At 45.9% G+C, this 461,373-nt stretch carries 398 protein-coding genes, 4 tRNA genes, 5 pseudogenes and 1 riboswitch (2 of these 408 only partly in view); of the genes and pseudogenes, 229 read left to right on the top strand and 178 right to left on the bottom strand.

Going from position 1 to position 461,373, the window contains the following annotated elements; translation table 11 throughout:
• Positions 1-1,577, top strand: the 3' portion of a protein-coding gene (pgm, locus tag VOA_RS03010; RefSeq protein WP_001240744.1) for a phosphoglucomutase (alpha-D-glucose-1,6-bisphosphate-dependent). 70 nt of this gene lie to the left of the window's left edge; the window shows 1,577 of its 1,647 coding nt (coding positions 71-1,647); its start codon lies off the left edge, out of view; it ends in the stop codon at positions 1,575-1,577.
• Positions 1,578-1,625: 48 nt separating this feature from the next.
• On the opposite strand, the gene VOA_RS03015 is transcribed toward pgm, so the two are convergent.
• Entirely contained in the window at positions 1,626-2,384 is a 759-nt protein-coding gene (locus tag VOA_RS03015; RefSeq protein WP_000420688.1) for a DUF1853 family protein, read from the bottom strand.
• Between the two features lie 88 nt (positions 2,385-2,472).
• Between VOA_RS03015 and VOA_RS03020 the strand changes: the two genes are divergently transcribed.
• Positions 2,473-3,231, top strand: coding sequence for a Nif3-like dinuclear metal center hexameric protein (locus VOA_RS03020; RefSeq protein WP_001061708.1), 759 nt, complete (start codon positions 2,473-2,475; stop codon positions 3,229-3,231).
• Positions 3,232-3,285: 54 nt separating this feature from the next.
• On the opposite strand, the gene VOA_RS03025 is transcribed toward VOA_RS03020, so the two are convergent.
• Positions 3,286-4,575, bottom strand: a complete 1,290-nt coding sequence (locus tag VOA_RS03025; RefSeq protein WP_000763929.1) for a citrate synthase — start codon at positions 4,573-4,575, stop codon at positions 3,286-3,288.
• A gap of 395 nt (positions 4,576-4,970) precedes the next feature.
• Here VOA_RS03025 and sdhC point away from each other — a divergent pair, with 395 nt between their 5' ends.
• From sdhC to sucD, 8 genes are all read left to right on the top strand, one after another.
• Positions 4,971-5,363 (top strand): succinate dehydrogenase cytochrome b556 subunit, encoded by a 393-nt coding sequence (gene sdhC, locus VOA_RS0118655; protein WP_005510227.1) that lies wholly within the window; start codon positions 4,971-4,973, stop codon positions 5,361-5,363.
• Entirely contained in the window at positions 5,357-5,701 is a 345-nt protein-coding gene (gene sdhD, locus VOA_RS03030; RefSeq protein ID WP_000238619.1) for a succinate dehydrogenase, hydrophobic membrane anchor protein, read from the top strand. The genes sdhC and sdhD overlap by 7 nt, the downstream gene beginning before the upstream one ends.
• Positions 5,702-7,468 carry a succinate dehydrogenase flavoprotein subunit gene (gene sdhA / locus VOA_RS03035; RefSeq protein ID WP_000155077.1) on the top strand — a complete coding sequence of 589 codons (1,767 nt, stop codon included), beginning with the start codon at positions 5,702-5,704 and terminating at the stop codon, positions 7,466-7,468.
• Positions 7,469-7,482: 14 nt separating this feature from the next.
• Positions 7,483-8,193 (top strand): succinate dehydrogenase iron-sulfur subunit, encoded by a 711-nt coding sequence (locus tag VOA_RS03040; RefSeq protein WP_000772965.1) that lies wholly within the window; start codon positions 7,483-7,485, stop codon positions 8,191-8,193.
• 88 nt (positions 8,194-8,281) lie between these two features.
• Positions 8,282-11,092, top strand: coding sequence for a 2-oxoglutarate dehydrogenase E1 component (sucA, locus tag VOA_RS03045; RefSeq protein ID WP_000551466.1), 2,811 nt, complete (start codon positions 8,282-8,284; stop codon positions 11,090-11,092).
• A 28-nt stretch (positions 11,093-11,120) separates the two neighbouring features.
• A complete protein-coding gene (odhB, locus tag VOA_RS03050; protein ID WP_000151232.1) occupies positions 11,121-12,335 on the top strand; it encodes a 2-oxoglutarate dehydrogenase complex dihydrolipoyllysine-residue succinyltransferase in 1,215 nt (404 codons plus the stop codon).
• Between the two features lie 170 nt (positions 12,336-12,505).
• Positions 12,506-13,672: an ADP-forming succinate--CoA ligase subunit beta gene (sucC, locus tag VOA_RS03055; protein WP_001048577.1), complete on the top strand. Its 1,167-nt coding sequence runs from the start codon at positions 12,506-12,508 to the stop codon at positions 13,670-13,672.
• A complete protein-coding gene (gene sucD, locus VOA_RS03060; RefSeq protein WP_000025475.1) occupies positions 13,672-14,544 on the top strand; it encodes a succinate--CoA ligase subunit alpha in 873 nt (290 codons plus the stop codon). Before sucC ends, sucD begins: the two co-directional genes overlap by 1 nt.
• Positions 14,545-14,630: 86 nt before the next feature.
• Here the strand turns inward: sucD and znuB are convergent, their stop codons facing one another.
• Positions 14,631-15,413, bottom strand: a complete 783-nt coding sequence (znuB, locus tag VOA_RS03065; protein ID WP_032468414.1) for a zinc ABC transporter permease subunit ZnuB — start codon at positions 15,411-15,413, stop codon at positions 14,631-14,633.
• Positions 15,406-16,194, bottom strand: a complete 789-nt coding sequence (gene znuC, locus VOA_RS03070) for a zinc ABC transporter ATP-binding protein ZnuC (RefSeq protein ID WP_000996137.1) — start codon at positions 16,192-16,194, stop codon at positions 15,406-15,408. The genes znuB and znuC overlap by 8 nt, the downstream gene beginning before the upstream one ends.
• An 82-nt stretch (positions 16,195-16,276) precedes the next feature.
• Here znuC and znuA point away from each other — a divergent pair, with 82 nt between their 5' ends.
• The 5 genes from znuA (at position 16,277) to VOA_RS03095 (ending at position 23,991) form a co-directional block, all read left to right on the top strand.
• Positions 16,277-17,161, top strand: coding sequence for a zinc ABC transporter substrate-binding protein ZnuA (gene znuA / locus VOA_RS03075; RefSeq protein ID WP_000937632.1), 885 nt, complete (start codon positions 16,277-16,279; stop codon positions 17,159-17,161).
• 201 nt (positions 17,162-17,362) lie between these two features.
• A complete protein-coding gene (locus VOA_RS03080; protein WP_009356142.1) occupies positions 17,363-20,707 on the top strand; it encodes a helix-turn-helix domain-containing protein in 3,345 nt (1,114 codons plus the stop codon).
• Between the two features lie 553 nt (positions 20,708-21,260).
• A complete protein-coding gene (locus VOA_RS03085; protein WP_000777868.1) occupies positions 21,261-21,488 on the top strand; it encodes a FeoA family protein in 228 nt (75 codons plus the stop codon).
• Positions 21,488-23,764, top strand: coding sequence for a Fe(2+) transporter permease subunit FeoB (gene feoB, locus VOA_RS03090; protein ID WP_001109299.1), 2,277 nt, complete (start codon positions 21,488-21,490; stop codon positions 23,762-23,764). The genes VOA_RS03085 and feoB overlap by 1 nt, the downstream gene beginning before the upstream one ends.
• Positions 23,761-23,991 carry a FeoC-like transcriptional regulator gene (locus tag VOA_RS03095; protein ID WP_000600762.1) on the top strand — a complete coding sequence of 77 codons (231 nt, stop codon included), beginning with the start codon at positions 23,761-23,763 and terminating at the stop codon, positions 23,989-23,991. The genes feoB and VOA_RS03095 overlap by 4 nt, the downstream gene beginning before the upstream one ends.
• An 81-nt stretch (positions 23,992-24,072) precedes the next feature.
• Here VOA_RS03095 and VOA_RS03100 read toward each other — a convergent pair whose 3' ends face one another.
• Together VOA_RS03100 and argS are read right to left on the bottom strand one after the other, a co-directional pair.
• Positions 24,073-24,510: an HIT family protein gene (locus VOA_RS03100; RefSeq protein WP_000931474.1), complete on the bottom strand. Its 438-nt coding sequence runs from the start codon at positions 24,508-24,510 to the stop codon at positions 24,073-24,075.
• A 101-nt stretch (positions 24,511-24,611) separates the two neighbouring features.
• Entirely contained in the window at positions 24,612-26,345 is a 1,734-nt protein-coding gene (gene argS, locus VOA_RS03105; protein WP_032468413.1) for an arginine--tRNA ligase, read from the bottom strand.
• A 198-nt stretch (positions 26,346-26,543) separates the two neighbouring features.
• On the opposite strand from argS, the gene VOA_RS03110 reads away from it, so the two are divergent.
• A complete protein-coding gene (locus VOA_RS03110; RefSeq protein WP_001187314.1) occupies positions 26,544-27,140 on the top strand; it encodes a VOC family protein in 597 nt (198 codons plus the stop codon).
• 4 nt (positions 27,141-27,144) lie between these two features.
• On the opposite strand, the gene VOA_RS03115 is transcribed toward VOA_RS03110, so the two are convergent.
• On the bottom strand, positions 27,145-29,916 hold the full coding sequence (locus tag VOA_RS03115) for an insulinase family protein (RefSeq protein WP_000548250.1): 2,772 nt from the start codon (positions 29,914-29,916) through the stop codon (positions 27,145-27,147).
• Positions 29,917-30,114: 198 nt separating this feature from the next.
• On the opposite strand from VOA_RS03115, the gene sixA reads away from it, so the two are divergent.
• From sixA to VOA_RS03225, 23 genes are all read left to right on the top strand, one after another.
• Positions 30,115-30,582, top strand: coding sequence for a phosphohistidine phosphatase SixA (sixA, locus tag VOA_RS03120; protein WP_000708352.1), 468 nt, complete (start codon positions 30,115-30,117; stop codon positions 30,580-30,582).
• A 207-nt stretch (positions 30,583-30,789) separates the two neighbouring features.
• The gene (flhA, locus tag VOA_RS03125) at positions 30,790-32,883 is read left to right on the top strand and encodes a flagellar biosynthesis protein FlhA (protein ID WP_000673268.1); all 2,094 of its coding nucleotides are present in this window, start codon (positions 30,790-30,792) and stop codon (positions 32,881-32,883) included.
• A 34-nt stretch (positions 32,884-32,917) separates the two neighbouring features.
• Complete coding sequence (gene flhF / locus VOA_RS03130) at positions 32,918-34,408, top strand: flagellar biosynthesis protein FlhF (RefSeq protein WP_000695098.1); 1,491 nt, start codon at positions 32,918-32,920, stop codon at positions 34,406-34,408.
• Between the two features lie 13 nt (positions 34,409-34,421).
• Positions 34,422-35,309, top strand: coding sequence for a MinD/ParA family protein (locus VOA_RS03135; RefSeq protein ID WP_000182546.1), 888 nt, complete (start codon positions 34,422-34,424; stop codon positions 35,307-35,309).
• Positions 35,302-36,036, top strand: a complete 735-nt coding sequence (locus VOA_RS0118650; RefSeq protein WP_001030415.1) for an RNA polymerase sigma factor FliA — start codon at positions 35,302-35,304, stop codon at positions 36,034-36,036. Before VOA_RS03135 ends, VOA_RS0118650 begins: the two co-directional genes overlap by 8 nt.
• Positions 36,037-36,081: 45 nt before the next feature.
• Entirely contained in the window at positions 36,082-36,450 is a 369-nt protein-coding gene (gene cheY, locus VOA_RS03140; protein WP_000697871.1) for a chemotaxis response regulator CheY, read from the top strand.
• 55 nt (positions 36,451-36,505) lie between these two features.
• The gene (locus VOA_RS03145) at positions 36,506-37,225 is read left to right on the top strand and encodes a protein phosphatase CheZ (RefSeq protein WP_000624253.1); all 720 of its coding nucleotides are present in this window, start codon (positions 36,506-36,508) and stop codon (positions 37,223-37,225) included.
• Between the two features lie 9 nt (positions 37,226-37,234).
• The gene (locus VOA_RS03150; RefSeq protein ID WP_000119668.1) at positions 37,235-39,580 is read left to right on the top strand and encodes a chemotaxis protein CheA; all 2,346 of its coding nucleotides are present in this window, start codon (positions 37,235-37,237) and stop codon (positions 39,578-39,580) included.
• 26 nt (positions 39,581-39,606) lie between these two features.
• A complete protein-coding gene (locus VOA_RS19945) occupies positions 39,607-40,746 on the top strand; it encodes a protein-glutamate methylesterase/protein-glutamine glutaminase (protein ID WP_000985862.1) in 1,140 nt (379 codons plus the stop codon).
• Between the two features lie 9 nt (positions 40,747-40,755).
• The gene (locus VOA_RS19940) at positions 40,756-41,532 is read left to right on the top strand and encodes a ParA family protein (protein ID WP_000637674.1); all 777 of its coding nucleotides are present in this window, start codon (positions 40,756-40,758) and stop codon (positions 41,530-41,532) included.
• Positions 41,525-42,526 (top strand): chemotaxis protein CheW, encoded by a 1,002-nt coding sequence (locus VOA_RS03165; protein ID WP_000092950.1) that lies wholly within the window; start codon positions 41,525-41,527, stop codon positions 42,524-42,526. Before VOA_RS19940 ends, VOA_RS03165 begins: the two co-directional genes overlap by 8 nt.
• A gap of 42 nt (positions 42,527-42,568) precedes the next feature.
• Positions 42,569-43,063 (top strand): chemotaxis protein CheW, encoded by a 495-nt coding sequence (locus tag VOA_RS03170; RefSeq protein WP_000075893.1) that lies wholly within the window; start codon positions 42,569-42,571, stop codon positions 43,061-43,063.
• Complete coding sequence (locus tag VOA_RS03175; RefSeq protein WP_000227447.1) at positions 43,063-43,542, top strand: DUF2802 domain-containing protein; 480 nt, start codon at positions 43,063-43,065, stop codon at positions 43,540-43,542. The genes VOA_RS03170 and VOA_RS03175 overlap by 1 nt, the downstream gene beginning before the upstream one ends.
• A gap of 299 nt (positions 43,543-43,841) precedes the next feature.
• Positions 43,842-44,468 carry a cytochrome c biogenesis heme-transporting ATPase CcmA gene (gene ccmA / locus VOA_RS03180; protein WP_000895177.1) on the top strand — a complete coding sequence of 209 codons (627 nt, stop codon included), beginning with the start codon at positions 43,842-43,844 and terminating at the stop codon, positions 44,466-44,468.
• Positions 44,465-45,133, top strand: a complete 669-nt coding sequence (ccmB, locus tag VOA_RS03185; RefSeq protein WP_000559574.1) for a heme exporter protein CcmB — start codon at positions 44,465-44,467, stop codon at positions 45,131-45,133. The genes ccmA and ccmB overlap by 4 nt, the downstream gene beginning before the upstream one ends.
• Positions 45,134-45,223: 90 nt before the next feature.
• A complete protein-coding gene (locus VOA_RS03190) occupies positions 45,224-45,976 on the top strand; it encodes a heme ABC transporter permease (protein WP_000266105.1) in 753 nt (250 codons plus the stop codon).
• On the top strand, positions 45,976-46,182 hold the full coding sequence (ccmD, locus tag VOA_RS03195; RefSeq protein ID WP_000545364.1) for a heme exporter protein CcmD: 207 nt from the start codon (positions 45,976-45,978) through the stop codon (positions 46,180-46,182). The genes VOA_RS03190 and ccmD overlap by 1 nt, the downstream gene beginning before the upstream one ends.
• Entirely contained in the window at positions 46,179-46,658 is a 480-nt protein-coding gene (ccmE, locus tag VOA_RS03200; RefSeq protein ID WP_001069626.1) for a cytochrome c maturation protein CcmE, read from the top strand. The genes ccmD and ccmE overlap by 4 nt, the downstream gene beginning before the upstream one ends.
• Positions 46,655-48,610, top strand: coding sequence for a heme lyase CcmF/NrfE family subunit (locus VOA_RS03205; protein ID WP_000559811.1), 1,956 nt, complete (start codon positions 46,655-46,657; stop codon positions 48,608-48,610). Before ccmE ends, VOA_RS03205 begins: the two co-directional genes overlap by 4 nt.
• Complete coding sequence (locus VOA_RS03210; protein ID WP_001035060.1) at positions 48,611-49,165, top strand: DsbE family thiol:disulfide interchange protein; 555 nt, start codon at positions 48,611-48,613, stop codon at positions 49,163-49,165. It abuts the gene before it with no gap.
• Positions 49,166-49,194: 29 nt separating this feature from the next.
• Complete coding sequence (locus tag VOA_RS03215; RefSeq protein WP_198006606.1) at positions 49,195-49,638, top strand: cytochrome c-type biogenesis protein; 444 nt, start codon at positions 49,195-49,197, stop codon at positions 49,636-49,638.
• A gap of 2 nt (positions 49,639-49,640) precedes the next feature.
• Positions 49,641-50,855 carry a c-type cytochrome biogenesis protein CcmI gene (ccmI, locus tag VOA_RS03220; protein WP_000266874.1) on the top strand — a complete coding sequence of 405 codons (1,215 nt, stop codon included), beginning with the start codon at positions 49,641-49,643 and terminating at the stop codon, positions 50,853-50,855.
• A gap of 70 nt (positions 50,856-50,925) precedes the next feature.
• Positions 50,926-51,672 (top strand): MlaA family lipoprotein, encoded by a 747-nt coding sequence (locus VOA_RS03225; protein ID WP_000233063.1) that lies wholly within the window; start codon positions 50,926-50,928, stop codon positions 51,670-51,672.
• A 21-nt stretch (positions 51,673-51,693) separates the two neighbouring features.
• Here the strand turns inward: VOA_RS03225 and VOA_RS03230 are convergent, their stop codons facing one another.
• The 3 genes from VOA_RS03230 to sodB form a co-directional block, all read right to left on the bottom strand.
• Entirely contained in the window at positions 51,694-52,365 is a 672-nt protein-coding gene (locus tag VOA_RS03230) for an SDR family oxidoreductase (RefSeq protein ID WP_009356139.1), read from the bottom strand.
• A 211-nt stretch (positions 52,366-52,576) separates the two neighbouring features.
• Complete coding sequence (locus VOA_RS03235; protein ID WP_001195999.1) at positions 52,577-53,080, bottom strand: VC2046/SO_2500 family protein; 504 nt, start codon at positions 53,078-53,080, stop codon at positions 52,577-52,579.
• Positions 53,081-53,194: 114 nt separating this feature from the next.
• Complete coding sequence (gene sodB / locus VOA_RS03240; protein WP_000863551.1) at positions 53,195-53,779, bottom strand: superoxide dismutase [Fe]; 585 nt, start codon at positions 53,777-53,779, stop codon at positions 53,195-53,197.
• A 283-nt stretch (positions 53,780-54,062) separates the two neighbouring features.
• Here sodB and VOA_RS03245 point away from each other — a divergent pair, with 283 nt between their 5' ends.
• Complete coding sequence (locus VOA_RS03245; protein WP_000447540.1) at positions 54,063-54,395, top strand: Grx4 family monothiol glutaredoxin; 333 nt, start codon at positions 54,063-54,065, stop codon at positions 54,393-54,395.
• Between the two features lie 83 nt (positions 54,396-54,478).
• Positions 54,479-56,434, top strand: a complete 1,956-nt coding sequence (locus VOA_RS03250; protein WP_000088631.1) for a DNA topoisomerase III — start codon at positions 54,479-54,481, stop codon at positions 56,432-56,434.
• Positions 56,435-56,543: 109 nt separating this feature from the next.
• Here the strand turns inward: VOA_RS03250 and VOA_RS03255 are convergent, their stop codons facing one another.
• Positions 56,544-57,464, bottom strand: a complete 921-nt coding sequence (locus VOA_RS03255; RefSeq protein ID WP_001125874.1) for an IS5 family transposase — start codon at positions 57,462-57,464, stop codon at positions 56,544-56,546.
• A gap of 80 nt (positions 57,465-57,544) precedes the next feature.
• On the opposite strand from VOA_RS03255, the pseudogene VOA_RS19935 reads away from it, so the two are divergent.
• Positions 57,545-58,361 (top strand): annotated as a pseudogene (locus VOA_RS19935) (histone deacetylase family protein); the annotation flags it as partial.
• A gap of 62 nt (positions 58,362-58,423) precedes the next feature.
• On the opposite strand, the gene VOA_RS03260 reads toward VOA_RS19935, so the two are convergent.
• The 4 genes from VOA_RS03260 to VOA_RS03275 all read right to left on the bottom strand — a co-directional run bounded on the left by VOA_RS03260 (position 58,424) and on the right by VOA_RS03275 (position 60,879).
• Positions 58,424-58,514 (bottom strand) — tRNA-Ser (locus VOA_RS03260).
• A 163-nt stretch (positions 58,515-58,677) separates the two neighbouring features.
• Positions 58,678-58,754 (bottom strand) — tRNA-Pro (locus VOA_RS03265).
• A 63-nt stretch (positions 58,755-58,817) separates the two neighbouring features.
• Positions 58,818-60,629: a DUF3413 domain-containing protein gene (locus tag VOA_RS03270; protein ID WP_000228458.1), complete on the bottom strand. Its 1,812-nt coding sequence runs from the start codon at positions 60,627-60,629 to the stop codon at positions 58,818-58,820.
• Positions 60,630-60,663: 34 nt separating this feature from the next.
• The gene (locus VOA_RS03275) at positions 60,664-60,879 is read right to left on the bottom strand and encodes a YejL family protein (protein WP_001123171.1); all 216 of its coding nucleotides are present in this window, start codon (positions 60,877-60,879) and stop codon (positions 60,664-60,666) included.
• An 84-nt stretch (positions 60,880-60,963) separates the two neighbouring features.
• Here VOA_RS03275 and yejK point away from each other — a divergent pair, with 84 nt between their 5' ends.
• A complete protein-coding gene (gene yejK, locus VOA_RS03280; RefSeq protein ID WP_000051793.1) occupies positions 60,964-61,965 on the top strand; it encodes a nucleoid-associated protein YejK in 1,002 nt (333 codons plus the stop codon).
• Between the two features lie 153 nt (positions 61,966-62,118).
• Entirely contained in the window at positions 62,119-63,309 is a 1,191-nt protein-coding gene (locus VOA_RS03285) for an Hpt domain-containing protein (protein ID WP_000442536.1), read from the top strand.
• Positions 63,310-63,357: 48 nt separating this feature from the next.
• On the opposite strand, the gene nhaC is transcribed toward VOA_RS03285, so the two are convergent.
• Complete coding sequence (gene nhaC, locus VOA_RS03290; RefSeq protein WP_000938458.1) at positions 63,358-64,797, bottom strand: Na+/H+ antiporter NhaC; 1,440 nt, start codon at positions 64,795-64,797, stop codon at positions 63,358-63,360.
• 425 nt (positions 64,798-65,222) lie between these two features.
• On the opposite strand from nhaC, the gene asd reads away from it, so the two are divergent.
• Positions 65,223-66,335, top strand: a complete 1,113-nt coding sequence (gene asd / locus VOA_RS03295) for an aspartate-semialdehyde dehydrogenase (protein WP_001263687.1) — start codon at positions 65,223-65,225, stop codon at positions 66,333-66,335.
• Positions 66,336-66,425: 90 nt separating this feature from the next.
• Here asd and VOA_RS03300 read toward each other — a convergent pair whose 3' ends face one another.
• Together VOA_RS03300 and VOA_RS03305 are read right to left on the bottom strand one after the other, a co-directional pair.
• Positions 66,426-67,292: an ion transporter gene (locus VOA_RS03300; protein ID WP_000070399.1), complete on the bottom strand. Its 867-nt coding sequence runs from the start codon at positions 67,290-67,292 to the stop codon at positions 66,426-66,428.
• A gap of 51 nt (positions 67,293-67,343) precedes the next feature.
• Complete coding sequence (locus VOA_RS03305; protein ID WP_001190426.1) at positions 67,344-67,982, bottom strand: YchE family NAAT transporter; 639 nt, start codon at positions 67,980-67,982, stop codon at positions 67,344-67,346.
• A 624-nt stretch (positions 67,983-68,606) separates the two neighbouring features.
• Between VOA_RS03305 and adhE the strand changes: the two genes are divergently transcribed.
• A complete protein-coding gene (gene adhE, locus VOA_RS03310) occupies positions 68,607-71,294 on the top strand; it encodes a bifunctional acetaldehyde-CoA/alcohol dehydrogenase (RefSeq protein ID WP_001145585.1) in 2,688 nt (895 codons plus the stop codon).
• 149 nt (positions 71,295-71,443) lie between these two features.
• Here the strand turns inward: adhE and VOA_RS03315 are convergent, their stop codons facing one another.
• A complete protein-coding gene (locus VOA_RS03315; RefSeq protein ID WP_000219902.1) occupies positions 71,444-72,319 on the bottom strand; it encodes a DMT family transporter in 876 nt (291 codons plus the stop codon).
• 289 nt (positions 72,320-72,608) lie between these two features.
• Entirely contained in the window at positions 72,609-75,692 is a 3,084-nt protein-coding gene (rne, locus tag VOA_RS03320) for a ribonuclease E (RefSeq protein WP_000827328.1), read from the bottom strand.
• A 610-nt stretch (positions 75,693-76,302) separates the two neighbouring features.
• Between rne and rluC the strand changes: the two genes are divergently transcribed.
• The gene (gene rluC / locus VOA_RS03325) at positions 76,303-77,250 is read left to right on the top strand and encodes a 23S rRNA pseudouridine(955/2504/2580) synthase RluC (RefSeq protein ID WP_001002876.1); all 948 of its coding nucleotides are present in this window, start codon (positions 76,303-76,305) and stop codon (positions 77,248-77,250) included.
• A gap of 15 nt (positions 77,251-77,265) precedes the next feature.
• On the opposite strand, the gene VOA_RS03330 is transcribed toward rluC, so the two are convergent.
• The gene (locus tag VOA_RS03330; RefSeq protein WP_001181920.1) at positions 77,266-77,847 is read right to left on the bottom strand and encodes a Maf family protein; all 582 of its coding nucleotides are present in this window, start codon (positions 77,845-77,847) and stop codon (positions 77,266-77,268) included.
• A gap of 147 nt (positions 77,848-77,994) precedes the next feature.
• On the opposite strand from VOA_RS03330, the gene yceD reads away from it, so the two are divergent.
• From yceD to VOA_RS03405, 15 genes are all read left to right on the top strand, one after another.
• On the top strand, positions 77,995-78,519 hold the full coding sequence (gene yceD / locus VOA_RS03335; protein ID WP_001174444.1) for a 23S rRNA accumulation protein YceD: 525 nt from the start codon (positions 77,995-77,997) through the stop codon (positions 78,517-78,519).
• Between the two features lie 34 nt (positions 78,520-78,553).
• Positions 78,554-78,724 (top strand): 50S ribosomal protein L32, encoded by a 171-nt coding sequence (gene rpmF, locus VOA_RS03340; protein ID WP_000290732.1) that lies wholly within the window; start codon positions 78,554-78,556, stop codon positions 78,722-78,724.
• A 9-nt stretch (positions 78,725-78,733) separates the two neighbouring features.
• Entirely contained in the window at positions 78,734-79,759 is a 1,026-nt protein-coding gene (plsX, locus tag VOA_RS03345; RefSeq protein WP_001180561.1) for a phosphate acyltransferase PlsX, read from the top strand.
• Positions 79,760-79,764: 5 nt separating this feature from the next.
• Complete coding sequence (locus tag VOA_RS03350) at positions 79,765-80,715, top strand: beta-ketoacyl-ACP synthase III (RefSeq protein WP_000287011.1); 951 nt, start codon at positions 79,765-79,767, stop codon at positions 80,713-80,715.
• A gap of 69 nt (positions 80,716-80,784) precedes the next feature.
• A complete protein-coding gene (fabD, locus tag VOA_RS03355; RefSeq protein ID WP_000032626.1) occupies positions 80,785-81,708 on the top strand; it encodes an ACP S-malonyltransferase in 924 nt (307 codons plus the stop codon).
• A 27-nt stretch (positions 81,709-81,735) separates the two neighbouring features.
• On the top strand, positions 81,736-82,470 hold the full coding sequence (gene fabG, locus VOA_RS03360; RefSeq protein ID WP_032468412.1) for a 3-oxoacyl-ACP reductase FabG: 735 nt from the start codon (positions 81,736-81,738) through the stop codon (positions 82,468-82,470).
• A gap of 234 nt (positions 82,471-82,704) precedes the next feature.
• Positions 82,705-82,941, top strand: a complete 237-nt coding sequence (gene acpP / locus VOA_RS03365; protein WP_000065129.1) for an acyl carrier protein — start codon at positions 82,705-82,707, stop codon at positions 82,939-82,941.
• A gap of 89 nt (positions 82,942-83,030) precedes the next feature.
• A complete protein-coding gene (gene fabF, locus VOA_RS03370) occupies positions 83,031-84,275 on the top strand; it encodes a beta-ketoacyl-ACP synthase II (RefSeq protein ID WP_000044696.1) in 1,245 nt (414 codons plus the stop codon).
• Positions 84,276-84,352: 77 nt separating this feature from the next.
• Positions 84,353-85,156: an aminodeoxychorismate lyase gene (gene pabC, locus VOA_RS03375; protein WP_000289953.1), complete on the top strand. Its 804-nt coding sequence runs from the start codon at positions 84,353-84,355 to the stop codon at positions 85,154-85,156.
• Positions 85,153-86,169, top strand: a complete 1,017-nt coding sequence (mltG, locus tag VOA_RS03380; protein ID WP_000592346.1) for an endolytic transglycosylase MltG — start codon at positions 85,153-85,155, stop codon at positions 86,167-86,169. Before pabC ends, mltG begins: the two co-directional genes overlap by 4 nt.
• Entirely contained in the window at positions 86,166-86,804 is a 639-nt protein-coding gene (gene tmk / locus VOA_RS03385; RefSeq protein WP_000991922.1) for a dTMP kinase, read from the top strand. Before mltG ends, tmk begins: the two co-directional genes overlap by 4 nt.
• The gene (locus tag VOA_RS03390; protein ID WP_000065506.1) at positions 86,797-87,771 is read left to right on the top strand and encodes a DNA polymerase III subunit delta'; all 975 of its coding nucleotides are present in this window, start codon (positions 86,797-86,799) and stop codon (positions 87,769-87,771) included. Before tmk ends, VOA_RS03390 begins: the two co-directional genes overlap by 8 nt.
• Positions 87,762-88,529, top strand: coding sequence for a TatD family hydrolase (locus VOA_RS03395; protein ID WP_000497165.1), 768 nt, complete (start codon positions 87,762-87,764; stop codon positions 88,527-88,529). Before VOA_RS03390 ends, VOA_RS03395 begins: the two co-directional genes overlap by 10 nt.
• Positions 88,530-88,973: 444 nt before the next feature.
• Complete coding sequence (gene ptsG, locus VOA_RS03400) at positions 88,974-90,404, top strand: PTS glucose transporter subunit IIBC (RefSeq protein ID WP_000475733.1); 1,431 nt, start codon at positions 88,974-88,976, stop codon at positions 90,402-90,404.
• A gap of 282 nt (positions 90,405-90,686) precedes the next feature.
• Positions 90,687-91,088, top strand: a complete 402-nt coding sequence (locus VOA_RS03405; RefSeq protein WP_000671752.1) for a hypothetical protein — start codon at positions 90,687-90,689, stop codon at positions 91,086-91,088.
• 48 nt (positions 91,089-91,136) lie between these two features.
• Here the strand turns inward: VOA_RS03405 and VOA_RS19930 are convergent, their stop codons facing one another.
• The 3 genes from VOA_RS19930 to VOA_RS03415 all read right to left on the bottom strand — a co-directional run bounded on the left by VOA_RS19930 (position 91,137) and on the right by VOA_RS03415 (position 93,768).
• The gene (locus VOA_RS19930; protein ID WP_000175493.1) at positions 91,137-91,229 is read right to left on the bottom strand and encodes a MetS family NSS transporter small subunit; all 93 of its coding nucleotides are present in this window, start codon (positions 91,227-91,229) and stop codon (positions 91,137-91,139) included.
• Positions 91,229-92,689 (bottom strand): sodium-dependent transporter, encoded by a 1,461-nt coding sequence (locus VOA_RS03410; RefSeq protein ID WP_000818007.1) that lies wholly within the window; start codon positions 92,687-92,689, stop codon positions 91,229-91,231. Before VOA_RS03410 ends, VOA_RS19930 begins: the two co-directional genes overlap by 1 nt.
• A 488-nt stretch (positions 92,690-93,177) precedes the next feature.
• A complete protein-coding gene (locus VOA_RS03415; RefSeq protein WP_001216080.1) occupies positions 93,178-93,768 on the bottom strand; it encodes an outer membrane beta-barrel protein in 591 nt (196 codons plus the stop codon).
• 100 nt (positions 93,769-93,868) lie between these two features.
• On the opposite strand from VOA_RS03415, the gene cydH reads away from it, so the two are divergent.
• Together cydH and VOA_RS03420 are read left to right on the top strand one after the other, a co-directional pair.
• Positions 93,869-93,994, top strand: a complete 126-nt coding sequence (gene cydH, locus VOA_RS20530) for a cytochrome bd-I oxidase subunit CydH (protein ID WP_032468378.1) — start codon at positions 93,869-93,871, stop codon at positions 93,992-93,994.
• 17 nt (positions 93,995-94,011) lie between these two features.
• The gene (locus tag VOA_RS03420; protein WP_000834954.1) at positions 94,012-95,220 is read left to right on the top strand and encodes a patatin-like phospholipase family protein; all 1,209 of its coding nucleotides are present in this window, start codon (positions 94,012-94,014) and stop codon (positions 95,218-95,220) included.
• Positions 95,221-95,238: 18 nt separating this feature from the next.
• Here VOA_RS03420 and pyk read toward each other — a convergent pair whose 3' ends face one another.
• Positions 95,239-96,684, bottom strand: coding sequence for a pyruvate kinase (pyk, locus tag VOA_RS03425; protein WP_000099580.1), 1,446 nt, complete (start codon positions 96,682-96,684; stop codon positions 95,239-95,241).
• Between the two features lie 303 nt (positions 96,685-96,987).
• Here pyk and mlc point away from each other — a divergent pair, with 303 nt between their 5' ends.
• Both mlc and VOA_RS03435 read left to right on the top strand, forming a co-directional pair.
• The gene (gene mlc, locus VOA_RS03430) at positions 96,988-98,205 is read left to right on the top strand and encodes a sugar metabolism global transcriptional regulator Mlc (RefSeq protein WP_000281800.1); all 1,218 of its coding nucleotides are present in this window, start codon (positions 96,988-96,990) and stop codon (positions 98,203-98,205) included.
• Between the two features lie 98 nt (positions 98,206-98,303).
• A complete protein-coding gene (locus VOA_RS03435; protein ID WP_000017257.1) occupies positions 98,304-99,248 on the top strand; it encodes a chemotaxis protein CheV in 945 nt (314 codons plus the stop codon).
• A 61-nt stretch (positions 99,249-99,309) separates the two neighbouring features.
• On the opposite strand, the gene VOA_RS03440 is transcribed toward VOA_RS03435, so the two are convergent.
• The 8 genes from VOA_RS03440 to gap form a co-directional block, all read right to left on the bottom strand.
• Entirely contained in the window at positions 99,310-99,597 is a 288-nt protein-coding gene (locus VOA_RS03440; protein ID WP_000581593.1) for a putative quinol monooxygenase, read from the bottom strand.
• 17 nt (positions 99,598-99,614) lie between these two features.
• Complete coding sequence (locus VOA_RS03445; protein ID WP_000163721.1) at positions 99,615-100,010, bottom strand: VOC family protein; 396 nt, start codon at positions 100,008-100,010, stop codon at positions 99,615-99,617.
• 95 nt (positions 100,011-100,105) lie between these two features.
• Positions 100,106-100,423 carry a ribbon-helix-helix domain-containing protein gene (locus VOA_RS0118630; protein ID WP_000333223.1) on the bottom strand — a complete coding sequence of 106 codons (318 nt, stop codon included), beginning with the start codon at positions 100,421-100,423 and terminating at the stop codon, positions 100,106-100,108.
• 126 nt (positions 100,424-100,549) lie between these two features.
• Positions 100,550-100,906, bottom strand: a complete 357-nt coding sequence (locus tag VOA_RS03450; protein ID WP_001068122.1) for a hypothetical protein — start codon at positions 100,904-100,906, stop codon at positions 100,550-100,552.
• 260 nt (positions 100,907-101,166) lie between these two features.
• Positions 101,167-101,985 (bottom strand): 23S rRNA (guanine(745)-N(1))-methyltransferase, encoded by an 819-nt coding sequence (gene rlmA, locus VOA_RS03455; RefSeq protein ID WP_000143345.1) that lies wholly within the window; start codon positions 101,983-101,985, stop codon positions 101,167-101,169.
• A 150-nt stretch (positions 101,986-102,135) separates the two neighbouring features.
• The gene (locus VOA_RS03460; protein WP_000788350.1) at positions 102,136-103,140 is read right to left on the bottom strand and encodes a DUF2860 domain-containing protein; all 1,005 of its coding nucleotides are present in this window, start codon (positions 103,138-103,140) and stop codon (positions 102,136-102,138) included.
• A 239-nt stretch (positions 103,141-103,379) separates the two neighbouring features.
• Positions 103,380-104,270, bottom strand: coding sequence for a D-hexose-6-phosphate mutarotase (locus VOA_RS03465; RefSeq protein ID WP_000363093.1), 891 nt, complete (start codon positions 104,268-104,270; stop codon positions 103,380-103,382).
• Between the two features lie 147 nt (positions 104,271-104,417).
• Complete coding sequence (gene gap / locus VOA_RS03470; RefSeq protein WP_000153497.1) at positions 104,418-105,413, bottom strand: type I glyceraldehyde-3-phosphate dehydrogenase; 996 nt, start codon at positions 105,411-105,413, stop codon at positions 104,418-104,420.
• Between the two features lie 338 nt (positions 105,414-105,751).
• Here gap and msrB point away from each other — a divergent pair, with 338 nt between their 5' ends.
• Positions 105,752-106,156 carry a peptide-methionine (R)-S-oxide reductase MsrB gene (gene msrB / locus VOA_RS03475; RefSeq protein WP_000393999.1) on the top strand — a complete coding sequence of 135 codons (405 nt, stop codon included), beginning with the start codon at positions 105,752-105,754 and terminating at the stop codon, positions 106,154-106,156.
• A 23-nt stretch (positions 106,157-106,179) separates the two neighbouring features.
• Here the strand turns inward: msrB and VOA_RS03480 are convergent, their stop codons facing one another.
• Entirely contained in the window at positions 106,180-107,019 is an 840-nt protein-coding gene (locus tag VOA_RS03480; protein ID WP_001054635.1) for a DUF2989 domain-containing protein, read from the bottom strand.
• Between the two features lie 102 nt (positions 107,020-107,121).
• Here VOA_RS03480 and VOA_RS03485 point away from each other — a divergent pair, with 102 nt between their 5' ends.
• Complete coding sequence (locus VOA_RS03485) at positions 107,122-107,409, top strand: YeaC family protein (protein WP_000381011.1); 288 nt, start codon at positions 107,122-107,124, stop codon at positions 107,407-107,409.
• Positions 107,410-107,503: 94 nt separating this feature from the next.
• Here the strand turns inward: VOA_RS03485 and ansA are convergent, their stop codons facing one another.
• Together ansA and sppA are read right to left on the bottom strand one after the other, a co-directional pair.
• On the bottom strand, positions 107,504-108,517 hold the full coding sequence (gene ansA, locus VOA_RS03490; protein ID WP_000101381.1) for an asparaginase: 1,014 nt from the start codon (positions 108,515-108,517) through the stop codon (positions 107,504-107,506).
• Positions 108,518-108,633: 116 nt separating this feature from the next.
• On the bottom strand, positions 108,634-110,484 hold the full coding sequence (gene sppA, locus VOA_RS03495) for a signal peptide peptidase SppA (RefSeq protein WP_000838314.1): 1,851 nt from the start codon (positions 110,482-110,484) through the stop codon (positions 108,634-108,636).
• A gap of 229 nt (positions 110,485-110,713) precedes the next feature.
• Here sppA and VOA_RS03500 point away from each other — a divergent pair, with 229 nt between their 5' ends.
• Positions 110,714-112,714: an NADPH-dependent 2,4-dienoyl-CoA reductase gene (locus VOA_RS03500; protein ID WP_000283426.1), complete on the top strand. Its 2,001-nt coding sequence runs from the start codon at positions 110,714-110,716 to the stop codon at positions 112,712-112,714.
• 72 nt (positions 112,715-112,786) lie between these two features.
• On the opposite strand, the gene purU is transcribed toward VOA_RS03500, so the two are convergent.
• Positions 112,787-113,620: a formyltetrahydrofolate deformylase gene (gene purU / locus VOA_RS03505; RefSeq protein ID WP_000412708.1), complete on the bottom strand. Its 834-nt coding sequence runs from the start codon at positions 113,618-113,620 to the stop codon at positions 112,787-112,789.
• Positions 113,621-113,888: 268 nt separating this feature from the next.
• Between purU and VOA_RS19920 the strand changes: the two genes are divergently transcribed.
• From VOA_RS19920 to VOA_RS03550, 9 genes are all read left to right on the top strand, one after another.
• Positions 113,889-114,095 carry a hypothetical protein gene (locus VOA_RS19920; RefSeq protein WP_000356697.1) on the top strand — a complete coding sequence of 69 codons (207 nt, stop codon included), beginning with the start codon at positions 113,889-113,891 and terminating at the stop codon, positions 114,093-114,095.
• Positions 114,096-114,186: 91 nt separating this feature from the next.
• On the top strand, positions 114,187-116,127 hold the full coding sequence (locus tag VOA_RS03515) for an ATP-dependent DNA helicase (protein WP_000570819.1): 1,941 nt from the start codon (positions 114,187-114,189) through the stop codon (positions 116,125-116,127).
• Entirely contained in the window at positions 116,124-116,822 is a 699-nt protein-coding gene (gene tsaB / locus VOA_RS03520) for a tRNA (adenosine(37)-N6)-threonylcarbamoyltransferase complex dimerization subunit type 1 TsaB (protein ID WP_000111666.1), read from the top strand. The genes VOA_RS03515 and tsaB overlap by 4 nt, the downstream gene beginning before the upstream one ends.
• Positions 116,823-116,867: 45 nt before the next feature.
• The gene (locus VOA_RS03525) at positions 116,868-117,173 is read left to right on the top strand and encodes a hypothetical protein (protein ID WP_000253642.1); all 306 of its coding nucleotides are present in this window, start codon (positions 116,868-116,870) and stop codon (positions 117,171-117,173) included.
• Between the two features lie 16 nt (positions 117,174-117,189).
• Positions 117,190-117,747, top strand: coding sequence for a Slp family lipoprotein (locus tag VOA_RS03530; RefSeq protein ID WP_032468377.1), 558 nt, complete (start codon positions 117,190-117,192; stop codon positions 117,745-117,747).
• The gene (locus VOA_RS03535; protein ID WP_000767209.1) at positions 117,744-118,598 is read left to right on the top strand and encodes an alpha/beta hydrolase; all 855 of its coding nucleotides are present in this window, start codon (positions 117,744-117,746) and stop codon (positions 118,596-118,598) included. The genes VOA_RS03530 and VOA_RS03535 overlap by 4 nt, the downstream gene beginning before the upstream one ends.
• Before the next feature lie 121 nt (positions 118,599-118,719).
• Entirely contained in the window at positions 118,720-120,420 is a 1,701-nt protein-coding gene (gene fadD, locus VOA_RS03540) for a long-chain-fatty-acid--CoA ligase FadD (protein WP_000360593.1), read from the top strand.
• A gap of 109 nt (positions 120,421-120,529) precedes the next feature.
• A complete protein-coding gene (gene rnd / locus VOA_RS03545; protein WP_032468411.1) occupies positions 120,530-121,651 on the top strand; it encodes a ribonuclease D in 1,122 nt (373 codons plus the stop codon).
• 150 nt (positions 121,652-121,801) lie between these two features.
• Entirely contained in the window at positions 121,802-123,649 is a 1,848-nt protein-coding gene (locus VOA_RS03550) for a M3 family metallopeptidase (protein WP_001276861.1), read from the top strand.
• Positions 123,650-123,739: 90 nt separating this feature from the next.
• On the opposite strand, the gene rrtA is transcribed toward VOA_RS03550, so the two are convergent.
• Positions 123,740-124,294, bottom strand: coding sequence for a rhombosortase (gene rrtA, locus VOA_RS03555; protein WP_001055421.1), 555 nt, complete (start codon positions 124,292-124,294; stop codon positions 123,740-123,742).
• A 3-nt stretch (positions 124,295-124,297) separates the two neighbouring features.
• Between rrtA and VOA_RS03560 the strand changes: the two genes are divergently transcribed.
• Positions 124,298-124,900 (top strand): tRNA-uridine aminocarboxypropyltransferase, encoded by a 603-nt coding sequence (locus VOA_RS03560; protein WP_000092438.1) that lies wholly within the window; start codon positions 124,298-124,300, stop codon positions 124,898-124,900.
• Here VOA_RS03560 and VOA_RS03565 read toward each other — a convergent pair.
• From VOA_RS03565 to VOA_RS03575, 3 genes are all read right to left on the bottom strand, one after another.
• Positions 124,894-126,219 (bottom strand): anti-phage deoxyguanosine triphosphatase, encoded by a 1,326-nt coding sequence (locus VOA_RS03565; RefSeq protein WP_001198181.1) that lies wholly within the window; start codon positions 126,217-126,219, stop codon positions 124,894-124,896. The genes VOA_RS03560 and VOA_RS03565 overlap by 7 nt on opposite strands.
• A gap of 56 nt (positions 126,220-126,275) precedes the next feature.
• The gene (gene yfbR / locus VOA_RS03570) at positions 126,276-126,860 is read right to left on the bottom strand and encodes a 5'-deoxynucleotidase (protein WP_001158192.1); all 585 of its coding nucleotides are present in this window, start codon (positions 126,858-126,860) and stop codon (positions 126,276-126,278) included.
• A 151-nt stretch (positions 126,861-127,011) separates the two neighbouring features.
• Positions 127,012-128,226: a pyridoxal phosphate-dependent aminotransferase gene (locus tag VOA_RS03575; RefSeq protein ID WP_001179459.1), complete on the bottom strand. Its 1,215-nt coding sequence runs from the start codon at positions 128,224-128,226 to the stop codon at positions 127,012-127,014.
• A gap of 213 nt (positions 128,227-128,439) precedes the next feature.
• Between VOA_RS03575 and VOA_RS03580 the strand changes: the two genes are divergently transcribed.
• The 6 genes from VOA_RS03580 (at position 128,440) to menE (ending at position 135,636) form a co-directional block, all read left to right on the top strand.
• Positions 128,440-129,747, top strand: coding sequence for an isochorismate synthase (locus VOA_RS03580; RefSeq protein ID WP_000902228.1), 1,308 nt, complete (start codon positions 128,440-128,442; stop codon positions 129,745-129,747).
• Positions 129,744-131,471 carry a 2-succinyl-5-enolpyruvyl-6-hydroxy-3-cyclohexene-1-carboxylic-acid synthase gene (gene menD, locus VOA_RS03585; protein ID WP_001015135.1) on the top strand — a complete coding sequence of 576 codons (1,728 nt, stop codon included), beginning with the start codon at positions 129,744-129,746 and terminating at the stop codon, positions 131,469-131,471. The genes VOA_RS03580 and menD overlap by 4 nt, the downstream gene beginning before the upstream one ends.
• The gene (menH, locus tag VOA_RS03590) at positions 131,461-132,252 is read left to right on the top strand and encodes a 2-succinyl-6-hydroxy-2,4-cyclohexadiene-1-carboxylate synthase (RefSeq protein WP_000953143.1); all 792 of its coding nucleotides are present in this window, start codon (positions 131,461-131,463) and stop codon (positions 132,250-132,252) included. The genes menD and menH overlap by 11 nt, the downstream gene beginning before the upstream one ends.
• Before the next feature lie 24 nt (positions 132,253-132,276).
• Positions 132,277-133,143 (top strand): 1,4-dihydroxy-2-naphthoyl-CoA synthase, encoded by an 867-nt coding sequence (menB, locus tag VOA_RS03595; protein WP_001140803.1) that lies wholly within the window; start codon positions 132,277-132,279, stop codon positions 133,141-133,143.
• An 88-nt stretch (positions 133,144-133,231) separates the two neighbouring features.
• Positions 133,232-134,230: an o-succinylbenzoate synthase gene (gene menC, locus VOA_RS03600; RefSeq protein WP_001215204.1), complete on the top strand. Its 999-nt coding sequence runs from the start codon at positions 133,232-133,234 to the stop codon at positions 134,228-134,230.
• Complete coding sequence (gene menE, locus VOA_RS03605) at positions 134,206-135,636, top strand: o-succinylbenzoate--CoA ligase (protein ID WP_032468376.1); 1,431 nt, start codon at positions 134,206-134,208, stop codon at positions 135,634-135,636. The genes menC and menE overlap by 25 nt, the downstream gene beginning before the upstream one ends.
• A gap of 74 nt (positions 135,637-135,710) precedes the next feature.
• Here menE and VOA_RS03610 read toward each other — a convergent pair whose 3' ends face one another.
• Complete coding sequence (locus tag VOA_RS03610) at positions 135,711-136,871, bottom strand: benzoate/H(+) symporter BenE family transporter (protein WP_000677199.1); 1,161 nt, start codon at positions 136,869-136,871, stop codon at positions 135,711-135,713.
• A 94-nt stretch (positions 136,872-136,965) separates the two neighbouring features.
• On the opposite strand from VOA_RS03610, the gene VOA_RS03615 reads away from it, so the two are divergent.
• Positions 136,966-137,511: a helix-turn-helix domain-containing protein gene (locus tag VOA_RS03615; protein WP_000128681.1), complete on the top strand. Its 546-nt coding sequence runs from the start codon at positions 136,966-136,968 to the stop codon at positions 137,509-137,511.
• Between the two features lie 47 nt (positions 137,512-137,558).
• On the opposite strand, the gene VOA_RS0118625 is transcribed toward VOA_RS03615, so the two are convergent.
• The 3 genes from VOA_RS0118625 to VOA_RS03625 form a co-directional block, all read right to left on the bottom strand.
• Positions 137,559-139,574 carry a methyl-accepting chemotaxis protein gene (locus VOA_RS0118625; protein ID WP_083806633.1) on the bottom strand — a complete coding sequence of 672 codons (2,016 nt, stop codon included), beginning with the start codon at positions 139,572-139,574 and terminating at the stop codon, positions 137,559-137,561.
• Positions 139,575-139,792: 218 nt separating this feature from the next.
• Entirely contained in the window at positions 139,793-141,664 is a 1,872-nt protein-coding gene (locus VOA_RS03620) for an MFS transporter (RefSeq protein ID WP_001140145.1), read from the bottom strand.
• Positions 141,665-141,674: 10 nt separating this feature from the next.
• Positions 141,675-142,265 (bottom strand): TetR/AcrR family transcriptional regulator, encoded by a 591-nt coding sequence (locus tag VOA_RS03625; protein WP_000113985.1) that lies wholly within the window; start codon positions 142,263-142,265, stop codon positions 141,675-141,677.
• Positions 142,266-142,454: 189 nt separating this feature from the next.
• Here VOA_RS03625 and VOA_RS03630 point away from each other — a divergent pair, with 189 nt between their 5' ends.
• On the top strand, positions 142,455-143,327 hold the full coding sequence (locus VOA_RS03630; protein WP_000825378.1) for a Tim44 domain-containing protein: 873 nt from the start codon (positions 142,455-142,457) through the stop codon (positions 143,325-143,327).
• 161 nt (positions 143,328-143,488) lie between these two features.
• Entirely contained in the window at positions 143,489-143,806 is a 318-nt protein-coding gene (locus tag VOA_RS03635; protein WP_000046697.1) for a DUF1244 domain-containing protein, read from the top strand.
• Positions 143,807-143,880: 74 nt separating this feature from the next.
• On the opposite strand, the gene VOA_RS03640 is transcribed toward VOA_RS03635, so the two are convergent.
• The 4 genes from VOA_RS03640 to minC all read right to left on the bottom strand — a co-directional run bounded on the left by VOA_RS03640 (position 143,881) and on the right by minC (position 146,373).
• Complete coding sequence (locus VOA_RS03640) at positions 143,881-144,375, bottom strand: copper resistance protein NlpE (protein WP_083806632.1); 495 nt, start codon at positions 144,373-144,375, stop codon at positions 143,881-143,883.
• A gap of 234 nt (positions 144,376-144,609) precedes the next feature.
• The gene (gene minE / locus VOA_RS03645; RefSeq protein ID WP_000054414.1) at positions 144,610-144,873 is read right to left on the bottom strand and encodes a cell division topological specificity factor MinE; all 264 of its coding nucleotides are present in this window, start codon (positions 144,871-144,873) and stop codon (positions 144,610-144,612) included.
• Positions 144,874-144,877: 4 nt separating this feature from the next.
• A complete protein-coding gene (gene minD, locus VOA_RS03650; RefSeq protein WP_000086773.1) occupies positions 144,878-145,690 on the bottom strand; it encodes a septum site-determining protein MinD in 813 nt (270 codons plus the stop codon).
• Between the two features lie 20 nt (positions 145,691-145,710).
• Positions 145,711-146,373 carry a septum site-determining protein MinC gene (gene minC / locus VOA_RS03655; protein ID WP_032468409.1) on the bottom strand — a complete coding sequence of 221 codons (663 nt, stop codon included), beginning with the start codon at positions 146,371-146,373 and terminating at the stop codon, positions 145,711-145,713.
• A gap of 199 nt (positions 146,374-146,572) precedes the next feature.
• Between minC and VOA_RS03660 the strand changes: the two genes are divergently transcribed.
• The 5 genes from VOA_RS03660 to VOA_RS03680 all read left to right on the top strand — a co-directional run bounded on the left by VOA_RS03660 (position 146,573) and on the right by VOA_RS03680 (position 153,095).
• Positions 146,573-146,851 carry a YcgL domain-containing protein gene (locus VOA_RS03660; RefSeq protein ID WP_000882649.1) on the top strand — a complete coding sequence of 93 codons (279 nt, stop codon included), beginning with the start codon at positions 146,573-146,575 and terminating at the stop codon, positions 146,849-146,851.
• A 24-nt stretch (positions 146,852-146,875) separates the two neighbouring features.
• Entirely contained in the window at positions 146,876-147,853 is a 978-nt protein-coding gene (locus VOA_RS03665) for a lytic murein transglycosylase (protein ID WP_000735490.1), read from the top strand.
• Between the two features lie 77 nt (positions 147,854-147,930).
• A complete protein-coding gene (locus tag VOA_RS03670) occupies positions 147,931-148,878 on the top strand; it encodes a LysR family transcriptional regulator (protein WP_000879074.1) in 948 nt (315 codons plus the stop codon).
• 217 nt (positions 148,879-149,095) lie between these two features.
• Positions 149,096-150,301, top strand: coding sequence for a NupC/NupG family nucleoside CNT transporter (locus tag VOA_RS03675; RefSeq protein WP_000096601.1), 1,206 nt, complete (start codon positions 149,096-149,098; stop codon positions 150,299-150,301).
• 253 nt (positions 150,302-150,554) lie between these two features.
• Positions 150,555-153,095: an Ig-like domain-containing protein gene (locus tag VOA_RS03680; protein WP_000833010.1), complete on the top strand. Its 2,541-nt coding sequence runs from the start codon at positions 150,555-150,557 to the stop codon at positions 153,093-153,095.
• Positions 153,096-153,345: 250 nt separating this feature from the next.
• Here VOA_RS03680 and VOA_RS03685 read toward each other — a convergent pair whose 3' ends face one another.
• Entirely contained in the window at positions 153,346-155,166 is a 1,821-nt protein-coding gene (locus VOA_RS03685; protein ID WP_000882887.1) for an L-tyrosine/L-tryptophan isonitrile synthase family protein, read from the bottom strand.
• Positions 155,167-155,520: 354 nt separating this feature from the next.
• Between VOA_RS03685 and VOA_RS03690 the strand changes: the two genes are divergently transcribed.
• A complete protein-coding gene (locus tag VOA_RS03690) occupies positions 155,521-156,414 on the top strand; it encodes a LysR family transcriptional regulator (protein ID WP_000931260.1) in 894 nt (297 codons plus the stop codon).
• 49 nt (positions 156,415-156,463) lie between these two features.
• Here VOA_RS03690 and VOA_RS03695 read toward each other — a convergent pair whose 3' ends face one another.
• Together VOA_RS03695 and VOA_RS03700 are read right to left on the bottom strand one after the other, a co-directional pair.
• Complete coding sequence (locus VOA_RS03695; protein ID WP_000105208.1) at positions 156,464-157,915, bottom strand: FAD-binding protein; 1,452 nt, start codon at positions 157,913-157,915, stop codon at positions 156,464-156,466.
• Entirely contained in the window at positions 157,900-158,748 is an 849-nt protein-coding gene (locus VOA_RS03700) for a TauD/TfdA dioxygenase family protein (protein ID WP_000966032.1), read from the bottom strand. Before VOA_RS03700 ends, VOA_RS03695 begins: the two co-directional genes overlap by 16 nt.
• Before the next feature lie 288 nt (positions 158,749-159,036).
• Between VOA_RS03700 and VOA_RS03705 the strand changes: the two genes are divergently transcribed.
• Complete coding sequence (locus VOA_RS03705; RefSeq protein ID WP_000628342.1) at positions 159,037-159,327, top strand: hypothetical protein; 291 nt, start codon at positions 159,037-159,039, stop codon at positions 159,325-159,327.
• Positions 159,328-159,451: 124 nt separating this feature from the next.
• Here the strand turns inward: VOA_RS03705 and folD are convergent, their stop codons facing one another.
• Complete coding sequence (gene folD, locus VOA_RS0118620; RefSeq protein WP_000126776.1) at positions 159,452-160,312, bottom strand: bifunctional methylenetetrahydrofolate dehydrogenase/methenyltetrahydrofolate cyclohydrolase FolD; 861 nt, start codon at positions 160,310-160,312, stop codon at positions 159,452-159,454.
• A gap of 201 nt (positions 160,313-160,513) precedes the next feature.
• Here folD and VOA_RS03710 point away from each other — a divergent pair.
• Positions 160,514-160,590, top strand: a tRNA-Arg gene (locus VOA_RS03710).
• A gap of 212 nt (positions 160,591-160,802) precedes the next feature.
• On the opposite strand, the gene iutA is transcribed toward VOA_RS03710, so the two are convergent.
• The 8 genes from iutA to VOA_RS03750 form a co-directional block, all read right to left on the bottom strand.
• Entirely contained in the window at positions 160,803-162,977 is a 2,175-nt protein-coding gene (gene iutA, locus VOA_RS03715) for an IutA-like xeno-aerobactin receptor (RefSeq protein ID WP_000644798.1), read from the bottom strand.
• A 107-nt stretch (positions 162,978-163,084) separates the two neighbouring features.
• Positions 163,085-164,395: a lysine N(6)-hydroxylase/L-ornithine N(5)-oxygenase family protein gene (locus VOA_RS03720; protein WP_000401383.1), complete on the bottom strand. Its 1,311-nt coding sequence runs from the start codon at positions 164,393-164,395 to the stop codon at positions 163,085-163,087.
• A gap of 65 nt (positions 164,396-164,460) precedes the next feature.
• The gene (locus VOA_RS03725) at positions 164,461-166,230 is read right to left on the bottom strand and encodes an IucA/IucC family protein (RefSeq protein WP_000436133.1); all 1,770 of its coding nucleotides are present in this window, start codon (positions 166,228-166,230) and stop codon (positions 164,461-164,463) included.
• A complete protein-coding gene (locus VOA_RS03730; protein WP_000033136.1) occupies positions 166,230-167,147 on the bottom strand; it encodes a GNAT family N-acetyltransferase in 918 nt (305 codons plus the stop codon). The genes VOA_RS03725 and VOA_RS03730 overlap by 1 nt, the downstream gene beginning before the upstream one ends.
• Positions 167,140-168,936, bottom strand: coding sequence for an IucA/IucC family protein (locus VOA_RS03735; protein WP_000554940.1), 1,797 nt, complete (start codon positions 168,934-168,936; stop codon positions 167,140-167,142). The genes VOA_RS03730 and VOA_RS03735 overlap by 8 nt, the downstream gene beginning before the upstream one ends.
• 211 nt (positions 168,937-169,147) lie before the next feature.
• Positions 169,148-171,106 (bottom strand): Fe(3+)-hydroxamate ABC transporter permease FhuB, encoded by a 1,959-nt coding sequence (gene fhuB / locus VOA_RS03740; protein WP_000775490.1) that lies wholly within the window; start codon positions 171,104-171,106, stop codon positions 169,148-169,150.
• Positions 171,107-171,138: 32 nt separating this feature from the next.
• The gene (locus VOA_RS03745) at positions 171,139-172,032 is read right to left on the bottom strand and encodes an iron-siderophore ABC transporter substrate-binding protein (RefSeq protein ID WP_000846729.1); all 894 of its coding nucleotides are present in this window, start codon (positions 172,030-172,032) and stop codon (positions 171,139-171,141) included.
• A gap of 23 nt (positions 172,033-172,055) precedes the next feature.
• A complete protein-coding gene (locus VOA_RS03750; protein WP_000489423.1) occupies positions 172,056-172,823 on the bottom strand; it encodes an ABC transporter ATP-binding protein in 768 nt (255 codons plus the stop codon).
• Positions 172,824-172,970: 147 nt separating this feature from the next.
• Here VOA_RS03750 and VOA_RS03755 point away from each other — a divergent pair, with 147 nt between their 5' ends.
• Positions 172,971-174,179 (top strand): MFS transporter, encoded by a 1,209-nt coding sequence (locus VOA_RS03755; RefSeq protein WP_000479296.1) that lies wholly within the window; start codon positions 172,971-172,973, stop codon positions 174,177-174,179.
• A 9-nt stretch (positions 174,180-174,188) separates the two neighbouring features.
• On the opposite strand, the gene VOA_RS03760 is transcribed toward VOA_RS03755, so the two are convergent.
• Positions 174,189-174,914, bottom strand: a complete 726-nt coding sequence (locus tag VOA_RS03760) for a siderophore ferric iron reductase (RefSeq protein ID WP_001003910.1) — start codon at positions 174,912-174,914, stop codon at positions 174,189-174,191.
• A 329-nt stretch (positions 174,915-175,243) separates the two neighbouring features.
• Here VOA_RS03760 and VOA_RS03765 point away from each other — a divergent pair, with 329 nt between their 5' ends.
• A complete protein-coding gene (locus VOA_RS03765) occupies positions 175,244-176,539 on the top strand; it encodes an OpgC domain-containing protein (protein ID WP_000822419.1) in 1,296 nt (431 codons plus the stop codon).
• 178 nt (positions 176,540-176,717) lie between these two features.
• On the opposite strand, the gene VOA_RS03770 is transcribed toward VOA_RS03765, so the two are convergent.
• Complete coding sequence (locus VOA_RS03770) at positions 176,718-177,338, bottom strand: LysE family translocator (protein ID WP_001090418.1); 621 nt, start codon at positions 177,336-177,338, stop codon at positions 176,718-176,720.
• A 206-nt stretch (positions 177,339-177,544) separates the two neighbouring features.
• On the opposite strand from VOA_RS03770, the gene VOA_RS03775 reads away from it, so the two are divergent.
• A complete protein-coding gene (locus VOA_RS03775) occupies positions 177,545-178,087 on the top strand; it encodes a phosphatase PAP2 family protein (protein WP_000823566.1) in 543 nt (180 codons plus the stop codon).
• A gap of 155 nt (positions 178,088-178,242) precedes the next feature.
• Here VOA_RS03775 and VOA_RS03780 read toward each other — a convergent pair whose 3' ends face one another.
• The 4 genes from VOA_RS03780 to VOA_RS03790 all read right to left on the bottom strand — a co-directional run bounded on the left by VOA_RS03780 (position 178,243) and on the right by VOA_RS03790 (position 184,204).
• Positions 178,243-180,648: a hypothetical protein gene (locus tag VOA_RS03780; protein ID WP_009356127.1), complete on the bottom strand. Its 2,406-nt coding sequence runs from the start codon at positions 180,646-180,648 to the stop codon at positions 178,243-178,245.
• Between the two features lie 590 nt (positions 180,649-181,238).
• Positions 181,239-181,688 (bottom strand): acyl-CoA thioesterase, encoded by a 450-nt coding sequence (locus tag VOA_RS03785; RefSeq protein WP_000444697.1) that lies wholly within the window; start codon positions 181,686-181,688, stop codon positions 181,239-181,241.
• Between the two features lie 115 nt (positions 181,689-181,803).
• Complete coding sequence (locus tag VOA_RS0118615) at positions 181,804-183,636, bottom strand: putative bifunctional diguanylate cyclase/phosphodiesterase (protein ID WP_032468406.1); 1,833 nt, start codon at positions 183,634-183,636, stop codon at positions 181,804-181,806.
• 97 nt (positions 183,637-183,733) lie between these two features.
• Positions 183,734-184,204: a hypothetical protein gene (locus VOA_RS03790; protein ID WP_001221408.1), complete on the bottom strand. Its 471-nt coding sequence runs from the start codon at positions 184,202-184,204 to the stop codon at positions 183,734-183,736.
• 537 nt (positions 184,205-184,741) lie between these two features.
• Here VOA_RS03790 and VOA_RS03800 point away from each other — a divergent pair.
• The 4 genes from VOA_RS03800 to VOA_RS03815 all read left to right on the top strand — a co-directional run bounded on the left by VOA_RS03800 (position 184,742) and on the right by VOA_RS03815 (position 189,533).
• Entirely contained in the window at positions 184,742-186,211 is a 1,470-nt protein-coding gene (locus VOA_RS03800) for a protein adenylyltransferase SelO (RefSeq protein ID WP_009356124.1), read from the top strand.
• 228 nt (positions 186,212-186,439) lie between these two features.
• Positions 186,440-187,438: a TRAP transporter solute-binding subunit DctP gene (gene dctP / locus VOA_RS03805; protein ID WP_000476118.1), complete on the top strand. Its 999-nt coding sequence runs from the start codon at positions 186,440-186,442 to the stop codon at positions 187,436-187,438.
• 67 nt (positions 187,439-187,505) lie between these two features.
• Positions 187,506-188,168, top strand: coding sequence for a TRAP transporter small permease (locus tag VOA_RS03810; RefSeq protein WP_009356122.1), 663 nt, complete (start codon positions 187,506-187,508; stop codon positions 188,166-188,168).
• A 3-nt stretch (positions 188,169-188,171) separates the two neighbouring features.
• The gene (locus tag VOA_RS03815) at positions 188,172-189,533 is read left to right on the top strand and encodes a TRAP transporter large permease (protein WP_000214974.1); all 1,362 of its coding nucleotides are present in this window, start codon (positions 188,172-188,174) and stop codon (positions 189,531-189,533) included.
• 47 nt (positions 189,534-189,580) lie between these two features.
• Here VOA_RS03815 and VOA_RS03820 read toward each other — a convergent pair whose 3' ends face one another.
• Together VOA_RS03820 and VOA_RS03825 are read right to left on the bottom strand one after the other, a co-directional pair.
• On the bottom strand, positions 189,581-190,921 hold the full coding sequence (locus tag VOA_RS03820; protein ID WP_000332939.1) for a sigma-54-dependent transcriptional regulator: 1,341 nt from the start codon (positions 190,919-190,921) through the stop codon (positions 189,581-189,583).
• Between the two features lie 2 nt (positions 190,922-190,923).
• Positions 190,924-192,717: a sensor histidine kinase gene (locus tag VOA_RS03825; protein WP_000949128.1), complete on the bottom strand. Its 1,794-nt coding sequence runs from the start codon at positions 192,715-192,717 to the stop codon at positions 190,924-190,926.
• Between VOA_RS03825 and VOA_RS20320 the strand changes: the two are divergent.
• The 21 genes and pseudogenes from VOA_RS20320 (at position 192,707) to VOA_RS03915 (ending at position 218,366) form a co-directional block, all read left to right on the top strand.
• Positions 192,707-192,895 (top strand): annotated as a pseudogene (locus VOA_RS20320) (TolB protein). The gene VOA_RS03825 and the pseudogene VOA_RS20320 sit on opposite strands and share 11 nt — an antisense overlap.
• A 320-nt stretch (positions 192,896-193,215) precedes the next feature.
• Positions 193,216-194,517 (top strand): trigger factor, encoded by a 1,302-nt coding sequence (gene tig, locus VOA_RS03830; RefSeq protein ID WP_001198453.1) that lies wholly within the window; start codon positions 193,216-193,218, stop codon positions 194,515-194,517.
• 105 nt (positions 194,518-194,622) lie between these two features.
• Complete coding sequence (gene clpP / locus VOA_RS03835) at positions 194,623-195,249, top strand: ATP-dependent Clp endopeptidase proteolytic subunit ClpP (protein WP_000121679.1); 627 nt, start codon at positions 194,623-194,625, stop codon at positions 195,247-195,249.
• 81 nt (positions 195,250-195,330) lie between these two features.
• A complete protein-coding gene (gene clpX, locus VOA_RS03840; protein WP_000130328.1) occupies positions 195,331-196,611 on the top strand; it encodes an ATP-dependent protease ATP-binding subunit ClpX in 1,281 nt (426 codons plus the stop codon).
• Between the two features lie 119 nt (positions 196,612-196,730).
• Positions 196,731-199,091, top strand: a complete 2,361-nt coding sequence (gene lon / locus VOA_RS03845) for an endopeptidase La (protein ID WP_001047606.1) — start codon at positions 196,731-196,733, stop codon at positions 199,089-199,091.
• Between the two features lie 183 nt (positions 199,092-199,274).
• Positions 199,275-199,547 (top strand): HU family DNA-binding protein, encoded by a 273-nt coding sequence (locus tag VOA_RS03850; protein WP_001044516.1) that lies wholly within the window; start codon positions 199,275-199,277, stop codon positions 199,545-199,547.
• A 152-nt stretch (positions 199,548-199,699) separates the two neighbouring features.
• Positions 199,700-201,559: a peptidylprolyl isomerase gene (gene ppiD / locus VOA_RS03855; protein WP_000969333.1), complete on the top strand. Its 1,860-nt coding sequence runs from the start codon at positions 199,700-199,702 to the stop codon at positions 201,557-201,559.
• A 133-nt stretch (positions 201,560-201,692) separates the two neighbouring features.
• Complete coding sequence (locus VOA_RS0118605; protein ID WP_001159855.1) at positions 201,693-202,004, top strand: ComEA family DNA-binding protein; 312 nt, start codon at positions 201,693-201,695, stop codon at positions 202,002-202,004.
• A gap of 176 nt (positions 202,005-202,180) precedes the next feature.
• The gene (cmk, locus tag VOA_RS03860; protein WP_000094749.1) at positions 202,181-202,858 is read left to right on the top strand and encodes a (d)CMP kinase; all 678 of its coding nucleotides are present in this window, start codon (positions 202,181-202,183) and stop codon (positions 202,856-202,858) included.
• Positions 202,859-202,966: 108 nt separating this feature from the next.
• Positions 202,967-204,637, top strand: a complete 1,671-nt coding sequence (gene rpsA / locus VOA_RS03865) for a 30S ribosomal protein S1 (RefSeq protein WP_000140317.1) — start codon at positions 202,967-202,969, stop codon at positions 204,635-204,637.
• Positions 204,638-204,889: 252 nt separating this feature from the next.
• Positions 204,890-205,168 (top strand): integration host factor subunit beta, encoded by a 279-nt coding sequence (gene ihfB, locus VOA_RS03870; RefSeq protein ID WP_000167341.1) that lies wholly within the window; start codon positions 204,890-204,892, stop codon positions 205,166-205,168.
• A 144-nt stretch (positions 205,169-205,312) separates the two neighbouring features.
• Positions 205,313-205,594 (top strand): LapA family protein, encoded by a 282-nt coding sequence (locus VOA_RS0118600; RefSeq protein WP_000691488.1) that lies wholly within the window; start codon positions 205,313-205,315, stop codon positions 205,592-205,594.
• A gap of 12 nt (positions 205,595-205,606) precedes the next feature.
• Entirely contained in the window at positions 205,607-206,776 is a 1,170-nt protein-coding gene (gene lapB / locus VOA_RS03875) for a lipopolysaccharide assembly protein LapB (protein WP_000889973.1), read from the top strand.
• 74 nt (positions 206,777-206,850) lie between these two features.
• Positions 206,851-207,546, top strand: coding sequence for an orotidine-5'-phosphate decarboxylase (gene pyrF, locus VOA_RS03880; RefSeq protein ID WP_000999564.1), 696 nt, complete (start codon positions 206,851-206,853; stop codon positions 207,544-207,546).
• Between the two features lie 427 nt (positions 207,547-207,973).
• Complete coding sequence (locus tag VOA_RS03885) at positions 207,974-208,996, top strand: ABC transporter permease subunit (RefSeq protein WP_009356119.1); 1,023 nt, start codon at positions 207,974-207,976, stop codon at positions 208,994-208,996.
• The gene (locus tag VOA_RS03890; RefSeq protein ID WP_000584146.1) at positions 208,996-210,039 is read left to right on the top strand and encodes an ABC transporter permease; all 1,044 of its coding nucleotides are present in this window, start codon (positions 208,996-208,998) and stop codon (positions 210,037-210,039) included. The genes VOA_RS03885 and VOA_RS03890 overlap by 1 nt, the downstream gene beginning before the upstream one ends.
• A 26-nt stretch (positions 210,040-210,065) precedes the next feature.
• Positions 210,066-211,895, top strand: a complete 1,830-nt coding sequence (locus VOA_RS03895) for an extracellular solute-binding protein (RefSeq protein WP_000732347.1) — start codon at positions 210,066-210,068, stop codon at positions 211,893-211,895.
• 16 nt (positions 211,896-211,911) lie between these two features.
• A complete protein-coding gene (locus VOA_RS03900; RefSeq protein ID WP_001001569.1) occupies positions 211,912-212,778 on the top strand; it encodes an ABC transporter ATP-binding protein in 867 nt (288 codons plus the stop codon).
• A gap of 2 nt (positions 212,779-212,780) precedes the next feature.
• A complete protein-coding gene (locus tag VOA_RS03905; RefSeq protein ID WP_001182760.1) occupies positions 212,781-213,590 on the top strand; it encodes an ABC transporter ATP-binding protein in 810 nt (269 codons plus the stop codon).
• 201 nt (positions 213,591-213,791) lie between these two features.
• Positions 213,792-214,652 (top strand): membrane protein, encoded by an 861-nt coding sequence (locus VOA_RS03910; protein ID WP_009356118.1) that lies wholly within the window; start codon positions 213,792-213,794, stop codon positions 214,650-214,652.
• A gap of 24 nt (positions 214,653-214,676) precedes the next feature.
• Positions 214,677-218,366, top strand: a complete 3,690-nt coding sequence (locus VOA_RS03915) for a zinc-dependent metalloprotease (RefSeq protein ID WP_001159830.1) — start codon at positions 214,677-214,679, stop codon at positions 218,364-218,366.
• A 52-nt stretch (positions 218,367-218,418) separates the two neighbouring features.
• On the opposite strand, the gene miaE is transcribed toward VOA_RS03915, so the two are convergent.
• Together miaE and VOA_RS03925 are read right to left on the bottom strand one after the other, a co-directional pair.
• Entirely contained in the window at positions 218,419-219,195 is a 777-nt protein-coding gene (miaE, locus tag VOA_RS03920; protein WP_032468375.1) for a tRNA isopentenyl-2-thiomethyl-A-37 hydroxylase MiaE, read from the bottom strand.
• Between the two features lie 67 nt (positions 219,196-219,262).
• A complete protein-coding gene (locus tag VOA_RS03925; protein WP_001020610.1) occupies positions 219,263-220,027 on the bottom strand; it encodes a hypothetical protein in 765 nt (254 codons plus the stop codon).
• A gap of 288 nt (positions 220,028-220,315) precedes the next feature.
• Here VOA_RS03925 and cysB point away from each other — a divergent pair, with 288 nt between their 5' ends.
• Positions 220,316-221,290 (top strand): HTH-type transcriptional regulator CysB, encoded by a 975-nt coding sequence (gene cysB, locus VOA_RS03930; protein WP_000776221.1) that lies wholly within the window; start codon positions 220,316-220,318, stop codon positions 221,288-221,290.
• A gap of 62 nt (positions 221,291-221,352) precedes the next feature.
• Positions 221,353-222,552 (top strand): methyltransferase, encoded by a 1,200-nt coding sequence (locus tag VOA_RS03935; protein ID WP_000555728.1) that lies wholly within the window; start codon positions 221,353-221,355, stop codon positions 222,550-222,552.
• A gap of 41 nt (positions 222,553-222,593) precedes the next feature.
• Here the strand turns inward: VOA_RS03935 and ald are convergent, their stop codons facing one another.
• Positions 222,594-223,718 carry an alanine dehydrogenase gene (ald, locus tag VOA_RS03940; protein WP_000583507.1) on the bottom strand — a complete coding sequence of 375 codons (1,125 nt, stop codon included), beginning with the start codon at positions 223,716-223,718 and terminating at the stop codon, positions 222,594-222,596.
• A 156-nt stretch (positions 223,719-223,874) separates the two neighbouring features.
• Here ald and lrp point away from each other — a divergent pair, with 156 nt between their 5' ends.
• Both lrp and VOA_RS03950 read left to right on the top strand, forming a co-directional pair.
• Complete coding sequence (gene lrp, locus VOA_RS03945) at positions 223,875-224,369, top strand: leucine-responsive transcriptional regulator Lrp (protein ID WP_000228498.1); 495 nt, start codon at positions 223,875-223,877, stop codon at positions 224,367-224,369.
• A gap of 177 nt (positions 224,370-224,546) precedes the next feature.
• On the top strand, positions 224,547-227,381 hold the full coding sequence (locus VOA_RS03950) for a DNA translocase FtsK (RefSeq protein WP_000471966.1): 2,835 nt from the start codon (positions 224,547-224,549) through the stop codon (positions 227,379-227,381).
• Between the two features lie 51 nt (positions 227,382-227,432).
• Here the strand turns inward: VOA_RS03950 and dsbB are convergent, their stop codons facing one another.
• The gene (gene dsbB, locus VOA_RS0118595; protein WP_032468374.1) at positions 227,433-227,954 is read right to left on the bottom strand and encodes a disulfide bond formation protein DsbB; all 522 of its coding nucleotides are present in this window, start codon (positions 227,952-227,954) and stop codon (positions 227,433-227,435) included.
• Between the two features lie 79 nt (positions 227,955-228,033).
• Entirely contained in the window at positions 228,034-229,626 is a 1,593-nt protein-coding gene (gene nhaB / locus VOA_RS03955) for a Na(+)/H(+) antiporter NhaB (RefSeq protein ID WP_001132259.1), read from the bottom strand.
• 647 nt (positions 229,627-230,273) lie between these two features.
• On the opposite strand from nhaB, the gene fadR reads away from it, so the two are divergent.
• Positions 230,274-231,113: a fatty acid metabolism transcriptional regulator FadR gene (fadR, locus tag VOA_RS03960; protein ID WP_000234816.1), complete on the top strand. Its 840-nt coding sequence runs from the start codon at positions 230,274-230,276 to the stop codon at positions 231,111-231,113.
• An 82-nt stretch (positions 231,114-231,195) separates the two neighbouring features.
• Here the strand turns inward: fadR and VOA_RS03965 are convergent, their stop codons facing one another.
• Positions 231,196-232,347 (bottom strand): DUF1887 family protein, encoded by a 1,152-nt coding sequence (locus VOA_RS03965; protein WP_000974443.1) that lies wholly within the window; start codon positions 232,345-232,347, stop codon positions 231,196-231,198.
• 158 nt (positions 232,348-232,505) lie between these two features.
• Positions 232,506-234,497: a methyl-accepting chemotaxis protein gene (locus tag VOA_RS03970; RefSeq protein WP_032468373.1), complete on the bottom strand. Its 1,992-nt coding sequence runs from the start codon at positions 234,495-234,497 to the stop codon at positions 232,506-232,508.
• Between the two features lie 259 nt (positions 234,498-234,756).
• Here VOA_RS03970 and hinT point away from each other — a divergent pair, with 259 nt between their 5' ends.
• The 7 genes from hinT (at position 234,757) to VOA_RS04005 (ending at position 240,764) form a co-directional block, all read left to right on the top strand.
• Positions 234,757-235,107 (top strand): purine nucleoside phosphoramidase, encoded by a 351-nt coding sequence (hinT, locus tag VOA_RS03975; protein ID WP_000807124.1) that lies wholly within the window; start codon positions 234,757-234,759, stop codon positions 235,105-235,107.
• Positions 235,108-235,127: 20 nt separating this feature from the next.
• Complete coding sequence (locus tag VOA_RS03980; RefSeq protein WP_000248743.1) at positions 235,128-236,546, top strand: COG3014 family protein; 1,419 nt, start codon at positions 235,128-235,130, stop codon at positions 236,544-236,546.
• Complete coding sequence (locus VOA_RS03985) at positions 236,546-236,935, top strand: YcfL family protein (protein WP_001261385.1); 390 nt, start codon at positions 236,546-236,548, stop codon at positions 236,933-236,935. The genes VOA_RS03980 and VOA_RS03985 overlap by 1 nt, the downstream gene beginning before the upstream one ends.
• Positions 236,936-236,962: 27 nt before the next feature.
• Entirely contained in the window at positions 236,963-237,553 is a 591-nt protein-coding gene (gene lpoB, locus VOA_RS03990; protein ID WP_000750165.1) for a penicillin-binding protein activator LpoB, read from the top strand.
• Between the two features lie 27 nt (positions 237,554-237,580).
• The gene (locus VOA_RS03995; RefSeq protein ID WP_001062363.1) at positions 237,581-238,429 is read left to right on the top strand and encodes a phosphotransferase; all 849 of its coding nucleotides are present in this window, start codon (positions 237,581-237,583) and stop codon (positions 238,427-238,429) included.
• 155 nt (positions 238,430-238,584) lie between these two features.
• A complete protein-coding gene (gene ycfP, locus VOA_RS04000; protein ID WP_000587951.1) occupies positions 238,585-239,124 on the top strand; it encodes an alpha/beta hydrolase YcfP in 540 nt (179 codons plus the stop codon).
• A 350-nt stretch (positions 239,125-239,474) separates the two neighbouring features.
• Entirely contained in the window at positions 239,475-240,764 is a 1,290-nt protein-coding gene (locus VOA_RS04005; RefSeq protein ID WP_000196850.1) for an NAD(P)/FAD-dependent oxidoreductase, read from the top strand.
• A 103-nt stretch (positions 240,765-240,867) separates the two neighbouring features.
• Here VOA_RS04005 and VOA_RS04010 read toward each other — a convergent pair whose 3' ends face one another.
• The 5 genes from VOA_RS04010 to VOA_RS04030 form a co-directional block, all read right to left on the bottom strand.
• Entirely contained in the window at positions 240,868-241,404 is a 537-nt protein-coding gene (locus VOA_RS04010) for a GNAT family N-acetyltransferase (RefSeq protein ID WP_000186698.1), read from the bottom strand.
• 172 nt (positions 241,405-241,576) lie between these two features.
• A complete protein-coding gene (locus tag VOA_RS04015) occupies positions 241,577-243,655 on the bottom strand; it encodes a beta-prism lectin domain-containing protein (RefSeq protein ID WP_032468402.1) in 2,079 nt (692 codons plus the stop codon).
• Between the two features lie 378 nt (positions 243,656-244,033).
• Positions 244,034-244,804 (bottom strand): peptidoglycan binding protein CsiV, encoded by a 771-nt coding sequence (locus tag VOA_RS04020; protein ID WP_000825623.1) that lies wholly within the window; start codon positions 244,802-244,804, stop codon positions 244,034-244,036.
• Positions 244,805-244,873: 69 nt separating this feature from the next.
• On the bottom strand, positions 244,874-248,341 hold the full coding sequence (gene mfd, locus VOA_RS04025; RefSeq protein WP_000207279.1) for a transcription-repair coupling factor: 3,468 nt from the start codon (positions 248,339-248,341) through the stop codon (positions 244,874-244,876).
• 2 nt (positions 248,342-248,343) lie between these two features.
• Positions 248,344-248,919: a hypothetical protein gene (locus VOA_RS04030; RefSeq protein WP_000999597.1), complete on the bottom strand. Its 576-nt coding sequence runs from the start codon at positions 248,917-248,919 to the stop codon at positions 248,344-248,346.
• A 175-nt stretch (positions 248,920-249,094) separates the two neighbouring features.
• On the opposite strand from VOA_RS04030, the gene lolC reads away from it, so the two are divergent.
• Genes lolC through lolE form a run of 3 tightly spaced genes read left to right on the top strand, consistent with a single transcriptional unit; the run spans position 249,095 to position 252,227 of the window.
• Positions 249,095-250,303 (top strand): lipoprotein-releasing ABC transporter permease subunit LolC, encoded by a 1,209-nt coding sequence (gene lolC, locus VOA_RS04035; protein WP_000468889.1) that lies wholly within the window; start codon positions 249,095-249,097, stop codon positions 250,301-250,303.
• The gene (gene lolD / locus VOA_RS04040) at positions 250,296-250,982 is read left to right on the top strand and encodes a lipoprotein-releasing ABC transporter ATP-binding protein LolD (RefSeq protein WP_001061283.1); all 687 of its coding nucleotides are present in this window, start codon (positions 250,296-250,298) and stop codon (positions 250,980-250,982) included. Before lolC ends, lolD begins: the two co-directional genes overlap by 8 nt.
• Positions 250,983-252,227, top strand: a complete 1,245-nt coding sequence (gene lolE, locus VOA_RS04045; protein WP_000493001.1) for a lipoprotein-releasing ABC transporter permease subunit LolE — start codon at positions 250,983-250,985, stop codon at positions 252,225-252,227.
• Between the two features lie 153 nt (positions 252,228-252,380).
• Here the strand turns inward: lolE and VOA_RS04050 are convergent, their stop codons facing one another.
• On the bottom strand, positions 252,381-252,911 hold the full coding sequence (locus VOA_RS04050) for a DUF2062 domain-containing protein (protein WP_009356112.1): 531 nt from the start codon (positions 252,909-252,911) through the stop codon (positions 252,381-252,383).
• An 8-nt stretch (positions 252,912-252,919) separates the two neighbouring features.
• On the opposite strand from VOA_RS04050, the gene VOA_RS04055 reads away from it, so the two are divergent.
• From VOA_RS04055 to kdsB, 5 genes are read left to right on the top strand one after another with little or no spacing between them, the layout of a single operon-like run.
• Positions 252,920-255,163 carry a DNA internalization-related competence protein ComEC/Rec2 gene (locus tag VOA_RS04055; protein ID WP_000173789.1) on the top strand — a complete coding sequence of 748 codons (2,244 nt, stop codon included), beginning with the start codon at positions 252,920-252,922 and terminating at the stop codon, positions 255,161-255,163.
• Positions 255,164-255,193: 30 nt separating this feature from the next.
• Positions 255,194-256,942, top strand: a complete 1,749-nt coding sequence (gene msbA / locus VOA_RS04060; protein ID WP_000052160.1) for a lipid A ABC transporter ATP-binding protein/permease MsbA — start codon at positions 255,194-255,196, stop codon at positions 256,940-256,942.
• 2 nt (positions 256,943-256,944) lie between these two features.
• The gene (lpxK, locus tag VOA_RS04065; RefSeq protein WP_000570503.1) at positions 256,945-257,952 is read left to right on the top strand and encodes a tetraacyldisaccharide 4'-kinase; all 1,008 of its coding nucleotides are present in this window, start codon (positions 256,945-256,947) and stop codon (positions 257,950-257,952) included.
• Positions 257,933-258,112 carry a Trm112 family protein gene (locus VOA_RS04070; RefSeq protein WP_000350068.1) on the top strand — a complete coding sequence of 60 codons (180 nt, stop codon included), beginning with the start codon at positions 257,933-257,935 and terminating at the stop codon, positions 258,110-258,112. The genes lpxK and VOA_RS04070 overlap by 20 nt, the downstream gene beginning before the upstream one ends.
• Positions 258,112-258,867, top strand: coding sequence for a 3-deoxy-manno-octulosonate cytidylyltransferase (kdsB, locus tag VOA_RS04075; protein WP_000011342.1), 756 nt, complete (start codon positions 258,112-258,114; stop codon positions 258,865-258,867). The genes VOA_RS04070 and kdsB overlap by 1 nt, the downstream gene beginning before the upstream one ends.
• Before the next feature lie 57 nt (positions 258,868-258,924).
• Here kdsB and VOA_RS04080 read toward each other — a convergent pair whose 3' ends face one another.
• The 4 genes from VOA_RS04080 to VOA_RS04095 form a co-directional block, all read right to left on the bottom strand.
• Positions 258,925-259,749: a delta-class carbonic anhydrase gene (locus VOA_RS04080; RefSeq protein WP_000837440.1), complete on the bottom strand. Its 825-nt coding sequence runs from the start codon at positions 259,747-259,749 to the stop codon at positions 258,925-258,927.
• 166 nt (positions 259,750-259,915) lie between these two features.
• Complete coding sequence (locus VOA_RS04085) at positions 259,916-261,148, bottom strand: ABC transporter substrate-binding protein (protein ID WP_000926825.1); 1,233 nt, start codon at positions 261,146-261,148, stop codon at positions 259,916-259,918.
• Entirely contained in the window at positions 261,148-262,581 is a 1,434-nt protein-coding gene (locus tag VOA_RS04090; RefSeq protein ID WP_001022511.1) for a sensor histidine kinase, read from the bottom strand. The genes VOA_RS04085 and VOA_RS04090 overlap by 1 nt, the downstream gene beginning before the upstream one ends.
• Positions 262,571-263,278 (bottom strand): response regulator transcription factor, encoded by a 708-nt coding sequence (locus VOA_RS04095; RefSeq protein ID WP_148543601.1) that lies wholly within the window; start codon positions 263,276-263,278, stop codon positions 262,571-262,573. Before VOA_RS04095 ends, VOA_RS04090 begins: the two co-directional genes overlap by 11 nt.
• Before the next feature lie 234 nt (positions 263,279-263,512).
• Here VOA_RS04095 and ptsG (VOA_RS04100) point away from each other — a divergent pair, with 234 nt between their 5' ends.
• Positions 263,513-264,955 (top strand): glucose-specific PTS transporter subunit IIBC, encoded by a 1,443-nt coding sequence (gene ptsG / locus VOA_RS04100; protein WP_000916776.1) that lies wholly within the window; start codon positions 263,513-263,515, stop codon positions 264,953-264,955.
• A 108-nt stretch (positions 264,956-265,063) separates the two neighbouring features.
• Here the strand turns inward: ptsG (VOA_RS04100) and VOA_RS04105 are convergent, their stop codons facing one another.
• The 6 genes from VOA_RS04105 to pflA all read right to left on the bottom strand — a co-directional run bounded on the left by VOA_RS04105 (position 265,064) and on the right by pflA (position 272,299).
• Positions 265,064-266,599 carry a SpoVR family protein gene (locus VOA_RS04105; protein ID WP_000208349.1) on the bottom strand — a complete coding sequence of 512 codons (1,536 nt, stop codon included), beginning with the start codon at positions 266,597-266,599 and terminating at the stop codon, positions 265,064-265,066.
• Between the two features lie 12 nt (positions 266,600-266,611).
• Positions 266,612-267,883: a YeaH/YhbH family protein gene (locus VOA_RS04110; protein WP_000046687.1), complete on the bottom strand. Its 1,272-nt coding sequence runs from the start codon at positions 267,881-267,883 to the stop codon at positions 266,612-266,614.
• Positions 267,884-268,027: 144 nt separating this feature from the next.
• Positions 268,028-269,962 carry a PrkA family serine protein kinase gene (locus VOA_RS04115; RefSeq protein ID WP_000021520.1) on the bottom strand — a complete coding sequence of 645 codons (1,935 nt, stop codon included), beginning with the start codon at positions 269,960-269,962 and terminating at the stop codon, positions 268,028-268,030.
• A gap of 242 nt (positions 269,963-270,204) precedes the next feature.
• Positions 270,205-270,705, bottom strand: coding sequence for a YfbU family protein (locus VOA_RS04120; protein WP_000426106.1), 501 nt, complete (start codon positions 270,703-270,705; stop codon positions 270,205-270,207).
• Positions 270,706-270,825: 120 nt separating this feature from the next.
• Positions 270,826-271,491: an energy-coupling factor ABC transporter permease gene (locus VOA_RS04125; protein WP_000417718.1), complete on the bottom strand. Its 666-nt coding sequence runs from the start codon at positions 271,489-271,491 to the stop codon at positions 270,826-270,828.
• A gap of 67 nt (positions 271,492-271,558) precedes the next feature.
• A complete protein-coding gene (pflA, locus tag VOA_RS04130; RefSeq protein ID WP_000103944.1) occupies positions 271,559-272,299 on the bottom strand; it encodes a pyruvate formate lyase 1-activating protein in 741 nt (246 codons plus the stop codon).
• A gap of 200 nt (positions 272,300-272,499) precedes the next feature.
• On the opposite strand from pflA, the pseudogene VOA_RS04135 reads away from it, so the two are divergent.
• Positions 272,500-272,753: pseudogene (locus VOA_RS04135) on the top strand (methyl-accepting chemotaxis protein); the annotation flags it as partial.
• A 15-nt stretch (positions 272,754-272,768) separates the two neighbouring features.
• On the opposite strand, the gene VOA_RS04140 reads toward VOA_RS04135, so the two are convergent.
• From VOA_RS04140 to VOA_RS04150, 3 genes are all read right to left on the bottom strand, one after another.
• Positions 272,769-273,755: a lipid A deacylase LpxR family protein gene (locus VOA_RS04140; RefSeq protein ID WP_000668799.1), complete on the bottom strand. Its 987-nt coding sequence runs from the start codon at positions 273,753-273,755 to the stop codon at positions 272,769-272,771.
• A 192-nt stretch (positions 273,756-273,947) separates the two neighbouring features.
• Positions 273,948-276,224, bottom strand: coding sequence for a formate C-acetyltransferase (pflB, locus tag VOA_RS04145; RefSeq protein ID WP_000840430.1), 2,277 nt, complete (start codon positions 276,222-276,224; stop codon positions 273,948-273,950).
• 264 nt (positions 276,225-276,488) lie between these two features.
• Complete coding sequence (locus VOA_RS04150) at positions 276,489-278,030, bottom strand: DUF3360 family protein (RefSeq protein WP_001286260.1); 1,542 nt, start codon at positions 278,028-278,030, stop codon at positions 276,489-276,491.
• Between the two features lie 587 nt (positions 278,031-278,617).
• Here VOA_RS04150 and VOA_RS04155 point away from each other — a divergent pair.
• From VOA_RS04155 to VOA_RS04170, 4 genes are all read left to right on the top strand, one after another.
• Positions 278,618-279,388, top strand: coding sequence for an ABC transporter ATP-binding protein (locus tag VOA_RS04155; protein WP_000133017.1), 771 nt, complete (start codon positions 278,618-278,620; stop codon positions 279,386-279,388).
• 159 nt (positions 279,389-279,547) lie between these two features.
• Positions 279,548-280,324, top strand: coding sequence for an ABC transporter substrate-binding protein (locus VOA_RS04160; protein ID WP_000759073.1), 777 nt, complete (start codon positions 279,548-279,550; stop codon positions 280,322-280,324).
• A gap of 109 nt (positions 280,325-280,433) precedes the next feature.
• A complete protein-coding gene (locus VOA_RS04165) occupies positions 280,434-281,174 on the top strand; it encodes an ABC transporter permease (protein WP_000886236.1) in 741 nt (246 codons plus the stop codon).
• A gap of 2 nt (positions 281,175-281,176) precedes the next feature.
• Positions 281,177-281,854 carry an ABC transporter permease gene (locus VOA_RS04170; RefSeq protein WP_000347795.1) on the top strand — a complete coding sequence of 226 codons (678 nt, stop codon included), beginning with the start codon at positions 281,177-281,179 and terminating at the stop codon, positions 281,852-281,854.
• A 61-nt stretch (positions 281,855-281,915) separates the two neighbouring features.
• On the opposite strand, the gene xthA is transcribed toward VOA_RS04170, so the two are convergent.
• From xthA to dinG, 5 genes are all read right to left on the bottom strand, one after another.
• Positions 281,916-282,722 carry an exodeoxyribonuclease III gene (gene xthA / locus VOA_RS04175; protein WP_000864792.1) on the bottom strand — a complete coding sequence of 269 codons (807 nt, stop codon included), beginning with the start codon at positions 282,720-282,722 and terminating at the stop codon, positions 281,916-281,918.
• Positions 282,723-282,962: 240 nt separating this feature from the next.
• Entirely contained in the window at positions 282,963-283,178 is a 216-nt protein-coding gene (rsmS, locus tag VOA_RS04180) for a pleiotropic regulatory protein RsmS (protein WP_000070379.1), read from the bottom strand.
• Positions 283,179-283,727 (bottom strand): primosomal replication protein, encoded by a 549-nt coding sequence (locus VOA_RS04185; protein ID WP_000844322.1) that lies wholly within the window; start codon positions 283,725-283,727, stop codon positions 283,179-283,181. It abuts the gene before it with no gap.
• Positions 283,724-284,503 (bottom strand): sulfite exporter TauE/SafE family protein, encoded by a 780-nt coding sequence (locus VOA_RS04190; RefSeq protein WP_009356108.1) that lies wholly within the window; start codon positions 284,501-284,503, stop codon positions 283,724-283,726. The genes VOA_RS04185 and VOA_RS04190 overlap by 4 nt, the downstream gene beginning before the upstream one ends.
• 40 nt (positions 284,504-284,543) lie before the next feature.
• Positions 284,544-286,619, bottom strand: a complete 2,076-nt coding sequence (gene dinG, locus VOA_RS04195; protein ID WP_000956413.1) for an ATP-dependent DNA helicase DinG — start codon at positions 286,617-286,619, stop codon at positions 284,544-284,546.
• A 509-nt stretch (positions 286,620-287,128) separates the two neighbouring features.
• Between dinG and ompT the strand changes: the two genes are divergently transcribed.
• Both ompT and VOA_RS04205 read left to right on the top strand, forming a co-directional pair.
• Entirely contained in the window at positions 287,129-288,136 is a 1,008-nt protein-coding gene (ompT, locus tag VOA_RS04200; RefSeq protein ID WP_000751968.1) for a porin OmpT, read from the top strand.
• A gap of 118 nt (positions 288,137-288,254) precedes the next feature.
• A complete protein-coding gene (locus tag VOA_RS04205; RefSeq protein ID WP_000773950.1) occupies positions 288,255-288,929 on the top strand; it encodes a DUF2057 family protein in 675 nt (224 codons plus the stop codon).
• 31 nt (positions 288,930-288,960) lie between these two features.
• On the opposite strand, the gene VOA_RS0118590 is transcribed toward VOA_RS04205, so the two are convergent.
• From VOA_RS0118590 to VOA_RS04220, 4 genes are all read right to left on the bottom strand, one after another.
• Positions 288,961-289,416: a YchJ family metal-binding protein gene (locus tag VOA_RS0118590; RefSeq protein ID WP_032468372.1), complete on the bottom strand. Its 456-nt coding sequence runs from the start codon at positions 289,414-289,416 to the stop codon at positions 288,961-288,963.
• 62 nt (positions 289,417-289,478) lie between these two features.
• Complete coding sequence (locus tag VOA_RS04210; RefSeq protein ID WP_000877811.1) at positions 289,479-290,693, bottom strand: EAL and HDOD domain-containing protein; 1,215 nt, start codon at positions 290,691-290,693, stop codon at positions 289,479-289,481.
• An 89-nt stretch (positions 290,694-290,782) separates the two neighbouring features.
• Positions 290,783-291,526: a UDP-2,3-diacylglucosamine diphosphatase gene (lpxH, locus tag VOA_RS04215; RefSeq protein WP_000557009.1), complete on the bottom strand. Its 744-nt coding sequence runs from the start codon at positions 291,524-291,526 to the stop codon at positions 290,783-290,785.
• A gap of 40 nt (positions 291,527-291,566) precedes the next feature.
• Positions 291,567-292,061 (bottom strand): peptidylprolyl isomerase, encoded by a 495-nt coding sequence (locus tag VOA_RS04220; RefSeq protein ID WP_000631297.1) that lies wholly within the window; start codon positions 292,059-292,061, stop codon positions 291,567-291,569.
• Between the two features lie 145 nt (positions 292,062-292,206).
• Between VOA_RS04220 and cysS the strand changes: the two genes are divergently transcribed.
• The 16 genes from cysS to nadA all read left to right on the top strand — a co-directional run bounded on the left by cysS (position 292,207) and on the right by nadA (position 306,297).
• Positions 292,207-293,586, top strand: a complete 1,380-nt coding sequence (cysS, locus tag VOA_RS04225; protein ID WP_000913187.1) for a cysteine--tRNA ligase — start codon at positions 292,207-292,209, stop codon at positions 293,584-293,586.
• Between the two features lie 91 nt (positions 293,587-293,677).
• Positions 293,678-294,199, top strand: a complete 522-nt coding sequence (ruvC, locus tag VOA_RS04230; RefSeq protein WP_000111362.1) for a crossover junction endodeoxyribonuclease RuvC — start codon at positions 293,678-293,680, stop codon at positions 294,197-294,199.
• A gap of 96 nt (positions 294,200-294,295) precedes the next feature.
• On the top strand, positions 294,296-294,910 hold the full coding sequence (gene ruvA / locus VOA_RS04235) for a Holliday junction branch migration protein RuvA (RefSeq protein ID WP_000580355.1): 615 nt from the start codon (positions 294,296-294,298) through the stop codon (positions 294,908-294,910).
• Between the two features lie 55 nt (positions 294,911-294,965).
• On the top strand, positions 294,966-295,970 hold the full coding sequence (gene ruvB / locus VOA_RS04240) for a Holliday junction branch migration DNA helicase RuvB (protein WP_000568495.1): 1,005 nt from the start codon (positions 294,966-294,968) through the stop codon (positions 295,968-295,970).
• A gap of 458 nt (positions 295,971-296,428) precedes the next feature.
• The gene (cydA, locus tag VOA_RS04245; protein ID WP_000568065.1) at positions 296,429-298,015 is read left to right on the top strand and encodes a cytochrome ubiquinol oxidase subunit I; all 1,587 of its coding nucleotides are present in this window, start codon (positions 296,429-296,431) and stop codon (positions 298,013-298,015) included.
• Between the two features lie 17 nt (positions 298,016-298,032).
• Positions 298,033-299,169: a cytochrome d ubiquinol oxidase subunit II gene (gene cydB / locus VOA_RS04250; RefSeq protein ID WP_000460769.1), complete on the top strand. Its 1,137-nt coding sequence runs from the start codon at positions 298,033-298,035 to the stop codon at positions 299,167-299,169.
• Positions 299,170-299,181: 12 nt separating this feature from the next.
• Entirely contained in the window at positions 299,182-299,289 is a 108-nt protein-coding gene (cydX, locus tag VOA_RS0118585) for a cytochrome bd-I oxidase subunit CydX (RefSeq protein ID WP_000270285.1), read from the top strand.
• Entirely contained in the window at positions 299,282-299,587 is a 306-nt protein-coding gene (ybgE, locus tag VOA_RS0118580) for a cyd operon protein YbgE (protein ID WP_000071256.1), read from the top strand. The genes cydX and ybgE overlap by 8 nt, the downstream gene beginning before the upstream one ends.
• 155 nt (positions 299,588-299,742) lie before the next feature.
• On the top strand, positions 299,743-300,150 hold the full coding sequence (gene ybgC, locus VOA_RS04255) for a tol-pal system-associated acyl-CoA thioesterase (RefSeq protein ID WP_001091425.1): 408 nt from the start codon (positions 299,743-299,745) through the stop codon (positions 300,148-300,150).
• Positions 300,140-300,823 (top strand): protein TolQ, encoded by a 684-nt coding sequence (gene tolQ / locus VOA_RS04260; protein WP_000123078.1) that lies wholly within the window; start codon positions 300,140-300,142, stop codon positions 300,821-300,823. The genes ybgC and tolQ overlap by 11 nt, the downstream gene beginning before the upstream one ends.
• Before the next feature lie 3 nt (positions 300,824-300,826).
• On the top strand, positions 300,827-301,267 hold the full coding sequence (gene tolR / locus VOA_RS04265) for a protein TolR (protein WP_000929542.1): 441 nt from the start codon (positions 300,827-300,829) through the stop codon (positions 301,265-301,267).
• 17 nt (positions 301,268-301,284) lie between these two features.
• On the top strand, positions 301,285-302,355 hold the full coding sequence (tolA, locus tag VOA_RS04270; protein ID WP_032468371.1) for a cell envelope integrity protein TolA: 1,071 nt from the start codon (positions 301,285-301,287) through the stop codon (positions 302,353-302,355).
• Between the two features lie 14 nt (positions 302,356-302,369).
• On the top strand, positions 302,370-303,722 hold the full coding sequence (gene tolB, locus VOA_RS04275) for a Tol-Pal system beta propeller repeat protein TolB (protein WP_000476463.1): 1,353 nt from the start codon (positions 302,370-302,372) through the stop codon (positions 303,720-303,722).
• Positions 303,723-303,753: 31 nt separating this feature from the next.
• A complete protein-coding gene (gene pal / locus VOA_RS04280) occupies positions 303,754-304,272 on the top strand; it encodes a peptidoglycan-associated lipoprotein Pal (protein WP_001176617.1) in 519 nt (172 codons plus the stop codon).
• A gap of 15 nt (positions 304,273-304,287) precedes the next feature.
• Positions 304,288-305,061, top strand: a complete 774-nt coding sequence (ybgF, locus tag VOA_RS04285; protein WP_000492453.1) for a tol-pal system protein YbgF — start codon at positions 304,288-304,290, stop codon at positions 305,059-305,061.
• A gap of 174 nt (positions 305,062-305,235) precedes the next feature.
• On the top strand, positions 305,236-306,297 hold the full coding sequence (gene nadA / locus VOA_RS04290; RefSeq protein ID WP_000018279.1) for a quinolinate synthase NadA: 1,062 nt from the start codon (positions 305,236-305,238) through the stop codon (positions 306,295-306,297).
• A 64-nt stretch (positions 306,298-306,361) separates the two neighbouring features.
• Here the strand turns inward: nadA and VOA_RS04295 are convergent, their stop codons facing one another.
• Positions 306,362-306,934, bottom strand: a complete 573-nt coding sequence (locus VOA_RS04295; protein ID WP_032468400.1) for a UPF0149 family protein — start codon at positions 306,932-306,934, stop codon at positions 306,362-306,364.
• Positions 306,935-307,147: 213 nt separating this feature from the next.
• Here VOA_RS04295 and cqsR point away from each other — a divergent pair, with 213 nt between their 5' ends.
• A complete protein-coding gene (gene cqsR, locus VOA_RS04300; RefSeq protein WP_032468399.1) occupies positions 307,148-309,349 on the top strand; it encodes a hybrid sensor histidine kinase/response regulator CqsR in 2,202 nt (733 codons plus the stop codon).
• 444 nt (positions 309,350-309,793) lie between these two features.
• Entirely contained in the window at positions 309,794-310,246 is a 453-nt protein-coding gene (locus tag VOA_RS04305; RefSeq protein ID WP_000647490.1) for an L-alanine exporter AlaE, read from the top strand.
• 119 nt (positions 310,247-310,365) lie between these two features.
• On the opposite strand, the gene manA is transcribed toward VOA_RS04305, so the two are convergent.
• Together manA and VOA_RS04315 are read right to left on the bottom strand one after the other, a co-directional pair.
• Positions 310,366-311,586, bottom strand: coding sequence for a mannose-6-phosphate isomerase, class I (gene manA, locus VOA_RS04310; RefSeq protein WP_000192147.1), 1,221 nt, complete (start codon positions 311,584-311,586; stop codon positions 310,366-310,368).
• 61 nt (positions 311,587-311,647) lie between these two features.
• Positions 311,648-313,549 (bottom strand): fructose-specific PTS transporter subunit EIIC, encoded by a 1,902-nt coding sequence (locus VOA_RS04315; protein ID WP_000609960.1) that lies wholly within the window; start codon positions 313,547-313,549, stop codon positions 311,648-311,650.
• 371 nt (positions 313,550-313,920) lie between these two features.
• Between VOA_RS04315 and VOA_RS04320 the strand changes: the two genes are divergently transcribed.
• Complete coding sequence (locus VOA_RS04320) at positions 313,921-314,760, top strand: helix-turn-helix domain-containing protein (protein WP_000575419.1); 840 nt, start codon at positions 313,921-313,923, stop codon at positions 314,758-314,760.
• On the opposite strand, the gene VOA_RS04325 is transcribed toward VOA_RS04320, so the two are convergent.
• On the bottom strand, positions 314,752-315,531 hold the full coding sequence (locus VOA_RS04325; RefSeq protein WP_000972029.1) for a PTS sugar transporter subunit IIA: 780 nt from the start codon (positions 315,529-315,531) through the stop codon (positions 314,752-314,754). The two genes, VOA_RS04320 and VOA_RS04325, sit on opposite strands and share 9 nt — an antisense overlap.
• Positions 315,532-315,539: 8 nt before the next feature.
• Positions 315,540-315,839 (bottom strand): PTS fructose transporter subunit IIB, encoded by a 300-nt coding sequence (locus VOA_RS04330; RefSeq protein ID WP_000706151.1) that lies wholly within the window; start codon positions 315,837-315,839, stop codon positions 315,540-315,542.
• 229 nt (positions 315,840-316,068) lie between these two features.
• On the opposite strand from VOA_RS04330, the gene VOA_RS04335 reads away from it, so the two are divergent.
• Positions 316,069-317,934 (top strand): fructose-specific PTS transporter subunit EIIC, encoded by a 1,866-nt coding sequence (locus tag VOA_RS04335; protein ID WP_000355520.1) that lies wholly within the window; start codon positions 316,069-316,071, stop codon positions 317,932-317,934.
• Between the two features lie 77 nt (positions 317,935-318,011).
• Here the strand turns inward: VOA_RS04335 and VOA_RS04340 are convergent, their stop codons facing one another.
• The gene (locus tag VOA_RS04340) at positions 318,012-319,415 is read right to left on the bottom strand and encodes a fructose-specific PTS transporter subunit EIIC (RefSeq protein WP_000105922.1); all 1,404 of its coding nucleotides are present in this window, start codon (positions 319,413-319,415) and stop codon (positions 318,012-318,014) included.
• 11 nt (positions 319,416-319,426) lie between these two features.
• Complete coding sequence (locus tag VOA_RS04345) at positions 319,427-319,867, bottom strand: PTS sugar transporter subunit IIA (RefSeq protein WP_000627279.1); 441 nt, start codon at positions 319,865-319,867, stop codon at positions 319,427-319,429.
• Positions 319,868-320,287: 420 nt separating this feature from the next.
• Here VOA_RS04345 and VOA_RS04350 point away from each other — a divergent pair, with 420 nt between their 5' ends.
• Together VOA_RS04350 and VOA_RS04355 are read left to right on the top strand one after the other, a co-directional pair.
• Positions 320,288-320,503, top strand: coding sequence for a VF530 family DNA-binding protein (locus VOA_RS04350; protein WP_001076089.1), 216 nt, complete (start codon positions 320,288-320,290; stop codon positions 320,501-320,503).
• 98 nt (positions 320,504-320,601) lie between these two features.
• Positions 320,602-321,075 (top strand): LabA-like NYN domain-containing protein, encoded by a 474-nt coding sequence (locus VOA_RS04355; RefSeq protein ID WP_000410963.1) that lies wholly within the window; start codon positions 320,602-320,604, stop codon positions 321,073-321,075.
• Here VOA_RS04355 and VOA_RS04360 read toward each other — a convergent pair.
• Both VOA_RS04360 and VOA_RS04365 read right to left on the bottom strand, forming a co-directional pair.
• A complete protein-coding gene (locus VOA_RS04360) occupies positions 321,067-321,270 on the bottom strand; it encodes a DUF2986 domain-containing protein (protein ID WP_009356104.1) in 204 nt (67 codons plus the stop codon). The two genes, VOA_RS04355 and VOA_RS04360, sit on opposite strands and share 9 nt — an antisense overlap.
• A gap of 137 nt (positions 321,271-321,407) precedes the next feature.
• A tRNA-Ser gene (locus VOA_RS04365) sits at positions 321,408-321,495 on the bottom strand.
• 470 nt (positions 321,496-321,965) lie between these two features.
• On the opposite strand from VOA_RS04365, the gene VOA_RS04370 reads away from it, so the two are divergent.
• The 4 genes from VOA_RS04370 to pepE are packed head-to-tail and all read left to right on the top strand — an operon-like array spanning position 321,966 to position 326,235.
• Positions 321,966-322,820 (top strand): MurR/RpiR family transcriptional regulator, encoded by an 855-nt coding sequence (locus VOA_RS04370; protein ID WP_009356103.1) that lies wholly within the window; start codon positions 321,966-321,968, stop codon positions 322,818-322,820.
• Between the two features lie 59 nt (positions 322,821-322,879).
• Positions 322,880-324,241 carry a C4-dicarboxylate transporter DcuC gene (gene dcuC, locus VOA_RS04375; RefSeq protein WP_000634178.1) on the top strand — a complete coding sequence of 454 codons (1,362 nt, stop codon included), beginning with the start codon at positions 322,880-322,882 and terminating at the stop codon, positions 324,239-324,241.
• 9 nt (positions 324,242-324,250) lie between these two features.
• Positions 324,251-325,483: a peptidase T gene (gene pepT / locus VOA_RS04380; protein WP_001028154.1), complete on the top strand. Its 1,233-nt coding sequence runs from the start codon at positions 324,251-324,253 to the stop codon at positions 325,481-325,483.
• A 20-nt stretch (positions 325,484-325,503) separates the two neighbouring features.
• A complete protein-coding gene (pepE, locus tag VOA_RS04385) occupies positions 325,504-326,235 on the top strand; it encodes a dipeptidase PepE (protein WP_001023668.1) in 732 nt (243 codons plus the stop codon).
• 54 nt (positions 326,236-326,289) lie between these two features.
• Here pepE and VOA_RS04390 read toward each other — a convergent pair whose 3' ends face one another.
• The 4 genes from VOA_RS04390 to VOA_RS04405 form a co-directional block, all read right to left on the bottom strand.
• Positions 326,290-327,078, bottom strand: coding sequence for an EAL domain-containing protein (locus VOA_RS04390; RefSeq protein ID WP_000237098.1), 789 nt, complete (start codon positions 327,076-327,078; stop codon positions 326,290-326,292).
• A 260-nt stretch (positions 327,079-327,338) separates the two neighbouring features.
• A complete protein-coding gene (vexD, locus tag VOA_RS04395; protein ID WP_000350233.1) occupies positions 327,339-330,386 on the bottom strand; it encodes an efflux RND transporter permease subunit VexD in 3,048 nt (1,015 codons plus the stop codon).
• Complete coding sequence (locus VOA_RS04400; RefSeq protein ID WP_000197923.1) at positions 330,386-331,480, bottom strand: efflux RND transporter periplasmic adaptor subunit; 1,095 nt, start codon at positions 331,478-331,480, stop codon at positions 330,386-330,388. The genes vexD and VOA_RS04400 overlap by 1 nt, the downstream gene beginning before the upstream one ends.
• 55 nt (positions 331,481-331,535) lie before the next feature.
• Entirely contained in the window at positions 331,536-332,360 is an 825-nt protein-coding gene (locus VOA_RS04405; RefSeq protein WP_032468370.1) for a hypothetical protein, read from the bottom strand.
• A gap of 195 nt (positions 332,361-332,555) precedes the next feature.
• Here VOA_RS04405 and VOA_RS04410 point away from each other — a divergent pair, with 195 nt between their 5' ends.
• Together VOA_RS04410 and VOA_RS04415 are read left to right on the top strand one after the other, a co-directional pair.
• Complete coding sequence (locus VOA_RS04410; protein ID WP_000777154.1) at positions 332,556-333,158, top strand: TetR/AcrR family transcriptional regulator; 603 nt, start codon at positions 332,556-332,558, stop codon at positions 333,156-333,158.
• 137 nt (positions 333,159-333,295) lie between these two features.
• Positions 333,296-334,747, top strand: a complete 1,452-nt coding sequence (locus tag VOA_RS04415; protein WP_000938040.1) for an NAD-dependent succinate-semialdehyde dehydrogenase — start codon at positions 333,296-333,298, stop codon at positions 334,745-334,747.
• On the opposite strand, the gene VOA_RS04420 is transcribed toward VOA_RS04415, so the two are convergent.
• Together VOA_RS04420 and VOA_RS04425 are read right to left on the bottom strand one after the other, a co-directional pair.
• Complete coding sequence (locus VOA_RS04420) at positions 334,728-335,009, bottom strand: DUF1496 domain-containing protein (RefSeq protein ID WP_001246549.1); 282 nt, start codon at positions 335,007-335,009, stop codon at positions 334,728-334,730. The genes VOA_RS04415 and VOA_RS04420 overlap by 20 nt on opposite strands.
• A gap of 18 nt (positions 335,010-335,027) precedes the next feature.
• Positions 335,028-335,921 carry a 1-aminocyclopropane-1-carboxylate deaminase/D-cysteine desulfhydrase gene (locus tag VOA_RS04425; protein WP_000903706.1) on the bottom strand — a complete coding sequence of 298 codons (894 nt, stop codon included), beginning with the start codon at positions 335,919-335,921 and terminating at the stop codon, positions 335,028-335,030.
• A 445-nt stretch (positions 335,922-336,366) separates the two neighbouring features.
• Between VOA_RS04425 and VOA_RS04430 the strand changes: the two genes are divergently transcribed.
• From VOA_RS04430 to fabV, 3 genes are all read left to right on the top strand, one after another.
• Entirely contained in the window at positions 336,367-336,993 is a 627-nt protein-coding gene (locus VOA_RS04430; RefSeq protein WP_001208098.1) for a TetR/AcrR family transcriptional regulator, read from the top strand.
• A gap of 55 nt (positions 336,994-337,048) precedes the next feature.
• Positions 337,049-339,331, top strand: a complete 2,283-nt coding sequence (locus VOA_RS04435; protein ID WP_000097000.1) for an acyl-CoA dehydrogenase — start codon at positions 337,049-337,051, stop codon at positions 339,329-339,331.
• Positions 339,332-339,529: 198 nt separating this feature from the next.
• The gene (gene fabV / locus VOA_RS04440) at positions 339,530-340,735 is read left to right on the top strand and encodes an enoyl-ACP reductase FabV (RefSeq protein ID WP_000584506.1); all 1,206 of its coding nucleotides are present in this window, start codon (positions 339,530-339,532) and stop codon (positions 340,733-340,735) included.
• Between the two features lie 180 nt (positions 340,736-340,915).
• Here the strand turns inward: fabV and infA are convergent, their stop codons facing one another.
• The 3 genes from infA to aat form a co-directional block, all read right to left on the bottom strand.
• The gene (gene infA, locus VOA_RS04445) at positions 340,916-341,134 is read right to left on the bottom strand and encodes a translation initiation factor IF-1 (RefSeq protein ID WP_001040192.1); all 219 of its coding nucleotides are present in this window, start codon (positions 341,132-341,134) and stop codon (positions 340,916-340,918) included.
• An 83-nt stretch (positions 341,135-341,217) separates the two neighbouring features.
• A complete protein-coding gene (locus VOA_RS04450; protein ID WP_000093312.1) occupies positions 341,218-341,919 on the bottom strand; it encodes an arginyltransferase in 702 nt (233 codons plus the stop codon).
• 3 nt (positions 341,920-341,922) lie between these two features.
• On the bottom strand, positions 341,923-342,654 hold the full coding sequence (gene aat, locus VOA_RS04455; protein WP_001029444.1) for a leucyl/phenylalanyl-tRNA--protein transferase: 732 nt from the start codon (positions 342,652-342,654) through the stop codon (positions 341,923-341,925).
• 308 nt (positions 342,655-342,962) lie between these two features.
• Between aat and aroA the strand changes: the two genes are divergently transcribed.
• Positions 342,963-344,243, top strand: a complete 1,281-nt coding sequence (gene aroA, locus VOA_RS04460; protein WP_000445270.1) for a 3-phosphoshikimate 1-carboxyvinyltransferase — start codon at positions 342,963-342,965, stop codon at positions 344,241-344,243.
• 89 nt (positions 344,244-344,332) lie between these two features.
• Here aroA and VOA_RS04465 read toward each other — a convergent pair whose 3' ends face one another.
• Entirely contained in the window at positions 344,333-344,581 is a 249-nt protein-coding gene (locus VOA_RS04465; RefSeq protein ID WP_000066333.1) for a YciN family protein, read from the bottom strand.
• 336 nt (positions 344,582-344,917) lie between these two features.
• Between VOA_RS04465 and topA the strand changes: the two genes are divergently transcribed.
• From topA to VOA_RS04485, 4 genes are all read left to right on the top strand, one after another.
• Positions 344,918-347,548: a type I DNA topoisomerase gene (gene topA / locus VOA_RS04470; RefSeq protein ID WP_000520441.1), complete on the top strand. Its 2,631-nt coding sequence runs from the start codon at positions 344,918-344,920 to the stop codon at positions 347,546-347,548.
• A gap of 664 nt (positions 347,549-348,212) precedes the next feature.
• The gene (gene glgC / locus VOA_RS04475) at positions 348,213-349,430 is read left to right on the top strand and encodes a glucose-1-phosphate adenylyltransferase (RefSeq protein ID WP_000929354.1); all 1,218 of its coding nucleotides are present in this window, start codon (positions 348,213-348,215) and stop codon (positions 349,428-349,430) included.
• Position 349,431: 1 nt separating this feature from the next.
• Positions 349,432-350,886 (top strand): glycogen synthase GlgA, encoded by a 1,455-nt coding sequence (glgA, locus tag VOA_RS04480; protein WP_000436812.1) that lies wholly within the window; start codon positions 349,432-349,434, stop codon positions 350,884-350,886.
• Positions 350,887-351,016: 130 nt separating this feature from the next.
• A complete protein-coding gene (locus VOA_RS04485; RefSeq protein ID WP_000129534.1) occupies positions 351,017-351,823 on the top strand; it encodes an alpha/beta fold hydrolase in 807 nt (268 codons plus the stop codon).
• A gap of 4 nt (positions 351,824-351,827) precedes the next feature.
• Here VOA_RS04485 and VOA_RS04490 read toward each other — a convergent pair whose 3' ends face one another.
• From VOA_RS04490 to torD, 5 genes are all read right to left on the bottom strand, one after another.
• Positions 351,828-352,139, bottom strand: a complete 312-nt coding sequence (locus VOA_RS04490; RefSeq protein ID WP_032468369.1) for a putative signal transducing protein — start codon at positions 352,137-352,139, stop codon at positions 351,828-351,830.
• A gap of 16 nt (positions 352,140-352,155) precedes the next feature.
• Complete coding sequence (locus tag VOA_RS04495; RefSeq protein ID WP_001035527.1) at positions 352,156-352,845, bottom strand: TVP38/TMEM64 family protein; 690 nt, start codon at positions 352,843-352,845, stop codon at positions 352,156-352,158.
• A gap of 321 nt (positions 352,846-353,166) precedes the next feature.
• Entirely contained in the window at positions 353,167-353,754 is a 588-nt protein-coding gene (locus tag VOA_RS04500; protein WP_001040051.1) for a TfoX/Sxy family DNA transformation protein, read from the bottom strand.
• 115 nt (positions 353,755-353,869) lie between these two features.
• Positions 353,870-353,957: riboswitch (cyclic di-GMP riboswitch) on the bottom strand.
• A gap of 158 nt (positions 353,958-354,115) precedes the next feature.
• Positions 354,116-355,126, bottom strand: a complete 1,011-nt coding sequence (purR, locus tag VOA_RS04505; protein ID WP_000201021.1) for an HTH-type transcriptional repressor PurR — start codon at positions 355,124-355,126, stop codon at positions 354,116-354,118.
• A gap of 377 nt (positions 355,127-355,503) precedes the next feature.
• Complete coding sequence (torD, locus tag VOA_RS04510) at positions 355,504-356,166, bottom strand: molecular chaperone TorD (RefSeq protein ID WP_000613924.1); 663 nt, start codon at positions 356,164-356,166, stop codon at positions 355,504-355,506.
• A gap of 224 nt (positions 356,167-356,390) precedes the next feature.
• On the opposite strand from torD, the gene torR reads away from it, so the two are divergent.
• A complete protein-coding gene (torR, locus tag VOA_RS04515) occupies positions 356,391-357,095 on the top strand; it encodes a two-component system response regulator TorR (RefSeq protein WP_000120289.1) in 705 nt (234 codons plus the stop codon).
• Positions 357,096-357,199: 104 nt separating this feature from the next.
• On the opposite strand, the gene elyC is transcribed toward torR, so the two are convergent.
• Positions 357,200-358,051 carry an envelope biogenesis factor ElyC gene (elyC, locus tag VOA_RS04520; RefSeq protein ID WP_000462418.1) on the bottom strand — a complete coding sequence of 284 codons (852 nt, stop codon included), beginning with the start codon at positions 358,049-358,051 and terminating at the stop codon, positions 357,200-357,202.
• 115 nt (positions 358,052-358,166) lie between these two features.
• Between elyC and cmoM the strand changes: the two genes are divergently transcribed.
• Genes cmoM through mukB form a run of 4 tightly spaced genes read left to right on the top strand, consistent with a single transcriptional unit; the run spans position 358,167 to position 365,473 of the window.
• Positions 358,167-358,949, top strand: coding sequence for a tRNA uridine 5-oxyacetic acid(34) methyltransferase CmoM (cmoM, locus tag VOA_RS04525; RefSeq protein WP_000133898.1), 783 nt, complete (start codon positions 358,167-358,169; stop codon positions 358,947-358,949).
• An 11-nt stretch (positions 358,950-358,960) separates the two neighbouring features.
• Positions 358,961-360,298 (top strand): chromosome partition protein MukF, encoded by a 1,338-nt coding sequence (gene mukF, locus VOA_RS04530; RefSeq protein ID WP_001288873.1) that lies wholly within the window; start codon positions 358,961-358,963, stop codon positions 360,296-360,298.
• The gene (gene mukE, locus VOA_RS04535; RefSeq protein WP_000059638.1) at positions 360,279-361,001 is read left to right on the top strand and encodes a chromosome partition protein MukE; all 723 of its coding nucleotides are present in this window, start codon (positions 360,279-360,281) and stop codon (positions 360,999-361,001) included. The genes mukF and mukE overlap by 20 nt, the downstream gene beginning before the upstream one ends.
• On the top strand, positions 360,998-365,473 hold the full coding sequence (mukB, locus tag VOA_RS04540) for a chromosome partition protein MukB (RefSeq protein ID WP_000572789.1): 4,476 nt from the start codon (positions 360,998-361,000) through the stop codon (positions 365,471-365,473). The genes mukE and mukB overlap by 4 nt, the downstream gene beginning before the upstream one ends.
• 81 nt (positions 365,474-365,554) lie before the next feature.
• On the opposite strand, the gene VOA_RS04545 is transcribed toward mukB, so the two are convergent.
• Positions 365,555-365,998, bottom strand: coding sequence for an Lrp/AsnC family transcriptional regulator (locus VOA_RS04545; RefSeq protein WP_000373557.1), 444 nt, complete (start codon positions 365,996-365,998; stop codon positions 365,555-365,557).
• Positions 365,999-366,105: 107 nt separating this feature from the next.
• On the opposite strand from VOA_RS04545, the gene VOA_RS04550 reads away from it, so the two are divergent.
• Positions 366,106-366,690: a LysE family translocator gene (locus VOA_RS04550; protein ID WP_000386718.1), complete on the top strand. Its 585-nt coding sequence runs from the start codon at positions 366,106-366,108 to the stop codon at positions 366,688-366,690.
• Between the two features lie 47 nt (positions 366,691-366,737).
• Here the strand turns inward: VOA_RS04550 and VOA_RS04555 are convergent, their stop codons facing one another.
• On the bottom strand, positions 366,738-369,092 hold the full coding sequence (locus tag VOA_RS04555; protein ID WP_000555506.1) for a YgiQ family radical SAM protein: 2,355 nt from the start codon (positions 369,090-369,092) through the stop codon (positions 366,738-366,740).
• Between the two features lie 276 nt (positions 369,093-369,368).
• Between VOA_RS04555 and VOA_RS04560 the strand changes: the two genes are divergently transcribed.
• Positions 369,369-371,822 (top strand): sensor domain-containing phosphodiesterase, encoded by a 2,454-nt coding sequence (locus tag VOA_RS04560; RefSeq protein WP_001037084.1) that lies wholly within the window; start codon positions 369,369-369,371, stop codon positions 371,820-371,822.
• A gap of 95 nt (positions 371,823-371,917) precedes the next feature.
• Here VOA_RS04560 and VOA_RS04565 read toward each other — a convergent pair whose 3' ends face one another.
• Positions 371,918-373,999 carry a glycoside hydrolase family 19 protein gene (locus VOA_RS04565; RefSeq protein ID WP_032468368.1) on the bottom strand — a complete coding sequence of 694 codons (2,082 nt, stop codon included), beginning with the start codon at positions 373,997-373,999 and terminating at the stop codon, positions 371,918-371,920.
• 718 nt (positions 374,000-374,717) lie between these two features.
• Between VOA_RS04565 and VOA_RS04570 the strand changes: the two genes are divergently transcribed.
• Together VOA_RS04570 and VOA_RS04575 are read left to right on the top strand one after the other, a co-directional pair.
• Positions 374,718-375,404 (top strand): hypothetical protein, encoded by a 687-nt coding sequence (locus VOA_RS04570; protein ID WP_000966998.1) that lies wholly within the window; start codon positions 374,718-374,720, stop codon positions 375,402-375,404.
• 115 nt (positions 375,405-375,519) lie between these two features.
• The gene (locus VOA_RS04575; RefSeq protein ID WP_000366102.1) at positions 375,520-375,720 is read left to right on the top strand and encodes a DUF4250 domain-containing protein; all 201 of its coding nucleotides are present in this window, start codon (positions 375,520-375,522) and stop codon (positions 375,718-375,720) included.
• A 6-nt stretch (positions 375,721-375,726) separates the two neighbouring features.
• On the opposite strand, the gene metR is transcribed toward VOA_RS04575, so the two are convergent.
• Positions 375,727-376,644 (bottom strand): HTH-type transcriptional regulator MetR, encoded by a 918-nt coding sequence (gene metR, locus VOA_RS04580; RefSeq protein WP_000571242.1) that lies wholly within the window; start codon positions 376,642-376,644, stop codon positions 375,727-375,729.
• 396 nt (positions 376,645-377,040) lie between these two features.
• On the opposite strand from metR, the gene metE reads away from it, so the two are divergent.
• Positions 377,041-379,326 carry a 5-methyltetrahydropteroyltriglutamate--homocysteine S-methyltransferase gene (gene metE, locus VOA_RS04585; protein ID WP_000213926.1) on the top strand — a complete coding sequence of 762 codons (2,286 nt, stop codon included), beginning with the start codon at positions 377,041-377,043 and terminating at the stop codon, positions 379,324-379,326.
• Positions 379,327-379,434: 108 nt separating this feature from the next.
• Here metE and VOA_RS04590 read toward each other — a convergent pair whose 3' ends face one another.
• The 9 genes from VOA_RS04590 to VOA_RS04630 form a co-directional block, all read right to left on the bottom strand.
• A complete protein-coding gene (locus tag VOA_RS04590; RefSeq protein ID WP_000738920.1) occupies positions 379,435-379,833 on the bottom strand; it encodes a GspS/AspS pilotin family protein in 399 nt (132 codons plus the stop codon).
• A 1-nt stretch (position 379,834) separates the two neighbouring features.
• Complete coding sequence (locus VOA_RS04595; RefSeq protein WP_000270294.1) at positions 379,835-380,131, bottom strand: YciI family protein; 297 nt, start codon at positions 380,129-380,131, stop codon at positions 379,835-379,837.
• Between the two features lie 90 nt (positions 380,132-380,221).
• The gene (gene yciA, locus VOA_RS04600; protein ID WP_001077271.1) at positions 380,222-380,623 is read right to left on the bottom strand and encodes an acyl-CoA thioester hydrolase YciA; all 402 of its coding nucleotides are present in this window, start codon (positions 380,621-380,623) and stop codon (positions 380,222-380,224) included.
• A 110-nt stretch (positions 380,624-380,733) separates the two neighbouring features.
• The gene (locus tag VOA_RS04605) at positions 380,734-381,279 is read right to left on the bottom strand and encodes a septation protein A (protein WP_000811601.1); all 546 of its coding nucleotides are present in this window, start codon (positions 381,277-381,279) and stop codon (positions 380,734-380,736) included.
• 133 nt (positions 381,280-381,412) lie between these two features.
• Positions 381,413-383,290 (bottom strand): sensor domain-containing phosphodiesterase, encoded by a 1,878-nt coding sequence (locus tag VOA_RS04610; RefSeq protein WP_000936763.1) that lies wholly within the window; start codon positions 383,288-383,290, stop codon positions 381,413-381,415.
• A gap of 185 nt (positions 383,291-383,475) precedes the next feature.
• Complete coding sequence (locus VOA_RS04615) at positions 383,476-383,703, bottom strand: hypothetical protein (protein ID WP_000422992.1); 228 nt, start codon at positions 383,701-383,703, stop codon at positions 383,476-383,478.
• Between the two features lie 75 nt (positions 383,704-383,778).
• On the bottom strand, positions 383,779-384,426 hold the full coding sequence (locus tag VOA_RS04620) for a YdcF family protein (RefSeq protein ID WP_000033760.1): 648 nt from the start codon (positions 384,424-384,426) through the stop codon (positions 383,779-383,781).
• Complete coding sequence (locus VOA_RS04625; protein ID WP_000831914.1) at positions 384,419-385,249, bottom strand: NAD(P)H-binding protein; 831 nt, start codon at positions 385,247-385,249, stop codon at positions 384,419-384,421. Before VOA_RS04625 ends, VOA_RS04620 begins: the two co-directional genes overlap by 8 nt.
• Before the next feature lie 107 nt (positions 385,250-385,356).
• Positions 385,357-385,590 carry a TIGR02647 family protein gene (locus tag VOA_RS04630; protein WP_000673325.1) on the bottom strand — a complete coding sequence of 78 codons (234 nt, stop codon included), beginning with the start codon at positions 385,588-385,590 and terminating at the stop codon, positions 385,357-385,359.
• A 284-nt stretch (positions 385,591-385,874) separates the two neighbouring features.
• On the opposite strand from VOA_RS04630, the gene focA reads away from it, so the two are divergent.
• From focA to VOA_RS19660, 5 genes and pseudogenes are all read left to right on the top strand, one after another.
• Positions 385,875-386,717, top strand: a complete 843-nt coding sequence (focA, locus tag VOA_RS04635) for a formate transporter FocA (protein WP_000349975.1) — start codon at positions 385,875-385,877, stop codon at positions 386,715-386,717.
• A 734-nt stretch (positions 386,718-387,451) separates the two neighbouring features.
• Positions 387,452-387,634, top strand: a complete 183-nt coding sequence (gene torE, locus VOA_RS04640; protein ID WP_001286266.1) for a trimethylamine N-oxide reductase system protein TorE — start codon at positions 387,452-387,454, stop codon at positions 387,632-387,634.
• A 45-nt stretch (positions 387,635-387,679) separates the two neighbouring features.
• Positions 387,680-388,864: a pentaheme c-type cytochrome TorC gene (torC, locus tag VOA_RS04645; protein ID WP_000838510.1), complete on the top strand. Its 1,185-nt coding sequence runs from the start codon at positions 387,680-387,682 to the stop codon at positions 388,862-388,864.
• Between the two features lie 23 nt (positions 388,865-388,887).
• A complete protein-coding gene (gene torA, locus VOA_RS04650) occupies positions 388,888-391,350 on the top strand; it encodes a trimethylamine-N-oxide reductase TorA (protein WP_001018817.1) in 2,463 nt (820 codons plus the stop codon).
• Positions 391,351-391,555: 205 nt separating this feature from the next.
• Positions 391,556-393,293 (top strand): annotated as a pseudogene (locus VOA_RS19660) (glycoside hydrolase family 36 protein).
• Between the two features lie 146 nt (positions 393,294-393,439).
• Here the strand turns inward: VOA_RS19660 and rsgA are convergent.
• On the bottom strand, positions 393,440-394,135 hold the full coding sequence (gene rsgA / locus VOA_RS04655; RefSeq protein WP_009356097.1) for a GTPase RsgA: 696 nt from the start codon (positions 394,133-394,135) through the stop codon (positions 393,440-393,442).
• Between the two features lie 477 nt (positions 394,136-394,612).
• On the opposite strand from rsgA, the gene VOA_RS04660 reads away from it, so the two are divergent.
• Positions 394,613-395,518, top strand: coding sequence for a manganese-dependent inorganic pyrophosphatase (locus tag VOA_RS04660; protein ID WP_000604842.1), 906 nt, complete (start codon positions 394,613-394,615; stop codon positions 395,516-395,518).
• Positions 395,519-395,654: 136 nt separating this feature from the next.
• Positions 395,655-396,044, top strand: coding sequence for a DUF2750 domain-containing protein (locus VOA_RS04665; RefSeq protein ID WP_000070235.1), 390 nt, complete (start codon positions 395,655-395,657; stop codon positions 396,042-396,044).
• 47 nt (positions 396,045-396,091) lie between these two features.
• On the opposite strand, the gene VOA_RS04670 is transcribed toward VOA_RS04665, so the two are convergent.
• From VOA_RS04670 to pspF, 7 genes are all read right to left on the bottom strand, one after another.
• Positions 396,092-396,862: a DUF2927 domain-containing protein gene (locus tag VOA_RS04670; RefSeq protein WP_000758733.1), complete on the bottom strand. Its 771-nt coding sequence runs from the start codon at positions 396,860-396,862 to the stop codon at positions 396,092-396,094.
• A 7-nt stretch (positions 396,863-396,869) separates the two neighbouring features.
• Positions 396,870-397,655, bottom strand: coding sequence for a peptide ABC transporter ATP-binding protein (locus VOA_RS04675; protein ID WP_001275025.1), 786 nt, complete (start codon positions 397,653-397,655; stop codon positions 396,870-396,872).
• Positions 397,652-398,647, bottom strand: coding sequence for a peptide ABC transporter ATP-binding protein (locus VOA_RS04680; protein ID WP_001128847.1), 996 nt, complete (start codon positions 398,645-398,647; stop codon positions 397,652-397,654). Before VOA_RS04680 ends, VOA_RS04675 begins: the two co-directional genes overlap by 4 nt.
• Complete coding sequence (sapC, locus tag VOA_RS04685; RefSeq protein WP_000947596.1) at positions 398,647-399,534, bottom strand: putrescine export ABC transporter permease SapC; 888 nt, start codon at positions 399,532-399,534, stop codon at positions 398,647-398,649. Before sapC ends, VOA_RS04680 begins: the two co-directional genes overlap by 1 nt.
• Complete coding sequence (locus VOA_RS04690) at positions 399,521-400,483, bottom strand: ABC transporter permease (protein ID WP_000498487.1); 963 nt, start codon at positions 400,481-400,483, stop codon at positions 399,521-399,523. The genes sapC and VOA_RS04690 overlap by 14 nt, the downstream gene beginning before the upstream one ends.
• Positions 400,483-402,066 (bottom strand): ABC transporter substrate-binding protein, encoded by a 1,584-nt coding sequence (locus VOA_RS04695; protein ID WP_000523633.1) that lies wholly within the window; start codon positions 402,064-402,066, stop codon positions 400,483-400,485. Before VOA_RS04695 ends, VOA_RS04690 begins: the two co-directional genes overlap by 1 nt.
• A 153-nt stretch (positions 402,067-402,219) precedes the next feature.
• Positions 402,220-403,323: a phage shock protein operon transcriptional activator gene (pspF, locus tag VOA_RS04700; RefSeq protein ID WP_001187709.1), complete on the bottom strand. Its 1,104-nt coding sequence runs from the start codon at positions 403,321-403,323 to the stop codon at positions 402,220-402,222.
• Positions 403,324-403,531: 208 nt separating this feature from the next.
• On the opposite strand from pspF, the gene pspA reads away from it, so the two are divergent.
• The 7 genes from pspA (at position 403,532) to VOA_RS04735 (ending at position 410,848) form a co-directional block, all read left to right on the top strand.
• Positions 403,532-404,200: a phage shock protein PspA gene (gene pspA, locus VOA_RS04705; RefSeq protein WP_000511044.1), complete on the top strand. Its 669-nt coding sequence runs from the start codon at positions 403,532-403,534 to the stop codon at positions 404,198-404,200.
• 13 nt (positions 404,201-404,213) lie between these two features.
• Positions 404,214-404,444, top strand: coding sequence for an envelope stress response membrane protein PspB (gene pspB, locus VOA_RS04710; protein WP_000093879.1), 231 nt, complete (start codon positions 404,214-404,216; stop codon positions 404,442-404,444).
• Positions 404,441-404,830 (top strand): envelope stress response membrane protein PspC, encoded by a 390-nt coding sequence (gene pspC / locus VOA_RS04715; RefSeq protein WP_000043979.1) that lies wholly within the window; start codon positions 404,441-404,443, stop codon positions 404,828-404,830. Before pspB ends, pspC begins: the two co-directional genes overlap by 4 nt.
• 146 nt (positions 404,831-404,976) lie before the next feature.
• Positions 404,977-406,008 carry an efflux RND transporter periplasmic adaptor subunit gene (locus VOA_RS04720; RefSeq protein WP_001044335.1) on the top strand — a complete coding sequence of 344 codons (1,032 nt, stop codon included), beginning with the start codon at positions 404,977-404,979 and terminating at the stop codon, positions 406,006-406,008.
• Position 406,009: 1 nt separating this feature from the next.
• A complete protein-coding gene (locus VOA_RS04725) occupies positions 406,010-407,089 on the top strand; it encodes an efflux RND transporter periplasmic adaptor subunit (protein ID WP_032468366.1) in 1,080 nt (359 codons plus the stop codon).
• Positions 407,082-410,180 (top strand): efflux RND transporter permease subunit VexK, encoded by a 3,099-nt coding sequence (gene vexK, locus VOA_RS04730; RefSeq protein WP_000003256.1) that lies wholly within the window; start codon positions 407,082-407,084, stop codon positions 410,178-410,180. Before VOA_RS04725 ends, vexK begins: the two co-directional genes overlap by 8 nt.
• An 86-nt stretch (positions 410,181-410,266) precedes the next feature.
• Positions 410,267-410,848 (top strand): DNA-3-methyladenine glycosylase I, encoded by a 582-nt coding sequence (locus VOA_RS04735; RefSeq protein WP_032468365.1) that lies wholly within the window; start codon positions 410,267-410,269, stop codon positions 410,846-410,848.
• Between the two features lie 86 nt (positions 410,849-410,934).
• Here VOA_RS04735 and VOA_RS04740 read toward each other — a convergent pair whose 3' ends face one another.
• Together VOA_RS04740 and cls are read right to left on the bottom strand one after the other, a co-directional pair.
• Positions 410,935-412,125: a cystathionine beta-lyase gene (locus VOA_RS04740; RefSeq protein WP_001288993.1), complete on the bottom strand. Its 1,191-nt coding sequence runs from the start codon at positions 412,123-412,125 to the stop codon at positions 410,935-410,937.
• 79 nt (positions 412,126-412,204) lie between these two features.
• Entirely contained in the window at positions 412,205-413,659 is a 1,455-nt protein-coding gene (cls, locus tag VOA_RS04745) for a cardiolipin synthase (protein ID WP_000362101.1), read from the bottom strand.
• 336 nt (positions 413,660-413,995) lie between these two features.
• On the opposite strand from cls, the gene VOA_RS04750 reads away from it, so the two are divergent.
• Positions 413,996-415,330: a sodium-dependent transporter gene (locus VOA_RS04750; RefSeq protein ID WP_000168697.1), complete on the top strand. Its 1,335-nt coding sequence runs from the start codon at positions 413,996-413,998 to the stop codon at positions 415,328-415,330.
• A 136-nt stretch (positions 415,331-415,466) separates the two neighbouring features.
• Here VOA_RS04750 and VOA_RS04755 read toward each other — a convergent pair whose 3' ends face one another.
• Positions 415,467-416,507: a type III polyketide synthase gene (locus VOA_RS04755; protein ID WP_001142467.1), complete on the bottom strand. Its 1,041-nt coding sequence runs from the start codon at positions 416,505-416,507 to the stop codon at positions 415,467-415,469.
• 188 nt (positions 416,508-416,695) lie between these two features.
• Between VOA_RS04755 and VOA_RS04760 the strand changes: the two genes are divergently transcribed.
• The 4 genes from VOA_RS04760 (at position 416,696) to VOA_RS04775 (ending at position 420,876) form a co-directional block, all read left to right on the top strand.
• Entirely contained in the window at positions 416,696-418,456 is a 1,761-nt protein-coding gene (locus VOA_RS04760; protein WP_000791977.1) for a dermonecrotic toxin domain-containing protein, read from the top strand.
• 12 nt (positions 418,457-418,468) lie between these two features.
• Entirely contained in the window at positions 418,469-419,266 is a 798-nt protein-coding gene (locus VOA_RS04765; RefSeq protein ID WP_000835761.1) for an ADP-ribosyltransferase, read from the top strand.
• Positions 419,247-420,080 carry an ADP-ribosyltransferase domain-containing protein gene (locus tag VOA_RS04770; RefSeq protein ID WP_000497699.1) on the top strand — a complete coding sequence of 278 codons (834 nt, stop codon included), beginning with the start codon at positions 419,247-419,249 and terminating at the stop codon, positions 420,078-420,080. Before VOA_RS04765 ends, VOA_RS04770 begins: the two co-directional genes overlap by 20 nt.
• An 88-nt stretch (positions 420,081-420,168) precedes the next feature.
• On the top strand, positions 420,169-420,876 hold the full coding sequence (locus tag VOA_RS04775) for a TIGR01621 family pseudouridine synthase (RefSeq protein ID WP_000459691.1): 708 nt from the start codon (positions 420,169-420,171) through the stop codon (positions 420,874-420,876).
• 52 nt (positions 420,877-420,928) lie between these two features.
• Here VOA_RS04775 and VOA_RS04780 read toward each other — a convergent pair whose 3' ends face one another.
• From VOA_RS04780 to VOA_RS04795, 5 genes are all read right to left on the bottom strand, one after another.
• The gene (locus VOA_RS04780; RefSeq protein ID WP_000887108.1) at positions 420,929-421,564 is read right to left on the bottom strand and encodes a CDP-alcohol phosphatidyltransferase family protein; all 636 of its coding nucleotides are present in this window, start codon (positions 421,562-421,564) and stop codon (positions 420,929-420,931) included.
• Entirely contained in the window at positions 421,557-422,204 is a 648-nt protein-coding gene (locus VOA_RS0118550; protein WP_000577792.1) for an ATP-binding cassette domain-containing protein, read from the bottom strand. Before VOA_RS0118550 ends, VOA_RS04780 begins: the two co-directional genes overlap by 8 nt.
• Positions 422,170-423,870: an ABC transporter permease gene (locus VOA_RS04785; RefSeq protein WP_000946986.1), complete on the bottom strand. Its 1,701-nt coding sequence runs from the start codon at positions 423,868-423,870 to the stop codon at positions 422,170-422,172. The genes VOA_RS0118550 and VOA_RS04785 overlap by 35 nt, the downstream gene beginning before the upstream one ends.
• Before the next feature lie 12 nt (positions 423,871-423,882).
• Positions 423,883-425,031 (bottom strand): ABC transporter substrate-binding protein, encoded by a 1,149-nt coding sequence (locus VOA_RS04790; protein ID WP_000735571.1) that lies wholly within the window; start codon positions 425,029-425,031, stop codon positions 423,883-423,885.
• 179 nt (positions 425,032-425,210) lie between these two features.
• Positions 425,211-425,654, bottom strand: a complete 444-nt coding sequence (locus VOA_RS04795; protein ID WP_000778136.1) for an META domain-containing protein — start codon at positions 425,652-425,654, stop codon at positions 425,211-425,213.
• 146 nt (positions 425,655-425,800) lie between these two features.
• On the opposite strand from VOA_RS04795, the gene VOA_RS04800 reads away from it, so the two are divergent.
• Positions 425,801-426,067: a DUF1289 domain-containing protein gene (locus tag VOA_RS04800; RefSeq protein ID WP_000436144.1), complete on the top strand. Its 267-nt coding sequence runs from the start codon at positions 425,801-425,803 to the stop codon at positions 426,065-426,067.
• Positions 426,068-426,072: 5 nt separating this feature from the next.
• Here the strand turns inward: VOA_RS04800 and VOA_RS04805 are convergent, their stop codons facing one another.
• The 5 genes from VOA_RS04805 to VOA_RS04825 form a co-directional block, all read right to left on the bottom strand.
• Positions 426,073-426,288 carry a hypothetical protein gene (locus tag VOA_RS04805; protein WP_000828214.1) on the bottom strand — a complete coding sequence of 72 codons (216 nt, stop codon included), beginning with the start codon at positions 426,286-426,288 and terminating at the stop codon, positions 426,073-426,075.
• Positions 426,289-426,452: 164 nt separating this feature from the next.
• On the bottom strand, positions 426,453-427,550 hold the full coding sequence (locus tag VOA_RS04810) for an ABC transporter permease (RefSeq protein ID WP_001086618.1): 1,098 nt from the start codon (positions 427,548-427,550) through the stop codon (positions 426,453-426,455).
• Positions 427,547-428,473 carry an ABC transporter ATP-binding protein gene (locus VOA_RS04815; RefSeq protein ID WP_000073737.1) on the bottom strand — a complete coding sequence of 309 codons (927 nt, stop codon included), beginning with the start codon at positions 428,471-428,473 and terminating at the stop codon, positions 427,547-427,549. The genes VOA_RS04810 and VOA_RS04815 overlap by 4 nt, the downstream gene beginning before the upstream one ends.
• A 9-nt stretch (positions 428,474-428,482) precedes the next feature.
• The gene (locus VOA_RS04820) at positions 428,483-429,445 is read right to left on the bottom strand and encodes an HlyD family secretion protein (protein ID WP_000257684.1); all 963 of its coding nucleotides are present in this window, start codon (positions 429,443-429,445) and stop codon (positions 428,483-428,485) included.
• A gap of 163 nt (positions 429,446-429,608) precedes the next feature.
• A complete protein-coding gene (locus VOA_RS04825) occupies positions 429,609-430,862 on the bottom strand; it encodes an aromatic amino acid transport family protein (protein ID WP_000655335.1) in 1,254 nt (417 codons plus the stop codon).
• A 337-nt stretch (positions 430,863-431,199) separates the two neighbouring features.
• Here VOA_RS04825 and VOA_RS04830 point away from each other — a divergent pair, with 337 nt between their 5' ends.
• The 4 genes from VOA_RS04830 (at position 431,200) to VOA_RS04840 (ending at position 439,466) form a co-directional block, all read left to right on the top strand.
• Positions 431,200-432,066, top strand: a complete 867-nt coding sequence (locus VOA_RS04830; RefSeq protein ID WP_001259715.1) for a DMT family transporter — start codon at positions 431,200-431,202, stop codon at positions 432,064-432,066.
• 356 nt (positions 432,067-432,422) lie between these two features.
• Positions 432,423-436,025: an ATP-binding protein gene (locus VOA_RS0118545; RefSeq protein WP_000091956.1), complete on the top strand. Its 3,603-nt coding sequence runs from the start codon at positions 432,423-432,425 to the stop codon at positions 436,023-436,025.
• Positions 436,026-436,038: 13 nt separating this feature from the next.
• Positions 436,039-437,793 (top strand): EAL domain-containing protein, encoded by a 1,755-nt coding sequence (locus tag VOA_RS04835; protein ID WP_032468395.1) that lies wholly within the window; start codon positions 436,039-436,041, stop codon positions 437,791-437,793.
• Between the two features lie 11 nt (positions 437,794-437,804).
• The gene (locus tag VOA_RS04840; protein WP_000235133.1) at positions 437,805-439,466 is read left to right on the top strand and encodes a response regulator; all 1,662 of its coding nucleotides are present in this window, start codon (positions 437,805-437,807) and stop codon (positions 439,464-439,466) included.
• A gap of 28 nt (positions 439,467-439,494) precedes the next feature.
• On the opposite strand, the gene VOA_RS04845 is transcribed toward VOA_RS04840, so the two are convergent.
• From VOA_RS04845 to VOA_RS04855, 3 genes are all read right to left on the bottom strand, one after another.
• Positions 439,495-441,915, bottom strand: coding sequence for a M9 family metallopeptidase (locus VOA_RS04845; RefSeq protein WP_000287256.1), 2,421 nt, complete (start codon positions 441,913-441,915; stop codon positions 439,495-439,497).
• Positions 441,916-442,078: 163 nt separating this feature from the next.
• A complete protein-coding gene (locus tag VOA_RS04850) occupies positions 442,079-442,822 on the bottom strand; it encodes a MipA/OmpV family protein (protein ID WP_000773188.1) in 744 nt (247 codons plus the stop codon).
• A 122-nt stretch (positions 442,823-442,944) separates the two neighbouring features.
• A complete protein-coding gene (locus VOA_RS04855; protein ID WP_001281660.1) occupies positions 442,945-444,711 on the bottom strand; it encodes an SgrR family transcriptional regulator in 1,767 nt (588 codons plus the stop codon).
• Positions 444,712-444,941: 230 nt separating this feature from the next.
• Here VOA_RS04855 and VOA_RS0118540 point away from each other — a divergent pair, with 230 nt between their 5' ends.
• Positions 444,942-445,124, top strand: a complete 183-nt coding sequence (locus VOA_RS0118540; protein ID WP_000481434.1) for a hypothetical protein — start codon at positions 444,942-444,944, stop codon at positions 445,122-445,124.
• Between the two features lie 183 nt (positions 445,125-445,307).
• A complete protein-coding gene (locus VOA_RS04860; RefSeq protein WP_001007819.1) occupies positions 445,308-445,916 on the top strand; it encodes an HAD family hydrolase in 609 nt (202 codons plus the stop codon).
• Between the two features lie 91 nt (positions 445,917-446,007).
• Here VOA_RS04860 and VOA_RS04865 read toward each other — a convergent pair whose 3' ends face one another.
• From VOA_RS04865 to VOA_RS04875, 3 genes are all read right to left on the bottom strand, one after another.
• On the bottom strand, positions 446,008-447,195 hold the full coding sequence (locus VOA_RS04865) for a DUF3103 domain-containing protein (protein WP_000549495.1): 1,188 nt from the start codon (positions 447,193-447,195) through the stop codon (positions 446,008-446,010).
• 254 nt (positions 447,196-447,449) lie between these two features.
• Entirely contained in the window at positions 447,450-449,153 is a 1,704-nt protein-coding gene (locus VOA_RS04870; RefSeq protein ID WP_000205071.1) for a methyl-accepting chemotaxis protein, read from the bottom strand.
• A gap of 107 nt (positions 449,154-449,260) precedes the next feature.
• Positions 449,261-449,776, bottom strand: a complete 516-nt coding sequence (locus VOA_RS04875; protein WP_000011352.1) for a GNAT family N-acetyltransferase — start codon at positions 449,774-449,776, stop codon at positions 449,261-449,263.
• Between the two features lie 66 nt (positions 449,777-449,842).
• Between VOA_RS04875 and VOA_RS04880 the strand changes: the two genes are divergently transcribed.
• Together VOA_RS04880 and VOA_RS04885 are read left to right on the top strand one after the other, a co-directional pair.
• Positions 449,843-450,196, top strand: a complete 354-nt coding sequence (locus VOA_RS04880; protein WP_000821607.1) for a hypothetical protein — start codon at positions 449,843-449,845, stop codon at positions 450,194-450,196.
• 85 nt (positions 450,197-450,281) lie between these two features.
• Complete coding sequence (locus VOA_RS04885; RefSeq protein ID WP_000454038.1) at positions 450,282-450,680, top strand: ribosome recycling factor family protein; 399 nt, start codon at positions 450,282-450,284, stop codon at positions 450,678-450,680.
• Between the two features lie 190 nt (positions 450,681-450,870).
• On the opposite strand, the gene rplY is transcribed toward VOA_RS04885, so the two are convergent.
• The 5 genes from rplY to VOA_RS04910 form a co-directional block, all read right to left on the bottom strand.
• The gene (gene rplY, locus VOA_RS04890; RefSeq protein ID WP_000667185.1) at positions 450,871-451,149 is read right to left on the bottom strand and encodes a 50S ribosomal protein L25; all 279 of its coding nucleotides are present in this window, start codon (positions 451,147-451,149) and stop codon (positions 450,871-450,873) included.
• A gap of 158 nt (positions 451,150-451,307) precedes the next feature.
• Complete coding sequence (locus VOA_RS04895; protein ID WP_001111005.1) at positions 451,308-452,681, bottom strand: ATP-binding protein; 1,374 nt, start codon at positions 452,679-452,681, stop codon at positions 451,308-451,310.
• The gene (locus VOA_RS04900; RefSeq protein ID WP_000699606.1) at positions 452,671-453,330 is read right to left on the bottom strand and encodes a response regulator transcription factor; all 660 of its coding nucleotides are present in this window, start codon (positions 453,328-453,330) and stop codon (positions 452,671-452,673) included. The genes VOA_RS04895 and VOA_RS04900 overlap by 11 nt, the downstream gene beginning before the upstream one ends.
• Positions 453,331-453,341: 11 nt before the next feature.
• On the bottom strand, positions 453,342-453,743 hold the full coding sequence (locus VOA_RS04905) for a PepSY domain-containing protein (protein WP_000547809.1): 402 nt from the start codon (positions 453,741-453,743) through the stop codon (positions 453,342-453,344).
• Between the two features lie 108 nt (positions 453,744-453,851).
• On the bottom strand, positions 453,852-455,618 hold the full coding sequence (locus tag VOA_RS04910) for a DEAD/DEAH box helicase (protein WP_000288425.1): 1,767 nt from the start codon (positions 455,616-455,618) through the stop codon (positions 453,852-453,854).
• Positions 455,619-455,749: 131 nt separating this feature from the next.
• On the opposite strand from VOA_RS04910, the gene rsuA reads away from it, so the two are divergent.
• The 3 genes from rsuA (at position 455,750) to VOA_RS04925 (ending at position 458,515) form a co-directional block, all read left to right on the top strand.
• A complete protein-coding gene (rsuA, locus tag VOA_RS04915) occupies positions 455,750-456,445 on the top strand; it encodes a 16S rRNA pseudouridine(516) synthase RsuA (protein ID WP_009356088.1) in 696 nt (231 codons plus the stop codon).
• 205 nt (positions 456,446-456,650) lie between these two features.
• Positions 456,651-457,856, top strand: coding sequence for a Bcr/CflA family multidrug efflux MFS transporter (locus VOA_RS04920; protein ID WP_009356087.1), 1,206 nt, complete (start codon positions 456,651-456,653; stop codon positions 457,854-457,856).
• A complete protein-coding gene (locus tag VOA_RS04925; RefSeq protein WP_000024975.1) occupies positions 457,856-458,515 on the top strand; it encodes a DUF2913 family protein in 660 nt (219 codons plus the stop codon). The genes VOA_RS04920 and VOA_RS04925 overlap by 1 nt, the downstream gene beginning before the upstream one ends.
• Before the next feature lie 141 nt (positions 458,516-458,656).
• Here the strand turns inward: VOA_RS04925 and VOA_RS19655 are convergent.
• The 4 genes and pseudogenes from VOA_RS19655 to VOA_RS04940 form a co-directional block, all read right to left on the bottom strand.
• A pseudogene (locus VOA_RS19655) lies at positions 458,657-458,860 on the bottom strand (IS5/IS1182 family transposase); the annotation flags it as partial.
• A gap of 35 nt (positions 458,861-458,895) precedes the next feature.
• Positions 458,896-459,726, bottom strand: a complete 831-nt coding sequence (locus VOA_RS04930; RefSeq protein ID WP_000760367.1) for an Lcl domain-containing protein — start codon at positions 459,724-459,726, stop codon at positions 458,896-458,898.
• Positions 459,727-459,738: 12 nt separating this feature from the next.
• The gene (locus VOA_RS04935) at positions 459,739-460,746 is read right to left on the bottom strand and encodes an OmpA family protein (RefSeq protein ID WP_009356086.1); all 1,008 of its coding nucleotides are present in this window, start codon (positions 460,744-460,746) and stop codon (positions 459,739-459,741) included.
• A 193-nt stretch (positions 460,747-460,939) separates the two neighbouring features.
• Positions 460,940-461,373, bottom strand: partial view of a hypothetical protein gene (locus VOA_RS04940; RefSeq protein ID WP_009356085.1) — the final stretch only. Its footprint extends 688 nt past the window's final position; 434 of the gene's 1,122 nt are visible here — the last part of the coding sequence; its start codon lies off the right edge, out of view; its stop codon occupies positions 460,940-460,942.

The raw sequence follows: 461,373 nt of genomic DNA, 5'->3' as shown, positions 1-461,373 counted from the left end.
CAAATTATTACCTACTCCAGCCAGAAGCTGGAAATACGGCGCATAAAGTTGAATTTGGTACATCGGGACACCGAGGTACTGCGGATAAAACTACCTTTAATGAACATCATATTCTTGCGATTGCACAAGCGGTAGCGGATGTACGCCGTGAGCATGGCGTGACCGGTCCGATCTTCATTGGTAAAGATACTCATGCGCTGTCTGAACCTGCATTTAGCAGCGTTCTAGAAGTGTTGATTGCCAATGGCATCGAAGTGATTGTTCAAGAAAATAACGGTTACACTCCAACCCCAGGCATTTCACACGCCATTTTAACGTACAACCTGAAGCATTCAGATAAAGCAGACGGTATTGTAATTACGCCTTCGCACAACCCACCACAAGACGGTGGTATCAAATACAATCCACCACACGGTGGTCCTGCAGAAGGTGAGCTAACCCAAGCGATTGAAGATCGTGCTAATGCTTACATCAGTCAGCAGCTTGTTGGTGTAAAACGCATGCCGATTGCTTTGGCAAAACAATCTTCTTTACTCAAGCAAGTCGATTTGGTTAAGCCTTACGTTGATGATCTGGTCAATGTGATCGACATGGCTGCAATTCAAAAAGCCAAGCTCAAAATGGGTGTTGATCCACTGGGTGGCAGTGGTATCGATTACTGGCGTCAAATTGGCAAAGCTTACAAACTCGATTTAACGCTGGTCAGTGAAGCCATTGATCCAAGCTTCCAATTCATGTCATTAGATAAAGATGGCGTGATCCGCATGGATTGTTCTTCACCTTATGCAATGGCTGGTTTGCTGTCGCTAAAAGATGAGTACGATTTAGCTTTTGGCAACGATCCTGATTACGATCGTCACGGCATTGTTACGCCAAAAGGTTTGATGAATCCTAACCACTTCCTCGCGGTATGCATTGATTATCTGTACCGCCACCGTAAGGGGTGGGCAGAGAATGTTGCGGTGGGTAAAACGCTCGTTTCCAGCGCCATGATTGATAAAGTTGTTGCCGATCTAGATCGTGAACTGTGTGAAGTGCCAGTGGGCTTCAAATGGTTTGTCGATGGTTTGTACTCTGGTCGTTTTGGTTTTGGCGGAGAAGAGAGCGCAGGTGCCTCTTTCTTGCGTCAAGATGGGACACCTTGGTCCACCGACAAAGACGGTATCATTCTATGTTTGCTAGCAGCTGAAATTACTGCAGTAACGGGTAAGAACCCGCAGCAGTATTATGATGAGCTGGCGGCAAAACATGGTGACTCTCACTATAGCCGCATTCAAGCTGTGGCGAATGGCCCACAGAAAAATATACTGAAAAAACTGTCTCCTGAAATGGTTGCTGCACAAACACTAGCAGGAGATCCGATCACGGCTCGTCTGACTCATGCACCGGGTAATGGCGCGGCGATTGGCGGCCTAAAAGTGACTACGGACTACGGTTGGTTTGCGGCACGCCCTTCTGGTACTGAAGATATCTACAAGATTTATTGTGAGAGCTTCAAAGGCACCGAACACTTGAAACAGATTGAGTCAGAAGCGCGGCAGATTGTAAACCAAGTGTTTAAAGATGCGGGTTTATAATCAATTGTGATGAGATGAATAAGGGGCGATGATATCGCCCCTTTACTTTTATAACGCTAAAATATTCGGCCACTGATCAGGCACGATAAACCAGAACCTCCCTGATTCAGATTGGCAATGCATAAACTCTTCTACGTGTTCATTATAACGTTCAGAATTAGTTTGACGTCCCGTCAACCAATCTGCTTTCTCAAGCAGATACAAAGGTTCATCAATTAAATGTCGCTCACGCTGAAAACACCAATAACCTTGAATTTGGCTTGCATTGAGCGTGTAACCAAGGCAATCCGTCGGAATTGGCTCATCAGAGAAAGGATTAGTATAAAGACGGCCTTGCATTAGTAAGTGTTGTGATGCCCCGGCCCATAATGGATGTTTTTCTAGAAATAGAGGGTTTTGAGACAGAGAAAGCTGTTGGTTAAGCATATAATCGAGCTTGATATCCAAACGGTCTTCAGGATTAGGTCCGTACCATAGCCCTTGGTGAAGCAGATAGAATTTGATGGCCACTTCCCAATGCTCGTAGTGTTCTGTTTTACGGTTTTTAGCTAAAAAATCCAATGAACCAACCGTTTTACCCTCATCAATTAACTGAATTTCTTCTGAAACGGCATTGTAAAATGGGGTTGCGGTGAATAATTGAGCACAGAGATGCTGATAAAGAAAACCTAAGCGTGGGTTTCCTTGGTAGTCAGGCCAAGTTTCTCGCGTTGTTTTGCTAAATGGTGCTTTGCCAACTAAAGGCGCTTTGGCTTGAAACAGGGCAGGGGTGCGATTCACCCAATCCATTAAGTGTTTTAACTCCATTTTATCTTCCCACTCTTTTCACATATTTCGACATTCTAGCCTGAAATTGTTATAACCACGCCACCTCTGTTGCTCAATGGATTACAAGATGAACAATTTACAGCTAGAAGCTTTGCTAAATGAGACATTGTCCCCACAGTTAATTAAAGATTATTGTCCTAACGGTTTACAAGTCGAAGGTAAAACGAAAGTAAAACGAATTGTCACTGGGGTGACGGCTAGCTTGGCTTTAATTGAAGCTGCGATTGAGCTGAAAGCCGATGCGCTATTGGTTCATCACGGCTATTTTTGGAAAAGTGAGTCTGAGGCGATTCGCGGCATGAAAGGCCGCCGCATTCGAGCCCTGATCCAAAATGATATTAATCTGTATGCGTACCACCTGCCTTTAGATATCCATCCACAATTGGGCAACAATGCGCAGCTCGCGCAGCGACTCGGGATTATCGTTGAAGGCGGTTTGGAAGGACATTCACAATCGGTGGCAATGTTTGGGCGTTTTTCTCAGCCATTAACGGGGCAAGAATTGGCAAATCGGATTGGACAAGCGCTGAATCGCCCGCCTCTGCATATCGCTCCTGATCAAGCAGAGAAACCGATCGAAACCGTTGGCTGGTGTACCGGTGGTGGACAAGATTACATTGAGTTGGCCGCGAGTCGAGGTTTAGATGCGTTTATTTCTGGAGAAATCTCGGAGCGTACGACGTATTCGGCACGAGAACAGCAAATACATTATTTTGCCGCAGGTCACCATGCTACAGAGCGCTATGGGATTAAAGCGTTAGGGGAATGGCTCGCGGAAAATCACGGTTTTGATGTGACCTTTATTGATATTGATAATCCAGTTTAGAGCAATAAAAAAGAGCGAGATTTCCTCGCTCTTTTGTTTTTTCTAAATCATGCACTAGCTGCGTTCATGCAGTGGAGTGAAATCACGTAGTTTTTGACCTGTGTACAGCTGACGTGGGCGACCGATACGGTTGTCTGGATCGCTGTGCATTTCATTCCAGTGTGCAATCCAACCGATGGTACGAGACATCGCAAAGATCACGGTAAACATTGAGATTGGAATACCGATCGCTTTCAAAATGATGCCTGAGTAGAAATCGACGTTTGGATAGAGTTTCTTCTCGATGAAGTACTCATCAGACAAAGCAATACGCTCAAGCTCCATGGCGACATCGAGCAGCGGATCTTGAATGCTCAATTCTTTAAGCACTTCATGGCACGCTTCACGCATTACCGTTGCGCGTGGATCGTAGTTTTTGTAAACGCGGTGACCAAAGCCCATCAGACGGAATGGATCATCTTTGTCTTTCGCTCGTCTTACGTACTCGGGGATCTTGTCAACAGAGCCGATCTCTTCCAGCATACGCAAACAAGCCTCGTTTGCTCCACCATGCGCAGGCCCCCAGAGAGAAGCGATACCAGCAGCAATACAAGCAAATGGGTTTGCACCGGATGAACCAGCCAAACGCACCGTCGAGGTGGAAGCATTTTGCTCATGGTCAGCATGTAGCGTGAAAATCTTATCCATAGCACGAGCTACGATAGGATTCACTTCATATTCTTCACAAGGTGTGGCAAACATCATGTGCAGGAAGTTTTCCGCATAGCTTAAATCGTTACGTGGGTAGATAAACGGTTGACCAACCGAATATTTGTAACACATTGCAGCCAGAGTCGGCATTTTTGAAAGCAGACGATAAGCCGCAATTTCTCGGTGTGTGTCGTTATTGATATCGAGTGAATCGTGATAGAAAGCGGCTAACGCACCAACCACACCACACATGACAGCCATAGGGTGAGCATCACGGCGGAAACCGTGGAAAAAGCTCGCTATTTGCTCATGCACCATGGTGTGGCGAGTAACGATTTTCTTGAATTCTTCATATTGCTTACGATTAGGGGCTTCACCGTAAAGAAGGATGTAACAAACTTCCAAGTAATCAGCGTTATTGGCTAACTGATCGATAGGGTAACCGCGGTGCAACAAAATGCCCTTAGCGCCATCGATATAAGTAATTTGAGATTCACAGGATGCAGTGGCAAGAAAACCCGGGTCAAAAGTAAAGTAACCGTTTGAGCCTAAAGTACGAACGTCAATTACTTGTGGACCAAGAGATCCATCCATAATTGGCAATTCGATCGGCGCTTTACCTTCGATGTGAAGGGTCGCTTTCTTATCCGCCATAACCATCTCCTTTGTTTATTATTTAATCCGTCCAGGATGTTTTGTGTGTGATTCTTGTACGTCCGATCTTAATTAAAGTCAATGATTCTACTCTGATGTGTGCACTCACTTTGATTTTTTATACGTATAAAGTTAAAAATCTGTTCTGTGTAGCAAAAATTGTTACAGCAATTGTATTAGAATGTTGCGGTCCGTATAGTGACACAGAAAATTCTGTGAGAGACCTTATAAATTCAAGCCTAGAAAGAAATTCAGCTTATGAATTTAAGACTTGAGTGTAACATTTAAACTACAATTAACTCGCCAATTTGGTGGTCGAAATGTTGATTAAATGTTAAATTATGCGCATTATCGACCAGAATTCATCCATAACTATAAATGCTCAATGGAGCTGAGTGAGCAAGCCCGTGAAAGAAAGAAAGTCAAGACCTGTTAATTTAGATTTGCAGACCATCCACTTTCCGATCTCAGCAATCGCATCCATCCTCCACCGTGTGTCGGGGGTGATTACGTTTGTTGCGGTTGGGATTTTGCTTTGGTTGCTATCCCTCTCTCTATCCTCACCTGTCGGATTCATGGAAGCGAGCAACATTGTTGACAGCTTTCTAGTGAAGTTCGTGCTGTGGGGAATCCTAACTGCTCTGGCCTATCACATTGCTGGTGGCATTCGTCATTTGTTGATGGATCTTGGCCATTTTGAAGAGCTGGAATCCGGTGCCACAAGCGCCAAGGTAGCTTTTGCTGCTACCGCTGTATTGTCTCTGCTGGCGGGGGTTCTGGTATGGTAAAACATGTTTCTTCGTTTGGTCGTAACGGTGTGCACGATTTTCTATTGATTCGTGCTTCGGCGATCATCATGGTGTTGTACACCATTTATATCGTAAGTTTTTGCGCGTTCACGGACATCTCGTATGTAGCGTGGACTCAGTTCTTTGGTAGCACTTTCACCAAAGTCTTCACAATGTTGGCATTAGTTTCAGTATTAATCCATGGCTGGATTGGCTTATGGCAAGTACTGACGGATTACATTAAGTGTTCCAAATTGCGTGCGGGACTACAGTTAGTTGTCATCGCGGTATTGCTTGGATACTTCTTCTCTGGCCTATTTGTATTGTGGGGTGCCTAAGTGACTATTCCAGTTCGTTCCTTTGATGCCGTTGTAATCGGCGCGGGTGGTGCAGGCATGCGCGCTGCACTACAAATTTCTGAGCAAGGTTTAACTTGTGCTCTGCTTTCAAAAGTGTTCCCAACTCGTTCACACACCGTATCAGCTCAAGGTGGTATTACTGTGGCGTTGGGTAACTCACATAAAGATGATTGGCAATGGCATATGTACGATACGGTAAAAGGCTCCGACTATATCGGTGACCAAAACGCTATCGAATACATGTGTAAAAATGGCCCTGAATCTGTGATTGAACTTGAGAAAATGGGTCTACCATTTTCTCGTTTCGAGAACGGCACTATTTATCAGCGTCCTTTTGGCGGTCAGTCAAAAGAGTTTGGTGGTGAGCAAGCGGCGCGTACGGCAGCAGCAGCAGACCGTACGGGCCATGCTTTATTGCACACGCTTTATCAACAAAACGTTAAACATAAAACCACCATTTTCTCTGAATGGTATGCACTGGATTTGGTGAAAAACCAAGATGGTGCGGTGCTCGGTTGTACCGCTATCTGTATGGAAACTGGCGAAATTTGCTATTTCAAAGCCAAAGCGACTGTACTTGCTACGGGTGGTGCTGGTCGTATTTACGCTTCAACGACTAACGCACACATCAATACCGGTGATGGTGTTGGTATGGCATTGCGTGCTGGCGTACCAATGCAAGATATGGAAATGTGGCAATTCCACCCAACGGGTATCGCTGGTGCAGGTGTACTGGTTACTGAAGGTTGCCGTGGTGAAGGTGGCTATCTACTGAATAAAGACGGCGAACGTTTCATGGAACGCTACGCGCCGAATGCCAAAGACTTGGCAGGTCGTGACGTGGTTGCTCGTTCAATGATGATCGAAATCCGTGAAGGTCGTGGTTGTGACGGCCCTTGGGGGCCACACATCAAACTGAAACTGGATCACTTAGGTCGTGATGTATTGGAATCACGTCTACCGGGTATCTGTGAACTATCACGTACCTTTGCTCACGTTGATCCAGTGAAAGAGCCAATTCCAGTTATTCCAACCTGTCACTACATGATGGGTGGTGTACCAACACAAGTTTCTGGCCAAGCTATTAAGCAAGACAGAAGTGGTAAAGATGTTGAGGTTCAAGGTCTGTTCGCTTGCGGCGAGATCGCCTCTGTATCGGTACACGGTGCGAACCGTTTAGGCGGTAACTCACTGCTTGACCTCGTGGTATTTGGTCGTGCTACAGGTCTGCATCTTGGTGAAACTCTGCGTGCTCAAGCAGAAGCTCGCCCAGCAACCGCATCGGATATCGAAGCTTCTCTGACTCGTACCATGCGCTGGGAAAACAGCAAAGGTGGCGAAGACCCAGTTGTTATCCGTAAAGATCTGCAACGCTGCATGCAAAATAACTTCTCGGTATTCCGTGAAGGTAAAGCGATGGCCGAAGGTCTTGAAGAGTTGAAAGTGATTCGCGAACGCCTGAAAGATGCACATCTTGCTGATAAATCGTCAGAATTCAACACTCAGCGTATCGAATGTTTAGAGCTGGATAACCTGATGGAAACAGCGTTTTCTACTGCTGTGGCGGCAAACTATCGCACGGAAAGCCGTGGTGCTCATGCTCGCTTCGACTATCCAGATCGTGACGATGAAAACTGGCTGTGTCACTCAATCTACAATCCGGAAACGGAACAGATGAGTAAACGTGATGTGAATATGACACCTGTTCACCGTGACCCGTTCCCGCCTAAAGTGCGTTCATATTAAGGGAGGTACTCAAAATGAAACTCAACTTCTCTTTATATCGCTACAATCCGGATGTGGATGCTAAGCCATACATGAAAGACTACATTCTTGAAGTAGAAGAAGGGTCTGACATGATGCTGTTGGATGCTCTGATTCTGCTCAAAGAACAAGATCCAAGTATTGCTTTCCGTCGCTCATGCCGTGAAGGTGTTTGTGGTTCGGACGGTCTGAATATGAATGGTAAAAATGGTCTGGCTTGTATCACGCCTCTGTCTGCACTAAAAGGCGACAAAATCGTGATTCGTCCACTACCGGGTCTACCTGTTATTCGCGACTTGATTGTCGACATGACTCAGTTTTACGATAACTATGCGAAAGTTAAGCCTTTCTTGATTGCAGATGATGCACTTCCTCCATCAAGAGAGAACTTGCAATCACCGGAAGAACGGGCACATTTAGATGGTCTGTACGAGTGTATTATGTGCGCTTGTTGTACGACTTCTTGTCCTTCATTCTGGTGGAATCCGGATAAATTTATCGGACCAGCAGGCTTGTTGGCGGCTTATCGTTGGTTGATTGACAGCCGTGATACGGCAACAGATGAACGCTTATCGAATCTTGATGATGCATTTAGCGTTTTTCGTTGCCACAGCATCATGAACTGTGTCAGTGTTTGTCCGAAAGGATTGAATCCGACGAAAGCGATTGGGCATATTAAGTCCATGCTGATCAATCGTTCAGTTTAGATTGAAAATTGCAGGCCTTCGGGCCTGCCTTTTATAGCTCGGCGATAAGACCGAAGCAAACGTGAAAACTACTGGTTAAGGGAAAAAAATGCACAACGGCGTGATGAAGGCATGGCTCGAGTCTTCACACTTGGCTGGCGCCAATGCAACTTACGTAGAAGACCTCTACGAACTGTATCTAAGTGATCCCGATCTGGTAAGTGAGGAGTGGAAACGTGTTTTTGATGGGCTGCCTGCGCACCCAACGAATGTGGTTGAACAACCACACTCACGCGTCCGTGACTACTTCCGACGACTCGCCCAAGAGACAAAGCATTACAATGTCCAAGTTAGTGATCCTGAAGTCGATGCAAAACAAGTCAAAGTACTGCAGCTAATTAACGCATACCGCTTCCGCGGTCATGAAGCTGCCAAGCTTGATCCCCTCGGTTTATGGAACCGTCCCGAAGTGGCGGAACTTAATCCCTCATTCCATAACTTGACCCAAGAAGATATGGAAGAAACTTTCAACGTGGGCTCTTTTGCAATCGGCAAAGACACGATGAAGTTGAAAGACATCTACCAATCTCTGCAAAAAATCTACTGTGGTTCTGTCGGTGCTGAATACATGCACATTACCGATACCGAACAAAAACGTTGGATTCAGCAGCGTCTTGAGCCAGTGATTGGTAATCCTGTATTCACGAAAGCAGAAAAACGTACATTCCTTGAAGAGCTCACTGCAGCCGAAGGTCTTGAGCGTTATCTTGGTGCAAAATTCCCAGGTGCTAAGCGCTTCTCTCTTGAAGGTGGTGATGCCTTAGTCCCAATGACCAAAGAATTGATCCGTCACGCAGGTGCCAGTGGCATGCGTGAAGTGGTTATTGGTATGGCACACCGCGGCCGCTTGAACATGCTGGTTAACGTTCTGGGTAAGAAACCTCAAGATCTGTTTGACGAGTTTGCAGGTAAGCACGGTGAAGGTTGGGGTACAGGTGACGTTAAATATCACCAAGGTTTCTCTGCTGACTTTGCGACACCGGGTGGTGACGTACACTTAGCGCTGGCCTTTAACCCATCGCACCTTGAGATTGTTAACCCAGTAGTAATGGGTTCAGTGCGTGCGCGCCAAGATCGTCTAGGCGATGAAGATGGCGGCAAAGTTCTTCCTATCACAGTTCACGGTGACTCAGCGATTGCGGGACAAGGTGTTGTAGCAGAAACCTTCAACATGTCACAAGCCCGTGGTTTCTACGTGGGTGGAACTGTGCGTATCGTGGTGAATAACCAAGTGGGCTTTACCACTTCAAACCCACGCGATACTCGTTCAACCATGTACTGTACCGATATTGCCAAGATGGTGCAGGCACCAATTTTCCACGTGAATTCAGATGATCCAGAAGCGGTGGCGTTTGTTACACGTTTAGCGTTGGATTACCGTAATGAATTCAAACGTGATGTGGTTATCGATCTGGTATGTTACCGCCGTCATGGTCACAACGAAGCGGATGAACCAAACGCAACTCAGCCGTTGATGTACCAAAAAATCAAAAAACACCCAACACCTCGTAAGCTGTATGCGGATGTGTTGACCGAACGTGGTGAATGTGATCTCGAAACCGCCACCCAATTGGTTAATGAATATCGCGATGCTTTGGACCATGGTGAAGTGGTAGTTAAAGAGTGGCGCCCTATGGCGATGCACTCGGTTGATTGGTCTCCATATCTTGGTCATGACTGGAATATTGCGTGGAATAACGAGTATGCGATGGATCGATTGCAAGATCTTGCTCGCCGAGTCTGCCAATATCCAGAAAGTCATGTTTTGCACAGCCGCGTTGAAAAGATCTATCAAGATCGTCTATCGATGATTTCAGGCGAGAAAATGCTGGACTGGGGGATGGCGGAAACGCTGGCTTACGCCACACTGCTTGATGATGGTAAACGCATTCGTATTTCTGGTCAGGATTCAGGCCGTGGTACCTTCTTCCACCGTCATGCTGTTTTGCACAACCAAAATGATGCCAGCACTTACATTCCTCTATCTCAAATTCATGCAGGCCAAGGCCCGTTTGAAGTATTTGACTCTGTGCTGTCAGAAGAAGCGGTATTGGCATTCGAATACGGTTACGCAACAGCAGAACCAGGCGGCTTAACCCTGTGGGAAGCGCAGTTCGGTGACTTTGCCAACGGTGCACAAGTGGTGATAGACCAGTTTATCTCCTCTGGTGAACAGAAGTGGGGCCGCTTATGTGGTCTGACTATGCTGCTGCCACACGGTTATGAAGGCCAAGGCCCTGAGCACTCATCAGCACGCTTAGAGCGTTATTTGCAACTGTGCGCTGAGCAGAACATGCAGGTGGTAATTCCATCTACGCCAGCTCAGGTTTACCACATGATTCGTCGCCAAGTGGTTCGCCCAATGCGTCGTCCACTAGTGGTAATGTCGCCTAAGTCTCTACTGCGTCATCCATTGTGTATATCAAGCATGGAAGATCTTGCTCACGGCACTTTCCAAGCTGCAATCGGTGAGATTGATGCATTGGATGCGGCACAAGTTAAGCGTGTTGTGTTCTGCTCCGGTAAGGTTTACTACGACTTGCTTGAACAACGCCGTGCGAATGAGCAGCAAGATGTGGCAATTGTTCGTATTGAACAGCTGTACCCATTCCCTCTGGAAGAAGTACAAGCGGCCATTGCGAATTACACCAATGTGGTGGATTACGTTTGGTGTCAGGAAGAGCCACAAAACCAAGGCGCTTGGTACAGTAGTCAGCACAATTTCCGTGCTGCGATTCCAGCGGGTGCAGATCTGAAATACGCAGGTCGTCCAGCTTCGGCATCGCCAGCGGTCGGCTATATGTCGGTGCACATGAAACAACAAAAAGCGTTGATTGAAGACGCTCTGACCCTAGCTTAAGAACTAGAAGTATAAGGAAGATACCATTATGACCATTGAAATTCTGGTTCCAGATTTGCCTGAATCAGTTGCGGATGCCACTGTTGCGACGTGGCACAAGAGACCGGGTGACTCGGTTGCTCGTGATGAAGTGATTGTTGAAATTGAAACCGACAAAGTGGTGCTGGAGGTTCCAGCACCAGAAGCGGGTGTTTTGGAAGCGATTCTGGAAGAAGAAGGCGCGACCGTTCTTTCTAAACAGCTGCTGGCTCGTTTGAAACTGGGTGCTGTTGCGGGTGAACCGACTCAAGATACGCCAGATGCTACTGAACCATCACCAGACAAACGTCATAAAGCGTCACTGACTGAAGAAAGCAATGATGCGCTGAGCCCTGCGGTTCGTCGTCTGCTAGCAGAACACAACTTGGAAGCTCACCAAGTGAAAGGTTCTGGTGTCGGTGGCCGTATCACTCGTGAAGACATCGAAGCACATTTGGCATCGAACAAAGCTAAGCCTGCTGCGAAAGCTGAAGCACCAGTTGCAGCTATCGCTCCAGTGGCTGGCCGTACAGAAAAACGCGTACCTATGACTCGTCTACGTAAGCGTATTGCTGAGCGTCTGTTGGAAGCGAAAAACAGCACTGCAATGCTTACTACGTTTAACGAAGTGAACATGAAACCGATCATGGATATGCGTAAGCAGTACCAAGACGTTTTCGAAAAGCGTCATGGTATCCGCCTTGGTTTTATGTCTTTCTATGTGAAAGCGGTGACTGAAGCGCTGAAACGTTACCCAGAAGTGAACGCATCTATCGATGGCGAAGATCTGGTTTACCACAACTACTTTGATGTGAGTATTGCCGTATCGACACCACGCGGTCTGGTAACGCCAGTACTGAAAAACTGCGATACCTTGAGCTTGGCGCAAATTGAAAAAGGTATCAAAGAGCTGGCAGAAAAAGGCCGTGACGGTAAATTGACCGTAGACGAGCTGACTGGCGGTAACTTCACTATCACCAACGGTGGTGTGTTTGGTTCACTGATGTCTACGCCAATCATCAACCCACCACAAGCGGCTATTCTGGGTATGCATAAGATCCAAGACCGCGCGATGGTGGTGGACGGTAAGATTGAAATCCTGCCGATGATGTATCTGGCGCTGTCTTATGACCACCGTTCAATCGATGGTCGTGAGTCTGTTGGTTTCCTAGTGACTGTAAAAGAATTGCTAGAAGATCCAGCACGTCTACTGCTCGATGTTTAAACAATTGATGACTCAGATTTCTGAGTGATTGATTGACAAGGGTCGGACACGCTCAACGTCCGACCTGGCTTTGGCCAAAGATTGGCTACTCGCTCAAGAGTGACCCTACAAACGTAAAGTTCAGATGAGCTGAGCTCTATGGAAGAACAATAAACAAATGGAACAACACAATGAATTTGCATGAATATCAAGCTAAACAGCTGTTTGCAGAATTCGGTTTGCCTGTACCGGAAGGTTATGCTTGTGATACGCCACAAGAAGCGTTTGAAGCTGCAGGACGCATCAGCACAGCGAAGAAAGTCGTAAAATGTCAAGTTCACGCAGGTGGACGTGGCAAAGCAGGTGGCGTTGAACTGCACGATACTAAAGATGGAGTAAAAGCTTTTGCACAAAAGTGGCTAGGTAAAAACCTAGTAACTTATCAAACAGATGCGAATGGCCAACCTGTTTCAAAAATCCTGGTTGAAGAAGCATCTAACATCGCGAATGAACTCTATCTGGGTGCGGTTGTTGACCGTTCTACTCGCCGTATCGTTTTCATGGCATCGACTGAAGGTGGTGTGGAAATTGAGAAAGTCGCAGAAGAAACTCCAGAACTGATCCACAAAGCAGCGATCGATCCACTGGTTGGCCCTCAAGCCTACCAAGGCCGTGAGTTGGCGTTTAAGCTGGGCCTGCAAGGTGACCAAATCAAACAGTTCGTGAAAATTTTCATGGGCTTGGGTGAAATGTTTGCTCAATACGACCTCGCGCTGCTGGAAATCAACCCGCTGGTGATTACGGCTGAAGGCAATCTGCTGTGTCTAGACGGTAAGATCAACATCGACTCAAATGCGATGTACCGCCAACCAAAACTGCGTGAAATGCACGATGCTTCTCAAGAAGATGCTCGTGAAGCGCATGCGGCTAAATGGGAACTTAACTACGTTGCGTTGGATGGTAACGTAGGTTGTATGGTTAACGGTGCTGGCCTAGCAATGGGTACCATGGACATTGTTAACTTGCACGGCGGAAAACCAGCAAACTTCCTCGATGTAGGCGGTGGCGCGACAAAAGAGCGCGTTGCAGAAGCATTCAAGATCATTTTGTCTGATACCAATGTAAAAGCAGTACTGGTTAACATCTTTGGTGGCATTGTGCGCTGTGACATGATTGCAGAAGGCATTATCGGTGCGGTTAAGGAAGTTGGCGTAAGCGTTCCTGTGGTTGTGCGTCTTGAAGGCACAAACGCAGAACTTGGACGTAAAGTACTGGCAGAATCTGGTCTAGATATTATTGCAGCTGTATCTCTGACAGACGCAGCTCAAAAAGTAGTTGCCGCGGCGGAGGGCAAATAATGTCGATTCTTATCAATAAAGACACTAAAGTCATTTGTCAGGGTTTCACTGGTGGGCAAGGTACTTTCCACTCTGAACAGGCGATTGCTTATGGTACACAAATGGTTGGCGGTGTATCGCCAGGTAAAGGTGGTACAACTCATCTAGGTTTGCCTGTATTTAATACGGTTCGTGAAGCCGTTGAAGTGACTGGCGCAACTGCCACAGTTATCTACGTACCAGCACCATTCTGTAAAGATGCGATTCTGGAAGCGATCGACGCGGGCATCAAGCTGATCGTGACGATCACCGAAGGTATTCCAACCACTGACATGATTGATGTCAAAGTGAAGCTGGAACAGACTGGTGTTCGTATGATCGGCCCGAACTGCCCAGGTGTGATCACGCCTGACGAATGTAAGATTGGCATCATGCCAGGACACATTCACAAGAAAGGTAAAGTGGGTATCGTTTCTCGCTCTGGTACTTTGACTTATGAAGCGGTTAAGCAAACCACAGACGAAGGTTTCGGCCAGTCTACTTGTGTAGGTATCGGTGGCGACCCAATTCCTGGTTCAAACTTCATCGATATCCTGAAGATGTTCCAAGAAGATCCAGCGACAGAAGCGATTGTGATGATCGGTGAAATCGGCGGTACTGCAGAAGAAGAAGCGGCTGCCTTTATCAAAGCTAACGTCACAAAACCTGTGGTTTCTTATATCGCAGGTGTAACGGCTCCTCCGGGCAAACGTATGGGTCATGCTGGTGCGATCATCTCTGGTGGTAAAGGTACTGCTGAAGAGAAATTCGCAGCGCTTGAATCTGCGGGCGTGAAGACAGTAAAAAGTCTTGCAGATATCGGCAAAGCACTGCGTGAAGTAACTGGCTGGTAGTCTACCGCTATTACTTATTCAGATGATAAAAAACCCCGAACAAAGTTCGGGGTTTCTTTTTTACCAAAGTTAAATTGGATAAGGCGTTATGCAACTCGTTTAAATTGAGTGAGTACAAATAAAGCTGCGGCAGAGACGACCACCGAAGGACCCGCTGGAGTATCAAAATGCCAAGATAGAGCAAGGCCGCCCAGTACACTCACCATGCCGATCAATATTGCCCAAAATGCCATGGCTTCAGGGGTGCGTGAAAGGCAACGAGCCGTTGCGGCAGGGATAATCAATAGCGATCCCATAATCAAAGCACCGACAAATTTCATACCTACAGCAATTACTAAACCAATCAGTAGCATCAAGATCAAACGCATTAGGTCAGTGTTGGTTCCTTCAACAAAAGCCAGCTCTTCATTCACACTAGTGGCTAAAAGGGGTTGCCAAAGCAGATAAACAATCAGGCTCACCGTCGCTACACCTAACCAGATAAAGGTAAGATCTGACGGGCTAATCGCAAGTAAGTCACCAAATAGATAGCTCATCAAATCGATGCGGACATTATCGAGAAAACTCACCGCAATCATACCGAGCGATAACGCACTGTGCGCCATAATGCCCAAAAGTGTATCGGTCGCGATGAGTTTTTGCTTTTGCATTGCGACTAAAATTGCTGCCATACCTAAACAGCAAACTAACAAGGCGAGATACAAATTGATATTGAGTAAAAAACCCAGCGCTAGGCCAAGTAAGGATGCGTGCGCAAGGGTATCTCCGAAATAGGCCATTCTGCGCCACACAACAAATGAGCCTAATGGACCAGCAATAATGGCAATACCAAGACCGGCGAGCAGAGACGGCAAAAGAAATTCAATCATGTTTGTGGTGACCATGTGAGTGGTGTGAGCAAGCACTTGCTTTGCCTTTAACCGGTAAGCCGGATAAGTCGTGGTGGTGATGTTCGTGGTGATGTTGATAAAAAGCGAGAGTTTCTCGGCTACGATGGCCAAACATCGCCAAATAACTTGGGTGTTTAGCAATGCTCTCTGGTGAGCCGGAGCAGCAAACATGGTGTTGCAAACAGATCACTTCATCCGTTTTTGCCATAACCAAATGTAAATCGTGCGAAACCATTAACACCGCACAGCCAAAGCAGTTACGTAAAGTATGAATAAGATCGTACAAGTCGATTTGTCCTTGTACATCCACACCTTGTGCGGGTTCATCCAACACGAGCAAATCGGGCCTTTGCAACAATGCTCTTGCCAGTAACACACGTTGTGTTTCACCGCCTGATAATTTGTGCATGTCATTGTGCTGCAGATGCTCACCGCCGACCAATCTCAAAGCTTCAGTTAATTCTTGTGCACTAAAACGTCCCGCAAGTTTCAGGAAACGATTGACGGTGAGAGGCAATGTGTCGTTGAGTTTGAGTTTTTGCGGTACATAGCCGATGCGAATACCTGCTTGGCGGATAATTTTTCCTGAGTTAACCGTTTGTAATCCCAAGATCACTCTCACTAAAGTGGATTTACCTGCACCATTGGGACCGATAAGCGTAGTAATGTTGCCTTTGCTGAGATTTAAACGAATATTGTCAAGAACGCGTCGTTGATCAAAGTCGACGCAGATGTCCTGCAACTCAATCAGAATAGCCATGAATAGAACTCATTTGCAAAATGGTCATGTTATAAAGTAACATTTCGGCTCAATAAAAGCCACTAACTGGAGTGCGGCAACCATGTTACCGAGATTTCTTTTACTGAGTGTCGTTGCACTGTTTGCGAAAACAGCCAGTGCAATTGAGGTGCTCACGAGCATCAAACCGATACAGATGATCACTTATGAATTGATGCTGGGCACTGGAACACCTGATGTTCTTTTGCCATCAGGTGCTTCGCCGCATGATTATGCGCTCCGTCCTTCAGATGTAAAGCGGATTCAACAGGCTGATTTGGTTATTTGGTTTGGTCAGGATCTCGAACCCTTTATGAGTAAGTTATTAGCTGATCGTCAGTCTACTTTGACATTAAGCCAAATCCCCAATTTAGCCCTCCACGAATACAGTGAAGAAGGGGAGCACGATCATAATGGACATCATCATGGAAGCCATGATCCGCATTTCTGGCTGGGGGTAGAGCAAGCTGGGCAAGTCGCTAGTGCCATAACTGAACGACTAATTGCACTGGATGAAGCTAATCAACAACAATATCAAGATAATCTTGTTCGTTTTTTAGCGACTCTGGCAGAGCAAGACAATGTCATTGGTGAGAAGTTAAAACCAGTGACCACAGTCCCTTATTATGTTTTTCATGATGCTTATGGTTATTTTGAACGGAATTTCTCTCTTAATAATCTTGGACACTTCACCGTGAGTCCGGAGAGAAAACCTGGTGCGAAAACGTTGATTACTATTAAGCAGACCTTGAATAGTCAAGCTGTGAAGTGTGTTTTTGCAGAACCACAATTTGAACCTGCGATTATAGAATCAGTGGTTAGGGGGACGTCTGCAAAAATTGGTACGCTTGATCCACTAGGAAGCGCTATTGAAGTTAAGTCAGGAAGCTATTTTTTATTTCTTAACCAGTTAGCGGATAGTTACAATGCTTGTCTCTCACAAATGTGAGCGGTTGAGAAGGTAGATAAAAGATTTAAATGCGGCTTTAGCCGCATTTTTTCTTCAATAAACACAAAAAACACCCGCTTTCTCTACCTTTCAAACTGCATCAAATCATGGTATTCGCTAGAATGCATGTGAATTTGTGCTCTCATCCACTCTAAATCCTATAAAGCATGAATCATTGAATTATTGCTGACAGGGGAACTTGTGTTTCGCTCATTACTCTATGGCTGCTTGCTGAATCTTATTATTTCTTCCATGGTATTGGCTTTTGATAAGTCCATGTCTGTTTTTTACCCTTTGCCTCTCCAGGAGCAGGGGAAGGTTATCGTTGCTCAAAATCTTTACTTAGGTAGCGATGGCGGAATTTGGATTCATGATGTCGATGGGAAGGTTGTATTTTTTGATGGGCAAAATATCCTACCTCAACGCGGCTCGGTATTACCTTTGACATCCAGTCAGATCGTTTACGCAAATAGTGCATTCTGGACTTTTGAACAGCACGAATTGTTTCGAACTTATCCGAATGGACAAAAGGAGTTGATGTTAAGTTTAACTCCTGGAATTCAAATCAATCAGATCGGCGCATCAAACGGCATGATCTGGATGACGGACAGTGAGAATTTTTATAGCTATGAGATCCGCAGCGGTCGGATTTATTCCCTGTCGCTGCACGAATTATATCAACTCAATAGCGCTAATAAATTAGTGATCAATGATGCTCAATACATGGTCTCAAAATGGGCTCTGGCAACGAATGTTGGGGTATATGTATCTGAAGAACAAGGTTTTGAGCATGTAAAAAAATCTGGAAAGCACTATATCCAGAAACTCTATTTTTCTCATAAGAGGCGAGAGCTATTGGTCGGCACTCGAAATGGTGCATTACTGATTGATATTGAGAATAAACGTTCTTTACCAGAACGAATCGGTTCTTCACATGTTCTTTCTATTGCGGAAACAGAGAAAGAATATTGGGTTGGGACGGAGGATGGCCTTTTTGTTTACTCTTTCATTACTGAAAAAGTGGTGCAATTAGAAAGTAATCGTAGCGGTGACTATGCACTATTAGGCCGGAAAATTTATGCTATGGTAAATGATTTCCAAGGTGGGATGTGGATTGCAACCGATCAAGGGATCTTTTACTACTCCTTGTTTGGTCAACAGTTTACGCGTTATGCCGCACAATCACTGTCTAGTGATGGGAGTAAGGCTCAGCTCAGAAAAATCAAAGCATGGAGTTCTGAAGGTGACTACTTAGCTATTACCCAACAAGGGCTCTATAACTTTAAATTTTCCGATGAACTGCGAAAGCATCTTATCTATCCTGGTGAAATTAACGATTTTACTGTTTCGGGAGAGCATGTTTGGATCGCAACAGGGAAGGGAGTCGTTCGATATAACCTAAACCAACGGATTATCGATACTCCACAACTGCCTATGCCATTACTACAAACAGCCGTTGAACATTTAACGGTGGATAGCCAAGGTAATTTGTGGGGGTCAAGTAGCAACCAAATTTGGTCATATTCTCCGACTGATCATACGTACACTGATTATGGTGCAGAGTGGATGGTGAAAAAATACTCACCATCAAGAATTACTCTACTTGCTTCCGCGGATCGCGGTATTGTGATTGGTACTGAACATGGGGCTTATTCCTTGTTTGGCAAGCAGATCCGCTTTGATTTCTCGAGTCATCGTTATGGAGAGATTATTCAGGTATTGCCTCATACCGATGGGGATATTTGGGTTGTTGGGGCATATGGAGTCTTCCTGTGGAGAAAAGATCAACCCGAGGCCGAACCAATAGATCTAATTGAGGAGAATATCCGGCCACTTTGTATTGCTGAGTCAGAGCAAGGGATATGGCTTATTTCTTCTAAAGGCATTAGTCATTACCAGTCACAAGGTCAGCTACAGAAACATTTTGGTGCGCCTTATGGTTTGATTAGTAATGAGTTCTTATCTTCATCTTGTTCTGTGGGTAATAATCAAGATTCTTCTCTTATCATTGGCTCACAGCTTGGTGTAGTCAGGGCAAACACCGAAGAATTAGCGGTTTCCAATATACCGAATATTCAAGTGATGTTTAGCCAAGTGAGCGTTAACCATATTACGAAGCTGCTTGGCTATCGAGCCTCTAGCCCATTGAAAATCGCCTATGGGGATGCCATCAGTTTTCAATTTGGTGCTTTGCCTTCTTCACGCAATCAGTCATTAGAGTACAAGCTTAATGATGAAGGTCAGTGGCAGCGATTTGATTGGGCTTTGTTGAGTTTTGACCAACTTTTACCAGATAAGTACCGCTTGAGAGTGCGCAGTGCAAACCCAACACAGCGATATCGGACCGAGGCTTTGTTTGATTTTGAAGTGATGCAGCCTTGGTATATGACTTCATTTGCTATCTTAGGGTATGCGGTTACGCTTTTGGGCGCATTAGCATTGGCTTTTTGGTGGCGCACTCGAATGATACTCAGAGCAAACCGAAAACTGAAAGCTCAAGTCGAGTTAAAAACGAGTCAGTTGCGACACCAAAGTAAAATAGTGTTGAGTAATAACCATCAATTACGCAAGCAGCTTCAAGTACATCATAATATCTTAGGTAAAGTATTAGATAGTATAGATCCTTCACTACGTCACATTGCTTCTCATGCCAAAGTCAGAGGGTGGACGGAGTTTGACACGCCATTTTCTAAGATGAAGCAGGAGCTAGCTCAGTTGCAGTTTATGCATCGTGGAGATGTGGAAGAGAGTAAAAAACACGATTTACATCTCTTGATTGAGTCTGCGCTAAAAAGTTGGCAGGAAGAATACAGCAAAGCCCTAATTAAACTTACCTACGTTGGTGAAACTCGCTTTATCGAAGTTCGCCAATTTAATCTTGATGTTTTATTCAATGCACTATTAACCGATGCCATCAAGCGTTTGTATAAGCATCAAGAATTGAGTATTCGACTCGAAGCCAGAGAGACTCAAGCTGTGGTGGTTTTCTCTGATTATGGTGCTCCCGCTGAGAATCTTGAAACGATACAAGTTAATTTGACGAGGTTCGGTTCTTACCCGTTCCATGAGTTAGTGAACCGAAGTGGAGGTGAATTAAGGGTATTGGCATTGCGAGAGCGTAATGTGATTGAGCTCGCTTGGCCATTAACAACGATCACTGATATCGAGTCGTTTAAAATGGATGAGAGCGAACTTGAAGATAAGCCAAGCCTCGATAGTGTGGATCAAGAGTGGCTGAGTAAAATCGAGAAACTGATTGAACAGAATTACAGTGACCCTAACTTCACCACATCCAGCGCCGCGAAATCTCTGTATGTGTCGGAGCGTAGCTTACAACGCCGTTTTAAAGCAGTGACGGGTAGAACTTTTAAAGAGTTTCTTAATGAAGTTAGGCTAGAAAAAGCGTGCCAGAGTTTACTCGGTGGCACCAAAATCGCTCAGGCTGCCTTTGATAGCGGATTTAATGATCCCTCTTATTTCAGCCAACGTTTCAAACATCATTTTGGTTTATCACCAAGTCAATTCATTGAAGATCGAGAAGTCTAGATTATCGACAATAATAGCTATACGTTGGTGTGGTTGTGGTTGTGGTTGTGGTTGTGGTTTTGTGGATTGGCTTGATGTGGGAAGAGATGAAAAAAAATATCGTGGTATAGCCGGGGGGACTATACCACGGGTGTCAACGACACCTTCGCTTGCTGCCGGAGTGATATGACATAGTCATATCACCTCTGGAATTCTTGTCTCTAGGAGGGATGTCCTTTCAACGAGTTCACTATATCGCTATCCACTTATTTCACTTATAAAATTAACGACAACCTCATGTAGAAAAACGACAATCCTTTTTTCATCATATAATTTGTTGTTTTTAAAGAATTATTTTTGTTGTGTCGTTTTTGTCACCCTGATTTAATCTTGGCTAAGTTTTTTCTTCCGATGGCTTTGACGTTTTTGACGAGAATTGTTTTGACGAAAATAACGTAGTGGTTACTCAAGCAAACTTTGTTTTCACTCAAAAAAACCATATGCCCTTTATGATAATGTGGCTTATTATTAATAGTAATATTTCTTATTAACACTTCCTTTTAAAGTTGCAGCTATGAAATTGTCACAGATGAAAGTGGGCGAGCGCGGTGTGATCCTCGCATTAGAGGGGCTTTCCGATACGATCAGAAAGAAACTAATGGTTATGGGGGTACTTCCGAATACAGAAGTTCTCTTGATTCGGCGTGCTCCAATGGGGGACCCACTACAAGTTGAAGTTCGCGGAGTATCAATTGCTCTTCGTGAAAATATCGCTGCAAATATTGAAGTGGAGATAGCGTAATGAACTATCAAGTGCTGACTGTCGGTAACCCTAACAGTGGTAAAACAACATTATTTAACGGGCTTACTGGAGCAAAACAGCAAGTAGGTAACTGGGCAGGGGTTACCGTTGAGAAAAAAATAGGTCGCTTTACTCATGCAGGTGATGAATTTCAGTTAACTGATTTACCTGGTATCTATGCCTTAGACAGTGGTAATGATAGCAACAGTATTGATGAATCGATCGCTTCGCGAGCGGTACTCACCCATCCGGCGGATGTGATCATTAATGTTGTAGATGCAACATGCCTTGAGCGTAGTTTATATATGACGCTGCAATTGCGTGAATTGCGCCGCCCAATGATTGTTGTGCTCAATAAGATGGATGCTTTGAAACGCGAGCGAGTTCACCTCGATCTTAAACAGTTAGAGCATTTCCTCGGTTGTCCAGTGATTGCTCTTTCCGCCAACAGCAAAGAGCAAGTACGCCGTTTTCAGGAGAAATTGCATAAATTAGTAGTGCAAGGAATCGCGCTGAAACAACTAGAGCTGAATTATGGCAACGAGTTTGAGCAGTTAATTGCTCAGTTGGAACCCATGTTTGCCGAGCAGACTGTCGCAGCACGGGCACTCGCGATTCGAGTGTTAGAAAATGATTTGCTAGTCATGAACGGTTTAAAAGAAAGCGAGCGCGATAATGTGCAGCAGATCCAGAACTCTGCTTCGATGGACATCGACTTATTGGTGGCGAATGTGCGTTACACTTATCTGCATGAACTTTGTACTCATTTACGACGTTCTGATGGGAAATTGAGCCATAAATTTACCCAAAAAGCGGATCGAATCATCCTCAATAAGTGGGTTGGCATTCCATTCTTCTTCGCTGTGATGTATCTGATGTTTATGTTCTCAATAAATATCGGCAGTGCATTTATCGATTTCTTTGACATAGGTGTCGGCGCTTTACTGGTGGATGGTGGTCATTACTTACTGGATGATCATCTGCCTGTTTGGTTGGTGACATTAATTGCTGATGGCGTTGGTGGCGGTATTCAAACCGTTGCTACCTTTATCCCTGTCATTGCATGCTTGTATTTATTCTTAGCAGTTTTAGAAAGCTCCGGTTACATGTCGCGTGCGGCTTTTGTATTAGATAAAGTCATGCAAAAGATTGGTCTGCCGGGTAAAGCTTTTGTGCCTTTAGTGCTCGGCTTTGGTTGTAATGTACCTTCTATTATGGCTACACGCACTCTAGATCAAGAACGTGAGCGTAAACTCGCGGCATCAATGGCACCCTTTATGTCTTGTGGTGCACGTTTGCCCGTTTATGCGCTCTTTGCTGCGGCCTTTTTCCCGCAAAGTGGCCAAAACGTTGTATTTGCCCTCTATTTATTAGGCATTGTGGCTGCTGTCTTTACTGGACTAGTTCTGAAAAAAACGTTGTATCCCGGTGTGAGCGAAAGCTTAATCATGGAAATGCCGGACTATGAAATCCCAACTCTGCAAAATGTGGTGCTCAAAATGTGGCAGAAGTTGAAGCGCTTTGTATTGGGGGCTGGGAAAACGATAGTGATTGTCGTGACCATTTTGAGCTTTTTAAATTCAGTTGGAACCGATGGCTCTTTTGGTAATGAAAACAGTGATAAGTCGGTGCTTTCAAAAGCAGCTCAAGTGGTAACCCCAATCTTTACACCGATGGGAATTACTCAGGAAAACTGGCCTGCAACAGTGGGGATTATTACAGGGATTTTTGCTAAAGAAGCGGTTGTCGGAACGTTAAATAGTCTTTACACCACCTCATCAGCCGAAGATGTGTCTGCGGAGTATGATTTGCTGGCGGATCTACAAGAAGCGTTAATGACCATTCCGGAAAATCTATCGGGACTTAGCTTTAGTGACCCATTGGGTATTGAGGTGGGGGACCTGACAGATGCAACTGCTGTTGCAGAGGCACAAGAAGTGGATGCTTCAATCTTTGACAACCTACATACCTATTTTGCGAGTGGTCATGTTGCATTTGCTTATCTGATCTTTATTTTGCTTTATACACCTTGTGTTGCTGCAATGGGGGCTTATGTACGTGAATTTGGTGCAGCTTATGCTCGCTTTATTGCGGTATGGACAATGGGGCTTGCCTACGGTTCTGCCGTTTTATATTACCAGCTCACCCATATCACGGAACATCTAGTCTCTAGCTTAGCTTGGAGCGGTGTGATTATTGCTATTGCGATAACAACTTACTGGCTGTTGAAACACGCGGGGCGTAAACAAAGAATGATTGAGGTGCCTGTCGCGTGATTTTGATTAAGCTCCGAGCGGCTATTGAGGAAAAAGGCAGCATAACTCGTCAAGAATTAGCGCGCCGTTTTTCTTTGAGCGAGGATGGCGTTGATGCGATGCTTTCGGTATGGATTAAGAAAGGCGTGGTATCACGCCAGCAATACACGAATGCTGAAGATGCGATCGTTCGAGTGCGTTATGTGATCAATCGTGAAGGAGGCTTAGCTGTGAGTGTTACCATGTAAGTATGGGGTCACAGCTTAAAAATGTTGTTAAGAAAAAAGCCGCGTAATGCGGCTTTTTGACGATCAGGCTTAGCTAAACGCTTAAGCAACTTGAAGTGCAAAGAGTGGATTTTGCGCAAGATGTTCTTGAATGGAACTGAGAAGCTGCTTTTGTTCTTGCTCCGAGCGGAAAACACCTTGAGTCCGACCCCATACCGGACTAGGCCATGCCATGTCATGAGTAAAGCGAGCGATATGATGGATATGCAGTTGTGGTACCATGTTCCCAAGGGCGCCCAGATTGAGTTTATCTGGCGAAAATAAGCTTTCTAATGTTTGGCAAACGATTTGAGATTCAACCAAAAACTGTTGTTGTTCATTCATTGGCAAATGATGCAATTCACGTAGGTTTGGCTTCTGAGGTACCAAAATAATCCAAGGTACGGCGGAGTCTTTATGTAAAAGAGCAACACAGAGCGGGAAATGTCCGATGACATCGGTATCTTTTTTCAGTTGTGGGTGCAGTTCAAAATTCAGCATGACATTGGCCTTTTAAAGAGAAATGCGTTTCCATCAATGGTTGAGTTAGGAAGATAAAAAAAGAAAAGGTTGGCAATGCACCAACCTTTTTTGCAACTCAATTACATTCTTTCGAGTGTTTCAATGCCCAGTAGAGCAAGACCTTGCTTGATCGTTTTGGCTGTCAATGCCGCGAGCTTCAAGCGGCTCTGTTTAACACTTTCTTGTTCAGCCACCAAAATTGGGCAGGCTTCGTAGAAGCTAGAGAAAATACCAGCCAGCTCAAATAGGTAGCTACACATGATATGTGGCTGACCTTCGCGAGCCACTGACTGAACCGCTTCTTCGAACTGAAGCAGTTTGGCGATCAGAGCTTTCTCTTTTTCTTCAGTAATTTGGATATGGCCAGTTAGCTGGGTCATATCCACGCCTGCTTTAGCAAATACAGAAGCGACACGAGTATAAGCGTACTGCATGTAAGGGGCCGTATTGCCTTCAAACGCCAGCATGTTGTCCCAATCGAACACATAATCTGTGGTGCGGTGCTTAGAAAGATCCGCATATTTCACTGCTGCCATCGCAACAGTGTTCGCGATGTTGGCTTTTTCTTCCGTAGACAATTCAGGGTTTTTAGATTCAATCAGTGCTTTTGCACGTTCTTCTGCTTCATCTAGCAAATCAGCTAAGCGAACAGTACCGCCTGCGCGAGTTTTAAATGGACGGCCATCTTTGCCCAGCATCATGCCAAACGCATGGTGTTCCAAGCTGACTTGCTCTGGGATATAGCCTGCTTTACGCACGATAGTCCACGCTTGCATCAAGTGTTGATGTTGACGTGAGTCGATGAAGTAAAGCACACGATCGGCACCAAGCGTTTCATAACGGTATTTTGCACACGCGATGTCAGTCGTAGTGTATAGGAAGCCGCCATCACGTTTCTGAACGATAACGCCCATCGGTTCGCCATCTTTATTTTGGAATTCATCAAGGAATACCACTTGCGCGCCGTCGTCTTCTACTGCCAAGCCTTTAGCTTTAAGGTCGCTAACAATCAGCGGCAGCATGTCGTTATACATGCTTTCACCCATCACGTTTTCACGAGTGAGAGATACATTTAGGCGGTCGTAGTTACGTTGGTTTTGAATCATGGTGACGTCAACCAACTTCTTCCACATTTCTAGGCAGAATGGGTCGCCACCTTGCAATTTCACCACGTAGTTACGCGCAGTTTCAGCAAACTGTTCATCTTCGTCATACAGCTTTTTCGATTCACGATAGAAAGCTTCGAGGTCAGACAGCTCCATCGAGATTTCGCCAGATTCTTTTTGCACGCGCTCAAGGTTCGCGATCAACATGCCGAACTGAGTACCCCAGTCACCGATGTGGTTCGCACGAATCACGTTATGGCCTAGGAATTCCAGAGTGCGCACGACAGCGTCACCGATGATGGTTGAACGCAAGTGACCAACGTGCATTTCTTTTGCTACGTTAGGAGCAGAGTAGTCAGCCACGATGGTTTTTGGAGCTTCTTGAGCAACGCCAAGGCGTTCATCCGCCAGTGCTGCTTCTGCTTGTGCAGCCAAGAATTCTTCGCTTAAGAAGATATTGATAAAGCCTGGGCCAGCGATTTCAGTTTTACTCGCAATGCCTTCTAGGTTGAGAACATCCAAGACTTTTTGTGCAAATTCTCGAGGATTGGTACCCAACTGTTTGGCTGCACCCATAATGCCATTCGCTTGGTAGTCACCAAATTGTGCTTTTGCTGATTGACGAACCAGAGCAGGGGTGCCTGCTGGTGCGCCTGCGGCTTCGATAGCCTGAGAAACTCGATCATTGATCAGTGCTTGGATATTCACACGCTTACCCTTCAATTCAAGGAAATAGGTAGGAATGCCATCATTTAGGGAGTGAGGCATGTCACAATAACATTAGTTAATTGGCGGCCATGATAACAATATTCAGCTTATCCACCTAGGGAGAAACGCAGGAAATTTTCACCTTTTTCCGTCAATCTTGGTAGTATCGCGCTCAAACAGGCATTTTAAGGCAATCAGATGCAACAACAACTTTGTGAGACAGGGCTTGCCCCGGAACAACTGCTCGGAAAACTCGACACATTCATCGCAAAAATAGAGCAGTTGCTTGATCTTTTAGGCTTGGATCTGCGAGCTAATCAGCTAGACCATATTGCACTGCGAATTAACGAACAAGAATTGGCGCAAGAAGCACATCAGGCTTGGCTGGCTTATGGTGAAGAAATCTCTTGCGCGCAGATTAATGGCCGTCCAATTATCGTGATTCGTTTTAATGAGCCGCTGCGTTCTAGCCATTGGCAGATTGAGTGCCTTGAATTGCCTTACCCAGCGTTGGGCAAAACCTATCCAGAGCAGAGTTGGGAACATGTTGAGTTTGTGATTTCGTCACAGGTGCAGAGTGCGCAAGCCTTCTGTGATGAACTGAAAGCACATTACCCGTTGCTTGCAGCAAAATGGGATGAACTTGCTGAACAAGGCATCAAAGTAAAGCTTTCGAGCCCACAAGGTGAAGGAGAACGCTTAGCTAATCCAACGGTTGCGTTTCAGTGGCAAGGGGTGTGCATTAAACTGCATCCACACCCGTTACAAACTATTGTTGAGTCGGAAAGAGCTTAGTCTTTTAACCGATATCGTAAGCTTTCGGACGTAGTTGAAATTCCTTGACTGAGCCGATTTCCTGACCAAGTTGCAGGGCGGGTGAATCGTGGTGTGCTCGCCCTTGTGTATGCATGATCAAACGGTGAGCCGTTCTTGGTTTGAGTTCGTTGACCACAAAGCGAATCATGTCTGTACGGCTCAGGTTTTTGAGCTCTTCAAGGACCTTCTCTCGTTGATCAAAATCGGTATCTTTATTGCCAATCGCAACCCATAAGCGTTGTGCACGCACGCGCAAAGTTGGGTCTGGTGCCGATATTTGATTCCACAAACCGCGCTTACTGCTGTGCCATTGATATTCGTTCAATTCAAGTAGCACCATGTATAAGGCATTCAAGAATTCATCAATCGCGCGAATCAATTCACTTGGCGGAGCTGAAGGTGATTGAACATACAAAATCAATCCCGGGTGTCGATTGAGCGGCATATTGCCGGTGCCCACCATATAGCCAAGCTGTTGTTTTGTTCGGATTTCGTGGAAGAAAGTTGCTGACATCAAATGATTGGCAAGGGAATACAGTGCAATGCTGCGTGGGCTGATCTCTTCGCATTGGTAATACACCACTATCGCGGAGTCATCCTGCTGACACTGAACTTCGCGTTGAAAAGTCCCACTTTTGCCTAGCATGACGAGTGGGCGAAGTGACTCTTCGTAAGTTTGATTTTTCACTCGCAGGGCATCTTTTAACACTTCCGCCATCTTTTGTGCTTCAGCTGCGGGCCAGTCACCATAAACAAACATTTCAACGTGCAGTTGCGACAAGATGGCATCAACAAAATCCGCCAATTCTTCCACTTGCACATCTTCAATGGCTGCCAGCAAATCGGCATAAGGTGGGTTATTGGGTTGCAGTAACCCAGTCATCGCATTAAATAGTTGGGAAATGGGCTTGTCGTGCGCGGCATTACGCCAGTTGCGGATCATCTGCTGCTTGATGGTCGCAAAACGTTTATGCTGAAAATCACGTTGGGCAAATTTATGTAAAATCACTTCCATCAATTGTGGAAGTTTCTGGCTAAAGCCAGAAAGCGTCAGAGTCACGCCACCTTGATGCGCATACAAGTTATAGCCCATCCCTGCGATTTCCGCTTGATAGGTCTCTTTGGTGAGGGCATCCAAAAACATCTCGACACACAGGCGAGTCATGACGATATTACGACAGTTGGCTACCGCATGTGGACTGTCGATGGCGACGTAAATCACCCCTTTGGGGACATTAAATGCCGTATCCTGTTGATGCCAAAGCTTAAAACCGGGTAGGTCTTGTAGTACTTGCGGCAGTTTACTGGCTTCTTTGATTTCGGAAGGATCAAGATCGTAACAGATAAACGGATTTGGCTTAGGTAAGGAGAGTGGTAAATCTAAGGGCTGGTGGAACATATGCAGTTGCTCTGTGCTGAAAGGCTGCACCGAGTAAGGCGTAAAGTACCATTGCGCCGTTTTATCAAAGTTATCGCCTTTGGTAATCAAGGTTGCACGCAGATTGTCTGGTGTTAGATAGCTCAGAATATGTTTGAGTAGCGGCTCATCATAGCCCGCCATCATGTAGTCCCCATAGGCGATATCTCCAGGGGCATAATGCTGCATATTCACCACCAGATGGCAGACCATATCCAGTGGGCGTTGTGTTTCTTGAAAACGAAAAGCGGATTCAAGCACGGCGCGTTTTTCTTGATAACGCCATTCCTGTAATCCTTGAGTCGCGATCAGATCCAGTGTTTGGAATAAGCTTTGAATGATCTCATCAACATGTTCTAACCCCTCAGGGGTGAGCACACAACTGACCGCAAACTCACGGTAGTTACTGCCACTGACACCGCCACCGGCAGAGAGAGTTGTGATCCAACCTTTCTCTTTCAACGCTTCTAGCAAGCTGCCTTCGCCCTCGTAGCCGATAAGATGTGCGAAGTAGGAGAGCGGTTTCTTCTGGTAATAACTTTCTGTACTTGGCATCGGGAAAGCCAGTATTAGCTTGCGGATCTCTTTGAGTGGCTCAACACGGATAAGAATTCCGGTGTGTTCTTTGCACACAAAGGGTGGCAAAGGTGTGATGTCTCGATGCGAATTAGGAATTGCGGCGAAATACGTTTCAGCCCATTCTTCAAGTTCATCAATATCTTGTGCGCCGATTAATGCCAAAGTCATTAACTTGGCTGAATAGTGAGTCTGGTAGAAATCAATAATTTCATCACGGATCGAGCTATCTTGACGATCGCTCAGAGTTTCCTGATTACCGACCGAAAATTTGCTAAACGGATGCGCGGAATTAATGGTTTCTTTTTGTACTTGATAGAGGCGTCGTGACTCGTCTTTAACTTTGAGTTTGTATTCGGAATCAACGGCTTGGCGTTCTTTATCTAGTGCTTCGGCATTAAAGAGCGGTGCGATGAAAAATTGGCTGAATCGGTCAAGAGCTTTGGCAAAAGCGTTAGGAACCACATCAAAGAAGAAGCAAGTGTGCTCCGTACCCGTCCAAGCGTTGTTAGATCCGCCATGCTGACTGATAAAAGCTTGAAAATCGCCAACTTTCGGGTATTTTTCTGTGCCCAAAAACAGCATGTGTTCAAGGTAGTGTGCTAAACCCTGACGTTCAATGGGATCGTCAAAATGCCCAACATTGACTGCTAAAGCGGCTGCACATTTAGTCACCTCTGGGCTTTGGATGAGTAATGTCCGCAAACCATTGCTCAAAGTAACATAACGGTACTGGTGAGTATCATTGGGGCTGATATGCACAGCATTTCTCCGAATTGATAGGGTCTAAAGACGAGTCTCAGAACACCAAACAGACACATCGTACTATTATTATTCCTGTCAGTTTAGTCTGTCGCTTGGCTTTTTAATAGACTGTTAACGAAGTCGAAGTCTTTACCCAGACTGCTGTTATAATCAAAAAAACAAGCAGCTTGAGACTGCATAGCGTAGGTAGTGTACATGAAGATTTATATTATGCGTCATGGTGAAGCGCAGCAGTTTGCCCCTAGTGATGCGGAAAGAGCCTTGACAGAGCGAGGTCGCCACGAATCTGAAGCTGTGGCTCGAGCCTGTGTGAGCCAGAGGGGAGTCAATAAATTTGACCTTGTGTTGGTAAGTCCCTACTTACGAGCTCAGCAAACGTGGCAATTGTTAGCGGAGCATTTCTCAGCTCGCAATGTGGAAACCTGTGATGGTATTACCCCCTATGGCCAATCCGATCGTGTTTTTGATTATCTTTCAGCCTTAATTGAAATTGAACAGCTTGAATCATTGTTATTAGTTTCTCATTTACCACTAGTGGGTTATTTAGTGTCCGAGTTTGTTGATGGGATGATTCCACCGATGTTTCCAACCTCAGGTATGATCTGTATCGACTACGATCTTAAGACGCAAACTGGGAAGCCTTTATGGAACGTACATCCCTAAGCTGTATTCAGAATCCATCTTGAGTGCATGATGAGAGCCTTAATGGCTCTCATTGTTTTTAAGGCGTTGTTTTAACATTGATTATCGTGTGGCTGACATTGCCATAAAATTGACGTATGTATTGGACTAAAAATTGCATTGTCTGGCTTTGCATTTTTGCCGTTTCTATTGATGTTCCGATTAACCTAAAGTGACAACCAGAAATCTATGAAGTTTACTCTTCCATTTGCTGACAAATTGCCTTCTATTCCACAGCGCAGCATGCCTGCTATCGGTGCTCCAGTCATGGTGTTGGCAGCATTGGCGATGGTTGTCCTCCCAATGCCAGCCTTTCTACTCGACTTATTCTTCACCTTTAACATTGCGTTATCGCTCGTGGTGTTATTGGTTACCGTGTATACCCGCCGACCATTAGATTTTGCGGCGTTTCCAACTGTACTATTGATCGCGACCTTGCTGCGTTTGGCACTGAACGTTGCGTCAACGCGAGTAGTTTTGTTGTATGGTCATGAAGGCCCAGGCGCTGCGGGTCACGTGATTGAAGCCTTTGGGAACGTAGTGATCGGTGGAAACTATGCCGTTGGTTTAGTGGTGTTCCTCATTTTGATGATCATTAACTTCATGGTCGTCACCAAAGGTGCAGGACGTATTTCAGAAGTAAGTGCTCGCTTTACCTTGGATGCCTTGCCTGGTAAGCAAATGGCCATTGATGCTGACTTGAACGCTGGTTTGATTGATCAAGAACAAGCCCGCGTGCGCCGTTTTGAAGTGACCAAAGAAGCGGACTTCTATGGTTCGATGGATGGTGCGTCAAAATTCGTTAAAGGTGATGCGATCGCCGGTATTTTAATTCTATTTATCAACATTATCGGTGGTCTGACGATTGGGATGATTCAATACGGTTTGGGTTTCAAAGAAGCGATTGAAATCTATACCTTGTTGACTATCGGTGATGGCTTAGTGGCTCAGATCCCGTCACTGCTCTTGTCGATTGGTGCGGCAATCATGGTTACGCGTCAAAATACCGATGAGGATATGGGGCAGCAGGTTATCTTCCAGTTGTTTGATAACCCGAAAGCCTTAACCATTACAGCCGGTATCCTTGGTGTGATGGGGATCGTGCCTGGAATGCCACATTTTTCATTCCTATTTTTGGCTCTGTTAGCTGGAGGGGCTGCTTACTGGATGCACCGTAAGCAAAAAGCCAAAGTACAAAATAAAAATTTGCCAGCGAAGAGTGATGTGGAAGCACCCACGCAACGCGAACTGTCATGGGATGATGTACAACCTGTGGATGTGATTGGCTTAGAAGTGGGCTATCGATTGATCCCGTTGGTGGATAAAGACCAAGGTGGCGAATTGCTTGAACGTGTTAAAGGGGTGCGCAAAAAACTGTCGCAAGATTTTGGCTTCTTAATCCCGCCAGTACACATACGTGATAACTTAGAACTCACCCCCAACAGTTACCGCATCACCTTGATGGGGGTTGCGGTCGGAGAAGCGGAGATCCGCCCAGACCAAGAATTAGCGATTAACCCTGGGCAAGTGTATGGGATGATTGATGGTGAACGTACCCGCGACCCTGCCTTTGGTTTGGATGCAGTGTGGATTCGAGAAGAGCAGCGTGAGCATGCGCAAGCATTAGGCTATACGGTAGTGGATTCCTCCACCGTGTTGGCTACCCATCTTAGCCAGTTACTCACCAATAATGCGGCGCAACTGATTGGTCATGAAGAAGTTCAAAACCTACTAGAAATGCTCTCGCGTTCAGCGCCTAAATTGGTGGAAAATTTCGTTCCTGATCAGTTACCGCTCGGTGCGGTAGTGAAAGTACTACAAAATCTACTCAATGAAGCGATTCCAATCCGAGATATTCGAACTATTGTACAAACCCTCTCTGAATACGCGAGTAAGAGTCAAGAACCCGACATTTTGACTGCAGCTGTGCGTATCTCGTTAAAACGACTTATTGTCCAAGAAATCAATGGGGTAGAGCCAGAATTGCCCGTAATTACATTGATTCCCGAGCTGGAACAAATCTTGCATCAGACAATGCAAGCTTCGGGTGGTGAGTCTGCGGGCATAGAACCGGGACTGGCAGAAAGACTGCAAATGGCGTTAAGCCATGCTACCCAAGAGCAGGAGTTGAAAGGGGAACCCGCAGTATTGCTGACATCTGGCGTATTGCGTTCAACACTGGCGAAGTTTGTGAAAAATACCATTCCCAACCTTCGCGTGCTCTCCTATCAGGAGATCCCCGATGAGAAACAAATTCGAATTGTGCAGGCCGTGGGTAATTAATCGTCCGCACGTTTTTTAAAGACGGAAATCTGCTTTGAAAATAAAACGATTTTTTGCCAAAGACATGAAAACTGCGCTGCTTCAGGTTAAAGAAGAGCTGGGCGTGGATGCGGTGATCATGTCGAATAAAAAAGTCGCGGGCGGGGTCGAAATTGTAGCAGCAGTGGATGGGGATACCGCACCTGCTGCGCCAACACCTGCTAAGCGTTACAATTCGCAACCTAGACACGGTTATAACCAAGTCTCACCTTCAGTCAAGCCGACTAAGAGCCGAGAGTTGGTCGATGATCGCGTTAGTCTGCAGTCGAGTGCTGACAGTGGACGATCTATGACCCAACGCTTTGCCAATATGCTCAAGCAATACAGCCATGGTACAGCGGATGAACAAGATCATCGTGCGGAAAATGAAGATTCACTCACTGCGTTACTGAGACGTCAGTCAGAAAACCGTGTCCCGCAAAGAAACATGAACAGTGGTTCAGAACGTCAACGTCCTGACTCTGCGCTGAGTAAATTACTGCAAGACGATGCCAATGCACGCCACAAACCTAGACTGGATCCTTCGCGTTATGATCGCAAGGTTCCAGATGAGCCTGTGGTTGCGGTCAGCGAATTGGAATCAATGCGCGAAGAGATGACGTCGATTCGTCGTCTGCTGGAGCACCAAGTCTCTGGGCTAATGTGGCAAGAAGTGGAGCGACGCGAACCTCTGCGCGCTATGTTAATCAAACGCTTAGAGCGTATGGGCGTTTCTTTGGAAATGGCAGACCAACTGGCTTGCTATATCCCAGAAGAAACCCCGCCACCGAAAGCGTGGAAAGCACTACTAGGCTTAGTGTCAGACCAAATTCCTGTGGTCAAACACGATATTCTTAAGCGCGGTGGCGTTGTGGCACTGCTTGGGCCAACAGGTGTTGGAAAGACGACCACAGTAGCTAAACTGGCTGCTCGCGCAGCAATGGAGTACGGATCAGACAACGTTGCCTTGGTGACCACAGACACTTACCGTATCGGTGCTCACGAGCAACTGTCAATTTACGGCAGAATAATGGGGTGTCCTGTAAGAGTTGCTAAAGATTCCAACGAGTTAGCCGATGTAATCTATCAGCTACGTAATCGCCGTCTGATTTTGGTTGATACCGCAGGGATGGGTCAGCGTGATGTCCGGCTGTCAGAGCAGCTAGATACCTTGATGCAAGAGAGTGGGGAAACCATCCACAGCTACCTCGTGTTGCCTGCCACTGCGCAGCGCAAAGTGTTGCAAGAAACGATAGAGCATTTCAGAAGAATACCGCTTTCTGGATGTATTATGACCAAACTAGACGAATGCCTGAGTTTAGGTGAGTTCGTTAGTGTGGTTGTACAAAATGCGTTGCCAGTCGCTTACATCGCGAATGGGCAACGAGTGCCCGAAGATATTGTAATCGCACAACCCAAATACATGGTCGCAAAGGCAAACGAATTGCTAGAGAAGTCGACTGAAGATGAACCTCATTACTGGACCAGTGATTCAGAGAGATTCTAGGCGGCGGACAGGTATGACAAACAAAATGATATATGACCAAGCAAGCGGCCTACGTCGCTTAACGCAACCCTCAGTGACCAAAGTGATTTCGGTAACCGGGGGCAAAGGTGGTGTCGGTAAATCGAATGTTACCTTAGGCATGGCTATCTGCATGGCAAAACAAGGCAAAAAAGTCATGGTGCTTGATGCCGACTTAGGTCTCGCCAATGTTGACGTGATGCTCGGTATTCGCCCTAAACGCAACCTAGGCCATGTTTTAGCGGGAGAGTGTGAGCTCAAAGATGCCATTGTTGAAGGTCCACATGGCATTCGCATCATCCCAGCAACTTCTGGTACTCAGTCGATGACTGAGCTATCACATGCTCAGCATGTAGGCTTAATCCGAGCGTTTGGAACCCTAGAAGATGAAATGGATATCCTGCTGATAGACACAGCAGCAGGCATCTCTGACATGGTTGTAAGTTTCTCACGCGCAGCACAAGATGTCGTAGTTGTAGTATGTGATGAACCCACTTCAATCACCGATGCATATGCCTTGATAAAGCTTCTTAGCAAAGAGCACCAAGTACAACGATTTAAAATTGTTGCTAATATGGTAAGAAGTTATCGTGAAGGTCGTGAATTATTTGCTAAATTAACTTTAGTAACAGAACGATTTTTAAATGTGAGCTTGGAGCTTGTTGCTTGTATCCCACTCGATGACAATGTGCGCCAAGCCGTGAAACGACAAAAAATCGTGGTGGATGCCTATCCACGATCGCCAGCAGCACTGGCGATCAGCTCATTGGCAAACAAAGCGTTGACTTGGCCGATACCTAGAACACCAAGCGGACATTTAGAGTTTTTCGTTGAACGCTTACTTAATCGGTCAGAAACAGTAGGGGAACCTTTCGGTGAATAAAGCGCTGACATACGATCAATATGGAAATCTTAATAGCCAGCAGCTATTTCTTGAGAAGTACTCTGTATTGGTTAAGCGTATTGCTCATCATTTGATTGGTCGCCTTCCTCCAAGCGTGTTGATCGAAGACCTCATTCAAGCTGGCATGGTTGGCTTACTTGAGGCACAAAAAAATTATGATGGAAGTAAAGGCGCAAGCTTTGAAACCTATGCAGGAATTCGGATACGTGGGGCAATGCTCGATGATATCCGACGAGGAGACTGGGTTCCGAGATCTGTTCACAAACACAATCGGGAAATCAGTCAAGCGATTGCGGTTCTTGAGGGAGAACTCAATCGTGATCCAACGGATGCGGAAGTGGCGAAGTTTTTAGATATGTCATTAGACCAATATCACAGTGTGCTGATGGACATCAATTGTTCTCGCATTGTTGGGATAGAGGATCTTGGTGTTTCTGATGATGCGATTTCACCGTTTGAAGAGGGGGAAGATAATTCGCCTTTTCATGGTGTCGCTGAAGAATCTTTCCGCAAAGCACTCGTTGAATCAATAAAATCGCTCCCAGAGCGTGAAGCTTTGGTACTTTCGCTCTATTATGATGAAGAGCTAAACTTAAAAGAAATTGGTGAGGTACTTGGGGTTAGTGAATCTCGCGTCAGCCAAATACTCAGCCAATCAATGCAGCGACTAAGAACAAAGTTAAGTTCTTGGACTCGGAATGATTAAATATCACTGATCTCAAACTCAGTGGAGGCAATTTTGAATAAAAACATGAAGATCCTTATTGTTGATGACTTTTCAACAATGCGCCGAATCGTTAAAAACCTACTTCGAGATCTGGGGTTCAATAATACGCAGGAAGCGGACGATGGCCTAACGGCATTGCCTATGCTCAAGAAAGGTGAATTTGACTTTGTGGTCACAGACTGGAACATGCCTGGCATGCAAGGGATTGACCTGCTCAAAAACATCCGTGCTGATGACGAGTTAAAGCATCTGCCAGTATTGATGATTACAGCAGAAGCTAAACGTGAGCAGATCATAGAAGCCGCTCAAGCAGGCGTAAACGGTTACATCGTAAAACCGTTCACCGCTGCTACGCTTAAAGAAAAATTAGACAAAATTTTTGAGCGTTTATAAGGCTTTTGCTGCGGCAAAAGGTGCTCTATTCACACGCACTAAAGGCTGATTCAGGATGATTTCATTAGAACAGGCTAAAGAACTCGTGCAACTTTTAGAACATGGGCAGCAGGGCGAAGCGAATCGTTTGCTGACTGATGTCTATGAGTCCGCCAATAATCCCATGCTCAAAGAGATAGGAATGTTGACACGGGATTTACATGAATCGCTGAAAAACTTTCATATCGATAATCGTTTCAGTGAGATTGCGACGGATGAAATTCCGGATGCGCGGGAAAGACTGCAATACGTCATACAGAAAACAGAAGTCGCGGCAAATAAAACCATGGATGCGGTAGATCGTTGTATGCCGATTGCCGACCAATTGCATGACAGCTTGTTACAGATTCGCCCTGAATGGAACAGTTTGATGAATGGTCGAATCGAGCTTATGCATTTCAAGTCGCTTTGCCACCGAATTGATGGTTTGTTATCGCAAGTTGAAGGTGATAGCACTCAGTTACGTGGTGAATTAACCGAAATATTGATGGCCCAAGATTTCCAAGATTTAACAGGGCAGATCATTAAACGTGTCATCAAATTGGTTAATGAAGTAGAAAACCGTTTAGTAGAAATATTGATGGTTTTTGGCGCTGCACAAAAAGAACAACAAGCAGATAAGACAACCGTAGCATCCACAGAAGCTGAAGGGCCAATTATAAACCCTGAAGAAAGAGTTGATGCTGTCTCATCTCAAGACGAAGTTGACGATTTGTTATCGAGTCTTGGATTTTAGGGGTAACCTATGAGCTACGAATTAGACGAAGACATCCTGCAGGACTTTCTGGTAGAAGCCGGCGAAATTTTAGAGCTGCTCTCTGAGCAACTCGTTGAACTGGAAAACAATCCTGAAGATCGAGATCTACTGAACGCCATATTTCGTGGCTTTCACACCGTTAAAGGTGGTGCTGGTTTCTTGGCGTTATCTGAGTTAGTGGAAACCTGTCACGGTGCAGAAAACGTTTTCGACATTCTCCGGAATGGTCAGCGACAAGTTTCCCCTAGTTTAATGGATACCATGCTCAAAGCGCTGGATACGGTTAATGAACAGTTCCGTGCAGTGCAAGATCGTGAACCACTACAACCCGCTGAACCTGAGTTGCTCGAAGAACTGCATCGTTTAAGCAAACCGAGTGCCGATGATGAGGTTGAAGAAGAGCACTACGAAGAGCAAGCTGAACTCGTTGAAGATGTTGTAGAAGACGTTGTTGATGTTGCTGAGCCTGAAGTGGCGATTGAAGCTGCCGCACCTATCAATGATACTGTAATTGATAAAGGTTCGATTGATGACATTAATGAAGATGAGTTTGAAAAGCTTCTTGATCAGCTACATGGGAAAGGAAAAGCGCCAGGTGCAACGGTTGAACAAGCCCCAGTTGCAGTAAAAGCCGCGCCAATTCCAAGCTCAGAAATGAGTGGTGATATTACTGATGACGAGTTCGAAAAACTCCTCGACCAATTGCACGGTGTAGGTAAAGGCCCTTCAATTGAATCAGCTGAGCTTGCCGCTCCCGCTAAATCTACTGCCCCAAAAACTGCGGATGCGCCTAAAGTCACGGCAGCTAAATCGGTACCAGGTGGTGACGATTTAATGACGGATGACGAGTTTGAAAAGCTCCTTGATGAGCTACATGGTTCAGGCAAAGGACCCTCAGTCGAAGAGCTAGAAATGGCAACTCGTCCAGTAGTGACTACTTCTGCACCTGCAGAATCTAGCAATAAAGCTGCAGTAGAGACTAAAGCTCCGGTTGTGAAACCTGCGGCTGATCCTGCAAAACCCGTTGCAAAGCCTGCAGCGGCAAAACCTGCTGTAGCTAAAGAAGCACCAGCAAAAGCTCCGGCTCCTGCTGTGGTAAAAGACTCTGATGAATCTCGCGAAGTGGCCGCTGGTGGTGGCGCTAAGAAAGCACAAGCAGAATCAACCGTTCGTGTTGATACCTCAACGCTCGATATCATTATGAATATGGTGGGTGAGCTGGTACTCGTGCGTAACCGACTGTTAAGCCTTGGTTTGAACAGTGACGATGAAGAAATGTCCAAAGCAGTCGCCAACTTAGATGTGGTTACTGCGGATTTGCAAGGTGCGGTAATGAAAACGCGCATGCAGCCAATCAAAAAAGTATTTGGTCGTTTCCCTCGTGTTGTTCGTGACTTGGCTCGTAGCCTAAATAAAGAGATTGATCTCGAGCTGCGTGGTGAAGAAACCGATTTAGATAAAAACCTAGTAGAAGCGTTAGCGGACCCATTGATTCACTTGGTGCGTAACTCCGTTGACCATGGTATTGAAATGCCTGACGAGCGAGCAAAAAGTGGCAAATCTCGCACGGGTAAAGTTATCCTTTCAGCCTCTCAGGAAGGGGATCATATCGAACTGGCTATCGTTGACGATGGTGCAGGTATGAACCCTGAAAAGTTACGTTCTATCGCTGTCAAGCGTGGCATGATGGATGAAGATGCGGCTTCTCGACTATCAGATAAAGAGTGTTTCAATCTGATCTTCATGCCGGGTTTCTCAAGTAAGGAACAGATTTCTGATATTTCAGGTCGTGGAGTAGGGATGGACGTAGTGAAAACCGCCATCAATACACTCAATGGCTCGATTGATATCGATTCCACCATGGGGAAAGGCACCAAGATTACGATTAAAGTGCCGCTTACATTAGCAATTCTCCCAACCTTGATGGTAGGGGTTGCAGGTCATCCATTTGCATTGCCTCTGGCGAGTGTGAATGAGATTTTCCACTTGGATTTACGTCGTACCAACGTGGTTGACGGTCAGCTGACCATTATCGTTCGTGAAAAATCGATCCCGCTGTTCTACTTACAAAACTGGCTAGCACCGAAGAAAGGTAAGGTACAACTTCGCCAAGGCCATGGCCATGTGGTTATTGTACAAATCGGTAGTCAGCGTGTTGGCCTAGTCGTTGATGCTCTCATTGGGCAAGAAGAAGTCGTGATTAAGCCGCTTGATAAGTTACTACAAGGTACGCCTGGTATGTCTGGTGCAACCATCACTAGTGATGGTCACATCGCCTTGATTCTTGATGTGCCGGACTTACTGAAACAGTATGCCGCAGCATCTCGAATCTGAATAACGGCACAACGATAAGGATAAACATGGCGATTAAAGTATTAGTTGTTGATGATTCAAGTTTTTTCCGTCGTCGCGTGAGTGAAATCATCAACTCCGAATCGCGCTTAGAAGTCATCGATGTCGCTGTCAATGGTAAAGAGGCAGTTGAAAAGGCTGCTCGGCTCAAACCCGATGTGATCACAATGGATATTGAAATGCCCGTCATGGACGGCATTTCAGCCGTACGTGAAATCATGGCAAACAATCCAGTACCCATTTTGATGTTTTCTTCGCTGACTCATGATGGAGCAAAAGCGACATTAGATGCTTTAGATGCTGGGGCATTAGATTTCTTGCCCAAAAAATTCGAAGATATTGCTCGTAATCGTGATGAGGCAGTCACTTTATTACAACAGCGAGTGCTGTCTATTGCTTCTAAGAAGATGTTTTTACGTCGGCCCGCAATGGCTCGTCCATCGTCGACGTTGTCATCTTCAACTGCAAGCTCTTCTTTGGCTCAAGAACGTTCGGCCCCTACGACTTCGTTGACGAGCAATCGTCCTAGTGTGTCAATTACAGCAGCAACTCGCTTTAAAGCATCGGGCAAAAAGTATCAGTTAACAGCAATTGGCACCTCGACAGGGGGACCAGTGGCATTACAGAAAATTTTGACTAAGCTCCCAGCGAATTACCCACATCCAATCGTCTTGATCCAGCATATGCCAGCAACGTTTACGGCTGCTTTTGCGAGCCGTTTAAACACACTATGCAAGATTGAAGTTAAAGAAGCGGAAGATGGTGATGCTTTACGCCCTGGCGTGGCTTATCTAGCACCTGGCGGCAAGCAAATGATGGTTGATGGTCGCCCTGGCGCTGCGAGGCTTCGCATCCTTGATGGTGGCGATCGAATGAATTACAAGCCCTGCGTGGATGTAACGTTCGGTTCGGCTGCTAAAATCTATGGTGACAAAGTTCTGTCGATGGTTTTAACCGGTATGGGAGCCGATGGTCGAGAAGGGGCTCGAATGCTTAAAGAAGCTGGCGCCACTATCTGGGCACAAGATGAAGAGAGTTGTGTGGTGTACGGTATGCCACAGGCGGTTGCCAAAGCCGGGATCTCCTCAGAAGATCTGCCTCTCGACAGAATCGCAGAGCGCATGCTGGTAGAAGTAGGTCTCGCATAAGGAACCACAATGATCGTTTGGAGTGTCGCAAACCAAAAAGGTGGGGTAGGAAAAACCACCACAACGATTACATTGGCTGGCTTGTTAAGCCAGCAGGGCAAGCGTGTCTTGCTAGTGGATACGGATCCACATGCTTCGCTGACGACTTATCTCGGTTATGATTCTGATGGTGTGCCCGCGAGTTTATTCGATCTTTTTCAATTGCGAGAATACACAGAAACTTCGGTTAAGCCGTTGATCTTCAGTACAGATATAGAAGGCATTGACCTTATTCCTGCACATATGTCGCTTGCTACGCTCGATCGCGTAATGGGAAATCGCAGTGGAATGGGGCTAATCTTAAAGCGTGCATTGCTCGCACTGCGGCATGTTTATGATTACGTATTGATCGATTGTCCACCCATTTTGGGGGTAATGATGGTAAATGCGCTGGCAGCCAGTGATCGTATTCTGATCCCAGTGCAGACTGAGTTTTTAGCGATGAAAGGTTTGGAACGCATGGTTCGCACATTGGCGATTATGCAGAAATCACGTAGTCGTGAGTTCAAAGTCACCATTGTACCGACAATGTATGATAAGCGGACCCGAGCTTCGCTGCAGACGCTGAATCAGTTGAAAAAAGACTACCCAGATAAAGTATGGACATCTGCAGTACCGATTGACACTAAGTTTCGTGATGCCAGTTTACAGCGCTTACCAGCCTCGCATTTTGCGGAGGGTAGCCGTGGAGTGTTCGCTTACAAGCAGCTTCTGCTATTCTTAGAGAGGCTTGCTATTGATGAGTAGTGCGTTGATTTCAAGCGAACAAGCGCTTAATGATTACTTTACCGCCTTATTGGATGAAGAATCAGCGGATTTTGAGCTTACTCAAGCTAAGCAAGAGCCAACTTGGGAGTTAGCTTCTGCGGTTCAATCAGCACCTAACAAAAGTTACTTTGAGGCTGAAGTTGAAGAGCTTGAGCTTCCCAATTTAGAAGATGTACAGCGTTTACTCAGCCAATTGGAATCCAGCAATCCTGTAGCTGATCTGGATCTCGAACAGATCCTTGAGGAAAACACGGCTAAAATTGCTAGAACTGAGACCGTTATTCAACCGACGACTGCCGTAGAAGAAATTCAAGAGTGGGAGATTGAAAGCAACTATATTGAACCGGAAATAACAATTGAAACGGTTGAAGAAGTTGTTGAACCCATTTATACCGAGGTTGCAGCGGAACCAGAGATAGAAATTGCGGCTTTTGATGGTGTTGAGCCTGCGGTTGAAACCGTGCTTGCGTTAGAAACTCAATCAGGACGTGACAAGCTTGGTAGTTGGACAAACACCATCCGGGAAAAAGATTTCCAAGTGCTCTATTTTGAAGTCAACGGTGTCACCTTTGCGGTGCCACTGGATGAGTTAGGTGGGATTCATCGTATGGCCACACTTAACCACTTAATAGGGCGTCCAGCATGGTATTTGGGGTTGCAAACCAATCGGGACTCGCAACTTGATGTGGTTGATACTGCGAAATGGGTAATGGCTGAGAAGCTGCATGATGAGAGTTATAAGCAAGCCTATCAGTACATTGTGATGTTGGGTGAGAGTGCATGGGGATTAGCCAGCACTCAGCTCATGGGCACGGAATTGCTCAGTACAGATAAAGTGCGATGGCGTGAACAAGTCGGTAAACGGCCTTGGCTCGCAGGCATGGTGAAAGAAAAAATGTGCGCTTTGATCCATGTTCAGGCATTGATAGCTATGCTTAATGCAGGGCTTGATGTAAAAGCACTGGAAAATTAAAACATTGGGTGTCGGAAAGAAACGACTCAGAGAGGGAAAGTTATGTCTCAGGCGAACGAAGTGAAAGTCAGAAAAGAAAAGTCGAACGATGAAGTACTTCAATGGGTGACGTTCCAATTGGAAGAAGAAACGTACGGCATCAATGTAATGCAAGTACGTGAAGTACTACGTTACACCGAAATTGCTCCCGTTCCTGGAGCGCCTGACTATGTGTTAGGTATTATTAATTTGCGTGGTAACGTCGTGACGGTTATCGACACGCGTTCACGTTTTGGCTTGATGCAAGGTGAAATTACCGATAACACCCGTATCATTGTGATTGAGTCAGAGCGACAAGTGATTGGTATTCTGGTCGATAGCGTAGCGGAAGTAGTTTACCTACGTTCATCTGAAATTGATTCGACCCCAAGCGTGGGAACCGATGAAAGCTCGAAGTTCATCCAAGGGGTAAGCAACCGCGATGGCAAACTGCTGATTCTAGTTGACCTGAATAAGTTCTTAAGCGATGAAGAATGGGATGAAATGGCTCACATGTAATGGTTGATTTCACTTGGTTAACTCCTCCTGTTATTGCAGGAGGAGTGGTTTTTGTTGTTTTGTGCATCGTGTTGGCGCTGTGGCGTCTTAAGCTTGGTCAGCACCGTCAAAGTGAAACCTTACGCCAGCAGGTACGCCATCTCGATAGAGAGCTACAGAAATCAAACAAACAGCTGCTTGAAGTTCGTTCAGTAATGGTAGGCCTTGGACAAAAAGTAAGTGAGCAACAAGATATCATTCGCCACCTAAATGAACGTTTGCTTGAGTTAGAAAATACGGATGCCGATGCGCGTCTGTATACTCGCGCGAGCAAAATGGTTCAGTTGGGCGCAGATCTCAATGAACTTATTCAAGAGTGTGAGTTACCTAAAGCAGAAGCTGAGTTAATGATGTCTTTACAAAACAAACTGGCTGGAAAGGAAAGTATTCCACCGCTTGAAAGTCATCCTGAAGGTCGAGTAGCCAAAGCTAAGCCATGATTGCGATAGATTATTGAATGTTGAAGGAAGCTCTGGCTTCCTTTTTTATTTCCTCCAGTGCGCCTTGAAGATAAGTTTGATAAGGCTCAACTCTGGATGCAGATGTGATCTGGATAACTGTTTTAGAGCATCGGTATTAACCATTGATAATACTTGTAACTACAAAGGATTATATGCAAACAAAACTCGCGAAATTTTAATAGTTTCTTACGTAGTTTCGTGATTAGTAATGGAGTTATCAGCTTTAGTCTCCCTCTTGCTGTGTTAATATAGCCATCCCAACGCTCACAGAGATAAGCATGTTAGAAGTAAAAAATCTCACCGCCATTCGAGATGAACGGGTCTTATTTGAATCACTCTCTTTCGAGATTCATGCAGGCGAATTAGTCCAGATTGAAGGCCGCAATGGCACGGGGAAAACCACCTTGTTGCGGATCATTGCTGGTCTTGGAGAGAGCGAATGTGGTGAAATCCTTTGGCAGCAGAAAAAGATTCAAAGTGATCGTGAAAGCTATCATCAAGATTTGCTGTTTTTGGGGCACCAAACGGGAATTAAGCGGGAACTCACCGCATTAGAGAACTTACGTTTTTATCAAGCAGTTCACCAACAAGTTATTGATGAGCCAGCTATATTTCAAGCCTTAGTAAAGGTTGGTCTTGTTGGCCGAGAAGATGTGCCTGTGGCTCAACTTTCTGCTGGGCAACAGCGCCGTGTAGCACTGGCAAGATTATGGTTAAGCCAAAAGCGGTTATGGATTTTAGATGAGCCGTTGACGGCGATAGATAAACAAGGCGTTAAAGTGCTTGAAGCACTGTTTTTAAGCCATGCCGAGCAAGGGGGAATTGTGATCCTAACCACGCACCAAGATATGTTTGCAGACAATCCCAAGCTACGCAAAATTCGCCTCGGTGGTGAGATGTCATGATCGCTGCCTTTACTCAGTTTATCCGCCGTGAACTCTTGATTGCTTTTCGTCGTCAAGCGGATGTGTTTAACCCACTGTGGTTTTTTATCATAGTGATTACCTTGTTCCCGCTCAGTGTGGGGCCTGAGCCCGCTTTGCTCGCGCGAATTGCACCAGGTATTGTCTGGGTGGCGGCACTGTTGGCGGCATTGCTCTCTTTAGAGCGACTATTTCGTGATGACTTTCAAGATGGTGCGCTAGAGCAATCAATGCTGACACCACTGCCACTATCCGTTGTGGTTATGGCGAAAGTGATTGCTCACTGGCTATTGACTGGTTTACCGCTGATTTTGTTAAGCCCACTACTGGCGATTTTGCTCTCTTTTGATAGCTCAACTTGGTTAGCGGTTGTATTAACTCTTTTGTTGGGCACACCAACCTTAAGTTTTATTGGTGCGATTGGAGTGGCTTTGACGGTAGGGCTACAGAAGGGGGGAGTACTGCTGAGTTTATTAGTATTACCGCTCTTTATCCCAGTATTGATATTTGCTACATCAGCGATTGATGCAGCAGCATTGGGTATGCCGTATAACGGACAATTGGCCATTTTGGCCGCAATGCTGATGGGTTCAATGACCTTGACCCCATTTGCGATCAGTGCAGCGTTACGAGTAAGTGTTCATTGATTGTTCTCGATCAAGCACGAAAATGCTGCGTTAGATAAATTATAATAACTTAGTTAAAACTCAATAAATTGAAAGCAAAGTGAGATAAACATGTGGAAATGGCTTCATCCCTACGCCAAACCAGACGCGGCTTACCATCTTTGCGGTAAGTTGCTACCCTGGTTTGCCAGTTTAGGATTCCTGTTTCTCGCGGTAGGGACTGTGCTTGGCTTAGTCTATGCACCGGCAGATTACCAGCAGGGTGACAGTTTCCGAATCATCTATATCCATGTACCGGCGGCGATATGGTCAATGGGTGTTTATATGTCGATGGCGATTGCAGCCTTCATTGGTATTGTCTGGCAAATTCGTATTTCGGATATGGCAGCGTTGGCCATGGCCCCGATTGGCGCGGTGTACACCTTTATTGCTCTTATCACCGGTGCAGTTTGGGGCAAACCCATGTGGGGTGCTTGGTGGGTATGGGATGCCCGTTTAACCTCTGAGCTTGTACTCCTGTTCCTCTATTTGGGCGTGATCGCGCTTTATCATGCATTTGATGATCAAAAAACCGCAGCGAAAGCCGCAGGGATCTTAGCTATTGTGGGCGTCATCAATCTGCCCATCATCCATTTCTCTGTTGAGTGGTGGAACACTTTGCATCAAGGCGCGACGATCACTAAGTTTGCCAAACCGTCGATCGCTCCTGATATGTTATGGCCACTGCTGTCTTGTATTTTTGGCTTTGCTTTCTTCTTCGCTGCCGTGACCATGATCCGCTTACGTAATGAAATCCTTAGCCGAGAAAGTCATCGCCCTTGGGTTTGTGACTTAGCTAACCAATCTGTGCGAGGAACTCAGTGATGCATTTTGAATCTTTCAGTGATTTTTTAGCCATGGGCGGTTATGCCAGTTATGTCTGGAGTGCTTTTGGTATCACCTATTTTTCGATGGCGGTGCTCTGGGTAGCCAGCGTGCGACGTAAGAACAAGTTACTCAATCAAGTGCGCAATAAACTGGAGCGTCAGGCTCGTGTCGATGCCGCAAAACATATGGAGAACACACTATGAACCCAAGACGTAAAAAGCGGCTCGGTGTTGTTTTGGCAATCTTGCTTGGCCTGAGTGCAACGGTCGGCTTAATCATTTATGCCCTGAATCAGAACATGGATCTTTTCTACACCCCGACAGAATTGGTGTATGGCAAAGAAGGTAAAATGCCAGAAATTGGCCAACGTCTGCGTATTGGCGGAATGGTGGTTGAAGGCTCTGTGAAACGTGACCCTAACTCTTTAAAAGTGAGTTTTGATCTGCATGATGTTGGCCCAAGTGTTACCGTGACTTATGACGGTATTCTTCCGGATTTGTTCCGTGAAGGGCAGGGTATTGTAGCGCAAGGGGTTCTGACTGATCCAACCAACATTGAAGCGTTTGAAGTGTTGGCGAAGCATGATGAAAACTACATGCCGCCTGAAATTGCAGAAGCAATGAAAAAAACACATGAGCCTTTGCAGTATTCGGAAGAACAGAAAGGAAGTGCACAATGATTGCTGAAATCGGCCATTTTGCACTGATCATTTCGTTAGGTTTAGCGATATTACTCAGTGCGCTACCTCTTATTGGTGCATCACGCAATAACACCTTATTGATGAATACGGCTCGCCCCTTATCATGGGGCATGTTCTTCATGCTACTGCTCTCCTTTGTTATTTTGTTGTGGGCGTTTTATACCAATGACTTTACTGTTCAGTATGTGGCAAGCAACTCAAACAGTGAATTACCTTGGTACTACCGTTTAACGGCAGTTTGGGGAGCTCACGAAGGTTCATTATTACTTTGGGTATTGATCCAAGCGGCTTGGACCGTGGCGGTTGCAACGTTTAGCCGTGGTATGCCGCAAGAGTCTGTAGCACGAGTATTGGCGGTAATGGGGATGATTGGTGTCGGCTTCTTGCTGTTCATCATTGTTACCTCTAACCCATTTTTGCGTACTCTGCCTTACTTCCCAATCGATGGCCGTGATTTAAACCCTCTGCTGCAAGACCCTGGTTTGATCATTCACCCGCCTATGCTGTACATGGGCTATGTAGGCTTCTCTGTTGCGTTTTCCTTTGCAATTGCTTCTTTGATGACTGGCCGATTGGATACCGCATGGGCTCGTTGGTCGCGTCCTTGGACAATCGCTGCGTGGTTATTTTTAACATTGGGCATCGTGTTGGGTTCTTGGTGGGCATACTACGAACTTGGCTGGGGCGGTTGGTGGTTCTGGGATCCTGTAGAAAACGCCTCTTTCATGCCTTGGCTTGCAGGCACCGCGCTGATGCACTCATTAGCAGTGACTGAGAAACGAGGCACCTTCAAAGCTTGGACCGTGTTACTCGCGATTTCTGCTTTCTCGCTGAGCTTATTAGGCACTTTCTTAGTGCGTTCAGGCATCCTAGTTTCTGTACATGCTTTTGCATCCGATCCTGCTCGCGGCATGTTTATTCTCGGTTTCCTGATCGCTGTAATTGGCGGTTCATTGTTGCTGTTTGCGATTAAAGGCGCTTCAGTACGAGTACGTGGCAATTTTGATCTGGTATCGCGTGAAAATAGTTTACTGGCTAACAACGTGCTGTTGATGACAGCGCTAGCCGTGGTGTTAATCGGTACCTTACTACCTTTGGTGCATAAGCAGCTTGGCTTGGGATCTGTCTCCATCGGTGCGCCATTCTTCGATATGTTGTTTGCATGGCTGATGATCCCATTTGCATTTTTAATGGGAATTGGCCCGCTGATTCGTTGGAAACGTGACCAAATTTCAACCCTGTTTAAGCCGATGCTGATCACAGCGGTTGCCTCTTTGCTATTGTCTGCGTTGATGATGTGGTTGAATGCTCCAACTTTCAGCTTGATGGCTTATATCGGTTGGGTTATGGCGTGGTGGATTCTGTTATTGCATGGCTATGAACTGCATACACGTGCCACCCATCGCCACACGTTTATGGTGGGGGTGAAGAAACTGCAACGCAGTCATTGGGCAATGATGATGGGCCACATTGGTTTAGCGGTCAGCATCATCGGTATCGCTATGGTGCAAAACTACAGCATTGAGCGTGATGTTCGTTTGGCTCCGGGTGAAAACTTCCAGCTCAATGAATACCACTTCTATTTCCAAGGCGTACGCGACAAAGATGGCCCGAACTATGACGGCTACATCGCTGACTTTGAAGTGACCAGCCAAGGTCAATATGTGAATACGCTGCATGCGGAGAAGCGTTTCTACCGCACGGCAAAATCCATGATGACTGAAGCGGCGATTGATCGCGGTATCACGCGTGACCTGTACATTGCTATGGGTGAACGTTTGGAAGATAACCGCTCGTGGGCTGTCCGTATTTATTACAAACCTTATGTGCGCTGGATCTGGGCTGGTGGCTTACTCATGGCGCTGGGTGGTGCTTTGGCAATTAGCGATAAGCGCTACCGTTTTAGAAAAAACGCACATCAGGAGGCTTAAGTGAATAAGAAGATTCTATTTATCCCACTCATTGCCTTTTTGTTGCTGGCTGGGGTGTTTGCAACGCAATTGATGAGAAACTCGGCGGGTGATGATCCAACTAAGCTGGAATCTGTTTTGGTTGGTAAGTCAGTACCTCAGTTCCGCCTCGAAGATTTGGCGGAACCCGGCAAGCTATATGATCAGTCAATTTTTAAAGGTGAGCCTTTACTACTGAATGTGTGGGCAACATGGTGCCCAACGTGTTATGCCGAGCACCAATACTTGAATGAACTGGCTAAGCAAGGCGTAAAAATCATTGGCCTTAACTACAAGGATCAACGAGATAAAGCGACTCAGTGGCTTAATGACTTGGGCAATCCTTATTTGATCAGCTTATTTGATGGCAATGGCATGTTGGGATTGGATCTGGGTGTTTACGGTGCACCAGAGACCTTTTTAATCGATGCCAATGGTGTGATCCGCTATCGTCATGTCGGGGATGTGAATTCACGCAACTGGCAAGAAACGCTTGCTCCTATCTATGAAAAAATGCTGGCGGAGGCGAAACAATGAAGAAGTGGCTGTTCGCGGCTTTTGCCGCAATGCTGGTTTCACTCTCTGCATTAGCGACCATCGAAGTGTATGACTTCGATACACCTGAGCAGGAAAAGCAGTTTCAAGAGCTAGGCGCTACGCTGCGTTGTCCGAAATGTCAAAACAACACGATTGCAGATTCCAATGCTGAATTGGCGCAAGACTTGCGCCAAAAAGTGTATGAGATGACTAAAGAAGGGAAATCCAAATCGGAAATCGTGGATTACATGATTGCCCGTTACGGAAACTTTGTAACTTACAATCCACCGTTTACTTTAGGTACAGCCATTCTTTGGCTAGGCCCCATTTCGGTGTTACTGATTGGTTTTACAGTGATTGTACTGCGTAGCCGACGTAAAGCGCGTGGTGCAGTGAATGCTGCGGATTGGAATGAAGAACAAGAAGCGCGTTTGAAAGCATTGCTAAAAGAAGAGCAAAAGGGAGAGAAGTAATCATGTGGATGTTTTGGATCTCGACCTTATTGCTTGTTGCGATTGCGGTGGTATTCGTCATTATTCCGTTTATTCAAAAGCGCGCGAATAACGACCAAGAACTGCGCGATGAGCTGAATAAAGCGTTTTATAAAGACCGACTCAAAGAGCTTGAAGAGGAAACGGAAGAAGGGATTGTGGTTGATCAGCAAGATTTGATTGCAGATTTAAAGCAGACCCTATTGGATGATATTCCTACTCAGCAAAAGCACCAGCAAGAAAACAAGGTTTCGCTTTGGATGGTTGTCGTCCCATCCGTTCTGTTGGTGGTCGGTTTGAGCTATGCCTTATACGCTAAGTTTGGTAACTATCAGCATGTACAGGCTTGGCAGCAAGTCTCAGCACAACTGCCTGAACTATCGAAAAAACTCATGTCGCCTCAAGCTGAGCTCAGTGATGAGGAGATGAATGATTTAACACTCGCGTTGCGTACACGGTTGCACTATCAAGCGGATGATGTGACGGGGTGGTTGTTGTTAGGCCGCATTGGTTTAGCTAATCGTGACCTTGAAACTGCAGTCGGAGCAATGAAGAAAGCATTCGCATTGGATAGTGAAGACCCAGATGTGAAGTTTGGTTACGCACAAGCGCTGATGCTGTCTAATGATCCCGTTGATCAACAAGAAGCCAAAGCAGTGTTGCTCAAATTGGCTCAGCGTGGTTATGCAGACTTACGGGTTTATTCTCTACTCGCGTTTGATGCCTTTGAAAGTGGTGATTTTCCAGCGGCAATTAAATACTGGAGCTTAATGCAACAGGCGATTGGTCCGCAGGATTCCCGTTATGAAATGCTGAGTCGCAGTATTGAGAGTGCCCGTAAAAAAATGGGTGAAGGCATCGCGGATGGAAAATCGGTTAAGGTGACTATCAATGTTGCGGAGCAGGTAAAAATTGATCCGAATGCAGTATTGATCGTATCTGTTCATGCTCCGGGCTCTCCAATGCCAGTTGCGGCAGCGCGTTATCCGATAGGTGAGTTCCCAAGAACCGTTGTGTTGGATGACAATAACAGCATGATGCAAGGTTCCAAGCTTTCTAGTCTTGAGTCGTATGTTGTACGTGTGCGCATAGATACTGATGGAAATGTAGCGACTAAAACGGGTGACTGGTACGCAGAAAGTCCCACAATGAAAGCAGGTGAACCAGTTGACGTTGTATTAGATAAGCAGTATGAATAAAATCACAAACTGAAAAATAGTATAACCACAAGGCCGATGTGATCATCGGCCTTTGCACATGGAATAACGTATGGTTGGCCGCTTATCTTGGATTGCTCTATTCACAACATTTTTGCTCGGGTGTAGCAGTGCACCTGATGGAAGCTCGACCCACTCGCAAGTTAATGATCCACTAGAAAGCTTTAACCGGCAGATGTGGACGATTAACTACGATTACTTAGATCCTTATTTAGTGCGCCCTGTTTCTTTGTTTTATGTTGGTTATGTACCTAAGCCAGTGCGCAGTGGCGTCTCCAATTTTCTGTCCAACTTAGATGAACCTGCCAGCATGGTAAACAACTTATTGATGGGTAATGGTTCAAAAGCGGTCGATCACTTTAATCGGTTTTGGATTAACACCAGTTTTGGCCTGCTTGGTATCATCGATATTGCTTCTGAAGCCGGTATTAAAAAATACGATGAAAAGGCATTTAGTGATGCAGTCGGTCATTATGGTGTCGGCAATGGCCCTTATTTAATGGTGCCAGGATACGGACCTTACACGGTGCGTGAAGTGACAGATGTGGTGGATGGGTTATATTTCCCACTCGCTTATCTCAATATTTGGGCTGGGATTGGTAAATGGGCATTAGAAGGAATGGAAACGCGCGCCGCTTTAGTTTCACAAGAGGCTCTGCTCCATAACTCGCCAGATCCTTACAGTTTGACTCGCGATGCTTACATCCAACGACGTAATTTTGAAGCGGAAATCCAAGTCGATGATTACGATCCTGCCGAAGAAGAATATCTCGATAACTATCTAAGTGAAGGGTTATGATCCTATGTGGCTTAGCGAAGGCTAAGCCGACATCACCCGCCCGCTAAAATATTCATTTGAAACAATGTATTCCGTATTGCGGATCAACTCTTCGCGAACCTCAGACCAATGAACGGTTTCATCATTGGCACTAAGGATTTGTGGAACTACACCACCTACCCGAATATTAAATGGGTTGAGCTCTTTAGCCCAGCTTTGGGTAAACCCTGATACCATTGAATTGGCACTCTCCATCCCCGACATACCTTGTTGAGCGTTATTGCATACCACATTAACGATGACCCCTTTTGTTCTTCTCTGGCGCATTCTCACTGAACACGCGTGACTGAAGTTAAATAGCGAAGAGGCGATGGCCGCCAACTGTTCAATGAATTGCTCGCTAGGCTTTTCGTCAATCAAAGAAGGCAGTGGAGCTGAAGGCAAGTTGTTAATCAATACATCAGGCACACGTGAGAATTGTTGCTCTGTCAAATCGAGCAGGTGTTCAATGCTTTCTGGCGAAAAATCACTGAGGTGAAAATAAGCCACTTGGTTTGAAATGGCATGGCAACGCCAATAGGTATCGACTAAACCCTGTAGATCACGATCACATAGGATCACTTTGGCTCCCTGCTTTACAAAGTGAGTAGCCAGTGTGCTACCAAGAGCTGAACTTGCATAAGTTATTAATATTGTTGAATCTTTTATGTCCATGAGTGCTGCCTCATTGTATTTCTAACTGCTTATGTAACCTTCAGGTTACGCAGGGGGTTCGGACAGCATGGTTGATTAGTTGTGTATACAGTGTGAATAACTTCAAATAACTTTGGATTCACTAAACTGAAACCAAATACTTTGCATTCATTCACAGAAATGATTAGTGAAATATTTTGTTTGCAGTATGCCAAATTGAATAGATCGATGATCAAACTGCCAGACGCAATTGATCTTGGCGATAAGCCGTAGCGAGGCGATGATAGAAATCTTTTGCCAGCAGGGTGATAGGAGTTTTTTCTGCCAGATGGCGTCTTTCATGTCCCGAAAGGTTTAAATACACCTCTTCAGGTAAGCCTTGGGTATCCTGAGGGCGGTAAGTTAACGCTTCTGGGCTAAGGTAATGGCTGAGTTTGGCACTTGCCATTCCACCTTCATGGAACATGGCTGCTTGTTTCGCTGAAATTTGATAGGAACTCTCATCATTTTCCAGTGGCTGTGGCTGCGCCAATTCGAAACGCTGACGTAGTAACTGCTCAGTGATAGGCGTTTCGTTAATTTTGTCGATTGGGGTGTTATCTCGCACATCGTTAGAAAAAAGCGCGAGCAGTAGGGCAAAGTCAGCACGACGCCCCTGCGTAACTGCTTGGCTTATACCTTGGCCAAAATGCAGCTCGCTAATGATTCCCGCTTTGTCTAACGTGTGGACTTGCATGACTCTCTCCCCTTGATGTTTATTTAACGGCGCGAGAGCAGAAAACTTGAGTGATAGAAATGAAAAAAGCCTGCAAAATTGCAGGCTTATGTCGATTTATTAGGCAAATAGCACTTATTTGGCTAGGTTTTGCGCTACGAAATCCCAGTTAACCAGTGCCCAGAAACCGTTCATGTAGTCTGGACGCACGTTACGGTAGTCGATGTAGTATGCGTGTTCCCACAGGTCAACAGTCAGTAGCGGTGTCACGCCTTCTTCAGTCAGCGGAGTTGCTGCGTTTGAAGTGTTAGTGATTGCGAGAGAACCGTCAGCTTTTTTCACCAACCAAGTCCAAGATGAACCGAAGTTGTTGATTGCAGAATCAGTGAATTTTGCTTTGAAATCAGCGAAAGAACCGAATGCCGCATTGATTGCTTCAGCCACTGTGCCTGTTGGCTCACCACCACCGTTTGGTGACAGACAGTGCCAGTAGAAAGTGTGGTTCCAAATTTGCGCTGCGTTATTGAAAACACCGCCAGTTGAGGTCTTGATGATCTCTTCCAGTGATTTGTTTTCAAACTCAGTACCTGGGATCAGACCATTCAGTTTTACCACGTAAGTGTTGTGGTGTTTACCGTGGTGAAAATCCAGAGTTTCTGCTGAGATGTGTGGTTCCAGCGCGTCTTTCGCGTAAGGAAGAGCGGGTAGTTCAAATGCCATTGCTCGATTCTCCGTTGAGTGTAAAGAGAGGGTTCTCTTTAGTCATTGCTTCCAGTGTATTGTTTTCTTCGTCGTTACGACTGACTTGCCAAGTATTTTAGCAACTTTTTACTTTATTAAAACCCCGAAGGCAGAAAAAGATCCTCAAGGATTGAAGGCAAGAGGCATAACCTCGATATGCAAGAATAGTCTAGTCTTTATCCACACAGAGAATATGCTTTTTATTCTCCGTTATTGCTTTAGAATGTGCCCATATTTGATGACATCCATTAATGAGGAAGCGATGGAAACTATTGACAAAATCAAACAGCAAATCGCCGAAAATCCGATTCTGCTTTACATGAAAGGCTCACCAAAGTTGCCAAGCTGTGGGTTTTCTTCGCAAGCTGCACAAGCTCTAATGGCGTGTGGTGAGAAGTTTGCCTATGTAGACATCCTACAAAATCCAGACATTCGAGCAGAACTACCTGTTTATGCTCAATGGCCAACTTTCCCACAGCTGTGGATTGAAGGTGAGTTGATTGGTGGTTGCGACATCATGCTAGAGATGTTCCAAAAAGGTGAACTGCAAACTCTGGTTAAAGAAGCCGCAGCACGTTCAGCAAGTGAAGAATAATACTGTATAAAGTTACAGTTTTTCTTGATTTTATAAGGCCACATTGAGTAATGTGGCCTTAATTTTATCTGCTAACGTATGCTATGAGTCGACTCTTTATTGCTGAAAAGCCAAGCCTTGCTCGAGCGATTGCCGATGCCTTGCCAAAACCCCATAAGAAAGAACAAGGCTGTATTCGCTGTGCCAATGGCGATGTAGTAACTTGGTGTATTGGGCACCTTCTCGAGCAAGTCGAACCCGATGCTTATGACGAACGCTACAAAAAATGGAATATGGCAGATCTGCCGATTATTCCGCAGCAGTGGCAATTGCGCCCGAGAAAATCTTCCTCTCAACAGTTAGCCGTTGTACGTAAGCTGCTTAAAGACGCCAATCAAATTATTCATGCTGGAGATCCCGATCGTGAAGGGCAGCTGTTGGTGGATGAAGTGCTGGATTATTGCAAAGTCCCGAATCATAAAAAGGAAACGGTACAGCGGCTTCTGATTAGAGATTTGAACCTTTCTGCGGTAAAACGTGCCTTGCAAGGTCTGCGCAGTAACCGTGAATTTATTCCACTCTCAGTCTCTGCGTTGGCGCGTTCACGTGCTGATTGGCTATATGGCATGAATATGTCGCGAGCTTATACTTTGCTTGGAAAAAAAGCCGGTTATCAAGGCGTGCTCTCTGTGGGGCGAGTGCAAACACCTGTGCTTGGCTTAGTGGTGAGACGGGATGAAGAGATCGAGAATTTTGTCCCACATGATTATTTTACTCTTGATGCTTTAATTCCATACCAAAATGGAGCCGATCAATTCGATATACGTGCTCGCTGGAAACCGAGCGAGGCTTGTTTACCTTGGCAAGATGAAGACGGGCGGGTCACTAACCGTAAATTGGTGGACAATGTCGCCAGCCGCATTGCTCATCAGCCCGCGACTGTGACTGAATCAGAGCAAGATCAAACCAGACAAGCAGCACCTTTGCCTTATTCACTGTCTGCGCTGCAGATAGATGCCGCTAAGCGTTATAACTTGAGTGCGCAGCAAGTGTTGGATCTCTGCCAATCGCTGTATGAGAAGCACAAACTGATCACCTATCCGCGTTCAGATTGCCGATATCTCCCGAAAGAGCATCTGGCTCAGGCTGCTGATGTTGTGGCGGCGATTGCCAACAACACACAAGAAATGGTCACTGCCGTTAATAATGCCGATTTGTCACTGCGTTCTAAAACCTGGAACGACAGTAAAGTGGATGCTCACCACGCCATTATCCCCACGCCCAAAAAGGCTAGCGTGAATGCGTTGTCTGGCCATGAGATGAAGGTGTATCAACTCATTGCTCGCCAATACTTAATTCAGTTCTATCCAGCGGCAGTGTATGCAGAGGCTAAATTGGTCTTCAATATCGCTGGCGGTGTTTTTATTGCGAAAGGTCGTCAATTGCTTAGTGCTGGATGGAAAGCGTTGACCGGTCATCAAGATGAGCAAGAAGAGGGCGTGGATAAAGTGCCCCCTCTGCCTGTTGGCACTGTGCTTCAGTGCCGAGAAGGGGAGATCAAACAGAGACAAACCGAGCCTCCTCGCCAGTTTACCGAAGCAACTCTCTTACAAGCGATGACAGGGATTGCCCGTTTCGTTGCAGATAAAGAACTCAAGAAAATTCTGCGGGATACGGATGGTTTGGGTACAGAAGCAACTCGAGCTGGGATTCTGGATACACTGTTTAAACGCGGACTTTTGTTGCGCGATAACAAGCTGATTAAAAGCACTCCTGCTGGGCGAGGTTTGATCCATGCTCTTCCGGCTGAAGCGACTTATCCAGATATGACGGCGCATTGGGAACATCAACTGCAAGCGATTTCAGAGAAAGGACAAGCTTACCAACCGTTTATGCAAACGTTGCATAAACAGTTGGATCTGCTCATTGCGCAAGTCAAAATAGCCCCAGTGCCAATTTCATTACAATCCTTATCTGTGGTGGGAAAGCCTCAATTTAAGCACTTAGTTAAAAAACGGAGAGCAGGATCAACGAATAAAGCTAAACGTTATCTAAGTTAACTCTATTTGGTTCGAACTCTTCGCAGTGTTAGGTTTATGTTTACTGATTAATATAGGCTTTGTTGCGTAATTCGGTCAGAGAACCAAACTGCCTGTAATTGGTTAATTATTATGCAACACACTGAGTTTCAGGCATACCTAGCCCTGTAAGTTTGTTCAGCGCTTTAATCATGGCGTAAGTTTCACCAACCTGAGCATTGTAGTTTCTCAGACTTAATCGTCCACCTAACAACTGCTTCACTCGATACATTGTTGTTTCTGATAGTGAGCGTTTATGATAACCGTACCGCTTTTTCCACTTATTGTTGGAGCCGTAGAGCTTCTGGCAACCTACCGCTAAATTCCTTGGATGACCATTCTCCCAGAAGGCTGCCCCTTCTCTAGGAGGGATGAGTGGTATAGCTCGCTTGAACCGTATGGCATCGTGGCAATCCCTTGTGTCATAAGCGCCATCACCAGATATCTCGATTACTCTTCGGCGTGTTTGCTTGAGCAAGTTAGGAAGGACTTCTGCATCGGTAACATTAGATACACTCAGTTCTGCCGCGACGATTTCGTGAGTGCTGGTGTCTACCGCTAAATGCAACTTTCTCCAGACTCTTCGCTTCCCGTCAGTACCATGCTTCTTGACCTTCCACTCACCTTCGCCATAAACCTTGAGACCTGTTGCATCAATAGCTAGATGCTGTATTGCACCTCTACTATTTGGTTTAAATGAAACCTCGACTTGCTTAGCTCTTCGACTGATACAACTGTAATGTGGGCAGACTATAGGGACGTTAGCCAATGAAAAAACAGAATCGATAAACCCTTGCAATGCTCTCAACGGCATTGAGAAAACTCGTTTCACCATAAGCGCAGTAGTAATGGCTAAGTCGCTGAACTGAGGAGGTCTACCTCGTTTATCTTGTTTGCTCTGCTTCCACTGGCGAATGGCTTCTTCATCAATCCAGAAAGTGAGTGAACCACGGTTGATTAAGGCTTTGTTGTACTGTTTCCAGTTCGTTGTTTTGTAGCGAGGTTTAGGCATGAGACTAGGATAATTAACTTACTTAGCCGATCAGATCGCAACCTTCTGATTTAGTTCCCTCGAATTACGCAACAAAGCCCCAACAAACACAAAACGAAGAGTGGCGAGAAGCATTTGGATTTTTTACACCACAAATAGCTGAACTCTCCTTGGTGAAGTCATTGCATGATTCAGAATATGTACAGGCCTTGTTGGATGGAACACTGCCAGCAGCCAAGATGCGCCGAATTGGTTTTCCTTGGAGTGAAAAACTGATTGAGCGTATGTTGCTTTCTGTGGGAGGAACCTGCTTAATGGTCGAGCGAGCTTTGCTGTCAGGCGTCGCAATCCACCTTAGTGGTGGGTATCACCATGCTCACGAGGATTTTGGCAGCGGTTTCTGTCTGTTTAATGATTTGGCGATTGCAGCACACTTCGCACTCTCTTTGTCTGGTGTTGATAAAGTTCTGATCATTGATAGTGATGTGCATCATGGTGATGGAACGGCAACCTTGTGTGCGGAACGTGACGAGATCATTACCCTTTCTTTTCACTGTGATAAGAATTTCCCTGCACGTAAACTCGCTTCTGATATGGATATAGAGTTTACTAAGCAGACAGGGGGATGAGGAGTTTTTATCCACATTTACTCAGGTGGTTGAGATGGCGGTGAATCTTCATCAGCCTGACCTCATTATTTACGATGCGGGGGGGGATATTCATAGTGATGATGAGCTGGGCTATTTGTCGATTTCACAAGTGGCTATCGCGCAACGAGATCGTTTTATATTGGATTTGGCAAAGCAGGAGAGCATTCCAATCGCTTGTGTCATAGGTGGTGGGTATCGCGAAGACCATGCGGCACTCGTGCCATTGCATCTTGAGTTACTGAAAGCGGCGTTAAGCGCAGGGGATTGAAGTGAAATTGTGGACATACGTAAAAGCAAAAAGCCGCTGAATAATCAGCGGCTTTTCTAATGTGGCGGAGAGATAGGGATTTGAACCCTAGGATAGCTATTAACCATCGCCGGTTTTCAAGACCGGTGCTTTCAACCACTCAGCCATCTCTCCTTTGTGGGCGCATAATATCGACCCGATGCTTGCTTGTAAAGCCCCTAAAACACTGTTTGCTCTAATAATGTACACTTGGTCAATGTTTTTATTGCTAAGCGCTATTTTTTACAAGTTTTAAAACGGAAAAGGGGAGTTTCTAAGAAACTCCCCTTTAGGTGTATGGTCGGACTGAGAGGATTTGAACCTCCGACCCCCGACACCCCATGACGGTGCGCTACCAAGCTGCGCTACAGTCCGATGGGCGTAATCTAATAACTTTTACCAAGTGCGTCAACCCTGAACTGACTTAAAATAATGAATTTAATTATCTTTTGCGTAAAAACGCTGCAATTCGGTTAAACCTTGCATTAATACTGGTAAAGTAGGGTTTGTTTGCTTAAGACGCTGGTATTCTGCGTCATAAACTTTGAAGTTGCCAAACTTATCAATAACAGTCGTTTGCTCATCGGTGATTAAAGCTAATTCGCGCGAATCACCTGCTAAAATCCATTTACGCTTACTTTCATTAAATAGGTTTTTGCCACTGCTGTAATCAATAGGATTCGAGGAAACGCCAAGCAAGTCCTGCATCAGGGTTACCGAAAAATCGAGATGGCTAGAGCGATGAGTATAAATACCAGCTACTTTACCGGGCCAGTGAATGACCATAGGCACTTGTAATTGATAGCGGCTGTAGTTGCTATTCGATCCCCATGTATTGGTTCTTGTCTCATTAAACTCAGTGCCGTGATTAGAGGTTATTACAATTACGGTATTATCTAATAGAGCAAGTGATTCAAGTTGGTCAAGTAATCCCTTAATCACTTGGTCAGCTTGAGTTACAGAGGCATTATAGGCGCTGCGTAAGCGATCTTCCGCTGATGTTTTTTGAGCTGTGCTGTTTGTCAGTTCAGAAAAAGCTTCAACAGTGCTTAGCTCTAAGTAACTGAACCACGGCTTTTTGTGTGCGGTTTGCACCCACTCGGACCACGCTTTTACGGCTTGCTCATCCAAACTGCTACCATTATTACCCGCTGCAATTGTGGCGAGCTCTAAAGAGCGGAACATCGTTTCTTTGTATAGTGGGTCTGAGAAATCATTACCGCTAAATAGTCCAAACTGATAGTCATTTTTCTTCATGACATCAATCAGCACTGGCGCATTTCCTTGTACGCGAACACTGCTCGCATAGGTGCTCGGTAAGCCATAAAACAAACCAAACAGGCCAAACATATCGTTGCTTGAGCTGTAGTGATTAACAAAGTTAAGGTTCTCGCTGGCAAACTGATAGGTGCTTGGCATGAGTTCTGCGGTTAATGCATCAGCACGTAAATTGTTAATGCTAACCACGAGTACGTTAAGGTTATTAGCTCGGCGGTTAAACTCTAACGGTTCGAGCGGATAAGTCAGTCCATCGATATTGTTATTTTGTTCCGCAAGACGTTTAGTGTATTCCTCCCGATCCAGCAGACCATGCTTCTCCATAAAGGACTTGGCAGTCATAGGATAGGAGAGAGGGAAGTTCGCACGCTGACTGGTCACCGCAGAATACAAGTAAGCATCTGACCATACATAAATCAGATGGCTAGTAATAAAGCTGACAAAAAACACAGCAGCTAATGGGCGACCAACACGCTTATGCGACAACTTACGCTGTTTACGCCATACCCATTCGGACAATCCGAGTTCAAGCAGGAAAATCAGCGGTAGCACAACAAATAGGTGCTGAAGATCCGCACTAACACTGCTGGTCTCGTCATTAAAAAGAAGCTCCCACACAACGGGATTCAGGTGCAGGTTAATGATCTGATAAGCTTGGGTATCAATAAGTAAAACAGTGAGCCCCAAAGTCGAAAAACAGACAGCAATAAATCTGAACAAGCTGCGTGATGGAATAACAAAGGTAAGAGGAAAAAGCACTAATAGGTAGAGTGCGAAAACAAGAAAACCAAAATGCCCAACCCAAGACAGCACCAAATAGAGCTGTCCAAGCAAAGTTTCTGGCCAAGGTGATTGAGATATATATCGCGTACCAATCAACATGGCTGCGATGATATTGAAGAAAGCAAACCAGTGCCCCCAACCGACTAGACGAGAGACTCGATCACCGTATGTATTTCCGCTATCTACCATGTGCTTTTTCTATTTATTGGTTAAATGGGTCAATTTAGCTTTGCAAAGATGACACTAACGCTTGCGCGAATTTTTCTGCAATTACTTTACGTTGCGAAGCAGCAACGTTTTGATTGAGTACATTGGTAGCGATATTACCAACCACCATTAAGGTGAGCTCTGGTGAAGCATTGTGTTTGTTTAGTACCGCAGCAATTTCAGTCAGAATGGATTCAACGTGTTCGTCACTGTATTTAGATGTAATAGGCATATTGACTCTGATGATGATAGTAAAAGCGGCTTATGATAACCTACTATGCCTGACAACTGAAACCAGAACGATGATTATTTCACTATGAGCCTATTCCTTTCTAACGTGATTTTGCACCAACTCCGTAAAAACGATAACGATGAGTTGGTGGTGAACTATCGCGCTGAATCTCTTCGCAATGATACGTCAACTGAAAACTTAGTCGCTGAGTTACATCGTGTTTTTAATGCAAAAGCAGGTAAAGGTTTCGGTTGCTTTAAGTCAGACAGTGAATTTCAGCTTTGGTTGCAAGAGATGCGCCGTGGCGAATTACCTTTCTACGATTTTTCACAACAAAGTGCGCAGCGCCTGAAAAATGAGTTAGCCAAGTATCCTTTTGCCGATGAAGGCATTTTGGTTATGGCGGAATATCAATCGCTGGCTACCGATTACCTGTTTATTGGTTTACTGCCACTCAACCAAAGCCTGAAAGTTACAGAAGGGTTAGACATCAGTGCCACTGATTATTTGGATATCAACAAAATGGATATCGTGGCGCGTATTGATCTCTCCAGTTTTGAAACCGACAAAGAATCAAAACGTTACCTGAGCTACATTAAAGGTAGAGTTGGTCGTAAGGTAGCCGATTTCTTCCTTGATTTTCTGCAAGCTGATATTGGCCTGGATACTAAGCAGCAAAACCAGGTGCTGATGCAGGCGGTAGAAGATTTCTGCGCTGATGCAAAATTCGAGAAAGATGAAGTGATCAGCTACAAGAAGCAGGTTTATGAATATTGTAACGATCAAATCAAATCGGGTGATGAAGTTAAGGTGCAGGAGCTTTCTGGAGAATTGCCGCCAAGCAACGAAGGTGTGAGCTTCTTTGATTTCACTCGTGAGCAAGGTTATGAGTTGGAAGAGAGTTTCCCAGCGGATCGTTCAACTGTACGCAAACTCACCAAATATGTGGGCGCGGGTGGCGGCTTGAATCTGAGCTTTGATAGCTTGCTGCTTGGAGAGCGCGTTTTCTATGATCCAGAAACTGACACGCTAACCATTAAGGGAACACCGCCTAATTTGCGTGATCAATTAACCCGCTTACGCTAAACCCCAAGAGGCAGCAGCCTTTATTCAGTAATTTAATATTCTTATCAAGAGAGCGATCGCGCTCTCTTTTTTTTACGCAAATTGTCGCATGAATCATCAAGGATAAAATTTACGTATATGCTTGATCTTAGGTTTTAACTAGGATGACTAGGCATGGAACGGACTTTATCGAGCAAGCCTTTTAAAAACAAAGTTGTGATGACGATTTTCGTTGTTTGGAGTGTCATAGCAGCATCCATGATGTGGCAGTTTCATCAAATTTCGTCTTCTTCGAGTACTCTAGATGAGTTAAACAATCGGTTAATGCATTTTCGCGATACGCTCTATTTTTCACAGCCTTATCGTTCAAACCAAGCCTCAGATTTAGAATTGGAGCTCTCATTACTTTTTGCTTTGCGGATGCAAATTGAAGCAGAGCGAACCACACTCTGGTACGTTGCCGATGTACAGCAACTTTTATATCAAATTGATCGATTTATAGAACAAGCGAGAGCATTTTTAGATATTGAGCTGCAACCAACTGCTTTGGCTGAAGCATTGCGCCAAGATAGGCGAAATTTTCAGTCTAATGAAGCACTGTTGAATGACTATTACCAATTAGGCGCTCTGAGTTTCGAGGCTCTTTTTGCTGATCGTAAAAATCATCCGGAGATTTATCGTCATTTAGATCACATACTCAGGAACTCTCTTCGTTTACCCAGTCGCGAGCAGGCCGAGTTACAGGGGGCTTTAGCTCAGATCTCTCGCTTGCTGACGCAATATGCTGAAGGGGAAAACATAGCGAGTAAGATGCTCCGTCATGCAGTATACGAAGAAGCTAGCCAGTTAGAAGAAGCATATCATCATCAGTTGTGGCTAATCCTAATAGTGTTGGTATTCAGTAGTCTCGTTTGCATGCTCGCTCTTTGGATTGTGCCCCCATACTGCGCTGAGCGGGTTCTAAAACCGGAAAAGAATCGATTGCTAGATCATCAAAGTGATGAAAAAAATAGCTATGTGGATATTGTGCATATAAATCAAGTGTTGAATGGCAATCTCGATTCTGTCCGTCAGTTACTGAATGTTTTTCTGGAAGATCACAAAAACGATGATGAGAAAATTCGGGAACGGTTACTGAGTGAGCCAGAGGTTGCGCAGCGAATCAGTCACAGCTTAAAAAGTGTTGCCACAAGCCTTGGGGCTGAGCGATTAAAAAATACGGCGGCTAAAGTAGAAAGTGAGCTTCACTCTGGGAAGGTTCCGAATGAAAAGGTGCTGGATAGCCTTTCTACTTACCTTGCGCATACGGTGCAGGAGGTTGAATGGCATTTGGCTCGTTTGCAAACTCATTCGACAGCCTCGTAAATGATAAAGAGCACCGAAGCGCTCTTTAATGCTAGATATCAGATGTACTTATGCCGAGACTGGAATCTTTTGTGATTCAGTGTTTTCTTCAGCATTCAGCGTAGCTGTTGGCTCACATTTATCGACAAACCAGCCGCAGTAAGATGTGACGATGGTTACGATAATACACACGAAGCTCAACCACATAAATGGAGCGTAAGAGAGGGTAGCAACACCCAAAATACTCGCCATATAGATGCCGTTGTCACTCCATGGCACCATGCCAGAGGTGAGCGTGCCGCCGAATTCTGCGTTACGAGACAAGTTCTTACGTTGATAGCCTAAACGGTCGTAGTTCTTAGCACAGATTTTTGGCGTCAGGATAAGTGAAACATACATTGCGGAACCAAACACGTTACCCATAAAGGCTGTGCCGATGGTGCTCGTTGCCAATGAACCAGGGCTAGTTACACGGCGTTCAAATAATTTAGCGATGGTTTCCAGCACGCCGACCTTATCCAACAGGCCACCAAAACCAAGACCGAACACGATAACTGCTACTGAACCTAGCATGGATGACATGCCACCACGATTAAGAATCGCATCAATGAAGCTCACGCCTGATTCAATATTGTAAGGAGCCCATGCCGTGTTGAAGGCTTGTAGGAAATCTACATCTTGAATCATCACGGCCCAAATAATGCCCAGCAGTGAGCCAAAACTGATCACAGGGAAGGAAGGCATACGCATTGCCAATAGGCCAAGTACGATCAACACAGGGACAAAAGAATAAGGCGTGATGTAGAACTGCTGTTCCATCGCTGCAATGACAGTCTCTACTTGAGACATATCAACATTACCCGCGTAGTGGAAACCAAACAAAGTAAACAGAATGCCGGTGATGACATAGCTGATCAGGGCAATCGGCAGCATGCCTTTAATATGCTCCATCACTTCTACGTTCGACATGGATGAAGCCAAGATTACCGAGTCAGACAATGGAGACATTTTATCTCCGAAGTAACAGCCTGATAGTACCGCACCTGCCGTGATTGGTGCCGGAATACCAAGGCCTTGGCCGATCCCCATCATGGCAATGCCGGCTGTACCTGCAGCGCCCCAAGAGGTACCTGTTGCTAAGGCGGTTAATGAACAAATCACCATAGTGGCTAATAAAAAGATAGAAGGGTGAATTGCTTTCAAACCGTAGTAAATAATGGTTGGAACAATACCGCCGGAAATCCAGGTACCAACCAGTGCTCCAACAGCAAGTAGAATTAGGACTGCGCCTAAACCATTTGAAATGCCATTTAAAGCCGCGGTTTCGAGATCTTTATATTTGTGTCCTAGGCGAATACCCAAGGTAATAATAACGAACCAGCCGATGTACAGGGCAAGCTGGATAGGTAAATCCAATTGTGCGGTAAATGAAAACGCTAACAGTAAAAATAGACCAAGAGCGATGATTACTTGGGTCAAGCTTGGTAGGCGTTGTTGGGCTTGTAACATAATTAAGAGCCTCTTATCCAATCGTTAGTAAGGAGTCAGGATATCCTTATTGAGTCGGAGTGCACTTTACCGTAGTTAAAATAATATATCGACATTAAAGCTATTTGTTGTGATTTATATCGTTCACTTGGTTAATGCGTGGTGTTTAATGTTTGTTAATTGGGTTGGCAATGAAATCAAATCTTTTGTAATGTGGCTTTATTGTGTAACAAAAAATAAGTTTTTTGGTAAAAATCTGACGCCAATACTCTAAGTTGATTAAAAAGTGAGAGTTTTAAGGGGCTTGCCGCAAAAAGCACGAGAACTTAGCTAGAAGGATAAGAAAAAGTTGTGAGATTTGGTAAGAAACGCTTGAGATTTAAGGCTGAACCACTTATAGATGGAGCCAGTGATTTGACATTGGATCTACACGGAGAGTATGGAAAATGAGAGTAGGTTTAGTAGGTTGGCGTGGCATGGTTGGCTCTGTCCTGATGCAACGCATGGTAGAAGAGCGCGATTTTGATCTAATTGATCCCGTTTTCTTCAGTACATCGCAAATTGGTGTTCCTGCCCCTAATTTGGGTAAAGATGCAGGCATGCTGCAAGATGCGTTTGATATCGAAAGCCTTAAGCAGCTCGATGCAGTGATCACCTGTCAAGGTGGTAGCTATACAGAAAAGGTTTACCCTGCATTGCGTCAAGCAGGTTGGAAAGGGTATTGGATTGATGCCGCTTCCACTTTACGTATGGATAAAGATGCCATCATCACCCTTGATCCTGTTAACTTAAAACAAATTTTGCACGGTATTCACCATGGCACCAAAACCTTTGTGGGTGGTAACTGTACCGTGAGCCTGATGCTGATGGCATTAGGTGGTCTCTATGAGCGCGGTTTGGTGGAGTGGATGAGTGCAATGACTTATCAAGCTGCATCAGGTGCTGGTGCACAAAATATGCGCGAGTTGATTTCGCAAATGGGCGTAATCAATGATGCAGTGAGTTCTGAGTTGGCAAACCCAGCAAGCTCAATTTTAGACATTGATAAAAAAGTGGCAGAAACCATGCGTTCTGGCACTTTTCCAACCGACAACTTCGGCGTTCCTCTTGCGGGTTCATTGATCCCTTGGATCGATGTGAAGCGTGATAACGGACAGAGCAAAGAAGAGTGGAAAGCTGGCGTAGAAGCCAACAAAATTCTTGGTTTGCAAGATTCTCCAGTTCCGATTGATGGTACTTGCGTGCGTATCGGTGCAATGCGTTGCCACTCTCAAGCTCTGACCATCAAGCTGAAACAGAATATTCCACTGGATGAAATCGAAGAGATGATTGCCACTCACAATGATTGGGTGAAAGTAATCCCGAATGAGCGTGACATTACCGCGCGTGAGCTGACGCCTGCGAAAGTGACAGGTACACTGTCTGTTCCTGTTGGCCGCTTACGTAAGATGGCGATGGGGGATGATTTCCTCAATGCTTTCACAGTGGGTGATCAATTACTGTGGGGGGCGGCTGAGCCACTACGCCGTACCCTGCGTATCATCTTGGCTGAGAAGTAATTCGCATTAGTTCCCAATTGTTACCAGCACTAAAATGATGAAAGCGCCAATCGGCGCTTTCTTTTTACTAACGCTTACCTAGGCATCGTCTTATCGTTCCTCACGATTGAGGTGATGGTTTTCAACAGGAACCACCCGTTTATCTGGGTCGGCTAATTCACTGCCACAATGCTTACAAAATAAAGCATCTGACTCATGGCCGGATAGGGCGCAATTCGGACATTTCACTAAGGTTCGGTGAGCGTGCATCTCATTATTCAGTTCGGCGGTGATGATCCCCGTTGGAACGGCAAGAATAGAGTAACCCAATAGCATGGTCATGGACGCAATAGTTTGCCCTAGAGGGGTTTTCGGAACTAAATCCCCATAGCCAACCGTGGTGATGGTCACAATTGCCCAATAAATACTGGTTGGGATACTGGTAAAACCATTCTCAGGACCTTCAATCACGTAAATCAACGCGCCAAAAATCGTTACTAAAATAGCGACTGTACTGAAAAAAATGAAAATTTTACGTCTGGCAGCCAGTAAGGAACGCATAAGAAGATGCGAGTCTTGCAGGTAGCGTACGAGCTTGAGAATTCGGAATATCCGCATGATGCGAAGTAATCGAATGACGCCGACAATACTGGCCGATGGGAAAATAAAGCTTAGATATGTCGGCAAAATCGCCAGCAGATCCACGATACCGTAAAAACTGCGTGCGTAAGCACTGGGCTTGGGCGAGCAATAGAGTCGTAAAGCGTATTCCAGAGTAAATAAGACTGTGAAGAGGTATTCCGCAATACGCAGTGAAGATTGCCATTCACTCATCGAGGGAAGTGACTCTAACACCAGTAATACAAGTGAAGAGAGAATGGCGCTGATTAGGCAGAGATCAAACAGCTTACCCGCAGGGGTGTGAGTGCCGAAGATGATCACATAAAGACGATGTTTTAAATGAACTGGATTGGACATGATATTGCGACGTCAAAGGTACATCGCAATATCATAGCGGCGTTGTCTGCGTTAGGCTAATCCGGGGAAGAGGCTTCTTAGGCCATTCGCAATAAACTCAATCCCCAAGGCTCCCAAAATAAGCCCCATGATACGGGTGATCACGTTAATGCCCGTTTGTCCTAGTAAACGCACAATATAAGGCGCAGAACGGAACAGCAGCCAAGAACAGAAGCTGAAAGCAACAACGGTCAGAATGATCCCCAAGGTATCAAACATATTCGGATAACGCGCACCATAAACGATGGTGGAACTGATAGCACCAGGGCCCGCCATCAGTGGCATTGCTAATGGAACAACAGCAATTTGCTCGCGGCTAATGTATTCCGATTTCTCTTGTTTGTTCTGTTTATCCTCACCGAGCTTACCGCTCATCATCGAAAACGCGATACTCAACAGCAGTAAACCACCCGCAACACGGAAAGAGTCTAGGGAAATGCTGAACAGATCCAGAAGCATCTGTCCTGCTAGTAGTGCAATGATCAAGATGATTGCAACGGCAATATTGGCGGTTGCTGCAGTTTTGTTTTTCTCTTCCAAAGTCATGTGGCCAGTAAGAGAAACGAACACAGGCATAATGCCCACAGGGTTTACTGCAGCCACTAGGCCGAGAAAGAATTGGAGGAATATAGCAATTTCAAAGCTTTGCATGATGAAGTCTCGTAACCATCGCAGAGAGGTAAAGAAGCGTGCGTAATGTAAGTCAAAGATAGCAAAAGCACGAATGAAAAAAATTGGGTCACCGCAGATTATTATGTGAGAAAAACTAATTAATGGCTAAGGATGAAAAGGGTTAGTGGTTTTTTTGTAGCGCTTTCATCTGCTGTTGTGTTAATTCGTTAACATTCACACATTTGTTGTAAAAAACAAGCTCACATCTGGTGGTCTTTGCCATTATCGATATACTCCTAGTGGCACGTAAAGAACCGCAAAGAAGTGGCTTTAATGTGCAAAAATGAAATTTTTTTACAGAGTGTTGTAGTTTTTTTAGTTGTAAAAGTTCAAGTGTGGTTTTTTTAATCAGTGGTGGTTTTTGGTTTAATTTCTTTTAATTCATATTGTTAGATTGTATCAATGCTAGCGGTTACCACTTCTTGGGTAATTAATTTTTCATAACTGATCTGAGTCAATTTTTTTCATAGTCTGAAATATTATACTCAGCCATGAAAGCAATTTACTAAGTTGGTTGTAAGTAAGTCATTGAGTGAAAGTAAAAACTGACTGCGGCACACTTACTAAAGAGTTTTAACATTTTTTAATTTTAGGAGATTCATTATGCCTGTTACTAATCTGGCTGAACTTGATGCTCTGGTTGCTCGCGTTAAAGCAGCACAAGCTGAATTTGCTACTTTCTCTCAAGAACAAGTAGACAAAATCTTCCGCGCAGCATCTCTCGCAGCAAACCAAGCGCGTATCCCGCTAGCTCAAATGGCGGTAGAAGAATCAGGTATGGGTATTGTTGAAGATAAAGTAATCAAAAACCATTTTGCTTCTGAGTTTATCTACAACAAATACAAAGACGAAAAAACCTGTGGCATCTTAGAAGAAGATGAAAACCTAGGTACTATGACCATCGCAGAGCCTGTTGGCATCATCTGTGGTATCGTCCCAACGACTAACCCAACCTCAACCGCGATCTTCAAATCACTGATTTCTCTGAAGACTCGTAACGGTATCATCTTCTCTCCACACCCACGTGCGAAAAACTCAACCAACGCAGCAGCGAAACTGGTTCTGGATGCCGCAATCGCAGCGGGTGCACCAAAAGACATCATCGGTTGGATTGACCAACCTTCAGTTGAGCTGTCAAACGCTCTGATGAAACACGATGGCATTGCACTGATCCTTGCGACAGGTGGTCCTGGTATGGTGAAAGCGGCTTACTCTTCTGGTAAACCAGCCATCGGTGTAGGTGCAGGTAACGTTCCAGTTGTTATCGATGAAACTGCAGATATCAAACGTGCGGTTGCTTCTATCCTGATGTCTAAAACGTTCGACAACGGTGTAGTGTGTGCTTCTGAGCAAGCGGCTATCGTAGTGAGCGAAGTTTACGACGAAGTGAAAGAGCGTTTCGCAACGCACAAAGCGCACGTCCTGAGCAAAGCGGATGCAGACAAAGTGCGTAAAGTGCTGCTGATTGATGGCGCTCTGAACGCGAAGATCGTAGGTCAACCAGCTGCTGCTATCGCTGAAATGGCAGGCGTAAAAGTACCTGCAGATACTAAAGTGCTGGTGGGTGAAGGTCTGGGCAAAGTCTCTTATGACGATGAATTCGCTCACGAGAAACTGTCTCCAACACTTGGCCTGTTCCGTGCTGACAACTTCGAAGACGCGGTTGCACAAGCAGTAACCATGGTAGAGATCGGCGGTATCGGTCACACCTCAGGTCTGTACACCAACCAAGACGTTAACGCAGACCGTATCCGTTACTTCGGTGACAAACTGAAAACTGCCCGTATTCTTGTCAACATCCCAACCACTCACGGTGGTATTGGTGACCTGTACAACTTCAACGTTGCACCGTCTCTGACTCTGGGTTGTGGTTCTTGGGGTGGTAACTCAATCTCTGAGAACGTAGGTCCTAAGCACCTAATCAACAAGAAAACTGTTGCGAAGCGAGCTGAAAACATGTTGTGGCACAAACTACCTAAGTCTATCTACTTCCGCCGTGGTAGCCTTCCAATCGCGCTGAGCGACCTAGAAGGTAAAAAACGCGCATTCCTAGTTACTGACCGTTTCCTATTTAACAACGGTTATGCAGACGATGTGGTTGCCCTGCTGAAAGCGCAAGGCATGGAAGTTCAGACATTCTTCGAAGTAGAAGCGGATCCAACGCTGTCTGTAGTAGAGAAAGGTGCGGCAGCAATGCAAAGCTTCCAACCAGATGTGATTCTCGCTCTAGGTGGTGGTTCACCAATGGATGCGGCGAAGATCATGTGGGTAATGTACGAGCACCCAGAAACTCACTTCGCGGAACTGGCAATGCGCTTTATGGATATCCGTAAACGTATCTACAAGTTCCCTAAAATGGGTAAAAAAGCTGAGCTTGTTTGTATCACTACCACTTCAGGTACGGGTTCAGAAGTGACTCCATTTGCGGTTGTTACTGACGATAAGACTGGCGCTAAGTACCCACTGGCAGACTACGAACTGACTCCTCAAATGGCGATCGTAGATGCGAACCTAGTGATGAACATGCCTAAATCTCTGACTGCTTTCGGTGGTTACGATGCGGTAACTCACGCACTAGAAGCTTATGTATCAGTTCTAGCGAATGAATACTCAGACGGTCAGGCTCTGCAAGCACTTAAGATGCTGAAAGAGTACCTACCTTCAAGCTACGCGAACGGTGCGAAAGACCCAATCGCTCGTGAGAAAGTACATAACGCAGCAACCATCGCAGGTATCGCATTTGCGAACGCTTTCCTAGGTGTATGTCACTCAATGGCGCACAAGATCGGTGCTGAGTTCCACTTACCACACGGTCTAGCTAACGCGTTATTGATTGCTAACGTGGTACGTTACAACGCGAACGACAACCCAACTAAACAAACTGCGTTCTCTCAATACGACCGCCCACAAGCACGTCGTCGTTATGCAGAAGTGGCTGACCACTTAGGCCTGAGCCAAGCGGGCGACCGTACTGCGCAGAAGATTGAACGTCTGCTTGCATGGTTGGATGAACTGAAAGCGAACCTAGACATCCCAATGTCTATCCAAGCGGCTGGTGTAAACGAAGCTGACTTCTTGGCAAAAGTGGATGAGCTAGCGGTTGAAGCGTTTGATGACCAATGTACTGGTGCAAACCCACGTTACCCACTGATTGCTGAGTTGAAAGAAGTTCTGCTGGCTTCTTACTACGGTAAGCCATTCGTAGAAGGTCAAACTTTCGAAGGCACAACTGTTATCGTAAAGAAAGCAGATCAAGAAGCAGCGAAAGCAGCGCCAAAAGCAAAAAAGTAATGTGATTGGTTTTCGCTAGCACGAAACAAATCGGGAAATACAAAACCCTCCGCAAGGAGGGTTTTTTTATGTTTTCGTTAAAGTGTAAAACAGAACAGGAGTGGTATAAGTTCTGTTTATCAACCTGTATTAGTTAGTCGCTTCGAACACTAAGTCCACATCACCAAAATAGCGGCAAGTGCGACGAGAATGAGTCCTAAGCCATCTTTAATCCGTACTTTCTGGCGCAGCCAAAATACAGAAATCAGCATAGTAAAAAATATTTCTACTTGGCCGAGCGTTTTTACATAAGGAACAGCTTGCAAAGACATAGCGCCAAACCAACCAATTGACCCCAAACAGCTGCTTGCACTCGTCAACATAACCAGTTTTGGGCGATGCCAGAGTTGCCATAAAGTCGGACGCTCTTGAATGAGTATGTAACCGATTAAGCAAAGCGTTTGCAGAGAGATAACAAAAAACAGCACCCACGCCGCACTATAGGGAAAGGGGAGTTTAGAGGCTATGCTGGCTTCTCTCACCCACAGTGACGTAAGAGCAAAAGCACTGCCACTGCCTAAACCTAGCATCACTGTAGGCAGTGAAAGTTGCCGAAAACCGCCGTGGCTACTGAGTATAAATACCCCTACGCCACCAATAACCACGCCAACCCAGCCTAACAGGGTCAGTTGAGTACCAAAAAAGAGCACACCTAGTATTGCAGCGACCAAGGCTTCACTTTTAGCAAGCCCTGCCCCGACAGCATAATTATTGAATTTGAAAAGCTTTACCATGAGTGCAGTTGCGAGAATCTGCATAAATGAGGCTCCGATGACGTAACCCCAGAAGGTAATGGAAAAGCTAGGCAGTGTGGCTGGTTGCCACTGATAGAGAGTTACAAGATAAACAGCAGCAAGCGGGCTTGCCCATAGAAAGCGTGCGAGGGTAACGCCAGCGGTGGAGACATAACCGGACAAACGACTTTGAAAAGCGTTGCGCCAAGACTGCATAAATGCTGCGAACAGCGTAAGAACAATCCATGTCATAACAAGCTCCTGAAAACAGCAGAAGCCTTATGCTAGAGAAAGGCTAAATTATCAGCAAGGTAAATTATTGGTGATTTGAAAGGGGGCTTTGTGAAGCTATCTAGCTAAAACATCGCTAGCCACTTTGTATGTAGGATCTTCTTTAAGGTTGATTTCAAGCAAGCTGCCTGCTTTGTGCAGTAGAGCTCGGAAATCTTGTTTCGGGGCTCTGCGAGCTAGTCTGAAAGTAGCCCATTCAAAAGTTCCAAAAGAAAGGGCTGCGTTAGCAGCCCTTATCGTATCGTTTTACCTATGAGAAGCTTTGTGGTTTGGCCATAGCTGCGTTGGCTTGATTGCGTGCAACTTGACTACCTGCACCACGTGCCTGATAACGCTCTGCACGTAGTGGTGCTGCGTTCACCAACACTTCACTGATCTCTTGTGAACCCGGCGCTTTAGTCATCGGTGATGATGCACTAGGTTGCTCGATTACAGCTTTAGCCGTGAGCTTTGTGTTGCTCGCTTTCGCAGGATTCACAACTTTAATTTGCTCAGCTGGTTTTTCGGTAACTACTTTATCTGCAACAACAGGTTGAACTGCAGGAGTAGCTTCTTCTTCATTCACCACTGGAGCTTCAATTATGATTTGCTCACCTAGCTCTACAACAGTTTCAGACACGGGCTCTGCAATAACCGCAGGCTCTTGCATGACTGGAGCTGGTTCAGCTACAGCAGGTTCGCGGCGTAGGATCACTTTACCCATTGCCATTTCTGGGAAAGCAAAGCCACCTAAAGTCCGTAGAGTTTCTTCGACTACACTTTCTACCACAACCGATGGAGTGACATGTGTCACATGTTGAGCTACTTCAGTTGTTTCATGGCGTGATTGTGGGCGCGGAGCTAAATCGTAGCGAGGCATCACTTTACCCATCGCCATCTCAGGAGAGGCAACCCCCCCTTTACGTAGACGGAACGGGTTAGGACGACGATCACGACCACGACGACGACGTTGACCACTCGCGCGTAGATGGCGTGGAGAACGGCGGTTACGGCGCTGTTTCTGATCATCTTCGCTATCGTCTTGAGCTGAGTCTGCGTAATCTTCTGTTGCTGTCAAATTAACAGATGCAGGCGCTTCAAACTCATTGCTGATAGGTGCAGTTTGCAGAAGGTCTAGCTCTTCAGTTGCCACTTGATCTTTCACGCGAATTTGCTTAGTCAGCTTACGGCGTTGACGACGCTCTTTCACAACAGCCGCCTTTTCTTCTTTTGGCTCTGTCGCTTTTACGTTTACGTCTTGTTGCTGAGCCTCTGCCGCTAATTGACGGCCTTGCTCTAGCAGCTTAGCGGTTTTGCTCTCATCACGCTTGTTGCGGCGATCTTGGCGTTCTGGACGATCCGTTTCTGGGCGTTCAGTACGCTCACCACGTTCTTGCTTCGGTTTACGATCTTGCGGCTTACGTTGATTGCTTGAGCCTTCTTTATCGTTACGATCACTACGTTCATTACGTTCGCCATTTTCCTCATTACCACGACGGCGGTTTCTATCACGAGGGTTACGACGACGATCATTGTTACGTTCGTTGCGTTCACGACGAGGTTTCTCAGGTTCACCCGTTTGTACAACCGGAGTCTCGGTTTGTGCTGTAACTGGTGCTGAAGAGAACAGGTTCGCAATCGCTTTAAACAGACGACTAAACAGACCAGGTTGTGCAGGCTTCACCACTTCAGTAACGATTTGTGGCTCAGCTTTTGGCTTAGGTGCTGGAGCTGGTACGGCTTCTGCTGGTGCAGCAAAACCTTTCAGTACAGGTTCTTCAATGCGTTTTGGTTTCAGATCAACATCTAAAACTTCTTTGCCTTCCGCTTCTTTCATCGCTTCCAGCTTTTTCGGGATCAGGTAAGACAGGATGTCCTGTTCTTCACCGTCACGCACTCGGATCACTTCAAAGTGTGGCGTTTCCATATCGGAATTTGGCACGATAGTGATACGAACTTGTTGCGCTTTTTCAATGTGGTTGATTGAGCGACGCTTTTCGTTTAACAGATAAGAAGCAATAGACACGGGTACCACCGCAAGTACTTGCGAGGTGTTGTCTTTCAGTGCTTCTTCTTCAATTAAGCGCAGAACCGACAGTGCCAAAGATTCGTTATCACGAATCACCCCAGTTCCTGTACAACGAGGACAGATGTGGTGGCTAGCTTCTGCCAGAGACGGGCTCAAGCGTTGGCGTGACATCTCAAGCAGACCGAAGCGTGAAATGCGGCCGATCTGAACACGAGCGCGGTCAACACGTACGGCTTCACGTAGACGGTTTTCTACTTCACGTTGGTGGCGCACAGGTGTCATATCGATAAAATCGATAACGACTAGGCCACCTAAGTCACGTAGACGCAGTTGGCGTGCGATCTCATCAGCAGCCTCAAGGTTGGTATTGAGAGCGGTCTCTTCAATATCGCCACCTTTGGTTGCGCGTGCTGAGTTGATGTCGATAGACGTCAAGGCTTCCGTTGGGTCAATAACGATTGAACCACCAGAAGGCAGGCGAACTTCGCGTTGGAAAGCCGATTCAATCTGGCTTTCGATTTGGAAATGACTGAACAGCGGCACTTCGCCATCGTACTTCTTAACACGGTTAACGAAGTCAGGGCGCACCAAACGAATATGCTCAAGAGCACGTTCGTAAATGCTGGTGCTGTCGATAAGAATTTCACCGATATCACGACGCAAGTAATCACGGATTGCACGAACAATCACGTTACTTTCTTGGTGGATAAGGAACGGTGCAGGGTTTGAATCAGACGCTTGCTTGATGGCACCCCAGTGCTTAAGTAGTACGTTTAAGTCCCACTCTAACTCTTCGGCACTTTTTCCAACGCCTGCAGTACGGACGATAAGCCCCATACCTTGTGGTAGTTCAAGTGAGCTGAGTGCCGATTTTAGTTCAGTGCGTTCATCACCTTCAATACGGCGAGAAATACCGCCAGCACGAGGGTTGTTGGGCATAAGAACAAGATAGCTACCCGCTAGAGAGATAAAGGTGGTGAGTGCCGCACCTTTACTACCGCGCTCCTCTTTTTCGATTTGCACGATCACTTCCTGACCTTCGTTCAAAACATCTTTGATGTTTGGACGACCTTGGTAGCTGTAACCATCAGGGAAGTATTCGCGAGCAATTTCTTTGAGAGGGAGGAAACCGTGTCTTTCAGCACCGTAATCAACGAATGCGGCTTCTAGACTAGGTTCAATACGGGTAATGCGGCCTTTATAGATATTTGCTTTTTTCGATTCGTGCCCCGGACTTTCAATATCCAGATCGAACAGACGTTGGCCATCGACCAACGCGACACGCAACTCTTCTTTTTGAGTTGCGTTAATTAACATTCTTTTCATTTAGAAATCTCATTTTCTTAATATAGTTTTGATTCTTTTTTGTTGCCGTGTTTCGTTTTCACGGTGCCTGATCCCATGGCTTATTCGGTACAGCCTCCCGGCTGGAGGGGATGCTCTGGGGCACAACAGTATTCACAAGCATACGATTGCCTGTGATCCGCTATAAAGGCGGTGGGTACTCAACATGAAAAGGCGATGAGTAGAGCAACAAAAAGCCTCAAACTGTGTGTCTTACGCCGTGTGCTGCACTCAATTTTTCGACTGACTACTCATTAACTTGCTAGAAATTGAACGGTAAAGAACAAAATGCCACCAGTTCAGCTCTTGCAGCTGTGAACTATAGCAGTGACAGTGAACGTCAGCAATCAGCTTTGCTATGTAGCGCGAATTATTTGCGGGAGATTACAAAAAGTGCTGGTGGTAACTTATTGTTAAGTAAAGATAATGATGACTAAGAGTACTTTGCATAGCAAGGATGCATTCAGATTGTACAGCAGCCCTGATGTAAGCAGGGTTAATTTGCCAACAAATCGCGGTTAGGGCGCATGAAAAATGTCTTTTTGTTTCTAAGAAAATGTGACTTTAACAAGATTCCAGATAGAATAGCGGCATGAACGAAATCAGAACTCAAGTCCAGTTCATCGACATTGATGAAGACATGGCTGGTCAGCGCATTGATAACTTTTTGCGCAACCAATTAAAAACAATTCCGAAAAGCGTGGTTTATCGAATTCTGCGTAAGGGTGAAGTGCGCGTGAACAAAAAACGCGTGAAAGCCGAATATAAACTAGAAGCGGGGGATGTGGTGCGCGTTCCACCGGTGACGGTTGAAGTAAAAGAAAATGAAGCAACACCGCCCAGTACCAAGCTCAACAAAGTGGCGGAGTTGGAACACTGTATTGTTTATGAAGATGATCATCTGCTGATCCTAAATAAGCCATCGGGTACAGCAGTTCATGGTGGTAGTGGTTTACACTTTGGTGCGATTGAGGCGTTGCGCGCTTTGCGACCCCAAGCTCGTTTTCTGGAGTTAGTACATCGTATTGACCGTGATACCTCTGGCATTTTACTGGTCGCTAAAAAGCGTTCAGCGCTGCGCCATTTACAGGCTCAGTTTCGTGAGAAAACAGTACAGAAATACTACTACGCCTTAGTGATGGGGCATTGGGATGCAGAGTGCAAAGTAGTCAATGCGCCGCTGCTCAAAAACGAAGTCAATAGCATTGTAAGAGTCAACCCTAACGGTAAACCGTCTGAAACCCGATTCCGTATTCTGGAGAAGTTTACTGAAGCGACCTTGGTACAAGCGAGTCCTGTGACTGGGCGCACTCACCAAATTCGTGTACATACTCAATACATGGGGCATCCGATCGCGTGGGATGACCGTTACGGCGATCGTCGGTTTGATGCTTACACGGCAAAGTTTGGTATTGAGCGCTTATTCTTGCATGCGGCCAACATTCAATTTGTTCATCCGGCCAGTGAGGAGAAAATGGAGATTCACGCTCCGCTTGAGGAGCATCTTGAGCAAGCTCTTGCTAAAATGCGTCAGGCTTAAAGCATAAGCAAAAAATCAGATGACGTTTAGGCCTTCTTGTTCAAGTAGTTGAATCAGCTTAATCAGCGGCAAACCGATGAGAGAATTGGGGTCGTCGCCTTCCAATCGCTTAAACAGCGCAATTCCTAAGCCTTCACTTTTAAAACTACCAGCACAATGCAGTGGTTGTTCAGCTTCAACATAACGTCTAGCCATACTTTCAGATAAGGTTCGAAAATGAACAGTGAAGGTATCGCAAAGGACATGAGTTTGCTGAGTTTGGTTGTTAAAAAGCGCTAAACCCGTATAAAAAGTAATGGCCTTGCCACTTTGACGTAAAAGTTGCTCGACAGCTTTTTCAGTGGTTAAAGGTTTGCCGATGATTTCATTATCGATCACACAAACCTGATCGGAACCAATCACTAAGCTTGGTTCCTCTAAAAAACAACTGCGCGCTTTGTTTTCCGCTAAACGCATGACTAAATGCTCTGGTGTTTCACCAATTAACGGGGTTTCATCGCAATCTGGCTTGGCGGTGATAAAAGGCAACTTCAGTTTCGCCAGAATTTGTTGGCGAAATGGAGAAGTGGAAGCTAAAACTAGTTGGTAATTTTGCATTTTACTTTACAATCATCGCGTGTTTGGCAGCAGCATAACTTATCCTAATGCGCTGTTCATAATGCTCTCTGTGGAAAGGGAAAAAAAACCAAGTTTTTTGCCTTTTTCTTTGACTAAATCTGTTTTGGAAGATAATATTCGCGCCCTATGCAAAAGGTAAAAATACCGCGAACGGTTGATCCGGCTAAAGCCGCTCAGAAAAGATTAGACTTTGATGGCATCATCCAAGTTAATCTGTTCAAGCGCTTAGAGGAGTCAGTCGCAGGCGTTAAACGCGACGCTGAAGTTTCATTGTCATTTGAGATTGATGAACAGCAACTGGTTGTTATCTCTGGTAAAGCTAACATCGAAGTTGATTTAGAGTGTCAGCGCTGTAACGAGGTTTTCGCACACGAGTGTGAAGTTGAATTTACTTATACCCCTTATTTAGGTCGTAAAAGTGAAGAAGACGCCCCAGACGAGTATGATTTGGTAGATCTAAACGAGTTTGGCGAGGTTGACCTAGTTCAGTTAGTTGAAGACGAGTTCATCTTAAATTTGCCTCAAGTAGCAATGCACGACGAAGCGGATTGTAGCGTTGATTCAGACAATTTGGTATTTGGTGAACTTCCGGAAGAAGTTTTGGAAGAGAAGCCGAATCCATTCGATGTTTTAAAAAGCTTGAAGAAGTAATTCGCTAAGCATTCTTAACATAGGAGTAGGGTCCATGGCCGTACAACAAAACCGTAAAACACGTTCAAGACGTGGCATGCGTCGTTCACACGATGCGCTAACTGCTGCAGCGCTATCTGTAGACGCAACTTCAGGTGAAACTCACCTGCGCCACAACGTAACCGCTGAAGGTTACTACCGTGGTAAAAAGGTTATCAACAAGTAAGGTTGACCTTTGCAAAATTTAACCGTTGCACTTGATGCAATGGGCGGGGATTTCGGTCCACGCGTGACAGTGCCTGCCGCCGTGCAGGCACTGTCACATTTCCCAGAGCTAAAAGTGATCTTAGTGGGTGATCAACATCAGATCGCTCAGCAGCTCTCTCTTCTTGGTTATTCGGCCAATACGCGTTTAAGTATTGAGCACAGTGACCGTGTCATCTCCAACTCTGAAAAACCCTCGCTCGCGCTGCGTCACAGTGCTGGTAGCTCTATGGGTATTGCGATAGATCTCGTTGCTGATAATCAAGCGGATGCGTGTGTCAGTGGTGGGAATACCGGTGCACTGATGGCGCTATCGCGTTTTCGTCTCAAACTTCTGCCAGGTATTGATCGTCCCGCGCTAGTTTCTGCATTGCCCACTGTATCCGGTCGCAAAACCTGGATGCTTGATTTAGGGGCCAATGTATCAAGTGATGCAGACTCTCTGTTTCAATTTGCCGTGATGGGTGCCGCGCTCGCTGAACAGCATTTACAGCAAGCTCCACGTGTTGCGATTTTAAACATTGGCGCGGAGGAGATTAAAGGTAACGATCTGGTTAAGCGTTGTGCAGAAATGCTGACTCAAACTCAAGCGATCAATTTCATTGGTTACATTGAGGGTAATCAGCTGTTAACCGATGCGGCAGATGTGATAGTGTGCGATGGCTTTGTCGGGAATGTTTGCCTTAAAGCGTGTGAAGGAACGGCGCAACTCTTTATCGATAAGTTAAAAAAGTCACTTTTAGGCTCATCCATAAAGGGTTGGATAGCAAGAAAACTGTTTTCTGAGCTTTTTACTGAATTAAAAACCCTGAACCCCGACCAGTATAACGGCGCAAGTTTGCTAGGATTGCGCGGCATTGTCATTAAGAGTCATGGAAGTGCTGATGTATCCGCTGTCGTGAATGCGATTTCTGAAGCGGTACATGAGGTGAAACGACAAGTACCCAGCCGTATAAGCGATCGTTTGGAAGCGGTTTTACTCGAGAGGCATTATTAGTCTTCATGTATAGCAAAATTTTAGGTACTGGCAGCTACCTGCCATCTCAGGTGCGTACTAACGCAGACTTAGAGAAAATGGTAGAGACCAGTGATGAGTGGATTGTCGCTCGTACTGGTATTCGCGAGCGTCGCATTGCTGCTGAGAATGAAACTGTTGCCGATATGGCCTTCTATGCCGCACAAAATGCCATAGAAATGGCGGGAATCGATAAAAACGACATCGACATGATTATTGTGGCCACGACCAGTGCAAGCCACACTTTCCCGTCAGCGGCCTGCCAAGTGCAAGGTAAGCTGGGGATTAAAGGTTGTCCTGCGTTTGATTTAGCTGCCGCTTGTTCTGGTTTTATGTATGCCTTATCGATTGCGGATCAGCATGTAAAATCAGGTGTTTGCAAAAATATTCTCGTGATTGGCTCCGATGCACTATCGAAGTCTTGTGATCCTACGGATCGTTCAACCATTATCTTGTTTGGTGATGGTGCTGGCGCGGTGGTGATTGGTGCAAGCAATGAGCCGGGCATTCTTTCTACTCACATTCATGCGGATGGTGAGTATGGCGATTTACTAAGCCTTGAAGTGCCTGTTCGTGGCGGCGACAGTGATAAATGGCTGCACATGGCAGGTAACGAAGTGTTCAAAGTTGCGGTGACTCAGCTGTCTAAGCTAGTAGTAGATACTTTAAAAGCCAATGATATGCATAAATCCGAGCTTGATTGGTTGGTACCACATCAAGCGAACTACCGAATTATTTCTGCAACAGCGAAAAAGCTCTCGATGTCCTTGGAGCAGGTCGTGGTGACGTTAGATCGCCACGGCAATACCTCAGCGGCTACCGTGCCAACGGCGTTAGATGAAGCAGTCCGTGATGGTCGTATCAAGCGTGGGCAGATGCTACTGCTCGAAGCCTTTGGTGGCGGTTTCACTTGGGGCTCTGCTCTGGTGAAGTTCTAAACGCACAATGAATTTTGACTTTAAGGAGTCGTAAGACTCCTTATCCATTCTTAGATGAAGGAAAGATTTATGAGTAAGTTTGCTATCGTATTCCCAGGTCAGGGCTCGCAAGCGGTGGGTATGCTTGCTGATCTTGCACAGCAGTATGATGTTGTAAAACAAACGTTCGCAGAAGCCTCAGAAGTTCTTGGCTACGATCTGTGGGCTCTGGTTCAAGATGGCCCAGTGGAAGACCTAAACCAAACTTTCCGTACACAACCAGCTTTGTTAGCAGCATCTGTTGCGATTTGGCGCGTATGGCAGCAACTGGGTCTGGAGCAACCTGCGGTATTGGCGGGTCACAGCTTAGGTGAGTATTCAGCATTAGTCTGTGCTGGCGTGATCGATTTTAAACAAGCGATCAAACTAGTTGAACTGCGTGGTCAATTAATGCAACAAGCTGTGCCTGCAGGAACGGGTGCGATGTACGCGATCATCGGTCTAGAAGATGACGCGATTGCTAAAGCTTGTGCAGAAGCGGCACAAGGCGAAGTGGTCTCTCCAGTTAACTTCAACTCTCCAGGCCAAGTGGTTATCGCGGGTCAAAAAGACGCCGTTGAGCGTGCTGGCGTTTTGTGTAAAGAAGCGGGTGCAAAACGGGCTCTGCCTCTGCCTGTTTCTGTGCCATCACACTGCGCGTTGATGAAGCCTGCTGCCGATGAATTGGCAAAAACTTTAGCAGAGCTTGAATTCAATGCACCACAAATTCCGGTCATCAATAACGTTGATGTTGCGGCTGAAACGGATCCGGCAAAAATTAAAGATGCGTTGATTCGTCAACTCTACAGCCCAGTTCGTTGGACTGAGTGTGTTGAACAAATGAGCGCGCAAGGTGTCGAAAAGCTGATTGAAATGGGGCCGGGTAAAGTATTGACTGGTCTAACAAAACGTATTGTAAAAACCCTTGAAGGTGCCGCGGTAAATGATGTGGCTTCTTTGGATGCGGTGAAATAACAACAGGAAAAAAACATGAGTCAATTCATGAATCTAGAGGGCAAAGTTGCTCTTGTGACTGGCGCAAGCCGCGGCATTGGTAAAGCGATTGCTGAACTGTTAGCTGAACGTGGTGCCAAAGTGATTGGTACGGCAACCAGCGAAAGCGGTGCGCAAGCGATCAGTGACTACTTGGGTGACAATGGCAAAGGCATGGCCTTGAATGTGACCAATCCTGAATCGATTGAAGCGGTTCTGAAAACCATCACTGATGAGTTTGGTGGTGTAGATATTCTAGTGAATAACGCTGGTATCACTCGCGATAACCTGCTGATGCGTATGAAAGAAGAAGAGTGGTCAGACATTATGGAGACCAACCTGACTTCTATTTTCCGCCTGTCCAAAGCTGTGCTGCGCGGCATGATGAAAAAACGCCAAGGCCGTATCATCAATGTTGGCTCTGTTGTTGGCACCATGGGTAACGCAGGTCAAGCCAACTACGCGGCAGCAAAAGCGGGCGTAATTGGCTTTACAAAGTCAATGGCGCGTGAAGTTGCATCGCGTGGTGTGACCGTCAACACAGTTGCACCAGGTTTTATCGAAACAGATATGACAAAAGCGCTGAATGACGAGCAACGTACTGCTACACTAGCGCAGGTTCCAGCAGGTCGACTGGGGGATCCTCGTGAGATTGCTTCTGCGGTCGTTTTCTTGGCATCGCCAGAAGCGGCATACATCACCGGCGAAACATTGCATGTTAATGGTGGTATGTACATGATCTAACCTTTTTGTCTCATTAGATGTCATATAAATATGAGTGGTATGAGGCAAAACTGTGTGAAAAATGTAGGTAACATGCACAATATTTATGCATGATTTATATCAAAAATGGTGTGAATTTCGGTTAAAATCGCCTAATTTGTGGTTAGACCAGAAACCTCACGCTTGCAACTTTCCCTAGTTCGAATAAACTACGGAATCATCGCATTAGGCGAAATCTGTAAAGGAAAAGAAAAAATGAGCAACATCGAAGAACGCGTAAAGAAAATCATTATTGAACAGCTAGGTGTAGACGAAGCAGAAGTAAAGAATGAATCTTCTTTCGTTGAAGACCTGGGTGCTGATTCTCTTGATACTGTTGAGCTGGTAATGGCTCTGGAAGAGGAATTCGATACTGAGATTCCTGATGAAGAAGCAGAGAAAATCACTACTGTTCAAGCTGCGATCGATTACGTAACCAGCAACGCTCAGTAATCTCTCCTCAGGCGGCTCACTGGCCGCCTGAATTTTTCTTAGTTCTCAAAAACTCTCTCATTTCAATTTCAATTCCGGAGAATATTATCGTGTCCAAGCGTCGCGTTGTTGTCACTGGCATGGGTATGTTGTCACCGGTAGGCAACACTGTAGAGTCATCTTGGAAAGCCTTGTTGGCCGGCCAAAGCGGCATCGTCAACATTGAGCACTTCGACACTACCAATTTTTCTACTCGTTTCGCAGGCCTAGTAAAAGGTTTTGACTGCGAGCAGTACATGTCAAAAAAAGATGCCCGCAAAATGGATTTGTTTATCCAGTATGGTATTGCTGCGGGTATTCAGGCTTTGGAAGATTCAGGCCTAGAAGTTAATGAAGAAAATGCTGCACGCATTGGTGTAGCCATTGGTTCTGGTATCGGTGGCCTTGAGTTGATTGAAACCGGACATCAAGCACTAATGGAGAAAGGCCCACGTAAGGTTAGCCCTTTCTTCGTACCATCGACTATTGTGAATATGATTGCGGGTAATCTGTCTATCATGCGTGGTCTACGTGGTCCAAACATTGCGATCTCAACGGCTTGTACGACAGGTTTGCATAACATTGGCCATGCGGCTCGCATGATTGCTTACGGTGATGCAGATGCCATGGTGGCGGGGGGCGCAGAAAAAGCATCCACACCACTGGGTATGGCGGGCTTTGGTGCGGCAAAAGCACTGTCAACTCGTAACGATGAGCCGCAAAAAGCGTCTCGTCCTTGGGATAAAGATCGTGATGGTTTTGTTCTTGGTGACGGTGCCGGCGTTATGGTGCTAGAAGAGTACGAGCACGCAAAAGCGCGTGGCGCGAAAATTTATGCTGAAGTGGTTGGCTTTGGTATGTCGGGTGATGCTTATCACATGACTTCACCAAGTGAAGACGGCTCTGGCGGCGCGCTGGCGATGGAAGCTGCAATGCGTGATGCAGGTGTGACTGGTGAGCAAATCGGCTACGTCAATGCTCATGGTACTTCTACACCAGCGGGTGACGTTGCGGAAGTCAAAGGTATTAAACGTGCTTTGGGTGAAGCTGGAACTAAACAAGTGCTGATTTCATCGACCAAGTCAATGACGGGTCATTTGTTAGGTGCTGCAGGTTCAGCGGAAGCGATCATTACTGTGATGTCTTTAGTTGACCAAATCGTACCGCCAACCATCAATCTGGATAATCCAGAAGAAGATTTAGGCGTGGATTTGGTGCCACATGTAGCACGTAAAGTTGAGAACATGGAATACGCCATGTGTAACTCGTTCGGCTTTGGCGGTACTAACGGTAGCTTGATTTTCAAACGCATGTAAAAACTTCATCAGTCTTTACTTGAGTTAAGACGGCTTGATGCATAGCATTGAGCCGTTTCTTTTTATGGAGTGAGATCATGTACTGGGTTAATGGTAACAGGCTTAATAATGTACCGATTCATGATCGATCCTTTCAATATGGTGATGGTTGTTTCACGACAATTCTGACCAAGTATGGTCAAATTCAACTCTGGCCGCAGCATAAAGCACGATTGCAAGCCTGCCTTGATGCGCTACATATCACTCAACCTGATTGGAGTCGGGTGATAGAGGGGTTAGAGTCAATGATTTGCCCCGATGCCAAAGCCGGGCTCAAAATACACATTAGCCGAGGTGTAGGTGGGCGCGGTTACAGCCCTACTCAAGTGAGTGAAAGCAGTGTTACTATTAGCGCCTTTCCTTTTCCTTCTCATTATGAGCAATGGCGTCAAACTGGGGTGGCATTAGGTATTTGTGAACAGCGAATGGGGTTAAATCCCCTGCTAGCGGGGTATAAGCACAATAATCGACTTGAGCAAATTTTACTTAAGCGAGAGATGGATCTGGCAGGATTTGATGATGGTATCTGCTTGGATATACACGGTAGAGTGATTGAAACGACAGTTGCCAACCTATTTTGGTGTAAAGATGGGCACATTTTTACACCTTGTTTAAACAATGCGGGAGTCGCAGGTATCGCGCGACGATGCGTGATGGATATTGCAAAACTTTTAGGATGGCCTGTGGTCATTGATGAGTTTGCGCTTGAGTCTATGTTGGCTGCGGATGAAGTTTTCATCACCAATGCGTTGCTTGAAGTTGCTCCAGTAAAGCAAATTGGTGCACAGCAATATACGATAGGTAGTATGACGCGCCGAATTCAGGAGAGTAGTAATTCGTGATTAAAAAGCTGGTATTGGTTTTTGTTGCCCTGATCTGTGTTGTGGCAGGTGGCTACTTTTATTTTGTCAATCAGATGGATAAGTACCTTGCTCAGCCACTAGGGATTGAGCAGGCGCAGCTTGTCACGATTGCCCCAGGCACAAGCTTGAGTCGTGAACTTATAGTATTGACGGAACAAGAATGGATTAAAGACAGTTTTGTTGCTGACTGGGTACGCCGTTTTCATCCAGAATTATCCAAAATCAAGGCGGGGACCTACAAACTGCAACCTGAGATGACATTAGAGCAAGCTCTGGCGCTATTGGTGTCTGGTAAGGAGTATCAATTTTCGATTACTTTTGTGGAAGGAAGCCGTTTTCAAGAGTGGAGGGCGATCCTTGAAAATAATGAAAATGTTGAGAATCAACTGACGGGGTTGTCTGAAACAGAAATAGCCAAAATCTTGGGGATTGAGCAGGAGAAGCTGGAGGGGCTGTTCCTCGCTGAAACGTACCACTTCACTAAGGGTACGAGCGATATTGAGATCCTGAAGCGAGCCAATCAAAAATTAGAAAAGTTTCTACAAGTGACGTGGGAACACCGCCAAGAGGGTTTACCAATCCAAACTCCTTATGAAGCGTTGATTCTGGCCTCGATCATCGAAAAAGAGACTTCGATAGCGGAAGAAAGAGAGCGTATTGCAGCGGTATTCATTAATCGATTGAATAAGCGTATGCGTTTACAAACGGATCCAACGGTGATTTACGGTATGGGTGAAACGTACGATGGTAATATCCGTAAGAAAGATCTGCGTGCCCGCACTCCTTATAACACTTATGTGATCAACGGTTTGCCGCCGACGCCTATTGCGATGCCCGGCGAAGCATCTATCTATGCTGCATTAAACCCAGAGCAAAGTGACTATCTTTACTTTGTGGCGAGTGGTGAAGGCGGACACAATTTCTCTAAAACACTCGCAGATCACAATCGTGCTGTGCGTGCTTATCTCAAAAAACTTAGAACGAAACAATGAACGCAAAATTTATCGTAATAGAAGGGCTTGAAGGGGCAGGCAAAAGTACGGCCATTCAAGTTATCGTGGAGACCTTGCACCAGCACGGTATCGAGCAAATCACACGCACCCGTGAGCCGGGGGGCACAGTGCTAGCGGAAAAACTGCGAGCTTTAGTGAAAGAAGATCACCCTGGTGAAGAGCTACAAGACATTACTGAGTTATTATTGGTGTACGCAGCACGGGTTCAATTGGTTGAAAATGTGATTAAACCAGCGTTAGCGCAAGGCTTTTGGGTGGTTGGGGACCGCCATGATATGTCTTCCCAAGCGTATCAAGGTGGTGGAAGACAGATTGCACTAAGCACGATGCAAAACCTTAAACAAACCGCGTTGGGTGATTTTAAACCTGACCTCACCTTGTATTTGGATATTGATCCTAAAGTGGGGTTAGAGCGTGCCCGTGGACGTGGGGAGCTAGATCGCATAGAGAAAATGGATATAAGCTTTTTTGAGCGTGCACGTCAGCGTTATCTCGAATTGGCAGAGTGTGACGATACAGTGATTTGGGTCGATGCGGAGCAGTCCATTGAGCAAGTCTCGAAAGATATTCGTACGGCACTTGAAGATTGGCTAAACCGTGTTGACTATGTCTAACATAAATTCGCTGTACCCTTGGTTAGCTCCAGTTTGGTTGCCGTGGCAAGCCGCGTTAGCTGCTGGGAACATGTTATCTGCAACCTTGATTCAAGCCCCTGATGGTGTAGGAATTGAAAGCTTGCTTGAGCAGATGGCCCGTACCTTAATGTGTACGAGCAGCGACAGTGAACCCTGTGGTTTCTGCCATAGCTGTGGTTTGATGCAGGCGGGAACTCATCCTGATTATCATGTCATTAAACCTGAAAAGGTGGGTAAATCGATTACGGTTGAGCAAATTCGGCATATTAACCGCATTGCTCAGGAGTCATCACAACTCTCAGGCTATCGCTTGATGGTCATTGATCCTGCCGATGCGATGAATGAATCGGCAGCAAATGCGCTTCTGAAAACCCTTGAAGAGCCCGCGCCTCATTGTCTCTTTATCCTAGTCACTTCGCGAATCAATTATCTGTTACCAACGATTGTAAGTCGTTGTCAAAGAATGGTAGTGCCAGCACCTTCAACAGCGTTGGTCTTGCAATGGTTAAAAGAGCAGGGGATTGAAGCCCCAGCTTACGCTTTGCACCTTTGTGCTGACTCACCAATTAAGACTCGTGCATTTATGCTTGAGAGCGGTGTGGATAAGTATCGCGAGATAGAAACACATTTAAATGCCGCGATGAGCGGCGATGCCAATGCGCAATTAAAGTGTATTTCTCTGATTAACGTAGACTTAATGACTCATCTTTATTGGATATGGTGTGCCCTTGCTGATGCACAAAAAATCCAGTTTGGGGTACAACAAGACTATTTCATGCCTGTGAGTTCATCACTAGCGAAGAGATTTACCTACTCTAAACTCTATGCACAGACTTCCGCTTTAGAGGCGTTGATTGAGCAGTTCAACCAGTTTACTGGCTTGAATACTGAACTACTGTTGTTGCAATGGTTTTATCAATTTATTACTGAGGAAACATGTTTGTAGATTCACATTGTCATCTCGACAAATTGGATTACCAAGAGCTGCATGTCGATGTAAATGACGTGATTGAGAAAGCGCGTCAGTCGAAAGTCGAGCTGCTATTGTCAGTCGGCGTCACACTCGACTCATTCCCTAACATGTTGCAACTGATTGAACCTTATCCTGAAGTGTATGCTTCTTGTGGTGTTCATCCGCTGGATGTGGAGAGTGACTTTTCTCTCGATCTTTTTCACCAATATGTGCAGCATCCTAAAGTGGTTGCGATAGGTGAAACGGGGTTAGATTATCATTACCAACCGGAGACGGCAGACTTACAGAAATTGCGTTTTCAGCAGCAGATTGAAACGGCAGTTACGTGCAATAAACCGCTCATTATTCACACTCGCAATGCCCAGCAAGATACTTTGCAACTGCTCAGAGAAGGGCATGCTGAACGATGTGGCGGTGTGATTCACTGCTTTACCGAAGACTTGCGTTTTGCACAGGCGGCGATGGAGCTTGGTTTTTATATCTCGATTTCAGGCATTGTGACTTTTCGGCAAGCCACAGAACTAAAAGAGGTTGTAAAAGCTTTACCTTTAGATCGTTTATTGATCGAGACCGATTCTCCATATTTGGCTCCTGTTCCACATAGAGGTAAAGAAAATCAGCCTGCTTATGTCGTAGAAGTTGCGGCTTATATTGCCCAGTTAAAAGGTGTTTCACTGACTGAAGTTGCATTTCAAACCACAGAAAACTTTAGAAATCTTTTTTTGCGATAAAAATCCTAAATAGATAAAAAAGCGAGCAGATGCTCGCTTTTTTATTCGTCAATTAAATATTAAGTCGCAGATTAGCTAAGTGTTTACACTATTTGTTGAAAAATAGAGCTGAATTGGCTGGATTGTAATTTTGTTACTAAAAATAACATCTAGATCGATTTTATTTACCTAGTAAAATTAATGCCATCAATAATTTATTTTATAAAAAACATATAATTAGATTCATTTTTTAGTTGAAAATGAATTCTCTCCGATTGTGATCTAATTAGTAATTTGAAACTTAATTTCATCTCAAACTGGAAAATTTGAGGGGTATCAAGATATATTTAGAGCCGGAAAATATAATGCAAAAAGTGGTTACATTTTCACTGGGTACTAACATTTAGGCTACGGGGGTATGTCGTTAGTCCCAGCTATTCTAATAATTTAATCAGGAGCATAAACATGTTTAAGAACGCTTTTGCGACTCTGCAAAAGGTCGGTAAGGCTCTGATGCTTCCAGTATCAGTATTGCCTGTCGCCGGTATTTTGCTGGGTGTCGGCGCTGCTAATTTTAGCTGGTTGCCAGAAGTTGTATCGAATCTTATGGAGCAAGCAGGTGGTTCAGTCTTCGGTCAAATGCCATTGCTGTTTGCGGTCGGTGTTGCCCTAGGCTTTACTAACAACGATGGTGTATCTGGTCTGTCTGCTATCGTTGGTTACGGCATCATGGTTGCTACTTTGAAAGTAATGGCAACCGTAATGGGTGTAGCAAGCATCGAGACAGGTGTACTGGGTGGTATTTTAGCGGGTGGCGTTGCAGCTTGGTCATTCAACCGTTTCTACAAAATTCAACTGCCAGAATACCTGGGCTTCTTTGCCGGTAAACGTGCTGTTCCAATCATCACTGGTTTTATTTCGATTGCACTGGGTGTGGTTCTGTCATTCATTTGGCCGCCAATCGGTTCTGCGATCGCCACTTTCTCTGACTGGGCGGCAAACCAAGATCCTGTAACAGCATTTGGTATCTACGGTATCGTTGAGCGTTCACTGATCCCATTTGGCCTGCATCACATTTGGAACGTACCTTTCTTCTACCAAGCTGGTACTTGTGTAAACGGTGCGGGTGAAACAGTACACGGCATCATGACTTGTTTCCTAACTGCGGATGACGCATCTCGTGCGGCAGGCAACGGTTTTGGCCAATTGGCTGGTGGCTATCTATTCAAAATGTTCGGTCTGCCAGCAGCAGCATTTGCTATTGCTCACTGTGCAAAACCTGAGAATCGCGCCAAAGTAATGGGTATCATGGCTTCTGCAGCTCTGACCTCATTCCTAACGGGTATTACTGAGCCAATCGAATTCGCATTCTTGTTCGTTGCTCCAGTGTTGTACGCAGTGCACGCAGTATTGGCAGGTCTGGCTTACGTTCTGACTAACGCATTGGGTGTGGTTCACGGTCATACCTTCTCTAACGGCTTCATCGATTTCGTTGTTCAATCTCCACGTGCAGAAAATATGCTGCTGTTGGTTGGTTTGGGCATCGGCTATGCTGTTCTTTACTATGTAGTATTCACCTTCGTAATTCGTACTTTGAACCTGAAAACACCAGGTCGTGAAGATGAAAGTACAAGTAATACAGCAACAAGTGGTAATGAACTCGCGGGTGATTTGGTTGCGGCCTTTGGTGGCAAAGCGAACATCACTAACCTAGATGCGTGTATTACTCGTCTACGTGTTTCCGTTGCAGATACTGCTCTGGTTGATCAGGACAAACTGAAAAAGCTAGGTGCTGCAGGTGTTGTGATGGTGTCTGGCGGTGTTCAAGCCATCTTTGGTACCAAGTCAGATAACCTCAAAACTGAAATGGATGAGTGGATCCGTAACCACGGTTAATCTTATTCCTCCCCCTAGAGAAAAGGAGACCGTTGGTCTCCTTTTTTATTGCCATTCATTAACCATCACCACTGGTAGTAATGACTCTTTGTTATTGAAAAACTTGATGGTGCGATAGTGCCGGTGAATGACGTTTCGGAGTAAGTTCTTCATTGTAAGTATGAGGTACTGTTTTCATTTTCTTTGCAGAGGTCATACTGCGGTTGACATCAGGCTGACATCCTTTTTTGATAGTGCAATAGATTAGCAGTTCATCTTATCTATCACTTTTGGGAATGTATTGTGAAGTTTCAATTTATCGCTTTAGGTGCGTTATGCATTTCAAATATTACCGTTGCCAAGGCTAATGATGTTGCGATTGGGATGGCTTTTGATCAAGGGCTTAGCGCAGTTGTTGAATTGGGGCAACAATATCGGCTAACTGTTGGTAATGACGGTATTGCGGCAGATTATCTGTTCAAACGAGGAGACTTATCCTCACCACAGATGTCCATCGACTGGTATGTCGGTGCGGGTGCATGGGCTGAGTGGGAAGATGAATTTGGAGTTAGAGTCCCGATTGGTCTCGATTGGGCGGTTGCGCCTAATGTGGGTATCTATGGCCAGTTGAATCCACAAGTGAACTTTTACCGTGGGGCCGAATTGCAATTAGGTGCTGCGCTTGGAGTCATCTACCGTTTCTAAAATGAAAAGGCCAGTCTGTAGCTGGCCTTTTCGCATTATGGATGTGGATTATTTATCCATTGCTTTTTTGATACAGATGGCGGCGCCACCCCATGTGATACCAAGACCAATGATCATCATAATAATTGCACTGAGTGTCATTAGTGTGCCTCCTTGCGAGAACCTGCGTTGATGAAAACTCCAATTACCAGCAGTGCGATAATGATCGCCCAACCCAATGTTAAATCGTAACCGCCATAGCCTTCAGTGAAGAGTGTCTGCAGTTTAGTTGCCACGATAATTGCCAAGATAACTGGCGAGACGAAGCGTAGGCAAATATCAAACCAAACTCCCACACTGAAATCAGAAATGCTGTTTACATATTTACGTGCATCAGAGATTTTTAGTAGCCAAGTCATTAGGATTAACTCCACCAAACAGCTTGCCATAATGCCAACGTTGTTGGCGAAATGATCCACTAGATCCAACAATAACAAGCCACCATTGGTCGCAAATGCCATTGAGACTAAAACACCTGTACCTATAACAATATTTGCGGCTTTTTTACGGCTCCAACCCAGTTTGTCAATAATGGCTGAGGTGACGGCTTCCATGATCGAAATGTGTGAGCTTAAGCCTGCAACCACAAGAGCCAAGAAGAACAATGGACCAAGGATGTAAGGGATTGGAAGTAGATTAATCGCGGCGGGTAACGTAACAAACGCAAGACCAACACCTGCTGAAACCACTTCAGTCAATGGTTTTCCTTGCTCTTGAGCCATATAACCCAAAACAGAGAAGATCATAATACCGGCTAAGATAGAGAAGCCACAGTTGATCAATACGGTCATAAACGCGTTATTGGTGATGTCTGACTTCTCTGGTAGATAGCTTGAATAAGCCAGCATAATTGCGAAGCCAATGCTCAGCGTGAAGAAAATTTGCCCGTAGGCTGCCGCCCAAACTTTCACGTCCCAAATCTTACTGAAGTCAGGTTGGAACATATAGTTCACCCCATCCAGAGCTCCGGGTAGGAAAATCATACGAGCGATGAGGATGAGCACCATAACAAACAGGATTGGCATCATGATTTTAGATGCACGTTCAATCCCTTTTTTTACCCCACCGACAATTGCGGCATAAGTAATTATCCATGCGATCAGCATTGCAAACGCGATGTGCCACTGAATGCTACCTAAGTTGGTTGGGGAATTATCACCTAGCTTCAGATATTCACTAAAGAAGAAAGCATTAGTGTCGCTGCCCCAGCTTTGAGTGAATGACATTCCAAAATAAGAGATCGCCCAACCAATCACCGCGACATAATACACGGCAATCACGGCCGCGATACCGACTTGAAACCAACCTAGCCACTCGAATTTAGAATGGATTTTGGCAAGAGTGGTGGGAGCTGAACCACGATTTTTTTGACCCATACTGAACTCTAGGATCATGAATGGGATACCCGCTGTGACCATGGCAAAAAGGTAAGGAATAAAAAAGGCCCCCCCACCATTTTCATATGCCATATAAGGGAAACGCCAGATGTTGCCCAGCCCAATAGCTGAGCCTACTGCGGCTAATACGAATCCAACACGGGATCCCCACTGTTCTCGCTTCATATACAACTCCTTGTGATGTCCTAGGGTATGAAGCTTTCGTCAGCGATCGCTGAATTCAAAGATGAGAAAAGTGAAAGTCACCAGTACTTTTTCTGGCCAACCTTTGCTCTATCATCCATGATTCTGCAAAAAGTTAGTTATATATATTGGGTGCTGAGCGAAAACCCAGGATTTAATTCTTAGTTATGCGATGTGTGTTTGCGAAAACTGAAATAATCAGCTACGCAATGATTCGAGACTACCGTTTTCTGTTGTGGGTGGCAATAGATTATATCTGTTAGTTTGTTGTTAATCCCGAGTTGTATTCTTTGTTGTCGATAGCTTTTGTCGAAGAATATGACTTAATTGTGAGTAAATGCAGCGTAAGTGACTGAATGCCTACTCCATCGCTGATAGAACTATCTAATATCACCTAAAGAGTGTCTGTCTAAAAAGTAGCCACTCCTTAGAAGATATGTCCTGTTTTGCGGCATTGTTAAAACTTAGGCTTAGAAACGTATAGTGACCCCAATATGAGCAGAGCCTTGATTAAGCCAATCTGATTTAAACTTTATGATGCAGCTTTCTGAAGACGGTAGAGTACAAATGGCGCTTGAGTCGTTATCTACCATAGTGCCTAACCAACGTAGCTGGGCATTAAAAGCAATATTTGATGCGATTTTGTACTCAACCCCACCAAAAGCCGTGGCTGAAAAGCCATATTTCTTATCAGCCCATTCAACGTCAGTATATGCCCCACCAATCCCTAGGCCGATGAAAGAAGAGAATTTATCCGAAGTCGGATAGTAGATGCTGCTTTGAAAATGCAGGTAGTGGATATTCGCATCTTGGCTGATCAGTGTTTCCACTTGGGTTGGCTGCGCTGAATAAAATAGTCCAATCCGACCTTTGTCATACGGCACCTCGATAGCGACAGCATAATTGCCAGAGCTTTCTAAATTGTATTTATTGCCAGTTTGAGCAATGACATCTCCACCTAGTGTGTAGCCAATGAAGGGGGTTACCATCCATTCTGCAGCGGAAATAGGGGCGAAAAATAGAAGTAATGCATTGATAGTGAAGATGTATATATGACGCATCTTAAGATCCTAGCCAAGTTATTGATGATAGGAGGCATTGTGATAGTAACTGCATATCCGTGCACAATAAATCAGCAAATCTTGAAGATACTTCACACAGATGTTATTACTTTGTTATGTGGCCAAGGAGGTTAACATGGAACAAGATCTTAAGTTTGCACTATCTATTGTTGTGATCACACTCTCCGCTCTAGTTTGCTTTGGAATAATCGCGATTACACATTAGCTTTAGGTGTCCTGCATATGAAGAGTGGTGGCGTTGTTTCTGATGCAAGGACTGAGCTGGATACTCAGCGTTTAGCCAAATACATTGGTGGTAAACATGCTCTGGTTGCTCAAGGTGGTGGCCAACGTGGCATCTTTACTGCGGGTGTATTGGATGCTTTCCTTATGTCGAATTTTGATCCCTACCATGAATTTTACGGGACTTCTGCTGGAGCTTTAAATTTATGTGCTTACCTTTCTCGACAAGCGGGGTTGGGTAAAGCTTTCATTTTAGAATTGACTACTCGCCCTGAATTTTTTCATCTGTTTAGCTACATTCGTCGTAAGCAGTACATGAATATGCAGTGGGCACTGGATTGTATCAGTGAATACCCTTATCGCTTAGATTTAGGAATGGCGCGTCAAGTACTAGGTCAGCGTAAAGCGTATGCGGCAGTGACTTCCGCCGATGATCTGAAAGATGTGTATTTCCCTATGCTGGGAGTTGACTGGCAGCAAGTATTGTTGGCAACGTGCGCAATCCCTGAGCTTTGTCCTGAGCCTATTCAGTTAAGAGGTAAAAATTACATTGATGGAGGAGTTTCGGCATCGATTCCAGTGCAGGAAGCTTGGCGTAAAGAAGCGCGTTTTATTACTGTGATTCGAACGGAATTTGTAGAGCCACATGCCAACACGGAATTAGCCACAAATGCAGAGTCTTCACATTGGCTAAAAGAGCCATTAAATCATCTTCAGCAGCAACTACAGCATAAGTGGATGGGCTGGCGACATGAGTGGAGTGAGTTTTTCCAGCAGCAAAAATTACGTGCGAGAGAGCAAAAAAAAGAGCAAAAACATTTAGATGCACTGAATGGTGGCCGTTGGTTATTCGGTGCTGATGATATTTACCGTCTCAGTCATTTGTTAGGGAGTAAATTTGATGCTGGTTTGGCCGATTTATTGATGGTGCATTACCAGACCTATGCTTTGACATGCGATTTTCTTGATGCCCATCACGATGATACTTTCATCGCACAGATCATGCCGAGTGAACCACTACGCTCGAATTCGTTGCTCAGCTCTTCTGACGATCTGCTGCATGATTATGAAATTGGCTTAAAAGCGGGATACCATTTTTTAAAGGTGTACAGTGAGGCGGATGAATTACGCAAGCGATTATGTCCAAACAGTATTCCTCCCCTAGGTTTAGAGAAGAAGGCGCAGGGACCTTCTTCTCTAATGGATTAATGACTAATCCATTCCCGATTAGTAAACAGGTAAGATACGCATACAGTTGGTTGAACCCTCAACCCCCATCATGTCACCTTGGGTAATGATCACAAGATCGCCTTCTTCTAGCATTTTTCGCTCTTTTAAAGCATCAAGTGCAGCAATTGCGACTTCTAAGCCGCTGGCTTGCTTAGTGTCAAAATAGAACGGAATCACCCCTCGTAACAAGGCACAGCGATTGAGCGTCGCTTGATTGGCTGACATCGCAAAAATGGGGAATACAGAGTTGAGTCTAGATGTCATTAATGCGGTACGGCCTGATTCGGTGAGTGTGACCATGGCTTTAACCCCTTTAAGGTGGTTAGCCGCATAAATGGTCGACATAGCAATCGCTTCTTCTGCTGTGAGAAAGACACTTTTGATGCGATAGGTTTGCTCATTTGACTCAATCATTTTTTCTGCCCCAACGCAGACTTCTGCCATGGCTTTGACCGTTTCTACGGGGTATTTCCCTGCCGCGGTTTCTCCTGAAAGCATGACTGCATCAGTGCCATCAAGGACGGCATTGGCCACATCCATAACTTCGGCTCGGGTTGGCATAGGGTTATTGATCATCGATTCCATCATTTGAGTAGCCGTAATCACCACGCGATTGAGGCGTTTGGCGCGAGAAATCAGTTTTTTTTGTACAGCAATCAACTCAGGGTCGCCAATTTCTACCCCAAGATCACCCCTTGCGACCATGATTACATCGGAAGCTTGTACAATATCATCAATATTTTCATCACAAGATACCGTTTCCGCACGCTCGACTTTGGCGACCATGCGTGCATGAAGCCCAGCTTCTTGTGCAAGGCGTCTCGCATATTTCATATCCTCTCCATTACGAGGAAAAGAAACCGCTAAATATTCCACTTGAATTTCGGCAGCTAATCGAATGTCATTTTTATCTTTTTCGGTTAACGCATCTGCCGATAATCCGCCGCCTTTTTTGTTGATCCCTTTATTATTGGAGAGCGGGCCACCAACCAACACTTTAGTGTGGATTTTATTCGCTTCTACCTGCATGACTTGTAGCTGTACTCGGCCATCATCCAGTAACAGGATATCGTCCCGATGAACATCTTGCGGTAATTTTTTATAATCGATGCCAACACTTTCAACAGTGCCTTCTCCTTTTGCCAAATCGGCATCAAGGATGAATTTTTCTCCTTCATTGAGGGTGATTTTTCCATCTTTAAAGGTCGACACCCGAATTTTTGGACCTTGTAAATCTCCGAGTAACGCCACGTGACGCCCTAATTTTGCGGCGATCTCTCGTACTCTTTTGGCACGATTTTTATGATCCTCTGGTGTACCGTGAGAGAAGTTCATTCTTACCACATTGGCACCTGCGCGGATAATGGCTTCAAGCATTTCAGGGCTTTCGGTGGATGGACCTAAGGTAGTGACGATTTTGGTTCTGCGTAGAGTTGAGCTCATATCAAGGTTCCTTAGACGTGACCATGGGGCGAGTTATGCGTTAAGTATAGTGACTCAGAGAGATTAGATCGTTTTTGGTGTGCCTAATGTTTTTAGGGGAGGTATTGCTCCTTTGATGTGGGAACTCCTTGTTTTGGTATACCGTGCGAATCAAGGTCATAGGGAAATAAAGACAAATTATTGGATAGAAAACACAAACTTCTAGGGATATGCGTGATATTTGTCACGCCTATCTGACAAAGCGCTTCACAATTACTTCGCAAAGTAAAAAAATTGGTTTGTTGTTGAATTTCGGAGCGCCGCATGTACATGGCTCAACCCGGCCATATTGATCACATCAAACAGATCAATGCGGGCCGCGTATACAAACTGATCGATCAAAAAGGGCCAATCTCTCGCATCGATTTGTCGAAGGAGAGTGAACTTGCGCCTGCGAGTATCACCAAAATTACTCGTGAATTGATTGATGCCCATTTGATTCATGAAACCACAGTTCAAGAGGCCACCAGTCGCGGCCGCCCAGCTGTTGGGCTACAAACCAACAATATGGGATGGCAATTTCTATCGATGCGCCTAGGTCGTGGCTATCTCACGATTGCTTTGCACGAATTGGGCGGTGAAGTACTGATCGATACCAAAATAGATATTCATGAAATCGATCAAGAAGATGTCCTTGCTCGATTACTGTTCGAAATTGAAGAATTTTTTCAGACCTATGCGGCGCAGCTAGATCGTGTAACCAGTATTGCAATTACTTTGCCTGGATTGGTCAATTCAGAACAGGGCATTGTGTTACAAATGCCTCACTACAATGTGAAAAACTTAGCTCTAGGACCTGAAATCTATAAAGCTACCGGTTTGCCGGTGTTTGTCGCCAATGATACTCGAGCTTGGGCTTTGGCTGAAAAGCTATTTGGTCATTCACAAGATGTTGATAACTCAGTGCTAATCTCTATTCATCATGGATTGGGGGCGGGCATTGTGCTTGATGGCCGTGTGTTACAAGGTCGGAATGGCAACATAGGTGAGCTTGGGCATATCCAGATCGATCCTAAAGGTAAGCGCTGCCACTGCGGTAACTCTGGTTGTTTAGAAACCGTGGCCTCATCACAAGCTATTCGCGATCAAGTTAAAGCGAGAATTATGGCAGGAGAACCGAGCTGCCTTGCTGCCATTGAAGATATTTCGATTGAGGATATTTGTGCAGCCGCGGCTGATGGCGATCCATTAGCGGTTGATGTTATTCAGCAACTCGGTCGTTATTTAGGGGTGGCTATCGCGATTGTGATTAACCTGTTTAACCCTGATAAAGTGTTGATTGGAGGAGTAATTAACCAAGCTAAGGCTGTTTTATACCCTTCAATTGAACAGTGTATTCGCGAACAAAGTTTACCTGTCTACCATCAAGACTTACAGCTAGTGGAATCTCGTTTTTACAAGCAAGCTACAATGCCAGGTGCCGCTTTGATTAAGCAGGCGCTCTATGATGGTCTACTCTTAATGAAAGTGGTCGAAGGTTAATTGATCACTGGAATCGTAAGAAATTCAACCTTACTTACATTTACATTCATACTTTGGGACTATACTGTCACCAAGGTATTTATTTAACGGGATTTCGTATGTCAGGTGTTTTGAACACGGTAGACCAGCGGACGAATCTGGTCGGCGAAAACCGATTGGAGCTTTTACTTTTTAGCCTCAATAGTCGCCAAGTTTTTGCGATAAACGTTTTTAAAGTCAAAGAGGTCATCAAAGTACCTCTTTTAACGAAAATGCCAGGCGCACATCCTCATATTACTGGTGTGGCATCGTTACGTGGTGAGCCAGTGCCTGTGATTGATTTACGCTCTGCAATAGGTTTTCCTCCCCGCCGTGCTCAAGATACGGAAGAAAATCTGATCATTACTGAATATAACCGTACTGTTCAGGGATTTTTGGTTGGGCAGGTGCGTAATATTATCAATACCGCCTGGACAGAGATTCAACCCCCACCTAAAACGGCTGGGAGGTCAAATTACTTAACGGCAATCACGCATGTCAAAGAACAAGACAATACCCATATTGTTGAAATTATTGATGTTGAGAAAGTATTGGCCGAGATAGTCCACTACGATGTTTCTATCTCTGAAGAAGTGCTGGATCATGAATTACTTAATGATATGACGGGGCGTACCGTATTGATTGTGGATGATTCGTCAACGGCGAGAAATCAAGTCAAAGACACGCTGTCACAGCTTGGTTTGAACATCATTGAGTGTCGTGATGGATTAGAAGCCTTGTTGCTGCTCAAGTCATGGTGTGATCAAGGTAAAAATATCTATAAAGAACTGCTGATGATGATTACGGATGCAGAAATGCCAGAGATGGATGGTTACAAGTTAACTCATGAAATCCGCAATGATCCGCGAATGAAAGATTTATACATCGCCCTCAATACCTCACTCAGTGGTAATTTTAATGAAGCTATGGTGCAAAAAGTGGGGTGTAACCGATTTATCTCCAAGTTTCAGCCGGATCTGTTAGTGCAAGTGGCTCAAGAGCGGTTGAGGGAAGTGCTTTCCTGAACGGCCAAATAATTGCAATATGAAATGGACAAAAGGCACTCTTGAAGTGCCTTTTCTATTTTTAGTTTAGTGCTGAATAAAACTGCAGGACGGGTTCCTCTGCCAGTAAGCCATCTAGAGCGGCAATGAATTTTTGAAAGTGTTCGCTTTGGCAATGGTTGTCAAAAGCGGCTTGATCAACAAATTGTTCTTGGAATAAAAACATGCCTTCTGTTGCTTGTTGTTCAAAAAGTTCGTAACGCATGCAGCCCTGCTCTTGGCGGGTTGGTGCTAGCATTTCTTGCGCCAATTGGCGAACGGTTTGTTTGTGGTCAGCTTTAGCGTGCAATGTTGCGGTTAAATGGATCAAGGTTATGTCCTCTGTTGTTATAAATAGCGGCCCTGACGTTGCAAAAACTCAATTTTGTAACCATCTGGATCAGTAAGAAAAAAGAAAGTTGCGAGATGTTGTTCATGGTGATCCAACACCTTTATATCGCTGGGTTGTAAGCCTTTCTCGGAGAGCTGCCGGTGTGTTGTATCAATATCTGATACGCTGACGGCAATGTGCCCATAAGCATTACCTAGAAGATAAGGTTCCGGCTGATTGTGGTTGAACGTGAGCTCTAGTTCTACTTCAGTCTGCTTGTTACCTAGGTAGGTAAGAGTAAATGTGTCGAAAACGTATTGTGCGCAAACTTCAAGTTGTAGTGCTTGTTGGTAAAAATCAATTGAGCGTTCTAAGTTGTGAACACGCAGCATGGTGTGGATCAGTTTAGTCATGTTTCCTCCAACAAATAGGTGGACAGACTAATCATCTTCACTCTGTGGGTGGTAGTACGTGAGTACGACAATCCCAAGTCTTAATTGCGCGGCAATTAAGCTATGGCGGTTGGGTTGGCTAAGAGTTGATGCCGAACATGTGTCATCACATCAGTAGGATCTCGTAAATAAATCAGGCAAGCGCAACGTAGCAATGAGGCAAAATTGGTGATATCCCCCGTGTATTCGAGTGCTTCACGATAAATGAGACTAATGAAACGCGGGAGAGACATGGCTTGATTATGGGCAATTTCTTCTAGTATTTTCCAGAAACTGGCTTCTAACTTGACACTTGTAGCATGGCCATCGATGCGGACAGAGCGAGTGATAAATTGGTAGTTTTCTTTAGGTTGGTTGGCAAAAATTTCACACATAAAGTCGATCTACTCAGGAGTTAAAAACCAAGCATCTTGGTGATTTTTTCCTCTAGAGTCAATCGACTTTCATTCTCTATGGCAGAAGTATCAGGTAGAAGTATCACTGTCGCGCAAGGTCGCATCTTATAACAGGGCTAAAAGTATGCCACCAACGGTTGCCGCTGCGGAAAGATATTGCCCCGCAGAGTATGAGGCGTCATCCTCCTCTTTAATTTTGTCGGGATGATCCATTCCTAAAGCGCCATAAGTGAAAGATTCCATTTTATCACTTACGGTTTTGTCTTTATTTTCCAACGCTTTACCTTCTTTCTCAATCTCTTGCAAAGCGGCAAGTAAGGCTTTGCCTTCAGCCGATAAAGTGACCTTGTTTTGCTCCACTTTCAGTGGGGCAGGCGCTGTCTCAGGCTTAGCAGATGCTTGAGGTTTCACCGTTTGGGTGGATGGCAATGTATGCACAGATCCTGCGCCTATTGGGTTCATACATCTCTCCTAAGTTATTCTCTGAATCTATATCGACCACAAACAAAAAAACTTGCGTGTTTTTTACACATTACGTGTGAAAAACAGGCAAGCAAATGCTATGCCGATTTTGAGTTGTTGATGGCTTAGGAGTGTGATTTTTTCTTAAACGAGATCTGTATCGTGCATTTTCAATGGCTTGGTTGCTTCAACTTGATGAGCTTTTTGAGTAGCACTTATTGAGGCAGTGAGTACGGGAAAGTCATCGTTACTTTGCACGGCTACTTTCTTCGGTAAACGCGCAGCATGAAGTCAGCTTCACACTCGAAACTGTCACTTTGGCTAACTCGATTTTTAAAATCATCGCTGGCACGCCATGCGAACGGAGTCATTTGCAGCAAGTCGGCAGCTTCTGAGCCATTGAGTGCCATGGTGTAGTGGAGTTTGCATTCTTCAACCAATTCAAAGCCCGATAGGTTTTCTGGTAGTTCTTCATGCAAGCGCACCTGATCGTAGATACCTTGTTTAAATTGAAACAGATGGCGCGCTGCAGGAGTGACGGTTATCACCACGCCTCCCACTTTTACACAACGTTCCAATTCGGTGTCTTTGCATGGTGCGTAAATGCGGATCACGCCGTCCAGACTCTGCTCAGCAAAAGGGAGGCGATGGCTAGATGCTACTGTAAATTGGCATTCTGGATAACGTTTTGCAGCGTAACGAATAGCAATTTTGGAAATATCGAGCCCAAAAGTCATTGCTTCACTGTCTTGCTGGCGTAGTGCTTTGGCAAAAAAATCGGTGTAGTAGCCTTCACCACAGCCGATATCAAGTAGCGTTTGCTGGTGGTCAGCTAAATGTTTTTGGCATAATTCCGTGACTTTTTCACGCATTGGTGCGTAATGGCCCGTTTGCAAAAAACGACGACGTGCTTGAGTCATTTCTTTATTGTCGCCGGGATCTTTTGAGCGCTTGTGCTGAACAGGCATCAGATTGACGTATCCCTCTTTCGCTACATCAAATTGATGACGATTGACGCAGGTGTAAGTGTTTTGGTTAAGCGTTAGGGGATGCTCACAAAGCGGGCACAAGAAGGTCATGGTGGCCTCAATCAACAAAATAGAGGCGTAAGTTTAGCGGCTAGAGCATGAAATAAAAAGGCAAGGATCGGTTATTGATTAGCTAATGGCGATTTGCTAAGCAGCGAGAGGCCGCCTGACAAGTAGGCGGCCGAAATTCACTTTCAAAGTTTAGAAATTAAATGCAATACCAGCGGAAAGTAGAGCTGATTGTTGATCGAAAAAGCTAACCGCATCGTCTGTTTCACTGATGCTTGCTATTGCATTGATTGCCATGTTGTTCCAGCCAAAGGGGGCATGGTAGACATAAAGTGCAAACGCACTCCAGCGGTCAGCATCTCTTGCTGTTGTAAAAATTGGGTGTGCAGTATTGTAATCCTCTTGACCATAGCTAAGGGTTAAAAACAACGCCTGAGGACCAGCAAAAGCGTTGAATCCAAGTTGATAATCGAAGGCGGTAAAATCAAACGCATCTCCTTGGGCATTACGTTGGGTATAACTTATCTTCGGTACTAAAGACCAAGATCGACCAAAGGGTAAAGTTACTTCCGCAGAAACTCTTTGGTAGTCACTATTGCGATTTAGCAGGGTGGTTGCTTCGTTATTTAATCCTGATGTTATGCCGCTTTGTTCTTCATCGATTTGATAGTCTAAATAGGCATAGCGCAGAGTAAATGGAATGGCTAAAGGGGCGGTATAAGCTAAGCGTCCACCTTGTGCGCTAATGTCAGTAGCGGATCTTGCCGTTTGCGTAAGATAGGGGTCACGCCACGTTTCATTTACACCGGGTAGGGAAGGAAAATAAGCCAGCGTAATCTCACCTAATCTATCCAATCTATGGGTCACGCCGAGTTCTGCTTGTAGTTGCCCTTCAATAATTTGATCCGAACTCTGCCCTGCAAAAAGTCGAGTTTGTCCTGAAGCTAAGGTGTATTGGATATTCCCTAATGGGGCAAAAAAAAGGTCAGACGTGCTTTGTCCGGGCTGCTGCAAATTGTTGGTGATCGCATTGTCATCATTGGTGTTCATTTGTGACTGAGTGCGCACGTAAAAACTGTTAAGGCTTAGCGTGATATCCCATCCTGGTTGATTTTTATCCGGAAAACCTTGTGCGTGAGTGACTTGTAATAGTGAAGATAAGAGTAGGGTTGCGAGACAAATATGGCCGTTTTTCATTAGGTATCCTTACCAGACTGACGTTGTGCATTATGTAGCACAATTGTGCTGAGCAGAGTAAGACATGGTACGGCTAAAATATGAACCAAATGATGGTTATGTGAATGATATCGCTGAGTCGTGTATCTCACGCTGTTGCACAGTATATGTAGGGGTAGAAAAAGCAGCGCTTTTCGAGTGGATGTCGCGCTATATTGGCGGTTCAAACTTGCCCGAGATGCACGCTGCTTGATAAGGAATTAATGCGTATGGCTAGAGATCTGTGTGCTCAACTGATGGGTTTGCCCTGGTTGAAGTGTTTTGCCTTGGGCCAGTGACGGAGCATGAAGCGTCGACTCCACACACAAGAAGTGTAAGTAACCATCATCATTCATATCTGCCATTGATTGGGTGCCTTGTTGCCAAGGGTTCCATAATACCGCTGAGTTATGACCTTGATTTTCAACCGTCAATGTTCTGGCTAGCGTTGGATCTTGCACTTGGATCAATGCTTCTGGCTGGGTATAAACACGATCTATGGTGTCGATGAGCGTTAGTTGACCATCACTTGAGCAAGATTTATCCCCTTGCAGGCTATCAAGATACTCTACACCTACACCTGTAGTTTGAGTTTCACGTATATCGCCCACGTGCAGATAAGTGTGTAGCGCACCAGAGAATGTCCATGCTTTTTCGTCAGTGTTAGTTACATCAAGCGTTACTTTCAAGCTCTCACTGATTTCTACATGTAAGCGCACATCAAATTGATATGGCCAAATGGCCAAACTCTCAGGTGTAGCTTGCAAACCGAGAGTCACGATCACACCTTGATCATTTTCTCTGTGTTCAACCAGTTTCCATTCTTGATTCCGTGCAAAACCATGCGCTGGTGCAGCTATACGGCCAAACCATGGCCAACAGACAGGAATCCCTCCACGCAGTGCTGCTTTACCATCAAAAATGGCTTTTGAGCTCATCCACAAGAGATCGGATTGGCCATTGGGTTGAAAGGAGATGACATGACCGCCGTGCAGTGAGATAGCAGCACTGGCTTTATCGTGTATCACACGCACGATTTTGATCTGATCTTGCTGAGCAATAGTGACGCAATCAGACAATACGGCGACGGTGTTCAGAGAGTGTAAATCCATCTTAGTTTCCTTGAATCTGCGTTTCAGCCTGATCTGAGATGGGGTCAATGACGAGTGTAAAAACACTGAGTTACCCAAAGCCCAGATACCAAAAAGGCGACCTAGAGTCGCCTTTTTGTCTAACGAATTTCTTCGCTAATCACCACATTACTTAGAGATGTGAGCGATCAGATCAAGAACTTTGTTTGAGTAACCGATTTCGTTGTCGTACCAAGATACAACTTTAACGAACTTGTCAGTTAGTGCGATACCTGCGTCAGCATCGAAGATAGAAGTGCGAGTGTCACCGTTGAAGTCAGTAGAAACTACTGCATCTTCAGTGTAGCCTAGGATACCAGCTAGTTCGCCTTCAGAAGCTGCTTTCATTGCTGCTTTGATGTCGTCGTAAGACGCTGCTTTTTGCAGGTTAACAGTCAGGTCAACTACAGAAACGTTAGCAGTTGGTACGCGGAAAGCCATACCAGTCAGTTTGCCGTTCAGTTCTGGAAGAACAACGCCAACTGCTTTAGCTGCACCAGTTGAAGATGGGATGATGTTTTGAGAAGCACCACGGCCACCGCGCCAGTCTTTCGCTGAAGGACCGTCAACTGTTTTTTGAGTTGCAGTTGTTGCGTGAACTGTAGTCATCAGGCCAGACTCGATACCGAAGTTGTCGTTCAGTACTTTAGCGATAGGCGCCAGACAGTTAGTAGTACAAGAAGCGTTAGAAACGATGTCTTGACCAGCGTAAGTCTTGTGGTTAACGCCCATTACGAACATTGGCGTCTTGTCTTTTGAAGGACCAGTCAGAACAACTTTCTTCGCACCAGCTTCGATGTGTTTACGAGCAGTTTCGTCAGTCAGGAACAGACCTGTTGCTTCAGCAACAACGTCAACACCGATTTCGCCCCATTTCAGGTCAGCTGGGTTACGTTCTGCAGTTACACGTACAGTTTTGCCGTTTACGATCAGGTTTCCACCTTCAACTGCAACAGTACCGTTGAAACGGCCGTGAGTTGAATCGTACTTCAGCATGTAAGCCATGTAATCTACGTCGATCAGGTCGTTGATACCTACAACTTCGATGTCATTGCGCTCTTGCGCTGCACGGAAAACGAAACGACCGATACGGCCAAAACCGTTAATACCTACTTTGATAGTCATTATAGTTGCTCCACAACTTAATTTCTGATTAAAGATAACTGGTAGTAAAATTACAGAATCCAGTTAAAAGCTGCAACAGATAATCGGACTTAACTTGTTTAAAGTCAAAAAAAAGCGTCGCTTTTTTTCACAATCGTTTGCAATTGATTAACTTTTAAACTTGAACCTGCTTTTTATACTGACCAATTGACGTAGTATGTGAATGAGCCGAAGCCCAATTCACATCAAAAATTCTTGCTCAAAATAGAGTCAAAAAGTATGTGCCACAAACTCTATATTAGGCAAGTGTTTCGCAAAAAATGATTGCTCTAAGGTTAATCAACAAGGAAATAAAAACAGTGGAATTTGAATCCAAAAATTCGCTCAAGCCTGATGGATATTGGCGTGAGCACTTGTCAGATGAACAATATTATGTTTGTCGCCAGCAAGGAACAGAAGCCCCTTATTCAGGCAAATTGTTGCACAATAAGGAAACGGGCTTCTATCTCTGTACTTGTTGCCAATCGCCATTATTCAGCTCAGCAAATAAATACGATTCAGGCTGTGGTTGGCCAAGTTTTGATGCGCCAGTTGATGAGAGAGCAGTACGTTATTTAAATGATATGAGTCACGGAATGGTACGCACTGAGATCCGTTGTGCGGCTTGTGATAGTCACCTTGGGCATGTCTTTGAAGATGGCCCGAAGACGACTGGGTTACGATTTTGTGTTAACTCTGTGTCGTTAATTTTCAACAAAAAGTGAAAAAGCGGTGAAAGACTCCCCGCTTATTGTTGAGATTTTTCATCCTTCATTCGGTTAGGGATGAGGGTTTTGGTGTACTTGCCAGCACGAATCGCTTTCACTATGGTATCGGCGGTTTTATCTAGTTCTGCAAACTGCGCTTGGCTAAAACCGTAAAGTCGTTTTAGTTCTTCGGCGGAAGCCACTGGCACACCAAAATCTTTGCCAACCATAGCCCAAAGATAAGCGTTTTCTTTGTCATGTAGGACATGGTAGTTGCTGGCTAAGGCTTTCAATATTTCGGTGTTCGTTGGTCTACCATTACCGAGTTCCAGAGACTTATGCAGCAGTTCTATGGTTTTGGGCTTATCGCGATCTGTGTAAAAGGTCGCCAAGGCGTACTGCATCTCAGCGGTTTCGAGCTCGGGTTTTCCTTCTAACTGTAAGAAAGCACGTCGTGCATTACGGTCGCCTATTTGACTCCACAAGAAATAGAGTGCTTGCGGAGACGTTGACTGTTTTAATTCTGCCACGATTCGTTCTTGTTCTTTGCCTGAATTGACCAAAGCCTTGAAGCGGTTTTCTTTCAACTTGGTTTGATCAATGGCTTGGATTTGCGAAGCAAGTTCAAGGCATTTTCGATAAGCACTGACGAGATGGTATTCTTTGATGCTTTTTTCATCGCTCGGTGATTTCAATATTTCAAAGCGGTGCCAAATCAGATCGGTTCTTGGAACGCGGCATTGCCCATCGTCCATATTGAGCTGTTCACAGCGCAGATTGGGGTTATCGGCACAGAGCTTTTCTGTGTTTTTGCGATTCTCGAAACAGCCATTCAATAGTGCTAGGCTTGCGAGAATAAGTAACGTTTTAGTCAAATTCATGATATCGGCTTGTGATCAAATACACTTATTTATTTAGCTGTTCTTGACGCATTACGCTAGCTCGTTATGTTGACGCCACATCACTTTGAGTAGGACGAGATTATGGACACTCAACAATTAATTAATGCGATTACGCCTGAAGCTTATCAGCGCTTACTATACGCCGTGGAAACGGGAAAGTGGCCTGAGGGTACACCACTTTCACAACAGCAGCGAGACTCCTGTATGCAAGCTGTGATGTTGTATCAATCTAAGCATAATATTGAAGCTGATCATATGTCGGTTGGCGTTGGTGGTGAGGTAGTTTTTAAGTCCAAAGCGGAGCTGAAAAAGCGTTTTACGGCAGGGGAAGACGATATCCTGCGTGTCAATCCGAACCAAAACGAGTAAATAAACCGAGTGCATAAAAAAGCCTCGCTTTGTGCGAGGCAGATTTGTCAATGACCTTAACTGACTAGGTCTAATTTCGTTTTGCCACCGATCATTACAGTGTCATTTCACCGCGTAGAACTTGCTGCATTTTTGCTTTCACTTCTTCATAAGAAAGATCTTGGCTGAGCAGATAATGCAGTTTGGCGAGAGCGGCTTCCGGTGTCATGTCATAGCCACTGATCACCCCCGAGTCTGCTAGCGCACAACCTGTCGCGTATCCCCCCATGTTCACTTTGCCCGCAAGGCATTGGGTTAGGTTCACCACAATCACTCCACGCTCTGAGGCTGCTTTTAGCTGAGCCAGTAACTCTGGATTTTGTGGTGCATTTCCGACACCGAAAGTGAGCAGGATCATCGCATTGACCGGTTGCAATAGCGTATTGCGGATCACCTCATGAGAAATCCCCGGGTACATGGTGATCACCCCAATCGGTTGTGGTGTGATAGGGTTGACTTTGAATTCACCATTCGGCTTTTCATCCACTTTCACATTGGTACTCAGTTCAATATTGATACCTGCTTCTAGCAGCGGTGGCAGGTTGGGTGAGCTGAAAGCGCTAAAGCCATCGGCGTGTGATTTGCGGCTACGGTTGCCACGCATCAAACGATTATTGAAGAATAGGGTGACTTCATTGATGGGGTAATTGGCGGCAATGTGTAGGGCATTGAGCAGGTTGGCTTGACCATCTGAACGCAGATCTGCGAGCGGAATTTGTGAACCAGTCACAATTACAGGTTTGCCTAAGTTTTCGAACATGAACGACAGGGCTGAGGCAGTGTAAGCCATGGTATCCGTACCGTGGAGGATCACAAAACCATCGTAGTTGTCGTAGTTGGCGGCGATATCATCAGCGATGATTTGCCAATCCGCAGGAGTCATATCCGAAGAGTCCATCAATGGATCATATTCGTGGATAGTAAACAGAGGCATTTCAGGGCGGTGAAACTCAGGCATGCTGGCTAATTGTTTTTCCATAAACCCTGCAACAGGGACGTAGCCGTGATCCGATTTTTTCATGCCAATGGTGCCGCCAGTATAGGCGATATAAATATGTTTTCTTGCCATAGCGAGAAATCACTCAGTGTAGGGAACAGAGCGGCGATTATAGCGAAAACTCTTGCAATAAAAAGAGGCGCTTCTTGCAAAGCGCCTCGGTATATCAAGGGTTGTGACCTCGTAGACTATTCTACTTGGCAGGGCAAACAGAATGCGTACTGCCCTTTGGGATCATTCAATTGATTGAGTAGTGACGTTTGTTGTTGCCACTCTGTTGCCAAAGGTTGCAGTGATTTTGGCAACAGTGCCGAAACATCTAAACCTAAGCTAATACGCACTTCGCCAAGCAGGTCTTGTAAAAACTGCTGTGCTGGTGTGAGTGGTTCTTCAACCCAGTAAAGGTTGTATTGATCCAACTGTGCCAGGTCCGCTGCCAAATGTACCGCATCATCAAAATCACCAAGCTGATCGACTAAGCCTAAGGTTTGCGCATCTTGCGCTGTCCAAACACGGCCTTGGGCAATTTCATCTACCGCTTTTACCGTCATACTACGTTTCTCTGCCACCAAAGAAATAAAGCGCTGATAGCCATGCTCAATACCCAGTTGAATGGCATCTTTGGCTCCTTGAGTCAGGCCAGTGGTAACGCCTTGTCCTGAGAATGGTGTAGTGCCCACACCATCGGTGTAAATGCCAAGGTTATTCAGGCCTTTTTCGAAGGTGGTGATCACACTGAAAATACCAATTGAGCCTGTTAGTGTGGTCGGCTGCGCGACAATTTTGTCTGCACTCATCGAAATCCAGTAACCACCAGAAGCGGCAAGGCTAGACATAGAAACTACAACAGGTTTACCTGCGGCTTTCAGTGCTTCGATTTCATTGCGGATCACTTCGGAAGCAAACGCGCTGCCTCCTGGGCTATCCACACGAAGTACGACCGCTTTCACATTGCTGTCGTTACGTGCTTCGCGCAGTAATCCTGCTAATGTATCACCACCCACGGTACCGCGTGGCTGAGAGCCATCCATAATCGCACCACTGGCGACGACTACGGCAATATCGCTGGCATCAGTAAGAGGGTTTGGCTGAATGCTGGCTTTATATTCGTAGTAGCTGACCGCGTTATAGCTGTCTTTGCCATCGCTACCAAACGTTTCAGCTAAGGCTTGGCGTACTTGCTGGCGAGTAGCTAGCTCATCGACTAAGCCAACTTGTTTTGATAGTGCCGCTAAATCACCACCGGCTTCTTTCAATTGAGCAACAAACTCATCCATGCTTGGCGTGAGTGTTTTGATCGCAATTTGACGATTGGCTGCGACATCATCGACATACGCACTCCACAGTTGAGTTAACCAACGAGACGCAGATTCACGCGCTGCATCTGACATGTCATCACGCACAAAAGGTTCAATCGCAGATTTGTAAGTGCCGACCCGAAAGACGTGAGTCGTTACATCGAGTTTCTCAAGCAGAGTTTTGTAATACATGGAATAGGCGCTATAGCCTTTCAGCAACACCGCGCCGTCTGGAGCAAGGTAAATTTTGTCGGCATAGCTTGCCAAGTAATATTGGCTCTGGTTGTAAAAATCACCCACGGCATAGACCGGCTTACCGGATGATTTGAATTCGTTGATGGCTTTAGCGATGTAGCGAAGCTTGGTCAAATTGGTTTCAGGCATGTCACCTAACGCCAAAACGAGCCCGGTGACATTGTTATCATTTTTTGCATAACGCAAGGTCTCGACAATATCAAACAGCACGTTCTCGCGTGGCAGCTCTTCACCAAACACGGAACCAGTAAAAGAGTCCATCGGGTTGATATGTGTACTTTGCTCCACAATAGGACCCGATAGATTGAGTACCAGTGCAGAGGATTTATCCATGGTCGGTAGCGGGGCATCGGCATGGATATAAATAAAATAAATGATGCCAATACTGAGTAAGAAAATTAGGTTAGTCAGTGCCAGCCGAATGAAGGTGATAGCTTTCCAAATCCCTTTCAAAATCAGGCCAACAAAACGAAACAGTGATTTCATGGTATCTCCAGACCAACGGAGTGATAAATCACTCCAAAGCTTCAGATTTTCCGTGCAAATTAGCGCACGACACATCACATCCTACGTTATCTGATCGGGGCAAACAACAGCCTTGCAAACAACAGCAATTTTGATTGTTGTTGCACAAATGTAAACGCTTGTTTGATTTTTGTAATGCGCGGGCGTATTCTGCTCAGACCATCTAAATAAGAAGCAAAGTGAAGTCACCATGTACCCAAATCTGTTTCAGCCTCTCGATCTTGGTTTTACTCAGCTCAAAAATCGTGTGTTGATGGGCTCCATGCATACTGGCTTAGAAGAAAATAAGGAAGGGCTGCAAAAGTTGGCGGTCTTTTATGAAGAACGTGCCAAAGGGGGCGTTGGCCTTATCGTTACGGGCGGTTTTTCCCCAAATTTACGTGGTCGTTTGCATCCATTTAGTGCTGAATTTAGCAAGACCAAACATGCCAAAGCACATAAAGTGGTGACGGAAGCGGTACATCGCCATGGCGGCAAAATTGCATTACAGCTGCTGCATGCGGGGCGTTACGCCATGCATCCTTTTTCGCAAAGCGCTTCAGCCATTCGTGCTCCAATCGCCAAGTTTGCTCCCAGTGAAATGAGCTCTCGCCAGATTCGCAATACCATTAATGATTTCGCCAATAGTGCGGAGTTGGCGCAACTGGCGGGCTATGATGGTGTAGAAGTGATGGGCTCGGAAGGATACCTGCTCAACCAATTCATCTGTAAACGCACCAATATGCGTTATGACGAGTGGGGCGGCAGTTATCAAAATCGCATCCGTTTTCCGGTCGAAATTGTTAAAGCCATTCGTGAAGCAGTAGGTGAAGAGTTCATCATTATTTTTCGCCTGTCGATGCTCGATTTAGTTGAGCAGGGTAGCACCTTTGAAGAAGTAGTAGTGCTTGCCAAAGCCTTAGAAGAGGCAGGGGTCACCATTATTAATACAGGGATTGGGTGGCATGAAGCACGCATTCCGACCATTGCTACCCAAGTGCCACGCGCTGCCTTTAGTTGGGTGACAGAGAAAATCAGACCTTACTTAACCGTACCAGTAGTGACATGCAACCGAATCAATACCCCCGAGCAAGCGGAGAAAATTCTAGCCAGCGGTCAGGCAGATATGGTGTCGATGGCACGCCCGTTTTTAGCTGATGCGGATTTTGTACGCAAAGCACAGGAAGGGCAGAGTGCGCTGATCAACACCTGTATCGGTTGTAACCAAGCCTGTTTGGATAATGTTTTTCGCGGCAAACGTGCGAGCTGCTTAGTGAACCCACGCGCCTGTTATGAAACCGAGATTGTGGTGAAACCCGCGCAGAGCAAAAAGATTGCGGTTGTCGGTGCCGGCCCTGCGGGTTTGGCGTTTGCGACGACTGCATCAGAGCGCGGTCATCAAGTGGATCTGTTTGAACGCAACGATCGGATTGGTGGTCAATTCCGCCTTGCTATGCAGATCCCAGGCAAGGAAGAATTTCGTGAAACCATTCGCTACTTTGCCAACCGAATCGACCAAACTTGCGTGAAACTTCATCTGGGTTGTGAAGTGCAGTTTAGTGATTTGCGTAGTTATGATGAAGTGGTGATTGCCACGGGCGTCACGCCGCGCAAAATCGCCCTTACTGGGATAGAAGAATCCTCAAAAGTTGTTGATTACCAAACCTTAATCCGTGAAAAGACACCGGTAGGCCAAAAGGTCGCGATTGTTGGTGCAGGCGGAATTGGTGTGGATGTTGCGAGCATGCTGACCGAGCCGAAAGATCAAACATTAGATGACTGGTTGTACGAGTGGGGAATCGATAAAACTATCGAGCATCCCGGTGGTTTGTACCCTTATCCGGATACCACCAGTGAGAGAGATGTCTGGCTGCTGCAACGGCGTAAAGGTGCGGTTGGCAAAGGGCCGGGTAAAACTACGGGCTGGATCCATAAACGCACGTTAGAAAAACGCGGAGTGCATTTGATAGGTGGCGTTCAGTATCAGAAAATTGATGAGCAGGGTCTACATATTGAACGTGATGGCAAGCCTGAGCTTATTGAAGCAGACAGTGTGGTGATCTGTGCGGGTCAAGAGTCGGTGCGTCCATTTGAAACGCAGTGGGTTGAACTGGGCGATAAACTGCATGTAATTGGCGGCGCGGATGTGGCAGGAGAGTTGGATGCCGCGCGCGCGATTCGTCAAGGTGTTGAACTGGCGGTGCGTTTGTAATTCCGTATAACGAAACAGCAAATTTAAAGGGCACTTCGATGCCCTTTGTTGTTTCTGGTTGGAAAGTAGGAATTACAAAATGACAGTTTTGTTGCCGTAGACAAACACATGGTCATTCAGCACTTTGTTGAGTGCTTTACTGAGCACATTTTTCTCCACATCACGTCCTGCTTGCGCCATGTCTTGCGCGCTAAAGGTGTGGTCGACCGGAATCACGTCTTGTTTGATGATTGGGCCTTCATCGAGGTCATTCGTCACAAAGTGCGCCGTCGCACCAATGATTTTTACCCCACGGTCATAAGCCTGTTGGTAGGGTTTCGCACCAATAAAGGCAGGCAAGAAGCTGTGATGGATATTGATGATCTTATGGTGGAAACGTTCAACAAAACCGGGTGTTAATACACGCATGTATTTGGCGAGTACCAGATAATCCGGCTGATATTGGTCAATCACCTCTAATAGCGCTTGTTCGTGTTCTTCACGAGATAAACCCTCATGGGAAACACAGTGGTAAGGAATATCAAAACGTTCGGTTAAACGTTGCAAAGAGTCATAGTTGCCGACTACAGCGGCGATGTCGACATCCAAGCTGCCATCGTAATTCTTCATCAGAATATCACCCAGACAGTGGGCTTCTTTCGTTACGAGTACGACGATGCGTTTGCGGGTAGAACTGATCAGTTTACGGCGTGTACCTTGTGGCAGAGCATGGTCAAGGTCAGCCAATAAAGTCGCGTCATTGAAATAGCCTTCCAACTCGGTACGCATGAAGAAATGGCCGCTGGTGTTATCCACAAATTCGTTGTTGTGAATAATGTTGAGTTGATGTTTATAACAAATATTGGTGATTTTTGAGATCAGTCCCGGCGCATCAGGACAATGCGTCAGCAGGGTTTTTTTTTCCATTGATAACTACTTCCATGCAAAAAGAAATATGCCCTAGCTTTTTGAAATCACAGGTATTGGCAGCAATTTCAACCAGTTTGAGGCTAGCGATTTTTTTCATTCTAAAAAACAAATTAGCGGCGTCCGAACGGTGAGGCAGCACGCAAATACGCACCTATAATTAATCTATTATCAATACAGATTCAATCGCTTTAGCCAAGGAATACTCAGGTTTCTTGCGCATTGGGTTAGCCGTTTCTTATTAATGAGAGTTGTAAGGTGGTTGTATATGGATAAAGAACTTCTCGCACGTAAATTGTATGTTGAGCGGATTGGAACACTGCTTAGGGATCAACCTATAGATGAGCATATTTTGGAAGAGATGTGGGAACATCGAGCCTCTCCCTCTGAAGCAGTGAAAGCCATGACGCCTGTGGCTTCATCTTCGGGTTACGATGCACCATCTTGGCTCTCTCGTTATCTCAATCGCAAGTAATTTGTTCTTTGCGGTGTGGAGGTGATTGCGATTCGCGCCGCTGTGCAAAACCTGCCATAATCGCGCCATTTCCTTTGCACATAGAATTGGCATGATTGAAAAAACCTTTTCCCAGCAAGGCGCATTAGGCCAAGCGATTCCGGGCTTTCAACCCAGACAAGCACAAGTGGATATGGCGAAAGCCGTTGCCAGTGCTATTGCCAACCAATCTCAGTTGGTGGTTGAAGCCGGAACGGGAACCGGAAAAACCTTTGCGTATTTAGTACCAGCCTTGCTCAGTGGCAAAAAGGTCATCATCAGTACCGGTTCTAAAAACTTGCAAGAGCAGCTGTTTCATCGTGATTTGCCTTTGATGGTCAGTGCGTTGGGCTTTTTCGGCCAAGTGGCACTGCTTAAAGGCCGTGCTAACTATCTCTGCCTTGATCGCTTAAGTCGGCAAATGGTGGAAAGCCACACTCCTGAATCCGATCCCTCGCTGCTCACTCAGTTGGTGAAAGTGCGCAGTTGGGCAGCCAGCACGCAAAGTGGTGATTTAGGGGAATGTGACGATCTGGCGGAAGATAGCCTGATTATTCCCACCATAACGTCGACCAATGACAACTGCTTAGGTAAAGAATGCGCCAGCTACCAAGACTGCTTTGTTTCCAAAGCTCGCCGTCGCGCGATGGATGCCGATGTGGTCGTGGTGAACCATCACCTGTTTCTGGCCGATTTGGCGATCAAAGAAACCGGCTTCGGTGAGTTAATTCCTGAAGCAGAAGTGTTCATTTTCGATGAAGCACACCAACTGCCGGACATCGCGAGCCAATATTTTGGGCAGTCGGTATCGAGCCGCCAAGTGCAAGAGCTGGCGAAAGACATTGAACTCGGTTATCGCACCGAAGCGAAAGACATGCGCCAGCTACAAAAGGTGTCGGATAAGCTAGTGCAGGCTGCGATGGATTTGCGCATTGTGCTTGGCGAGCCAGGCTATCGCGGCAACTGGCGTGAAGTGCTGAAAGTACCCACGGTGGCAAGGGAAGTCGAACGGCTCAATGAAGCGCTGCAATTTGCGTTGGATGTACTCAAGTTAGCTTTAGGTCGCAGCCAGCTTCTGGATACTGCGTTTGAACGTGCCACACTGATTTTAGGCCGAATTCGCCGTGTGTGTGATGTCTCTATCACCGGTTATTCCTATTGGTATGACACCACTCCGCGTCATTTCAGTTTGCACATCACGCCACTGTCTGTAGCGGATAAATTTCGTGAGCAGATTGAACAAAAAGAGGGCGCGTGGATATTCACTTCCGCGACCTTGGCGGTCAACGATAATTTCAGCCATTTTACTGAGCGGCTTGGGTTAATCCCGAGCGCGCAATTCTCACTGGTCAGCCCGTTTGATTATCAACAACAGGCCGTATTGTGTGTGCCTCGTTATCTGCCAGAACCGAATAGTCCCGGACTGGCAGATAAACTGGTGCGTATGCTCGCGCCCGTGATTGAGCACAACCAAGGGCGCTGCTTCTTTTTGTGTACCTCGCACAGCATGATGCGTGATTTAGGCGAACGTTTTCGTGAACGTTTAACCTTACCGGTTTTGATGCAAGGTGAAACCAGCAAACAGAAAACGCTGGCCGAATTTATGGAGCTGGGCAATGCGCTCTTGGTCGCCACTGGCGCGTTTTGGGAAGGGATTGACGTTAGAGGCGATACCTTAAGCTGTGTTATCATCGACAAACTTCCGTTTACCGCACCCGATGATCCGTTGCTCAAAGCTCGCATTGAAGACTGCCGCCTGCGTGGTGGTGACCCATTTGCCCAAGTGCAACTGCCGGAAGCGGTGATCACCTTAAAGCAAGGTGTGGGTCGTCTGATCCGCGATAAAAACGATAAAGGCGCGTTGATCATCTGTGACAATCGACTGGTCACGCGCGATTATGGTGGGGTGTTCCTCGCCAGTTTACCGCCGATTCCGCGCACACGGGATCTGGACGTAGTCACCACTTTTCTACAACAATTAGCTGTAACTGAAATCAATCAGAGAGACTCATGAGCGTAAAAATTCTCGCCTTAGATACCGCCACCGAGCGCTGTTCCGTCGCGCTACTCGTCGGCAATACCGTTTATTCACGCAGTGAAATCGCCCCGCGTGATCACACCAAAAAAGTATTGCCTATGGTGGACGAAGTATTAAAAGAAGCAGGCGTAACGCTACAAGAATTGGATGCTTTGGCTTTTGGTCGTGGCCCAGGGAGTTTTACTGGGGTACGGATTGGCATTGGAATTGCACAAGGTTTAGCATTTGGTGCGAATCTGCCGATGATTGGCATTTCCACCTTAGCGGCAATGGCGCAAGCCGCGTATCGCCTACAAGGCATGACCCATGTTGCCAGTGCCATTGATGCGCGCATGGAAGAAGTGTATTGGGGGCGCTATGTGCGTCAAGAAGATGGCAGTTGGCAAGCCGCGGAAGCGGAGTGTGTGATTGCGCCTGCGCTGTTGGCGCAGACCTTGACGCAAGACGAGCAGGTTTGGGGCAAAGCCGGAACAGGGTGGGACGCTTACCCAGCACTGGCGGATCTGCCACTGCAAGTGCAAACCAGTGAAGTGCTTTACCCAGATTCGCAAGATATTGCTTATTTGGCTCAGTTTGAATTGGCGCAAGGCAATACCATGAGTGTTGAGCAGGCAAGCCCAGTGTATCTGCGTGATACTGTGGCTTGGAAAAAGCTGCCTGGCCGAGAGTAAGGCAGAAGATGAGCGCTCACTCACTCGCTAATCGATAGGAACAGTATGGTTTCAATTAATGGATTACCTCCAGCGCGGCTGCCCGGCACCAATAAAACCTCTAAAACGGGGAAAAAGGGTGAAGTTAGCCAGAGCGAGAGTGGCAAGAGCGTTTCATCGACCAGCAAAGTTGCAACGGCGGTGGCGGAATCGATTCGTCAAGTCAGTGAGTCTGATATTCATCGCGCGCAAGTGCAGTACGATTTACCCGAAGGGCGTGCTCGAAAGGCGATGGAAGAATATCTGGATGTGATGAACCAAGCGCGCAAAGAGGAACTTGCGCAGTTGCTTGGGGTCGATATCTACATCTAAAAATGAGGTCAATTCAGTGAAGATACATTTGATGAAACTTTTTATACCAGCCATCGCTTTGCTGCTGTCTGCCTGTGCGAGTTTGCCACCTGAGTTGGGCAAACCGGATGATAAAACAGTGGTGACTGAGTATGCGGCTTGGCTCGATCTGGATCCTGCTGCGAAATCACCGGTCCGAATGGGTGGAGTTGTTGCCAATATCAGCAACCAAAAAGATCGTACCCGCGTTGAATTGGTCAACCTGCCGATTGATAGCGCAGGGCGTCCCAATATTCATCAAGAGCCTCAAGGTCGATTTGTCGCTTACGTTAAGGGATTTTTAGATCCAATTACTTATGGTGAAGGTCGTTTGCTGACGCTTTACGGCGCAACCGCAGAGCCTGAAGTTGGGAAAGTCGGGGATTATGAGCACACCTACCCAGTGATGAATGCCCAAGGCTTCCATTTGTGGCGCGTTGAAGAGAGGGTAGAAGTGGATGATATTGGTCCCTACATGTTCCCTTGTCGCGGTTTCTACTGCTGGCCTCGTAGCATGCCTGATCGTGATGGGCGGATAATCCAAGAGGTCAAATGAAGCTGATCAACACCACATACTTGCTTGAACAGGGCCCGTTAGCCGCTGTGGAAGTAGGTGATGCAAAAATGGCCGAGGTATCGGTCATTTTTATTCATGGCTGGCTTGATAACGCCGCGAGTTTTTTCTCACTCATGCAGGCACTACATCATTTGTGCCCTGATTTGCATTTGTGCGCGATTGATCTGCCTGGGCATGGTTTATCCAGCCATAGAGCGGGTTATTACCCATTTCATGATTATATCGACGATATTGATCAGCTTTTGCTCAACTTATCGCCAAACAAACGGCTGCTAGTAGGCCATTCGCTTGGTGCTTTAATCGCAAGTTGTTATAGTGCCGCCTTTCCTGAGCAAGTGAACGGCTTAGTGCAGATTGAAGGCTTTGGCCCACTCTCTGAACCTGCCACGCACAGTGTCACGCGTTTGCGGCAAGGTGTTCGCTCTCGTCATACGTTACGTAACACTAAGCCTCGCGGTTATTCCAGCTTTGAACATGCACTTCGCCATCGTGCTTTGGCCAATCAGTTGCCCGGTGAGTTGTTACGTCCACTGGTAGAACGAGGCACTCAAATGCGTGATGGGCAATGCTTCTGGCGACATGATCCTAAGCTCAAAGCAGATTCTTTGTCTCGTATGTCGCCTGAGCAAGCGGCGCAGATCCGCGAGCAAGTGTGTTGCCCGCAACAGGTGATTTTAGGAACTCAGGGGTTTGCTTCGCTTAAGCAGAGAGTGCAAAAAGAGAATCTTGCGGCAATCCCGATTGATACTGTAACGGGTAGTCATCACTGCCATCTTGAACTGCCACAATCAGTCGCTGAATTGATTTTTGGCTTAGTTAACAAAATTTAAACAAGTGTTTGAGAGTTGCGTGCTCAACCACTTCGGCTGTGCTGTAATAGCGGTCAGCATTTGCATAATAACTGCATGACAACAACAAGAATAGCGCCAGCCAATAACGAGGAGTATTACCGTGGATAAACCTTGGCTTTCACGTTATCCGAAAGACGTACCGGAAACCATTAATCCTGATCAGTACCCATCACTGGTCGAAATGTTTGAACAATCGGTACATAAGTACGCGGATCAGCCAGCCTTCATGAACATGGGCGCGGTGATGACATTCCGTAAGCTAGAAGAGCGCAGCCGTGCATTTGCGGCCTACCTGCAAAATGATCTGAAATTGAAGAAGGGTGACCGTGTCGCCCTGATGATGCCGAACTTGCTGCAATACCCTGTGGCGTTGTTTGGTGTTCTGCGTGCAGGTATGATCGCGGTGAACGTCAACCCACTTTACACCCCACGTGAGCTAGAGCATCAACTGAATGATGCGGATGCGCGCGCGATTGTGATCGTTTCAAACTTTGCCAACACCTTAGAGCAAATCGTTGCCAATACTCAGGTCAAGCATGTGGTGCTGACCAGCTTGGGGCAGATGCTGCCACGCGCGAAAGGCACGATTGTCGACTTCGTGGTGAAATACGTTAAAGGCATGGTGCCTAAGTACGATCTGCCGGGAGCGATTTCGATGCGTAAAGCGCTGCACAAAGGTCGCCGTCTGCAATATGTGAAGCCGTTTATGTCAGGTGAAGACATTGCCTTCCTACAATACACCGGCGGTACAACGGGTGTGGCTAAAGGCGCGATTCTGACTCACCGCAACATGGTGGCAAACGTGCTGCAAGCCAAAGGCGCTTACGGCCCTGTGCTGCAAGAAGGTCGTGAGCTGGTGGTTACCGCGTTGCCGCTGTATCACGTGTTTGCCTTGACTGTAAACTGTTTGCTGTTTATTGAAATGGGCGGTCGTAACTTACTGATCACTAACCCGCGTGATATCCCGGGCTTTGTGAAAGAGCTGCAAAAGTACCCATTCACGGCGATTACCGGTGTAAACACCCTATTTAATGCGCTGGTTAATAACGAAGATTTCCACGAGCTAGACTTCAAAAATATGAAGTTAGCGGTAGGTGGCGGTATGGCGGTACAACGCGCTGTCGCCGAGCGTTGGAAAAAGACTACCGGTGTCCATTTGCTAGAAGGCTATGGCTTGACCGAGTGTTCGCCACTGGTTACCGGCAACCCTTACGACTTGACCGATTACACCGGAGCCATTGGTTTGCCTGTACCTTCAACCGAAGTGCGCATTATCGATGATGAAGGCAATGTACTGTCTAACGATCAAGTTGGTGAGCTGCAAGTGCGTGGCCCACAGGTGATGCAAGGTTACTGGCAACGTCCAGAAGCAACCAAAGAAGTGCTGAATGTCGATGGTTGGTTATCAACTGGCGATATCGTGAAATTTGATGATCAAGGTCTGCTGCATATTGTTGATCGTAAGAAAGACATGATTCTGGTATCGGGTTTTAACGTTTATCCGAATGAGATTGAAGATGTGGTGGCGCTGCACGGCAAAGTGCTTGAAGTGGCGGCGATTGGTCAGCCTAACGATGCTTCTGGTGAGTTGGTGAAGATTTATGTGGTGAAGCGTGATCCGAGCCTAACTAAAGACGAAGTGATTGCCCACTGTCGTAAACATCTTACCGGTTACAAAGTGCCAAAATTGGTTGAATTCCGTGACGATCTGCCAAAAACCAACGTGGGCAAAATCCTGCGTCGTGTGCTGCGTGAAGAAAATGACGCACAATTAGCGGCAAAGGCTAAAGAAAGCGCATAAGCTGTATCCATCTGCGAGTGTTTTTTAATGTTAGAGTGCCGGCCTTAACTGCCGGCATTTTCTTTCAAAAGAAGTGTCTCTTCTTTTGAGCAACAACAGCGAGTTATCTGTGAATTATCAAATTATTACCCAACTTGGCGATCTACAACGAGTCTGTCTTGCCGCCCGTGATGCGGATGTGGTGATGCTGGATACTGAATTTGTCCGCACCCGTACTTTCTTCCCACAACTGGGATTGATCCAGATGTTTGACGGGGAAAACCTGTCGCTGATCGATCCGACTGTGATGGATGAAATGACACCGTTTGTCGAGTTATTGCAGGACACTTCGGTATTGAAAGTGCTGCATGCCTGTGGCGAAGATTTGGAAGTATTCCAGAACGCGTTTGGCTGTACTCCTTTCCCTATGGTGGATACTCAGATCATGGCCGCGTTTTTGGGCTATGGTTTATCCACTGGATTTGCGGCGTTAGTGCAAGATCAACTGCAAGTTGAGTTAGATAAAAGCGAATCACGTACCGATTGGTTAGCGCGCCCACTGAGCGACAAACAATTGGAATACGCAGCGGCCGATGTGTTCTATCTGCTGCCGATGTACGAAAAATTGCTGGAGCGAGTGACTCACGCCGGTTGGTGGGAAGCGGCGCTGCAAGAAAGTGAACTGCAAGTGGCGAAGCGCATCAAAGTCAGCAACCCAGAGCACGCTTACTTAGATATTAAAGGTGCTTGGCAGCTTAAGCCTAAAGAACTGGCGATCCTCAAACCATTAGCAACATGGCGTTATCATGAAGCAGTGAACCGAGATTTGGCGCTCAACTTCGTGATTAAAGAAACGGACTTACTGACCATTTCGCGTTTGGCACTACGTAGCCCGAAACGCATGGAAGAAGAGGGTGTAGACCCGCATGCGATCCGTCGTCACAGCAGCAAAATTATTGCTATGGTCAAGGCGGCGCTGGAAACGCCAGCCGATGCTTACCCGCCAGAAATCGTGCCAATTATGGAATACCCAGGTTACAAGCAGTTGTTCAAACGTTTGAAAGATGAAGTAAAGAGCGTTTCGAACACCAGTGGCCTTGCGACCGAATTTTTGGCGTCGAAAAAACAGCTTAACCAACTGCTGAGTTGGGTGTGGAAACGCGATCGCGACCCAGCCCGCTTGCCTGATTTAATGCAAGGGTGGCGTTTGCCGCTACTGGGTGAAAAGCTTAATACGCTCGTCTCGAAATAATCCCCCATCAGTAAAATTCAATGGACAGCAGGCACTATCGCATTTCTCGGAGTGCCTGCTCGCATCACGCAGCATCGTGCGATAATGCGCCTTCATCGACTCTTCTAATCTCGACAAGAAGAGCAAGGAAAATCATCAATAAGGATTGTTATGTCTGCGACACACTACCTCAACCAACTTAACCACCGTTATCTGAACATCCATCGTGTGAAAGAAGATTTCTTCTGGGATACCTACATGGGGCTGAGTGATGATCATGCGGGTTCTGCAAAGGCACAAACCGAGTGGACTCAGTTTTTGAGCAATGGTGCGCGGATTGAAGAAATTCGTCAGCAAATCGAATTGGCTGAACAGATCTCCGACAGCGAAGAAAAAGCACAAACCTTAACGGGCTTACAAGGCTGGCTCGCGATGTTTGAAAGCCATGCGTTGGAGTCAGAGCAAGCGCAGTCACTCAAAGCCGGATTAATCCAATTTGAGGCCGATCTGTTCGAGAAAAAACAGAAGCATGTGCTGACTTACACCAACGAACAGGGCGAAGCGGTAGAAGCCTCGATTGTCACCTTAGGCTCCACGGTGCGTACTCATGATCAAGAAGCGGTACGTCGCAGCGCCCATCAGGCTTTCTTGAGCTTAGAACAGTGGCTATTACAAAACGGATTTTTAGAGCTGGTGAAGCGTCGTAATCATTTTGCGCGCAGCTTAGGTTATAAAACCTTTTTTGATTACTCTGTGGCCAAAAAAGAGAAGATGACCACTGAGCAACTGTTCACCATTTTGGATGATTTTGAACAGCGCACGCGTGATCGCCACTTCACCAGCTTAGCGGAACTCTCACAAAGCAAGGGGGAGCAAGCGCTGCAAGGACATAACTTCATCTATTCGTTTGCGGGCGATGTGATGCGTGAGCTGGATCCATACGTGCCATTTTCGCAATCGCTGCGTCGTTGGGTGGAGTCTTTTGGTCGCCTCAACATCGAATTTAGTGGCGCTGCACTGACGCTCGATTTGCTGGATCGTAAAGGCAAATACCCCAACGGTTTCTGCCATGGGCCAATTCCGGCGTTTTACGACCAAGGTCAGTGGGTGGCGGCGAAAGTCAATTTCACCAGTAATGCTAAGCCAGATCAGGTAGGCAGTGGTTACGATGGCATCAACACCTTGTTCCATGAAGGTGGGCACGCGGCGCACTTTGCTAATGTGAAGATGAACGCGCCGTGTTTTTCACAAGAATTTGCACCAACTTCTATGGCGTACGCCGAAACGCAATCCATGTTCTGCGATAGTCTATTGATGGATGCCGACTGGTTGAAAACCTATGCCAAAGATGCGCAGGGTAATACCGTACCTGACGAAACCATTAAAGCCATGGTGTTTAGCCGCCAACCGTTTAAAGCTTACGAAGAGCGCAGTATTTTGCTCGTGCCGTATTTTGAGCGAGCATTGTATGAACTGAGCGAGGAAGAGCTAACCGCAGAGCGAGTCACTGAATTGGCTCGAGCTACCGAAAAGCGCATTATCGGCCTAGAATGCAGTCCGCGTCCGCTGATGGCGATCCCGCATCTGTTATCCGATGAATCGGCGTGTGCTTATCACGGTTACTTGTTGGCGCACATGGCGGTGTACCAAACTCGCGCTTATTTCCTTGGGCAGTTTGGTTATCTGACCGATAACCCAGCGATTGGGCCACTACTGGCGAAGCATTATTGGCAGCAAGGCAATGCACTTTCTCACAATGACACCATTGTGAACCTCACAGGTGAAGGCTTTAATGCTCGCTATCTTGCGGATGCCTGTAACTTAACTCCGGAAGACGCATGGAAAAAGCAGCAGCACAAAATGGCGCAATTGGCGACGCGTGAGCAAGCCAACCCCGCTTCATTAAATGCGCAGATCCGTGTGATTGATGGTGCCACTGAGCTGGCTTCCAACCGTGATTCGGATGAGGAGATGTGCCGCCAATTTGAGGCGTACATTGCCAAACAATACGGCTGCTAATTGGTTTTTTGAGTGATACTCAACTGCTAAAAATAAAAAAGTAAGAGAAAAAAAGGCTGAACGCATAATGTTCGGCTTTTTTTATCGTGTTTATCGCGCTGCTTTACGCCGCAAGGTAAAGAAACACCCCACAGCAAGCACCAAACCGCTGATTAAACCTGCCAAGTGGGCTTCGGTGGCTACTCGCGCGCCAATCAGTTCTGCGGTACTGGCTGATGCGCCAAACCACTGCTCCCATGCCACTTTACCGATAACGCCAAGCACTAACAGCCAACTGCTGCGCCGCCCATTAAGGGCTTCACTCAGCGCGTAGTAAGCAAATAAACCATGCAAGGTGCCAGAGAGCCCAACATAAAACTGCATGTCGGAGGCTAAAATCATCCCCCCCACCGCAAGGCTGATCAGTAGCAGTGGGATCAGCAGCTGACGAGCCGTGGGTTTAAACACAAAACTGATGATCCACAAAGCGGTAAGGTTCATCGCCCAGTGGGCAAAGTTGGTGTGCGCGAAGTTTCCTGTTAGGATGCGCCACCATTGACCTTGTTCTATGGCGCTGAAGTGCCACAGAGTCAGCTCATGCAGTGGTGGCCACTGCAGACTTAAACTCAACAGGCTTATAGCCAATAACAGCAGGTAAAGATTCACGTCATGTCCCGTTATTGTTCAGAGTGTGGTAAAGCGCGTAAAGCGTGCTTGTGTCCGTCCATTGTCGCGCTGGAAAGTGCGGTTGAGCTTATCATTCTTCAACATCCAACGGAACAAAAGCGCCCACTCGGTACCGCGCGCATTCTCAGCTTGTCATTGGCCAATTGTCGGCTGTGGGTGGGGGAGGATTTTCGTGAGCATGACGAGCTAAACCAACTGCTGGCAGAGCCGGATGTGGACCACTATGTGCTTTATCCGAATGAACACGCGCAAGAATGCGCCGAGATAAGCCTTGCGACAGCGCGCAAAACGCGGGTGATTTTGCTCGATGGGACGTGGAAAAAAGCCTACAAGATGTGGCAAATCAACACTCAACTGCATGAGTTACCGAGTCTGCGTTTGCCGGACGAGTGTGTTGGACATTACCGAATTCGTAAAGCGCCGGATGATACTGCGCTTTCGACTGTGGAGGCGGGTTATCATCTGCTCCAGCAGTGGCAACCTGAGTGTGACTTTTCACCACTGCTCAAGGTGTTTGATGCCATGATTCAATATCAGATTGATCAGATGCCGGAAGGCGTTTTCGAGCGAAATTACCGTCAGTAATGACTCTGTGCCGAGAAGAGCTGCTGATGCAGTCGCTGCGCATATGCATCGGTCATTGCGGCAATGTAATCACAGATCACGCGCATCCCTTCTTCTTGCAGCTGTGCTTTTTGCCACTTTTCACCGGTGGCTTGTGGCAGTAGACGTTCTGGGTCAGCACTTAACGCTTCAAACAAATCCATGATCAGTTGCTGGCCTTTGTATTCAAAGCGCTGTACCTGCGGAATTTGAATCACGTATTGACTCACAAAGTGTTTGAGTACTTCAAGCGCATTGCCCATGTGCGGCTCGATATAAGCATTGAACGCCAACAGTTCATTATGGAAGGGCGCTTCAACTGGCTTCACGCTGATACTGGTTAAAAGGGCATTCACAATGCCGCCAATCGCATCTTTGCGCACATAGTGTTTACCAGAAAACAGCATCTCACTGAGCTCGGCAATATGTTCTTCAAACCAAGGATCGCCGCACTCGGCAAGCTGCGCTGCTGCGGCTTCTTGCCACTGCGCACGGGTTACCATACCCAGCACAATCGCATCTTCCAGATCATGCACGCCGTAAGCGATGTCATCCGCCAGTTCCATGATCGAGCAATCGAGCGATTTAAAGCGAGTTTTACGGTGTTCTTTGGGGGAGCTTGGTTCTGCGCGCATTTGCCCCAGCAATTCACGGTCTCTTTCACACAGCGGCTCCAGTACCCAGTCCAAGCTCGCGAGATCACAATTATAGATGCCTTTAGCGGGTGACCAATCTTTAGCTTTCAGTTGGCGTTGGTGGGCAACCGAAGGAGGTGGTGTAGCGGCACGCGTGGCACTCAGCAGCGCAGGGTATTTCAAAAGCCCGAGTAGCGTGCGGCGCGACAGGTTCATGCCGTGATGCTCTGTGTAAGGTTCTAAACTGGTGACGATCCGGAAAGTCTGCGCATTGCCTTCAAAGCCACCGTGATCGCGCATCATATAATTGAGCGCAATTTCACCGCCATGCCCGTAAGGAGGATGGCCGATATCGTGCGCAAGGCAGAGTGAATCAATCAAGCTGTCTGAAGGCAATAGCTCACGAAATTCCGGTTGTTTGAGTTTAATTTGTGCGACGATGCCGGTACCGATTTGCGCCGCTTCCAGTGAATGGGTGAGGCGAGTGCGATGAAAGTCATTCAAGCTCGTTCCGTGGACTTGGGTTTTGGCTTGCAAGCGCCGAAACGCCGCCGAATGGAGGATACGCGCTCGATCGCGCTGAAATGGACTGCGATGATCGTTGCGGCGAATTTTGTGCTCATCGTTGTTACGAGCTAACCACTCAGGGTTTAGGGATACTTGCATCGCGTTACTCCTTGCACAGTTTTGTTTTAACTTACAATGTCTTAAGTTATAGCGACTTAGCTGATTTCGTCCAGTGTTAATTCAAAACTCGGGGCAAAGGTTTGCAGAAAATAGTCCATCTCCTCACTGTGCCGTTCGCGCAACGTCACATCTAGGCGTTTTTTCGCTTGAGCGTATTCGTGGTTACCTGCGCTGAGTTCTTCCAAACATTTCAAATACGCGCAAATCGCATCGGCTTGCTTAACGATGGCGCTTTCTTGTGGATCGGCCGCGTTAGAAACCAGAAACGGGCGAAAATCCTCGCGCAGTTCTTCTGGGAGCATGTTCAACAAACGCAGCTCTGCTGCCGCTTCGATTTTTTTGTATTCCTTGGCGATCTCGGGATTGAAATATTTGATTGGCGTTGGCAAATCACCCGTCAGCACTTCGCTGGTATCGTGATACATGGCGAGAATTGCAATGCGCTCAGGGTTGAGCGTTCCGCCAAACTTTTTGTTTTTGATCACCGCCAGCGCGTGTGCGACAAAGGCAACTTGCAGGCTGTGCTCAGAAATGTTCTCACTGGAGATGGAACGCATTAATGGCCAGCGCTGAATCAGTTTCATGCGCGCGAGGTGGGCGAAAAAATGGCTCTCTTGCATAGCACACTCACTTCCTTGCCGATGGATTGGCTTTTCAGCGGCCAATGGCGCTGAAAAGAAGATAAAAAACAGGCTCTCTTCAGTGTACCGAAAGAGAGCCTGTTTCGCCTACCCACGACAGCAAGTCATTTTGCGACTTGCTGCCTATCTATTATTGGCTGTAAGTCGTGATAAAGCGTTCAAAGCGACTGATGGCGATTTCCAGATCTTCCACATGTGGCAGAGTCACAATGCGGAAGTGATCCGGTTTTGGCCAGTTAAAGCCACTGCCTTGTACCAGCAGAACTTTTTCTTGCACTAGGAAATCGAGCACCATTTTCTGGTCATCTTTGATCGGGTACATCTTGGTATCAATTTTCGGGAACAAGTACATCGCGCCTTTCGGCTTCACGCAAGAAATGCCTGGAATTTGGTTAATCATTTCCCATGCGCGATCACGTTGCTCCAGCAAACGGCCACCTGGCAAAATCAGTTCATTGATACTTTGATAGCCGCCAAGTGCGGTTTGAATGGCGTGCTGCATCGGCACGTTAGCACACAAACGCATCGAGGCAAGCATATCCAGACCTGCGATATAACCTTGTGCGAGTTGTTTAGGGCCAGTCAGGAACATCCAGCCACCACGGAAACCACACACACGATAAGCTTTGGACAAACCGTTAAAGGTTGCCACTAACACATCATCCGCCAAAGTGGCGATTGAGGTATGCACTGCGCCGTCATACAGCACTTTGTCGTAAATCTCATCGGCGAAAATGATCAACTTATGCTTGCGGGCAATCTCAACGATTTCCAATAAGAAATCACGGCTGTACACTGCACCGGTTGGGTTATTGGGGTTGATCAGCACAATACCACGGGTTTTTGGGGTGATTTTGCTGCGAATATCATCGAGATCGGGATACCAATCGGCTTCTTCGTCACAGATGTAGTGCACGGCTTTGCCGCCAGAAAGCGCAACCGCAGCTGTCCACAGTGGATAGTCTGGGGCAGGTACCAGCATTTCATCACCGTTGTTCAGCAGGGCTTGCATTGCCATCACGATAAGCTCTGAAGCACCGTTGCCGATGTACACATCTTCGACGTCCAGACTGCGGATACCTTTTTTCTGGTAGTACTGCACTACCGCTTTGCGAGCGGAATAGATGCCTTTGGAGTCACAGTAACCTTGTGAAGTCGGTAGGTTACGGATCACATCAACTAGGATCTCGTCTGGGGCGTCGAAACCAAATGGGGCAGGGTTACCGATGTTAAGCTTCAGTATTTTGTGCCCTTCTTCTTCCATGCGCTTAGCATGTTTAAGTACTGGTCCTCGAATGTCATAGCAGACATTATCGAGTTTTGACGACATCCCGATATTTTGCATTGTGATTTTCCTGAAAATGAACTGTTTGCTTGTTCAAACTACACTAAGTTGTCGATTTTTAGAATAAAAATCTATTATGAAAGCAGGTTAAAAACCGAGTACATGTTGCATCGATCACTTGGCGGAGCAAAAGATACCCCATAACCTTGATTTCATAGGGCTCTCTCAATAGAGTAGCCGCAGTTTACCGAATCTCACCTGTACGAGGTCGCTTTGTTGCATTTTTCTCAGGCCGTTGCTCAATTGATGGAGCAAATCCGTGGCGCGAAGGATCATGATGTTCGTTTTACTCAGTTGTTGGCCGATAAGCCACCGTTTGCGCTGATCGATTGGCTTGACGCTCAACCGATTTTCCCCAAATTTTATTGGCAGTCGCGTGACACTCGTGAAGAAGTCGTGGCGCTAGGCCAAGTTTATACTTTTACTGATCCTGCACCAGCTTACGCAATATTAGGCGATAACCAACGTGTTTGGGGGGGGCGATCTTTTGATGGCAATACGGCAAAAAATCCGCGCTGTATGTCCTCTTTTTTCTTTTTGCCGCAGATTGAACTGACTCGTTTTGATGACAGATGGTCATTGTCAGTCAACCTGAATAATGAGCCACAACGTACTCTCAGTGTGCTGCAAAAATTACTGCCCGAAGTGTCCACCTTGCGCTCAATGACGGCAGAAGTAAATGCCGTTGAACATACACCAACACTTCCGCAGTGGCATGATTTAGTTGAGAAAGTGTTGAGTGGTATTGCTCAGCAGCAGTTTAAAAAAGTGGTACTGGCACGCAACACCAAGCTTTCGTTGGATGCGCCGATCAGTGCGGCGCAACTGCTTAAAGCCAGTCATGCACAAAACCATCACAGTTTTCATTTTTTACTGGCACTCGATTCTCGCCACAGCTTTATGGGGTCGACTCCGGAGCGGCTCTATTTGCGTCACGGCCAAACGCTTGAAACTGAAGCGCTTGCTGGCACGATCGGTCGTGGTATGAATGCCGCGCAAGATATGGAGTTAGCAAACTGGTTGGCCCACGACAGCAAGAACCTCAATGAAAATCAGTTGGTGGTAGAAGACATCATCGAAAGCCTCGCGTCACACGCCGAGCAGATCCATGCCCAGAGAGAAGCGCAACTGGTGCGACTGCGTAAAGTGCAGCATCTGAAAAAACGCATTGATGCGCAGCTTAAATCGGGGGTCAATGGCGTGCAGTTACTGGGCGCATTACAACCTACCGCTGCGGTTGCGGGTTTACCTCGTCAAGCGGCACTGGCTTTCATCGCGGAAAATGAGCCTTTTGCACGCGGCTGGTACGCGGGCTCCATGGGTTATTTTAGCCATGCGCAAGCCGAGTTTTGTGTGGCGATTCGCAGTGCTCTAGTGGTGGATAAACAAGTTCAGCTGTTTGCGGGGGCGGGTATTGTACCGGGCTCCGTGGCTGAGCATGAATGGCAGGAGCTGGATAAAAAGCTCTCTACCTTACTGAGCTTGATTACCGACCGTTTACCGCTGGGAGTGGCCTCATGAACCACGACCAAGCCTTACTGAACCGTCTTTGGTCACGAGTTTTACTCGAAGAGTTAAGCCGTTTAGGCGTAACACAAGTGTGTGTGGCTCCGGGCTCTCGCTCTACACCTTTGACGCTTGAAGCACATGCCAATGCGGCGTTCACTCTACATACTCACTATGATGAGCGCGGCTTAGGTTTTGTGGCGCTTGGTCTAGCGAAAGCTAGCCAACAGCCAGTCGCGGTGATCGTGACTTCGGGCACCGCGGTGGCGAACTTGTTGCCTGCCATTGCCGAATCCAAACTCACTGGTGAACGTTTAGTCGTATTAACCGCCGATCGTCCGCCAGAGCTGGTGGGTTGCGGTGCCAATCAAGCCATTGTTCAATCTGGCATCTTTTCTCATCACGTCAATGCAACCCTTGAGCTGCCAAGTCCTGCGATACACCATTCACTCCCTTGGTTACTCACTTCGATTGATGATGTGATGGCTCGCCAAGCCTTGCTCGGTGGTTGTGTACATATCAATTGCCCGTTTCCTGAACCTTTGTATTCGGCTGGTGATGAAGCGATTTATCAGCCTTATCTGGCCAGTGTGCAAAGATGGCGCGAACATCAACGCCCCTACACTGAGCGTCACCAAAGTTTGGCGCAAAGCGCACCTTCGTCATTGGACGGCTTTTTAACCAAAGGTGTGGTGATTGTTGGTTCGTTGACATCGGATGAAGCACAAGCCGCGCAGCGTTTTGCACAAACAATGGGGTGGCCGTTACTGTGTGATCCACAATCGGGCATCAGCAGTGAGTGGGCGCATTTCGATTTGTGGTTACAGCACCAAAGCGCGAGTGATGTGCTCAATCAGTGTGAAGTCGTGGTGCAGTTTGGTTCACGAATTGTCTCGAAACGCTTGGCGCAATGGTTAGCCAATTGGTGTGGGCAAGCTCGCGGTCAATATCACTATGTTTCGCCACAGACTGAGCGTAACAACCCTTGGCATGCGATGCAGCAGCAGTGGGTGTGTGATATTCCAAATTGGGTAGAAGCGTTGCTCAGTAAACGCTTAGTGGGTCAAAATACGCAGCAAGGTTGGGCGGATGAGTTAACGCGTTATGCGCAATCGGTTCGCCAATTGGCGCAGTTGCATTTCTCTTCTTCTGCTCTGAGTGAAGTAGCATTGAGCGAAGTGGCTCTGGCGTTGGATTTAACCGAGCGAGCCACGCAAGCGGATCTGTTTTTGGGCAACAGCCTGATTGTGCGTTTGGTGGATATGTTCAGCGCGCTTGATGGGCGTGAAGTGTTCTCCAATCGCGGTGCATCCGGCATTGATGGTTTAGTGGCAACGGCGTCAGGCGTTCAGCGTGCACGACAGAAACCTCTGTTCATGCTGATGGGTGATACCTCGCTGCTGTACGATCTCAATTCGCTTGCGCTGATGCGCAATCCTCCGCAGCCGACAGTGATTGTGGTGACCAATAACGATGGTGGGGCGATTTTCGATCTCCTGCCTGTGCCGAGTGAGCAGCGTGAAGCGCTCTATCAAATGCCGCATGGAATGGACTTTGCCCACGCAGCCCAGCAATTTGGCTTGGCGTACAGTGCTGCGCAAACGCTAGAGCATTACCAAACCTTGGTGGAAGAGCATTTTGCGCAAGGTGTTGGCACTTTACTGATCGAAGTGAAAACTCCCCCCCAGCAAGCCTCTATGCACATCAAACAACTGACGTCGCAACTTCATGCTCTCTAGTCAACTGCACTTTGCCAAACCCGCAGCGCGAACACCCTTGGTGGTGTTAGTGCATGGTTTGCTTGGCAGTGGTGCGGATTGGCAACCGGTTCTCTCTCATATGGCTAGCATGAAGTGCGCGGTATTGACCTTGGATTTACCCAGTCATGGGGCGAATCTACAGCTGAATTGTGAGGATTTTGCTCAAGCGGTCGAAATGATCGAGCAAACGGTGCAAGCGCATATCACTCCTGAGGTGCCTGTGATTTTGGTTGGGTACTCGCTCGGTGGGCGATTAATCATGAATGGGTTAGCACAGGGGGCTTTTTCGAGCCTTAATCTACGAGGGGCTGTCATCGAAGGCGGCCACTTCGGACTGCAAGATGACGAGGAAAAAGCAGCGCGTTGGAAAAATGATGAGCAGTGGGCACAGCGCTTTGCTAAGCAACCGATTGAGCATGTGTTGAGCGATTGGTATCAGCAAGCGGTATTTAGTTCACTAAACCATGAGCAAAGACAAACTTTAATTGCGCAACGTAGTGCTAATCTTGGCTCATCAGTAGCACATATGTTACTGGCAACAAGTTTGGCTAAGCAGCCGTATTTATTGCCAGCACTACAAGCACTTACTCTGCCGATACACTATGTGTGTGGCGAGAAAGACAATAAATTTCAGCAACTCGCACAGCATTGCGGGTTGAGTTACAGTCAGGTTGCGAATGCGGGCCACAATGTACACCACGAACAGCCGCAAGCGTTTGCCAAGATTGTACAAGCGATGATCCACTCAATCACCAATTGAGTGATAACGACAATGGGAACCACCATGGCTAAAACAACAGGCATTTCTGAACAAGAACTTTACGCACCAGTGATTTGGCAAGATTGCACCGGTGACTATCAAGATATTTACTACCACAAGTCCGAAGATGGGATTGCCAAAATCACCATCGCCAGACCACAAGTGCGCAATGCGTTTCGTCCATTGACTGTAAAAGAGATGATCCACGCGCTGTCAGATGCTCGATACGATGACAAGGTGGGCGTGATTATTCTGACCGGTTTAGGTGAAGATGCGTTCTGTTCCGGTGGCGATCAGAAAATCCGTGGCGATTACGGCGGTTACCGTGATGATTCCGGCACGCACCACCTGAACGTGCTCGATTTCCAACGTCAGATCCGTACTTGTCCAAAACCTGTGATTGCGGCAGTAGCAGGTTGGGCAGTGGGTGGAGGTCATGTTCTGCACATGATGTGTGACCTGACCATTGCGGCAGAAAATGCACAATTTGGTCAAACTGGCCCGAAAGTCGGCTCATTCGATGGCGGCTGGGGTGCTTCTTACATGGCGCGTATTGTCGGCCAGAAGAAAGCGCGCGAAATCTGGTTCCTGTGCCGTTTCTACAATGCTCAAGAAGCGTTGGATATGGGGCTGGTGAACACGGTTGTGCCAGTTGAAGAACTGGAAAGAGAAACCGTGCGCTGGTGTCGCGAAGTGCTGCAACACAGCCCAATGGCAATTCGCTGTTTGAAAGCGGCACTCAATGCGGACTGTGATGGCCAAGCTGGCCTGCAAGAGCTGGCTGGCAACGCGACCATGCTGTTCTACATGACAGAAGAAGGTCAGGAAGGCCGTAACGCGTTTAATGAAAAACGCCGTCCGGACTTCAACAAGTTCCCGCGTAACCCATAATTCTTCTCAGAGCGGCATCCAGCCGCTCTTTCTCTTTGAGCATAAACGTCGGTTTATGTACACGTATTGGATATAGGAAGAGATCAGCATGCGTCATGCAACCCTCTATCGCTACCAACTGCCGATGGATAGCGGTGTCATCCTTCGCAATGAGAAACTGACTCAGCGTGAAGGCTTTATTGTCGAACTGACCGAAAACGACCGTACTGCACGCGGCGAGATTGCACCGCTGCCCGGCTTTAGCCGAGAAACGTTGGAAGAAGCGGGCATACAAGCGCAAGCGCTGCTTGAGCAGTGGGTCAAAGGTCACACGATTGATTGGGATGCACAGCATCCTTCGGTCGCCTTTGGTATGTCGATGGCGCACTACGAGCTAGAACAAGCGCTACCCACACAAGGCAACTACTATGTTGCGCCGCTGTGTACGGGTGATCCGGATGATTTACTGCCGGTGTTGAACAATTTGCCGGGGCAGAAAGTCGCTAAAGTTAAAGTTGGACTGTATGAGCCGATCCGTGATGGCATGCTGGTCAACCTGTTCTTGGAATCCATGCCAGAATTAACGCTGCGTTTGGATGCCAACCGCGCGTGGACTCCTGCCAAAGCGCTCAAATTTGCTCAATACGTCGCGCCGTCTTTACGCAGCCGTATCGCCTTTCTAGAAGAGCCGTGCCAATCGCCAAGTGAAAGTATCGCGTTTTCGATTGATACCGGTATTGCGATTGCTTGGGACGAAACCTTACAAGAAGCGGTTCGCGATGCAGATTTTGCTTTAGAAAATCTGCTCGGCGTGAAGACCATAGTGATCAAGCCGACCTTGGTTGGTTCGGTGTATCGTGTGGAGGCTTTGGTCGAGAAAGCGAAAGCACTTGGGTTGCAAGCGGTGATCAGTTCTAGCTTAGAGTCTAGCTTAGGATTGAACCAGTTAGCGCGTTTGGCGCATAAATTACTGCCTAATGAAGTGCCGGGGCTCGATACCATAGGTTTATTCCGTGCTCAGTTAGAAACGCCTTGGCCAAATAGCTCGCTGCCTGTGGTTTCCCTGCAAGAGCAGCCAATCGTATGGCGCTCGGAATCTGCTCTGTGAGCCTCTGGCAGCCTTGGCTTGAGCGCGACCCCAATCAGGTCGCGCTGAACCATGCCGGGCAAACACTGACTTGGCAAGCCCTAGACTGCCAAGTGGCACACTATGCTAAAGCGCTGCGTGAGCAAGGGGTTCGGTCGGGGGAAGTGGTGACGCTGGTGGGGAAAAATCATCTGCACACTGTGCTGTGGTTTTTAGCCTGCACTCAAGTGGGCGCGCTGTGCGCCTTTGTCGCACCACAACCTTTGGCTCTTTTGCAGGAAAAGCTCGCCACGCTTTATGCGGAGCAAAGTCCAAAGCACCTTTGGCTAGCACCTTCTTGCGCATTGAGTGAAGAAGAGATTGCGGCGCTTAATGCCGATCTTCTGAGCTTGCCCGATGAACGGGATGGCACTGTTGATGGTGAGAAAATTTCTAGACCGTTCTTTGCTGAACAACTGGCGACGTTAATATTCACTTCGGGTTCGACGGGGACACCTAAAGCGGTGGCACACACTCATCAGCAACATTTGGTTTCGGCGCGCGGTTTACTGAACAAATTTGCTTTTACCGAATCAGACAGTTGGTTACTGAGTTTGCCGCTGTATCATATCTCTGGTGTGGCCATTCTCTATCGCTGGCTTGCTGTCGGAGCCACACTCAAGATCGGCACTGGCGATCTGCAAAGCGATATTGCTGGCGTCACTCACGCTTCATTGGTGCCTACTCAGCTTAAACGTCTGTTGGACGGTCGCTCTCGATTGACGCTCAAACGTGTTCTGCTCGGCGGCAGCCATATCCCTGTTGAACTCGCTCAAATGGCGGCAACGCGCGGTATTGATACTTGGCTGGGCTATGGCATGACCGAAGCGGCTTCGACGGTTACCGCGAAGCGGGTCGATGGACTTGCAGGTAATGGTGAGCTTTTGGATCATCGTGAGCTGCGCCTTGTTGATGGGCGGATTTTCATTGCTGGGAAGACGCTGGCACAAGGCTATTATCGGCAAGGGCAGCTAGTGCCGCTCACTAATGAGCAGGGTTGGTTTGACAGCAAAGATCTCGGTCGCTGGCAGGGCAATAACCTGTTGATTGATGGCCGAGCAGATAATCTTTTTATCTCTGGCGGTGAAAATGTTCACTGTGAAGAAATAGAAGCGGTGTTAAACCAGCACCCTCATGTGCAAGTGGCGATCGTAATACCCGTTCAAGATAGTGAGTTTGGTGCGCGACCCGTCGCCGTGATTCGTAGTGAGGCCGAGTGGTGTCAAGCCATCGGTGATACTTGGTGCCAAGGTAAACTCGAAAAATTCAAATGGCCTATCATGTACTTTTTACTCCCCGATACTTTGCTGGATGGGGAAATTAAAGTCTCTCGCGCAGCGATTAAAGCGTGGTTGTCCGCTCAACAAACGACCTTCAAGTTACTGTAATTATTAAATAAATGACTTTGGTTGGCAGCAGTGGATATGGTATCCACCGCTGCCAACCAAAGTTTCTCTTGCCGTTATTTTTTCGATGTCGCGCTCAAACGTAAGTAGACCAAACCCACGACAAGGCCAATCAAAGTGGCACTCATTCCAAACAGTGTTGCGCCAGAAAGCGTGATGATAAAAGTAAACAGCGCTGGCTCACGGTATTCATCCGTTTTAAAGGCGGTGTGCAGGCACATCATCAAAGTGCCGAGCAGGGCTAAACCGGCAAGCATGGCAGAAATGGGTTGGGGGAGCGCGAGAAAAAGGTTCACCACCGCAGCAGCAAAAATCCCTGCCAATAAATAAAACACACCAGCCCACATCACTGCGCGATAACGCTGAGTTTTATCGCTGTCGACTTCCTCTGCCATGCAGATCGCAGCTGAAATCGCGGCTAAGTTCACGCTAAAACCACCAAAGGGAGCGGCGAGCATGTTGGTCAATCCGGTTCCGAGCAAAATCGGTTTGATCGGCGCTTCATATTGATAGCTTTTCATCATCGCAATCCCCGGTAAGTTTTGCGAAAGCATGGTGATGAGGTAAAGCGGCAGAGCCAGATTGAGCAAGGCAAGCCAGTCAAACTCAGGTTCAACCCAGAGAGGAGTTGCAATGCTTAATGAGAGGTCTGTGTCAGCAAAGCTACCCAGAGCGATGGCACAGCCGATACTCGTAATCAGCAGGATCAACATGGTGTATCTAGGCACAAAATGTTTGGCTAACAAATAACTGGCAAACAGTAGGAAAAAAAGCACGGGCGTATGGGTGAGTGGAGTAAAGGCTTTGGCACAAAAGGGCAGCAAAATAGCGCCGAGCATGGCCGTGCCAAGAGGAACCGGAATTTTGCTCAGTGCGCGAGTCAAAGGCGTGATCATGCCAGTGAGAGCGATCAACACACCGGAGAACATAAACGCCCCAATCACGACCGGTAACGAGTATTGACCCGCCGTTGCAGCCAGCATCACTGCGCCCGGCGTTGACCATGCGGTTAAGATGGGCGTTTTGTAAACCCAAGAATAAATAAGTGACGTCAACCCCATCACCACACCCAAAGTCAGTAACCAACTTTCGATTTGAGCAGGGTTGGCACCTGAGGCTGTAGCGGCTTGAATCACGATCACAACCGAACTCGTGTAGCCAACCAAAACCGTGGTAAAGCCCGCAGAGAGGTGACTGAGATTGAATAATCCTTTCATCATGGGTTCCTTTTTGGGTAAAGTGTTTGTGCGTAATAACGCACGTTTCGAGTATAGCTCTGTGCGTTATAGCGCACAATAAGAGGTTTTCCGCATGACTGACGCTATGTTTAAGTCACAAATCGCTAATCAATTAAAAGTACTGCGCAAAAGCAAAGGCTTGAGTCTGGATGCGACAGCTCAACTTACGGGCGTTTCCAAAGCCATGCTGGGTCAGATTGAACGGGGTGAATCGAGTCCCACCATTGCGACACTTTGGAAAATTGCCAGTGGTTTAGAGGCTTCATTTTCTGCTTTTTTTGCGAATGATCCGCAGCTGTTATCGAGTGAGCGTTCCTTTCCTGACGATCCCAACATGAAAGTTCATACCTTGTTTCCTTATGCTGCGGACTCTGGCTTGGAGATGTTTGAAATTACACTGCTTAATCATCACGAGCAGATGTCATCACCTCATGCATTAGGGGTGATTGAATACATTCACGTTTTGGAGGGGGTTATGAAGGTGTTTTTTGATGATCAATGGCATGAGCTGAAACAAGGAGAGCACATTCGCTTTTTTAGCGACCAGCCCCATGGCTACGCGGCAATCACTGACAAGGCTGTGTTTCAAAATATTGTCTCTTATCCAAGAGCCGGATAAGAAACTGGCAGCTTTAGTGTCGGGAAGCTGCCAGAATTCTCCTGTCATTAGATCTTAAATTTGCTCACTTTCAGCGCCAAATCATCTTGCTTCGTTTTGAGCGATGAAATTGTATGCTCGCTTTGCTGGATTTTTTCTTGGGCACTTTGGCAAAGAACTTGAAGGTGAGAAACGCTAGAGGCAATGCTAGTCACGGATTGTTCTTGATGAGTGATTGCATCCGCGGTTTGCTTGTTCATCTCTGTGAGCCGAGAAATTTCAATGGCGACTTGATGCAAAGACTCTTCGGCCTGTGACGTGATCTCAGTCGTTTGGGTACCCTTTAACATACTGTTATTAATCACTCTTACCGATTCATCGGCACTGCCGCGTAATTGAGTAATACTCTGCTGGATGGTGTTGGTACTGCCTTGAGTCCGCGTAGCAAGTGAGCGAACTTCATCGGCAACCACTGCAAAGCCTCGCCCTTGCTCTCCCGCGCGAGCGGCTTCAATCGCCGCGTTAAGCGCCAACAAATTGGTTTGTTCTGCAATCCCATTAATGTCGGCTAAAACAGGCTCAATGCTTGTGACATGATTTTTTAAGGAATTGATGGTTTCTGTCCCTTGAGTCACCTCCGCAACCAGTTCGTTAACGGATTTTGCAGCTTGTCGAACATTACTGAGTGTGCTTTGTGCATTTTTATCGATGGTTAAAACCGACTGGCTTATCTCCCGTGCGCCACTGGTTACCTGCAAAGAATTGGCCGTCATTTCTGTAGTGGCATGCGAAATCGCATTGACTTCAATGGTCTGCTTATCCACCGCTTCTGCGGTGATTTTAAACGTGGCGGACAGATCTCCGGCTGCCGTTTTGGCGAGATTAATGGATTGAGTGATATCGGTTACAAGGCTCTGAATTTTATCAATAAATTCATCGAATGCTCTTCCTAGTTCGCCAAATTCATCTTGAGTGGTGATGTTAACTCGTAGCGTTAAGTCCCCGTTGCCTTCGGAGATATCGGTCACTCTATCTAATAAGCGTCCTACAGGTGACAAAACTTGTTTGCCTAGAATCCAACCTAACAGTAACAGCACAACAATACTTGCGGCAGTTAACACTTTAAAGGTGGTGATCGCGACGGCCTGTTCATGCAAAGTCACACCGGCTTGTTGTTCTACTTTACTATCAGCAATCTCTTCTAGTTCACCAATAAAATTCAGAAAATCCCGAGAAGTGGTTGTGTATTGCGCATAGGTTTCGCGATAGTGTCGATAGTTGTCTATGACCGTCAACATGGCTTTTTCGTGCTGCTCGTTGAGTTGAGTGAACACCTCTGCGTAGCTTGCTTCTTTCCATTCTGGGCCTGCTGATACATCAAAGCGTCCCGTAGAGAACATTTCTTGATTAGCTTGCTTTTGGAAAGCGATGGCTTGTTCAATCGCCTTCATCTGGGTTTGGTCATCTTGCCCATCCAGTAAACGTTGGGTGTGATACATTTTCCACAGCAATCCAATGTTTGACTCCATACCGCCATCCGCGGCTTGCCAACGCTGTATGACATCAGTTTCCCACGTCAGCATTCGAGAGGGATCTCGCTCCAACTCTTCAACCGCTGCATCACCTAGTGCTTCTAATTTCTCACCAAAATTCACGAGTGCGGTGGTCGATTTATCGTAAGTGATTTTACTTTGAGTATACGTTTCGTAACTTGATATCAATTCATCACGCGCTTTTTGATATTGCGTGTTGAATTGAGTGAATTGACGGGCTTGTTCGGTGCTGAGTAGCCCTGCCTGAATCATCCGTGAAGAAGCATTATCAACATCTTCAATCGCCGCTTTGAGGGTGCTTTCGACCTCTTGTTTATCGCCACCTAGGATCAGCCGACTAACGGCAAGCATCTGAGCTTCGATTTTAATTGAAGTTTCCATGGCACCATCGGCAGTATCCCAAGCGGGGCCAACAATGTAATTCAGGGAGGAAGAGCTGGAGTACATGGTTTTTACTGCCCACAGTCCTAGTGCTGCAACAATCATCCCTACGAGTCCAAATGTAAGCAATATCCGTGTTCTTACTCTCATAAAAGAGTCTCCTAACCGATCTTATCTTTACGTGATAAAGCTTCTGAGGTTGCCCCAAAAGCTCAAGAGCATGTGCTTTGATTTTGAGTTTAGAACAGTTTTGACGTTGTCACGTGGTTAGCGGCAGGAAAAGGCGATATGCGTTTTATGGCTTATTGAAATTGCAGTGTCATTCACTGCAACTCCAAGTCGTTGGGATAGGTGGGATTGATGGCTTATTAACGCCAATCACCTCGCAAATGGGCAACTTTTTCGTGCATCAGTGCGGCGTTAGCGAGATCAGCCGCCACTGGCTCTCCTGCTTCAATTTCTAATTGTGAGCGAAAACGGGTTGGCAATCCTTGGCAAGCTCGACCTTTATGGCGGCTGAAATAGCTGCCCCACAAACCTTTCAGCGCCAAAGGCACAACAGGAACAGGGCTACGATGAAGGATCACATCCAATCCGCGCATGAACGGATTCATTTCACCATCTGCCGTTAAACGGCCTTCAGGGAAAATGCATACCAAATTGCCTTCTTTGAGTGAGTGTTCAATTTCTGCAAAAGCACGTCGTAATGAAGTGCGGTTGTTGGCGGAAATTGGGATGACTCCTGCGCGTTTCAAAAAACGTTTGAGTAGCGGCAAGTTGGCGTATTCCTCTTCCATGACAAAGTGGATCAAGCGTGGGCAAACGGCACTAAGCAGTAGGGCATCCATATAACTTACGTGGTTACACACCAACAAAGCACCACCTTGTTCTGGTATATGGTGCAGATTCTTATGACGTACTCGGTATAAAGTATGGGTCAGGATCCAGACCAAGAAGCGTACGGCAAAAATGGGAACTTGTAGGAAAATATACAAAGCCACCAGCACGTTGAGCACCGCTAACAAGGCAAACAATTGCGGAATACTCATGTCTAAAACACTGAGACAGACAATACCGAGTATGGCACTGCCCACCATAAACAGCGAGTTATAAATATTAAGTGCAGCAATCACTTGGGCACGTTCGGTGACGTTGGCGCGCTGCTGCAACATGGCATACAGCGGAACGATGAACACACCACCAAACACGCCGATCAGTAATAAGTAAGTAAAGAGCGGCCATAGTGCGGAATGAGTAACGAAGCCAGTAAAAGTCGTAAAAACAGGAAGCTCAGCCGGAATACTGGTGGCCATCAGATAACCAAATAAGCTGATCCCGATACTGCCTAGCGGGACAATGCCCACTTCAATTCGATGGCCTGAGAGTTTGTCGCAAGTTAGTGAACCAACTGCGATGCCAATCGAAAATAGGGCGAGCAGGAAAGAGACCGCCGCTTCATTGCCATTGAGATAGAGTTGGGTGAAATTGGGGAACTGGGTGAGGTAGACTGCGCCGAGGAACCAGAACCAACTGATCGCCATAATGGATTGAAAGATAGTGCGATCGCGCTTAGCAATGCGGAGCGTCTGTTTAGTTTGAGCGATCGGTTGCCAGCGAAATTCAATATCGGGTGCACTGGCTGGTGCGAGTGGGATCGCGCGGCTAGAGAGATAACCGAGCAGAGCAAAAATGAGTACCGCGGCAGCTGAAAAATAGTGTGCATAGTCTGCTGAGGCAATCACGCCTGCCCCCACAGTGCCGAGTAAAATAGCGAGGAAAGTTCCGGTTTCGACTAAGGCGTTACCGGGAACAAGCTCTTCTGATTTCAGTTGTTGCGGTAGCAGTGCATATTTCACCGGACCAAAGAAAGCGGATTGCGTGCCCATCAAAAACAGTAAAAACAACAAAATGCCGTAGCTTTGGGTGAGAAAACCAATGGCTCCGCCGAGCATGATGAAAATTTCTAGCAGTTTGACTTTGCGAATATAGCGCGACTTTTCCAGTTTATCGGCCAGTACACCGGCCGAAGCCGAAAACAGAAAGAAAGGCAGAATAAATAATCCCGCCGCAAGATTGATAAACAGATTACTGGAGATGGGGAGGGCTTGAGGGCCGGCAAAGGCCACAAACAGTAACAAAACATTTTTAAAAATGTTGTCGTTAAAGGCGCCAAGAAATTGAGTTATGAAATAGGGTAAAAAACGGCGCTCGGTTAACAGTGCCGATGTGGACTTGGCCATGTTTCCCCCATTACCAATTGGCTAGGTAGTGATTGAGTAAATTCTCAATCAAAGCATTGCCATCAATTGGCGCAGTGGCAAAAAATTTATCATCCACACTTAAAATGGTGATGCCATGTACACCAGACCACAGCACGCGACTGGCTTGCAACACTTCTTGTTCAGAACGCAACGGCGCAATCACTTTCAATAGGTCTTCTAGCATGCTAGTCATGTTATCAATTCGCTGACTTTGCCATTCCGGTAGGGCTTCGCCATTCATATTGTGCTCAAAAATTAGCTGCCAACGGTATGGATTACGCTTTGCGAAATTGTGATAGCAGTAAGCAAGTTGATATAAGGCATCTTTTGGATCCGGTGTGGATTTTAAGGCTCTCTTGGCCTCTAGTGCCAATTCATCGAGAGTTTGTGCCACCACATGAAGCAGCAATAGGTTGTAATTGCCAAACACGTTGACTAAGGTGCTCGGCACATAGCCGATCATAGTAGCCACTTTACGCAAGCTCAGCTCATGATAGGAATGCGTATCGAGAAACTGCTTCACTTTATCTAAAGTGATTGCGACTAGCTCTTCTCGGGTATGATCGTTTCGTCTTGCCATGATCTGAATTCAATAATGAACAACGTTCGATAGTCTAAACATCCCCTACAGGAGCGTCAACGAATCGATTTGCAATATTCTGATACATGTCGATAAATGCAAAACGTTTCCATAAAGGGATGAACTGGCTATAGTGACTCAGTAAAGATAGGCTCTAAAGCCCCATAACATCTAACCCTAAGGAAGTGTATGAAACGTCTGTTTTCGCTTATCGCGTTAATCATGGTTTCGGTGGCGGTCACTCCGATTGCCGAAGCCAAAAAAATGGGTGGCGGTAAATCGTTTGGTAGCAGCTACAAAACGGCACCTGCACCGAAACAACAGCAACAAAAGAATGATACGTTAAAAAATGATACGGCTAATCCTGCCAGCTCAACCAAGAAAGGTTTGATGGGCGGCTTGTTGGGTGGCCTTCTAGCGGGTGGTCTGCTTGCGGCCTTCTTTGGCGGTGCGTTTGAAGGTATCCAATTCATGGATATTCTGATCATGGGCTTGATTGCGTTTGTGATTTTCAAACTGATGCGTGGTTTGTTGGCATCGAAGCAAGGCAGTATGAACCACTCTCAGCAGCAACCGGCATACAGTGGTATGAATCGCACATCATTTGAGCAACCTAATGTGCACAACTTCGAACAACCCCAATCTATGGGCGGCGGTTTTGGTAGCACAGCACAAAGCGATGTACCGCATAACTACCCTGCGGGTTTTGACCGTGTCGCGTTTGTCAATGGTGCGCGTGAGCACTACCGTATTTTGCAAGGTGCATGGAACCACAATCAGCTAGAAACCATTCGTGAGTATGTATCACCTAGCTTGTTTGAAGATCTCAAAGCAGAGCGTGCTAACTACGCCGGTGATCAACATACCGATGTGATGTATGTGGATGCCGAAATTGTTCGCGCTGATTACGATGCAAACCGTGCGCAGTTGAGCTTACAGTTCAGTGGTCGTTACCGTGATGCGGTAGAAGGTATTGAAGAAAACATTGAGGATGTATGGCACTTAGAGCGTGACCTGACTGTTCCGAATGCTCCTTGGTTGATTGTTGGTATCCAAGGTTAAAAAACAGCCCAACGCCCAATTTAGTCATTGTATTGAGCACCCAGCATTTGCTAGGTGCTTTTTTATGCTCAGAAGCCCTGATACTAGGATTACTCACCTGAAACACAGAGCGATTTGGGTATATACTCGCTGCACGATAAATCGCACAAAAGGAAAGTGACGTGGCTCAATTTAAACACCAACAACTTAGTCAAGCCGAGCAAGATAAACTCGATGCAGCGGTGTTTCGCCAACTGCTGCAACATCTGGATCAAAATAAAGATGTGCAGAACATCGACCTGATGATTTTGGCCGGTTTCTGCCGTAACTGCTTCTGTAAATGGTATGCCGCTGAAGCGCAGAAGGAAGGGCTAGATCTGGATATTGATGATGCCCGCGAGCGTGTATATGGAATGACTTACGATGAGTGGAAGAAGAACCATCAACCGCCGGCGACACCAGAGCAGCTAGCCGCTTTTGAAGCGAAAAGTAAGAAATAAATTACGGATAAAAACAAAACGCGCCCACATTGTGGCGCGTTTGTAAGAAGGTTTTTCGGTCAGGCGAATCGAGATTATTGCTTGCTGAGTACGTAAAAATCAGCCAGTTCACCATCGATTTGTTGGCCATGCATATCCAGATGGGTCAGTGTATTTTCACCCACAAGATATTGTTGTGAGCCAGTTTGTTCACCCGTTTGCAATGTTACGATGCTGCCTGTTTCATCCCAAACGAATGTACCTGCAGAGGTGAAAGGTTCACCCTCTTTATCGAGGTATGTTTCGGCGAGTTTGTAAGAACCATCGATATTAAGAGTCAGTTCAGTTTCAATTCCACCACAATCAGCACAAGGCAGAGTGCCTTGATAGATGCCTGCCCAATCTAGGCTGTTCTGAGAGTTATGTGCAGCATCCACGCTTTCAGTTGATGGTTGAGCCGCTGGTTGTTCAGTAGATTGTTCAGCCACGTCAACGATTTTTTCAACTTCCACTTTTGCGTCTTGCTTGTTATCACAACCGACAAGAATGAGAGTCAGCGCGCTCAGGGCAAAAATACTTTTTTTCATCATAAATCCTTGGTTAAGAGATGTTGGCCATCGGAGACACGGCTCACTATGAACCTACGCCGTTAAGTCTGGGTCAAACGCGCGTCATTTTAGCGACAACTTGTGTGTGATCTAGCTCAACAAAATCGACATTTCCCAGCAGGTAATAAATCACATGCCTTTGTCTTTTGAAACAGCAGTGTCAAGTCGAAAAGCGAGAGATAAAAAAGACCCTCGAAGTCGAGGGTCTGTAAGGGCTTACTTTTCATCGTCCGGCAGTTTGACGTTCAGTTCAAGTACCGAGATATCATCATCTTTATGCTCGAAAGAGAGTTCAACCATCGAAGGGTCGATGGCGACATATTTGGCAATCACTTTCAAAATGTCTTCTTTGAGCTGTGGTAAATAACTGGGTGCAGGATCGTCTTGACTGCGACGCTCGGCAACAATGATCTGCAAACGCTCTTTGGCAACGCTCGCGGAAGTCTTCTTCTGTGGGCGGAAAAATTCCAGCAATGACATAGCCTTAACCTCCGAATAAGCGTTTGAAAATGCCTTTCTTCGCTTCAGTCAGGAAACGAAACTCAACTTGTTCACCCAGTAGGCGTGCAACGGTGTCTTGATAGGCTTGGCCAGCATCTGACTGGTCATCAAAAATTACGGGTACGCCTTTGTTGGAAGCATTCAGTACCGCTTGGCTTTCTGGGATCACGCCAAGCAGCGGCACATGCAAGATTTCTTCAACGTCTTGTACGCTGAGCATCTCACCTAGAGTTACTCGCGTTGGGTTGTAGCGGGTCAGCAGTAAGTGTTGTTTGATCGGGGCTTGTCCTTGTTCTGCACGCAGTGACTTCGAATCAAGAATGCCGAGAATACGATCAGAGTCGCGCACTGATGACACTTCTGGGTTGGTGGTAACAATCGCTTCATCAGCGTAATAAAGCGCCATTAATGCGCCTTGTTCGATCCCCGCGGGGGAATCACAAATAATGAACTCAAAACCCATCTCTTTTAGGTCACCGAGCACACGCTGTACACCATCTTTGGTCAGCGCATCTTTATCACGGGTTTGAGAAGCTGGCAGAATGAATAAGTTTTCGTTACGTTTGTCTTTAATCAAGGCTTGGTTCAGTGTGGCCTCGCCATTGATGACGTTGACAAAGTCGTACACCACGCGGCGCTCACAGCCCATGATTAAATCGAGATTACGCAGACCAATATCAAAATCGATCACTGCGGTTTTTTTGCCTCGCAGGGCGAGACCTGAAGCAATAGCAGCACTGGAGGTGGTTTTGCCAACCCCGCCTTTTCCTGACGTGACGACAATAATGCGCGACATGTTATATTTTCCTTTCAATCTTAAATCGTGAGCGTTTCGAGGTAGAGTGATTCGTCAGTCATACTGAGCATCACTCTTTGTTGCCAAAACTGACTTTCAATTTGGTCACTCAACCAATAATGGCCAGCGATAGAAATCAGTTCCGCTTGCAAATCATGACAAATAATTCGTGCTTCTCTTTGGCCACTTGCTCCAGCAATCGCTCGGCCACGTAACGTGCCATAGATATGGATTGAACCATCAGCGATCACTTCAGCCCCCGCGCTGACGTGGCTTAAAATGACTAAGTCGCCGTCTTTGGCGTAAATCTGCTGGCCCGAACGCACCGGAGTTCGCACCACTTTAGTGGGTGCCATTTTCGCCGGCGCTTGAGTTGGAGAATTGGTGGCCGACATCACCGCAAAACCGGCATCGGAGGCGAGATTTTGGCTACGTTTGTCTTTACATCCTGTGACACCTACGGGGATCAAGCCCGCATCGCGAATTCCTTGCTTTAAAGCCGGATAATCAAGATCACCTTCCACTTTTGCCACATTAATCACTACTGGAGCATGAGCAAAAAAAGCGGGAGCCTGCGCGACCTTTTCTTGAAGAAATTGAACAGTATGCGCAATTTGGTTGTCAGAAAGGTGTAATACCGACAAAGTAAAACTACTACCTTTCAGGTCAGGGGTTTTGGACATGGTAACTTTGACCTCAATAAACTCTATGCCTTGCGGAGAGAGCATTGGCTGAGAACAGGGCTGTCATGTTATATTCAGCGCCAAAGCACAGCAAGTTCTCTTGCGGTGAAATAAGTGATTTGGCATCAATTTTGGCCAAAGTTAACTGAATTAAGACAAAACGCCCCAAGTGGTCAATTATTAAATTAGAAGGCTTGTCATGCTTTGCTCTATTTATAAAAGTCCTAAAAAAGAAGGGACTTACCTCTATATTCCGAAACGGGACGATTTTTCACAGGTTCCTGACACCTTGAAACAGATGTTTGGTAAACCTATTTTCGTCATGTTGGTTAATCTTGAGCAGCGTCAACTTGCGCAGGTTAATGTGGAAAAAGTGAAAGAATCACTGCAAGAGCAGGGTTTTTTCCTACAATTACCACCACCGCCGGAGAATTTGCTTGAGCAACATAAGGAGCGCAAAGCGCGCCAAACTCCCTGATGAAGATCGCTCAAGGAGGGCATCTTGAAAAAATTATTATCGATAGTATTGGGCTTGACCCTGTCAGCACCAGTGCTCGCCAATGAAGTCAGTTTTGAAGAATATGTCGAAAGACTAAAGCAGCAAGCGCGTGAAGAAGGCATTTCTGAACGCATACTCAATGAAGCATTTCGCGATGTTGAGTACAAACCTCGTGCCGTTGTGGCGGATAAAAACCAGCCGGAGAAAAAGCTGACGTTGGATGAGTATATTCCACGTGCTGTGCCGGAATGGAAAGTGAAGCAAGCTCAATCACTGTATGAAAAGCATTATGATGAATTACAACGCATTGGTAAGCAGTATGGTGTGCAACCCAGATTTATTGTGGCTTTATGGGGTGTAGAGAGTAATTTCGGTGCGCTAACGGGTAACTTCAGTGTGATTGATGCGTTATCAACGCTAGCGTACGAAGGTCGTCGTGAAGAGTTTTTCCGTAAAGAAACCATGGCAGCTTTGCAGATTTTAGAACAAGGCCATATTGCACCTGAAACAATGAAAGGCTCTTGGGCGGGCGCAATGGGTCAATGCCAATTTATGCCAAGTTCATTTTTGAATTTTGCAGCAGACGGTAATGGCGATGGCAAAAAAGACATTTGGGGAACCCGCTCAGATGTATTTGCTTCCACGGCGAACTATCTTAGCCAATCAGGCTGGGATGATAAGTACACTTGGGGACGCCAAGTAAAAATCCCGAAAGGTTTTAATCATGATCTTGAAGGTCGCCAGCCTGAAAAAGGCAAAACTTTACAAGAGTGGAGTAAATTGGGCGTGACTCGTTATGACGGTAAGCCACTGCCTGTTCTTTCTAGCTCTGGTGATGTGAAAGCTTGGCTGATCATGCCGGATGATGAAGCGGGGCGTATTTATCTTGTTTACAACAACTACAATGTACTGATGAAGTGGAACCGCTCTTACTACTTTGCGCTCGCGGTTAGCCATCTTGCGGATCGGATCAAATTTTGATCGAAACTGACGATACGAGAGGGCTCCTGGGAGCCCTCTATTTTTTTCTTGCGAGAAGATTTTAATGAGGATTGAGTTTGCTTGCTGAACGTGCCAGTCAGATGGCTTTATTTGCGGTGTTAATCCAACATCAAAGTTTTACTGCTGCTGCGCATGCGTTAGGTGTGTCGGTTTCCCATGTCAGTAAACAGCTCGCCGCATTAGAAGCGTCACTTGGGGTAAAACTGGTGCAGCGCACCACGCGCAGTTTTACTCTGACTGATGCCGGCAATTTGTTCTATTCCCATTGTAGTGAGCTGCTCACGATAGTGACTAACGCGCAAAGTGAAATGGAAGATCAGCGTGATGAGGTGGCAGGCCTGCTCCGGCTTGGTTTATCGCAATCGTTCGGTACTTTGCATGTGTTACCTGCCTTAGAACAACTTCGCCAGCAGTACCCCGATCTTAGAGTCGAAGTACATCTGTTTGATCATAAAGTTGATATGCTTAAAGAAGGGCTCGATTTGTGGATCACCAGTAACGAGCAACTGCCGGAAGGCTATGTGGCACAACGCATTGCAGATTGTCGTTTTGTGGTGGCTGCATCAACAGAATATTTACTGCGTCATGGCACACCGACTCAACCAGTGGAGCTGATGGATCATAACTGTTTGATTTATCGAAGTTGGGAGCGCGATTATACGCGTTGGTCATTCAGTCGGGATGGGCAAAGTCAAACCGTTAAAGTCTCCGGTAACTATTCAGTCGATTTGGCTGAAGCGGTGCGCGATGCCGCCGTAGCTGGGTGGGGAATAGCCTATTTGGCCACCTATTTACTGCGAGATGAGTTTCGAACTGGACAACTGATTCAATTGTTGCCGGAATGGTGTGCAGATCAACAGATGCCGTTTTATGCGGTTTATCCAAGTCGGCAGCATATGCCTAAAAAGACATCGGCTGTTATTGATTTTATCAAGCAGGTACTTGGTACCCCTTGTTACTGGGATGCCAGATTACAGCCTTATGTCCGTTTTACCTCTGCGTAAAGTCGGAGAAATTATTGCTGGTTTTAAAAAGATATTTTCCAAATGGAAAAGATAACTCATAAGCAAACGTTTAGTCTTAATAAAATCAGCAGGTTATAGAAAAGCGCATTTTGTTCACTGGTTTGGTAATGAGTGATTAACAAATGCGCCTTGCGCATACGATTTCCTTCACTAAAATCGCCGTCTTTCCTGTTCTACTCACATTTTGGGCGGCGTTATGTCATCACTTCTCGGTATGGGCGCAATTTTGTTGATTGCGTGGTTATTTTCTACCAATAGAAAAAATATCAATTTGCGTACAGTCTCGTTAGCGTTATTGCTGCAAATTTTCTTCGCATTACTGGTGCTGTACGTGCCAGCCGGTAAAGATGCACTGAATAGTGTGACAGGCGCAGTGTCACAACTGATCAACTATGGACAAGACGGAATTGGTTTTGTGTTTGGTGGCCTTGCCAATGGCAGTGTGGGTTTTGTGTTTGCGATCAATGTCCTCGGCATCATCATTTTCTTTTCCGCACTGATTTCTGGCCTTTACCATTTAGGCATCATGCCGAAAGTGATTAACCTCATCGGTGGTGGTTTGCAGAAATTGCTTGGCACAGGTCGTGCGGAATCCCTTTCCGCTACCGCAAACATTTTCGTGGGCATGATTGAAGCGCCGCTGGTGGTTAAACCTTATCTGAACAAGATGACCGATTCGCAATTTTTTGCGGTGATGACAGGTGGCTTGGCTTCGGTTGCAGGTGGTACTTTGGTCGGTTATGCCTCGCTGGGGGTTGAGCTTAACTACTTAATTGCGGCGGCGTTTATGTCGGCGCCTGCCGGTCTGCTCATGGCCAAAATCATGTTGCCAGAAATCGAAAAAATCGATGTGGTGACGGCGGATGACGAATTGGATCTGCCTAAAGCGACTAATGTGGTTGAAGCGATTGCTGATGGTGCCATGTCCGGCGTTAAAATCGCTGTTGCGGTGGGTGCGACTCTGCTCGCCTTCGTGAGTGTGATTGCTCTGCTAAATGGCTTGTTAGGCTGGGTTGGTGGCTGGTTTGGCATCGAGCTGAGCTTTGAACTGATTATGGGGTATGTTTTTGCTCCGGTGGCTTGGCTGATTGGTATTCCATGGCATGAAGCGATCACCGCAGGTTCGCTGATTGGTAATAAAGTGGTGGTGAACGAGTTTGTGGCTTTCATTCAACTCATCGAAGTAAAGCAGCAGTTGAGTGCGCACTCACAAGCGATCATTACTTTTGCTCTGTGTGGCTTTGCGAATATTTCCACCATGGCGATTTTGATTGGCGGGTTAGGCAGTTTGGTGCCTGAGCGTCGTGCGTTCATCTCTAAGTATGGTTTCCGTGCGATTGGTGCTGGCGTGTTGGCCAACCTAATGAGCGCATCGATTGCTGGGGTCATCTTGTCCTTATGATTTTGATTTAATAAAGAACAAGCCAGCGTCATCGCTGGCTTTTTTTATGCCCGCTTTGTCAGCATAAATACGATATAGGTTGTATGGAGAGGGATTCGTGAATCGTGCCGAAAAAGCGTTGAAAGTTATGTTGAGTTCCGTGCTAGTCAGTGACACTGTGCCGAGAAATATAAACTAATCAGAGGATTAGCATGCAAAACTTCCACTCTGGAGTATTAGTTATAAGCGACATCATCTAATACAGGAGAGAAACATGAAGCGCTATTGTTTAGCAGCCGTGATTACCGCCAGCTTGGGGGTAAGCTACTCTGCACAAGCCTATAACTGTGCCGGAGTGCCAGTGTGGGACAGCAACACCGTGTATGTCGGCAGCGACAAAGTTCAAAAAACCAACACCGCTTACCAAGCGCGTTACTGGACTCAGGGTAACGATCCCGCAACCCATTCTGGGCAATGGGACGCATGGCAAATTCTTGGACAGTGTGACGGAGGGGCGAATATCCCACCTCAAGTGTCCATCCAATCACCGCTCAATAACGCCAAGATCCCACAAGGTTCGGTGGTGGGATTACAAGCCAGTGCCTCAGATAGCGATGGCAGCATCACTCAAGTGGAGTTTTTAGTCGGTACACAGAGTATTGCGATTGATCAACAAGCCCCATATCAAGTGGACTGGACGGCAGCATTGGGTGCAACGTCAGTGACCGCGATTGCGACCGATAACCAAGGTGCAACCACCAGCAGCACCGTAAGTATCAGCGTAACACCGACCGGTAACCCTGTTCCGCCAACTGTGACGTTGACTAGCCCAACGGGCAGTGAGCAGTTAACCGTGGGGAATGTTTTAGCGGTGGCTGCTAATGCTGCTGATAGTGATGGCAGTGTTACTGCTGTGGAATTTTATGTTGATGGCCAACTTGTCGTAACCGATAGCTCTGAGCCTTACCAGTTTAATTGGAATGCCGCTGTCGGCAGTCATACCTTTAAAGCCAAAGCCATTGATAATGACAACCAGTCTACCGTGAGCCAAGCAGTGACTTTAACGGTCAGCAGTGGCTCGAATGCAGGTTGCGCAGGTTTACCTGTGTATTCGGCGGGAACCGCGTATTCGGCAGGGCAGTTGGTACAAAATAAAAACCAAAAATATCGCTGCGATATCGCCGGTTGGTGTTCTTCCAGCTCTGGTTGGGCGTATGAGCCAGGTGTTGGAAGTTATTGGAAAGAGGCATGGAGTGGTTTAGGCGCTTGTTCAACGCCACCTGTAGTGACATTAACCAACCCAACGGCGAACCAAGTGATTCTTGCTGGCTCAACTGTCAGTGTGGCGGCGCAAGCCAGTGATGCCGATGGCTCGGTCACGCAAGTGGAGTTTTTTGCGGGCAACAACAGCTTAGGCGTGGTGACTCAAGCACCTTACGTGGTTAACTGGCTAGCCACCACTACGGGGAATCAAACCCTGAAAGCAGTGGCTACGGACAACGATAGCAACACCAGTGAAAGCGCAGTCAGCGTGACGGTGAGCGATCAAGATCTGGTGGTTTCACTGACTTCGCCGACATCCGGCCAAACCGTTGGTCTAGGTAAACCGGTCAACATTGCCGCTGATGCAACGTCACTAACCAATAATGTGGCGAAAGTGGAGTTTGTGGTCAACGGCGCGGTAGTTGCAACGGATACAACGGAGCCTTTTGCTTACAGCTGGACGCCGAGTGCGATTGGTAACTATACCGTTGCTGCGAAAGCGACTGATGCAGCAGGAACGAACGTGACCTCTTCCGCTGCCGTAATCAGCGTGGTAGAGCAAACTCAGAAGAAACATCGCTTGATTGGTTACTGGCATAACTTCGTCAATGGTGCGGGTTGCCCAATTCGTTTGGCGGATATGTCACAAGCGTGGGATGTGATTGATATTGCCTTTGCAGAAAACGATCGCAACAGTACCGGAACGGTACATTTCAACCTGTATGCCGGTGATATTTACAGCAGTTGCCCTGCGCTCGATCCTGCGCAGTTCAAGCAAGATATGAAAGCGCTACAAGCGAAAGGTAAAGTATTTGTCCTTTCCTTAGGTGGCGCTGAAGGCACTATTACCCTTAACACTGATCAAGATGAAGCCAACTTTGTGAGCAGCCTGACTGCGTTGATCAAAGAATGGGGCTTTGATGGGTTGGATGTGGATCTCGAAAGTGGTTCAAACCTTGTTCATGGCTCGCAAATTCAAGCGCGCTTAGGTCGAGCGTTGAAGCAAATCGAGAAAAACATCGGTGGTGATATGTTCCTCACTATGGCGCCTGAACACCCTTATGTGCAAGGTGGTATGGTCGCTTACAGTGGAATTTGGGGCGCTTACATTCCGGTGATTAACGAAGTGCGCGATACGCTTGATATTCTTCATGTTCAGCTCTACAACAACGGTGGTTTACCTAACCCATATACACCGAGCGCGGCACCAGAAGGCTCAGTGGATATGATGGTCGCTCAATCAAAAATGTTGATTGAAGGCTTCACCTTAGCTAACGGCACACGCTTTGAACCATTGCGTGATGACCAAGTAGCCATTGGTTTGCCGTCAGGTCCAAGTTCGGCAAATTCAGGTCAAGCTCCAACCCAAAATATCCTTGATGCGCTGGATTGTTTAACCAAAGGAACCCGTTGCAGCACCATTAAACCGGCCTTTGCCTACCCTAATTATGCTGGGGTAATGACCTGGTCAATCAACTGGGATAAGCATGACGGCTTTAATTTCTCCAAACCAATTGGCGATAAGCTCACTCAAATGAATAACGCACAATAAACCGTTGCGTTTCTAATCACACCCTAGCTTAGCTGGGGTGTTTTCTTTTCTAGATACGAAGCATTTTGGTGAGAAGTGGGAGGGGTGAAGTATAGAAATACAGAGAGAAAAAAGGGGAGAAAACTGTGCGATCCATTGCCTCAGTACCTCCCAAATACATCAATCAAATGAATTCGTAGTGAATCGAACTCAAATTGGCAAAGGGGATGCCAGTAGGGGATTTTTGAAAAAACAAACTGTGCGGTCTCAACTATGCGGTCTCAGAGACTGGTGAGGCGACCCGGTTATGTGGTTGCCACGGTGAGTTGATCGACTCCGGTTGTAGGTGGATTCGCCAATACTCATCTTTATGGGCAGTCTGGCAGGACTGTAAAGTAGTTAAGTTATTGATGAGTAGTAAGTCTCCCTGTTGCAGAGAATGCTCTACGCAGACCTTAGGGTTGTGGCAAAGCGTGCTAAGACGCTGATGGATGGCGGATTGTTCCGCTGGAACATTCACATCATCGAGCTGAATTTGATAACCATGTTCATGATGTAAGTCTTGCCAACGGAGCACATCTTGGCGCGATGTTGAACAGTAGCGAACTAAGGGGTGGCGTGCAGTGCCTGAATGCTCGGGGGTAAAATTGGCATAATGCATCACAGTATGGCGTAACTGTTCACGCTCTTGTCCCTCTAACGTTAAAACAGCCAATGCTGAATCTACGGTTTCCCAGACATTATTCGCATCACTGGTTGCGCAGTAAACCGCATATTCATGAGGTGTGAAATCTTCATATTGGTAGCGTTGTGAGTCGATATCCATTGATACCGGTGGGCATGAAAGCGCCCAATGAACAGGAAGATCAACTGCACGGCTTTTCAAGCCTTCAACAGTCACACCAAAATCCCAAATGATGGCCGAACGTTGGTTTAAGTACCAATTTTGTAACTCGGTAGGATGACTGAGCGTGGAAAACCCGCGTAAGCGCACTGAACCAAATTCTCTCACCAAATGGCTGAGCTCTTTGGGGTTTAGCATGGAGAGTGAAATGTTAGGGGATGAACACTCCAACCTCAGTGCAAATTTTTCCAACATCAACTCGGCTTTGATTTGGCTCAGTGCTGCAATACTTTGTTCACTGGCAAGGTTAAGCTGTAGGTAACACCAAGGTTTGCCATCGTGGGTCACTGGTACAATAAGTCCGGAGCGTTTTAAATGGTTTTCTTTGCTATCAACGATGAATTCTCCACGGCTTGCATCAAACAGTAACGTGCTATGCCAAGGAGTTTTGAATTGGCGCTCATTAAAGAGAAAAAGGGAATATTTCTTACCAATCATTGGATGTTCATGAATGCTAAGGCGGATGCAGTCGGCAAACTTTTGCTGTAAGAAATTATCTAGAGCTTTACCCTGTACCATCATTCCTTTAGCAATTTGGGCTAATCGTTGGCGGCGTTCTTTATACGAGAGCGGAGCTAAAATATGTTTCTGATCCTGATTCATGAATTTCTTCAAACCAAGATAAGTTTGGTTCATTTTATTGTTCTTTAATTTTAGCTTAGAGAAATTATCGGCATAGTTAGGTTCACCAAACATCTCACGCAATCCATTAAAATATTCAGTGTCTTTGAGGTCTTTAAATTCATCAAAATGCTCAAAGTTCATAATTTTCAATGAGTCACTGCAGTTCATGTTTGCGACCATTTTACGCAGATTGTCGGAATAATCGTAATGGTGTTCTAAGTCGACAGAAATATAATCAGAGAAAGTGTGATAGTCTGAAAATATATAAAAAGTTATGCCCGGTTCATAAACGGACTGTATATCTCTAATACATTGCACAAATTTTCTTAGAACGAGATATTCTCCAATATCTGGCGTATGACCAAGAACTTTATCTAGATTATTTGTTTTACAAGGAAAGGCGGGTAGAAGTAATTTAATTTTTTGCTGTTTCTGAATGAAGCTACGAAGCTGACTTTTTAAATGAGCCAAGCCTTCATAGGAAGCATTGCACTGTGCGATGAGTTGATTCAGCAGAATAAATGACGTTTTTTCTACATAAGTTTCTTGTTCAGCATCGAGCATAAAATTTCCTCATTTATACATGGTTGAATAACATGGGAACTCGCCAGTAAAGCAAGTTGGTTTCAATTAGTTTCTTAGTAAGTTTGATAAGCGATAAATTTAATATTTAGCTGATTGCATTACCTATAATGGCTCTCGCTATGAGTTTGGTTTTCTTTGATGCAGGAATCATTAGTTACAGCCTCTGAAATTGGAATTAATGCCACAAATAACAATAATTTCTTTATTGTTATTATTTTTGGTGAAACCTATGGGGTTTGTTTTTATCCAAATGACAAGAACATTATTTCTATGATTCTGATTATTGACTAGACAATAAAAATAGAACCCAAAGTTACCAATAAAGGAACAGTAATGCTGAATGAACTTAAGCGTATTGCTATCTTCAATAAGGTTGTTGAGTGTGGATCTTTTACCTCGGCTGGGGAATCGCTTGGTATGACTAAGTCCAAGGTCAGTGAGCAAATAACCACGTTAGAAAAAAATCTGAATGTACGCTTATTGAACCGTACCACTCGTAAAGTCAGCCTAACCACGGAAGGCGGCACCTTTTACCAATACAGCCATGGTTTACTTGGAATGGCAGAGGAAGCGCTGTATTCGGTCAACCATCTGGCGTCTGAAGTTTCCGGCATAATCCGGATTGGGACGACGATCGATGTCGGTACATTCTTGTTAGCTCCACTGTTGGAAGAGTTTTATCAATTGTATCCGCAGGTAAAGTTTGATCTTCAATTGGAGGATGGGTTGCAAGACTTTGTTGAATCGAACCTTGATATTGTGATCCGAATGGGGGAGCTCACTTCTTCGTCTTTGGTGGGAAGAGTGATCGCCCCTTTTGAAATTGGCCTTTATGCGAGCCAAAGCTATTTAGATAAAAGTCCACCGCTTGAAAAAATTGAAGATTTGCAGCACCACGATTGGATCTATCTGACGCGACTATGCTTGCCCAATCACACCATGACACTCGTCAACCCTGAAGGTGAGCGACATGACGTGAAACTGGAGCCGCAGCATATAAGTAACGCTCCTCTTGCCGTGATGGCCATGGTTCAACAAGGATTGGGGATCGGCGCGATTGCCCATTTCCTGATCAATAAAGTGCCGGGGCCTGCGTTGGTAAGGCTTTTCCCTGATTTTTACCAACTCAGCACGACCATGAACATTCTTTATCCAAGCCGTAAAAATTTGCCGCCACGAGTGCGATTGTTTATCGATTATTTAGTGGAATCGTTGCGGGCACAGTGAGTGGTCAGGATAAAAGCCAGCCTTGCGGCTGGCCTTGGTGATGGCTGAGTTATCGAAGTGATTCAATAAAGCGTACTAATTGTGTTTCGAGTTCATCCAGTGGAGTGATGAGTGCAATATACGCATCAGGGCGTACCAATACCGCTTGATACGCATAAGGTGTTTGCTCCGTCCAATATTGAGCAACGTGTGGCTGTGAGCCTACTCGAATGACTTTTATAAAATCGGGAACTGCGATATGGCGTTCAGTATCGCTAAACAGCAGCAGGCTCCAATTTGAGTAGTTGAGCAAGGTATATAGGCGTGTTGGCTGTTCATTACTCTTGATTGGAAAATCCCAAACACGGGTGCCAATTGGCCCTTCTTCACCATAGCGTATGCCCATTCCTGTTATGTTGCCGGAGCGTTTCTCTACGATTTTGACGTAATCTTGAGCATGAGTATTGGTAGCAGAAAACTTGGTGGAGCGTACAAGCTCGCCTGAACTTTCAATTACACTCTGTGCTACTGGTTGGCGCTCGGCTTGATAGCTCTGTAGTAGTGAGCCTGCAGCGTAGCCTTGCACATACATGCTGAGTTTCCAAATCAGGTTAAAAGCATCAGCTACGCCTGTATTGAGCCCTTGTCCACCGTTAACGGAGTGAACGTGGCATGCATCGCCCGCTAAGAACACCTTGTTCTCCAAGCTATATTGTTCGGCTACGGATTCTTTCACGGCAAATTGTGAAAACCATACAATGTCGGAGAAGTGTAAACGGTGAGGGGCCATCGCCCGATTGATTTTGGCAATCGCCTCTTCTTGTGTGAAATCATGGGTATCCATTCGCACATAGAATCGATCAATATTGCCTTCGCGTGGAATCCACGCCACATCGGAGGTTTCAGCTTGGAATACGATAATTTCAGGCACTTTAGGGAAGTCGCTCTCAATTACGCCATCGATCACCGCCCAGATGATCTCTGGCCGCACAATATGGAAAGGAACCTCAAAGTGACTGCGTACAAAGGATTGCGAGCCATCAGCACCAATCACAAAACGAGATGGGATGACTTCACCGTTAGTGAGAGTGGTAACACAACCCGTTGGTGTTAATTCAATATTCTCAACAGCGGTGTTACGCCATACCGGTGTGGCCATTGCTGTCAATTTATCATCTAGTGATTGCTCAACAAAGGATTGGCCTAACATCAAAAAGTGTTTATGTAGGCACCCTTCTAACGCTTCCCACCACGATGATTGGCGAGAAACAAAGTGTCCATCTGCCCAAACTGAGCTGGTATTACAAGGTTTACCAAGTGGGTAAAGCTCATCAAAAAGCTTGGCGACCTCCAACAATTGTAAGGTTCGTGCATTCAAGGCATCGGCTCGGCCAACTTGTAAAGGGTGTGCAGATTTATCGATGGTTATGGTGCTTAGTCCACACTGCTGAGCTAAGTAGGCACACATTAACCCTACCGGGCCGGCACCAATAATGACGATGTCGGTTACTTTTGTGGACATTGGTAAGACTCCAAACTTGGGTTGTTATAAGCCGGTGTACTTAAAACTTGTACACGGCGGATATGGCGTGGGGTATGAGAGGTAAACGCTTCACGTCCATGTAACAGTGAAAAATTGTCAGTAATCACAATGTCACCGTTTTGCCACTCGTGAGCATAAAAGTTACGAGGGTCATACAATGCGCGGCGCAAACTCTTATGAAATTCAGTGGCTTGTTGAGGTGCGATGCCAGACAGCGAAACATCCGGTGGGTTGAGCAGATCCCCATTCTCTTCAAAGTGTGGCTCGTTGTAACGGATCACAAGGTAGTCTTTATATGGGTGAGGCATCACAATCGGTGATACGGTTTTGCTGTGATAAAACTCCATTTGGCGTTGGTAGTGTCCGGTCACTTGCATCCAACGTTCCACCTCTTGGATGGGGGTATGTTTTAAGGCCAGCATGGTATGGCTAAAGGTGGTTCGGCCACCATGCCCAGATAAAGGGGCTTGTACACATTGGAAAATTTGGTATTCAGGCACTTGTGGGCGATACATCCCATCCCAGTGCATCGGCATATAACTGCTATCAAAAATGTGATCACCCGGATTTTCTTTCTGCACTAGGTCCAATACTCGGCCAAATGGCCAAACACTCACTTCTCCCCAGAGTTCACAGTAATCAGCAAAATCATCGGCTTGTCCGAAACTTTCAAAGCCACGCAGTAAAACCAACTGCTCGCGATTAAACATCTCGCGTAATGCATCAATATCCAATTGATTAACATGAGTCGGTTTTTTTACTGGCTCAACGAGAACCCCAAAGGGTTCTAACATGGTGATTTTATATAGCATTTTAGCGTTCTCCCTATTGAGCATCTCTTGTTTGGTCTCTATGCGATTATTGGTAGAACGGGTAGGTGTTGACTAGATAACAAAATCAGAACCCAAAGTTACCGATAGCGGAACAGTCTGCTGTTGGTACAGGTGGTGGCATTAGCTGGTCAGTCCTCAAACGAATCCTGAACATTTCAAACAATTAAAAAGAGAGTGTGGAACTTGGTGAGCAATTCACACTTCAAGTTCAATCGAGTGTTCTAAACTGAAAGTGAAGGCAATCTATCTCAGGCTAGGAGGGATATTATGATTACTATTCACAGACATTACCGAGTGGCGGGTAAGCCACAACTGCATGCTCATATAGAAGTTAATCCACTAGGTAAACTATGTGTCGATGTGATGGAGACCCACCAACACCATGTCGCAGAGTTTGAGCAAGTGAAATTTGAAAAGCAGAAAGGGCATACCCGAATTGTCAGCACCAACAAAAAGCGACCTTGGCAGCTAACATTGGCTGAGCCGGATGCGAGTGAGCTGAGCCACCTTATTGAAGACGCAACGGATGAATTAGAACAGCTGATGAATGATCTTTAACTTTTGTGCTGTTCGATGATGATTCTGTGGGGAAACATGAGTGCCGAAAAGAACAACAGAGGTCAATCCATATTTGGGTTGACCTCTGCTTTTTGAACATTTCTATCGCTGAAGCGGAGACGGCTTAAACTTGAGTATGGAACTGCTCACACGCCATCATGGTGTTTTCAATCAAGCTTGCGACGGTCATAGGTCCGACACCACCGGGTACTGGTGTGATAAAGCTTGCTCGCGTGCGGGCAACATCGTATTCCACATCGCCAACCAGTTTGCCTGTATCTAAGCGGTTAATGCCGACATCGACTACAATCGCGCCTTCTTTAATCCATGCTCCCGGAATAAAGTTAGGTTTACCGACCGCAACCACCAAGACATCCGCTTGGCGAATATGGCCTTCGAGATCTTGAGTAAAGCGGTGGCAAGTGGTGGTAGTGCAACCTGCCAGTAACAGCTCTAACGTCATAGGGCGACCGACAATGTTGGAGGCACCCACAATCACCGCATGTTTACCGCGCAAGGGAATGTTATAACGCTCAAGCAGAGTAATGATGCCTTTGGGCGTGCAAGAGCGCAGTTTCGGAATGCGCTGCGCCAAACGGCCAACGTTGTAAGGGTGGAAACCATCCACATCTTTCTCAGGGTGAATACTCTCCAACACTTTGGTGGTATCAATACCTGCAGGCAAAGGCAGTTGCACCAAAATGCCATCGATTTGTGGATCGTTATTGAGTTCTTCAACCAGTGACAGCAAGGTTTCTTCACTCGCGGTGGCGGGTAAATCGAAAGATTTGGAGACAAACCCGACTTCTTCGCAAGCACGGCGTTTACTGCCGACATACACTTGTGAAGCAGGATCTTCGCCCACCAACACAACCGCTAGTCCTGGGGCTCGTAACCCAGCTTGAACCCGAGCTTTAACACGGGCTGCCACTTCTGAGCGCACCGTTTGCGAAATCAGCGTTCCATCAATATTTTGAGCAGTCATGACTTTCCTTACAGGTTTGGAGCGAAAATTTTTGCGCGCATTGTCGCAGATATTTTTGATAACATCCACAGGCAAACGTTTGCTTTGTTCTGTTTTTCGGCAGTTGAGATGAGATCGGTAAAATATTGCTCATTCGAAACAGAAAGTTAGACAAAGACGTTGATCTAGCCCGTTTAACTCGTATAATCCTCACCCTGTAGCGCGCCCTTAGCTCAGTTGGATAGAGCACGTGCCTTCTAAGCATGTGGTCACAGGTTCGAATCCTGTAGGGCGTGCCATTATTCTAAGCGCCAGCAAGTGAATTCTTGCTGGCGCTTTTTCATTTCTGCGGTTTTATTTTGCTGCTGTGAGCCACACTCTTGCGAGTACGCGAAGAGTGGAATAGCAGGATGGTGACTATCCAATGTATTGAGAATAGGCCGGATACAGCACAGAAGAATTGAGGAAATAAAGTAGCAGCCACTCCTCAATGGAGTGACTGCCGCTTGAATTAGAATTTTACTTGGTAGTTCAGGGTATAAGTACGGCCACGGCCTTTGTAGTCATACGCAGCAGCATCGTAGTGAGCGGAATAAACGATCTGCGCACGTTGACCCCAAATGGTGGTGTAGTCGTGGTCAAACAGGTTGAGCACACCAAAACCGAGACTGCCCACTGGCAATTGGTAGCTACCGACTAAGTCAAAGATGGTATAACCGTCCAACTTGTTTTGTTCGCCATCTTTGTAGTCAAACATGGTTTGGCTCTGTAACTTAACCGCCAGATCCGCATCATACCAACCCGCCCAAGCACTGGCTTTTGATGTGCTGGCTTCGCCTGCTGTCATATCTTCCCAGCCGTTATCACCTTTGACTTTCGAGACCACGTAGTGACCTGACGCACCCAATTGAACATTGGTGTGTACCCAGTAAGACGCCATAGCCTCAAGGCCGTAAACGCGTTTCTTATCTTCCACTTCTTCAATCAATAAAGTTTGCTTGTTGTAAGAAACGGATTTATCCGAGGTGGAATAGTAGGCCGCGGTTTGCAGGTTGAAACTGTCTTTTTCTAAACGGTAGCCCAACTCAAAGCTGTTGGTTTTAATGCCTGACATTTTAGAACTATCAACATTGATACTGTCTTGCAACGTCCAGTGGCTGCCGACCAGTTTATAGTTGCCTTGACCATAGTATTTCGCAGGGTCAGCCAGATCGAAACCTTGTGAGAAGTTAGCCCACACTTGCGAGTGATTATTGAGATGATAAAGCGTGCCTAAGTTGAACAGACCCACGTTGTAGTCAGTTTCGCCTCCCGGTACGGCATCGGCAGAAGTGCCTTTACCTTCTGCAATGTTTTTCTGCTGCTGGTAGCCTACGAAGTCATCGATTTTATTGACCATATGCTGGTAACGGAAGCCACCTTCGACTGACCAGTCGTCAGTGATGTCGTAACCTGCTTGAACAAAACCGGCGACAGAACCTACTTTAATCCCTGGGTAACGGCCCACTTGCGCGTAAGTACGGTTGATGAGGTTTCCTGAGTTGTTGGCGATGGTTTTGTCATACAGCGCTTGGTTGCTGTCTAACTGATCTTGATAAACATCAATCCCATACACCAGATTCAGTTTGTCAAAATTCTTCGCCAAAGCGGCCTTGAGTGAGATGACATCCGTGATCTGTTGGCCAGAAGACTGGTAGTAAGGGGTATAAGTTTGATCTTCTTTACGGTAGGAGGCTTCCGCAATCAGTTGGTGATTCAAGAACTCATCATTGACGTAAGACGCACTCAGCATCATGCGTTCTGTGCCGTGTTCGCGGTCTGAGTCAAAGCCGTTTCTTACGTCCACAAACTTGTTATTAACAATGTACAGGCCGTAAGGGGAGTCTTGCTGGCTATCATAGTATTGCGCCAATAGGTTGAGTTTTTGGGTTTCAGAAATATTCACACCCACCGTCGTCATCAAATCAACGGTTTGGTTGAATTGCAGAGAGCCTTGTGAAATGTCGGGTGTGACGATATCGCCGTTGGCATCAAAGAAACCTTGGGTTTCGGTGTACACCACAGAAGCGCGGGCTTGAACTTTATCGTTGCCACCTGAGATGGATTGGCCGACCTTGTAGTCAAAATCTTCGCTAGAATTAAAACCAGACTTTGCGCCGACGTAAGATTCAAATTCGAGCTCTTGGCTTGTCGCTTTCTTGGTGATGATGTTGATGACACCGCCTGATGCGCCCGCACCGTAGATAGATGTTGCACCAGAAAGCACTTCGATACGTTCAATGTTAAACGGGTCGATCGAATCCATGTGGCGGCTGATTTGACGCGAAGATTCGAGGGATACACCGTCGATCATCACCAGCATTTTGCGTCCACGCAGATTTTGGCCGTAGTTGGTTCGTGCGCCTGAGCTGACATCCAGTGATGGAATGGCGGAAGCGAGGATCTCACCTAAGGTTTTACCACCACGATATTCTTGTTCGATCTGTTCTGAATCGATGTACCAAACGGTTCCAGGGATATCACTGATCGCTTTCGGGGTGCGGCTTGAAACCACCACCATTTCGTCAAACATGGTCTGCTCTTCTGCAACCACAGGAGTGGTAAGGAGGGCACTGGTGACGGCAATTGCAGCTGCTGACAGTGACAGAGGGGTGGACTTGAGCAAATTTCCTTTTTTAGCTTTCATTTTTTTCTCTATACGTAGGTAAAAATAAGCCCGCAGTTCGCCGTTGCGGCGCTTTGGGCTGATTGAAATGCCACTCGCTGTGGGGGCGAGACTAGCAAAAAATGTGTTTAAGCAACCAACTTCTTCGCTATGGCGCTAGGGGATAACCAATCAATCATTCCTTTTCCGGAGTCGATATCGAAAATAGTTTGTCCCGCAAGGCGATTGATGATGCGTGCACTGCGCCACGCCATAAGGCTAAGCTGCGGCTCGGCAATACCATGGCTATGCATCCCCGCATTCACAGCAAAAATCTTGTTACGTTGTTGTCCTTCCCACTTCAGCTCAAAATCTGGGGTCATTTGGTAGCGGTTGTGCTCATCAAGATCGAGCAGAGGCAGAATCGTGTTCAAACAGGCGGGATAGGGCGCTTCAAAGCCCGTCGCCAGAATAACGATGTCTGCTTCGTACGTTTCTAAACATTGCCCCAGTGCATTGCTGGCGGTCAGTTTGAACGCACTGCCTTGTGCACTCATTTGAGTTAAGGATCGGTGTGGTAGCAGCCTTACCCATTTGTCTTCCTTGAGTACATCGAATCGGTGGTAAAGCTCTTGATAAATGGTTAACAAGGCTTTTTGTGTTACGCCATCCGAGGTCAGTTTCTGGTTTGCCACCTCTTTACGTTTGACGCTAGGTGACAAATGAACGAAAGCATCCACGTAATCGGGCGCGAAAAATTCATTAGTAAACGCGGCTTCATCGAGCGGCTGATAGTTGGCGCGGCGAGATAGCCAGTCGAGTGACTTGGGTTTGCCCCATTTATGTTGCAAAGCGTTAATGAAAATATCTGCACCGCTTTGCCCGCCACCGATGATCAGCACTCGTTTACCCGTGAGGTTTCGCTCTTGCAGCCCCACGTCCGCGGCGAGGAACACGCGATCACTAAGGTGTGCTTTGGCGCATTCAGGTACGGAAGGAACCTTGCCTGTGCCAATGCAAAGATTTTTCGCTTGGTAGGAGCCTTGATTGGTGTGCAGCGTGAATGCCTCACCGGTGTATTCCACCTGTTCAACTCGGGTTGAAAACTGAACGTTATCCAACTGATGAGCTACCCAAGCGAGGTAGTCCGAAAACTCGTGACGGCTGATGCATTTGAGCTCAGCAGACAAGAAACGGTAAAACTTTTTGTTCTTCACTAGATAAGAGATGAAGGAGTAGCGACTTTCTGGATGCACCGCGCTCACCAAGTCCTTCAAAAACATGGTTTGCATGTGGGTGTTATCAAGCAGTAACCCTGGGTGCCAAGCAAAATGGTCACGGCTTTCAAAGAAGCGTGCGGAAATTTGCGCTTTATCGGCCAGCAAAGCAGCAATGCTAAGGTTGAAAGGGCCGACGCCGATGCCAGCAAAATCAAGTTTGGCGTTGTTAGTGTGTTCCATATGAGCAATCCTTTTTTTTAGTCATCTAGGCTTCGTTAACATTAAAATGAGAGTTATGCGGTTAATTAGCCTTGGTGTTCCAGTGCTTTGGTCAATGGGTTGTCGAGCATGTCATCCATGTCCGGCAGCATTCTTGATGCGCTGGCATCGGTGCTGTGGCGAAATTTGGCTAAGTTCAGCCCGATCCGTAAAATTTTCGGCTTAAACAGATCAAATTGTTCAAACCTTGGTTGGTACTCACGATGGGCTGCCATGTAAGCTTGCAGCCGCTCCCCGAGCAGGCGGTAAAACTGTGGTTCGGAGAGGCCCAATTTGGCCACCAAGGGTGAAATAAAACGTAACGTGGTAACAAAATGTCCGGTTTGTAAATCATGAATAATCAGGTGCTCGGGCAAGCGAACGGTGACTTTTTTCACGCTGTCAGCCAGTGATGCTTGTTCTGGATAGTCGCTGCTGACTAAGCGCATATCGCCTTGGAAATCCTTGAGCAGAATGCGCTTCGGGGCGTGGTCTTCCAGCACTAAAGTGACATTCTGCCCATGCGCAATCAGCGAGACACCGTATTTACACAGCAGGTGGTAATAGGGGATGACCACCGCATCAAACAGTTTGCTGAGCCAAGCTTCGAGGGTTAACCCAGAGGCTTGGACGTATTCCGCAATCAGTGGTTGACCTTGATTGTCACTTTCCATCAGTGCCGCCATTAAGATGGCGCGTTCACCGGCTTTTAATTTGGAAGCCGCCGATTCACGCCAAATCACACCGAGCAGTTCGTGGTAGCGGTATGGAGCATTAGGCAGCAGAGCGTAGTCCGCTTGGGCGGCGAAGGCGGCTGCGGGTTCTTGCAACACTTCGGCCTGTTTCGCGATCAGTAGGGGATCAGATTTAAAGACCTGATCTATCCAGTCAGAAGCCGTAGGGCCGGCCAAAATGTAGCGCCCCGGAATCCCTCGGTAGCAGGAGGTGTTCATTACCGTGAGCGGCAATTTGATGTCGTAACTCGCAGGACGAGTTACATTGCTTAAGGTACGCAGTGACAGTTGAGGCAAGAAGTGATCGCCAAACTCACCTAAATACACCAACTGCTTAGTCGCGATTTCACGCACAAACAGCAGAGCCAGTTTATTGCTCCACTGCCAAGGGTGAACCGGAATATAACGATAATCGTGGAGTTCAAGCTGATAGGAAGCCAACAAACTGTCCATCTGCTTGATTTCATCGGGCGTGATGGCGCTTTGCAGCAAGGCTTGCCATGTGACTTCATCGTTGGTGGCGAGCTGCAAAATCGAGTGATGAACCGCGACCCAACCCAGTTGGAAAGCGCGTTCCGCTTCTGGTGCATACCGCTTTAAATCATCACTGCCCCAACCGCGGCGGCCTTTGTTGAACACAAATTTCGGATGCCCATCAAAGTAGGTTTGCTGTTGCTCACACGGCAGCATGGCCAGATCTCGCGCCGTCATGGCTTGCTTGCGCAGCATCAGCTTGCAATCACCGAGTAAGGTGGCATTGAGATCTTCGAGATGTTCGGCGAAGGCGTCATCCGGCATTGTGAGCAGAGGTTGTAGATCGCGCATCAATAGCGCCGCAGAAATCGGCTGCTCCGCCTCGATTTCTGCATGGCGGGTAATGGAAGTCGGGTCAATCATGACCTGCCCCCAAATATTTTCTTCGCCAGCAAAGCAATAACGTGTGCCATTTTCTAAGTTGAGCTGGTAACCCTGTGCGGTTGGCTCAAATTGAAACGCTTGCTCATAAGCGAATTCACTGAGGATTTTGCCCACCATCTTCTGATTGGCGACTGCCCAGTAACGATGTAGCGCTAACTGTTCCATTACCACCGCTCCGCAAAAAACTGTTCACGGGTCAGCATCAGCAGTGCCGAACGTTTATGGGGGAAATTGAACTCAAAACACTTGCGGTAACCCAGTGGCAAGATGCGATTAAATAAGCGTTCATTATCAGAACGAGGCTCAAGCACAACGCGGTTGGTGCGAACATCGTCAATAAACAAGTAGTGGCTGATGGCATGCATCCAAGCGTTGAAAAATTTAGGGCCTCGGAAGGCTTGCTCGCCGACGAGCAAATGGATACCACGGTCATAATTCTCTACCGCGTAGTACGGACTGAGTCGATCTTCGGCAACCCAATAGGCTTCCACATAACCAAATGGTTCACCGTTAAATTCGCCAATCAGCGGAATGATGTGTGGATCAGCGAGGCGCTGTTCAAGAAATTCGGCGAGTTTTTCTTCACTCCATGCTTGTTCCCAAAAATGCGCCACGCGAGGGTCGTTCATCCAACGTGTGAAGCGTTGCAGATCTTTATCCAGCTCAATCACTCGGAAACTGACGTTCAGCTCGGCATCAACATTATACCTTTGGTACACCTGGCCTTGCGGCATAGGCGGACGTAAAGGGTGATGGCGGAATTGGTTGTTGGACTGAATAAGCTGCAGTGGGAAACTGCTTGACGGTTTGTGTTGGTGCCAAGCGAGAGGCAATTGGTAAAAAACGCAGCGAGATACCTTTTGGTCAATCAAAGGTAAGAGTTGCTCAACCCAGGTTTGAATCTCAGGATCACGAGCCACCACTTTCAGTGCATCAATCTGTTTATCTTGGCTAAACAGCAGATCCATTTTGCGTATTAGCTGTGGTGCGATGTCAGAGCATATTAGATCGCTAGCCTGTAGGGTTAACTCAATAATCGGCTGTGGATCGGTGCTAAAAATAAAGGTATTGAACTTAGACATGAGCAATTTCCTCAATACGAGCCAGAGGGTTAGGTAAATCGAAATAGATCACAGCCGGATCGGGAATGGAGTTTTCATTAAAGTTTTGTAAGTAACAGAAAAAGTTACCTTTACAGCACAGCACCTCACTGGTCAGTACATAGCGCAGGCAGAGATCATCCTTCACCCCGCTTTGCAGCAGCGCGTTGAGGTTGTGGTACAGAATCTCGATGAGCTCACTCTCTTCCACATCCAAATTGGCGCAAATGGCCGAGATCAGACTGAAGGTGGAGTTGATGATGAGGTAGTAAGCGAAGTAGCGGCGTACTTTGTCTTGGTTCCAGTAGTTTTCGAGCGCTTCTTTTTGATCGCCAAGTTGTTCGCCAAACAGCTTAAATGCCAAATCGGTATAGCCAGTGCCTTGGCAGTCGCGATAGTACATACCCACTGGGAAGCCTTGCTCTAACTGCATGACGATATTTTGCTGGTGGGCTAAAAACACAATCCCCAAATTAGCCTGCAAATGGAACAAAGGCACAACAGCATGGCGGCAATAAGCATCAAACCACAGGTTGGCGGCTTGGCTCGCCGAAAGACGCTGTTGAGTGGCGTAATGCTGAATGCGCGCCGCCACAAGACTAGTGCCACCATATGGATTTTGTTGGGTAAGCGTTGCCAATACCACGGCTTCTTCTGCCGGATTATCCATCAATGGATTGTCTCGAAATGCCACAAGACTCTCGTCAATGATTTTGCCATTCAGATCTTTCAGTCCGATATAGGCAGGTTCTTGCATCAACTGGAAACCTTGTCCGTTACCGAGCTGTTGTGCCAGTTTTGGGTGCTGGAACAGATCATTGAGTCTTGTTCCGCGAATCACTTCTTTCAGTGACAGGTTACGGATGGAATTGGTGAGTTTGACACTGAGCGAAAACTTGAGCATGTAAGGCAAACCCGGCGCGTAAAGTGAGCGCGTGGACGATGTTGGATACCAAGTTGCACCGAGTTGGCCTAGATTCTGGATTTGCTTGGTGGCGAGGTAGCCTTTAATGGATGGGTTCTCTGTCATGACATACCATTGCCATGGATGTACGGGAAGCAGCCCATGACCCTGTTGCTGAGCACTCTGCAAAGCGTCAACTAATGCAGGCTCATGTGCGATAAGTGCTGCAAATCGCTGGTTGAAATGAATGTCGGCAGAGCTACCGCTAGTGAGAAGTGATTGTTCGACGCTAAGCCAGAAGAGTTTGAATTGACCACCGAGTTCGGGTGAGTAGAGCTTGGCATCGCTCAAACTAAATTGTTCACGGCTTTTGGGGGCAGGGTGGAAAGAGTGGCCGATCAATAACCCCTGTTCTGCGGTTTTAAAATCCAGTTGTTCGGTAAATAACTGCTCTTGATAGGGAGAGTGTTCGATGGCCTGTTCAGTGTTGCGATGACTTTCTAGAACTCGTTTAGTGAAAATGGCTTTTTGCGCTTCGCTGACGATGCCGACGAGTGCAGGCTCGTTAACTATGTGTTCAATGAGTTGCTCGACACTCAGCGTTTTAATGCTGTCTTGCGTATGCAAAAGAGCAGGTAGGCTATATTCATGGCTCCCCAGGGAAGAAAAATAACTGAGAGGGATAGTAATGGAGTCTGAGTTTGCCAGAGGGAGTCGATAAACACGTTTGCCATCTTCACCACAAAGTAGTTGGACTGATTGACTCTCACGGGCTAATGAATTGAGGAAACACGCGATAGATGGTTCATTTGTGTTGGCCCAATCGTTTGATTTTTCGAGGTTAATCCGTTCGTTATTGCGATGCATTCCGTCTCTCGCCGTTTATTGATTAAAATGTTGTGTAATGCTAATCATTATCATTTGAGCGATCAATATGTTTTTGCAAATTTGTGCAAAAAATTTGATAAAAAAGTAATTGAACAATGAAATCAGTTCGTTAGAAGTGTATTGAGAAGGCAGGCGATGAGGAAATAGCAGAGAAGGCTAACGGCGTAGCCTTCTAGAAGATCGCATACGGTTAACGTCTCATTAGATACAGGAAGTAACCCCCACCAATGAGTGAAGCGAGCAGACCAGCCGGGAATTGCCAAGGGAACCAGAGATTACGTCCAACCCAATCCGCCAGCACCATCACGATTGCGCCGAGCAAAGCGGCGGTAAGCATTTGTGCACGCGGTTGGTATTGGTGTAGCGAACGTGCCATATGGGGTGCTAGTAAGCCGATAAAACTTAAAGGGCCAATCACTATGGTGCAGAGTGTGGTGAGTGCAGCAACAAGCAGCAGCAAGACCAAGCGAACTTGAGTGGCGTTCATGCCGAGGCTTTGGGCGGCCACTTCGCCCAATTCGATAATCGCAACCCATCGTTCGAGCAACAGTGCCACACTAGCGACTAGCCCAACGCCTATCGCCAGTAAATAGATATCGGCAGTGGCAACCAAATAGGTGGAGCCCGAAAGCCAAGTGAGCAGCGCCGTGGCGTTGTCATGTCCTGAGCTCATCACAACACGCAGCAGGGCATCCAGCCCCGCGCTCAAGGCTATCCCCGTTAATAAGGTTTGGCTTGGTGCAAAATTGTGTTTGCGTCCGATAAACCAAATCAAAGAAGTGACGGTCAGCGCGCCTAATGTCCCTAACAGCATCTGTTCATTACGTTCAATCGCGATACCGAATGTACTGCCGAGCACAATGGCCAGTGCAGCTCCGGAGCTAAGCCCGAGTACTTCAGGGCTTGCCATAGGATTATTGGATAGGCGTTGAATGAGGGTGCCCGCGAATGCCAGTCCGATTCCCGCAAGGAGTGCGGTGAGCACACGGGGAGCACGAAGCACCAACAATGTTGGATTAAGAGTTAGGTTCCAGCCAGCTTGCCCTTGCCCGAACACTAACGCGCACAGGGTTACTACGCTAAGTAGGCCAAGCATAATGAAGAAAACTCGTGCGGTACTGACTTTTCGATAATGCTCAACCGGCTCTTCGCGAGCCCGAAGTTCGGAAAGCAGTTTAGTGCGTTGCAGTAGCCACAACAGGAAAGGTGCACCCAGTAAGGCCGTCATCGCGCCAGTGGGCAGCAGTTCTCCCCCCACGCCAGAGAAAGGTTGAATGGCTAAATCGACAACCAACAGCATCAGTGCGCCAATCACGCCACTACTCAGCAATTGGGCGGCGAGTTGCCGGATGCCGAGCAATCGTGCGATGGCTGGAGCGACGATTCCAATAAAACCGATCAAGCCCACTTCACTGACCACGGCCGCGGTAATGAATATCGCCAACCCAAGACAGAGTAGTTTGATCTGCTTGATGTTGACACCTAAAGACGAAGCCACGCCATCCCCAAATTGCAGCGCGGACAGTGGGCGTTGCAGCATCAGTAATAGTAGTGTTGGTAGAGTGATTAAAGGCAGTAGAACTTGCGTGCTATTCCAACCATTTTGGTTTAGCGCGCCCGCTCCCCAAACAAAAATACTGGCGAGCTTTTGCTCGTGCAGCATCAGCAGCATGGTATTGAGTGAGCCCAAGAAGAGGCTAACTACCATGCCCGCTAAGATCATGTGCAGTGGAGCAAAACCACGGCTGGCACTGAGCAAAAACACCAGCCCAGTTGCGAAGCAGCCACCTAAAAAGGCAGGGATAAAGTTAGGGATCGCCAACCCCGTTGGAAGCAGCAAACTCAACACCATGCCGAGTTCAGCCCCCGTGGCCACACCCAGCGTGGTTGGTGATGCTATCGGGTTACGCAGTACAAACTGCATGACACAACCTGCTACTGCGAGGGCAAAGCCACATAGCAGCGCAACACAAAGCCGTGGCAGATAAGTCAGGTAGGTGATCACATGCTGATAATTGCTCTGGTCAAAGTGCCACACGGTATCCCAAATGAGGCTAATACCTTGCGAATAAGGTGCTGTCGTCTGCAGCAAAACGGCAATCATACAGAAACCCCCAACTAAGAGCAGAGTGCTTGTCGGGAGTTTCATTTTGTTGGGATGGGGAAGGCTCACAGTATTCATCATTGTGTGGCTAACAGCTCGGTGATGTGGTCACTAAAACGTTGCGCAGCAATAAGGCCACCGAAAGTCCAGATGGGGGGAAGTTCATAAACCGCCTTTTCGCGCCTAAACGCCATGACCTGCCAGAGCGGAGAGCTTTGCAGCACTTGGCGATCTTGTGGTTTGAGTGGGCCAAACAGCATCACATTACTCTGCTGATGTTCGGCGAGCTTTTCTAAGCCCGTGGTGGTAAATCCCCATACATTGCTTTGCTCATGCCAGCTATTGCGGAGTCCCATAGCGGTGATCGTTGCGTCCGCTAGTGAGCCTTGACCATGAATACGCAAGGTTTTGTCGTTAATAAAACGTACGAATAGAAGGCTTTTGATTGTTGGGGCTTGTGCGCGAATTTTCTCGCCATTGGTTGTCAGTTTGGCTTGGGTTTGCGTAATCACTTGTTCTGCTTGCTGCTCTTTACCGAACAATTGGCCTAAAGAACGAGTGATGGACTCGGCTGCCTTAAGCGGCTGTTTTTGTTCATTGTAGAGAGTTAAAACCACCACAGGCGCGATTTTATTGAGGGACTCATAAGCGGCCGCCATCTGCTGACTCATCAAAATGACATCGGGTTTGAGTTCACTCAGTAGTTCGATGTTGGGTTCACGTCTTGAACCGACATTAGTTACGGTGGGATTCAGTGCAGGCTCAACCACCCATTCTTGATAGCCTTTGGCATCCGCTACACCTTGTAGCTCCACACCTAAACTGAGCACGGTTTCGGCTAACGTCCAATCAAGCGCGACCACTTTCTTTGGTGGTGCTGCGAAGGATGCGCTGCCCATCTCATGTTGAATGTCTAAGGCGTATGCATGAACTGCCAACATGGAAACCAGCAGGGTGATAAACGTCTTCACAACAGAATCCTTTTCTACGTTGTTTAAGGGATATAGCTAATGGCTTGCCCTGTGCGTGGGTGAGGAAAGAGCGCCAGTTCCATACCATAGATTTGCATCAAAGTATCGCGATTCATTAACTGGTCTGGCGTACCATGCGCGATGACTCGGCCGGAATGCAGTGCAATTAAATGATCACTGAACTTGGCCGCCATGTTCACATCGTGGAGCACCATGATCACCGTGAGCGCTAAGCTTTGGTTCAGTTCGCGGATCAGGGCCAACAACTCATGTTGATGCGCCACATCAAGGGCTGAAGTGGGTTCATCAAGCAAGAGGGTTTTACTTTGCTGGGCGAGTAACATGGCAACCCAAGCACGCTGCCTTTCTCCGCCAGAGAGGGTGGCAACAAAACGATCTGAAAATTCACTCAAGCCCACTTTGGTAATCGCTTCATCCACAATGGCGAAATCTCGCGCATCGTAACGACCCAAAGCCCCTTTCCACGGGTAGCGGCCAAAACAAACCAACTCGCGCACCGTAACCCCAGCAGTCAGTGGTGGATGTTGGGGTAAATAAGCCACTTGGTGAGCAAACTCGATATTATTCAGGTTATGGACAGGCTGGTCACCATAGAAAACATGGCCTGAAGTGGGCTTATTTTGTCTGCTGAGCAGTTTAATGAGGGTAGATTTACCACAGCCGTTATGACCGAGTAGAGTCGTGACCTTGCCAGACTCGAATGTCAGATTAGTGGTTGAGAGAATAGGTTTCTCATCAATGCTAAATGTGGCGTCGACAAGTCGAAACATAATGTAATGGAAAGTTGATTTATTGGTTACGAGCAGGTTATGTTAGCACATCAAAATATAAATGATAATTGTTTTTATTGTCATCATTTGTGTTATTGGACCACCACATTGATGGCTTGATACGGCTCAACAACAGCGACTATCACTATGTTTCTTTTGAAAAAACAGTCTTCCCAATTGGGGGTGATTGGCTTGGCAGCAGCGTTAATGGGGATTGGCCAAAACGGGCTTTTGGTTTCACTGCCCTTTTTGGTCGAACAATCGGCGTTTGACCTTCCCACATGGTCTATTTTGATCGCACTCGGCAGTTTTTTGTTTTTGCCTTCTGCGCCATTTTGGGGGCGGGTTAGCGACAAACATGGCCCTAAACATGTGGTAATTCAGGCTCTCGCAGGTATGGCGGTGAGCTTTTCCTTGTTGGCTCTGTTTGCCATGGCCAGTCGAGATTCTGCTTCAATTTTTATGTTGTGTTTGATTGGGTTGGCTTTGGCACGAATTATCTATGGTTGTACTGTGTCTGGTATGGTGCCTGCTAGCCAGCACTGGGCGATATTGTTGTGTGGTGAGCAAAATCGGTTACAAGCCATCACGTCAGTCAGCATCGGGTTGAGTGTGGGACGTTTGATTGGCCCCGTTATTTCGCTGTTAGCGCTGAAAGTGTCACCATTCGCGCCCTTATTCATGATGGTGCTGCTACCGATGGTCGCTCTGGTCGGTACCTGCTTTCTGCCCACACCACAGCTTTCCTCTCCAGATAATCGTTCTCGCTCCTCGTTGCCTTGGTTGCCAAGTCGCCGTTTGTGGCGTTTTCTCGCCAGTGGATTACTGTTGTGTACGGCCATTTCATTACTGCAATACAGTTTTTCACCGCTGCTCAGCGCACTGACCGATTGGCCGACGAACCGCATTAGTGATGCGATTGGGCTGCTTCTCACCATCAGCGCAGCTTGTACTTTTGTGACTCAAGTGATGGTGATTAAGAAAAAGAAATTGTCAGCAGAGCAGATGTACCGCTTTGGGGCAGGGCTGTTGGTCGTGGGTTTGGCTTTATTTTTAATCACCCATGTCTGGGTGTTGGCCTTGGCGATGGTATTAACTGCGTGTGGTGCGGCGTTGCTTGTTCCTGCTTATACCACAGCGGCAACCACTCAGTATGCTGATGCACCGGGAGCGGTCGTGGGTTACATTTCCATGTCACACACAATCGGCTATGGTTTAGCGTCTTTGTTGGCCTTTAGTGCAACGCTTTCGCCACATTATCCGATTTACTTGTGTGTATTCTTCGCGTTGATAATTGTATGGACAGCCTTTGCGCCTGCACCATCCAAGCCAGTCCACGCTGAAAGTAGCTCTTAACTCTTTCGCTTAATTTTTATTGTCGGGATGTCTTGGGCAGTCCCGACAGAGTTTGCGACCTTGGCACTTATACACCAAGCAACAACTGGTTCGAACGTGAGAGAGAGTCTGAGTCTCAGGGCTGTAACTCAAGGATTGCGCTAACTTGGTTGGTAAACCACAGGCTTCTAACCATAGATGAGCTTGTGCCAATAACTCCTGCTCAGAAAGATGAGGGTAAAACGCCTGAAATCGGGTTAAACAACCCAACACACTGTCTGCAAAAAGATGATGGGTGAACCCCGGCCGGATGCGTGTCCAATCTTCCATCTCGAGACGAAAATATTCGAACAGCTCGACCAACTCTTTGCCAGCCTGAATAATTAGCTCGCGCTGGGCTCCTTCATGATATTTCAATGAGTTGAAATGAAAACCACTCACAAAGTTTGTTTGAACATTTTGTGCGATGGAAGATAACTGCGGTAAGCCACGGCAAGCATAAATTGCCACAAAAGCCACATAGATGGGCTGCCAGCACAGCAGTGTCCAAGTGCGCGTTAACCAGTAGGCAGCTCCCGCTTCTGGATGAGCTTCTTGCAGATTCCGATAGAGAGTTTGAATGCACTCCGAGCTGCAATGATCCCGCTGAATAATCGGCTCTTGTTGAGCAGAGAGTGATGAAAATTGACCATTGAGATAAGGTGTCACTTTGCTTGATTTTTCAAAGAGTTCTTCAAAGAAAATGAGTTCGTTCATGGTTCTGGAGTCTGAGGTAATGATAATGGCGACAGCTTAAAGAAAGATGAATTTTGTTGCAATTAATTCTCATTTGCTTATTTCTCTGTGCGCAATTTTTGCAAGCAATTAAAGACATGCTGTGCGTCTTATCGGTTTTTTCTCTGCCCCCTATTTACAAAGTCAACAGGTGGTGCAAGGATCCGCGTGCTCGGGGAGAGGGAAGTCCAAGATAGATATCACCATCCTTCCGTATTGCCTAATCTATTCAACCGTTTATCCGCATTTTCAGTTACTAGTGTTTACGTGTGTCGTTAACGCGAACCACTGAGAAAGCAGGGAGATCATCCATGAAACGCATCCCCGCATTGGACAGTATCCGAGGATTATTGTTGGTGCTGATCACCTTCAACCATCTTATCTGGTACAGCGGTGGTACTACCATACTGCAAGTGATTACCCATGAGCCTATAGGTGTGTTTGGTGCCGCTGAAGGTTTTATTTTCATGTCTGGGCTTTTAGCTGGCATGGTCTATAGCCGGCGTGAGTACACTGACCGCCAAGCTGCCGGAAAGGTGTGGCATCGCGCTTTAACGATTTACAAATACCATATGGCCGCACTCTTTATCGCCATGCTCTGGTTTTTATTGGGCAGCCACTATTTTGCCGAGCAAGTGACCGTGTTTGGTGGCAGCTTTAGCAATCTGCCTAACATGCCATTCATGACCATGCTGATGAGTTTCTTGCTACTCAATAAACCCGCTTATTTGGAAATTTTACCGCTGTATATTATGTATATGCTGGTATTTCCTCTGGCTCTGTATGGGTTTCGTCGTGGCTATCTCAAATGGGTACTCGCGCTGAGTGTGGTGGTATGGGCAAGCAGTGGTTGGATTCAATCCTCAATGCTAACCCCCATGTTTAAGTCGCTTTCGGCGGAATACATTCCTGAGCTGGGTTACTTTGATCCGTTTGCTTGGCAACTGCTGTTTTTCTTTGGTGGCGCGCTAGGCTACAGCAAGCGTCAAGGTGATTTGGTTTGGTATCATCCTAAATTAACGTGGCTGTGTGCTGTCATCGCTTTGCTTATCTTTATGGCTTACCGAGATCTTTTAACACCACTTGGTATTACCAAGAAGATGGTGTATGCGGCATCGAGTAAGCCAGAGCTTGGATGCTTGCGTGTATTGAGCTTGAGCGTATGGATTTACTTAATTTCTGTTGTGATCCGCTTTTTCCCGACCGCATTAGTGTATGAGCCGTTGAGTTATCTAGGCCGTCACTCGCTACAAGTTTTTACTTGGCAAACCGTACTGATTTTTATCACTGCACCTTGGCTTCTGACAACCCGTGAAACTATTTGGCACACGCCGATCATTTTGCTTTTGTGTACCACACTATGGATTGCAGCTTGGTTACAAGAGTGGCGCAAAGATAAGGTACTCAATCTTTCGTCCGCAGTGGTCGCAGGGCTTTCGCTGCTCTTGGTCGCAACCACTACTTTTGCCGCTATCCCTCAGCCACCCAAAAGTGACGTGATTGCGGTGAGTGATGAGGTGGTGATAGAGACATTATCGGATAGCGATATTCCGAATAATGAAATGATTAATGAACCAAACAGCGCCGAAGAAACACCCGTAAACTAGCGATGACTCATTGATATCACGCTAGCATTGGCGACCATGTAAACTGCCTCGAAAACACATCAGCCTGCATTATGCAGGCTGATGTGTTTTCAATCTTTCACCAATAGAGTATGAGGTAATCGTGCCTTCAACATCGTTATTTTAGCGTTTAACACTTTTACCTCATCCCAAATTCAAGCTAGCTGAAGTAAAGCCAGATCCCGACTCCAGCCATGAGTGTTCCGGCAATCCGATTCAGTAATCGAACATGATGCGCGTGACCTAATAAACGTTTTAATCCTTTCCCACCCGTTGCGTACAAGCTCATGCTGATAAATTCTGAAAGTAAAATAATGGCGACCAATAAGGTCAGTTGTGGCGCTAAGCTTAAAGATTGATCGATAAAAGGCGGAAGCAGCGAAATCATAAAAGCCCAACCTTTTGGGTTAGCAATTGCAGTGACAAAGCCTTGTACTAATAGACCCCAATCACTGCCTTGATAAGTGGTTTCCTGTTCAAGATTGATCGCTAGCTTGCCGCGTGATCGCCACATCTGAAAGCCGAGATAGACCAGATAACTAGCCCCTGCGATTTTAAAAAGAGTAAAGATATTAGGATAGCGCAGCATAACGGCTGCAATGCCTACTACCGCTGAGATGGCAACCAAAGCGACCCCCAATAATTCTCCGACCATCATCCATAAGGTTCTTCTATAGCCGACACTCATCCCAAGGGTGAGTGCTAGCGTCATATTCATGCCTGGCGTAATCGAAACAAAAAAGAAAGTAGGAATAAATAATCCCAGTAGTGCGGTATTCATCAAGTTATCTCCCTGAATAAGATTGTGTTATATCCATTAACAACATCTTCACAATATAGGTTGGAAATTAAATGCGCAATCTTCGATTTTGTATTCAATGATGCTGCATATTTTGTGAGTAGTAAGCAGGCACACACATTAAGGTGTTTGTCGGCAATCAAAGGGACGATATACAATCACGCCCCTAAGTTGGGAGGGAGAGTCTTATGAAGAGAAAGCTATGCTTAGGTGGTGTACTCGTGTCTTCGATTTTTTCTGGGGTGGTGTGTGCTGATAACGCAAAAAATTGGGAAACCTTTAGCGATATTGGCACTTATGGCCTCGTTGGTTTAGCGCTTGCAATGCCCGCATACCAGAGTGATTGGCAAGGGTTTACTCAGGCGGGGCTGAGTATTGCAACGGCCTCGGGAGTAGGCTTGTTGACCAAATCTTTAGTGGATGAGGAGCGCCCCGATGGCAGTGACAATGACAGTTTCCCGTCTAACCATACTGCGAACGCTTTCGCTGCAGCAACGACATTGAATATTCGCTACGGTTGGGAAGTGGGGCTGCCAGCCTACGGTATTGCTGCATTATCTGGGTTGGGTAGAGTTGAAGGCAATAAACATTACTGGCGCGATGTATTAGCGGGTGCCGCGTTGGGAACGGTGTCGGCGTGGATATTCACCGAGCCGTTTGATGATTCGGTGCAAGTATTACCTTGGATTGAGGGTGACCAAGCAGGTATTAGCGTCACGATGCGTTGGTGAGTCTAATTCAATAATTCGATTCATCCTTACACACGCTGAGAGTGAGAAGGTTCCTTCGTGTATTAATAAAAATCGGTCTTATAGAATTTATAAGACCGATGGTTTATGACCAAAAGTATTTTGGTATCTCTATTTAGCCCCCGCTACCTGAGCCTTTAGTAAGGAAGTTCACCAGCGATGGAAAGCTCTTCGAATACATCCATAATTAGGCGAGTTAGATGTGGTTCTGTCCAATTGCAAGGACGAGGAACACAGTCTAAGAAATAATTGCTGACTAGCTGTTCTGCCATAATGCGGGCGAAGGATTGATAATCGCCACTGTCAATACGATCCATTTCAGCATCGGAGACACCAAACGTTGTACCACGCTGACCAACGATACCGAACGAAGCTTCAAATCCGTTCAGTTTGGCGACATTTGAGAAGCCATTTTCATTGAGATTTACCTGTAAAAAGTCGTCATAATCAGATTGAGTTCGCAATACTTGAGATGCGATTTGTAAATCGTGACCGTAAGTCGCTTTATAATTCATTAACTTGTTTTTAAAGGTTTCACTGGAAAAAACGTAAGCCATATTCGTGATCAGTTCTAGATGACGCTTTGCACTCTCCGCGTTCCAGTCTTTCTCTTTTGGATTGAAAATTGTGCGTTCAATGAAGTCAATATCCCAATTGGCACTAATGGTTTCCAATTTCGTCAGTAGAGGATGTTGTGTTGAGGTCGTAAAGCGTGAAGTGAAAATATGTTGAGTGCCTTTCTCCCCATAGGTTCCCCAGTGACCTTTCATTGTCGATAGCATGCCCGAGTAGTCGTAAACGCCACTTCCATTTACGGTGTTGAAGCGTTTTTCTGCATTGAAATAGGTCAATGGTAATGTGATGCGCGTGTAGGCTGGTAGGAAATCGACTGAACCTAAACGAGCCCAGTTGTACTGGTCTTTTGCTGTGATGTCGATAGCAAGATTCACCACATCTACGCTGGTGTAGTTGGTAATTTCAACAGTGTTACCATCGACTAAACGAGTATGAATCAGCGAGCGGGTATTGGCTTTGAGTGTATCAATACCTTCGGTTAGCCCTTCTTGCAAAACCTGTTGCACTCTTGCTGTAGTGGGTAATGTGGAAAACTCCAAGCGTGTTTCTGTAACCGATACATTGGGTGTAAAGGTGACCGCGTTAATCGTGTGCACATTGGAGGTGACAGAATCGGTGAGTGCGATAAAACCTTGCTCGGTTAACAAGAAGTCTTTTGCAAAGACCTCTTGTCCATCAACTAAGTAAATTCCTTTGGCTGCTTCGTTGAAGGAGTAGCCATTAGCAATAAACTGATTGACATCATATGTGGCTACTCGGCTGCCTTGTTTCGTAATGAGTGTATTACCTTCTAGGTCGACAGCACTAAATCCTACTTGTCCTACCATCACTGGGTTTTTCGTTACGCCGTGTTCCATATTCGCGATATTAAACACAGAGTAAGAAGTATCCGTGAAAGCAATAAGGGTGTTGCCAACATTTTCAATGGAGTGAGCTTGAGTCTCGGTTAGCATGGTAAAAGGTGTTAAAACTTTAGTCTCATACTTTTTAGCCACTACATTTTGATAGACAGCGATCCCTTGCTTTCCAGTAACAAAAATAAACTCATCACTGACTTTAATTTTTGCATTGCCATTATGTTTGATTCCTAAGGAATACTGGTATTCCTTCGTTTCGAGATCAAAGATGTCAATTCTGTTATGAGCTGAGACTGCAGAAACGAAAAGTTTTGTGCCATGAACAGAAATATCATCAATTTGTTGGTAAGGACGCCCTTTGCTTATGGCAGTAATCATGTCTTTTACTTGATTGCCACCATCATAAAAACCAATGACTGGATTGGCGATATCTCCATATTCTGAACGTGGTGAATGCGCAGTGATTATTTGGTTATTATATTTTTCAATAGAAACAAAGTTCGCGTATTGTGCATGAACTCCATAGTGGTGAGGGTTTGTACGTTCTGCTTCATAATTAGGGATGTCTCCCATGGAACCATCAAAACATGATTCTAATTCACGGACTAAACCGAAGTCACGATTGATATATTCATTCGGAATGTTCTCTGCCATTGGATAATATTCCAATAAACAACCATTACCATAGTCATAGTTTCCGAATTTTTTATTAACAAAAGTGATGCCGCCCGAATACCAAGATAGTTCCCAATCTTCACCTAGAAAACTAAAAAGGTTACGCATTGCACTCTCGTCACTCCAGTGTCTAAATGGAGCGGATACCGTATTGTTTATAGTGACAGGATAGATGATGCCATTGATAGATAGATACTTATCATTACTAAAAATAGGGCGGCGTGACAAATCAAAATTTGCTTCTTCAGCGGTCAGTAACACTTTTTCGTCAACTGCCATCTTATTGAGTTCGGCAATTCTTTCTTCGATAAGTCGTGCTGTTTGATTCATTATATCAATATATTCAGCTTTGCTTTCTGTGGCTTGAACCAAGCCAGAACTTATCAATGATAGTGCTAGTATCGATAATTTTTTAGAATTGTTAATTATTTTCACAATAACTTTTCCTTATTTATGCAAAAGAAGATGAGTAAATAAAAACCTTGGGTTTTTATATGTTTTAAGTTAGCTAACTACGTTAACGTCATTTCTAAACATTAATAATGTTAGACGAATGGCTGACATTATTGGTTTTTAATATTTTTGAATTGTGATTTTTGTTCATTAAATAAAGGATACTAATGAGTTGATATTAATTGCTGATTTGAATCTCGCTTTACTAATTATTTAATCGTATTGTATGTGTAGGCTTATTCTTACTTTTTTGTTTTTCTTGTTATTATTTAATTTATTCCTCTTATTTTATGCTGGTATTTAATGGCTTGTTTGATAATTAATGTGGTGTCCCCTTTCTACTTGAAGCAGCAGCGGTGTTGGCTACGTTCGTTCACCCCAATCACATAGTCTGTCTATGCTCATGGAGATTCACTTACTTGCCGCCTACCTGCAACTCCAAGTCGTTTGGGTATAGATCTAAAAATTAGAGTAGTTAAATGCAGTGTGAAAAAGGTGGGGCATTGATATCCACCGAGCCATTGCGGCTCAGTGGTTTACAGCCAAATAAGAATAGAGCGATGTGAATGTGGCTAGCCGTTACTGCCCAAATGAGAGGGCGTTTCCAAAGCTTGAATCGCCTCTCTCACTGGCTCTGGCAGCAGCGCTTTCTCACCTGTTTTAAAGTTAAACATCACGACCGTAGCACTGCCTACCGTAGTCACTTTACCGAGTTTTTGGCTCACGACTTGGTATTCCATGCTAAACCGATCTGCTTGTACCGAGGTAATGCGTGAGCCAATCAGTAGAGTATCAGGAAAGGTAACTGGGATTTTATAACGCGCTTGCGTTTCCGATAACACAGGGCCAATTTGGGTGCGTTGTAACTCTTCCATCAACTTAAGATGAGCGAAGTAATCAATTCGCGCGGTTTCAAAGTAGCGAAAGTAAACCACATTATTGACGTGTTGCAGCGCATCCATTTCTCCCCAGGCTACTGCAATTTTCGTGACCACAGGGAAATCTTTTAAAAGCGATTCCATGCTTTTTACTCGTGTTGGGATTAGAACAAATATTCTAACGATAAATGGCTATTTTAAGCTTGAGCTTGTTAGCAAAACGTTAAATTTATCTACTCTCGATAGTTTCGCTACGGTATTACTCATTAATTTGCGCGGAGAGCGATGTATTTTCTGAGGAAAAGTAGCGTTCACAGAAAGTGGTGAATTCGGTTTTGATGATGGGGCGTGAGAAATAATAACCCTGAAATTCATCGACCCCCAGTTGTTTGAGCTGTTCTAACTGCGCTCGTTGTTCTACTCCTTCCGCAACAACCTGCATCCCTAGTTGGTGGGAGAGGTTGACAATCGTAGCAATAAAGATCGCCTGTTGAGGGTTTTGATTCATGTTGTCGACAAAGGATTTATCGATTTTTAACTTGCTGAATTTGAGGTGATTAAGTTGATAAAGAGAGGACCACCCTGTTCCAAAATCATCTAAGGCAAAGCGAACTTTCATTTTTTCTAGCCGATTGATGATAGCCAAACTGTGAGCAAAATCTTTAATCGTCATGGTTTCAGTGAGTTCTAAAATGATCGCGTTGAGAAAATTTTCTTGATTGTCAAAGATGTCTGCCATCAGTGTCGGTAGAGATTCATCAAATAATGAGTTTGATAAGTTGATAGAGACATCTAATCGATGGTTAAAGTCTTTCCACTCCGTTTTCAAAGCAAGATACACTTGGGACATGATCCACACGCCAAGTTTTTTCCCAAGGCCATACTCTTCAGCCATTTCAACCAAATATTGTGGGTTGATATAACCTAATTCTTGGTGTTGCCAACGCAGTAACGCTTCACATCCCAATCGATTGTTCGAGCGAGATAAGATGGGTTGATAACACAAATACAAACTGGTCTGGTGTGGTTCGAGAAGCAGTTTTTGTAACTGCTCAGCTAGGATCCGCTTTTTATTGTAGGCATTTTCAATCTGTCGAGTGTAATAAACGACTTGTCCATCAGGCGTTTTTTTCGCAATGTTTAAAGCAAGGTCCGCATTATTTAATAAGCTACTCGCTCGCAGCGCCGAGTTAGTTTGATGGAAATCCTGAGTCTGGCAAGTGACAACGCCCATCGCGATACTCAAGCGTTTGGTTTTGTCATACTCTTTGACCAATTTGCTGAGGTCATTCCACAAATTGCGAATAAAAAATTCAGCATTTCCATTACACGGATGGAGTAGTACAGCAAACTCATCGGCACCGATTCTGGCACATTGATAGCCAAAAGAGTGGCAACGTTGAGTTAAAAGGGCAGCAATTTTGATCAGCAATTGATCACCAAACGCATAACCCATTGTATTGTTCAACTCCTTGAAACGATTGATATCCAAAAGAATCATCGCGACAGGATCTTGTCGGTTTAACCGACTCGATTGTAATGTTTTCACGATGAAGTTGCGGTTTTTTAAGTGGGTAAGAGGGTCGTGCCACGCTAGAAACTGTTGGTAATCGGCTGAGCGGTAGGTTAGGTAAGAAAGCAGGATCAAAATCAACAAAATGGTGGCAAAGAAGTAGAGTAATTGTTGTTTGTTTTGCGCCAACATCTGGAGGTTAGAATTCGCTCCCTCACCTGTGAAATTGATAATAGTGAGATCCCGAATTTGGTCACTGTAAGGTTCTAATACCTGCCGAAACTCTTTAAGTTGAACTTTATCGCTGTGATTTATCGCTGGCTCGTAATGTTTCAACTGAGTAAAGGTATTTTGGATGATTTGCTCAGCATTGTGTTGCTGCCTAAGCTCCTCGGTTTCCTTGCTTGTCAGGAATACATCAAAACGGTTCCACAGGATGTCGTAGTTTACTCTCATCGCTTGGTAGTTTTCAGGGCTACTATTGAGTAAATATGAATCGACACGGTGAACAAAATCGAGAGTTTCTACTTCAAGTTGTGCGAGTGCCCATGCTGAGATCTGAGTGTATTTAGTCAGCATATTGTAGGTGTTTGTAAAACTGACCATCGCCCACAGAGAAAGCAGGATGATAGCGAAGACTAAGGTGAAAAAAGCCAGCAGAGATCTTTTCATAATGCTATGGGTTAAGCACTTCTATACTGCTGATCTGCCAAACCATGCGACTGTGTAACACTTCATTGTTCAATTCACCACTACTCGAGAGAGGATAAATTGACCAAATTGGGCCACGATCGCGAATAAGCATGGGCAGGCCATTTTTCTGAATAGCGAATACCGGATTGTACTTTTCAATATCAGAAAAAGGGATGACTGCCCAATATTTGTTCAGTGCTATCACTTTTAAGTCGGCTTGCTTAGCGCCTACCCAAGCTAAAAGTGTTTGAGCAGATACGCCTTTGAATTCTATTTTTCCTTCGGTCCAAGGTGTTTCGGTTGTGATGGATAAATCGCTGCGAGCAAGCAATTGTTGATAGGTGGCGGAAATCTGCTGGCCTTGGTAGGTGATAGTTAGAATGGGTTCTTCAGCCAATAATTTACCGCTCACTAATGTCAGAAGAGTTAACCATACCGTGATCAGAATTCTCATGGCTATGTCCTCAATGTTGAGTGCTTTCTATAGGTATAGGTAGACCCAGTGCTGTACGCAAGGTACATCATTCGGCTTAGCACTCAACTTTGGTATGACGATCGTCTTGGTGAGCTTGGATGGTTGTTTTTGTCACAAAAAATTAACTTTTCAACCTATTGCTGATTTTCTAAAACATAACCATATTGTCATTACCGTGTCATAAACATAAAGGTGAGGAGATCGATATGGAACACGTTGAAATGGTGCAACCTAGTGCGCTAGGTGTTGTGGGTCGTACATTGGTGTTTTCCTTGCTGGCATTGGGCTTCACTTTCATGCTTTTGTAATGACACCGAATGAGGTCAAAGCCGAGCCAATGCTCGGCTTTTTTGTCATCTTATTTTTTGAAAGCGTCATACAAGCGTAGGTTCAAATCACGAACAGAGTATGAGTCTCTAGAGAAATCGTTCTGTACTGGCTGTAGTTTAATAAAACCTAGTGAAAAAGTCAGGTATTTGCTAACGTGCAGACAAACGATTCATCACGAGTATAGTTATGTCGGTGTGGAATTCTGTTCATCTCAGTCAGCGGTTTGCCGCTTTGCCTAAAGGGTTTTATACCCTTATACGCCCTCTGCCTTTACAAAATGTACGCTGGGGGATGTGGAATGCAGCTTTAGCGCAGGAATTTGGCTTACCGGAAATGCCCAATGATGAGTTATTGGCATCGCTTTCAGGGCAGCGGTTATCTGCCAATTTTGCCCCTTTGGCGATGAAATATGCAGGTCATCAGTTTGGTGTTTATAACCCCGATCTCGGTGATGGGCGCGGGTTACTGTTGGCTGAAATGGCAACGAAGCGGGGCGAAGTGTTTGATATTCATCTCAAAGGTGCAGGTTTAACACCGTATTCGCGCATGGGTGATGGCCGAGCGGTGTTACGTTCATCAATTCGTGAATATTTGTGTAGTGAAGCGATGGCTGGATTGGGAATCGCGACCACACGTGCTTTAGCGCTGATGAGTAGTGACACCCCGGTTTATCGCGAACGTGAAGAGCGCGGTGCGTTATTGGTGCGTTTAGCGCAAACCCATGTCCGCTTCGGTCATTTTGAACACTTTTATTACACTGATCAGCTTGCTGAACTGAAATTGTTGGTCGATAAAATCATTGAATGGCATTTCCCTGATTGTAATCAGAGCGTAAAACCTTATGCAAATTGGTTTCAGCAAGTCGTGGAACGCACGGCGCTGATGATTGCGCAATGGCAGGTTTATGGCTTTAACCACGGAGTGATGAATACCGACAACATGTCGATCTTGGGGCAGACGTTTGATTACGGGCCATTTGCATTTTTGGATGATTACGATCCTCATTTTATCTGTAACCACTCCGACTATCAGGGGCGTTATGCGTTTGATCAACAGCCTAGAATTGGGCTATGGAATTTGTCGGCGTTAGCCCATGCGCTTTCCCCAATCATTGAAAAAATGGATCTGGAAATCGCGCTAGAGAGCTATTCTGACCACCTGAATCTGCATTTCAGCCGTTTGATGCGCGCAAAGCTGGGTTTAACCACTCAGCAAGAAGGGGATGGAGAACTGTTTGCCGATTTCTTCGCGCTGCTTGCCAACAATCACACCGATTACACTCGCTTTCTGCGTGAACTTTCTTGTCTTGATCGACTGGGTACAGAGGCTGTGATTGATCTGGTGGTCGATCGCCAAGCGGCGAAGGCTTGGTTAACTCGCTATCTTGAACGTGCCGCTCGCGAACTTGGCCAAGATAGTCAGCCAATCAGCCAAGTTGAACGTTGCCAAGCGATGCGTCAGGTGAACCCGAAATACATTTTGCGCAATTACTTGGCGCAACAAGCCATTGAATTGGCGGAGCGAGGCGATTTCCAAGAGATGCAGCGTTTGGCCCAAGTGCTCGCTACCCCTTATGACGAACACCCTGAGTTTGAACATTATGCGAAGTTACCTCCGGAATGGGGTAAAAAGCTGGAAATCAGTTGTTCATCCTAACCACAACTCATGGGTGGAAACTCACACATAATTCAAATTTGATGGGTGGATTTCCACCCATTTTTTATAGCTTGAACAGCGAGCTTGCGAGATTGAACCTACAAAGTGAATTACAAGTTGCTGATTTTTAATAAATGTTAAAAGAGTGTAACTTTTGGCGCGCTTGTTGCTTTGGTAAAGGTACGCAGTCCAATGATGGGCTGAAAAATCCAACCAAGGAGAATAAGAATGTTCAAGCCGCTTACCCTAATTGCCGCTTCTGTCCTCGCTGTCACTAGCTTTAATGCTGCTGCTAACTGTGACCCTGGTGAAACCGTTATCAAGTTCAGTCATGTGACCAACACAGACAAACACCCGAAAGGGATTGCTGCTTCATTGCTCGAAAAACGAGTGAACGAAGAAATGAATGGCAAAGCTTGTATGCAAGTGTTTCCTAACTCAACGCTGTACGATGACGACAAAGTGTTAGAAGCGCTGCTGAATGGCGACGTGCAACTGGCGGCTCCTTCGCTGTCAAAATTCGAAAAATTCACCAAAAAGTACCGCATTTTTGACCTACCTTTCCTTTTTGATGATGTTGATGCCGTTGACCGTTTCCAAAACTCAGCAAAAGGTGAAGAGCTGAAAAATGCTATGACTCGCCGTGGCGTGAAAGGCTTGGAGTTCTGGCACAACGGGATGAAACAGATCTCTGCCAACAAACCCATTTTGGTTCCTGCGGATGCGAAAGGCTTGAAGTTCCGCGTGCAGGCTTCTGATGTATTGGTGGCTCAGTTTGAGCAAATTGGTGCCAATCCACAAAAAATGTCGTTTGCAGAAACCTACGGCGGTTTGCAGACCAAAGTTATTGATGGACAAGAAAATACTTGGTCAAACATCTATGGTCAGAAGTACTTTGAAGTACAAGACGGTGTGACCGAAACCAATCACGGTATCTTGGATTATCTGGTTGTGACATCAAGCAAATGGTGGGATGGCTTACCGGCAGATGTGCGTGATCAGTTTGCTCAAATCCTTAAGGAAGTAACGGTGGAACGCAACGCAGAATCCAACAAAGTCGAAGAGCTCAACAAGCAGTACATCATCGAAGCGGGTGGTGTGGTGCGTACTCTCACGCCTGAGCAGCGTCAGCAATGGGTCGATGCACTCAAGCCAGTATGGCAGAAGTTTGAGAAAGACATCGGTGCTGATCTGATTGATGCGGCGCTCACTTCTAACCAGAAGTAATCACACTTTGGCCCCATCACGGTGGGGCCTACTGTCTGTTCGTCACACTATTCGAGCGATGTATCACATGGAACAGTCATGGCTTTCTAGAGTCGGCCGATTTACCGACTTAATTGAAGAATTTCTGATCGCGTTTTTCATGGGCGCGATGACCCTACTCACCTTTGCTAACGTCGTCATGCGTTATCTGTTTAACGATAACATTCTCTGGGCGTTAGAAGGCACAGTCTTTATGTTTGCGTGGATGGTGCTTGTTGGTGCTTCCTTCGGCGTTAAGCGACATTTCCACATTGGGGTGGATGTGTTGATTAATATTGCCCCACAAGGGCTGCGCAAGATTTATGCATTAGTGGCGGTGGCTTGTTGCTTAGCATTTTCTATCATGTTGCTGGTGGGCTCCTGGCAATATTGGTATCCCTTTATCAGTGAACGTGCTTGGTATGAAACGGATGATATTCCTATGCCCGATGCGCTGCAGTTTCTGGCCGTTTGGTTCAATGAGGGGGAGCATTACGAAAAGCTACCGCGTTTTATTCCTTACGCGGCCTTGCCGATTGGTATGGCACTACTGACTTTCCGCTTTTTGCAGATCGCTTGGCAGATTCTGACAGGGAAACTGGACCGCATGATTGCAGGGCATGAAGCAGAAGAAGATTTGGAAGCACTGAAAGCAGAACTTTCAGAAGCGAGTGAGGCGATGATGCCGAATACTCAGGGCAAGGAGAAGTAAGCCATGACGGTTGCACTGTTATTTTTTCTGGTGATTGGTCTGATGATCATCGGTGTTCCTATCGCGATTTCGCTCGGCCTTTCCAGTATTTTATTTTTACTTTGGCACTCCGATACCTCTTTGGCGGCCGTTGCACAAACCTTGTTTAATGCTTTCGCAGGGCACTACACCTTACTGGCGATCCCGTTTTTCATTCTAGCTTCAAGTTTTATGTCAACCGGTGGCGTAGCAAAACGGATCATTCGCTTTGCGATTGCAATGGTGGGTTGGTTCCGTGGTGGTTTGGCGATTGCCTCTGTAGTGGCTTGTATGATGTTTGCCGCACTGTCAGGTTCATCACCTGCGACTGTGGTTGCCATCGGCAGTATTGTTATCGCCGGTATGGTGAAAAATGGCTACAGCAAAGAGTTTGCTGCGGGGGTGATCTGTAACGCAGGAACCTTGGGCATTTTGATCCCGCCTTCGATTGTGATGGTGGTGTACTCAGCAGCAACCAACGTTTCCGTTGGACGTATGTTCCTTGGCGGAGTGATCCCCGGTTTACTGGCAGGATTAATGCTGATCATCGCGATTTATATTACCGCGCGGATTAAAAACCTACCTAAGCAACCGTTTGTTGGTTGGAAAGAAGCATTGAAAGCCGCAAAAGAAGCGAGTTGGGGCTTATTATTGGTGGTGATTATTCTCGGTGGTATCTACGGTGGGATTTTTACTCCAACTGAAGCGGCGGCAGTGGCAGCAGTGTATTCCTTTTTTATCGCCAATTTTATTTATCGCGATATGGGGCCATTTGCCGATAAGACCAACACCAAGCCTGCGCTAGTGAAAGTGTTCGAAACCTTGATCCACAAAGATACCAAAGCCACCTTGTATGATGCGGGTAAACTCACCATCATGCTGATGTTCATTATCGCCAACGCGTTAATCCTCAAGCATGTGTTGACCGAAGAACGCATCCCACAGATGATTGCAGAATCCATGTTGTCTGCGGGTATGGGGCCAATCACCTTTTTGATTGTGGTGAACTTGCTACTATTGATCGGTGGTCAGTTTATGGAACCATCGGGTCTATTAGTGATTGTTGCGCCATTGGTGTTCCCGATTGCAATCGCACTAGGCATTGATCCGATCCACTTGGGGATCATGATGGTAGTGAACATGGAGATCGGCATGATCACGCCTCCCGTTGGTTTGAACCTGTTTGTTACGGCGGGGGTAGCGAAAATGTCGATGATGAATGTCGTCAAAGCCGCACTGCCTTGGGTAGGAGTGATGTTCCTGTTCTTAATCATCGTGACTTATGTACCTTGGGTATCAACTTGGCTACCAACCCTCTTGATGGGGCCGGAAATCATTACCCGTTAAGACTCTTTTATCTACGTCATTTTCCATAACTTACTAATAATGTTGGACTAGCCTTTATAACTCTCTTTATCGAGCTGATATTTCTGCATTTTGTCATACAAGGTTTTACGCGGTAGGTTGAGACGCTCCATGGTTGCTTTAATGCTGCCACCACACTCAATCAGAGTTTGCTCTAGAATGGATTTCTCGAACTCAGCGACTTGTTCATTCAGCCCCAACAATTGGGACTTAGGCTCGTGACTTTCAGCAAATTGTGCCAATTTACCTAGTAACACGTAGCGTTCAGCGGCATTGCGTAGCTCTCGTACATTACCTGGCCAATCATGGCTAAGTAAGCTTTGTACATCCGCTGGCGTCAGAGCTGTCGCGGCTTTGCCATAACGTGCGGCGGCGACCAGTAAGAAATGATGAAAGAGGGCAGGAATATCTTCTCTACGTTCACGCAGTGGCGGAATGTCCAAGGTGACGATATTGAGCCGATAATAGAGATCTTGCCGAAATTGTCCTTCGGCCGCGGCTTGCTTTAAATCGATTTTGGTTGCCGCAATCACACGAATATCGAGAGGGATCAACTCATTCGACCCTATTCGTTCTATCACTCGCTCTTGTAATACGCGCAGCAGCCGGATCTGCGCTTGCATTGGCATGGACTCAATCTCATCCAGAAACAGAGTGCCACCTTGGGCATGTTCAAATTTGCCAATGCGTCGGCTTTCGGCACCCGTAAACGCGCCTTTTTCATGACCGTATAGCTCACTTTCAATCAAGTTTTCTGGTACTGCGCCACAGTTAATCGCCACAAAGTTTTGCTCGCGGCGTGAGCTCTGTTCATGCAGTGATCGCGCAACCAACTCCTTGCCGGTTCCTGTCTCTCCGAGCAATAGAATATCCGCTTGTGTGTCAGCGACTTGGGCGATCGCCTCACGCAGAGATTGAATTGTGGCAGTGTCACCAATAATTCGTGGGCCTAAGGTCTGGCTCACTTTCAGGCTACGTTTTAGTTGGCGATTTTCCAAAGTGAGGCGACGTTTTTCGATGGCACGGTGTACCGTGTCAATCAACCTCTCAGGAGCAAAGGGTTTTTCAATAAAATCATAAGCGCCATCATGCATAGCTTTGACCGCCATCGAAATATCACCATGTCCAGTGATCAGAATGACGGGCAGTTCATCATCTTGGTGTAACACTGAGCGCAGTAAGTTCTGGCCGTTTAAACCGGGTAAGCAGATATCACTGACAATAACCAAAGGCAGACCATGCTCTTTGATCGTCAACAACGCCTCTTCGGCACTGGCAAAAAATTGTGCATTAAGGTCGGCTAACTCAAAACTTTGGGCGAGCGCAATCCGAATATCGCTCTCATCATCAATCAAAAATACATCACACATGACTATTCCATATTCAAGGGTGTGAAACGAGGCAGGGAAATCGTAAATCGTGCACCACCAAGCGGTGAGCTAGTCACGCTTAGCTCCCCCTGCATTCCGTGTAAAATCTGTTGCGAGATCGAAAGCCCTAAACCAAGACCATTTTTTTTCGTGGTATGAAATGGCTCAAATAGATGCGGCAAGGTTTCAACGCCGACACCGGGGCCATTATCATCAACCCAAAGCTGTATTTGCTGTTCAGACAATTGCAACTTGATTTGGACTACGCGTTCAGTTTGTCCCTCTAAGGCTTGCAGCGCATTGGTGAGCAGATTAATCAGCACTTGCTCCAGTTGGATTGGGTTTACACGAACCCAAACCGGAGTTTCAACCTCGCACAACTCCAACTTGGTCATCTGTGCTTTAAACTGTGCGGCCATCAACTCCTTGGCAGATAAAATCAATGGGTACAACTGCACGTCTTGCTGTTCACTCGAAGTGGATTTGCGAGCGAAAGATTTCAGTTGTTCGCTGATTTTCGCCATGCGCTCCGTCAGTGCGGAAATTCGCGAGAGATTGTCTTCAGCTCGCTCAGGCTTATTGGTGGCAAGAAAACGGCGGCCATTATCGGCAAAGCTGCGAATCGCCGCGAGAGGGTTGTTCAGCTCGTGGCTAATGCTCGCTGACATTTGACCCAGTACCGCCAGTTTCGCCGCTTGGATCAATTCATCTTGCGTTTGGCGCAGCGCTTGTTCCGTTTTGATCCGCTCAGCAATTTCTGCATGCAGTTTAGCGGTGCGTTCCATCACCTCAAATTCCAGTTTCTGTTTGGTTTCCTGCTGCAGCTGTTCAATTTGCCGCTGACGTAGCTGCCGGTGATGCCACAGTTGAAAGCCCAAATAAACAATCGCAAACAACATGCAGAGAATAATCACTAAGCCAAACGCTGACCAAAATAGTTCGATTTTCGGTGAAAGTACGCGAATGGTCAGAGCAAGCTCAGGAAGCGGACGGCTTGAAACAATATAGTCATCTTGTAACCAGTGCTTTTCCGGTTTACGCCATTCGCTTTGCTCAGCTTGCAGATCACCTTGCCAACCTAGTGATGGAATAGCACTGTCTAGATATTGCTGACTGGCTCTGATCGTTGTTAAGCGCGATTCAGGCAGGTCAGCCACACTGTGAAAGAGCCATGCTGGTTGACTAGACATAAACACCACCTGATTGTCATCGGTGGCGACAAAATAACTGTTTTTACTTTGCCAACCTTCCTCTATGGCAGACAGATCCATTTTAACAACGATGACACCAAGTGTTTCCGCCGCATAAATCACCGGATAAGCGTAATAGTAGCCACGTTGACCCGAGGTAGAGCCGAGTGCGAAGTATTGGCTTTTCTCTCCCGCAATCGAGAGATAAAAATAGGGTCGCCACGCAAAGTTACGCCCTATAAAAGAGCGATCCAAATTCCAGTTACTTGAGGCGATCGTATTGCCAAAACGATCGATCAAATAGGTATCTGCCGCTTGGATTACTTCATTGACTTGCTCTAAATACCGATTGGTGATGTCAATTTGTGCCGAATTTTCTGGGGTAAGTAGAGCGTCAATCAGCTCTTTATCTTTCGAAATCAAATGAGGAATGTGAGCATACTTGTCCAAAATGGCAACGATATGGGTCGAAAAGCGATCAAGTTGCGATTGATGCTCATCAAGCAAAGATTGGTACTGAACACGCCAATACAGGTGTGTGCTTAAGCCTGCCAACACAATAAAAATGGCCCACAAGATCAAGCTGAGGCGACGAATCGATAGCATCCTTGACTCTTATCAACAAATCCTTTGTTGGCATCATACTGAGAATGGCCCATAGAAGCGTCTAAAAAGATCGCAATCTCTGCTTATAAAACAAGAGCAAGATCTCTTTTTACGCTTTTCAATAAAAAAAAGCCTCGATTCCATTGAAAAAGCCTATATTGTCCCCATTTCAGAGTGACTATTAGTTTCATTTTGGTGGAATTTTTAGCACTTGATTGGGTTTTTAGGTGATTGGTTTGACTCTGGCCGGGGATTAACTCGACAGCTTCGGCTGTGCTCGTTAGAATGTCGCGTCTGAAATTTGGCCCTGAGACTAATCAGAGATACCTTTACCAAAAGATATCGCTCATTAGTCTGGTTTTCTGGTGATTCACTTGAAAGCCGATGCTCAATATTTACATTTCAGTGTTCAATCGAGCACAACACAAGGATGCAGCCACACGTCGTGTTGGCTCATGACGCTCAGAAACCCTGAGCCAGTTTTGAGGTTTAGAAATAATGCAAGTTACTGTTGAAACGCTAGAAGGCCTACAGCGCCGTCTGAATATTACTGTTCCAGCTGCAAACATCGAAGACGCTGTAACAGCTGAATTACGCAACATCGCGAAAAACCGTCGTTTCGATGGTTTCCGTAAAGGCAAAGTGCCAATGAAGATGGTTGCTAAAATGTACGGCAAAGCGGTACGTCAAGACGTGCTGGGTGAAGTAATGCAACGCCACTTCATCGAAGCGATCGTAAAAGAGAAAATTAATCCAGCTGGCGCACCAACGTTTGCTCCAGTTGAAATTGGCGAAGGCAAAGATCTGGTTTTCACAGCAACATTCGAAGTTTACCCAGAAGTTGAACTGAAAGGCCTAGAAAGCATCGCAGTAGAAAAACCATCAGCAGAAGTGACTGACGCTGACGTAGCAGAAATGCTGGAAACTCTGCGTAAGCAACAAGCAACTTGGAAAGAAGTTGACGAAGCTGCAGAAAACGGCAAGCGCGTTTCTATCGATTTCGTTGGTTCTATCGACGGCGTTGAATTTGAAGGCGGTAAAGCAGAAAACTTCCCTCTAGAAATGGGGGCAGGCCGCATGATCCCTGGTTTTGAAGACGGTATCGTTGGCAAAACTAAAGGCATGGAATTCGTTATCGATGTGAACTTCCCAGAAGATTACCATGCAGAAAATCTGAAAGGTAAAGCGGCTCAGTTTGCTATCAAAGTGAACAAAGTTGAAGCTCGTGAACTGCCAGAACTGAACGATGAATTCGTTGCACGTTTCGGCGTTGCTGAAGGCGGCGTTGACGCTCTGAAAGCAGAAGTTCGTAAGAACATGGAACGCGAACTGAAGCAAGCAATCAAAGCCCGCATCAAAGAGCAAGCGATCGAAGGTCTGGTAAAAGCGAACGAAATCGACGTTCCTTCTGCACTGATCGACCAAGAAATTGGTGTTCTGCGTCAACAAGCTGCACAACGTTTCGGTGGCAATGTTGAAGCTGCTGCTCAACTGCCTCGTGAACTGTTCGAAGAGCAAGCAAAACGCCGTGTCGTGGTTGGTCTGCTGCTGGGTGAAGTTATCCGCACTCACGAGCTGAAAGCGGATGAAGAAAAAGTGAAAGCACTGATCACTGAAATGGCTACTGCGTATGAAGATCCAACTGAAGTTGTTGCTTACTACGAGCAAAACCAACAGCTGATGAACAACATGCGTAACGTTGCTCTTGAAGAGCAAGCGGTAGATGCGATCATTGCGAAAGCAAAAGTAACTGAAAAAGCAATCAGCTTCAGTGAGCTGATGAACCCAGTTGCTGCTTAATAAGCAAACTGTAGCGTAGAAGGTTGACGAAACAAGCAATCATCTGCTAACAATGGTCCGTGTGATACCCATCATTCGGGCCATTTATTTTAGGGAAATAAGACTATGAGCTACCAAGAAAAAAATGCAATGTCGCCCATATTTGACGCACTCGTACCTATGGTGGTTGAGCAAACCTCCCGCGGTGAGCGCTCATACGACATCTATTCTCGCTTACTGAAAGAGCGAGTGATTTTCTTAACCGGTCAAGTAGAAGATCACATGGCAAACCTTGTCGTGGCTCAACTGCTTTTCTTAGAATCTGAAAACCCTGATAAAGATATTTTCCTGTACATCAACTCACCCGGTGGTAGTGTGACTGCGGGTATGTCGATCTACGACACCATGCAATTCATTAAACCGAATGTGAGCACAGTATGTATGGGGCAAGCCTGTTCAATGGGCGCTTTCTTGCTTGCTGGTGGTGCACCAGGCAAGCGTTATGTACTGCCGAACTCTCGAGTGATGATTCACCAACCACTGGGTGGATTCCAAGGTCAAGCCTCTGATATTCAAATTCATGCTCAAGAAATTCTGACCATTAAAAACAAACTGAACCGTTTGTTGGCGGAACATACTGGCCAACCACTTGAAGTGATTGAACGTGATACTGATCGTGATAACTTCATGTCGGCAGATCAAGCGGTCGAATATGGTTTGGTGGATGCGGTACTCAAACACCGTGGTGAGTAAGGTCTCATAATTGCGTAACGCAATTATGAGCAATTTGATATACACTCAAACCAAAGTGAGTAAAGGCTAAGAGGTTAGCGAATGACAGACAAAAGCAAAGAGGGCGGTAGTAGTAAACTGCTGTACTGCTCTTTCTGTGGCAAAAGCCAGCACGAAGTTCGCAAATTGATTGCAGGTCCGTCAGTTTATATTTGTGATGAGTGCGTTGATTTATGCAACGATATTATTCGCGAAGAGATCAAAGATGTTCTTCCTAAAAAAGAATCAGCGGCGTTACCAACGCCAAGAAAGATTCGTGAACATCTTGACGACTATGTAATTGGTCAGGAACACGCCAAAAAAGTGCTAGCAGTTGCGGTATATAACCACTACAAGCGTTTACGTAATGGTGATACGACTGGTGACGGTGTTGAGCTGGGCAAAAGTAACATTTTGCTAATTGGTCCAACGGGTAGCGGTAAAACGCTGCTAGCCGAAACTCTAGCACGTTTTCTGGATGTGCCATTTACCATGGCAGATGCCACCACACTAACTGAAGCGGGTTATGTGGGTGAAGATGTTGAAAATATCATTCAAAAGCTGCTGCAAAAATGTGATTACGATGTCGCAAAAGCAGAGCGTGGTATTGTTTACATCGATGAAATTGACAAAATTTCTCGTAAGTCTGAAAACCCATCTATTACTCGAGATGTATCGGGTGAAGGGGTTCAGCAAGCCTTACTGAAACTGATTGAAGGTACCGTTGCTTCTGTTCCTCCGCAGGGGGGGCGTAAGCATCCTCAGCAAGAATTCTTGCAAGTGGACACCTCGAAAATTCTGTTTATCTGTGGTGGTGCGTTTGCAGGCCTAGATAAAGTGATTGAACAGCGTGTTGCGACAGGGACTGGTATCGGTTTTGGCGCGGATGTGCGTTCTAAAGACAACAGCAAAACCTTGAGCGAACTGTTTACTCAGGTTGAACCTGAAGATTTGGTGAAATACGGTTTGATCCCAGAGTTCATTGGTCGTCTGCCTGTTACGGCAACGCTGACTGAACTGGATGAAGCAGCATTGATTCAAATTCTGTGTGAACCAAAGAATGCACTGACCAAACAGTATGCGGCGTTGTTTGAACTGGAAAACGTTGATCTGGAGTTTCGTGAAGATGCGCTGAAAGCGATTGCCGCTAAAGCGATGAAGCGTAAAACCGGTGCGCGTGGTCTACGTTCAATCCTTGAAGCAGTTCTACTGGAAACTATGTACGAACTGCCTTCAATGGAAGAAGTGAGCAAAGTGGTGATTGATGAATCTGTAATTAATGATGAGTCATCTCCTTTGCTTATCTACAGCGCGAATGAGAGCCAAGCCGCTGGCGCGGAATAATCTCAGCACAAAAATCACGAGGAGGTATTCAATACCTCCTTTTTTTTATTCTGTCATTGAATCCAGTCAGTTAGCCCCCATATACTGCGTAACAAATGCAAAGCGGAAGAGAGAAAAATATGAACTTGGAGCGTTCCGAGCGTATCGAGATCCCCGTACTACCCCTGCGCGATGTGGTTGTCTATCCACACATGGTCATTCCTCTGTTTGTTGGCCGAGAAAAATCGATCCAGTGTCTTGAAGCGGCGATGGATAACAACAAGCAAGTGCTGTTGGTAGCGCAAAAGAAAGCGGAAACCGATGAACCGAAAGTTGCCGATTTATTCGAAGTTGGCACGGTCGCTACTATCTTGCAATTGCTGAAATTGCCCGATGGCACAGTCAAAGTGTTGGTCGAAGGTCAGCAACGCGCCAAAATTACCCAATTCTATGAAGAAGAGTATTTCTTTGCTGATGCTCAGTATCTGCTAACCCCAGAGCTAGATGAGCGAGAGCAAGAAGTGGTGGTTCGCAGTGCGATTAACCAGTTTGAAGGCTTTATCAAGCTCAATAAAAAGATCCCGCCTGAGGTTTTGACCTCTCTTAATGGAATTGATGAAGCTGCTCGCTTAGCCGATACCATCGCAGCGCATATGCCGTTGAAATTGGTCGATAAACAGAAAGTGCTTGAACTGCTGGATGTCAGTGAGCGTTTAGAATTCTTAATGGGGCAGATGGAGTCTGAAATCGATCTGCTGCAGGTTGAGAAGCGCATCCGCACCCGCGTTAAAAAGCAGATGGAAAAGTCACAGCGCGAGTACTATCTGAATGAACAAATGAAAGCAATTCAAAAAGAATTAGGCGAGATGGATGACGCGCCTGACGAATTTGAAACGCTGAAAAAGAAAATCGAAGAGTCGAAGATGCCGAAAGAGGCACGCGACAAAGCAGAGCAAGAGCTGCATAAGCTGAAAATGATGTCGCCGATGTCAGCAGAAGCAACGGTAGTGCGTAGCTACATCGATTGGATGGTCAATGTTCCGTGGACTAAGCGCAGCAAGGTGAAAAAAGATCTCTCTAAAGCAGAAGAGATCCTCAATGCTGACCACTACGGCTTAGAGCGGGTCAAAGAGCGTATTTTGGAATATCTCGCCGTGCAAAGTCGCATCAATAAGCTCAAAGGTCCAATCCTATGCTTAGTGGGGCCTCCGGGTGTCGGTAAAACCTCGCTGGGTCGCTCGATTGCTGCAGCAACTGGACGCCAATACGTGCGTATGGCACTGGGTGGCGTGCGTGATGAAGCGGAAATTCGTGGTCACCGCCGTACCTATATTGGCTCTATGCCAGGTAAGCTCATTCAAAAGATGGCGAAAGTTGGCGTGAAAAACCCACTGTTTTTGCTCGATGAGATCGACAAAATGTCCTCTGACATGCGTGGTGATCCAGCTTCTGCATTGCTAGAGGTACTTGACCCTGAGCAAAACAACTCGTTCAACGACCACTATCTGGAAGTGGATTACGATCTGTCAGATGTGATGTTCGTTGCGACCTCAAACTCGATGAATATTCCGGGTCCATTACTCGATCGTATGGAAGTGATTCGTTTATCTGGGTACACCGAAGATGAAAAACTCAATATTGCCAAAGACCATCTGGTCAGTAAGCAAGTTGAGCGTAATGGCCTCAAACCAAGCGAGATCGTGATAGAAGATTCTGCTATTGTCGGCATCATCCGTTATTACACTCGTGAAGCGGGTGTGCGTGGCCTTGAGCGCGAAATCTCAAAGATTTGCCGCAAAGCTGTGAAGAAAATTCTGCTCGATAAGAGCGTGAAAACGGTTGTGGTGAACCAACAAAACTTGAAAGAGTTTTTAGGTGTACAGCGCTTTGACTACGGCAAAGCCGAAGAAAGCAACCGTATTGGTCAAGTTAATGGCCTAGCATGGACGGAAGTCGGTGGTGATTTGCTGACTATTGAAACCCAATCAATGCCGGGTAAAGGCAAATTGACTCAAACCGGTTCGCTCGGTGATGTGATGCAAGAGTCGATTCAAGCGGCGATGACTGTGGTGCGTTCTCGTGCGGAAAAATTGGGTATTAACCCTGATTTCTACGAGAAAAAAGATATCCATGTCCACGTGCCTGAAGGTGCCACACCAAAGGATGGTCCGAGCGCAGGTATCGCTATGTGTACAGCATTGGTTTCTAGCTTGACGGGTAACCCTGTGAAAGCAGAAGTAGCAATGACAGGTGAAATTACACTGCGTGGTGAAGTGCTACCTATCGGTGGATTGAAAGAGAAGCTGCTAGCAGCACACCGAGGTGGTATCAAAACTGTCTTAATCCCGAAAGATAACGAGCGTGATTTGGAAGAGATCCCAGAGAATGTGATCGCGGATCTGCAAGTTCTTCCAGTGCAGTGGATTGACGAGGTTCTCAAAGTTGCACTAGAGCAAGACCCGACAGGGGTTAGCTTTGAGAGCAAAAAGAGTGATGCGTAGCAAAAATAAGTAAATCTTTACGCTGATAGGCTTAAAAAGGCTTGTCAGCGTTTTTTTTGGAAGCTAACGTTACTCTCAATAGCTTGTAGCCCTGATGCAACAAGGCTTTAGGCTAGTTTTAAACTTTAATGGAACGAAATCGGCACCGATAAAATAATAAAGGGTGACCAAAGGGGAATCACAGTGAATAAGACACAACTAGTAGAACAAATTGCAGCGAACGCAGATATCTCTAAAGCCTCTGCAGGTCGCGCTCTTGACGCATTCATCGAAGCAGTGAGCGGTACACTACAATCTGGTGACCAAGTGGCACTGGTTGGTTTTGGTACGTTCAGCGTACGTACTCGTGCTGCGCGTACAGGCCGTAACCCAAAAACTGGCGAAGAGATCAAAATTGCTGAAGCAAAAGTACCATCATTCAAAGCGGGTAAAGCGCTGAAAGACGCTTGCAACTAATTTAAATGAAGATTTTGCGCTTTTCTGCAAAATAAATTCGAACCTTTTGAAATTATGCGCATCCTACTGATGCGCATTTCTTTTTCTGATATTATCGCGCCATTCATTTTGGGCTTACGTGCCTGATATCAAACCCGGAGAGTAGTAGCACTATGATGGATCGATTACGCGAAGGCGTGAACAGCATCGCGGTTAAAATTATCCTTGGATTAATCATCCTATCTTTCATTTTTGCTGGTGTAGGTAACTACCTTATCAGTGGTGGTAATAACGCAGCCGCCAAAGTGGGGAACGCGGAAATCAGCCGTGGTGACTTTGAGCAAGCATACCAAAACGAACGCAATCGCATGCAATCTCAACTTGGTGATTATTTCTCCAACTTACTGGCGGATCCGACTTATGTCGCTTCTTTCCGTAAGTCAGTGTTGGACCGTATGGTGAATGATTTACTTCTAGAACAACATGCGGCGTCGTTGGGTTTACGTGTGAGTGACCAACAAGTGCGTCAAATGATTTTGGACATGCCTCAGTTCCAGTCGCAAGGTCAGTTTGATCAAGAACTCTACCAAGCAGCGTTGCGTCGTGCAGGCTTTACACCAGACATGTTCGCGGAATATTTACGTAAAGATTTAGTACGTAACCAATTAATGAGCGCATTGCAGGGTAGTGAGTTCAGTCTACCCGGTGAAGTGAATCTGCAAGATCAACTGATTTCTCAAACCCGAGACATCCGCACCATCACTCTATCTCTGGCTGACTTTGCGAAAAAAGTCACGCTCAGTGATGACGACATTCAACAGTATTACAAGGCCAATACAGAACGCTTTACTCGCCCTGAGCAGATGAAAGTGTCCTATGTTGAGCTGTCTGCTGACGCGCTGAAAAAACAGATCATGATTGATGATGAAGCTGCGCAAGAGTATTACCAAGAGCACCTTGATAAATATTCAACCGCTGAGCAGCGCAAAGTGAGCCATATCCTCGTTGAAGGCAGTGATGAGCAAAAAGCGCAAGCGATTCTAGATGAATTGAACGCGGGTGCTGATTTTGCCACTGTTGCAAAAGAAAAATCGCAAGATGTTGGCAGCGCACAAGAAGGTGGTGCACTCGGTTGGATCGAGCGTGACACGATGGATCCCGCGTTTGAAGCCGCCGCCTTTGCGCTGACCGAAAATGGGCAAATTTCTGGCTTAGTTAAGTCTGAGTTTGGTTATCACATTATTCGTTTGGATGAAGTGAAAGCTCCAGTTGTTAAGCCTTATACAGAGGTTGCAAAAGCGGTCAAACAAGAACTTGTTGATCAACAAGCATTAGATGCTTTTTATACCAAGCAAAGTGAGCTTGAAAAACTGGCTTTCGAGCACTCAGACTCTTTAGATGAAGCAGCAAAAGCCATTTCAACTCAGGTTGAGCACACTGACTTTATTTCGGCAGAACAAGCGCCTGATTTGTTAGCCAATCCGGCTGTATTGCAAGCGCTGAAATCGCCAGAAGTGAAAGAAGACGGTCTCAACTCAGAGGTTATTGAAGTTGCACCTGAGCATGTGGTTGTTGTGCGTATGGAAGAATCACGTCCAGAAACAGTATTGCCTCTAGCTGATGTCAAATCTCAAGTGGTTGAGCAACTTTCACGTATGAAAGGTGAGCAGCAAGCACTTGAGTTGGGCAACAAAATCGTAGCAGCTCTCAAAGTTGGCAATTCAAATGTACTTGCCGAAAATGGTGTTGCATTCGGTGAAGTGCAAATGATTGACCGTAGCTCGCCTCTAGCGAATACCGTTTACTCGATGGTTAAGCCACAAGATGATGCGAAAGGCTACGCTCAAGCGAAAGACTTTGATGGCAATGTAGTGGTGATTGAACTCAACAAAGTTGAGTCAAAAGTTACCCCGGCCTACCACGAGCAAATTGCTACGCAACTATCACGTATTGGTTCACAGCAAGACTTGGCTGGTGTGATCAGCGTATTACGTCAGAACACCGATATTGAGTATCACATTGCGACTGAATAATCATTCATCGTGTAATTGATATGTTTAAAGAAACGGGCTACAGCAGTAGCCCGTTCTATTTATGCTATGTTCATATGTGCGACCTAATCACACGGAATATGATAGGTACTCAAAAACAAATTGAGGGTCTATCATGCAATTCAAAACTAAAGTTATGACACTTCTTCTTTCAATCTGTCTGCCATCAGTGCCTCTTTTGGCAAATGCCGAAGAAACGACACTCGTTACTCAGGTTGAGGAGGGCATTGTTATCACCGTGAATATTAATACTGCTTCAGCAGAAGAATTGGCAACGTTACTGAAAGGTATTGGGCTTAAAAAAGCTCAAGCTATCGTCGATTATCGTGAAGCCAACGGCCCTTTTGTCAGTGTTGAGGACCTGACGAATGTTAAAGGGATCGGTGAGGCAACGGTGCGGAATAATGCTGCTCGGATCTTGTTATAAAAACAGGTATAACTGAATAAAATAACCCGGTTGATGCTGGGTTATTTTTTTACTGTACCAGTATTTTTTGTTAATCAGGACTCTTACCTAGCACCTAAGCTCCTTTACACTTATAATTCTTCGCCGAAAATGCGGACGTACCATCGGCCGCCTAAAACTAGAAAGTGGAGAAATACATGTCCTCTCATACGCCAGTTGTTACTGTTGATGGGCCGAGCGGTGCAGGTAAAGGCACTCTATGCATGTTGTTGGCTGAAAAGCTCGGTTTTCAACTGTTAGACTCCGGTGCGATTTATCGTGTATTAGCTTTAGCTGCTATCCATCATGGAGTCGATCTTGATTCTGAAGAGGCATTGGTTCCTCTTGCAACGCATCTTGATGTGCAGTTCATTGCCGAAGGTGACTTAGTGAAAGTCATTCTCGAAGGCGAAGATGTCTCTCGCGAATTACGCAAAGAAGAAACCGGTATGGCTGCCTCAAAAGTCGCGGCGCTACCTCGAGTTCGTGAAGCATTGCTACGCCGCCAACGTGCTTTTGCTAATGGGATTGGTTTAGTTGCTGATGGTCGTGATATGGGCACTGTGGTTTTTCCAACCGCAGAAGCTAAAATTTTCCTTGATGCAAGTGCGGAAGAAAGAGCCCGTAGACGCTTCAAGCAGTTGCAACTGAAGGGGCTTGATGTTAAATTTGACGTCCTTTTAAGCGAAATTCAGGAAAGAGACGATCGCGACAGAAATCGTACTGTTGCTCCTTTGCGTCCTGCTGAAAACGCGTTAGTGCTTGATTCAACCTCATTGACTATCGATGAAGTGGTAGAACAAGCGCTACAATATATCGAATCTAAACTGGTGTGAGTGAATCACGCTAAGTAAGAGCGTCGGTCGCAAGGATGATGACTGGCGAATTTAATAACCCCATGTGGTAGGACACCCGTGGCCGTTTACTTATTGAAGATTAAATAAATGACTGAATCTTTTGCTCAACTCTTTGAAGAGTTTCTGAACGAGACCCAATTCCAACAAGGTACTATCGTTAAAGGTACTGTAGTAGCAATCGAGAACGGCTACGTTCTTGTTGATGCTGGTCTGAAGTCTGAGTCTGCTATCCCTGCTGAACAATTCAAGAACGCTGCTGGCGAACTAGAAGTTCAAGTTGGTTCTCAAGTAGATGTAGCTCTGGACGCTGTTGAAGATGGTTTCGGCGAAACTCAACTTTCTCGTGAGAAAGCGAAGCGCCATGAAGCTTGGATCGTACTTGAAAAAGCTTACGAAGAAGCTGCAACTGTTATCGGTATCATTAACGGTAAAGTTAAAGGTGGTTTCACTGTTGAACTGAACGGTATCCGTGCGTTCCTGCCAGGTTCGCTGGTTGATGTACGTCCAATCCGTGACACAGCTCACTTAGAAAACAAAGAGCTAGAGTTCAAAGTTATCAAGCTAGACCAGAAGCGTAACAATGTTGTTGTTTCTCGTCGTGCAGTAATCGAATCTGAAAGCAGCGTAGAGCGTGATGAACTGCTTGAAACTCTGCAAGAAGGTACTGAAGTTAAAGGTATCGTTAAGAACCTGACTGACTACGGTGCATTCGTTGATCTGGGCGGCGTTGACGGTCTGCTACACATCACTGACATGGCTTGGAAACGCGTTAAGCATCCATCAGAAATCGTTAACGTTGGTGACGAGATCCTAGTTAAAGTACTGAAGTTCGATCGTGATCGTACTCGCGTATCTCTAGGTCTGAAACAGCTAGGCGAAGATCCATGGGTAGCAATCGCTAAGCGTTACCCAGAAGGTCACAAACTGTCTGGCCGTGTAACTAACCTGACTGACTACGGCTGCTTCGTTGAAATCGAAGAAGGCGTTGAAGGTCTAGTACACGTTTCTGAAATGGACTGGACTAACAAGAACATCCACCCATCTAAAGTTGTTAATGTTGGCGACGAAGTTGAGGTTATGGTTCTGGATATCGACGAAGAGCGTCGTCGTATCTCTCTAGGCCTGAAACAGTGTAAAGCTAACCCATGGCAATCATTCGCTGAAGCACAAGCTAAAGGCGACAAAGTAACTGGTAAGATCAAGTCTATCACTGACTTTGGTATCTTCATCGGTCTAGAAGGCGGTATCGATGGTCTGGTTCACCTGTCTGACATCTCTTGGAACGTACCAGGAGAAGAAGCAGTACGTGAATTCAAGAAAGGCGATGAAATCTCTGCAGTAGTTCTAGCAGTAGACGCTGAGCGTGAGCGCATTTCACTGGGCATCAAGCAAATGGAAAACGATCCATTCAACGCTTATGTCTCAGACAACAAGAAAGGTGCTCTGGTTAACGGTACTGTAATTGCAGTTGACGCGAAAGGCGCAGCCATCGAGTTGGAAGACGGCGTTGAAGGTTACATCCGCGCTTCTGAAGTATCACGTGATCGTATCGAAGATGCATCACTGATCCTGAGCGTTGGTGACAAAGTTGAAGCGAAATTTACTGGTGTTGACCGTAAAAACCGCGTAATCAACCTGTCTATCAAAGCAAAAGACGAAGCTGAAGAGCAAGAAGTAATGGCAACTCTGAACAAGCAAGACGAAGCTGCGTTCGGTAATGCTATGGCTGACGCTTTCAAAGCGGCGAAAGGCGAATAATAGCTAAACGCTAAAAGATAAAAGGAGCCGCAAGGCTCCTTTTTTGTCTTTGTAATCTCATGATCGCTACCTAAGATTGAACAGGAAAAGTTGCGGAAATGCTGCAGAGCGTTCACTCTTATAAGTAGCACTAGAAACCGAATGTAAGATCTCGCTCAACGTTGAGTTCTTTTTCTACAATGTAAATCAAGTGTTTGTTGGAATTGATATTACTGACTATAATTAGGCAGTAAAAACTCGAAGAGGGAAACTATGACTAAGTCCGAACTGATTGAAAGACTCTGTGCCGAACAAACACATTTGTCTGCAAAAGAGATCGAAGATGCGGTAAAAAATATCCTAGAGCATATGGCCTCTACGCTAGAAGCGGGTGAGCGCATCGAGATTCGTGGTTTCGGTAGCTTCTCCTTACACTATCGTGAGCCTCGCGTAGGACGCAATCCTAAAACTGGTGATAAGGTTGAGTTGGAAGGTAAATATGTTCCACACTTTAAGCCAGGTAAAGAACTGCGCGAGCGTGTCAACTTGTAATAGGTAGTTGAGTAAAGTTTGTTCATGCGAGCGGCATACTATTTTGGTGTGCCGCTTTTTTATGTAACCGTTGCTATTAGCCGTGGTTTGTCTCGCTATTTTCCTGCATAATCTGTGTGCCAATTTATGAAAAGGTAATGACTTATGAAAATTATAAAGATAGTCGCCGTACTCGCTCTTTTCTTAATCGCATTAGCATTAGGCTCCCAAAATCAATCGGTAGTGGCTTTTAATTATTTATTAGCACAAGGTGAGTTTCATCTCTCAACATTACTCGGAAGCGTTTTTGTCATTGGGTTTGCTTGTGCGAGCATTCTTTTCGGAGGACTGCATCTCAAATCAAAATTGAAAATCCGAAAACTGACCAAACAGCTCAAAGTAGCAAATCAGCAGTCAGCGCCAGAAACTAAAGTACATTCAGGATAAGGCTGCTTTTCGATGTTAGAAATCCTGTTCTTGTTATTGCCCATTGCCGCCGCATATGGTTGGTATATGGGGCATCGCAGTGCCCAGCAAGACAAGCAGAAACAATCACACCAAATTTCGCGTCAATACGTAACGGGCTTGAACCTGCTACTTTCCGATCAGTCGGATAAGGCAGTGGATCACTTTATCGAACTCTTGCAAGTCGATAATGAAACCATTGATACTCACTTGGCCTTAGGAAACCTTTTCCGCTCTCGTGGTGAAGTAGATCGCGCAATTCGTATCCATCAAAATCTTATCTCTCGCTCAGGTTTGACTGTAGAACAAAAGAATCTGGCATTACAGCAGTTAGCTAAGGACTATATGGTTGCTGGCTTTCTTGATCGTGCCGAGAAAATTTTTGAACAACTTATTGATGAGCCAGAGCATCGAGAATCGGCTCTTCAGCAACTCACTGCGATTTATCAGCAGACTCGTGAATGGCATAAAGCGATTGAGTGTGCTTCTGCTCTTGTTAAGCTTGGGCGTAAGCGTATGAGGGTGAGCATTGCTCACTTTTATTGTGAGCTAGCCATGCTTGAAAAAGCTGATGGCAACGATAACAAAGCCGTTCAACTGTTTAAAAAAGCACTACAGGAAGATCCGAAATGTGTACGTGCCACGATCTCGCTCGGTAAGCTCTATCTGCAAAACGAAGATTATCAGAAGACCATTGATCATTTAGAGATGGTGCTTGTTCAGGATATTGATTTTCTTGGTGAAGTATTGAACACATTGGCAGAGTGTTACCATCATCTCAGCCGTGAGCAAGATTTGATTGATTTCTTACGGAGTTGTATTGCTAAAAAAGCAGGGGTATCGGCAGAGCTAATGTTAGCGCAGCTTGTTGCTCAGCATGAAGGTATTGCAGCCGCTCAAGAAATTCTCACTAGACAGTTAGTCAAAAATCCAACGATGAAAGGTTTCTACCGCCTGATTGACTACCATATCGCGGAAGCTGAAGAAGGCCGAGCCAAAGCGAGCCTATCAACTCTGCAACGCTTAGTTGGAGAGCAGCTTAAAGTAAAGCCACACTATCGTTGTCGTAAGTGTGGTTTCTCAACCCACTCACTCTATTGGCATTGTCCGTCATGTAAAAACTGGGGTTCAATAAAGCCGATTCGAGGCTTAGATGGTGAGTAGATAAACAGTTCTAGATCATTATGCAGCTATTTATGGCTGCTTTTTTTTAACACTCTATACAGATAGGAGAAACGATGAACGACCCAAAAGTGATTGTTGCACTGGACTATGACAATCTGGCGGATGCGCTCGCGTTTGTGGACAAAATTGACCCAAGCACATGTCGACTCAAAGTGGGTAAAGAGATGTTTACTCTATTTGGCCCAGAATTTGTACGCGAGTTGCACAAACGTGGTTTTTCTGTGTTTCTGGATCTAAAATTTCACGATATTCCGAATACTTGTTCAAAAGCGGTGAAAGCCGCCGCAGAGCTAGGTGTGTGGATGGTCAATGTACATGCCAGTGGTGGTGAACGGATGATGGCAGCATCACGTGAGATTTTGGAACCATACGGAAAGGATCGCCCACTGCTGATTGGTGTGACGGTACTAACTAGTATGGAAGCCTCTGATCTACAAGGCATAGGTGTTCAAGCCACTCCTCAGGATCATGTACTAAAATTGGCTACTTTAAGTAAAAATTCAGGTTTAGATGGTGTTGTCTGTTCAGCTCAGGAAGCGTTACTACTTAAGCAAAACTTAGGAAATGAATTTAAGCTTGTAACACCAGGTATTCGTCCAGCAGGTTCTGAGCAAGGTGATCAACGCCGGATTATGACGCCAGCACAAGCTATTGCTGCAGGCTCGGATTACTTAGTTATTGGTCGTCCAATCACTCAGGCGGTGCAGCCTGATGTAGTTCTCCGTGCAATTAACCAATCACTGGTTTAATTATTAGCAAAGTGAAAAAATGCGGCTGGCATTTGAATGTCTGTCGCATTTTTGTTATTTAAGACTTATTTACTCCACTTGATAGTTATGCATTCTCGATGAATGGGCTAGGCATGATCTATTCTAAAAAGAGCTATTTATTTGGTGAATAATTCTTCGCTAAACGTTTACTTAGTTTATTTTGTTATCTGGTTGGTGAATTTATAGTCTATAATTTGATTTAATATGCAGAGCATGGTGACAGATGGGGATATTTTGTTGCAAATTAGCATTTGATATTTTATCGCAGTTTTGTGTTAAATGTAATTGATAAGGCTATATCTATGCTTTTTCAGCGTAGTAGATAATACGTCTTTCAATCTGATGGCCGAAATGGAATTCAACGGTCATGATAACTTATGTATTACAGCATGGAGTAGGCTTGTAAGTGTTATCATATATTTTACGTAGATTGGCTTTAATTGTGCCAACCTTCTTAGGCATTACGATCCTAATATTTACCATTACACGTTTTGTACCGGGGGGACCGGTAGAACGAATGTTGGCTAGTATGCAATCCATGTCGGATAGTGCTAATTATTCGACTGTGAATGAAAGTAATGCTTTATCTGATGTTCAAATTGCTCAGCTCAATGCGTTTTATGGGCTAGATAAGCCTATTCTTGAAGCCTATTTTGATTGGTTAAGCAAAATAATCGTATTAGATTTTGGTGAGTCAACGCGTTATTACGAACCAGTCAGTGAAATGATTGCAGAGCGTCTACCCGTTTCGTTGTTTTATGGTGGAATGACTTTCTTTATTAGCTATTTCATTTCTATCCCACTTGGATATTACAAAGCGATCAAGCATGGCTCAGTGTTTGACTCAGCCTCTTCGATTATGCTCTTTGTTGGCTATGCATTACCTGGCTATGTCGTGGGTGTTTTTCTCATCACAGTATTCTCCTATCATTTAGAATGGTTTCCAATGGGGGGCTTCGTGGGTGATGAATTCGCAGACTATGAGACATTCTCTGAACGAATTAAGGATATTATGTGGCACGCAATATTGCCGCTTATTTGTTATTTGATTGGTGATTTCGCTACGCTGACCATGACAATGAAAAATAGCCTTATGGAAAATCTATCTGCCGATTATATCCGTACGGCTATCGCCAAAGGTTTACCATTTCATAAAGCGGTAAGAAAGCATGCCTTACAAAATAGTTTGATTCCAGTCGCAAGTCATTTTGGAAACTCTCTGTTGTTTTTTATGACAGGCTCATTTCTTATTGAAGTGATATTTAATATTGATGGAATTGGCCTGCTTGGTTACGAATCGATTATGGAACGAGACTATCCGGTTGTAATGGGGATTGTCGCAATTAACGCTGTGATGTTGATGGTTGGAAATATTTTATCTGACTTGTGTGTAGCAGCAACCGATCCACGAGTAAGGTTTGGTGAGTAATGATAATAATCAGCCCATTAACCAGAAAAAAGATTAAAGCATTTAAAGAAATTAAACGTGGCTATTGGTCATTTAGCATTCTTTCTATTTTTCTAGTGCTTTCATTATTTTCAGAATTCTTTATTAACAGCCGTGCTTTAGTGGTGAAATATCAAGGAGAGTGGTATTTCCCTGCTGTGAGTAGTGTGTACTCTGGAACAGCATTCGGCTTGGATTATGCGAGTGAAGCGGACTATCGACAGTTGAAAACGCTGTTTGAAGAAGAGAATAAAGATAATTTTGTTATCTTACCCTTAGTACCTTGGAACCCTTATGAGCAGGATTTTAGTGGTGAGTTTCCGCCGTTAGCTCCTGATATTGAAAAACAGCATTATCTCGGTACTGACGTGATTGGACGTGACGTTTTGGCTCGCTTAGTGTACGGCTTTCGTACAGCAATGGGTTTTGCTTTGTTAACGATGGCCATCTCATATGCGATTGGCACAGTGATCGGCTGTGCGATGGGATTTTTTGGTGGCCGCTTTGACCTATTGACTCAACGAGTGATTGAAGTTTGGTCAATGGTGCCATTTCTCTACGTCATTATGATTTTGGTCTCCATTACTCAGCCTACTTTTGTTTTGTTTGTCGCGATTAACGTCTTGTTTGGCTGGATTGGTATCACCTGGTATATGCGAACCATGACATATAAAGAAGCGGCTCGCGAGTATGTGACGGCAGCACGAGCGCTCGGTGCATCTACGGCAAGAATTTTATTCCATCATATTTTGCCCAATACGATGGTGATGATAGTGACGTTGGCACCATTTACGATTGCAGCCAACATCACAGCTCTTACCGCACTAGATTATTTAGGGCTAGGACTTATGCCTCCTACCCCAAGTTGGGGTGAATTACTCCAGCAAGGAAAATCGAATCTTGATGCGCCTTGGATTGTAACTTCAGTCGTTACCGCAATTGTCTCTGTACTGGTAATGGTGACGTTTATTGGTGAAGCGATTCGAGCGGCATTTGATCCGAAGAAGTACACACGTTACGTGTGATGGAAAGGAAGATAGGGATATTTAGGATGAAAAAACTCTTTATTGCATCAGCTATTGCAGCCACGAGTGCCAGCCTGTATGCGGCTTCGTTGCCGAGTAACTTGCAATGGCAAACTAATTGGGATGAGCCAGTCTTCGCATCAGCAGAGGCGAAACGCGGTGGCACTTACCGCACGCATTTATTGAGTTTCCCACAAACTCTGCGCAGTGTTGGCCCAGACTCAAACTCAGGGCTGAGAGGCTATTTCCTTGATGATGTTCCTGCGTTAGTGGCGAAACATCCGGATACGTTACAGTGGATCCCACAGCTGGCTAATGAATGGGCATTTGCAGGTGACAATAAGACGGTTTATTTCAAACTTAATGCCCAAGCCAAGTGGTCTGATGGTGAGCCAGTTACTGCTGACGACTTTGTTTTTATGCTCAAATTTTATCGTTCACCAGATATTGTTGCGCCTTGGTATAACGAGTATTACACCACTGTGATTGATGATGTGATCAAAATTGATGAGCACACATTCGCAGCAGTGAGTAAGGTCGAGAAAAACCAAGAAGACCTGCTTTATACCTTGGGTTCTTTGGTCCCTCGTCCTGAGCATTTTTATGCCAATCCAAAGAAAGATGAGAACAAAGACGGCATTGATGATGATTTTGTGCGCCGTTATAACTTTGAAGGTGAACCCACCACCAACGCCTATTACCTCGACGAGGTGAAAAAGGGCAAAAGCATCACTTTTAAGCATGTGGGAGATGATTGGTGGGGTTATAGCAACCGCTATTATCAGCACCGTTTTAACGTGGATAAAATTAGGTTGACGATTATTCGTGATGAAGACATTGCACTAAAGCATTTTGAAAAAGGTTCATTGGATGCGTTCAACATGATTTTGCCTGCGCTTTGGCATGAAAAAGCGAATGGTGAGCTCTACGAGAAAGGCTACATTCACAAGTTTTGGGGCTATAACCAGATGCCACAAGGTGCAGGTGGTCTATGGATGAATGTTTCCATGCCTCTGCTTGATGATGTCAATGTGCGCAAAGGGTTAACGTATGCGACGGATTTCGATGGCATGATCGAAAAAATTACCCGTGGAGACTATTCACGCAAGCCCCACGCGATGGGTTTTGGTCATGGTGGCTATGATTTACCTAATCCACAACCACCGCACTTTGAACCAGAAAAAGCCATTAAGTATTTTGAGGCTGCTGGGTTTAACAAAATCGGCCCTGATGGTATTCGTGTCAATGCCAAAGGTGAACGCCTTTCTTTTGCCATTACTTATGGTGTGAGTTCGTGGACGCCACGGATTGCTTATTTGAAAGAGCAAGCCAAGCAAGCAGGGCTAGAGTTTACCTTGAACTTGGTCGATGGCTCTTCGGCTTTTAAATACATTCTCGAGAAAAAACATGAGTTGGCTTTCGTGAATATGGGTACGTCGGATGTTCCTGCTTATTGGGAATATTTCCACTCGGTTAACGCCAATAAACCACAAACCAATAACCATACTAATTACAGCTCACCTGAATTGGATACTTTGATTGAAAAATATAAGAATGAATTCGATATAGAGAAGAAAATGAATTTTTCTCATCAAATTCAGAGGCTTATTACAGATGCTGACGTCATTGTGCCAGGATATATGGTGACCTATGCACGTGAAGCTCACTGGCGCTGGATTAAATTTCCGAACGATCCGATGACCAAGCGCACCCAAGCTTTGTTTCCGGTTGATCGTGAGATTGGCTTGCACACTTTTTGGATAGATCCTGAAGTGAAGCAGGAAACTGAGAAAGCGATGAAAAGTGGTAAAGCTTTTGAGCCTGTTACGATTCTTGATCTCAAGTACAAGCTGTAATTAACGGGAAACGGCCATGAATGAGGAAGTATTACTGAGTGTTAAACAGCTTGAAACGGAATTTTTGACTGATAACGGAGCGGTAAAAATTCTGCATGGAGTGAGCTTTGACGTCAAAAAAGGTCGAACACTTGGTTTAGTGGGGGAATCGGGTTGTGGGAAAAGCGTCACCGCAATGTCAATCATGGGACTATTGCCGAAACCCTATGGCCGAGTGACTGGTGGAGAGATCCTATATCGCGGAAAAGATTTGGTGAAACTACCACCCAAAGAGATGTATGCGATGCGTGGTGATCGTATCTCAATCATTTTTCAGGATCCGATGACAGCGCTTAATCCTGTTCATACCGTGGGTAAACAACTGATGGAAGTTCTGGCCTTACATAGGCCAGAGCTTGGTCGTTCTACTTTGCGTCAACACGCATTAGAGATGCTCGAAAAAGTGCGAATTCCGATGGCAGACAAGCGTTTGGATGAGTATCCACATAACCTTTCTGGAGGGATGCGACAACGAGTGATGATCGCGATGGCATTAGCATGTAAACCGGAAATATTGATCTGTGATGAACCCACTACGGCATTAGACGTCACGGTACAAGCCTCCATTTTGGATTTGATCCAAGATTTGCAACAAGAAACTGGCATGGCAGTGATATTTATTACCCATGATTTAGGCGTAGTGGCTGAAGTGTGTGATGAAGTCGTGGTGATGTATGCAGGTAAAGTGGTTGAGCATGCAGACGTTTTTGATCTGTTTGATCGCCCGCAGCACCCATATACCGAAAGATTAATGAGTTTAATGCCCAGTTTAGAGCACACGCCTAAACAGTTGATCCCTATTAAACCGATTGATCCACAGTCATTTCCTGAGTTTAAGGGGTAAGCATGCAGCCGCTACTCAAAATTGAAAATCTGAAACAACACTTTGTTTCTGGTAAGAAGCTTTTTCGGCGTGGGTATGTTATCAAAGCGGTCGATGGTGTTTCATTTGCCCTCCAGCCGGGAGAAACACTAGGATTGGTCGGAGAATCTGGGTGTGGGAAAAGTACGTTAGGGCGCACCATACTCAAGCTGTTTGAACCAACAGAAGGACGAATTTTCTTTGAAGGGCAAGATATTACCCAATTCTCAGCGAAAGCTATGCGCTCACTGCGTAAAGAAATGCAAATTGTTTTCCAAGATCCTCTAGAGTCGCTTAACCAACGGCATACCATAGGAATGATTTTGGAAGAGCCGTTTATTATCCATGGGGTCGGTAATGCTCAAGAGCGTAAAAAATGGGTTTTAGAACTGCTTGAAAAGGTAGGGTTGCCAGCCAATTCTATTGAGCGGTATCCCCATGAATTTTCTGGCGGCCAGCGTCAACGAATTGGAATTGCACGAGCGATTGCATTAAAACCCAAACTGTTGATCTGCGATGAATCAGTTTCTGCGCTTGATGTGTCTGTTCAAGCACAAATTATTAATTTGCTATTGACATTACAGCAGGAAATGAACTTGGCGATTATTTTTATCTCGCATGATCTATCTGTGGTTAAACAGGTTTCCGATAATATTGCTGTTATGTATTTCGGAAAAATTGTTGAGTATGGCAATGTGCTAGATGTGTATAACAATCCTAAGCATGACTATACCAAGAAATTGCTTTCCGCTATTCCGATAATACACCCTAAATATAGAATAAAGGAGGCTTGACTAGTAAATTTTCTCTAATCTATGTGTAATCAATCTACACCTTATTTTTTGTTTGCTGCATATATAAACTATCACGATAATAATATTTAAATTTCAGGTGTGGGCATTTATCCATGCTTGGGGTGATGTTCAGTTGTTAATATTATATCTGAGCGTCAAAATTTGTTCAGTTTAGAACTGAATGTTTTTTGGAAGTAAACTATGCACAACATAAAAAAGTGTAGAGTCAATCCTATTTCATTTTTAGTTGTTAGTCTTTTTTCTGCAACCACAGTGTGTGCAGAAGGAGAAACAATAAATCCAAATAGTGATCTGACTTTAAATGAAGACCAGCCGTGTCTTATTTGTCAGTTGTCTGGTTCTGCCTCTTTGGCTTACGACAGCAACCTTTACGATAAAGATGACTACCGATCCGTCCGTAACTTATCATGGAATGGTACTCTAAATTATCCTGTGTCGGAACAGCTGCGAGCCTTTATTACAGGTGGTGGCTACCGAGTCTTTCAGGATAAAGCAGGGACTTATGTGACAGACACTGTCGTTGGTTTAAATTACTCTAATCTCTTCACTTTCGGTGAAACAGGGCGTTTGGGGCTTGGTGGGCAATTGACCATTCCTACCTCAGAAGCTTCTCGTGATACTGAGCTTTATACCGCTTTTCGGCTTTCTGTGCCGGTGAGTTTTAAAATGCTTGGTGGCAATTATTCCGTATCGCCAAGACTTCGGAAAAACTTCTATAAATACCAAACCATGAATGGGCGTGTATTAACAGAATGGGTTTATTCAGTTTCTGCTGATGGTCATTATCAATTTGATAAATTGACATTAGGTGCCTCTTTACTGGGAGGTAATGGTACGAGTTATAAAGGGAATCGGAGCCGAGAATTTAACTATGCGGCTTCAGTTTATAGCAACTATCAAATTTCTGATTCGTGGTTGGCATCATTTACTGTATCTAGCGCAGGTTTTTATAGTGATGCAGAGCGCGGAACATTGGGAAATTTAGACTTATTTGATACAGACAAAGCGAGTTATATCGCACAACTAACCTATTCTTTTTAGGAATTTAATATAAGGACGTAGACAATGCAATTTAAGCGTATTGCGTTGGCATCTGCTATTACCAGTATTCTGGCTGGTTGTGGTGCTGATGATCAACCCTATGAATATTTATCTAAACCAAGTAACACCTATACCAGAGATCAAATCAAAACGGATCAAGTGTATCTTTATATGCCTTCGATGGCTCATGCCCCTCGCTATGCGGGTTCAATGGCTCCATTCATGCAAGGGCAGGAGAAGTTAGTGACGGTTGCTTTTGAGGCCAATAATGATAGTGCGAAATCGGGTGAGCTTAAGGTGCGCATGATTAGCCCTGATGTGATTAGCCAAGGAGAGATTGACCAAAAAGCACTAGGGAGATGGATAGAAAGAGCTGATGATCAAAGCCTGGTACTTTCAATTCCGGTTGATTACGTTGATTATCAGTGTAAAGAAAACGATTACAACGAATGTACGAATAAAGAAGAGAAAGTTGATAACAACGAAATACCTTGGTATCAACGTACGTATTTTGAGCCTGATTTCCCTAAAACGACCATTGCAGAAGCATCGTGGAATGACCTATTGACCTTTGCTGAAGGTTGTTACACTAAAGTGGGGACGCCCCGACTCGCTAACGATCCGACAACAGGTTGGAAAGGGTATGAAATCACAACGGATGGCGTACTTAACTTTGAATTGATGCAGGACTACCGAGTTACAAATAACTGGTATTGCATGATCAACTCGCTCATCAGTAATGATATGGATATGGATATGGATAAGTTGTCATTCAGCGTTTCCCAATTCTATTCATTGGTACCGTTAGACCTTGTTCGTTCTCCATCTCAGAATACTAAGACTGCTCGTAGTGTTTCACATGGAATTTATGAGCCGGTTATTTATTTAAAAGGCGATGAAGATACGTTTGGCTTCTTTGCAAATGAAGTCGGTAAACCTGATCCTTCTTATGTTGACGGACAGTTTGATCAAACGTTCCAATATCTGCATCGTTTTAATCCGAAGCTACCTTATATAGATTATCACTTGTCAGACAGCTTCAATCAAAATGCAGAAACGCTGTTCTTCAAGCAAGTGACCAAAGAAGTGATTGAGCGCATTAACCCACAACTTGCAAAAGTAGGTGTACCACAAATTCGATTAAATGAACCGAGTGGTAAACAGTCGGGTGATTTACGCTACAACGTAATCAATCTGATTGATGAGCCATTGGATAACGGTTTGGCGGGTTATGGCCCTTCTGCGGTTAACCCTTTAACGGGTGAAATTGTGCATGCGCACGTGAACCAATATTCAGGTGTTCTGCGCTCTATTTCGGATATTTTGTGGGATCGTATAGCAAACGACTATAACCGTGGTCGAGTGACACCAATTGAGGTTTCTTCTGCCATCAATGAGTCCACTTCACCAACTAATACATCGGTGAGTAATGGTTCAGGGGTTATCCATTATGACGCTCAGCAAAATGTCGACTCTACTGAAGCGATTAATCTAGAAGAAGCACAGTCTATTCCTGCGGCTTATCAGTCGTTGGCCGATGTGATTAAAGCGGTACAAGAAGAGCTGACTTATGGTGAAGAAGACGTTTCATTTGAAGAAATGTCCGCATTACGTGAGTTAGAGCGTCGCTTGTGGGCTGAAAATAACATGTATCCTGTTTCCGAATTGCGTGCCGGTGCGACATTAAAATCTCTGCCGACAACGATAGGTGGAATAACCTTTAACTTCCAAGATAAAAGCTTATGGAAGAATGGGGAAGTGGGTGTTGTTGGCAAACTGAAAGAGTGGAATGACCTAAGTGAAAAGCAGCAAGCGGATCTTGGTTTGTTTATTACAGGCGTTTTCTACGCGAAGACGCTGGTTCATGAACTCGGCCATAACTTCGGTCTACGTCACAACTTTAAAGGTAGCAACGATGCGAAAAACTACTTTACGCAAAGTGAGCTTACTGAGCATGGACTAAGAACCGTACCCGGTTACTCATCAATTATGGATTACAACCCCTCGATGCTTAACGCATTAGCAGTGTTTGGTCCTTATGATTTGGCAGCACTGCGTTTTGGTTATAAACGTCAAGTGGAAGCTCAAAAAACAGTAACCAATGGCGACAATACTCAATCAATCACACAAGTATATCTCCATGCAGGGGATTATGATGAGCAGTTACGTCAGGAAGCATTGGATCCTTTCAGTGCACCATCTTCATTAACGTATGATGGTACGATCAAGGCCTTAGAATCGGTGCATCCAGATAAACCGTTACGTGAGTTCCTTTATTGTACCGATGGTAACGTCAGTCTGAATGATGATTGTAACCGCCATGACGAAGGGCGTAACCGTGCTGAAATTATGGCATTTAAGCTCGAGAGTTATGAGGACAACTACTATAAACGAACTCTGCGAGGTATGAGTGACCGATTCTCAGAATCGACCGCGATGAGTTACGCTCAGCGCCGTGTGAGTGAATTTATGGATTGGAGAAACTCATTACATATTTTTGAGCTCTATCAGAATAGGGTGTTTAGTCGACCACTATCGAATATCCAGATGCTAGGTCTACCAATCAGTAATTTGGCTTACTGTAACGACGAGGCTAACGCCACCGTATGGCCATTTGAAGTTTTTTGTGGTTCACCTAAGTCAGTGGATATGGCGCGCGATAAGTTGATCAACATAGTGTTAACGCCAGACCATACTTGTGAGCTCAAGGCCGCAGATGGCACGATCAGCTATCGTCCTTTAGCTGAGATTATTAGCGTCTATTCACAGCGTAATAACTTCCCTATTAACTATGTGCCAACATCGTGTTTTGATGAAACGGTAAAACAGAGTTTAGCTACAGATCTCGCGGTAGTGGGTGAAATTGGTAAGTACTTAAACAGCGGGAAAGCTCCACGCCCAGCCCCCGTGAACAACTACAGCAATTATATTGACTATATTGGTCACTGGCCTGATATCTTGGCTGCGTCAGCCACTTTGGTTGATCGAGTGGGAAGACGAGACTCTACAGATCGCTCTACTAAGTCATTAATCGAATTGCCAGATGTATATGGATTGAAAGACGGTTATTTCCAATTTTCAGACAAAGGGCAAATGCTGTTGAGCACTCTTATCCTAGGAGAAAACTTACTTTGGCTAAACTTTAAAGATTCACAAGGTAACTATCATAAGGCTCAAGGTGAATTCACGGCTTTCTCATGGAATAACAAGATTAATCGTATGCCATACTTCGGTAGTTACTCAGTACGTAAGTCATTCGGTTTACCGCTGTATGAAGAAGTGCCACTGAACAAAGCGATTCTTACTGCAATGGTGTTGCACTCGGCTGGTAAGATGGTTGACCAGCGTGATGAAGTGTTTGCTCGTTCGATTACGATGCGCAGCGAATCTGTAGGCTCAGGCGACAGCGTAAGAACCTTTGTGCGCAGTAATGGGGCAACGTATTATGCAACGAAAGAAAACAGCTATGCGTGGTACATGCTTGGATTTACGCAAGACTATAAAGCGCTGCTCGCTCGTGAAGCGGAAATAGCACTAGATCCTGCGAAAACGTACGATGATGTTGTGTTAACAACCATTAAGCTAGCGGATTTCCAAGATGCAGCGAAACGTAAAAATCTGGAAAAGCAGTATCGCTACCAATTGCAGTCACTCCAGCATTTACCGATTTACAACCGTACATCGTATTTACGTGATGACTTAGCGGCTCACTAAGAGCTTGCGAAGATATAAGCCCTGCCAAATGGCAGGGCTTTATTTTGGGGAGCTAATTGAAAGAAGGAATCCCACTATGGAACTTAAAATCATTATCTGGGCTAGAAATAAGTTCTGCTTCGATTTTTCCAAAGTAGGCGACTCGCTCTGAGATATCTTGGCCTGCAATTTGTTCAGCAAGCTGTAAGTAGTCTTGATAATGGCGAGCTTCAGAGCGAAGCAGAGAAACATAAAACTTAGCTATTTCCTCATCGAGGAATGGAGCCAGTTTGGCAAAGCGCTCACAGGAACGAGCCTCAATGTAAGCGCCTACTATCAATTTATCAATTAACGTCTGTGGCTCGTGCGTCTTCATATTCGATAGAAGTCCTTTCGCATAACGACTGGCAGGAATGGATTCATACTCGACATTGCGTGTTTGCATGATTTCCAAAACTTGATAGAAGTGGTGCAGTTCTTCTTTAATCAGCAGTACCATTTTGTCGATTAAGTCTTGGCTGTAAGGCGAGTTAGACTTGGCAATAATGGCTTTGGATATTTGGCTTTTGCCTTTCAATGAATCGAGATCTCCAATACCTCGATAGGTAAAATCTTCGTAAGGTTTAAACCAATCTAATAACGATAGCTCACTCTCTTTATCCACGGCATATTTGCGGATCAGAAACATCGCCGATTGGCCGGCTTTCAGCTCACACAGTAAATGATCTAGCAGCAATATGCGTAGATTCTCAGGTCTACGAGCTTCGGAGATCCAAGCATCCGGTGTTGGGCATTGCAGGAATTGATGTATTGGTACGAGAAGTTGTTGGATTGCGGGAGAATGAATCATGGTCACTATTTAATAAAAAGGCCGCATAAGCGGCCTGAGGTTAATCAAGTCAATATTGCGCGGTATGTTACCACTTTTTCTTTTCGCCAAAGAGTACGTCCATGTCACTTTTGCGCTCATTTTCTTCAATTTGTTGAAGGTCTGAAGCACTTTTGTTTTGGCGCTTCTGTTCAAGCTCATCATACATGGTCTGCAGTTTCTCGCGTGCTTGATTCGAGTAGCTGTCATTTTTAGAAGCTAACACATCAATCCCTTTACGTAGCAACTGTATCGCCGTACCCGGTTGCCCACGCAAAATAGAATCATTCGCTCGCTTAATCACGTTTTCAATGTTGATTCGAATTTGGATGGTTTCTAAACGAGCGTTTTCTGCCACATAAGCTTGAGTTTCAAAGCGACCTTTATTGTGCTCACTTCGAATTGTGTCACGCAGTCGTTTAACGAGTTTGAGCATGATGATGGCTTGTTTATCACTACTGGGCACTTTGAATGTTGTGCTCTCACCACCAGAGTGGTTTTGCTGAAGAAGGTTGATTTGTCCCTTCATATTCTCGATGCGCTGAGCCAGTTGTTTGTTCTTAGGGTCTAGCTCATACATGCTTTGCAGAGCATCGAGGATACGATTATTCAAGCAGACTAGAAGCTCTTTACTGAAGGGTAGGTGGTGAGCATTACCAATCAAGTCCTCCGTTGCATCAATGATCGTAACAAAACGCGAAGACTCTTGCTTCTTAGCACTTTCTACTTTCACCCTGTATTGCAACATGATGTTATAGCCAAGCACCAAAATGAGCAAAATGGCCACCAGAGCAATGATTAAACCTATATTCATAAAATCCGTATCTTCAGTTTTGAATGGCTAACGATTAAGGATACACGCTCGATGTAATCCCGACAATTTACTCTGTTGATTATTCCTGTTTTATCAAGCAAAAACTGCTTTCCCACGATGAGTTTGAGTGCTGCGTGGCAAAATTTTCATCGAATCCGCAAAACACAGAATATTCAAATCACGCTTCTTTCGATAAAGGCTAGGAATTGTCGTGCCGAAACGTTATAACTAATAATTATAAAATATGTGTTTATGTGGCAACAAACCGCAAGGGAATATGGGAAGAAGATGAAACTGCAGCAGTTAAAGTACATTGTGGAAGTGGTCAATCACAATTTGAATGTGTCTGCGACCGCAGAAAACCTTTACACTTCACAGCCAGGGATCAGTAAGCAAGTTCGGTTGTTAGAAGATGAACTTGGCATTCAGATTTTTGAACGAAGTGGTAAACATTTAACACAGGTCACTCCGGCGGGTGAACATATCGTGCGAATTGCGACTGAGATCTTATCCAGAGTGGAAAGCATCAAAGCAGTTGCAGCCGAGCACACTCACCCAGAGATGGGCACGTTGAATATTTCAACGACACACACTCAAGCCAGATATGCGTTGCCTGAAGTAATTAAAGGTTTCACGAAACGTTACCCAAAAGTTTCTTTGCACATGCATCAAGGCACGCCAACTCAAATGTCGGAAGCAATTGCTAAAGGTACTGCTAATTTCGCGATTGCCACTGAAGCATTACACCTTTATCAAGATGCGATTATGCTGCCCTGTTACCACTGGAATCGTTCGATTGTAGTGCCTAAAGATCACCCACTGACGAAGAAAGAGCGAGTGACTATTGAAGATTTGGCCACTTATCCGCTCGTCACTTATGTATTTGGCTTTACAGGTCGTTCAGAGCTAGATAGTGCATTTAACCGAGTGGGTATGACCCCTAAAGTTGTGTTCACCGCAACGGATGCGGATGTGATAAAAACTTATGTGCGAATGGGGATTGGTGTTGGCGTGATCGCTAGTATGGCTGTGGATAAAAAGCAGGATACAGATCTTGTCGCGATTGATGTTAGCCATATCTTCAGTGCGAGCACAACGAGTATCGGTTTCCGCCGCGGTACTTTTTTACGCTCTTATATGTTTGACTTCATGGAGCGCTTTGCACCACATCTCACTCGTCCGGTGGTTGAGCAAGCAATTTCTCTCAAATCCAATATTGAAATTGCTGAAATGTTCAAAGATATCGATCTGCCTGTCCGTTAACGCGCTTTTACTTTCCCTTCGTTGTGCTTCCTCCTAAAATGGCTCGCCCATTGGGAGGATGCATGCACTCAAAACTCACTTTACTCGACTCATTTTTAACTCAGACTCAACCCTTTTGGCGCTACGAGGCGTTCCATGTTTGCCGAGCGGGAGTATTGCCTTGGGCAGAACAGCATCCTGCTCTGGACGAATGGCTTAACTCATTAAGTTTTCAAGAAATTGAACAATACAAAGAAAATCCGGAGTGCTTAGCCCAGACTTTGATGTTTTTTTTTCCTTCTATTGCTGAAATCAAACGTGCGATCACGATAGATAAGCCATCTCTCATCTCTTCTTTTGTGTTGCCTAAACATTTTGATAAAGGGATTCCAGGGAGGAAATGGCAGCAAATTGAAGCGATAGGTAAAGTTCTGATGACTCACCATCAAGGCAAACAGTGGTTAGAGTGGTGTGCTGGCAAGGGCTATTTAGGCCGAGTTCTCGCGAGTGTAAGTCAGCAACCGGTGGTGAGTTTTGAATATCAAGCTGAACTATGTCAATCAGGTCAGCAGGAGGCTGATGTACTTCAATTACCCATGCATTTTGTGCAAGGTGATGCGTTTGATCACCGCTCGGTAGCCCTGTTTGAACCGACCACACACGCTGTTGCTCTGCATGCATGTGGTGACTTACATGTTCGAATGCTGCAATACGCCACTCAAGCTGGTATTGAGGCAATCAGTTTCTCCCCATGTTGCTATCACTTAACTCATCATGAGCATTATCAGCCTATGTCGAGCGTTGCGCAGCGATCCGCGCTCAAACTTACTCGCAAAGAATTGCGTTTGCCACTTCAGGAAACCGTGACCGGTGGAGACAGAGTCAAGCGGCATCGTCAGCAAGAGATGGTTTATCGTTTAGGTTTTGATGCTTTGCTGAGTAATCAGTTTGGCTACTCATCGTATGTTCCTGTCCCAAGCATTCAAAAATCGCAATTGAGTCTCGGGTTTGCCGCATTTTGTGCATGGGTCATCAAAGAAAAGGGCATTGTTTTAGACCTTAAGGGTATTAATGTTGCTCACTTTGAGCAGACTGGCTTGCTGCGCTTCTGGCAGATGGAACGAGTGAGCTTGGTACAAGAGGGGTTTCGACGACTTTTGGAGCTGTGGTTGGTACTAGACAAAGCCCTTTATTTACAAGAGAGTGGTTATCAAGTGAGTGTGAGTGAATTTTGCGAGCGTCAAGTGACCCCGCGTAATCTAGTGGTTAATGCTTGGCGCTGACGTTAAGAGGGGAGAGCCGATGAAATCGGCTCTCTGAGCGATTAATTAAACATCGCGATGGCTTTGGTTGGTTCGATATATTCAAGACCAAAGTTTTCAGCAACCTCTTTATAAGTCACTTTTCCGTGAATTACGTTGAGGCCTTTTAAAAATCCGGCATCTTCGAGTAAGGCTTTTTGGTAGCCTTTATTGGCGAGTTTCACGATATATGGTAGCGTGGCGTTATTAAGGGCAAAAGTAGAAGTGCGAGCCACCGCTCCGGGCATATTTGCTACACAGTAGTGAACCACATCATCCACGATGTAGGTAGGTTCAGCATGAGTTGTTGGGTGAGAAGTTTCGAAACAGCCGCCTTGGTCAATGGCTACATCGACAATGGCTGAGCCAGGTTTCATACGTTGAATATGTTGTTTGGTCACCAGTTTAGGAGCCGCTGCACCGGGGATAAGTACCGCACCGATGACGAGATCCGCTTCTAAAACATATTTTTCGATGGCGTCTGTGGTGGAGTAAACCACATTAGCACGGCCTTGAAACTCTTCGTCAAGCTTGCGTAGAGTATCGATGCTGCGATCTAAGATGGTGACATCTGCACGTAGGCCAATTGCCATGCGTGCAGCGTTGGCACCAACGACACCGCCACCGATCACAACAACTTTTGCTGGAGCAACGCCAGGTACGCCACCGAGCAGTAGGCCGCTACCGCCACGAGATTTTTCTAATGTTTGAGCTCCGGCCTGAATGGACATCCGGCCTGCAACTTCAGACATAGGAGCCAGTAGTGGTAAGCGACCCATATTATCTGTTACAGTCTCATAGGCTATGCAGACAGCTTTGCTCTTGATTAGCTCTTCAGTTTGTGGAAAATCTGGAGCGAGGTGCAAATAAGTAAATAAAATTTGCCCCTCTTTGAGCATGGCCCGCTCTACAGTTTGAGGTTCTTTGACCTTTACAATCATCTCTGCTTTCGCGAAGACGTCTGCAGCGGTAGGAAGAATGGATGCGCCTACAGCGATGTAATCATCGTCTGAAAAGCCGATGCCGGAACCGGCATTTGTTTCTACGTAAACTTGGTGTCCGTGTGAGATGAGTTCCCTCACGCTGGCTGGAATCATGCCCACACGATACTCGTGGTTCTTGATTTCTTTAGGAACGCCAATGATCATCCTAACTCCTTAGATTAATTTGGTTGTATTGACTATATGTAGGGTTGTTCTATCGAATTTGTTGCTAGTATAGTGACTAGTGTAAAAAATTTGATACTGAATATTAAAAAGTTGTAGTATATTTTTTTGCAAGGAAGTAATAAGGTGGAATAAAAAATGGTGGATAGTTATAAGAAGCCGTCTAAGGACTTAGACCGTATTGATCGCAATATATTGAATGAATTGCAAAAAGACGGTCGAATTTCAAACGTAGAATTATCAAAACGCGTGGGTCTTTCTCCTACGCCGTGTCTTGAGCGTGTTCGTCGCCTCGAGCGTCAAGGGTTCATTACCGGTTATACCGCACTATTGAATCCGCAATATTTGGATGCGTCACTGTTGGTGTTTGTTGAGATTACGTTAAATCGTGGTGCGCCCGATGTATTTGAACAGTTTAATACCGCGGTACAGAAACTGGATGATATTCAAGAATGTCATTTAGTTTCTGGTGATTTTGACTATCTATTGAAAACCCGAGTATCGGATATGGGGGCCTATCGTCGTTTGCTAGGTGACACCCTGCTTCGCCTACCAGGGGTCAATGACACTCGAACTTATGTGGTCATGGAAGAAGTGAAGCAAACCAACCAATTAGTGATTAAAACTCGCTAACCAAAAGCGAATGTTGGAGATCTTTCCACATTCTGACTTTCGCGAATTGGGTTTTTGCTTTTGATATGGTTAAATCTCCAAACAAACCGAGCGGCATTGGCCGCTCGGACTGTTTCAACGCCATGAAACTGCGTATAGTGATGCGCATGATGGCCTTAATCATAGTCAAGTTGGTTTATGTTCAAAGAGAACAAAAATAAAGTCGAAACCATTATCAAAACGAGTGAAGAGGCATCTTCTCCTCGACTCAATGGCTCACAACGTCTTAAGGAAAGCGGGCTGATCTTAGCTTTCTTATCATCTATTTTTCTTGCTGTTGGTCTTTTCAGTTTTAACCCCGCCGATCCATCATGGTCACAAACGGCATGGGGTGCGGATATTCACAATGCGGGTGGCTTAGTCGGAGCTTGGCTGGCGGACACACTATTTTTTGTTTTTGGCTCACTCGCTTATCCATTACCTTTCATCATTGCTTTTGCTGCGTGGGTGGTATTACGCAAACGTGATGAAAGTGAGGTTATTGATTTCACGTTATGGGGAACCCGTTTACTTGGCTTAACGATAGTCTTACTGACCAGTTGTGGTTTGGCGGATATTAACTTTGATGATATTTGGTATTTTTCATCTGGTGGTGTGATCGGGGATGTTCTTACTAGTCTAGCTTTGCCAATCCTCAATCTGTTAGGTACGACACTGGTGCTGCTTTTTTTGTGGGGGGCCGGTTTCACGCTGTTAACAGGAATTTCTTGGTTGCGTATTGTGGAATGGATTGGTGAGCGCAGCATTGCCACTTTTGTGGGGTTATTTAACCGCCTACGAGGTGAAAAAACTGAGCGTGTTACCCCTGCTTTGGTGAAACCAGAGTTACCAGAGGAAGAGCCTGAACCGTCATTCTCATTGGTGACGGAGCCAGAAGTTGAAGAGGAAGAACCCGCACTCCATTCTCGCCGTTTCAACATACATATGCCTGAAGAACGAGCTTTACCAGAGGTTCGAATTGAACCGCAAGATGAGTTTGTGCAACCGCAACCACGTGTAATGGCTCAGCCTACCCAGTTTGAACCCATAGTTTCAACACGTACTCAACAGTGGAATGCGACTATTGAGGAGCTCGATCAACAAGCTCGTTTAGTTGATGATTATGCCGATGAGGAAATTGAGGCTGTATCTGGCTCTTCACTGGTAGCTTCTACGGACTCAACGCTATCGACAAATATTATGATCGGTGAAGATGATGAGACAGGGGCTGAAAGCTTTAGCCACTCATTCAATATTGACATTGAAGATGAAGAGGTTGAGCCGAGTATTTCGAACTTAAGCTGGTCCGATGACGATGACGTGGATGAAATGCCTCCGGTTATCTCAACTCAATCCATTGATACTGAATGGGAGGAGGAAGAAGAGTCTGAGGATAGTGATGTCGCTGCATTCCAAAACATAGTCGCTGAAGCGCAAGCCAGCGCTATTGCAAAACAGAATCCATTCTTAGTGCAAAAAGCCGTTAATCTACCTAAGCCAACAGAGCCAATGCCAACACTGGAGCTGCTTTATCATCCAGAAAAACGTGAAAATTTTATTGATCGTGACGCGTTGGAAGAGATCGCACGCTTGGTTGAATCGAAGTTAGCGGATTACAAAATTCAGGCTCAGGTGGTGGATATTTTCCCAGGCCCTGTGATTACCCGTTTTGAGTTGGACTTGGCTCCTGGTGTGAAAGTCAGCCGAATTTCTAGCTTGTCGATGGACTTAGCGCGCTCGCTTTCAGCTATGGCAGTTCGAGTGGTTGAAGTGATTCCTGGCAAACCTTATGTTGGGCTTGAATTGCCAAATATGTCACGCCAGACGGTTTATCTGTCCGATGTGATTGCAAGCCCACAATTTAAAGAGTCTAAATCCCCGACCACCGTAGTGCTTGGACAAGACATCGCAGGTGACGCGGTGGTAGCTGACTTGTCAAAAATGCCTCACGTGCTGGTGGCGGGTACCACGGGTTCTGGTAAGTCGGTCGGCGTTAACGTCATGATTCTGAGTATGCTGTACAAAGCATCTCCTGAAGATGTACGTTTTATTATGATTGACCCGAAAATGCTGGAGCTTTCTGTCTATGAAGGTATTCCTCATCTCTTAGCGGAAGTTGTGACAGATATGAAGGATGCATCTAACGCACTGCGCTGGTGTGTGGGAGAGATGGAACGTCGCTACAAGCTTATGTCAGTACTGGGTGTGCGTAACATCAAAGGGTTTAATGATAAGTTACGTATGGCCGCTGAAGCTGGACATCCAATCTATGATCCTCTCTGGAAAGAGGGCGATAGTATGGACAGTGAACCTCCATTGCTTGAAAAATTGCCTTATATCGTGGTCGTTGTCGATGAGTTTGCTGACCTGATGATGGTAGTGGGTAAAAAAGTTGAAGAGCTGATTGCTCGTTTGGCACAAAAAGCTCGTGCCGCGGGTATCCACCTAATTTTGGCAACACAACGCCCATCGGTAGATGTGATTACAGGTCTGATTAAGGCCAACATTCCGACTCGTGTTGCTTTCACCGTTTCTACAAAAACGGACTCACGGACGATTTTGGATCAAAGCGGTGCAGAGTCTCTACTCGGTATGGGGGATATGCTTTATTTGCCTCCTGGCTCAAGTCATACGATTCGTGTACATGGTGCATTTGCTTCGGATGATGATGTGCATGCGGTGGTCAATAACTGGAAGGCAAGAGGCAAGCCTAACTACATCAGTGAAATTATCCAAGGGGATCATGGCCCAGACGCTATGCTGCCTGGTGAGCAGATGGAGTCTGATGAAGAGCTAGATCCACTGTTTGATCAAGTGGTTGAACACATTGTTGAAACGCGTCGAGGCTCTGTCTCTGGTGTGCAGCGTCGCTTCAAAATTGGTTACAACCGAGCGGCGAGGATTGTCGAGCAACTTGAAGCTCAGGGTATTGTCAGCGCGCCGGGGCATAACGGAAACCGTGATGTATTGGCTCCTGCACCAGTACGTGATTAAAAAACAAAAAAGGCGCTTAAAGCGCCTTTTTTAGTCATTAATATGGATCCGTTAGCGCGATGTTTTGGCTACTTGCGCAATGATGAACACGCCTAATGCCAGTAAGTTAGCAGCAAAAATAACCACTAACCATTGAGGCATTGAAAGCGTCAAAAATTGCCATACCACCTTGCTACAATCACCATACGCTTCAAACAGATTGGGAGCCCACTGATTTAATGGAGCCCATGACGGGAAGGTGACAAACAGGTCACAGGTAGCAAATGGTGAAGGATTGAATTGGTAGTTCACATGCTCCATCGCCAGAGTCAAGCCTTTGTAACTGCTCGCTCCCCAAGCCGCAAAACCTAACCAACGTACGATCGGGTTTTGCGGGGCAATAGCGCCAATCATGGCCGCTACGCCAATACCTAGCATTGCGATGCGTTCATAAATGCACATTACGCATGGTGCGAGCAACATGACATGCTGGAAATACATAGCACATAGGGTGAAGAAGACGACAAAAGCCAGTAGCAATAGCCAAGAGAGTCGCGATTGGGAAAACGATTTAAGAGAGGATAATAAACGCACAGATAGATCCTTGTTAAAAAGAAAAGCTCTGAATAGTCAGAGCTTTTTATCTTGGAATAGTTTCAGGTTCAACAGAAATTTAGTGGCCGCTTTGGAGCAAAGTATCTACTGCAGGAGCGACATGGTGGCTGATCCAGCCTAAATTGTAGAAAAACTCAGTCATCGGTTCGAGTAGGAACATAATTCCCATCAAGCCCACAATAGAAAGCACTAAGGTGTATGGAAAAGCCATCACGACCATCCGTCCATAAGAGAGGCGGATCAGTGGTGCCAAAGCCGAAGTTAGCAAGAACAAGAATGCAGCTTGACCATTTGGAGTTGCTACAGAAGGTAAGTTGGTACCCGTGTTGATAGCGACTGCGAGTAAATCAAATTGGTCACGAGAAATTAAGCCTTCCGTGAGAGCCGTTTTTACTTCAGTAATGTACACAGTACCAACGAATACATTGTCTGACACCATGGAGAGCAAGCCGTTAGCGACATAGAACAACGCCAACTGTGTACCGTGGTCTTCCACATTCAGCACAGCATCAATAACGGGTTTGAATAGTTCTTGGTCGATGATTACTGCCACAATTGAGAAGAAAACTGCTAACAGAGCGGTAAAGGGTAAGGCCTCTTCAAACGCTTTGCCAAGAGAGTGTTCCTCTATCACGCCTGTAAAGGCCGTTGCCAGAATAATTACGGATAGACCGATTAGGCCAACTGCGGCAAGGTGAAGGGCTAAACCGACAATCAGCCACACCGCAATCGCACCTTGTACCCACAATTTGGCGACATCTTGTGTAGTGCGGTTTTTACGTTCTTCAGAATCAAAATCGAGCAAGATCTGACGAACGTTAGCCGGCAAGCGGGCACCATAACCAAACAGACGGAGCTTCTCAACGAGCATACATGTCAGCATACCTGCAACAAAAACAGGCAGAGTCACTGGTGCCATACGAATTAAGAACTCACCGAAGTGCCAGCCAGCTTGATCCGCAATGATTAAGTTTTGTGGTTCACCCACCATGGTTGTTACACCACCAAGTGCGGTACCCACGCCTGCGTGCATCAAAAGCGAACGTAAAAACGCTCGATAGTTTTCAAGGTCATCACGAGTTAATTCAGGAATGCTCTCATCGTGAGTATGATCGTGAGAAGATTGGATGCTTTGCCCTGACGCTACTTTGTGATAAATCGAATAGAAGCCGACAGCAACGCTGATGATGACCGCAATTACAGTCAGTGCATCAAGGAAGGCAGAAAGAAACGCCGCAGTGACGCTAAAGGCGAGTGAAAGCAGAACTTTAGAGCGAATACCTAACAAGATCTTGGTGAAGATGAACAGCAGTAGCTGTTTCATAAAGTAGATACCTGCCACCATGAACACCAGAAGCAGTAGCACTTCAATGTTGGCAACAAGCTCGTGCTTGACTTGCTCAGGACTTGTCATTCCAATCGCTATCGCTTCAATAGCAAGTAAACCACCGGGCTGCAGTGGATAGCATTTTAGAGCCATCGCTAGAGTAAATATGAACTCAATTACCAACAACCAACCAGCAATGAAAGGGTTGATAAAGAAGAAGACGATTGGGTTAATAATGAGGAAAGAAATGATGGCAACTTTGTACCAATCAGGCGCTTTACCAAGGAAGTTCTTGATAAACGCATTTCCGAGGGACATCGGCATGGGAATTACTCTTAAACTGTTGTTATAGATAGACTCTGTGTCGTGCCTGTTATCACGAAAATATCGGACTCAGTGTTTAGACAAAATCTTCATCAACTGTGATTTGGAAAGAAAATAAAAGTATTAAATGGATTATATTCTTACCAAGTCACTCCTTGAGAAAAACAAGCACTCCGTACTTTGACCGCAACTGTACTTGCCGTTACATAATAGTCAACAACAAATATCATTATGATAAAAACTCACTAAACTTTCGTTAAAAAACGCGATCTAAGTGGCGTAAGCATAACACAAAGCGGCCAAAAAATTCATTTAGAAGCTGTGGGTTAGATGAAATAGAATTTAAAACATCTTAACTCGGAATAAATACCTCTTTGGAGTAAGTTTATTTTGCTAAAAGGGAATGACAGACTGTGAGCTGCCTTCCTGTTATTCCAAGCATTTTGTGCATTTTTTATTTTGGAAAAATGTTTCAGCTTCACCTTCTGCATAAAATGATCAGATTGGTTCATCTAAGTTAAATTAGAGTAATTACACTATGTTCGCTTTGTGACAAGATTATCGATGCTTGGTTTTCGAGTCGTACTAAGTAGTGGTATGATGAGTGCCATTCGACCCAAATAAAACAAGAATTGGATAAGTCATTAATGGTCATTAAGGCAAAAAGCCCAGCGGGTTTCGCTGAGAAATATATTATTGAGAGTATTTGGAACGGCCGTTTTCCACCGGGTTCTATCTTGCCTGCAGAGCGTGAGCTTTCAGAACTGATTGGGGTTACACGAACAACATTACGTGAAGTGTTGCAGCGCTTGGCTCGTGATGGTTGGCTCACTATCCAACATGGTAAGCCCACAAAGGTAAATCAGTTTATGGAAACCTCTGGGTTACATATTCTGGATACTTTGATGACACTTGATGCAGACAATGCCACCAGTATTGTTGAAGATCTTTTGGCTGCAAGAACCAACATCAGTCCTATTTTCATGCGTTACGCGTTTAAGCTGAATAAAGAAAGTGCTGAACGCATTATGATTAATGTCATCGAATCTTGTGAGGCTTTGGTGAACGCGCCATCTTGGGATGCCTTCATTACTGCCTCTCCATATGCGGAAAAAATTCAGCAGCACGTTAAAGAAGATAACGAAAAAGATGAACTTAAGAGACAAGAAATTCTGATTGCAAAAACGTTCAACTTTTATGATTACATGCTGTTCCAACGCTTGGCGTTCCACTCTGGTAACCAGATATATGGTTTGATTTTTAACGGATTGAAAAAGCTCTATGACCGAGTTGGGAGCTACTACTTCTCCAATCCAGAAGCTCGCGAGTTGGCGATGGAGTTTTACCGTCAACTGCTCGCTGTCTGCCAAAGTGGTGAGCGTGAGCAATTGCCTCATGTTATTCGCCAATATGGGATTGCGAGTGGTCACATTTGGCATCAGATGAAAATGACTTTGCCATCGAATTTTACAGAAGACGATTGCTAATTGAGTCTACTCACTCAGCAAAAAAGCCCGCATCGCGGGCTTTTTTTCACCATTATCCTCAAAGGTCTCAGGTGTTATGGGATTAGTTACCACCCGCAGCTTTGAACCATTGTGTTAAATGGGTTTTGAGATCTTTAAGTTCTTCTGGACCGATTAAGGCTAAACCGAGATCTTCCGCACGAGTGATATCGTTATGGCGTAATGGACGGAAACTCACCAACATAGCGCGTGCCTGTAGACCTCCGAGTAAGTCGCGGAGTGATTCTAGTTTATACAGTGTGTCGTCTCCATCATCTCGCATGCCTTTGGTTTTACATTCAATGATATGCAGCTTATTGTTTACAACGGTAGCGACATCAAGCTCATTACGGACTTCTCTGTCCCCTAATTGGCGGTAAACTTGTACGTTAAGCGAGCGATCTTGAATGGTCGGTAGGTCATCTTGAATCTGTTTAACGGTACTGTGCACAAGAGTTTCTAACCATTCGCCGTTGGAAAACCGGCGAGCCTCTTCATTGCTGAAAGTAAGGATACCATTTTCATAAGTGGCGATATTCGCTTCAACCAGATCGGTCAGCAGAAGGTTTAACTCGCGATAACCTTGTTGTTTATCAGAAAGTTCAACATCCAGTCGTTGTTCTTTACGGCAAGTGGTCGCTAAGTAATTTAATGTGGCAAGCCCTGGCCCCAATTCTAAAGCGTTACCCGCCCAACGCTCGCCTAATTCGTATAGTTGCTTATCGAGCTGTGGTGGTAGTTGGTGCTCATTAAATTCGCCTCGTGCACCAAAAATAGTGAGGTAATCGGCAATTGTGATACGGTCTTGAACTTGAGTGTCTTGGTTGCCATCCGGATAAAGCCAACATAGACAGTCGCTGTTGGGCTCAACCACAAAAATGGGCCAACGGTAGCTGCGGAAAATTTCGTAGGCTGAGAGTAATCGATGTCGTAAGCCGCAGCTTGCATTGAATTTAACTTCTTCTCCACGTGCTTTGAGCGATTCAGCCAGTTCACGAATCGCACTTTTAATGGCAGAAGTGTTAGCCCCTGCCGGGATTTCAAAGAAATCAGTCGTAATATTACGTTTGTTTAAAACATCGCTAAGGCGTTGAAAAATTACCGTTTGGGACTTGTCGCCGATAAAAATGATGTGGCGGCTAACGGTTCGATGATCGAGCAGTGGTGTGACTAAGCGAACTGGATCCTGATCGATAATCCCTACATGTATAGCCATAAAGTTTCCTCATGATTTGCTTGCATGAGTGGAGAGAAAAGTGGCGCAAGCTTTGTTACTCATATAACGATGAGGGGATGAAAAAACAAGAGCGACTCGATTTAAAAGTCGCTCTTTGCGAAAAAATTGACACGAAAGGTACAAAGACTTAGCTAATGCTAAAGTTTGAAACGATGTACCAATTCACTTTGTTGGTTAGCCAATGCTGTCAGACTCGCACTGGTTTGTGCGATTTGAGACATAGCTCGATAGCTCTCATCTGAGATGTGATTGATATCTTCAATACTGCGCGCTATCGAGGTTGTGGTTTCGTTTTGCTCACCAGCGGCTTGAGAGATATGTGTACTCATATGGCTGATTTCGATAATCAGTGCTTGGATCTCTTCCATCGCGCTGTTGGCGTGCGAGGCTTGTTCAACCGACATCTCCATATCTTGCATACAGCTTTCAATCACTTTGCTCGCAGATGACGAGCTCGTTTGTAGGTTACTGATCATCGATTCAATTTCAGAAGTCGATTGGGTAGTGCGCTGAGCTAACACGCGAACTTCATCTGCTACCACTGCAAAACCACGGCCTTGCTCACCTGCGCGTGCAGCTTCAATCGCGGCGTTGAGTGCTAACAGGTTAGTTTGTTCAGCGATATTACGGATCACATCCAAAATCGAACCGATTTGGCTACTCATCTTACGAAGATCACCGACTGCTTCAACTGACTCAATCAGGCGTGTTTCAAGCTGGCGGATGGTGCTGATATTGTTACTCATGATTTGGCGACCTGATTCAGACGCAGTTTCCACCTGTTGTACCATGGCTAATGAGTTTTGAGCGCTGTTAGCGACTTCTTGTACAGAATGCGCCATTTCGGTCATTGCAGCCGCTACGCTAGAAGTTTGTTCACGTTGGCTATTCAATTTATTTTGCGCACTGAGCGAAGTCGTTTGGTTATTGGAGGCGGTTGCAGTTAAATCATCAGAAGCACTATTTAGTTTCACTAAAATATCATGCAAGCTGTCAGCAAGCGTGTTGATATGGCGGCTTAAGCGACTGAATTCGTTGTTGTAACGGATCTCGATGCGTTGAGTCATATTCCCTTGAGTCAAGCTTTCCAGCGCGCGCAGGATCCTAGTGACCGGTTCACGCACACTGTGCGCGATATGATACCCAATCGCAGTCGCTAATAGGACGACAGCAATGCCAATAATAATCGCCTTGATGGTGCCTTGTTGGTATACCGAACCCGCTTCAGTCAGTGATTGATTAAGATCATCGGTGGCGGTTTGGTTAAACGCCCCCAAAATTGTCATTGCTTTATCTATCTCGCGGGCAAGATTGGCAATGTTGTCATAGAGTGCAGCACGAGCTTGTAGGTATTCATCGTGTTGATCGAGCACACCACCTTTTTGGCCAATATCTTGGGTGAATTTTGCCACGGGTTCTTCAAAACGTTCCTTCAACTGAGGTAACTGAGTGACTAGCCCACGATAGGCGTAGTTAAGATGAGTGACCGCTTTTTTATTAAGGTTGACTGCTTTTTCCACGAAAGCAATGTCTGAGCTCGCTAGTGCGTCTGAGGTAATGACTTCCGCATCTTTGAGTTTGATGAAATAGCTTTTGGCCATCACTTTAACGGAGATGCTGTCGTTGTTATCAACAAACTCCTTCATACCAATACTCAATTCAGAATGTAGGCGTTGAAACTCTCGAGTGGATTTTTGCACCGCAGCTTGCGCGGCAAACATGGCTTGATAGTTATTCATCGCAAGGTCAGCCTCGTTGAAATAACGCGCCTCAAGCTGTTTTAATTCCGCGATAGGTTGTTCGAGTTCAGGGTGGTTTTGACTGGCTTGGCTCAGCTCGTCAAGTACTGTTTGGAATCTTTGCTTGGAAGTAGAAAATGCCTGACGCATTTCACTCATGCGTTCAGTATCTTGCGTGGTAAGAAAGTCTTTAAACGATTTATCAGCAGATAACAGTTGAACACTGGTTTGGTTTGACAGCGATACTAAGGGTAGCGCTGTCTCTGAAACACTTTCAAAATTGCTATGGATTTGACTCATCCCTCGCAGCATGATCGCAACGGTCACCACGAACATGATAATGATTAACGCAAACCCCGCATACATTCGCCTGATAACGGAACCCTGCATATTTTCTCTCCCTCGAACATCACTCATTGTTATTAGAATTCATCAAAGACAAATTTGTCTTAAAAAAGTAACAAAACAATCGCGATTGTATTGAGATTGGGAATTGTGTTTTATGACCGATACAGCAAAAACAACCTTTCTCCAGTGAGCTTGCTCAGGTTCTTTTAACTGTACGGTGTTTTTTATTGAGCTTTAGTATGCCTTGACGCATACTCAAGCCAGAAAAATTCTCAATCAAAACCTTTGTATGGAGTACGTCATGGCGGAAGAAACCATTTTCAGCAAAATCATTCGCAAAGAAATTCCAGCCGATATTCTTTATCAAGATGATTTGGTGACCGCATTTCGAGACATTCATCCGCGTGCCCCTAGCCATATCTTGATCATTCCTAATAAGTTGATCCCAACTGTGAATGATGTAGTGGTGGAGGATGAGCTTGCGCTTGGGCGTATGTTTACAGTGGCAAAGAAAATTGCCGAGCAAGAAGGAATTGCAGAAAACGGTTACCGCTTGATCATGAACTGCAATTCACATGGTGGTCAGGAAGTCTATCACATCCATATGCACTTGGTTGGTGGTCGCCCCCTCGGCCCTCTGCTAATGGGCTAAATGAATTTTAATGATGTCGAATGGTGAACTATAAAGTGTATCGATACCAACAGCTTCCTATACGCTGCATCACTCTGACCATGACATCTCTACTGCTCGCAGGGTGTGCCAATCTCACCGCTGGCAATCTTTTTAGCCACTACAGTGCGCAAAATAATGCTTTGTATCAGTCTGTTGCGGCTGGGCAGTATCAACAAGCAACGCAATTGTTGCCTGATTATGTTGCTGGTGATGTATTGGATAACCTTGAAAAAGGTCGTGTCTACTTTTTAAACCAGCAGTACGTTGAAAGTCAGCAGAGTTTGTCCGTGGCTGATCAAGTGGTGAAGCAGCAACAAGATAGGGCGATTATCTCCATCAGTAGTACCTCGACCAGCGTGGGATCGCTTGCGGTTAATGATAATCTCAATGAGTATGAACCTGCCGATTATGAGCTGGGCTTTTTGCACCTGTACTTAGGTTTGAACTATGTACGCAATAATGACCTTGATGGAGCGTTAGTTGAGATGCGCCGTGCTAATCAAGTGCAAGAAGAGGCCAAAAAGCGGCGTGAACAAGAGCTAGCGAGAGCGGAACAAGACATGCGCGCCCAAGGGGTGTCTCCCAATTTAGGCAGTGTGCTTGCTCAATACCCAGATGCAGGTAAGAGCTTACAAGCGGTGCAGAATGGTTACTTGCTCTATCTTTCAGCATTGCTTTATGAAGCAGATAATGATTTGAACTCTGCGTACGTGGACTACCGCAGAGCATTGGCTGTTGCACCCAATAATCCAGCCGTTATTGATGGAATATTAAGAGTCGCAGCTCGGCTTGGTATGCAGCAGGACCTCAAATTGTTGAAGCAGCAATATGGTGAACCCAAGCGCTTGGCGTCTTCTCAAGCACGAGTCATCGTGATTGAAGAACAGGGAATAGTGCAACCTAAGCAGGAATGGCGACTCTCTTTACCGCTTTATGACAGTCGTGGTAACGCAGCGTTGTATTCTCTGGCTTTACCTTATTATGCGCAGTCAGTGACGCCCAGTAGTGCATCTTTTACTCTGAATGGTGTGAGTATGCAGCCAATGCCAGTTACCGATGTCAATTTAATGGCAACGCAGGCGCTGAGTGAGCAGATGCCAACGCTAGTGCTGCGCCAAGCATTACGTGTAGTGGCAAAAGATCAACTGCGTAAGGAAGCTACGCAGGAAGAGGATGTGGCTAATTTAGTCTTTAATATATGGAATACCCTAACCGAGCAGCCGGATACGCGCAGCTGGTTAACTTTGCCCGCGGCTGTCAATACCGTTACTCAAGTGGTGAACGCGGGTGATCAAGTGCTGGATATTGCAGGTACTCACTATACCTTTCATGTTCCAGAGAATGGCACTGCGTTAGTTTGGCTATCAAGGCAAAGTAACAACGTGACGATTTGGCATAAACAACTAGGGATACGGTAATGAGAACGTGGCTATTAGCAGTATTAACAGGTCTACTGTTGGTGGGATGCAGTGCGAATACCGCAGGTTTGCGAGTTGATGGTGCATCACAACAAGTATTATTCAATGACAGTGTGTTAAGCAAAAGCCTGAGCATTGAAGATATCGCAACAACGACCGTGGATGGGCACACTCGTGGTGTGGTTCGTCTGCAGAGCAATCAAAAAAGTGATCTGAATGTCCAGTATCGCTTTTACTGGTATGACAATGATGGGCTTGAAGTGAACACTAAGTTAAGCCCATGGAAAACCATCATTTTGCGAGGCATGGAAACCGTGTCACTGACTGAGGTCTCGGTAAACCCGAATGGCAAGCAGTTCCGCGTCCAGATTCGCGAAAATAATGAATAAAAAACATAAGTTTTAAGAGGTATGACAATGAAAAAGAGTGTTATTGCCCTGCTAGGTTTGGCGGTAATCTTAGGGGGATGTTCAAATAAAGTTAGTTACGGTGATGCACAAGCGGTAGAGACGGTTAATGTTGACTTCGGTTCAACCGATCTGCAAAAAATCGCGGCTGAAATGGTCGACAGCATGATGATGTCAGGATCTGTTTCTGCGATTACTCGCGATGGCCGCCCAATTGTGTTTGTTGAGCGTATCAAGAATAAAACCAGTGAGCATATCGATACCGAATCGATTACCGATACCATCAGTACCAAAATGCTTAACTCAGGTAAATTCCGTTTTGTAGACATGGATCGCGTAGAAGCGGTACGTGATCAATTGAACTTTCAAAACAATGATGAACTTGTCAATCAAAGTACAGCGATTCAATTTGGTAAGATGGTCGGTGCTCAATATATGTTGTACGGCAACCTGTCTAGTATTGTGAAAAATGATGGCAGTGATAAAGACGTCTACTACAAGATGACGATGCGTTTGATGGACTTACAAACGGGCTTGATTGAATGGGCTGATGAAACCGAAATTCGTAAGCAACAATCAAAGAGCTTATTGGGTTTGTAAAACATCCACACAGAGAAGGAGTTGGTAATGGCAAAGATTGCATGGCGTGAAGCAAGCTCGTTGGACCCATCACTTTTGTCGTTGACTCCTTTCTTCTCTGTACCTCCTGATTATGCGCAGACCTTAACAGGAGGCCTCACCAACCGTTGCTGGAAAATTACCACGGGCGATCGTGCTTTTGTGTGGCGACCAGCAACGGCCATCACCAAAGCTTTTTCTATCTCCCGATTTCAGGAATACCAAATCCTCAAAGCGATTGAGCATGATCATATTGGGCCTAAAGCTGAAATGATTAATGAGCAAGGGCTGCTAGTGGAGTGGATTGACGGGGAATCACTTCGTGACGGTGTCCCGTTTGATCAGGTATTGAAAACTCAAATATGTATTCATGAGTTAGATATTCACCGAATTCCTGTTGCCCCATTTAACTACCTTGGCCGAGTGGATCACTATTGGCTACAGATTCGTGAAGATCTGAAAACAGAAGCGGTGAAAGCGCTGTATGAGCAGTGGCGTTCAGTCCCAAATCTGGCCGATGTCGGACAGGTACTCTGTCATTTTGATTTGGCGGGTTACAACATGGTGAAGACCGCGCAAGGTCCAAGAGTGATAGATTGGGAATACTCAGCCTTAGCCGATCCGCGCATTGATTTAGCCCTGAGTATTGATGTGGCAGAAGAAAAAGCACTTGATGTGGTTTTCCGTTATTGCCAACTTCGTGAACTATCGGGCATCGATGATTGGGTGGAGGGTGTTCAAGCGTGGCAACCACGCGCCGCCATGATGGCGATGCTCTGGTATCTACTCGCTTATCAATTGTGGGGTGAGGAGATCTATTTGCAGCAAGCACAACTGATTGAACAGGCTTTAAGCTAGCACATCATTTAACTTGGTTTTGACCAATGCTTTTGGTTAAGTTTGCCATATGAGTGGGCTGCTTTTTCATATTCTTTTTATTGATATTTTCGCTAGGCTGTTTAAAACCATGCTCATCGTGGTAGATTAAAACCTCAAGGAATGGGGATAAGATTATGATTATTTATTTACACGGATTCGATTCAACCAGCCCAGGCAACCATGAGAAAGTGCTGCAACTGCAGTTCATTGATAGTGATGTTCGATTTATCAACTACAGCACGTTACACCCCAAACATGACATGCAACATCTGCTCAAAGAAGTACATAAAGCGATTGAACAATCAGGCGATCCACACCCACTGATCTGTGGGGTAGGGTTAGGGGGGTATTGGTCTGAACGGATTGGTTTTTTGTGTGGAATCAAACAGGTGATATTTAACCCTAACTTGCATCCAGAATTGACCATGCAGGGGCGCATTGACCGCCCAGAAGAGTATGATGATATCGCGACTAAGTGTGTTGAGCTGTTTCGTACCAAAAATCAAGGTCGCTGCTTAGTGGTGCTTTCTCGTCAGGATGAAATTCACGACAACCAGAAAACCGCGCAAGAGTTGCAAGATTATTACGAGATCATTTGGGATGAAACCCAAACCCACAAATTCAAAAAAATCGCTCACCACCTGCAAACAATGAAATCTTTTAAAGCGATGTAACTTCGTTGAATGATTGAATTATCAACAGCCTCTTTGTGAGGCTGTTTTTGCTCATCCATACCCACAAAAAAACTAATGAGAACCTGTCAATCTGTGGTTGCGCGATAGAATCAGCCCTATATAATGACTTACACCAAGATTTGTTGATAAATATCAAAAAAAATTGAGAGCAAGTCTAAAACTTGCCAATTAGTTGTGTTAGCGCAGATTTTTTCTGCCAAATAACGTGCCACTAAGAGTAACTAACCTCACCCTAGTCAGATGTTAGACATCATGGCGATAACAGATTCCTTCAGCACGAGAGTTCGGGCTGGATAATAATTATTCATCTTTATTTGAGGATTGTTGTTGTGACACGAATTATTGTTGTAGGTGGTGGAGCTGGCGGTTTAGAGCTAGTCACCAAATTGGGTCGCACACTTGGGCGTAAAGGCCGAGCCAAGGTTACTTTGGTTGACCGTAATTCAAGCCATCTTTGGAAACCCTTGTTGCATGAAGTGGCAACTGGCTCTCTGGATGAAGGTGTCGATGCGCTGAGCTACCGTGCACATGCAAAAAATCACAGTTTTGATTTCCAGCTTGGCAGCTTAGAGTCGATTGATCGTGAAAACAAAAAAATCACGTTAAGCGAGCTAAAAGATGAGCACGGTGAACTGCTGATGCCAAAGCGTGATTTGGAATACGATATGTTGGTGTTGGCGATCGGTTCAACATCGAATGACTTCAATACACCAGGTGTGAAAGAACACTGTATTTTCCTTGATAGCCCAGAACAAGCAGATCGTTTCCGTACTGAAATGAATAATGAGTTCCTGAAGTTGCACGCGAAAAACGGGCAAGGAACGGTAGACATTGCAATTGTAGGTGCGGGCGCAACGGGCGTTGAGCTCTCAGCAGAGTTGCACAACGCTGTTAAAGAGCTGCGTACTTATGGTTTTGGTGATCTCGACTCGAGTAAATTGAACGTGAACTTGATTGAAGCGGGAGAACGTATTTTACCTGCATTGCCACCGCGCATCTCGGCGGCGGCGCATCAAGAACTCACTAAGCTAGGCGTGAATGTTCGTACCATGACCATGGTGACTAAAGCGGAAAAAGATGGCTTAACCACTAAAGATGGTGAGAAAATTTCCGCGCACATCATGGTTTGGGCAGCAGGCATTAAAGCGCCAGATTTTATGAAAGACATCGCCGGACTTGAGACAAACCGTATTAATCAATTGATCGTTAAAGGTACTTTACAAACGACACGTGACGATGATGTTTTCGTGATTGGCGATTTGGCACAATGCACTCAAGCGGACGGAACGTTTGTACCGCCACGAGCTCAGGCTGCACACCAAATGGCCTCTCTGGCGTTTCGTAATATCGTAGCCAAAATGTATGGTCGTGAGTTGAAATCTTACGTCTATAAAGATCATGGCTCGCTAGTGTCTCTGAGTCGCTTCTCCACCGTAGGTAGCCTAATGGGCAACTTAACTCGTGGTTCTATGATGGTTGAAGGACGTATCGCACGAGTGGTGTATATCTCTTTGTATCGAATGCACCAAATGGCGTTGCATGGCATGTTTAAAACAGGCTTGATGATGTTGGTAGGACGAATTAACCGCGTACTGCGCCCAAACCTGAAACTGCATTAATGTTATCGATTTGATAATAAATAAAGCGGCACAGAGTGCCGCTTTATTTTTGCGTGTGACCATTCTACTCATGGTCTGTAACGCCAAGTGCTTGAGGTATATGTTAGGGTATTAAAGAAAACACAATTCCAGCTTTGGGGTCTCCAGCATACAAAAATCGATTTAGGGCGAGCTGTTCCTGAACCGCGCCACACTTTAGGGCTAAAGCTTGGCTCGGTACATTTTCTGGGTCACAGACAATTTCTAACCGAGTGAGCTCTAATCGCTCAAAGCAAAACAGAATCAATGCCGTGAGTGCCTCCCTCCCGTAGCCATGTCTTTGGTGAGCATCGGCAATCCAATATCCTAAGCTAGCCATGTTGAAAGTGTGGTAAAACTCATTAATTGCCACCATGCCGACTAAGGTTTGGGTCTGTCGTTCAAAAACACCAAATCCATAGGCTTCGGCTTTCACCCAATTAAGACGTGTGGCTTGAATAAATAACTCCGCCTCTTGCTTACTAAAGAGCGCATGGCACCAATCTACCCACTGATGCAGTGCTTGAGACTGGCGAATACAATGCACTAAATCATCGACTTCATCGGCTGCGATCAGGCGAAGTTGCAAGCGTTGGGTCACTATTTGGAAATCGGGTGTCATGGTTATCCTTCTTGGCGTGGTTATACAAACCGATGAGCTCTGCCATTGATTATAAGCAGCATTACAAGATTTATCGAAAATCCAACATGTTGCCGGAGAAAGAACGCTGAAATAAGAATAAAAAAGCCGCTCCAATGGAGCGGCAATGGAGCGGCTAGCGAGTAGGTAGGGGTTATTGCAGTGGCGCACGAATGGTTGCAGAGCGGAAGCTGTTGTGTGTTAACCAGCTAGGTTGCGCATCGGCAGGGACGGAGCCATTGAGCTTAATGTCTGAGAAGCTGAACGCATACTGATTCCAATTGCGTGTTGCTTTTTTCCAAGGCTTACTGAGATCCGCAGACTCATAAACGTACACACCGTGGTTGAGATTACTTTCACGATCGTAGTCATTGGCGACCATGATCAGCGCTGCGTTATCATTGCCCGCAAGATCCACCACAATCGGGTATTCCCATAGTGTGCCTGACGAGTTAGCGATAATACTCAACACTTGACCTGTTTTGCCATCGAGGATACGCATTCTTAAACGATCTTGGACTAACACTTCATCAATGCCATCGTCATCGAAGTCATAGGCAGAAACCCCGATTTTGCCACTGTTGAGATCATCGTTTAGCACAGACCACACTTTATTACCTTTGGCATCGTACATATCAACGGCTTTGTAGCCAGCATAGACAATACCCATGTGTGATTGATCTGCCTGTACTTTACCAACTAGGAACTGTACCGCGTTCACCTGTTGCTTATTTTTGAGCAAGAGTTTTTCTTTACTCCAGACATTAATGCCAAGCAGTTGTGAGCCTTGTGGGATGTCATAACGTACTGTGTCTGATTTTGATAGGGTAACAGGCGCTAGATATGGAACCGTTTTTTGTTTCCATACAGGGGCAAGGTAAGAGACTCGTATTGCGTGCCAACCGAAGAACCAGCAATAAACCGTTTTTGTCCGCCACTCTAAACCAAGATAGCTAATGACTTTGGTTCTCCATTCAAAACCAAGATATGTAAAGGCTGAGCTTTTCGAACCTACGGTAACGGTTGAACCATTATCGAGCGTGAATTTCATCTCCAATATACCGTAGCTCCACCAGTCTTTAAATTTGCCGTAGGTGACGTCAACAGCACGAACTTTGGAGGAGTCAATATAGCGTAGAGAGCCACCGCTGCCGCCAACCACGTTTTGACTGTTTGCTCCAATAGCGTCAACGATCGAGCCTGAACGAATAGCTAATTGGTGATCACTTCCAGCTAAAACACGTTGTCCATTCGCCCAATCTGTATAACCGTAAACGCCAGATTGAGCATCAACATTACTTGCACTGCCAGTCTTAGATCCTAAGAAGCTAGAAACTGCTTGTACACTACCACCTGGGTTGTTGACATTGTTGACTCGCCATTTCAGTGAACCATCATGCTCCAATACGGCAATTTCACTGTTTTCTGGGGTGCTGAGGGATGCTGGGACAGAAACGACTAACTCGGGTTGATCATCGCCATCTAAATTGGCAACAGAGGAGAACCAAGCCGTATCATTCGCTTGGTATTGCCATTGGTAAGCTCCGTTATTGCTGTATAGCGTACCGTTGGCAAACACTTCGCGTTGCCCATCGTCATTGGTATCAAGTGCGACAGAACTTGGTGCCCAATCATGACTAAATAACAAACCAGAGTCGTAATTATAAACGCCATCGGCTGCGAGAATTTCTACTGAGCCATCACCATTAAGGTCGGCTAAAGCGATATCACCGACCGAACGCCAACCAGAGGCGTATTTTAGCAGTTGTTTTTTGATGTTGCCTTGGTTGTCTAATATGTTGATATAAGGGGTTAAAGTGCTCGTAGAAACAATTTCGATGAAGCCATCGCCGTCTAGGTCTGCGGCCGCTGGAGCATAGCGTGCATCGGCAATAATGCCGCCGTTGCTGTAAGTCCAAAGTTCTGAACCATCAACACCGCTCAATGCTCGCAGATAACCGCCCTGAGAGTACTGATTCCCTTGGAAAGTCACCACAATTACGTCGGCAACATCGTTTGCATCGATTTTGCCATCGCCGTTATCATCGTTCAGTTGAGCGGTAATGGGGGCTGCCATTACTTGATTGGATTCTGGGTGAAATTGGCTGGTAGACCAAGCCCATTTCAATTTAGTTTGTATATCACTGCTGCTTGACGCGAATGCATAGCTTGGAGCAACCAAATGGCTCAACGCAAATACACTTATCGCGGTCAACGTTTTTTTATGTTTCATGGCTTGACCTTCATCTCTCTTAACAGTTCGAGTGGGTTGCATAATGAGTTTCCATACTCTCTCGCTAGATTGATGCGTAAATGAATAAAATCGATGGCACCAATAACAAAGTGCTGAGAGCGATAGAATTATCAATGGCAAATGCACAAGGGTTCAACCCAAGGAATGGTTTTAAGAGTGAGTTCTTATTCAGCAGACAAATTGGCACATTAAATGTGAGAGAGGTGAATCATAAATGAAACAAGATGACATAGATGGCTGCACCCAGTGGGCGAAATTTTACGATGCTCAAATGGCTTAAGATAAGAGAGGGGTGTTGGTGAGTTTGAACTCGCTAAAAGAAAGTGAATCCAAACTCACGTACAGACAGGAGTTATGTTATTCGGCAACACGTCGAACTTGGATGATCATGCCCATCAGTGGGTGATCAAGATAGTGGGTTTCACCACTGCGCATACGGCGTTTCTGATCCATTCGATAACTTTTTAAGAAGGTTTCTTCTTCAACGGTTGGAGATACCGCTTCGAGTAAGCCAGCCTGTACTGTCGCCCCTTGTTCTTCTGGTGTTGTGCTGAGCTGTAAAGTTGCGTCTTGTAATGTCACTTCACGTACTGCAGGCTTTTTCAAATCCAGTAGGGCTTCTGCAAATAGGAAGTGCTGAACGTAAATCTGCAATGTGCCATCGAGCTCATACAATGGTTTGGCAATACTCATTTCGGTCACGCCATCGACAGGCGCTGCCACGTTTTTGCTGCCGATCGGGGCGCCATCAGCTTGAAATTGTCCGGAGTAATCACGCCCAGCCTGAATGTGGAACACTGGAGCTGATTGACGGCCTTGATCACTTTGACGCCAAGCTGTATGCAGCAATACGTTGAAACCTGCATGGTTGCGTAATTTCTGAGCTTCGCTATTGAGCTGATACGCGGAAGAAGGTAACAACGTGACTCCTTTGCTTTGGCGAAAACTGACGTCTGCGAAACTGCCTGCGCGGTCAATATTGATAGCGGGCAAGCTGTTCGGCCAAGATTCACTCACTTTTTCAGCATCTACTGCCCGTTTAAAAAAGATGACTTCAATATCAAACTGTCGGGCCGCCATGCTGGGCATTGCAATCAGCAATAGCAGCAGTGGGATCAATCTTTTCATTGTCACTCCGTTGTTCAGTGTTTCACACTGGGTTATTACTTTCTTGGGTTATTACTTCTGGCTAATGACTTACATCGCCGGTAACACATTTTGCTGGAAATTGTTCAAGATGTCAGCGACAAATTGAATGCGTGCACCGCGTTCAACCAAAGGTAAGGTAAATTTAAATTTGGTTGGCCCATCCATTGCAAACTGCTTAGGTTGCGACTGCAGCAGTTTAACCAAAAACAGTGGGTTAATGTCAGCATTGGGATAGAACTCTATGTATCCACCGCGCTCATGGGCTTCAATTTTACGCACTTTGAGACGCATAGCACTCAGTTTCAGCTCCGCGATGGCGAGTAAGTTTAACGCGGCGTCAGGCAATTTACCAAAGCGATCAATCAATTCGACTTTGAGCTCGACTAATTCATCTTCACTGGCGACGCTAGCAATCTGTTTGTACATCGACAAACGGGTGTTGATGTCTGGGATATAATCATCCGGTAGCAAGGCAGGCAGACGCATTTCAACTTCGGTTTGCTCACGTAGCAAATCATCAAGCGCAGGTTCTTTACCGGACTTGAGTGCATCAACTGCTTGTTCGAGCATTTCCATATACAAAGTAAAACCGATAGATTGAATTTGGCCGCTCTGTTCTTCACCTAGCAGTTCACCAGCACCACGAATTTCCAAATCGTGCGTGGCGAGAGTGAAGCCCGCTCCCAAATCTTCTAAGGATGCGATGGCCTCTAAACGTTTTACTGCATCTTTGGTAATCGCTTTCGGCGGCGGGGTTAACAAGTAGGCGTACGCTTGGTGATGCGATCGCCCTACACGGCCACGCAATTGGTGCAACTGAGCCAAACCTAAGCTGTCCGCACGATCCATAATAATGGTGTTAGCCGTTGGAACATCGATACCGGTTTCGATGATCGTGGTACACACTAGTAAATTAAAGCGCTGGTGGTAGAAATCGTTCATCACTTTTTCTAGTTCACGCTCGCGCATTTGCCCGTGTGCCACGGTAACTCGTGCTTCTGGAACCAGTTTTTCTAAATCTGCAGCCACTTTGTCGATGGTTTCGACCTGATTGTGCAGGAAGTACACCTGACCACCACGCATGATTTCACGTAGCACCGCTTCACGGATCACGCTGTCCTCACTTTGGCGCACAAAGGTTTTGATCGCTAATCGACGCGCTGGCGGCGTCGCGATGATGGAGAGATCTCGCATGCCACTCATCGCCATATTCAGTGTGCGCGGAATCGGCGTTGCAGTGAGGGTGAGGATGTCGACATCCGCACGCATCGCTTTGACTTTCTCTTTTTGACGTACCCCGAAACGGTGCTCTTCATCAACAATCAGCAAGCCAAGATCAGCAAAACGAATTTCGCTAGAGAGTAGTTTATGGGTGCCGACCAGAATATCGACCTTACCGTCCGCCACATCTTGTAAGATAAGTTTCTGCTCTTTGGCTGATTTAAAGCGGGAGAGCACTTCGACGCGGATCGGCAAGTTGGCAAATCGGTCGCGGAAATTCTCGAAATGTTGCTGCGCCAGTAGAGTTGTAGGGACTAATACCGCCACTTGTTTGCCATTATCGGTTGCAACAAAAGCTGCGCGCATCGCCACCTCGGTTTTACCAAAACCGACGTCACCACACACTAAACGATCCATGGCTTTGGGTTGGCACATGTCCGACAGCACAGCGTTGATCGCCATCGCTTGGTCATCGGTTTCTTCAAACGGGAAGGTGGCTTTGAAGGTGGCGTATTGTTCGCGGTCGAGGTGGAATTTAAAGCCCGGTTTGATTTCGCGCTTTGCATACACATCCAATAGCTCTGCTGCGACATCGCGCACTTTTTCAGCCGCTTTACGGCGAGCTTTGACCCACGCCTCGCCACCCAGTTTATGTAATTGGGCGGCTTCTTCTGCACCACCGGAATAACGGCTGATCAGGTTGAGTGACGAAACTGGGACATACAGCTTGGCTTCGTTTTGATACTCCAGCATGACGTATTCGCTGATCATGCCACCCGCTTCGAGAGTTTGTAGCCCTAAGTAGCGGCCAATCCCGTGATCGATATGTACAACGGGTTGCCCCGGTTTGAGCTCGGCAAGGTTGCGGATTACCGCATCGCTGTTGGTGACGGTTTTGCGATCTTTCTTACGGCGACGTTGAATCACCCGATCACCAAGTAAATCGCTTTCACAGATCAGGGCAATTTGGTTGTCGCCATAAATAAATCCACGCTCTGCGGCACCCAGTACTAGCGAGAACTTCTCTGCTTGTTGGCAGGCAATGCTGAATTCACTTTGGCTTTGTGGGCGCAACTTGATGCGTTGCAAAAGTTCAAGCAAGGCTTCACGGCGGCCTTCAGATTCGACCGAGAAAATGATTTTGCCAACAAATTGCTCACTAAACTGGCGCAGTGCTGCCAAAGGCTCTTTGTTTTGATGCTCAACGGCTAATATGGGCAATGGCTGTACTTGGGCATTCATTCGTCCTGCACGTAGCTCGATAGGTGAGCTTGTCAGTTGGACTTGCGGCAGCGTTTTAAAGTGGGCAAACAGCTCATCTTTACGCAACCAAAGCTCATTCGGTGGCAGCAATGGGCGCAATGGGTCGATATTGCGTTGGTCGTAACGGTAATCGACATCAGCCAAAAATTGGTCGATAGATTTTTCCAACTCGCCCACGACCAAGAGCTGGCTGTTGGAGGGGAGATAGTCGAATAAGGTTTCGCTGTGATCAAAGAACAACGGCTGCCAGTACTCAATACCCGCAGGCCAAGTGCCTTTGGAGACTTGGCTATAAATGGATTCAGGTTCGCGGCGTGCTTCAAAGCGCTGACGCCAGCGATTACGAAACTCTTCAATTGCAGCCGCTGTGGTCGGGAATTCATGTGCGGGCAACAGACGAATCTCATCCATTTCAGCAATCGAACGTTGGTTCTCCGGATCGAAAGTGCGAATGGTGTCGATCTCATCATCAAAAAAATCAATCCGAAACGGGTCACTGCTGCCCATCGGGAAGAGATCGAGAATCGAACCGCGGCTCGCGTATTCACCGGGACCAAATACCTGATCAACATGGCGATAACCGCTATTTTCTAACTGTAGGCGTAGCTTATCGAGCGAGAAAAGGTCACCTCGCTTAACGATTAAGGTGTGCTGCAATAAGAAGTCACGCGGTGATTGGCGTTGCAGTAAAGTGCTGACTGGCACAATCGTGATGCCACGCGTCAGGCTTGGCAGTTGATACAAGCGCGAAATGCGATCGGAAATGATGTCTTGATGTGGCGAAAAATTATCGTACGGCAGTGTTTCCCAATCAGGGAAGAGTGCGACTTCGCTGTGGCTAAACTGTTCAACTTCGTGCAGCAGTTTGAGTGCCGTTTGCGGATCCGGCACTGCCAGCAAAGTATGGCTGGTATGTGCGTTAGCCAATTCAGCAATGGCTAAGGCAAGGCTAGAGCCGTGTAAGTTACCGATGGCTTTTTTGTCTCCGGCACCTTGCGCCGTAAACAGAGAGAGTAGGGAATGTGTAGTCATAGTCACGCTTGAGGTTTTTCTCGGTCTAGTGAGCGTTGACGCAGCAGGCGCTGCTGTTGATATAGGGCGGCTTTGATCAGTAAATCCTGATCCACATCGCGCAGCAGATCATACTTCAGTGTTACTAAGGTGTGTTCTGATTGTTGGCTACATTCGGTCACGCTAGCGTAGCAGTATATGGCTGCGGCTGGGTATTCTAAAAACAGCTTAACGCGAACTTTTTGCCCCAAAGCTAAGGGGGCTTTTGCCAAATAGGTGAGTTGACTGGCGCCAAAACGAGTGGTTGCACTGCGTGATTGCGGATCATCTTGCTGTGACAGCATAAAAGTCAGGAGCAGATTGAGCTTTGAGTTTTGCGCTTCAAGCAGTTGCAAGACACTTTTAAAGTCACTGTTTTTCAGCTCCATGCGCGCACTGTCGCTGAGTTGTTCCAATTGGCTGAATTCACTCGCCACCACAAAAGGAGCGGGGATTTCCGCTTCAAATATCTCATGAGAAGGGAGAGTGAAATGGTCCGCCAACGGCTCCACATTGATAGTTAGTGCGTGGTGGACAGTAAAGAATTCTTGATCATTCATAGAGGGTTCCTTCTCACATCTGTGTTGATTATCGTCATAAGCAGTAACTAATCAAGGTATGCCCTTGTTATCGGAGTGAAATAAACGTCCTCTTACACAGATTTGGCAAAGAAAAGCTACAACCTCGCAGGGATTCTCGCTACAGTAGCGCCATTCTATTCCTATGGTTGGATTTATGTTTCATCCGATTTCGGCTTTTATTGGTTTACGCTATTTGCGCGGTCGTTCTGGTGATCGTTTTAGCCGCTTTGTCTCTTATATGTCGACGGCGGGTATTACGATCGGTGTAATGTCGCTGGTGACGGTGTTGTCGGTGATGAACGGTTTTGAAGCACAGCTTAAATCTCGCATTCTCGGTGTGTTGCCACAAGCGGTGGTGGCGCAAGACACAGGTAAAACAGCACTTACAGCGGAGCCTCCTGCGTTTATTTCTGCTCTTTCTACTCAACGTGATCCTGAGCCATTGGTGCGCAGTGAAGCCGTAGTACAAAGTGCATCACAACTTGCAGCGGGTTTGCTGATTGGTATTGAACCACTGCAAAATGACCCGATAGAACAGTATCTAATTGCTGGTCGTGTCTCGGCTTTACAAGAAGGTGAGTACCAACTCTTCCTCGGTCATCTGTTGGCGCGTAGCCTTAATGTCACAGTGGGTGATAAAGTCCGCTTGATGGTGACAGAAGCTAGTCAATTCACTCCTTTAGGTCGCTTACCCAGTCAGCGCAACTTTACGGTTGCGGGTATTTTTAATACAGGTTCGGATGTTGATGGGCAACTGATGGTGACGCATCTGCGTGATGCGGCCAAGTTGCTGCGTTATGATGCACAAACTATTTCAGGCTGGCGACTCTTTTTTGATGACCCGTTTGTGGTGAGCGATCTTGCCACTCAACCGTTACCCGAGGGTTGGCAGTGGAGTGACTGGCGTGAGCAGCGTGGAGAGCTTTTCCAAGCGGTACGCATGGAAAAGAACATGATGGGATTAATGCTCGGTCTTATCGTAGGTGTTGCTGCGTTTAACATCATTTCGGCGTTGATCATGGTGGTGATGGAAAAGCAGGCCGAAGTGGCAATTTTGAAAACCCAAGGGATGCAGTCACAACAAGTGCTCGCCATTTTTATGGTGCAAGGCGCGAGTAGTGGGGTGATTGGCGCGCTAGTGGGCGGAGGTCTTGGTGTGCTGCTAGCCGCCAATCTAAATAGCCTGATGGATGCTTTAGGCGTGGCACTTTTTTCTGTGGGTGGATCTTTGCCAGTGGTGATCGAGCCGCTGCAAATTGCCCTCGTTATTGTTCTTGCGATCGTATTGAGCCTAGTGGCAACGCTGTTTCCAGCCTATCGCGCATCTTCTGTTCAACCCGCTGAGGCGTTACGTTATGAATAACCTTTTACGTTGTCATCAGGTTTGCAAAACCTATCAAGAAGGCGATTTGCAAACTCAGGTTCTTAAAGGGGTAAGCTTTGAGCTAAAGCGAGGGGAGTTGGTCTCGATCATTGGATCTTCGGGGTCAGGAAAGAGCACTCTGCTGCATATTCTTGGTGCACTGGATGAGGCCAGCGAAGGGGCTGTGGAGTTTCTTGGTCAACCATTGCATGAATTGAGTTCAAATAAACAAGCTAAAATTCGTAATCAACATTTGGGGTTTGTGTATCAGTTTCATCATCTGCTTGCGGATTTTTCGGCTTTGGAAAATGTGGCGATGCCGCTGCTGATTGGTGGCATGAATGTGGCGAAGGCGAAAGCACAAGCCCAAAGGCTGCTTGAGCGAGTTGGTCTAGGGCACCGTTTGGTGCATCGTCCATCGGAGCTTTCTGGTGGTGAGCGGCAGCGTGTGGCGATTGCTCGAGCCTTGGTGAATAAACCTGATTTGGTTTTGGCAGATGAGCCGACAGGCAACCTCGACCATAACACAGCACTGTCGATTTATGATTTGATGCGCGAGTTAAATCGAGAGTCGGGAACGGCTTTTTTAGTGGTCACCCATGATGGTGAATTAGCGGCCAAAATGGATCGTCATATGCACATGAAAGATGGTCTGCTAACAGATGTGACGGGGGCCTAAGTGTTTTCCTCCCTAGCTTTGTTTATTGGTGGACGTTTTAGTCGCGCCAAGCAACGTAACAAGATGGTGTCGTTTATTTCACTTTCTTCCACGATTGGGATTGCGGTGGGGGTGGCGGTCATCATCATCGGTCTTTCGGCCATGAATGGCTTTGAGCGTGAATTGCAATCGCGGGTGCTGTCCGTGATTCCTCACGGAGAATTTGAAGGCGTTCGGGGTCCGATTGAACGTTGGCCTGAAGTCATGGCACAAGTGACTCGTCATCCGAAAATTGTTGCGGCAGCCCCTTATGTGAAAATGACAGCGCTGGCGGAACATGGCACTCAACTTAAAGCGATTGAGGTGCGAGGTGTTGATCCACAACGTGAACAAGCGGTGTCTAGCCTGTCACGATTTATTACCCCGCAAGCATGGCAACATTTTATCCCCGGTCAACAGCAGGTGATTTTAGGACAAGGCGTTGCTGATAAACTTGGTGTGCAACTTGGTGATTTCATTACCCTCATGATTCCTAGCGCCACCAGTGGCGAAAAAGTGCAGGCCCCGAAACGGGTACGAGTCAAAGTCAGTGGCTTATTGGCTTTGAATGGGCAAATTGATCACAGCTTGGCACTGCTTCCACTTGAAGATGCACAAGCTTACGCTAATTTAGGCTCAGGCGTGACGGGCGTATCGGTGAAAGTAGCCAATGTGCTGCAAGCTACGGAGATTGTGCGAGAGGCGGGTAATAAACTCAACGTTTATGCCTATCTGCACAGTTGGCAGCAAAAGTACGGTTTCTTGTACCGTGATATCCAGATGGTGCGCAGTATCATGTATCTGGTGATGATACTCGTCATTGGGGTGGCAAGCTTTAACATTGTCTCAACCTTGATGATGGCGGTGAAAGACCGTGCTGGTGAAATTGCGATTTTGCGCACCATGGGTGCAACAGATGGCTTAATCAAACGTATCTTTGTATGGCAAGGTGTGTTTTCTGGTGTGCTTGGCAGCGTGGTTGGTAGCCTATTGGGGGTGATCATTGCGTTTAACTTGACCTCGTTGATTAAAGGTTTAGAGCGGTTGATCGGCCATCAATTTTTATCTGGAGATATCTACTTCGTTGATTTCTTGCCTTCACAAGTGCAGTGGTTTGATGTGCTGTTGGTGTCCGGTACGGCGATTACGTTGAGTTTACTTGCCACTTGGTATCCAGCACGGCGAGCGAGTCGGCTCAATCCCGCTCAAGTGCTGAGCAGCAAGTAGCGATATCGTATCGGATAGACAAACAGAGCGTTTTTTCGCGTTCAACAAAAAAGGACCCTTGGGTCCTTTTTCTCATCTTAAGTGAACATCGTTTGCAAAACGGCAGATGTTGCTGCTCGCAACTTCATTCAAACCCCGCGCTTGCACCGTGTGTTAAGACTGATTCTCCGGCATCTTACTGGTACGGCGTTTTTGCCAACTGCGTACCACCGAATAACGCCATAAACCGCGAATACCGAAGTAACCAAGCAGTGAGGCTAGCACCGCACAAACGGCGCAACCCAGCAAAAAAGGGGGGCCAATGGTGCTCATTTGGTTGAACAGAAATTCCCATGTTAATTCAAAATGGAAACTGTGTGCTGGGGTGCCCATCAGCCATGCGCCGAGCTTGTACGTGAAATAAAAGATCACTGGCATAGTGATAGGGTTGGTGATCCACACTAATGCGATCGAGAGCGGTAAGTTAACGCCAAACATAATCGCTAGCCCTGCCGCCATGATCATTTGGCTTGGAAGTGGAACAAAGGCCATAAACAGGCCAACAGCAAACGCGCCAGCAGCAGAGCGACGGTTTAAACACCAGAGATTTGGGTTATACAGCACATTACCAAACACGCGCAGCGCTTTTTGGCGTTTGATCACATCGTGGTCAGGCATAAACCGTTTAATAAATTTTCTTGGCATACGGGATTATGACTCTCTTGTCGAATTACTGGTCGCTCATCTCTTTTTCGATCACCGTGCTGTCTGCTCCTTATTGGCCATGGATGCCAACATGGGGCTGGGCTTGGTTATGCCTGTTTTTTACGGGTTTGCTCGGTTATTACCGTGCAACCCGTAAATTCCTTGGCTTCGCGTTGGCCATTTTCACTATCGTGCTACATGGCAACCTTATGCGAGATCAATCCAACATTCTCTATCAAGCAGGGCCGGATATTACCATAAAAGGTAAGGTTGACAGCTTTTTTAAGCAAACTCGTTACGCATATGAGGGTTTAGTCTTGATTCATGAGGTGAATGGTCAAACCTTAAACAGATTCATGCAGCCTCACATACGTCTCGTTGCCCCGTTATTACTACAGCCCAATGATCAATTTGAGTTTTCAATCTCGCTTAAACCGATAGTGGGTCGACTCAATGAAACGGGCTTTGATTTAGAAGCGCATTACATGGCGCACTCTTTCGTGGCTCGAGCCAGTGTTAAACCCAACACGTCTTATCAAATTGTGCAAGAGAGTAGCCTAAGATCAAGGTTGTTTTTTCAACTGGAAGCGCTGACGCAGACGAGCCCGTTTCAAGGGCTGATTTTAGCCCTGACCTTTGGTGAGCGAAGCGGTATCGATGAGCAGGAATGGCAAGCGCTGAGAAATAGTGGGTTGATTCATTTAGTCGCTATTTCTGGTTTGCACATCGGAATTGCTTTTAGCTTGGGGTACTTTTTGGGCGCAGGCTTAATGCGCCTTCACAATCAGCTTCTCTGGTCACCGTTCGTGTGCGGAGTTCTGCTTGCCATACTCTATGCGTGGCTTGCAGGTTTCACCATACCGACTCAGCGTGCATTGATCATGTGTTTGCTCAATGTGGCATTGGTGATTTTGGCTTTCCCTCTTTCCGCATTAAAACGGATTTTGCTTACTTTGTGTGCCGTTTTAATTTGGTCGCCGTTTGCCTCGCTCTCAAACAGCTTTTGGATGTCCTTTTTAGCTGTCGCGATTGTGCTGTATCAGTTAGCCAGTCAGGGTAAACGTAAAGTGTGGTGGAAAACGCTGCTGCTCGCGCAAATTTCTCTCGTCTGTTTAATGGCTCCGGTAACCGCATACTTCTTTGGCGGCCTAAGTATTACCGCGGTTTTGTACAATTTGGTGTTTATCCCGTGGTTCTCCCTAGTCATTGTTCCGGCTCTGTTTTTAGGGTTGGTCGTAACCCTTACCGCCCCAAGTTGGGCGGCCGTGTATTGGCCGTGGGTCGACTGGTCTTTTCTGCCGCTTGATTGGGCGCTGCAATTTGCGGACATGGGTTGGGTAGTCATACCCCAAAATATACAAGGTCTCATTGTTGCGTTCGTAGTGCTCAGTATGCTGTATCGAGTGATGAGCCTAAGAGCCTGTACCTTTTCGTTAAGCATTGTTGGCTTATGGTGGTGGTTTCCTTCCACTACACCGCTTTGGCGTATGGATGTGTTAGATGTGGGGCATGGCTTAGCGATAGTGATTGAGCAAGATGATCGCGCGATCGTCTACGATACAGGCAGCAGTTGGCCGGGGGGCAGCTATGTACAAAGTGTGATTGAGCCCATTTTACAGCAACGTGGTATTCATCGACTCGATGGGCTGATTTTGAGTCATCTCGATAACGATCATGCGGGCGATTGGCAAAGTTTAGCCAAACGTTGGCACCCCAGTTGGATACGCACAAGCCAAGTCGGTGTGGAATTTGTTCCTTGTATACGTGGTGACAGTTGGCAGTGGCAATCTTTGCATTTCGATGTGCTATGGCCGCCGCAACTGGTTAGCCGAGCTTACAATCAGCATTCGTGTGTGATCCGTATAACTGATACCCAGTCTAACCATGCAGTGCTGCTTTCGGGGGATGTCACCGCAATGGGGGAGTGGTTGCTCGCACGCGATGGAGTGCCACTGCAAAGTGACGTGATGATAGTGCCGCATCACGGCAGTAAAACATCATCAACCGCTGAGTTCATCATGAAAGTCGAACCACGACTGGCGATTGCGTCACTGGCCAAAGATAACCGCTGGAATTTGCCTAACCCGCAAGTGGTGGAGCGTTATCAAAACCAGCAAGCTCAGTGGTTAGATACTGGACAATTGGGTCAAATCAGTCTGTTTTTCTATCCAGAACAAATGGATTGGGTTGCTCAGCGTTCGCTTGGCTGGGAGCCTTGGTATAGGCATATGCTGCGTAAAGGAGTAGAATAAGCGCAATTTTGTAATCAGAAAAGCCTCTCTATGTCACTTCACTCTGACGAAACTACTTGGCAGACCTTTAAACGTCTGTGGACTTACATCCGCTTATACAAAGCGGGTCTTGCTGTTGCGGTTGTCGCGCTGATTATCAATGCTGTCGCTGATACCTATATGATTTCTCTACTAAAACCTTTATTAGACGAAGGTTTTGGTAATGCGGAATCCAACTTCCTGCGCATCCTGCCGTTCATGATTTTAGGCTTGATGTTTGTACGCGGTTTAAGTGGATTTGCTTCTTCCTACTGCTTGAGTTGGGTCTCTGGCAATGTGGTGATGCTGATGCGTCGCCGTTTGTTTAACCATTTCATGCACATGCCAGTGCGCTTTTTCGACCAAGAATCGACGGGTGGACTGCTATCTCGCATCACTTACGATTCTGAGCAAGTCGCAGGCGCAACCAGCCGCGCTTTAGTCAGCATTGTGCGTGAAGGGGCAAGCATTATCGGCTTGTTAACCCTGATGTTCTGGAACAGTTGGCAGCTTTCTTTGGTGTTGATCGTGGTCGCGCCTGTCGTCGCGTTCGCAATCAGTGTGGTTTCTAAGCGCTTTCGTAAGATTTCGCGCAACATGCAAACCACCATGGGGCATGTAACTTCATCTGCTGAGCAGATGCTCAAAGGTCATAAAGTGGTGCTGAGTTACGGTGGTCAAGCCGTTGAGCGTAAACGCTTTGACCAAGTAAGTAACAGCATGCGTCAACAAACGATGAAGCTGGTTTCGGCTCAATCCATTGCTGACCCTGTGATTCAAATGATTGCTTCACTAGCGTTGTTTGCCGTGTTGTTCTTGGCGAGTGTTGACTCAATTCGCGCAGATCTTACGCCGGGTACCTTCACTGTGGTGTTCTCCGCTATGTTTGGTTTGATGCGCCCGCTAAAAGCTTTGACCAGTGTGACGTCTGAATTCCAACGCGGTATGGCCGCTTGTCAAACTCTGTTTGGTTTGATGGATCTGGAAACTGAGCGTGATAACGGCAAATACGAAGTGGAACGTGTTAAGGGTGACGTGTCAGTCAATGACGTGACGTTTACCTACCAAGGTAAAGAAAAACCTGCATTAGCGAATGTCTCCTTTGATATTCCGCAAGGTAAAACCGTTGCGTTGGTTGGCCGCTCTGGTTCAGGTAAATCAACCATCGCTAATCTGTTTACCCGTTTTTATGATGTAGACAGTGGTTCAATCAGCCTTGATGGGCACGATGTGCGTGATTACAAACTGACTAATTTGCGTCGCCACTTCGCATTAGTTTCACAAAACGTACATCTGTTTAATGACACCATTGCCAACAACATCGCTTATGCCGCCGAAGGTGAATACACCCGTGAGCAAATTGAGCAAGCGGCTCGCCAAGCGCATGCGATGGAGTTTATTGAAAATCTGCCAGAAGGGTTGGATACCGTCATTGGTGAAAACGGTACGAGTTTGTCCGGTGGTCAGCGCCAGCGTGTGGCGATTGCCCGTGCGTTGCTGCGTGATGCTCCGGTTCTCATTCTCGATGAAGCGACGTCAGCGCTAGATACTGAATCTGAGCGCGCGATCCAAGCGGCATTGAATGAGCTCCAGAAAAACAAAACGGTATTGGTGATTGCGCACCGCTTGTCGACCATCGAACAAGCCGATGAGATCCTTGTGGTCGATGAAGGAGAAATCATTGAGCGCGGTCGTCATGCTGATTTGTTGGCACAAGATGGCGCGTATGCTCAACTACACCGCATCCAGTTTGGTGAATAGCGGTGATAGAAAAGATTTGGTTTCACCGCCATCCGTTAGGTTATCTGTTATGGCCACTGTTGTGGCCATTCAGCTTGCTGTTTGGCGCAATTAGCCGCTCACGGCGCAAAGCTTATCAAACGGGGGATAAACCCTCCTATCGTGCACCATTGCCTGTGGTGGTGGTAGGCAACATTACCGCGGGTGGCAATGGTAAAACGCCGGTTGTGGTTTGGCTGGTGGAAACATTGCAAAACCTTGGCTATCGTCCGGGCGTGGTATCACGCGGCTATGGAGCAAAAGCGCCAAGTTATCCTTTGGTGGTCAGTGAACAAACGCCAGCGGAACATTGTGGTGATGAGCCGAAACTCATTTTCCAGCGCACAAAAGTACCAGTGGCAGTTGATCCGGTGCGCAGCCAAGCGGTAAAAGCGCTGCTTGAACACGGGGTCAACATCGTCATCACTGATGATGGCTTGCAGCACTATGCATTGCAGCGTGACATTGAAATCGCTGTGGTGGATGGTGCGCGCCGTTTTGGTAACCAACAGCTAATTCCCCTAGGCCCTCTACGTGAGCCGATCAGTCGGTTAGTTGAAGTCGATTTCATTATCACCAATGGTGGTGTGGCGCAGGCCAATGAAGTCGCGATGCATCTTCAACCTGCTGATGCGATTAATCTGCAGACGGGTGAACGATGTGCGGTGAGCAAATTCACTCGCTTATGTGCGATGGCTGGGATTGGTCATCCTTCCCGATTTTTTAATACCTTGCGTGAACTCAATGCAGATTTGGTTCACTGCCAAGGTTTTGCCGATCATCAAGCCTTTGATACTGCCCAGTTGAATCAACTCGCGCAGCAGGGCGATCATCTGATCATGACAGAAAAAGATGCCGTAAAATGCGCTGAGTTTGCCCAGCCAAATTGGTGGTATTTGCCCGTTTCGGCTCAATTTGCTCCAGAAGCGGAGCAGCGTATTGTGGACAAAATTAAAGAGGTAATGGAACAGTATGGATCACCGTCTGCTTGAAATCGTCGCTTGCCCTGTGTGTAAAGGTAAGCTGACTTACGATAAAGATCGCCAAGAGCTAATTTGTAAATTGGATCGTTTGGCTTACCCAATTAAAGAAGGCATTCCAGTGCTTTTAGAGCCGGAAGCACGTAGCATGAGCATGGATGAGGGACGCTAATGTCATTTACCGTTGTGATCCCTGCGCGTTACCAATCAACGCGTTTACCGGGTAAGCCTCTGGCGGACATCGGTGGTAAACCCATGGTCCAATGGGTGTATGAACAGGCTATGCAGGCGGGTGCTGACCGCGTGATCATTGCAACCGACGATCAACGTGTTGAACAAGCGGTTCACGTCTTTGGTGGCATGGTGTGTATGACATCGCCTGACCATCAATCCGGCACAGAACGTCTGGCGGAAGTGGTTGAAAAAATGGCTATTCCGGCCGAGCACATTGTGGTTAATGTACAAGGTGACGAGCCGTTGATTCCGCCTGCAATTATCCGCCAAGTTGCGGATAACTTAGCCGCATGCAGCGCACCCATGGCGACTTTGGCGGTGGAAATTGAAGATGAAGCGGAAGTGTTTAACCCGAATGCGGTGAAAGTGATCACTGATAAAAACGGTTATGCACTGTACTTCAGTCGCGCCACAATTCCTTGGGATCGGGATAACTTCGCCAAGGCAGACAAATCCATCGCTCAGCCATTGCTGCGCCATATCGGCATCTATGCCTACCGTGCAGGGTTCATCAACACCTATCTACATTGGCAGCCAAGCCCGCTTGAAAAGATTGAATGCTTAGAGCAGCTTCGTGTGTTGTGGCATGGTGAAAAAATTCATGTTGCGGTTGCGTTAGAAGCACCGCCGGCTGGGGTGGACACGCCAGATGATTTGGAAGTGGTGAGAAAGTTCGTCGCTCAACAACACTAAACAATAAAGCTCCCAACGGGAGCTTTATTGTTTAACACAGTATGGTGATGTCTGTTTTTATTGATGCCCTTCAGATAGAAGTTCTGGATTGATCACTAAGTTTCGTACCCCGTGTGCGTGATTTTCTTTGAAATCATTGCCTTCAAGCCATTTAGCCACGGATGCAATACTCACTTTAGCGACATTAGGACGTACACTCCATGTTACTTGCAGTGGAGAACCTTGTTCGTTGTAACTGGGTCCCGTTGTCGAACCTGCGTATTGAATAGGTGTACCAGTGTCATTTGGAATGTTCAGGGCTTGATAATAGCCATTACGTTGGCCATAGTCGGTGAGCGCAGCAAAATCCAAAGCTTCATCACCATTAACCAGCACATAAACTTGCGCTTCAACTCTCAGTTGAGGGTTCTGAATTGATTCAGAAAGGCAAGCACCTAACGTGGCTCCTGGCTTAACATTGGCGCTGCTATACACATAATGCACTTCGATGGTGTCTCCAGACTGAAGTTCTTTATGCTTGAAAGGTTGTAATTCTTCTTTCGTTAACTGGCCGTTGTACTGGTAACCCGTGTTATACCCTTTGCCATCACCATTGCCTGCAAATTGAGTAAACTCCCCACCTTTGTGTTCTGCATTTTTGTGAAAATGGATATTGCACAGATTCATTTGTTCAAAGCCTGATGCAATACCAAACGAACGGTCATTGTGTCCATCCAAGTTATCAATATCACGCGGTGATTGAGGGCCAAATCCTTTTTCTTTTGTATTCTCAGCGAGGTTTGCCCTTTGTTTGGCAATGACGTCATCACTGACAACGCCATCGGCTGCAAATGCCGTTGAGCTCGCAAGTAACATAGTAATCACGCACAACTTACTTTTCATGAAACGGTTCCTTTTTCGTGGCTTTTAGTCGCCGTGAGTATACTGAACCTTGAACTGAAGAGTTTTATCAATTATGTATCCATTGGTTACGAATTTGATAAAAGAAAACAAGCTGAGAATAATGCAATGGTGTTGACTGTGCTTGATGAATAGGTCTTCAGCAAATTCAATTGCTTGAAGCGATGGCCCATATTCGTTTCATGACTTCTTCCTCACTGACCGCCGGATTACGGAAAAAATGGAAAATTTCATTGGTAATGGCTTGCTGAATCATGGGGTTAACCGCCATTGAATCCGTCATGCTTGGCACGAGATTTCCCTCTTTGGCTGCATACAAAAAGTCTTGGTGGGAACGCTGCTGGCAAAGGTTGAATGTGTCTAAAGCAATATCCTGACGGACGGGAATTGACCCTTTATAGCGATTAAAGTTAGTTTGAAATTGCTTATCGGCAAGCAATGTCGCCAGCTGATTGGCTTCTGCGTGGTTGAATTCTTTGCTCGCCATGAAAACGAAACTGTCCATGTTGTAGAGATAACTGTTGTGTGAGCCCGGGGCTGGGGTACAAGAGATTGCCTCTGGAACGTTCACCTTTTTAGCCAAGAGCTCACCCAATATCCAATCACCACCGAGTTGGAACAAAGTCTCACCATTGATGAGTGCTTGTGTGGCGCTATCCCATCGCTCATCATTTTTGGTAAAGCTGACCCATTGGCTCACCTCGCGTAAGGCTTGTAGAGCTTGATGCATGGGCGGGGTACGAATGTGTTCAGGACTCAGTTCGACCAATGACTGACGATAAAAATCAATGCCCCCATACGCGATAACAAAGCTTTCGAATATCTGCGCAATTTGCCAAGGTTGCTCCCCAATCGCTAAGGGCGATATGCCATGCTGATGAGCGGTTTTGAGTGCTTGTAAGAACTCGGCTTGGGTTGTGGGCAATTCCAGATTCAATTGCTTCAATAACTGGTTGTTGACCCAAAGCATGTTCATGCGATGCAGAGTTAAGGGGAGCGCAACATAGCCTTGCTCGGTTTTGTTCACATGGATGACAGCAGGGTAAAGCTGTTCATCCCAGTGTTCTGCAGCAGCCACGAGGTTTAAGTTGTGGAGTATGTCAATTGCATCCCAGTCACGAATGCTGGGGCCTTCAATCTGGGCGAGTTGTGGCGGATTGCCTGCCAAGGCTCGGGCTTGCAAAACCGTCATCGCATTGTCGCCACCACCACCCAAAATGGGGTTAATTTCGATTTCAATCTGATGCTGTTTTAAGTGTTGTTCCAGTGTTTGCAAGGCGCGTTGTTCACCCGCAGAAGTCCACCAATGCATGATTTCGACAGCCGTGCTGAAAGACGAATAGCCAAAGAAGAATAAACATAACAATGTTCGCAGTAACATTATGAATCCTTGGGGAGTGAAAGCGTGGTCATTAATCCACCTTGGGCTGTTAAGCTGAGTTCAAGTTTTCCGCCATGCGCCTTAGCAATGCTTTGAGAGATGGTTAAGCCGAGTCCGTTACCTTCGTGATGAAGTGCTTGGGGGGCTCGATAGTAAGGCGCGCAGAGTTTTTCAATTAAGCTTGGATCAAGAGACTGACCTTCATCACTGATTACGATGGTGATCGCGCTTTCAGCCTCGTGGAAATGAATATGGGCTCGATGGCCATATTTGATCGCATTGTCCACCAAATTCTGGATGCAGCGTTTCAACGCGAGAGGTTTGCCAATCAGCGGACTTATGACTTGCCCCTGAATTGAGGTTTTATCGCTTTCGTAACGCATCGTGATATGTTCCACCAACAAGTTTAAGTCGATAGACTCAATCTCTTCATGGATGTCGGTTTCACGAATGCATTGCAAAGCACCTTTCACCATAAGTTCTAAATCGTTGACGATTCGGGTAAAGCGTTCGCGTTCCCGATCATCGTCTAGCATTTCTGTGCGCAATTTGAGACAGGCAATGGGCGTTTTTAAGTCATGTGAAATGGCGCTGAACAGCATTTCCCGTTCTTTCATATGGCTATCAATACGCTGATGCATTTTATTAAATGCGCGAATCGCGGCTTTGAGCTCGTTACTGCCTTGTTCTTTGACTAATGGCACTTTCAAGCGGCTGGACATGAGCGTTGCAGCTTTTGCCAAATGACGAATCGGTGTGATTTCACGTTGCACGATAATGCCCATACATACCAGTAAGAGCAGGGCGGATAGCACCAAGGTAAACCACTCACGCCTTTCAAAATAGGTTGTTTCTAAATCCACATAAGGGGCGGGAAGAACAGCGGCAAGATAGAACCACTCGCCCGGTGACACTTTGACTTGCAGAACCAGAATCGGGGGGTTGAGTTCGCCGTAACTGAGTGAATAGTGCGCCCATAACAAGGGAAGTTCATCAATAAGCAGCTCGTTATTAAACACTTTAAGTTGATCACGGCGAGTAAACTCAACAAGGATTTTCGGCTGCCCTTGTAGCTGCTGCTTCAGCACTTTCTGCACCTCTTCAATGACCAAGGTTTTACGCTGACTTTCCGGAAGAGCATCAATGGCGATATCGTGATCATTCAGTGAAACGAAAAAGCGTGTTCCTCCCATATTGCGCAGTTGATTGAGCACTAAATGACGATACTGAGAGGGTAGGGTTTGGAAAAAAGAAATGGTGGATGCAGCACTTAACGCCAAACTACGTACTGTAGTGACAAGTCCTTCAGTATCTCGTTTGTGACTATGTTGATACCAAATGGCGCTAGCGAGCCATTGCGAGGCGACGACCACGATCACCAAAAACAGGCTGGTTCGTACGGCAAGCGAATTAAACCGCTGCTTAATGTTCATAACGAATGCCTGACGTGAGCATGTAACCTTTATTGCGCACGGTGAGAATTAAAGTGCGATCTTTATCTTCCAAGTGGGTGCGGAGTCGGCTGATTTGAACATCAATACCTCTTTCAAACGGATCAGCATCGCGTCCCCATATTTCTCGTGCAATGTCATCACGGGTCAGGAGCTTCTCTGCGTGATTGATAAAAAGCCCGAGCAAGGATAGATCCGCGCCGCTGAGCTGTTTTACCGCGTGTGTTTCAAGGTGTTTGAGTTGTCGCGTAATCGTATCCAATTGCCAGCCTGCAAAGGTGACTTTTCTTGCCACAGAAAGGGAGTCTGAAAGTTGGCTGCGGCGAAGAATGGCTTTGATGCGAGCTAACAGCTCTCTTGGGCTGAAGGATTTAGTGATGTAATCATCTGCCCCCAGTTCTAAACCCGTGACGCGATCGGTCTCTTCCGTCACGGCGGTTAACATGATGATGGGTACACTGGAGTGTTTGCGTAATTTTTGGCAGAGCGTAAAGCCATCATCGCCCGGCATCATGATATCTAGAATAATCAGATCCGGATTATGGGTTTCCAGAAGTTTCCACATTACCGCACCATTTTCGGCGCAAATAACCTCAAATCCTGCTTTACCCAGATAGTCTTTGAGCGCCTCTCGAAGCTCCTGATTATCATCAACCACCAGAATCTGTTTGTTCTCCAGCATGCGGTGTTTCCTTTTTGTTCTCCGTGGTGAAAACTAGGTTATTTCACAAGTAATTGACTGCTTACAAAAGACTTTTTTTGTAAGTGTTCGCTTACAAACTCGTTGCGCTTTGTAACCTTCACTGGGTTGGGGATTGATAACATGATGTCGGATTTATTTTATCCATACACGTGAAAGTGATAGGCCATACGGCCTATATCACCTGATAAAAGCTCCAACAAGGAGGGAGACATGCTGAAAAATTTGTTTGGTCAGCTACAGATGATCGGACGGTCACTCATGCTGCCCGTTGCGGTATTACCCGTTGCTGGGTTGATGTTTGGTATAGGGAATGCGGGATTACCTTTCATCCCTGCTGAACTGAGTAAAGTCATGCTTGCTGCCGGTGAAGGCATATTTGGCAACATGCAGTTGATGTTTGCAGTGGGAGTTGCGCTAGGCTTATCCAAAGGTAACGATGGCGCGGCAGGGTTGGCAGGACTGGTTGGCCTGATCATGATGAATGCGGCACTCGGAATAGTTACAGGGCTGCGCGGGTTAGAAACCGATGCCACCATCATGGGTGTCGCAACACTGCAAACCGGTGTTTTTGGCGGCATTATTGTCGGTGCCGTTGCGGCGATGATGTACAACCGTTTCTACGCTATTCGATTGCCTGAGTACTTAGGCTTCTTTGCAGGTAAGCGTTTTGTACCCATTGTGACAGGATTAGTGTCTATCGTGATTGGTGCGGTATTGGCTTTTGCTTGGCCACCGGTCGGTAATCTTTTAGACATATTCTCTCACTGGGCGGCCTATCAAAACCCTGTGCTTGCTTGGGGTGTCTATGGTGCGGGTGAGCGTTCTCTGTTGCCAGTTGGGTTACATCATATTTGGAATGCGCCGTTTTTCTTTGAAGTGGGCAGCTACACAGATCCACAAACAGGCAAAGTGTTCACGGGTGAGCTCACGCGCTTCTTCGCGGGAGATAAAACAGCAGGCTATCTGTCTGGTGGCTTTATGTATTCAATGTGGGCGCTGCCTGCTGCGGCTCTCGCTATGTATCACTGTGCGAGTCCTGAGCGTAAAAAGATTGTTGGTGGCTTAATGATGTCTGCAGCGCTGACATCTTGGCTGACCGGCATTACGGAGCCGATTGAATTTACCTTCTTGTTTGTCGCTCCTATTTTGTACGTTATCCATATTTTCCTGACTGGAATTGCATTTGCGCTTACCGCATTTTTAGAGATTAAACACAGTACCGACTTTGCTCACGGCGCTATCCAATTCTTCTTGTACTACCCAATGTCGAGCAATGCGTGGATGTTCTTTATCATCGGGCCGATTTGGGCGTTGCTTTACTATGGTCTGTTCCGCTTTCTGATTGTGAAGTTAAACCTGAAAACGCCGGGCCGAGAAACAGAGGTAACGACCGTCACTTTAGCGGGTAAGCCGAATGAAATTGCGGTGGATGTGGTGGCAGCGCTCGGCGGTAAAAGTAACATCAAAACCGTAGACGCTTGTATCACCCGACTTCGTGTTAGCGTGAGAGAGATTAAGCATGTCGATGTGGTTAAGCTGAAACAGCTTGGCGCGCGGGAGGTCATTGTGATTGGCGACAATTTACAAGCCATCTTTGGTACGCAGTCAGACACGATAAAAAGTGAAATTCATGGTGTTCTTGCTTCAGCTTAGTAAGAAAACGTAGTTCACTGAAAAGAAGAAAAAGCCCACAACGAACGGAGTTGTGGGCTTTTGTTATGTTAGGAATGTTGTATTGCAGCCCAATCTGACTTGGTATTGCTAGTCATTTTTCTTTGGGCAGGTTGCGAGGATATCTCTTCTTCCTGTGTCTTTGACCTCCTCCAGTTTGACTTCAAAACCCCATAGACGGTGCATGTGTTTCAGCACCTCCTCGTAGCTTGGATCTAACGGAATGCGATCGTGTGGGACATACTGCAACGTCAATGAGCGATCGCCTCGAACATCGACGTTATAGACTTGAATATTGGGTTCAAGGTTACTGAGATTGTATTGTGCCGCGAGTTTTTCGCGGATTTGTTGATAACCGAGGTCATCGTGAATAGCACTGATTTCGATGTGATTTTTTCTATCATCATCGCAAATGGCAAACAGCTTAAAATCGCGAATGAGTTTAGGGGATAGGTACTGGCTGATAAAACTTTCATCTTTAAAGTTACGCATCGCAAAGTGAAGGGCATCCAACCAGTTAGATCCCGCGAGCTCAGGAAACCACTCTTTATCCTCCTCAGTCGGCTCTTCACAGATCCGTTTGATATCACGGAACATGGCAAACCCAAGCGCATAAGGGTTGATACCACTGAAATAACGGCTGTTGTAGGGCGGTTGCGCCACAACGCTAGTGTGGCTGTGCAGAAACTCCAGCATGAATTTGTCGCTGACTAACCCCTCATCATAAAGATGATTAAGAATGGTGTAGTGCCAGAAGGTGGCCCATCCTTCGTTCATGACTTGGGTCTGTTTCTGCGGATAAAAATACTGGCTGATTTTGCGTACGATGCGCACGATTTCGCGCTGCCAAGGTTCCAGCAAGGGAGCGTGTTTCTCAATAAAGTAGAGGATGTTCTCTTGCGGTTCACTTGGGAAACGGCGATGTTTTTCCTGCTCAACCGCTTTTTTCGGCACAGTACGCCACAAGGCATTCACTTGGGATTGCAGATAGGCTTCGCGCTCTTCTTGGCGTGCTTTCTCTTCGGCAATCGAGATCTTTTCTGGCCGTTTATAACGGTCAACCCCGTAATTCATTAAAGCATGGCAAGAGTCGAGTAGCTTTTCTACTTCGTTCACGCCAAACTTCTGCTCACACTCAGCAATGTAGTTTTTGGCAAACAACAGATAGTCGATAATCGAGCTGGCATCTGTCCAAGTTTGGAACAGATAGTTACCTTTGAAGAAGGAGTTGTGGCCGTAACAGGCATGTGCCATCACGAGGGCTTGCATGGTCACGGTGTTTTCTTCCATCAGATAGGCGATACAAGGATCGGAGTTAATGACAATCTCATACGCTAACCCCATCTGACCGTGTTTGTAGGTTTGCTCGGTTTGGATGAATTTTTTGCCAAACGACCAATGGTTGTAGTTGATGGGCATGCCGATGCTGGAATAGGCATCCATCATCTGCTCTGAGGTGATGATTTCAATCTGGTTTGGGTAAGTATCCAAACGATAAAACTCAGCGACTCGGCGAATCTCTTGGTGATAGCGTTCAATTAGCTCAAATGTCCAATCTGGGCCATCGGGCAGTCGCTTGTTTTGGGCAGCTTTACGCTTGGGTGCGGCTTTGGCTTTGGTTGTCATCTCTCAGTCTCCCTACGCATTTTCCTTTTGGAACAGCTCCCTAAATACAGGGAAAATGTCTTCGACACTGCGAATGTTCTTCATTGCAAAGTTATCGAAGGATGCCTGTAATTTTTCATATTCGTGCCACAAAGTTTGGTGTGAGCGACGCGTGATTTCGATATAGGCATAGTATTGGCAATAGGGCAGCAGCTTGTTGGAGAGTAACTCTTTGCAGCGCGGTGAATCGTCTGCCCAGTTATCACCATCAGAAGCTTGCGCGCCATAAATGTTCCATTCACCCAGTGGGAAACGCGCTTCAATGATTTCATGCATCAGCTTGAGCGCACTGGACACTATGGTGCCGCCAGTTTCTTGCGAGTAGAAGAAGTCGTGTTCATTCACCTCTTTGGCTTGCGTATGGTGGCGGATAAACACCACTTCTACGTTTTCATAGGTGCGAGTGAGGAACAGGTAAAGCAGAACATAAAAGCGTTTCGCAATATCCTTGGTCGCCTGATCCATCGATCCCGACACGTCCATCAGACAGAACATCACTGCCTGACTGGATGGGATTGGGCGCTTTTCGTAGTTTTTGAAGCGCAAATCAAAGGTGTCGATAAAAGGCACGCTATCAATTTTATTGCGTAGCTCTTCAATCTCTTGCTTGATGCGCATCTCTTCCATGATTTGGGGTGGTTCGCTGCGCTGAATGCGTTCGAGTTCTTCTTCCAACTCACTCATTAAACGGCGTTTACCAGCAGTCATCGCCGTACGGCGTGCTAAGGATTGTTGCAATGAGCGCACCACAGAAATGTTGGAGGGCACACCCGAGGTTTGGAAACCTGCACGATGGGTTTTCCATTCAGTGATTTTGTTAACTTGGTTTTTCTTGAGATTCGGCAGTGCTAAATCTTCAAACAGAATATCGAGGTATTCATCTTTGGAAATTTGGAATACGAAATCATCGCTGCCTTCACCATCGGCACTGGCCTCGCCTTCACCTGAGCCGCCGCTGCCTTGCCCCCCTTTAGGGCGATCGATTTTATCGCCACGAATAAATTGGTCATTGCCCGGATGCACACGTTCACGCACGCCACCTTTGCCTTGATGAAACATCGGCTCTTTAATGTCGCGAGTCGGAATCGAGACATCTTCACCAGATTCCGTGTTAGTGATTGAGCGGCGGTTAACGGCATCCGCAACCGACTCTTTAATCTGCTCTTTGTAACGGCGTAAAAAGCGTTGTCGGTTGACGGTGCTTTTGTTTTTGCCGTTTAGCCTTCTGTCGATAAATTGCGCCATGAGCCTCTCCCTAATGACATCACCTCAAACTCGATCTCGAGTTTGTTGAGGAGGTGACCTACAGCCCAACAGCTATTCTGTGGGGTAGGTAACACCGCAGGTGGCGGTAGTTGCACTACCGCCGACCATTACACGGCATACACACTATGAGGATTTACGTACTCGCAAATACCACTCAGACAGCAAGCGGACTTGTTTTTCGGTATAGCCTTTTTCCATCATACGAGCGACGAAGTCATCGTGTTTCTTCTGATCGTCGGATGAGGTTTTCGCGTTAAAGGAGATGACCGGAAGCAGATCTTCAGTATTGGAGAACATCTTTTTCTCGATCACAGTGCGCAATTTCTCGTAGCTGGTCCATACAGGGTTTTGGCCATTGTTGTTGGCACGAGCACGCAGTACGAAGTTAACAATTTCATTACGGAAATCTTTTGGATTGCTGATCCCCGCGGTTTTCTCAATTTTCTCCAGTTCACTGTTGAGTGCTGAACGGTCAAACAGTTGGCCAGTTTCTGGATCGCGATACTCTTGATCTTGAATCCAGAAGTCGGCGTAGGTGACGTAGCGGTCAAAAATATTCTGACCGTACTCAGAGTAAGACTCTAAGTAAGCGGTTTGGATCTCTTTGCCAATGAATTCGACATAACGCGGAATTAAGTAGCCTTTGAGGAATTCATTGTAGCGATCCGCGGTTTCTTGCGGGAACTGCTCCCGCTCGACTTGCTGTTCGATAACGTAGAACAGATGCACTGGGTTCGCGGCCACTTCTGAGTGATCGAAGTTAAATACGCGAGACAGAATTTTGAACGCGAAACGGGTGGAAAGCCCAGACATGCCTTCATCTACCCCCGCATAATCGCGGTATTCCTGATAGCTTTTGGCTTTCGGATCGGTATCTTTCAGCGTTTCACCATCATAGACACGCATTTTTGAAAACAGGGAAGAGTTCTCTGGCACTTTTAGGCGAGACAGTACGCTAAATTGTGCCAGTAGTTCGAGTGTGCTTGGAGCACAAGGTGCTTTGGATAGCTCACTGTGATCCAACAGTTTTTGGTAGATTTTGACTTCACCAGAAACACGTAGACAGTAAGGGACTTTCACAATGTACACCCGGTCTAGGAATGCTTCGTTGTTTTTGTTGTTACGGAAAGTCTGCCATTCCGATTCGTTCGAGTGGGCGAGAATCATGCCGTCAAATGGCAAGGCTGAAAGCCCTTCGGTACCGTTATAGTTGCCTTCTTGGGTCGCGGTTAGTAGTGGGTGCAGCACTTTAATTGGTGCTTTGAACATTTCCACGAATTCCATCAAACCTTGGTTGGCGCGGCATAGTGCACCGGAGTAGCTGTAGGCATCTGGGTCATCTTGTGAAAAATGTTCGAGTTTACGTATGTCGACTTTACCGACCAGAGAGGAAATATCTTGGTTGTTCTCATCGCCCGGTTCGGTTTTGGCTACCGCGATTTGATCTAGAATGGATGGGCGCACTTTCACCACTTTGAACTTGGTAATATCGCCACCAAATTCATGCAGGCGTTTAGCTGCCCAAGGTGACATGATGGAACGTAAGTAACGACGATCAATGCCGTATTCTTGTTTGAGCAATTCACCATCTTCATTGACATCAAATAGACAGAAGGGGTGATCGTTAACCGGGCTGCGTTGACCATTGGCCGACAACACATAAATTGGCATTTGTTGCATCAAAGCTTTGAGCTTTTCCGCCAGTGATGATTTACCGCCGCCCACAGGGCCGAGTAAATAAAGAATCTGTTTGCGCTCTTCCAAGCCTTGCGCTGCATGCTTGAGGTAAGCGACGATCTGCTCTATGGGCTCTTCCATGCCATAAAAATCTTCGAAAGTTTTATAACGAGCAATCACTCGGTTGGAAAAAATTCGGCTAAGGCGCGAGTGTTTGGATGTATCAATCATCTCGGGTTCGCCGATAGCCATCAATAAGCGCTCCGCGGCATTGGCATAAGCACTTTTGTTTTCTTTACACAGAGCCAGAAAGTCCTGAATGGACAGCTCTTCATCCTTGGCGGCTTCATAGCGTGCCTGAAAGTGTTCAAAAATACTCATAGTTGTTTCCCCTTTGAAAATGTCATGACGACATACAACCGCTGTATACAAATTCCTAACAATTTAAGCCTAGTCTGTAATCCACTCTTTTGCTTAAGAATTATGGTTTTATTTCAAAATCGTGATTTCGAGTGAGTCGGATAAGTGGGATAGCGAAGAGCAGTCTGTGTGGTGGGAAAATCGCAAAATAAAAAGCTGGCAATAAAGCTAGCTTAAGAGAATAAAAGGGACAAAAATGCGAATTAAGCGTTCATGATTTGGCGCAATTCATTCGCTGACAGATGATACTGACGTGGGCAATTGCGCCAAGTGGTCAGCATGCGGCGGTACTTCGCCAACATTGGCATTTGGCTGTTGAAATGGTGCTCGCCCTTATCAAATTGTGGATATAGACCTTCAGAATCCACTAAGAAGCGCACATAGTTCACCAATGGTGCTTCGGTGGCCATATCAAAACCAAGGAAAGTCAAACGGCGTTGGTCAACATCTTTGCGCGCCGCGTCATCCAACATGCGGTTGGACTCTTGCATCGCGTGGTACATCTCCATAATGTCGATGATTTCGCGGCATTCCGTTTCAGGTAGGCAGCCAAACTCGCGGTTCAGTTCACGCATGTGTAGCTCATAACCACGTTCAACAATCGTTTGTAATCGCTTGTATTTGTTTGCGTTGTTTGGGTCAAGTTGCGACATAAGGAAATATTGGTTCGATAAGATCAAACGCTGAGCGTTGGTCATTTCCATGTAAAGCCTCACTTCAAATCAGAGTTATTATTTTGCTGATTTAAGGTTAACAGCATTGGTACGGAGTGAAACATGATCTCAACACGGTTTTAATAGTGAAAGCACAAAAAAACAGCATGATTAATGACGGTGATAGTGGTTATACAGATAATCGCGATCGGAAAACACGCGCAGCCACTCAGGGCGGAATACGGCCAAAATGGCGAGCGCCATGCCATTGAGTAGACCTTCAGGGAAGGCGAGTAACGGAATAAAAATCAAGTAGTTATCCATAATCGTTTTCCAGTCATAAGTCCCCATTCCCCAGACATACAGTGAGTTAAGCAAAAGGTGTAAACTGCCGGTAACACCGGCATTAAAAAAGCCAGCCACAAAAATAAATACGAAGATGTTTCTCGGTAGGTAGTGATAGCTGAGTGCAAAAACGGAGTAGCTGATCAAGCTTGGTAACAAGCTAGAAAGCAGCAGGTATTCTGGTAAAGCAGTAAAGCTTATTTTGCCAACGAGAGCTAGAGCTGTGGTAACAGGTATGGTGATAATAAAGGCACTGCGCCAACCGTACATCATGGTCAATGTGGTTAAGGCGAGAAAATGAATGGTGAGTCCTTCTTTAACACTGGCTTGTGCTGACCAGAGTAGAAATAGCCCCAACATCACAAAGTAGGTGAGATGTTGGAAAGTTCTATCATCACGAAATTTTGGCCATAGTGCGTACTGGCTATCTTTTTTCACCAAAAGTAAAACGGCAAAAATAATAATGGTTGAAGCGAGCTGTGCTAATTCCAATCGAGTTACCTAAAAAAATACCAACCGAAGTGGTTGGTATTTTTTACGATAACACCACGGGGTTGAATCAGTATTTTACGTTTGAGTGATACAGCTCAAGGATTGCTACGATTTTATCCATGGTTTCTTTGCTTGGTGGATTAACACCTTCCAATGGGTACTCTTCACCCATGGCTTCCCATTTATGAGCACCAAGTTTGTGATAAGGCAGCAGTTCGATCTTCTCGATGTTTTCCATGCCTTTGATGAACTCACCTAACTGATGCGCTGAGGCTTCATCATCGGTGTAACCTGGAACCACCACATAACGTAGCCAAGTCTTTTGGCCAATTTGATGTAGGTAGCGGGCAAAGTCGAGAGTGCGCTTGTTGGAGACACCGATCAGATCTTGGTGAATCTCGTCATCCATCTGTTTGATATCGAGCATGACCAGGTCTGTCACTTCTAGCACTTCATCAATCACAGGTGTGAACTTACGAATGTAGCCATTGGTATCTAAACATGTGTGGATGCCTTCGGCTTTCGCTGAGCGGAATAAATCACGCACAAACTCCGGCTGCAGCATGGCTTCGCCACCGGAACAAGTGATACCACCGCCCGAAGCATTCATGAAATGGCGGTAGGATTTTGCTTCTTTGATGATTTCTTCAACCGTCACTTCACGACCCGTATGGGTATCCCAAGTATCTCGGTTATGACAATACTTACAGCGGAACAGGCACCCTTGTAGGAATACAATAAAGCGGATTCCGGGGCCATCAACAGTGCCACAAGATTCGAAAGAGTGGATTCGACCAATGGTAGACATGAGCGCTTCTCAGTTATGTAATTTGGGCGTTATTTTATTACAAATGGCAGGGATTAAATAGGTTTATCTCCTGGATAATTTGCCGTGCCGCTAGAGATAGCAAGGGTTAGCGCCTTGCAGATTTATAGTATTTTGGGACGCTTATTCTCTCTTGTTTAGTTAAAAATGAGTAAGTCATACACCGCGGGTCTACACTTTGTAAAGGCAATGAAGTGATGGAGGCCTTAACCAAAATCACACTAGGAGCGGAGCAAGCCGCATCACAAACCGATGTGATTTTCTCTTCTATCAGAGAATTAGCATCAACAAGTCATTCCATGGCGGACAATATGACGTTGATTGCCAGCGCCATGAAAGAGTTAGAAACCTACAATAATCAGCTACGCACTACGAGCCAGGGGTTGAGTCACGAGCCGACAGCCTGAATTCAGACTGCCGACGTTTTACGATCTAAAGTCTCACCAAGTGATTAAAAGAAGGCATAGAGGGAGAGACTGCCAGTACTACTGTATGGCTCTTTATCTTCTTTAAACTCGTTGCTATTGGCGGTAAGAGTGAAACTTGCACCCACATGGCGGCCATACATGGCAAATCCAAGGACAGCCGTGGCTTGCCAGTTTTCTACATTCACTTGGTAATATTCAGCTGGGTGCTCTAAACCTTCCAGTGGGCGGTCTCCTTCAATGGTGACATCGTTAAAGCGATAACGCCCTTCGATACCTGAGAAGAAGAACCAACCACGATCTGAAGCACCGATCATACCCGCTGAGAACGGATTTTCCGCGGAGATATTGGCAGATCCAAAGCTTCCTGCGAGATCAGATCCCCAACGCCACATTACACCGGTAGAAATATCGCTACGGAAGTTGCCCACATTGATTTCGGATACGTTAGAAAGCTCCCACTCTGTATTAAACAGTGCCCCGTAACGCCACCAGTTAAAGTGAGAGCGGTAACCTATGCTGCCTACAAATTGGTCTTCAACTTGATAAGCCCAACCATTCGGGTCATCTGATTTAGTAATGCCGTGGACTATTTTTTGAGCCTCTTCGGAGAGGGCACTGTCACCCGTCATGCCGAGAGTTAGGTTAAAGCGCTGAGATTGCTGAGGATTAAGGCTGATGTAGTTAAATTCGGTGTGCAAATAACCGGCATAGGGACGCTCATTTGGTTGTGGTGTGGTTAACTCGATATCAGATGGAGTCCACATTTTATGGCCGAGAGTAAACTCCCACTTATCTAGGCTAGGAGCCCCCCAAATCGATAAGCTCAGTGGTTGAGTAAGCCAATTAGGTGTTATCGCTCCTGAGGTGTAGCTCAGGAATAACCCGTTGGTGTAGTTTTGATCAACCCCAAATACACCGTCATTATCAATACTGAGAATGAAAGTGGGTGTTTGAGCAGCAATGGCTGCACTGCTGAACAACCATAAAGGAATAACACGGATAAATTTCATAGGAATAAGTAACTTTATGTACTTCAAAAGTTAAATTGCGGCACCTATGTTGACGTATTCTGATTAATAAAACTAGCTAAGAACAGAATAAGTGTGCGTTTAGAGACAGTAATTTATTTTAAAAATACGGGAATGAAAAAAAAAGAAAGCCCTGTCGCATGCGGCAGGGCTTTCATCAGAACTTACTCAATCTTATAGAGATTCAGTGAAAGTACGAGCGATAACGTCTTGTTGCTGTTCAGCAGTCAGAGAGTTAAAGCGAACTGCATAACCTGATACACGGATAGTCAGTTGTGGGTACTTCTCTGGATGCTTAACCGCATCAAGCAGAGTGTCACGGTTCAGAACGTTAACGTTCAGGTGTTGACCACCTTCAATACCAGATTCGTGGTGGAAGTAACCATCCATCAGACCAGCAAGGTTAGCACGTTGAGAGTTCTCATCTTTACCCAGTGCATTTGGCACGATAGAGAAGGTATAAGAGATACCATCTTTTGCGTGAGCAAATGGCAGTTTACCTACTGAAGTCAGAGACGCTACTGCACCTTTCTCGTCACGACCGTGCATTGGGTTTGCACCTGGTGCGAATGGAGCACCTGCACGACGACCGTCTGGTGTATTACCTGTCTTCTTACCGTATACCACGTTTGAAGTGATAGTCAGGATAGACTGAGTAGGAATTGCATCACGGTAAGTTTTCAGTGAACGGATCTTGTTCATGAAACGCTCAACCAGTTCACATGCGATGTCGTCAACGCGTGAATCGTTGTTACCAAATTTAGGGTAGTCGCCTTCGATAGTGAAATCGACTGCTACACCGTCTTCGTCACGAACAGGTTTAACTTTCGCGTACTTGATTGCAGACAGAGAGTCAGCGGCAACAGACAGACCTGCGATACCACACGCCATAGTACGACGTACATCACGGTCATGCAGAGCCATCAGAGCAGCTTCGTAGCTGTACTTGTCATGCATGAAGTGGATGCTGTTCAGTGCAGTGACGTATTGAGTCGCCAACCAACCCATGAAGTGATCCAGCTTGCCCCATACATCGTCGAAGTCCAGAACTTCGTCCGTGATCTTAGGCATTTTTGGACCCACTTGGATTTTCAGTTTCTCATCCACACCGCCGTTGATTACGTACAGCAGAGTTTTTGCAAGGTTTGCACGAGCACCGAAGAACTGCATGTGTTTACCGATCACCATTGGTGATACACAACATGCGATAGCGTAGTCATCAGACTCGAAGTCTGGACGCATCAGGTCATCGTTCTCGTACTGGATAGAAGAAGTATCGATAGATACTTTCGCACAGAACTTCTTGAAGCCTTCAGGCAGTTGCTCAGACCACAGAACAGTGATGTTTGGCTCAGGAGATGGACCCATGGTGTACAGTGAGTTCAGGAAGCGGAAGTTAGTACGTGTTACCAGCGTACGACCGTCCAGACCCATACCCCCCATAGATTCAGTTGCCCAAATTGGGTCGCCAGAGAACAGCTCATCGTACTCAGGAGTACGTAGGAAACGAACCATACGCAGCTTCATAACGAAGTGGTCGATCATTTCCTGAGCTTCTACTTCAGTGATCTTGCCAGCTTTCATGTCACGGTCAATGTACACGTCTAGGAAAGTAGAAGTACGGCCAAGAGACATTGCAGCACCGTTTTGAGACTTAACTGCCGCTAGGTAGCCGAAGTAAGTCCACTGGATCGCTTCTTGTGCTGTTTCTGCTGGGCGAGAAATATCGTAACCGTATTTCGCAGCCATCACTTTCATTTGGCCTAGTGCACGGTGTTGCTCTGCAATTTCTTCACGCAGTTGCATGGTCATTTGCAGATCTTCGCCGTTTTCGAATCTTTCCTGTAGAGACTTGAACTGAGCCAGTTTGTCTTTCATTAGGAAGTCGATACCGTACAGTGCCACACGACGGTAGTCACCGATGATACGACCACGGCCGTACGCATCTGGAAGACCAGTCAGAACGCCTGATTTACGACAAGCCAGAATTTCTGGAGTGTAGATGTCGAATACACCAGCGTTGTGTGTTTTGCGGTATTCAGAGTAGATTTTTGAAACTTGAGGATCCAGTTCACGACCGTATGCTTTGCATGAACCTTCCACCATACGGATACCACCGTTAGGGATGATTGCGCGTTTCAGTGGAGCATCAGTTTGTAGACCAACGATCTTTTCAAGATCTTTGTTGATGTAGCCAGCATCGTGAGCGGTGATGGTAGAGATAAGAGAAGTGTCGAAGTCAACAGGAGCGTGAGTTGAGTTTTCCTGTCTGATGCCTTCCATTACTTTGTCCCAAAGCTTGTTGGTCGCTTCAGTACCTTCAGAAACTAGGAAAGATTCGTCGCCTTCGTACGGTGTGTAGTTCTTTTGAATAAAATCACGAACGTTAACTTCGTTTTGCCAGTCACCTGCTGCAAAACCTTCCCAAGCTTTAGCAAATTGCTCTGCCATGACATACCTACCTTTATGAGTAGAAAAAACACGTACTGTCTTCGCCGTTGAGCCAGCGATCCCGTTAGGGAGCAGTACACTCTTCAATAACGATATTCAAATGCAATCAGATACTGTTTGAATATGGATATCGCTATTAGTTCCTTTTATGTAGCCACTCTACGCTAAAAATTTTTCGTAAACCTTAAACTAAATCAATAAAAGTTAAAAATTTAAAATAAAGTTTGGGTAGCGCGGTCAGCGCTACCCAAAAAAGAGTTGAGATTACAACCAAGCTTGTAAGCCGTATTGGCTTTCCAACATGCCAACAGCAAGCATAGCAATCAAACAGATGATTAGCACACCGCCTGGGATCACAACTTTATCCATGAATGACAATTTTGCTGCGCGCTCTTTGTCGCCAATCAGACCGTTGTTGTCCAGTAGCATGGTTAGAGCCCAAGCCAGTACAGGGTTTACTACCGCTGAACCAAAAATACAGATACCTGCTGCTTGAGAATCTTTGGTGTTTTTGATCATTTGCATACCTGCTTCAAGTAGTGGCAAGAATACGCCCACCAATAGAGCACAACGCATTACAGGTGGCCATACTGCAGCATCCATTGGGAAACCCAGGATAGCAATGAGCATTACCAAACAGCCTAGGATGATAGCACCGCCAGGAATTGGACGTTTCGCAATCGCTGCTGGGATCATGTACGTACCCCAAGATGATGTGATGTTACCACCACCCAGTGCAGTACCTACCATTTGGCGGATAGAACACATGGTCATTGTGTCATCCACATCCATTAGTACTTTTTCAGTACGTTTTGGATAGTTCAGTTCTTGGAAGATACGGTGACCAAGGAAGTCTGGTGACCACATCGCAACCGCAAGAATCGCAAATGGCAATGAAGCGATGAAGTGTTGTAGTGTTGGCATACCCAACATCCAACCCTGTTCAGTGCTGCCCCACCAGTAAACTGGGTTCAGGTTAGGTAAGCCCATTTGAGTTTCAAATTTCAAGTCGAAACCTGCACCTAATGCGAGAGCAATAACTAGACCTGTAAAGGCACACACAGGAATGGCCAACCAACGCAGGTTAAATTTAGCCAGTAGTGCGTAAATCACAATATTTACACCCAGTACCACTAAACCAATGTAACCCATGCTGCCTGCCGCAATATCCGCGGATTGAAGGCCTACCGCCCACTCTTGTATCGAAGTGATTTGGCTCATGGTTCCGGTAAAACCGAGGAAGATAAGCAAACCACCGGCCGTACCTTCAGAGGTGAGGTTAACCAGTTTGGATCCCCCTTTGAAGTAACTGAGCAGAAGACCGAAAACGCCAAGAAGAATAGCAAGAGCAAGAGGGTGAGCGCCGGCCAGAGCAATAGAGCCGATCAAAGGAATCATCGGACCGTGGTTACCCGCAAGGTTAGCTCTAGGGTTGAGGAAACCAGAAGCAATCACACAGAAGAAAAGAGCAGGGAAAAGCATTTCTACACGAGCAACTTCGATAGCAAATTCTTTACCCAAGTTAATGTGATCCCACGCTTGAGTCAGGCCATCAGCCCAAGACATCATTACCGCGGAGTACATTGAGATAATGCCGATGGTTCCCGCCAGTGCAGGAACTAAATCCTCTAGCTCAAAGCGGAAATCTCGACCAGGTAAGTTGAGACCAAAACGGCGTGGCTTCATGATTTGCAGTTCATGATCCAGATATTCTGAGCGAGTCGCAAACTCAGACGCAGGACGGTGAAGCTCCTGATAGCTTTTCGTCTCAATGTCTGAGCGCTCGTTGTTCATAACGTCTGACATATGATTCCTCATATTTGTAAAAGTAAGTAATTCAGTTGTGAATACTGTTTAATTGCATGAATGAAAAGGTGTTAAATCCTTGCTGGCACAAGCCTAATGAGCACTACTAACACAAATACTGATCATTTTTATGACCTTATATTTGCGGCGAGTTTATCGTGCTTACTAGTAAGGACGATTGATCTTGATCACTTTACGAAAAGATATGAAAGAAAACTACATATGCCCCGTGATATCAGGCACATAGGGCGCTTTCGATTTGAAATATTTTTTCATCTTGCGAGTTTTATTACGTTTTGGAACGCGATCGAAGGTAGAAAATCGCGGGGGTATAAAGTAGTAACAGCGAAAGGAAGCATGAATGGTACTTTTGTTAAAAATTTATTAACGATACTTTATTGCCGAAATGACTGGTTATTTCGTTTTTCAAGATTTATTCACTTAATGTTGCATTTTTGTGCAAATTAAATAGCTATTCAATCAAATTTTACGGGTTAATAATTTGTTGCGCTTGTCTGGGTTGAATGTTAGCTTGTTGCAAAAGTGAACAGAGACGTTCATCGACAGTGAACAGGGAGCGTTAGCGCATGACGGATGTACCCGCGCTTGAGATTAAAAATCTACATAAAACTTTTGGTCAGAATGAAGTGCTAAAAGGTATCTCACTTCAGGCTAGTAAAGGCGATGTCATTTCCATCATTGGCTCGTCAGGCTCTGGCAAAAGCACCTTTCTTCGTTGTATTAATTTATTAGAGACGCCAACCTCTGGCGAAATCTGGGTTAAAGGTGAATTGATCCAGATGAAAACCTCGCGCCAAGGTGTAGCCCAACCCGCTAAAGAAAAACAAGTTCAGCGCATCCGTTCGCGTCTAGCTATGGTGTTTCAAAGCTTCAACCTGTGGTCACACATGACGGTGCTCGAAAACGTCATTGAAGCTCCTGTGCACGTTTTGGGTGTCCCGAAAGCTCAAGCGATTGAGCAAGCTGAACACCTGCTAAAAAAAGTAGGGCTTTACGAGCGTAAAGATTACTACCCAGGTCATCTTTCTGGTGGTCAGCAGCAACGAGCTGCGATCGCAAGGGCTCTTGCTGTAGAGCCTGAAGTCATGCTGTTTGATGAGCCGACCTCTGCTTTAGATCCTGAGTTGGTAGGAGAAGTCTTGGGGGTCATGCGTGACTTAGCGGAGGAAGGGCGCACCATGCTCGTGGTGACACATGAAATGGCCTTTGCTCGCGATGTCTCAAATCATGTGATGTTTTTGCATCAAGGTAAGGTTGAGGAGCAGGGTAAACCGGAAAAATTGTTCAAAAATCCTGATTCAGAGCGGTTAAAGCAGTTTATTTCGTCTATTTATTAAATATAAAAGCCGTTTGCTAGTGGGATGCTTTGGAAGCCAAAGTTCACGGCTGTTTGATGTAAATCCATTAGAAAAAGCAACATTACTCGCTAGTATCTACGCGTTATCAAATACAACAGTAAACACAACATAAAGAGAAACAATCACAGGAGTATGGATATGAAGAAGTGGTTAGTTGCGACTGCTTTAATTGCAGCAACAGTGAGTGGAGTCACGCAAGCCAAAGAATGGAAAACGGTACGCTTTGGTATTGAAGGTGCCTATCCTCCATTTAGTTGGACTGAAGCGGATGGTTCACTGAAAGGATTTGATGTGGACATGGCAAATGCACTGTGTACCGAGATGAAAGTTGAGTGCAAAATTGTGCCGCAAGATTGGGATGGCATCATTCCATCATTGTTAGCGCGTAAATATGACGCGATTATTGCCGCAATGTCGATCACCGAAGAGCGTAAGATGAAAGTCGATTTCACTGGTAAGTATGCTCTGATCCCGAATAAATTCATTGCTAAAAAAGGTGCTAACCTCACTTTCACGAAAGAGGGTTTGAAGGGGGTAAAAATCGGTGTGCAGCGTGCGACAACACATGATAAGTACCTGTCCGACAATTATGGTGACGCCGTGGATATCGTCCGTTATGGCTCGTTTGATGAAGCGTACTTAGATCTAGCGAATGGCCGTATTGCTGCTGTATTGGGTGATGCCTCAGCGCTGGAAGAAGGTGTGTTGAACAAAGCAGGTGGTGATGGCTATGAATTTGTTGGTCCATCATTGACGGATCCTAAATGGTTTGGTGAGGGTATGGGCATCGCTGTTCGTAAGCAGGATAAAGACTTGACCGAAAAGCTGAATGCGGCCATTGCAGCGCTACGTGAGAAAGGTATTTATCAGCAAATTGAAGCCAAATACTTTAAATATGATGTATACGGCGAGTAATTCTTAAAGCCGTCATATTTAAGGATAGCTTTTAAATTCCTGCATCCGGGTTGTTGGCACTCGTTCCTGATGTTACCAACAATCCGGTCTTTACCCACAGGGAACGAGTATGTTGGATTTGCAAGGTTATGAGGCCTCGATAGCGAAAGGGGCACTCGTTACGATCGAGGTTGCACTGCTTTCACTGTTGTTAGCTGTTGTGCTCGGCATGTTAGGTGCATTAGCGAAAATGGCACCGTATCGTTGGGCTCGATGGGTTGCAACGCTCTATACCACCATCATTCGTGGTATTCCTGATCTCGTGCTGATGATGTTGATTTTCTTTGGTGGCCAGATCTTCCTCAACAACGGACTCAGTATCTTCAACGAGTTTCTCAATCAATGGTTCATTGGACGTGACCCAAACCATGAATGGGTATCTTATGTACCGGACTATATCGACGTAAGCCCATTTATCGCAGGGGTACTGACCATTGGTTTTATTTTTGGCGCCTATATGGCTGAAACCTTTCGCGGTGCGATTCTTGCCGTGGATAAAGGTGAACTAGAAGCCGCAAAAGCATATGGCATGAGCTCTGCGATGAGCTTTCGGCGGATTTTATTACCACAGATGATCCGCCACGCGATACCAGGTTTTGGCAATAACTGGTTAGTGCTGCTGAAAACCACAGCGCTAGTCTCGATTATTGGCTTGGAGGATATGGTTCGGATCAGTTCGTTAGCTGCGGGCTCAACCAAAATGCCATTCACCTTTTATATGGCGGTTGCCATTATCTTTCTATTTTTTACCAGTGTGTCTACCGGTTTACTCAAACTCATAGAACGCAAATTCAGTATTCATACGAGGTAAATATGGATTTTTCTCTGATTATTGACAGTTTTCCCGTCTATCTAGGGGGGCTCTGGACCACCGTATGGTTAGTCTCCTTCTCTTTGGTTGTTGGTTTACTGTGGGCTATCCCGATGGCCATTGCCAGGAGTAGCAAACAAAAATGGCTCAGTTTTCCGGCATGGGGATACATCTATTTTCTACGCGGAACGCCACTTTTAGTGCAGCTCTATTTGATTTATTACGGGATGGACCAATTTTTTCCGGTGAAAGGAACCTTATGGGAGCACGCATGGTTCTGTGCTCTCGTTGCTTTTATTTTAAATACGTCGGCCTACACAGCAGAAATTATCCGCGGGGCAATCAATGGCTTACCAAAAGGGGAAGTGGAGGCCGCAAAAGCCTATGGAATGGGGCGTTGGCAAACTTATCAGCGGATCATACTGCCAAGTGCGCTGCGTAGGGCTTTGCCAGCTTATAGTAATGAAGTGATTTTTATGCTGCATGGCAGTGCAGTCGCAGGAATAGTCACCATTATGGACTTAACCGGAGCCGCACGTTTAGTCAACTCACGTTATTATGCGCCGTTTGAAGCCTTCTTAACGGCTGGGCTATTTTATATGTCACTCACATTCATCATTTTGTGGTGTTTTAAGCAGGCGGAAAACCGCTTTCTTGCCTACCTAAAACCTCGTAGCTAAATGAAACATCCCCATCGATAAAAGATGGGGATACTTTTGAGTAAGCCGTCAAATGCCTCGATTACTTGAACGTAGCCCAGATAGGGGCGTGATCAGACGGTTTGTCGATACCCCGTAGTTCATAATCGATCCCCGCTTCTTGGCAGGTTTCAGCTAGCGTTGGTGTAGCCAAAATCACATCAATACGCAGACCGCGATTATCATCAAACCCACGTGAGCGGTAATCAAACCACGAGAATTGATCACTAACTTCTGGATGGAGTTGACGGAACGTATCCACCAGACCCCAATCCATTAAGCTTTGCAACCATTCACGCTCTTCAGGTTGGAATGAGCATTTGCCTGTTTGTAACCAGCGTTTGCGATTAGCCTCACCGATCCCGATATCCAAGTCGAGCGGACTGATATTGATGTCGCCCATCACGACTAAACGCTCTGCATTACTTCGATGCTCACCTAGATAGGTCATCAAATCACGGTAAAACTGGCGCTTATATGGAAACTTGGTTTCGTGTTCTACATTGTCACCTTGTGGAAAATAACCGTTCAGAATTGTGGTTTTGTTGCCATCTTGATCGACAAATGTCGCCATGATCATGCGCTTTTGGTGCTCTTCGCTGTCGGTTGGAAAACCTTTGATCACTTCAACGGGGGTCTGTTTACACAAAATAGCCACACCATAGTGAGCTTTTTGGCCATGGAAATAGACCTGATAACCCATAGCTTCGACTTCTTGACGAGGAAAGGCGTCATCATGAACTTTTATTTCTTGTAAACCAATCACATCAGGTTGGTGCTTGTCGATCAGGGCTTGCAATTGGTGCAATCTGGCTCTGAGTCCATTTATGTTGAAACTGATGACTTTCATTGTGATTCCTTCTGGTTGACTTAGGGGCTGATGTTATCACCTGAGCATGGGATCACAAGCCCGAAGCATTGCTAGTTCAATAGAGAGGGGATGAAGTAAAGGGTTGGTATAAAAATGGGAATTCAATTAAATCAAATAGCAATAACTATTCGTGCCATTCATGAACTAAGACCGCAATCGCTGAGATATTGGAGAGCAATTCACTTCATGGATAGTGAAATCATGCGTTGTCCCCTTAGTTTAAAGTGGATTGACGTTGCTAGACTGATGATCTTCTCGTGCAGTAGTGATCGATGCATCATCAGCCAATCTGTGTTCTAAATCACGTTTAACAATCTCAATTGCAGCAAGTGCGAGCTGTGGCTCGATGGCGTGAGATTCTAATAAGTAGATGAGATCAACCGCGAGCTTGATCTCATCAGAAGCTTCATTGAGTGGGATCGATGGGTTCGACATTTACGCTTTTCTCTCCTGAGTGGTGATCCGTTTTTCGATTTTGATTTTTGCTTCTCGACAACGGTTTAGCCGCTGTTCGGCTTGTAACAAAGCTTGTTGGGCGGCGGTTTTTTCTGTGACTGAGGCTTGCTCCAGCAGCATGGCCTTATCACGTACTAAATCCATTAAGCGCCGTTCCCAGTCTTGATGTTGGGCTAACTCTTGATAAAGCTCATTAATCGGTTTTTTAAAATAGGCTTGTGGTTTAGGCTCTTTGCGGCGAATCGTTTGCGTAGAAAGTTCTCTTGTCAGCGCTGCAATTTGCGCAAGTAGTCGTTCAGAGAGGTATTCTGCTCGTAAGGCAGTTAAACGCCCACTTTCATTCTCTCGAATTAAGGCCAGCAGTGTTGAATTTGCTTCTTCAACGCAAGGCGTCAGCAACTTGCCATGACAGTGAAACAGAACTTCATCAAATAAAGGTCTGTGGTGTTCACCACGCTGACGATCAACCTGAGCTGCTGAATATTTTAATTCGGTGAGGATGGCATGGAATTTTTCGTAACTCTTCATGACCCAATCCACCACGCATCATAGGCCAATTTAGTGGCTAGTAGAGTGACCACCAAAATAAACAGCGGTCGAATAAAAGGAGCGCCAAAGCGAATTGCAGAGTGAGCACCAACAAAAGCTCCTGCCATTAGGCAAACACCCATCGTTAAACCGAGCAACCAATCGATGTGCCCAAGTATGGCAAAAGTCACCAAAGAAGTCAGATTGCTTGTCAAATTCATGGCTTTAGCTAGACCTGAGGCGAGTAAAATATTGAATCGATAAAGTGCCATTGAGCTTACCGTCCAAAAGGCCCCCGTTCCTGGGCCTGCTAAGCCATCGTAAAAACCCAGACCAACACCTTGTAAAATCTGTTTTCGGTGCAGTTTAGGGCAAGGTTTAGGGCTTGCATTTTGTTGATTCTGAATCGGTTTGTACCAAACAGTGTAGAGTGCTGCAGCAAGAATGATCAGGGGCAAGGCTTTACCCAACCTTTCAGTGCTGATCGCATCAACGGCTAACGTACCAAGTACCGCACCAACGAATGTAGCGATAAAAGCACGATTCCAGCAGGCTGGATCAAACAGTTTTTCTCGATAATAGGTCCAAGCCGCGGTTGAAGATGCAAAAGTGGCCGCTAATTTGTTGGTGCCTAGCGCTAAATGAGGTGGCAAACCTAAAGAAAGTAGGGCAGGTACCGTTAGCATTCCACCTCCTCCTGCAACTGCATCAATAAATCCAGCAATAAACGCAACAAGAGCCAGCACCATTATCGTGGTGGGTTCTATCCATTCCATCAAAAGCGCAATCCTAATCGTAGTGGGTAAGTCATTATTATCAGTATTCTATGGTGCGCTTAAACGGCGGTAAGGCATCCAGCAACGCTTTTCCATAGCGTTTAGATACTACTCGCCGATCAAGGATGACCACTCTACCAGAGTCCCGCTCTTTACGCAGTAAGCGCCCAACAGACTGAATGAGTTTTTTACTGGCTTCAGGAACCGTAATTTGCATAAAAGGATTACCACCAAGCTCCTGAATATACTCGGCATGCGCCTGTTCAACGGGAGAGGTAGGAACAGCGAAGGGGATTTTTGTGATGATTAAGTTTTCCAGGAGGTCTCCGGGTAGGTCAAGACCTTCCGAGAAGCTCCCAGTGCCAAATAAAATACTGGTCTTTTGTTTTTCAACGAGCTTTTTATGTTTATTTAGAATTTCTGAGCGAGATTTTTCACCTTGAATTTGCAAGGCCCACCCGCGTTTAGTGAACTCTTTTTTCAACAACTCAGCGACTTCGCGCATCTGCCAGTAGGAGGCAAACAGCACCAAATTGGCTCTATCGGCTTGCAAATAACCAAGCACTTTTTGTGCTAAGTAGGCGGTATAGCCATCGGCTTGTGGCTCTATCTCCATCTTAGGAATAAGCAGCTCACCTTGAGTAGAGTAGTCAAACGGTGAAGCTAGTGCTAAGAATTGAACACCATCCTCTGTTTTATCACTAATCCCAGCTTGGTGGCAGAAAAAACGGAATGAATTTAACGCGCGCAAAGTAGCAGAAACCAAGACTGCTCCGACACAACGACTCCAAATTTGTTGGTCGAGTTGCCAACCAATTTCTAATGGGGACACACTAACTAAGTAATCGCCTTCGCGTTCAGGGCTAATTTCTAGCCAGCGCGCCAATGGAGCACCTTTGTCCTTATTAGGTTTGGCCATCAATTGCCAAACTTGAGTGAGATTCTCTAAACGTTGAATATAAAAGCTCAGTTCACCTAGTGCTGGTTCTGCAATCCGAGCGGCCAACTCACCCTCTTTGATTTTTTCTGCGATGAGATCCGACATTTTACTCACAGATTGCATCACCTTTTGGGATGATTTACTGAGACTCTGTGACTCTTCCGCTAGCCACAGGGGGAGTTCTCCGTGCTCAAAACGATAAATACCATCGATAAATTGCTCGGCCACAAATTGCTTAGGTAGTTGTCCCAACGTTGGGATCAAATATTGTATGGCTGTGCGAGCTTCATCTGCGAAACGTTCTGAACGTTTTTCATCCCCCAACGCAGCAAATTTTGAGATTGACTGGTTGAGTTTTTCTAGCCAGCTGGCCGCCCCTTTTAACGTGGCAGCTGCCGAGGAGTGGTCACGAGCGACTGTTGGGAGGTGGTGGGCTTCATCAAAGACGTAAATCGTTTCCTCCGGAGCAGGTAGAATGACACCTCCGCCAAGATCGGCATCCGCCATCACCAAGCTGTGGTTTGCAATGATCACATCGACTTTATCAAGTTCAGAGCGTGCTTTTTGAAATGGACAGTGGCGATGTGCACTAAAACTTCCATTACAACTGTGCTTATCACTCACGATGAGAGACCAAAGCTCATCGTTAATAGGAGCTGGCCAAGCATCACGATCACCATCCCATTTCCCTTGACTCAGAGCAGCATAAAGCTCTGTTAGTAATTCGGTATCTTGCGGCTTAGGTTTGGTTTCAAACAGAGCAATTTGTGAATCATCTGCTCCGCAGGCCATCGCTAGGCGCTCGCAGCAACAATAGCGTTGTCTGCCTTTAGCAAGGATAAATGAAAAACGTTGTTCACTGATCCGTCGAAAAAGGGGTAAATCCTTGTTGATGAGCTGTTCTTGAAGTGCCACTGTCGCTGTTGAAATCACCACTTTTCGTCTATTTGCCACCGCAACGGGGATCACAGCCATTAAATAAGAGAGAGATTTACCTATGCCTGTTCCAGCTTCCGCTACCAACATACGGGTTGATTGGTGATAAGTCCCACAAAGTGTTTTGGCTATTTCAGCGACTAGGTAATTTTGCGCCCGACGAGGAATAAAGTTTTCTAACTGGGTTTGTAGGTTTTGATAACTAGATCGAATGGAATCTTGGATGTTTTTAGTCAACATAGATGTGTCCAAAGTGCAATGGCGCGATGGTAGCACAGATCACTGAGTGATACCTACTTCACGAAATCGTATGCTTTTAATAGAAATCTAGATCTTGTTCACAAATAAAAACTGAACCATCAGGAACTTAAATTTATTTTGTTTTATAAAAAATATAAAACTACGAATGCTAGATTTGCTTTTTATAAAAAACCATACATGTCCATTGTTTTGTTAAGTTTTGGTATTTAGTTCTGTTGTTTTGTTTTATTTCAAGTTGGTGGTTTTTGCTTTTCTTGTTAAGAAGTAAGCCGAAAAAACCGATGAAAACAATGTAACTTATTGATAATAATTAGTTTATATTTTTTTTCTTTGTTTTTTTTATGGTATTTGACATGCAGAATATTCTTTTGCAATCTTAACAGCGAAGGTGATGGCGATGGTGACTAACCGAAGAGTTGGAAAACCATCATCAAAAAACAGGGAACCGGACAAGGAATTCCCAAATTAAGAAAAGGCAGTGGATTAACATGAAAAAAACTCTATTAGCACTCGCAGTGCTTGCAGCAGCAGGCTCTGTAAACGCAGCTGAAATTCTAAAGTCAGATGCTGGCACCGTTGATTTCTACGGTCAGCTACGTACAGAATTGAAATTCCTAGAAGACAAAGACGCCACTCTTGGTTCTGGTTCTTCTCGTGCTGGTGTTGACGCAAACTACACCGTAAACGACAGCCTAGCTCTTCAAGGTAAAGTAGAATTTGCTCTGAAAGACAGCGGCGACATGTATGTTCGTAACCACATTCTTGGTGTAAAAACTAACTTCGGTAAGTTCAGCTTTGGTAAGCAATGGACTACATCTGATGACGTTTACGGCGCTGACTACTCTTATTTCTTCGGTGGTACTGGTCTTCGTTACGGCACTCTGTCAGATGCGCTGCATGATTCACAAATCAAGTATGCTCTAGAAGTTGAAAATTTCTGGGTTAAAGCTGGCTACGGCTTGACCGAAGATGATTCTAACCAAGAGTTAGCTGAACTGTTCGTAGGTGCAACTTTCGGTGACCTAGCGGTTCACGTTGGTGGTGGTCAGAATACTGACAAGAAATTTGCTGCAGGAACCACCACAGTTGACGTAACTAACACTTATTTTGAAGTGACGGGTGAATACACCATCGGTGATGCACTGCTTGGCGTGACTTACTACAACGCTGAGTTGGATGTTAACAATAATCCTCTAGTGATTGACGAAGATGCTATCTCTGTTGCTGGTACTTACAAAGTAGCGGACAAAACTACAATGTACGCTGGTTACGAGTACGTAATGCAAGAAGCGAACACTGGTGTAGACGAAAATGGTACTCTGGTTTACCTAGGCGTTGAATACAAGTTTGCAAGTTGGGCACGCGTATATGCTGAATACGGCTACGGTGACGGCACAACTCTGGGTTACACCAATAAAGGCTCTGACGCAGATATCAGTGCAAAAACCGTTGACAGTTCTAATAACTTCGGTATTGGTGCTCGCATCTACTGGTAAGATCCTGACCACGTTTATCGAAAAAGCCCAGCACCTGCTGGGCTTTTTTATTGTGCTAGGCAAAAGAACTGATTATTGTTGTTGTGCTGATTTTTATACGAAACAAGGTAGTTAAATAATGAAACTCAACCCATTGATTGTAGGACTAATGTTGTCATTCTCGGCTAGCTATGCACTAGCTGATGTCACACTGAAAGTGCCGGAAAATATTGATTTACTCTCTGTGAATATGCAAAAACCGAAAACAGAGGGTGGTTTATTTGGCGATAAAACAGTCATATTGAAGGATGGTATGAATCAGATTGTCTTTCGCTACATCCCTACTTTTGATGTTGGTGACGATGTTAAAAAAGTGCATAGTGATGCGATCATTGCAAAGTTTGAGAGTCAGAATGAAGAGCTTAGCTTCCAGCTACCTAACTATCGAACAATGAAAGAAGCGAACGAAAAAATCTCCGGTCTGGAATGGCAGTTGATCAGGCAAGATGGGCAGAGTATCACTGTTGTGGAAGATAAGTTGCTTAATCCAGGGGTACAATGGGGGCGTAACTATAGCCAAGAAGCAACGGAATACAACCAGAATGGCGGTATCGCAGCCATTGGTTATCTCAATGTTGTTGTTACCAATAATGCACAATTAGCGGCCACTAAACCACAAACTCTTGCGACTGATGTTTCAGCTGCGGGAAATGCTGAAGTATCAAATAACCTTGTTCAATTACAGTTATGGTATAGCAAAGCCTCTAAAGAAGAGCGCAAAGCGTTCAAAAAATGGATGGTTGACCAAGAATAAGCTAAAGCCTGCAAATGCAGGCTTTACTCTTTTATCCACAACACTTTTTGAATTTTTTACCACTACCACAGGCACAAGGATCGTTCCTTCCTTGTTTGATCTTGTTGGGAAATTCACCATCGATATAAAACCAGCTGTCTTGTTCTTTTACAAAGCGAGAGCGTTCTTCCAGGCAGTATTCTTGACCATTTTGTTTTAGAAAAGCACGAAAGTGTACATATCCTTCTAAGTCTGTCTCTCCCATCTGGCTTGAAACCACTTCGAGGCGTACCCAGTCGCTATATACAGATTCACGGATTGCTTCTCGATCATTTTCGGCTAGGCAAGAAGAGTGATAAGTGTTGATGATAAAATCTACATTTTTTAAAACGTGCGCACTAAATCGAGCCCGCATCAATTGCTCAGGAGACTGCGCGTGCTGCACATTTAGATGGACTGGCTCACAACACGTTGAGTAAGTAAGAGGGCTTCCGCAATAACAGGACATAAAAAATTAAATCAAACAAGAAATGGCGGTTAGTTTAACGGTCAGTGTACAAAAATACCAGTTTAGGTCTGTACACCCAGTAGGTCAGCGGTCCATTTTACGGCCTCGATGTAGCATTCTGTCGGAGCATCGTTAGGTAAATTGAGTTCTTGTGCGAGGGCCGTGACTAGGCCCCAATCTGCCATTTCATACGCTTTGTTGAGCGCGAGGATTTGCCCCAGAGTGCCGCTTCCTAGTGTTAAAGCCATCTTGACTTCTTCTTCAATAGGCATCTCTTCAACGATGGAGTCTAAGGGCTGATCAAGCAAGCTATCGAGAACGGAGAACATACCTGTCAGGAATCCTGTTCCTGGAGCAATCTTGGCTGAAACTCGTTCACTGAGCATTTCACAAAATTGAGCCCGTAGGATAGCGAGGTTGTAAAGGTAGTCAGGTTTTGAATCTTGAGTTGAAGCAATTGCGACCAAGGAGATGAATTTTCTTAGCTTTTGTTGTCCTAAGTAAACTAACGCTTGCCTAAACGACTGAATTTTAGAACTGACAGTAGCTGATGAATTGACAAAGGTCAGCAGCTTATAAGATAGAGAAATATCTTGGGCAACTATCGACTCAATTGCGGCAAAGTCGACTTCTGGCTTTGCCACTTCTTTCAACAAACTTACGATGGTAAGAAAAGAAGGCTGTAAGGCCTTGCGTTGAATTATTTCTGGCTTACTGAAGAAATACCCTTGGAAGTAGTGGAAGCCTGCTTGCTTGGCAAGTTCAAATTCTTCATAGGTTTCGACCTTTTCGGCCAAGAACTCAATTTTTGTTGAGCGCAATCTATCGATGAAAAGTTTTGCCTTTGGAATGGGAAATAAGCGAATATCAAACTTGATGATTGAGATATAAGGCAGAAAAGCTTTCCACTCATTACTGGGAATAAAATCATCCAATGCCATCTTATAACCAAGCTGCGCCATCTTTTTCACGGCATTCAACAGGTCTTCGGTTGGAGGGCAATCTTCAAGGATCTCTACGACTAAGCTTTTGACTGGAAAGAGTGTTGGTACCATATTCAGTAGGCTTTGATATGGGAAATTAACAAACCCAAGATTGTTGCCTAGAGTGCTGTAATGGGCAGTTAAAAAATGATCAGAAAGCAGGCGGCTTGTGGCTTCCTCGGGGTCGATATCAGGGAACGTGTTTTTAGGCCCATCACGAAATAGCAGCTCATATCCAATAGTGCTTTTGTCACGGTCCAGAATGGGTTGTCTAGCTACGTATGAGTACTTCAAAGTCTGCCGATCCTTGTTAGTTAATACTTATATTAATACTGGGGCATTATACTTTGAAGCTGATTGATAAGAACGACTTTGCTACTAGATTAATTGTTACTACTTTTTATTGGTTCAGAAGTTAATGCATAGCCAGCTAGTTTAGAATAGACCAAGACAGAACTTTGGTTGTACCAATCACCTAAAACAATTCGAATTTTGTTGTGTTGAAGGGGGATAGGAATTTGATGTATAGCGGGTCGGTGGGTATGTCCGTGGATCATTAAATCAACTTGGTGACGCAGCATCACATCCAGCACTTCACTTGGTGTTACATCCATGATCATCATTGATTTGTGTTGTTTATCCTCTCGGATGTCCGATTGAATTTTTCGCACGATTTTGCGGCGTAGAAAAAATGGCAGCATTGCAAACAGACGTTGCAACCAAGGTTGATGAACCTTCTCTCGGAAAGCAAGATAGCGAGTATCTTGGGTGCAAAGTGTGTCCCCATGTAGCACTACGGCTTTTTGACCATACAGATCGATGACGGCTTCATCAGGTAAAAGTTGTATACCTGTTTCTTGAGCGAAACGTGTTCCGACCAGAAAATCACGATTACCCTTGATGAAATAGCATGGGATCCCTTGTTGCGTGAGTTGTTTAAACTCCATTTTGATCTGCTTGGCAAACGGGCTGGGGTCATCATCACCAATCCAAAAATCAAACAGGTCACCAAGCACGTAAAGAGCATCGGATCGTGCTGCTTCTTCACGCATAAAATGGATAAAGCAGTCGGTAATATCAGGTCGATTAGGAGACAGATGGAGATCTGAAATAAATAGTGTATGCATTATGGGCAGTGAAGGAGCGCTTGAAGCGCTCCTAATTAGGTTAAGCTTCGATAGTTGTGCTAGTGATTATCACTTCGTCTAGTGGCACGTCTTGATGCATGCCGTAAGAACCAGTGCTAACACCTTTGATTTTGTTGACGATATCCATACCTTCAACGACTTCACCAAATACACAGTAACCCCAACCGTCACGGCTCTCAGAGCGGTAGTCGAGGAAAGTGTTGTTATTCACGTTAATGAAGAATTGCGAACTGGCTGAATGTGGGTCCATAGTACGCGCCATCGCAATGGTACCGACTTTATTGCTCAGACCGTTGTTCGCTTCATTACGGATTGGATCGCGAGTTTCTTTCTCACGCAGTCCCGAAGTCATACCGCCACCTTGAATCATGAAACCGTCAATGACACGGTGGAAAAGAGTGTTGTCGTAGAAACCTTCACGGCAGTATTGCTCAAAGTTTGCGCTAGTTGCAGGCGCTTTTTCAAAGTTGAGCTGGATTTTGATGTCACCAAAATTGGTATGCAGGGTGATCATGAGTTTTACCTTCGCATTTATCAATGGAGAGCAAGAGTTTAGCCTAACTTTTTCTGCATTCAAAACATCAAATGGATGACCTGACAATCTTTGAGTTGTTATACTGTCCACCGTTTATAATTTTGATGGTAATCAGATAGAGATCATGTTGAAGATTTATAACTCACTCACAAGACAGAAAGAGGAATTTAAACCAATCGTTGCCGGCAAAGTGGGCATGTATGTGTGTGGAGTCACCATTTATGATCTCTGTCATATCGGACATGGACGGACTTTTGTCTCTTTTGATGTTGTAGCGCGTTACCTTCGTTACCTCGGTTATGACTTAACTTTTGTCCGTAACATTACCGATATCGATGACAAAATCATCAAGCGTGCCGCTGAGAATTCAGAGACGTGCGAATCATTAACTGAGCGTTTGATTCAGGAAATGTATGCGGATTTTGATGCTCTAAATATCAAACGGCCCGATGTTGAACCACGTGCAACGGCCTACATCGAAGAGATCATTGCTCTCGTGGAGCGCTTGATTGAGCGTGGGTTTGCATATGTTGCTGACAATGGCGATGTGATGTTTGAGGTTGGCAAATATGATGAATATGGGAAACTTTCAAAGCAAGATCTTGACCAGCTGCAAGCGGGTGCACGTGTTGATGTAGAAGCGGCTAAGCGTAGTCCACTGGACTTCGTGTTGTGGAAAATGTCTAAGCCGGGTGAACCTACATGGGAATCACCTTGGGGACCTGGTCGCCCAGGCTGGCATATCGAGTGCTCAGCGATGAACTCGTCCATTCTGGGGAATCATTTCGATATCCACGGTGGGGGTTCAGACTTGCAATTTCCGCATCATGAAAACGAAATCGCACAATCTTGCTGCGCTCATGGGACCCAATACGTCAACACATGGATGCACAGTGGCATGGTGATGGTAGACAAAGAGAAAATGTCTAAATCATTAGGCAATTTCTTTACCATTCGTGATGTTCTTGGTCATTATGATGCGGAAACGATTCGCTATTTCTTGATGTCAGGCCATTACAGAAGCCAATTGAACTACAGTGAAGAGAATCTCAACCAAGCACGCGCTTCGTTAGAACGTCTTTACAATGCATTGCGTGGGTTAGATCGCACTGTGCCTGCCGCTGGTGGAGAAGAATATTTAACTCGTTTCACAGCAGCGATGAATGATGACTTCAATACTCCTGAAGCTTACTCAGTGCTGTTTGATATGGCGCGTGAAATTAACCGACTCAAAAGTGAAGATTTAACCAATGCCAGTGCTTTGGGCAGCTTGATGTGTGAGTTAGCGGATGTGATTGGTATTCTTTACCAAGAACCAGAGGCATTCTTTCAAGGTGGCGCTGAAGATGAAGAGGCGGAGCAAATTGAAGCATTAATCAAGCTTCGCAATGATTCTCGTGCTGCGAAAGATTGGGCTAATGCAGATATGGCGCGTGATAAGTTGAACGAGATGGGCATTGTTCTCGAAGATGGCCCTAATGGCACAACATGGCGTCGTAAATAACGAGTAATCAATGAAAGGGTGGGCGAAAGCCCACTCTCTTTTTCAGACGCGCTTTCTTGGCGTAAAGAGCAAATTAACAAGGCAAGATAGTATGTCTGTCATTTTAGGGATAGATCCCGGCTCACGAGTGACTGGGTATGGTGTGATTCGTCAACAAGGGCGACATCTTATCTATCTGGGGAGTGGCTGTATTCGAACTTCGGAACAAGATCTACCGCTTCGTTTAAAACAAATTTACGCGGGAGTGAGTGAAATCATCACCCAATTCCAACCTGATGCATTTGCTATTGAACAGGTGTTTATGGCAAAGAATGCCGACTCAGCATTAAAACTTGGTCAAGCCCGCGGTAGTGCGATTGTGGCGGCGGTGAACGCAGAACTTCCTGTTTATGAATATGCTGCCAGACTGATTAAACAAGCGGTAGTCGGTACGGGAGCGGCTGATAAAAGCCAAGTTCAACATATGGTGCAGCAGATGCTCAAACTGCCCGGTAAGCCCCAAGCCGATGCAGCAGATGCTTTAGGTGTTGCTATTTGTCATGCTAATACCAACAAAACTCTGATTGCATTGGCAGGGCAGGCAACGAGTTCGCGTAGAGGTCGTTATCGTTAAACGGAGCCTGATGATGCGAGCATTTTACTGGCTATCCATCCAGTTATTGATTATCATCCAGAGCATCTTTCCTCCCTCTATTATAAGGAAACACAAGTGATTGGACGTCTTCGCGGTACGCTGATTGAAAAGTTACCCCCTCAAATTTTGATTGAGATCGGTGGTATTGGCTATGAAGTGCAAATGCCGATGAGCTGTATTTATGAACTGCCGAATATTGGGGAAGAAGCCATCATTTATACCCACTTCGTAGTTCGAGAGGATGCACAGCTACTTTATGGCTTTAATACCGTTAGCGAACGCGCTCTGTTTCGTGAAGTCATTAAAGCCAATGGTGTAGGGCCGAAAATGGGACTTGCGATTCTCTCAGGCATGACAGCGAATCAGTTTGTCTCCTGTGTTGAAAAAGAAGATATATCTACACTGATCAAACTACCGGGTGTTGGCAAGAAAACAGCAGAACGCTTGGTTGTAGAAATGAAAGACCGTCTAAAAGGATGGGGGGCTGGTGATCTCTTTACGCCAGCTACGGATGCTGCGCCTATCGATTCCGTTCCTGCGCTTGCCCAAAATGCCCAAGACGAAGCAATCAGTGCGCTTCTTGCGTTGGGTTATAAACCGCCTCAAGCATCTAAAGCTGTATCACAAATTGCGAAAGCGGGCATGAGCTGCGAAGAATTGATCCGTGAAGCACTCAAATCTATGGTGTAAGTAGCGGCGTGTATTTAAAACGCTAGACACATGTCACTCAGTTTATAGAGAAAATATGATAGAAGCCGATCGTTTAATTGCCCCTGTTAACCACTCCTTCAAAGATGAAGAAGTGATTGATAGGGCGATTCGTCCTAAAAAACTTGCCGATTATCAAGGTCAAGACCATGTGCGAGATCAGATGGAAATCTTCATCAAGGCCGCACAACAGCGTGAAGAGGCGTTAGATCATTTGTTGATTTTTGGACCTCCAGGACTTGGGAAAACGACTTTAGCGAACATTGTGGCCAATGAGATGGGGGTGAATATCCGTACCACTTCTGGTCCAGTGTTAGAAAAAGCGGGAGATTTGGCTGCTCTGCTGACGAACCTTGAAGAAAATGATGTCTTGTTTATTGATGAAATTCATCGTCTTAGCCCCATGGTAGAAGAAGTGCTTTATCCGGCAATGGAAGACTACCAATTGGACATCATGATAGGTGAAGGCCCTGCTGCTCGTTCAATCAAAATCGATCTCCCGCCATTTACCTTGATTGGCGCAACAACCCGTGCTGGTTCGTTAACCTCACCATTACGTGATCGTTTCGGAATCGTGCAGCGTTTGGAGTATTACAATGTTGCTGACTTGCAGAACATTGTCCAACGCAGCGCTCACTGTCTTGGGCTTTCTATGGACAGTGAAGGTGCGCTTGAAGTGGCTCGCCGTGCTCGCGGTACGCCGCGGATTGCCAACCGTCTGCTACGTCGTGTAAGGGATTATGCAGAAGTCAAAGGGGATGGGCATATTTGCGCGCAAACGGCGGACAAAGCACTCAATATGCTTGATGTTGATCACCAAGGTTTCGACTATATGGATAGAAAGCTTTTACTGGCGATTATGGAAAAGTTTTCAGGTGGCCCGGTGGGGTTGGATAACCTTGCCGCCGCAATTGGTGAAGAGAAAGATACGATAGAAGATGTTCTAGAACCATTTCTCATTCAGCAAGGCTATTTACAACGAACTCCACGTGGTCGTATAGCCACAGATCGAGCATATCTACATTTCGGTCTTGAAAAATAATGTTACAACTCTCGCCCGGCATACCGGGTGAGTCTTTCTTTTTTGATAAAGATCTCATTTCTTATATTTCTTTCCTCTTGGTAATTGTTAGCTTTTGCAGACGTTATGTTAACTCATTGGTTGTTTTCATTCGCGTCAGATTGGTTTGTTTACGAGCCAGTAACAGAAATTGCCGCTATCCTTTGATTTGGATCATTTCGTTTGTTTATTGACCAGCCCTCTGGTTTAAATCTTGATTTAGATCAAGGCGTAATTCTCCCATAAACCTTTTGAAACAAGCAGGTTTTGGGATTAATATTAGCCCTAGCTATATTAGCTACAACTTAACAATTAACTAACCATAGTGGTACATAGTTGCAACAATAAATGCTTTTTGTGGTAATGTTTTATAGATTTTTTAACATTGCTTGTGTTGCCCTATGTCGAACGTGTCATTCAGCCGACACAAAGGAGTTACCATGATCGATGTTGTTGATTTATCGCGGTTGCAGTTTGCTCTGACTGCGATGTATCACTTCCTGTTTGTTCCCCTCACTCTAGGGATGGCGTTTTTACTCGCTATCATGGAGTCACTCTATGTCATGACCGACAAACAGATTTACAAGGACATGACCAAATTCTGGGGTAAATTGTTCGGGATTAACTTTGCTCTTGGTGTGGCGACAGGCCTTACCATGGAGTTCCAGTTTGGTACGAACTGGTCCTACTATTCTCATTATGTAGGTGACATTTTTGGTGCTCCGCTAGCTATCGAAGCCCTGGTCGCATTCTTCCTTGAATCTACATTTGTTGGTTTATTCTTCTTCGGATGGGACAGACTCACCAAACGGCAGCACTTAGTGGTGACTTGGCTGGTGGCGTTAGGTTCAAATTTCTCTGCACTGTGGATTCTGGTCGCAAATGGATGGATGCAAAACCCTGTTGGCTCAGAGTTCAACTTTGAAACCATGCGTATGGAAATGGTGAGTTTTGCCGAAGTGGTACTTAACCCAGTGGCACAGGTGAAATTTGTTCACACTGTGGCGGCAGGCTACACAACAGGTGCCATGTTCATACTTGGTATCAGTGCTTACTACTTATTGAAAGGCCGTGATGTTGCGTTTGCGCGTCGTTCTTTCGCGATTGCTGCGTCTTTTGGTATGGCATCAATCCTGTCTGTTATCGTATTAGGCGATGAATCAGGTTATGAGCTTGGTGAAGTTCAGCGCGTTAAATTAGCGGCGATTGAATCGGAATGGCATACACAGCCAGCTCCAGCGTCATTCACCTTGTTTGGTATTCCAAATCAAGAAGAGATGCACACCGATTACGCGATTAAGATCCCATACGCTTTAGGTATCATTGCTACTCGTTCTTTGGATGAACAAGTGATTGGTTTGCGTGACCTACGAGATGAGCACGTAGAGCGTATCCGTAGTGGTATGTACGCTTATGAGTTACTTGAAAAACTCCGTGCTGGTGAAAAAACACCGGAAAACATTGATGCATTCGATGAAGTGAAGCAAGACCTTGGTTATGGTCTGTTGCTGAAGCGCTACACCGATAAAGTAACAGACGCGACCGAAGAACAAATTCAAGCCGCGGCAGATGACTCTATCCCAACGGTTTGGCCTCTATTCTGGTCGTTCCGCATCATGGTAGCTTGTGGTTTCATCATGCTGTTCGTGTTTGGTGCTGCGTTCTTACAAACATGTCGTCAAAAAATTGAACAGAAGAAATGGGTACTTAAAGCAGCGCTTTTCAGTATTCCATTACCTTGGATTGCTGTTGAAACCGGTTGGTTTGTTGCTGAATACGGCCGTCAACCATGGGCTGTTGGTGAAATTCTTCCAGTACACGTTGCGGCTTCTGCTTTAAGTGCAGGAGAAATCATCACCTCAATGCTAGCTATTCTTGCTCTATATACGATTTTCCTGATTGCTGAAGTGTACTTAATGGTTAAATTCGCCCGTAAAGGCCCTAGCAGCCTAAAAACTGGACGTTACCATTTTGAACAAGGCGAAGAGTCTGTTCAGGAGCAAGTCAACCGCCAAGTTGAAGCATAAGGCAAGGAGAGACAAATATGTTTGATTACGAGATCTTACGACTCATTTGGTGGGTGCTCATCGGCGTGCTGCTAGTGGGTTTTGCCATCACAGATGGCTTTGATATGGGTGTCGGCGCGCTAGTCCCCGTGATTGGTAAAACGGATAATGAACGCCGAGTGATGATTAACTCTATTGCTCCGCACTGGGATGGTAACCAAGTTTGGTTAATCACGGCTGGTGGTGCTCTGTTTGCCGCATGGCCATTGGTGTACGCGACTTCATTTTCTGGATTCTATCTAGCAATGATTGTCACGCTTGCCGCATTATGGCTACGTCCACTTGGCTTGGATTATCGCTCTAAGATTGAAAGCACGAAATGGCGCAATAACTGGGATTTGGCGATTTCAGCTTCAGGCTTTGTTCCGCCAATCATCTTTGGTGTAGCGTTTGGTAACCTACTGCAAGGTGTACCATTCCAATTGAGTGACTTCTTAATGCCAACCTATCATGGTTCATTCTTTGGTTTGCTCAACCCATTTGCTCTGCTGTGTGGTTTAGTTAGCCTATTTATGATCTTGTTACAAGGTTCAATATGGCTACAAATGAAAACCACAGCAGATGTACATCAACGTGCACGTAATGTCTCTCAGCTGACTGGCTTGCTGACCGTTGTCTGCTTTGTTGCTGCTGGTTTCTGGATTCAATATATTGACGGCTACATGGTCGTTGGTGTGATTGATGGTAACGCTGCGTCTAACCCACTCAATAAAGAAGTGGTGCGCGAGGCGGGTGCGTGGTTGAATAACTTCGAAGCGATGCCTGTACTGTGGTTGGCTCCTGCATTGGGTGTATTTATGCCCCTATTCGCGGTGCTGGCAACTCGATTTGATAAAGGTGGCTTGGCATTCCTAGCTTCAAGTTTAGGTAACGCAGGGGTTATCTTTACTGCGGGCTTTGCAATGTTCCCATTCGTGATGCCATCAAGTTTGAATCCAGTACATAGTTTGACAATGTGGGATGCCACATCAAGTAAATTGACACTTGAGCTGATGACAGTGGTTGCGGTTGTCATGGTTCCAATTATTTTGGGTTACACCATCTGGAGTTACTACAAAATGTTTGGTCGCCTTGATGATAAATTCATCGAAGATAACAAGAATTCACTGTACTAAGGAGTTGATATTATGTGGTATTTTGCATGGATTCTTGGCGTATTGCTCGCCTGTGCATTCGGTATCATCAATGCTCTTTGGTTAGAGCATACAGAAATGATGGATAAAGATAGTGAGTAATCGATCTGCAAAGATCGCTTTCTATCACCAAGTTATCGATAAGGCCTTATTTAAGGCCTTATCTTTACTGTTGGGGTTCTACAATGCTGCGATGGTGATGTGGGATCCTAATAGCTATGCTGAGAGAATTGGCGGTTTCAATGCACTCATTGCCCTATTAATGATCTGGGGCATATGTTCAAGTATGGTGTTTGGGCTTAGTTTTAAACCTCGTTACTGGCTATGGCAGATTATTTTCAGCCCTTATATATCCCTACCAATCTTAAGTTATCTCACAATAGTTCGGTTTTTGAACTGATGTGCGGTAAATTTAATCATATTGGCGCTGGCTCTTTGAGGCAGCGCCAATTTTTTATCATTAGGTAAGAAAACTTTACACGCGCTTGTACTATCGTCAGATAGTTGCGCTATAGTAGCAGCCATTCCTCGGTATATGAGATTTTTATCAAAACCATGAACACTTTTCGTTGGCCAGTCACGGTGTATTATGAAGATACTGACGCTGGTGGAGTGGTTTATCACGCAAACTATCTAAAATTCTTTGAAAGAGCTCGTACTGAAATGCTCCGCGCTGTTGGTGTTAATCAACAAGTTCTGTTGGAACAAGGTACGGGTTTTGTGGTCAGACACATGGAGATCGATTTTCTTAAAGGGGCTAGGTTAGATGACCACCTTGAAGTAATCACCACCGTGTCCGAATTAAGAAAAGCTTCTTTAACTTTCTGTCAGGAACTCGTTAATCCTGAGGGAGTGTTGTTGTCTAAAGCAACGGTTAAGGTAGCATGTATTGACAATGAGAATATGAGGCCCAAGGCGTTGCCTCAACTAATCAGTTTGGAGTTTAACTGCAGTGACTGCTGATATTTCTTTTCTTGACCTTTTTTTACAAGCTAGCTTTCTCGTAAAAATGGTAATGCTAACCCTCTTGGGTATGTCTGTTGCTTCCTGGGCAGCAATTATCAAACGTAGCAAAGTGATTTCCGCAGCTGAGCGTGAAGCCGATACTTTTGAAGACCGTTTTTGGTCTGGGATTGATCTCGGAGCCCTATACCAAGATGTCAAAAAACGTAAAGATGACATCTATGGAATTGAGGAAATTTTTTATGCTGGCTTCACTGAATTTGCCCGCCTACGTAAAACGAACCCAAGTGCCCCGGACTTTGTAATGGAAGGTACAGGGCGTGCGATGCGTGTAGCAGTAGCTCGTGAAGTGGACTCGCTTGAAACCAGTTTGCCATTTCTCGCAACAGTCGGGTCTATCAGCCCTTATATCGGTCTATTTGGTACGGTATGGGGTATCATGCATGCTTTCATCGCTCTCGGTGAAGTCAAACAAGCAACGTTGGCAATGGTTGCTCCAGGTATTGCAGAAGCATTGATTGCAACGGCTATCGGTTTGTTTGCCGCGATTCCGGCTGTAATGGCCTACAACCGTTTGAGCAATAAGGTGAGTAAGCTTGAACACAATTACGCTACTTTTTCTGAAGAGTTCCATACAATTCTACATCGTCAAGCAATGGCTGGTCGGGAATAACTTATGGCAGGGTATCAACCGAAAAAGCGTGAGATGACCGCCGAGATTAACGTTGTGCCTTATATCGACGTTATGTTGGTGTTGCTCATCATCTTCATGGTGACATCGCCTTTTGTCACTCAAGGCGTGGACGTTGAATTGCCCAAAACGCATTCAGCGAAATCAGCCCAAGAAATGGCAGGTGAGAGTGATTCTAGCTTTATCATTGTTGAGATTGATAAAGAGGGTAACCTTGGTTTAAGCGTCAATGATGAAGAAGTTCAACGCGGCTTATCACTCGAAGATGTGATTGTTCGTGTAAAAGCAGAGCTGTCAATAAAACCTAATTCGCCAGTTGCAGTTGGTGGTGATGCTGCCACCCCTTACGCGGAGGTTGTGTTGGTATTGGACGAATTGAATCGAGCTGGTATTCCTAAAGTAGGGCTACTCACGGATCTTAAGTAATAGGCCGAACACTGAGCATGAAAGATAATAAGTCCAGAAAGAGTAATGATGCTAAATCGATAACTATTTCGCTGGCGTTGCATGGAACTTTAGTGGCTATTTTGCTTTGGGGCGCTGATTTTTCTATGTCTGATCCAGAACCAACAGGACAGATGATAGAGGCGGTTGTGATTGATCCTCAGCTTGTTCGTCAGCAAGCTCAACAAATTCGCAGTCAACGTGAAGAGGCAGCGAAGAAAGAACAAGAGCGGCTTGATAAATTGCGCCGTGAAAGTGAGCAACTCGAGAAAAATCGACAAGCGGAAGAAGAAAGAATCCGTGAGTTAAAAGAGCAACAAGCCAAAGAAGCGAAAGCGGCTCGTGAAGCGGAAAAGTTACGAGAGCAAAAAGAGCAAGAGCGTCTAGTTGCTGAGCAAAAAGCACATGAAGAAAAAGAGCGTGCAGCAAAAGCAGAAGCCGAACGTAAAGTGAAGGAAGATGCGGCTAAAAAAGCTGAACAAGAGCGTGTAGCTAAGGAAGCTGCGGCGGCGAAAGCAGAACAGCAGCGCATTGAGCGTGAAAAAGAAGCCAAGCTGGCCGAAGAAAAAGCCAAACGCGAAAAAGAAATTGCCGCGAAAGCAGAGCAAGATCGTTTAGCAAAAGAGAAAGCAGCGAAAGAAGCGGCTGATAAAACCAAAAAGGAAAAAGAGAAAGCGGCTAAAGCAGAAGCTGATCGTAAAGCTCAAGAAGCCGCACTAAATGATATATTTGGCAGTTTAAGTGATGAGAATCAGCAGAATAATGCGGCACGACAACAGTTTGTAACCTCTGAAGTTGGCCGCTATGGCGCGATTTATACACAGTTAATACGCCAAAACCTGCTAGTAGAGGACAGTTTTCGAGGAAAACAGTGTAAGGTAAATCTGAAACTCATACCGACAGGGACTGGTGCTCTACTTGGCAGCTTAACAGTTCTGGATGGTGAGAGTCGTTTGTGTGCAGCGACTAAACGTGCTGTAGCTCAGGTAAATAGTTTTCCATTACCCAAAGATCAACCTGACGTAGTGGAAAAATTGAAGAATATTAATTTAACAGTAGCACCTGAATAAGGAAGGGAAGGCTTGTGTTTAAGCGATTAATTTTTGTTTTGATGCTCATAGGCACTGGTTTTACCAATGTAGCGAATGCTGCATTAGAACTAGTGATCACTGACGGTATTGATTCGGCACGTCCGATTGCTATTGTTCCTTTCAAATGGGAAGGCGCCACAAAATTACCTGAAGACGTTTCTGCGGTGATTGCTTCTGATTTACAGCGCAGTGGCAAATTTAGCCCTGTGCCGACAAGTAAAATGCCACAAACACCGTACAGTGAAGAGCAAATTGATTTTGGAAAATGGACATCACTCGGTGTTGATTCATTATTGACTGGCACCATCACGCAAAATGCAGAAGGTAGTTATGTTATTAGCTATCAGTTAGTGGATATTGTGCGTGGTCAACTTACTCAAGGGCAGAGTAAAGCCTTGTCTCAAGATGGTCAGCTGGTGTTATCTAAAGATCATGTTCTTTTCAATAAAGTGGCGACAGTTCCTGCTTCACGCCTGCGCGAGTATGCACACCGTATCGCTGATCTCGTCTATGAAGAGCTTACTGGTGAACGCGGTGCATTTTTAACGCGTGTTGCTTACGTTGTTGTTAATGATAAGGACCCATATCCTTACCAACTGAGAATTGCAGACTATGATGGCTACAATGAGCGTTTGGTTTTGCGCTCCAAACAACCACTCATGTCGCCCGCTTGGTCACCAGACGGCCAGACGCTTGCTTACGTCAGTTTTCAAAACGGGCAAGCCGAAATTTACATGATGAACATTTATTCTGGGCAGCGTGAAAAGCTGACATCATTCCCACGTCATAATGGTGCGCCTAGATTCTCACCAGATGGTAAAACGCTAGCGCTGGTTTTATCAAAAACTGGTAATTTACAGGTCTACACGATGGATCTGGCAACTCGTCGCTTAAAAGAAGTTACCAGTGGCCGATCAAACAACACCGAGCCTTTCTGGCATCCAGATGGTAAATCATTAATTTTCACCTCAGATCGAGGTGGTAAGCCACAGATTTATCAAGTAAATTTAACCAGCGGTGAAACCAAACGTTTAACATGGCAAGGTAGCCAAAACTTAGGTGGTCAAATTACACCTGATGGTAAATTCTTGGTGATGGTGAATCGTAGTGATTCCGGCTTTAATCTCGCGAAGCAGGATTTAGAAACAGGGGCATTGCAGATTCTAACAAAAACCTTGTTAGATGAGTCCCCAAGTATTGCGCCGAATGGTGGTATGGTGATTTACAGCTCCATCTACAATAAGGCCAACGTTTTGTCGATGGTTTCCATTGATGGACGCTTTAAAGCAAGACTACCGGCAACCAATGGGCGCGTACGTGCACCAGCATGGTCTCCGTTTTTATAACAAGTAACTATTTAATAGAAAGGAATAAGAAATGCAACTTAACAAAGTTCTTAAAGGGCTAATGATTGCGCTACCAGTTTTAGCAGTTACTGCTTGTAGTTCAAGCAATGACGCTGCAAACTCAGGTTCAGAAACTAACCAGTCTGCTGTTTCTACTGTTGATTCAAATGCTCTGAACGCACAAGGTCAACTGACTGAGCAAGAACTGAAAGAACAAGCTCTGCGTGAAAACCAAACTATCTACTTCGCATTCGATAACGCAACTATCGCGAGCGACTACGAAGCAATGCTAGCGGCTCACGCTGCGTACCTAGTTAAAAACCCAAGCCTGAAAGTGACTATCGAAGGTCATGCTGATGAGCGCGGTACTCCAGAGTACAACATTGCACTGGGTGAGCGTCGTGCTCAAGCAGTTGCTAAATACTTAGAAGCTCTGGGTGTTCAAGCTGATCAAGTTTCTATCGTTAGCTACGGCGAAGAGAAACCTCTAGTATTAGGTCAATCAGACGAAGCGTACGCGAAAAACCGTCGTGCAGTTCTGGTTTACTAATTGAGGTGATGCCTCATGTTCAGTAACTTAAAGCACGTTGTGATGCTGATGTTACTGGCAAGTGCAGCGAGCTATGCGCTCGCTGCACCCGCTCCAGTATCTGATTTAAGTAGCAACGGATCCGGTGGTTCTGCGAGTGGATCGCGGAATTCTGAAATTGAACGTCTAGAACGTTTGCTTGAAAACCGTAATCTCATGCAGTTGCAAATGCAAAAGCAACTTGATGATATGGCTCTAGAGGTCAATGAATTACGGGGTCAAATTGAAAAAAATAACTACGACATGCAACAGATGTTGCAGCGTCAACGTGAGTTGTTTGTAGAGCTTGATCGTTTGCGTGGTGAGATCAAGACACCTTCAACCGCAAGTCAAATCCCTTCGAGCAGCAATGATGATGCTGCACAAGGTACATTTAGTAGTGATGCAAATGAGCAAGCTGCTTATCAAAATGCCGTGGACTTGATCCTCAAGAAACGCGATTACGCAGGTGCGATCGCTGCGTTTAAAAAGTTTCAGGCCGACTACCCTAATTCGACCTTCACTGCCAATTCACACTACTGGTTAGGTCAGCTCTATTTTGCAAAGAAAGAAGATAAAGATGCAGCGAAAAGCTTTATTGCAGTTGTTTCCCAGCAAGATTCTAATAAACGAGCGGATGCATTAGTCAAACTGGGTGATATAGCAAAGCGTAACAATAACGCAGAGCAGGCGCGCAAATTTTATCAGCAAGCTATTGATGAATATCCAGACAGTGCTTCTGCCAAGATTGCAAAAGAAAGTCTGAAGTAAATACAAGAGCTGCTTATGCGGCTCTTTTTGTTTCAGGATGCGCTATTTTTGTTAGCTGACAAAAATGCATTCTTAGGTACTTTTTGACATCGTTGTGTATGGGCTTTCAATTTTGCTTGCAGCTTTCTAGGGTGTACAATGCGCCGTCTATGGAAGTTGTGCAGAGCAAGAGCAATGAGCCACATACTCGATACTATAAATACGGTTTACCCTTTTCCCCCTAAGCCTATTCATCTTACGAATGAGGAAAAACAAGCTTATATCGCTGAGATAAAACAACTGCTAGTTAAAAAAGATGCAGTGTTGATTGCTCATTATTATACGGATCCTGAAATCCAAGCACTTGCCGAAGCCACTGGCGGTTTTGTTGGTGATTCTCTGGAAATGGCCAAGTTTGGCAATCGTCATTCAGCACAAACTTTGATTATTGCTGGTGTCCGTTTCATGGGGGAATCGGCCAAAATTCTTACCCCTGAAAAGCGTATTTTGATGCCAACATTAGAAGCTGAATGCTCATTAGATCTGGGCTGTCCTGCCGATAAGTTCACCGAATTTTGTGATGCGCATCCTGACCATACTGTGGTTGTGTATGCTAACACCTCTGCTGCGGTCAAAGCGCGTGCGGATTGGGTGGTGACATCGAGTATTGCTTTGGAAATTGTGGAGCACCTTGATGCTGAAGGAAAACCGATTATTTGGGGCCCAGACCGTCATTTAGGTTCTTATATTGCCAACAAAACTGGCGCTGAGATGTTGTTATGGCAAGGTGAGTGCGTTGTGCATGATGAGTTTTCTGCTGATGCATTGCGTAAGATGAAGGCACTTTATCCTGATGCTGCGATTCTCGTACATCCAGAATCACCATCGAGTGTGGTTGAGTTAGCCGATGCTGTGGGTTCTACAAGCCAGTTGATTAAAGCAGCGAAAGCTTTACCACAGAAGAAGATGATTGTGGCTACGGATAAAGGCATCTTCTTTAAAATGCAGCAAATGGTGCCGGATAAAGAGCTGATTGAAGCGCCTACGGCAGGTGCTGGAGCCACATGTCGCAGTTGTGCTCATTGCCCTTGGATGGCGATGAATGGTTTGAAAGCGATTGCTAAAGCATTGCGTGATGGTAATAAAGAGCACGAAATCTTTGTTGATGAAGCGCTTCGAGTTAAGTCTTTGATACCTCTTAACCGCATGTTAAATTTTGCCGAGCAACTGAATATGAAAGTTAAAGGGAATGCATAATTACGAATGCCCATCATTTGATGGGCATTTTTCTGTCAATCGATTGCTTGCAGCTTGTGTTAACTTATTGAGCTTCAGCTAAATTGACCCCGCGTTGTGTTATGCCACATAACATAACCGGAATGGCATTATAGATTTCAGCAAATTGCTCCAATCCTGTGAAACCTTGATCGTAAAGCGTTGCGATCGATGTTTCAGGATCGTAGAGCATGCTTAAAGAAAGTAGCACTCCGCCAAGCAGAGTATTATCTGAGCTATTCTCGGGCATCAGAACTTCCCAGTCATCACGTGCCAACTGCCAGCCTTGGAGCATCCCTTCACAGAAATCACGAACGTTTTGGTTCACGATCTCTGCTTCATCTAATAAATATCCAGTTGGCCATTGCCAATCACCTTCAAGCAGTTGTGGCCTTGTTTCATTCCACAGAGAAATGATGTGCTGGAAGTAGTTTTCTAATTGTTCTGGATTGGAGAATGGGGCGACTTCTTCACCGCCCCATAAGAATGGCAGCCATTCTTCGGGAGGTAACACATTGGGACAACATGCCATTGCCGTAACAAAACCTACGGTTTTAGCTTGGTTGAGTAATTTATCTTCTAATTCCGGCAGCAGCAGGATGTCGTTTAAAGTTTGCATGAAGTTCTGGTGCTCAATAAAAATCAGTGTGGTAATTCTATCTGGAAAGAGGGGTAAGAGCATCCGCTTGTTAACTGAGTGAGAGACAAAGTCTCTTTTCGGAAAGTTAGAGTGTTAGATAGTGCGAAACTCGATGCAAAATTGCTCATAAAACAGCGCTGGATGAAATTCTTTCGCTATAATTTTTGTAAACAAAAAGTAATTCAGTTGGTTATGGCTATCCGTTCCTCGCTCAAAAAGAAAAGTATAATTGCGCTCACTATTTACTTAGCCTTTTTCCTCGCCATTGTAGGGACGCTAAGCTATTGGGGATTGGAAGTTCCTTTTCGAAAAGAGCTGAAAAACAATTTGTCACTTCGGGCAGAATTGTTGGCCACCCAAATCCGTGAACCATTGAATAATTCGATTGGGGTTTTGCAAAGTGTCACCAGTATCGGTAAGAGTGCGTTGGATAAAGAAGAGCAGGAGCGAATGTTACGTTCGCTCTTTTCTGTTGTCGGAGGGGTAATAATCAGTGGCGGGCTATGGCCGAATCCAGATTTAGCTCCTATGGTTCAGCAACGCTATGACAGTTTGTTTTTCAACAAAGCGGTGGATGGTCAGATCGATCAATTAATCTCTTGGAATAATCCTCAAGCAGGGGGATATGATAAAGAGAGTTGGTATCTCGCTGCCGAAAATGAAAAGGAAGGGCTGTATTTTTGGTCACCAGTGTATATTGATGCTTATACACAGGTTGAGATGATTACTGTCTCCACACCTTATTACCGCAATGGTGTGTTTGCGGGTGTTGCAACAGTGGATTTATCGTTGGAAGGTTTGATTAAGTTCGTTGCTGAAACTGCGGAACAATACAATCTTGGGGTAAATCTTAAAGATGCCTTTGGTGTTGATATTGTTTCACATAATTTTCGTATCTATGAAAATGCATTAGTCAGTTATTACAATTTTGGTGAGTTTAACTGGCAGATTGAAGTGGTCAATGCCACTCACCATATTGATGAAATCATTTTCAATTTAATCATCAATATAGAGAAGCGCTTGATGCCAATCCTTTTATTGTGCGTCATGGTTGGCTATTTCTTGATTAATCATTATTGGATTCGTCCGATAGTGATGATTGCTAAAAAGGTCAATGAGTCGAGAGAGGGAGAAATCATTGATATACGTTACAAATCCCAAGATGAGATCCGTCATCTCATTGATACTTTTAATCAGAAAACCATTAATTTAGAAGTGGAGAAAGTAAAAGCACAGGCCTCAACGAAGGCTAAAAGCGCATTTCTGGCAACGCTTTCTCACGAAATACGTACGCCGATGAATGGGGTTCTCGGCACCGCTCAGATATTACTCAAAGATGAACTCACCGCAAAACAGCGGCAGCATCTCACCAGTCTCTATGAGTCGGGAGAGCACATGATGACTTTGCTCAATGAGATATTAGATTATTCAAAAATTGAGCAAGGTAAGTTCGAGCTGGATTACAGTTCTTTTCCACTGCGATCCATCATTGGTAGTATCAAAAGTATTTACTCAAGTCTTTGTTTTGAAAAGGGGCTTAAATTTCATCTGAACTCTGAAATTACTGACACTCGTTGGTACTATGGTGATAAAGCACGCTTGCGGCAGATCATCTTCAATTTACTGAGCAATGCGGTGAAATTTACAGAAAGGGGTTTTGTTACTATTGGTTTGGCGGAAGAAGCAACCCAAGAAGGGCATTACTTAATCATTAAAGTCCAAGACAGTGGGATTGGTATTGCGAAAGAGGCTCTTGGTCGAATCTTTCAACCGTTTGAACAAGCTGAGTCGCACACAACACGCCGTTTTGGAGGCACTGGCTTAGGGCTTGCGATTGTCAAACAGATTGCTGCGTTGATGAATGGTACGGTTTCAGTACAGAGTGAGGTGGGGCGAGGAACCTGTTTTGAAGTCAGGGTTAAGTTGGCGATCACCGAACCTATCAAAGAAGAGTATAAGCCGATAAAAGCCAAAACGTACCCTGGTTTGCGAGCGTTGATCGTGGAAGATAACCGTACGAACATTATGATTCTTGAAGCCTTCATGCGTAATAAAGGCTTTGAATGTCATAGTGTTACGGACGGTGAACAGGCTATTTTAGCTCTACAGAAACATCAATATGATTTGGTATTGATGGATAATCATATGCCATTGAAAGACGGTATTCAGGCGACTCGGGAAATTCGCCAATTATCGTTCCCTCAATCCAATATTCTTTTATTTGGTTGTACTGCTGATGTGTTCAAGGAAACTCGTGATCGAATGCTTTCAGCGGGAGCCGATGACATTATCGCGAAACCTATTGCTGAGCATGAGTTGGATTTGGCTCTTGAACAACATCATGAGCGTCTCTATCAATTCCATCCAGAGTGCTTATCCGAACTGGCTGATTGATAGCCAAAGAACCTTGCTTTAACAGACAACTGCGGTGGGTGCTATACCCCATCTATTTTGGAGTTGCTGGTAGAGGCCGTGAGTTTATCCCCGTGAGTATAGACGGGCTTTGTGCCTGTGGGGGACGAACATAACCCATAACCAATACTACTTGTCGCTTCAAGTATGAGACATATAGCGGTTTATTTCCCACGTTAATGTAATTAAATTACAAAAAATAATCTTACCAACCGATGTTTTTACGATAAAAGCCGAAAACTAGCTTGAGATGCTAGTTTGCTTTCATTTTTTGGTTTTTTATTTACTTCCCTTGTTTAAAAACGAAGCCTAAAACTAAAAATTGTGTGATTTAATAGAGTCATAAACTGCTAATTTGGATTTATAGCAGCTCCATGTCTGGCTTTGGTGGCTAAATCGTAGTGATATATTTTATAGGGGATGTAAATGAAAGCTCGTGGTCCGTTTTGTATTCGTCATGCAGCGGCTGATACTTTTGCGATGGTTGTCTTTTGTTTTGTAACTGGCATGATTATTGAGATCTTTGTGTCAGGAATGACCTTTCAGCAATCACTCGCTTCCCGAACCCTTTCCATTCCCGTTAATATTGCGATTGCTTGGCCGTATGGTGTATTTAGAGATTATGTTCTTCGCCAAGGGCGCAAAATTTCCCCAACCGGTTGGATGAAGAATCTCTCCGATCTCGTGGCTTACGTTCTCTTTCAATCACCGGTTTATGCCGCCATTCTCTTCATCGTAGGCGCTTCTACCGATCAAATCATTACTGCTGTGGCTACTAACGCACTGGTGTCTTGCGGAATGGGAGTGTTGTACGGCTATTTCCTCGATATGTGCCGCCGTTGGTTTAAAGTTCCCGGCTATACAGTATCTGAGGGTTAATACGGTTAAACATTTGTCCCGTTAACTGCCCTTCCATTTTATTTGGCCAATTTCAGTTATTACCCTAAATCGAGCAATCAGATCTAGGGAATAAGTGAAACTGGCCTTTTAGGCTAATACTAGGCGCTAAAAGCTCTTGCTACACGACCATCACACTCAATGGTGTATTGCTCAGCATAAGCCGGAATAAAGACAGATTGTCCTTTTCGTACAAGGCATTGCTCACCATTTGCATGTCGCAATATCATTGAAGAATCGAGAGGCAGCACAATTTCTGCACTCTGAACGCTAATGGCTTGCTGAGCCGTAGGTGGGATGATGGCAAATTTAAAATCGGCAACTGGGATCGGGTACTGTTCACTTCCCTCAATTATCTCAGGCTTAAGGCGTAGTTGTTCAAGTGGCTTATGTTTGAATTGAGTACATGCCACCAATTCATTCATATCCATGAATTTTGGGGTCAGGCCTGCGCGTAGCACATTGTCTGAGTTGGCCATAATCTCAAGACCCGTTCCGTGCAAATACGCGTGCGGCGTTTCTGCGTCTAAAAACATCGCTTCACCCGGTTGTAAGGTAATCACATTGAGCATCAGAGGGGCGAATAAACCAATATCATCGGGATATTGTTTTTCCAATTCGACGATCAACTGAAAAAGTGGCAGATCAATCTGCTTAGCTTGAGCTATCAATGCTTCAAGCGCACGGTTTTTGTCCTCCCCCTGTAATGAGAGTAGCCCTGAGAAAAAGTCTCTGAGCCCTTGTTCTGTCGGATTGGATTGGAATGCGTCAACGAGCGGCTGGAGTTCATCTACCGATAACTCAATAAAGTAGTTAAGGATTTCCTGATTGGCACGAAAGCCATTCATGGCTTGGTATTCGGTGAGCGCATAAACCAACTCCGGTTTGTGGTTTGGGTCTTTGTAATTTCGGTGGGCAGCTGTGAGAGCAATGCCTAATTGTTCCTCTTGGGCGAAGCCTCGCTCTGCTTGTTGTTTGTTCGGATGGACCTGAATGGAAAGGGCATTTTCCGCCGCCAAAATTTTAAACAAATAAGGGAGTTCGCCGAACTGCCGCGCGGTATATTCACCCAAAATCAAGTTTGGATTTTGCGCAATAAAGTCGGAAAGTTGAACGATTTTTCCGTTAATGGCGATACCGGAGCAGCCATTAGGATGAGCGCCCATCCATAGCTCTGCTTGGGGTTCATGGGTTGGATTTTCGAGATCAAACAACTGCTGCAAAGCGGTTTTACTGCCCCATGCGTAGTTTTGGATAGGGTTGGTCATCGGGAAGAATACTGCCTCTGATAGGGCTGTATCCAGAGTCGGAATCTGAGTCATTGTCGTCACCGTTAGAAAGATGGCTTGAGTGGAACCTCAAGCCATAGCGAGGAAGGGAGAATTAAGCCGCAGCGGCTTCAAACTTTTGTGAGCGGATTTTTTTGAGCGTCACACAGGTGATGGCAGTAACACCCGCGCCAGCTGCCATACAAAGTAGGGCAAGCAGTGGGTAGTTCATTGCGCCAAGTAGGGCGACTACGGGGCCACCGTGAGCCACACTGTTGGTGATGCCAAAAGAGAATGCCATGACAGCGGCAACCATAGAGCCCAACACGTTGGCTGGAATGACTGACATTGGGTCTTGCGCCGCAAAAGGAATGGCGCCTTCAGAGATACCGACTAAGCCCATCGCGCCTGCGGCTTTACCCGCTTCAAGCTCAGAAGACTCAAACAGTTCGAGCTTACGGCCCATCGCTGTTGCGAGTGCCATACCGAGTGGTGCAACGGGAATCGCACAGGCCATCGCACCCATAAATTGAGTTTGGCCGCTGGCAATCATGCCTACAGAGAATAGGAAAGCGACTTTGTTGAATGGGCCTCCCATATCAAAGCCTGCCATGCCACCGAGTACGATGCCGAGCAGAATAACGTTGCCGGAACTCATGCTAGTTAGTAGAGCAGTGAGGCCATCCATCAGGCTCGCAATGGGAGCGCCAATAACGAAAATGAACAGACCAGCGATGAACAGCGATGCCGTGATCGGCGCGATCATGATCGGCACTAGGGGTTGGATAAACTTGTGATAGTTAATGGAAGTAATCCACTTCACGAAATAACCGACCAAGAGACCCGCGATGATGGCACCGATAAACCCTGTACCTGCGTCGGCTCCATAAAAAGAGCCGTTGTTAGCAATCCAGCCACCAATCAAACCGGGAGCGAGCGCAGGGCGATCGGCAATAGCGTAGGCGATGTAGCCGGCAAGGATGGGAATCATCAAGGTAAAGGCCACTACGCCCACTTCAAGGATTTGGTTCCACATACTGCCCGCAGGAATGGCCATGCCCGCTTCAGTTGGCTCACCACCCACCGCGAGAGCTAGTGCAATTAAAAGGCCGCCGGTTACCACAAATGGGATCATGTGCGAAACGCCATTCATCAAAAAGCGATACAAATCCGAGCGAGCTTGTGAGGCTTTGTTTGCCACCGATTGAGCCTTAACCGTTTCAGCTTGATAAGTTGGCGCCCTTAACGCTTCATTAATTAGCTTTTGTGCATCACGAATTGGCGCTTTCACATTTGTTTTGATGAGGCGTTTGCCGGCAAAACGTGCCATGTCGACTTGTTTATCACAGGCGACCACAATTGCTTCAGCGCGTTCAATTTCTTCCGTGCTTGGGCTGTTTTTCACCCCAATCGAGCCATTGGTTTCCACTTTGATCTCAAAACCCAAAGTCGCCGCGCCTTTTTCCAGTGCTTCAGCCGCAAGGTAAGTGTGAGCAATACCCGCTGGGCAACCGGTAACACCGATAATCAGCCCTTTGCTTTCTGCTTGGTTTGCAAGAGGTGTAGGCGCGGATTTTTTCAGCAGTAATTCTAGTGCTTGTTCTGAGTTTTTCGTGTTGAGAAAAGCCTCGATAAAACCTTCTTCAATCAGTTTGGAAGAGAGTTCGGCCAACACTTCAATGTGGTGGTTATCGCCGCCGTCAGGGGAGGCGATCATGAAAAAAAGCTTGGAAGGCAAACCATCTTCTGCGCCATAGTCGATACCCTTTCGGCTGACACCAATTGCAACAGCTGGTTGAGTCACAGCTGCACTTTTAGCATGCGGAATAGCGACACCATCTTCAAATCCGGTATTACCTAACTCTTCACGAGCTTGAATATCTTTTAAGAATGCCGCTTTATCTGAAATTCGCCCTTGGGCATGTAGGATATTTATCAGTTCTTCAAATACGGCTTGTTTGGAATTCGCTTGCAGATCAAGCTGAATTAAATCGGCATTAATCAATTGGTTGATCATAGAGACCTCTGTACATTTTATTTTTATGTCAGAGTTATTCTTTAATTTTTTTATTTTTCTTATTAGTGCAGAAATAAAACATTCACTGGAGGATTGTAACGCTATTGGTTTGGTGTGATTTAGATCTCGTAGCGTCTGTTGGGGTAGTAAGGCCAATTTTAAGTAATGAGTATAGGATTAATTCATTAATTTTCATTTGTTTATAATGTGTTTGTTGTTATTCGTGGTGGAGATTTGTGCTAGAGAATTGGTGTTAAAACTGGATTATTGTACCATTCTGGCTTGAGTGTGATGTTGCTCAAAGAGACTCAATGGCATTCGGGGTATACCTGACGTTAATAAAAGTGCGATGACGAAGTGAGAGTTTGCATATGATATTTGATGATTTGATTTCCTCGGTGCTTAATGAGCGTGAATCATTTCATCATATTTGGTTTGCGGGTGATTTTCATACACCGCCTGAATTCAGCTATCAGGTGAATTTTCCACGCTTAGAATTGGTCTTAGGTGGAGAGTATATAAATGAAATGGAAAGTCATGACCGTAAAGTCACGAAAATAATTGCCAAAGCCGGAGATGCGATTTTTATTCCAGCTAACTGTTGGAATAAACCGAACTGGGATACCGATTGCTCAGTGTTGAGCATGTTATTTGGACGCCGCCAACTAGGACTGAGTTTTGTCAGTAAGCGCAAAGGCGAAGCCAACTTTTATGATATTCAAAAGCACAGTATCCAAACGCGCTCAGGGTTTGCTATTGATAACATCTTAGAAGCGCTCAGCTCATTGGCGCGTGAGAATCATAAAAAGCCGATGGATGAGCTGTTGCTGCAAGCTCTCCTTCAATATACCCAGACGATGTTGAATGCGCCGACAGAGCAGCCACAAAACCGAGTGCAGGATCTCTACCAAGGGATCTGTATCTATATCCAAGAGAATTTTCACCGCCCGATCACGCGAGAGAGTATTGCTTCGCGTTTTAGTATCTCTGCCAACCATTTATCGAGACTGTTTCGTCAGCAAGGGCATATGACCTTGGCCGATTACATTACGTGGGTCAGGGTTGATAGAGCAAAATTTATGCTGAAAAAGTACAATTTTAAGCTCAATGAAGTGTCGCTACGCTGTGGGTTTAAAGATGTGAATTACTTCTGCCGCGTTTTCAAAAATCGTACAGGCCGTACACCAACGGATTATCGCGCTTCAATTTAACAGGCGTGACATCGCGTACATCAGCAGAGCTTGTAAATCAACGCCACTGCGTGTCAGCAGTAGACGTTCCACCATTTGATCGCACAGTAAATTTCGGGTCAGGTTGGTTGCGGTAATGATTTGCTCTCGATTGGGCTTACTCGGCATCACCAAAGCAATCGCTAAATGTACCTCTCCCATTTGAGAGGCCCAGTCCATCGCCTCATCATTCTTAATAACGGCAACCGCAATGTGTTCTATGTTTGCAAACATCACATGGGGAATCGCAATCCCGGGCGCTACGCAGGTGGAAGAGCGTTCTTCACGTTTGATAAAAGCCAAAATCAACTCATCGGGTGAAATGGGGTAGATCAGTTGCGCTAACCCTTTCAAACACTCAAATTTGGTAAGTTCGGTATGGGCTTTGGCATAGTGCCATTTGACCTCACTCGGCGGGCATATTTGTGGCAGGCGCTCGGCGAACAGGCTAGAGAACTCATAGTTGATCTTGGAGCCCACGACAGTGTAATGCGCAGAAAGCATGTCTTTAATCACGAAACAGGCGAGTTCAGCATCAATGCCGATGGCAGTGATTTGGCATAAATCGCCTTCTTGTAACCCCACCTGCAATACTGCGAGAGATTTAGTGAGTTCAGCACTGCGGTTTCGGGTGATGTTGATGATGTGCAGGGTACTTTTGAACTTACGCGCAACGCGAGACAGCGGTTGGGCAACATGGGCGCTGGCATTCACATCATTCACCAAGAAGGTGACTTGGAATTCATGCATCATGCCAAGGATCAGCGGCAGTGGGCGAGAAAGACTTTATCGACATTGAGTAGCACTTCTTCGATCGAGAGCTTCACCACCTTCATCCCTTCAAATCGTGCAGGCTGTTCGATGTCGATATCGGAGACGATCAACACCTTATCGGCATGAGAGAGGTCATAAGGCGTGAGAGGATTCTCGATACCCATCGCACCTTGAGTTTCCACTTTGATCTGCACATTGTACTTTGGTGCGGCTTTGGTCAAAGCATCGGCCGCCATATAAGTATGAGCAATGCCCGTTGGGCAGGCGGTGACCGCAACAATTTTCATGGAAATCCCTCATTGTTATTTTTGCGGCGATAGTAACATAGCGCTTGGCAAATACTCCGTTTTCGGCCAAGACCCAGTTCACAGTTCAAATCGAATGTTACATTAATCCAGTTATTGCATCTTTTGTCCTGTGTCTTGAAGGAGTATCGCTCGTTACTCTAACCACGCGCGTACGTGAGGCGCATCGGGATGGCAATGCCAATTCAAACAACAGTAAGGTAAAACAATTGTGGATATTACCCATCTGATCGAACCTGAAATCATCTGTTTAGATCTGAAAGCCAATAACAAAGAAGATGTTCTGATTGAGCTGGTTGAGTTACTCGATAACGCAGGAAAATTGACTGATAAGCAGCAATTTTTAAACGACATTTGGCGACGAGAAGAGATCGGAAATACAGGGTTTGAAGAAGGGATTGCCATTCCACACGCGAAAAGTGCTGCGGTGGCGTTGCCTGCAGTCGTCGTGGGTATTAGCCGCCAAGGGATCGATTACGGTGCAGAAGATGGTCAGCTTTCTGATGTGTTTTTTATGCTGGCATCACCGGATGGAGAAGATCATCACCACATTGAAGTATTGGCACAAATCTCCAGTAAATTGATTGAAGAGGGATTTGTTGAACAGCTTAAATCCGCAGAAAGTGTTGAGCAGGCGCTCGCTCTTTTCATTCACCCACACTACTCAACATTAAGCTCTACACCGGTAATGGATTATGCCGATTACCAGCCGCTGAGCCCAATGGCACAAAGTTTAGCTCGCGTTAAAGAGCATCTATTATTTGGTACCTCTCACATGATGCCGTTTATCGTGGCGGGTGGGGTATTACTCTCGCTTTCAGTGATGATGTCTGGTCACGGAGCGGTGCCAGAAGAGGGCGTGTTGGCGGATATCGCTCAAATGGGTATTGCCGGTTTAACCCTATTTACGGTGGTATTGGGTGGTTATATCGCTTATTCGATGGCAGATAAACCCGGTTTGGCCCCCGGCATGATTGGTACCTGGGTTGCAATAAACCAATATCAAACCGGCTTTATTGGCGCGATCATCGTGGGTTTTTTTGCAGGCTTTGTGGTTCGTCAGCTGAAAAGAATTGCTCTCCCCGACAGCATGAGTTCTCTGGGTTCCATCTTCATCTATCCGCTGGTGGGGACGTTTGTAACCTGTGGTGCTGTGATGTGGTTAATCGGCGTACCGATTGCCAGCGGTATGCTGTGGCTCAATCAATTTTTGGCGTCGATGGCCGATTCCGGCAAAGTGGTGCTCGGAGCGGTATTGGGGGCGATGACTGCCTTTGACATGGGCGGCCCAATCAATAAAGTCGCCACGCTTTTTGCCCAAACTCAAGTCAACACCCAACCTTGGCTAATGGGTGGGGTGGGGATTGCCATTTGTACCCCACCATTGGGGATGGCGCTTGCGACCTTATTGTCACCAAGTAAATTCAAGCGGGACGAGCGTGAAGCCGGAAAAGCGGCGGGCATCATGGGTATGATTGGCATCAGTGAAGGGGCGATTCCGTTTGCCGCGGCGGATCCCGCGCGCGTGCTGCCTGCAATTATTGCGGGTGGTATTGTTGGTAACGTGATTGGTTTTCTCTTTCAAGTGCTCAATCACGCTCCTTGGGGTGGTTGGATTGTGCTTCCTGTCGTTGATGGAAAAATTGGCTACATCGTCGGTACGATTGTTGGTGCCATGACCACGGCACTGATCGCCATTGCTCTGAAGAAAACCGTCAATGAAGACGAGAATTCGCCAGGCGATATACCGGCATACTCTTCGGTAGTGGGGGAAGGCCAAGCCGATATTCTTGCCGTCACTTCGTGCCCTTCTGGTGTGGCGCATACTTTCTTGGCCGCGAAATCACTTGAAAAAGCCGCCTGTCTGGCGGGAGTGAAAATCAAAGTAGAAACACAAGGCGCCAACGGCATCATCAATCGAATCACGGCCAAAGATGTGCAACGAGCGAAGCTGGTGATCTTTGCGCACGATGTGGCGATTAAAGAACCAGAACGCTTCAAGCACATTAAAGTCATTGACGTGACAACGAAAGACGCGATTTTAAATGCCGCGGGATTGGTGCAGATAAAGCGATAACATTCTGAATCACTACACTATGAGATAGAAAAAGAGCCCTTTAGGGGAAAGGGCTCTGGGGGGGAGGAGCTTAAGGGTTAAGCTTGGATAAGTTGGGCGGCTTTTTTCATCGCTTCTTTGGTCGAGCATTCAATGACTTTCGCGTTGGCAAAACGGTGTGCATCTTTCACTTGGATGTCGTGAGCGAGGATAACCAGTTTCGCATTGGCGACATCTAGATCAGTGATGCGGTTCTGGATACCGTTTTGACCTTGAGTTTCTACTTTGATCTTGATTCCCGCTGCTGCGCCTGCTTTCTCAAGCGCTTTGGCTGCCATAAAGGTGTGAGCAACGCCAGATGGGCAACAAGTGACAGCAACGATATCGTACTCGCCTTCGCCAGCTACTGGCGCTGTTTGAGCTAGGGTTGGTGCAACCGAAGCAACTTCATCTTCTGCTTCTTCTTCAGCTACTGGTTTCCAGAAGCCAACGATAAGTGCGGTTGTTAGTGAGCCTAGTGCGATACCCACAACGTACATTGGAATGTTGCTTGATACAGGCGCTGTGATGAGACCGCCCCATGGTGCGTGTAATAGAACATCGGTTAGGAAGCCGAACACACAACCGACAATACCACCCGCCACAATCGAAGGCAGAACGCGCATTGGGTCGTTGGCTGCAAACGGGATAGCGCCTTCAGAGATGCCGATAGAACCCATGATTGCGGCTGCTTTACCCGCTTCTTGTTCTTGTTTGGTGAATTTTTTCTTGAACAGGAACGTGGCTAGTGCCATACCGAGAGGAGGTGTACAGATTGCGATACCAACACCACCCATCAACCATGGTTGAGTATCCACTTGAGTTTGAGCAAATAGCGTGGCCACTTTGTTGATTGGGCCACCCATATCGAATGCCGTCATACCGCCAAGAATTGTACCTAATACCACTTTAGATGCGCCCGCCATTGAAGCGAGGAACTCATTCATCGAAGCCATGAACAGCTTGATTGGTTCACCGATACCCCATAGAACGATACCTGCAGAGATAAGCGTACCGAGTAGAGGGTAGATAAAATACGCGCCGAGCGCCGTCATGTTGGCAGAAAGCGGGATTTTCTTAAGTTGGAATACCACGCCACCGGCAATGAAGCCCGCAACGATACAACCAAGGAAGCCGCCGCCCATGTCCGCCATGATGCCAGAAGAGATCATGGCTGGCGCAAGAGCTGGTTTGTCTGCAATGGAATAACCGATGAAACCACCCAAAATAATGGGGAACAGCACCAGACCTTTAATACCGATGTTGGAAATATCCGCCAATAAACCGTCCGCAGGAACCGCACCTTTACCGGATGCCATTACCGCAAGTGCCAATAATACGCCGCCAGCAACAATAAATGGCAACATATGTGAGGTGCCAAATAAAAGGTGGCCTTTCATGGTACTGAGGAGTTTTTTGAAGTCGCTACTATTATTAGTAGCTTGAGCGGTTAGGGTACTCATAATTTCACGCCTTATGATTGAATTAAAATATTAAGAATTTGAAGTTCGTCTTTTGCGTTATGAATATCTTCAATAAACTCTTCGCTAAATTTTCCGAATAATTCTTGAAGAACATAAATATGGTGGTCGGCACCGTTATCGGGTGAGGCAATCATGAAGAATACGGTCGGTTTGACGCCCTCTTCGTCGCCATACTCGATGCCTTCGCGCTTTACACCAACAGCGATGGCAGGTTTTGTAACAGCTTTACTTTTTGAGTGAGGGTAGGCGATGCCATCCATTGAGGTGACACTTAATCTTTCACGTATTTCAATATCGTTTAAAAAATCCTCTTTGTTACTGATGCGGTTATTCTCAAGTAACATTTGTGCCAATTCTGCAAAAACTTCATTTTTACTATTTGCTTGAAGATTGCCTTTAATTAAATGGACGTTGGTGAGTTCGGTGATCATTTATTGGCTCATGAAGTATTTAACTGATGAGCTAAAATTAAGGGATGTGGAGTTTTACTGAAATAGCAAAAATAATTCACTCACTATAGATTTGTACCACACACGATTAAGTGTGATATTCATCGTTCTATATCTTTCCTTCTTGAAGTAGCAGCGCTGTTGGCCGATTGATTTCACTCGGATCCTCTAGAAGCAACCCAGAGGATTCACATTACTCAAATCCTACCAAGCAACGCTGGGCAGCATTAACCAAACGTCACGTTTGTTCGGACTGAGCCAAAATACCCTCTATCACAAATTGAAAGCGCTAGGGGTACTGAAGTAAGATTGGCGGCTTCATGCCATCAAGGGGGGCGCCGCTTAATTGCCTATCCCAATCTACCGCCTGATAAAGAGCGGATTTTCACAGAGAACTATCTAATGAACCAACAAGTTAATAACCCGCTGCACGGCCTAAGCCTAGAAAAAATCGTCACTCGCTTGGTGGAGCATTATGGCTGGAAAGGCTTACATCAGCGCATCAACATCAATTGCTTTGCCAGCGACCCATCGATTAAATCGTCGCTCAAGTTTTTGCGCAAAACCCAGTGGGCTCGCGATAAGGTTGAGGCGCTGTATATCTCCACTTTTAGCTAATTCCTATGCTTTCGAGGCGCGGTAGTTGTAGCGGCACTCAACGGCGTAGAATAGGTTCGATGCTGGCTCTTGAATCAACAATAACTAAGTAGGAAGTAATGGAAAAAATTGCCATTCTGGTTGATGTACAAAACGTGTATTACACCTGCCGAGAACGCTATGGTCGGCACTTTGATTACAATCAGTTTTGGTCGCAAGCGACACAAGGTCGTGCTGTGGTGAAGGCCAATGCTTATGCGATTGCGAGCAAAGACCCCCAGCAGAGGCAATTTCATCATATTTTACGAGGGATTGGCTTTGAAGTAATGCTGAAACCTTTTATCCAACGTAGTGATGGCAGCGCGAAAGGGGATTGGGATGTCGGGATTGCCCTTGATGGTTATGAATTAGCTCAAGAAGTGGATACCGTGGTGCTCGTTTCTGGTGATGGTGATTTTGAGCCTTTGGTCACCAGAATTCAGCAACGGTTTCAGGTTAAAGTGGAAGTGTATGGTGTGCCGAAACTGACCGCCCAAAACTTAATTGATGTCGCCAATCAATTTCACCCGATTGAGCATAGCCTATTACTGTAATGTGCCATCGCTCTGCGAGGGTTGTTCAGGGGTTGAATCGTTGGTAGCGAGATCAGTATTCGCTTCTTGTTCTGCAGCTAATTTAACTCGCTCTGCTTTAGAAATATAACGAGGCTTGTTGCTAGGATGCAATTTCGCATGTTGCTTTTTAAGGCGTTTTTGCAATGTTTGATTAATTTTCTTTTTACGGTTCATTGGGTTGTGCTCGAAACAGAGTAAAGGATGATGAGGTGCTATCGCTTTGCGACTTGAGTTTGCCACCTACTTGCAACACCAAGTCGCTTGGAGATAGATAGCAAAAAAGACGCCCTAAGGCGTCTTTTTCATGAATGTGGCGGTGAGTGAGAGATTCGAACTCTCGATACGTTGCCGTATACACACTTTCCAGGCGTGCTCCTTCAGCCACTCGGACAACTCACCGAATCGTTAACCGCTTGGCTAACGAGGCGCTAATTTAATGATTCTCCTGTGGATGGTCAAGCAGAAATCCGAAAAAAACTCGCGCATTGAGTGCGTTTGCTTACAAAGTAGCTGGAGTGGGTAAAATCACATCAATATCGATGTCAAAGAGGACGTGCCTGAACGAACTTCGAATTGCAATGCTTTACTATTCCCTTCCTACTTGAAGCACCTATTGCGCAAATTTTTTCAGATAAAATTTGTTATTCACTTACCGCCTACCTGTAACACCAAATTGTTTGGGGTTCTAAGTTAACACACCTTTGTTATCCGTTGGTTTCAGTATGTTGTTCATTTTGTTTTTAAATGTTGCTTTTGAATTTATTTGCTTACTGTGGTCACAGTTTAATAATGGGAAAAGTACATTCCCTTGAAGGTTGCATTTCACATATAGGAAAATTCTCCCATATTATTCACTCTTTGGGAAAATGATGAATAAGCAAGTGTTTATTAGTAATGTCAATAATTTAAAATCAATGACTCCGGCAGAGAAATTGATTATTGAATATTTCATTAAAAATTACACCATGCTGCCATTTGCGAAAATGGATGAGCTTTGCCAACAAATGGGGGTTGGTAAAGCAACGCTCGGCCGGTTTTTAAATAGACTAGGTTTTGACGGGTTTATAGAATTTAAGAAAAGAGTTTCTGAAGAATTAGTACAAGAGTTGACTACGCCGATTGATCGCTGTAGTAACTTTAATCTTCAGAGTCCTTATGATGAACTTATAAAAAATCATTACCAGGAAATGCTTTCCAATCTTGAATCAACCTATCAACTGCTCCAATCTGATGACTTTTCTTTGGCAATTCAGTATTTACTGAACCCACAAGGTAAGCTTTACATTATGGGTAGTGCCTCAGCAGAAGCATTGGCTAACTATTTCTACCTTCTAGCGCGTTATTTAAGAAAGGATGTGATTTTTCTAAAAGCCGATCCTTCCACCTTGCCTCATCAATTAGTGGATGTTGAACCTGCCGATACGCTATTTGCCATTTCATACCACCGTTTTTCCAACATTACGATTCGTTGTGTACGTTGGTTTAAACAGAATGGAGGAAAAGTAATTCTGCTAACTGATCAGCAGGTTAATCCATTTGTTGCTTATAGTGATATTCAATTTACGGCAGAAAGCCATAGCGACGGATTATTTAATAATCGAACGTCAGGATTTTCTATTATTGAGGCCTTGATAAAGGGAATGTCGATAACCAACGATAAAGATAAGCGATTCCGAAGAATTGAAGATACTTTTAATGATTTTCAAATTTTCAAAGAAAGTTAATAAAACATAAAAACTAGTCAGTTGTTTTAATAAGCCTAATTAAACAAATGAGGTGTAAGATGATTACATACTTAGCGATACCTATTATTTTTATTGTTGGGTATTTTATTATTAAAAAATATAATACTCAGGCAGTTTTACTGCTTTCCGGTTTATTTATGATCATGCTAGGCGTGATTAATGGTGATGCGGATTTTATGCCCAAAGGGGGCAAGCCAACAGGCTCCATTATTGTTGATTTTTTTGAAATTATTCATGTCATTGCGTCTTCGACTCTAGCCAAATTGGGTTTGATTATTATGGCTGTCGGTGGTTTTTCAAAATACATGAGCCATATCGGTGCTGCTAACGCTATGGTACAAATGGCAACCAAGCCGCTCTCTTACATCAAAAACCCGTATTTGGTTTTAGCCATGGCGTATATTACGGGGCAATTGATCAATATCTTTATTCCAAGTGCAACAGGCTTATCATTACTGTTGTTAGTCGCTATGTACCCAGTTCTCGTTGGGGTGGGGTGTAACCCTGCGGCAGCAGCGGCGGTAGTAGCTACCACGGGTTGCTTGGATTTAGGCCCTGCATCTTCGGCGGCGAACAAAGCGGCAGAGGTATCGGGTATTGATGTGGCAACCTATTTTGTTAGCTATCAATTGCAGGTTTCTATCGCTGCTATGGTGGTTATTGCGAGTTTGCATTTTGTCTGCCAACGCTATTTTGATCGTAAAGATGCAGAGAAAGGCGTGCAGAGTGAGTTCAATATTCAAGAAAAAGAACAACGTGTTGTGCCTAAGTGGTTTGCCATCTTCCCTGTATTACCTTTGATGCTGCTCCTGACTTTTAGCCAATTTGGTATTGATACGATCACCATGAATGTGGTGACAGCAATGTTCATTGCACTGTTTGTCTCTATGCTGTTTGATTACCTTTTAACGCGTGATGGTAAAACGGTTGCCGCTTCCTTACGTGTCTATCTCGATGGTATGGGTGGCGTGTTTGCAAGCGTGGTGAGCTTGATCATAGCAGCCCAAGTGTTTGTTACTGGCTTAGAAACTATCGGCTTTATCAGTTTACTACTGGATTCAGCCTCAAGTTTAGGCTTTGGTTATATCGCTATGGTCTTGGTGTTGGTATCCATTATTGTGCTGGTGACTTTGCTTTCTGGCTCTGGCAATGCTTCTTTCTTTAGCTTCTCTAACCTTGCTCCAGAAGTGGCTTCACAAGTTGGCGCTCCGATTGCGGCGGTGGCGATGCCAATGCAGCTTGCTTCAGGCTTAATGCGTTCAGCATCACCGGTTGCCGGGGTCATTATCGCGTGTGGGGCAGTGGCCAACGTCTCGCCGATTGAACTTGCCAAGCGTACTGTTATCCCGATGTTAGGTGGACTGGTCACTGTTCTTCTGGCTTCACAGCTGTTCATTTAGGAGGCGATCATGAATATTGTTGAACGATTCATTGGTTATACCGAAATCAATACCACAACAGATCGGCTCAAAGGGGCGCAAGGGGTGATGCCGTCATCACCCGGTCAAAGGGTGTTAGCACAACAATTGGCGCGTGAATTAGAACAACTGGGCTTGGTGGATGTGCAGGTTGCTGATACGGCAATTGTTACCGCAACACTACCAGCCAATATTGAACATGAAGCCCCTACGGTTGCCTTTTTTGCACATTTAGATACGAGTGCAGAGCAAGCCAATGATACGCGGGCGCAGATTAAGCGGCATGATCAGGACGCGATCTGCCTGAATGAAGAGCTGGGCATTTATCTGCGCGAGAGTGAATTTCCTGATTTGGCAGCATACCGAGGCCAAGACATTTTGGTAACGGATGGAACGAGCTTGTTGGGTGCGGATGATAAAGCGGCGATCGCGGCGATTATGGATGCACTTCAGTATTTTCAAGCGCATCCAGAGCAGAAACACGGCACGGTAAAAGTGGCTTTTTTACCGGATGAAGAACAGGGCTTAAGAGGGGCGAAAGCCTTTGATGTGCAAGCTTTCAATGCGGATTTCGGCTTCACGTTGGATTGCTGTGGCATTGGCGAGTTTGTGTGTGAAAACTGGAATGCAGGTGATGTGGTGGTGACGTTTACGGGTCAGTCTGCGCATCCCATGTCGGCCAAAGGTAAGCTGAAAAACTCGTTACTGATGGCACATAAATTTATTGCCATGCTGCCCGCTGGCGAAGCACCGGAATACACGGAAGGCCGAGAAGGGTATTACTGGGTCAAAGAGCTCAAAGGAAATAGTGCGAAAACCGTGTTGAATCTGGACGTGCGTGATTTTACTCAGGAAGGTTACCAACAGCGGATGCGTTTTTTACAAAGCTTGGCGGAGAGTTGTCAGCAATTGTGGGGCGGTGGTGTAGACATCCAACTCAGCAATCGCTACGAAAACGTAGCCAACAGCTTGCAAGAGGATCGTTTTGGGATTTTGGAGATTGCCAAGCAAGCCTATCAGCGTAACGGCATTGAGATGAAAGCCATTCCGATGCGGGGTGGCTATGATGGTGCAGTGCTATCGCAAAAAGGCTTACCTTGTCCAAATCTGTTCACGGGCGCACATAACTTCCACTCGATTTATGAGTATCTTCCTGTTCAGTCTCTTTACGCCGCCAGTGCGGTAGTACAAGACATCATTCGTTTAACCAGTGAAAAGCAGTGAAATCACGGAGAACAAACATTATGAATATTTTGCTATTTAGTAACGGTAAAGCCAGTGGCAACGAAACATTATTGCAATTTGGTTTAGATTGGATTGAGGCGGCGGTTAAGCGAACTGGAGCGAAGCGGTTCTTGTTTATTCCTTATGCGATGATTCGAGGAAACTATGATGATCGCCTTGCTCAGTTAGAGCAGGTATTGAGCCCATTCGGTGCACAAGTCTCAGGTATTCATCATGCGGAAGATCCAGTTAAAGCGATTGAAGAAGCCGATGCCTTTATTGTGAGTGGCGGTAATACTTGGGTGCTGAATAAGCAACTGCATGATTTTGGACTGGTTCGTCCGCTTCGTCAGGCTATTCTAAAATCCAATAAACTGTTTATTGGCTGGAGTGCGGGAACCAACATTGCTTGCCCAACCATTCGAACAACGAACGATATGCCAATTGTGTCTGCAGCCATTTTGCCTGCATTGAATCTGGTGCCATTCCAAATCAACCCGCACTACATTGAGGCCTCAATTTCTGGCCATATGGGTGAAACTCGTGATGAACGAATTGAAGAGTTTTTGATTCAAAATCCGCATGAACTGGTTGTTGGGATCCCAGAAGGGACTTTATTGGAGGTTTGCGGTGACACTCTCCATTATCACAGCCCAGCCGGTGCGCCATTAAAGTTATTCCGTCACGGTTGTATTGCGGAATATTTCTCCGCAGGTGACGATCTGAGTCCGTTGTTACAACATGGTTGTTAAGTTTGGATGACGAGGTGAACACAAGCAGGGCAATGCCCTGCTTGTTTTTTTAAGCTATGGGGTATTCAGTTGAAGCAAAGTGGCGGGGCGAGCTAGGTAGTAGCCTTGAAAGTAGTGAATACCTAAGTTTTTCATTAACTCAAGCTGTTCTGAGCGCTCAATACCTTCGATAACGGCAGGGGTATTGGTTGCTTGGCAAAGCTGAAAAATGTCATCAAAAACGTGGGTTTGGCCACAGCAATATTCATCCAGTAGCCCTTTGTCGAGCTTGATGATATCAGGGTGAATCAAATCAACGCGCCGAATGTCAGAAGCAAAGCTTCCGTAGTCATCAATCGCGATTTGAAACCCCGATTTTTTGAGGTATTCCCCTGCTTGACGCAGCAGCTCCTCATTAGCGGAATCCGATTCGGTGATTTCAAGTACGACCTGTTCCGGCTCTAAACCGAGTTCACGAATTCGTTCAACAAGGAGTAATGATGGGTAAGCTTGTGCCATATTGTATTCACTGGCAACCGGAAGAATGTTCAGAAAAAGCTGATAGTTGGTAAAGGTGCTTTGCGCAAAGTTTCGGATATGGATGACGCGGCTTAAGCGGTCAAGGTTGATGCATTCTTCGATTGAGTGATGGTTGATGTCGAGTACGATATTAGGAGCGATGGGAGTTTGAGTTTGCGTGTTTTTGATTCTCAGCAGGGCCTCAACCCCCAGTATTTCGCCAGATTGCGCAAAGATGGGTTGATAGACGCTACTGAGTTCAAGGCCGCGATATTTGGCGCACCATAAATCCTCATCATCCTGATAAAGATGAGCGTTAAACTCTGCTCTTGAACTGATCACCATACAACTCTCCAGTTTCTTGTTCGCGATAACTTTTCAAAGACTTAATCAGTCAACGGCCCTTAAAAACGCGAGAATTTCCCATCACAATTTTATGACCACCTACTTATTTTAGTGATAAATGAATTTGGTTATTGAATCAATTTTGATTCACGGGGCGAAATAAGTCGGTGACGAGGAAAATATCAAGGCTCCGAATGGAGCCTTGAGTGTTAAAGGCGAGGCATTTTTCTGTGCGAAGTGGGCGAGCGAGCTTTTTGCGTTCACCTTGAAACTTTCACTTGGAAAAAGATCGCGTAGAACAGTGGAATGACCACTAGCGTCAGAATGGTGGCGAATAGCAGGCCGAACATAATGGTGACTGCCATACTTTTAAAGAAAGGATCCACCAGCAGAGGCGCTACCCCTAAAATCGTGGTGAAGGCACCAAGCAGCACAGGGCGGGCGCGACTCACTGCGGCATCAATAATCGCAAAGTAGGCTTCTTTCCCTTCTCGGATCTCAGCATCCGCTTGGTCAACCAACACAATTGCGTTTTTCACCATCATGCCAATCAAGCTTAGGAAACCGAGAATCGCCATAAACTCGAATGGAGTTTGGAAGGCAATCAAACCTATGGTGACACCCACTACGGCAAAGGGGGCGGTCATCCAAATCACCAGTGGCTGACGCAGCGCATTAAACATAAACACTACCGCCAGAATCATGGCAGCAAAACCGTAAGGCGCTGAAATCACTAAGCCTTCATTGGCGTCTTTCGATGCTTTGTATTCACCGTACCAAATCAGCTCATAACCTGCCGGCAGCTCAATCTGCTCGATTTTTTCGCGCACATTGTTGAAGGCATCGGCTGTCATCACTCCAGGAGCGGGGTCAGCTTGCACTAAGATGGTCGGCATACGATTAATTCTGCGCAGCAAAGCATCTTGATAAACCGTGTTCACCGAATCCACTAACTGACTCACCGGAATGTAGCGGCCTGTTTGTGCACTGAACACTTCGCTGTTTTCAATGGCGCGTTCGTGGTGACGCTCGCTTTCTGGCGCACGCACAATCAGCGGGATCAGGTCATTACCTTCGCGATAAACGCCCACATTGCGCCCGCTTAGGGTTTGAGCAATGGCCGCACTAATTTCTTGCGTGGTTAAACCAAGGCGTTGAGCCTCTTGCGCTGAATACACAGGCTGCAATACGGGCACTTGCTGACGCCAGTCATCTTGCACGGCAATCAGGTTAGGATCATCGTGCATGATGGCTTTGGCTTGCTCGGCCAATTGGCGTAGCACATGGCTATCAGGGCCTTTGAAGCCAGCTTCAATCTTTTTACCGCCGCCGCGACCGAGCATGAACTTCCATACTTTGATCGAAGCATCTGGGTATTTCGCATCTAACTCGTTTTGCAACTCACCAACCAGTGGCGCAATTTTGGTGTAATCATCAATGTCGATGAGGAGTTGGCCATAACTTGGGTTACGTGCTTCTGGCGAATAAGTCAGCATGAAACGCAGACCACCCCCACCAATAAAACTGGTGATGTTAGTGATGCCTTCTTTTTGCGCCACCTCTTTCTCAATGCTTGCGACAACCTGTTCAGTACGGTGAATGTCCGAGCCTTGCGGCAGATACACATCCACCACAAATTGTGGGCGTTGTGATTCCGGCATAAAACCCGGTGGAATGAATTGAGCGCCCCAAATCGCGGCAATGAGCGTTCCGAGCAGCATCAAGCAACTCACGACTCGATGACTCAACACCCACTGTAATACGTTTTTATAACCCGTGACCAACTTGGACGGTTTGGCTTGCAGGTTTTGCGCTTTCACACGCAAGAAGTCGTGACACAGCATAGGTGTCACCGTTACCGCAAACACCCAGCTCAAAAACATCGAGTAGAGGATTACCCAAAACAGGGAGCCGGCGTATTCGCCCATATCCGAAGGGGAGAGGCCAATCGCGCTGAAGGCAAAAATCCCCACCACAGTACCGCCAAGCAGTGGCCATTTGGTGGCATTGACTACCTCTGACACTACTTGCTGTTTATCTGCATTCGGCTCTTGCTGAAAGCGCACTAACACGCCATCAGTGACTACAATTGCGTTATCCACCAACATGCCGAGTGCGATGATGAGTGCACCTAACGAAATCCGCTGCATCGCGATGTCGTCAATCAACATAATGCACAAGGTGCCAGCGACCGTCAGCAGCAGAACAAAGCCGATGATCACGCCGGAACGAACACCCATAAACAGCAAAAGAACCACAAATACAATCGCAACAGCCGCTATCAGGTTGTCAATAAAGTTGGCCACTGAAGCGCGAACCGAGTCAGACTGCATGGAGATCACATGCAGTTCCATCCCTAGCGGACGTTGGCCTTCAAGTTCAGCCAAACGTGCTTTGACGGCATCGCCCATTTCGACTACGTTACCGCCCGTCACATTGGAGATACCAAAACCAATCGCGCGTTGGCCGTTATAACGCATCAGCATGGATGTGGGTTCGGTGTATCCGCGGCTAATATTGGCAATATCACCAAGGCGAACCACGGCATTATTACTGCCCACCGCGACTTGTAAATTTTTCAGATCGGCAAGCGAGCTGATGTTAGAAGTGGGAATCACTGGAATACGCATTTGATGGGCATCGACACTGCCGGCTACCGTCACCAAGCTTTGCTTTTGCAGCACTTGCAAAACACGTTCAACCGAAAGGCCAAACTCCGCCATACGCTCGCTGGACATTTCGATGAAAATCGCCTCTTGCTGCTCGGCTAACGTGGCGGCTTTGGCAACCCCTGGCACGAGCACCAGTTCACGGCGCAGAGTATCGACATAGTCTTGCAACTGCTTGTCGCTAAAGCCTTCGCCTGTTACTGCATAAAATAGCGCATACACATCGGAAAAATCATCGTTAACGATGGAAGTACCGGCACCAGGAGGGAGCTGACGTTGGGCATCGGCCACTTTACGGCGTAACTTATCCCACACCTGTTGCAGTTGAGCTGAGGATTTCGCAAATTCGAGTTTGATCTCAACCGTTACTTCGGAGCGGCCTTGCATCGAAACCGATTTCACTTCCTTCAGCTCTTGCAGTGCTTGCACCGCGCCTTCAATTACATCGGTGACTTCATCGGAGACTTCTTGCGCCGTTGCGCCCGGATATGGGGTAATAATCACCGCTTGGCGAATCACGAATTCAGGGTCTTCAAAGCGACCTAATTTTAGATAACTGATGTAGCCACCAATCAAGGTGAGGGCAATCAGCACCCAAACGCTGGTGCGTTTCGCAATGGTATAACGTGCAATGTCCATTATTGGGCTCCGTTATTATCCGTGTATGGGCGTACTGGCATGCCTTCTCTTACACTGGAGACACCTGCGATGATGGCTCGCTCTCCCGGTTGTAAGTGCTGTTTGATCACCACGCGGTTTTTATAAGTAGTACCGATTTCGACATAACGCTTTTCGGCATGGTCTTGGGCGTTCACCACCCAGACAAACTGCTTGCCTTGGTTATCCGGAACCAAAGCGGTGATGGGGAGGGTGATTAAGCGACTTTCGCTGGCGTTGTCCTCTTGCACTGGGATGACTTTGGCAGACATTCCGGGCATTACGCGGAACCCTTTCAAATCTTCAAAACCAAGTACCACCGAGTAGGTTTGTGAATCCGAGTTCGCCTGAGTCGAATAGGTGCGTAATTGTAGAGGGAATTGTTGGCCAGGAATGGCGCTCAGTTCGGCAATCGCTCGCGTATTTCTTACCCCAGAGATCATGACTCGATGGGGAATCTCAATCGCCACTTCTAAATCGCTCAGATCTTGCAGTGTCATGATCACTTGATTGGCTTGTACTTGAGCAAAATTCTCGACCAATTTTTCACTGATGATGCCATCGAAAGGCGCAGTAATTTGGGTGTACTCAAGTTTGCGTTTGGCGTCTTCCACTCGGTTTTTGGCAAGGTCATAGCGGTTGGTGACTTTATCCAACTCAGCTTTAGAAATCGCTTGGGTTTTCTCAAAAATCGCTTTGGCGCGGCGGTATTCTTGCTCGGTGTTTTTTAGTTCAAGCAGTGCTGCTTCGAGAGCCGTTTTGGCATCTCTTGCATCCAAGGTTGCTAGCCGTTGCCCTTTCTTAACTTGGTCCCCTTCTTTCACTGCAATATCAGTCAAGCGACCGCTGATCCGAAACGCCAGATCGGCACGCTGCGCTGCTCTCACCACACCATTAAAAGTGAGATCGGAAGCGCGTTGGTTAGCGATAATTTCTATTAGGGCCGGTTTTACCACAGGAGCGGGGGCGCTGACTTGTGGTGCTTCACCACAGCCAGTGAGCAGTAGTGCGGATGCCATCACCGAACTGAGTAAGGTGCGGCGTGATAGCAGTGAACAAATAAGAGGCCTAGTCATGATGTTTTGCTCCTCAATGTCTCAACGTGAAGACGTATTGCGTGTGAATGACAGATTAGAAACGGCGATCAAGAGAGAAAAATAGGCTTTGACGATCGCCTAATCCCAACTCGCCGAGCAAATACCAACAGTCGTTAATTTGATACTGTAGACCAACCAATGGATTCCAGGGTGTTCGTAAATGCTGTTTAACAACAAATCCCGCCTCTTTAGGTAGTAAAGCGGTGAGCTGACTTGGCAGCCCTAAATCGGCAAGTGAGCCTTGCAGCGTTTGCTCAACATCTTGGTACATGGCTCCGGCCCAAAGTCGCAGTGGGTAACCATGCTTGTAAAAGTCATAACCCACTCGAGGTGAAATCACTAACGCATCAATGGTGCCATCAATCACGGTTAAACGGCTTTGTGTGAAACTGGCATCCACTAAGGCAAACCAGTTTTGGTAGCCCCCTACCAGTACCCCGCCAACTCCAGTGGTGTAGCCATCGAGATCAAGGCGAAAATCTTTAATCGGGGTTGTGGAACCGAGAAACTTAACATTGACATCTGTGGTTGAATAACCATCCAATTTTCCCACCAAACCATAGAGGTTGAGGAATGGGAATATCCAAGCATCGGCACGTAGGGTCAGCACTTCGGTGTGCTGACGACCTGGTTCGGCCTGGAGTTTAAGCGGTAACCGTCCAAGCCCTTGCAAGGCAATCGAATCAACATCAATCCCTTGTTCCATCGTCATGTAACTCAGGCTAAAGCCTATCGGTTTGGGCAATTCATAGCCGAGTGCTTGCGCTTTTTCTTTCCAGATCGGCAGAGAAAACGTCTCTGCCCACACTGGGTGAGAAAGAGAGTAGAGCATCAGTATTACGAGTGTTCTTAATATCATTCAGTTGACTCAGCTGTTAACCATCTGGGAAATAAAGGAAATGTCTTGCTTCGTAGCAGACTACCAACAATGGTTTCTGATCCCTGAACGCCATTTTTGGGGATCATACTCCGAAAAATGGCAGAAAGTAAACTTGTAAGTGTACCTTTTGCCGTTTTATAGTAGCGCCAGATAACCTCGGAGAAAGAATGCTGCATGAAGCTTAGTGAACAAAAAAACCTTGCCTTAATTGAAGCCGCTAAAGAGGAATTCACGCAGTTTGGATTTCATGCCGCTAATATGGATCGCGTTTGTGAACGTGCAGGAACCTCAAAACGTACTTTGTATCGCCATTTTGGGAGTAAAGAGCTGCTTTTTATCGAAGTGATCAATGTGTTGGTGGCGCAGCCGCATAACTTTGATTTTGAATACGAAAGTCATCGTTCGATCAGTGAGCAGTTACTCGGTTATCTTGCGGCTAAGGTAGAGGTGCTGTACCAGCAGATTGGTCTTGATGTGGTGCGGATGATTGTTGGTGAGTTTATCCGTGATCCTTCACTGACTCAGCAATACCTCTCCTTAATGGGAGCGAAAGATAAGGCACTCAGCACTTGGCTAGCGGCCGCCAGCAAGGATAAACAACTGATGGCTGCGGATGTGAACTTGATGGCGACGACCTTAATGAACCTGTTTCATGGTCAATTTTTATGGCCACAGTTATTTGCAGCGATTGAACGGCCGAGTTTTCAGCAGCAACAGCGAATGATGAAAGAAATCGTGCGCATATTCGTGGCAAGTTATGCTAGGCACGATCAGTAAAGTGTGATCCCCGATGAGCGGTGATTCCGAGTAAGAATGGCTGTTCATTTGCTATGGATAGGCGCAAGATGCGCTCTTCATTATTCATCTACCATTATCGCGCGCTCGTGTACGGCGGCTTGATAAGGAGTTTCTCTATGTTACCGACTGATTTTCCACTGTTTCACCAAAGTGCTTTTATCAATGGGCAATGGGTTGCTGGCGAACAAGCGGCAAGGCACAGGGTCGATAATCCTTATGATGGTAGTGTCATCGGCACTGTGCCACAGCTGAGCGACGTAGAAATCCAACGTGCCATTATGGGGGCACAAACAGCACAAACGGTTTGGTGTCAGCAAACGGCTGATACTAAAGCAAAAATTTTGCGCCGTTGGTATGAGTTAATTGAGCAGCATCACGAATCATTGGCGAAGTTATTAACTATTGAACAAGGTAAACCGCTGGCAGAAGCCAGAGGAGAAATTCACTACGCCGCCAGTTTTGTTGAATGGTATGCCGAAGAGGCCAAACGTGCATATGGCGAGTTGATCCCATCCCATAAAAACGATGCGCGTATTTTGGTTTCACGTCAGCCAGTTGGTGTTGTTGCCGCGATTACGCCTTGGAACTTTCCCGCGGCGATGATTACCCGTAAATGTGCACCTGCCTTTGCAGCTGGTTGCGCTGTGGTGTTAAAACCTGCACCGGATACGCCGTTTACCGCCTTAGCGTTGGCCGATCTCGCGCAACAGGCTGGCATCCCCGATGGTTTGTTTCAAGTTGTGACTGGCGATGCCATCAAGGTTGGGCGAGCACTAACCGAAAGCAAAATGGTGCGCAAACTTTCTTTCACAGGTTCAACGGGGGTAGGCAAATTGTTGATGGCACAATGTGCCAACAGCGTGAAAAAACTGTCTCTAGAGCTTGGTGGAAATGCCCCGTTTATTGTGTTTGAGGATGCCGACATCAATGCCGCGATTGATGGTGCGATGGTGGCAAAATTCCGGAATGCAGGGCAAACCTGCGTGTGTGCTAACCGGATTTATGTTCATGATGCGGTGTACGATCAATTTGTGGCCAAACTGGTGGATCGTGTCAGTAGGCTCAGAGTCGGTTATGGTTTGGATGAAGGTGTAAACATCGGTCCGCTGATCAATGAGGCTGCCGTTGCTAAAGTTATATCCCATATCGTTGATGCACAAAGTAAAGGGGCAAAAGTCGTGTTTGGAGAGTTTCCTCAAGCGGGAAGTCGTTTGTTCCTACCACATGTTTTAACCGAAGTGACGGATGAGATGCGTGTGGCGAGTGAAGAGACTTTTGGGCCATTGGCAGCACTGTTCCGTTTTAGCTCTGAGCAAGAGGTGATCGAACGAGCCAACGCTACTGATTCTGGTTTGGCTGCCTATTGTTATACCCAGTCATTGAGCCGTGCTTGGCGCATGAGCGAAGCATTGGAAGCGGGCATTGTGGGTATCAATGAAGGGTTGATTTCAACCGCGTTAGCCCCTTTTGGTGGCATCAAAGAGTCTGGTCTTGGCCGAGAAGGGGCAAAGCATGGGCTTGAAGAGTATCTTGAAATCAAATACACCCTTATGGGTGGACTAGCTTAGGCTTAGTCGTTTTGCCGGTTTGTCCATTCATTGGCAACCATTTCAGCGGGCCGTTGGTTTCAAAGTCACTGGCTCGCTGACAAGAAAGGTAAATCTCACCCACCAAGATCACTGCACCTTCCGAATAGGCTTGATCTTGGTAATAGCAAACACGTTTGGCGACATCATCACTAACCACGATCGGTAAAGTGGTGGTGGTCGGAGCGGCGTGTAATGTCACGCTGTAACTGAGTAAAGCCATTATCCCCATCGTGTTTCGCATTCAACCCTCCAACCTTATTTAGCTAAATTCTCTTTCATAGCGTGGCAACATGCTTTCATTACCTAGTAAACCGCCTTGGTGTAGATAAAGCAAGTTTCGGGCTGGGTTCTCTTCTCTCCAAGGCAGCAGTAAGCGCCACATCAAAGGGTCATACAGCAAATCAAATTCAATATGAGTTTGCGCAAGCAAGTGCTGCCACATTTGGTAGTCTTCGTGGTAGAGGTGACCAAAGTAGTGCTTAGTCGTAGAGGTCAGAATAGTGGGGTGAGAGCTTTCACCAAGCATTAAAAACTGTTCACGTAAATAGGACTCATCGCCCACACAGGGACAAGTCACGACTTCAACGCCATGCGGCTGTAGATACTTGTGCAGGTAGAGAGCGGTAGTTCCTGTCCCTGAAGGTAAAGCCACAACCCAATCTTGAGGTGGTTGGTGGCGGATCCATTCCAGCATTTCCATCGCCAATTGTTTAATGCCAGGTTCTGCTAAGGTGCTGCGTCCTCCTTCTTCAATCACTAAACAATCAGCCCCCGCATTTCTTTGTTGCTCAATAAACGCTTTAGGATGCGTTGCGCCAAGTGGCCGTGTTTCGATAATTTGAGCTCCCAATTCCAATGCACCACGATAGTTGCCAATCGGATAGTTTTTAAGCCAAGTGGGGATGTGATCTACATAAAACTCTAAATTCCAACCACGCAATTTGGCGAGGGCTGCAAAGGAGTAAAGTGAGTTAGCTTGTGCAGAGCCATAGCTGATTAAGGTGGTGATGTTGGAAAAATCCCCTTCAAGCAGCGCCATCAATTTGCGCGCTTTGTTGCCACTAAAATGTGGGTGTAATTTGTCATCGCGCTTGAGATAAAAGGTCTGTCCTTCGAAACGATGTTCAGTGATAGGGGATTGTGCAATCAGCATAGGGAAATCTAGCGATGAATTGGGCTGGTCATTATACGCAGATTGCTCTCCTCGACTACCCGATTGAGTCAAAGTAGAGGGCTTAAAACGGCAAATCAACGAATAAAAAAACGCCCAAAACAATCTGGTTTTGGGCGTACACAAGTATAGGAGTTAATAAAAAGGAAAAAGCAGCGTAATTAGTGACAGTCAGTCGAGAACCAAGTTTGACGGCCAGTAAAACTCTCAAAGCTCTGTCAATCACGTCTATTCAGACTGGGGGTTTGAGAAAGAGTTCCGATAATTTGCAAAAAATTTTAAATATTTTTTGTTAGGCGCTTTTCTCTTTCAAGCAAGAGCTTAGAACCTTCTGGTTAGACCATGAAGAAAAATGTGATGTTAATCGCTTGTTAATCAAATGTGTCGAGAGTATATTTCAAACAGATGTTTGATACGAGTGATTGAAATGGCGTTACGCAGCAGTACTAAGGAAAAAATTCTTGATGTGGCAGAAGGGCTTTTCGCAGAATATGGATTTAATGATACCTCCTTACGCACCATCACTAGCAAAGCTGGAGTGAATCTAGCTTCCGTCAATTACCATTTTGGTGACAAGAAAACCTTAGTTCGGGCGGTACTCAACCGCTATCTAGAAGCGTTCATGCCCGAAATGAAGCTGTCTTTAGAATTGCTTAACCAAAGAAATGATTACGAGATGGAAGAGGTGTTTGAAGCACTGCGTGTTCCACTCCGTTCGCTCAATGAATTGCGCCCTAACGGTACCAGCCGCTTTATGTTGCTTATCGGTCGAGGTTATACCGATGTGCAAGGGCATTTACGTTGGTTTATCACCAATCGTTACAACGATGTACTGACGCTATTTACCGATTCTGTGCTTAAGGCGAATCCCAGTTTAACGCGAGAAACTTTGTTTTGGCGGCTGCATTTCACCTTAGGTACGTGTGTTTTTACCATGGCCTCTAGTCAGGCTCTGGCAGAGATTGCAGAAAACGCTTTTGGAAGCAAAGTTGATCCAAAGTCTGTGGTTGATCAACTGATTCCATACCTCGCTGCCGGAGTGGCGGCGAAATAAATAACCGACTCATAACAAAAATAAAATTGTAACCAGTGAACAAAAGGATCTGAATATGAGCTCTCTACGCAGAAAATGGATCAGCGACCCCGCTTTCAAAATGTTTAAGAAAGTGCTTCCTCCTCTGTCACAAACAGAAAAAGAAGCCATGGAAGCAGGGAGTGTATGGTGGGACGGCGAGCTGTTCTCTGGTAAACCCGATTTCACCAAACTGCACCATTACCCCAACCCCACCTTATCGGTAGAAGAGCAGGCTTTCATCGATAACGAGCTAGAAACCCTGCTCAGCATATTGGATGACTACAAGATAGTGAAAGAAGATCGCGACCTGCCCAAAGAGGTCTGGGATTTTCTACGTAAAGAGCGTTTCTTCTCGCTGATTATTTCGAAAGAGTATGGCGGCCGCGAATTCTCTGCGCTGGCCAACTCCACAATCGTGTCACGCATTGCTACACGCAGCATCAGTACCGCGGTAACCGTGATGGTGCCTAACTCATTAGGCCCAGGTGAACTGTTGTCACACTACGGTACTCAAGCGCAGAAAGATTACTGGTTGCCTCGTTTGGCTGATGGCACTGACATTCCTTGTTTTGCCCTGACCGGACCAGAAGCGGGTTCTGATGCGGGTGGTATTCCCGATCAAGGTGTGGTCTGTTACGGCAAACATGAAGGCAAAGACGTTTTAGGCGTTCGTTTGAGTTGGAACAAGCGCTACATCACGCTTGCGCCAGTCGCAACGGTACTAGGGTTGGCGTTTAAACTAAACGATCCAGAGCATCTGCTGGGTGATAAAGAAGATATCGGTATTACTTGTGCGCTGATCCCAGCTTCCCATGAAGGGGTTGAGATTGGTGAACGTCATGACCCACTAGGCTTAGCCTTTATGAACGGCCCAACACGCGGACAAGATGTGTTCATTCCAATGGATTGGTTGATAGGCGGGGCGGAATACGCAGGCAAAGGCTGGCGTATGTTGGTGGAGTGTCTTTCCGCTGGGCGCGGTATTTCCCTACCTGCATTGGGCACGGCGATTGGCCACCTCACTGCACGCACCACAGGAGCATACGGTTATGTGCGTAAGCAGTTTGGGATGTCGATTGGTAAATTTGAAGGTGTGGCGGAAGCCATGGGTCGAATAGGTGGTTTAACTTACTTGCTGGAAGCGACCAGAACGTTGACTACCACGTCTCTGGATCTCAAAGAAAAGCCAGGGATTGTCACGGCGATTGCCAAGTATCACATGACGGAAATTGGTCGCACCATTTTGAATGATGCCATGGATATTCACTCTGGCCGAGCCATTCAAGATGGCCCAATGAACTACTTGGCAACGCACTATTTAGGTATTCCAGTGGCAATCACTGTGGAAGGGGCGAATATTTTGACGCGTAACCTGATGATCTTTGGTCAAGGTGCTACTCGTTGTCATCCTTATGTCTTAAAAGAGATGGAAGCCGCGGCCAATCCTGATCAACAAGAAGGGGCGAAAGCGTTTGATGAATTGCTGTTCAAACACATTGCTCACGCGACCAAAAACAGCTTTGGTGCGCTATTTGCCGCGCTGACGGGGTCACGCTTTATTAAAGCCAATATGAGTGGCCCAACTCAAAACTACTATAAGCAGATGACTCGTCTAAGCCGTGCTTTAGCGGTGAGTGCGGATGTCGCCATGCTGACGTTAGGTGGCGAGCTGAAACGCAAAGAGATGATTTCGGCACGTTTAGGTGATGCATTGAGTTATCTGTATATGGGTTCTGCAGTACTGAAAAAATATGAGGATGAAGGTCGCCATCAAGCCGATCTCGACTATGTCCACTACGCCATGCAGTACTGTTTGCATCACGCGGCGAAATCGCTCAATCAAGCGTATCGTAACTACCCAGTTACTGGTGTCGGAGCGCTTTTGAAGGGGCTGTTGTTCCCGCTAGGCAACCATTTTGCTCCACCAAGTGATGAGCTGGCGGTGAAGTTAGCTGAAAGCCTAATGACACCGGGAGCACATCGTGATCGCTTAACCCAACTTTGCTACATAGGTAAAGAGGAAGACGATAGCGTTGGCTTGATGGAAAAAGCGTTTTTGGCCATGTACAGCATCAAAGGCTTAGAACGTAAACTGCAACAAGGCGTAAAAGAGGGCAAAGTGGCACGTAAAGGCTTCTTGGCAGATCGCCTAGTACAAGCACAACAAGTGGGTGTACTGAGTGCGGATGAAGTGGCATCCATTTTGGCAGCCGAAAAACTGCGTAGCCGTGCGATTCAAGTGGATCACTTCAGCCATGATTTCTCGCAAATTCATACTCATCAAACCACCAAACCTAAGTTAAACAGTGTGGCGTAGCGGTTTAAATAGCGTGTCGAGGGCTTCTAATCAGAGGCCCTCTTTATTTTCATTGGCTGAGTTTTTTGTGAGCATAACCGGGAAAATACCCCTATGAGTGCTCCAACCACTGGTCATTTTCGGCGAAATTGAGAGAAATTAGATGCGGTTTGTGCCTGAACCTTTTATCCTAGCGACGATTTTTTAAGGAAGTTGAATATGATCATCAAACCTAAAATTCGTGGATTTATCTGTACAACAACGCACCCAGTGGGTTGTGAAGCGAACGTAAAAGAACAAATTGCCTACACAAAAGCGCAAGGTCCAATCAAAAATGCCCCTAAGCGCGTGTTGGTTGTCGGATCGTCTAGCGGCTATGGTCTGTCATCACGCATCGCTGCGGCGTTTGGCGGTGGTGCGGCAACCATCGGCGTATTTTTTGAAAAGCCAGGTACCGACAAAAAGCCAGGTACAGCGGGCTTCTACAATGCTGCAGCATTTGACAAATTGGCTCATGAAGCGGGTTTGTACGCGAAAAGCCTTAACGGTGATGCGTTCTCTCATGCAGCAAAACAAAAAGCGATTGAGCTGATCAAGCAAGACCTCGGTCAGATTGATCTGGTGGTTTACTCACTGGCTTCTCCAGTACGTAAGATGCCAGAAACGGGTGAGTTGGTGCGTTCAGCACTGAAGCCAATTGGTGAAACTTACACCTCTACGGCGGTAGATACCAATAAAGATGTGATCATCGAAGCCAGCGTTGAGCCAGCGACCGAGCAAGAAATCGCCGACACGATCACTGTAATGGGCGGTCAAGATTGGGAACTGTGGATCCAAGCGCTTGAAGAAGCGGGTGTACTGGCAGAAGGTTGCAAAACCGTTGCTTACAGCTACATCGGTACTGAGTTGACTTGGCCAATCTACTGGGATGGTGCTTTAGGCCGTGCCAAGATGGACCTAGATCGCGCAGCGACTGCACTGAACGAGAAGCTCTCTGCCAAAGGCGGAACAGCCAACGTCGCGGTATTGAAATCGGTAGTGACTCAAGCCAGCTCAGCGATTCCTGTTATGCCACTCTACATCGCCATGGTGTTTAAGAAAATGCGTGAACAGGGCGTGCATGAAGGCTGTATGGAACAGATTTACCGCATGTTCAGCCAACGTCTGTACAAAGAAGATGGCTCAGCGCCTGAAGTGGATGACTACAACCGTCTGCGTTTGGATGACTTAGAGCTGCGTGATGATATTCAGCAACACTGCCGTGATCTGTGGCCGCAAATCACCACAGAGAATCTGCGTGAGTTGACTGATTACGACATGTACAAAGAAGAGTTCATCAAGCTGTTTGGCTTTGGCATTGAAGGCATTGATTACGATACTGACGTTAACCCAGAAGTCGAATTCGCAGTGATTGATATTGAGTAAGAAAAATTACTCTTACCCTAAAAAGGCGCGTTATTGCGCCTTTTTTATGCCTCAAGTTTTGAGCGTAAACTTGCCACGTGATATCAGCGTTGAGCTAAATAGTCGATACCGTGCTTTCTTTATGGCAACAAAAAGCGGAGCTTAGGCTCCGCTTTTTGTTTTGTGTTCGACAATCAGAAATTAACGAGCACGGAAGACGATGCGACCTTTAGACAAATCGTAAGGAGTCATCTCTACAGTGACTTTGTCACCAGTTAGAATGCGGATGTAGTTTTTACGCATTTTTCCAGAGATGTGAGCTGTCACTACGTGACCATTTTCAAGCTCTACACGGAACATTGTGTTAGGAAGAGTATCAAGGACAGTGCCTTGCATCTCAATTACGTCTTCTTTAGCCATTTAATCCTCTTTAGAAATTTGGCGATCTTTAACGGCGCAGGATTCTGCCATTAAACGTTCAATATGGGAAGTTGCGGCGTATTCTACCCTTGCCAACGTTGATTTACTAGCCTTTGATGCGGATTGAAACGGACTTTATAGTTCATTGCTGGACATTCATCGATTTGATATCCCAAATAAAGCCACTGTTTTTTGGTCTGTTGGCAGTGATTCAACTGACAAAGCACAGCTAAAGTACCCAAAGAGAGCGTAATGTCAGGGTCATAGAAGGTGTAAAACGCACTCGCGCTGTGAGGAAGTAAATCGGTCACTGCAATGGCAACCAACTTTTCACCTTCATAAAGATGCAAATACTGTGTATTGAGCCATTTTGCTTGAGCAAATTTGGCAAATTCCATTTTATTGGGCGGGTACATGGAACCATGGCGATGCCGTGCAAAGATATAGCGTGCGTAGAGCTGATACCACTCTTCATCCATTTCAGGTTTGAGTTGCCAATGGAAATGGCGTTCTAACAGTTTGAGTAATCGTTTTTGGCTGTTGCTAGGCGTGTAATCGGGGACAGGAATGCGTAGCGCCTGACAAGCGTGGCAATGGTCACAATGCGGTTTATAGATGGTATCACCGCTGCGCCGAAAGCCATTTGCCATCAAAACTTCATAGCTATCTGGAGATTGCATTTGTGGGTCGATTGCCACCGCAACGCGCTCCATTCGATCGGCTAAATAGCTACAAGGGTGGTTATTGGTTAATCCAATACGAATTTGCTGAATATCTGAGCTCATGCATCAATCCTCAAAGGCACAGGGAGAACTCGGTGTGGCGAGCCACTGAGGTTCAAAACAGCCACGGAGCACCTGCTTCTCCTTAAAAGATAGCAACGATTGGATAAATTGTTCACGGCTGAGTGTGGTCGCCCCTAAAGATTGCAAATGCGGATTCATTACTTGGCAATCAATCAACTGTCCTTGATGTTGCGAAAAATGGTCACAAAAATACCAGAGCGCAATTTTTGAAGCATTGGTTGCGAGGCTAAACATCGATTCCCCGCAAAAGAGTTGGCCAACCGAAATGCCATAAAGCCCCCCCACCAGTTGTTCGTCATGCCACACTTCGACAGAATGGCAACGACCTTGTTTCGCCAGCTCGCCATACGCATGGCGCATTGGGTCATTGAGCCAACGTTGATCGGCAGGGCGAGTTAATGCGCACTGCTCAATAACGTGCGATGTCGCTTGGTTTAGGCTAATTCGGTACTGATGTTTACGTTGAAACTTTTTCACGCTTTTTGAGGGCTGATAACGTGCTGGTTGAAATACGGCACGTGGAGATGGACTCCACCATAGAATCGGATCATTTGGCCCATACCAAGGAAAAATTCCTTGCTGATAGGCTGCCCAAATTCGCTCTGGGCTTAAATCGCCCCCAAACGCTAATAGGCCGTTAGGTTCTTCTAAAGCCGTAAATGGAGGAGGGAAGGTGAGATCTTCCCGCGTTAATTCAGTGAGATAAATCGCCATCGTATTGGTTTACCTTGCAAATTCTTGCGATAAATTCCAGAAGTGAGTGAGCAGACATGCACCATCACTGACAAGTGATTCGGGATTGTGAACGGCGATCTTAGTGATTTTCCGTGGTTTTGCCAATCTTAGCGGCTATGGAAAAATGAGGAGGAAAACGGAGTGCATAAATAGAAATAAAAATTCAATCTGAACAAGATTAAGGCTAGCGCTTGTGATTGAATTTAGTTAGTCTGCGGATACGAAGAATTTTCGCCGCTACCCATAATCATAAGGACTTTCAGCGGCGCAAGGACACACAACATCCAATGGAAAGCTTGACTTTACAACCGATTAATCTCATCTCAGGGGAAGTAAATCTTCCTGGTTCAAAAAGCGTCTCAAACCGTGCACTCTTGTTGGCTGCGTTAGCCTCTGGCACGACCCGTCTCACTAACTTGCTCGATAGCGATGACATTCGTCATATGCTCAATGCATTGACGAAACTTGGCGTGAACTATCGCCTCTCGGCAGATAAAACCACATGTGAAGTGGAAGGGCTCGGACAAGCGTTTCAAACCACTCAACCACTAGAGCTGTTTTTGGGCAATGCGGGCACGGCAATGCGTCCTTTGGCGGCGGCTCTATGCCTTGGTCAAGGCGACTATGTGCTGACGGGGGAGCCGCGCATGAAAGAGCGCCCAATTGGCCATTTAGTGGATGCACTGCGTCAAGCTGGAGCGCAAATTGAGTATTTGGAGCAGGAAAATTTCCCACCTCTACGTATTCAAGGTTCGGGATTGCAAGCAGGAACTGTGACTATCGATGGTTCAATCTCTAGCCAGTTTTTGACCGCCTTTTTAATGTCTGCTCCACTAGCGCAGGGTAAAGTCACGATCAAAATCGTGGGTGAATTGGTTTCCAAACCGTACATCGATATTACGCTTCACATCATGGAACAGTTTGGCGTACAGGTGATCAACCACGATTACCAAGAGTTTGTGATCCCTGCAGGCCAATCTTATGTTTCCCCCGGAAACTTTTTAGTCGAAGGTGATGCCTCTTCTGCGTCCTATTTTCTTGCCGCAGCAGCGATTAAAGGCGGTGAAGTGAAAGTGACGGGCATTGGTAAGAACAGCATCCAAGGTGATATTCAGTTTGCTGATGCTTTAGAGAAAATGGGTGCACAGATTGAGTGGGGTGATGATTACGTCATTGCACGTCGTGGTGAGCTTAATGCGGTTGATCTCGATTTTAACCATATCCCAGATGCGGCGATGACGATTGCCACAACAGCGCTGTTTGCCAAAGGTACAACGGCCATTCGTAATGTTTACAACTGGCGCGTGAAAGAGACCGACCGATTGGCGGCGATGGCCACTGAATTGCGTAAAGTGGGTGCTACGGTAGAAGAAGGAGAGGATTTCATTGTGATCACTCCGCCAGCCAAGCTCATCCATGCAGCGATCGATACCTATGATGACCATCGCATGGCCATGTGTTTTTCTCTGGTCGCGTTGAGTGATACACAGGTGACGATCAATGACCCGAAATGCACTTCAAAAACCTTCCCGGATTATTTTGAGAAGTTCGCACAGTTAAGCCAGTAGCGCCGAACCAAAAAGTAGCCATAAACGGCCACTTTTTAGAAACATGGGTTGTAACTTGATGAAATAAAAGCCTCATTACGAGGCTTTTATTATTTTTGAACGGTAAATTCAGGTGAGAGCTGATGAGCGAGGTATTTGAACATATTGAATACAGCCGTAGTTTTCTCCGTCGGCAGACCTTGCTCAGTGAGGAAGTATTCGCCTTTGAAAACTAAAACATCTTCCTTTTCTTCCACTTGTGTGGCGCGCATACCTTCGATGTAGCATTCATGATCTTGAATTAGCTGGTTTGCGATCAGTAATAGGTCAAATTCGCTGATTGGTTTTTTATTGCTCATGGTCGTTACTCCTTACCTTCTGAGGCAGACAGTATAAGTTTGTAACAGGTTCTAGCCTTGACAGAAAGCAGGAAAAGGACGATTTATTCTCTTGATGAATTTGTGAGTTATTGCATATTTCGTTGTTTTGGGGTCGCGGTGTGGCGCGCTTCACTTTAGTATGGGCGCGTTTTTGACAGCAGAACAACATTTCGTCGATTTGTCGAGCAAATAAAAAGCTTTTAGAAAAAACAAGTTGATCTTCTTGTTATCTGGCTCGATAGTAAAAAAAGAATTACATTTTAGAACGTCATGCGATTTAGAAATCGCCAAATGATGAAGGACATTTGAGTCAATATGGGTAAATCACTCGTTATCGTCGAGTCGCCAGCCAAGGCTAAAACCATCAATAAGTACCTTGGTAAAGACTTTATCGTGAAATCCAGTGTGGGACACGTTCGTGATCTGCCTACGGCAGGACAAACTACCACACCAACCGGTAAAGCTGCAGCCACTTCGACTAAAAAGCAATCTATCGCTGATAAAGAGCAGCAAAAGCGTGAAAAAGAGCGCTCAGCACTGATCAAAAAGATGGGTGTCGATCCGTATCACGGTTGGGAAGCGAATTATCAAATTCTGCCCGGCAAAGAGAAAGTGGTGGCAGAGCTGCAAAAGCTCGCGAAAGACGCAGACAGCGTTTATCTCGCAACCGACTTGGACCGCGAGGGAGAGGCCATCGCTTGGCACCTTCGTGAGATCATCGGCGGCGATGAAAAGCGATACAAACGAGTAGTATTTAACGAGATCACCAAAAATGCGATTCAGCAGGCATTCCAACAGCCTGGAGAATTGAATATGGATGGCGTAAACGCTCAGCAAGCGCGTCGTTTCATGGATCGCGTGGTGGGCTTCATGGTTTCTCCACTGCTATGGAAAAAAGTGGCACGTGGCCTCTCTGCAGGTCGCGTACAGTCTGTTGCAGTGAAACTCTTGGTTGAGCGTGAACGTGAAATCAAAGCGTTTGTGCCGGAAGAATTTTGGGATATCAACGCGGATACATTGACCGCAGATAAGCAAGATTTTCGCCTGCTGGTGGCACAAAAAGATGGCCTAGCGTTCAAGCCTGTCAACGAAACTGAAGCTTTGAAAGCGGTTTCTGCGCTCAATAAGGCGCAGTACGAAGTGTGCAAACGCGAAGACAAGCCAACGAGCAGCAAACCAAGTGCACCATTTATTACTTCAACCTTGCAGCAAGCGGCAAGTACACGCTTAGGCTACGGGGTGAAAAAGACCATGATGCTCGCTCAGCGTCTTTATGAAGCGGGTTACATCACCTACATGCGTACTGATTCAACTAACTTGAGTGCAGAAGCAGTAGACAATCTACGTGGTTATATTGCTAAACATTACGGTGAAGCTTATTTACCGAGCCAGCCAAATGTGTACGGCAGCAAGCAAAATGCACAAGAGGCTCACGAAGCGATTCGTCCTTCGGATGTCACCGTCACTGCTGACGATCTGGAAGGAATGGAAGCGGATGCGCACAAACTGTATGCCCTGATCTGGAATCAATTTGTCGCGTGTCAAATGACGCCAGCACAATACGATTCAACCACAGTCAGTGTCAAAGCGGCTGAGTTTACTCTGAAAGCGAAAGGTCGAATCCTCAAGTTTGATGGTTGGACTCGTGTACAGCGTCCGTTGGGCAAAAATGAAGATCAGATCCTGCCACCGGTGAAAGTCGGTGACAGCCTAAAGTTAGTCAGTTTAGATCCGAAACAGCACTTCACCAAACCGCCTGCACGCTTTACAGAAGCCGCTCTGGTAAAAGAGCTAGAGAAACGTGGCATTGGCCGCCCATCAACCTACGCTTCGATTATCTCGACGATTCAAGACCGTGGCTATGTGAAAGTCGACCAGCGTCGATTCTTTGCAGAAAAAATGGGTGAAATTGTTACCGATCGTCTGGATGAAAATTTTGACGATCTGATGAACTACGACTTTACCGCACGTATGGAAGAAAAACTCGACCAAATCGCGGAAGGAGAGGTGAACTGGACGGCGGTACTGGATGACTTCTTCGCTGATTTTAGTCGAGATTTAGAAACCGCGGAGCAAGATGAAAGTGTTGGCGGCATGAAGCCTAACCACATTGTTATGACGAACATCTTGTGTCCAACCTGTTCGCGCCCAATGGGTATCCGTACAGCATCGACAGGCGTGTTTTTAGGCTGCTCTGGTTATGCATTGCCACCAAAAGAGCGTTGTAAAACCACCATCAATCTGGGGGATGAAGAGGGCGTTATCAACGTTTTAGAAGAAGATGTTGAAACCGCCGCTCTACGTGCCAAGAAACGTTGTCCTATTTGTGAAACAGCGATGGATGCGTATCTAATCGACGATAAACGTAAACTGCATGTTTGTGGTAACAACCCGAACTGTGAAGGTTTCATCGTTGAAGAGGGTGAATTTAAAGTTAAAGGCTACGAAGGTCCAACGGTCGAATGTGATAAGTGTGGCTCAGACATGGTGTTGAAAAATGGTCGCTTTGGTAAATACATGGGCTGCACCAATGACACTTGTAAAAACACTCGTAAGATATTGAAAAATGGTGAAGTTGCGCCACCAAAAGAAGAACCAGTGCATTTCCCTGAGCTACCGTGCGAAAACTCGGATGCGTATTTTGTGCTACGTGATGGGGCGTCTGGTTTGTTCTTGGCTGCTAGCAATTTCCCTAAATCTCGTGAAACTCGCGCGCCTTTAGTGGAAGAACTGAAGCGTTTCGCAGAACGGTTACCAGAAAAATACCAGTATCTGACCTCAGCACCCGAACAGGATCCTGATGGTTTACCGGCGGTAGTGCGTTTCTCTCGTAAAGAGAAAGAGCATTATGTACGCACCGAAACGGATGGCAAACCATCAGGTTGGATGGCTGTTTACCAAGAGGGGAAATGGCTCGTCACTGATAAGCGTAAAAACGCCAAATAGTCTTAGTTGTTCATTTTAAGACACGACAAGGCAGCTTTCGCTGCCTTGTCTTATTTGTGGTTCACGTATTGTGAAGCGCTTCTGAGAATCCTCATTTCTATACTGATGTCTTGCACAATCAATTTTCCAGAGTGTGACTCAAGAGAGAGTCTTGCCACTTCTTCCTGCCTACTATGGTTTTAACCACTCAATTTTGAGCCTTTTTTAACCGGAGCTGGAGCTGCCTATTCATAGGTATAGCACTCCAATCCACCAAGCTCTTTCTCAGTCCGATTTTTATCCACGATTCATTCTTTTAAGCCTATTGGCGAAACATTTCGCTACTCATATGTTATCGGCCCAGGAGGTGAACTGACTTCAGTAACCGAATAATGCGTTATTCCTTAATGTTAGATTTATGAAATTGAACCACCAACAGAGTGTGAGTTGGAATAAGTCTTTTCCATCATTCACTTGTTCACTACGGAGATTTCAAGAAATAGATTGGTATTCTGCTGCGGATTCGATAACGTATAGCCAACCGATTGCATTGTTTATTCAGCATATTTTTTGCTGGCTGTCGTATTTGTTTGCTGTCGGTTTGCATGGATCGCCGCACCACATATCCCCAAAGTGAAACCTATTCTGTGGTTCGGTAAATATTATAAAAGAATGGAGAACACACATGGCTGGAGTATTAGGCATGATTTTGGCGGGTGGAGAAGGTTCACGGTTGAAACCGTTGACTGAAACCCGTACCAAGCCGGCAGTTCCTTTTGGTGGAAGTTATCGTTTAATCGACTTTGCACTCAACAACTTTGTGAATGCTGATTTAATGCGTATCTACGTTTTGACGCAATTTAAATCACAATCCTTGTACCTACACATGAAAAAAGGCTGGAACCTTTCTGGGATCACGGATCGCTTTATCGACATTATTCCTGCGCAAATGCGTGATGGAAAACGTTGGTATGAAGGTACGGCCGATGCGATTTATCAAAACCTGCGTTTTGTGGAAATCGTGGCTCCCGATCAAGTCTGTATATTTGGTTCTGACCATATCTACAAAATGGATATTCGCCAAATGTTGGATTTCCATCGCCGTATGGAAGCTGAGTTGACGGTTTCTGCATTGCGTATGCCGATTAGCCAAGCTTCGCAATTTGGGGTCATTGAGGTCGATGAGCACGGCAAAATGATTGGTTTCGAAGAGAAACCGAATAATCCTAAAGCGATTCCTGGTGAGCCTGAGTGGGCACTGGTCTCGATGGGTAACTACATTTTTGAAGCGGAAACGCTAAGCAAAGAACTGCGTGAAGATGCGGAGAACAACCAATCTAGCCATGACTTTGGGAAAGACATTATCCCGAAAATGTTCCCGCGCGGTAACGTTTACGTCTATGACTTTACGACCAACAAGATTAAGGGCGAGAAAGAGTCTACTTATTGGCGCGATGTCGGCACGATTGAGTCGTATTGGGCTGCTCATATGGACCTGCTCGATCAAGAGCCTCCGTTCTCCTTGTATAACCGCAGTTGGCAGTTGCACACGTATTATCCGCCTTTACCTCCAGCTACGTTTGTGGATGTAGGACATAATAAAGTCGAAATAACCGATAGCCTCATTTCTGGAGGAAGCTATATTCAAGGTTCCACTATCTATAAATCGGTATTGGGATTCCGCAGTAATATTGCGGCTGGCTCTTTCATCAGTGAATCTGTTATCTTGGGCGATGTAAAAATTGGTGCAGGTTGCACAATTAAACGCACAATTATCGATAAAGATGTAGAAATTGCTGCTGGTACTATCATCGGTGAAGATCTGGAAATGGACAGAAAACGTTTCCATGTGTCCGATGAAGGGATTGTGGTGATTGCAAAAGGTACAAAGGTAGGATTCTAGAATGGAACAACTCAACGTTTGGTTTACCGTTTCAGAAGTGCAGGGGCTGGTAAAAAGTGGGGGCTTAGCCGATGTGGCAAAAGCGCTACCACAGGCGTTGAAAGCGTTGCATCAGCGGGTAGCTATTGTGCTACCTGCTTATCGTTCAGTTCCGGGTAGGGAAGAGGCCGAGTTGGTTCTGGAAACAGAACTGACTCATTGGCCACACACTCGTTATCGAGTGCTTAAGCAAGATCTCGATGGAGTTCCAGTCTATTTGATTGACTGTCCAGCCTATTTTGATCGCCCGGCGCTGTATGCAGAGAATAATCAGGCGTATGCCGATAATGGTGAACGGTTTGGTTTTTTCTCCGCAGCGTGTTTGGACGTACTCCCTAAATTGGGGATTCAGCCGGATATTATTCACGCCAATGATTGGCACACGGGGTTAGTCCCATTCTTACTCAAAACTCGTTACCGCTATGACAGTTTCTTCGAGCAAGTAAAAAGTGTACTCACGGTACATAACGCCATATTCAAAGGCATTTTCTCTTATCACCAACTTGAAGTGATCCCAGAGCTTAATTTGTCTGGAATGGAGTTCCTGCAATATGGTTATGACCATGTCAGTATGCTGCGTGCTGGGATTGCTTTTGCCGATAAAATTAACGCCGTCAGCCCGAACTATGCCTCTGAGCTACTCACCCCGCTTGGCGCGCATGGTTTAGTGGATGACTTTGTTCGTCGCGCTCGGGATTTACACGGCATCGTCAATGGCTGTGATTACAGCGAATGGAGCCCGGAAACGGATCATTATTTACCAACCACTTACAGTGCTGAGCCTAGCTCAATGCGTAAAGGGAAAACGCTGTGTAAAACCGCTTTGCAAGAGGAACTGCATCTGCCTGTGGCCGATGTGCCAATGTTCGGTATGGTGTGCCGCCTCACTCATCAAAAAGGCTTCCACTACTTGTTGCCCATTTTAGAGCAGTTTTTGCGTAATAAAGTTCAACTAGTGATTGTGGGTACGGGGGAACCAGAGGTTGCGGCGCGGCTTAATAAAATCGCTCATGCTCAGCACAATAAGTTTGCTTTTGTAGAGACATACAGTGAACGTTTAGCACACTGGGTTGAAGCTGGGGCGGATTTCTTCTTGATGCCATCAGAGTTTGAAGCCTGTGGTCTGAATCAGATTTACAGCATGGCTTATGGTACTTTGCCTATTGTTCGGGAAGTCGGTGGTTTGAAAGATACGGTGAATGACTACGATAAGTTCCCTGAGCGAGCAACGGGATTTGGTTATCTTGAACCAACACCGGAAGCATTACTGATCACCATGCAGCGTGCATTGCTGTTCTATCTCCAAGAGCCTGAGGAGATGCAGAAAGTACAGCAACGAGCCATGTTGCAAAACTTTAGCTGGGAAGAGTCTGCGCAAGAGTACATGAAGATGTACCGGCTAGCGCGATTTGGCTAATGATGATGGTTTGTGAAAGGCACCCGTTGGTGCCTTTGTTTTTCTGGTTGTTTGAACAGTTTCTTACAACAGAAAGCATTCTCTCCATACAGTTTATGGTAGTCTTGGCCTGCGCAATAAAGAGGTTCCGATGACTGATATCGCTGAAAATGTCCTATTTCATAAAACCTATCTGCACCCGACCAGTAACGAGTGGGTGGTTTTTGTGCATGGCGCTGGGGGCAGTTCGTCAATTTGGTTTAAGCAGATCAAAGCCTATCGCCAGCATTTTAACTTGTTACTCATCGATTTACGTGGGCATGGTAAATCAAACCGATTACTTAGAGATTGGATTGCCAATCGCTATACCTTTAAAACGGTGACTCTTGATGTACTTAGAGTATTGGATCACCTGAAAATCCAGTCCGCGCACTTTGTCGGAATGTCGCTGGGTACCATCATAGTGCGCAATCTGGCTGAACTGGCGACACATCGTGTTAGCTCTATGGTGCTTGGTGGCGCCGTAACTCGGCTTAATACACGCTCGCAAGTGTTGGTTAAGCTAGGGCATTTGAGCAAGCACCTGATCCCTTACATGTGGCTCTATCGATTGTTTGCTTATATCGTTATGCCACAGCGTAACCAGAAAGAGTCTCGCCACCTCTTTATTCGTGAAGCTCAGAAGCTGTGTCAAAAAGAATTTAAGCGTTGGTTTACTTTAACGGCGGAAGTTAACCCACTTATGCGTTATTTTCGTGATCGCGAGCTACCAATTCCAACACTGTATTTAATGGGAGAAAAGGATTACATGTTTATTCACCCAGTAAAAGAGATGGTGGCGCTGCATGCGCAGAGTGAGCTGTATGAAATTCCCGGCTGTGGTCATGTCTGTAATGTTGAACAGCCGGATCTATTTAATCAACGCTCCATCGAGTTTATCCAACGTCAGATCAGCTAATCCTTTAATCATCAAGCTGGGTATAACCACACTGCCAACAAACCGCAAATTGCCCTTCGTGGCTTTCACCACATTCAGGGCATTGCCAGCGAGTTATTGCGGGCGGATTAAAAAAATCAGCGATAATTTGTTCAGCTGCCTTTTGCTGTGAAGGATTCACGAGCCATAACGATGGTGCGCTATTTTGATCTATTGGAATCTCACCGCGCAGCGCAAACAACATTTCTCCCCGCATCTCACACCGAATGCCCTGCTGACGCAGTAGTTGCATCAGCATATGGGCTTCCAATGGGTTAGAGGCAGTGTAAATCTTCATGCTAACAATTAGATGCTTACTTAATTGAAGATTGGATGGTGCGTTGCTGGAACTTATTCATCAACCACTTAACGATAATTGGGAATACCCCTAGTAGCACAAATGAAGCAAGGACAGGGAAGGACACGATTTCACCTAAACTTGAAATTTCCGCCAATTGTGTACCCGCATTCAGATAAACCGCTGTGCCGGGTAGCATACCTAGTTGGCTTACCCAGTAGTAGCGCCAAACAGAGATTGGGGTCAGTCCCATAACCAAGTTAATCAAAAAGAAAGGGAAAATCGGGATGAGGCGTAGTGAGAGTAAGTAAAACGCACCATCTCGCTCAACACCTTGGTTGATGGTTAACAGTTTATCGGCAAACTTCGCTTGAACCCAGTCACGCAAAAGAAAGCGACTACTGAGGAATGCGAGGGTTGCGCCAATGGTACTAGCGAAGGAAGCAAGTAGTAGACTGAGCCAAAAACCAAACAGCGCAGCACCCAGTAGAGTAACAACGGTTGCTCCAGGGATGGAAAACGCAGTCAATAAAACATATACCACAAAGTAAATGAAAGCGGCTTGCAATAGATGGGCATCAATATAGCTTGCTAATTCTGCTTGTTTGGCTTTCGCCATATCCAACGTGAGATATTGGCTAAATTGCGTCACCAAGATGGCGGTAATCGCGATCAAAATTAAGGCAATGATGAGTTTTTTATTCATGTAAAGATACCTAGTAATCATTTCGATGTTTTGGCAAGTGACAAAACACTTAAGTCAAGTATACCCAAACTATTTGGAGTTGCAGGTTGGCAGCAAGTCAGCGTAGCCAATACCTAACAGCCTCAGGAATGAATACACACATACTCACTGAGTTCAAACTCGCCAAATTAGGCGTGATTGCTGAGACTCTAAGAATAAAGAAAGGGGAAGAGCAGGATTTCTTTCAAAAAATAACGTGCCCAGATGGACACGTTATATGTACGTATGTCTTGGTGTGTTCACACCTAAATCTTGACGTGATTATGAACCTAAAACAGTAGGTTAGAGGTGCCTCAAGAGTTCATCACGACGATTTTGTGGGATCACTGACCAATGCTTACCTTCAATCGCACCTTCTAGAGCCCATAGCAACTCTAAGCTAACTTCTGCTGAGTGAGTACGCTGAATCGCTTTATACGCTTCAACAGCACCATGAGAGTGTAGTGATTCAACATTCTCAATCCCTGCTTTTTTGAGCATCCTTTCGGTTGCCAAGCGTAAGTTAGGCAGATCTTTTAAGCGCTCAGGTTTTGCTTGAGCTTGCGTTTCACGCTCTGCCTTAGCGACTTCAAGTGCAGCGCGAGCTTCAGTTAAGATGGAGGTTGGATTGCTCCAACAATCTTCAGGTAAAGCGTAGTACTTAGTTACGACAGGAAAGCCACGTTTCTTATAAACGTAAGGTTCATAACCTTGTAGTTTGAATTTTTCGATTGTGGCATCGTCCGCACGGATGTGCAGCGTTTCATTAACCACAAGCGCAAACATAGTTTCGTCGACGAAAATACCAAAGCCACCAAACATTGAACGAGATTTCACACGTCCTAGCTGCTCAAAGAGCCGCATTGAATCTTTTAATACTGGTTTATTCATGCTGTTAGTCTCGGAGTATTGTTACATACGCCACCAAATCAGGTCCGAGAAAATTAGCAAATGCATGCATCGGCCATGTCAATGATGAGTCAACATAGTGTATGCATTTTTTGCCATCGGTAACCCCGCTACCTACCATAAACTTTTGGTTTAGGCCGGAGGCTTTGCGTCCCACTTTTTCAAATGGTTTGCCCTGTGCGTGACATTTTTCCTGATAAAAATTAACCAATCTTGGCTTATTCTCACAACTTGGTATTTCAAATGTGAGAATAAGCTAAGTTATTAATACCTATGCTACATAGGTTTTGTCAAATTTATGTGACAAGCTTTCAAATATAGGCGTCATGAATTGTCAAGAAAGTTAGTTTTTTGTCAAGTCTTTCACTGTGTCGCGCTCGACAATTTCAGGATGCATTTCGAAAATTCGACGTTCGTGTTCTTTATCCTTGATGCGCTCTAACAAAATTTCAAAGGCGTTTTTCCCGACACGACGTTTCGGTTGGTGTACGGTAGTCAGCGGTGGTGAGAAATATTCCGCTAATTCAATGTTGTCGTAGCCAATCACGGAAATGTCTTCAGGTACACGGATGCCTTTTTGTTGCAGACGGCTCATCAAACCAAGTGCCATAGTATCGTTGAAACAAAACACCGCAGTTGGACGCTTATCCATAGCAAGGATTTTATCGGCAGCTAGCACCGCCGTATCACACTCAAAGTTGCCTTCTAAAATCCAATCTTCATTAACCGGCAATTTTGCCTCAGCCATAGCACGGCGGAAGCCTTGAATACGCTCTTGGCATGCTGCTTTAACAAAGTGACCGCTTAAGCATGCAATATCAGTATGACCACGGTCAGTCAGGTATTTGGTAGCCAAGTAACCACCTTCTTCTGAATTGTCGATGATTTTATCAGCGTGTGAGGTTTCTGGACCCCAATCCATGATTACTTTTGGAATGTCTTTGTGTGCATCCAGCATCTCTTGTAGCTCTTGGGTCAAGTCTGAACACATGACCAAAATGCCATCAACCCGTTTTTCAGCCAACATGCGAATGTAATCACGTTGCTTTTCATAGATGCCGCCTGTGTTACACAAGATCAGAGTGTAACCTTGGCGATAACAGTAGCTTTCTACGCCATCAATCACTTCAGAGAAGAACAAGTTAGTGGATTGCGTCACTAACATGCCGATGGTGCGAGTGGTGTTACATTTCAAGCTCCGTGCAACAGCGCTAGGAGCATAGTTGAGCTGTTTAACCGCTTCTTGCACTTTCTCCTGTGTGGTTTCAGCCACAAAACGAGTTTTGTTAATGACGTGAGAGACGGTAGTCGTTGACACGCCAGCAAGGCGTGCCACATCTTTAATCGTAGCCATAGAGTGTTCCTGTCGATGACTGCTGATGCCAGCGAATATTATTGGTTAATTAAATCAGCAGAAGTAAGGCGAGACTGAGCGAATCTTCACACTCTGTGCAGCAATGAGCGGTACTAGGCCGTACGTAAAGCGCTTCAATCACAATGCCTAAAGTAATAAAAATACAAAAACCGCCAAAAATTAGCGGTTTATATTTTTATTCGTTTTTTATCGTTTGCGGGTGGATTTTAGACTGCAAATCTGTTCACCGCAACGAAATTCATTCATCAAACTTTAAGTTATTTCGCGATCAATTCGTCTAGGCAAACTCTATTTACTGTGCCAAAGAGTCAGTTTGGTGTTGAACGGCAACCTTAAGTAAGAGAGTGACAAGACACTTATTCGATATTCGTATTCAGCTCTTGAAGGTAATCTTTGTCTTGTCTCACGAATGCCAATGTTAAACGAGCAACGGCTGCGTAAAGTCCAAAGTCATCAAATTGAGTGCAACGCTCAACAAAGGTGGGTAACCAGTTGAGTAAGTGTTGTTCGATAAATTCAGCTTGTGCTTTCGATGCGTTATCCAAGTCCGCAGCCTGTTCATTTTGATTAGCACTAATGGCAAGGTGAGCCAAAAAATCGAGCTGAATTGCGAGATGGTCGGCGGGTTCATTGAGGTTTTGAGCCACCTTAACGCCTTGCGTGGCGAGAAGCTCGCGCATTTTTTGTGCGGGTTTACCGTTTAGTAGCCCTTTATCCGTGTAGACAGATGCGTAAGGTAGAGCTGAATCACGATCGGACTTCAAAAATAAATCACAGAAATCCGCAGCAAGTTCAAGCTGAGCATCGGTTCTATCTTGCAAACGATTCAGCGCTTCTATCAAACTTTTCACATCTGTGGTTAGGCTTTCTTCTGCCGCGAGTCCAGTCAAAAATGTGCGGATTTCCGCTGAATGGTAGTGTGCGAGATCTTGTTCAGTCAGCTCTTTAATAAATAGGCTCGACAACCACCAATAGACTTCTGCGCGTTTTTCATTGAGGATTTTCAGTTCTTGTATCATTTTTGCACTCCCAATCGGTTGGCTCTTAGTCTAAACCATAAAAATGAACAGCTATCATGCTGAACATGTCTATTTGTGAAAAGATGCAAATGAGTTGTGAATGTGCTGAGTGGGGCTTGAGTTGCATCAAGAAAAAGTGATGTTTCTCACGATTTTTCTCGAAATATTAATAAATATGAATAGAATAACCCTGCGATAAATCCAGTTATTTAAAATGGTGCATTATGAGCTATCACGTACTTGTGGTTGAAGACGATCTCGTTACCCGCAGTAAGTTGAGTGGTTACTTTCAAAACGAAGGCTACCAAGTCACACAGGCGGAAAGCGGAGCGCAAATGAGAGAAGCACTAGAACTCAATGATATTGATCTGGTGTTGCTGGACATTAATTTGCCCGGTGAAGATGGTTTGCTATTGACGCGAGAACTACGCGGCCAATCGGAGATTGGCATTATTTTAGTGACAGGACGCACAGACAGTATCGACAAAATCGTTGGCCTTGAAATGGGGGCAGACGACTATGTCACAAAACCCGTTGATTTACGTGAGCTGCAAGTGCGAGTTAAGAACTTGTTGTGGCGTATTTGCCTTGCTCGTCGTGATAACAGTGCAGACAAGCAAGACGATAAACTGGTTTATTTTGGTGAGTGGACATTTGATGTTCAGCGTCGTGCACTTAGCCGTAACGGCGAGCCAGTAAAGTTAACTAAAGCTGAATATGAGCTTTTAGTAGCGCTTTCTTCTTATCCTAATCAAGTGCTAAGCCGAGAGCGCATTTTGAACATGATCAGTCATCGAGTGGACGCTCCAAACGATCGTACCATTGATGTTTTGATTCGCCGTATGCGCGCCAAGATGGAAATTGATCCAAAGAACCCACAGATTTTTGTCACCGTACATGGTGAAGGTTATATGTTTGCGGGTGATTAGCTTTGGTTTAACTCATCTTGCTTGATGAGCACTTTTGATAAGAGAGTGTAAGGCAAATAAAAAAAACCGGCAGTTCGCCGGTTTTTTTGTCGCTCGTGGAAAGTTTAAGGTGTGGCAGGAGTAGGCTCAACCGCGGCATCGCCAGCTACTGTCTCTTCAATTACAGCGGGATTGGCTAGAGGCGTTTCTACATCGCCTGCTACCGTATCGCGCAGTTTTTGCCACAATAATCCCAGAGTTTCGTACCAATACTGTTCAGTCTGTTCAAGATAGCGGGCTTTAGGGATGTACTTATCCCACGGCTGAGCAATATTCAGGTGGCCGAGGAAATTGGTCGGGGCAGGTATTGGGTTTAACCCTGCCGCTTCAAATTCACGCATGGCGCGTTTCATGTGGCTAGCCGAGGTCACTAACACCATACGTTTCTGCTGTACAAATGCGGCGGCTTGACGCGCTTCTTCCCACGTATCTTTAGCGGTTTCTAGCAAAATAATGTCTGATTTGGGTACGCCGAGTGCAAGGGCGACACGCGCCATCATACGTGCGTGGCTTACCTCACTTCCTCCAGCATATCCAGAGAGGATCATTTTCGAACCTGGATACATACGGTTAATCCGAATGCCTTCGGCAAGTCGCATTAAAGCCGCGCGGCTGAGTTCAGATGTTGGGGGAATATCATCGTCCACCACATGGCCGTTACCCAATACCATGACGTAATCGACAGTCCCCTCAACGGGCAGAAAAGCCGTATAGGTTCTTTCGAGTGGCATTAAGAGGCGAGTCGCTATGGGTTGGAAAGAGATAAAGAAAATACCGGTGAGAGAGAACAACACCACAAGACAACCGGTTTTACGTTTTGCTGTGAACATGATCAACATCAGGCCCACGAAACCAATGATCAGCAACGCTGGCAGAGGCATTAACAGTGAAGAAAAAATTTTTTTCAGCTCAAACATAGAAAAACAGTCCGAAAAAACAGCACTTGATTATAAAAAGAGTCGAAGCCTCTTTATTCCTGCCATTCCTATGACAGAATAGCGGGCACGATTCGTTATCATAACTCAAGCTACCGTGACAGAAGATCGCAATTTCGACGATATTGCCCACAAATTTGCAAAAAATATATACGGTTCTGACAAAGGTGAGATCCGCCAAGTCATTGTTTGGGAAGATTTGGAGCAGCTTCTCAGTCAACTGGACACGCAAAAAGTTCCCTTGCACGTGCTCGATGCGGGTGGCGGCTTGGCGCAAGTATCGCAAAAAATCGCTCGCCTTGGGCATCGAGTGACACTCTGTGATCTTTCTTCGGAAATGTTGCAATTGGCCGAACAGGATATTGCAAACAATGGCCTGCTTGAGCAGTATCGCTTCGTCCATTCACCAGTGCAGACGATTCAAGCACACCTTGATGCGCCCGTGGATTTGGTGCTGTTTCATGCGGTGATGGAGTGGTTGGCGGAGCCCAAACCAGCGTTGCAAAATTTGTTGGCGCAAGTTAGAGCGGGCGGCATGGTGTCGGTGATGTTTTACAACTATCACGGTTTGGTTTACAAAAACGCCGTGTGTGGCAACATTCCGCACGTGCTAGAAGATATGCCGCACCGCAAACGGTTTAAATTACAACCGCAGAAAGGCTTGCTCCCCGAAGAGGTCTATCAATGGATCGAAGAATCGGGTTTTGAGATCTGCGGAAAATCCGGTATTCGCTGTTTCAGTGATTACATCGGAAACATGAAAAACATGGGCGAATACCAGTATGAGGATTTGGTGGCACTGGAGCGCAAATTCTGCCGTCAGGAGCCTTACCTCTCATTGGGCCGATACATTCATGTATGGGCTAAGAAAAAACAATAACAGGAAACACAATGAGTGAGTTTACTCAGGATACTGTGCAAAAGCCTATCGACGAACTCGTCACTTGGGTAAAACAGTATGACTTCTCATTGAATCTGCCTACTGAGCGGCTGGCATTTTTGTTGGCGATTGCTGTGCTCAGTAATGAAAGATTTGATGAAGAGCTCGGAGAAGGGGAACTTCACGATGCATTCGCGATAGTCACGCGCTTGTTTGCAGAATCGGGAGAAGCCTCAGCCTTTCGGGCTAACAATGCGATTAATGATCTGGTCAAGCAGCGCTTATTAAGCCGTTTTACCAGCGAAATAACGGAAGGTGCCAGCATCTACCGTCTGACGCCTTTGGCGATCGGCATTACCGACTACTACGTTCGTCATCGCGAATTTTCCAAACTGAAACTATCTATCCAACTCTCTATGGTCGCGGATGAGATGGCGAAAGCCGTGGAATCTGCGCAGCAGGGTGGCAGTGTCGCTCATTGGCGCAAAAACGTGTTTGGCGTGCTCAAATATTCGGTGAGTGAAATCTTCGATCGCATCGACCTTAACCAGCGTGTGATGGATGAGCAGCAGCAATCGGTCAAAGAACAGATTGCGGATCTGCTGAATAAAGATTGGCGCGATGCGATCAACAACTGTGAAGCCTTGCTGTCTGAGACTTCCGCCACACTGCGTGAGCTGCAAGATACCTTGCAAGCGGCAGGCGATGAGTTGCAAACGCAAATCCTCGATATTCAGGAGTGCGTGTATGGCGATCTGGAATTGGACTTCATCGAAGAGACGCTGTTTGCGCTGCAAATGAAGCTCGACCGCATTACGAGTTGGGGTCAGCAGTCGATTGATCTTTGGATCGGTTACGACCGCCACGTCCACAAGTTTATTCGTACCGCGATTGATATGGACCAGAACCGCGCGTTCAGCCAACGTCTGCGTCAGTCAATGAACGACTATTTTGAACAACCTTGGTATCTCACTTACGCCGATGCAGAACGTCTATCCGATCTGCGTGATGAAACTTTGACCCTGCGTGACGAAGAAGTTACTGGCCATGTGCCGACAGAAGTGGAATACGAAGAACTGCAACAAGTAAATGATGAACTTGCGCAGCGGATTGGCGACATGCTGAAAGTGCACAAAGAACAAGGCGTCGCGATTGATTTAGCGTTGGCTCTACGTGATTACTTAGCCAGCCATCCACGAACCCATCATTTCGATTTAGCCCGAATGGTTGTCGACCAAGCGGTAAGACTGGGTTACTCCGAGTCCGACTACCGCGCTATCCAGCCTGACTGGACGGCGATCAACGATTTTGGCGCAAAGGTACAAGCGAATGTCATTGACCGATATTAATGAATACATGCCAGAGAATCTGGCCAAAGCGATTGCGAACCCGCTATTCCCAGCGCTAGACAGTTTGCTGCGCGCAGGTCGTCATGTTTCCAGTGACGATTTGGATAACCATGCCTTCCTGTCGGATTTTGAACCGGATTTGGCGCTGTTTTATCAACGCTACCACACCGAACTAGTGCGCGCGCCGGAAGGTTTCTTCTATCTGCGTCCACGTTCCACTTCGCTTATCAACCGCAGTGTGCTCTCTGAGCTGGATATGCTGGTGGGTAAAGTGCTCTGTTTCCTCTATTTGAGTCCTGAGCGTTTAGCGCACGAAGGCATTTTCACCAACCAAGAGCTGTACGATGAGCTGTTGACCTTGGTGGAAGAGAAGAAGCTGATGAAGCTGGTGACCAACCGTGCCAGCGGCTCGGATCTGGATCGCGAGAAGCTGTTTGAAAAAGTACGTACCTCGCTGCGTCGTTTACGTCGCCTCGGTATGGTGATCACCATTGGTGATACGGGCAAATTCCGCATCACTGAAGCGGTATTTCGTTTTGGTGCGGATGTGCGTTTGGGCGGCGATGTGCGTGAAGCGCAGCTGCGCCTGATCCGTGATGGTGAAGCGGTGGTGCATACCCCAGAACCAAGCCAGCAAAGCCTGTTGGAAAACCCAGCAACCGAGTACGACGAAGAGCAAACCGAGTGGGAAGATGAAGCATGATTGAACGAGGTAAATATCAATCGCTAACCATGATCAACTGGAACGGCTTCTTTGCGCGTACCTTTGACATTGATAATTTAGTGACCACTTTATCCGGTGGTAACGGTGCGGGTAAGTCTACCACCATGGCGGCGTTTATCACCGCTTTGATCCCAGACCAAAGCCTGCTCCATTTCCGTAACACCACCGAAGCGGGGAGCTCGCAAGCTTCTCGCGATAAAGGTTTGTACGGTAAGCTGCAAGCGGGGGCGTGTTACGCCGCGCTGGATGTGGTGAACTCACGTAACCAACGTTTACTGTTTGCGGTGAAGCTGCAACAAGTGGCGGGACGCGATAAGAAAGTGGATATCAAACCTTTCTTGATCCAAGGCCTGCCGAGCCATGTTAAACCGACCGATGTGTTGGTTGAAACCGTGTCTGATAAACATGCACGAGTTCGCCAAATCAATGAAGTGAAAGATGCCGTGGGTCAAATTGAAGGCGCGCATTTCAAATCTTTCCCGTCGATTGTGGATTACCACGCGCAGATGTTTGAATTTGGCGTGATCCCGAAAAAGCTGCGTAACAGCTCAGACCGTTCAAAATTCTACCGTTTGATTGAAGCTTCGCTTTACGGCGGTATTTCCAGTGCAATCACCCGTTCACTGCGTGATTACCTGCTGCCACAAAATGGCGGCGTGAAGAAAGCGTTCCAAGATATGGAATCCGCGCTGCGTGAAAACCGCATGACGCTGGAAGCGATCAAGACCACGCAAGCGGATCGCGATCTGTTCAAACACCTGATCACCGAATCGACCAATTATGTGGCTGCGGACTACATGCGCCACGCCAATGATCGTCGCAACAAAGTGGGACAAACGTTGGTTCTGCGCGGTGAGTTGTTCTCTTCTCGTGAAACCCTGATTGAGCAAAACAGCTTGCTGAACCGTGTTCATGAAGAGCTAGAACTGCTGGTTGAGCAAGAGTCTTTGCTGGAGCAAGATTACCAAGGCGCGTCTGACCACCTGCAATTAGTGCAAAACGCGCTGCGTCAGCAGGAAAAAATTGAACGCTATCAAGAAGATCTCGAAGAGCTGAATTTCCGCCTCGAAGAGCAGATGATGGTGGTCGAAGAAGCCAATGAGCGAGTGATGATGGCCGAAGAGCGTGCCACCATCAGTGAAGAGGAAGTCGACAGCCTCAAATCGCAATTGGCCGATTATCAGCAAGCCCTAGATGTGCAGCAAACCCGTGCTCTGCAATACCAACAAGCCGTGCAAGCGCTCGATAAAGCGCGTCGCTTACTGGATAAGCCAGAACTCAGTGCGGAAAGTGCGCAAGCGTTGGCCACTCAGCTTAAATCGGAACAGGAAACGCGCACTAGCGAACTGTTGGCACTCAAGCACAAGCTGGATATGTCTTCGGCCGCGGCGCAGCAGTTCAACCATGCGTTTGAACTGGTGAAACGCGTGTTGGGTGAGGTCGCGCGCAGTGAAGCGGCGAATCAAGCGCAGCAAGTGATCCGCCAAGCGCGTGAAGCCCAACATGTGGTGCAAAATGAAGCGCAGTGGCAAGCACAACAACGTGACCTTGAGCGCCAACTTGAGCAGCAACGCAGCGTGCGTGAGCTGGCAACCCAATACCACAAACAACATATGGTGGCCTTGGATGATGCCGCGACCGTCGAGTTAGAGCGTGAGCGCCACTCAGCACTCTTAGAAGAGCTGGAAACCGAGCAGGAAAACTGCCGTGAACAACGTGGTCAACTGCGCCATCAAGAGCAAGAACTGCAAACGCAAATCGCCCGTTTTGAGTCGATTGCGCCAGCATGGATCAAAGCTAACGATGCGTTAGAAACGCTACGCGAGCAAAGTGGTGCAGAACTGGCGGATAGTCAGTCTGTCATGGCGCACATGCAGCAAGTGTTGGAGTTGGAAAAAGCCCAATCCATGGCGAAAGATAAGCTCGCCGAGCGCCGCGCGAAACTCGATAGCGAAATTGAGCGTTTAGCGTCTCCGGGGGGCTCTAACGATCCGCGTCTGAAAGGTCTGGCGGACACGCTCGGCGGTGTGCTGCTGTCGGAAATCTATGACGACATCACCATTGATGATGCGCCGTATTTCAGCGCGATGTACGGTCCTGCGCGTCACGCGATTGTGGTGTCGGATCTCTCTGGCATCAAAGAAAAACTGGTTGAACTGGATGACTGTCCGGAAGATCTTTACCTCATCGAAGGCGATGTGGATGCCTTTGATGACAGTTCATTCAATGCCGAAGAGCTGGAAGGTGCGGTATGCGTTCAGCTTAACCAGCGCCAAATGCGCTACTCGCGCTTCCCGGCCATTCCACTGTTTGGCCGCGCGGCGCGTGAGCAGCGTTTAGAGCTGCTGCGTGAAGAGCGCGATGAAGTGGTTGAGCAACACGCGAAAGCTTCGTTTGATTCGCAAAAATTGCAACGTCTGTACGCCAGCTTTAACCAGTTTGTGGCGATGCACTTGCAAGTGGCGTTTGATGCCGATCCTGAGCAAGCCTTGGCAACGGCGCGCGACAAGCGTAATCAACTGCTGCGTTCGATCAGCGAATTTGAAACGCAAGAACAGCAACTGCGTAGCCAGTTACAAGCGAGCAAACAAGCGTTAGCTGCGTTGGACAAACTTGCGCCGCAAATGGGTCTACTTGACGAAGAGTCGCTCGAAGCGCGTTACCACGAGCTTGAAGAGAAACTGCAACAGCTGAGTGAGGCAAAAGCCTTTATCGCTGCGCATGGCCGCACCATCAGCGAGCTGGAAAAAGTGGCGGCGGTACTCGATGCCGACCCAGAGCAGTTTGATGCGCTGGAGCAGCAATACCAGCAAGCTGACCAAGCACTGCAGCAGCTCAAAGCGCAAATTTTTGCGCTGTCGGATCTGCTTGAACGCCGTCATCACTTTGCTTATTCCGACTCGGTGGATCTGCTTAACCAAAGCAGTGAACTGAGTGAACAACTGAAAGCGAAATTGGTGCAGGCGGAAAGTGAGCGTACCCGCAGTCGTGAAGAGCTGAAACAGGCGCAAGCTCAGCTCAGTCAATACAATCAGCTGTTGGCATCACTGAAAAGTTCGCACCAAGCTAAGCTGGAAACGGTACAAGAGTTCAAACAAGAGCTGCAAGAGTTTGGCGTGCATGCCGATGAGGGCGCGATTGAACGTGCTCAGCGTCGTCGCGATGAGCTGCAAGAGCGTCTACACACTTCGCGCAGCCGTAAGAGTGAATACGAACGCACCATTACATCTACTGAGCTGGAAATGAAAGCGCTGGTCAAGCGCATGAAGAAAGTCGAGAAAGATTATCAAGATCTGCGCACTTTCGTGGTGAACGCGAAAGCGGGTTGGTGCTCGGTACTGCGTCTTGCGCGCCAAAATGATGTTGAGCGTCGTCTGCACAAGCGTGAGCTGGCTTACCTATCTGCCGATGAACTGCGTTCAATGTCGGATAAATCCTTGGGTGCGCTGCGTCTCGCGGTCGCCAACAATGAAGATCTGCGTGATGCACTGCGTCAGTCCGAAGATAACTCACGTCCTGAGCGTAAAGTGCTGTTCTACATTGCGGTGTATCAGCATCTGCGTGAGCGCATTCGTCAAGACATCATTCGCACCGACGATCCGGTCGAAGCGATTGAAGAGATGGAAGTGGAACTGGCTCGTTTGACCGAAGAGTTGACTCAACGTGAACAGCGTTTGGCGATCAGTTCGGATTCTGTAGCCAGCATCATTCGCAAAACCATTCAACGTGAGCAAAACCGTATCCGTATGCTCAACCAAGGACTGTCGAACATCTCCTTTGGTCAGGTGAATGGCGTGCGCCTGAATGTGAAAGTGCGTGAAAGCCATGAAATCCTTTTAGCAGGATTGTCTGAGCAGCAAGCGCAGCACAAAGATCTGTTTGAAAGTGCGCGTTACACCTTCTCAGAAGCGATGGCCAAACTGTTCCAACGCGTGAACCCACACATCGATATGGGTCAACGTTCACCGCAAGTGCTGGGTGAAGAGCTGCTGGATTACCGTAACTACCTAGAGCTGAGTGTTGAAGTCAACCGTGGTTCGGATGGTTGGCTGCAAGCTGAATCGGGCGCACTGTCGACCGGTGAAGCGATCGGTACCGGCCAGTCAATCCTGCTGATGGTGGTGCAGAGCTGGGAAGAAGAGTCGCGTCGTCTGCGCAGTAAAGATATTGTGCCGTGTCGCCTGTTGTTCCTCGATGAAGCTGCGCGTCTGGATGCCAAATCCATCGCCACCTTGTTTGAGCTGTGTGAGCGTCTGGATATGCAGTTACTGATTGCTGCGCCAGAGAACATCAGCCCAGAGAAGGGCACCACTTACAAACTGGTTCGTAAAGTGTTTAAAGATCACGAGCACGTACATGTGGTGGGGTTACGCGGTTTTGCGCAAACTGAAAAGCCAAAAACGGCGGAGCAGAAATTCGCCGAAGAACTTGCCGGTGAGTTGACGGAATAGTCGAAACTCATCAGTGCTTGAAATGAAAACGCCTTCCATTTTGGAAGGCGTTTCTTTTTGCAGCAGTGCTTGTAGGTGAGTTTACTGTCGCTCATCTTTGGGCGAATCCATCACCACCATGGTGGTAATGGATTTGACTACCGCACATTCGCCAAGCACATCGGCATGGAAGCGTTTATAAGCCACCAAATCTTTGGTTTCCACGCGCAGCAAGTATTCGTTCATACCGGTGATGTTGTGGCATTCCACGACTTCTTTGGCAAAGCGTACATGCTGTTCAAAACTGAGCTGTGATTGCTTGGTATGGCTGTTTAAGCCAATCGCTACATACGCGATAAAACCCACCTCAAGCTGGTTTTTATCCAATACCGCACGATAGCCTTTGATAATTTTCTTACGCTCTAAATCTTGCACTCGACGCAAGGTTGCGGAGGGCGATAACCCCACGCGCTCGGCCAACTCCACATTGGAGACTCGGCCATCGAGTTGCAGCTCGTGCAATATTCTTTCGTCAAACCTGTCCATTGTTCTCTTTTGTTGTGCATTCAGTGTTTTGTTCGCTCATATAAACACAAAATTGCGTCAGGCTGCGATTAATATTTTTGCATCTGACATTAATCGAGAACATCGTTATGGATTACACCTTATTTGGGCCGCTATTGGCGTTTGCTTTTGTTTCTACCTTTTCGCCTGGCCCTAACAACATCATGCTGATGACATCGGGAGCCAATGTTGGCTTTCTGCGCACTATCCCGCACATGCTGGGGATTACGTTTGGTTTTAGCATCATGGTGCTTCTGGTCGGCGTTGGCTTGACGGAACTGTTTCAGCGCTATCCTCTCATTCAACAAGGACTACAAATTCTCTGTACTTTGTACTTGGTGTATCTGGCGATCAAAATTGCTCTGAGTCGGCCCTCCAAAGAGGGGCAAGAGTATCAGCCGATGTCTTTTGTGGCGGCGGCGCTGTTTCAGTGGGTGAACCCAAAAGGTTGGTCAATGGCGCTCACGGCGGTGAGTGTATTTAACCCGAATGCGAGTTGGTTACAGCTCGGTTTGATTGCGTTGGTGTTTGCGTTAGTGAATTTACCTTCAGTCAGTGTGTGGACTGCCGCAGGCAAACAACTGAGCTACTGGATGAATCATCCCAATTATGTGCGTTGGTTTAATGGAGCTATGGGGGGATTGTTACTGCTTTCGGTGGTACCGATGCTTTGAGGCAAAACATCCAGCCTCCCAAATGGGAGGCTGGAAGAGGTATAGATTTAACGTGCGCGTTGCGGCTGACGTTGAGTATTATCACGGCTGGCAGGACGCCCAGAGCCTTGTGGTTTACCGCCTGTCGCTGAACCCCGTTGGCCTTGCTGGCCACGGTTTTGCTCACCGCGAGCAGGTTGGTTGCCCGCAGGCTTACTGCCTGTCGGTTTACCACCGGTTGGTTTGCCCTGATTCGATTTATTGCCACTATTCGGACGACCTTGGCCGCCAGATTTGTTACCACGCAGCGCATCAAAGCCCGGTTGGCTATGCGTATGCTTGGTCGCAAAACGATTCGCGCCATGACGACCTGATTTGCGGCTTTGTGCTGGGGTGACTAGGTCTGAATCTTTTTCTGGGATCAGACACTCAGGGCGGTCACCAATTAGATGACGTTTGCCCATCGCAATCAGCGCTTCGCGAATCATCGGCCAGTTGGCAGGATCATGGTAGCGCAGAAGTGCTTTATGCAAGCGACGTTGCGCTTCACCTTTCGCCACTGGCACCTTTTCCGGTTTCTTGTATTTCACGCGTTTCAGCGGGTTTACTTCTGCGTGATACATCGCGGTAGCATTACACATTGGCGATGGGTAGAAGTTCTGTACTTGGTCACAACGGTAGTTGTTGGATTTCAGCCACAGCGCGAGGTTGACCATGTCTTCATCTTCAGTCCCTGGGTGAGCAGCGATGAAGTAAGGGATCAGATACTGTTTTTTGCCCGCTTCAGCACTGTATTTTTCAAACAGCTCTTTAAAGCGATCATAAGTCCCCATGCCTGGTTTCATCATCATGCTCAGCGGGCCTTTTTCCGTATGCTCAGGAGCAATCTTCAAATAGCCGCCGACGTGGTGGGTAACCAGCTCACGCACATACTCAGGCGATTCAATCGCCAAGTCGTAACGTACACCAGAAGCGATGACCACTTTCTTGATGCCCTCCACATCACGCGCTGCACGATACAGATCGATGGTGTGTTTGTGGTCGGTATTCAGCTTATGACAGATGCCCGGGAACACACAGCTTGGACGACGACAGTTCGCTTCCGCTTTCGGATCTGAACAGCCGAGGCGGTACATGTTCGCGGTAGGGCCACCCAAGTCTGAAATCACACCGGTGAAGCCCGGCACTTTGTCACGGATTTCTTTCAGCTCATTGATGATCGACTCTTGCGAACGGTTCTGGATGATGCGTCCTTCGTGCTCAGTGATAGAACAGAATGAACAGCCACCAAAACAGCCACGCATGATGTTGACCGAGGTTTTGATCATGTCGTACGCCGGAATTTTCGCATCGCCATATTTAGGGTGCGGGATACGGGCGTAGTACAGGCCAAACACGAAATCCATCTCTTCAGTGGTGAGCGGAATCGGTGCTTGGTTAACCCACAGTTCACGGTCGCCATGACGCTGAACCAGCGCACGACCCGAATAAGGGTTGGTTTCTAAGTGCAATACGCGGCTGGCGTGCGCGTACAAAATACGGTCATTAACCAACTTTTCAAACGAGGGCAGACGCACCGCAGTGGTTTTCGCATCGTGACGTGATGGACGAATGGTGATGGGTTTGGCTTCTTCTTTTTCATCACCTTTGGTCGCGCACTGCGTTTCCACTTCATACGGGTTGCTTGGCACAAACGGTTTGTTTGGCTGATCAATTCGGGTGGAATCGATCACTTTAAAGTGATCAGGAACCTGAGCCAGATTTACTGCCGTACCACGTACATCAATCATCTTGTTGATCGATTCGCCATTGGCTAAGCGGTGAGCCACTTCAACCAGAGCACGCTCTGCGTTACCAAACAGCAAAATATCGGCTTTCGCATCCAGCAGGATGGAACGACGAACTTTGTCTGACCAGTAATCGTAATGCGCGACACGACGCAGGCTGGCTTCAATACCGCCAAGCACAATCGGCACATCTTTATAGGCTTCACGACAACGTTGTGAGTAAACCAATGAACAACGGTCAGGACGCATACCGCCTTTGTTATTTGGTGTGTATGCATCATCGTGACGAATTTTTTTATCCGCAGTGTAGCGGTTGATCATTGAGTCCATGTTACCGGCGGTCACACCGAAAAACAGGTTCGGTTTGCCAAGCGTCATAAAGGCGTCTTTAGTCTGCCATTCTGGCTGTGCAATGATCCCGACACGGAAGCCTTGTGCTTCAAGCAAGCGGCCGATGATCGCCATACCAAAGCTTGGGTGATCGACATAAGCATCGCCGGTCACAATAATAACGTCACAGCTATCCCAGCCTAATTGATCCATTTCCTCACGACTGGTCGGTAAAAATGGTGCTGTGCCGAAACATTCAGCCCAGTATTTTTTATAGTGGTGGATGGGGGTAACTTCGCTGTGCATATTGGAGCCTCAAGATTAAGAGGGCGGCATTATAGCGGCTTGCAAGGTCAGTATCTACCGCAACATCGCCCCGAAATTGTTAAGGGTTTATTTCGTAAAGGAAGGGATTGGTAGAGCGCCTTGATAGTCAGAGAAAACTGGCAGCTTCAGGCTGAGCGGTTAATACTTTAGTTAGGATGAAATTGGCAATATGCGCAATGAGTCATATTGTGTGCACCAAGACTGCATTAAGGTGAGTGGAGAACTCTAAAAAATGTCATCAGTCCAGGATGTAGAATGAATAAATTAGCTGCTGAATCAAAATGTTCAAATGTTCCAACACGTTATGCTGCACTGAGCTGGTGTTATCAAATTGCCAATCAACATATGGAATATGATTTAGCCATGTGGCAATCACTGATCGGAGATATAGCTTCGATCAAAAAACCAGAGGATTTTCTGGATTTTCTACCATTAACGCAACGTGAACAGGCATTGCACTGCTTAGCAAGCTCCGGCCAACACCCTCAAACCGTAAACAGTTTTCTGGTGAATGCAGAAAAATTGGTGGCATTAGTGGCGTTTACGGTGGTCGAGGTTAATCACCAAATCATTACTGGGCACATTACACCACTATTGATTTTTCACTCTGGTATGGAGTCGGCTTTTGCGTTTGATGCTTTGTTTGATAATCGGCATCACGGCGTGGTGATCACCGATGGTCAGACTCGGATTCTGGCTTGCAATCGCTATTTTGAAGAGCAGACAGGCTACCAGCAAAGTGAAATGTTGGGGTTAAAAACCAGCCTGTTCAATTCAGGGAAGCATTCTCAACATTTTTACGTTGATATGTGGCACCAACTGCAAGAGCAAGGGTGGTGGGATGGCACGATTCTCTCTCAGCGCTCTTCTGGCGAAATTTGGCCACAAGACTTGTCGATTAAGCGTTTAAGCCCACAAAAAGGCCAGATATTTTATATCGGTTTTACCACTGATCTTGCGCCGCACTTAGACCGAGTTATCGATCAGCAAGCTGGAGATGTTGAGTTGCTCACTCAACTGCCCACATTGGCAAAATTTAGTGCACAGTTGAAACAACGTTTGCTCGGACACTTAGCTACAACGGGATTTGTGTTAGCGATACAACCTAAGTTCAGCAGCGATAAATACTACGCTCAGATCCGCGGTTTAGCGGCAAGTCTTGCGCAGAATCGGCAAGTTCAACTGTGCGGCTACCACGGCGAAGGTATTTTTCTCTGCCAACTGGATGCCGAGAAAGGTGCCGATAATAAACCCCTGCTTGGCATACAGCGCACACTTCGCCAGTTTTTTGAAGAGTTACATAAAAGAGGCGGACACGTGATACACCAAGCAATAGCGCAAGGTCGCTTGGGCGTTTCTGTGTTAGGAGGAGATACACAAAACGTTGATCACTTAATTCCCCATGCTTTACAAGCGATGTTAGAGCATCATGCGGGAGACACTCGGCATATCAATTTTTACGATCAAACCATGCATCAGCAGGCTGAGCGGCGTAAAACGTTGGAAAAGTGGGTACAAAAATGGATAGACAATGGCGATGTTGAAGTCTTTTATCAGCCAATTATTGATAGCCAAACTTGGTCTATCGTTAAGTTTGAAGCCTTATGCCGCTTCCAAGCTCCAGAGGTATTGCATGCCACTACTCAAGAGCTTATTACGATTGCGGAAGAGTTGGGTTTAATCGATCGGTTAGATGGCATTGTGGGTCGTAAAGCGTTAAGCGATCTTCCTAAAATTCACGCACTGTTTGGCTACCACATTGGGGTAACAATTAATCGTTCACTCAGCGTTGGACTTACTGCAGAACAGATTTTACGTGTAAATGCAGATATGCTGGCAGAGCAGCCGGAACTAGCGAAGTATATTACGATTGAGTTGACTGAAAGTGCTTACTTTGATTCCCGTTCTCAAGGCAGCAAGATGCTGCAAAGCCTACGTGATATGGGAGTGACCATAGCCATTGATGATTTTGGGACGGGCTTTTCTTCTTTCTCTTATTTAACCGAGTGTCAGTTCGATTATTTGAAAATTGATCGTGAATTTGTCTCTGGGATTGAGTTGGGCTCTCGACGCTATGCGATTGTCAAAATGATGACCGATTTAGCTCATACGCTCGAGGTTAAAGTGGTTGCCGAAGGGGTAGAAACCGAATATGAAGTGCATGTACTCAGATCGCTCGGGGTCGATTTGTTACAAGGTTTTTTCTTTGCCAAACCATTGCCGATTAGCCGTTTGATCCATGCGATGGACTACCGGAAAAATCTCGGACTTTCGGGGCGAGAAGAAGAAAAATGGCGTAAAGAGCAGACCACTCTCCAAAGTTTGGCAACCTTTACCCAACATCGACTTGATCCAAGTGACCCCATTTCGATTGCTGTTGAGTATTTCAATGCCACTCAATCTGATGTGTTGCCAGTGGTGGTTGCAGGAGAATGCGTAGGCTTAGTCGATAGGGCTGCGCTGAACTTACATCTCACCCCAACAATGGGCACAGAGTTGGAAACCTCACGCGAAGCTGCCATGTGGCGTAAGCCTGTGAATCAAGTTATGCAGCATCAGTGGGTGAAGATCCCGCATGATACGGATCTTCGGTTATTACCTTCACTGCTAAAATCGCATTCACCACCACCTTGGGTTTTGGTGGAGGGGAAAACCTATAAAGGCATGATTACTGCGCAGAAATTACTTACTTATTTAGCCAGTCAGTAAAAAAACAAGCCCGAATTTCGGGCTTGGTTGATAAATGGAATTGATTCTACAATTCACCGATTTCAAATGTATTCAAAAAATCTGTACGGTTTAACTTACCAACCGTAGTAACTTTTCTGAGAGTAACATGTTGATGTCTTCAGGTTCTCTGGACTTTGATCATTCACTTTGGTTGACCAAACATTCACCGCATCCTGAATTGTTGGAATATCAATACCAGTTACATTCGCGTTCATATATTTCGCAAATGCGTTGTAGTACGACACGCGCTGCGTTGGCCCTGTATGCCAAGCCGCCGCTTTGTTACATTCCAACCCCCCATTAACAATATTAATGACCGTACCTAGGCGGTATGAAATCACCGCTTCATCATAAGACTCACCTTCAGCGGTTATGATGCTTTGGCCATCATTGCGTTGTGGTAGGCCTAATTCTTGGCTAGAGGTGGAAACATGAGTGATATTACCAAGCATGACATCATGAGAGGCGGGTTTTGCACCTTGTGGGGTCATCCAGAACCAAATGCCAGAGAGAATGGATAAAGCACCATTACTTGCCACATAATCTGGGCGTTTCAGTAGTGTATTACGCTCAGTGATGAGATCTCTCATCATACCGTTGTCATATAACCAGTAGCTAAAGGCCCCATAGTTATAGTTCCATGAAAGTTGGATTACACCACGTCCATAATAAGAACGGCCTTCTACTGGCGGATAAGCGGTAGAAGCGTGGTCAACATAGTTTATGGCTGGGCTTGTACCATCTGGGTTTGTGGTGTAACCCACTTCTTCAACCCAGTACAAAGCTCCCTTCCAGACAATGCCAGCATCTTTATCATTTACAATCCATGGTGCAGGCGCATTTTCCCATGAACCTGAAGTTTCACGAGCCGACTTAGCCCAGAAGGTCGTAAATTCCAAAGCTTGCTGGGACTTAGTGCCTTCATTCAAGAATTGCTTGTAGCCCTGCTTCTTGGCCCAAGTATTGTATTCGAGCACTGCACTTTTAAAGGCATTCAGGGTAAACGTGTCCGTTGAACCATCAGCAAGAGCGAATGGAGGCGCATTTCGTGTTCCACCATCAAGGTTATAGCGCCCAGAGCGCATAGGGAAGAACCAGTTCCAGTGTGCATCTGTAAGTTCACGTAAGAACTCGTAGCCTTCCGAAGGCAGCTCAATCGGTGGTTGAGGTTCTGGAGTTACTGGTGGTTCAGGGTCTACAGGAGGTTCTGGGTCGATTGGTGGTTCTGGGTTTACTGGTGGTTCAATGTTGTCAATGGTTTTCCAAGGCGTCTCCCAATCCTGAATTGTTCCACCACTGGAAATGGTTAAAACCGGTTTGTCACCTTGAGTCCAATATCTGGCTTCAAAGAGTCGGTCAACGCCAGCGATGTTATGTTTGACCTTATCGCCAGCGCTATAAGCGGTGGTTTCATTCCAAAAGTCACTTGGTAGTTCAGGTTCTGGTGTTACAGGTGGTTCTGGGTTAACAGGGGGCTCGATAGGCGGTTCAATCGGAGGCTCTGGGTTAATGGGTGGTTCGATAGGTGGTTCAGGGTTTACTGGTGGTGGAACGACAGTAGCATCATCGATTTTTTTCCATGGAGTTTCCCACTCTTGAGCATTCCCCCCATCCGTCACGGTTAACACTGGTTCATTGCCACGAGTCCAATATTTAGCTTGAAAATACAGTTCTTGACCATTGATTGTGTGTTTAACCTTTTCACCTTCACTATAACTAAAAGAGGCATCCCAAATGTTGACGGTTACAGATTCAGGAAGGTAATAGCCATTACTATCTGTTTCAGCAAGCAGTTCCCAAGCACCATTATTGCTGTCTGTGAAGCTAGGGTTTTCGTTTTGTATCCACCATTTATTGGAGAATACCCCCCAACGTTGGCCATCCGTAAATCGTACGATAAAACCCGCTTGCTCATAAGATCTGCTTAGTTCAAAGACGGGTAATTGTAACCAATTAGGATACTGTTCTCTTTCTGAGGCTGCTTGAGAAAAATTACGAACAAGGGAAATATCCTCATTGTATTTGGCTATTGCATCAGCAGTAGGAACCCCATTTCGTGGAGGAGCAGTTTCATTGACGGCATAAACATTCGTCGAGACAAGACTGCCAGCGAAAAGGCATAGCGTTAATTTATTTAAATGATATTTTTCTTTCATCTTATATATCTCTCTTTTTAAGCCCTTGGAGGGCAATAACAAGTTAGCAGAGAATAGAAAGATATTAAATTTGAACTCATTTCTGGCAATGATGATTTGCATTGAATTATTTCTCTGCATTATTCAATGCTGTTCATTTTGTGATGTATTATTTCTGGTTGTTTGATATTGCTGTTGAATTGATGTTGTGAGTTTTTTCTTCTAATATTATATATTTTGTTTTATTGTTTTATTGTTTTATTGTTTTATTGTTTTATTGTTTTATTGTTTTATTGTTTTATTGTTTTGTGTCTAATGGCGTGATATTTTAAAAATTTTAATTATTCTAGTGTTATATTCTGATTGTGATGTTTTTAAATAATTGGAATTGATTTCATTTTTCTTATTTGTTTGTTCCCATGTTTTTTTTTGATATTGGATAAATATATTCGGTTTAAATTGTTTCAAATTGTTAATTTTGTATTTTTTGAGACTTTTTAAAAGGAAATGGCGATACGATTCGCTAATTTAAATGAGATATTGCTTCAAATTATTAATCGTTATCCTCCGTTTATTATTAGCAATATTTCCTCATCTTATTTTTGTTCTGATCGGTGGGTATAACCTGTTGTATTCTCTTTGTCATATCGGTAGTGACCAACTATGGCGTATGCACTTTGGACTCTTGGCATAGGTTTGCTATTATCGGCGCCTTCGATAGCTCTTTGATGTGCAAACTATGCTTTATTCTCTGATTTCTGTATTCGCTCCCATGTTGTTGGGCGCGCAAATCATTTTGACTCTGGTACTGGTGAAAGGCGAAATCTGTCCAGGACAGCGTGGACGTATCCATAAGGTGCTGCCAGCGCTGGCAGTGTTGTGGCTGGCCGTCGCTTCGATCAAAATTGAAGCGTTTCTGGTGGTGTTCGCTCTGTTTTACTTTTATTCACAGGTACAGACCAAAAAGACTCGTGATGAAGGCCCATTGTGGGTGCTGTATTTAGTCAATGGTTTGGCTTTGGCGTATGTCGGGATCTTGATCAGCGAAGCGCCAGCATGGCCAGCATCGCTCACTATTTTTGCGGCGATTTTCCTGCTTGGTGCGATGTTCGGACATTTGTTACTGACACTGGCTCGCTCACGCTTACAAGCATTTCATCGAATCTTGCCTGTGGTAGGTATTGTGTCTGCCATGTTCACCGCATTGTGTCTCTTGCCTTATGTTTCAGGTTTGAGTGACGAGCAACTTCAAACACTGCTTATGCCTATTGTGATTAGCTTTGGCTTGCTGATTGCGGGTGTCGTGGTGTGGTGTTGGCATTTGATGTCCGGTACAACCGTGAACAAATGGCAATTGGTGGTGGCAGGACTTTTGGTTCTTGCATCAGCCGTGGGTTTCCACGGCCTTTATCACATTCCGCTTTAACGTAGCGAAGGTTAAGTGCGTCGCGCAGATCACTTTTCGTTACCCAAATAGCGACTATGCTTGATGGAATGGGGCAGCAAATGCTGCGGGTGGACATTCAATCAGGAGTGATGTGATGGATCTGAGCAACGTACGAAATATCGATAGCGTCATTTTGCTGGGCATCGTCAATGAAAAACTGCGTTTGGAATGTGACAGTCTGGATGAGTTGATCAGCACTTATGAAATGGATATTGAACATCTGATCGGTAAGTTGGATGTGCTGGGTTACCAATACGATCCCCTTACCAATCAATTCAAAGCTTATGCACGTTAATGATTTTTAAAGCGAAGCCATCTTGATCCCATCAAGGTGGCTTTTGCATTGTTGGCGTGCGGTAGCGAAAAAGGCTTGCAGGTAGCGTTTATCCTTTTCACTGTGACGAGTTGCCGCAAACAGTCTGCGCCATAAGCCTTTGCCTAACGGTTTACTGGTAATTAATCCTTGGCGTGAAAACTCGCTGATTGCCCAATTCGGTAGAGCCGCAACCCCTAACCCTGCAGATACCATTTGTACCAGCATTAACGTATTGTCGGCTTGCTTCCAACGCGCGGGCTCGACACCTGCGGGGTGCAAAAAGTGTTTTACCACATCCAGCCTTTGCTTTTGCACCGGATAGGTGAGCATGGTTTGATCGGCCAAATCTTGCGGCTCAATCAAGGTTTTCTCTGCCAACGGGTGATTGGTGGCGGTGATAAGGCGCATTTCAAAATCAAACAATGGCTCATAATGCACTTCTGAGCGCGGCAAAATATCGGACGTGATCACCAAATCCAGTTCTCCCGCTAATAGTGCGGGCAGAGGTTCAAAGCCAAAACCAGAAGAAAAATCCAGTGCCACACTTGGCCAGCCGACCTGATATTCACGCAAGGCGGGCATCAGCCATTGAAAGCAGGAGTGGCACTCAATCGCCATGTGCAGGCGTCCGTTCACATCTTCCTTGAGGCTCGCCAGTTCATTTTCGGCGCGCGCCATCTTGGGTAAAACATCGTCCGCCAAACGCAGCAAAATTTCGCCTTCGGCGGTAAAACGCACTGGGCGTGTTTTACGCAAAAAAAGCTGCCCGCCAATTCGCGCTTCCAAATCTTTAATCTGATGTGAGAGCGCAGACTGGGTGAGATGCAACGAGGTCGCGGTTGCGGTCAGTGAACCGGTATCGCGTAGCGAGATCAACGTTTTCAAATGTTTCAGCTCTATCATGAGCTCTCCTCACTTATCCCTAAGCCAACATGAATTTTTAGCTAAGTTACGCCGATTTTACGGAGCTGTAAACATCTAGATGGCTATAACCTTCCTGCTTGAAGCCGCAGCGGTGTTGGCTACGTTCGCTCACCCCAATCACATAGCGTCTCTATGCTCATGGGGATGAGCTCACTTGCTGTCTACCTGCAACTCCAAGCAGTTTGGTTATAAATAGTAAAGGTAAATTGATAATCGCCAGTACCAACATGAAAATTACTAATAAACAAGTTGAATAAATGAACCTTGTTCTTATCGACGTACAACGAGATAGTTTAGCCATCCAGACATCTTGAGATGTACTGAATCGGCTTTAGAACTTGTACGACCTATTAAGAACAGACAAAGGATTTTCACATGACAACGACTCACATTCTTGGCTACCCACGTATTGGTGAAAAACGAGAACTCAAATTCGCCCTTGAAAAATACTGGCGTGGTGACATTGATCAGGCTGCTTTAAAACAAGTTGGTAGCCAAATTCGCCAGCAAAACTGGGCACTGCAAAAAGAAGCAGGACTGGATTTTGTGACCGCTGGTGACTTCGCTTGGTACGACCATGTCCTCACCACCACACTATTATTGGGTCATGTGCCTAAACGTCACAGTCACGGTTTTCCTGATTTAGATACGTTGTTCCGTGTCGGTCGTGGTCAGTCACAAAATGCTTGTGGTTGTGGAACGGGTAGTGCGGCTTCTGATATGACCAAGTGGTTTAATACTAACTATCACTACATCGTGCCTGAGTTCAGCTCTAACGACACGTTTAATGTGAGTTGGCCACAATTGTTTGAAGAGGTGAATGAAGCTCTGCAAGCGGGTCACGATGTAAAACCTGTGCTGCTTGGCCCAATCAGTTACCTGTATTTAGGTAAAGAAGTGGAAGAAGGGTTTGATCGTTTAACTCTGTTGCCACGTCTATTGACCGCTTACCAAGCGATTCTGAGCAAGCTGGCGAAGCAAGGCGTGCAGTGGGTACAAATTGATGAGCCTGTTCTGGCCTTAGAATTAGAACCACGTTGGCAAGATTCATTTAAACTGGCTTATCAAGTGATTCGTGGTGACGTAAAACTGCTGCTGACCACTTACTTTGATTCAGTGCTAGACACTCTCGATAAGATCGTTGAACTACCGGTTGATGGCCTGCATGTAGATGTCTCTGCGGCTCCAGCGCAGCTAGATACCATAGTTAACCGCTTGCCGTCTGATTGGGTGCTTTCTGCGGGTGTGATCAATGGCCGTAACGTATGGCGTGCAGATTTGAGTTCCATTCTGGCTCGTCTACAGCCAGTGAAAACCTTATTAGGTGAGCGCCTGTGGGTGGCGAGCTCATGTTCACTGCTGCACAGCCCAGTCGATCTGGATCTGGAAGGCGACCTGAGTGCCGAAACACGTAGCTGGTTTGCGTTTGCTAAGCAGAAAGTGACGGAAGTGGCCTTGCTGGGGCGTGCATTGGAAGGGGATGCTGCTGCGATTTTGGCTTGTGATACCTATAGCCAGCCAATTGTTGCGCGTAAGTCTTCTCACATCGTGAACAAGGCATCAGTACAAACGCGCATCAACAATATTACGGCGGCGTTGGCAGAGCGTAGTGCCCCTTACATTGAGCGTGCTCATCACCAAGCGGAAGTGTTGGGTCTGCCTTTCTTACCGACCACAACTATCGGCTCTTTCCCACAAACTGGTGAGATCCGTACTGAGCGTAGCGCGTATCGCCAAGGCAAACTGAGCGAGCAAGATTATGTGCAAGCCTTGAAAGGCCATATAGCGGATGCGGTGAAACGCCAAGAAGCGTTAGGGCTAGATGTGCTGGTACACGGTGAAGCGGAACGTAACGACATGGTGGAATACTTTGCTGAGAACCTAGCAGGTTTCCAAACCACCCAATTTGGTTGGGTACAGAGCTATGGTTCACGCTGTGTAAAACCTGCGATTGTGGTGGCGGATATCGAACGTGAAAAACCAATCACGGTGGAGTGGTCAACTTACGCGCAATCTCTGACCTCTAAGCAGATGAAAGGGATGTTGACGGGGCCAGTGACCATTCTGTGCTGGACCTTCCCACGAGAAGACATCAGCCGCCAAGAGATTGCTCAGCAGTTGGCGTTGGCACTGCGTGATGAAGTGGCGGATTTACAAGATGCGGGTATCAATATCATCCAGATCGATGAGCCTGCGATTCGTGAAGGTTTACCACTGAAAAAACGCGATCATCAAACTTACTTAGATTGGGCTGTACAAGCGTTTAAGATTTCCGCTGGTAGCGCGCGTCCTGAAACGCAAATCCACACTCATATGTGTTACAGCGAATTCAACGAGATCATCGAATCGGTTGCGGCACTGGATGCAGACGTGATCACAATTGAAACATCACGTTCCAACATGGAATTGCTCAAGGCGTTTGAAGAGTTTAACTACCCGAACGAAATTGGCCCTGGTGTGTACGACATTCACTCGCCTAATATTCCAGCGCAAGCATGGATTGAAGATTTGCTTCGCAAAGCAGCAGAAAAAATTCCAGCACAGCGTTTGTGGGTCAACCCAGATTGCGGTCTAAAAACCCGTAACTGGCCAGAAGTGGAAGCGGCACTCACCAACATGGTGAATGCGGCGAAAACGCTGCGCAATGAATGGCAATCGTAAATTGAAGCTGCAATGTTCAGTAGTTAGAGTATATCGTGAATATAAACCGCAAAGGCCTCTATGAGGCCTTTGTTCTTTTGGACAGTGTTATGATGACTCCAGACCAGCTTAACCTTGTGTACAGCTCTCTTTTGTGACCAATTGATCAACCATCAATTGACCACGCGTATTACGCATTTTGATTCGATAGTTGATCCCTACATCCAAGTTTGAGCGAATATCTTTGCTGTTGCAGAAACTCTTAACTGCGTTTTTAAGTACTTGGTCGGTGGGCTTGGCATTTTGAGCATCGGTGTTGTACACCATCATTAACTCAATACTGCTGCCATTCGCTGTTGCGCGCAGGATATTCAGAGGGCCAAATTCGAGAGGCAATTCCGTGGAGAGCAAACTCGCTCGATTGCCTGCCAGCAGCTCAAGGTTTCGCTGTTTTTCCATTGAACCAGAACTACAACCCACAAGGAGTAAAGTGGCGGCAATCAAGCTGCTCAGGACCATTTTTTTCATATCAGAATACTTTTTTGAAAGGTTTAACAATCACGTTGGCATAAACACCCGCCGCGACATAAGGATCGGCATCCGCCCACGCTTGGGCTTCCGCGAGGGATACGAAGTCTGCAATCACCACTGAACCTGTAAAGCCGGCTTGTCCCGGATTGTCAGAATCGATGGCTGGCATGGGCCCCGCCGTCAGCAAACGGCCTTCATCTTGTAGTGATTGTAGACGTTCAAGATGTTTTGGGCGTACGCTCATACGTTTTTCTAGTGAATTCTCAACATCTTGAGAAAAGATGATATACCACATAATTGATATCCTTATTAAATCCGTGAAGGCAAAGATCTTAATGTACTCAACTCAGTGGTGAAAAAAAGCCTGAGTGCGCTATTTCTGTGATCAGTTACCCGAGGATATCGCTCTTGGGCGACCATTTGCATCAATTGCCACGTAGTTAAATGTAGCTTCGCAGACTTGGAAGCGTTCACCAACCCCATCTTCTTTGACCGGTTTTACCCAAACTTCAAGATTAATGGACATTGAGGTTCGGCCAATCTTAGTACATTCGCCGTAGCAACATACCACATCGCCCACTTTGACCGGTTTTTTAAAAGTAATACTGGACACGGAAACGGTGACGATGCGACCGCAAGAGATCTCTTTAGCAAGAATGCCGCCCGCTAAGTCGAGCTGTGACATGATCCAGCCACCAAAAATATCACCATTGGCGTTGGTATCGGCGGGCATTGCCAAAGTGCGCAGTAGAAGCTGGCCTTTAGGAGAATTAACGGTTTGATTCATTTGGGTATCCACAGCAAATAAAACAGCGACCGAATACGGTCGCTGTGGATTAGGGGGCGGATTATAACCACAAATGAGCGAAGGGAGCACCCCTTTGCAACCTGTAGCGTTTACTCGTGTTTCTCTTTTTGCTCTTTGGGAAGGTGCTTGTAGATGTAAGCCCCCGTCAGCAGAGTAAAGAGCAGTGTCGCAGCAAGCAATCCAAATACTTTAAAGTTTACCCACACATCGAGAGGGAGGTGGTAAGCAATGTACAGGTTGAGTGCGGCGCAGAGGCTGAAAAATGCAACCCATGCCCAAGTGATGGTTGACCATACCGCTTCAGGTAACGTCAGTTCTTTACCTAGCATACTTTTGATGGCGGATTTACCCATAAGATGGCTGATGGTTAAGCCTAGAGCAAAAACGATGTAGACGATGGTCACTTTCCATTTAATGAAGTTGTCATCGTGCAGTGCGAGTGTCATACCACCAAACAAAGCCACCATCACAAAGGTGATGAGCTGCATTTTTTCTACTTTTTTGTACATGGCATAAGTGATGATCACTTGCACCGCCGTGGCAACGATCAAGGCACCGGTTGCCACGTAGATGTCATAAAATTTATATAGGGCAAAAAAGATAATGAGTGGGATAAAGTCGAGCAGTTGTTTCATTTGGGTACGTCCAGTCACATAAGTGGTGACAGTCTAACCAAAGTCGCCCCGCAGCAGAATAGCCAAGAGCATTGGGCAGCGACTTAATCTTATTTTTAGTGTTCGCTTAGCCTTTTCGATTTTAGTTCGTTGACTAGAGTAACAATTGAGTAAATTCCTCCGCAGGCATTGCTTTACCGTATAAATAACCTTGAGCGAAGCTACATCCTTCGGTTCGTACAAAATTTTCTTGGTAAGTTTTTTCAACCCCTTCAGCAATGACTGCCATTTTCAGTTTACGTGCCATTGCAATGATAGCGCGTGTTAATTCTCGGTTGGGTTCGTTGTATTCGAGTTGACTGATGAAACTACGATCAATTTTTAAAGTGTCAAAAGAGTATTTCTGCAGGTAACTCAAGGAGGAGTAACCGGTACCAAAATCATCGAGTGAAATGCTTATTCCTTGCTGTTGAAGTTGAGCTAAAGCACTTTGCGCATAGTGTTCATCTTCCAACAAAATGCCTTCTGTTAGCTCAAGTTCAATGCAACCAGGAGGGAGTTGATACAGTGTCATCAAATCTTTCAGGTATTCCACAAAGTGGTGCTCACGAAATTGGATAGGAGAGATATTAATCGCGATTTTGAACGGTGCTGTGGTCAATTTACACCATTCAGCTGCGTTTTTAAGGGCTTGATGCAGTACAAAATAGCCGATCTCGATGATCTGCCCATTGCTTTCCGCTAAAGGAATAAAGCGATCGGGCGTGACATTACCCAAATGTGGGTTATGCCAACGTAGTAAGGCTTCTGCCCCAATGATTTTGCCATGGTGTTTTAAGTCAACGATCGGTTGAAAGTGGATAGCCAGCTCACCAAGGCGCAACGCGTGTAAGAGATGGGATTCCAACTGCAGTCGCTCTTCAGTGGCTTTTTGCGCAGCCAAGTTAAAGAAGGAGATTTGTGTACCTTCTTTTTTCGCTAAGCTCATTGCCGAACTTGCTCGCTGAATAAAACTTAGTGAATCAGTGGCATCCATTGGAGCCAATGCAACACCTAAATGACATTGTAGTGTGATGTTTAAATTGTTGGTGTTGAAAGGCTGTATGCAAGCTTGTACAACCCTATCGATCACTTTTTGGGTTTCCGTTTTAGAACGTTTGTGCCAAGCGGTGAGAACGAACTCTGATCCGACAATTCGGGCTAACAGCCAGTTTTTTGGCAAGTTATGGCTTAGGCGTTGGCATAAGGCGGATAAAATTTGATCGCCGACCTGATAGCCATAACTGTCGTTGACGGATTTGAAGTTGCGTAGAGTGAAATAAATTAGCGTGATTTGTTGATCATCAGCGATGCTCTTTAATTGTGGCTGTAGCCGCTCTGTCAGTGTGATTCGATTTGGTAGCTTAGTGAGTGGATCAAAGTGGCGATGAAATTCCACATAGTCTTCGGCCACCGTACGCTGCTCGATCTCTTTTAGTAGTTTGGTACTGAGATCGGCAAGCGTTTGGGTACGCTCTGCGACTTTTTGCTCAAGTTCATGATTCAGTTTTCGTAATTCAGCTTTGTGATAGAGGGTTTCAAGTTGGCCTTCAATCGCAGACTGAAATCGTGAAAGTAGCGCATGAACTTTGTCGTCAAAATGCCTTTCTTGGCTATCTAAAATACAAATGGTGCCAAAGGGGGTATCGTCCGGCCAAAACACGGGTAAGCCACAGTAACAAATCATGCCCAATTTGATATCGGGGTTTTTATCCCATGCTGGGTCGGCAAGCGCGTTGGGGACATTCAGCATGTGCCGATCTCGGATGACCGTCTCACAATATAAACCGTGTCCTAGTGTGTCTCTTGCTTTGGGAGGATAGGGGTTGCCTGCCGAACGGCTACTGGTGAAAACCTCAATATCATGCTCATGGATACGCATGATTAGAGATGCAGGGCACTGTGAGATATCGGCAATCAGATCCACAATCTGTTGCCAAGACTCTAACATGCTTGGAGGAATATCAATTTGTCGAGTATCGATCGGCAGCATAATTTTGTTTCACCTTCGGGTGATTTAATCCGCATTCACTTAACTAATGGTTTAAGTGACAATTTTGATTATAGATGACGAATTAAAGTACACATCAAGGTGTTGAACAAAAATAAACCTGTAACTTTTGCGGTTATTTATGAGATTCGTTCAATTTTTAGTGCAAAACTTGAGCGAAAAGTTCATTAGCGCAATGTATGTGACGTCAAGTCAACGAGATAACCTTCGTTTTTTAATGCTTCTAAAGTTGAGGAGAGTTCGTCATCTGACATGGTTAAACAACTGGACTTTCCGGTCATTCCGTACAAGGTTTGTTGATAATTTAGTGCCGAGTAGTAACCCATACGGTCCTCTAGCAATTCACGCATTCCGATGTGAATGAGGTCGTAGCAGTGGTGACGTTGCAATTCCATAATCAGACTCCTTGATTATCCATGGGGACGGGAGGTCACTTTAATCTCTGTGAGTAAGCAAATGTGATGCCAAATTCAACACATCTCTGCGCGAGTCTTAAATGATAGTAGAGTTTGATACGCTTGAGTCACCGATTCAGGAATTGTTTGAACGATTTGAAAGCCTAAGGCTGGGTAGTCACGAATACGCTCAAAATCGCCCAGCATGGCATCGATAACAAAATCGCTAGTGAGTTCGGACGTTAAATAGTCAAAAAAACTGACACCGGATGAGGTGACTTGCACGCTTTCGATGGTATCTGGCCATTGCTTCATGAACGTTGCATAGGCACGCCGCTCCATATAAGGCTTTTGAACCAATAGGATACGTTGTATAGGTTGTGCCTGCTGGGCCAATAAGTGATGGCTAAAAAGGATATTTTCACCACTGTTGGTTGATTGAGTTTCAAGCAAAATGGCCTTTTCCGGCACCCCTGCTTCTTTAGCTAAAGCGGCAAAGATTTCCGCTTCTGTCTGTTGGAAAACGCCTTGGGTAAAACGGCCAAGCCCACCAGAGAACAGCACACGAGGTGCTATGCCTTGGTGGTAGAGTTTTGCCGCATGTTCTGCCACACGGACATCATTGCTTCCCAATACTAAAATCACATCAGCAGGTTCAGGTTGCTGATGGAGCTGTAAGTAATGCCATAGGATTTCAATATGTTGATATAAGTGCTTACTCATAACCTTGGAGCGCCTCTCGCGTATGGCTAAAGTGAAAGCGGTAACCCGCTGACAATAATTTGTCGCATAAAATGCGTTTGTCTTCGATATCACAAACAGTGGGAAGGGATGCGTCACTGCCTACTGCATCCAAAGCCGCTTGATAAAATTCGGCCTTGCTTACCGTATTTGGCGTTGTGGCATTAACAATCGAGTTGGGAAGGTGAGTTAGCGCAAAATACACAATACCGATGGCATCGTATAGGTGCAGCATATTGGCGGGTGCGAGCCGGCTGACTTGTGCCATTTTGCTGACAAAGCGGGATGGGTGGCGCTTGGGGCCAATCAAACCACTGCAACGTACAATGGTGTAATCCATGCCCGAAGTGATCACATGCTGTTCTGCTTTAAGTAAGACGCGTGCTTTCGCATCGAAAGCTGAATTATCCAGCGCCAATCCCAATGAGGCGTCTTGCTCATTCATCGGTTTAGCGATATCGGGATACACAGAAGTAGAACTGACCATGACCAATTTTTGAATATTGGCCTGTTTGGCTTGATTGACCAGCAGCTGCCAATGGGTGGCATACTGTTCGCCATTACCTTGACGAAAACCAGGGGGGAAACAGCCAACCAAGGTATCGCATTGTCGCTCAAGTAAAGCGTTACTTAAACCATCGGGTTGATCCAGTTGGCACACGAAGCTTTCTAGCCCTTGCACCTGAACCGCTTTACTCCCTTCGAGGGTTGTGCGTGTCGCGTACACCGTATGGCCTTGTTGTTTAAGCCATTGTGCAAGTGGTAAACCCAGCCAACCCGCACCAATCACCGCAACTCTTTTCATGAGTTCATCCTTTATCAACTAAGAGCGAATGAGGTTGCTACCGTAACACAGTTGAACTTGGGGGATAAAGGAAATGAGCGCTGTATAGCGCTCACTAAAAGAAGGGATTAAGCGTTTATCACACGCAATATACGGTCAGCGTGTTCGGCGATTTCAATGCCTTCATCGGTGAGGTAGCCGCCGTCTGGTTGAGTACATAATCCTTTGTTATACAAACGAGCTACGGCTGCTTGAACTGCTTCTGATGCATCCTGATGTACTTTGATTCCTGTGGCTGCACTGCTCAAGTCAAATTGCAGCAGTAGATTAAGCTCATCGATATGGTGTTGAGTGAATTTCATGGTCGATTACCTTTACAAGCTATTGTTGTCGCCACAATAGGCTGTGCTGATGCAACAAGCAACGTTGGGCGATCAGAACTGTTAGCTTCACCCGATCTGATGTTTTTTTCAGCGTAATGATGGCAATGCTTTAAAGAAGGAAAGGTTGAAAAAACCTTGGGTGAATAGCTTATTGCTTCCGTAATAAACATTTTTCGTGAACATGACAAATAGCCCTTGAACTCGAAAGGAAATAGAGCGATTATCCGCCACCTCTTCTGTTTTGTGTCAAAATGTAACAGCTCATGGATCATAACCAATTCGATTCTCTTCTCCCTCCACAAATGGCAGAACGTGCTGCGATTACGGGTGAGGGTAAAGCCAAAAAAGCCGCGTACAAATCTTTCTTGCTTGCGATTTCAGCAGGCATTCAAATTGGTATTGCGTTTGTTTTCTACACCGTAGTGACGACCGGTGGGCATGATATGCCTTATGGGGTGACTAAGCTGCTTGGAGGTTTGGCCTTTAGTTTAGGGCTCATACTTGTCGTCATTACCGGCGGGGAGTTATTCACCAGTTCGGTGTTGATTTTGGTGGCGAAAGCGAGTGGAAAAATCTCGTGGAAAGAGCTTGTGCGGAATTGGACTGTCGTTTACTTCGGTAATCTATGTGGTTCGATCATCCTAGTGTTTATTATGCTTGCTACTCGCCAGTTTATGGAAGATGGTGGTCAGCTTGGTTTAAATGCGATGGCGATTTCCCAGCACAAATTGCACCACACTTTCTTGCAAGCTTTCGCGCTTGGGTTGATGTGTAACATCCTAGTTTGTTTAGCGGTTTGGATGACCTTTAGTGCCCGATCATTAACCGATAAAGTGATGGTGTTGATCCTGCCCGTTGCTATGTTTGTCTCTTCTGGCTTTGAGCACTGCATTGCTAACATGTTCCAAGTGCCGATGGCGATTGGGATTAAGTATTTTGCTCCAGAGAGTTTCTGGGCGATGACTGGTGCGAATATCGCGAACTATGCGGACCTCAACTTCGTCAATTTCATCGTCAATAACCTCATCCCAGTGACGCTTGGTAATATTGTGGGTGGTGGGGTATTTGTTGGGATGTGGTACTGGCTTATCTACCTCAAAGATTAATGCCAAGCATCGCTCTCTGAGCAATCTAAAAATTCTTTTCATCCCTGAGCTTGCTCGGGGATTTTTTTCTCCTCTTTTTCCTTTCAAAATCACAAGGTCGGCACGTTTGTACTCAGAGTGCAGTGGCTTTTGGATCGCTATAGCCTTATCCACATTTTCTGTGGATAACTTGGAGTAAACACCGTGTGTAACCTTTATTTGCTTGGACTAGCACAGTTGGAACGCACAGTTCTTGTGCAGATTTCCGGTTTGTAGATCGCCCCATTAATGCAAGTGTAAGTGCTTAGGATTTGTTTCACAGTTAAGAAATCACTCATAAATACGGCGATTTAAGGCGGTGTGAAACTTGAAAGAGAAAAGACGATGAATATCAATGCATTCACAATCTTTAAACAAATCTGAGTCATTAATTTTTACATTTCACGCGTATTTTTGCGTTAGAGCAGACATGAGTTCTACTTGCTAAACACTTTTTTGTTTCGGTTTTGTTTTAATTTAACACCTTAAAAACAATATTAATTTGTCATAATTGTTCATATTTTTTCATCAGATTTTTTAATCAAACACAACTCCGTTCTAACTCAAAAAAGTGTTGGATAACAAGGGTTGTAATGCGTATTTCGATTGAACCCTATTAATTGTATGGTCTAACATTTGACGTAATTAAACTTGATTTGTGGGGACTCTGGGGAACAGGGTTCACGAAAAATCCAGCAAATAGAGTAGGCAAATGTATGAGTGATGTTAATAAAGTTGAAGGCGTTGAAAAACGCTCTCTGGAGTGGAAGTCATTCCTCTTCATCACTGTGGTTCTTTTTCCCATCTTAAGCGTGGCTTTCGTTGGTGGATATGGATTCATTGTGTGGATGCTGCAAATGTTCGTGTTTGGTCCTCCGGGCGTACATGGCGGTTTTTAACCACCTCCATTTCTACTGTTGAATGACTAGTTAAGAGAAGAAAGTATGAAATCTTTAATTCTGAAAATGTGGTGCACTATGACGCGTCCGGCGGTGCACATCAGCTTGGGTGTACTGACTCTCGGTGGCTTTATTGCTGGCGTGATTTTCTGGGGTGGTTTTAATACGGCTTTAGAAGCCACCAATACCGAAGAGTTCTGTATACGTTGTCACACCATGCGTGACAACGTATACCAAGAGCTGCAAACCACAGTGCACTGGAAAAACCACTCAGGCGTACGTGCGACTTGTCCTGATTGCCACGTTCCTCATGAGTGGACGGCGAAAATCGCGCGTAAGATGCAAGCTTCGAAAGAAGTGTTCGCGCAGATTTTTGGTGACTTAGGTACACCTGAGAAGTTTGAAGAGCGTCGTATCGAACTGGCTAAACATGAATGGGATCGCTTTGCGGCAAACAAATCTCTGGAATGTAAAAACTGCCACAACTACGACTCAATGGATTTTGAGCAAATGTCTCCAACTGCCCGCATCCAAATGAAGCAAGCGGCAGAGCGTGATCAGGGCTGTATCGATTGCCATAAAGGCATCGCACATCGCCTGCCTAAAAATATGGATAGCTCAAGCGGTCTGATTGGCGAGCTAGAAGGTATGGCATCCAACACCAAATATGCTGATGGTGAAACCCTAGTCAGCGTACGCTTCCTACCTATCTATGAAGATGAGCAAGGTAAAGTGGAAGCCGGTCTACTTAACCCAGCTTCTGAAGTGAAAGTGTTAGCCGAAAAAGGCGACATGATGCAAGTTGAAATCGATGGCTGGCGTAAATCGAAAGGCTTTGGTCGTGTGATCCAAGAAGACTTCGGTATGAACATCGCTGTAGCGTCGCTACTGAAAGATGCCGCCATGTCGGATGCGATTGTGACCACGGGTGAGCAGAAAGTGGACGAGTTGACAGGTCTGCCTTGGGAACAAGTGAGCGCGAAAGTATGGATGAAAAAAGAAGCCATGCTGAACAGCATTAACCCAATTTGGGAAAAAGCACGCGAAGCATACAAAACCAACTGTTCTGTATGTCACACACAGCCTGCTGAAGCGCACTTTGATGCCAACACTTGGCCTGGCATGTTCGACGGTATGTTGGCATTCGTCAACTTCGATACCGACAGTGAAGCGCTGGTACTGAAGTACCTGCAAAAACACTCTTCAGATTTCGCTGAAGGCCATCACTAAGCAACGTCATACGGAGTCATAACATGGCGATTACACGAAGAAGTTTTCTGAAAGGTGTCGCAACCACCAGTGCGGCGTCGATCATTGGCCCAAGCCTACTGACCTCAGTTTCTGCCCAAGCGGCAGAAACCACGGGAACTTGGAAAGTCTCCGGTTCTCACTGGGGCGCATTCCGCGCCCATATCTACGGCGGTAAGGTTCAAGAACTGAAAGCGTTGGAATTGGATACCCATCCAACAGAAATGTTGAACGGTATTCAAGGTATTCTGTATAGCCCATCTCGTGTGCGCTACCCAATGGTACGCCTCGACTGGCTGAAAAAGCACAAATACAGTGCAGAAACGCGCGGTAACAACCGTTTTATCCGTGTGACTTGGGATGAAGCGATTGATCTGTTCTACCGCGAATTAGAGCGTGTTCAGAAGCAATACGGCCCTTGGGCGCTGCATGCAGGCCAAACCGGTTGGAACCAAACCGGTGCTTTCCACAACTGTACCGCGATGATGCAACGCGCTGTGGGTATGCATGGTAACTACATTACCAAAGTAGGGGATTACTCTACCGGTGCTGGCCAAACCATCATGCCTTATGTACTGGGTTCAACCGAAGTTTACGCGCAAGGTACCTCTTGGAGCGAGATTTTAGACAACTCTGACAACATCATTCTGTGGGCAAACGATCCAGTGAAAAACCTACAAGTAGGTTGGAACTGTGAGACACACCAGTCTTTCGGCTATCTCGATCAATTAAAAGAGAAAGTCGCGAAAGGCGAGATCAACGTGGTTTCTGTTGACCCAGTGAAGAACAAGACGCAGCGCTTTTTGCAAAACCCTCACCTATACATCAACCCACAAACTGACGTGGCGTTCATGTTGGCGGTTGCGCATGTGCTGTATACCGAAAACTTGTACGACAAGAAGTTCATTGAAACTTACTGCTTGGGCTTTGAAGAGTTCATTCCTTACGTGCTGGGTAAGAGCAAAGATAAAGTTGAGAAAACGCCAGAGTGGGCGGCGAAAATCTGTGGCGTGAAACCCGATGCGATCCGCGATTTCGCCCGTATGTTGGTAAATGGCCGTACTCAGCTACTGTTCGGTTGGTGTATCCAACGTCAAGAGCACGGTGAGCAGCCGTACTGGATGGGCGCGGTACTGGCGGCCATGATCGGTCAAATCGGTTTGCCGGGCGGTGGCATCTCTTACGGTCACCACTATTCAGGTATTGGCGTGCCTTCAACCGGTTTTGCTGGCCCTGGTGGTTTCCCGCGTAACCTAGACCAAGGTGCGAAGCCAAAGTGGGATAACAATGACTTCAACGGTTACAGCCGTACAATTCCAGTTGCACGTTGGATTGATGCCATCATGGAACCGGGTAAGAAGATCAACCACAATGGTAACTCAGTGACGCTGCCGGGCTTCAAGATGATGGTGATTTCGGGTTGTAACCCTTGGCACCACCATCAAGATCGCAACAAGATGAAGCACGCGTTCCAGAAATTGGAAACGGTCGTGACCATTGATTTCAGCTGGACGGCAACCTGCCGCTTCTCTGACATCGTACTGCCTGCTTGTACTCAGTGGGAACGTAATGATATTGACTCATACGGTTCATATTCAGGCAAAGGCTTGATTGCGATGCATCGTTTGGTTGATCCACTGTTCCAGTCACGTACTGACTTTGAAATCATGACTGAGCTGACTCGTCGCTTCGGCCGTGAAAAAGAGTACACCCGTGATATGGATGAGATGATGTGGGTTCGTTCACTGTATGACGAATGTAAGAAAGCCAACGAAGGTAAGTTTGCCATGCCAGAATTCGAAGAGTTCTGGGAAAAAGGCTTCCTTGATTTCGGTACTGGCACGCCTTGGGTTCGCCACGCAGACTTCCGTAAAGATCCGGAAATCAACCCACTGGGTACTCCTTCAGGCTTTATTGAAATTACCTCGCGTAAGATCGGTCGCTACGGCTATGAACACTGCCAAGAGTTCCCGATGTGGTTCGAGAAAACGGAACGTTCACACGGTGGTCCTGGCTCTGAGAAATACCCGTTCTGGTTGCAATCGTGCCACCCAGACAAGCGTCTGCACTCACAAATGTGTGAGGCGGAAGCGTTCCGTGCCACTTACGCGGTGCAAGGTCGTGAGCCCGTTTACATCAACCCTGCGGATGCGAAAGCCAAAGGTATCAAAGATGGTGACTTGGTGCGCGTCTACAACGATCGTGGTCAACTGTTAGCAGGTGCGGTACTGAGTGAAAGCTACCCACGCGGCGTGATCCGTATCGAAGAGGGAGCTTGGTATGGTCCGCTGACTGAGAAAGTGGGCGCGATCTGTACTTACGGCGATCCAAACACGCTAACGCTAGATTTGGGTACGTCAGAGTTGGCGCAAGCGACATCTGCCAATACCTGTATCGTGGAGTTCGAGAAGTTCCGTGGCGAAGTTCCACCGGTGACTTCATTCGGCGGCCCAATCGAAGTGATCTAATCACAAGAGATATACCGTAATACAATTTGTGTATTTACCCTCAAGCCAGCGCTCATCGCTGGCTTTTTTCTTATCTTTTCCTGTAAATCCGATTAATCTGTCGCCAATCGAACTGCAAGCACCCCATGGATTGCGCAAAACGTGAACCGATTAACGTAATGCGTAAGTCATTGGTCAGACACTCAGGGTAAAGAGGAGAGAGTCAATGAGTAGCCTAAGATTAGCCAATGGACGAGAGATCCTAGTACAGCAAGCGGATATTGAGCTGGAAATCGCAGGCAATGAGCTTTCTGCACAGTATATTGGGTTGCACAATCGCCCTTTTGAGCGTCGTTATCCACTATTTAGCACTTTGTTGAATGTGGAGTCAGATGCACGTTTGGTCGGCGATGGATTTCAGATGTTGTCACAAGCTTCAGGGACGTTAAACCAAGTCCAAGAAGTCGGTCGGTGTCCGGATAATAATCTCAGTTACCGTATCTACCCGCATGATGCGCCTAAACGTTTTTACAACACTTTGATGATTGAGGCGGCAGGCCGTTACCTACTGTTTGGATTTACTACCTGCCAGCGATTTGCAGGATTTTTTGAAGTGCATCGTCATCCACAACATTGGGTACTGAGCGCCTTTATTGATGGAGAAGAGACGCGCCCGCAAGATTGGGTCACCAATCAGTTAGAGTCGGTGATTTGCTTAGAAGGCGAATCCATGTCGGAGCTTTATCAAGCCTACGCTCAGGCAATTACGCGCCACCATCCGCCAAGAGCGCATCTGAAGGACCCTGCGCCGATGGGCTGGTGTTCATGGTATGCCTACTATGCTGAAGTTACTGAGCAGGACGTCAAAGAGAACGTGGCAGTCTTGGCAGAACGTCATCCTGAATTGGAATGGGTGCTGCTGGATGACGGTTACCAAGCGTTTATGGGTGATTGGCTCACGCCATCCCAAAAATTCCCTAGTGGCATTCAGCAAGTGATTGCCGATATTCGTGCGCAAGGTAAAAAACCAGCCATCTGGCTTGCGCCTTTTATCGCGGAAGCGGATTCAGCGGTTTTTCGCCAACATCCTGACTGGTTTGTGAAAAATGCCGCAGGTCAGCCACTCAAAGCCGAAGAGATCACTTATGGCGGTTGGCGTTGCACGCCTTGGTATGTGCTGGATGGTTCGCACCCCGATGTGCAAGAGCATTTGACCCAAGTGGCGCAAAACCTTGCGTGAAGAGTGGGGCGTTGAGCTGTTTAAGCTGGATGCCAACTATTGGGGAACGCTACAAGGTCAGCGTTTTCAATCGGGTGTTACGGGTGTAGAAGCGTATCGAATGGGCATGCAAGCCATCGCCGAAGGGGCTGGAGATGCTTGGCTACTGGGCTGTAATGCGCCGATGTGGCCTTCATTGGGCTTGGTGGATGCGATGCGAGTGTCGGACGATGTAGAGCGCAATGCTGATCGCTTTTGCCAAATTGCCCGTGAAACTTTAATGCGCAGTTGGCAGCACAGACAACTGTGGCAAATCGATCCTGATTGCTTAACGCTCACTCCGTTACCCAACCAAAGTGCCGATCGCGCCAGTTATGAGTTTCACCGTAATGTACTGCTTGCTAGTGGCGGCTTATTACTGTCGGGTGATCCACTGCCGAAGCTAACCCCATTTGCAAAGCAGAGCCTTAAACGGTTGCTCAAGCGTTTCCAATACAGCCAGAAAGCCGCCAAAATCACTTCACTGAGCATGCGCCATGCTTTCCTAGCGCTGACCGATAAAAATGATCTGCACTGCTTATTTAACTTTAACGGTAAAGCACAGGAGTTTACCTTGGTCGCTAATCACCCAGTGCTCTGGTATGACTATTGGAGTGGTGAACAGCTCAGCACAGAGCCGACTAAATGGCTGATGGTTAATTTGGAGAAAGGCATACAAAGCCGCGCGATCTTCACGGTGGGTTAGTGAGTATGAAGGCCAACTAAAGATGGGCGAAAGCCACAATCTTGCATACCCGAAGGGAGTGAATATCCGTTTGGGTATGCAAAGGTTGCTTTTATTTCTTTCCTACTTGAAGCTGCAACACCAAGTTGTTTGGGTAATTCTTGAGGTTAATAGCGAGTTTTGAGTTTTTGCTTATCACTGCTCACATTACGGCACATCTTCCCAAATTGCTTCATTCTACTTCGTTGCTCCGCCAGTGTGGCGGAGTTATAAGCCTGCTCTTGCAGTAACTTGAAATAGTTTTGTAAGCGCCTTGCTTCCAAGGTGCCATTGTCGATCGCGTTCACTGCCTCTACCAATAACGTTGCACTGAGTTGTTGAACTTGCGCGATGTTTTGGTCAGCTTGTTCAGATAAATCAGTTTTGGTCAGTACCACCACAGGTTCGATTTGCGCTTCTTTGGCGATGCTAAGATAGCGTTCAATACGGCTGAGGTTAAAGTCATCATTGAGCGAGCAGACGATAAATAAAGTATCCACATTGGTTGCGATCAACTGCTCTGCCACTTTACTCCCCGCCGCTTTTCGGCTCAGTTCACTTTGGCGTTCAAGCAGACGCTTAAACCGTTGTTGTTCATCCAACAAAACCCAATCGCCCACCGTCATTTTCGGTTGAGCATGATGAATAGCGAGATGAAAATGCCCTTGCTTACTGCAAAGCTGATAACCGCTGCGATGATGAGCAACGATGCGGCAGATTTGTGTATTCTCGTAATCTTCGAGTGTCAGTTGTTGTTGAAAAAAAGGTTTCCAGCCAAGTTGAGTCAATGTGTAAGGCTGAGAAGATGTCATTTTGTTGTTCATTGCGAATTTTCCCGGTGCGCGAAAGCACCCACTAAATCATAGCTTCAGGGTTTAATTCGTTGATTAAATAGAATTACCCCAGTTTGACTGGGCAAATTGAGAAGGGAAGGGAGAAGTCGCGTAGTGCGAAAATAAAATTGTAAACGGACTTTCCGTTAACCCAACCATGCCCTTTGAATTTGGTTAGTTACAATCATCAGAATTCCTCCAGTTAATGATAAAAACAGCGTGAGTATACGTTGTATGCCCAAAAGAGCAAACATTGAGGCGACTTTCAATAGCAAAAGCACATGAAATTTGGGGCTTAGATTGGAAGAAAAAGGTTTTTTTGATTTAGCGCCATGAAGAAACTATCAAATTGAGTAGAGTGCACCCTTTGTTTACACCTTAGAAACCCAACTGCATGCAATGACCGCGCAACTGTGTTAGTTTCGCGCGGCCAAGGTATAAATAGCCAAGAGAAAAATAGGTAATAGAATGATTTTAGTTGTTGGTCATAAAAACCCAGACAGTGACAGTATTTGTAGTGCATTAGTGGCGGCTGAGCTTTTAAAAGCGCGTGGTTTAGAAGCGAAGGCGGTACGCCAAGGTGAGATCAACCGTGAAACGCAACATATTCTGAATGTGGCAGGCGTTGAGCAACCAGAATTACGTACCAGTGTGGCGGGCGAACAAGTGTGGTTGGTGGATTACACCGATTTAGCGCAAGCACCGGATGATCTCAGTCAAGCCGAAATTCTTGGGATTGTCGATCACCATCGTCTTGGTGATGTGATGACAGTGAATCCACTGGAAGCGTGGATTTGGCCTGTCGGTTGTACCAGCACTATTTTGTTCAATCTGTTCAAAATGGAAAATGCAGAAATAACACGCCCACTCGCGTTACTGATGATCTCTGCTATTTTGTCTGACACCGTGGGCTTTGCCTCACCAACCTGCACGCAAAAAGATCGTGATGCGGTGGCTGAGTTAGCGGTATTAGCGGGCATTACCGATCTGGAAGGCTTTATCAAAGCGCTACTGATTGCGAAAACTGACATTGAAGGTTTAAGTGCGGCGCAGCTGGTCGAAAAAGATCTTAAAGCTTACCCATTCAATGGCCGTGAGTTGGTGGTAGGTCAGGTTGAACTGGCTACGCTAGAGCAAGTCGCGGATATGATTGATGCCTTGGAGGTAGATCTGCAACGTCGTTGTGATGAGGAATCATTGGCGCTTGCAGCACTGATGCTGACCGACATCACCACCGCGCAAACTCGTCTGCTGTTTAAAGGAGAATGGTCAGAAAAACTGGCTAAACATGCAAAAGACGGCGTACTGATGATGGAAAATACCCTAAGTCGTAAGAAGCAAGGTTGGCCTTGGCTACAAACGGAACTGGCTTGATTGCCACTTCGCGGTTAACATTCTCCTTAAGCAACGCTCACGCCAGTATGCCGTGGGCTTTTTTTATCTCTGGTTGTAGGCATTATCCTGCAATCTTTCGCTCGGAAAGAGCCATGAATTCCAATGGGGAAAGAATATGTCTAATCCATTAACCGCAGAGCAAATGGCGCTCATCAATCAATATGACCAAGAGCAACGATTCAACTACTGTCTGAAAGAGATTGTGGCTAACCAGCAAGTGTGGATTTTAAAAGATGAGCACGGCTGCGTAATGCTTAATACGGAAGAGGAAGAGTGTGTTCCGGTATGGCCGCATCGTGAATTTGCGCAAGCGTGGGCAACTGGCGAATGGGCAGAGTGTGAGCCAGAATCGATTGGCTTGAACAAATGGTTTAGTCGCTGGACACAAGGTTTAGAGCAAGACGATTTATCCGTAGTGGTTTTTCCTAACGACAATGAAGAAGGGGTGATTCTGTTCCCAGATGAGTTTGATTTTGAACTGAAAAAACTCACTAACCGCCGCTAGTTTCTTCCTTATATGATCGCTGCACCGCTTGTCTGAGAGGGTATAGATTAACGATACCACTCAGTGAGCGGTGAAGAGCGCGCCTCTTTTAACGCATTTTCTAGAACTCCTTGTCGCTGATAATCTTTGAGTTTAGCGTGGATCACCTGTTGCACCTGAATTCTGTTCATTCCATTGGTTAGTTCTGGCTCATAAAGCAGGCGTAGCATTATCACGTCGAGAGGCGAGAGAAGATTCTCAGGGGTTTTGTCATTAAATATTGAGGGGTAAGCGAGCTCAGAATCGTTAGGGAGTCCCATGACTTGGGTGATTTCTTCAACGATACAGGCCAATAGTTTGCCGTGGCCGCGCGCTTGGTCAACAGGGATCACTATTGAAGCAAAGCGAATTTCTGATGTTTCGCTGTCAGTGGTGTAATTCGCCTGACAGATTGCCCCATGCATGTGCTTTGTGGCGGATTTCCCTGCGAGTTCTTCTAGGGCTTGTGCCCATTTTGATTGCTGAGTAAAAACCCATATCACGTTTGCCTGCATCCGGTTAGTCACCACTTGGATTGGATGACCAGTGACTTGGCTGAGATGTTGCAAATGGTCGCGCGCCAGTTGTTCATGCAATGCCTGATCAGGAACTTGGTGCTCAAAATAGATCCGCAAAGGCTCTCGCCATCGACTGAGTGGCTTTTCTCCCACAGAATATTCATTTTGTAGTGCTATGGCGAGAAAAGCGCGTTCGATAAAAGCAGGATCGCGCCAGTTTTCTTGCCCGAAAGCGCACTGGCTGAGTAGGGTAAGAATTCCAAGCTCAATCCATTTTTTCATGGCGTAACTACTTAAAGGTCGGAGCCTTAGTGAAATGGCTTTCAATCATACGCTGAGTGATAGGGTGCTGTGGGTCGGCCAATACTTTATGTGTATCACCGGCTTCCACCACACTGCCTTCATGCATAACGACAATCTTATCGGTGATGTGTTTGATCACTCCGATATGCTGTGACACATAAACAAAAGAGACGCCCATCTCTTCTTGTAACTCCAAAAAGAGATTGAGGATTTGTGAACGCATTGCCATATCCAAACCATTCAACGCCTCATCAGCAATGATGATCGACGGTTGCAGAATTAACGCTCGGGCAAGGCAGATACGCTGTTTTTGCCCAGTCGCCAACATCTGAGGGTAGAAATAGGCATGTTCAGGCAGTAAACCCACACGTTGCAAGGTATCTTTCACACGGCGCATACGGGCTTCTGGGGTCATGCTGGTATTTCGTTTCAGAGGCCCTTCTAAGATCGTACCAATTTGCAGACGTGGATTGAGCGAGGTATTAGGGTCTTGAAATATCATCCGGATCAGCTTACAGCGTGTCGCATAATCTTTATGTTCTAAAAGCTCGCCATTCACGCGAATTTCTCCGCCTGTAGGGGCAATCATGCCCGCTAACATTCGAGCTAGGGTCGATTTTCCGGAACCATTTTGTCCTATAAAACCAATGGTTTGTCCCGCCTCAAGTGTGAAACTGACTGGTTTTACCGCATGTTGGATCTGTTTACGCAAAAAGCCAGAGCGAGTGACAAAGTCTTTATGCAGATCGGTGACTTCTAACAGCGCACTCATGGTTGCGACTCCATATTCAAAGGGAAGTGGCAGGAAAACTTATGGTTTTTAACCCAACGAGAGTGAGGCATTTCTACACATTGACGTTGTGCATAAGGGCAACGTGGCCCCAAACGACACCCAATTGGCAAGTGTTGCAATGGCGGAATCGAACCGGGGAGTGATTGCAGTTTCTGTTTATGTGGGATCCAGTCACTGAAATCTGGCATCGCTTTCAAAAGCGCTGCCGTATACGGGTGCTTAGGTTCGGTAACAATTTTTGCGGTATCAGCCGATTCAACGGATTGGCCACAATACATCACCGTTATCCGATCCGCCCACTGAGTAATGGTGGTTAAGTCATGTCCAATAAGCAAGATTGATGTATTGTTAACCTGATTCATTCGGCTAAGGAGACGTAAAATCTGCGATTGCGTGATTGGGTCAACATCGTTGGTCGGCTCATCGGCAATCAACAGTTTTGGTTTGGCAGCAATTGCCATAGCAATCATCACTTTCTGGCACTCACCATCGGTGAGTTCATAAGGATAACTGGACATGATGTCCTTGTGATCTTTGATACCGACTTTGTGCAGCAGAGCGATCGCCTGTTTTTTGCGCCAAGTAAAACGCTCCCACCAACGGCCTTCAAAAGTCCTAAATGGGATCGACTCAATCAGTTGTCGTCCAACTTCCTCAGAGGGATCAAGACAAGTTGAAGGCTCTTGGAAAATCATGGCGATATCGCGTGCAATGACCCGTCTACGCTCCCGCGGGGTAAGCTGAAGCAAATCAATATTACCAAGGCGCATGCGATCTGCACTGACTCGCCAGTTTTCCTTACAAATACCGACAATGGCCTTGGCCACTAAGCTCTTACCTGAGCCTGATTCTCCCACAAGACCACGAATTTCACCTTCGTTCATGGTGAGGCTCATACGATCCACGGCCTTAACTAAGCCTTGCGGTGTTTCAATTTCAATCGTTAGGTGACGAATATCAAGTAGCGGCATTATTCGACTCCTGCATTAAGTGCTTGGCGAGCCCCATCGCCAACCAAGTTAATCACCACCACGGTAAACATAATGGCTAAGCCGGGCAGTGTTACCGTCCAAGGTGCAATGTAAATCAACTCAACAGAGTCACCGAGCATGGCTCCCCATTCGGTACTGGGCGATTGAGCGCCAAGCCCTAAGAAACCTAATGCGGTAATATCCAGTATAGCGATTGAGAGTGCCATGGTGATTTCGGCCACGATCACGGGCAGTACATTTGGGAAAATCGAGTGCCAGAGCAAGTAGAATTCATTTGCGCCATCCAAACGCGCTGCCATCACATAATCTTTTTCCACTTCATTATGTACCGCGACATACACAGAGCGAATGAAGCGAGGGATCAGTGCCAGACCTATCGCAAGCAGCACGTTGAATTCACCAGCACCTAAGAAGGCTACAAAAATAATCGCCAGTAGCAGGGAAGGGATAGACATGACTGTATCAAGTAAATGATTGAGGGTACTGGAGATTAAACCTCTGGTCATTCCTGCCAACGCACCAATAGTACCGCCGACCATCGTAGCGATGAATGTAATAAGTATCGCAGCACCAATACTGAGCATAGAACCATCAATCAGGCGAGATAAAATGTCGCGTCCTAGGTCGTCAGTGCCGAGGAAATAATCAACAGTACCTTGCGGATCCCAAGAGGGTGGAAGCAGTAACACGCTTGAATGCATCTGCGGATCATAAGGCGCGATCCAAGGTGAAAGCATGGTGATCACAGCAATCAATAATAAGCACCATAAGCCAAACATGGCGAGATTATTGGCACGAAAACTGCGCCAGAAACGCTCAAACTGGGTAGGAATGTGCTCTTCTTGATAAATACTATCGCTTAACATACCACTCTTTCCTTACCAAGGGGTTTGCCACGGCACCAATTAAATCAGAGAGAATATTAGCGGTTAAAACTAAGATCCCGACGACAATAACACCGGCTTGAATTGACATGAAATCACGGTTTGCCAACGCATCAAGCAGCCAGCGACCAATGCCGGGCCAGTTGAAAATGGATTCGGTAATGATGGCCAAAGTGATCATACTGGAAAGCTGTACACCAAATTTAGGAATCATTGGCGGAATCGCATTACGCAGCACATGCTGTGTGATGATTTCGTAATTGGTTAAACCTTTAATTTTAGCGGCGCGGATATAGTTTTGATTCATTACATCTGCGACCGAAGCACGCATTTGACCAATCACTTGAGTGGTTGGGGCCAAGGCGAGAACGAGGCAGGGAAGCGTCAAATGCTCAATCACACTTTGTAGCGCCTGACTACGGTATTGGGATTGTGACAAAAACGCATCAATCAAGGCGAAACCGGTCACATGTTCGATCTGGTAAAGCAAGTCGTAGCGCCCAGCAACGGGAAATACAGGGAAGTGCAATGAAAATACCATGATCATCATCAGCGCTAACCAGAAAATTGGTGCTGAGTAACCTGACATAGAAATGAAAGAGATGATGGTATCTAGCCATTTACCTTGGCGCATGCCCGCGATGGTTCCAATAGGAATGCCGATGAGCAGTGACATCAAAAAGGCGATAGCACAGAGTTCGATTGTGGCTGGGAAAACAACAGCGAGTTCATTAATGATCGGAACCCCATTTTTATTGAGGCCGAAGTTGAGCTCCATCAATTGAACCAAATAGGTTGACCAACCTTGCCAGAAACTGAGTAAGCTCCAAGGCGAATGAGGGTCAAATCTGGCTAAGCTGTAGCCTACCAAGGTCAAAATCAACAACGTTATGATAAATAAGTTAAATTTACGTACCGTATAAACAAACATTACTCGGCCACCCTCTCAACGGTATTAAATGGCTGAACATTAAAAGGACTCAAACGAAAGCCGGTAAGCGACTTATTGTACGCCGTGAACTGTATACCATGCGCCAACGGAATAACGGGAAACTCTTGATTAAGAATGTTCTGTGCTTGGCGGTATAGGTTTAAGCGATAACGCGGTTTATTCACTTCTAAGGCTAAATCGAGTAGGAAATCAAAGTCGCTGTCGCACCACATAGAGACGTTGAGCCCTGCGCGATTGGAGTCACAAGACAGTAGCGGTCTTAAAAAGTTATCGGGATCACCGGTATCACCTGTCCAACCACTTAAGAACAGATCAATATTGTTGCGCTCAGTCAATTCTTGGCGCGTGGTTCTATCCTCACTGATCAAGCGAACGATGACGCCAATATCCGCTAAGTTAGCTTGGATCAACTCTGCTGTTTTACGTGGGCTTGGGTTGTAGGCTTTAGGATCGACAGGGACTGACATCGTCAGTTGTAGCCCATGCTCATAACCTGCTTCACGCAGCAGAGCTTGCGCATAGTTGCGATCATAGCGAATCTGTACGGTATCTTGCTGGTAGGCCCAAGACATGGGCGGCAAAATCGTAAAAGCAATATTTCCGGTACCGTAATACACAGAATCTAAAATATTCTGTCGGTTAATCGCAAAATTGAGTGCCTTACGCACGCGAGTATCATTAAGTGCGGGATGCTGAGTATTGACCGCAATAAATGCCACATTCATCGCAGGAGTTGTCGTTAGCACAATCTCTTGGTTTTTTTCAATCGCAGGAAGCTGGCTTGATATCGGAGAATTGAGCACGTCACACTCATTACGAAGCAGCTTGGCAAGCATGCCCGTGCCACGTTGTGAAATATCAAACACCACCTGTTCAACTTTGGCGACACCATTCCAATAGAGGGGATGACGTTTTAAGCGAATCAAATCGCGCGGGTGGTATTCGGCAAGATAAAAAGGGCCACTCCCCACAGGTAAGCTGTCCAACTTTTCCTTTTCGTCATCAATCATCAATTGATAAGCGTACTCTTGTGAAAGAATCACTGCATGAGTGGTGGCAATATTGGACAAGAAGCTGTTATCGGGGCGGCTTAGGGTGAATTTAACCGTCAAATCGTCAACAGCAATGACATCGACCAATAGATTTTGGAAATCGATACCTTTGAACCAAGGATATTGGGCTTGCCCAATTTTATGGTACGGATGAGTAGGGTCAATGATCCGGCGAAAGCTGAACACCACATCATCGGCATTCAGTGAACGAGTTGGGCTAAACCAAGCCGTGGTCTGAAACGCGACATTTGGGCGTAAGCTAAACACGTACTCGGTACCTGCGTCATTCACTTTCCAATCGCTAGCCAAACTGGCAATAGGTAGATGTGTTTCTGGGTCAATCGTGAGTAGGGTGTCATAAAGCTGAGGGCCGAGTGCACCTGAAGTAATATCGTTATCCACCAGCTGGGGATTAAAGGTAGTCGGCGCGCTTTCACCACAATAGACAAAACCGCTACTGCGAATCTTGCTGTGGTCGATGTTTTCTCCACAGCCTGCCAGCAAACCCATGCTGCACAGCCCTAGCGTAAATCGTATCAATGCTTTCATAGTGATCTGAGTCAGTCACGAGGCGCAGTCAGCGGTGCTGCCAAGCCTCAAAATCCCGCTAATTTACCATTGTTTTCTCAACGAAACCAAGTGAAAAGCCGCATTTGCAGCAGATCACTCTTCGGAGTGTGAAGCGTTGTCATTATTCATTTGAGGGTATTTTCTCATCATCCCCCGAAATTGATGATAGCTCAGTCCTAATAGCTGTGCGGCTTGCTTTTGGTTAAATTTGGCTTGGCTTAGCGCCGCTCGAAGGAGTTCGATATCGAGTTGCTGCTGCCAAATCTTATAATCGAGAGGTAAGTGAAAGCGGGGTTCAACGGTATGGTTGGCTTCTATTTCGGATATTTCAGTGACAACGTCACCATGGTTGGATGGGTTGGATGGGTTGGATGGGTTGGATGGGTTGGATGGGTTGGATGGGTTGGATGGGTTGGATGGGTTGGATGGGTTGGATGGGTTGAATGGATTGAAAACCAGTTGTTCAATCGGTTGGTTATCCAAACCCTGCTGATAAACGGCACGTTCCACCACATTTTTTAATTCACGTACATTGCCAGGCCAAGGGTATTCTTCAAGCTGGCTTAACGCTTTGCGGCTAAAACCGACAAACAGAGGTAGTTGTAACTCTCGGCACATGCGAATTGCAAAATGTTCGGCGAGCAGCACTATATCTTCAGGACGTTTACGCAAAGGTGGCAAGTGAATCACATCAAAGGCCAATCGATCCAGTAAATCAGCCCGAAATTGTCCTTGCTTAGCCATTTGTGGTAAATCGGCGTTGGTGGCACACACTAACCGCACATTGGCAGTCAGCACTTGGCTACCGCCCACACGCTCGTACTGCCCGTATTCAATCACTCGCAACAATTTTTCCTGCACCGAAAGCGGCGCCGTGGCTAATTCATCCAAAAAGAGCGTGCCCCCTTCGGCACGTTCGAATCGGCCTTGGTGGCGACCTTTGGCACCGGTAAACGAGCCGGATTCATGGCCAAACAGCTCTGAATCGATCAAACCTTCGCTGAGCGTGGAGCAGTTGAGTGAAACCAGTGGTTGTTCCCAGCGCTTTGATAAGTAATGCAGGCGTTGCGCGATCAGCTCTTTCCCCGTTCCTCGCTCACCAATCACTAAGACGGGGCGATCGATAGGGGCTAAACGCGAGACTTTATCTAAGACAGCTAAAAACGCAGGCGATTCGCCAAGTAAACTCTGTTGCATCCTCTGCTCCTTGAAGTGGTGAATTTGACCAATAGTTAGTGAAATCCATCATAGCACGCAGAGGTGAAAAATTAGTATTTTTGTAATGTATTGAAAGTTAAGTGTTTTAAAGTTGGCATGCTATTTGGATTTATCTTTGCATCAAACGCACAGCATGGGGCTGCAGCGGTAATCTCAGTGCTTGGCACTGACGGACAGGAGAAACGTCATGGGTATTTTTTCTCGTTTTGCAGACATCGTAAATTCAAATATCAGCGCTCTACTGGATAAAGCGGAAGATCCAGAGAAAATGATCCGCCTCATTATCCAAGAGATGGAAGACACCTTAGTTGAAGTGCGTACCAATTCTGCGAAAGCGATGGCAGATAAAAAAGAGCTAGCTCGTAAAGTGGAGTCAATTGAAGATCAGTTAGAAGATTGGCAAAACAAAGCCACTTTAGCACTGACTAAACAGCGTGAAGATTTGGCTCGTGCGGCACTGATAGAAAAACAGAAATTGCAACATGTGCTGAAAGGCTTACACACAGAGCAAACTCTGGTGGAAGAAACCATCGAAAAACTGACCGGTGAGATCAGCAAGCTGGAAACCAAAATCACCGAAACGCGTGCTAAGCAGCAGGCGTTAGCGATTCGTAGCCAAACTGCGAGCCATCGCCGTGATGTACAGCGCCATTTGCATGCTGGCCGCACCGAAGAAGCAATGGCCAAGTTTGAGCAGTTTTCCCGTAAAGTGGATGAGTTGGAAGCGGAAGCTGATCTGTATGAACAATCAGGTAATGCGCGTTCTTTAGAGCAAGAGTTCGCTGAGCTGCAAGCACAAGATGAGATCGAAAAAGAGCTCAACAAGCTAAAAGCTCAGATGAAATCAGACCAATAATTGGGAGTAGACTATGTCCTCATTTTTTATCGCAGTGCCACTGATCGTCTTTTGCATCTTTGTTGCACCGCTGTGGTTGATCCTCCACTACCGGAGTAAACGCCGAACCGGGGATGGTCTCTCTGATGAGGAGTTGAATTTGCTTCGAACTCTTTCAGAAAAGGCGAATCGCTTACAAGATCGCGTTGAAACCTTGGAGCGAATTCTTGACGATGAAACCCCTAATTGGAGAAACCGTGTATGAGTAAACGCGAGCTGTATCGTGATCCCTACAACGGTAAGTTGGCTGGGGTCTGTGCTGGGTTAGCGAATTACTTTGGTTTAGAAGTGTGGCTAGTGCGTATCTTAGTGGTCACTGCTGGCTTGCTGAGTGGTACGTTTTTTGTGGTCGTGGCCTATGTGGCGATGGCATTTATGCTTGAGAAACAACCAAAGCAATACAGTGAAAACATTCGCAGCCAGCAAGAACATACGCTTAAAAGTAAACCTTGGGAGCAAGGGCAACCCCCAAAAGGGCTATTGCAGACCCTAGATCGCGATCTCAATCAGGTTGAAAGCCGTATTCGTGCTGTTGAAGCTTATGTCACTTCGGAAGCGTTCAAAGTGAATCGCGAGTTTCGAAAATTGTGATCAATAAATGATCATTGTGTTATCAATGAGCGGTATGAAATGCCGCTCTCACTTTCGCTAAAATTTGGTTAAAAACGTGTTTTAAAAGTGGAGTTAACACACTGATTCACCTATGGTTGAGCTATGTAAAACCATAGGTGATCGGTATGAATAAAACCCTCATTGCTCTTTCCATATTCTCAACGTTAGTAGTGGGATGCGGCAAAGATCTCCCACCAGTACCAGAGCCCGATTCGCGGCCCGCTAAACTCACGACAGTTTCCGTAGGTAACAACACCTTTTCTCGCCAATTCCCCGCTACAACAGCAGCTGGAGATCGCGCAGTGCTTGCTTTTCGTGTTCCCGGACAACTGCAATCTATTGATGTTCTTGTGGGACAAGAAGTGAAAAAAGGCGATGTGCTCGCCGCTCTAAATCCCGATGAATATACTTTGCTAGAACAACAAGCGAATGCCAATTTTCAATTAGCTGATGTGCAATTCCAGCGCTATAAGAAGCTGCGTCAAGATAAAGTGGTTTCTGAGCAGGACTTCGATGAAGCTCAAGCCAATCATAACTCCGCAAAAGCAACGTTGGAGCAAGCCAAAGCTAATTTACGTTACACCCAACTGGTGGCTCCATATGAGGGTACGATTTCTCTCATCCCAGCAGAAAAGTTTGAATACGTTGCGGCCAAGCAAGGTGTCATGAACATTCAAACCAACCAACTGCTTAAAGTACAATTTTTACTCCCAGACCATTTGCTCAACCGCTTTACCCGCGATGGGGTAGAAGCTCAAATGGTGTTTGATTCGTTTCCAGATCACCAATATCCGTTGCAATTTCAAGAGATTGATACGGAAGCAGACCCCAAAACCAGCTCTTATAAAGTCACTATGGTGATGGAGAGACCCAGTGATGTCGGGATTCTGCCGGGCATGGCGGGGAGCGTTCATGTGAAAGCCCCGAGCGGGAGTGCTACGGTTATCCCTACGACGGCATTATTTGAAGAGCAAGGTGAAAAATTTGTTTGGCGAGTTGATGAGACCGGTTTGGTCAAAAAAGTGGCGGTAGCGTTAAATGATAAACGACAAGTGCTGGTTGGATTGAACGATGGAGATCGCATCATTATCTCCGGTGTTAGCGGTGTGACCGAAGGCATCAAGGTGCGTGAATGGATCAAGGAGCGAGGGCTGTAATATGAAAATAATGACTCACGTTTCTTGGATGGCAGCGGTTCTACTGATGAGCGGTTGTAGTGAACCGGTGAAAGTTGAGCGTGATACGGTTCCTCGCGTCAAAGTGGTTGCCCCCGGTGGTAAAGCCAGTGATCGGCTCTATTTTCCAGCCGTAGCCAATGCCGCGGAACGTTCACATTTGAGCTTTCGAGTGGCTGGAGAAATCAGCAAATTCAACGTTAAAGAGGGGGCTCGAGTTAAAAAGGGCGATATTCTGGCTGAGATAGAACCGACCGATTACCGCTTGGCAGTGGACAATGCACAAGCGCGCTTTTCCGTGGTAGATAGCCAGTATCGACGCTCACAACCGCTAGTGGAAAAAGGCTTATTGGCTAAGTCTCAGTTCGATGAAATAGCGGCGCAGCGCCAGATCGCCCGTGCCGAATTGGAATTAGCGAAACTGCGTCTCTCCTTTACCCAGCTGCGTGCACCGATGGATGGCATAATCTCGCGCGTTAGCGCTGAACAGTTTGAAAGTGTTCAAGTCGGCCAGCAAATCGTCAACATTCACAATATCGACAGTGTTGAAGTGTTGATCCAATTACCAGATCGCCTGTATGCCACTCAACCAAACTCGCATGAACTTGCCCAGATTGAGACCATAGTTCGAGTGCCGAGCGGAAAAGAGTATCCTGCCCAAGTGAAAGAGTTCACCACAGAGCCAGATCCCGCAACGGGAACTTTTACCGTGACGCTTTCGCTGCCGATGCCAGAGCAAGAATTGATTTTGGATGGTATGGCGGTAGAAGTGAGTGCCAAAGGACAAGATATCGGGCTGAATCCACTTAACACCATCAGCGTTCCGATTGAAGCGATTTTTAATGCCGATGGCGATGACTTAAAAAGATCGGCTCAGTACATCTGGGTTTTGAACCGTGATAATACGGTCAGTAAACGTCAGGTTCGGTTAACGAAAGCGTCACGCAGCCATGTTCAAGTGAGTGAAGGAGTTAACGCGGGAGATCGTTTAGTGATCGCTGGTGTTTCAAGATTGAGAGATGGAATGAAAGTACAAGTCCTTGAGGAGCGTGGCCATGAGTGAACAGAAACAGACACCTCAAGAGAACAGTGAAAACCAAGGTGTCGCCGCTTATTTCATCAATAACCGTGTTATTAGTTGGATGGTTTCATTGATCTTCTTGATTGGTGGTACGGCTGCATTTTTTAATTTAGGACGTTTGGAAGATCCTGCCTTTACCATCAAAGATGCCATGGTGGTGACCGCCTATCCAGGCGCAACACCGCAGCAAGTTGAAGAGGAAGTGACTTATCCATTAGAGAAAGCCATTCAACAACTTACTTATGTGGATGAAGTTAACTCAATTTCGAGCCGGGGTTTATCGCAGATCACGGTGACGATGAAAAATAAATACGGCCCAGATGATTTGCCTCAGATATGGGATGAACTCCGGCGCAAAGTGAATGATTTGAAAGGTGCTTTACCTCCTGGCGTTAATTCGCCGCTAGTCATTGATGATTTTGGCGATGTGTATGGCATTTTGCTGGCCGTGACAGGCGAAGGGTACAGCTACAAAGAGTTGCTTGATTATGTGGATTACCTGCGTCGTGAACTAGAGCTCATTGATGGTGTGAGTAAAGTTTCGGTGAGCGGTCAGCAGCAAGAAGAAGTGTTCATTGAAATCTCTATGAAACGCATCAGCACTTTGGGTATTTCGCCACAAACGGTGTTTAATCTGCTCTCTACGCAAAACATAGTGTCGGATGCGGGAGCGATTCGAATTGGCTCGGAATACATTCGCATTCATCCAACGGGTGAGTTTGTGGATGTAAACCAATTAGGGGACCTGATCCTAAGTGAAGGTGGTGCACAGGGGCTTATTTATCTACGCGATGTAGCGGAAGTAAAACGCGGCTACGTTGAAGTACCAAGTAACGTGATCACCTATAACGGCAAACTTGCGCTCAACGTTGGAGTCTCTTTTGCACAAGGGGTGAACGTAGTGGAAGTGGGGCAGCGCTTCGACCGTCGTTTAGCGGAGCTAAAATATCAACAACCTATCGGGATTGATATTTCGGAAGTGTATAGCCAGCCGAAAGAAGTGGATAAATCGGTCAGTGGCTTTGTGGTCAGTTTAGGTCAAGCCGTAGCGATTGTGATCATCGTGCTTCTATTCTTCATGGGATTACGTTCAGGGCTGTTGATTGGTCTAATCCTGCTTCTGACAGTGCTCGGCACATTCATTTTCATGCAGTATTTTAAAATCGATCTCCAACGTATTTCGCTTGGTGCTTTGGTTATCGCCCTCGGTATGCTAGTGGATAATGCGATAGTGGTGGTGGAAGGCATTTTGATTGGCACTCAGAAAGGGCGAACGCGCTTGCAAGCGGCAACAGATATTGTCACCCAAACCAAGTGGCCACTGCTTGGAGCCACGGTAATTGCTGTGACCGCATTTGCACCGATTGGCCTTTCCGAAGACTCAACGGGTGAGTATTGCGGCACACTATTTACTGTACTGCTGATTTCACTGATGTTGAGTTGGTTTACCGCCATTTCACTGACTCCTTTCTTTGCGGATCTATTCTTCCGTGGACAAAAAACGCCTACAAATGGTGATGAAAGTGATCTCTACAACGGTTTTATCTTTGTGGTGTACCGAAAATTTCTTGAGTTCTGTATGACGCGAGCTTGGTTAACCATGGGCGTATTGGTTCTTGGGTTGGCGGCGAGTGTGTATGGGTTTACCAAAGTGAAACAGGCATTCTTCCCCTCTTCGACCACCCCTATGTTCATGGTGGATGTTTGGATGCCTGAGGGGACGGATATTCGAGCCACCGATGCGACCTTGTTAGAGCTGGAGCAATGGCTGTCGACTCAAGAGGGGGTTGATGCCATCACAACAACAGCTGGCAAAGGTTTACAGCGCTTTATGCTGACCTATTCCCCAGAAAAAAGTTATGCTTCCTATGGTGAGATAACTACCCGAGTGACTGACTATCAGCAACTTAATGCTCTTATGAGCCGTTTTCGAGAGCACTTGGATACCCGTTACCCTGAGATTAACTACAAGCTGAAACAGATCGAATTAGGTCCAGGTGGCGGTGCAAAAATTGAAGCGCGCATTGTCGGCTCAGATCCGACGGTGCTACGCAGCATCGCGGCGCAAGTGATGGACGTAATGTACGCCGATTCAGGTGCTTACAATATTCGTCATGATTGGCGTGAACGCACCAAAGTATTGGAGCCACAATTTAATGAAAGCCAAGCACGCCGTTATGGGATCACTAAAGCGGATGTGGATGAGTTTTTGGCAATGTCGTTTTCGGGTAAAACCATCGGTGTTTATCGCGATGGAACAACCTTGATGCCGATTGTGGCACGCTTGCCTGAAGAGGAACGAGTGGACATTCGTAACATCGAAGGGATGAAGATTTGGAGCCCAGCGCTGAGCGAATACATTCCACTACAACAGGTCACTCTTGGCTACGAAATGCGTTGGGAAGACCCGCTGATTGTGCGTAAAAATCGTAAACGTATGCTGACGGTGATGGCAGACCCCGATTTGTTAGGTGAAGAAACGGCGGCAACGCTGCAAAAACGTTTGCAACCGCAGATCGAAGCGATTCCATTACCATCGGGCTATTTCTTAGAGTGGGGTGGAGAGTATGAATCCTCTGGTGATGCTAAGGCTTCCTTGTTCAAAACCATGCCATTGGGTTATTTGTTCATGTTCCTAATCACCGTATTCTTGTTTAATTCGGTGAAAGAACCACTGATTGTCTGGCTTACCGTACCTTTGGCATTGATTGGTGTCACGACTGGTTTATTGGCGCTGAATACACCGTTTGGCTTTATGGCACTGTTGGGATTTCTCAGTCTCTCGGGTATGTTGCTCAAGAACGGCATTGTGTTACTGGATCAAATCGAGATTGAAATGCACTCAGGGAAAGATCCGTATCTGGCCATTGTCGATGCATCTTTGAGTCGGGTTCGTCCCGTCTGTATGGCGGCGGTGACGACCATACTCGGCATGATCCCGCTGCTGCCGGATATTTTCTTCCGGCCAATGGCGGTCACCATCATGTTTGGTTTGGGATTTGCCACTGTTCTGACTCTAATTGTTGTACCAGTGCTATATCGCTTATTCCATCATGTAAAAGTACCGCAATAGCCGTATTTCAGTTGGAGGCCAATCATTCATCGTAAAACTCGTGGCTCTGTAGAGCCACGTTGCCCGTTTAACAGAGAAGGATAGATGTGATGAAGGTTGAACAGCGTGTTTGTGCTTGGGCAATGAACCACCCCTTAGAGCGTGAGTATCACGACCAAGAGTGGGGCAAAGCTGTCCATGACGACACAAAATTATTCGAATTTCTTACCTTGGAAGGGGCGCAAGCGGGACTGAGTTGGATCACGATATTGAAAAAGCGTGAAGGGTATCGGCAAGCATTTTTAGGCTATGACCTACAGAAACTCGCACTATGTGATGAAAGCCATGTAGAGCCGATTATTGCCCATTTCGATGTTGTGAAACATCGAGGCAAAATCGTCTCAGTATTTTCCAATGCACGTGCAGCGATAGCGTTGCAACAGGAATTCGGATCTCTAGATGCTGCGTTGTGGCAGTTTGTAGGTGGTCAACCCAAAATCAATCATTGGGTGAGCATGAGTGATGTGCCAGCTTCAACGGAGGAATCGAAAGCCATGAGCAAATTCTTGAAAAAACGGGGATTTAAGTTTGTGGGCGAAACGATTTGCTATGCTTTTATGCAGGCCTGCGGCTTAGTGAATGACCATCTTGTTGAGTGCCCAAACCACCCAACTGACACCAACCACTGATTGAGAAAGAGATGATTTGGAAAACTCGGAGAACGAAAAACCAATAGGGGTACAATGCCCCTATTTTGATCACGAACTAAACATCACTATGAATGAAGGGTTTGGTTGTAGCGCATAAATCCGGCTTCCAGATCAGCAATCAAATCGTCCACATCTTCTAGCCCGATGTGAACTCGGATCAGAGTGCCTGAAAAATTGGGGTTAGCTGCAGAGCGTAGTGATGTGAAGGCTTTTGGCTCATGTGCCAGAATTAAACTTTCAAATCCGCCCCAAGAAAATCCCATGCTGAAATGTTGCATACCATCGAGCAAGGCGGTGGTCGCTGCTGGGTGTGTGGTTTTTAACACAAAAGAAAACAGGCCATTACCACCAGTGAAATCACGTTGGAAATATTCGTATCCCGGGCAAGTCTCTAGCGCAGGGTGGCGTACATGATCCACTTCTGGACGATTTTGTAACCATTCAGCAATCCGTAAGCTGTTTTGTTCATGCTGACGCAAGCGCACATCAAGGGTGCGTAGGCCGCGCATCGCCATGTACACATCATCGGGTGATGCATATTGCCCCATTAAATAACTGTGTTCACGCAGTTGTTCCCAACATTTTTCATTGGCGACAGCGGTGCCAAGCATGACATCTGAGTGCCCGACAATGTACTTGGTCGCCGCTTGAATCGAAACATCGACCCCGTGTTCAAAGGGAGAAAACAGTACGCCTGCAGCCCAAGTATTGTCTAGCATCACGATAATATCGTGCTCGTGGGCAATTCGGGATAGGGTTGGAATATCCTGTACTTCCATGGTGAGTGAGCCAGGAGATTCGGTAAACAGAACTTTGGTATTGGGTTGGATCAGGTTGCGGATGCCTTCACCAATCATTGGATCGTAATAAGCAATTGATACTCCGAGTTTTTTCAGTACTTTTTCGCAAAAGTCGCGGGTTGGCTCGTAACAAGTATCCACCATTAAAATATGATCGCCTTGAGCAACAAAGGAGAGAATCGCATTAGTGATCGCCGCGGCACCACAAGGGTAAAGCACACAACCTGCACCACCTTCGATCTCAACCATGGCATCTTGAAAAGCAAAATGAGTCGTGGTGCCGCGACGTCCGTAAAACAGAGTCTTGTTGGCGCGATTAATTGCGGCTTGGTTTTTTTGCGCCACGCTTTCAAATACCACGGTGGAAGCCCGTTGTACGGGAGGGTTGACTACGCCGAGAGTCCATTTCTTGCTGCGTCCCGCAGTAACGAGGCGGGTTTTTTTACCTTCTGACATCTGCTGTCCTTGTCTGACTTTACAAAGGATTATTTAAAACATGGAGCCCTGCAGAATTGCAACCCTGCAGGGTAGAAAATTACAGAAGTGGGTTAAATAAATAGAAAACCCGCTCGAGGAATCGGTTGTACCATGGGCGTTGTTCCCATGTTGAGTATAGGATGGCGTGTGATTGAGTAATGTATTGCTGCTGTAGCCAATGCATCTGTTGGGTGAACTCGAAATCATCCACAGCCAGCGTCAGCTCGAAATTGAGCCACAAACTACGCATATCCAAATTCACAGTGCCAACGAGACAAAACTGTTGATCGATCACAACAGATTTAGTGTGTAGTAACCCCCCGTCAAATTCATGAATGTTGACGCCGGCTTCGAGCAGTTCACCATAAAAGGCTCGCGAAGCCCACTGTACCATAAGGGAGTCGTTCTTTTTCGGGATGACAATATCAACGTTGATCCCACGTTGCGCAGTCATTTTTAACGTTGCGAGTAAATCGGCGCTTGGCACGAAATAAGGCGTTGTAATACAGACAGAGTGGTTAGCTTGGTTGATCGCTAAAGTCAGCACCTGTGATATTAAATTTTCTGGCATCCCAGGACCTGATGGGACAACTTGGATCGGATGCTGAGGCTGGTTCTCATCAAATGGACATTCTGGTGTTTTGGGTAACATGCGCGAGCCAGTTTCGAACTCCCAATCCCAGCAATGAATGGCCGAGAGTACGTTCACGGTTGGGCCTGTTACGCGCACCATGATATCAATCCAATGCCCAACCCCAGCATTTTGTTTGAAATAAGCTGGGTCAACCATATTCATGGAGCCGGTGTAAGCAATTTCATCATCTATGACGATGATTTTACGGTGTTGGCGTAAATCAAGACGGCGCAAGAAGATCCGCCAAGGGCTGACTTCTAAGGCCTGTACCACTTCGATACCTGCATCGCGCATCATTTGCACCCAAGGGCTACGGAAGAAACGTGGGCTGCCAGCTGAATCGAGTAACAGTTTAACGTTCACGCCGCGTTTAGAGGCTTGAATCAATGCAGAAGCTACTGCATCAGCTAAACCACCAGGATGCCAAATATAAAACACCATACGAATTTGGAACTCAGCACGCTCTATATCTTCAATGACCGCATGCAGAATTTCGTTGGGGGAGTTAAGAAGCGATAGAGTGTTACCGCTAAGTGCAGGGATCCCCATTCGGTTGTTACACAGTTCATCAATACGCGAGATATGTGCCCCCATGCCTTCTTGTACATGAGCTTGGCAGTCATTGAGAGAGCGGAACCAGTGACCAAAAGGAGTAAACATCTCTTTGGCGCGTTCAGCTCTCTTTCGGCCTAGATTCAGTTCACCAAAGAGGAAATAGCAGAGGACGCCCAAAAACGGAATGATGTAAATCACCATTAGCCAAGCCAGTGAAACACTCACTGCACGTCTTTTAAGAACGACCCGAATGGTAACACCTGCCACTAATAACCAATAGATGCCGATACTCAGTAGTGTCAGGAAATGATAAACCTTGTCCATGCTTATCCAATAAGAAGCTGATATTCAGAGGGGATAGTAAATCCAAAGCATAAGAGAAGAAAGCTAAGCGACCAAATTAATCGAATAGTTAGGCAGGATAGATGTGTTATGAATGTGTAAATAAAAGTGTAAGGCGTTATGGTTTGCTTGAAAAGTAAACAAAATCACCATAAAACTTAACGGTGAGTGGCAAATTAGACTGTTTGGGCTTCCAATTTTATTCTTGAACTGATTTACTTGCCATACTTATAAAGCTAGTGATGATTTCTCAATGTGTAATTTTATATTTACACTTGAGTGTGACAACTAGGCAAACACAATAGACTGGGAACAAATATGGCAAGTAGTTCTAGAGGTCAGTTCACCTCTCGATTTGGTTTTATTATGGCGGCAGCAGGCTCTGCGGTCGGGCTTGGAAATGTTTGGGGATTCCCAACGCAAGCCGCGAGTAATGGCGGTGCGGTTTTCCTTCTGGTTTATCTCTGTATGGTTTTTCTACTGGCCTATCCCATGCTGGTAGCAGAATTAACCATTGGTCGTTATGGTCAATCTAATCCCATTCGCGCATTCCGCTCTGTTTGGCCAAAGGGGAAATGGGGCGCGATTTTGCTGGGTGTAGTGGGCATGATTGTGGTATCGCTCATCCTCAGTTTTTATGCGATTGTCGCTGGCTGGTTAGTTGGTTCACTGTTTGGTAGTGGCTTGACTCTATTTGGGGCAGACGGTGCAAGTCACTGGTTAACCTCGTTTAGCACTGAGCGAAACTTAATTCTGATGGTCGCTTTTATGGTTTTGACTATGTTTGTGGTGCGTAACGGCGTTGCTAATGGTATCGAGAAATGGTCTACACGCTTGATGCCACTGTTGTTTGTTCTTTTTGGTTTACTGACGGTGTACATCTTTACCCAAGAGGGTGCGTTGGATGGCCTCAAGATGTACTTGGTGCCGGATCTCAGTCACTTCACGCCGGATGTGGTTGTGAGTGCAATGGGGCAAGCCTTCTTCTCATTGTCGCTAGGTGTGTGTGTGATGACCACCTATGGTTCGTACTTAAATAAAGAAGCGAACATTCCAAAAACAGCAGCGCAAGTAGCACTGATTGATACCAGTGTAGCTTTCATTGCGGGTTTGATGGTGCTGCCCGCTATGTTTGTAGCTAAACACAATGGTGTAGAGATTTTCTCTGCCTCCGGTGAGTTACTCAACTCGGATACCTTGGTATTTACCGTGTTACCAGCGATGTTTGACACTATGGGGGCTATTGGGGCGGTAATTGGTGTAGTCTTCTTTTTACTGATGATCATTGCTGCGCTGACTTCTTCAATCTCTATGCTAGAAGTGCCAGTGGCTTGCGCAGTTGAAGAGTTGCAGCATAAGCGTTCGACTGCGGTAGTATGGATTGGCGGTTTAGTCACATTGATCTCCGGCGTGATTGTGTTGAATTTTTCTAGCCTATTCGGGCTAGTGATAGAATTTACAACGGTTTATTCACAGCCGATCATTGCACTCTTCATTACTCTAATCGCAGGTTGGATTTGGAATCGTAATCAGATCCTCTCTGAGCTGAAACAAGGTTGCCCTGAGGTGGAGAACAGCTTGTTTTGGAAGATTTGGCCTTGGTATGTACGCCTAGTTTGTCCGGTCTTGATGCTGATGGTGTTTTTTGCTTAACGGCAGCGTTATCTACAGAAGTTATTAATCAATATTGCTGAAAAGCCGAAACATAATTGATGTGTATCGGCTTTTTTACTTCAGCCCGATCAGCATTACTTTTTTAGAAGCCTGCTTGGGGGTATGAAAAGAAATCTTAAACCCATACGCCAATTGCAAGCTCAGTAGTAAAACCTGGGCCAAAAGCGGAAATTACACCTCTATCACCTTGTTTCCGTTCAGCAAAATGCCTAGAAAGAACATCAAGTACCGCTACACTTGAAGTATTGCCTGTCAAACGTAAGCACTCTCTCGAGTGATACAGATGTGAGGGAGGAAGTTGAAGGCAGCGTTGCACTTCATCTAAAATTCGTCTACCTCCTGTGTGAGAAATATAAAAGTCGATTTGATCTAGCCCTCCCAATTCCTGAACGATAAATTTCTCCATCTCAGGTGCGGCCAACTCTACGGAGTACATCACTTCTTTATCGAGAGAGAAATGAAACCCTTGATCGGTAATTCCATATTTAATGTAAGACTCGGTGTCCTTAATCATGAAGCCGTGTTTGGCTAAGATTTTGAAACCACTGAGGTTATCGTCTCCTCGCATAACAACACTCGCGACACCATCACCAAATAACGCATCAGAGATAAAGTCTTGTAATCGATCAGCCTGACGATGAAAGCAGAGTGAAGAGGTTTCAACAGACACTATTAATACATTGTTTTTCTTTGATTGTAGACAGTGTTCATAAGCTCGATTGACAGCAAATGCACCACCCACGCATCCCATCTGGGAAATAGGTAACTGAATCGTGTTGTCTCGTAAGTTAAGTTGGTTAATTAAATAGGCGGTCAAGGAGGGCATCATAAAGCCCGTGCATGAAGTGACGATGACCATCGAGATCTCTTCAGGTTGTAATTCGGCATTACTCAATGCTTTTGTTGCAGCTTTAATGGCTAGCATTTTAGAATGTTTTTCGTAAAGTTCACCTCGTTGGCCAAAGTTATCAAGTTTCATAATTTCATCAAATGGAATTATCGTATGACGTTTTTCAATTGTTGTATTATGGATCATTTCAAATGCCCGATCTTTATGCCGAATATCAGGGTGATGCAGGTTAATAAAATTCACTATATCTTCATTAGTAACTACGTTAATTGGGTAAAGTGATTCTGGAAGACAAAGCGTAGGCATAATAATTCCTCTTAAGTTATGTTGAGCTTACTTATTAAGACCTAAAATTAATAAAAATCCATTCATTATGATTGTGATACTGATTCAAATATTAATAGTATGTCATTTTTGTTTGTTTTTTTTTGATTTGATTGTTATTTGATGTGTTATTAATAAATGGATTATTAATTACTTATAAGGTCATTTTAATGAAAAATAAAAACAATACCTCAATGAATATCCTACAGGTCGCAGTAATCTCGACACTATTCATGGGGTTAAGTACTCAAGTTCATGCACAATCAGCCCATCATTCTAATTATTCAGTTGTCAGCATTCCTGAACGAATAAGTGAATTGGAAAATAAATATAATACAGAATGGCAATCTAATTGGATTGATCGTTACGAAAAAATAATGGGGAAAATGCCTGACCCAAGAGCAATGATCCGAGAGGCGTTAAATAATAAATTTGGTGCTCAGGGAGTGGTTGCAGACTTTAAGGGAAGCTTTGATTCAGAAAATCTCTATTATGTTACCTTCAATGGTGCAGCTTCAGATAGAAATGCATTTACCGGATGGCAACATAGCAAACGAGATGTTATCAGTGCAGTAAAATTAACCGATGCTGCATTAGCAAATGCTTTTCAGAAATTTGAGCCAGATAACTTAAGCTCATACTCTGGTGTATATTATGCTGGCTATGGAGAGTCAAAGTATGGTGTTAGCAACGAAGTGAAAATTTTACCAAGTAATGTTGCCAAATTTGTTTGGGAATATGATTTACAATCGAAATTTACAGAAAGTTCTAAACAGTTCTGGAGTAAAAGCAAACCTGAATACGTTCATATTTATAAGGATTCCTTTGGTTTCTCAGGATTTCAAGCGTTCAAAAAAAATGAAATATCCTATGAGGCTAGCCTGCTTATAGAAGCAATGATTAATGACGATTTTTCATTGGGTCAAAACTATAATTTAGATATTTATAGTTATAAAAGTAATTCAATTCTATGGATTGAGTCAATTGATGGAACTTTTGCATTGTTATATATTCCTGGAGCTAATAAACCTTTTGTTGAGTTTATATATAGAAATGACCAAACTTTAGAAAAACAGCTCCGTAGTTATCTTGTTCAGCAACTAAAAAATCCACTAGAGAGAAAGGCTTTAGCAAAACATTTTAGTCTTTTTGATAGGCAAGATGGGGCCTCTTATACGGGAGTAGATCATGCTCTTAAAGGGCTAGCAGATGGTTCATGGGCATCAAGTTACATTCTATATAATAAGACATTGATCTCTGGAAATGCTTTTAATGCTTTGGCTGATGCAACTCAAGCTCGGTTAGCAAGTGATAGTGATATGCAAATTAAATCGGATAGTGAAGTGACAAGAGATCATGCACTTAGAACAATTTCTGCAATCGTCAATTTCACTCCAGTGCTTGCTATACTTGCTCCCGAAATTGGGCTCCCTCTTGATATCGCCTTAAACACGACTAACTTGGGCTTGTCTATTGATATTGCGGTGACAGGCGATACTCTGCATGAGCGCCAGTCAGGCGTATACAATGTGGCGGGTAGCTCAGTGAATGTCGCTGCAAGTTTTATTATCCCTGAACTTATAAGAGGTTCACGAAAGCTACCTTTCTATACGGCAAAATTAAAAGGTGATTTGGGCGATTTTAGCCATTCATTTTCATTTACTAACCGTAATGGCATTCCTATTGAGTATGAGATCTTAAAAGTAGGCGATGAGCCTATGAAAATAGCCCATCCTAAAACGACTAAACAGGTTCATATTGTTCGACTTGCTAACGAATCTGATGTTGTCGCGATGTCTCAAGTGAGTGAAGGACATTATGTAGAAGTAGACTTTAATACGGGGAATCCGAAAATTAATAAAGAACTTCATGAGGGGATTTTTGAGGGTAAAAAAGCATTTTATAGTTCAGAACCACTCATTTGTTTTTAATAGGGCATTATTATGAAATCTATTATACTTTTAATGTTAAGCTGCTTTTCCGTAAGCACCATCGCGAATGATTATTTTATTGATTTACGCAAGCCGGTTTCAAATTTAAGAGAAGATGTTGAAATTAGAATAAATAAACATAGAGGTTTTGCTAAATGGTCAAAAGCTGCCCTTGATTTTAGTCAAAAATCTTTAACTAAAGAGGAAGAAAATGTTATTAATGCATACACCCGTCATATTTATGATCCAGTTAACACTTATCTGAGAGACCCAAATGAGTTTTTGAATAAATATCCAGAAGGCATTGCAAATGTGAAAAAACTCATAACCGATTTAAATTCTGGGGTGAGAAAATTGCCTGTCTATAAAGGCAAAGCGTTTAGAGCTACTAGCATTAGAACAGATCTTGTGCAAAAGTTAAAAACAGGTGACATAGTTGTTGATCCTGGATTTTTTTCAACATCATTTCTCCCTGAAACTGCGAAAAATTATTTTGAAAGCACTTGGAGTGAAGAAGGTAGAACCAAAGTTCTACTGGAAATTAAAGTTAATCATTCTGCGGCACCCTTAGTTTTAGATCATGCTAATGATTCGGAGATTTTAATCCTGAATAGTACGCCACTAAAAATAGCTCATATGGAAAAGATTGATGGGATAGATTATCTAGCTTTAGAAACAGTGGATAATTTAAAGGGTTTTAAGGGTTCTATCTATAACTTTTATAACGGAGAACCTATGCAGGTTACAGAGATTACAAAACCTCTCGTAGAGCAAGCAGGAGGAGTGCATAATGTTTGTAAAATTATTTAATTTTAAAAATAAGGTTAATTTTTTATCACTACTATTACTTTCTTGTGTGAGTTTTTCATTTAATTCATACGGTGCTTACTTTGAAAAATTAACTGCTCCACCTCGGGCTGATAAAGTCTTAATAAATGAAGCAAAGAAGTTTGCCAAAAGCACCTTGAAAGCCTACAAAGTAAATGCTAATAAGCTTACACCTGAGGAAACTATAGCTGTTCAAGGTTATAGCGATGCTAATGGTACTTATAAACTCTTTAATGAATATTATAGAGATCCGATATTATTTAATAAAAAGCATGGAGATTCTTATGTTGGAACAAAGCGTTTCACTGAAATATTGAAAGGACAAGTTGATACATTTCGGTCAGGTATAGTTAAGTTACCTAGATATAATGGTAAGGTGTATCGAGGGAAAAAATTACAAGATAAGTTATTTTCAGAATTGAATGTTGGAGATCTTGTTTATGAACCTGGTTTTATGTCAACTTCGATCTTGCCTGAAGTGGCAACGGTTTTTTCAGCACGCACGAATGTAACGAGTGGTTTCACAAAAGTATTATTCGAAATAGACCTTACACAAGGTGGATATTCGATGGCTGGGTTTTCTAAACTCCCCAATGAAGCCGAAGTTCTAGTACAGCCCAAGACTTATATGCGAGTGAAAGCGATAGCCAGTCAGGGTGACACAAAACTGATTGCTTTAGAAAACGTCACCTCATTACGTGAAGAACAGTATGCTTACAATCTCTACTCAGCAGAAAGAGAACCAATAGGGGTGGCATTTGAACCATCGGCATTGCATCTCGCTTGTGCTCTATAAATGAAGTCGCTTAATGAGAGTCGTTGTGCAAGTTAGGCGACATTCTCTCTACGTTAAGTATAATGACGCCGCAATATGAGGCGTCATTATGTTCGATATTCTATTTACTCATCCCGATTTTCTGCTTATCAATAAACACCCCAATGTATCAGTCCATAAAGATGATGGCGATACTATGTTGCTGCAAGAAGTAGTGACTCAAACAGGGGATGGTCAACTTTATTTGGTTCACCGGCTCGATAAGATGACCTCTGGGATTCTACTACTTGCAAGAAATGCAGCGGCGGCCAGTGAGCTTTCACAAGGCTTTGCTATGCGCAAGGTTGAAAAATTTTATCTGGCGATTGGCAGTAAAAAGCCGAAGAAAAAACAAGGTTTGATCTGTGGAGATATGGAGCGCTCACGTCGCTCATCATGGAAACTCCTGAATTCGCAGAGTAACCCTGCTGTGACTCAGTTTTTTTCAGCGACAGCCGCACTGGGGGAGCGTTTGTTTTTGTGTAAACCTCATACCGGAAAAACCCACCAAATTCGCGTAGCGTTAAAATCCATTGGTTCCGCTATTGTTGGTGACCCGATCTACAACACGATAGAAGGTGCTGATCGCGGGTATCTGCACGCTTTTGCCTTGCGTTTTACCTATCAAGGTGAGGTTTACCAATGGTTATGTGATCCGCGCCAGTTTCCACATTTAGGTACTAAATGGCACGAAGACGCGGTGAACCAAGGGGTTGAAAATTGGCTATCACCTTGGGATTTACCTTGGCCAGCGCTGAAGGTCGGGGCAAAAGGGTAAGGGGATAATGCCCATGTATCCTCAGCGCTTGAGTAAACTTAGGGTGGGGGCGCTAGAGTGGATGAGTTTCATCCTGCTCTGCGTGTTGCAAAGTTTGAAAGCCGTAATAGATGCGTGTTGCAGTGGTAAACCAACAGGCAGCGCCAAACAGCCAAGCTAAGCTAGAAAAATAGTGAGGTAATAAACACATCAATATGAAGCATGCTATCGTTTCCGTGCCCTCTGTCAGACCACTCATGTAATACAAGGATTTGTGCTGATAGACAGGGTTGGCAATACTGCGTTTACTGGCCATCACAGCGAAGGCAAGAAAACTACTGCCCGTACCAATAAACGCAAAAATTAAGAAAGCACCAGCGATGGCATTGCTCTCAGGATTGGCGAGCACAAAGCCAAACGGCACCAAAGAATAGAGCAGAAAATCGAGGCTGATATCGAGAAACCCCCCTGAATCTGTCAGCCCTTGGCGGCGTGCGAGTGCACCATCGAGTCCGTCACAGATCCGATTGACGACAATGAACGCTAATGCAAGCAGGTATTGCTCCATCGCAAGCGCTGGTAATGCAAAAGCACCAACCAAAAATCCAAACAGGGTGACTTGATTTGCCGTCACTCCCACTTCATCCAATAAGCTCGCAGCTTGTGTGACGGGCCAGCGAATCGCCTTAATGGCGTAGCGATCAAGCATGGTTTACCGCCGTTGGCCATTCAATGACTCGGCTGCCAAGAGGCACGTCATCTTGATCATGTGTTACCATCAATGTTGGAATCCCCGCGCTGGTTAATTGGCTGAAAACCCAGTCACGAAATTGGCTGCGCAATGTTTTATCCAATTTACTGAAGGGTTCATCGAGCAGAACCAGCTTAGGTTCTGCAAGAAGCATGCGCATTAGGCTGATCCGTGCTCGTTGTCCGCCAGAGATTTGTTCAGGGAAAGAGCATGCTAAATCCGTGAGTGCAATTTTATTGAGTGCGGAGAGTGCGGTTTTCTTGCGCTGTTCACCTTTTACTGTATTAGGAAGCGCAAAAGCGAGGTTTTCCCATACATTCAGATGTGGGAAGAGTAAGTCATCTTGAAACAACATGCCGACTTGGCGCTGATGTGCTGGTAGAGAATTGAGCTGTATATCACCCAACCTAATAGATCCTTGAAATGAAAAATCTGTCGCTAGATGGCCCGCAATCACACTCAGTAAAGTTGATTTGCCACAACCACTTGGTCCCATCAGGCTGACAATTTCCCCTTCAGTAATCGTCAGGTTAAAATCTGCCAATAGGCAGCTATCGTCTTGTCTATGGATGGCGAGGTTTTCGAGAGAAAAAATCATGAAATACCACTTTAAATTGAACTGCTCGATGGCGGTGAATTTGCACGCGTCCGAGCAAAAGGGCAAGAGAAAAGAACACAAAAGGCAATACGGCTTGGCAGATTGCATAAATTGCCGTCACTCGACGATCGTAACCGCTAGAGAGAGCGACTGCTTCAGTGGTGATGGTGGTTAGGCGGCCACTACCCAGCATAAGTGTTGGCAGATATTGAGCAAGGCTGACACTGATGCCTACTGCCCACGCATAAAGCAGAGCAGGAAACAGAAGTGGTAGTTTCACTTTCAAGAAGATTTGCCATTCATTTTTGCCTAAACTTAGTGCGATTTTAGAGTAATCAGGATTGTAGCTTTGCCAAGGGCCGCTTAATGCAAGATAAACTAGGGGAAAGGCAAAAAAGGTGTGTGCCCAAACAACCCACAGAGTGTAAGCGTTAGAGGCAATCATGAGTGACAAAACTTGCAAACCCAATAGCAAAGAGAGTTGGGGGAGCAGCATAGGTAACGCAATAAAATAGACTGGAATCGCCCGCTTACTATATAAGCGATACTCTTGAGCTAAGATGGCCATTAGCAGTGCTAACGTGCCAGAGCAAAGGGCTAGCTGTACACTGGTTTCAATGTTCAACAACACATTTGGCCATTCATCTTGCCAAAATTGTCCTGTCCATTGAGTGGGTAGGAAGTCGGGGTAGCGCCAACGTTGTGCGACACTCCAAATAATGGTCAGCGGAATGATCAGTGCCGATGTCAATAATAACGAGCCGAGTAAACTCTTGTGGGGTAGAGGCGGAGAGTAACGACCGGAGGACTGCCATCTGCGGTAGCCACGAGTCACTAACCATTCGATAAACCAAATCGCCAATAGCGCAAAACTAGCAAGCAGCAGCAGAAGTACCGCACCGGAAGCTGCTCTCGGCAATAAACTCAAATCTGGCTCGTTAAACCACTGCCAAACCAACACAGAAAACGTTGGGGGAGTAGTCGGTCCCAGCACTAAACTAAAATCCACAACAGAGATACCGTAAGCGGCAACCGCAAACAGCGTAAAACGGATTTTGCGTAGCCATTGGGGGAAGAGGATTTTCCACCACATCTGTTGTTCTGAGTAACCTAATGAGGCGCTAAGCATTTTCATTTTGGCTAAGTTGAATTGCTGCAAAATAGGTAAGCTGATCAGCAAGATAAAGGGTACTTCCTTGAGCGCTAATGCCACAGTTAGACCGATGGCATAAGGGTCGTGCACAAGCCACGCCATCTCTTGGTGACGATCTTGATACTCAAATATTCCGTACAGCAGCCGAGAAAGCCAACCGCTGGATGAAAACAAAAACGCAAAGCCAATCGCGAATGCAACATGGGGGAGAGCGAGGAGTAGAGACAAACTATTTTCAATACGTTGCCAACGAGAGTGAAACCAAAAGCGCTGCAAAATCGAGAAACTGATCAACAGTGACAAGTAAGTGCTCAACAACGTTGAGCTGATGGAAAGTAGCAAAGCGTATTCCACCCCTTGCCACTGCCAGACCTGATAAAACCCTTGCCATGAGAATTGTGATGAACCAAGTACAGGCAAATAACCTAAGGCGGAGCTTAGTACCCCCGCCAATCCAGGTAGGATTGGCGCGATACAAATTAAAATCAAGCCCCAGTAGGCATATCTAAGCATGACGAATAACCGTTATTTCAAGCTATTGCCGTAGCGTTTTTGCCACTCAGTTTCTAAAGCACTTTGCCAGCTTGGATGAGGCTCAGCGATGGAAGGAAAGAGAATCGTTTTTTTCGCGCTACCCGTCAGATACTGAGCTTTGAGTACAGAAGGGTCGCCCCAAACCGCTAAATCCCCCTTACGCGATTGCGCTTCGGCACTGAGCAGGAAGTTGATGGCCACCAGTGCACCTTCCTTTGCATTGGCGTTCCAAGGAATCGCTAAAAAGTGAATGTTGCTTAATGCCCCATTTTTCATCGCATAAGTTTGTGTGGTCGGAGCCAGCTGCCCCGTAATTTGTGCGGAAAATACAGCATTTGGGTTGAAGGTAATGGCGAGGTCCAGTTGTCTGTCATCCAACAGTTGCATCATTTGTGAAGAGCCAGATGGAAACTGTTTGCCTTTACGCCAAGCAACGGCATGCAACTCATCTAAATATTGCCATAACGGCTGAGTGACTTGCTGGAAAGTTGCAGGGTCGACTGGATGATTTAATTCAGGAGCGTATTGAGTGAGTTCAATCAGTGCTGCTTTTAGAAAACTGGTGCCATGAAATTCTGGAGGCTGTGGGTAGCTAATCCGATTGGGGAAGGCTTTTGCATAGTTGAGCAGTTCAGCGAATGATGTCGGAGGATTATTCAACAGCTGTTTGTCATGAATAAATACTAATTGTCCCACGCCCCATGGTGCTTCCAAACCCTCTGTTGGCTCAGAGAAGTCGCTGTCGACAGGAAGAGTCTTATCGACTATTTGCCAACTTGGCAGTAACTCAACAAATGGACCATATAACAAGCCACTATTTTTCATTGACTTGAAGTTTTCACCGTTGATCCATACGAGATCTACACTACCTTGCTCATTTTTTCCTGCAGCTTTTTCAGCAATTAAGCGAGTGGTGGTCTCTGCAATGTCTGTGACTTTAACGTGTTGCAACGTGACGCCATAGCGAGATTTGAGCAGGTCTGCCGACCAGCGCAAGTAGCTGTTGATCTCTTGGCTTCCACCCCAAGCGTGAAAATAGACAGTTTGTCCACGTGCTTTTTCAGTGATCTCTTCCCATGACTGCGCAGAAACGGCGAATGAAAGGGCGCACGCAGCGAGAAGCGTCAGCAGTTTTTTCATGAATTGTCCTTAATAATTCAATTTTATTGTGTATATAGACCGAAGAATGGTTCCTTGTCTTTCATTATGAAGGAAAAAAATCAAAATGCTTGGTTTGCTTGCGCTAAGTGTGGGAAGAGAAAATAAAAAACGGCAGCCCAATGAGCTGCCGTTACACGAAATATGCGTCTAAGGGCGGGTTAGTTTACCCAGTCACGCAGAGTAAACGTCAGCGTGTGTACATCATTTTTTAGAGTCAGAGTCTCTTTGGTCAGCGTGATCTTGCTCCAGTCGGTCAAGGTTTGTGACACGGCTTGCTCTGTATCCATCACATCACCAATACACATTTTCATGGTCATGCCCATTTTTTCAATGCGGAATTGGTTATCTTTGAGCTCTGCTTTACCAAAGAAGTTGTTACAGCCGGCATTACCGCTGGCCATCATTTTCTCACCGATTTCTAAACGCGGTGCTTCATTGTGTTCACCATTCACCACATCTTTGCCGTCAATTTGTGTGAGCTGCCAATTATGGTGTTGAAGATCTTGAGTTGTGATTTGCACTGCATCACCATTGCTTGCGCAGGCTGTCATCAATACAGGTAGGGTGATTGCGGCAAGTAATGATTTTGAACTAAGCTTCATAGTATTCACTCCGAATGTGGAAACCCGCACAGTATAGTGAATAAAACACTGTTTTTGTCAGAAGAAGGTCATGGTTTATATGAAACTTTGAGCCTAGTCGTATTGCAAAATACTACGAAGTGAATAGAAAAGGATGTGATTCATCTATGGAGCAACTGGAGTTTTTCAATATTGTCAGCCCCTGCATTGGGGTATGTAGTGTCGATGAGAAAGGCTATTGCAAAGGTTGTCTGCGTAAGCGTGAGGAGCGGTTTAATTGGCTGAGTATGACATCGGCTGAAAAGCTACATGTGATCAAGCTTTGTCGTCAGCGTTATCGCCGAAAGCAGCAGGAGGCGCGTGGTCAAAACAAAACGGAAAATCTGAGCGAGAGCGAATTACGTCCAACCGACGCTCAGCAAACACTGTTCTGACTGAGCTATTCCGACCACAAATCACTGACCCAACCTCCTACTTGGTCATCGAAGTGGTTGCCAGCAAATTTGCGTGGTTCGTTGGCTTTGGGATCTTTTACTTGGGTCATCATTTCATAAATATAGCGAGCCATAGGGTCGTTACAGCTGTCTACCTGTTGCTTACGTGTGGCGACTTCTTTAATCATCTTTAGACGATAACTCTTACTGTTACGTTTCATTGGCAAACCTCCAATTTTCGAGCGACTGAGTTAAAAAATTAGAACTCAGTCACACTATCGTCAATGGTCATTTGCTGTACTTTTTCTAATCCAATCTGTGCTCAATATTTTTCTATCTCATTCATATTACTTAGGGCTATGAATTCGTTTGCCTTAGTGAGCGGTTAATCGAGCGATTTTTTAAAGCGCAACGAAGCTACAAATAATCCAATGATGGTGAAGAGGGCTAGCCAAAGAGTCTCGCGCCACAAATCGGCTAAATCTGCGCCGCGTAATACAATTCCGCGGATCACTCGCATAAAGTGAGTAGCAGGAAGTACTTCGGATATCCATTGCGCTACAACGGGCATCCCTTCATAAGGGAACATAAATCCGGAAAGTAGGATTGAAGGTAACAAGATAAACACGGTCATTTGCATGGCTTGTAATTGAGTATTGGCAATGGTTGAGATAACCAAGCCAAGGGTTAAGCTCGCCGAAATGAACAGTAAAGTGCCAAACAAGATCTGGCTCAGAGAACCATTGATCGGGACCGCAAAAATGAAATGCCCCAAACCAAGAATGATGGCAACTTGGATCAGTCCGACAAAAATGTAAGGCACAATTTTACCTATCATCAGTTCAATCGAATGCACGGGCGTAGTGATCAACAGCTCCAAGTTGCCACGTTCCCGTTCGCGCACAATCGCAGCACTGGTGAATAAGATCATGGTCATGGTCAAAATCACTCCGAGTAGACCTGGCACTATGTTGACTGCTGAGCGGCGACTGGGATTGTAGAGTAAGGTGATCTCGAAAGTGGGAATGGTGGGAGGCATTTGTAACACGCTGAAATCAGAGAGTGGCATGTTCTTAAGCCCAGTTAACGCACCTGCGATCATTGTATCGGAACCATCGATTAACCATTGACCAAGCTCTCGATGTTGCTGACTGCGAGCGACCAGATCTTTAGGCAGAATCAGTGCAGCTCGGATGTCACCACTTTCAATGGCTTTTTCAGCTGCACCAACCGTGAGGTAGTGCTGTTTTACGGTGACCACTTGGGTCACTTTCACCGATTCCACGAGTAGACGACCGAAGGTGGAGTGGCTTTGATCGACCACCCCAATCGGAATGTTGCGCACATCGGTATTGATGGCAAAACCAAACAGCAACAGCTGTATGAGTGGGATCATAACCACCATTCCAAATGTGATTCGATCGCGTGACAATTGGCGAAACTCTTTGATTAATATGGCTTTAACTCGGAATAGACTGTTCATTGCCGCCCCTTGCCCGTCACAGTGACAAACACATCTTCCAGACTGGGTCGCGCCAGTGTTAACTCCGCTGCCACCAAATGAGGGAATGTACTGCGTAGCCAAAAGATGGGGTCATCCACTTCGCGATAAATCAACACTCGTAAACGAACGCCTAGCTGCGCCGCAGAGCGAACTTGCGGGAAACCGAGCAGCTGTTCTTTTAAATTGCGTAGCGCAGGCGCTTTTATCTCAACAACGTTGACGCCCATTTGCTGCATCAATTTTTCAGGTTCATCATCAGCGCGAATTTTGCCAGCTTCCATAATCGCTAAGCGATGGCAGCGCTCCGCTTCATCCATATAGTGTGTGGTGACGAGAATGGTGGTGCCTAGTGAGGAGAGATCAAACAGCTGTTCCCAAAACTCGCGACGGTTTTCTGGATCAACGGCGGATGTCGGCTCATCAAGAAACAGCAATTCAGGGTTATGCATGGTAGCTGCTGCCAAGGCTAAACGTTGCTTTTGCCCACCACTCATGCTGGATACACGCTGTTTACGGCGTTCATCCAGCCCATAGGTTTTCAATTGCTCTTGTGTACGTTGTTTTAATACCCGGCGATTCATGCCAAAAATCTGGCCGATGAACTGCAAATTCTCTTGCACGCTGAGGTCGTCGTACAAAGAGAATTTCTGCGTCATATAGCCAATTTTTAAACGTAATTGTTCAGATTGTTTCGGGATCGATAATCCAAGTACATTCACTTGCCCTGCCGTAGGTTGTAACAACCCCGTCAACACACGAATGGTGGTTGATTTACCGCAACCGTTAGGCCCTAAAAATCCGTAAATACTGCCACGTTCGACTTTTAGGTTGATGTTATTGATGGCAGTAAAGTGACCAAATTGCTTGACCACATTTTCCGCGTGGATCGCGTAATTGCTCATCATTACTCCTTACGGTAAATCGACTTGTGCGGGCAGTCCCGATGGGAGTTGCATAGCACTCTCTGGAAGATCGACTTCCGCCAGATACATCAAGCGTGAGCGTTCTTTTTCCGTCAAAGCATAATAAGGCGTAAATGACGGTTCATTGGCAACCCAACGAACGGTGCCGTGATAAGTCTCTTCAATACCATCAATATGTACAGGTACGGTTTGACCAACCAGAAATTTTGCTCGGTGAGTTTCGGGTACATAGACTCGCGCATAAGGGGAGCGATCGGCTTGAACAATAGCGACCACCGTATTGGTAGTGACTCGCTCGCCAATATGGTACGGCAAACTATCAAGTACACCGTCACGCGTGGCGATGATGGTTAAGTCATCCAGTTTTTGTTGCTGTAGCTCTACACTGGCTTGCGCAGCGGCCAATTCTGCTTTGGCTTGGTCTATGTCTTCAATTCGAGCGCCAGCCGTCAATTTACTGAATTCTTCACGGGCGGAAGCCAGTTCTGCGCGCGCAGAATCACGAGCGGAGAGCGCTGTATCTACCTCTGATTGACTGACTAAGCGTTTAGCAGCCAATTCTGTTTTGCGACGTAACGTGATTTCCGCCTCTTTAAACCGCGCATCGGCTTTGGTCACGCGGGCCTGAGCGACAGCGATATCTTCGGGGCGTTCGCCATTAGTGAGTTTGCTGAGAGAAGCTTGTGCTTTGGCACGCTGGGCAATGGCTTGATTGAGCTGAGCAAATTGAGTTTGGGTATCGAGCTTGACCAAAATATCACCTACCTTAACGGAAGTACCTTCTGCGACTGGTAGCTCGCGAATGATTTCACTGCTAGTCGCACTGAAGGTAATACGGTCACGTTCTAACGTCCCTAACGCTTGAGGTGGCGTTTCTGGGGAACAAGCGCTCAGAAGGAGAGTGAAGAGCACTGTCATTGAAAAAGAGTTGGTCATGTTTTCCACCGCCATTTTGTTCCGCCAACGATTGACACAGTGTGTTAAGTGTATGTGGCGATAATAAAATTTTGCACTGATTATCGGCCAACTCTGTGACGGGCTGAACCGGATTTATTCATCAGAAACACGGCAATGTGGAATTTGGCTCCCAATTGGGAGCCAGTAAGAAGAGAAATTAACCGAGCAGGCTGTAGACCAGAGCGGATACGGCGAGTAGGCCGACAAGCAAAACAAAGAAAGTGCTCATGCGTTTTTGGTGTACACGAAGCGAAGGCACTTTGAATACAGCAATCATCGGCATAATAAACAGAATCATGGCAATCACTGGACCTGAAAGTGCCTCCATCATACCCAAGATGCTTGGGTTAATAATTGCTGCGATCCAGATGGTGACAAACAAGAAGGCGATGGTAATGCGCTCTGCACCACGCACGGAAACTCCGAAATTTTTGGTCAGCAGGCCAGACAAGCTTTCTCGTGCGCCAAGGAAATGGCCTAAGAAAGATGAAGTGATCGCAATGAAGGCCACCAATGGACCCAGTGTGGCGATAAATGGATTATCGGTCACGTTGGCAAGGTAGGTGAGCACGGAAACGTTTTGTGCTTTAGCTTCTTGTAGTGCTTGTGGCGAGAGAGCCAGCACACAAGAGAAAACAAACAGCAGCACAAACAGAATTAACACTACGCTAGTTCGGCGCAAAATCTGTTCAGATTTTTGATCCGCTTGCTCACCGTAATGACGGCGTTGGATATTCACAAAGCTTGAAATCGCAGCCGCATGGCTAAACGAAAACACCACCACAGGAACAGCAAGCCATACCGTGTGCCAGAAATCACTGGTTTGCGGGAAAACAAAAGAAGGCATTGACCAGTAAGGGATCAAGTAAAGCGAAAGCAATGCCAGAATCGCCGCTAACGGGTAAACCATCACCGCAAATGCGCGCAGCATGATTTTTTCGCCACTGAGCATGATCGCGATTAACCCAAACACTAAAACGCCTGAGAGCAACGCTCGTGGCGGTGAGATCATGTCCGCTTGATTAACCAAAAAGCTATCAACGGTATTGGTCAACCCCACGCCATAGATAAGCAGAATCGGGAAAATGGACAGAAAATAGAGCAGTGAGATTAAGCGACCTGCACCTTGACCAAAATGCTCTTCTACCACATCGGTAAAATCGGCATTTGGGCGGCGTGATGAAAGCACAAAGCGTGCGAGTCCGCGATGCGAAAGATAGGTCATTGGAAAGGCTAATACAGCCATCAGCACCAATGGCCAAAAACCGCCTAAACCTATGTTAATTGGCAAAAATAAAATACCAGCACCAACCGCAGTGCCAAATAAGCTCAGCAGCCAATAGGTGTCATGTTGGGTCCAATTAGCGGAACGGGCAGCACTAAAATGGGTTACTTCCTGAGAGTCTTTCACTGAAAATTCACTTATCTAAAAATAATAATGCGGCGAATCCTACTCCTATTAGTGGTTATGATCATTTTGCGACGCTGGTCATAATCACTGTGAATGAGCGTTTGTGCTTGCGTTGCAAACTATGAAAATTTGAAAAACTTAGATTATTATTCTTTATTTTGAAATTAAAACCGGAATTAAGTTCTGAAATTTTATGTTTTTTAGTAAGTTTGATTGTTTGGTTTATTTTTGAACAAACATAAGCAAAGATATGCTGAGTAAAGAATCGATACTGGTATGTAGAACGGATTTCGCGCAGAATCAGCCATGATAACTATCACATTGTTCAACATAATTAATGCGTACATTACGTTTTCCCGCTGAGCTGTTACTTGTTTTAACCACCTTGCTGGCAGCTGGGGGATGGGTTTTCTCAAAACAAGCGATTCAAGAACTTCCTCCTTTTGGTTTTATTGGCTTGCGGTTGATCGCGGCATCACTTTGCTTACTCCCATTTTGTTTAGGTGCACTGAAACAAGCATCGCGTCAGGCGTGTTTGCAATCCATGGGGGTAGGGTTATTACTGGCTGCTTCTCTGTTTTGCTGGATCCATGCGATTTCCATCAGCGATACCTTAGGTGAAGGCGCGTTTATCATGAGCCTTTCCATGCTGTTTGTGCCCTTGTTGGCGTGGCCGATTTTTGGACAGCGACCGATACGCGCATTCTGGCTTTCACTGCCTGTGGCGGTGATTGGCTTGTTCTTATTGGCATGGAATGGAACGTGGCAATTTGCCGCGAATCAATTGTGGTTTTTAGCCGCTTCCTGCTGTTTGGCGATGCACTTTAACTTCAATAGTCGATTCTCTAGCCAACTTCCTCCCATGTTGCTGACCACATTGCAGTTGTTCACCGCGGGGTGTTTGGGCATCGCGTTATCTTGGTTAACCGAAAGTTGGCCAAGCACCATCAGCCCAGTGACTTGGAAGTGGTTTGCTCTGAGTGTGTTACTCGCCACAAGCTTGCGATACTTGATGCAAACCATGGGGCAAAAGAGTGCAAATCCAACCAATGCGGCGTTGTTAATGCTACTAGAACCAGTATGGACTTTGGTGTTGAGTGTGGTGATTTACGACGAAACAATGCCATTTAACAAGATGTTAGGTTGTGCGTTTCTATTGGCCTCGTTGCTCTTGTATCGAGTGAGCCAGCTTCGCTTGCGTTAACCTCCAGCTGCTCCTATTCCGTAGCTACCGCCTTACAGCATACTACGGATAGTTATTTCGCTAAACGGCATTGCTATTGCGTAATATGAACTGAATAGTGAAAGTTATACCATTTACATTGTTAAGCGGCAGCGATTGCATTTTATTGTGAATGTTTAAAGTAGACCGAGTTGTTATTTTAATTGTAGTGAAATTTATCGTATGAATTTCAAGTTATAAATTTTATTTTTCGGTGAATGCTTGTGTAGGAATTTACTTACTTATGTTGGCTTATTTTGACATATATTTTCATGTGATTGGGTTCTGATTGATTGTTAGTAGACGATTAGATTATTATTTCCACAATATTGGAATCTATGTCACGAGTCGATATCTTGTTATTACGCTTAATTTTTTCTGCACTACTGCTATGTATTACTTATTTTGCACATTCGGCTACCTATTTAGATGCAACAGAACAAAGCTATTTGCGTCAAAAATCTCAATTAACGATTGCAGTATTAAAAGAAGTGTGGATGCCCTACTGGGGAGGCATTAATGGACAACCTATGGGTATTGAGCATGATTTCGCCACCGGTATTGCTGCTGAGTTAGGAGTGGGAATCAGTTATCAAGGTTACGACACGATTGAAGCTCTTTTGAATGGTGTTAAATCAGGTCAAGCGGATCTCGCGATAGGATTTGGGAAAACCGAGCAGCGAGACGGGGATTTCTTATTTTCTGAACCTCTGTATGAAAATGTGCGTGTTATTTGGTTACGAGATCAAGAACTGGCAAAACAGCCTTTTGAACATTTGAAATGGGCATGCATTCAAGGTACTTCTTATTGCGATTTGATTATTGATCTGGGTTATAAGAATGTTGTTATGGCCAGAAATTACGGCAGCTCAGTCGAAATGATTCGTCAAGGTATCGCAGATGCGACGATCACCAATTACGTTTCGTTGAATTCCTTTTTGAGTAAAAATCGGATCTCGAGCGGACAGGTGATTTTTGATGAAAAGCTAGGAACCCAAGTGAATCGAGTATTAATTAATACTCGTGAGCCGATTGTATTAAGTGCCATTAACAAAGTCATTAAAGCGGATAAATTAGGCTTAACGCAAAATAAATTAAATTCATTAGATGTATATTTTCTTAACGATCAAGAAAATCTAAAATTGTTAAGAGATGAAAAAACTAATACGGTAGTGAGATACACACTACACGATGATACTTTTCCTTTGTCTTATTGGGATGAGAAAGAAAAAAAATATAAAGGTTATGTACACGATATTTTAGAACGTATTAGTTTGAGAAGCATTCTAAAATTTGAGTTTGTGCCCGCTAATGGTCGAAATGTTGATGAGATGCTACGCCATGGGGTGGTTGATATTATTCCTGCCTATAATGCTTCCAACATTGATTCTCGAGATTTTCTAGCCGTTGGTTCATATGATTATATATCCTTTAGTCATATAGAAACGCTTTTGCCTTATTCAGAGAGTAAAATAGCAATTCTAGATCGAACTGGAAATTTTTATCACTATTTGTATAATCAGGGGAAAATAAAAACTGCACCTGTTTATCGTAATGTCGATGAACTTATGCTAGCCATCCAAACGGGAGTCGTTACACATGCGTTAGTAAATAATTCATTGATTAATCATTGGCTGCTTGAGGGGGGGGTAAATGTATTTAAACTTTCTGATTCATCAGAAATGCACGATATTAACGTAGATATCACTATGGTTGTTCGGAAAGATTCGGCAGTTTTACAAAATATGTTGCATAAGGTTCTCGCTACATTCACACCGCAAGAAATAGAAGAAATTAAATCAAATTACAATAAAGTAACGGTAAATTATGGCTATGATAAGAGACAGGTTATTATTTACGTATTAATCGCGGTTTGTATTTTATTAACAATTGGCCTGCTATTTACTTTATGGGTGACACGCTTACGTTATTTATTAAGAAACACCCAACATGTCGCACAACTTTCTACACACCAAATTCAGTGGTTAACGGAATTGCTTGATGCCATTCCGAGTATGATTTTTATCTCTGATGACAAGGGAGAAGTGATGCACACCAATGCCTCTTATCGAGAAAATTTTCAGGTGTGTGGTGATAATGACTGTTTTAATCAGCGACCTGACTGCTCCTTTATCGCTCTACCGGAAGAACTGGATGCCGAATACTCATTAGTCATACAGGCTCCACAAGCGAATTGTTCAATTGGGGGACATTTCTTTCATGTTATTCGCCGCACTATTTCTCACCCGATTAATAAGCGTCAATACTATCTCACCTTGTTTAACGATATCACTGAGCTAAAAGAGACTGAGCAAGCTCTGCGCCAATCCACCGAGCAAGCGCTACAAGCGGTTGAAGCGCGAAACCACTTTCTCGCCGTGGTCAGCCATGAATTGCGGACGCCGATTGCCGCGATGTTAGGCCTGATGGAGATTCTGGCTTCACGTTTAAAAAGCAGCGAAAGCCAGCTGCTACTGACTAACGCAATCAACTCTGCGGAACGATTGAAACTGCACGTCAACGACATCTTGGATTTTTCAAAGATAGAGGCGAAGCTGCTTCAATTAGACATTGCCTCTTACAATCTGGCTGATGAACTGGGACCTTTATTGCGTGGCTTCGAAGCGAGTGCACAACTCAAACAGATTGAGTTAGAGGTAATTTGGTCTCCAAGTGCTTTGCTTTTAGTGAAGTTTGATGCATTGCGCTTTAATCAGATTGTGACCAACTTGCTCTCAAATGCCATCAAGTTCACAGAACAAGGACGAGTAGTGGTGAAAGTGGAGGTTGCGTCAAACCGTTTGATCTTAGTGATAGAGGATACTGGTTGTGGCATGACGCAAGCTCAGATCGATTCGATCTTTGTGCCGTTCGTACAAGCAGACAGCACTATTACGCGTCGATTTGGTGGCACAGGACTTGGTATGTCAATCGTGGCGAACTTGATCGAGCTAATGCAAGGTCAGATCACGGTTCAGAGTGCGCTGAATGAAGGTACACAAGTGACAATCTCTTTGCCTGTTGAGATTGAACCTTGTCATGAGTTTCAAGAGCAGGTGTTCGCGATGTCTTACCGTTCGCCTTATCTTTTATGGGCAAAAGCGTTGGGTATCCAAATTCAGGATAATGAACACCAAATGGAGATGACAGGGCGTAACGTCTATCCTGACCTGCTGCTCAATATGCTTAGAGCTTCGATGCACTCGATCAGTGAAATCGCTACGCCTACGCAACCCCGCTTGTTGCAAGGGCATGTGTTGGTGGCTGATGACGATGCCATTAACCGTTTGCTGATTAAAAGGCAGCTGAGTGAACTTGGCCTAAGTGCGACCTTAGTAAATGATGGATTACAGGCACTCGAAAAACTACAGGCCAATCCTGAGCAGTACGATCTGTTAATCACTGACGGCCATATGCCTAACCTTGATGGTTTTGCGTTGACTCGCAAAGTCAAACAGGAGGTCTTCGAGTTTAAAGGTGCAGTGATTGGCTGTACCGCGGAAGATTCTCGCTTCGCCGCAGAGCAAGCTCGACAAGCGGGAATGGATAAGGTGATCTACAAACCCTATCGTTTGGCCACGTTACGTACGGTATTGAGCCGTTACCTTGCTCCACAAACCGTAGAAACTTATGAGAAAAGCGGTTGGTTAGAGGCTTATCAAGATGATGAGCGTGAAGAGATGGCAATGGTAGTTGTTGAGTCTCTTACCCAAGATATTCAGTTACTGAATCAACCCGATTGTGATGTGAAAGGGGTGGCTCACAGAATAAAAGGGGCCGCAGGTTCCCTTCAATTACAACGGTTAGCTGAGTTAGCCAAAGCCGTTGAGCAACAAAACGATCCGCAACAACTTGTTGTGGAAAAGCAGCAACTGATCAATGCCATGCATGAAGTGGTAGAGCAGGCACAGCAGTGGCTCAATCAGCATCAGAGCGAATAGCGTTATGAAAATCATGATAGTAGAAGATGATCGAATTCAGGCGACCAGCCTGAGGCTCAAGCTAAGACAGCTTGGGTTGGATGAGGTTATCTTGGCTGAAAACGGATTTGCTGCCTTAGAATTAAGCAATAAAGTGGGTGTTGATCTCATGTTTTGCGACATCCGAATGCCCCATATGGATGGGATCAGCTTGCTTTCACAATTGAGCGAACGAGCGCCAAAGCTTGGTGTGGTAGTCCTGAGTGCGGTTGATGATGCCATTCTTGAGTTGACACGCAACATGTGCAGTCTGGCCGGATTTTCGTTTGTTGAGCGTTTATCCAAACCTTATGAAGTGAAGGATTTACAGCGTGTCATTGAAAGGTTTCAAAAACAGGCTCAACCTAAAACAGACGAGTGCAAATCCACGATTGAACTGACGGTAGAAGAGATAGAGCAAGCTTTTATTCATGACCATATTTTTAACTACTATCAACCGCAGTTTGATTTTCGCAGTGGGGAAATGGTTGGGGTCGAAGCGTTGGTACGTTATGAACACCCGACACATGGCCTGTTAAGCCCAGCAATATTTTTGCCTCTGATCGATCAATGTGGCTTGCATGAAAAACTTTTTCTCACCGTGTTGGAGAAAGCGGTTTCTGCTTTGGCCAGTATTGATGCCGAGATTCAACTCTCGGTCAACATCAGCCAGCGTAATTTGCAGCAATCGATTTGCGATCCCATTTTGACGATTTGTGACAAACATGACTTCGCGGCAAGTAAGTTGACTTTAGAGATGACCGAACACGAAGTGTATAACGGCACTATGACGTCGTTAGCAAACTTGGCTCGATTACGCATGTATGGTGTGGGCTTATCGATCGATGATTTTGGCACGGGGTACGCCTCGCTAGGGCAACTGGCTCAATTACCTTTCACTGAATTGAAGATTGATCGCAGCTTTGTGCACGATCTCGCCACCAATTATAAACACCAGCAATTAACCAATATGTGTCTACTGTTGGCTCAATCTTTAGGGTTGCACTGCGTAGTTGAGGGAGTCGAGAACGAAGAGACTTGGCAATATTTGCGTCACCTTGGCGTGGATACTTGTCAGGGGTATTACTCCGCTAAACCAATGCCGATAGTCAAGCTTAGTGAGCTGTATACCAAGAATCGACGTCAGTGTCTCGATTGCCAAAGCATGGATGATGGATGGCAAGTGTTGTTGGCGAATAACCATCTATTAAGCGCCAATGCACTGCAAAAATTGCTGCAAAAAGAACCTCAAGTCAGCAAAGTGTTCATCGCTCAAGATATTGAACAAACCTTGCATAAACTGCGCGATCTCCCGATTAACTTGGTCGTGGTAGAAAGCCACTTTTTATCTGGCATGAGCCTTGAAGCCTTTAAAGATCTGCTTCGTCCTTACTATCAAGGGCTGGTAATTGAGCTGCAGAGTGGATTAGGCGTGGAGGCGCAGGCCGCGGACAATGAATCCATAGTATGGAGAGCCAATACTTTAGCGGATACGGTGAGTCGTATTTTAGATCAAGCAGCTCAATTCAACTCGCATGTTACCAGCTTGGCTCAGCGTAATGAGTTGGAGCAACTTTCGGAGCGAGAAATGACGGTTGCTAAGATGCTCGTTGAAGGATTAACAAATAAGGAAATTGCCTTACAACTGGATATTAACCAAAAGACCGTGAGTACCTACAAGGTACGGATCATGACAAAATTAGGGATTAAATCAGCCATGGAATTGGTACGATTTGTTACGTTGAAATAGAACTTAGAGATATGGCAACTCCTCCTTTTTCAGAACTTAAAGTATTGATCATTGATGATGCCCCGATCGTGATCGCCAGCTTGCGCAGTATGCTGCTTAAACTGGGTTTTTCCGAACCAAATTTAGTGTGGAGTAAAAGCCCACGCGCTGCGGTATTTATGGCTGGGCGGCAGAAGTTTGATATTTTTATTTGCGATTATAATTTCGGTAAAGGATTGAATGGTAAGCAGGTTTTTGAAGAGTTAAAACACTATAAACTCATCAAACAGGAAGCGGTTTTTGTTTTGGTAACGGGCGAAAATTCATCTTACGTGGTGCATTCCATTTTGGAGCTCAAGCCGGACGAATACATACTTAAGCCCTTCAACATTTTGACTCTTCAAGAGCGGTTAACTAACGCGATATCACGCAAACATGCACTTAAAGCTCTGTATCAAGCTGAGCGCGATGGGGATGCTGAGTTGGGTTTGAGTTTGTGTGATGAACTTGAGCCTTTCCATGCCGATTACTACTTTGTGATCCAAAAATTCCGCGGCGACTTTTTAACGAAGTTGCGCCGTTTCGACCATGCGCGAGAGGTCTACCTAGAAACGTTAGAGCACAAAGATTTTGACTGGGCAAAAATCGGTCTTGCGAATGCTTTAAAGCAGACTGGCAGGCAAGTGGAAGCGGCGCAAATCATCCAAGATCTGTTGGCCAAAGCACCCAATAATGTACGCGCGCGGGTAGAAGCCGCCAGCATCAGCCTAAGCAATAATTCCATTCCTGAAGCGATTCACCATCTGCAGATCGCTAACCAAATTGTGCCAGGGCATTCCGATCGAGAGTGGGTTCTGGCTAATTTGTGTTTGTCAGTAGGGGATACCGTTTCAGCGCTTGAGCGTTACCGGCTGTATGTGGAAATTAACAAAGAGACCCATCGTAATACTCATCAAATGCACCTTAATTTTATCCGGATTCTGTTGTACGCCGTGCGGCAAGCACCATCACCACAACGGGAGCAATGGTTACAGGAAGCGAAATCGATCCTCAAAGGGCTTTACGATAAAGGCCAGCATGAGGAATTACTGCCACAATTAGAGTTAGTGGCAGCGCATCTTGCATTGGAAGAGGGTGAATATGGCATTTCGGTGGATATCTTAAACAAAATTTACCGCGCCAAACCGTTCGAGTTATTTGAAGATCGTTACCATTTTACTTGGCTACTCAATGTGATGGGGTTCGATTCAGAGTTTGCCAAGTGTATTGGTTGGTGCAACGAGGCGCTTTTGAATCAAGAAACGTGCATTGTTTTAGAAAGCCAAATTGCCTTAGGGAAATCGTTGAAACAGAGTAACCTCGATAAACTGGAATGGTTGGAACAGCGCTATCATGCATTATGTAATAAGCAGCAAACCATAGATACGCTGCTTGAGATCTACATGGATATTTTGCATCGTTGTCCAACCTTACGTACCGTGTGTATGAAAGTGGTAACCATTTTGTCGCGTTACTGGCCACATAAACTCAGTGAGAGTGAAGCGGAACAGCTACTAAAACGTTGTCATCGCACCATTCAGCAATTAATGAGTGAAGAGGAGTTGGCTAAGGCCGACTATGCAGGTCTTTATAAAAAAACGATGAGTTTTCGTCATCGATACCACGCTACGCAAGCTGAACCCTCTGAAGTTTGACTGCCCTTGTAGAAGGGCAGTCTTAGGGTTAATTGAAATAAGCAATCATATCAACGCTATCACCTATGGCTTGTGCATTTAATGAAAAATGCAGGTAGCCGGCTTGAGTGACTGGGATGCTAAGGTATTCATTACTGCCTTTATTGTTTGAGGCGTGATCAAACTGCTCGCGAGTGGGCCAATATGTTTGAGCGGCAAAGAGATCAATATCGCCTTGATTCTGTATTGAAGCGGTGAGCAAAACCTGTACTTCAGTTACCCCTTCCGGAACATAAATAGCGACATATCGTTGTTGGTGTACGGTAAGGTGTTGGGATTGCCCCGCCTCTAATAGCAAAGGTGCAAGATCATCTTTGAACTCTGGGTGCTCACTGGGTTGTTCTGTCACTAAATGAGCATTGAGCGTTACGGCTGAGTAATCTGAACGCCCAGCAACGCTTAAGTAGTAACGCCCAGGTTTGATGTAACCATCTTGCTCAGGTTTGAAGGCAATCAACTCATTGCTGCCGTAGGTAAACTCGCTTACTTGATAATCATAGTAATGGGCGACTTGCTGATAACTCATGTAAAGATCGGCATCACCATCACCGGAAATGGAAACCTCAAACTCGCGGCTATGCTCTGGGACATCCACATAAAATAGGTGTTCACTGTAGGTCTGTCCGGTTAGGGAGAGAGAGGTGTTAGCAACGAATTGTGCTACGGCTTCCGGTTGTGGTTCTGGGGTTGGCGGTACTTCCGGTGTTTCTGGAATGACACTCTGTACGGTATCTAGCCAAATCTGAAACTCAGCATTATAACTATCACCCATGGTTTTGACGGTTTGTGCCCACTGTGCAAATTGGCCTGAGCGTGACAGTGCCAGTAAGCTTTCCACCTCTTGCGGATGTTTTTCCAGCATGAAACGTACAGCTAAGTACCCCCAACGATAGATACGATTGGTATCGTGTGAGTAAGTGGTTGCAAAAATATCGGTAAGGCTCATTTTGCCTTGTGAGATTAACTCCACCGCGGCTTGATAACCCTGCTTGTAATACATGTATTCAGCAAAACCTTCCAACCACCAGACGATATGCCCGTAAGCCAAATTGTCGCTGAATGAACCATACTGATTGAAACGAGCATCTAAATAATGAGTGTATTCATGTTCTAGATTGAGTACCGATAGTTCAGCACCGTTGGCATAGCGGTAGGCAATAAAGCGTGCTTGGTTGCTGTGATCGGCTGGATTGCCTTCTAAATATTGCCCACCGTTATCCGTGCTATTACCAAACAGGAACGAAGAGTAGTTAACGTAAGTATCATTATTGGCAAACACTACCACTTCGACCCGATTATTGTGGTCATTTTCAACAGGAGCAAAGCCTGTATTGGCAACTTGATGAAAATCAGCCTCTTTCTGATTGAGGATGTCACAAGCTTGGGCTGCTTGATCATCAGACAGATCTTGCGAGCGAATGATCGCAGGTCCTTGGCATTCAAAACGATAAGGTAAAACTCGCGCGGCTAAATCATGTTTGGCATTCTCTAGATCAATTCCCAGTTCTTGTAATGCATTTGGAGCGTAGTAACGAAGCATCTCAACTGCAGCGAGCCATAATTTATCGTGTTTACTTCCCAAAGGATAACGAGCGATCATCTGCTGCATCACCTGCAAGGCTTTCTGTTTAGTGACGACATCAGGGCTGACGAGTAGACGGCCGGTTTCGCGCAGTGCGTTGTAAACCAAAAATTCAGCCTCAGTCTCTAAGGCCCATTCATTATCCAGAGCAAATTTATACAAAGTATCAATGTGTTGTGTGTTGGCTGCGAGATAGTGATAAAACTCCGCATTCGCTATGTGACCAGACATCGCGCGGAATAAGTTATTTAAACCATCCACCCATTGAGTCTCTTGTGCGGTAGTTGGGTTAAAACGTTGGAGAGCAGAAACCATGGCATCCATGGTGAGAGGCAACTGTTTCACGTTATCCACCATCAAGCTCAGGCTTTTCATTGCCCCCACTTGTTCGCGGCCTTGATCAAAGGCATTCGGGTGACGCAAGAAACGGTCAATCGAGCGACCAAAACGTTGACTCAAACCTTGAGAATAGGGCTGATTGCCGGCGTTATAACGCACGTAATAAGCTGCACGAATAAATTCACCGTAATTTTCTAAGCGGCGAGCTTGCTCTGCGTCACCTGTGTAGCGAGCAATTTCGGCATCCAAGACCATCTGTAGGTTGGAGAGAGAAGCCTCGCTGTAGATGTTTTCCAAGGTGGTTGTTGGAGCATAAAACCAAGCACTATAACAAGAGTGATTGGCTGCGGCGATTTTGGCCGGAAGATCGCGCGCTTGTTGCAGTGCCGATATTTCACACCCCGCCTTTGCATAAGTAACATGAGAAAACCCAGCAGCTAAGCAAGCTAAAGCGAGACGATGACGTTGAAAGCGTTTTTGAGAGTACACAGTAACACCTATTTATTATCAATATATTGGAGGTGTGGGTTATACGTCTCGCCATTAATTTCGTGAAACTAATTACATAGAAACTATGAGGTTAATTCAGAAAATAGAGTCTTAACTCTATTTTCTGTGATGAATCAAAATTTAAGATAGGAGTAGCCTATTTCTAAAGATTAAAAGTGTAGGCGACACCCCAAGTGACATCCCATCCCAACTCTCTTTGTAGTAAGGGGCTCGCCGAGTCATGGTGCTCCAATTCAATTTTTGCAAGGCTAATCCAACGATTGCCAAAGTCGTAAATACCAATCAACCCCGTTTGATAAACCCAAGTGCTTGACGCATCAAAGGCGGGTAAACGAGAGCGGCCCGATTCCGTGGAGGAAACGGAGTAAAGATGCTGTGAAAGTTTTGCATCGCGATAATCTGCTTCTACGTAAGGTGTAAGCGTCAGTTGTGATATTGGTGTAGTAAAGCTGCGGCTTAAATGCAATTGCACTTCATAACCATCATGTAGGTTGGTGACATCATGCAAGTAAGTGATTCTTGCCCCAACGCTACCAAAGGTAATACCTAGCTCACCATTGCCTTTACGTTCGTCGATACCTGATGGGATTTCATCAAAGTCTTGGCTAACTTCAGCAAACCGCCACTGTCCACTTAAGCCAAACCAAGGATGAAATAGGGTAAGGTTGGCCAATGAACCATCCACAAAGCCATATTGACCGTTATAAAAAAGATTAGGCTCCAGTGAGAATCCGGCCTCTTCGTTTTGTGAACGAAAAACTGATTCGCCATAAACCAAACTACCGCCTACAAAGGCATAGTCATAGTAATCGGGTTGTTCAGTCGCGTAAGCCGATGGCATGGCCGCGAGAAGAGGCAAAGTCAGTAATGGAATGTTGAGCTTCATTATTATGGTCTCCTGATTGTGAGTGCTAAGCCGTACGACTAAGGGCGATAACGCCACATCGTGGGTATATAGAACTTTTCAGCAGACAATTTCTTTCCTAACTATTGAATGAAGTTATGAAATTAATCGGTAGACCACACATTGCGAATGTCTGGCCAGCCCCAATTGGTCAATTCAACATCATGCAAAACACCATGAAAGCGCAAAGTCTGGCGATGATGAAAAAGAGGGGCGAGCCAGGATTCACTGACCAACAAAGAAGCAATCGGTTCGAGTTGATGTAGGTAGTCCTGTAATGGTACTTGCTCACGAACCGTGTCTAATTGCTGAATTAACCACGCCTTATCATTTGGTGAAGCGCATGCATGCAGTATGGGATTACTAAATAGCATGGCAAAAGCGGACGCGTGGCGGTTGTCATCCAGATTGATGTTAGTGAGCACCAAATTTTCATTTAATTCCCCCTTCCGCGCTCGCTGATTGAGTTCACGGTAGGTATAAGTTTGGATCTCTAAAGTAATACCTTGTTTAGCCAACAGTCTTGCTATGGATTGAGCGCAGATTTGCAGTGCAGTGTAGTTGTACAACGCAAGAGTCAGTTTTCTCGGCAGAGTAACATCTGGTGCGGGGGATTTTAGTACCGCACGCCACAAAGGAAGTAAGTTATGAGCCGGCTCAACGCCAAATATTACCCCCTGTTGATTCATCTCTCCTTCAATCGATCTAGGATTGAGTATCTCACTCAGTAAGTGCGCTTGTGCTTGAGTGAGCGGGTTTGGAGCTTGCTGATTAAATAACACCATTAAACAGCCATCTTCGACTCGGCTCTGATGTTGAGTAGAGGAAAGAGGGTGAGGAATTCCCGTTATCGAAACTTGGTGATGGCAGCTTGCCGTTTTGGCTTCGGGCTGATTGGTTTCAATTAACGGCTCGTTTAAACGCTCTTCATCCACTCGCCAAATGGTGACGCGATCAGTCAGTGCTCGACAGCCATAAAACTGACTAAAAGCTTTCAGTTTTAGTTTGTTGTCGGTGTGTTCTTGCACTTCAAATGGACCACAGCCAACGACAGGGATGATCTGCTCTCCATGGTATTGGCTGTCATTAATCTGGCTTACAGGCTGAATCGCGTATTTCACCCCTGAGATCATCCCAGCAAAACCGGGGTCGGGGCGTTGCAACTTAAATACCACTTTAAACGGTGTTGGTGCATGAATATCGGTGATATGGGCTAATTCGTCTTGATGTGTCTCTAGGCTTGAGAGCTTAGCAAACAGGCTGACAATGGTGTTTGCGTCAATCGCGATGCCGTTATGAAAGGTCAATTCTGGGCGCAGGTAGAAAGTCCATTGCCAAGTTTGCAGATCATAGTGCCAGTGATGCGCTAATTCTGGTTGAACATGCCCATTGGCATCCGAACTGACTAGGCAGCTGTAAATTTGGCGAATCAAAAACCGCTCACTGCTACGCTGAGGAAGGTGGGGCAATAAAGGTTCAAAAGGGCGCTTATAGGTAAGTTGAATGTGTAGGCGGCCTTCTTGCAAACTCGCCCCCGAGGTTTTTTTCAGCAGTTTGGCAAAGGCGATTTCATCGTTATCCAAAATCACCATCGCTTTCTCATATTTACCGAGCTGAACTCGCTTCGCCGCGAGCTCTTCTTTGAGTTGTATCAGCTCAATGTGTAAATGCAGCAGGGAACGATGATGTCGTCCAGCCTTGGGAGCCCAAGTTAACCAGCCAAACTGATTTAAGCGCGCTAATACATTTCTGGCATGACGCGGGCTAGTAAATAACCGTTCAGCCAGTTCTGGCAAAGTGGTTTTGATATCACAACCCACCCCCAATGGTGTTAGGCGAGCGTAGTAGCGCAATAAATTGAGGTCGGACACGGTTATCCCCGTAGTCATTTCATGTGTGGCTATTGTAGTGAAAATTTGGATGTTTAATGGAGAAAACCTGAACTGACTTTGTTCCTCATTTCTGCCATTTTTAGGCTTTTTATGCCGATAGTTGGCCGTTTAAAAACGAATACGGAGCAAATGAAAAGAAAATGCTCTGTTTTTTGAGTTCCGTAATTGAGGAGATAATAGGGGTATCAAAGTAAGAAAGAGTGCTGTGTATGTTCAATGAAAAAGCGAATGAGCCAGCCACGATGGCGACCTACTATCAGCGGCGGTTGGAGCAAAGTAAGACGACATTGGAACGGATGGCTTTGTTTGCGTTATTTGAGCTGTTGTTTACTCGTGTGTCTGATACTACAGCTGGTTATAACCAACGGCATCATCATAGTTCCCAACACTAATAACCAGCAGCACTCGCCACATTGCTCCTGATGCTTCCCCCAAGCCAAGGTCGCGAGTGCTGCATTTTCTCTTCCCTGTTCTCATTAAAGAGAAATGCGTGGTGACTTTGTGAGCACTTAACCAATAATAAACTAACGATTTAGTTAAAATCTCGCATCTAACCCAATCAGAAGGAGTCGGAAATGGCCATTCGTAATGTGGTATTTGATGTTGGCAATGTGATTGTAAAATGGGCACCGCAAGAGATTGCCCAACTGACTTTTGGTGAGGGGGAAGAAAGCGCTGTTATGGCGAAAGCGGTATTCAAAAGTGAGTTTTGGCGTGATTTGAATAAAGGAAAATACACCGAGGCTGAGGTTAAACGCGCACTTCATCAGCAATTAGGGCTTTCTCTTGATGCGTTAGAGCAGCTTTTTTTCCATATTAAAGAGACACAAGTGCTACTTTCGGGAACTCAAAAGCTGATGGATGATCTTATCCAAGCGGGTTATCGTCTCTATGCGTTGACCGACAATGTGAATGAAATTGTTGCTTATTTGAAAGCCCAATATGATTTTTGGCCTAAATTTACAGGCGCGGTTGTATCGAGCGAATGTGGCCTTCTCAAACCAGATCCGGCGATTTATCAACATCTTGCACAAAGCCAGTATTTGGATCCGCAAGAAAGTGTCTTTATGGATGATATGCCCGCGAACGTTGAAGGGGCGCGCCAACAGGGTTTCCATGCCTTTCAATTTATGGATGCCGAGCAAGCAAGAAAAGAGCTTGTAAAGTTAGGGCTAAATTTTTAACGCACAGTGATTGTGCGAAGATGTGATATCCCGTTTTTACCCAAGGCCGGCGTGAGCTAGCCTTGGGTTTATTTTTATCCTTAAACCACGATTATTGGGTTGGATTAATCGTCAGTGGTTCAAAGGTTGCCACGGCATTGCCACTGGCGGCCGGATGATCTGTGTAGGAAGTGTTTTGCATTAGGGTATAAAACACATCCACAAAGTCATCATCGTTAACCAATACGCCATCGGGAATGGCTTCAATAATTTTTCCGGTGATTTGCGCGATGATGGCATAACCCTGAACTTGAGGATCAGGGATCAACTTAAGCACCTCTTCTGCAACTTTAACCAGTTGTTTAGCGAGTTCCTTATAGTCAGTGCCATCATCTTGCTCCATCAGTACCATATCGGCAGCGCCCCAATGGTAACGAGACCAGTGAATAACGACCTGATTTGGGAAATAATCTTGTTGATCGTAATCCAGATAAGGCATTTCAATAAGATCGAGCGTTGGTTTATCTCGGCTTGGATCCACCCCTGTCACCAAAGCATAGATTTCGGCACGGCCAGAAATCCAAGGTTCTTTGTCATCCTGCAAACGGATTTTCTTTAACACAGTCGTTGAAAGTGGGGGAGTACTTGCATTGGCGGAACGGTTAAGTGCACGGGTGGAAGCTTCAACAGAGCTGCTTTCTTCCGTAGCTAGTTGTGGATCTTGCCCAAGTCGCTGCATTTCGGCACGCATGGCTTGTAAGCCTGCTTTCAGCTCAATAGCGCTGTCGTTATCCACAACAAAAACGGGTACATCCGGTAACTGATAAACATCCAGTTGGTGGATTTGCCCATAAACATCAAACGCCTCAATGTATTGCCATGCATCATCATTACCACTGGGTTCAAAAGCAAATAGTGGGCTTTGACCCTCTTTCCATTCTTGTAACATGGAAGCATCGGCTAAACGCAATTGCAGCAATTGATCTGTATATTGTTCAATACCTTTCAAAGATCGCACGCTTTTATCAGCGGAGCGCAGTTGCTGGCTGAATTCGTCACTCGGTGCAACGTCGACCAATTCAGACACAGAAACACTGAGATTTTCTGCCGTGATCTGCGATTTTAGTGTTTGTGCATAGGCTGCATAGTGTTGGCTGAAGGATTCGGCCAATTGACGTTTTTGTGCCACGACTGCATCCGCTTTCGCTTGCGAATTGAGTGAGGTGGTTTGCGTTTCTTCTGACTGGCAGCCAAGTAAAGCAAAAGTCAGGAACACTGCTGTGGAGAGTGGTTTATGCATAGATGAACCCTTTTATTGTTGTAGTGAAATAGAGTTTTAACTCTACTTCGCTAAACCTACCACGATTTGTGCGTATTACAGAGCGGAAATATTCAGCAAAGTTATCTTTATGGCTCGAGATCAAATTCTGGTGAGGGTCAGTAGATAGGTGAAATACGTGGCTGATTACGGATAGAACTTTAGGAATAGCTGAATAACGTTGAAAATAAAGAATAAAGGGCAGAGTTATCTGCCCTTAGCCTAATTGTCTCATTTCAAGCACTGTAGCGCGCAATTTCTTCCTGCATATCCTCGGCTAATCTGGCCAGTTCGAGTGTGGCTTCTGAGCTTTGTTGTGCACCTACTGCGGTTTGATTAGAGATTTCGCTGATCGCGCTAATATTCTTGTTGATCTCTTCTGTGACGGCACTTTGCTCTTCTGAAGCCGCGGCAATCTGGGTGTTCATGGTTGAAATACGATCGACATTGGCAGAAATCTGTGACAAAGCGGTTCCGGCTAAGCGTGATTTTTCAACGGCTTTTGTTGCGCTATCGACTCCTTGTTCAATCATCTGGGTTGAATCTCGGCTGCTCTGTTGTAAACGCTGTACCGTTTGTAAGATTTGCTTGGTGGATTCTTGTGTGCGGCTCGCCAGTGTTCTAACTTCATCTGCGACAACCGCAAAGCCTCGACCTTGTTCTCCGGCACGGGCCGCTTCAATCGCTGCATTTAAAGCTAGCAAGTTGGTTTGTTCCGAAATACTTTGGATGACATCAATGACACTGCCGATATCTTCCGAATCTTTTGCCAGCAGTTGCATTGACTCCCTCATCTGTTGCAAATCATTCGATAGGCCCTCAATCATCGTAATGTTTTCACTGACCACGGAACGTCCTTGTGCTGCGGCTTGTTCCGCTTCTTCCGAAGCTTCGGCCGCTAAACCTGCACTGTGTGCCACTTCATGCACCGTAGCCGTAAACTGATGAATCGCAGTGGCGATTTGCTGTGTTTGCGACTGTTGTTCAACAATGTTTTGCTTGGTTTGCATGGCCACCGCGGCATTCTGCTCTGCGGCAGTCGCCAGTGCCGAGACAGAATGTCGATTATTGCTAATGACGTGTTGGAAGCTAGACACAATACGGTTCACGTATTCAGCTATATCAGAAAACTCATCACGACCAGTCACTGGGATTCGCTGTGTAAGATCGCCACCCGCAATGGTGGTGGCGGAATCGGCTAATTGCTGCACCGCATCATTTACCCGTTTAGCAATCAGCAATGCAAACGTTATGGTGATGATCAAAGCCAGTGACCCAAGTAGACCTACACCCCAAATAAACTGGTGTATCTCTTGCTGCGAAGATAAAAAATTATCCCTGCCTTCTTGGATCTGGATATCCAGAAACACCTCCGCGGCTTGCTTGATGTCACCATAAATAGGGTTGATTTTTTGCAGTAGTAGTAGGTCGGCGGCATCGTAATTCTCTGCTTTAAGTTGTTCAATAGCAGGTTCAAAACCGCTTTTGGTCACTTGATCTAGCTTCTCTTTCAGAGTGTTAATTACGGTTTTTTCTTGCGTATCTAACTCGGTTGCTAAAATCTCGTTATCAATAATGCGATGTAAATCCGTGAGAGAGCTTTGAATGCTTTCAATGTGCCGTTCAATGGGATGATCATGTAAAAGCGCATATTTAGATAAAGGTTCATGTTGAAAAGCGAGGAGTAGTTGGCTTCGCGCTGTGCCTAACTCATCTAACACTCGGCCGGCTCGAATGGTGTGCTGCATTCCTTTTGAGTAAAGCAACTCAATAGAATGTGAGGCATTTTGCATACCGGTAAGGCCTTTAAATCCGAGATAAAGGATGGAGACAGCAATCAATACTACAATCAACTTCAAACGAAAACTGACGCTGTGTAGAGAGTTTGTTGTATTTTTAGCTCTGTCACGATGGGCGTTATTCATTGCATAAGAAGTCATGTTCTACTCCGACAAGTAGTAAAAATATTAATTAAAGAGTTGTATTGACTTTAGTATGGCTCCCAGCGTGTGAATTAAAGTATTTTCATAACGTTATGATAAGTAGATCATGCTTTGGGTTTCACGTATCCATACAAGTTATTTTCGTCACCATACAGAATCTGGGTACCCAATGGCTGAAAGCCGATCTTGCGTAGTAGGGCGTTGGAAGCTTGATTATCCGGTAAGGTGATGGCGAGCACTTTCTCTAGTCCATAATGCTGAAAAGCGTGCTGTAAAACGGCAATTGCGGCTTCTTGCGCATAGCCTTTTCGCCAATGTTCGGGTAAAAATGCGTAGCCAAGATCAGGAGTATCGAGCTCTGACCTTTTCAGTACACCACACATACCAATCGGTGTGCCGTCTGTTTTTAGCTCAACCATATTTAAGCCAAAGCCATTCACCTGATAGCTTTTTATAGGACCGTGGGTGAGGTAATGAATCGCTTCTTGTGTGGTACGAACATTTTTGTCTGCGATGTAACGAATAAAGGACTCTTCATTGAGCAAGCGGATGATGAAATCACTATCACGCAGTTCAAAGTGACGAATCACTAAACGATCGGTTTTACACACGAATGACATGTTACCTTCCTTCATTATGGTATTGGATGTGTTCCGCCCATTTTTATCATAACTCGAGAGATTATAATGAAACGAATACTCTTCCTTTTGCTGGTTGTTTTAGCGGGTTGTTCTGACACGGTAAAACATCATTATGCCAATTTTCAGCAAGCGCAAGCTGATCATCTCTTTGAGAAAGGTTGGTTACCGCCGATTTTACCGAGTTCAACCACGCAGCTTGAACTTATCAATGATTTGGATAGCAATCGTTCAGAAGGATCGTTTGTGATTGCAGAAACAGACCTGATGTCATTTCTTGATCTGCTTGAAGCCACAGAGTCCGCTAATCAATATCGGTTTCAACTGGATGAGAGCGTGTGGATTTTTACACTTGAACGTCAAGGTAAAGTGAGTTATCAACTCACGTCACGAGCCGAATAAAAAGAACAACATGAATTATTTTGAAAGTCGTTTCAGTAAACCAAAAGGAAATAGATAAAATCGTGTTGATAGTAGGCACCGCTCAGTGGAAGTAACCGATCAATTGGTGGCGATTATGTTGCCTTCTTTGATTCACCGTGTCGGTGGGGAGACAGTAAAGCGCTTGAAGCAGCAAGCTCTGCCCTTGGGTTGTGAGTTCAAACGTATTCGCCGCTCACGCAACTGGCAGTTGATGGGGGAGGCGATGGCTATTCAGGCTTTTCTTATTCAACTTAGAGCGGAAGATGACCGTGAAGTTGAGTATTTGATCAAAAAGTTAGACGCCGGATTAAGGTTGCACAGTGATAAGTTAGAGCCTTTAGAAGCCAAATTGCAGCGCTTAATTGCGCAGAACCCGTCGATAACGTTAGCAGAACTGATGGCAGCTACTCATTGCAGCTTGATTCAAGCGCGAGCCGCACGTTTTGCTGAGGATCTGGATTGAAGACATACATCTTGCTGATGTGATTGCTAATAGCAGCACGGTGAGAAGTATTTCAAGTGTCTAAAACGGTGAAACCCCGACAGTTGGTAGCTATCGGGGTTTCGAATTTTTAGATTTCTCGGTTGGTAATGCCGATGATCTTATTTATGCAAAAGGCTGGATTTAATCCGAATAATTCCTTGGTAGGGAATTAGATACGGATGAAGTCCATGTGCTCAACTTTTGGCTTGTACGCGTGGCGTTGAACGTCTTGTGGTTTCACTTTCACTTCTTGGCCGTCGATAACCAGAACGATAGCTTCGTAAAACTCAGGCTTGTCCATTTGGTTCATCACGTCATCGTGGTTCAGTGAGATAGAAACTGGAGCTGCTTCACCACCGTAAACGATCGCTGGGAAGTAACCAGTGTTACGTAGGCGGCGGCTCGCACCTTTACCTAGATCAGTACGTAATACTGCTTCGAATTTCATAGTATTTACTCTCAAATTAGTAAAAAACAGAGTGACAGAACAATGCGACCTTGTCCGTGTCGTAGAGTTTCTAAGCCTATAAATAGGGTCAGAAACGAGCGCGGATACTAGCATTCATTGGCTGGTCGAGCAACTGAAAATCGGCTTTTATACGGTTTTTAGCGTGATTTGACTGCTTTTGCATCGTGTGACGATTTTTTTAACGTGAGCGTTGCTTTTAAACCACCCAAACGACTCTCACCCAACGCCAGAGCGCCACGATAGCTGTGCGCCATTTCACTCACAATATTAAGGCCAAGCCCAGTACCGGGTGTGGTTTCATCTAAGCGAACCCCACGTTTTAATGCTTTCTCGATATTTTCAGCCGGAATGCCTTGTCCATCATCTTCAATACAAATTTGCACCCAGTGTTCATCCATCGGATAACTATGGACGCGAATTAAGCTGTTTGCCCATTTATAGCTGTTTTCGAGAATATTACCGATCATTTCATCAAAATCAGTCGGTTCAACGGCCACTTCCAATTCAGAATCAAGCTCATTAACTAGCGTGATTTCTCGTTCGGCATAGACTTTGTCAAATGCTTGCGAAATCGCATCCACCCTTAAACTTGGCGAGGTTTTGACGGCAAGAATGTTGGCGGAACCTGCCATACGAGCTCGGCCAAGATGATAGTCAATTTGCTGTTGGATCTGTTCTACGGAAGGTTGCAATCGATCTTTGAGCTGTGAACTTTCCAGTTGCGCGACTTCGTTTTTAAGTACGGAGAGTGGCGTTTTCAGTGCATGTGACAGATTACCCGCATGATGACGCGCTCGTTCTAGCAATTCTTGGTAGTGGAACAGTAAAGCGTTGAGGTCATTCACCAGTGGTGAAATCTCTTTCGGGTAATCGCCATTCACCGAATTTTGCTGGCCATTACGCAATGCGGCCAGTTCACGCTGCATTTTCGAAAGTGGTCGAAGTGACCACGTTACTTGCGCCCCAATCAAAATCAGTATTCCACTAAACAGCAGTCCTAAAATCATCCACAACTCTTTGCTGACTCGCTGCAATGTCGCTTTAAGTGGTGCATCGTCTAGGCCAATTGTGATGGTGATTGGCTGTGAAAAATCCGGTAAATAAACGGTACGTTTTAGCACAATCAAAGATTCACCATTTGCACCGCGATAAATTGTGTCGTGCACATGCGATTCTTCGGTTAAAAAACGATCCCACAATGAACGTGAACGCAAGGTTTGTTCACCCAAGGTGGCTGACCAATACAACCCACTATATGGCTGCGCAAAACGTGGATCGGCAAGGCGAGTTGTAAGGGTAAGCTGCCCTTGCGGATTGGCTTCCAGATTGGCGGTGATCTCATCCATCGAGAGTTGTAACTGGCTCTGCACATCTTGAATCAAGTATTGATGAATGAGGTTTGGAATAAGGTAGCCCGCCGCTAAGATCATCGCGCTAAGCCACAACGTGGCCGTAAGCAGCAAGCGGGTTTTTAAACTGAGATGACGTAAGGCGCGTGGCTTAGCAGGCATGCAGTTGATACCCAAGACCACGCACGGTTTTGATCACGTCAGGTGCAATTTTTTTACGCAGGCGTCCAATGAATACCTCAATGGTATTGGAGTCGCGATCAAAATCTTGCTTGTAGATGTGCTCTACCAATTCGGTACGTGAAATCACTTTCTCTGGGTTATGCATGAAATAAGCGATCACTTTATATTCCAACGCAGTGAGGCTAATGGCTTGTCCACGCCACATCACTTTGGAAGTGCGTGTATCTAAACTGAGATCGCCCACTTGCATCACTGGAGAGGCGTTGCCTGAAGCGCGACGTAATTGAGCGCGGATACGAGCGATCAGCTCCACCATTTCAAATGGCTTGGTAAGGTAATCATCCGCACCCGCATTTAAACCTTCCACACGCTGAGTTAGGGTGTCTCGCGCACTCAAAATCACCACAGGTGTGTTGATGTTTTCATCTCGAATACCTTTGAGTACGGTCAATCCATCCAATTTGGGCAGGCCGAGATCGAGCACAATTACGTCCCATTCTTCGGCAGTGGCGCGATACAGCGCATCAATCCCATCTTGTGAGAGCTCGGGAACCCAGCCCGTTTGATCTAAGGCAGATAGGATTTGGTTACCCAACTGTACATCATCTTCAACAACTAATATTTTCATGGCTTGCTCGGTTATTTTTTTATGGCACGAATGACGTTGCGACCGCGAATCGACATCAATTCAAGCGTGGCTGCATTATATTCCACACGAAACACTTGGTTGTCATACACCAATTTCAGCTCATAAATCCATTCGCTGTCGTCTTCATCAAGTTCAACCTTGATTAAGCGCCCATTCAGTTGTTGATCAACCGTTGCGTAGAGTTCTGCAAATGGACGAATGAGACCTTTTTGAACGGCGCGGTAAACATCATCTTGGTCTTCATCAATTTCGATTTGCGTCCCTTCACGATACGAACCTTGTTCCCAATCTCGCACTTTGTTATCAGCGTGAGCTGGAAATGTGAACCCTAAAAAGAGCAGCAGGAGTAGGGTACTCGCTTGCGGCTTCAGCGGCATACGGAGAATGTGCATAGTAAATACCTGAATATTGAATCTGTTGCCGAGTATAGCCGGAGAAAAATGAACAGAAAGTGAATTCATTTTCAACTCTTTCCGGCTTGCAGGGGATAGTCGCTATTTCTAGGGCTGAAATGGTTTGCTCTCGGTTGAAGAGGCAAACTCATCGGCAAACACTTTGTCACGAATTGCCCAAAAGCGGCCAGATTTACGAGCAATCACAAACAATGGCGGCCGAAAACGGTGCTGATGATCCACCACTTTCGCCGGCGTTGTTGCCTCAAAAGGCCGATGTTTATCCGCCAAATGTGGGCGTACAAATTGATCGCGAAATTGCTGCTTTTGGCGTGGCGTGCCTAGTGACCAAAATTGGTGTACTTGCACCGCATCTTGCCCGTGGTAAGTCACTTGCAACTGACTTTTCCCCTTGGCGTCTTTATGAACTTTCAAGCTCATGTCGGTACATTCAAACACCAGTGCATCTTTCAGGTTGAGCGCTTCTTTGAGCTTTTTATCAGGGTCAACCAAGGTGGCATCACATTCATGGCAGATGCGCGCTGCGATGTCGTTATCCGCACCACACTCATTGCAGTATTTAGCCCGAAAGCGATAACCACAATGTTCACGCTCGCCTGTCTCTTCATCTGTGAAAAAACCTTGGCAGCGGCGACCATAATGTTCAAGCAAGAAGCCGTTCGCATCGAGCTTGCCCCAGAAATTATTGTTGAAACCGCAAGCGGGGCAGGGAATGGTGATGATTTCGCTGTCTGAATCTGGCTTTGGGTCACCGACTTCAGGTTGATACAAGTCGTACTGATTTCCCGCGTAGTCGAGCAGCAAGCAATCGGTTTTACCTGCGGAGAGGCGCAGCCCTCGGCCAATGATTTGCTGATATAAACTGACCGACTCGGTGGGGCGTAAAATCGCAATCAAATCGACATGCGGTGCATCAAACCCCGTGGTGAGCACGGACACATTGACCAAAAACTTTATCTGCTGCTGTTTGAAGGCTTGGATGATGCGGTCACGTTCTGGCGTTGGGGTATCCCCAATCACTAACGCGGAGTGCTCGGTGGGCAGTAAGCGATAAATCTCTTCGGCGTGGCGCACGGTCGCAGCAAAAATCATCACGCCTTGTCGATCTTTAGCAAACTGAATGATCTGCGCGATAATTTGCGGTGTGGCGCGTTGTGACTGTTCAATCACTAAATCGAGTTCAGATTCACGATAGCGCCCCGTATTCGCTGGTTTAAGCTGTGAAAAGTCGTAACTCATCACTGGGGTATCAATCAGTTTTGCGGGGGTGAGGAAACCTTCGTCGAGCAGATAATGAATCGGCAGCTCAAAAATACAATCGCGGAAAAAACGGGGCTCTTCGCTACGTACTAAACCGCGGGTGTGGTACTGATAGAGCCATCCCATTCCGAGCCGATACGGCGTAGCCGTCAGCCCAAGCACTTTCATCCCTGGATTGAGTTCCAGCAAATGGCCGATCACTTTTTGGTAACTGCTGTTTTTGTCATCCGGTACACGGTGGCACTCATCAATCACTAATAAAGAGAACTGATTTTGGAACTCGCTTAAGTTGCGTACTACCGATTGTACTGAGGCAAACACCACTTGCTGATCGGTCTCTTTACGGCCTAATCCGGCTGAAAAAATCGCTCCCGTCAGGCCATAGCCTTCATATTTGGCGTGGTTTTGCTCAACTAATTCTTTGACATGCGCCAACACCAAAACTCGCCCCCGTGCTAAGCGGGCGAGTTCAGCAATCACTAAGCTTTTGCCTGCACCGGTTGGCAGAACAATCACGGCTGGGGTCGAGTGCTGGCGAAAATAGTGTACTACCGCTTTAACTGAGTCTGCTTGATAAGGTCGTAACGTATACATCCGTTGGGAGTTACCGAAGTTTTGGGCAATTGATGTGTTTTGCATCGCTTAGGACGCGTGAGATGCAATTGCGCTGGGTAATTGTCGTGACAGGTCTGTATAATAGCCGACTTCAAGCAGATGAGGTAAGCATGCGTTTAGACAAATTCCTGTGTGATGCGCTCGGTACGACGCGCAAAGAGGCCACTCAACTTCTCAAAAGAGGTGAAGTGACCGTTGATGATGTTGTACAAAAAAGCGGTGCGTTCAAGCTCAAAGAGACGTCACGTGTTGAGTGGCAAGATCGCGAAATCACGCTGCATGGACCACGCTATATCATGATGCATAAGCCTGACGGTGTGGTCTGCTCACATGAGGATGGTTTTAACCAAACTGCTTTTACCTTGCTTGACGAAGTGAATATTGAAGATTTGCATTTTGCAGGGCGTCTGGATGTGGATACCACAGGTTTACTGCTGATTACCGATGATGGTCAGTGGTCACACCGTGTAACTTCACCCAAACATAAGTGTGAGAAAACGTACCGCGTGTGGTTGGCAGATCCCATTCAAGGTGATTACGCTGAGCAATTCACCAAAGGCATCGAATTACGCGGTGAACGCGAGTTGACCTTACCTGCACAGCTGGAAGTGGTTAGTGAAACCGAAGTGCTGCTGACCATTCATGAAGGTAAATACCACCAAGTGAAGCGCATGTTTGCGGCTTTGGGTAATAAAGTCATTGGGTTGCATCGTGAGCGAATTGGTCAAATTACGCTGGATGAAAGCTTAGAACCGGGTGAATACCGTTATTTAACGGAAGATGAAGTCGCTTCAATCTGGAAATAAACAGAGATTTAGGAAATAGATTGTTTCCGAATTAGAACTAGTGAATCGCGGCATTTTTTAAGACCATACTTTAAAACCATCGGGGAAGTTCCACTTGAAGATGCCGCTTCAAGTTGCTGACGTATCGACGCCCCATCGAGCAATCTCTGATTAGCGTAAGCCTTGTGCCGTTCGCCAACACATTAACCTAGTTCTACGGAGAATTATGTCTGTCTCATCCATGAATACTCAGCAAGCTCCGCAAATGAGTTTGCTGCTTTATATTGTGCTCGGTGCGCTCGGTGCTTTGACACCGCTGGCGATCGACATGTATTTACCTGCCATGCCAACCATTGCCCGCGATTTTGGTGTGAATGCAGGTGCGGTGCAAATTACCCTGACGGCATACACCGCTGGCTTTGCGATAGGGCAGTTGCTACATGGTCCACTCGCTGACAGCTATGGCCGCCGCCCCGTGATGTTATGCGGTATCTTTTTATTCGGCATCGCAGCGATGGTCAGTGCCACTACGGATGGTATTGATGCCTTAACCTATGTTCGTGCTGCGCAAGGTTTTGCGGGCGCAGCTGCCGCGGTAGTCATCCAAGCCGTGGTACGCGATATGTTTGATCGCGAAGATTTTGCGCGAGCGATGTCGTTTGTCACTTTAGTGGTGACGCTGGCTCCTTTGGTGGCGCCTATGATTGGCGGGCACTTAGCAATTTGGTTCGGTTGGCGTTCGATTTTCTGGGTATTGGCACTGTTTGCCGCGCTTGTGATCGCTATGGTCATGTGGAAAATCCCAGAAACGCTGAGTCCTGAGAATCGTCAACCATTGCGTTTTCGTAGCACCATTCGTAACTACTATAATCTTTGCAAAAACCCAGTGGCGATGGGGCTCATTTTCTCGGGTGCTTTTTCATTTGCAGGAATGTTCGCTTTCTTAACCGCAGGGGCGTTTGTGTACATCGATATTTATGGTGTCAGCCCGAGTGAGTTCGGTTACCTGTTTGGACTGAATATCGTGGCGATGATTGCCATGACCAGCATTAACGGCCGTTTTGTAAAACGAGTAGGCTCGCACAACATGCTGCGCTTTGGCTTATCTATCCAGTTGATTGCTGGGGTTGGTCTATTCACGAGTTGGTTAATGAATTGGGGATTGTGGGGAACCGTACCTTTTGTGGTGCTGTTTGTTGGCACAATTTCAACGATAGGCAGTAACTCCATGGGATTACTGCTGAGTAAATACCCACGCATGGCGGGCACGGCTTCGTCATTAGCGGGGACGCTGCGTTTTGGTACCGGCTCGATTGTAGGTGCAGTGGTGGCTGCAATGCCAGGTACTGAAACGTGGCCAATGATATTTGTGATGGCCGCTTGCTCTGTGTTATCAGGCGCCTTTTACTGGACGTTAGGAAAAAAAGCGTAATGGCGAACTACCATTTAGAAATTCAAAATGTGGTGAACACTGCATTGGCAGAATTAGAGGCCGAGCATAAAGCGGGCAAACTGGCGAATGCGCCTGTGGCGAATAACCATTTTTTGGTGCACTGGGTGACCAAAGCACTGAAAGCACAACGTTTTCATCGTTGTGTGGGTGACAATTTAACTCAGTGGCAGAAAGCAGGGCGCTCAAAAGGGACAGAATCACAACTGTTACCGACGTTTCAACGCATTTCTGCGTATTACGCCCATTTCTTTGCTGAGCAAGATCATACGCCGATTACCGATAAGCAGATCGAAGCTTTCTTGGATGAGATGGAGCAAGCAGGTTGGGAGGTTTCAACCTCTGAACCATTAGTGAATGCAGGCAAAGTACAGATTTTTACTGATGGTCAGAACTCATTGGCATTGTGTTCCGTGCAGTGTGAAGCCTGTTTCGATGGCGAGTTGTTAGTAAAACCAATGAACTGGTTTGTGCGTGGGCATCACGCCGGCTTTGTTGAAAAAGCTTTCGCTGCCGGATTTATGGTTCACAAGCAGACTGATTACAAATCGAATGTGAAATATCACGGTGAATACCTGATTTTCCCTGATAACCAAGGCACACAGTTGGCTGAGATTCCGATTTCATTTCGTGCTCAATAAGTAGATTTGATCGATAAATCAATCCCGTCACTTATTTTTGACGGGATTGGTTTAGAAGTGTTACGGCTTTGTTGTGTAATTCAGGCTGGAGACAAATCCCCCCACTTTGTGTGCATCTTAGTCATTCAGACATACCTAACCCTATAATTTGATCATGGCGTAAACCTTACCAACCTGAGCGTTGTCGTTTCTCAGACTTAATTTTCCACCTAGCAGCTGTTTTACCCGATGCATAGCTGTTTCTGAGATAGAACGCTTGTGGTAACCATACCGTTATTTCCAGTTCTTCTTGGAGCCATACAACTTCTGATAGGCCACACCAAGATTTCTTGGATGGCCTTTTTCTAAACAAGATAACGCTATGAAATCACCATAAAACACTAAGGATTTGATACGCAGGAAACGGAGCGTACAAGACTAGTATCGACACGCATAATATTGCCATAGGTAAGAGATACTGCGTAATTAGCTGGAATTCCAGGATCGGGAGTGGTTTCCGACCAGTATTGGAAATGGTTTGGCCAGCCTAACCTGTTAAACATGTTGCCGTACATATCATACAACTCCGTTTTTAGCTCATCTCGTGAGGCTAAACGCCAGTTGGATCGGCCCGCGAGATTCTGAGTATTGTAAGTTGCACAAAGAGCATGCGCACTAGCCAGATTGAATGTGTAGAAGCTACCTAAAGGGCTAGATATTTCATCGCCAGAATACTGCCCATCTGTTGCACTACCTCCAATACTGTCTAGATAAGTCACAGATGGTGAGCTAGTAAACAGTTTCCCATTCCCAGCATCAATGGTGTCAATACATTGAGCCGCTAAGTTATCACAGACAATTACATTAACCAAATTGCTGCTTATACCATCTTTTGCCGCCATCAGTTCAGTGGTACCAGCGTTGAGTGCAGTTAGTAATCCTATAGGTGATAGTTGCGTGGTTGTTGGGTCTCCCACTATCTCCCAAATGACAGAGTTGCTCACATCAACCTCTGTTCCATCATCGTACTTTGCGATTGCCACTAGCTGTTGTGTGCGGCCTTTTAACATTAAAACAGGCGTAGGGGTAACCGTAATCTCGATCAGAGTGGCCGTTACTTGTGGCTTATGAATTTCACCTCTGGTGAAAGCTCCTTCTGAATTGCAACCAGCTAATAATATTGCTAGAGGTATAAGGACAAGCGTAAATAAAGGCTTAAGATATTTCTTCATACTGATACAAACTTATTCTTGAAATTGAAAACTAGGGATAGTGATCTCTATCCTGCGATTTTGAGCCCGGCCATCTGCGGTGTGATTATCGGCAATAGGGTTAGATTCCCCTAAGCCCCGCCATTCAATCTGTGTTGGTGTAACACCCAATTCGATAAGTAGATTAGCGGCTTCTTGAGCACGATCTTCTGACAACAATTGATTGTAAGCGGTTGAGCCAGTTGAATCTGTGTGACCAACAATAACGGCACGAGATTGGGGATGGTTATTTAGCGTTGCGGCAATGTTAGATAACTGTTCAATAACATTATGGCTAAGTCTGCTAGAATCATTTTCAAAAAAGCCATCCATATTTTTTGCAGAAAAAATGAATGTTTTAGGCAATAATTCAACCGATACAAGCTCTTCAGCAGGAACTGAGTATTCGTCAATTACAGGCGTTGAATTAGTGTCAACTAAAACTGATTGGTCTGTATTTCCAAAGGTGTAATAGAGGCTTATCAAAGCCGCATGACTATCGTATTTTCCGGTGTTTGATTTACCTATTCTATCAATGTACTGGTAGCCTGTGGACAAACTAAGACGAGGAGTTAAATTATAACTTACCCCTACCTCTCCAAGAGGTGATAAACCAGTTGCAGAGACCTGATTTAATGAAGGTTGCATTTTCTCCATATTCCAATACGCCGCACCAAATCGGCCATATAGACTTAGGTTGTCTTGTAGATACCAATTGTAACGTAGCGCACTTTCAATTAACCACGTGTTCACAGTAACCGAGGTCATATCAGCATTTAATTCATCATGATATTGGTAGCCAATATCCCAACTCCAACTCGGAGAAAACTGCAAGCCAGCATAAATTCCCCAAATCGAGCCAGTGGGTGTTGAGTATTTGTAAGCATCGTCAGAAGCTAATTGATAGCCGTACTTTACACCCATAAAAAATGGAGAGGATCCGGTAGCAGCCCATGAATTGACCGCCAAGAAATTGATTATAAATAATATTTTTATTTTCATAAAATATGTGGGTAGATAGTTTTTGTCATCAAGTTAATATTTACATTACTATCTATTTCTACAGATATTAAACTATAACAAAGAGAAATAAATACTTTTTGCTCAAGACAATTTTTATTCATTGCTTGAATTTGTTTTTAGATTGTTCAAGGCTGCCATTATTATAAATGGCAGCCTTAGTTTGATAAATAAACTAAAAGAGGCTATTGTTTTCAGTGATGATTTTTCCAAGTGATGAACTTGAGATTTTACTTCCCATATTGGCTATAGAGCCTTTCCCTACAGTGTGCCCAGTGATGTAGAAATCATTATAAACAACAAGATCATCTAATTTCCCCCCTTCTTTTCTAGCAGAATTTACTGAAGGATCTATGAAAACATAAGTGTCACTTTTTAATATAAATAGTCCACCAATCCTTGCTGAATATTGATGAGATTTAGTATCAATACCTGCATTTTTCATAATGTATTCATCATTAAACTTACCATCGAATTGAGGATATAGTGATGACCAATGTTGATCCGCCATAGTTCTTGTGAATAATTTATCTAGCTCATTGTTTTTTGTGCCATATTCCTTTTCTTTCAGTCTATCGAGGCAGCGTCTGGCAAGGGCATCTTGGGTAT

Source organism: Vibrio sp. RC586 (assembly GCF_000176715.1).
GTDB lineage: Bacteria > Pseudomonadota > Gammaproteobacteria > Enterobacterales > Vibrionaceae > Vibrio.
Note: the sequence above shows the minus strand (reverse complement) of the source record. Positions and strands in the feature narration are given on the sequence as shown.

Coding starts and splice junctions, on each gene's coding strand:
- VOA_RS03015 (WP_000420688.1), bottom strand. CDS start 2,384: ATGGAGTTAAAACACTTAATGGATTGGGTGAATCGCACCCCTGCCCTG.
- VOA_RS03020 (WP_001061708.1), top strand. CDS start 2,473: ATGAACAATTTACAGCTAGAAGCTTTGCTAAATGAGACATTGTCCCCA.
- VOA_RS03025 (WP_000763929.1), bottom strand. CDS start 4,575: ATGGCGGATAAGAAAGCGACCCTTCACATCGAAGGTAAAGCGCCGATC.
- sdhD (WP_000238619.1), top strand. CDS start 5,357: ATGGTAAAACATGTTTCTTCGTTTGGTCGTAACGGTGTGCACGATTTT.
- VOA_RS03040 (WP_000772965.1), top strand. CDS start 7,483: ATGAAACTCAACTTCTCTTTATATCGCTACAATCCGGATGTGGATGCT.
- sucA (WP_000551466.1), top strand. CDS start 8,282: ATGCACAACGGCGTGATGAAGGCATGGCTCGAGTCTTCACACTTGGCT.
- odhB (WP_000151232.1), top strand. CDS start 11,121: ATGACCATTGAAATTCTGGTTCCAGATTTGCCTGAATCAGTTGCGGAT.
- sucC (WP_001048577.1), top strand. CDS start 12,506: ATGAATTTGCATGAATATCAAGCTAAACAGCTGTTTGCAGAATTCGGT.
- sucD (WP_000025475.1), top strand. CDS start 13,672: ATGTCGATTCTTATCAATAAAGACACTAAAGTCATTTGTCAGGGTTTC.
- znuB (WP_032468414.1), bottom strand. CDS start 15,413: ATGATTGAATTTCTTTTGCCGTCTCTGCTCGCCGGTCTTGGTATTGCC.
- znuC (WP_000996137.1), bottom strand. CDS start 16,194: ATGGCTATTCTGATTGAGTTGCAGGACATCTGCGTCGACTTTGATCAA.
- znuA (WP_000937632.1), top strand. CDS start 16,277: ATGTTACCGAGATTTCTTTTACTGAGTGTCGTTGCACTGTTTGCGAAA.
- VOA_RS03085 (WP_000777868.1), top strand. CDS start 21,261: ATGAAATTGTCACAGATGAAAGTGGGCGAGCGCGGTGTGATCCTCGCA.
- feoB (WP_001109299.1), top strand. CDS start 21,488: ATGAACTATCAAGTGCTGACTGTCGGTAACCCTAACAGTGGTAAAACA.
- VOA_RS03100 (WP_000931474.1), bottom strand. CDS start 24,510: ATGCTGAATTTTGAACTGCACCCACAACTGAAAAAAGATACCGATGTC.
- VOA_RS03110 (WP_001187314.1), top strand. CDS start 26,544: ATGCAACAACAACTTTGTGAGACAGGGCTTGCCCCGGAACAACTGCTC.
- sixA (WP_000708352.1), top strand. CDS start 30,115: ATGAAGATTTATATTATGCGTCATGGTGAAGCGCAGCAGTTTGCCCCT.
- flhA (WP_000673268.1), top strand. CDS start 30,790: ATGAAGTTTACTCTTCCATTTGCTGACAAATTGCCTTCTATTCCACAG.
- VOA_RS03135 (WP_000182546.1), top strand. CDS start 34,422: ATGACAAACAAAATGATATATGACCAAGCAAGCGGCCTACGTCGCTTA.
- cheY (WP_000697871.1), top strand. CDS start 36,082: ATGAAGATCCTTATTGTTGATGACTTTTCAACAATGCGCCGAATCGTT.
- VOA_RS03145 (WP_000624253.1), top strand. CDS start 36,506: ATGATTTCATTAGAACAGGCTAAAGAACTCGTGCAACTTTTAGAACAT.
- VOA_RS03150 (WP_000119668.1), top strand. CDS start 37,235: ATGAGCTACGAATTAGACGAAGACATCCTGCAGGACTTTCTGGTAGAA.
- VOA_RS19945 (WP_000985862.1), top strand. CDS start 39,607: ATGGCGATTAAAGTATTAGTTGTTGATGATTCAAGTTTTTTCCGTCGT.
- VOA_RS19940 (WP_000637674.1), top strand. CDS start 40,756: ATGATCGTTTGGAGTGTCGCAAACCAAAAAGGTGGGGTAGGAAAAACC.
- VOA_RS03165 (WP_000092950.1), top strand. CDS start 41,525: ATGAGTAGTGCGTTGATTTCAAGCGAACAAGCGCTTAATGATTACTTT.
- VOA_RS03170 (WP_000075893.1), top strand. CDS start 42,569: ATGTCTCAGGCGAACGAAGTGAAAGTCAGAAAAGAAAAGTCGAACGAT.
- VOA_RS03175 (WP_000227447.1), top strand. CDS start 43,063: ATGGTTGATTTCACTTGGTTAACTCCTCCTGTTATTGCAGGAGGAGTG.
- ccmA (WP_000895177.1), top strand. CDS start 43,842: ATGTTAGAAGTAAAAAATCTCACCGCCATTCGAGATGAACGGGTCTTA.
- ccmB (WP_000559574.1), top strand. CDS start 44,465: ATGATCGCTGCCTTTACTCAGTTTATCCGCCGTGAACTCTTGATTGCT.
- VOA_RS03190 (WP_000266105.1), top strand. CDS start 45,224: ATGTGGAAATGGCTTCATCCCTACGCCAAACCAGACGCGGCTTACCAT.
- ccmD (WP_000545364.1), top strand. CDS start 45,976: ATGCATTTTGAATCTTTCAGTGATTTTTTAGCCATGGGCGGTTATGCC.
- ccmE (WP_001069626.1), top strand. CDS start 46,179: ATGAACCCAAGACGTAAAAAGCGGCTCGGTGTTGTTTTGGCAATCTTG.
- VOA_RS03205 (WP_000559811.1), top strand. CDS start 46,655: ATGATTGCTGAAATCGGCCATTTTGCACTGATCATTTCGTTAGGTTTA.
- VOA_RS03215 (WP_198006606.1), top strand. CDS start 49,195: ATGCTGGTTTCACTCTCTGCATTAGCGACCATCGAAGTGTATGACTTC.
- ccmI (WP_000266874.1), top strand. CDS start 49,641: ATGTGGATGTTTTGGATCTCGACCTTATTGCTTGTTGCGATTGCGGTG.
- VOA_RS03225 (WP_000233063.1), top strand. CDS start 50,926: ATGGTTGGCCGCTTATCTTGGATTGCTCTATTCACAACATTTTTGCTC.
- VOA_RS03230 (WP_009356139.1), bottom strand. CDS start 52,365: ATGGACATAAAAGATTCAACAATATTAATAACTTATGCAAGTTCAGCT.
- VOA_RS03235 (WP_001195999.1), bottom strand. CDS start 53,080: ATGCAAGTCCACACGTTAGACAAAGCGGGAATCATTAGCGAGCTGCAT.
- sodB (WP_000863551.1), bottom strand. CDS start 53,779: ATGGCATTTGAACTACCCGCTCTTCCTTACGCGAAAGACGCGCTGGAA.
- VOA_RS03245 (WP_000447540.1), top strand. CDS start 54,063: ATGGAAACTATTGACAAAATCAAACAGCAAATCGCCGAAAATCCGATT.
- VOA_RS03250 (WP_000088631.1), top strand. CDS start 54,479: ATGAGTCGACTCTTTATTGCTGAAAAGCCAAGCCTTGCTCGAGCGATT.
- VOA_RS03255 (WP_001125874.1), bottom strand. CDS start 57,464: ATGCCTAAACCTCGCTACAAAACAACGAACTGGAAACAGTACAACAAA.
- VOA_RS03270 (WP_000228458.1), bottom strand. CDS start 60,629: ATGGTAGATAGCGGAAATACATACGGTGATCGAGTCTCTCGTCTAGTC.
- VOA_RS03275 (WP_001123171.1), bottom strand. CDS start 60,879: ATGCCTATTACATCTAAATACAGTGACGAACACGTTGAATCCATTCTG.
- yejK (WP_000051793.1), top strand. CDS start 60,964: ATGAGCCTATTCCTTTCTAACGTGATTTTGCACCAACTCCGTAAAAAC.
- VOA_RS03285 (WP_000442536.1), top strand. CDS start 62,119: ATGGAACGGACTTTATCGAGCAAGCCTTTTAAAAACAAAGTTGTGATG.
- nhaC (WP_000938458.1), bottom strand. CDS start 64,797: ATGTTACAAGCCCAACAACGCCTACCAAGCTTGACCCAAGTAATCATC.
- asd (WP_001263687.1), top strand. CDS start 65,223: ATGAGAGTAGGTTTAGTAGGTTGGCGTGGCATGGTTGGCTCTGTCCTG.
- VOA_RS03300 (WP_000070399.1), bottom strand. CDS start 67,292: ATGTCCAATCCAGTTCATTTAAAACATCGTCTTTATGTGATCATCTTC.
- VOA_RS03305 (WP_001190426.1), bottom strand. CDS start 67,982: ATGCAAAGCTTTGAAATTGCTATATTCCTCCAATTCTTTCTCGGCCTA.
- adhE (WP_001145585.1), top strand. CDS start 68,607: ATGCCTGTTACTAATCTGGCTGAACTTGATGCTCTGGTTGCTCGCGTT.
- VOA_RS03315 (WP_000219902.1), bottom strand. CDS start 72,319: ATGACATGGATTGTTCTTACGCTGTTCGCAGCATTTATGCAGTCTTGG.
- rne (WP_000827328.1), bottom strand. CDS start 75,692: ATGAAAAGAATGTTAATTAACGCAACTCAAAAAGAAGAGTTGCGTGTC.
- rluC (WP_001002876.1), top strand. CDS start 76,303: ATGAACGAAATCAGAACTCAAGTCCAGTTCATCGACATTGATGAAGAC.
- VOA_RS03330 (WP_001181920.1), bottom strand. CDS start 77,847: ATGCAAAATTACCAACTAGTTTTAGCTTCCACTTCTCCATTTCGCCAA.
- yceD (WP_001174444.1), top strand. CDS start 77,995: ATGCAAAAGGTAAAAATACCGCGAACGGTTGATCCGGCTAAAGCCGCT.
- rpmF (WP_000290732.1), top strand. CDS start 78,554: ATGGCCGTACAACAAAACCGTAAAACACGTTCAAGACGTGGCATGCGT.
- VOA_RS03350 (WP_000287011.1), top strand. CDS start 79,765: ATGTATAGCAAAATTTTAGGTACTGGCAGCTACCTGCCATCTCAGGTG.
- fabD (WP_000032626.1), top strand. CDS start 80,785: ATGAGTAAGTTTGCTATCGTATTCCCAGGTCAGGGCTCGCAAGCGGTG.
- fabG (WP_032468412.1), top strand. CDS start 81,736: ATGAATCTAGAGGGCAAAGTTGCTCTTGTGACTGGCGCAAGCCGCGGC.
- acpP (WP_000065129.1), top strand. CDS start 82,705: ATGAGCAACATCGAAGAACGCGTAAAGAAAATCATTATTGAACAGCTA.
- pabC (WP_000289953.1), top strand. CDS start 84,353: ATGTACTGGGTTAATGGTAACAGGCTTAATAATGTACCGATTCATGAT.
- tmk (WP_000991922.1), top strand. CDS start 86,166: ATGAACGCAAAATTTATCGTAATAGAAGGGCTTGAAGGGGCAGGCAAA.
- VOA_RS03390 (WP_000065506.1), top strand. CDS start 86,797: ATGTCTAACATAAATTCGCTGTACCCTTGGTTAGCTCCAGTTTGGTTG.
- VOA_RS03395 (WP_000497165.1), top strand. CDS start 87,762: ATGTTTGTAGATTCACATTGTCATCTCGACAAATTGGATTACCAAGAG.
- ptsG (WP_000475733.1), top strand. CDS start 88,974: ATGTTTAAGAACGCTTTTGCGACTCTGCAAAAGGTCGGTAAGGCTCTG.
- VOA_RS19930 (WP_000175493.1), bottom strand. CDS start 91,229: ATGACACTCAGTGCAATTATTATGATGATCATTGGTCTTGGTATCACA.
- VOA_RS03410 (WP_000818007.1), bottom strand. CDS start 92,689: ATGAAGCGAGAACAGTGGGGATCCCGTGTTGGATTCGTATTAGCCGCA.
- VOA_RS03415 (WP_001216080.1), bottom strand. CDS start 93,768: ATGCGTCATATATACATCTTCACTATCAATGCATTACTTCTATTTTTC.
- cydH (WP_032468378.1), top strand. CDS start 93,869: ATGTTATTACTTTGTTATGTGGCCAAGGAGGTTAACATGGAACAAGAT.
- VOA_RS03420 (WP_000834954.1), top strand. CDS start 94,012: ATGAAGAGTGGTGGCGTTGTTTCTGATGCAAGGACTGAGCTGGATACT.
- pyk (WP_000099580.1), bottom strand. CDS start 96,684: ATGAGCTCAACTCTACGCAGAACCAAAATCGTCACTACCTTAGGTCCA.
- mlc (WP_000281800.1), top strand. CDS start 96,988: ATGTACATGGCTCAACCCGGCCATATTGATCACATCAAACAGATCAAT.
- VOA_RS03435 (WP_000017257.1), top strand. CDS start 98,304: ATGTCAGGTGTTTTGAACACGGTAGACCAGCGGACGAATCTGGTCGGC.
- VOA_RS03445 (WP_000163721.1), bottom strand. CDS start 100,010: ATGACTAAACTGATCCACACCATGCTGCGTGTTCACAACTTAGAACGC.
- VOA_RS0118630 (WP_000333223.1), bottom strand. CDS start 100,423: ATGTGTGAAATTTTTGCCAACCAACCTAAAGAAAACTACCAATTTATC.
- VOA_RS03450 (WP_001068122.1), bottom strand. CDS start 100,906: ATGAACCCAATAGGCGCAGGATCTGTGCATACATTGCCATCCACCCAA.
- rlmA (WP_000143345.1), bottom strand. CDS start 101,985: ATGACCTTCTTGTGCCCGCTTTGTGAGCATCCCCTAACGCTTAACCAA.
- VOA_RS03460 (WP_000788350.1), bottom strand. CDS start 103,140: ATGAAAAACGGCCATATTTGTCTCGCAACCCTACTCTTATCTTCACTA.
- VOA_RS03465 (WP_000363093.1), bottom strand. CDS start 104,270: ATGGATTTACACTCTCTGAACACCGTCGCCGTATTGTCTGATTGCGTC.
- gap (WP_000153497.1), bottom strand. CDS start 105,413: ATGACTATCAAAGTAGGTATTAACGGTTTTGGCCGTATCGGTCGTTTC.
- VOA_RS03480 (WP_001054635.1), bottom strand. CDS start 107,019: ATGAATTTGACTAAAACGTTACTTATTCTCGCAAGCCTAGCACTATTG.
- VOA_RS03485 (WP_000381011.1), top strand. CDS start 107,122: ATGGACACTCAACAATTAATTAATGCGATTACGCCTGAAGCTTATCAG.
- ansA (WP_000101381.1), bottom strand. CDS start 108,517: ATGGCAAGAAAACATATTTATATCGCCTATACTGGCGGCACCATTGGC.
- sppA (WP_000838314.1), bottom strand. CDS start 110,484: ATGAAATCACTGTTTCGTTTTGTTGGCCTGATTTTGAAAGGGATTTGG.
- VOA_RS03500 (WP_000283426.1), top strand. CDS start 110,714: ATGTACCCAAATCTGTTTCAGCCTCTCGATCTTGGTTTTACTCAGCTC.
- purU (WP_000412708.1), bottom strand. CDS start 113,620: ATGGAAAAAAAAACCCTGCTGACGCATTGTCCTGATGCGCCGGGACTG.
- VOA_RS19920 (WP_000356697.1), top strand. CDS start 113,889: ATGGATAAAGAACTTCTCGCACGTAAATTGTATGTTGAGCGGATTGGA.
- VOA_RS03515 (WP_000570819.1), top strand. CDS start 114,187: ATGATTGAAAAAACCTTTTCCCAGCAAGGCGCATTAGGCCAAGCGATT.
- tsaB (WP_000111666.1), top strand. CDS start 116,124: ATGAGCGTAAAAATTCTCGCCTTAGATACCGCCACCGAGCGCTGTTCC.
- VOA_RS03525 (WP_000253642.1), top strand. CDS start 116,868: ATGGTTTCAATTAATGGATTACCTCCAGCGCGGCTGCCCGGCACCAAT.
- VOA_RS03535 (WP_000767209.1), top strand. CDS start 117,744: ATGAAGCTGATCAACACCACATACTTGCTTGAACAGGGCCCGTTAGCC.
- VOA_RS03550 (WP_001276861.1), top strand. CDS start 121,802: ATGTCTGCGACACACTACCTCAACCAACTTAACCACCGTTATCTGAAC.
- VOA_RS03560 (WP_000092438.1), top strand. CDS start 124,298: ATGTCCCGTTATTGTTCAGAGTGTGGTAAAGCGCGTAAAGCGTGCTTG.
- VOA_RS03565 (WP_001198181.1), bottom strand. CDS start 126,219: ATGCAAGTATCCCTAAACCCTGAGTGGTTAGCTCGTAACAACGATGAG.
- yfbR (WP_001158192.1), bottom strand. CDS start 126,860: ATGCAAGAGAGCCATTTTTTCGCCCACCTCGCGCGCATGAAACTGATT.
- VOA_RS03575 (WP_001179459.1), bottom strand. CDS start 128,226: ATGCAAAATATCGGGATGTCGTCAAAACTCGATAATGTCTGCTATGAC.
- menD (WP_001015135.1), top strand. CDS start 129,744: ATGAACCACGACCAAGCCTTACTGAACCGTCTTTGGTCACGAGTTTTA.
- menH (WP_000953143.1), top strand. CDS start 131,461: ATGCTCTCTAGTCAACTGCACTTTGCCAAACCCGCAGCGCGAACACCC.
- menB (WP_001140803.1), top strand. CDS start 132,277: ATGGCTAAAACAACAGGCATTTCTGAACAAGAACTTTACGCACCAGTG.
- menC (WP_001215204.1), top strand. CDS start 133,232: ATGCGTCATGCAACCCTCTATCGCTACCAACTGCCGATGGATAGCGGT.
- menE (WP_032468376.1), top strand. CDS start 134,206: ATGGCGCTCGGAATCTGCTCTGTGAGCCTCTGGCAGCCTTGGCTTGAG.
- VOA_RS03610 (WP_000677199.1), bottom strand. CDS start 136,871: ATGAAAGGATTATTCAATCTCAGTCACCTCTCTGCGGGCTTTACCACG.
- VOA_RS03615 (WP_000128681.1), top strand. CDS start 136,966: ATGACTGACGCTATGTTTAAGTCACAAATCGCTAATCAATTAAAAGTA.
- VOA_RS0118625 (WP_083806633.1), bottom strand. CDS start 139,574: ATGAGAGTAAGAACACGGATATTGCTTACATTTGGACTCGTAGGGATG.
- VOA_RS03620 (WP_001140145.1), bottom strand. CDS start 141,664: ATGGCCAAGTCCACATCGGCACTGTTAACCGAGCGCCGTTTTTTACCC.
- VOA_RS03625 (WP_000113985.1), bottom strand. CDS start 142,265: ATGGCAAGACGAAACGATCATACCCGAGAAGAGCTAGTCGCAATCACT.
- VOA_RS03630 (WP_000825378.1), top strand. CDS start 142,455: ATGAAACGTCTGTTTTCGCTTATCGCGTTAATCATGGTTTCGGTGGCG.
- VOA_RS03640 (WP_083806632.1), bottom strand. CDS start 144,375: ATGATGAAAAAAAGTATTTTTGCCCTGAGCGCGCTGACTCTCATTCTT.
- minE (WP_000054414.1), bottom strand. CDS start 144,873: ATGTCATTGCTGGAATTTTTCCGCCCACAGAAGAAGACTTCCGCGAGC.
- minD (WP_000086773.1), bottom strand. CDS start 145,690: ATGTCGCGCATTATTGTCGTCACGTCAGGAAAAGGCGGGGTTGGCAAA.
- minC (WP_032468409.1), bottom strand. CDS start 146,373: ATGTCCAAAACCCCTGACCTGAAAGGTAGTAGTTTTACTTTGTCGGTA.
- VOA_RS03660 (WP_000882649.1), top strand. CDS start 146,573: ATGCTTTGCTCTATTTATAAAAGTCCTAAAAAAGAAGGGACTTACCTC.
- VOA_RS03675 (WP_000096601.1), top strand. CDS start 149,096: ATGTCATCACTTCTCGGTATGGGCGCAATTTTGTTGATTGCGTGGTTA.
- VOA_RS03680 (WP_000833010.1), top strand. CDS start 150,555: ATGAAGCGCTATTGTTTAGCAGCCGTGATTACCGCCAGCTTGGGGGTA.
- VOA_RS03685 (WP_000882887.1), bottom strand. CDS start 155,166: ATGCTCGATGCTGAACAAGAAACTTATGTAGAAAAAACGTCATTTATT.
- VOA_RS03690 (WP_000931260.1), top strand. CDS start 155,521: ATGCTGAATGAACTTAAGCGTATTGCTATCTTCAATAAGGTTGTTGAG.
- VOA_RS03695 (WP_000105208.1), bottom strand. CDS start 157,915: ATGTCCACAAAAGTAACCGACATCGTCATTATTGGTGCCGGCCCGGTA.
- VOA_RS03700 (WP_000966032.1), bottom strand. CDS start 158,748: ATGCTATATAAAATCACCATGTTAGAACCCTTTGGGGTTCTCGTTGAG.
- VOA_RS03705 (WP_000628342.1), top strand. CDS start 159,037: ATGATTACTATTCACAGACATTACCGAGTGGCGGGTAAGCCACAACTG.
- folD (WP_000126776.1), bottom strand. CDS start 160,312: ATGACTGCTCAAAATATTGATGGAACGCTGATTTCGCAAACGGTGCGC.
- iutA (WP_000644798.1), bottom strand. CDS start 162,977: ATGAAAGCTAAAAAAGGAAATTTGCTCAAGTCCACCCCTCTGTCACTG.
- VOA_RS03720 (WP_000401383.1), bottom strand. CDS start 164,395: ATGGAACACACTAACAACGCCAAACTTGATTTTGCTGGCATCGGCGTC.
- VOA_RS03725 (WP_000436133.1), bottom strand. CDS start 166,230: ATGGAACAGTTAGCGCTACATCGTTACTGGGCAGTCGCCAATCAGAAG.
- VOA_RS03730 (WP_000033136.1), bottom strand. CDS start 167,147: ATGTCTAAGTTCAATACCTTTATTTTTAGCACCGATCCACAGCCGATT.
- VOA_RS03735 (WP_000554940.1), bottom strand. CDS start 168,936: ATGCATCGCAATAACGAACGGATTAACCTCGAAAAATCAAACGATTGG.
- fhuB (WP_000775490.1), bottom strand. CDS start 171,106: ATGAAACTCCCGACAAGCACTCTGCTCTTAGTTGGGGGTTTCTGTATG.
- VOA_RS03750 (WP_000489423.1), bottom strand. CDS start 172,823: ATGTTTCGACTTGTCGACGCCACATTTAGCATTGATGAGAAACCTATT.
- VOA_RS03755 (WP_000479296.1), top strand. CDS start 172,971: ATGTTTCTTTTGAAAAAACAGTCTTCCCAATTGGGGGTGATTGGCTTG.
- VOA_RS03760 (WP_001003910.1), bottom strand. CDS start 174,914: ATGAACGAACTCATTTTCTTTGAAGAACTCTTTGAAAAATCAAGCAAA.
- VOA_RS03765 (WP_000822419.1), top strand. CDS start 175,244: ATGAAACGCATCCCCGCATTGGACAGTATCCGAGGATTATTGTTGGTG.
- VOA_RS03770 (WP_001090418.1), bottom strand. CDS start 177,338: ATGAATACCGCACTACTGGGATTATTTATTCCTACTTTCTTTTTTGTT.
- VOA_RS03775 (WP_000823566.1), top strand. CDS start 177,545: ATGAAGAGAAAGCTATGCTTAGGTGGTGTACTCGTGTCTTCGATTTTT.
- VOA_RS03785 (WP_000444697.1), bottom strand. CDS start 181,688: ATGGAATCGCTTTTAAAAGATTTCCCTGTGGTCACGAAAATTGCAGTA.
- VOA_RS0118615 (WP_032468406.1), bottom strand. CDS start 183,636: ATGCTGACTAAATACACTCAGATCTCAGCATGGGCACTCGCACAACTT.
- VOA_RS03790 (WP_001221408.1), bottom strand. CDS start 184,204: ATGAGAATTCTGATCACGGTATGGTTAACTCTTCTGACATTAGTGAGC.
- VOA_RS03800 (WP_009356124.1), top strand. CDS start 184,742: ATGTCGGTGTGGAATTCTGTTCATCTCAGTCAGCGGTTTGCCGCTTTG.
- dctP (WP_000476118.1), top strand. CDS start 186,440: ATGTTCAAGCCGCTTACCCTAATTGCCGCTTCTGTCCTCGCTGTCACT.
- VOA_RS03810 (WP_009356122.1), top strand. CDS start 187,506: ATGGAACAGTCATGGCTTTCTAGAGTCGGCCGATTTACCGACTTAATT.
- VOA_RS03815 (WP_000214974.1), top strand. CDS start 188,172: ATGACGGTTGCACTGTTATTTTTTCTGGTGATTGGTCTGATGATCATC.
- VOA_RS03820 (WP_000332939.1), bottom strand. CDS start 190,921: ATGTGTGATGTATTTTTGATTGATGATGAGAGCGATATTCGGATTGCG.
- VOA_RS03825 (WP_000949128.1), bottom strand. CDS start 192,717: ATGCTATCGATTCGTCGCCTCAGCTTGATCTTGTGGGCCATTTTTATT.
- tig (WP_001198453.1), top strand. CDS start 193,216: ATGCAAGTTACTGTTGAAACGCTAGAAGGCCTACAGCGCCGTCTGAAT.
- clpP (WP_000121679.1), top strand. CDS start 194,623: ATGAGCTACCAAGAAAAAAATGCAATGTCGCCCATATTTGACGCACTC.
- clpX (WP_000130328.1), top strand. CDS start 195,331: ATGACAGACAAAAGCAAAGAGGGCGGTAGTAGTAAACTGCTGTACTGC.
- lon (WP_001047606.1), top strand. CDS start 196,731: ATGAACTTGGAGCGTTCCGAGCGTATCGAGATCCCCGTACTACCCCTG.
- ppiD (WP_000969333.1), top strand. CDS start 199,700: ATGATGGATCGATTACGCGAAGGCGTGAACAGCATCGCGGTTAAAATT.
- VOA_RS0118605 (WP_001159855.1), top strand. CDS start 201,693: ATGCAATTCAAAACTAAAGTTATGACACTTCTTCTTTCAATCTGTCTG.
- cmk (WP_000094749.1), top strand. CDS start 202,181: ATGTCCTCTCATACGCCAGTTGTTACTGTTGATGGGCCGAGCGGTGCA.
- rpsA (WP_000140317.1), top strand. CDS start 202,967: ATGACTGAATCTTTTGCTCAACTCTTTGAAGAGTTTCTGAACGAGACC.
- ihfB (WP_000167341.1), top strand. CDS start 204,890: ATGACTAAGTCCGAACTGATTGAAAGACTCTGTGCCGAACAAACACAT.
- VOA_RS0118600 (WP_000691488.1), top strand. CDS start 205,313: ATGAAAATTATAAAGATAGTCGCCGTACTCGCTCTTTTCTTAATCGCA.
- lapB (WP_000889973.1), top strand. CDS start 205,607: ATGTTAGAAATCCTGTTCTTGTTATTGCCCATTGCCGCCGCATATGGT.
- pyrF (WP_000999564.1), top strand. CDS start 206,851: ATGAACGACCCAAAAGTGATTGTTGCACTGGACTATGACAATCTGGCG.
- VOA_RS03890 (WP_000584146.1), top strand. CDS start 208,996: ATGATAATAATCAGCCCATTAACCAGAAAAAAGATTAAAGCATTTAAA.
- VOA_RS03895 (WP_000732347.1), top strand. CDS start 210,066: ATGAAAAAACTCTTTATTGCATCAGCTATTGCAGCCACGAGTGCCAGC.
- VOA_RS03900 (WP_001001569.1), top strand. CDS start 211,912: ATGAATGAGGAAGTATTACTGAGTGTTAAACAGCTTGAAACGGAATTT.
- VOA_RS03905 (WP_001182760.1), top strand. CDS start 212,781: ATGCAGCCGCTACTCAAAATTGAAAATCTGAAACAACACTTTGTTTCT.
- VOA_RS03910 (WP_009356118.1), top strand. CDS start 213,792: ATGCACAACATAAAAAAGTGTAGAGTCAATCCTATTTCATTTTTAGTT.
- VOA_RS03915 (WP_001159830.1), top strand. CDS start 214,677: ATGCAATTTAAGCGTATTGCGTTGGCATCTGCTATTACCAGTATTCTG.
- miaE (WP_032468375.1), bottom strand. CDS start 219,195: ATGATTCATTCTCCCGCAATCCAACAACTTCTCGTACCAATACATCAA.
- VOA_RS03925 (WP_001020610.1), bottom strand. CDS start 220,027: ATGAATATAGGTTTAATCATTGCTCTGGTGGCCATTTTGCTCATTTTG.
- cysB (WP_000776221.1), top strand. CDS start 220,316: ATGAAACTGCAGCAGTTAAAGTACATTGTGGAAGTGGTCAATCACAAT.
- VOA_RS03935 (WP_000555728.1), top strand. CDS start 221,353: ATGCACTCAAAACTCACTTTACTCGACTCATTTTTAACTCAGACTCAA.
- ald (WP_000583507.1), bottom strand. CDS start 223,718: ATGATCATTGGCGTTCCTAAAGAAATCAAGAACCACGAGTATCGTGTG.
- lrp (WP_000228498.1), top strand. CDS start 223,875: ATGGTGGATAGTTATAAGAAGCCGTCTAAGGACTTAGACCGTATTGAT.
- VOA_RS03950 (WP_000471966.1), top strand. CDS start 224,547: ATGTTCAAAGAGAACAAAAATAAAGTCGAAACCATTATCAAAACGAGT.
- nhaB (WP_001132259.1), bottom strand. CDS start 229,626: ATGCCGATGTCCCTCGGAAATGCGTTTATCAAGAACTTCCTTGGTAAA.
- fadR (WP_000234816.1), top strand. CDS start 230,274: ATGGTCATTAAGGCAAAAAGCCCAGCGGGTTTCGCTGAGAAATATATT.
- VOA_RS03965 (WP_000974443.1), bottom strand. CDS start 232,347: ATGGCTATACATGTAGGGATTATCGATCAGGATCCAGTTCGCTTAGTC.
- VOA_RS03970 (WP_032468373.1), bottom strand. CDS start 234,497: ATGCAGGGTTCCGTTATCAGGCGAATGTATGCGGGGTTTGCGTTAATC.
- hinT (WP_000807124.1), top strand. CDS start 234,757: ATGGCGGAAGAAACCATTTTCAGCAAAATCATTCGCAAAGAAATTCCA.
- VOA_RS03980 (WP_000248743.1), top strand. CDS start 235,128: ATGGTGAACTATAAAGTGTATCGATACCAACAGCTTCCTATACGCTGC.
- VOA_RS03985 (WP_001261385.1), top strand. CDS start 236,546: ATGAGAACGTGGCTATTAGCAGTATTAACAGGTCTACTGTTGGTGGGA.
- lpoB (WP_000750165.1), top strand. CDS start 236,963: ATGAAAAAGAGTGTTATTGCCCTGCTAGGTTTGGCGGTAATCTTAGGG.
- VOA_RS03995 (WP_001062363.1), top strand. CDS start 237,581: ATGGCAAAGATTGCATGGCGTGAAGCAAGCTCGTTGGACCCATCACTT.
- ycfP (WP_000587951.1), top strand. CDS start 238,585: ATGATTATTTATTTACACGGATTCGATTCAACCAGCCCAGGCAACCAT.
- VOA_RS04010 (WP_000186698.1), bottom strand. CDS start 241,404: ATGACACCCGATTTCCAAATAGTGACCCAACGCTTGCAACTTCGCCTG.
- VOA_RS04015 (WP_032468402.1), bottom strand. CDS start 243,655: ATGAAACATAAAAAAACGTTGACCGCGATAAGTGTATTTGCGTTGAGC.
- VOA_RS04020 (WP_000825623.1), bottom strand. CDS start 244,804: ATGAAAAGATTGATCCCACTGCTGCTATTGCTGATTGCAATGCCCAGC.
- mfd (WP_000207279.1), bottom strand. CDS start 248,341: ATGACTACACATTCCCTACTCTCTCTGTTTACGGCGCAAGGTGCCGGA.
- VOA_RS04030 (WP_000999597.1), bottom strand. CDS start 248,919: ATGAATGATCAAGAATTCTTTACTGTCCACCACGCACTAACTATCAAT.
- lolC (WP_000468889.1), top strand. CDS start 249,095: ATGTTTCATCCGATTTCGGCTTTTATTGGTTTACGCTATTTGCGCGGT.
- lolD (WP_001061283.1), top strand. CDS start 250,296: ATGAATAACCTTTTACGTTGTCATCAGGTTTGCAAAACCTATCAAGAA.
- VOA_RS04050 (WP_009356112.1), bottom strand. CDS start 252,911: ATGCCAAGAAAATTTATTAAACGGTTTATGCCTGACCACGATGTGATC.
- VOA_RS04055 (WP_000173789.1), top strand. CDS start 252,920: ATGACTCTCTTGTCGAATTACTGGTCGCTCATCTCTTTTTCGATCACC.
- msbA (WP_000052160.1), top strand. CDS start 255,194: ATGTCACTTCACTCTGACGAAACTACTTGGCAGACCTTTAAACGTCTG.
- VOA_RS04070 (WP_000350068.1), top strand. CDS start 257,933: ATGGATCACCGTCTGCTTGAAATCGTCGCTTGCCCTGTGTGTAAAGGT.
- kdsB (WP_000011342.1), top strand. CDS start 258,112: ATGTCATTTACCGTTGTGATCCCTGCGCGTTACCAATCAACGCGTTTA.
- VOA_RS04080 (WP_000837440.1), bottom strand. CDS start 259,749: ATGAAAAGTAAGTTGTGCGTGATTACTATGTTACTTGCGAGCTCAACG.
- VOA_RS04085 (WP_000926825.1), bottom strand. CDS start 261,148: ATGTTACTGCGAACATTGTTATGTTTATTCTTCTTTGGCTATTCGTCT.
- VOA_RS04090 (WP_001022511.1), bottom strand. CDS start 262,581: ATGAACATTAAGCAGCGGTTTAATTCGCTTGCCGTACGAACCAGCCTG.
- ptsG (WP_000916776.1), top strand. CDS start 263,513: ATGCTGAAAAATTTGTTTGGTCAGCTACAGATGATCGGACGGTCACTC.
- VOA_RS04105 (WP_000208349.1), bottom strand. CDS start 266,599: ATGACAACCAAAGCCAAAGCCGCACCCAAGCGTAAAGCTGCCCAAAAC.
- VOA_RS04110 (WP_000046687.1), bottom strand. CDS start 267,883: ATGGCGCAATTTATCGACAGAAGGCTAAACGGCAAAAACAAAAGCACC.
- VOA_RS04115 (WP_000021520.1), bottom strand. CDS start 269,962: ATGAGTATTTTTGAACACTTTCAGGCACGCTATGAAGCCGCCAAGGAT.
- VOA_RS04120 (WP_000426106.1), bottom strand. CDS start 270,705: ATGGAAATGACCAACGCTCAGCGTTTGATCTTATCGAACCAATATTTC.
- pflA (WP_000103944.1), bottom strand. CDS start 272,299: ATGTCTACCATTGGTCGAATCCACTCTTTCGAATCTTGTGGCACTGTT.
- VOA_RS04140 (WP_000668799.1), bottom strand. CDS start 273,755: ATGAAATTTATCCGTGTTATTCCTTTATGGTTGTTCAGCAGTGCAGCC.
- pflB (WP_000840430.1), bottom strand. CDS start 276,224: ATGGCAGAGCAATTTGCTAAAGCTTGGGAAGGTTTTGCAGCAGGTGAC.
- VOA_RS04150 (WP_001286260.1), bottom strand. CDS start 278,030: ATGTCAGACGTTATGAACAACGAGCGCTCAGACATTGAGACGAAAAGC.
- VOA_RS04155 (WP_000133017.1), top strand. CDS start 278,618: ATGACGGATGTACCCGCGCTTGAGATTAAAAATCTACATAAAACTTTT.
- VOA_RS04160 (WP_000759073.1), top strand. CDS start 279,548: ATGAAGAAGTGGTTAGTTGCGACTGCTTTAATTGCAGCAACAGTGAGT.
- VOA_RS04165 (WP_000886236.1), top strand. CDS start 280,434: ATGTTGGATTTGCAAGGTTATGAGGCCTCGATAGCGAAAGGGGCACTC.
- VOA_RS04170 (WP_000347795.1), top strand. CDS start 281,177: ATGGATTTTTCTCTGATTATTGACAGTTTTCCCGTCTATCTAGGGGGG.
- xthA (WP_000864792.1), bottom strand. CDS start 282,722: ATGAAAGTCATCAGTTTCAACATAAATGGACTCAGAGCCAGATTGCAC.
- rsmS (WP_000070379.1), bottom strand. CDS start 283,178: ATGTCGAACCCATCGATCCCACTCAATGAAGCTTCTGATGAGATCAAG.
- VOA_RS04185 (WP_000844322.1), bottom strand. CDS start 283,727: ATGAAGAGTTACGAAAAATTCCATGCCATCCTCACCGAATTAAAATAT.
- VOA_RS04190 (WP_009356108.1), bottom strand. CDS start 284,503: ATGGAATGGATAGAACCCACCACGATAATGGTGCTGGCTCTTGTTGCG.
- dinG (WP_000956413.1), bottom strand. CDS start 286,619: ATGTTGACTAAAAACATCCAAGATTCCATTCGATCTAGTTATCAAAAC.
- ompT (WP_000751968.1), top strand. CDS start 287,129: ATGAAAAAAACTCTATTAGCACTCGCAGTGCTTGCAGCAGCAGGCTCT.
- VOA_RS04205 (WP_000773950.1), top strand. CDS start 288,255: ATGAAACTCAACCCATTGATTGTAGGACTAATGTTGTCATTCTCGGCT.
- VOA_RS0118590 (WP_032468372.1), bottom strand. CDS start 289,416: ATGTCCTGTTATTGCGGAAGCCCTCTTACTTACTCAACGTGTTGTGAG.
- lpxH (WP_000557009.1), bottom strand. CDS start 291,526: ATGCATACACTATTTATTTCAGATCTCCATCTGTCTCCTAATCGACCT.
- VOA_RS04220 (WP_000631297.1), bottom strand. CDS start 292,061: ATGATCACCCTGCATACCAATTTTGGTGACATCAAAATCCAGCTCAAC.
- cysS (WP_000913187.1), top strand. CDS start 292,207: ATGTTGAAGATTTATAACTCACTCACAAGACAGAAAGAGGAATTTAAA.
- ruvC (WP_000111362.1), top strand. CDS start 293,678: ATGTCTGTCATTTTAGGGATAGATCCCGGCTCACGAGTGACTGGGTAT.
- ruvB (WP_000568495.1), top strand. CDS start 294,966: ATGATAGAAGCCGATCGTTTAATTGCCCCTGTTAACCACTCCTTCAAA.
- cydA (WP_000568065.1), top strand. CDS start 296,429: ATGATCGATGTTGTTGATTTATCGCGGTTGCAGTTTGCTCTGACTGCG.
- cydB (WP_000460769.1), top strand. CDS start 298,033: ATGTTTGATTACGAGATCTTACGACTCATTTGGTGGGTGCTCATCGGC.
- cydX (WP_000270285.1), top strand. CDS start 299,182: ATGTGGTATTTTGCATGGATTCTTGGCGTATTGCTCGCCTGTGCATTC.
- ybgC (WP_001091425.1), top strand. CDS start 299,743: ATGAACACTTTTCGTTGGCCAGTCACGGTGTATTATGAAGATACTGAC.
- tolR (WP_000929542.1), top strand. CDS start 300,827: ATGGCAGGGTATCAACCGAAAAAGCGTGAGATGACCGCCGAGATTAAC.
- tolA (WP_032468371.1), top strand. CDS start 301,285: ATGAAAGATAATAAGTCCAGAAAGAGTAATGATGCTAAATCGATAACT.
- pal (WP_001176617.1), top strand. CDS start 303,754: ATGCAACTTAACAAAGTTCTTAAAGGGCTAATGATTGCGCTACCAGTT.
- ybgF (WP_000492453.1), top strand. CDS start 304,288: ATGTTCAGTAACTTAAAGCACGTTGTGATGCTGATGTTACTGGCAAGT.
- nadA (WP_000018279.1), top strand. CDS start 305,236: ATGAGCCACATACTCGATACTATAAATACGGTTTACCCTTTTCCCCCT.
- VOA_RS04295 (WP_032468400.1), bottom strand. CDS start 306,934: ATGCAAACTTTAAACGACATCCTGCTGCTGCCGGAATTAGAAGATAAA.
- cqsR (WP_032468399.1), top strand. CDS start 307,148: ATGGCTATCCGTTCCTCGCTCAAAAAGAAAAGTATAATTGCGCTCACT.
- VOA_RS04305 (WP_000647490.1), top strand. CDS start 309,794: ATGAAAGCTCGTGGTCCGTTTTGTATTCGTCATGCAGCGGCTGATACT.
- manA (WP_000192147.1), bottom strand. CDS start 311,586: ATGACTCAGATTCCGACTCTGGATACAGCCCTATCAGAGGCAGTATTC.
- VOA_RS04315 (WP_000609960.1), bottom strand. CDS start 313,549: ATGATCAACCAATTGATTAATGCCGATTTAATTCAGCTTGATCTGCAA.
- VOA_RS04320 (WP_000575419.1), top strand. CDS start 313,921: ATGATATTTGATGATTTGATTTCCTCGGTGCTTAATGAGCGTGAATCA.
- VOA_RS04325 (WP_000972029.1), bottom strand. CDS start 315,531: ATGATGCATGAATTCCAAGTCACCTTCTTGGTGAATGATGTGAATGCC.
- VOA_RS04330 (WP_000706151.1), bottom strand. CDS start 315,839: ATGAAAATTGTTGCGGTCACCGCCTGCCCAACGGGCATTGCTCATACT.
- VOA_RS04340 (WP_000105922.1), bottom strand. CDS start 319,415: ATGAGTACCCTAACCGCTCAAGCTACTAATAATAGTAGCGACTTCAAA.
- VOA_RS04345 (WP_000627279.1), bottom strand. CDS start 319,867: ATGATCACCGAACTCACCAACGTCCATTTAATTAAAGGCAATCTTCAA.
- VOA_RS04350 (WP_001076089.1), top strand. CDS start 320,288: ATGAACCAACAAGTTAATAACCCGCTGCACGGCCTAAGCCTAGAAAAA.
- VOA_RS04355 (WP_000410963.1), top strand. CDS start 320,602: ATGGAAAAAATTGCCATTCTGGTTGATGTACAAAACGTGTATTACACC.
- VOA_RS04360 (WP_009356104.1), bottom strand. CDS start 321,270: ATGAACCGTAAAAAGAAAATTAATCAAACATTGCAAAAACGCCTTAAA.
- VOA_RS04370 (WP_009356103.1), top strand. CDS start 321,966: ATGAATAAGCAAGTGTTTATTAGTAATGTCAATAATTTAAAATCAATG.
- dcuC (WP_000634178.1), top strand. CDS start 322,880: ATGATTACATACTTAGCGATACCTATTATTTTTATTGTTGGGTATTTT.
- pepT (WP_001028154.1), top strand. CDS start 324,251: ATGAATATTGTTGAACGATTCATTGGTTATACCGAAATCAATACCACA.
- pepE (WP_001023668.1), top strand. CDS start 325,504: ATGAATATTTTGCTATTTAGTAACGGTAAAGCCAGTGGCAACGAAACA.
- VOA_RS04390 (WP_000237098.1), bottom strand. CDS start 327,078: ATGGTGATCAGTTCAAGAGCAGAGTTTAACGCTCATCTTTATCAGGAT.
- vexD (WP_000350233.1), bottom strand. CDS start 330,386: ATGGACATTGCACGTTATACCATTGCGAAACGCACCAGCGTTTGGGTG.
- VOA_RS04400 (WP_000197923.1), bottom strand. CDS start 331,480: ATGACTAGGCCTCTTATTTGTTCACTGCTATCACGCCGCACCTTACTC.
- VOA_RS04405 (WP_032468370.1), bottom strand. CDS start 332,360: ATGATATTAAGAACACTCGTAATACTGATGCTCTACTCTCTTTCTCAC.
- VOA_RS04410 (WP_000777154.1), top strand. CDS start 332,556: ATGAAGCTTAGTGAACAAAAAAACCTTGCCTTAATTGAAGCCGCTAAA.
- VOA_RS04415 (WP_000938040.1), top strand. CDS start 333,296: ATGTTACCGACTGATTTTCCACTGTTTCACCAAAGTGCTTTTATCAAT.
- VOA_RS04420 (WP_001246549.1), bottom strand. CDS start 335,009: ATGCGAAACACGATGGGGATAATGGCTTTACTCAGTTACAGCGTGACA.
- VOA_RS04425 (WP_000903706.1), bottom strand. CDS start 335,921: ATGCTGATTGCACAATCCCCTATCACTGAACATCGTTTCGAAGGACAG.
- VOA_RS04430 (WP_001208098.1), top strand. CDS start 336,367: ATGGCGTTACGCAGCAGTACTAAGGAAAAAATTCTTGATGTGGCAGAA.
- VOA_RS04435 (WP_000097000.1), top strand. CDS start 337,049: ATGAGCTCTCTACGCAGAAAATGGATCAGCGACCCCGCTTTCAAAATG.
- fabV (WP_000584506.1), top strand. CDS start 339,530: ATGATCATCAAACCTAAAATTCGTGGATTTATCTGTACAACAACGCAC.
- infA (WP_001040192.1), bottom strand. CDS start 341,134: ATGGCTAAAGAAGACGTAATTGAGATGCAAGGCACTGTCCTTGATACT.
- VOA_RS04450 (WP_000093312.1), bottom strand. CDS start 341,919: ATGAGCTCAGATATTCAGCAAATTCGTATTGGATTAACCAATAACCAC.
- aat (WP_001029444.1), bottom strand. CDS start 342,654: ATGGCGATTTATCTCACTGAATTAACGCGGGAAGATCTCACCTTCCCT.
- aroA (WP_000445270.1), top strand. CDS start 342,963: ATGGAAAGCTTGACTTTACAACCGATTAATCTCATCTCAGGGGAAGTA.
- VOA_RS04465 (WP_000066333.1), bottom strand. CDS start 344,581: ATGAGCAATAAAAAACCAATCAGCGAATTTGACCTATTACTGATCGCA.
- topA (WP_000520441.1), top strand. CDS start 344,918: ATGGGTAAATCACTCGTTATCGTCGAGTCGCCAGCCAAGGCTAAAACC.
- glgC (WP_000929354.1), top strand. CDS start 348,213: ATGGCTGGAGTATTAGGCATGATTTTGGCGGGTGGAGAAGGTTCACGG.
- glgA (WP_000436812.1), top strand. CDS start 349,432: ATGGAACAACTCAACGTTTGGTTTACCGTTTCAGAAGTGCAGGGGCTG.
- VOA_RS04485 (WP_000129534.1), top strand. CDS start 351,017: ATGACTGATATCGCTGAAAATGTCCTATTTCATAAAACCTATCTGCAC.
- VOA_RS04490 (WP_032468369.1), bottom strand. CDS start 352,139: ATGAAGATTTACACTGCCTCTAACCCATTGGAAGCCCATATGCTGATG.
- VOA_RS04495 (WP_001035527.1), bottom strand. CDS start 352,845: ATGAATAAAAAACTCATCATTGCCTTAATTTTGATCGCGATTACCGCC.
- VOA_RS04500 (WP_001040051.1), bottom strand. CDS start 353,754: ATGAATAAACCAGTATTAAAAGATTCAATGCGGCTCTTTGAGCAGCTA.
- purR (WP_000201021.1), bottom strand. CDS start 355,126: ATGGCTACGATTAAAGATGTGGCACGCCTTGCTGGCGTGTCAACGACT.
- torD (WP_000613924.1), bottom strand. CDS start 356,166: ATGATACAAGAACTGAAAATCCTCAATGAAAAACGCGCAGAAGTCTAT.
- torR (WP_000120289.1), top strand. CDS start 356,391: ATGAGCTATCACGTACTTGTGGTTGAAGACGATCTCGTTACCCGCAGT.
- elyC (WP_000462418.1), bottom strand. CDS start 358,051: ATGTTTGAGCTGAAAAAAATTTTTTCTTCACTGTTAATGCCTCTGCCA.
- mukF (WP_001288873.1), top strand. CDS start 358,961: ATGAGTGAGTTTACTCAGGATACTGTGCAAAAGCCTATCGACGAACTC.
- mukE (WP_000059638.1), top strand. CDS start 360,279: ATGTCATTGACCGATATTAATGAATACATGCCAGAGAATCTGGCCAAA.
- mukB (WP_000572789.1), top strand. CDS start 360,998: ATGATTGAACGAGGTAAATATCAATCGCTAACCATGATCAACTGGAAC.
- VOA_RS04545 (WP_000373557.1), bottom strand. CDS start 365,998: ATGGACAGGTTTGACGAAAGAATATTGCACGAGCTGCAACTCGATGGC.
- VOA_RS04550 (WP_000386718.1), top strand. CDS start 366,106: ATGGATTACACCTTATTTGGGCCGCTATTGGCGTTTGCTTTTGTTTCT.
- VOA_RS04555 (WP_000555506.1), bottom strand. CDS start 369,092: ATGCACAGCGAAGTTACCCCCATCCACCACTATAAAAAATACTGGGCT.
- VOA_RS04560 (WP_001037084.1), top strand. CDS start 369,369: ATGAATAAATTAGCTGCTGAATCAAAATGTTCAAATGTTCCAACACGT.
- VOA_RS04565 (WP_032468368.1), bottom strand. CDS start 373,999: ATGAAAGAAAAATATCATTTAAATAAATTAACGCTATGCCTTTTCGCT.
- VOA_RS04570 (WP_000966998.1), top strand. CDS start 374,718: ATGCTTTATTCTCTGATTTCTGTATTCGCTCCCATGTTGTTGGGCGCG.
- VOA_RS04575 (WP_000366102.1), top strand. CDS start 375,520: ATGGATCTGAGCAACGTACGAAATATCGATAGCGTCATTTTGCTGGGC.
- metR (WP_000571242.1), bottom strand. CDS start 376,644: ATGATAGAGCTGAAACATTTGAAAACGTTGATCTCGCTACGCGATACC.
- metE (WP_000213926.1), top strand. CDS start 377,041: ATGACAACGACTCACATTCTTGGCTACCCACGTATTGGTGAAAAACGA.
- VOA_RS04590 (WP_000738920.1), bottom strand. CDS start 379,833: ATGAAAAAAATGGTCCTGAGCAGCTTGATTGCCGCCACTTTACTCCTT.
- VOA_RS04595 (WP_000270294.1), bottom strand. CDS start 380,131: ATGTGGTATATCATCTTTTCTCAAGATGTTGAGAATTCACTAGAAAAA.
- yciA (WP_001077271.1), bottom strand. CDS start 380,623: ATGAATCAAACCGTTAATTCTCCTAAAGGCCAGCTTCTACTGCGCACT.
- VOA_RS04605 (WP_000811601.1), bottom strand. CDS start 381,279: ATGAAACAACTGCTCGACTTTATCCCACTCATTATCTTTTTTGCCCTA.
- VOA_RS04610 (WP_000936763.1), bottom strand. CDS start 383,290: ATGCTGCCGATCGATACTCGACAAATTGATATTCCTCCAAGCATGTTA.
- VOA_RS04615 (WP_000422992.1), bottom strand. CDS start 383,703: ATGGAATTGCAACGTCACCACTGCTACGACCTCATTCACATCGGAATG.
- VOA_RS04620 (WP_000033760.1), bottom strand. CDS start 384,426: ATGAGTAAGCACTTATATCAACATATTGAAATCCTATGGCATTACTTA.
- VOA_RS04625 (WP_000831914.1), bottom strand. CDS start 385,249: ATGAAAAGAGTTGCGGTGATTGGTGCGGGTTGGCTGGGTTTACCACTT.
- VOA_RS04630 (WP_000673325.1), bottom strand. CDS start 385,590: ATGAAATTCACTCAACACCATATCGATGAGCTTAATCTACTGCTGCAA.
- focA (WP_000349975.1), top strand. CDS start 385,875: ATGGATCATAACCAATTCGATTCTCTTCTCCCTCCACAAATGGCAGAA.
- torE (WP_001286266.1), top strand. CDS start 387,452: ATGAGTGATGTTAATAAAGTTGAAGGCGTTGAAAAACGCTCTCTGGAG.
- torC (WP_000838510.1), top strand. CDS start 387,680: ATGAAATCTTTAATTCTGAAAATGTGGTGCACTATGACGCGTCCGGCG.
- torA (WP_001018817.1), top strand. CDS start 388,888: ATGGCGATTACACGAAGAAGTTTTCTGAAAGGTGTCGCAACCACCAGT.
- rsgA (WP_009356097.1), bottom strand. CDS start 394,135: ATGAACAACAAAATGACATCTTCTCAGCCTTACACATTGACTCAACTT.
- VOA_RS04660 (WP_000604842.1), top strand. CDS start 394,613: ATGATTTTAGTTGTTGGTCATAAAAACCCAGACAGTGACAGTATTTGT.
- VOA_RS04665 (WP_000070235.1), top strand. CDS start 395,655: ATGTCTAATCCATTAACCGCAGAGCAAATGGCGCTCATCAATCAATAT.
- VOA_RS04670 (WP_000758733.1), bottom strand. CDS start 396,862: ATGAAAAAATGGATTGAGCTTGGAATTCTTACCCTACTCAGCCAGTGC.
- VOA_RS04675 (WP_001275025.1), bottom strand. CDS start 397,655: ATGAGTGCGCTGTTAGAAGTCACCGATCTGCATAAAGACTTTGTCACT.
- VOA_RS04680 (WP_001128847.1), bottom strand. CDS start 398,647: ATGCCGCTACTTGATATTCGTCACCTAACGATTGAAATTGAAACACCG.
- sapC (WP_000947596.1), bottom strand. CDS start 399,534: ATGTTAAGCGATAGTATTTATCAAGAAGAGCACATTCCTACCCAGTTT.
- VOA_RS04690 (WP_000498487.1), bottom strand. CDS start 400,483: ATGTTTGTTTATACGGTACGTAAATTTAACTTATTTATCATAACGTTG.
- VOA_RS04695 (WP_000523633.1), bottom strand. CDS start 402,066: ATGGGTTTGCTGGCAGGCTGTGGAGAAAACATCGACCACAGCAAGATT.
- pspF (WP_001187709.1), bottom strand. CDS start 403,323: ATGCAACAGAGTTTACTTGGCGAATCGCCTGCGTTTTTAGCTGTCTTA.
- pspA (WP_000511044.1), top strand. CDS start 403,532: ATGGGTATTTTTTCTCGTTTTGCAGACATCGTAAATTCAAATATCAGC.
- pspB (WP_000093879.1), top strand. CDS start 404,214: ATGTCCTCATTTTTTATCGCAGTGCCACTGATCGTCTTTTGCATCTTT.
- pspC (WP_000043979.1), top strand. CDS start 404,441: ATGAGTAAACGCGAGCTGTATCGTGATCCCTACAACGGTAAGTTGGCT.
- VOA_RS04720 (WP_001044335.1), top strand. CDS start 404,977: ATGAATAAAACCCTCATTGCTCTTTCCATATTCTCAACGTTAGTAGTG.
- VOA_RS04725 (WP_032468366.1), top strand. CDS start 406,010: ATGAAAATAATGACTCACGTTTCTTGGATGGCAGCGGTTCTACTGATG.
- vexK (WP_000003256.1), top strand. CDS start 407,082: ATGAGTGAACAGAAACAGACACCTCAAGAGAACAGTGAAAACCAAGGT.
- VOA_RS04740 (WP_001288993.1), bottom strand. CDS start 412,125: ATGTCAGAAGGTAAAAAAACCCGCCTCGTTACTGCGGGACGCAGCAAG.
- cls (WP_000362101.1), bottom strand. CDS start 413,659: ATGGACAAGGTTTATCATTTCCTGACACTACTGAGTATCGGCATCTAT.
- VOA_RS04750 (WP_000168697.1), top strand. CDS start 413,996: ATGGCAAGTAGTTCTAGAGGTCAGTTCACCTCTCGATTTGGTTTTATT.
- VOA_RS04755 (WP_001142467.1), bottom strand. CDS start 416,507: ATGCCTACGCTTTGTCTTCCAGAATCACTTTACCCAATTAACGTAGTT.
- VOA_RS04760 (WP_000791977.1), top strand. CDS start 416,696: ATGAAAAATAAAAACAATACCTCAATGAATATCCTACAGGTCGCAGTA.
- VOA_RS04765 (WP_000835761.1), top strand. CDS start 418,469: ATGAAATCTATTATACTTTTAATGTTAAGCTGCTTTTCCGTAAGCACC.
- VOA_RS04770 (WP_000497699.1), top strand. CDS start 419,247: ATGTTTGTAAAATTATTTAATTTTAAAAATAAGGTTAATTTTTTATCA.
- VOA_RS04775 (WP_000459691.1), top strand. CDS start 420,169: ATGTTCGATATTCTATTTACTCATCCCGATTTTCTGCTTATCAATAAA.
- VOA_RS04780 (WP_000887108.1), bottom strand. CDS start 421,564: ATGCTTGATCGCTACGCCATTAAGGCGATTCGCTGGCCCGTCACACAA.
- VOA_RS0118550 (WP_000577792.1), bottom strand. CDS start 422,204: ATGATTTTTTCTCTCGAAAACCTCGCCATCCATAGACAAGACGATAGC.
- VOA_RS04785 (WP_000946986.1), bottom strand. CDS start 423,870: ATGCTTAGATATGCCTACTGGGGCTTGATTTTAATTTGTATCGCGCCA.
- VOA_RS04790 (WP_000735571.1), bottom strand. CDS start 425,031: ATGAAAAAACTGCTGACGCTTCTCGCTGCGTGCGCCCTTTCATTCGCC.
- VOA_RS04795 (WP_000778136.1), bottom strand. CDS start 425,654: ATGAAGCTTAGTTCAAAATCATTACTTGCCGCAATCACCCTACCTGTA.
- VOA_RS04800 (WP_000436144.1), top strand. CDS start 425,801: ATGGAGCAACTGGAGTTTTTCAATATTGTCAGCCCCTGCATTGGGGTA.
- VOA_RS04805 (WP_000828214.1), bottom strand. CDS start 426,288: ATGAAACGTAACAGTAAGAGTTATCGTCTAAAGATGATTAAAGAAGTC.
- VOA_RS04810 (WP_001086618.1), bottom strand. CDS start 427,550: ATGAACAGTCTATTCCGAGTTAAAGCCATATTAATCAAAGAGTTTCGC.
- VOA_RS04815 (WP_000073737.1), bottom strand. CDS start 428,473: ATGAGCAATTACGCGATCCACGCGGAAAATGTGGTCAAGCAATTTGGT.
- VOA_RS04820 (WP_000257684.1), bottom strand. CDS start 429,445: ATGGCGGTGGAAAACATGACCAACTCTTTTTCAATGACAGTGCTCTTC.
- VOA_RS04830 (WP_001259715.1), top strand. CDS start 431,200: ATGCGTACATTACGTTTTCCCGCTGAGCTGTTACTTGTTTTAACCACC.
- VOA_RS0118545 (WP_000091956.1), top strand. CDS start 432,423: ATGTCACGAGTCGATATCTTGTTATTACGCTTAATTTTTTCTGCACTA.
- VOA_RS04835 (WP_032468395.1), top strand. CDS start 436,039: ATGATAGTAGAAGATGATCGAATTCAGGCGACCAGCCTGAGGCTCAAG.
- VOA_RS04840 (WP_000235133.1), top strand. CDS start 437,805: ATGGCAACTCCTCCTTTTTCAGAACTTAAAGTATTGATCATTGATGAT.
- VOA_RS04850 (WP_000773188.1), bottom strand. CDS start 442,822: ATGAAGCTCAACATTCCATTACTGACTTTGCCTCTTCTCGCGGCCATG.
- VOA_RS0118540 (WP_000481434.1), top strand. CDS start 444,942: ATGTTCAATGAAAAAGCGAATGAGCCAGCCACGATGGCGACCTACTAT.
- VOA_RS04860 (WP_001007819.1), top strand. CDS start 445,308: ATGGCCATTCGTAATGTGGTATTTGATGTTGGCAATGTGATTGTAAAA.
- VOA_RS04865 (WP_000549495.1), bottom strand. CDS start 447,195: ATGCATAAACCACTCTCCACAGCAGTGTTCCTGACTTTTGCTTTACTT.
- VOA_RS04870 (WP_000205071.1), bottom strand. CDS start 449,153: ATGACTTCTTATGCAATGAATAACGCCCATCGTGACAGAGCTAAAAAT.
- VOA_RS04875 (WP_000011352.1), bottom strand. CDS start 449,776: ATGTCATTCGTGTGTAAAACCGATCGTTTAGTGATTCGTCACTTTGAA.
- VOA_RS04880 (WP_000821607.1), top strand. CDS start 449,843: ATGAAACGAATACTCTTCCTTTTGCTGGTTGTTTTAGCGGGTTGTTCT.
- rplY (WP_000667185.1), bottom strand. CDS start 451,149: ATGAAATTCGAAGCAGTATTACGTACTGATCTAGGTAAAGGTGCGAGC.
- VOA_RS04895 (WP_001111005.1), bottom strand. CDS start 452,681: ATGCCTGCTAAGCCACGCGCCTTACGTCATCTCAGTTTAAAAACCCGC.
- VOA_RS04900 (WP_000699606.1), bottom strand. CDS start 453,330: ATGAAAATATTAGTTGTTGAAGATGATGTACAGTTGGGTAACCAAATC.
- VOA_RS04905 (WP_000547809.1), bottom strand. CDS start 453,743: ATGCACATTCTCCGTATGCCGCTGAAGCCGCAAGCGAGTACCCTACTC.
- VOA_RS04910 (WP_000288425.1), bottom strand. CDS start 455,618: ATGTATACGTTACGACCTTATCAAGCAGACTCAGTTAAAGCGGTAGTA.
- rsuA (WP_009356088.1), top strand. CDS start 455,750: ATGCGTTTAGACAAATTCCTGTGTGATGCGCTCGGTACGACGCGCAAA.
- VOA_RS04920 (WP_009356087.1), top strand. CDS start 456,651: ATGTCTGTCTCATCCATGAATACTCAGCAAGCTCCGCAAATGAGTTTG.
- VOA_RS04925 (WP_000024975.1), top strand. CDS start 457,856: ATGGCGAACTACCATTTAGAAATTCAAAATGTGGTGAACACTGCATTG.
- VOA_RS04930 (WP_000760367.1), bottom strand. CDS start 459,726: ATGAAGAAATATCTTAAGCCTTTATTTACGCTTGTCCTTATACCTCTA.
- VOA_RS04935 (WP_009356086.1), bottom strand. CDS start 460,746: ATGAAAATAAAAATATTATTTATAATCAATTTCTTGGCGGTCAATTCA.